Consider the following 446,152-nt stretch of genomic DNA (forward strand, 5'->3'; position numbering starts at 1 on the left):
AAAAGCCGAGGAAGTTTTTGCGGATGTCGCGCAGGCTGGTCATGTTTCCCGTCCGGTCAGTTGCTCCGCCCCCATATAGAAACGGGTGCCCGGTCTCGCCAAGCACCCGTTGCTGCAATGCGGAAAATATTCGCGGCCGGACGCCGCTGCCAGCGCTCTAGCCGGCGTCGGCAATATCCTCGGCGCTGTCTTCCTCCGATGGTCCGACCAGCATCTCGTCCGCGATCAGGCCGGCATTGGCGCGGACCTTGGATTCGATTGCATTGGCGATGTCGGGATTATCGAGCAGGAATTTGCGGGCATTCTCGCGGCCCTGCCCGATCCGCTCGGAATCGTAGGAATACCAGGAGCCGGATTTCTCGATGACATTCCCCTTCACGCCGAGATCGAGGATCTCGCCCATCTTGGAAATGCCTTCGCCGTAAAGGATGTCGAATTCGACCTCGCGGAAAGGCGGCGCGACCTTGTTCTTTACGACCTTGACGCGGGTCTGGTTGCCAATCACCTCGTCGCGATTCTTGATCTGGCCAATGCGGCGGATATCAAGCCGGACCGAGGAGTAGAATTTCAGCGCATTACCGCCGGTCGTGGTTTCCGGCGAGCCGAACATCACGCCGATCTTCATGCGGATCTGGTTGATGAAGATGACCATGCAGTGCGATTTCGAGATCGAGCCGGTCAGCTTGCGCAAGGCCTGGCTCATCAGGCGGGCCTGCAAACCCGGCAGGCTGTCGCCCATCTCACCCTCAAGCTCGGCGCGCGGGGTCAAAGCCGCGACCGAGTCGATCACCAGCACGTCGACCGCGCCAGAGCGAACAAGCGTGTCGGCGATTTCAAGCGCCTGCTCGCCGGCATCGGGCTGCGAGACCAGCAGTTCACCGACATCAACACCCAGCTTGCCGGCATACACCGGATCCAGCGCGTGTTCGGCATCAATGAAAGCGGCGACACCGCCGCGCTTCTGGCATTCCGCGACGCAGTGCAGGGCAAGTGTCGTCTTGCCCGAGGATTCCGGGCCGTAGATCTCAATGATCCGGCCCTTGGGCAGGCCGCCGACGCCCAGCGCGATATCGAGACCGAGCGATCCGGTCGGGATCGCCTCAATGTCCATTTCCGGGCGTTCGCCCAGCTTCATTACCGAGCCTTTCCCGAAGGCGCGGTCGATTTGTGACAGTGCGGCGTCCAATGCCTTTTTCTTGTTCGAATCCACGTCGCTCACCAGTCGAATCGCTGCTTTGGCCATGCCTAATCCCCTTATTTCACGTCCCCGACCGGGGAGCAATCAAGGGTTTTGTACCGGTTTTGTTCGCGGAACGCAAGGGGAACGTTTTGCCGGACCGTGACGCGATCAGGCCGCGTTCTGCATGTCTCCGCTCAACACTGCCTTCACGCGCTCGGCAAGCTGGGTCAGCGTGAAAGGCTTCGGCAGGAAGGAGATATCACGATCGCGCGAGAGCGTGTCCGAGAACTGCTCCTCCGCATAACCCGAGATGAAGATGACCCGCGTGTCGGCCAGATATTCGGCCGCCTTTTCAAGCAAGCCCGGACCATCGAGGCCGGGCATCACCACGTCTGACACCAGCAGATCGAAGCCGTCTTCGTCGTCGGCCAGAATGTCGAGCGCTTCCTCGCCATCCCCGGCCTCGACCACGTCATAGCCCCGCTTGGCCAGGGTCTTAGCCGCAATCGTGCGGACCGCGCTCTCGTCCTCGACCAAGAGGATTCGGCCCTTGCCGGCCAGGTCCGCCGGCTTGGCCTCGCCCTTCGGCTTGTCCACGGTTTCCGGAGCGGCGTCTTCGGCTGACGCATGCGCCGGCAGGAAAATGCGGAAGGTCGAGCCCTTGCCGAGTTCAGAGTCGACGAACAGGAAGCCGCCGGACTGTTTGACGATACCATAGACCGTCGCCAGCCCGAGGCCGGTGCCCTGCCCGACCGCCTTGGTGGTAAAGAAGGGTTCAAAAATCTTCTGCTGGGTGGCCTCGTCCATGCCAGTGCCTTCGTCGATCACCTCGATCTGGACCCACTCGCCGGGCTCCACATCGGGTGCGCCAGCGGCCAGCACCTCATCGGCCGTGACCGCGGAGGTCCGGATGGTCAGCGTGCCGCCGCCGCTTTCACGCATCGCATCGCGGGCGTTGGCGGCCAGATTCATGATCGCGGTTTCCAGCTGCCCCTTGTCGGCACGGATCGGCGGCACGTCGCGGCCATGCACAATCTCGAGCTTGACGGTTTCCTCAAGGATCTGACGCAACAGGACCGTGAAGTCCGACAGGACATCGGCGACGTCGAGCGCTTCCATGCGGAAGGTCTGCTTGCGTGAGAAGGCGAGCAGTTTCTTTACCAGGCCGGCAGCCCGCGCCACCGTCTGGTTGATCACCTGCAGCTCGCCATAGGAGGGATCGCCGACCGGGTGACGGCCGAGGAGTTCGTCGACATTGAGCCGGATCGCCGTCAGCAGGTTGTTGAAGTCGTGGGCGACACCGCCCGCGAGCTGTCCGACGGCCTGCATCTTATTGCCCTGGCTGAGCTGTTGCTCGAGCTCTTTCCAATGCGTGACATCGATCATGTAGGCCGCCCGCTTGCCGCCACGTGCGGGCGCAAAGACGAGGCGAATATCCACCGGCGGATCGGTTTTCAGGACCGCTTCGGCGGGCTCGCCCTTGCGCGCGGCGTTCTCGAAAACATCCGCCGCATTCCGGCCGCCGCTCCAATCGAAGAGATTGGCGAAAACTGCGCCCGATTTCGCCTTGCCGCCGGACATTTGGACCATTGCCGAATTGGCATCCTCGATCACGGCGGTCGCGGGATCGGAACCCGACAGCCTGGCGACTCCAAACGGGGCGGCTGCGAACATGTCATCAAGCGTCCGCCCGGCCCGACCGCCGGTCGCACCAGATATCGCTTGCGCAACGCCGGCAGGCGTACCGGTGGCGGACAATCCATACATTACGCCGCGTGCGCCGCCCTTCTTTGCCGGATCCCAGCTCAATGCGATAACCGCGTCGGTCTCAATCCCGTCACGACCGGATAGCCGGACATCGAACCGGCATACGCCTTCATCGCCGCGAGAGCCCTCAAGCGCGCGAACCGTGTCCTTGGGCAAGATATCCGACAAAGCCGGCAGCGGATCCTCGGGCGCCAGATCCAACCAGTCCCGGAGCGTGGCGTTGGCGGCGACCAGTTCCGCCTTTGCGGACAGGGCAAACAAGCCCACGGGAGATTGATCGCTCCAATCGGCTGTTGGCACCGAACCGGCGGCGCTGGTTTCGTCAAATACCGGCATTAACCGCCAGGAAATATGCTCCTGTCCAGAGGGGCGTGCCTCAAGGCAATAGCGGGTTTGACCGTCGACGCCCGGCAGATCCGGCAAGCGCTCGCGCGCGACGTCACCCTGACGCGCCGCGCGCGCCAGCCGATAGATCGCGCCGTCGCCGCTAGCCGCCCAGATACGCTCCAGCGCCGGCAGCGTCTGCGCCTGTCCGGTCGAGGAAAAACGTGCTGCAAGATCGCGATAGGCGGCGTTGCCCCAGCGTACCGCCCCGCGGCGGTCGGTCACGAGGACCGGGTCTTCGAGGGTCTCCAGGGCTTCGAGCGCCAACCCGGCAGCTCCGGGCTCCTTGAAGCGCTCGGCCTTCTCCCGCATCGACCGTCCGGCCGCTTCGCCGGCGGCCAGCGCATACAGCATGCCGAATGCGGCGATCGCGATGCCGCAAAGCAGGATGAATCCGTTCCAGACCATGGCCGAGGCGGCAAACAAAGCCACGGCCGATACACTCAAAACACCCAGGCCGATGACCCACTGCAATCCGCGCCGTAACCCGGGCGAGAGAATTGCCGGTTTCATGCTTTCGACGGGTTCTGTGAGATCGGCCATTTCATTGTCCTTATGCGAATCATCGCCCGTGTGGCGAAGTCTAACCCGGTTGCGGTTTCTGTGCGCGTTTTCCGGAGAGCGTCAGCACGTAGCCGATCACTTTCGCGACCGCCTGGAAATGCTCCGCCGGTATGGTCTCGTCGACCTCGACGCTGGCGAACAGGGCGCGCGCCAGCGGCGGATCTTCGACAATGGGTATCTCGTGTTCCTCGGCCAGCCCGCGTATGTTCAATGCCACCTGGTCCACGCCCTTGGCGAGACAGACCGGCGCCGGTGTCTCGCCCTGCTCGTATTTCAGCGCCACGGCGTAGTGGGTCGGGTTGGTGATGACCACGGTCGCATCCGGCACGGCTGCCATCATGCGTTTATTGGCGCGTTCCTGGCGGATCTGGCGCAGCCTGGCGCGCACCTGCGGATCGCCTTCGCTCTGTTTGAGCTCGTCCTTGATTTCGCGGCGGGACATGCGATTACGCTTCATGAAGTTCTGGCGCTGGAAGATGAAGTCCGCCGCTGCAATGAAGGCATAGGCGACGAGCGCAGCCACCAAGACCAGCAGAATGTCGATGCGTATGACGTCCATCAGGGCCGACAGGTCCAACATGGGCATGCCCGCCAACTCGGACCGTTTCGGCCAGATCACGACGAACACCGCGGCCGACACGATGACCAGCTTGCCGACGCCTTTCAGGAAATTCGCAATGCCCTGCGGACCGAACATGCGCTTCACACCGTCGACTGGATTCAGCTTCGACAGCTTGGGCTGCATTTTTTCGGCGGTGAACAACAAGCCGGTTTGCATCAGGTGTCCAGCCAGACCGGCCAGTGCGATCACGCCGAAGGCTAATCCGGTGGCGGCAATCACACGCCAGCCGAGCGCCATGCTCTCGGCCCGCAGAGCGGCCGGCTCGAGGCTCAAAGCATGCGCGTTGCTCAAGAACAGACTCAAATCGCCCGACAGCGAGCGCACCGCTGAGGGCGCCATCAAGCCAATCACAACCAGGCCGGAGGCCAACACAAACCAGCCGGGAATCTCCTGGGATTTCGGCACGTCGCCTTTCTTGCGGGCATCCTGCAAGCGGCGCTGTGTCGGCTCCTCTGTTTTCTGGCTTTCGTCCTGGTCTTCGGCCATGGGCTAGTTGAACTCCACGGCGAACTGCTCGATCCGCGATAGCCACAGCGTTGCCATGGCGCCGAGCGCGATCGAGGTGATGAACAGGCCGGCCATGATGTTGGATGGCATAGCAATGAAGAAGATCTGCGCCTGCGGCATTAGCCGGGACAGGATGCCGAGGCCGAAATAGAAGACGAGCCCGAACACGATCAGCGGCGAGGCCATCTGCACACCGATCATGAAGGCATCGGCGAACGCGCCCAGCGCCCATTGCGCGGCATCCTCGACCATCGGCGCCTGGCCGATCGGAAACAGCATGTATGAGCCCTGCGCCGCCTGAAGCAGCAAATGGTGCGTATTGGTCACCATCAGCAGGACAAGGAAAGTCAGGTTCAGAAAGGTGGACAGCAATGCCCCCTGCTGTCCCTGCGAGGGATCGAAGAACTGCGCCATGGCGAGGCCGCTTTGCTGGCCGATGACCTGACCTGCGACCGATGCCGAGGCCATGAACATGCGGGCCACAGCGCCAATCATGAGGCCGATCACGACTTCGGTTATGATCAGCCCGGCAACACGCATGGGCTGTTCCGGCACCGGTGGTAATTCGCTGGCCAGCATCGGGCCCAGCGCCAACGCGAACAGCAAGGCGAAGGACAACCGGATGCGCGGCGGGATGCTGCCTTCGCCAAATCCCGGCAGGAGCATGAGAATTGCGCCCAGACGCGCAAAGATCAGGGCGCCGGCGAACACCAAGAGCTGCGGGTCCGCAATCATGTGGATACGATCCGGTCGAAAATACCGTTCATGAAGGCCGACATCAGCGCCCCCATCATCGGCAGGAAGATCAAGAGCGCGACGAAAATCGCAATGATTTTCGGTACGAAGACGAGCGTCATTTCCTGGACCTGGGTCAGCGCCTGGAACAGGGCGATGACGACACCGACGGCCAGTCCGATCAGCATGATCGGTGCCGCCATGGCAAGCATCAACCAGATCGCGTCGCGCGCAATATCGAGGACTTCGGGTCCGGTCATGCGGCTTCTCCGCACCGTGAGGGTTACAGTTTCGTGAGTTTACGCTCCCGCCGTTCGCGTTAAGAAAGGGTCAACAATCGTAAACGCCCTCATCTTGGGGAGGATTCCATGAAAGAGTTTTTGATCGGCGTCAGCGCATTCGCGCTGCTCGCGGCCTGTTCCGAGCCCGCTGATAACGAGATCGAAGCCAATGGCGCAGCCTCGACGGCCGAGTCGTCGGCCGATACCACGGCCGCTGCCGGCGAGACCGAGACAGAAAGCGAGCGCCTGATGGCGTTTTTCGACGAGGTCTTCCAGGCCGAACTGGCATTGAGCCCGCAGGGTCAGACCTTCCTGGGACTGACTGACAACACGAACGCTTATGGCCAATGGGATGATCCGTCACGCGAAGCCTTCGAGGCGGGTCAGGAGCGCGCGCGCGGCTATCTGACCACATTGCGCGATGATTTCGATTACGACGCGCTGACTCCGCAGGCTCAGGTCTCCTACCGGTTTTTCGAATTCGTCCAGGAAAACCAGCTCGAGCAGGGCGAGTTCTGGGACCACAATTATATTTTCACCCAGTTCTTCGGACCGCACAGCAATGCGCCGTCAATGCTGATCGGCTATCACCGGGTGTCCGATTATGACGATGCGGAAGCTTATGTGCGCCGCCTCGAGAACTTCGGCGGTGTGATGAACACCATCATTGATCAGGCCGATGAACGTGCGCAACAGGGCATTCTGCCGCCGGCCTTCGCCTATCAGACGATCATCAATACGGCGCGCGGCATGATCACCGGCGCGCCGTTTGATGACGGCGAAGCCGACTCGCCGCTGTGGGCCGATTTCACGAGCAAGCTTGACGGCCTTGAGGACGTTGACGGCGAGGCTGCGGAGGCGCTCCGCGAGCGTGCGCGCACGGCGCTCGTGGACGGTGTGGGTCCGGCCTATGAGCGTTTGATCAACGTCATGGGCGAGCATGAGGAGATGGCGCAATCGCTGGAGATTGACGGCGTCTCCCGGCTGCCGCGCGGTGAAGCCTATTACGAGGCGCAGGTTGCGAATTATACGACGCGCAGCGATGTCGACGCCGAATGGGTGCACAATACCGGTCTTGCCGAGGTCGAGCGCATTCATGGCGAGATGCGCGATATCATGGCCGAGGTCGGGTTCGAGGGCACGCTGCAGGACTTCTTCGAGTTCATGCGTACCGACGAGCAGTTCTACTATTCAAACACCGAGGAGGGCCGGCAACGCTATCTCGATGAAGCGACCGCCTTCATCGACACGATCAGCGAAGCCTTGCCGGATTATTTTGGCCGCCTGCCGCAGGCCGAACTCGAAGTGCGCGCAGTCGAGGCGTATCGCATCGAGACCGCCACCGGCGCCTTCTACGAGCCCGGTCCGCTCGATGGCTCGGCTCCGGGCGCCTATTATGTGAACCTGTCACAGATGCAGGAATTGCCGGTCTACCAGATGGAAACGCTGGCCTATCATGAAGGCAATCCGGGTCACCACATGCAGGTGGCGATCAGCCAGGAACTGGACGATGTGCCGATGTTCCAGCGGGTCACCTGGTATTCCTCCTATGGCGAGGGCTGGGCGCTCTATGCCGAAGCGCTGGGCAAGGATATGGGCTTCTTTACCGACCCTTATCAGGATTTCGGTCGCCTGAGCTACGAGGTCTTCCGGGCTGCGCGCATGGTCGTGGATACCGGTATCCACCATTATGACTGGAGCGAGCAGGAAGCGATGGACTACATGCTCGCGAATACGCCGATGACCGAAGGCGATATCCGCAATGAGGTGCGCCGTTACATCGTTTGGCCGGGTCAGGCGATCTCCTACAAGACCGGCATGCTGACCATTCTTGAGCTGCGCCAGCGCGCAATGGACGCGTTGGGCGACGAATTCGATTATGGCGAGTTCCACGACGTGGTTCTGGGCAATGGATCGGTGCCGCTGACGCTGCTGAGCGATCTGATCGATGCGTACATTGCCGATGCGCAGGCGGAGGGCGAATAACATGAAGCGTCTCCCTGCCTTTCTGACGTCCGTTTCGCTGGCGGCCTTGCTGGCGGCCTGCAGCCCCAGCAGTGAGGCCCCGGACAGCGAGCCGCCGGCAACAGGCGTCTCGGACGATGCCGCCAATGACAACGACGCTGAAGACACTCAGGACGAGGTCAGTGAATCCGAACGCCTGAATGCGTGGTTTCACGACGTGTTCGAGGCCAATCTCGACCGCTTTCCCGTGTCGCAGACCTTCCTCGGACGACGCACGGACTATGATCAATGGAATGACGTTTCTCCGGCCTTCCAGGCCGAAACGGTGGCCATCGCCCAAGCGAATCTCAGCGAGATGCAGTCAGAATTCGAGTTCGAGGCGCTGGACGAGTCGGCGCAGATTTCCTGGCAGATGTTCGAACGCAATGTCGATCGCCAGGTCGAGGGCCAACGCTGGCAGGACCATGGCTATATCTTCACGCCGCGCGCCGGCCCGCACAGCTTCGTCGCGTCCTTCCTGATCGGTCAGCACCGCGTTACCTCGCTTTCGGACGCCGAGGCCTATGTCGGGCGTCTCAACAATGTCGGCGCCTTCCTCGATCAGTCGATGGTCAATGCGGAGCGCGCCTACGACATGGGCGTGCGCACGGCGCGCTGGACTTATGCGCCGATGATCGCCACGTCCCGCAACATCATCACTGGCCACCCGTTCGACGAGGGTCCGGACTCGCCGATCATGGCTGACTTCCGCAGCAAGGTCGAAGCGCTGGAAATCAGCGATGCCGAACAGGCTCGGCTGATCGCCGAGGCGGAAGCCGCGCTCACGGGCGTCCTGCAGCCGGCTTATGAGCGCATGATTGCCATGTTCGAGGACATGGAAGCGGGCGCGAATGACGATGACGGCGCGTGGACTATGCCTGAGGGCGGTGACTATTACGCCTTCATGCTGGAGGGCTACACGACCACCGACATGACGCCGGAAGAGATCCATGAGCTGGGCCTCGCCGAAGTCGAGCGCATTCATGGCGAGATGCGCGATATCATGGCCGAGGTCGGGTTCGAGGGCACGCTGCAGGACTTCTTCGAGTTCATGCGTACCGATGAGCAATTCTACTATCCCAACACGATCGCGGGCCGGGCGGATTATCTGGCCGAGGCGACGCGGCTCATCGAGGCAATGCATGAGGCGCTGCCGGCCTATTTCAATACTTTCCCGGAGGCCGATCTGGAGGTCGTGCGGGTCGAGCCTTTCCGCGAGGCGTCCGCCGGGAAAGCGTTCTACAATCGCCCCGCGGAGGATGGGTCACGCCCGGGCCGTTACTACGCCAATCTGCGCGACATGGCCGACATGCCGACTTACCAGATGGAGGCCCTGGCCTATCATGAAGGCATTCCGGGCCATCACATGCAGCTGGCGATCATGCAGGAACTCGATGGCATTCCGGCCTTTCGCCGATTTGGCGGTGTCACCGCCTACACCGAGGGCTGGGGGCTCTATTCGGAATATTTGCCGCTGGAGATGGGCTTCTATGAGGACCCGTATTCAAACTTCGGGCGGCTGGCGATGGAGCTGTGGCGGGCTTGCCGGCTCGTGGTCGATACCGGTCTGCACCATTATCGCTGGACCCGTCAGGAAGCGGTCGATTATCTCGCCGAAAACACGCCCAACCCGCAGGGCGACATCCAGAATGCCATTGATCGCTACATCGTTATTCCGGGGCAGGCCACGGCCTACAAGATCGGCATGAACGAGATCCTGCGATTGCGTTCCGAGGCACAGGAACAACTCGGTGACGACTTCACCATGGGCGCCTTCCACGATGTGGTTCTGACACAGGGTGCGATGCCGCTATCCATGCTCGAAGAGCGCGTCAATGCGTGGGTGGAGGAGACGCGAGGGGAATAGCTTCGGCCCAGCCGGCTTTCTCCCCCCGTTCACGGGGGGAGTGTCGCCCACGGGTCCGACCGGAGGTCGGCCCGAGGACAGGCTCCGCGACGAGGGGGGCATCCGCCCCCTCCACCCCTTCGGGGTCCCCCTCCCCCGGGCGCGGGGGAGGAAAACGATCTAGAGCTTCACCCGGCCGATTATCAGATCGGCATTTTCAGGATGTCGTTATAGGCGCGGATGACTTCGTCACGGACCGCCATGACGGTTTCGAGCTGGACTTCCGCGGCGGCCACGGCGGTCACGACATCAACCAGTTCGGTCTCACCGATTGCGGCGCTGGCCGTCAGCTGCTCGGCCTGGACCAGCGAGGCATTGGTCGATTCCAGCGCGCCCTGCACCATTTCGGTGAATTTCTGACCAGCCGTCTCCGTGGCCTGATTGGAACCGGCCGCGCCCTGGCTGGCCGCCTGGGCGATTTCGTATGCGCGTATTCCTGTGAGATCCGCGGCCATGGCCTAGCCTCCTATCGGCGCAGGAGATCCAGCGCGCGCTCCATCATGCGCCGGCTGGATTCCACCATGTTGAGATTGGCTTCGTAAGCGCGGATCGCTTCGCGCATATCCATCGCCTCGATCAGCGTGTTCACATTCGGATAGAGGACATAGCCATCGGCATCAGCCGCCGGATGCCCCGGCTCGTGCTCGATGACAAAATCCGACATGTCCGGCGCGGCGCGGGTCATGCGCACCATTTCAAGGCCCGTGGCGCGATCCAGCTCGGCTTCGAATATCGGCACCTGCCGGCGATAGGGTTCGCCGCCTGGCGTCTGCGCAGTGGATTCCGCATTCGCCAAATTTTCCGCGATGATCCGCATCCGGGCCGATTGCGCCCGCAAGCCCGCGGCGGCGACCGACAATGCGTCCGATGCGTCACTCATCTATCGGCTCCTATCGTCCCACGGGCCGTGCGGCCATGCGCATCAGGCCGAGGCTTTTCTGGTACAGCGACAAAGCCGCCTCGTATTGCAGCCTGTTTTCCTGCGCGCGAACGAGCTGCTCCTCAATCACAACCGAATTGCCATTGATGGTCGTTTCACTGTCCGGCGCATCGTGCGCCTCGTACTGCCGTGAAGTGACGGACCCGCTGGCGGATCCCCGCAGTTCTGCCTGCAAGGCGCGGTGGAATTCGGCACGCGAAATGTCCTGCGGTGTGTAACCGGGCGTATTCGAATTCGCGATATTGCGTGTGAGCAAGTCATGCCGCTGGCTGTGAAAAGCCATCGACTCACGCAAGATTGCCAGTGTTGGCGCGTTGTCCAGACTCATTGTCCACTCCGGCCTGTTGAGAATGAAGCTGGGCTGTGCCGCTTAACGCCGCGTTAAGCAGGAAGGATTTGCCGGTTTGGACGTCGTGGATGCCGCCCGATACATTGCTGCCCTTGCGGTCGTGCTCGGCCTGCTCGGACTGTTTGCGCTGGGCGCCCGGCAGGGTTGGCTGACCGGGCTGATCGCCAGCCTGTCTCGCGGACAGATTTCCGGTGCCAGGCGCGAACGGCGGATGAAGGTGGTTGAAACGCTGGTGCTCGATCCGCGGCGGCGCATCGTCATCGTCGAGATCGACGGGCGGGAGCAGGCCCTGCTTTTAGGGGCGGCCGGAGAGCAGGTGCTGCCCAATTCGCCCGAGCCGGCCGAATGACGGCGCGGCGCTGGGCAGGGCTGGCTGCGATTTTTGGCCTGTTTTTGGCGATCGGCGGCGGCGCCTGGGCGGCGGCGCCCGCGGGTCCCGGTATCTCGCTGGATCTCGGCGATGAAGGCACGCTGACCGAACGCGTCCTGCAATTGATGGCGCTGCTGACGGTGTTGTCGCTGGCACCGTCGATCGTCATCATGACGACCTCCTTCGTGCGGATCGTCGTGGTCTTGTCCCTGCTGCGCACAGCCGTCGGCCTGCAGCAGAGCCCGCCAAATGCCGTCTTGATCTCGCTCGCGATCTTCCTGACCGGATTCATCATGGCACCGGTTTTCAGTCAGTCTTACGAAAACGGGATCCGGCCATTGCTCGACGGCGAAATGGAGCTGACCGAGGCGTTCGAGGCCTCCAGTGCGCCTGTGAAGACGTTCATGCTCGCACACACGCGTGAGGACGATCTGGCGCTGTTCATCGGCTTCATGGACGGCGAACCGCCCGCCAGCGCCGAGGAGACGCCGTTTCACGTCGTGGCGCCGGCCTTCATGATTTCCGAGCTGCGCCGCGCCTTCGAGATCGGCTTCCTCCTGTTCATTCCCTTCCTGATCATCGACCTGGTGGTCGCCTCGATCCTGATGTCGATGGGCATGATGATGCTGCCGCCGATCGTTATCTCGCTGCCCTTCAAGCTGATCTTCTTCGTGCTTGTGGATGGCTGGCGCCTGGTCGCGGGCTCGCTGGTCCAGAGTTTTGCGACGGTGACGCCGCCCGCCTGATCAGGCGGGATCGCCCGCCGGCTCCTCCGAAAAACGTTCCCGGAACCGGCCCATGAAGGCATCCAGCGTGTCAACGCCGGCGATCTGGCGGGCGAGATCGCCAATCCGCGTATCACCGGACGCCGCATTGCGACTGGTGAGCACCGAGAAGGCGTCGGCTTCATCGGTTTCCGCCATCATGGCGCCATAGCGCTCGGTCAGCCGGTCGATCGCGGCACGGTCCCCGGCCAGATTATAGGCAATGGCCGCGCGCAAGACGTCAGCCTGTTCATCGAGGTTCAGTGCGCCGCCCTGATTCCAGCGGTCGGCCAGCGCAGCTTCGATACGGCGGCCGGCATCGGGCCAATCCCGCCGTGCCCAGGCAACATCGGCGCGCAATCGCCGGGCGCGTTCGCTGGTATCGCGTTCGATCAGTTCCAACGCATGGTCGTGACGGCCGAGCTCCGACAGGGCTCTCGCTTCAAGAATTCGGCGCTCATCCACGAGCGTTACGGGCAAGCCGGCGACGCGTGTGGAGCGTATGACCGTGAGCGCTTCGCTTGGCCGATGGTCCATTAAAAAGATCACGGCGAGATCGGTGCCAACGCGTGCGCGCGCAGCCGGCTCACGCAAGCGTTCATTGACCTGGTGCGCCAGCAATTGGGCGGCCGGCTCGAGAAGGTCGAACGCCACCAGCCGGTCGGCCAGCCGCCGGATCATGCGGTCGCCATCGCTGCCGATCGGGGTCAAGTAGGAATGTTCATAGAACAGGGCGACCGCTTCGATCGGGTCCATGCGGTCCGCAGCCCCCTCAAGAAACAGGTCATTGAAGATCTGCGCCATTTCCTGTCCTGTCCGGCGCGCGGCGCGGGTTTCCGGGAATTGCGCGCGCGCGGTGCGCATGATGTCGAGACCTTCGCTGTACTGGCCTTCGCGGACATAAAGCTGGCCGAGCAGTGTCATGGTATCGAGCTCAGTCGTGTCGCCGCGCCAGCGCAGGCGCAGCATTTCCAGCGCTTCGACCGCTTCGTCAGGGGCGATCAGATCGTTTGCGATCTGGATCTGATAGAGCTCGAGCAAGGCCAGAGCTTCGATCTCCGGCAAGCCGGAGCGCGAGAGCGTTTCCAGGCGCTGCAAGGCATCACTGACATTGCCGTTGGCGACCGACAAACGGGCGCGAAGCCATTCGCCGCGCGCCGCGGTCAGCTCATCCGGTTCATCTTGATCCAGCAGGCGCAACAACTCGGTCGCGGCGGCGATATCATTCAGTTCCAACGCCGTTTCTGCATGCTTAACGTGAAGCCGCACGCGCCATTCCGGTGCGTAGTCGAACAGCAGTTCACGCCCCGCCGCAAAGCGGCGGCTGGCCTCTTCCCATTCTTCGCGCTGTGCCGCGATCATGGCGAGCCAGGGGGCAGACCCCGGATCGTTTCTCAATTCCGGCGCGCTGAATGCGGCATGGGCATCATCGATCCGCCCCATGGTGAGGCTTGCAACACCTGCAAGCGCGAGGGCATGCGGATCGCCCTGGACGGCCGGATCGCGATCGATCGCGACATCGATCATGCCGAGCGTTTCCGCGCCCAGCCCGTTGGCCAAAAGAAACCGCGCAAGCGCGATGCGGTCGGTCGAATTGCCGCTCGCCGCCTGCCGGTAATGGCGCGAATAATCGTCCCAGAAATCACCAGTGCCTTGCCAACGGCCAAAATCCATGAAGGACGGCGAATCCAGGCTCGGCCGGCCGGATGCCAGAACGCTGTCCGATGTCGGCGACAGGGCTAGGCCGTCGGGCCGCGCAAACACGATGACGCCATCCTGTTCCGACATCACGACATCGTCGGCGAGTATCTCCATCGCCGCACCATGGCTTGATGGCAACAGCGCCATGCCGACGAAGTCCCGGCGCGCCGGCGCGCCTTGAATGGGGCCGGAGGAGGTGATCACGGCCATGGTATCTTCGACGGCCGGATCGTCGACCCAAAGCGTTTCGCTGACCGATTCCAGCCGCAGCAAGATGCGCGCGCTGGCGCCGCGGCGGGCATCACGTTCGACCGAGATTGGCCGCGGCGGCGATTCCACGCGCTCGGACAGGATCAAGCGCCAGCTATCGCCCATTGCGACAACTTCAGCCTGGGTAGATTCCGGCACGACAATGCGCGCGGCAGTATATCCCAGCCCCCGCATCACCGTGTAGCCGATGACATGACCGCGCCGTCCGTGAGCTATCTCGTTGAGGTCGAGGTCGGCCTCGGCGTCGAAGACCACCCACACAGCCGAACCGCGGCGGAAGACCGCCGCGCCGACAGCTCCTGCCCATTGAAAATCGGCCTGAAGCTCGCCCTCAGTTTCGCTCACCGCGGCGCGGACAACTCCGCTCGGGGGTACGGGATCAGCAAAATCGACCGGGTCGTATTCAAGAGCCCCCTCCCCGGTGTCTGGCTCGGGAATCAAGTCCGTCGGATCGTCCAATTCCGGTACAGGAACGGCATCTGGCGTGATTTCGGCCGCGATCTCGGCTTCGGCGATATCCATGGCTTGGCCGCGGTCAGCAGAGTCTTCTCCTTCATTACCGGCATTTGCCTCGACGAGCGCGGTTAAGGCCGACAGGACATCCGTCGGGTTGCCTACGCCCGGCTCAAGCAGATCCACAACGATCCGCGCGCCTTCATCCCAGGCGCGGACATTGACCGCGGGCTCGACACCGATCTCGAGCACATAATCGGTTTCGCCACGCTCGCCGGAGATAGACTCCAAGAGACGCGGCGGCGACGCTCTAAGTTGCGCCAGATCCATTTCGGCCGGCTGCGAGAACGTCACCCGCGCGGTATTCCCGTCTTGGACAAGCTCGTATCCGACCTCTTCCGGCCAAACGAATTCGATACGAGTGTACTCAGCCGCCTGTCCCGACGAGACCGAGACCGGCAGGGCGGGTGGAGGCGGCGGCGGCGGCGCATTGGCCGCCGCTTCAGCGGCTTCGATTTCGGCCTGTTCGCGTGGCGAGATTATCCTTGGTGGCGGTGTCTCACCGGGAGGAACGAGGTCGATCGCCACGAGATGATATGACGCGGTCACACGCGGCTCGACCGAGCCCGCGCGCAATGCCAGCCGCAGAGCATTACCGTCGGGATCAATCCGCGCCAGGGCGATTAGATCCTCCAATTCGCCGGTGAGGCTGGCCGGGCTGCCTTCGATCGCATCGCTTAGGCGAACAACCACGACCTGGCCGGCCGCGATCTCGGCACTCGCTGTAGGCCGCTCGTCCGCAAAGGTATCGGGATAGGCAACGATGATGCGTGCGGTGCTACCGAGCCGCTCCGCCCGGAAGGTCACCGGTTCCGCGGCATACACGCTGGCGCAGACGGCCAGTCCGGTCAGGCCGGCAAGGAGGTTAGCCCTCAGGCTCAAGCCGCGCCTCCAGTTCTGCGGCGGTATCCGGCACGTCATGGCGCGCCGCTATCATTGCGGAAAGGTTCGCGGCATCGCGAATCTCCATTTCGGCCATGATCGGCCCCGCCTGGCGCGCCGTCATCCGCGAAATGATCTGGACCTGCATATCGCCGTCGAGTCTTGCAATACGCTCGGCCGCCGCGTCCGGCTCCATCTGATTGAAAATGGCGACGAGGCGATCCAGCTCGACCTCCTCCTGCTCCGACAGCGTCCCGAGCAGCGTGTCGATATCGTCGCGCAGCACGCGCAATTCAGCGATGCGTTCATCGATGCGGAGTTCGGCCGCCTGGAGCATTTGCTCGCGCGTGTCGAGCTCGCGCTCACGCTGGTCGAGCTCGGCGCGGCGATCCCTCAATGAGCGCAAAATGCGTTGCTCGGACGGGCTCAATCCGCCATTGGCAAGCCGCAGGGACAGGCTGCCTTGCGGTTCCGCCACAGTTTCGGGCGCGTCGCAGACCGGAGCGGCCAGGCTGTTTTCCGCCAGCGGTGACACGGATTCATCGGTCGCATCGTCATTCGGACCGGTGGATTCGGCGGGCGCATCATCGAGCCGCGCCGCCCAGGCATCCGCGGCATCGACGCCAAATTCGATCGCCTTGAGCGTAAACAAGCCGATGGCGAGAACCGAGGCGGTCGCAAGGAGGCGGACCGGGCGCATGGCTAGCGAACATCCTTGAGATGAGAAAAGGCCGTCTTGCGCCCGCCGTCCGGGAAATGGTCCGCAATCGATTTTCGCCGCGGGCGGGTTACAATGGATTCGGCCTGCCGGTTGCCGGCATCGACGAGCAGGCGCAGCTCGTCGGCCAGCACCTGAGCGCGCTGGACATTGCCATCCAGCTTTTCACCGCTGTCCTTGGCGGCCCGCTGCAATGCGGCGAGACTGGCACGTGCCCGTTCCGACGCCTCGTCCAGCGCAATGATCGAGGCGCGAATGCCATCCTGTCCGGAGCGCAGCGCGCGCAGCTTGGCGTCGACCCGCCAGAGCATGATCCCGGCCATCAGGACGAGCAGCGCGACCGCGCCTTCGAAGACTAGCGAAGCAAGCGTCATACGGACCTCATCAGGGCTTTTTTGGTGCGAGTTGAGAGCGGCGAGCCGAGCCGGACGGCGACGTTGTAACCGAGACGACCCATGCGCCCCTTGGTCAGCGGAACCGTCCCGCATTTCAGTTCGACCGGGCTGTCGGGGCCGGCATCGAGAAATATCGTATCGCCGACCTTCAGGTTCATGACCTTGCCGAGCGGCATCCGGATTTCATCAAGCACGGCGGCGACTTCCATTCGCGTCGACCAGAGCTCGGTCGCCAAATGGCTTTCCCAGATGTTGTCGCGACCGAATTTCTCGCCCATGAATTGCTGCAGCAGCATCTTCCGGATGGGCTCGAGCGTCGCGTAAGGCAATAGCAGCTCGACGCGCCCGCCGCGGTCTTCCATATCAACGCGCAAGCGGACCAGGATCGCGGCATTGGCAGGGCGCGCGATCGCCGCGAAGCGCGGGTTGGTCTCGATGCGCTCAAGCGCGAAATCAACTTCCGTCAACGGCTCGAAGGCAGCCTTCGCATCCTGCAGGACCACTTCGATCATGCGTTGTACCAGCGTGCGTTCGATCGTCGTATAGGGCCGGCCCTCAATACGCATCGCGCTCGTGCCGCGGCGCCCGCCCAGCAGCACATCCACGATGGAATAGATCAGGTTGGAGTCGACCGTCAGGAGGCCGTAATTGTCGAGCTGCTTGGCGCGAAAAACCGATAGGATTGCAGGCAGCGGAATCGAGTTGAGATAGTCACCGAACCGCATGGACGAGATGTTGTCCAGGCTAACTTCGACATTGTCCGACGTGAAATTGCGCAGCGAAGTCGTCATCAGCCGCACAAGGCGGTCAAAGACGATTTCCAGCATTGGCAGGCGTTCGTAAGAAACCAGCGCGGAATTGATGATCGCACGGATGCCGGATTTGTCGGCACCGTCGTCGTCGGCCATGGAAAAGCCGAGGAGGCTGTCAATTTCGTCCTGATTGAGGATCCGTTCCGGGGTGGCGGAGGATGATCCTTCCTCTCCATCCTCACCGACCATCGAATTCCATTCCTCGGAAAGCTCATCGCCCTCCGCGGCCTCGCCTTCGGCGTTTTCCGGAGCTTCGGGTTCCGGGGTCTCGGTTTCAGCTGCGTCAGCCATCTATCACCCTAGACGATCAGCAGGTTCGTGATCAGCACGCTATTGACGCGCTCTTCGCCCAGCACCAGCTGTGCGCGTCGCAAAAGCTCCATGCGGATGCGTTGCATGCCCGCACTGCCCGCCAAGTCCTCAGGCCGCAGCTCACGCAGAAAGCCCATATACTGATCGACCAGGCGACGGCCTTCGAGCGTCAGCGTTTCGCCGTCGGATTCGAGCAGGACATGACCGAGATCCTCTTCCGGCGTCTCGAAGCTGAGCGACAGCGTCAGGATGGCGTTGCCGCCGCGGGCGTCGACTATCGACACGGTGATATCAGGGAAGGAGGCGATGTAGACCTCTTCGTCATGACCGCCATTGCCCTGCCCGCCACCGTGGCCGCTGGCATCGGCCTCGCCGTGCTCACCGGCATCCGCCACCGCGTGTTCGCCGTCGCCACCGCCAGACAGCAGCAGAAAGGCCGCGGTCCCGCCGAGCAACAGGATCAGCACCGGCAAGCCAATAAACAGCGCCAGTTTCATGATGCCGGGTTTTTTCTTGCCTTCGGCCCCGTCTTCGCCGTCGCCGTCGACGTCTTCGCTCTCGATCTCTTCGTTTTCCTCGGCCATGGCCAGGCTCCGATTCCCTTACAGGTCAAGGCGATTAAGGCGCGCTCCGGTTAACGAGGCGTTTGCATTTGGGCGCCGACCGGCAATTCCTGCCCAGTCGGCGGGCGCAATCTGCCGTGGAGCCCAGTGTCAAAATGAGGTCGGCTACGCTAATGCCCTGAAATTTTTGAACATTAACCATGGCACGTTGGCTGCAAGGCGGCGGACAAGCGCTGCGAAAGACGGCGTTGCAAAACCAAACGCTCCAGAACGGACGGACCGCGCCATGGATAATGCCTTGATGATCGGGCTTTCGCGACAGCTCACGCTGCGCCGCGAAATGGAAATCACCGCGAACAATATCGCAAACGCCAACACGCCCGGCTTCCACGTCGAAACCCTGCTGATGCGCAGCCAGAATGCCGACACGGCCCGCGCACAGGACGGACCGCAACAGCTTCAATATGTCGATGCCTGGGGCGTCGGCCGCGATTTCCGCGAGGGGCCGCTGGACTTTACCGGTCGTCCACTGGATGTGGCGCTTGAGGGCGACGGCTTTTTCCAGATCGAAGGGGCCGACGGCGAAGCGCTGTATACGCGCGATGGCCGCTTCCGCCTTGACAGCGAGGGCCGCTTGTCCTCGGCCGATGGCGCACCGGTGCTCGACGATCTTGGCGCGCCGATCCTGATTGAGGCTGCGTTGGGAGAGGTGATGATCACCGAGGACGGCGCGCTGGTGCAGAACAATGCCGAGATAGCCCGCCTTGGCGTTTACCGCTTCGACGATCTGGCGCTGCTCGAAAAGTCCGGCAATGGCCGTTATGCTGCCGGCGAGGCGCAGGCCGATATCGCCGCCGATGCGACGGTGCGTCAGGGCTATGTCGAAACCTCCAACGTCCAGCCCATTCTCGAACTTACCCGCATGATCGAGACCATGCGCGCTTATGAATCCGTTTCCCGCTTCCTCTCGCAGGGCGAGGAAGCCAACCGCAAGGCGATTGAACGCCTCGGCAGAGCCTAAGGGAGTAAAGCCATGCGATCCCTCACCACCGCCGCCACGGGCATGCAGGCCCAGCAGATGAATGTCGAGGTCATCTCGAACAACATCGCCAACATGAACACGACGGCCTTTCACCGCCAGAGAGCCGAGTTTCAGGACCTCATTTATCAGAGCGTCGAGCGCATGGGCGCCTCCTCGTCTGATGCCGGCACGATCGTGCCGACCGGGGTTCAGGTCGGGCTCGGCGTGCAGGCCGCCTCGGTTTACCGGATCACCGAACAGGGCAGCCTGACGCAGACCGGCAACCGCTATGACCTCGCCATTTCCGGGCGCGGCTATTTCCGCATCCAGCTGCCCTCGGGCGAGGATGCCTATACCCGCGCCGGCAATTTCGCGGTCAGCCCGGACGGGCAGATCGTCACCACGGACGGCTTCACCGTTGCCCCCGGCATCGCCATTCCGCAAGGCGCGCGCGATATCGCGATCAACCAGCAGGGCCAGGTGCAGGCGATCATCGATGGCCAACCCGATCCGCAAGTCGTCGGCCAGCTGGAATTGTCGACCTTCTTCAACGAGGCCGGGCTGGAAGCGCGCGGCGACAATCTGTTCACCGAAACCGCCGCCTCCGGCGCCCCCACCACGGGCACCCCCGGCTCGACCGGTTTCGGCGTGGTGCGCCAGGGCTTCGTCGAGACCGCGAACGTCAATGCGGTCTCGGAAATCACCGCCCTGATCCAAGCCCAGCGGGCGTATGAAATGAACGCCCGCGTCATCTCGGCCTCGGATGAGATGATGGCCGCCAGCTCGAACCTGCGGTGAGGACGGATAGATGAAAACCCTCCTCTTCGCCCTCGCTCTCGTGCTGCTCCCGCCGCCGCAGCTCGCTTTCGCCGACGAGCCCGTCATGCTGCGAGACACGCTGCGGGTTTCGGACGCCGTCATCACGCTGGGCGATCTGTTCAATATCGACGGCGAGGCCGCCGGCGTGGTCGTCGCCCGCGCGCCGCAGCCGGGCCGCCGCACCTCGCTGGATCCGGATTATGTCCGCGGCCAGGCGCGCGAGCATGGCCTTAGCTGGGCCAATCCCAACCGGCTGCGCCGCATCAGTGTGGAGCGCGCCAGCCGCGTCATCGACACCGATATTCTCGCCGAGATGATCGCTGGCGAGCTCTTCGCCCGCGACGGAAACGAATACGACATCGCCCTGTCGGGCGCGCAGGCGATCCATGCGCCGCTGGACTCGTCCGGCCTGCCCGAGATCGTCGCCTTCGACCATGCCGCGTCGAGCGGTGTTTTCCAGGCCGAGCTGATCCCGTATGACGGCGCCGCGCCGATGCGGATAAACGGCCGCGCCTTTGCGACCATCGAGGTCCCGGTGCTGGCCCGCGCCATTCCCGCCGGTCATGTCATCGAGAACGCCGACATTGACTGGCAGGCAGTGCGCGCCGACCGCTTGCGCCAAGACGCCGTCATGCATCCCGAGCAGATGATCGGCCAGGAAGCGCGCCGCGCACTTCGCCCCGGCGAAGCCATCCGCGCCTACGATCTGCAGGCGCCGGTCATCATTGCGCGTGGAGACATTGTCAGCCTGGTGTTCACCGTGCCCGGCCTCAGTCTCACCGCCCGGGCCCGGGCGCTGGAGGATGCGGGCGCGGACGAGATCGCGCGCTTCGTCAATCTGCAATCGAACCGCACCGTGGATGCGATGGTGGAAGGCCCGGGCCGCGCCCGTGTCGTCACCGCCGGACCGTCCTGAGCCCGAACCGGAGACTCCTACAGTTTTCGGCGAACGACCTCCTACTACTACGACTACGACACAGAAAAAGACCAACAAAAACAAGACCCGCCAATTCAAGACTGGGAATAGAGCCATGATCCGCAAACTGCTTGTCATCTCCGCCGCGGCGTCGCTGGCCGCCTGTGCCACCGCTGACCGGCTGACCGAGGTCGGCTCGGTGCCGGCCCTGTCGCCGATCGAGAACCCGGCGCTTTATGCCACCGGGCCGAACACCCGCTCGCCGCATCACAACGCGCAGGGCGAATACACCGGCCAGTATACCCCGCAACACTCATACGGGGGACAAGCGCCGTCCCGGACACCGTCCCAGGCTCATCATCAGCCGCAACATCACGCCCGCGCCGGGGCGATCCCGGCCAATTACGACGCCTCGCCCACCAACTCCCTGTGGACGCCGGGCCGCCAGACCTTCTTCGGCGATCCGCGCGCCGCCAATCCGGGCGACATCCTCACCGTCTCCATCAATATCGCCGACAGCGCCAGCGTGCAGAACTCGACCAACCGCTCGCGCACCAGCGCCGAGGACAGCGACCTCACGAATTTCCTCGGCGGCGAAGCCGCGCTCTCGCAATTCTTCAACGATGCGATCGATCCGACCTCGATCGCCAGTTTCGGCTCGACCGGCTCGCACACCGGCACGGGCGCGGTCAGCCGCTCGGAATCGATCAATCTGTCGGTCGCGGCGGTGGTCACCGACCGCATGCCGAACGGCAATCTGGCGATTTCCGGACGCCAGGAGGTGCGCATCAACAACGAGGTCCGCGAGCTCCTGGTGTCGGGCGTCGTGCGCCCGCAGGACATCGCCTCGGACAATACGATCAGCCACACCCAGATCGCCGAAGCGCGCATCTCATACGGCGGCCGCGGCCATATTTCCGATGTCCAGCGCCCGCGCGTCGGCCAGGAAGTCTTCGACATTCTCTGGCCGTTCTAAGACTTTCTCCGGCCGTTTCGCGGCCGGAGTTCCCGTCCACCACCCAGTGGCGCACCTTGGCCCCTGTCGTTTCGACGGCAGGGGTTATTTTTTGTCTGACCGCCGATCTTTCGAGGGCGGCTGCGCCGCCACCTCAAGATGAGGTGGGAGCACAAGCCCACCTCATGGTGAGGTGCCGCCGAAGGCGGCCTCGAACCACGCATAGCGGATGGCCTCCGATCCTTCGAGGCTCGCTGCGCGAGCACCTCAGGATGAGGTGAGAGGGTGGCCGGGGGCTTCGTGAAAAGGAGGTAATTTTACTGCACCCTGCCCACCTCATGGTGAGGTGCTTTCCGTTAGGAAAGCCTCGAACCACGCACCGGCTAAATGCTTTCATTCAATCTTTGATTGCGTTATATCAAGCCATGCGCCGTCCACCCAAATTGATCTGGGTCTACATCCTGCGCTGCGCAGATGGCTCCTATTACACGGGCACGCATCGCGGCGAGGATATGAGCCAGCGCGTCGCAGAGCATCAGGCCGGCTGTTTTGGGGGCTACACGGCTTCGCGCCGGCCGGTCGAACTGGTCTGGGCGGACTGGAGTTTCCAGCTGGCCGATGCAGTCGCCTTCGAGCGCCAGGTCAAAGGGTGGAGCCGTGCCAAAAAGGAGGCTTTCATCGCCGGGGACTGGGAGAGTCTGAAACGGCTGTCGAAGCGGCGTGGGGGTCAGCCGAGCAGCTGACGCCAAACCTACCGACCTCATGGCGAGGTACTGCCGCAGGCAGCCTCGAACCGCGCAAAGCGGATGGTCTCCGATCTTTCGAGGGCGGCTGCGCCGCCACCTCAAGATGAGGTGGTGGATTGGCTGTGGGCTTGGCGGGGCAAAGGACCGAAAAGGACAAACCCACCTCATGGTGAGGTGCCGCCGGAGGCGGCCTCGAACCACGCAGGGCGGTTGGCCTCCGATCCTTCGAGGCTCGCTGCGCGAGCACCTCAGGATGAGGTGTTTGATTGGCAGCGATGTTGAAGACGAAGCTGGATTAGCATCAACCCACCTCATGGTGAGGTGCTGCCCGGAGGGCAGCCTCGAACAACGGACACCTTCACCCCAGATCAAAATCCACATGCAGCTGTTTCTCCGGCGCCTTTCCGCCGAGCGATTTATAGAACGCCAGCGCCGCCGCATCGTCCGGATCGACGGCGAGCCAGGCGAGTGTGCAGCCTCCGGCCCGCGCTTCCTCGAACAAGGCGCGCATCAGCGCGGTGGCGATCCCCTGGCGGCGGTGGGTGGGCGCGACTCCGATCTCCTGGATGAAGAGCTCGCCCGCCGGCTTGTCGGGATGGATTTGCCGCGTCGCGGAGACAAAGCCGACAATCGACTCGCCGTCGCGGGCAACGATCAGGTGGTTGTCGGGGTTGGCGAGGTAGTCGCGCGAGGCGTCCGCATCGATCAGGTTGTCGAACACACCGTCGGTGATGGGGGTGAGGTGGGCTTCATCGCCCGGGTGGAGGGGGTGGATTGTGAAGGGCATGGGCGGAGTTTCGCTCTTTAGCCGGGGTGCCCCGGCCAGCTTTTCCTCGACCGGGATCGGGGAACCCGAGCATCTATCGATTATGAAGAAATCGGCCCTCGGGTCGAGCCCGAGGGACGCAACGATACTGGATATCTGCATATCCCCTCGTCATCCCGTCGAAAGACGGGACCCAGTTGCGCCATTGCCACCGGCGGAGCCTGCGCTTTCCGGCCGCCATTTTCGTCGTGGCGCAGATTGCGCGCCTGTCGGCATCGCGTCTGCGTCGCTCTGGGTCCCTGCTTTCGCAGGGATGACGTTTGAGGGCGTTGCGTGGTCCACCCCTCACCCTCGAAAGCCGGCCACTCTCATGGCCGCCTTCCTCTACCCTCTCCCCTTTCTAAGGGGAGAGGGGAAGGGTGCGAAATCGCGAAGCGATGAGCATCCGGGTGAGGGGTTTGTTCCGACAAGGCAACAATTTGCCTCATTGTAGTGTGCCCGGTGACAGCCGGGCCTCGAACCACGCAGGGCGGATGGCTTCCGATCTTTCGAGGGCGGCTGCGCCGCCACCTCAAGATGAGGTAGGAGGGTGGTATTTCTGTCGCGCCGTCCGGAAACTGCACCTTACTCACCTCATGGTGAGGTGCCGCCGGAGGCGGCCTCGAACCACGCAAAGCGGATGACTTCCGATCCTTCGAGGCTCGCTGCGAGAGCACCTCAGGATGAGGTGGGAGGGTGGCAGCAACGTCACTGAACCAGGGAAGAAATATTAATCATCCCGATGCACCCGTTCGGAGCGCTCATGGCGTTCCTGGGCTTCGAGGGAGAGCGTCGCCACAGGCCGCGCGTCGAGGCGTTTCAGGCTGATCGGTTCGCCGGTTTCCTCGCAATAGCCGTAGGTGCCGTCCTCGATGCGGCGCAGGGCCGAGTCGATCTTGGAGATCAGCTTGCGCTGGCGGTCGCGGGCGCGCAGTTCCAGCGAGCGGTCGGTCTCGGTCGAGGCGCGGTCGGCAAGATCCGGCATGGTGCCGACATCATTCTGCAAGGCCTCGATCGTCGACTTGCTTTCGCGGATGATCTCGTCCTTCCAGGCCTCCAACTTGCGCCGGAAGTATTCCTGCTGCCGTTCATTCATGAACGGCTCCTTGGTCGTCGGCTTGTAACCGGATGGAAGCTCGATGGAAGAGGATGAAGCGTCCGTCTTCTTCGCCATAACGCCAACTCCCGTTTTTTCACTACCCCCACAGGCGCGCCCGCAATGACTCAAGCCGTGCGTCAAGTCAACGCAGAAGTGCTGTCCGCCGGGGTAAAATTCCTGTCAAAATCAACAAGAAATTGACCAGTATAATCGGTGTCTTAGACGTCCAGCTTGGCCAGTTCAACGGCGGCCCGTGTCTCGACCTCGTCGAGCATCTGTTCGAGGCGGGTGTCCTGTGTGGCTTCGCGCCGCGATTGCAACAGGTCCATCAGCGCGACCAGCTTGGCACGCGGAATGCCGCCTTCGAGCAGCGCCAGCTTCAGATCATCGAGCACGTCGAGCATGGAGAAGGCGCGTTCGGTCGCGCGCTTCTTGGCTTCGGTGAAATCACCGACGGACTGCAGTGCAAGGATGGCATCGACCGAGGTGAGCGCGCTGGCCCCGCTGGCCGCGCCGACACCCGGCTGCGCGCCGGCGCGCGGCGTTTCGACCGAAAAGCCCTCTCCGCCGGCCTGGCCGGTGCGGCGCTTGGACGACACGGAAGAGGTGGATCCGGGCCCTGTGACTTTCATCGTGCGGACATCCCCGATGCGCAAAATTCGAACCGGTGCCGAACGTCTTATGCTTCGGCTTAACAAGCGTTTAAGGCTGCGCCCACGCCCGGCAAATCTTGCCGCGGCGGGCGGATTTGCCGATATACACAGCTGTCGCTGTCCGGATTTCCTTATTGTTTTTAGATGTTTGTGCCTGCTGCGCAATGGCACGGAATTCGCAACTCCGTGTGCAAGACCAACAGGGGATACCCCGGAATATGCGCCGCGCCACCTATATCTTTGCCGCCCTCACCTTTGCGCTCGGCCTCGCCGTGCTGACCACGCCCGCCCATGCCAATTCGCGCATCAAAGACATCGCCGATGTCGAAGGCGTGCGCGACAACCAGCTGGTCGGTTATGGCCTGGTGGTCGGGCTCGACGGGACGGGCGACAGCCTGCGCAATGCCGCCTTCACGCGGCAATCCCTGTCGGCGATGCTGGAACGGTTCGATGTTAATACCCGCGATGCCACGCTGAACACGCGCAATACCGCCGCGGTGATCGTCACCGCGCATCTGCGCCCCTTCGCGACGCAGGGCACGCGCGTCGACATCACAGTCTCGGCGATCGGCGATGCGTCCTCGCTGCAGGGCGGCACGCTGATCGCGACACCGCTGATCGGTGCCGACGGGCAGGTCTATGCCGTCGGCCAGGGCCAGATCGCGGTCGGCGGATTTGCCGCCGAGGGCGATGGTGCCAGCGTGACGCGCGGCGTGCCGACGGCCGGCCGCATCGCGAATGGCGGGCTGGTCGAGCGCGAATTGCGCTTCGATCTCGCCAACCGCTCGGCCATCCGCCTGGCCCTGCGCAATCCGGATTTTACCACCGCACGACGCACCGCCGAGGCGATCAACGCCTATCTCGGTTCCGATGCCGCCCGCGCCGCCGACCCCGCCACGGTCGTGCTCACACGCCCCGATTATTTCGAGGGCGACATGGTCTCGCTCCTGTCCGAGGTGGAGCTGTTGCGGGTCGAGCCGGACCTGCCGGCCCGCGTCATCATCGATGAAGCCACCGGCACGATCGTGATGGGCGAGAATGTGCGGGTCTCCACCGTGGCGATCGCCCAGGGCAATCTGACGATTTCGGTCAGCGAGATGCCGGTCGCGAGCCAGCCCGCCCCGTTCTCCGATACCGGCGAGACGGTGGTCCTGCCGCGCACCAATGTCAGCGTCGAGGAAGATCTGGCGCGGCTGGGCGTGCTGGACGATGGCGTGTCGCTGTCCGACCTGGTCGACGGGCTCAACGCGCTGGGCGTCTCGCCGCGCGACATGATCGCCATCCTGCAGGCGGTTGCCGCCTCCGGCGCGCTGCAGGCCGAGATCGAGGTGCTCTAGCGGTGGACGGTTTTCTCAACCCCGATGCCCAGCTGGCCCAGGCGCTGTCGAGCGCCTCTTCGGGCCGCGAGCCCCAGCTGCGCCGTGTCGAGAACGAGGAACAGGCGCGCCAGGTTGCCGAGGAGTTCGAGGCCTTCTTCCTGTCGCAGATGATCGAAGCGATGTTCAAGGGCGTCGGCGAGAACAATCCGTTCGGCGGGGGCGCCGGCGAAGCGGCCTTTACCGGCATTCTTCACGAGGAATATGCGCGCGTCATGGCGGGCACGGGCGGGCTCGGCCTGGCCGACAATCTGACCGCCGAGATCCTGCGCTATCAGGAAGCGGAGGGCGGCTGACCATGCTGGCAGCGAACACACCGGCCGAACGCGCCGAGGCGCTGATCCTTCTGACCACGCGCCTGACCGAGCTGATCGCGAAAGAGACCGCGCTGTTCGAAGCGCACAAGCCGCTGGACGCCAAGCCCTTCCAGGATGAGAAGTCCAAGCTGGCGACGATTTACCGTCGCGAGATTGCTGCCGTGAAGCAGGACCCCGACCGGCTGGAAGCGGCGCCGGCGGCGCTGAAACAGCAGCTGAAGAGTGTCACCGCGTCCTTTACCGACGCGTTGCATGCCAATGGCCGTGCTGTTGACGCGTTGCGGGTGCTGACCGAAGGCATTGTCCGCTCGGTCGCCGATGAGGCCGCGCGCCTGCGCGACCAGGATGCCGGGTACGGGCCGGGCTCGACCCGCAAACCGTCCGCCGCGCCCGCGATTGCGGTGAACCAGCGGGCTTAGGCTGGCTGCCCTCCCAAATGTCACAAGAACGTCATCCCCGCGTAAGCGGGGACCCAGAGCGACGCTGATGCGCTGTCGTCCTGGGCACAGCTGGCGCGGCGGCGACGCTGCCGGATGGTTGGCGCAGGGCTTGATCGTTCCGAGGACGCAACTGGGTCCCTGCTTTCGCAGGGATGACGATGGTTTGCCGGGATTGCGTTGTCGGCCCCCTCGCGAGGAAGGAAAGCCAAGGTGTCCCCGCCTTACATTCCATGCTGGCCAGTCTTTCGCGCCGGGTTTTCAGCTCAAGGGTGAAACCGCGTAGCGGCGCATTCGCGCCCTTGACCGGAAAAACCGGCGCCGAAAACAATCCCGGCAAGGCATGAAAGGCTATTTGCGTCCGCCGACCTCCCGCGCATCCATCCCCTCCCCTTGATGGGGAGGGAAGACCGCGCAGCGGTCAGGGTGGGGTGAACATAAAGGCGAAAATTGCCCCCACCCCTACCCCTCCCCACCAGGGGGGGAAGGTGTCGCGATATCCCCACATTCGTCATCCCGGACAGGCGGAGCCTGATCCGGGACCCATTCCGTACCGCTGAAGTCACGGCATGGGTCCCGGGTTCGCGCCATCCCCGCATTCGCGGGGACAAGCGGCGCGCCCCGGGAAGACGAGGTGAACAGCCACAAACTCACCTCATGGTGAGGCGCCGCCGAAGGCGGCCTCGAACCACGCAAGGCGTGTGGCCTCCGATCCTTCGAGGCTCGCTTCCCCGCATTCGCGGGGACAAGCCGCGAGCACCTCAGGATGAGGTGGTGGTTTGGCCTAAACGTCGCGTCATCCGTGAATTTTGCTCCCTCCTACCTCATGGTGAGGTGCTGGCCGCAGGTCAGTTTCGAATCACCCCGCCCTTCTCCCGACACAATTTATCGTTTTACCTGCCGGTTGGGAGGACGATACATGCTGACATCAATGATGGGCGCCTTGCTGGCGCTCTCCGCCGCGGACTGCCCCAGCGATGTAGCGGCTTCTGTAGATCTGGCGGAGATTGCCGAGCGCTCCGGTGCTAGCGAAGCGCACGCCTTGGAAGTCGCGGATGCGCTGACGGCCTTGAGCTTTGACGGCGTACAACCGACGAATTCGACAGAAATGTTTCTGTGGTACCGGCAGCACGCGGTGAACCCGACGGCCGATTGCCTGCTTTTGCTGGTCGCGCAGGAACAATATGTGCGGAACTGGCTAAGCGCTGTCTCGCGCCCCGACAGTTCGGTTCAGCCGACGGATCAACAGCGCGCGATGATGGTGCTCATGATGTCGGCGCTCGATCGCCGCAATCGCGAATGGCTGCGGCCGGTGGTGGAGCGGCAGGGATGGTTCCTGAATTCCGAATACGGCCCGGGCGCCGCCAGCGCGGCCTTCCTGATTGTTCAACACGCCGATCACGATCTCGACTTCCAGCGCGAGATGCTGACCCTGCTCGAACCGATCGCAGCGGCAGGAGAGATGCGGGCGTCCAGCTATGCCATGCTCACCGATCGGGTCGCGGTAAATTCCGGCGAGCCGCAGCTATACGGGTCACAGGGCCGGTGTGTCGGACCGGGCAAGTGGGAAGCACGCGCCTATACCGGCACGTTCGAGGAGATGGATGCGCGGCGCGAAGGCGTCGGCCTGGAGCATCACGCCGCCTACGTGTCGCGAATATCCGAGCGCTGCACGCAGGATCAAAGGTATTGAGCCAATCGCAACGCCGCCACGCCTGCCCCAGCCTGCGGCGTTGACAATGGGGACCGCCCGGAGAGTTTGACCGGTCACAGGTCTATTATTGGCAGCCAATCCCACATATACATTGAAGCCACAAGCAGCCGCGAGGAGGTGATCGAATGTCTTTGACCCAGACGGCACCAGCCAGAACCGGTATGGCATTCAGGACGTTGAATTCACTTCCATCGTTCAGCTAGTCCCTGCTTGATCAACCTGTTCCGGTTTCGGCCCCGTGCCTGAATTCGAAAAGGCCGCTTGGCGCGGTCTTTCCCTCAGAAAATCATTGATTGTCCGCAAAATGTGAATGTGCGGCACGGAGATATTTATGACCCGAATTCAACGGATTACCCCAGGCCTGCTTACCCCCTATCTCGACTTTTTCGATAATCGGGCGTTTGGCGACAATGCCGACTGGTCGGGGTGTTATTGCAACTGCCTTTACGCGGATCATTGCGAAAAACCCTGGAAAGACCGCGCGCCCGCGGAGAACCGGGCAGCGGTGCAAGCGCGAATCTTGCGAAGTGAAATGGGCGGCTACCTTGCTTTTGATGGAGAAAGAGCCGTTGGCTGGTGCGGAGCGGCGCCGATGAATTCTGTTCCGGCCTTCGATGAAGACGAGGAAGCGGATCGCGACAGGATCGGCGTGATCTATTGCTTCGTTGTCGATCCAGCCTGGCGGAGGAAGGGCGTGGCCCGGGCCTTACTACGGACTGTTTGTGACGACTTCCGCACGCAAGGACTGGTGATCGCGGAAGGCAATCCGCGGCCGAAGGCGAAAAGCGCAGCGGATCTTCATTTCGGCCCGCTTCCCCTTTTCCTGTCGGAAGGCTTTACCCATCACCGATACGATCCGGAGGATGGATCGGTCTATGTTCGCAAGGCGCTTTAGCCCCCTCACCCGATTGCTCATCACCTTGCACCACAGGGCAAGACCATTCGGGATGATTGGCCTTTCGTCATCCCTGACAGGCGCAGCCTGATCGGGGACCTATGTCGGACCGCTGAAGTCACGGCATGGGTCCCGGATTCGCGCCATCCCCGCTTTCGCGGGGACAAGCGGCGCGCCCCGGGATGACGATCTGAACAGCCACAAACCCACCTCATGGTGAGGCGCCGCCGAAGGCGGCCTCGAACCACGCAGGGCGGATGGCCTCCGATCTTTCGAGGGCGGCTACGCCGCCACTTCAAGATGAGGTAGGAGGGTGATATTTCTGTCGCGCCGTCCGGAAACTGCACCTTACTCACCTCATGGTGAGGTGCCGCCGCAGGCGGCCTCGAACCACGCAGGGCGGATGGCCTCCATATCTTTCGAGGGCGGCTGCGCCGCCACCTCAAGATGAGGTGGTTTATTACAATCCAGGGGTTTCCAAGTGGATCAGAAAAACGCCGTCGCGTTGGATCCGCCACCGGCTTGGAGCCTGGCAAGGCCGGCGGAATAATTCGCGATCTGGGCGGTCATGTAAGCCGGGACGGCCCCGCCCCTATTCCCCTTGCCCTCGCCATTCAGCAGGTCTTTCAGCGCCTGCGGCGTGGTGAGGTCGCGATACGCGCGCTGAACCGCATTCATCGCGTCTTCCAGCGCTTTCAACGTCGCCGCGGCGCGATCCTTGCTGGCCAGCGACATGTCATTGCCGAACTCAAGCGCGAAAACCTTCGGTGCGGCAGACGTCTTGTCGCGGTCTAAAAAGCTCTCCTTGCCGGTGACGGCACCGGCCGTCAGGCCGAGGCCTTGCAGCGCGTCGCGGCCGTCGGCGCCGGCGAACAATTCGATCGTGACATTCGCTTTCGGCGTGATGCGCAACACATCGCCCGCCGCGGAACGGCGCACATCGGACGATCCGTCGAGCACCAAAGCCGCGTTGATCTTGAAGGTCAGCGCGCGCAGCGTGTCGTCATTGTCGATGGTGATTTTCTTGCGGCGGCCGCCATCGACCGAAATGTAGAAATGATCGCCCTCGCGCACCGAGGTCCGGTCGGTCACGACGCGCGTATCGGCATAGGCGAGCGTGCCCGACGGCAGGCCAAGATCGTCGAGAATGCTGTCGCCATTGGCGTCGACAACCAGGCTGTTGGCTTGGGAAATACCGCCACGGCCGGAGATCTGGGTAGTGAAATTGGCCGCGCCCGTTGCGGCATCCAGCGAGGCCGCGAAGGCGTTGCGGGTGCCGTTCTGGGTCGCGCCGGACAATTCGCCCGTTGTCTTGCCGGCAATATAGACATTGCCCGCGGAGACCTGGACGGAGGCCGCGCTGTCATCGGCACTGGAGCCGACGAATTGCGTCCATTGCGTCGTGGGCGTGGCCCCGTCGGTGAGCTTGACGACGACCGCATCGCGGCCGCCGGAATGCGCGGTCAGCGGAGCGGACGGCGCGAAGCCGGACCCGGCCGAGCCCGCGAAATAGATGTCATTGCCATCGACGGTCAGCCCGCCGATCGCGCCATCTTCGAGATCGCCGAGATCGACCTGCCAGGTTGCCGCGCTGACGCCATCTGCCGTGTCGAACTTTCGCAACACGGCGCGCCCGTCCTCATTGCTGGCGACCAGCAGGCCGCCATCGGCCGCGATCGCGACCGCCTGCGCGCGCTCATCGCCGGTGTCTCCGATGCGCCGCGTCCAGGACAGCGTCCCGTCGCTGGCATAGGCACGGACATAGCCGTCCGAAGCGCCGCCTTCATGGTTCTGACCGCCGAAGGCCGAACCGGCCTGGCCGGCGACAAAGATCGACCCGTCCGCTGCGACCGTCACGGCAGCCGGGCTGTCATCGGCGGTCCCGCCGAAGCGCTTGAGCCATTGCTCCACACCGGCGGCATCGAACTTGGCGACGAAGCTGTCGGTGCCGCCGACGCTGGTGGTGTCGCCGAGCAGGCCTGTGACCGTGCCAGCGACGACAATTTCGCCATTGGAATCGACGGTGAGCGAGGCGCCGGCGGCCTCGCTGGCCGCGCCAAGCGTGCGGGTCCAGACGATCTTGCCGGTGGAATCGAGTTTCTGGAGAACGAGATCGCTTTCGCCCTTCACGACCCGGCCGCCGATATTCGCGCCGGTCTCGCCCAACACGTAAAGCCCGCCATCCGCCCCCAGCGCGGAGGCTTTCAATTCCAGCGGATTGGCCGTGGCCGATGTGCTCTCTTCGCCGTCATCGTCGACGGTTGTCACTTCGTCCGGGCTGGCCTCCAGCCGTCGGGTGAATTCCGTGGCCGGCGTGCCCGAGGCGAGATCGGTCAGCTTGACCACCTGACCGCCCGCATCGTCACCGATGCCGGACGTGCCCGCCAGATAGACGGCCGGGGCGGCGGAGGCGGCCGAGAAGGTGATGACCTCGGTCGAAGCGCCCTTGATCTTGAAGCCGAAATCATTGCCCTGGACAACGCCGTTCTCGTCCTCCTCGCCAATCTTCACGCGCTCGAAGCGCGAGATCATGCCGGCGGCTTCGAGCTCGGCATTGATATGGGCGGCGATGTTGTCGAGATTGCGCGTCGTGCCGCCCATGTCCGCGAGATCGATCGCGACATTGGTGGTGGTGCCGGACTTCTTCACCGCGATGGTGAACTGGACGGTGCCGGTCAGGCTGGCGACCTCGGCGTCGAAATCGCCGGAATGGATGATTCCGGTGGTGTATTCGGACAGGCCGCGCGAGATCGCGACATCCGCCTCGGCCTTCGACAATTCCTCGCCCTTGAGAACGGTCACGCCCTCCAGATCTGTGTTCTGGAAGAAGTCGTCGAGCTGGCCGACGCCCTCAAGAAAGCGGCGGTTGAGGAAATCGCGGCGCGAGTCGATGGTCGTCTTGTCCGCCGCCTCCTCGGCCAGCGCATACATGCGGCGCAGGCCCTGATGCATGGAAAACAGCGTCTTGATATCGTCCGAGGCATCGGTCGCGGAAAACTCGGCCAGGGTGGAATCGAAGAACCGGCCGGTCGCCAGCACCTTGCGGCTGACTTCGTCGAGCCCGGTGATCTCGCCGCGCACATCCCAGGGCGGCAGGACGTCATTTCCCTGACGCGCGGCCGGATTGGCGCCCGCGGACGACACGCCCGAGGGCTGCGGCGCCAATCCCGCGAGCCGGGTCGCCGTTTTGGCCTGATACCACCCGGTCAGGGCGGTAAAATCGAAAGGCGTGATATTCACGCGCGGCACTCCTGCCTGATGACCCGGAATCATCGCGCCCGGAGGTGAGGAATTCGTTTATTTTAAAGGTAAATGGGAAGGATTTCGCGATCAGAATTTGTGGTCAATTCCGGCATCTTTCATGATCGCATTCGCTGTGTGGCGGCTTTTCGCGGAGCGCGGAACAAGCACTCTCGTCCCGTCCGGAGCCATCCATTTTTCGTGACTGCCCTTTCCGCCTTTGCCGCGGCGGAAGCCGGCGCGTTTCAACTGCGCGATGATTTCCTTGTAGAAACCCTCGGGCATGATCTGAAATCAGATCGTCGCAGCGGCACCATCCGGTCGTTGCCAGATAATGCCGGGAAACAGCTTCTCGGAAAACAGCGATTCCAGCGATTGGCGCGCGAGCTTCGGCTTGATGTGGTTCTCGAATACAAGCTCCCGCGCATGATCGAAGATCACGCGTTCGAATTCCTCCAGCGTGTCCGCTTCGATATGCAAGCCCTTGATATCGCTATCTGATACAAAAACTTTTGCTTCGTCATCCCACAGGGCGCGAACAAAGAAAGTGCTTTTCGGTTTTCGCGCCATGCCTCAGCTCCCGGGCGAATCTGTTGACGGACCTTGGCTCGTGCCGGTCCGTCACTTCACCCCTAAATTTAGGCATTTCGCCAGAGGGCCGCAACTCGCCCGCTAAGCCGCCACACTCAACGCCAGCGGCGGGGTTGAAAACTCCGCCGTCCCGACCGTCTCCTCGGCGTGGGCGAGCGATGCGTTGAGCCGGGAAATATCCGGCCGGCGCAGGCACAGCGCCGCGAGTTCCGCTGCGGTAACGGTAGCGGCCCTTTCGCCGAGCTCAGCATAGACGGCCGCGCAGAAGTCCAGATCGGCCGGTTCTTCCAGTGTCCAGCGGAGGTTTTCCAGCCCGTTACCCGGCCCCGACAAAGCGACGCGGCGCATGCGCGGATGGGTGCGGATCCACCCGGTGACCGACTGACGGTCGAAGGGTTTGGTGGCATTGCGATCGGCCTCGTGCAGGACATGGGCCGGAAAAGCTTCGCACTGAAGCCCGTCGGGAAACTTCAAGGGCATGTTATTGCACGCGAAATCGGCATGCGTGTCGTCCAGCAGGTGGACCACGCGGCTGCAGATTTGCGGATCGATGAAGGGATGATGTCCGGAGACGCGGACGATGGTTTCGGCGCCGGAATCCCGGACCGCACGGGCGATGCGCGCCAGCACGTCCTCTTCCGGTCCGCGTGTGACCATGTAGCCAGCCTCGGCCGCTTCTTCGGCGATTTCATCATTTTCGGAACTGTCCGGCACCGCGGCCAGGACGAGCTCCGCCCCCCCGATCCGGCGGCAACGATCCATACAGCGTAAAAGCGCGCTGCGCTCGCCCATGGATTCCAGCACTTTCAACGGAATTCGGGAGGATGCGGCGCGAGCCTGCACAATGACTGCGAGCGTCATGGCCATCTCCCTTATCGGTACCGAAATGATCGCGCTTTCCGCCTAACGGCGCGTTAACCGGCGCACCCAAATGTTTAACGAAATCGATTCGTCAGGTGCGCCATGGCCACGCTCGCAACGCTTTCCTCCGCCGATATTGAAGGCCTGTTTTCCGGGCGCGATTTCCGCGAGCCGCGGATCGACCTGAATGACAAGACAATTCTTGTGACCGGCGGGACGGGATCCTTCGGACGGCGCTTCGTGAAGACGGTTCTGGACGACTACCGTCCGCGCAAGCTGATCGTGTTTTCGCGCGACGAGCTGAAGCAATACGAGATGGCACAAGAGCTCTCGCCCGCCGAGCATCCCTGCCTGCGCTATTTCATCGGCGATGTGCGCGACGAGACGCGCCTCGACATGGCGATGCGCGATGTCGATGTGGTGGTGCACGCAGCGGCGCTGAAGCATGTGCCGATCGCGGAGTACAACCCGTTCGAATGCATCAAGACCAATGTGATGGGCGCGGAAAACGTTGTGCGCGCTGCCATCAAGCGGGGTGTGAAGCGCGTGGTCGCGCTGTCCACCGACAAGGCGGCGAGCCCGATCAATCTTTATGGCGCCTCGAAGCTGGCCTCGGACAAGATTTTCACGGCGGCCCAGAATATGGGCGGGCGCAACGGGCCGGTGTTCTGCGTGGTGCGCTACGGCAATGTCATCGGATCGCGGGGCTCGGTCGTGCCCTTCTTCAAGAAGCTGATCGATGACGGTGCGGCGGAATTGCCGATCACTGATGCGCGGATGACGCGTTTCTGGATCACGCTCGACCAGGGCGTGAACTTCGTCCTGTCCAGCCTGAAAATGGCCAAGGGCGGCGAGGTCTTCGTGCCGAAAATCGCGTCGATGCCGATCACCGAGCTGGCGCATGCGATGGCGCCGGACTTGCCGCACAAGATCATCGGCATCCGGCCGGGTGAGAAGCTTCACGAGGTCATGGTGACGGCGGACGATGCCCGGCAGACGGTGGAACTGGGCGATCGCTATGCGATATTGCCGGCGCTGGAGGCGGAAATGCGGGTGCGTTATCTCGCGGACGGAGCCAAAGCCGTTGCGGGCGATTTTGCCTATGCCTCGGATAACAATCCGGAAATCATGGATGCGCGGGCGCTTCAGGGGCTGGTAGAACAGCGTCTGAAGGCGTTGCGGGCTTAGCCGTGCCCGGCTCCGGGCCTTTCGCCAATTTTGAACGCGACGGGTTCGCGCGGGTGCGGGATCCCAGGATTGCAGACGCCAAGACCCGTCTTCGCGACGCGCTGATCGAGCACGCGCAATTCATCGCGCAGCGCATTCTGCCGGCCGGAGTTTTTGACGATGTGCCGCGCGATAAAGGGTTCGATGCGTTTCTCGATGCGGTGTATGCGGTGGAAACGGACCAGGCGGTAACGCGCGCCTTCTATGAGGTCTTTCCCAGCCTAACCCCGGTGATCGCGCTAATTGACCTGCCGGTGGTTCGCGACCTTTTGGCCGAGGCCGGGCTTGAAAAGCCGGTGGCCGGGACGCTGCCACTAATCCGACTCGACCGGCCTGGCGATAGGCGCTTTGCGACACCGGCGCACCAAGACAGCTGGTATTCACTGATGTCGCCCAATGCGGTGACGAACTGGACCCCGCTGTGCGAGATGACGGATGATATGGGGCCGCTGCGCGTGGTGCCGGGAAGTCATGCTGGCGGCGTGAAACCGTTCAAGCCGTATGACTCCGGGCATGAATGGTTCGAAGCGTCGGATGTGATCCCTGACGAACGGCTGGTGCCGATCCAGGTCGGCCATGACGAGGTACTGATCTTCAATCAGTCGCTCATTCACAAGAGCGGTCTCAATGCCTCGGATCGTGTACGGATTTCCGTCCAGCTTCGCTATAACGACCTGGCGACGGCAGATGCACTGACCTCGACCTATACGGCCAGCCTGTCGCGCTACGTGCTGGAGCAACAGAAAGCCCGGCTCGATGCCCGCAACGTCTAGCCCGCGCCCTCTCCGTAAAGCCGAGTGGCGCCGCTCAGCCTGTGATCTGTGCGGCTCGGATGCGGCGGTTATCCTCGGTAAGCGAGCCGTGACCGTGCGCGGACGGACGACGGATTTCCGCATGGAATTTGTCGATGCCGCCTGCCGCCAATGCGGTTTCGTCTTCGCGCTCAACCGCCCGGATAGCGCCTTCCTGATGGATTATTACCGCGACGCGCATATCGGCCATCGCGGCGGCGAATTGCACTTTGATGGCCAAGTACGGCGGGCCGCTGTTGCCGCACGTCTGCCGGCGGGTGGGCGGATCATTGAGATCGGCGCCAATGACGGGGCGTTTTGTGCGGAGCTTACCAAGGCCGGCTTCGATGCGTTCGGATTCGACCCGGTCGAAGCCGACGAGGCTGCCAGTGTCGAAAAAGGCTTCCTCGAAGTCGGTGTGGCGCCGGTCGCCCCGCAATCGGCCGACGCGGTGATCGCCTATTATGTGCTGGAGCACGTGATCGGGGCCGGCGACTGGCTGCGTTCGGCGCTGGCGCTGTTGAAAGATGGCGGTGTGTTGATCCTGGAGGTGCCGGACTATTCAACGCATCCGCAGGACTCGCTCAATGTCGAGCACTTGCTGCACTTCACGCCGGAGACCTTACGGGAGCTTCTGGAGCAACACGGGCTCGACGTTGAAAATGCTGGCGATCTGGTGCCGACCGTCGCTTATGGGCAGGCGATTGCCGCGCGGCTGGTCGATCGCGCACGGGCTGAGGCGCCGCGGCCACCGTCCCGGGATTATCTGGCAGGTGCGGCGGCGCGCCTTGAACAGGCGAAATCCGCTTATGCCGAGGCCAAGGCTGATCGCGACCGGCGGCAACAGGCCGCAGGAAGCGCGGCGGAGCTGGCGCGGACCGCCGATCCGTCAGGACAGGCATCAGTGTTTATCTGGGGCGCGAATGAGTATGCCGAGCGCGCCGCGCCGCTACTCGTGCCGGACTTCCATAACGTCTTCGTCGCCGACAAATCGGCGAGCAAGATCGGCTCGCCGTTTCCGGGCGTTTCCGCCGCGATTGTCCACCCGGAAACAGCCGCGACCGCGGCGCGGCGCATTTTCCTGTTGTGCTCGCCGAACTGGAACCGGCAGATCGCGGCCGAGATCGCCGAGCGGGGCTGGGAGGCGCTGGCGCTGATTGATGCAGTGACAGGTGAGCGCCTCGCCTTGTCCCGTCATCCCGGACAGGCGGAGCCTGATCCGGGACCCATGCCGGGCGGTTGAATTCACGGAATGGGTCCCGGGTTCTCGCTGACGCTCGCCCCGGGATGACGAATAAAGAGAGCAAGATTTCCCTCCTCACGAGGGGGAGGGAAAGTGTTTGACCAGCGATCCACAAATCTGGCCTCCCTCCGGCTTGACCGGAGGGCCTCCAAGAGCGCCGCAATCCTGTTCGAGACCCTCCGATTAGATCGCCCGCACAGCGGAACTCATCCCGCTGCGGCGTGATCAAATCACAGCCCGCCTATGCGAGGTTGCGCATCTTATCGCGTCGCTGGCAGGAAAGCGCTTTCTGGGAGGCTGTTTCTTTTCACAACAAGCCAGACGCACAGAACAAGCTCTGCCCCCGCCATGATCAACATGATCAACAACGCGACCGCCCCAGACCATTCGATATCCACGAAAAACAGGATGTAGGTAAAAGAGGCCAACACCAGAAACATTCCAATGACCTTTGGAATATATCCTGACTTTATTACGGAATAGCCGAGCACAAGAACATGCAATGCAAACAAGACATATCCCACCGATTTTATTGCGGCATAGCCGTACGCATCGATAATCTCGAAAAGCAGAGCGAGCACACCAACTATCAGGACGCCCGCATACAAAACGCGGAGCGCGCTCGTTATTCCTGCCAGAGTCTTGTTGGACACGCGAAGCACAATAAAAAGGCCCAGACCAATGATTGTGTCGAGGCCGAGCACTATCAAATAGCCGATTGACGCAAACCAGAACGAAACCGGATTATTTTCAATGTCGCTGGCTAGCGCTTCGGTATTTCCCGGCACAACAAAATTGGCCAGCAGAAAATCATCGACCAATGTGACAAGTAACACCGAAACCACAAAAGCGGTCCCGACGATTAGGGCCGCTCGGCTCGGGGGTGTACTGACCATTGGATTCTTCAATTGTGGCGGTCCTCAATAGCCTTCATCATTTCCCCCAGCCTCACCGCTTCTCCAGCAAGAACCATGTCCCGTCATCGGACCAGGAAATCGGGTCGCGGTGATAAAAGAAGCCGTAGTCCTTGAGTTCCAGCCGTCCCTTGAACCGGTCGAGCATCTCGCCGGCCCAGTCGCGCTTGAAGAGGCGGCCTTCATGGCCGCGGTAATTCACCTCGACAGGCGTCGGATTGTAGTATTCGAACAGGAGGATGTGGCGGTTGGAGGCGTTGAACAGCACGTCATAGACCTGCCCCAGCACCTCCGGATTGAGGTGGATCAGGACACCGCAAATCATGGTCAGGTCATGGGTCCGCGACGGTGTGTAATCGAGCACGGATGCGGTTTCGACCTTGGCAATGCCGAGCGCGTTCGCCTGCTTGGCGGATTCAGCATTGATCTCGATGGCCGACAGTTCGGTGGCGGGCGACACATTCTTCAGCGCCACCAGGTTGAGGCCGATATTGCAGCCGATCTCGAAGGCCGATCCGACCGGCGCGGCCCTGCGCAACATGCGCGCCATGCAGGCGGTCCGCGCCGCGACGAGGTCCGGTTTGAGGGCGCAACGCTCGCGGTAATCGTCGCCGAATTGCCCGGCCCAGAAGGCTTCCTGTTCGGTTTTGTAGCTCATGTCGTCTTCCTTGCGGCATGGAGGCGCTCGGCAAACGCCCAGTCGTCTTCGGTATCGATGTCGATGGCCTTCAGGCGATCGAGCAAAAAGGGTCGGAATTTCAGCGGCGCTGCGCCATCGATCTCGGCCATCAGGGCGGGTGCCGCAAAGACCGCGAACGCGCCGGCATCGCGATAGGCGGGCGTCAGATCCTGTGTGCGGGTGCCGAATTTCGCTTCGTTGGCGGTTCTCAGGAGCCCGTCTTTTTCAAGGAAGAGCTTTTCGATCGGCGAGCCGACCTCGGCCACGGCGAGCACGGGATGGTCGCGATCGCCCTCGAAGTCCGCGACGGCCGCCGCGATGTCCTGCGGTTCAACGAAGAAAGCCGTGGCGTAGAGCACAGCGGCGGTGTCGAAACGCTCGCCGCGGTGCTCATATTCGCTCAGCGTCCAGCCCATAACCGAACGGATCGGGGTGTGATCATCGGCGATGTCCGGATCGCGCCGGAAGTCCGGCGGATGACCCGCTTGTGCCGCCACTGTGGCGATCTCGTCATCGTCGGTCGAGACGTGGAGGGTGTCGAACAATCCGGTCGCCTCGGCGGCTCTCAGGATGTGGGTGAGCGCCGGCTGGCCCGCGAAGGGCCGGATATTCTTGCGCGGAATGCGCTTGGAACCGCCGCGCGCCGGCAGGATGGCGATGCGTTTCATGGCGCGATCCCTGTACGCAATATGTCGCCCGCTCGCGGCCCCTCATTCACGAGGAGATCGAGCGCCGACAGATTGGGTTCGAACGCACCGTGGAGCTGGGTGTATTCGGGATGGGCGTAGTCGAAATATTCCAGCGCGATGCCGGCCGTGTCGAAGGCGTCGCTGGCCTCGAGATAGGCTTTCGAACCGGGCGGTGAGAGATAATCGGTGACGCCCTGCGCCTGGCAGAGTGCGACGAGGCGGTCGACCTTCGCCGAATTGACCGGGGTCGCCGAGGCACGGACTGTAGGCGTCGTGATGCCGAATTCACCGGCCATCCAGTCGATAAGCGCGAGATTGAGATCGCAGAGGCGGTGATGCCCGGACGTCATGATGTTCTGCAGGAACGGCAGATGGCGGTCGGCATAGGGCGCCTTGGCGAAATTCATCTCGATCGTCCGCCACAGCGAATCCGGAAATTTCGCATCGGGCTGGATCTCGGCATCCGCGATGGATTGCTCGCGGCGGCCCTTGGTGAGCACCGGCACGGTCAGCCAGAGCGGGCCATTGGGCGTCTTGATGCGGTTGCGCTGCTGCCAGGAGCGCTTGTCGAACTGCACATCATCCAGAAAGACAAAGAGATCGACGGCGTCCATCAGCGCAAAGTAGCCGCACCAGGGCAGGAAGGTCGGCTGCATGATGGCGGCGCGCTTTGGCGCGGGAGCGGCAGCCGGCCTCATTCTTCGATCGCGGCGAGGACGCCGCCCTTCCCGTAATCATTGCCATTGTAAAAGACGATGCGCTGACCTCCGTGAGACAGGACAATGGCGTATTCGACCATGTCGCTATCCTCGCCATCGCCGGGTTCGAGCCCCGGCGGATCGGTGCGCGTCCAGTTGAGCCCGTCGGACGAGACCGCTTCGCGCAATCGATACGCCTCGCCCTTGGCCGCAAACCACATGCGCCAAGTCTCGCCATCATGCCAGACATAGGGGCGCGCCAGCGCGTTCTCGCCGGGTTCGAAATCAATGGCGACCCGCCCGTCGCGCTGCCAGTCGAGCCCGTCCTTCGAGCTTGCGATCTGGATGTTGTAACGCGGCAGGTCGGGATGCACCCATTCGACGCCGGCAACGTAGTACATGCGCCAGGCAATAGGGGTTCGCACCACCCATGGCGCGGTGTTGATGTAAGGATTGACGCGATTGCGCTCGAGGATCGGGGCTTGCGACCAGCGCTCGAATGAGGTGGCCGTGCCCGCGCGGATGGCCAGCCCGCCATAAAGGTCCATGCGCGTCGTGCCGCCCGGCTTGAAGCCGATATAGTAAAGCCGCGTTTCGTCGCCTGTATTGATGACGCAGGACGGCAGGACGCCATTATCATCGAATGTTCCGAGCGCTCCCGGCGCCAGTGCCGGTTGTGCGGCGCGATCGATCTCCACGTCAGGCTTCTCGAGGTCGATCAGCGACCAGCCAATGTGCGACTGGTTTTGATCATTCCGCCCGCCCCACCAGATGCGCCACAGCGAACCGTCGACCTGTTCGGGGGTCGGCAGCATGGCATGGGTACGCCCCCACCGGGTGTCGGGATCCGGCCGGATCACGGTGCCGAGCTTGCGCCAGCTAGTCATCGAGGCCGAAATAATTGTTGCGGATCTTGCGGCCCTTCGGATCGTCAGGCCCGAAGACGGTGGCCGGCGCGCCAAGCACGACCGAACCCGCCTCGACATCCCTGGTCAGGCTGGCATCCATGGCGATGAAGGCCTCGTCGCCGACGTTCAGAAAATCCCTTAGCGTCGCATTGACGCCGAAGAAGCAACGCTCGCCGATCCGGCAATGACCGGAAACGACGACGTGCGACGCGAAATAGGTGTGGCTGCCGATATGGGTGCCATGGCCAATATGATTGCCCGACCAGAGCATGACATTATCGCCCAGACACACGGTCGGCTGAAGGGTCTGGTTTTCGAGAATGAAGCAATTCTCGCCCATGACGAGGTCCGGCCAGACCGCCGACTTCGAACAGATATAGTTCGTAAGCGAATAACCAGCCGCCTTGGCCTGTTCGAACTTGGCCTGACGCAGCCGGTTGAGCTTCCTATAGGACAGCGCGACATGCATGCCGCAGCGGCCGGGCGGGAAGCGCTCCTGCACCTCCGACCAGGGCAGCAGGGGCAAGCCCTTGAAACTGTCGGTCTCGACATACTCATCGTCGACGGTGAAGGCGACGATCTCGTGGTCAGAATCGTGCGTGAAATAGTAGTGCGCCAGCTCGGCGATTTCCGCCGATCCGAAGATCACCAGTTCGCGTTTAGCGCTCATCGACCGCCTCCCAGGTGACGGGCTCATGCGCGGGGATCGCGGTTTTCGCTACGGCGCCGAACAGGCGTTCAAACTCGCGGGCGGCAATGCCCTTACGCGCCCGGATCGCCTTCACATTGTCCGGACCGATGGATTCGCCCGCCGCAATGTCCCGGGTCGCATAGAAATGCCGGCGGTAGATCGGCGACTTTGTCTCGGCCTCCTTCATCCCGAATTGCGGTCCGCCGAGTGCGTCATGCGCATCGCGCACCGTCTCGCAAAGGCGCTGGAGTTCGGGCGGCTCGATGGCGAAAGAGGAATCCGGCCCACCCGCGGTGCGATCGAGCACGAAGTGCTTCTCGATGATGGCGGCGCCCAGGCTCGCCGCGACAATCGGTGCGGTGATGTCCAGCGTGTGGTCGGAAAATCCGATCGGCACCGGAAACCGGTCCCGCATCGCGGTGATGTTGCGCATATTCGCGCTGTCAATCGGTGCGGGATAGGCGCTGACGCAATGAAGGAGGGCATAGTTGCGCACCCCCTCGCCTTCGAGAAACGACACCGTGTCGTCGATCTCGTCGAGTGTGGCGGTGCCGGTCGACAGGATCAGCGGTTTGCCGGTTCGCGCCGCATGGCGGATCAGCGGCCAGTCCGTGAACTCGTTCGACGCAATCTTGTGAGCCGGCGCTTCGAGCCGTTCCAGAAGGTCGACGGCATCATTGTCGAAGGGCGAGGAAAATACCGTAATGCCGCGGGTGCGGCCGTGATCGAAAAGCGCCGGAAACCACTCATACGGCGTCGCGGCTTCCTCATAGAGTCGATGCAGATTCCAGCCGGCCCAGGTGCCGGTCGTGATCTGAAAATCGGGCTTGTCGCTCGGCAGTGTCAGACTGTCCGCCGTATAGGTCTGGAACTTCACCGCATCGGCACCGCAAGCGGCAGCCACGTCGATCATTTCCAGTGCCTTGGCCAAATCCTTGTTATGATTGCCGGAAACCTCCGCGATAATGTAGGGCGGCTGGCCGTCGCCGATCTGGCGGCCGGCAATCTCGAAGGCAGCTCGGGGCGATTGGGCGTGGCGGGTCATCGATTGTGTCCAAGACTGGCCGTCACTGTTCCGCGATTCGCCTTAACGATTACTCGCCAAGATGTGTCCGCAGGGCGAGCGCCAGACGGTGCGCACCCCGGCCATCAATCGGCGGCGGTGCTTCCGGTATTTGCTCAAGCGCATTCTGTACGGCGCGCTGCAGGGCCAATGTCAGATCCGGCTGTCCCACGGTCAGCCGTTCGGCCAGGCCGGCCTCGACAAAGGCCGATTGCGCCGCATCGAATTCCTCGCCGGGGCTCAGGATCACCGCCGGCGTTTGCGTGGCCACCGCCTCATACTTGACAAGGCCCGGCCCGATCAGCGCAACGCGCGATCGCATGAATAGCGGATGCAAGGAGGACGGCGCACTTACGGCTTCACCGCCGAGCTGTACAACCCCGGTCTCAATCGCCGCAGCGCGGGCTTCGGCGATGCCGCCACCGATGGCCACCAGCAGGCGCGGACCGAACGGGCCGAGCGCGGCCAGCGCAATCTCGGTGAGTTGCCAGGGATCGGAGCCGGACATCATGACGAGCAGCCGGTCCCGCGTCTCCAGCGGCGTGGGCGGCGCACCGTATTCCGGCGCCAGAACGGCATACGCAGCGCCCACCAGATGTGGGATTTGATAAGATTGATCCGCCGTCGCGCCGAGATAAGGCGTCACGAGGAGATCGGGCGGCACCGGGCCGCCAAAGGCATCCGGGCCCAGCCCTTCGATCACCGCGATCTTCCGGCCAGAGGCTTTCAGGGCGGCGACCAGCGCCGGCAATCCAGTGCGGCATTGCGCATTCGACAGATCGAGCACCACGGGCCCGGGCGGATAGGCGCTGGCTTCGGCTTGCGGTGACAAATTCCGCGGGATCGTCCGGTGGGCAAATCCGCCCTCCGAAACGCGCCGTCGGAAATCTCCGGCGTCATCATCAAGTATGAAGCCGGCTTCGATGCCTTCGGCGGTCATGGCTTGCGCCAGCGACCAGCAGCGCATGGCATGCCCCCAGCCAATGTCAGGGCCCAGCCGGCAGCGCAGCCAGATCATAGCGCTTTGTGGCCGGTGACATCTCCCACGGCGCGAATGACGCGGTGGGCGTCGTCGTCGGTCATGCCGACGAAGAGCGGGATCGACAGGCAGGTGCGATAATATTCCGCCGCGCCGGGCAAGGGCGACGGATCGTCATAGAGCTTCTGGGTGTGCACCGGGATGTAGTGGACCTGGCTGCCAATGCCGCGCTCACGCAAGGCGTTCATCACCTCGATGCGGGTGGTGCCGAGGGCCTCGAAATCGATCCGCAGCACGTAGAGATGCCAGCACGGATCCTGGTCCGGCATCCGGGCTATCGGCCGGACATGCTCGCCGAACCGCGCAAAGCCCCTGTCATAGATCGAAGCCAGCTCGCGCCGGCGCGCCACGAACCGGTCCAGCTTCGAGAGCTGCGATCCAAGCAAGGCCGCATTGATGTCCGGCAGGCGGTAGTTCCAGCCGAGTTCGTGCAGTTCCTGCCGCCAGGGTTCGGCGGGATCGCCGATAAATTCGCCGGTCTCGCGGGTAATGCCGTGGCTGCGCAGGCGTCGCAGCCGTTCGGCCAGTTCGGCATCATTCGTGGTGATCGCGCCGCCTTCGCCGGCCGCGAGGGTTTTCACGGGATGGAAGGAGAATGTGGCCGCATCGCAGAACCGGCCGTCCCCGACCTGGCCGCCGGAGCGGCGGGTTCCGATGGCGTGACAGGAATCCTCGACGATCGCCGCGCCGTGCTCACGGGCAAGGTCCGCGATCGCCGCCATGTCACAGCTCTGGCCGCCAAGATGTACCGGAAGGATCGCTTTCACAGGGCCGCCGGCGCGCGCCATCGCGTCGGCCAATGTGGCGCGCGTCATCAGGCCGGTCGCCGGATCGACATCGGCAAAAAACACCCGGCCGCCGCAATAGAGAACGGCATTTGCTGTCGCGACGAAGGTGATGGTGGGAACAATACAGATGTCGCCGTCGCCAACGCCCAGGCCCGCGAGCGCCAGATGCAGCGCAGCGGTGCCATTCGAGCAAGCGATCGCATGACCGGCGCCGGTCGCCTTCTCAAACGCACGCTCGAACCGGTCGATTTCCGGTCCGCAAGTCAGGAAGTCGGTTTTCAGCACGCGGGTGACGGCGGCGATGTCCGCCTCGTCAATGAATTGCCGGCCATAGGGCAGAAAGCGTTCGCTCATGGCTCATCATTGGCGGGAGTCGGGTGTAAAGGGGAAGAGGCCTGATCTCCCCTCGCCGTGAGGGGGAGGGTCGGCGATCCGTCAGGATCGGCGGGGTGGGGTGAAGCGTCCGTGCAGACCAATCCCCCCACCCCTACCCCTCCCCACAAGGGGGAGGGGAAAGTCGCGCGGCTTGAAAAGCTCAATCCAAAGAAAAAGCGGCGAGCTCGCGCCCGCCGCCCTTTGCCGCATGAAGGTGTGTCTGGTGACTACCGGCTGCCCAGCAGCGACAGAATGATCTGGGGCTGGGAGTTGGCGATCGACAGGGATTGTACGCCCAGTTGCTGTTTCACCTGCAAGGCCTGCAAGCGCGCGCTCTCCTTGGCCAAATCGGCATCGACCAGATTGCCAACGCCGGTGGACAGGGAGTCCATCAGCTTGCCGACAAATGTCCGGTGCGCATCCATCTTCTTGGCGTCGGAGCCCAGATTGGCCAGCGCCTGATTGACATTGTCGAGGCTGGTCTGGATGGCCGACATGGCGTTGGACGCCATGGTCACCGTGCCGAGGCTCGACGTTGCGGCGAGCGTGATGATCGATCCGCCGAAGCTCAAATCCTGCGATCGCAGCGTGATCGAGCGGGAGGCGTCGGCGTCGGCCAGGAAGGCGATCCCATTGGTGATCGAACCGTTGAGGATATTGGCACCGTCGAACTCGGCATTCTGCAGGATGACCGAAATCTGATCGATCAGCGCCTTGAAATCGGCGTCATAGGATTGCCGCGAGAAGGTATCGATCGACGGGTCCATGGCGGCGGTCGCCTTTTCGCGCATCTGCACCAGGAGGTCGGAGATGGCCTCGCCGGCCGCCAGCGCGACATCGGCGATGGAGACCGAGCGGTCGAGGCTGGTCTGAACCGCAGACAGTGCGCGGATATCCGAGCGCATGCTCTGCGCAACGGCGAAGACCGCGGCATTGTCCTTGGCACCGCCGACGCGCAGGCCGGTGTTCAGCTTGGTCTGAACTTCGGCCAATTCGTCATTGGTCTTGTTGAGGTTCTGCAATGCGACCATAGCGGCGGCATTGGTGTGAATAGAGAGGGTCATGCGGCTCCCCTTTGCTGTGTCCTTCGGACGCCCGGAGCGATTGTCGCCCGGTAATCAGCTCTGGGGTCGCAAGGGCCGTGCCGACCCGCCGCAATAATTAGTGACGTTAAATCAGTAGCTTCGGTCTGGCAAAAAGGGACCACCCAGCGAACCGGCTATTTTTGCCGGGCTGATTAACGTCCAGTGGTCCGCCTTTGCCGGGCGGGGCCGGTCAGGCTTGCCGGTCGATCAGGCCGCCCTGCCGCGTGCGCAGATATTCGCGCAGCGAGAGGATTTCCTCGCTGGGCCATTGGCGCAAGACGCTGCCATTCCGGCTATCGACGAGGCGGTAGACGAATACGTCGGCACCCTCGTGCTTCTCGATCGCCAGTTTGGAGCCCGCGAACGCTTCCTCTGCCATGCGGTCGATCGTAGCCTTCATTTCTTCGAAGCTGACCGGATCCGGTTTGCCCTTCTGCTTGGCGTCGGTGTCGTTCTTGGATGGGGGCGATTGGACTGGCGCAGGCGCCGCCCTGAATCCCACTGTTGGCGCAGATGTAGCTGCACTGATTTTTTGTACCAACTCGTTCATTTCAAACTGCCGGCGGGTTCTCCGCCAACACCTCCATGATGTGTCGGATACCCGTTAGCGCGGAGTGGGTGGCCGGGACGGAACCCCTTCTATCCCGGCCACCGCAAATCCCGCGATTAACGGAAATATCCGAGGATCGCGCTCGGTGCGGAATTCGCGATCGAAAGCGCCTGGATGCCCAGCTGCTGCTTGACTTGCAGCGACTGGAGGCGGGCGCTTTCCCTGGCGAGATCCGCATCGACGAGATTGCCGATGCCCTTTTCGAGGGCGTCCGACAGTGCTCCGACAAACGTCTTGTGGATTTCCAGCGCCTTGGAGCCGGTCCCGAAGCGGGCCAGCGAGGCACTCAGATTGTCCAGAGACGTGCCAATCTGGCTGGCGATATTGTCGGCCTGGGTTGCGGTCGAGAACGATGCGTTCGTTGCAATCGTGATGATCGAACCCGAGAGCGACAGATCCTCATCCGCCACCGTGATGTTGTTCGAGCCGTCAGCATTGGCCAGCGCCGAAATGCCGGTGGTCGATCCATCAATCAGATTGGTGCCGTTAAATTCGGCATTCGCGATAATCGTCTTCAGCTGATCGCGCAGAGCGGTGAAATCAGCGTTCAACGAGGTGCGCGACGCGGAATCCAGCGACGAATCCGCAGCTGCCAGAGCCTTTTCCTTCATCTCGACGAGCATGTCGGAGAGGGCTTCACCAGCGGCGAGCGCAACATCGACCGTCGAAACGGCGAGGTCGATGGAGTTGGTCACAGCCTTGTAACCCGCGACATCGGCGCGCATCGACTGGGCAATGGCGAACACGCCGCCATTATCCTTCGCCGATGCCACGGCGAGGCCGGTGTTGATCCGGCTTTGCACCTGTTCCAGCTCCATATTGGTCCGGTTCAGGTTCTGCAGGGCGATCATCGCGCCTGCATTGGTGTTGATCGTAGCCATTTTCTTGGCCTTTCCCTTTCTGGTTATGTCGCCGGCTTTTTGCCGGCCATTATCCAGCGGCGATCCTCACCGCCGCCGAATTCCCACCCTTCCGGATTACCGGAAGTATCCCAGTATCGCGCTCGGCGCGGAGTTCGCGATCGACAGCGCCTGAATGCCCAGCTGCTGCTTGACCTGCAGCGACTGGAGACGGGCGCTTTCTTTCGCCAGATCCGCGTCGACGAGATTGCCGATGCCCTTTTCGAGGGCGTCGGACAGCTTGCCGACGAACGTCTTGTGGATTTCGAGCGCTTTCGAACCCGTACCCAGACGTGCCAGCGAAGCATTGAGGTTGTTGAGCGAGGTCTCGATCGCGGTGGCTTGCGTCGAGGCCGCCGCTGCCGTCGAGAAGGACGCCGTGGCGGCAACCGTCACGACACCGCCGCCCAGCGACAGGTTTTCGTCCAGCACGGTGATCGTGTTCGAGCCGTCTGCATTGGCCAGGGCCGAAATGCTGGCGACCGAGTTATTGATCAGATTGGTGCCGTTGAACGAAGCATTTGAAACAATGGTGGAGATCTGATCGCGCAACGCTTTGAAGTCTTCGTTCAGAGCGGTCCGCGAAGCGGTATCCAGCGAGGAATCTGCACCGGCCAGTGCCTTTTCCTTCATCTCGACCAGAATGTCGGAGATGGCCTCACCTGCTGCCAGAGCAACGTCCACGGTGGAGACCGCCAGATCAATGGAATTGTTGACGGCTTTGTAGCCGGCAACATCCGCACGCATCGACTGGGCGATGGCGAACAGGCCGCCATTATCCTTGGCTGACGAAACCGCCAGGCCGGTATTGATGCGTGTTTGAACCTGTTCAAGTTCCATATTGGTCTTGTTCAGATTCTGCAGAGCGACCATCGCGCCCGCATTGGTATTGATAGTAGCCATTTCTTGGCCCTTTCCTTTTGTTTATAAAGCCGGCGTTTTGCCGACCCGGGTATCTGACAGGCCGCCTGCTGGCGCCCGCCAAATGCTGCTATCCCGCTGAATTAGCGGAAGTATCCTAGAATTGCCGCCGGTGCCGAATTGGCGATCGCGAGCGCTTGAATGCCCAACTGCTGCTTGACCTGAAGCGACTGGAGGCGGGCGCTTTCTTTCGCCAGATCCGCATCGACGAGATTGCCGATGCCCTTTTCCAAGGCATCGGACAGCTTGCTGATAAAGGTGTTGTGGATTTCCAAGGCTTTCGAGCCGGTGCCCAGGCGGGCCAGCGACGTATTCAAATTATCCAGCGACGTGCCGATCTGGCTGGCAATCGTGTCGGCCTGCGTGGCGGTGGCGAAAGACGATGTGGCGGATATCGTCAGGCGGGTCCCTGTCAGCGACAGGTCTTCGGCTTGTACGGTGATGGTGTTGGAACCATCGGCATTGGCCAGCGCGGTGATGTTGCCGGCGCCATTGGAAATCAGATTGGTGCCGTTGAATTCGGCATTGGCGACGATCGTTCCGATCTGGTCGCGCAACGCCTTGAAGTCCTCGTTGAGCGCCGTCCGGGATGCGGCGTCGAGAGAGGTATCGGCCGCAGCCAGCGCCTTTTCCTTCATTTCAACGAGAATGTCGGAGATGGCTTCGCCGGCGGCCAGCGCGACGTCGACGGTCGACTGCGCCAGATCGATCGAGTTACCGACCGCACGATAGCCGGCCACGTCAGCCCGCATGGACTGCGCAATCGCATAAATACCGCCATTGTCTTTTGCAGAGGAGACCGCGAGACCGGTGTTGATCCGCGTTTGAACCTGCTCAAGCTCCATATTGGTCTTGTTCAGGTTCTGCAGGGCGATCATCGCACCCGCATTGGTATTAATGGTAGCCATTTCTTGGCCCTTCCCTTTCTGGTCATGACGCCGGCGTTTTGCCCGCGAGGACTTCTGTCCCGCGTACGGACTCGCAAGGGTGGGGCCAGTTGCGACGCGGCCCATTTGGCCGCGGATCTAAGTCTTTGAAATCGAATCAAAGATTTTTCTTGCGTCGAGGCGAATCAAAAACCGGGTGGGCAAGAAGTGCCGGGCAAGGCTGCAACCGGACGGAATAAATTGCCGACCGGCCAGAATTGCCGGGCTCTCAAATCCCTAAAATGACTCAAAAAAATGGGGCCGCCTGTGGTGGAAGACGGCCCCCAAAACTTCCTACTGGAAGAAGGATAGAATCGCTTGCGGGCGCTGATTGGCAATGCCCAACGCCTGGATCCCCAGCTGCTGCTTGACCTGCAGCGACTGGAGCCGGGCGCTTTCTTTTGCCAGGTCTGCGTCGACAAGATTTCCGATCCCGGTTTCCAGCGCGTCTGTCAGCTTGGTCACGAAGGTCTTGTGAATTCCCAAGGCCTTCGATTCCGTGCCCAGACGTGCCAGAGCTGCGTTGACGTTATCGAGCGAGGTGCCCAGCTGGCTGGCGATGTTGTCCGCCTGCGTCGCCGTTGTGAACGCCGCATTGGACGCGATCGTGATCAGCGCACCGGTCGCCCCCAGAACGAGGTTCTCGTCCTGCACCGTGATCGTGTTCGACCCGTCAGCATTCGCCAGCGCGGTCATCTGCGCCGTTGAATTGTTGAGCAAATTCGATCCGTTGAACTCGGCGTTGGTTACGATCGTCTTGATTTGATCCCGCAGAGCCGTGAAATCAGCGTTCAGGGCTGTCCGGGATGCGGTATCAAGCGAGGTATCCGCTCCGGCGAGTGCTTTTTCCTTCATCTCGACGAGCAGGTCGGAAATGGCCTCGCCTGCCGCCAAGGCCACATCCACGGTCGAGATGAGGCGGTTGATCGAATCGGTGACGGCCCCATAGCCGCTCACCTGAGACCGCATCCGCTGGGCAATGGCATAAATGCCGCCATTGTCCTTCGCACCGGCCACTTCGAGGCCGGTGTTGATGCGCGACTGGGTCTCCTCAAGTTGCATATTGGTCTTGTTCAGATTCTGGAGGGCGATCATCGCCCCCGCATTGGTATTGACAGAAAGTGTCATTGTTGGGGTTCCTCCGTTCTGGAAGCGATATGGCCCCGCGCGTTATGGGGGCCTCCAGGACGTTTTGTCCTGCGCACGAAGGCGCAAGAAATGCGCCACGGCGCAACGGAGCGCAGACCGGCTTCGTCGCTGAATTTATTGATGTTTCACGCCTCGACATCCAGCGGCTAACGGCCGCCGGACGGATTTTGCGGGCAAAGACTGCCGGGTCGGCGGAAATGGCCTAGCTGGCGACGGGCTCGCTCTGGGGCTGCAAGCCCTGCATGATGGTGCGGTTGATCTCGATCAGGATATCCATATCGCCGCCCTCGCGCATCACCTCGGACGACTGTTTCGACACGAATATCGACAGCGAGATGATCGAGGCCCGCAGTCCTTCGGGCAGACGATTGCCGGCATCTGCGCAATCCAGCGCAAAGGCGCTCCAGACGCGGCGATTCCAGTCGAGCGCGGCCGAGCGTTTCTTGATCTGTAACGCGTCGGCGTCATTGGCTTGGATCAAGGCGCGCGTGACCTGAGCAAATAACCGGTATTCCGTGCTGCGCGGATCTTCGGCCCGCGTGGCGGCATTCTGATAAGCGTTAAGAGACACCCTTCAGCCTCTCGTCTTCATAAGCAATGAGTTTGCGGCAGCGGATCAGCGCCTTGTAATACTCGCCAGCCATGACATCGCGCGAAATGGCGACGCAATGCTGCAGCATTTCCGGTGCCGAGATCGCGTTCATGAATTCGGTCATGCGCAGCACGAATTCGTCATACGCTTTGTCGTCCGTTTTATCGGACAAATACATGACCATGATCGGAAAGTAGACGCGGCGGGCCGGCGTGGTGACTTCATGCTCATGCATGATGTCTTTTTCGCGCAGCACGGAAGCTTTGTTCTGGAGCACGAGAGTCGCCCGCCGGTCGCCGTTCTGCATCACGGCCCCGTTGAGTACGAATTTCTCGCCAGGCTTGAGCGACAATTTGAGCGGCATACGCCTTCCCCGGAATGCGTCGGCTGCGCACCGACCCGAGATCACTTAAGCAGGGCCGGGTGAATAAAGCGTTGCGGCCCCCTCAGACGACTGTGCCGGACATCGTCTCCGATGCCCGGCACAGCTTTCAAATCGCAATCGCGCTTGGTTTTAGTCGGCGCTGTAAGGCAGCGAAGAGTGGTGGAGCACGATCTTCAGCTCGCCATCGTCGCCACGAACATAGCCGAAGCTGTATTCGACTTTCACTTCGTCACCTTCGGTGGTCGTGAAGAAGTAATTCCCCATAGCCATGGCGCTATCTTCGTCGATGATCGTGCCTTCGTTCTCCCAGCGCACAGCCGTGTACGGGGCGATGGCAAAACCGTTGTCTTCCGCGATTTCACCGCCCACGAAATAGGACAGGGCTTCGTCGAAATCGCCGCGGAATTGATCGTCGGACGCCAGCGTCGGCTTAAACAGCACGTCGTGCGAGCCATAAGCGTAGAAGCGCTCGATGTGGGCCGTAGCGGCGGCAGCGTAGTCTTCGTCTGCCGTGTAGGCGGCGCCAATAGCGACAATGCCTTCACCCCAAGCCTGCTGCGCGGCGGCGACTTCCTCGGCCGTGATGGCTTCGCTAGCAAAGGCCACAGGCGCGAAGATCGAGCCCGCGAGGAGAGCGGAGAGGAGAGATTTTTTCATGGAACAAGTCCTTCTTGTTTTCGGCGGGTTATTACGAGCCGCAATTAGGAAGGCGACGGCAACATTACCAATGGAAATTTGGACCGAAACCTATAACTTGAGGAAATGGATCCAGATGGCCGTTCCCGATGCGCCCAACCTTGAGACAGCTGGAGTACTTTGTTGCGGTCGCCGAAACCGGATCGTTCGGCGCAGCCGCACAAACGCTGCACATCTCGCAACCGGGACTGTCCAAACAAATTGCGGTGCTTGAGGCCGAGCAGGGCCTTACCTTGTTCCGGCGGACATCACGGTCAGTGGCGCTGACACAGGAAGGATCTGCGCTTCTGAAAGAGGCCAAAACCACGCTGGCAGCGGCTCGGTCTTTCCGTTCACTGGCCCGCAAGCTGGCGGGAGACGCGAGCACGCGTTTTCTTGCTGGCGTTCTGCCGTCCATCGGCGCGTATTTCATGCCGCGGCTGCGCGAGCGGCTGCAGTCACGCAAGCCCGATATCAGGATTTCGCTTGTGGAGGGACCGTCGCGCGAATTGCTGGCCCGGCTGAGATCCGGTGAGCTGGATTTTGTGATCGCGTCGATCAGCGATGCCACCGGACTGGAATGCCTGCCGCTGTTTGAAGAAACCCTCTGGTTCTGCAGCGCTCCCGGCGATCCGCTTATGGACAGCGACACGCCGAGCCCGCTGTCCGCGCTTGCGGGACGGCCGCTGTTGACGCTGTCGCCGGAATTCTACCTCACACGGGTCGTCGAACAATTGGCACGGGAGATCGGGGCAACGCTGAGCAGCGAATACCGCGGGGCCAGTCTCGACGCCATTCGTCAGATGGCCGCTAGTGGCGACGGTATTGCCATTCTGCCGAGTCTCTATGCGTTGGGCGAAGCGATCCGGGACCCGAATTTCAAGGTGCGCCGGATTGATCATCCCGATGCGATCCACCCGGTCTTTCTATACTGGCGCCCCAACGCCACTGACCCGGCATTCTTCCGATCGCTAGGCGAAGAGATGATTGCCGAGAAAATGCAGATCCGTGCCGAACGGGACGCGCGGTTCCAGATCTGAAGCCCCGCAGTCTCACCATTCAATTCGTTTGCCGTCCCACGCATAGCTATAGCCGCTATCGTTTGCCGACAGGTTTCCGAGCACGCCGAGCAGGTGTGCGGCGGACTTCTCCGGCGAAAACAGCTTATCGTCCGGGACGTTCCGCTGAAACGGCTGCGAGAGCGGCGTGTCCACCGTTCCCGGGTGCAATCCCACGGAAATGGCCTGTTTGCGCTTGCGGCCCAGCTCGATGGCAAAATTGCGGATCATCATGTTGAGGGCCGCTTTCGAGGCCCGGTAACTGTGCCAGCCGCCGAGGCGATTGTCGCCGATTGAGCCCACGCGGGCGGAAAGCGCTGCAAAAATGCCGGTCTCATCACGCGGCAGATGATCAAGCAAGTGTTTGGCGATCAGCGCCGGGCCGGTGGCATTCAGCGCGAACACCCGCGCCATCACTTCGGGGTCGAGCTCTCGCCAGGACCGCTCCGGACCGAAACTCTCGCCATGCAGAACGCCTGTTGCGACAATCACGAGATGGACCGGGCCGCGTTCATCCAGACCTTTGGCGGCCTGCGCGATGCTATCCTCTTCAGCGAGGTCAAATGCAAATCCCGTCACCTTTTCGGCGGCCGGTATCGCGTTGCGTGCACCGGCGAAAATCGCGGCACAGCGCTCGTCTTCGCTTAGCGCTTTGACAAAAGCGCGGCCAATACCGCCGCTCGCGCCGAACACCGCTGCGGTGTAGTTGCCGGGGAGATTATTCAGCATGTCGAATCTGCCGCATTGCTTCGCTGTGCCAGCTAGCGCGCGTTAACGCGACATCAAGCGAAGCACCGCTTGCTCACGGATGATCATACGCCCGGAGTCCGCACGCATGAGCCATCTGTCCCTCGACGACCTCCTCGCCCAGCCAGAAGAAGCGGCCAAGCGGGACCTCGCCGACGCAGCGCCGATTGTCAGCGGACCGGATTTCAGGAAAGCCATCGACAACGCCTCGCCCGCGGCACGACGAAAGCTGCGCAAGCTGGCCGACATGCTGCGGCGTGCGGTCAAGCTGGCGCATTCAGGACATGGCCCGCAGGCGGCGAAGCTGGCGATGAAAGCGCTGGACGCGGACCCGGAAAGCGCGCTCGCCAACCATGTGATGGGCGTCGCCCTGGAAGAGCTCGGCCGGCTGTCCCTGGCGCTGGAATTCTACCAGCGGGCTTATGAGAAGGATACGAAGTCGCCCGACATTTATCAGTCGCTGGCGATGGTGGCCTGGAAACTCGACATGCTGCCGGCGGCGGAAAAATTCCTGCGGGTTTTCCTGCAAATGATCCCCGGCCATCCCGATGGCACAATCAATCTGGCGGGCGTGTTGCGAGACCAGGGACGCTTCGATGATGCCATCGACCTGTTGCGCACCACGATTTATGCCCATCCGGATCATTTCGATCTGTGGAATGCCCTGGGGACCGTGCTGATTGAGGCTGGCGATCCGGTCCAGGCCGCCACCTTTTACCAGGAGAGTCTTCGCCTCAATCCGGAGTTCGGCCGCGCCTGGAATAATCTGGCCTACGCGCATGATCTCGTCGGCGATGTCGAGGACTCCATCACCGCGTTCACGCGGGCTATCGAATTCGCCGCCAATCCAAAGGATGTCGCCGTGATGCGTCATGGCCGGGCGCTGTCCTATCTCGGCCTCGGCGATCTCGATCGTGGCTGGGCCGAGTATGCCATCCGGCTCGATCCGAATTACAAGGACGCCACCCTGTTCCAGATTGATGCGCCGCTGTGGGATGGCGAAGACCCCGGAGAGCTGCGCGCCAAGACCGTGGTGATGGTCGGCGAACAGGGTCTTGGCGACGAGATTATGTTCATGAACGCCGCGCGCGATGTCATTGACGCTGTCGGCCCCGAAGGCGAGATACGCATCGCCTGCGAAAAGCGCCTGATCCCGCTGTTCCGGCGGTCCTTTCCCGACCTGGTGATCGATGCACACGCGTCCGCCCGTCTGGAAGGCCGCGACTGGCGCATTGCCGACAGCTTGCTGAAAGACCGCACCCCCGTCGATTTCTGGTTCCCGATGGGCAATGCCTCCCGGGCTTTCCGCGGGTCGCTCGACCGCTTCCCGGACGCGGCGAGCTTCCTCACAGCCGATGAAGCGACGGTCGCGCACTGGCGGGACTGGCTGTCGAGCCTCGGGCCGGGTCTCAAAGCCGGCCTGTTGTGGAAGTCGCTGAAGATGACCGCGCGGCGCCAGAAGTATTTCTCGGCGTTCGACAATTGGCGCCCGGTGCTGGAAACCAAGGGGGTGACGCTCGTCAATCTTCAATATGGCGATGTCGAGGAAGACATCGCGCGGGCCGAAAAAGACTTCGGTATCACCATTCATCAGCCGCCGGATATCGATCTGAAAAACGATCTCGACGGCGTGGCCGCGCTCGGCAAGGCGGTGGACGTGGTTGTCGGCACAATGAATGCCACCGTGAACCTGGCGTGCGCGGTGGGCGGATCGGCGCTTGTCGCAACGCCGACCGCGCGCGGCTGGTCACGGCTCGGCAGCGATGGCCTGCCCTGGTATCCGACCGCGCGGCTCTTCCATTCCGAGACGTTCGGCGACTGGAAAACGCCGGTGAAGGCGATCGCCGATGTGCTCGCGGAAGAGGCCAAGGCCGCCAAGAAGGCGGCGTAATCACCTCATGTGCAGAAAAACCCGGCGATCGACACTGGCCGCGGCTAGCAGACCGCCCATGAGCGCCCCGGGAATGCCCGGGCTGACAACGTCCTGTCCGGCCAGAAACAGACCCGGCACCGGTGTCTGCGCGCGCAAGGCGTCCGACATCACGCGCTCCGGTGTCACGTCCAGACCGTAAAAGGCACCTTCGCGGTGTCCCGTGAAACTGACCGTCGACAGGGGCGTGGACAATTCGCGGTAGACAACGAGCTTGGCGAGTTCGGGATAGTAGCGCGCGAACATCGCCATCAGCGTAGCTTCGGCACGTCGCTTGAAGTCCGCATAGTCTTCGCCGCGCGCGCCCGGCGGACGGTCTGCCCATTGCGCGACCGTCGACCAGTCAGCCCACACGATAAGCTGTCCGGTGTGCTTCTGTCTTGGCCCCGGATCATGGGCTGGATTCTTCAGCGAACCGAAGCCGATGGTCATTTGAGGCGGCGCCTCGTCCGGTGCCGCTGTCCAGACGACATCGGTTTCGCCGGTCGGGAAAATCCAGTGATTGGCCTTGGTGGCGCCGGCGGCTTCGATATCCCCCTCAAATCCGAGGAAGACGTTGAAGTGCGCGATGCTGGACGGCAGCGCCCGGATCTCCGCGATCCACTCGTCATGGCCGGCATCCGCCGGCAGCAGCCGGTCGACGGTCTCACGCGCGCCGATATCGGAGATCACGGTCTTTGCGCGGATTTCTTCACCGTCGCTCGTGCGGACCCCGACCACTTTTCCTTTGTCCATAATCAGCTTCTCGACCCGGACACCGGCGCGGGTCTTTCCGCCCTGTTTGGAAATCGTCGGAATAATGTGTTCGGCATAGGCCGCCGCGCCGCCGGCCGGATACCAGGATCCCGAGATCAGATAGGCGCCTGCGATCAGGGCATGCATGCCAAAGCTGGCCTTGCCCGGCCGGCCGCCATGATCGCCCCACTGGGCCGACATCGCGGCGGCGAGCTCCGGATTGGCGGTCAGATCGTCGATGACTTCCTGTGTCGTCCGCGCGCAATACTTCTCGATGGCGCGCCGGTTCCACCAGTCGATAATGTCGCCGGCAAGCTCCGGCATCGCCCGGGTCGGAAAGGTCTTGTAGACCGTTTCCCGGCCTTCGCGCAGCGCCTGCGTCCAGGCGGTGATGGCTTCAGTTTCGTCGGGGAAGCGGTCCTTCAGATCCCTGTCCTGCGCCTCATAGGGCCGCGACAGCGGCAGCGGCGGCGCCGAACCGATGTGCAAAATATCATAAACCGAGCCCAGGGACACAAAGTCCATTGGCGTGTCGCAGATCCAGTCGAGCAACTCCCGCAACTTATCGTCCGGCGACATGGAGCTGAGATAGTGCACCCCGACATCCCAGGTGAATCCGTTTCGGGAAAAGCTGTGAGTCAGGCCGCCGAGCGTTTGATGCTGCTCAAGCAACAGCACTTTGTGCCCGATCCGCGCCAAGGCCGCTGCGGCGGCCATGCCGCCCATGCCCGAGCCGATGACGATCACATCCCAGCCGGGGGAATTTGACGCTTCAGCGCCGACTTCGGAATTTGCCACATCATTCTCCTCTTCCAGAAAAACCTGAAGGCAATCCGCACGTCGCAATCCGAGATTACCGGCCCCGGGCGCGCCCGTCGGCCCGACCAATTGACGCATACGTCAACGCTCGGCGCGCTTTACGCTCGGTGACACCGCCCTATGCTCCCGCATCAACAAAGGAGCCGCCGATCATGCGTTTTGAAGGGACCGACCAGTATGTTGCCGACCGCGAATTGCAGGCCGCGGTCAATGCCGCGATCGCGCTGGAGCGGCCGCTGCTGGTCAAGGGGGAGCCCGGCACCGGCAAGACCGAGCTGGCGCGCCAGGTCGCCTCGGCCACGGGTGCCACTCTGATCGAATGGCACGTCAAATCGACGACCAAGGCGCAGCAGGGGCTCTATGAATATGATGCGGTCTCGCGCCTGCGCGACAGCCAGCTCGGCGATGAGCGCTTCAACGACATTTCGAACTACATCAGGCGCGGCAAGTTGTGGGAGGCGTTCACGGCCGATGAGCGGCCGGTTCTGCTGATCGACGAGATCGACAAGGCCGATATCGAGTTTCCGAACGATCTTCTCCTGGAGCTCGACCGGATGGAATTCCATGTCTATGAGACCGGCGAGACGATCCGCGCCAAGCAGCGGCCGATCGTCATCATCACCTCGAACAATGAGAAGGAATTGCCGGACGCTTTCCTCCGCCGCTGCTTCTTCCACTACATCGCCTTCCCGGACGAAGAGACGATGCGGGCGATCGTCGGTGTTCACTTCCCCGATCTGAAGAGCCGGCTGTTATCGCAGGCGCTGAAGACCTTTTTCGAGATCCGCGACGTGCCGGGACTGAAGAAGAAACCGTCGACGTCGGAGTTGCTGGACTGGCTGAAACTGCTGCTGGTCGAGGACATCGATCCCGAGCTGCTTGCGGAGAAGGACCCGAACAAGCTGATCCCGCCCCTGCATGGCGCGCTCTTAAAAAACGAGCAGGACGTGATGCTGTTCGAAAAGCTGGCCTTCATGCACCGGCGCCAGCAGCGCGGCCCGCAGGGGCCTAGTGGCGGACCGGCCGGGCCGGTGGCTTAATATGCTTGCGGCACTCGTTTTTCTTCTTCAAGCGAGCGCCCAATCCGAATGCTTCGAAAGCGCAAGCGAGCGCGAAAGTCTGCTGCAGCTCGCGGAAGACCGATTTGATCTATACGACGATTCAGGTTGGCGACTCGTTTCGTCACGCGGCGGTCATTGCCGGATTCCAGCAGCCGAGCTGATACTGGATTATATCGATCTGAGTGACGAAGAAGGGTTGGAGCGGAGCTATCTCCTGCACTGGCATGCCGGACAGCTATTCGCGTTTGCAGATGAAACCGCGGATGCTTTGCGACAATTCCGACTTGCCTATGTCTCGCCTCAATCATCGTCTGATGCAATCGTCGCGTGGAATGCGTATGTCACTGGCACCATTGCGTTTCTTGAAGACGATTGGTCTGGACTCACACAGGCAAGGGCAGAGATGCCGAGTGTGAATGCGCCAAACAGGCCGGTATTGGACGGCCTGATCAATTGTTTCGGCCAGCCCTACCGTGTCGCCTATAGTCAGAGATGCCGCCGATTGACCGATAACAGTGAATAGGCGCTGGTTGCCGATCAGTAGAAAACCGTAGCGATGCAGCTTCGCTAGTCCGTCAGATCGTCGAGATCGACATTCAGCGCACGGGCGAGACGCTTGAGCGCTGCCAAACCCGGCGTCCGGTTACCGGTTTCGATCTGACTCATATAGGCCCGGCTTACCCCGGCGCGCCGCGCCAGCTCCGCCGCTGTCAGATCCCGGTATTCCCGCCAGACACGGACCGGATTGCCGCCCGCAACCAGGCGGCGCGCAATGTCCGCCGGGACGGCCTCCTCTTCGCCCGACGCGATACGCGCCTGGATGCTTTTTGCCGCGGCGAGGTCGGCGGCGTCGACCAGCGCCTCGTACTCCTCAAGCGGCATCATCACCATTGTGCCGCCATCGGGTGTTTTGATCGTCTGCATGATCGCCTCCTATTCGTACACCCCGCCGCGCGCCCCGATCTTGAGCACGGCCAATATCCGGCCCTGATCGTCCATGATGACGCGCCAGTCGCCGACTCGCAGGCGGATAAAAGCGCTGCCCTTCAGCCTGCGGATATTGTTCGCGAGACTTTTTGGGTCGGCTGCGAACTGATCGATCTTGCCCATAATGCGTTCGGCTTCAGGGCGCGGCATCCGCCGAAGCATTTTAAGCGCCGATCTGGAATAGCGCACGTCCTTCACGATCGCATATTAGCATATAGCTAATATTTTGCAAGCTAATTGCTAAAACCATGAATGCGCGTGTGGATGGTCCGCAAGCATGGTGGGCTTGTGATCCGAAGCTGTTTCGCGGGACGAGCTTCAGTTCGAAAGGTGGCGGTAGGCGACCAGCACGTGGAGGACGAACAGGGCCAGGAATAGCGCCCAGGTCAGCGGCGGTATTCTGCGGGGCTGTTCATGGCTTGCTTCCGCCGCCAGTGTCCGCCAATGGCCAGACCACTTCGGTGCGCCAATCTGCAACCCTGGCAACTTCGGCAGGTGACGTGACATAGCTTTCCCATGGCGGGCCATCGCTTCTCAGACCGTTGGCCTCGATCCAGGTCTCGATCGCGGCATGGGTCTCGCCCAGCGACCCGTAATCGCCGGAATGCGTCGCGATCGCGGCCGGACCGGCGCGCAATTCACCGGCTTCGATCTCGCCTTCCGGAGGAGCGTCCTCGGACACAGGAATCGCGCAGTCGACGGTCCACAACCCCTGACCGACGGATATGTACCGCGCCACCGGCTGTCCGGCGACGGCAATGCCGGACCGGATGCAATGCTGAAATATCTTCGGAAAGCACTCGGCAAAGAGCGGCTGCAATTGCGTGCGGGCGACGCGGCGCCGGATAAAGAGGATGGGCTGACGCTCGATGGTCGCGAGCGCGATCTCGGAAGTGGGCATAAATGACCTTTCCTGTTCCGTTCGGAAATTCGTCTGGTACAGGCGCAGGCACGGACCGACCGCCCGCACCAAATCGCCCGAGATGCTGGTCTGCGACGCACCCTTCGCGGATTTACAGCGGGCCCGATACTCCCGCGGCGTGCAACCGATCAGGCTTCGAAAGGCGCGCGTGAAGGACTCATGGCTCGCAAACCCGGTATCCAGCGCGACCGTCAGGATGCTGCCATTTCCGGATGCCAGCGCGACCGCCGCGCGCTCGATCCGCAGCCGCCTTGCAAACTGTTTAGGGCTCTCCCCGGCCTGGCGTGCAAATTTCCGCTGAAGGTGGAATTTCGATTGTCCGAACCGCTGCGCCAGACGATCGAGCCGGTGATCGTCTTCCGGACAAAGCGCAAGCGCCCGCAAGGCACCAAGGACAGGCATTCCGGTATCCATAACCGTCTCTTACGCGAATTTTGCCTTGTGTTCTTGACGTTTCTTGCGGCGCACGGTGCTTTCAGTCGGCATTGTCTTCCGCCAGCAGCGCCACAGCCTTGTCGCCGATCATCTCGCCCAGTGCCGCAAAATCGCCGGCGCGCGGGCTGCCCTTGCGCCAGATCAGGCAGATCGGGCGGGTCGTGCCGGCCAGTTTCAGCTTGCGGCCGACCACCGCCTGGTCGTTACGGATTTCGCTGCGCTCATAGAAACGTGGAAAGACCGACAGCCCCATGCCCATGCCGACCATCTGGCGCAAGCCGTCCAGGCTGGTGCCCTGGTAATCGTCAAGCAGGTGCGCTCCGGCCGCGGTAGCGATGGCCTTCATCTGATCGGTCAGGCGGTGCCCGTCCTCAAGCGTCAGCATGTTGCGCCCGGCGATCGCCCGGCCGGGTATTTCACTGCGCTGAGCGAGCGGATCATCGCGCGCCACGCCCAGCAGCAGGTCCTCCTCGAACAGAAACTCGACATGCAGCGCATCGGATTGAACGGGTCCGGCTGTCAACGCGCAGTCATGCGTGCCCGCCAGCACGCCGTCTTCCAGCGCGCCGGACCAGGCCTCCCGCACATAAAGCCGGAGATCGGGATAGCGGCCGTGCAGAACCGGCACGATGTGCGGCATCAGATACGGGCCCAGCGTCGGCAGCGCGCCGAGCCGAATCAATCCGCCGAGATTGGCCTGTCCGGAGCGGACCACATCGCCCAGCTCGGAGACGCTTTGCAGGATGTTGCGGGCGCGGGCTGCGATCTCGCCGCCGACCGGCGTCAAGCGCGCGCCGCGGCGGTCGCGCTCGATCAGCGTCGCCCCCAGCCGGTATTCCAGCTGGCTGATCTGTTCGCTCAGCGCGGGCTGGCTGACATGGAGTTTTTCGGCGGCGGTCTTGAACAAGCCGGTATCGGCGATCGCAACCAGTGCGGAGAGCTGGCGGAGGGTCGGTTGGGCCATGGATCATAATTCGGTTTTTCCGAACTATATGTCAATATAATTCGATTTGATAAAATTAGGTCCAAGCCTCATATCGGTCTCGTCGATTGAAACAGAAAGGAACAAGACAATGTTTGGCCGTTCATCCGCTCCCAAGAAAAAACAAGCGGATCTCGAGCTTAACCCCCGCGCGGTGACGCGCAGCCTGGCCACCCCGGGCGGCCTCCCCCGCCGCCTGCGTCAACGCCGCAGGTACCGTAACCAGGACCTCGCCTATCCGGGTCTTGGCGTCTGACGCGCCGTCTGAAAACAGCCCATCCTGCCTGACCCCAAGGGGGCTGTCGCGGGGCCGCAACTCACCTCCCCCTGTCCCTCGTGAGTTGCGGCCCCTTTTTCATGACAAGAGGTGGCTCCGCTTAGGTGCTTACATCGTATATCGATCAATGAGCGTCACTACGCTGACTGCCGCGCCTAGTATCAAAGCTGCCGTGGTTACAAGCCAACTGATCAATCGAACTAGTTTTCCGGATACCGACTGTTCAAACCGCTCGCGTTCGAATCCTGACAACTCGGCGAGTGCAAACGGTAAACTCACGACGATATTCAGCAGCCGCCAAAGCCACCACAACGGATTAAATGTTCGTACCCACGCATATATTTGGTCGTTCTGATATCGACCAATTGCTCGATCCATAGCGTCCAATGTTGCTTGCTCGGTTAGCTCGAAAGAGCGTAGGCGCAACAAATCTCGAAACAAATCGAAGGAAAGTCGATAGCCTCCGATGGCCGGCGCGGGCAATTGTTGCATAGTTGTTTGCACGTCTGCAGCTCGAACAATGTCGCCGACATGCAGCAGGTCTTCGTTCAAAGCTGGTCTGAGTGCGCTAGCGTGATCGTTTTCAATCGGGTCGTCGACCCGCCAATTGTGCTCAACATTGTCGAAATAATCCGTGACCTTCGTTCTGAAACCACGAAGCTTGGCTAACCGATACTTGTTCTCGAATACCGTGACGTGTTTGTAGTGAGTTTCGCTCATTCAGCCCGTACACTACACTGACAAGTTGTTCGCCTCAAACATTGTAAGCTGCCATGTCCCTCCCCCCCGACCTCTTGCACCCTGTTGAAGCCGCGCCCTCCATCGTCTTCCTGAAGCCGTTGCTGGAAGACCATCCCAAGGCCGAGGCCGGGGATTATTCCTATTTCCATTCCTTCGATGATCCGGAAGCCTTCGCGGACAATATCAAGTACGCCTTTGACTTCATCGACGACCGGCTGGTGATCGGGAAGTTCTGCTCGATCGCGCACGGGGCGAGCTTTGTGCTCAATGGCGGCAATCATTTCGCCGACCGTTTGTCGACTTATCCCTTCCCGATCTTCGGCGAGGCGTTCGGTGCGCCCGATCCCGGCCCGTGGCCGAACAAGGGTGGCATCACGATAGGCCATGATGTGTGGATCGGCTGGGACGCGACGATCCTGCCGGGCGTCAGCGTCGGTCATGGCGCCATCATCGCCACGAAAGCGGTCGTCGCGTCGGACGTGCCGCCCTATGCCATCGTGGCCGGTAATCCGGCGAAAGTGGTGAAGTATCGCCTGCCGGAGGGTGATATCGCGCGGATGCTGGCGATCGCCTGGTGGGACTGGCCGGTCGAGCGCATCGCGGCGGCGGCGGAGGCGTTGATGCAGCAGGATGTGGGAGCGCTGGAGGGGTTCGCCGACTGACCTGTCCCCGAATTCACATGACCCCATGCGCGGCTCCGCTAGGTTTCGGGCGGGTCATAAACGGGGGAGATCATGCCGAAAATTCTTTATGCGAAGCCGGTCCTGCCATCGCTGGACGTGCCCGCCAGCCTGAAATTCTGGGAAGACGGTTTCGGTTGCCAGACCTGGCTCTACGAGGACGGCAAGTTCGGCGGCGTGCAGCGCGACGCGATGGAGCTCTATTACTTTCACACCGACCGCAAGGAGGTGTGCGAATGGACGTCCTGCCGGCTCGATGTGGACGATGTCGACGGTTTCCATGCCCTGGCGAAATCGGCGGGCTGCATCCATCCCAACAGTGATATCGAGACCAAGCCGTGGGGCTATCGCGAGTTTGCCGTGCTTGATCCGTTCGGGGTTCTGGCTACCTTCGGGCAGAACCTTGAAAGGGCGTGATGCTCCACCAGTTTTTCACCCATCTGCGCGCCGCGAAAATTCCCGTGACGACTCGGGAATACCTGACCTTGCTGGAGGCGCTGGATAGGGGCGCGGTGCGCCCGGAGATCGATCATTTCTACTCGGTCAGCCGGGCGGCGCTGGTCAAGGACGAGCGGAATTACGACAAGTTCGATGCGGTGTTCGGCCATGTCTTCAAGGGCGTCGAAGCCCTGAACATATTGTTCCAGACCGAGGACATTCCGGCGGAATGGCTGCGTCAGGCGATGGAAAAGCTGCTGACTCCGGAGGAGATGGACGCGCTCGAAGCGCTCTCATTCGAAGAGTTGATGGAGACGTTGAAACAACGCCTGGAGGAACAGGACGGCCGCCATGAGGGCGGATCGAAGTGGATCGGTACCGGCGGCACCTCGCCCTTCGGCCATGGCGGCTATAATCCTTCGGGTGTGCGGATCGGCGGGAAGTCGCGGCACAAGAAAGGCGCCAAGGTCTGGGAACAGCGGCGCTATAAGGATCTCGACGGCGACAGGGAGCTGGGCACCCGCAATCTGAAAGTCGCGCTGCGGCGTCTGCGCAAGTTTTCGCGCGACAGCGCCCAGGAAGAGTTCGATCTGAAGAACACGATCGATGCCACGGCGCGGCAAGGCTGGCTGGACGTGAAGATGCGCCCCGAGCGGCGCAATGCGATCAAGGTGCTGGCCCTGTTCGATGTCGGCGGCTCGATGGATCCGTATGTGAAATCCTGCGAGGAGCTGTTCTCCGCCGCCCGCTCGACCTTCAAGAATCTCGAATATTACTACTTCCACAATTGCGTCTATGACGGGGTTTGGAAGTCGAATTTGCGGCGCCGGTCGGAAACCGTGCCGACGATGGACGTGCTGCACAAATACGGGCGCGACTGGAAGATCGTGATCGTCGGCGATGCCTCGATGGCGCCCTATGAGATCACGCATGCCGGTGGCTCGGTCGAGGGCTGGAATGAGGAGGCCGGGGCGGTCTGGCTCAATCGCCTCGCGGAGCACTATCCCGACCTCGTCTGGCTCAATCCGGAGCCGGAGAAATGGTGGCAGCACGCCTATTCCATCCGGCTGGTGCAGGACATTATCGGCCCGCACCGCATGTTCCCGCTGACCCTGGAAGGCGTCGATAACGCCATGAAGGAGCTCGGGCGCTAAGCCATTTCCATTTCCTCTTCCGCCGCCGAACCGATGCCGAGTTCGCGCTCGACGCGGTGGATCCAGGCGCGGACGGCCGGAAAATCTTCCAGATCGAAGCCGCCCTCATGCGCGACGCGTGTGTACGCCACCAACGCCACATCGGCGAGCGACATCGTCTCGCCGAGCAGGAATTCGCGGGCCATCAGGCGCATTTCCATGACGCCCAGGGCGCGCCGACCCTTCTGCATCAGCATCGGGTCGATATCCTCTTCCGGCACGTTCATGAATCTCTTCTGGGCGCGGCGCACGGCGATGGCCGGTTCGTGGCTGTATTGTTCCCAGAACATCCATTCCATCATCTTCGCGCGGTCGAAAGCATCCGCCGGAATGAGGTCGGAGCCTTCGGCGAGATACAGGAGTATGGCGTTGGATTGGGCCAGCACGCGCCCATCCCCGCGCACCAGGCATGGCACCTGCCCGGCCGGATTGATGGCGAGGAATTCCTCGGTCCGCGTATAGCCCGACCAGACATCGACCTCGCGCCAGTCATAATCGATCCCCAGATGATCGGCGACCCAGCGGGTCTTCAGGCAATTGCCGCTGGAACAGTCGCCATAGAGCGTGACGCGGGGCATATCGGTCTCCTTGTTCGGCGCGGCGATGTTAACGCGGCACCGGGCCGCAGGCCACAGGCTTGGCGGGCCGCCATCGACGCCATAGAAGGAAGACCTTCCAAAAGCGAGCGACATTGCCGTGAACGATCCCGATATCAAGACACCCGAAACCTGCACCGATATGCAGGAAGTGCGCGCCGGCGTTGATGCGATCGACCGCGAGCTGGTGCGCCTGATCGCCATCCGCACGGGCTATATGGAAGCGGCAGCCCGCATCAAACCCGACCGCGCGGCGGTGCGCGATGAAGGGCGTAAGCAGGACGTGCTGAACAAGGTGAAGGCGCAAGCGGAAGCGGCAGACCTGACGCTGTCGATCGCCGAGCCGGTGTGGGAAACACTGGTGGAGGCGTCTATTGCCTATGAATTCGAGGTCTGGGACGCAATGCGGTCCTAGCGCGACAGCGCGGTCTCGATCTCGGCGAAAGCCGTATCCGCGGCGCGTCGGACTTCGACAACCGCCACCGGCCAGGCCGCTTGCGGGGCCTCTTCAGCGCGCTGGCAGGCTTCGCCCAGCGCAAAGGCGCCGACGCCGCGCGCCGCACCTTTCAGCGTGTGTGCCGCGGCTTTCCAGGCATTGGGATCGCTGGCCGCGGCCATAGCCGACAAGCAGCGCTCGGCCTGTTCGCGCAACAGGCCGACAAGCTCGGCTTCGAGCGCAGCATCGCCCGCCGTGTAACGCGCCAGATGATCGCGGTCGAAAATCATGCCAGCCTCCCGAACGGATTGGGGACAATCACGTCTAGCGCATAGCGGTTATGAATGTGTTGCGGCGGGCCTGAATTGTCTTGATTTCGTCATTATCAGGCGTATGTTCCGCCGCCTTCCGCGGGAGCCCTCTTCCCCGCCGGCGCGCCTATAGCTCAGTTGGTAGAGCAGCTGACTCTTAATCAGCGGGTCCAAGGTTCGAATCCTTGTGGGCGCACCATTCCAAGTCGGTCTGCCGGAGGCAGAAAATTTGATCCGGGGGATCAAATTTAGATGCGGAATGCCCCGGCAGGGGCCTTCGCTCGCTTCGCGAGCTTCGGCTGGGCAAGCCAATCGTCGAATTCGAGTGAAGGATGTCTCGCCGAAGCCTTTGGCGAAGGCGGACGGATTTTCTTGTGCTCCCTCACCTCTTTCGGTCGCTCCTCGCTTAGTCCAGACACTCTGGACACGCTGCGGGCGCGCGGTCGCGCTTGCCGAACCCTGCCGGGTTCGGGGGCGTGCTACGCTCAACTAAGCATTCGTCTTCCTCCGGCTTGACCGGAGGGTCTCGATGGATCGCGCTCAAGGCTGGGGTGTCGCTGCATCCGAATTCCCTCACCTCTTTCGGTCGCTCCTCGCATAGTCCAGGCAAGCTGGACACGCTGCGGGCGCGCGGTCGCGCTTGCCGAACCCTGCCGGGTTCGGACACCCACGCGTTACAGCAGCCCTTATCTCCGTCTTCCCCCGGCTTGACCGGAGGATCTCGATATCTCGACTTTTTCCAATGCGCACAGGCCGGGCTCACATGAAACCCGCTCAGGGCTGCGGCGTCACTGCATCCGCCTACCCTCACCTTCGTTCGGTCGGTCCCCGCTCACGCTGCGGGCGGGCGCGCTTGCCCGCGGACTGACGATTGAAGACAGAACGCCGGTAGCGACAAATTGCGCCGCGACGCGCCTACGCCCTTCTGGTTAGGATGATGACCCGGACAGGAAGGAGCTATGGTGATGATGAAAACAATCCGGTTCTGGCTGGCCGTTGCGCTTGGCGCTTTTCTGGCACTGTTTGCCTTTCAGAACATGGCGACCGTCGAGGTCGATGTCCTGTTCTGGACGTTCGAATCGCGCCGGATTGTCGTGATCGGCCTGACCCTGATCACCGGGATCGCGATCGGCTGGATCATGAACAGCCTGACACGCTGACCGTTAGGGGATGCGGACAAGGTCCGCACCCGCTTCATTAACCGGCGGGCGTTGCTTGAGCGGTTTGACCGCCCCTACTCCTGCACCCCCATCAACTCACCACTATCGCAATGCCAGCAATCGGCGGCGCCGATCGGGCTGCCGGGCGGAATGTCGGTGGACAGGACGTCGAGCTCCTCGCCCGCATCGATGCGCGCGAGGCCGGCCTCGATCTGGCGGGCTAGCCAGACACGATGCGCATGGCCGCCCGTGCGCGACCATTGCCCGGCCTGGCGTTCCAGCCAGGCCCGTGCCGGAGCGGCGGCGGCCGGCGTGTCCGAAGCGGCGACCCGCATGAGCTGAAGCACGTATTCGGTCTGGATCGCCTCACGCAGGGCGGCGAGGCGCGGGGCTTCGCGGCGCGGGGCGTTGAGGATGGCCCGGTCGAGCGTGCCCAGCACCTCATCCACCGAGAGCTGACCGGGATCGCGGGCCCGCTGGTCCGCCATGCGCGCCAGGCGCGCCGGCGAGAGCATTTCACCCAGTGTGAGCCGGGCCGCAGCGGCGGCCGCATTCCGGCGGCTGAAGGCCGGGTATTGATCGCTCTCGAAATGCTCGCGCTGCGCGATGGCGTCGTAATCCGTGTAGGGCGACGGGGCGAGCAGAGCGAGCGTATTGTCGTCAATGTCTAGCACCGCCGGATCGAGCGTCGCGACCAGCGCTTCGAGCGCGCGGCGCTGCTCGGCCGCGTCATAGGGCCGGACGCCGGCGGCGCCCGGCCCGCTGTTTTCATAGGCGAAGATGACGCCGCCCAGAGCCGAGGCTGCGGCCTCCACCTGATAGCGGTGATAGAGATAGATCGGCGGGAACGCATCGCGGATTGCCGGCAGCGGCCAGCCGTCCTGCATGACGTGCGGACCGAACCCGTCCAATGCGATGCGGCGCACGGCCAGGGTCTCGATCAGCGTGTCGGTCGGGTTGGCACCATTGTCCCAGAGATTGGCCAGCGGATGGCCGGAATTATTGCCCCGGGCATGGCGGTCGGAAATGTAAAGCAGGCCCTGATCGCGCTGTTCGGCGAGCAGAGCTTCGAGACCGGCGGCCTCGTCGGCCGGATCGTCAAACTGGGCGTACAGCCAGCGCACCGCAGCAATGTCCCATTCGCCGATGCCGGTATCGTAGGCGCGCGAAACGTCGAGCTGGCCGTCGGCGGTGATGGTGACCCAGGGCGCGGGATAATCCATCACCGAGGCGCGGTCGTTCACGCTGGCGGTGAAATTGTGCAACAGGCCGATGGTGTGACCGATCTCGTGCGCGGAGAGCTGGCGCACACGGTCCAGGGCCAGTTCCAACGGATCATCATCGGCGCCGGACCCGGTGCCGTCGCGGCCCAGCAATCCCTCGAAAATCATCCTGTCCTGGCGCACGCGCTGGCTGCCCAGGCGGACATGCCCCTTGAGGATCTCGCCGGTGCGCGGATCGACAACCGAACCGCCCATGGACCAGCCTCGCGTCTGGCGGTGCACCCATTGAATGGCGTTGTAACGGACGTCCAGCGGGTGAGCGCCCTCGGGCAGGAGTTCGACCCGAAACGCGTCCTCGAAGCCCGCCGCCTCGAACGCCTCGGCCCACCAATTGCCGCCTTCGATCAAAGCGTCGCGGATGACCGGCGGCGTGCCGCGGTCGACATAAAATACGATGGGTTCAACGACCGGGCCGGACGGGGCGGAAGGATCGACGCGTTCCAGTCGGTGGCGCAGCGCGAGCTGGCGGCGGATCGGCTGATCCAGCGGCGCAGCCATGTCATAGACTGCCAGCGGGATGGCGCCCGAGCGCTCGTCCGCCTCACGGATGCGGTAGCCATCGTCGGGCAGCGCCACGAAGGAATGGTGCACCGTTAGCGTGATCGCGTCGGCATCCGGTGCGACAGCCGGCACTTCGCCGCCTTCCGGCGATCCTGCAAGGGTGATCAGCGCATCGATTTCGACATTCTGCGGGAAGACCAGAGCGGCATCGGTGAGCGGCGCGGAACGGTCGGCGTCGATGGAATAGCTGCCCTCGCCGGCATTCGCGAGATAGCCGATCGTGTCGACCGGATCGCGGGTCAGGAAGCCGGAAAGATCGATCAGGACATTGTCGCCGTCCTCGGCCACGATATCCGTGCTCCAGACCACGGACCGGGCGAAGGACTGGCGTGTCGCGTCAGCCTCTTCCTCAGGAGCGCCGATGGCGCGATAGCGGGTGTTTTCGAACTCCGCAAAAATGCGGTCATTGACGCGGAAGAAGCGCAGGATTTCCGAGGATCCGCCCAGGCCGCGGTCGATCCCGACCGGGTTTGAGCCCAAGCCCGAGGTCATCCGCGCGGTGTAGATCATGCGGCCGAAATCGCCGTCGTCCGTAGCCGACAGCCGGGCCAGAATGCGGCCATCGCCGTCATCGACATAAAGCGGCATGAAACCGTCCCGGTAATCCAGGCCGGAAATCGTGTCATCATAGCTGACGGCTTCGTACTGCGCCGTGGCAAGGCCTGCCGACGACACCACCAGAAGGCTGATAAACAAGGCTTTCATGCCGCTCCCCGCTTTATTCTCGTCGCTGCGACGCTAGCGGAACGGCACGCGCAGGTATAGCGCCGCGCGACGAAGGCTGTGATAGTGTCGCTTCATCGCCAGCCAGGGAGACGCTCATGCGGACCGCCATCCTTACCGCCGGCCTTTGCGCCGCGCTTGCCGCTCCGGCGCTGGCCCAGGATTTCACCAATGCCGGCGATCGCGATGCCGACGATGTGCTGATCGAGGAATGGACCATTCCGTATGAAAATTCCCGTCCGCGCGATCCTTTCACCGCGGACGGAGAGCGGATCTGGTTTGTCGGTCAGCGCGATGATTATCTTGGCTGGCTCTACCCGCGCACCGGCGAGATCGGACGGCTCGACCTGCCCGAAGGGACCGGTCCGCACAACCAGATCGTCGATGCGGACGGAAATGTGTGGATCGCCGGAAACCGCGACGCCTATATCGGCCGCTACACTCCGGCGAGCAATCAATTCATGCGCATCGACATGCCCAACGGGGTGCCGCGCGATCCGCACACGCTGATCATGGATGCGGGCGGCCAGTATCTCTGGTTCACCGCCCAGGGGGCCAACCGGATCGGCCGTTTAAATGTCGCAACCAATGAGCTCGACGTGATTGATGTGCCGACCGAAAACGCCCGGCCCTACGGGATCGAGATCGATGGCAACGGAACCGTCTGGGTGGTGCTGTTGGGGACCAACAAGCTGGCAGCGATCCATCCGGACACGCTGCAACTGGCCGAGATCACCTTGCCGCGCGCCGAGGCCCGGCCGCGCCGCATCGGCGTCACCGACAATGGCTATGTCTGGTATGTCGATTATGCGGGCGGCTATATCGGGGCTTTCGACCCGGAGACGAATGGCGTGCAGGAATGGCGCGCGCCGTCGGCCGAGAACAGCCGCCCTTATGGCATGGCGGTCGATGCGCAAAACCGGATCTGGTTCGTCGAGACCGGCGTGGAACCCAATAATTTCGTCGGCTTCGATCCGGCCACCGAGAGCTTCTTCTCGCAGACCCCGGTTCCGTCCGGCGGCGGCACACTGCGCCACATGCAGTTTTTCGCGCCCACGGGCGAGATCTGGTTCGGCGCCGATACCAATACGATCGGCCGGGCGGTCGTGATGCCAGCGGAATGATTGCGCCGATTGCCCTGTTGCTGACGGCCGGCGCTTTTCCGGACGGTGCTCCCTGGGGTCATGCCGGCGCACCGCAGACCGACACTTGCGCCGGATGTCACTGGGACAACGCACCGGAAGACGGATCGCCGCGCTTGTCGCTGGACGGGCTGCCGGACCGCTTTGTGCCCGGCGAGCGATACGAAATCAGCGTGGAACTGGCGGATTCTGGCGCGGTCAATGGCTATCAGCTGGCCGCCAGTCATGGCCGCTTCGAAGCCGGGTCTTCTGCGAGCGAAGCCGAGGGCGCGGCCGTTCGTTCCACCCGGCCGCAGGGAAGCTGGCCGGTGGTCTGGATCGCCGGCAATGCGCGTGAGCCGGTCCGTTTCTGGCTTGCGGCGATCGATGCGAATGACGATGCCAGCGCCCTGGGCGACCGCGTGCTCTTGAACACGTTCGAGAGCTTGCCCTGACGCGCATCCGGCGCTATGCCGCGCGCCTCGCAAGACACGAAGAGCCGACATGAATATCGATGCCATCTCCATCGGCGTGAACCCGCCGGATGATTTCAATATGATCGTGGAAGTCCCGCTGGGCGGCGATCCGGTGAAATACGAGATGGACAAGACGTCGGGGGCGGTCTTCGTCGACCGTTTCCTGCATACACCGATGCGCTATCCGTGCAATTACGGCTTCATCCCGCATACCCTGTCCGACGATGGCGACCCGATCGACGTTCTGTGCCTCGGCTCGACCACGCTGATGCCCGGCAGCGTGGTGCGCTCGCGCCCGATCGGCGTGCTGCTCATGGAAGACGAGAGCGGGCTGGACGAGAAGATCCTTGCCGCGCCGCACCCCAAGCTGACGCCCTATTATGACGAAGTGACGGATTATTCCGACATCCTGCCGGCGCAGCTCGCGCGCATCACGCATTTCTTCGAGCATTACAAGGATCTCGAACCCAACAAATGGGTGAAGGTGAAGGGCTGGGAAGGTGCAGACACGGCGCGCAACCTGATCGCCAAAGCGATCGAAGCGGCAAAGAAGACCTAGTCCGGCAAGGCGTTCATCGCGGAGATGGCCGCCAACTCAATCAGCGCGGCAAAAATGCTCGTTACGGCCGTGTGACCGGAAGCTGCTGCTTGCCAAGGGGAAAGTCTCTCCCCCTTGGCGACAGAATATCGTATCCCGGAATCTCAACACGGCGGGAGGACGCGGTTTGCAAAAAGCCGATTACATCTGGATGGACGGCGATTTGCGCCACTGGGAGGACTGCACGGTTCATGTGATGAGCCATGCCCTGCATTACGGCTCGTCCGTCTTCGAAGGCCTCCGCGTCTACGACACGCCGGACGGGCCGGCGATTTTCCGGCTTGAGGATCATATCGCGCGGCTTTACCGGTCCGCCCGCGTGTACCGGATCGGCATTCCATTCGACCTTGAGACAGTTTGCCAAGCGTGCTGTGACGCGGTGCGCAAGAACGGCTTGACGGCGGGCTATATTCGTCCGCTGGCCTTCCGCGGCGCCGGGTCGGTTGGCGTGACAGCGCAAGACACGCCCATCCATCTGATCATCGCGGCTTTTCCGTGGGGAACCTATCTCGGTCCGGACGCGCTGGAAAAGGGTGTCGATGTCGCCGTTTCGAGTTGGAACCGGCTGGCCCCGAACACCGTGCCGCCGGGCATGAAGGCCGGCGGCAATTACCTGTCTTCCATGCTGATCGGCTATGAAGCCAAGGACCGCGGTGTGGCAGAGGGTATCGGGCTTGGCCATGACGGGCTGTTGTCGGAAGGATCGGGCGAGAATTTGTTCCTGGTCGAGGACGGGGTGATCCGCACACCGCCCGGCGCGGCGTCGATCCTGAAGGGCATTACGCGCGATACCGCGATCAAATTGCTCGCCGACATGGGCCATGACGTGGTCGAACAGCCGCTGCCGCGCGAAGCCCTGTATACGGCGGACGAGATTTTCTTCACCGGCACCGCCGCCGAGATTACGCCAATCAAACGCGTCGATCACATTCATGTCGGGACGGGGGATTATCCCATCACGCGCTCGGTGCAGGACGCGTTTTTCGGCCTGTTCAGCGGCAAGACGGCGGACACACGTGACTGGCTAAGGCATGTATAAGGCATAGGGAGAAAATCATGACGGTCGAGGACTATCTTTCCAAGGAAGGCGAAACCTTCACCTCGGACTGGTTCGAGATGACCCAGGACCGCGTGAACCAGTTTGCTGACCTGACCCACGACCACAATTTCATTCATGTCGATGTTGCGCGCTCGAAAGCCGAAACGCCGTTCGGCGGCACGATCGCGCACGGCTATTTCACGCTGTCCATGCTCTCGCATCTGGGCGCCACTTGCCTGCCCGATCTGCCGCCCGGCTCGATCCCGGTCAATTACGGATTCGAGAAGTTACGCTTTGCCGCCCCGGTGCCCGTGGGCAAGCGGATCCGCGCCAATTTCCGGCTTTCGAAGATCGAACAGCGCAAACCCGGGCAATGGCTGTCGCACTGGGATGTGACGGCCGAAGTCGAGGATCAGGACGCTCCGGCGATCCGCGCCCACTGGCTGACGCTGTTTATTGTGGCGGGCTAGGCCGCCTCAAAACGGTCAATCGTCGGTTATAGGCAGAGGCGAGCTGTGAGAATGCACGATTTGTCGGCCGCCATCCTCATTTTCTCTGACAACGAGCGAAATAACTTCGTCGATCGGAGTGACGTCACCATCGGAATTAGCGCGTTCGCCTACGACTCGGGTCAATAGAACATAACCGTCCTCCCAAAACGTGCCGGAGGGCGGAGAAATTTCGACGTCAAACGATGCGCCTGAATTGCAAAGCTCTTCGAAAAACAATCGATTGCCAAAGAAATCGTGTCCGTATTCCTTTGGAAATCCGATGAGCCAAGCGTTATCGTTTACGGTTTGTGTGAACAGTTGGATATCACAGTCATTCAGGGCGCTTTGATAGTTCGCGAGGAGCTCCAGCCCGCCAGGGTAAGCCGATTCCATGAACATCGCTGTTCGTTCGGATTGCTTTTGGCTTGGGTTTGGCTGCCAAAATGCCAACGCAAAATCGGACACTAAAACGCTCGCAACTGCGGCAAGAGCAACACCATCTAATCCGCGCATAGCCGCCAACTCCAAAGCTTACTAGGTGAGGCAAGCATCTCCCGGATTGCGTTGATATGCAATTATAGTTTGCAATGTGAATTTGGCAGCGCTTTTGAGTGTCTACGGGATGACGGATAAAATTACTGCAACGGTCGAACAAATCCCCCCCCCCTGTGGGGAGGGTTTGGGGGGGGGGGGGGGGCAATACGACGAACAACCCAAAAGGACTTCTTCCCGGCGATACTTGTTGCCGCGCACACTATTGGACCTTCAGCCCTTGCCGGAATTTTTTTCGGCGCCGGGATTTCAGGTCAAGGGCGCGTACGCGCCGCTGCGCGGTTTCACCCTTGACCTGAAAATCCGGCGCGAAAGACTGGCCAGCATGGATTGTAAGGCGGAGTCGGGCTCGGCCGTTTGGCGACGCTTAGATCCGGGAGAGCGTCTTTCCCCTCCCCCTCGTGGGGAGGGGATACCTATTTTCTGCCAACCAATCCACGTCATCCCCCGCGAAAGCCGGGATGACGTTTGAAGATCCGCAGGCTTGTCCCGCGCTGGCGTCTCACCCCACCCCGCCGATCCTGATGGATCGCCGACCCTCCCCATCAAGGGGAGGGAACGCGATGGCGGTTCAGCCGCCCGCCAGATCCTCGGCGCGTTTTTCCAGGCGGGTAAGAAGCTCCGTCAGCCTTTCGATATCCTCGCGGGAAAACCCGTCGAGCAGATCGGCCTCATGCTTCAAGGCAACCGGCGCAATCTCGTCATAGACGCGGCGGCCGGCTTCAGTCAGGGCGACGAGCGCGGAACGGCCATCACTCTGATGCCGTTCGCGGCTGACGAAACCGCGGTCGATGAGGGCTCCGACAGCGCGAGATACCGTCACCTTGTCCATGGCCGTGGCGGTGGCCAGATCCTGGGCGGTCAAGCGGTCGGCCCCGCCCAGGACAGCGATCACCCGCCATTGCCAGATCGAAAGCCCGAAGCGGTCTTCATAGGCCCGCGCCACCCAGCGGCTAGCGCGATTGGACGCGACCGACAGGCGGTAGGGCAGATAGGCGTCGAGCCGGAGCGCGGCGTCGCGCGGCATGGTCTGGACTAGGCCAGCACGCCGCGGCGCTGCTGGTCGAGCTCAATGGATTCGAAGAGCGCCTTGAAATTGCCCTCGCCGAAGCCCTCATTGCCCTTGCGCTGAATGATCTCGAAGAAGACCGGGCCGATCACCGTCTGGGTGAAGATCTGCAAGAGCAGGCCCTGCTCGTTTTCGATGTCGCCGTCCAGAAGAATGCGGCGCTTTTCGAGTTCCTTGACCGGTTCGCCATGGTTCGGCACGCGCGCATCGATCAGCTCGTAATAAGTGTCCGGCGTGTCCTGGAAGATGACGCCGTTCTCGCGCAGCTGATCGACGGTCTGATAGATATTCTCCGTCGTCAGAGCAATGTGCTGAATGCCTTCACCATTGTAATCCCGCAGGAATTCGGCGATCTGCGACTTGTCGTCCTGGCTCTCGTTGAGCGGAATGCGGAGCTTGCCGCACGGCCCGGTCATGGCCTTGGAGAAGAGGCCGGTCTGCTTGCCCTTGATGTCGAAATAGCGGATTTCGCGGAAGTTGAAGACGGTCTCGTAGAAGTCCGCCCAGACCTTCATCTGGCCCTGATGCACATTGTGCGTCAGGTGATCGAGAATCTGCAGGCCGACGCCGCCCGTGTCTTCCTCGCCGGTCGGTTCGAAATCGCCATAGATGTCGCCCTTGGCGCCATACTGATCGACGAGATAGAGCACCGAACCGCCGATGCCCTTGATCGCCGGCACCTGATCGGTGTCGGTCCAGACACCTTCGCCGAAGGGCTCCGCGCCGCGCTTCAGCGCTTGTTCATAGGCGGATTTCGCATCCTTGACGCGGAACGCCATGGCGTTCGCCGACTGGCCATGTTCCTTGGCGAAGTCAGCGGCCTGGCCGGTTTTCTCGCGGTTGAGGAGGAAGGTAATATCGCCCTGTTTGAAGCGCGTGATGTCCTTCGACTTGTGCCTGGACACAGCCGCGAAACCCAGCTTGCGGAAGAGTTGTTCCAGCGCATCCGGGTCCGGACCGGTGTATTCGACGAATTCGAAACCGTCAGTGCCCAGCGGGTTTTCAAACAGATCGGCCATGGCCTTGCTCCTTCAATGTCGGCGGACTGCGAGGGGGCATGGCGCCCACGCCTCGAAACTCGCCCCCTCATGACGGAATTTAGTTACATTTGCAACTAAATTGTCGGCTCGACGGAACATTCAAGGGGCGCTAAGCCGCAGCGCATGAGCTATCTGTTCGAGCCGCCCGCCCTTTTGAGCGTGCCTGTCGAAGGCGCCGCCGCCTTTCCGGTCGGGCGCATCTTCTGCATTGGGCAGAATTATGCCGAACACGTACGGGAAATGGGCGGGGCCGATACCCGCGCCGAGCCCGTGCTGTTCATGAAGCCGCCCAGCGCCATCACCACAGGACCGGACGTGCCCTACCCGCCGGCCACGGCCGATCTGCATCACGAAGTCGAGCTGGTGGCCGCGATCGGCCCGGACGGCGTGGTGGCGTCCGGCGTAGGTATCGACCTCACGCGGCGGGATTTACAGGCGGCCGCCAAGACGCGCGGCGGCCCCTGGGAGATCGGCAAGGCGTTCGATAATGGCGCCGTGCTGGGTGCGCTGAAACCCGGGCCAGCGCCATCCGCCGGCGCCATCCAGCTGTCCGTCAATGGCACCGTCCGCCAGGACGGACGGCTGGAAGACATGACTCGCAATCTGCCAGCATTGCTGGCGCTGATCGGGAAGTATTTCACGCTCGCGCCCGGCGACCTGGTGTTCACAGGAACCCCGTCCGGCGTCGGCCCGCTCTTGCCAGGCGATGCCGTTGACGCCGGAATCGACGGGCTGCCGCCGCTTTCCTTCCGGATGACCGATCGAAAGGCCTGACCCATGACGCTGTTGCACGGATATTGGCGATCGAGCGCCGCCTACCGCCTCCGCATCGCCCTCAATCTCAAGGGCATCGCCTATGATCAGCTGTCGGTAAATCTGAAGGATGGCCGCCAGCGCGAAGCGGCGCACAAGGCGCTGCATCCGCAGGGCTTCGTGCCGGTGCTAAATATCGACGGGGAACAGCTGATTCAGTCGCCGGCCATTCTCGAATATCTTGAGGAGACACGGCCGGAGCCTGCACTGCTTCCGGGAAGTGCTGCCGAACGGTCACGCCTGCGCGCCTATGCCGCCGTGATCGGCTGCGATATCCATCCGGTGCAAAACCTCCGTATCCTGCAATATCTCCGCAAGGAGCTGGGCCAGGATGCGGATGCGGTTACGGCGTGGTGTCAGCGCTGGATTTCCGACGGTCTGGCCGCGCTGGAAAAGATGGCCCAGGCCGATGATCGCGGCGGGCCCTATCTTTGGGGTGGCGCGCCGACAATGGCCGACGTCTATCTGGTGCCGCAAATGTACAATGCGCGGCGCTTTGGGGTGGAGATGGACGCGTTTGCGACGATCGTCGCGGCCGACGCGGCCGCGCGCGCCCACCCTGCCTTCGAGGCGGCCCGGCCGGAGAACCAGCCGGACGCACCCGAGGATGGACACTAGGCCTTAGCCGCCCGGCGGCGCTGGCGGCGGCGCAGCCTCGCGCGTCTTCAGGATGGGTTGCAGGCGGCGATAGGTCAAAGACCGCCACAGCCATTCGAACGGACCGAAGCGGAAGGCGCTCAGCCAGAGCGTCGAGACAATGAGCTGACCGATCCAGACCATGACCACGAGCTGCGCCTGTTCAGCCCGCTCCAGCGTGCCGAACCAGCCGAGCCCCGGGGGACCGACGAACAGATAGGTCATGATCAGGGTTTGCGAGAGATAGTTGGTGAAGGCCATACGCCCGGCGGCCGTAAAAGGATGCAGCAGGATCCGGAACAGGCCGATCTTGCAGACCAGCATGATAACGGCCGCATAGCCGAACGCCATGAACAGGCTGGCGACATAGTTGAGCCCGATCGACACCCACAGGCTTTCCATGGCGAAGGCGTTGCGCACATCGTGTGCGGCACTCTCCCAGGCCATTGGAATACCGATCCCCAGCGCCACAATGGCGGCAAACAGATAGGCCAGGCTGCCCCAGCGCAGGGTCAGGAATCCGACCTTGAACAGCGCCATGCCCAGAAACATCACGCCGATCGTCCGGGCGCCGAAAAAGATCAAGCCGGCGACCTGGCCGCCAATGGCATTGATGGCGTTGTCCGGGAGCCGGTTGATGAAACCCGCCTGGTAGGTCGCGACGACCTCCTGCAGTTCATCGGGAGGCAGAACGAAGCCGAATTTCTCGGGCGACAACTCCCCGGGAATCAGGTTGAAGGACGCGAATATGCCAATGGTGAGCAAGCCTGCCAGCGCGATCAGGGCAAAACCCCAGATTGCCAACCACAAGGCCGATTTGTGCCGCGCCATGACCACCAGCATGCCGGCGATGGCATAGGTCACAAGGATGTCGCCATACCAGAACAGGTAGGCGTGGATCATGCCGATCAGCAGCAGCCAAAGCATGCGCGGATAGTGCTGGCGGGTCCCCAGAGATTTGTCTTCACCCAGCATCAAGACGATCCCGGCACCGAACAGGCCGGAGAAAATCGTGATGAATTTCATGCTGAAGAAGACGTGGCTGAAGAACCAGACATCCAGATTGACGCCGGTCAGGTCCATGTGGGCCGGCGGATATTGGTAGGCCATCGGCCACATTGCGAAGGCCTGGACGTTCATCATCAATATGCCGAGCACGGCGAAGCCGCGCAGTGTATCGATGGACGTAAATCTTTCGCTCTTGGGGCCGACCAGCGGCGAATCCGGCGTCACCGGTTGTGTCATGATGTCCTCCCTGTCCCGCGCGATAGTCTTACAAAGATTTCACGCAGCGTAACGGGATTGTGGGTTGAATGATCCCCCTCGATCAAGGCATAGACATCAACTATTGAGGTTATAGGCAAAATTTTTCGGCGCGAGGGGCCGATGGTTCAGTTTCTGCTTTTCATATTCGATGCACTCGCCGGTTTCGCGATGCTGTCCCTCGGCTTGGCCTATACCAGCGACGCTGAAGACTGCGCCGTCGACGTACAACTGGTCTCCGCAGAGTATTTCATCGCCGACGATACTGACGGCACTGCCACGGTCGATTGCGCCGCGACGATCGACTTCGAGCGCGAGCCTGCCGAGGTTTTCCGCATCTAAGAGCGGCCCTACCGACTCCCACACTTCGAATGACCGGTATTTTGAGCTAAGACACTTGTCCCGCGACGCTCCGCGGGCTGATGGATTCAGTGATTGGCAGGGACCGGGCAAGCATGGCCGAAAGCGAAACACGCGACCGCGAGACTTCAAGCGACGCCCTGATGGCGGTGTTTTCGGAGTCCGGCGATTCACAACCGCTCGACTCCCGGCGGCCGGTCCGCGCGGCCCCCGATCTGCCACCGCCGCGGAGCCATGGCTGGTATGTCTTCTTCGGAATCACGGCCGCCCTGATATGGACCGCCGGCACGATTGCCTATCTCGTCGCCTATGCGGGCATTGATGTGCTCGACCCGCTGGCGCGTCATAGCCCGGCCCAACTCGCCGGCCTCGCGATATTCGCGCTCGGGCCGGCCATCTTGTTCATCATGGCGGCGCTGATCATCCGCGAGTTGCGCCAAACCGTCGATCGGACCCGGGGCGTACAGGCCGCCCTGGCGCGATTGGCGGCGCCCGCGGAAGTGGCCGAAGCCGAAGTCCGCAGCCTGTCCGGAGCGATCTCAGGCGAGATTGACCGTATCAATTCCTCGCTGGAAAGCGCCCTGGCAAGATTGGCAGCGATGGAAGAAGTGATCCGGCATCATGCCGACACGCTGGAACAGTCGGCCGGCGATGCGCGGCAGCGCGCGGAAGACTTGCTGCAAACGCTACGCGGCGAACGTGAACGTCTCCAGCACGTCTCCGATTCCATGGATGACAAGGCGGCTCTGATCGCGACCGCGATTTCCGAACAATCGCGCATGATCGCCGCGGCGGCCGAACTGGCCGGCGAGACCGCGACTGATGCCGAGCGGCGGGTCCGCGACAGCGCGGATGCGCTCGCCGGTGCGGGGCAAGCGATTGCCGACAGCGCACAATCCGCTGCAGGCAAGGTCGATGCACGGGTCGCCGAATTGCGGGATCTCTCGGGTCAGCTCGAAAACCGGACAGAGCAGCTGGAAGACGCTTACAAGCGTCACAAGACGCGGCTGGGCGAAGCCGGCGAATCCTTGCGCGAAGAACAGGAAAAAATCGCGGCCGCGCTGGATTTCCACCGCGCTGAATTGGAGATCATGTCGAAGACGGCCCGCGAGGGCGCGGACGCGCTCAACGATGCGGCCAAGCAAGGTGCCGGCACGTTCAGCGACACGGTCGAGGCGGCACTGGTTCGCGCGCGGCGGATGGCGGCCGATGTCCACGCCGAAGCCGACAAGGCCAGCGAGGCGCATCGCAAAGCGCTCGAAGATCTGCAGGCGGCCTCCGACAATGCCCGCAAAGCCTCGCAGGCCGCGGGCGAAGCGCTGGAAGAACAGAGCCGGCTGGTCGCCGCGCGGATCGAGGATATCAACGAGAAATCCTTCGATGCCGCCCGCAAGGCGGACGAATCTTTTGCCGCACGGCTGAAAGAGGCCGAGAAACTGACCTCCCGGGCCGCGCTGGCAGCGGATGAGGCGGCCGAGTCCGTGAAGCGTCGCCTCGAAACGGTTCTCACCGCGGCGCGGGATGAATCCGCGGCGATTGAGCGTGAGATCGAGAAGCTGGCGGACAAGCTGGCGGAACTGCCGGCTTCGGCGCAGCTCCGGGCGAAGGAAGCCTCCGACGCGCTGCGCAATGGGCTTGAAGGCCTCAATGCTGCCGCCCTTGCGGCCGCCGAGGAGGCACAGGAAATCGATGCTGCCTTCCAGGCGCGCATCCGGCAGAATTACGAATTGCTAAGCGACTTCATGCTCAAGATGGGCTCGGTTGCCGGCGGCCGGCGGGCGCTCGATCTGCCCGCCAATGAAGTCCCCAATCCGCTTTCCGGAAAGAAGAAAGCGGAAACCGGCGGGGAAGCGGCGGGCGGCGAAGCGCCCAAGCGCGATACGATCGCGTTTCCGGAACGCGGCCGCTCGAACGAGCCGGGATGGCGCTGGAAGGATCTCCTGTCGAGCATGCCGGACAGCGACGAGCGCCGCCGTGACCGGGATGATGAGGCTGACTAGCCACACGCCATTCTCTTGACGAATAGCCGTTGCGGCAACCGGTAACGCGGCCCATGCTAAGGCATGTCCAAATACTTCGATCATGATGCCTATATTGCCGGTGCGGCAGAGCCATTGCGGCCCCTGCTCGTCGATCTGCGCGTTGCACTTGCGGCCGCTTTGCCGGATGCCGAGGAGCTAATCGCCTACGACATGCCCGGCTTTGGATTCGGCAAGTCGATCATCGCGGGCTATGCGGCGTTCGCCAAGCAGTGCGGCCTCTACGTGTCGCCTGGCGCCATCACCGCTCACGCTAAAGACATCGCGGATGCCGGCCTTAAGGCAACGAAGACCGGGGTGACGTTCTCGCCTAAAAAGCCGATGCCCGACGCGCTGGCCGCCAAGCTGGCGGTTGCTGCGCGTCGAGAGTTAGGCCTCTAGCCCACCGACGACGGCAAGTCAGCGCTGCACAGGCCGATCAATGCTCGTGTTCGGGATCGTGATGGATCGCAACCTGCTCGGCGGTCCATTGCGCCACCGACGCCATCGCTTCCTGCGATGCCGCGTCAAACGCCGCGACAATGTCGCCGATCGTGTTGCTGCTGGCGACAGATTGCGCGCCGATGGCGTCCACCGCGACGAGACGGCGGTCACTCGAACGGATGAGCCTTGCCCGCAGGCGAACGATAACCGTCGGCGGCTGATCCGGTCCCCGAAGGTAATTCGCCTCGAACGAGCGGAGTTCGGTCGCAAGCTCGAATTCCGAACGCACCCCGTCTTCCGGGCGCGAAGCAATAAGCGTCGGCTCAAACGCATCCATCGATTCAACAATCAGGTCCTGAACCAGACGCGGCACCGGCGTGATCCATTCGGCGCCCTCGATAAAGACGAGCTGACCGCGTTCCTGCGACATGGCGATCATGTCGTTTGACAAAGCGCGCGGCGTCAGCGGCCGCTGCACGCCGATGATCACGGCTTCCTCGCGCACTTCGCCGGAGGGCTCGGGAGTCGACAAGCGATAGACCGTCGCTGGTACGGTTTCCGGAAGGAAGCTGATACATCCGGACAGGAACAGGCTGGTGCCGATCAAGCCGGCGGTGAGCGTCTTGCGGATCATTGGGGCACCTCCACAGTACGGCGCGGTTCGCCGGAGATTAATCCGGCCGGATTGTCTTCGATTTCCATCGCGATGCGATCGAGCGTCGCGATCAGCCGGCGGAGATCTTCCATGGTGCGGGTGAATTCGTCGGCGCCTTCGTTCGACAAGCGTTCGACAGCCGGTTGCAGCGTCGCCATCAGCGCTTGCGCATCGCGACCTGCAATGTCGATCTGCTGCGCCGCCAACGAGACATCGACAGAAGCCCGCTGCAATTCGTTTGTCGCCAGCGCCGATGCGTCGCGTCCGAAGATTTCCAGCGATCTCGCCGCCGCGCCGACATCGACAGCGGTCGTTTCAAGCTGGCGCACCGCGGTCCGGATTTCTTCCACCAGCGCGTCTTCGCCGGCCAGGCGCTCGGATATCTGCTCGACATTGTCCAGCGTTTCGGAAATGCGCGCCAGGTTTTCTTCATTGAGCAGCTCGCTCATTTGAATCAGCGCAATACGGGCTGCTTCCAGCGCGTCCTCGCCGCCGGCGACGAGCGATTCGATTTGCGCCTGCTCGGCATAGATGCGGGGCGGATCGCCGCGGCTCGTCGACAACAGGCGCTGCGCCTCGGCGGTTCCGCCGGAAATCTGGATATAGGACAGTCCGGTCAGCCCCTGTGGCTCAAGCTGGGCGCTGGAGTCGACACGCACCGGCGTTTCGGCCTGCAGGCGCACGCGGGCGATCACGCGGTTCGGGTTCTGCGGATCGAGCGAAATCTGGGTCACCTCGCCGACCTGGATGCCATTGAAACGCACTTCGCCGGCCTCCCGCAGTCCGCGGACAGGTCCGTCGAAGACAACATCATAATACGAGTATTCCTGTTGGAAGGTCTGCTGTCCGAGCCAGAGCACAAAGAAGCCGCCCGCCAGAACGAGGAAGACGACGAAAAAGCCGACAAGGGCGTGATGGGCTTTGGTTTCCATGACCTAGCCTCCCTGAACGCGAGCCGCGATCCGGCCGCGCGGTCCGTGAAAATATTCCCGGATCCAAGGATGGGAATGCTGTTCCAGTTCCTTGATCGGGGCAACAGCGGCCACGCGCTTGTCAGCCAGAACGGCCACGCGGTCGCAAATCGAATAGAGGGTGTCGAGATCGTGCGTCACCATGAAAACGGTGAGGCCGAGCGTTTCCTTCAGATCCCGGAGCAGCATGTCGAAGGCCGCCGCACCGATCGGATCGAGGCCTGCCGTGGGTTCATCGAGAAACAGGATTTCCGGATCCAGCGCCAACGCCCGGGCGAGACCCGCCCGCTTTCGCATGCCGCCGGACAGTTCGGAAGGGTATTTCGGTCCGGCTTCCGGACCGAGGCCGGAAAGTGCGATTTTCATGTCGGCGATCTCGATCATCAGCCGCTTCGGCATTTTCAGATGCTCGCGCAGCGGCGCCATCACGTTCTCGCGGACCGTCAGGGACGAAAACAGCGCGCCGTGCTGAAACAGCACGCCCCAGCTGGCCTCAAGCTCACGCCGTTCATCCGACGGCATGGCGCTGAGGCGTTGGCCGTTGAAGTAGATTTCGCCCGCATCCGGACGTTTGAGGCCGATGATCGTGTTCATCAGCACCGATTTGCCGCTGCCGGACCCGCCGACAAGGCCGATTACCTCGCCGCGCCGGACTTTGAGATCGAGCCCGTCGTGAACGACGTGCGATCCGAAAGCCGTGCGCAATCCGCGCACCTCGATGATGACGTCTTCGCTCATATATCGAGCTCCAGATACATCATGGCGAAAATGGCATCGACGACGATGACCATGAAAATGGATTGCACCACCGACGCCGTGACACGCCGGCCAAGGGATTCAACATCGCCGCCGACCTGCATGCCTTGCTTGCAGCCGATGATGGCGATGATGAGACCGAAGACCGGTGCCTTCGACATGCCGACCCAGAAATGGCTGGGGGTGATCGCATCATTCATGCGGGAGATGAAGAAACCGGGCGAGATGTCCAGCGTCGCCCAGCTCACCATCATGCCGCCGAAAATGCCGGCCATCATGGCGCCGAACGTCAGAAGCGGCGCCATGATCACGCAGGCGACGACGCGCGGAATGACGAGCGCCTCATAGGGATCCAGGCCGAGCACCCGCATGGCGTCGATTTCCTGCTGCATCTTCATCGAGCCGATCGACGCGGTGAACGCGGAATCCGAGCGTCCGGCGAGCATGATCGCGGTGATCAACACTCCAAATTCGCGCAAAACGGAGATGCCGACCAGTTCGACGGTGAACACGGACGCGCCGAATGTCTCCAGGAGGTTGGCCCCCATGAAGGCGACAACGGCGCCGATGAAAAAGGTCAACACCGCGATGATCGGCAACGCGTTCACACCGGCTTCTTCCATGACGTAAAAAGCCGGGGTCCATCGGAAACGGTGCGGCCGGACAAGGAGCGACGCGAAAGTCGTGATCGTGCGGCCGAAGAAACCAAACGTGTCCACCGCTTCGCGATAGAAGGCCTCGAGGCCCGCGCCAACGCGTTCAAAGGCGCGGACGAAACCGTAGCGCTCTTCCGGTGCATCCGGTTCGCAATCGATGGCACGCTCTATCAGCTCGATGATCAACCGTTTCGCGGTCGGGTGCTCGCCGCGGAAATGCCAGTCCGCCGTGGGGCTTGAACACTGATGAATAGTGCGGCCGAGCAGAAAGGCGCCGGCCGTGTCGATCCGGCCGATGCCGGAAACGTCGATGACGACCAGTCCGGCATCGTAGCTGGATTCGATCCGCTCGATATCGCGGTAAACCGGCGTCACATTGCTGATCACCCAGTCGCCCTGCGGGACGACGATGATCTGCCGCCCCTCTTCGCGAACGCGGATGTCGGCAGGTTTATCGGACGCCATAAGCACTCCCCTCCCGGTCCTCATAGGCGATTCATGCGGTTTCAGGGAGTACGCATTCGCAACATTAATATTGAAAAAACGCCGCCGGCGGCCGCGGGAATCGCCATGAACGCAAATCCGGCCGTCCCGAAGGCGTGGTAGAGCGGTCCGGAGAGCGCGCTGGTCGTGGCAAGCGCGATACCGCCGGACAATGCCGAATTGGCGGCCTGTGTGCTGGCCTGCAGACGATCGGGCGCGTGCTCGGTGGCAAACCGCAAAATCCCGAGATAGGCCGAAGAGAAGGTCAGGGCATGCATGGTTTGCAGCACGAACAGCATGGCCAACGGCGGCGCCAGGGCGGTCAAGCTCCAGCGGGCGATTGCCGCGATCGCGGCGATCAGCATGAGCTGCCCGGGCTTTAGCCGGCGCAGAAAGCGCGCGGTCAGCGCCAGAAAGACAATCTCGGCAATGACCCCGGTTGACCAGAGCAGGCCGACGGTCTCCGCGGCAATGCCTTGCGCTTGCCAGCTCAAGGCCGAGAAACCGTAATAAAAGCCGTGGCTCGCCTGGATCATTGCCGACGCGGCCAGTGCGAACATGAAGGGTTGTGTCAGCAATAGGCGGAGCGGTATGGGCTCGGGCCTTGTGCCGGTCCGGGCGTGCAATCCCGGCGGAATAAAATAGCTGGCGGCGACGGTCAGCGCCGCCCCGGCGGTCATCCAGACCAGCGCGGCTTCGCCCCCGAACTGGCCGATCAGCGCCCCGGCGCCGATATTGCCGATGATGAAGGTGGCCGATCCCACCGCGCGCTGCGGTCCGAAGGCAAACCCTTCACGGCGCGAAGACCAGGCGGCGAAGGCGTCCATGAGCGGAATCTGGCCGCTGAACAGCGCTCCGGCGATCGCCGCCAGAATCGTCAGCAGTGCAGTATCGCGGAAGGGCGCCACGACCAGAAATCCGGCCAACCCAGCCCAGGCAAAGCCGATGACGGCATCGCGGCGGCGGCTGCCCTTGTCCATCCATGCGGCCCCGACGGGGGCCAGTACGGTCCGGCCGATCATGCCGCCGGCCAGCGCCAGCCCAATCAACTCCGCCGACAATCCGCGCGTTTCCAGCCAGACCGGGAAGTAAGGAAGGAATGCGCCAAAAGCGAGATAGAAAGCGCCGTAAAGCGCGGCAAAGCGGATGCCCGCAGGATGAATGATCCGCCCGTCCATGCCCGCCGCGATAACCGGTTCCGCCGGAAATGGAAAGCCTGTTGCAATCCCGGCTTTGCAGTGCCGTTCAGCGCCGCTAGGTTCGCCCGACACAAAAAGGTGAACACTGTTCATGGATCGCGCCCTCGCCGATATTTCCCGTCAACTCGACGCTGCCCAACCGCCGGAAGGCGAGACCCTCAGCCTGCGCCGCCGGCGGGTTCTGCTGACCGGTTACCGGTCGCATCCGCATGTCGGGGGCCAAGGGGTTTATCTGCGCGAGCTCGCCATCGGCTTGCGCGATCTGGGGCATTCGGTGACGATCGCATCGGGACCGCCCTATCCGGAGGTTCCGGAAGGGGTCGCGTTCGTCGGCTTTCCGTCGCTCAACCTGTTCGAGGAAGCCAATGCCTTCCTGGCGTTACGCTGGAAGCATCTCGCCTCGCGCGCCGACCGATCGGAATGGCTGGCCCACAACACCGGTGCCTTCGGTGAGCTCAAGGCCTTTGCACTGCGTCTTGCGGCCTGGCTCGAATCCCGCGCCGGCGCATTCGACGTGGTGCATGACAATCAGACGCTGGCTTCGCCATTTGTCTCGATCCGGCGCCGTTTGCCGGTAGTGGCGACCATCCATCACCCCGTGGCGATCGACCGCGAATTCGCCGTTGCCGGTGCCCGCAAACGCATCGACCGATGGCTGACACGGCGATGGTACGGCTTCACCGACATGCAGGCGCGGACGGTGCGCGCCCTGCCGCATCTGCTGGCGGTGTCCGAAGCCGCGCGCGACAGTCATGCAGAACATTATGGCATGCCGCCGGACAAGGCGGAGATAGCCCACAACGGCCTGGATCACGATGTCTTTCATCCTGATGACACGGTTCGCCGCGAGCCCGGCCTGATCGCCGCGACGGCCAGCGCCGATGTGCCGATCAAGGGGTTGGACGTCCTGATGTCAGCGTTCATCCGCCTGGCGCACCGTAATCCCGCTGTGCGGCTGGAACTGATTGGCCAGCTCCGCGACGGGCCGGCCAAGCAATTGCTGACAGATGCGGGGCTGCTCGACCGGGTGAAAATGCGGTCGGGCGTGAGCCGCGAGGCCATCGCCGATTTGTACCGCCGTGCGAGCGTCGTCGCCTGTCCGGCGCGGTTTGAAGGCTTCGGATTCCCGGCAGCTGAAGCCATGGCCTGCGGCGCCCCCGTCGTCGCCAGCGATGGCGGCGCGCTGCCGGAAGTGGTCGGCGAGGCCGGACGGATCGTGCCGGCCGGAAATGTCGACGCGCTGACACTGGCGCTCCAGGCCGTACTCAACGACGCGGCGCTCGCCGCTGACATGTCACGCGCCGGTGCCGATCGTGCGCGCAGTGCCTTTTGCTGGCGACAACACGCGCTGGCGGCCAGCGCGCTTTACGAGAAGGCGATCGCCGGGTGCTGACCATCGATCTCGACCGCCTGCACCTGGAAGACGGGCACCGGGTGCTGGATCTCGGCTGCGGCCGTGGCCGCCATACGCATGCCCTGTACTCGCAAGACCGGCCGGTCCACGTGACCGGGCTGGACCTTTCGGAAACGGATGTGATGGCGACCGCGGACGGGTTTTTCGATCTGCCGCCCCCTCCCGCGTCCAAAGACCGGTCCGGCACGCTGGTCGCGGGCGATGCGCATCACCTGCCCTTCGCTTCTGACCGGTTCGATGCGGTCATCTGTTCGGAAGTTCTGGAACATGTCGGCCATCCGGACGCGGTGATCCGCGAGATCGACCGGATCACGAAGCCAGGCGGACGTGTCGCCCTGTCCGTGCCGCGCTATTGGCCCGAACGGATTTGCTGGAAGCTGTCCGAGGGTTACCGCAATACGCCGGGCGGCCACGTCCGTATTTTCCGGCATGACCAGTTGCACGCTGCGGCGCGGCGCGCCGGGTTACGCAAGACCGGCCATCACTGGGCGCATGCATTGCACAGCCCTTATTGGTGGCTGCAATGCGCGGTGTGGGATATCCGCGAGGAGCACGGGCTGGTCAATGCGTATCGCCGTTTTCTCGAATGGGACCTTCTCAAAGCGCCGGCACTGACTCGCGGGCTGGAAGCACTGCTCAATCCGGTCATGGGCAAGAGCCTCGTCATGTATTTTGTGAAGCCGGTATGAGCATGCTGATCGACATTCAAGCGGCCGCTGATCGCATCGAAGCCCTGCAGGCGGAAGATGGTGCGATCCCCTGGATCGAGGCCGGGCTGTGGGATGCGTGGAACCATGGCGAGAGCGCGATGGCGCTGGCGATCGCCGGGCGCGAAGATGCCTGCGAGAAGGCGCTGATCGCATTGTTCGACCGGCAGGAGGCCGATGGCGGCTGGATCGGCGAGCTTGGCGCCGGTGTGCCGCTCGACGATACCAATCGCCATCTTGTCGTCGACAATCCGGCCCGGGCCCGCGACACGAATTTCATCGGCTATTCGGCCGTGACCGTCCTGCGCTGCGCGCTCGCCCTCGACCGGCCGGACTGGCTGGCGCGTTTCCGCGACCCGGTGAAGCGGGCGATGCGGGCCGTTCTGGCCTGTCAGACCGGCGATGGCGATATCGTTTGGCGGCAGCCCGAAAACGGGGAGACGCCGGAGAGCATTGACTCGCTGCGGGCCGGCAATGCCTGTCTTTACAAGAGCCTCGAATGTGCCATCCGCATTGAGCGGCTGCTGGGCGGTCATACCGCGGACCTCGCCGCGGCGCGCGGACGGCTGGCGCAGGCGCTGCACGACCGGGACTGGCGGTTCGACCGGAAAGCGACCGACCGGCGGCGATATGCGATGGACTGGTATTACCCGGTGCTATGTGGCGTGCACACGCTGGAGGAATCGCGTCAGCGCCTTGAGGCGGGCTGGAGGCGCTATGTGGTGGACGGGCTGGGCTGCCGCTGCGTGGCCGATGAGCCCTGGGTGACAGCGGCCGAAACCGCCGAGCTGGCCCTGGCGTGCCGGGCCGTGGGCTGGAGCGCCAAGGCGCGCAAGCTGATCCTCGACCTTGAACCCCTCGCCGCGCGATCCGGCGGCTATTGGATGGGCTGGCAGTTCGAGGAAAACATCCTGTGGCCACAGGAACGTCCGTCCTGGACGGCGGCTGCCGTCGTTCTGGCCGCCGATGCCATTGAGCAGCTGACGCCGGGCAGCGATCTGTTGGTGACGGCGCTGGCCCGTCAAAGCGGGCTTAGAGACGGCGCAACACCTCCAGCGTCCTGATCCGCTCGACCGGCTCATACTGCTTCGACGCCACGGCCTGCTTCCAGATTTCGTATGGCGGGCGGCCGCCATCTTCCGGATTCGGAAACACGTCATGGATGGCCAGGATGCCGCCAGGCGCGACCTTCATGGCCCAGCCGTCATAGTCGGCCTGAGCCGCTGTCATCGAGTGTCCGCCGTCAATGAAGACAAAGCCAAGCGGTGTGGACCAGTAGGCCGCGATGTCCGCCGATTTGCCGACCATGGCTATGACCCAGGGCTCAAGTCCGGCCGCATAGATATTTCGCCGGAAGGCCGGCAGCGTATCCACCGCTCCGGCCACCTCGTCATAGAGCTCGGGATCGAAATATTCTTCGCCGGGTTGATGCTCTTCCGAACCGCGATGATGGTCGATCGAAAACAGCCGCGTGCCGGCCGCCTTTGCTGCCGTTCCCAAATAGAGCGCAGACTTGCCGCAATAGCCTCCGATTTCGAGAAACGGGCCGAGGCCGGCGGTAGCGACCGCATAGCGCACAAGAGCTGCGCCCTCCTCGGGATCGAGAAATCCCTTGATCGATTGCGGGTCGGTCAATGCGTCAGCTGGCGGGTGCGTCACGCAAGGCGCGCCGGCGCTCGGCGAGCGCATCTGCGGCTCCGCTCAAGCGTTGTGCGGCCAAATCGAGTGTGCCGATTTCCGGTGACAGGTCCGCGGTGTGGGCCAGGTTCTCATTCACTGCGCGAAACAGCGAAATGGCCTGGCGGGTATCGCCGATCGCCCGCTCCAGGGCAGCTATGTCACCCGACAAGCTCGTCGCCGTGAGACCGGCCGCGGCGAGCACCTCCTCGCTTGTCGCGGCCAGCGCGAACACCATGGATGTCGCCTCGGCAAGATCTGCGCGAGCCCGCGTCTCGAGGCGGTCGGGTCCGGCATCGTGCAGGCCGGCCGCCGTGAAATAGACGGTAAGCCGTTGCGGGCTCGAATTCTCGCTGCGGCCATTAAACAGCATGCCGGTCAATCGCTGGACCGTGGCGCCGTGATCTTCGGCCACCCAGCCTGCGTCATGGAAGTGCGCGTCGAAGGCCTCTGCCTGCCGGCGGAGCGATTGCTGCTCTATCGGGAGGCTGGATGTTCCCGAGACAAATCCGTTCGATCCCATCGGCGTGGCGACGCACGCGGACAGTCCCGCCATGCAGGCACAAATCAGACCGATACGAACCATCATGTCTCCAACCCAAACAGATACGGCGTTAATGCAACCGTTTTGCCAACAACGTATTGCCAGCACTTGCCCCGTCGCTAGTGTGCGATGAGAAGACCTTGTTTTGCAAGGTCAATTGGAACGGATGTGCCTTGCAAAATCGTGAAAAGCGCCGCGGTTACTATCCAGCGATAGAACCCTACCGGACATTTCGCCTCAAAGTTGCCGGCGGACATGATCTGTATGTCGAGGAATGCGGGCGAAAAGATGGCCTTCCGGCGGTAGCGCTGCATGGCGGACCGGGGGGTGGCGCCAGTACGCAGATGCGGCGCTTTTTCGATCCGGAGCGCTATCGCATCGTGTTGTTCGATCAACGCGGCTGCGGGCGCTCGAAACCGCATGCATCGCTCGACAACAATACCACCTGGGACCTGGTCAATGATGTCGAGGCGATCCGTGAGGAACTCGGTATTGACAAATGGGTCGTGTTCGGCGGCTCGTGGGGATCCACATTGTCATTGGCCTACGCCCAGACGCATCCCGACCGTGTGCTGGCGCTGGTCCTAAGAGGGATATTCCTGAACACAAAGGCCGAGCTGGACTGGTTCTACAAGGATGGCGCCAACCGCCTCTTCCCGGATGCCTGGGACAAGCTGGTATCGCGGCTTTCCGAAGACGAACGCAATGACGTGCTGCAGAGCTATCATGACCGCCTGATGAAAGACGATATCCGGGCGCGCCGGGAAGACGCCATTGCCTGGGCCGACTGGGAAACCTCGCTGATTTCCTTCGCGCATCCGGAGCCGCCGGCCGCCAAGCATCCCGAACGCGCCGATGCGATCGCCCGCATCGAAACCCATTATTTCGTGAACAAGGGCTTTTTCGGTACCGACAATCAATTGCTGGAAAACATGCCGAGGATTGCGCACATCCCCGGCTATATCGCGCAGGGGCGCTATGACGTGATCACGCCGCCACTGCGCGCCTGGGATTTGGCCAAAGCCTGGAACGGCAATGCCCGGCTCGAATTCATTGCCGATTCAGGGCATTCCGCCGGCGAACCCGGCACCATCGACGCCCTCGTCCGGTTCACGGACGAGGCCGCCGAGCGCTTTGGCTAGCCGAGGCCGAGCAGGTTGTTGAGATAGCCGCCGGTGAAGCGGGCATCGAGACCCAAAATAAGCACGATGCCGACCGCGAACGGCACGATGTAGCGCATCATGATGTGGAAGAAGGCGAACATGCCATTGGACGCATGCTGCATCTCTTCACGCAGCAATTTCTTGGGCACCACCCAGCCAACGAAGACGGCGATCAGGAACCCGCCGAAGGGCAGCAGGATTTCGCCCGACAGGACATCGACGAACTGACCGGCGAAATCCGACGACCAAACCGCACCGGCCCCGATCATGAAGGCGAAGCCGCCGAGCATCCAGGCGATCTGGGGCCGCCCGAAATCGGAATGCTCGTCGATGAAGGCCACCGTGGCTTCCAGCAACGAGATCGAGGAGGTCAGTGCGGCGATAAAGGCCAGGAAGAAGAAGGCACCGCCGATGAAATCGCCGCCCGGCATGCCGGCGAACACGTTTGGCAGGGCTTCGAAAATCAGGCCCATGCCAGCCGCCGGGTCGACGCTGAACGCAAAGACAATCGGGAAGATCATCATGCCGGCGATCAGCGCCACCATCGTATCGGCGGTGGAAATGATGATGCCTGAGGATGCGATGTTGGTATCGCGCGTCAGATAGGAGCCGTAGGTGATCATGATCGCCGAGGCGACACCGACCGAGAAGAAGGCCTGGCCGAGCGCCGAGACGAAGGTGCCGCCATCGACCTGCGAGAAATCGGGGCGGAACAAATACGCGAACGCTTGGCCGGTCGCGCCGCTCTCCAAGCCCGTTACGACCGCATAGATCGTCAGGCCAATGAGGGTCAGGAAGAAGATCGGCATCAGAATGGTAACGACCCGTTCAATACCGCCCTTCAAGCCTTGTGAGACGATCAGAACCGTGATGAGCATGAACAGGGCGTGCCAGCTCAAGCCCCACCAATTGGACCCGGTAAACGGAATGGCGTCCTGTCCGAAACCACCGGCAAATCCGGCGGCGGAAAACGCCATCACCTGGCCGGCGATCACCGAATAGGTGGTCAGCACAAGGAAGCCGCCGGCCATGCAGACCCAGCCAACGAAGGACCAGTTGGCCGACCGGCCGGCGTCCTGAGCCATTTTCCGGGTCGACGAGACTGCAGATTTCTGCGCGTGACGGCCGATGGCGAATTCCGACATCAGCACCGGCAGCGCGATGAAGGCGACACAGGCGATGTAGATGATGACGAAGGCCGATCCGCCATTCGCGCCGGTCTGGAACGGAAAGCGCCAAAGATTACCGAGGCCGACGGCCGAACCGACCGCAGCCATAATAAAGGCAAATCGCGAAGACCACTGGGCGTGCCCCACTGCTCCAGCCATATTCATTCTCCCCTGTTATCGGGCGGTCTCCCCCGCCAGCATTGGCGCGGAGCCTTCCTCATCCTGCAATCGCGGTCAACAAGCTCTAGCCGTTAACCGAACAAGCCGGCTCCGCGCGGCGGATCGGCGTTGCGGTGAATGTGCGCGCCGAGGATCAGCCCGAACCCGAAGAGCACGGCCATCATCACGGTCCCGCCATAGGAGATGAGCGGCAACGGCACGCCGACCACGGGCAACATTCCGGTGACCATGCCGACATTGATGAAGATGTAGAGCGCGAGGGTCGTCACGATTCCCATGACCGTCAGGCGCAAGAAGACGGATTTGCACGAGGCGGCAATGGCCACGGCATTGGCGAGTACGAGCGCGTAAAGCGCCAGCACCGCCAGCGCGCCGATCAGGCCGAATTCCTCGCCGAGTATGGTGAAGATGAAGTCGGTCTGTTTTTCCGGGAGGAAATTCAGCTGGGTTTGCGTGCCCTGGACGAAACCGCGCCCCGTCAGGCCGCCGGAACCGAGCGCAATCTTGGACTGGATGATGTGATAGCCGGCGCCCTGCGGATCGGCTTCCGGATTCAGGAAGGTGAGGATGCGTTGGCGCTGATAGTCTTCCAGGCCGAAACGCAGGAAGGCGGGAATGGCAATCGCGGCGGCGATGATACCGCCGATGATGATGCGCCAGCTCAATCCCGCCAGGAAGACGATGGCGCCGCCGGTCACCGCCACCAGTACGGCCGTGCCGAGGTCGGGCTGGTTGAGGATCAGCGCGACCGGTGCGCCGATCAGCAAGGCCGGGACCAGCAAGCCATAAGGCGAGTTGATCTTGTCAGGCGGCAGGTCGTGATAGAAGCGCGCGAGCGCCAGCACCTGCGCGATCTTCATGATTTCGGAGGGCTGCATGCGCACGGGCCCGAGATCGAGCCAGCGCTGCGCGCCATTGATGGTGACGCCCAGCACCTCAACGCCGACCAGCAGGCCCAAAGCCCCGAAATAGATCGGATAGGCCATGCCCATCCAGAAGCGCGGCGGAAACAACGCAACGGCCAGCATGACGGCGACGCCGACGCTGAAGCGCGCGAGATGGCGGCTGGCCCAGGGATTCCACTGGCCTTCCGCGGCGGAATAGAGCATCGCGACCCCAACCGTGCCGAGCAGCAGCAGGAGCAAGACAATGCTCCAGTTCAGCTCGAACAGCTTTTCCTGGAAGGTACGCGGGACGGTTTCGCGGAAGACAGCCATCAGGCGGGCTCCCGTCCATTATTCATCGCTACGAAGGGTCCGGCCGATGCGGGATCGCGCTCGATCAGCAGGCGGAGAATGTCGCGCGCGGGCCGTGCCGCGGCACGCGATCCGCCGCCGCCATGTTCGACCACGGTTGCTACTGCGTAACGCGGGCGGTCGGCCGGCGCGTAGCAGATAAACATGCCATGATCGCGCAATCGCCAGGGCAATTCGTCCTGGGTGCGCACACCGGCCTCTCTTTCGGCGCGCGTGATCGAATAGACCTGCGCGGTACCGGTCTTGCCGGCCATTTCAATGCCGGGAACCCCCAGCCCGCCCAGCGAGTAGTATGACGTACCGGCGGGTTCGTGGACGACGGCCCGAAGACCGTCCCGGACGAGATCGAGATTGGCGGCATTCACCGCCAGCGGTTCGCCGCGATCGATGGGCTGATCGCGATAAAGACGCGGGGAGACCGTGCGGCCCGAAGCGAGCCGCGCCGTCATCAGGGCCATCTGCAGGGGCGAGGTCAGCATGGCCCCCTGCCCGATCGCTGTGATCAGGGTTTCACCGCCGGCCCACGGGCGGCCATAGGTCGACAGCTTCCATTGCGGGTCGGGCACAATGCCCGCCGAGACGCCAGACAACCCGATATCCGGGGCGCTGCCAAGCCCGAAACGGCGCGCGGCCTCGGCGATCCGGTCGATCCCCAGCCGTTGCGCGATCTCGTAGAAATAGACATCGCAGGATGTGATGACCGCGTCGCGCAGATTGACCCGGCCGTGACCTTCGCGCCGCCAGCAATGGAAATCGCGATCGCCGAACGGAATGCTGCCGCGGCAAGTGAAGCGTTCTTCGGGACGTACGACACCGGCTTCCAGCGCGGCCAGCGCAACGACCGCCTTGAATGTCGAGGCGGGCGGATAAGTGCCCTGCAGCGCCTTGTTATAAAGCGGGCGGTATTCGTTCTGATTCAATGCGTTGAAGTCGGCGTGGGAAATACCGGTGACGAACAGGTTCGGGTCAAACCCCGGGGTGGAGACCAGCGCCAGAAGATCGCCATTCTCGACATCCATCGCGACCGCGGCGGCGCTTTCTCCTTCGAGGCGCTCGTGGGCGAAGCGCTGAACCTCGGCATCAATTGTCAGCTGCACGTCCTGGCCGGGCGTCGCCGGGACGGATTGGTCCGGCAATTCGCGGATGACGCGGCCAAAGGCGTTCACCTCGACCTTCAAAGAACCGCGTTCACCGCGCAGCGTTTCCTCGCGGGCGGCTTCGGCCCCGGTCCGTCCGATCCGGAAGCCGGGATGGCGCAGCAGCGGGTCGTTTCCCGCCACGTTTTCAGGTGCAGGTTGGACGTATCCGAGAATATGCGCAAAAGACGCGGCCGATGGATAATCGCGCACTTCCACCACGTCCGGAATAATGCCGGGAAGCTCTGGCGTATGCAGATTGATCGCGGCAAAGCTGCGCCAGTCGAGATCATCGCGGATGGTGACCGGGCGGAAACTGACGGAGCGGCGGACATTGGCCAGAATACGTTCGCGCTGTTCGGGGGTGATGCTGATGATCTGCCCCAGCCGGTCGAGCGCGGCTTCGGCGTCGCCGGCCTGCTCGGGGATCATCACGACGCGATAGCTATCGCGATTTTCGGCCACCGGCACGCCGAAACGATCGAGGATGCGGCCGCGGGATGGCGGTGTCAGGAGGAAGTTGAACTGGTTGTCCTCGGACAACAGCCGGTAGCGCTCGGTCTCGATGACCTGCAATTGGTGCAACCGTGCACCCAGCGCCATGAAGGTAACAGCGCCGCCCGCGCCCATCATCAGGGCGCGCCGGGTAAATCTGAGTTGCTGTTCCTGACGGTCGGATTTCATCGCGTCACGACCCGAAAGCGCCCCGCAAATTGCGGCGGCGGACAAACAAAAGGGCGATCAAGGGAAACATCAGGCCAGATGCGACGGACTCGATCAAGAGCGGCCGGACAGGGGCCATCTGTCCGATGGCAAAACTGCCGGCCGCCCAAGCCACCGGCACCGCAATCACCAGCGTTACCAGAAAGCGAATCCAGACCGGTCCGATCTCACGGGTCGGGCCATCCTCGTCGCGGTTGCGGGTGATCGTCATGGCGGTGAGATAGGCCAGCGCCCAGACGCCCATAACACCGCCTGACAAGACATCCTGGAGGATGCCGACGATGAAGATGACGACCGGCGGGATAAAGCGAGGCCGGATGGTCGACCAGATGAACAGAGCGATCAGCGGCAGCATCGGCATCAGGTCCGGGCCGCCAGCGATGCGTAATGGTGCGGCATAGAATGCCAGGGACAACATCAGGCTGATCACCGCCCAGATCATCAGCCCGTAAGGCGGGCGCGATTCCATCGATGGCCTCATGGCCCGGCCTCCGCCGTCTGATTGGCTGCGGGCTCACTGTCGCCGGCCGGGTCCGGGGCTGCCTGCGTCTCCACAGGAATAGTGGGCAGAGGCACGTCCGGCGCTCCGACCGCTTCGTAGGGAAACACCCAGACGAAATCGATCGGCGCCTGATCGGAAAACAGCCGGACGCGCCAGCGGCCTTGCCGGTCACGCTGGGCGAGACCGATCGGCAGGCCCCGCGGCATGCCGCCATCGTCGCCGGATGTGACGATGCGGTCGCCATCTTCCAGATCGGCGTCACGGGCGAGAAATTCGAGCCGCGGATAGGGTGAGTTGTCGCCGACCAGCACCGCGCGGGCGTTCGAGCGATCGGCCATCACCGGGATGCGGCTGTTGAGGTCGGTCAGCATCAGGACGCGTGCAGACACCTCGCCGGTTTCCACGATGCGGCCGATCATGCCGTAGACATTGAGCACCGGATCGCCATCCTCAACGCCGCGCCGCGTGCCTGCGCCGATCAACCTCGACTGGACGAAGGGACCGTCCGTATCGCCCAGCGTCCAGGCGCCGACGCGCGCATTGGTGGCCGGCGTATCGACATTCAGCGCCTGCTCATAGAGCTCAATCTGGTCGCGCAACTGCATCGCCAGATCCCGCCAGTAACGGGTCTCGTCGAGCCGGCGGCGAAGCCCGGCATTTTCTTGGGCCAGACCCGCCTGTCGACGCCAGTAGGGCCCGATATTGCTGATCCCGCGGACCGGCGCTGCCGCGAGGTCCAGCAAAGGCGCCGAGAGATCGGTGATGGTGGAGCGGATGTTTGCCAGCAGCGGCGGACGGTCCTGGGGGCGATCGAACGCAATCAGCAGGATGGTCAATATGAAGAGGGCGACGGTGAATGTCCGCGAATAGCGGACATCGCCGTCATCATTTCGCCTGGAGGATCCGCCGATCGCCAAGGCGATGCTCCTTTTTCAACGCTCGAGGATTAAACTGCCTCGGACAGGATAGGCCGCCAAGTCCTAAGGTTTTCCACCGCCTTGCCGCAGCCCATGACCACGCAGGACAAGGGTTCGTCGGCGAGGCTGACGGGCAGGCCGGTGCGCTCGCGCAGCTCGGTGTCGAGATTGCGCAAGAGCGCTCCGCCACCGGTCAGCACAATGCCCTTGTCGACAATATCGGCGGCCAGTTCCGGCGGTGTTGCCTCCAAGGCCTGTTTGACGGCTTCAACGATCTGTTCGACGGGTTCGGAGAGCGCGTCGGCAATCATCGCCTCGGTGACCGCGATTTCGCGCGGCACGCCATTCATCAGGTCGCGACCCTTGATCTCTAGCGACAGCCCCTCGCCTTTCGGCGGCGGCATGGCGGACCCGATTTCCTTCTTGATCCGCTCGGCCGATGTCTCGCCGATCAGAAGGTTCGCCGAACGGCGGATATAGTTGATGATGGCTTCGTCCATCTTGTCGCCGCCGACGCGGACCGAACGTGAATAGACAATCCCGGACAAGGACATGACAGCGACTTCGGTGGTGCCACCGCCAATGTCGACGATCATCGATCCTGTCGGCTCATCGATCGGCAAGCCGGCCCCGACAGCCGCGGCCATCGGTTCGTCGATCAGAAACACTTTGCGGGCGCCGGCCAGGCGCGCAGACTCGTGAATCGCGCGACGCTCGACCGCGGTGGCGCCCGACGGGACGCAAATCACCACTTGCGGTGACACAAAGCTCTGGCGGTTGTGCACCTTGCGCACGAAGTAGCGGATCATTTCCTCGGCGACGTCAAAATCGGCGATCACACCGTCGCGCATCGGCCGGATGGCTTCCACATTGCCCGGCGTCTTGCCGAGCATCATCTTGGCTTCGGCGCCGACCGCCTGGACGTGCTTGCGGCCCTTTTCGACCTTGTAGGCCACCACTGACGGCTCGTTCAGGACGACGCCGCGGCCTTTCACATAGACCAGCGTGTTGGCCGTACCGAGGTCGATGGCGATATCGGCCGAAAGGAGTCCGAAGACACTGTTGAACATGGGCGCGCGTCGTTTCTGCTTTCGCCGGAAAGGCGATCCTGTTGTTGTGGGATACCCTTGTGCGACGGTGCCGCGCGGATTGCAAGCGCGGCTTTGCAGCCACGCGTCAAGCCTCTTCTTCGGTTTCCTCAGGCTGCGGCAGGCGGCGCCGTGCCACCAGCATGATGGCGATCCAGATCACCAGAGCGGCGACCAGCAAACCGCCGGCCAGCAACAGATTCTGGCCCGACAAAAGCGTCAAAAGGCTTTGCCCGGTCAGCCCGACGACAAGGATTTTAGGCGCTGTGCCCAGTGCCGCCCCAATGATGAATGCCCAATAAGGGGTGCGCGAAGCGCCGAAGGCCATGTTGACCACGATGAACGGGCCGGACGGCACGATGCGGACAAAGGCGCTGGCGAACAGGCCGTTACGGCCCACGAATTCCGCGGCGCGGTTCATCCAGTCGCCGCCGAACCGCTTCAGGAGATCGGCCCCAAAGCTCCGGCCCATCCAGAAATTGACAGATGCGGAACACAGCGTGGCGATCCAGGCATAGGCAAAGCCGTAGACGGGGCCGAAGGCGACCATGGTCGCGGCCATCAGCACGAATTGCGGCGCGCCGAACAGCGACATGAGTATGTAGACCAGAATGGTCAGTGGCAGCGCGTACCACTGGCTCGCCGTGGCCGCAAAGACCTGGCCGAGATCGTCCGCGCTGGCATCGAAAAACATCTTGCCGAACACGAACACCATGGCCACCGAGGCCAACAGCATCAGCGACACCATGGCGGCCCGCTGGGCACGGGCATCCATGTTCAAAATGAAATGTACGAAACGGTTCATCATTCAGGCCGCGGGGGTTTCAAGCCGCCCCATATCATGGCGGCCAGGGCGATCAATCGTTTGACCCACGCGGGCGGGCATCCGGATCAGGCTCACCGGCGGCGATGCGCGCCAGTTTCGAGCGCTGCCGCGCCAAAACCGCCAACTGCTGGTCCAGCACTTTCAGGATTTCGCGCGCTTCCTGTTCGTCGATCTCGCCAGGCGAGCGCTCGGTTTCGCTCAAGGAATCCATAAGCGCCGCGATATTGCGGGCGTGCTTGCGGCTGGCTTCGCCGGCCAGGGCCAGCCAGTTGGCATCATCGGATTCGTCCAGCGGCATGAAAATACCGCCGGCCAGATAGGCCAGATCCTTGGCCGCCGCAGTCGCTCCCGTCGCTTCTGTCAGGCGCGCAATGCGGGCATAGGAGATTTCATTGCTCGAATCCGGATCGGCCAGCGCGTAAACGCGGGTCCGGGACAATTCGAGAAGTTCCATCACCGCCGGAACGCCGCCGGCTTCCTCGAACAGGGCGGCGACCACAGACTTCGGTTCGCCATACGGCCGTTCCTTGACGGGCTTGAAAGCCATCGGATTCGCGCTCCTGTCCGTTTTGCACTGCGGCAAACCTAGCCAAAAAGCGCGAAGTCGCAAGCGAGCGCGCTAGTCAGGACCGAGGTCTGGCGGCGGCGTATTCACGTTTCCCGTGTCGAGCACATAGCGCCAGCCATCGCCAGTCAGACGCCAGACGGAAACATAGTTGCCCGTCGCGCTCGGCGGGCTGTCGCGTTCTGCATCGGGGTGATAGCTCCAGTCCCCATAAGTCACGGCGAAATCGCCGGCTGCGCCGGCATAGCCGCCACGCGGTTCCCAATGCAGCAATCCGGTGGCGCCCTCGCGCGCCGCATAGATCGCATCCGGACCAACAATGTCATCGGTATTGGGCTGGATCAGCCGCGCATCATCCGTCGCATAGCGGCGAAATCCCGCGGCCACGCCGTGTTGCGCCGCATAGGCGGCAAAATCGCGGTCGGCTTGCATTGCCCCTTCGACAGCGCTGTCGACAACTTGCGCGGCCGTCATGGCCAGCACGCCTGCGACCAGAAGCGAAACAGTCATCGGCATTTCCCCGGCTTCGGCTGCCCGACTATCCGCGGCAATTCCCGAGACGGAAAATCACATTGTCGATATCTGTCTGACGATACGGAAAGGTGACACGGGGCCAACCCGCCATGCGGTTGCGGAACCAGGTCAGCTGGCGCTTAGCGTAGCGGCGGCTGTCCTGCTTGGCCTGGGAGATGGCATCTGCCATATCCAATTCACCGCGAATAAACGCGATCAGCGGTGGCACGCCGATGGCCTTCATCGCCGGCAGATCCGGATCCAGATCCCGATCGGCAAGCGTGCGCGCTTCGTCGAGAGCGCCGGCCGCTATCATCGCGTCGAAGCGCGCCTCAATCCGGCGATAAAGCTCGGCGCGGTCGATGTCCGTTACCAGCCCGGTCCAGTCGCCGGCCGCCAGCGGCGGCGCGGTGTCAGCCTGAAAGGCTGTGATCGGTTGACCGGTTTGCAACCCGATCTCGACGATCCGGCGGAGCCGTTGCAGGTCATTGGCGTCAATACGCTCGGTCGCGGCCGCGTCAAAATTCCGTGCCGCTTCTTGAAGGGGACCATTACCCCCGGCGGCAATTTCATCGGTTTTCGCCCGCGTTTCAGCGGAAATCTCCGGCATTTCGGCCAGGCCTCGTGTCAGGGCTTCGAAATAGAGGCCGGTACCACCGACCAGGATCGGCCGGCGGCCGCGGGCACGAATCTCTTGAATCAGGGATAGAGCCTGGCGCTGCCACCAGCCCACCGAGGCGCGCTCGGCCGCGTCCAGCACGCCAAAGATATGGTGTGGTACGCCGCCTTGCTCGTCCGTGCCGGGACGTGCGGACAGGATTTGCAGGTCCGCATAGAGCTGCATGGAATCGGCATTGACGATCTCGCCATCGACGGCTTTTGCCAGCCTTATCGAAAGACCGGTCTTGCCCGACGCCGTCGGCCCGGCCAGCAGGATGATACTCGCGGCTCCGGTGCTCACCGGCGGATCGACTGGAAGACGAACTGCCCGCCGCGATTGAGCTGGAACAGGGCCACCTCGCCATCGTCGTATTCTTCGAGCAGCGCGGTGGCCGCCGCCAGCGTCTCGACGCGCGTATAGGCAATCTCCTCGATGACGTCGCCGGCGCGGGCTTTGCCGGCGGCATCGCTTAATGGATCGACCGCGACAATGAGCACGCCCTCGGCATCGGGATGCACGCGGAACCGGCGGCGCGAGGCGGGATTGAGTTCGGCCAGCGTCAGGCCAAAAATCTGACCAGAGGCGACATCGTCACTTGGCGTCGGAGCCGGCGTGCCGGCTTCCCGCCGGTTTTCCACACGGCGCGCGATCGTCGCTGTCAGCGTTCGGCTTTCGCCACGCCGCAGCACTTCGATTTGGACGTCGCGGCCGATTTCGGACTCCGCGGCCAGGCGCGAGAGAACCCGGTCGTCGGCGATCTCGAAGCCGTCGAAACGCAAGACGATGTCGCCGATCTCAATACCGGCTTCGTCGGCCGGACCGCCAGACGCGACGTTCCGCACCAGCGCGCCACGCGGGCGGTCCATACCGATGCTCTCGGCGATCTCCGAGGTGATACGCTGGGCGCTCAAGCCGAGATAACCGCGGCGGGTTTCGCCATATTCGATGAGTTGCCCGACCACGTGCTCTGCGATGGTCGAGGGTATCGAAAAACTAATGCCGACACTGGTTCCGGTCGGTGAGTAGATCAGCGTGTTCACACCGATAACGTCACCGTCGAGATTGAATAGCGGACCGCCCGAATTGCCGGTATTGATCGCCACGTCGGTCTGAATGTAGTCGTCATACTGGCCGCCAGCTTCGCGGCCGCGCGCCGAAATAACGCCCTGGGTCAGCGATCCGCCAAACCCGAAAGGATTGCCGATCGCGAAGACCCAGTCGCCGACCCGCGCCGCATCGGAATCCCCGAATGCCACTGCCGGGAAATCCTCGTCGGACGAAACGATCTGAAGCACAGCCAAATCGGTATCCGGGTCACGGCCGACCAGTTCGGTGGGCAGGGTGCGGCCGTCGACCAGCGTCACCTCGATCTCGTCAGCACTGTCGATGACGTGATTGTTGGTGACGACAATGCCGGACGGGTCGATGATGAAGCCTGAGCCAAGCGAGTTGGCAATGCGGGGGGCGTCCCCAAAGAACTCATTAAAGCGCTCGAGCGGCGATCCCTCCGGAAAATCCGGCAGATTGCCCTCATCATCGCCCATGCGCTGCACGGTTGAAACATTCACGACAGCGGGTGAAAGGCGCTCGTTGAGATCGGCAAATCCCTCGACCGGGAATCGCTGGGCTTGGGCCTCGTTGGCCATCAATACAATCAGCGAGATTACCGCAAATAAGCGCATCTTTGACTCCGGATACTGGATTTAAACGTCATGCCGCGAAGCGCCGTACAGAGCAAGCTGGCTGACGTTATCGTCAAGAATATGTGCATTCGTTGAACTAAATGAAGCGCTGCGCCAGCGCGACGATGGCAACGCCCAGCGCCAATGCAAACAGCCCGGCCAGACGCAAGGCGCCGGCCGGGCTGTTGAGGACTTCCGCCATCATGCGCTTCATTGCACCCGGCGCGGCGGCATAGGCCAAGCCTTCGACCGCCAACGCCAGGCCAATTCCCAGCAGGATGTAACCCAGCATGGCTTGTGCCTACTGGTTCCCGCGTTCAGCACCGAAATACTCGAAGAATTCGGAATCCGGCGGGATGACGATCGGGGTGCCGGTCCGGATCGCCGCTTCATAGGCCAGCATGGACCGATAGAAGGCGAAGAATTCCGGATCGCGGTTATACGCTTCGGCATAGATGGCGTTTCGCCGGCCGTCGCCCTCACCGCGCAAACGCTGGGCGTCGGCTTGCGCTTCCGCCCGGATAATCGTCGCGTCGCGATCGGCTTCGGCGCGGATTTCCTGAGCCACCTGCTCGCCTTCGGCGCGGATACCGGCGGCTTCCTGCTCACGTTCCGAACGCATCCGCTGGAAGACCCGCTCGGCGATGGTCGTCGGAAGGTCAGCGCGCAGGATACGAACGTCGATGACCTCAATGCCGAGATCCTGGGCCCGCACCTGAGTTTCCACCGCGTTCTGAACGCGATCCATCAGCGCCGACCGCTGACCGGAAATCACATCCTGTGACGGGATCGAGGCGATTACGCCGCGCAGGCTGTCATTCATGATCGAGCGCAGCCGGCCGCGAGCGCCCTGCTCGTTGCGGACCGTCTGATAGAAGCGCAGCGGATTGGCGATGCGATAGCGCAGGAAGGCGTCCACCACGAGGCGTTCCTGGTCGGCCGCCTGGATTTCCTCGGGCAGCATGTCGTACTCGATATTGCGCCGGTCGAAATACGTGACTTGCGTGATGAAGGGCGCCTTGAAGTGAAGGCCGGCCTCGTCATTGCCGATGGCATTGACGACGCGCACCGGGTTACCGAATTGCAAGAGCAGCGCGCTCTGGCGCTCATTTACCGTGTATACGCTTTGCGACAGCACGATCGCCACACCGACGACGGCGATCAGCGAGATGGTCGAGAAGAGGCGTCCCATTACTGACCTCCCTGCGTGCGGTTGCGGCCCAGCTGGTCAAGCGGAAGATAAGGCACCGCATTTCCTTCCTGGTCGAGGATGATCAGCTCGGAATTGCCGAGGATCTGTTCCATGGTTTCAAGATACATGCGCCGCCGGGTGACATCCGGAGCCAGCGCATACTCGTCGTAAATCGCCACGAAGCGGTCGGCATCACCCTGGGCTTGGGCAATCACGGAGTCGCGATAGGCCTGGGCTTGCTGGGTAATCTGCGCGGCTTCACCGCGCGCCTGCGGGATGACCCGGTTGGCATGCGCCGTCGCGTTGAGCCGCGCCCGTTCGGCATCCTGCGCTGCGGAGTCGACGTCCCGGAAGGCGTCGATCACCGATTGTGGCGCCTGCGATCGTTCGAGGTTGACCTGCAGGATCTGGATACCGGCCTCGTACTCGTTGAGCGTTTCCTGCATAACTTCGCGGGTGCGCTGGGACACCTCGGCACGGGCCGTGGTGATGATCGGCACCAGGTCCGACGTGCCCACGACTTCGCGCATCGCGCTTTCCGCCACAGCGCGGACCGCGGATTCCGGATCGCGGACATTGAAGACGAAGTCATCAATGTTGGCTGTATCCACGCGCCACTGCACTTCAAACGCGATGTCGACGATATTCTCGTCGCGGGTCAGCATCTGGCTTTCCGCAACATTGTTGGCGCCAATGGAAATCGTCCGGGTTTCCGTCACATTCGGCAGTTCCACCGTTTCGATCGGCCAGGGCAGTTTGAGGTTCAGGCCCGGCGGTGCGGTGCGCACATATTCGCCGAACCGCATGACCACGCCGACCTGCTCGGGCTGAACCTGGTAGACCGCCCGGCCCGGCCAGATGATGACGCCGAAGCCGATGATCAGGGCGATGATGATCGCACCGAAAATGCCGCCGCCCTTGCCGCCGGACTTGCCGGAACGGCCGGATCCGCCGCCACCGAACATGCCGCGCAAGCCGTCCTGCAGCTTGCCGACGAGCTCGTCTAGATCGGGGGGTTCCTGACCGCCGCGGCCACCGCCGCCACCGCCATTTTGTCCCCAGGGATTGTTGCGGTCTCGACCGCCATTTCCGCCGGAGCCCCAAGGGCCGCCGCCGCCTCCACCTGCATTGTCATTCCAGGGCATGAGGGGGTTTTCCTCCATCAAAACGGATGTTGGGGCATATCTGGACGCGTTTCGGTGCCGTTTCAAGCGGAACGGGTGCGACCCGTTTCCCTCCCCTGCGCCGGATTATCCGCCGCCGCCGACTGCAAAACCGGCTACCGGGTCCCCCGGGATCGACTCATGGGTCCATCTTTTCATGATTGATCGATCCCCTGATCGCCCGCCTTAGCGGATGCCGGCAAGTCCGGAGCCCCAGGGCGAGGTTTGTTCAGCGCCGCTCGAGAATGCGATAGACGAAAGCGTGATCGTCGTCGGGGCCGGCGGGGAAGGACTCGCTCCGGACTTCCTTCCATATTGCCGGTTCGAAGGGTGACAGCACGGCATCGCCTTCCGGTTCTGCTTCGACCTCTGTCAGATAGATGCGGTCCGCGACCTGGCGGGTTGCAGCATATATCTGCGCGCCGCCGATGACGCAGATCTCACCGGCCCCATCCATATCGGCGCGGATATGCGCTTCGTCGAAAGCGGCGCCGAGATCGCCCACCACAATGGCCTTCTCGGCATGATAGCCCGGTGTGCGGGTGACCACGATATTGGTGCGCCCCGGCAGCGGTTTGACCGGCAGGCTTTCCCAGGTCTTGCGGCCCATGATGACGGGCTTTCCCAGCGTGTTCTTCTTGAACAGTTTGAGATCGGATTTCAGCCGCCACGGCAAATCGCCGTCCCGGCCGATGACGCCGTTTTTCGCGACGGCAACGACGAGGGCGGTTTTCATGACTCGCTCCACTTCTGCGCAACCAAGGCGATTGCTGGCAAGCCTTTCTCGTCCCAGTAGGCGCCCGTGTCATTCGCCGGGCCGAAAAAGGTAACGGCATTTGCCCATACGGATTTCACCGGTTCCGCAAAGAGGCGTTTTGCATCAACTTCGTCGATATCGCCTTCGAGCACGGCCGAAGACAAGCTGTTGAGAAAAGCATAGACGGTGCGAAATGCCGCTACATGTTCCGATGTTGCGCCGTCGATCGGGTGTGTGACGCCGTCCCGCAGCCCATCCCGCGCCATAAGTAGCTCGGCCGAATTCCATAGGCGTTTGTAGTCGTCGAACGACAATGACTTTAGCGACGGCCCGGTTTCACTGATGGCTTTCTTTCCCGACGTTCGACGCTCGGCCGTCTGGACCGCAGTTCGGATAGACCGCCGGATCTTGTTGCAGGCCGCGCCGACCGCGGCGATCAGGTTCCCATCGCTTCGGCTGCCGCTGAAGGTCAGGGGTTCATAACCTCTCAAATCACTCGGCAGGAGCAATTCCGCATCTGCGCGCGGCGTGACAGCAAACGTCCGATTTTGACCGAGCTTTCCGATCACCAAACCAAGTTCCAGAATGACATTGTCCCGGACCGTGCGTCCTTGTTGGCCGCGGCGCTTAAGATCGTCATCCCGACTAAACACAAAAACCGCAAAATCGAATTGATCGATTTTTTCTTCGAGATTTTCCAGTGTGGTCCGCGCCGGATCAAAAACGTCTTGGTTCCAGACCGTCACATCTGCGTCGTACTCAAGCTCCTCCTGGATTGCCCGGGCGATTTCCAGCCCCTCGACAGACGACCCAATGAAGACCGCCGGCAGCCGGACACCGGTCATTTCGCCACAGGCGCCTCGATGAAGGGGTGTGGGTCATATCCTTCTACGTCAACATCATCATACTCAAAATCGAAGAGGTTTGTTTTGTTGGGATTGACGGTCAACCGGGGTAAGGCGCGCGGCGTGCGCGAGAGCTGCTCCCTCACCTGGTCCATGTGGTTGGTATAGATGTGAGCGTCGCCAAAGGTGTGAATATACTCGCCCACTTCGAGATTGCAGACCTGTGCCACGAGATGGGTCAGCAGCGCATAAGAGGCGATGTTGAAGGGCACGCCGATAAACATGTCCGCCGAGCGCTGATAGAGCTGGCAGGAGAGTTTTCCGTTCGCGACATTGAACTGGTAGAGCGTGTGGCAGGGCGGCAGGGCCATGTTGGGCACATCCGCCGGATTCCAGCCAGAGACGATCAACCGCCGCGAGGCCGGATTGGTGCGGATCTGTTCGATGATGTTCGTGAGCTGGTCGATCTCGGTGCCGTCGGGCCCTTCCCAGCGGCGCCATTGCTTGCCGTAGACCGGGCCGAGATCGCCATTCTCATCCGCCCATTTATCCCAGATTTTTACGCCGCGTTCCTGCAACCAGCGGACATTCGTTTCGCCGCGCAAAAACCAGAACAGCTCGATGGCGAGGGATTTAAAGAACACCTTTTTGGTGGTCAGTAGCGGGAAGCCCTTGGAGAGGTCGCACCGCAGCTGGCGCCCGAAGACGGACAGCGTGCCGACGCCGGTGCGGTCGTCCTGCCGCGCGCCTTTGCGCAGAATATCCTCCAGCAGATCGAGATAGGCCGCCTCGACATCCGATCCGGCGGAGCGGTCGGGCCGGAAATCCGTGATCTGTTCTGCATTCGCCATGAAGCCGTCCTTTCGAGCGGATACTCTAACGATTCGGGTTAAACGATCGCACCCGGAATCACCGGGCTTTCCACATCTACATTTTCCGGCTCCGAAGCCCGCCGCGGATGAGCTCCGGCGTGTCACTGGCGGGCTCGTGACGTGGGACTGACGCCCCATTGGCGTGGCGTGTTTCCGCGTTTGCTGGCTTTTCGGCCGGGTCTGATTAAAACCCGAGCCCGAGGAGTGTTTCATGGCTTTCAAGACCGATACCGCAAAGATCAAACGCTGGCGTGAAGAGCGTCACTGGTCGCAGGAACATCTGGCCGAGCTGGCCGGCATCGGCGTGCGCACGGTGCAGCGCGTCGAGAATGGCGAACCGGCCTCGCGCGAGACGCTGACGGCGCTGGCCGCGGCCTTCAATGTCGAGGCCATGGCGTTGTGCATCGATCCGGAAACCGAGGCCGCGGAGATCGCCGATCAACGCAGCACGGAAGCGGCCGCCGCTCTGCGGCTGTCCTTTTTCATCCACCTTGTCGGTTATGCGATGGGCATGGTCGTGTTCGCCGCCATCAGTATCAATACGGGCTATTTCATCATGAAATGGCCGGCGCTCTGGTGGACGGTCGGCCTGGCAGGCCATGCCGTGCCGGTTGTGCTGATCTCGCTCGTCGCGCGCCATCGCCGGGCCATGGGCATCGCTCACACGCGGAATTGATCGATTCGCGCTTGCACCCCGGCCGGTTTCCGATAGATTGAAGCGACCAGAACATAGAGGGAACAAGCAAATGCTGGGTTATGTAACATTGGGTACCAACGACCTGCAGAAAGCGGCCGCATTCTACGACAAGCTTTGCGGCGAGCTGGGTGTCGGCCGGATGATGGGCGACGATAATTTCATTGCCTGGGGAAAGCCGGGCGGCGGGGCCGGAATCGGCCTTACCAAGCCCTATGACGGCAATCCGGCAACCGTCGGCAATGGCGTGATGGCCGCTTTCCAGTGCGAAAGCCCCGAGCAGGTGGACAAGATCTACAATCTCGCCATCTCGCTGGGCGCCAAGGACGAAGGCCCGGCCGGCGATCGCGGCGGCAATTTCTATGCCGGCTATTTCCGCGATCCCGACGGTAACAAGCTGAATGCGTTCTGCATGACCGGGCCGTTCGGCGGCTAGTCATTGCTCTGAACAGCGGCGGGGCGGTGATGCTTTGTCACCGCCTGCTGCTTGCCGGAAAGAACACCGCTTTTGCGGTATTTCCTTTTCTGGAGGTTTGAACCTTCAGTCTGGCTCAAAGCCGGATAGCGGCTTTACCGTGGCATCCGGCGGAACCGCGGGCTGCGCAGGGGCCGCGGCGGGTTGGTACCGAATGATGCGCGTTACGGAATGACGCATTGAACGCCGTCGCCATCGCAGTTTTGCTTGCGCCTCGGACAAGCTGGACATGAAGGGTTCATCATGAAGGTATCGACCGGGAGGCTGCGGAGCGTGGCCGCAGGTCTGTTTTTTGTCTTGGGTATTGTTTCACCGGTCGCCGCCGCGGCACAGGAGACCGCCGCGCCGTTTGCCGGCTTTGAAAGCCCCTATTACGTGTTCCAGTTCGGCCCCGGCGAGAACTGGATCGAGGGCCGGGCGCCGTTCGAGCAAGATTTGGCTGGCCATTTCGCCTATATGGGTCAGCTGGCCAGTGAGGGCGTGCTGGTTCATGGCGGCCCGCTCGATCGCGGCGATGGCAGCCATGCCATGGGCGTCATCCGCGCCGACAACCTCGCACACGCGCACGAAATCATGGCGCAGGACCCGGCGCTGCAGGCCGATGTCTATCGCCTCCTGGCGCTCGACCGCTGGATCGCCCTTGCCGGATCCGGCGACGGCATCGATGCCAGCGAGGTCGTCGGGCCCGGCTCTCCCTGATCACGCGGATGCGAGCTTGCTCCGCTTGACTGGTCTCGCAGTGGACAAGAGTTGCGGCTAGCCTGCGCGCGGCATGACGGATTCGAGAACAGACACGCGGCGTAACAACGACACGCCAGATGCAACTGCGTGCGCGAACTGCGCAGCGCCACCGTTTGGCGCGTTCTGCGCACAGTGCGGACAATCCCGCAAAAGTATCGAGCGGTCCTTCCTGTCGCTCGCCGGAGAAGCCCTGGGCGACATCCTGCAATGGGATGGACGTTTTCTGACCACCTGCCGGCAATTGTTCTCGCGGCCCGGCCGGGTCGCTCGTGATTATGGTACTGTCCGGGCTCCAGACCGCATCTCGTCCCTAAAAGAATCGCTACTCCGACCATTGAAAGCGAGCTTCGATGGCGGACTCTTCCGCCTGCATGCGTCCGCACCAGTCGGAATGCTGCTGTTCGATTTGCGCCAGCGGCATCAAACCCATGCTCGCGCGCCGGTCGTCCAGCGCCCCCGGGTCGGCAATACCGTTCCGGGGATGGGCGTCATCCGAATGACACGACCATAGCGTTCCGTATAATTGCGGCTCGCCGAGATTGACCAATCGCCGATCGACGAGACGGGCGATCATCGCCAGCCTGTCTTGTTCATGGTCTTCCGGCAGGTTGATGCTGGCGAGATATTGCGCCACCTCAAGCTGAAAGTCCGGAAAGTGGTCGGCGTGAAGGGCAATAATGAAAGAAGCGGTTGCGGTTCTGTCCTCGAAATTGTCAGGTTCGAAATGCCTCTCGAACTGGCCACGCATCCAAGCAACATTTTCCTGCTGGACCTTGCACAGATTGAGGAGGAAAACGATTTCAGCAATGCCGCCGGCCGCTGAATCGACCGGCAATCGGCCGTCGGCCGCAAATCGCCAACGCCGCCAGAACTGGTCCTGAAAATAAGCCAGCCGCAACGCGTTACCGCCCTCCCCTCCGCCAACATCGATTTCGTCGAGTGTTGTTGCGGTGGCGATGGAAAATGCGCGCATCGCCGCCGGGTCATAATTCGCCGGCAGGGCTTCCACAAACTGCGAGCGTGCGCGAGCCCACTCGCGGTCCACAATGGTCAGCACGGCGTTTCGGTCTGGACCGGCCTCGTAAATCCGGCGCGCCAATTGCTCGGCAATGGGAGGGCCGCAGGATATTTCGAGCGCCCATTGCGAGATGAGGCGGGCGGCGAATCGGTCGATCCAGGCGGCATCTGTGAGCGCGCCCGATTCGGCCGCGATGTCCTCTGCCAAGCCGGACAGCGACGGCTCCCCAAATTCCTCGCTGGCTGCCGGCGCGCCTCCAAAAGTGGCCAACAGAAGCGACAAGACCGTCACGCCCAGACGCGAAGCCTTGCCGCAACGGCCGGCAAGCAGGCTGCCCTTTATTGGTATCCAACCCTGCAACGCAGCCTCTCCGCCTCGGACACGACGTCCACGCTTTATTTCAAGTTGTAATCAAGGTGAGGCAGAAAATCCAATCGGGCAACCGCCATCGCGGACTCGCAGGAACGGCCGACAAGCTGCGGACCTGCCGACCGCACTTCTTCACTTCAAATTCACGCCCGCCATGCCTATATTGGCGGTGCTGGCTTGCCAGCTATGACGATAAACGGTGCGTGTAATAACCGGACTGGACCCGGGTGCGATTCCCGGCAGCTCCACCACTTTCCCGCCAGCGCGATGCGCCGGGCGGTTCTTACGGGGCTGATCAGGATCGACAGACGGCTAAAGACGTTTCTTTCGTCCGCATGGGTACCGTTAAATGCCCGTCTTAGTAGTTGCAAATGACAACTATGCTGAAGAGGTCGCTCTCGCTGCGTAATGCGGCGCGAGTATCTCGCTTTAAAGTCCTGAGCCCATAGCAAGCTCAGGCGGGGTCCGGGGGCGCCTGGCAACAGAAGCCCCCACTTTCTTGCCTTTTTCAGACCGATCGCACGTGCTGCTGCGGCACCCTGCGGCGCGCAGCCCCCGTCCTCCCCTTCAAGGGTAGGGATGAGAAGATAGGGCCCATCGGCATGTCCTCTCAAACGTCATCCCGGCGATACCCGCGTCCGCGGGCACGAGAAGCCGGACCCAGTTGCACCACTTCCGCCTGCAGGACCGGAGATAACCTGCCGGCGGCTTCGTCGCCGCGCGGAATGCGCGCGTGGATGGACAAACGTCACCGCCGCTCCGGGTCCCGGCTTGCGCCGGAATGACATGAGATTCTGTTCATTTGTCGCGCCATTACGGCAAACGCAGACGTGATGGCTTCGCCCGCTTGCAGCAGATGGCATTCCAGTTTTCCTCGTTTCCCTCCGGCTTGACCGGAGGGCCTCCCACGCTTCGAGATCCTCCGGTCAATCCGGAGGAAGACAGTTGTTTTCAGAAGTTTCCGACACCCGCTTCAAACCCGCTCCACCACCAGCGGCAAACCGCCTTCCGGCCGCAAGGTCACGGTCATCACCGGATAGGGTTCATAGCCTTCCGGCACCGAAAAGCGCAGCCGTCGCTCCAGCGTAGCCAGAATCACCGCCGCCTCGGTCAACGCAAAGCCGGACCCGACGCACGCTCGCGGGCCGCCGCCGAAGGGCTTGAACAGCCAGGGATCGGTCGGGCGGTTCTCCGCTGCGAACCGCTCCGGATCGAAGCGGTCGGGTTCCGGCCAGTAACGGTGATGGCGATGCAGCGCATAGAAGGCGAGGATGGCGACATCGCCCTTTTTCGCCGTGCGCTCGCAGATTTGCGTGTCGCGGATCGCCTGGCGGCCAACCAGCGGCGCCGGCGGGTAGAGCCGCAACGTTTCGTCGACGATCTGTTTGGTGAACACGAGTTTTGGCAAATGCGCGGCCGTGAGCGGTGCCTCGCCCGCCACGTCCACGACCTCGGCACGGACGCGGTCCTGCCAGTCCGGCCGGCTGGCGAGGATGTAGAGCGCCCAGCCAATGGCGATGGCGGTGGTTTCATGACCGGCGATCACGAGGCTCAACACATTGTCGCGGATGTCGATGTCGGAGAGGCTGGCCCCGTCTCCGGCCTGCGCTTCGAGCAGTAATTGCAACAGGTCATCGCGGCTCGCAGCCCCAGCCCTGCGCTTACGGATCTCGCGCATCACGGCATCGCGCAGGGTTTTTCGGGCCTTCCGCGCCTTCGGGCCGAGCAGGCGGGGCGTTTTCTCCGGCAGCGGCAGGAGGTCGGAGAAGCGCGTGCGGCCGGTTTCGTCAAATACCCGCTCGATCGCGGCGCGAATAGCGGTGCGGTCGAAATCCTCCGGATCGGTGAACAGCGCCGCTTCGATCACACTCAAAGCCGCGTGATTAAGCGCCGGGGTAATGTCAGCAGCGCGGTCCTGTGCCGCCAGGCTGTCGGCGGCCGTCTCGGCGCCCTGCGCCATGTGCGGCACCAGCGCCTGGATGCGTTGGCGGACGAAGCCCGGCTGCATCGCCTTGCGCTGGACTTTCCACCAATCGCCGTGCGCGGTCAGGATCGCCTCGCCGAGGATCGGGCGGAGCATGCGCTGGATCAGGGGCGATTTGCGCCAGGCGTCGGGATCGTCGGCGAGCACCGCCTTCAATTCTTCCGGGCCGGAGAGCGTATGGACCGTGCGGCCGATAAAGGGTGCCGAAATGCGCGTGAACTGAAAAGCCTCCTGCGGCAGGATCTCGACCGGGGAATGACGCAGGACTTTTGCCGTCTGCCACAGTCCCAGCGGCCGGGTCTGCCGGGGAGGCATGGGAGGGGTGAAAACGGTCATCGTCCTCGCATTTCCGATCTGGCTTCTGTTGCCTTGAAGCTAGCGCATTGAAAGAAAATTGCAGTGCGGCAATCGAGTCGTCGTTGACGCCACAGGCGGCTTGGCTACGCTTCGGCGGCGGACTAATGGGGGAGTTCATCGTGGCGACTGACCTTATGCGCTACGATTTGCTGGCGCAGGAAGCCCTACGAGGCGTCATTCGGGAAGCGTTGATTCGCGCGGCGGGCCCCGACGGGCTGCCGGGCGCACACCATTTCTATATCAGCTTCAAGACCGAGGCCGCCGGTGTCGATATCGATGACAGCCTGAAGTCGAAATATCCCGAGGAAATGACGATCGTCCTGGAACACCAGTTCTGGGACCTCAATCCGCAGGACGATTTCTTCGAGGTGACGTTAAAATTCGGCGGTGTGCCGAAATATCTCAAAGTCCCCTATTCCGCCGTCAATCGCTTCCACGATCCGTCGGTCGGCTTCCACTTGCAGTTCGAACCGATGATGCAGGCCATCGCGGAAGACGATACCGAGGCCGAAGCCCCAGAACCGGCGAAACTGGAAAAGCCGGCGGCAAAGGCGAAAAAATCCGAGAAGGCCAAGGACGCGCCGAAGAAAACCGCCAAGGCGTCTGGCGATGGGGCCGAGGTTGTGAGCCTCGACAGCTTCCGCAAGAAATGACGTTTCCCAAACCGCCCTGGGACGAAGCGACGATCCGCCGCTTCTTCACGGAATCACCCAACCAGCTTTTCTATTCCGAACTGCTCGGCTTCAAATTCATCGAATTGAATTGCGAGGAGATGTGGTTCGAGGCCGGCTGGGAACCCGACAAGCGCGTCTCCAGTCCGACCGGCGCGGTGCAGGGCGGCATGGTGACGGCGATGCTCGATGATGTGATGTCTTTGGCCGCGATCACGGTGGCCGGGTTTGACGGGGTGGTGCCGACGCTGGAAATGAAGACCAGCTTCATCTCGCCGGTGTGGCCGGGCCCGCTGAAATCCAAGGGCCAGGTGATCAAGAAGGGCAAGCAGTTCTTCTTCACCGAAGGCTGGCTGTGGGACGCCGAGGACCGCCTCCTCGCCAAGGCCAGTGCAACCTGCTTCCACAAGCCGCACAGCGAAGTGAAGCGGATCAAGGCCGAACGTGGGCTCTAGAGCCCGGTCCCTGACGCTCATCATCGCGGCCCAGGTGCTCGCGCTGTCGGTCTGGTTCGCCGGAACCGCCGCCCTGCCCGGTCTGCTCGTCGCGGGCGAGCTGGGGCGCGGTTCGCAAGCGGCGCTCACGAGCTCGGTGCAGACCGGTTTCGTGCTGGGCGCATTGATCAGCGCGATCCTTGGCCTGTCCGACCGATATGATCCGCGCCGGGTGTTCGCCGCAGGCGCGATCGCCGCGGCCTTCGCCAACCTCCTTGCGACACTCGTCGAGCCGGGCGGTGCTGCGATGATCGCCCTGCGCGGCCTCGCGGGAGCCTCACTGGCGCTGGTCTATCCGGTCGGCATGAAGCTCGCCATGGGCTGGGCGAAAGGCGATGCGGGCTGGCTGATCGGCCTCTTGGTCGGCGCGCTGACACTCGGATCGGCGACGCCCTTCGCCTTTACCCTGCTGTCCGATGGGACAGGCTGGCAGGCCCCCTTCTTCTTGAGCGCGGGGGCGGCCTTCCTGGCGGCGGCGATGATCCTGATGGCCGCGAACGGCCCGGCGATGCGCACCGGCGTGCGCTTCGATCCCGGCGCGATTTTCATCGCCTTCCGCGACCCGGCGCTGCGCTATGCCAATCTCGGCTATCTCGGCCACATGTGGGAGCTTTATGCGATGTGGGCCTGGGTGCCGGTCTTCCTGCACGCCTATTTCGCCGACGCATTCCCCGCTGACCTGACCGCCTTTGCGGTGATCGCCGTTGGAGCCCTTGGCTGCGTGGCCGCCGGACGGGCGGCCGATCGCCATGGCCGCACAGCCATCACCATGCTGGCCATGGCGGTGAGCGGTGCATGCGCGCTTGTTTCCGGCTTCCTGTTCGGCGCGCCGGCCTGGCTGCTGGTGCCGGTGATGCTCGTCTGGGGGATCAGCGTGATCGCCGACAGCGCGCAGTTCTCTGCCGCCATCGCAGAATTGTCGCCGCCGGAGCGGAGCGGCACGCTGTTGACCCTGCAAACCGCGATGGGGTTCGCACTGACCGCGCTGCTCATCCAGCTGCTGCCCCTATGGATCGATTTTGCCGGCTGGACCTACGCCTTCATTCCGTTGGCGATCGGTCCGGCGTTCGGCATCTGGGCAATGGCGCGGCTGCGGGCCCGGCCGGAAGCGGTGAAGCTGGCCGGCGGTCGGCGCTGAATGCTCGATTATCCGACTAGAACCTAGGCAAGGCCGAAATCACGAATAGCCAGAATACAAGCCAAGCGAGTGCCACCCACAGAGACCAGAAAAACAGTCCGAAAACTACACCTCGAGTGACAGTGCGCCGCAAGTCCCTAATCGTAGCATCTGACAATTTCTTGCGGGCAATTTCCGGGAACGGGCTATCGTCATCAATCGGCGCATCACGGCGATCAACCGTTGCCGACGAAGTACTGGAACTCTTGCGGCCTGCGGGCTGGTTCTTAATGTCGTCGAGTTCCTTTTTTATGTTCTCAAACATTTGGATCCCCGACTGACAGGGACTGCGAAGCGTCCCGGTTCAGGGGCCGCGCCCTGACCTTCACGCGGGCGCGGTCCGCGAGGACCTTCTCGACCATCAGTTTCTCGACCTGGCTGTCATCGTGGAAGACGCAGCCGGTCAATGCGTCGAGCACCGCCTTGGCGACATTGTCGACATCGTGCACGGGGGAATGCTCGGTGCGCTCGATGCGGATCTCGACCTCATAGGGGCCGTATTTCGGGCGCACGCGCTTGAATTCAGTCCGGAAAAACTCGCCGATCAGCGTCTTGAAGCGTTTCGATTGCGAGGTCAGCGCGTCAACGCGCAGATGAAGGCTGTCACCAGACATCGCGGCCTGAACCCGTCCTTTCCCGATCCAATCCAGTTTGTCGTCTTGATCCATGGTGTACGGGTGATACACGTCCGAATCGATTTGTCAGTCACCATCTGCCGATCCCGGCCATTGCGCAAGGAGCCTCCCGCGATGAGCGAAACCCGCACCGAAACCGACAGCTTTGGCCCGCTCGAGGTTCCGTCCGACAAGCTCTACGGCGCCCAATCGGCCCGCTCCCTCATCAATTTCGCGATCGGCGAGGAGACCATGCCGGCGCCGATGATCCGCGCATTGGGTATCATCAAGCGCTCCTCGGCGCGTGTGAACAAGGCGTTCGACAATCTCGAACCGGAGCTGGCCGATGCGATTGCGCAGGCGGCGCAGGAAGTCGCCGAGGGCAAGCTGAACGATCATTTCCCGCTTTCGGTCTGGCAGACCGGGTCGGGCACGCAGTCGAACATGAATGTCAACGAGGTGGTTTCCAATCGCGCTATCCAGATTCTCGGCGGCGAAGTTGGTTCCAAGGACCCGGTCCACCCGAACGATCATGTCAATCGCTCGCAATCCTCGAACGACACCTTCCCGACGGCGATGCACATCGCGGCCGCCGAGGAGATGCATCACCGTCTGCTGCCAGCGCTGCAGACGCTGCGCAATGCGCTCAACGACAAGGCAGCAAGCTTCAAGGACATCATCAAGATCGGCCGCACGCACTTGCAGGATGCCACACCGCTGACGCTCGGCCAGGAGTTTTCCGGCTATGTCGCGCAGCTCGATCTCGGCATGCAGCGGGTCAAGGAAGGGCTCGACTATCTCTTCTACCTCGCCCAGGGCGGTACCGCCGTCGGCACCGGCATCAACGCCAAGCCGGGCTTCGACACGGCGTTTGCCGAGGACGTGGCGAACTATACCGGCCTGCCCTTCAAGACGGCGCCGAACAAGTTCGAGGCGCTGGCGGCGCACGATGCTTACGTGTCCGCCCATGGCGCGCTCAATACGCTGGCCGCCTCGCTCAACAAGATCGCCAATGATATCCGGCTGATGGGTTCCGGGCCGCGCTGCGGGCTGGGCGAGATTTCGCTGCCGGAAAACGAGCCGGGCTCGTCAATCATGCCGGGCAAGGTCAATCCGACCCAGTGCGAGGCGCTGACCATGGTCTGCGCCCAGGTGATGGGCAATCATGTCGCGATCACCGTCGGCGGCGCGCAGGGGCATTTCGAACTCAACGTGTTCAAGCCGATGATGGCCTACAACATGCTGCAATCGATCCGCATCCTGTCGGATGCCTGCGTGTCCTTCACCGAGCGCTGCGTTGTCGGCATCGTCGCCAATGAGGACCGGATCACCGACCTGATGGAAAAGTCGCTGATGCTGGTGACGGCGCTGGCGCCGACCATCGGCTATGACAATGCGACCACGGTGGCCAAAACCGCGCACAAGAACGGCACGACGCTGAAGGAAGAGGCGGTGAAGCTGGGATTCGTCACGGCGGAGGAATTCGACCGCGTGGTGATCCCGGCGGACATGATCAAGCCGAAATAATCTTTTTCTCCCCCTGCTTGCGGGGGGAGTGGTCCGGAGGACCGAGGGGGCGATGGCCCCCTCCGTCAGCTTCGCTGCCACCTCCCCCGTGAACGGGGGAGGAAAACTACCCTTCCAAATCCGCCCACACCGCTTCCATCGCCGGATCGCGGCCGGCGGCATAGGCCTCGAACGTCAGCGGTGCGGAAATATCGATATCGAGATCGTCGACGATGACCGGGAAGATGTGAAGGCTGCCCCAATGGCAGATGAAAATCCCCTCGCAACCATTCTGCAGGTCGTAGAACCCGGTTGAATAGCGCGCACGGAAGCCGGAATTCGGCAGTGAGAACCACCAGCCCTCGGCCCAGAATTGCAGCCGGTCGCCGATCGGTTCGCCGACGAGGTATGTGCGGTCCGGCCCGGCTTCCTTGGCCATCGCCAGATTGACGATGCCGGCCGAGAAGGTGTTGCCGGAGGCGAGCAGGTAGACCCGGCCGTCCTCGCCGACAATGTCGCCCAGCGCCGTCATCAGCGGCTCGGTCTGAGTGAGATCGCCACCGCCATTGAAGCGCTGATCCACGATGATGGTGCGAGGGGCCAGTGCGCGGATTTCCGCTTCGGCGCGCGCGACCCAGGCGCTCAACGGCTCACCGCTATCATCGTCGAGATTGGCGCGGAGCGACACATAGACGGTCTCACCATCGGGCAGCGCTTCGAACCAGTAGGCGTTGTCCGGGTGACGCAGATAAAGCGGATCCCCGGCCGGCTCGAAGACGCGCCATTGATCGTGTTCCCGCCGCCAGGGCTGCAGAAGGTCTCCGGAAAAGACGCGTTCGCCATCGGCCGAAGGCGGCACCTCTTCGAGCGTCACGATCTGGGTCGATCCGTCCGTCAGGATCACCTCCAGCGTCGTGATCTCCGCTGCCATACCCACCGCGGCCAGATAGTCCGGGGATTCCAGCAGCAGCGGCGCGAAGGTCAGATAGCTCTCATCGACCCCGCCGAACGCGTCGCGGAAAGCCCAGACCGCCGCGTCCGCCGAAATGCCATTGATCGCCGTGATTTGCGCACCGAGCATCGCCTGATGACCCGGCAGGGCGCGCAGGACACGCAGTTCACCGGCGAACCAGGCCGAGCGGATTGGGAGGCGCGGAAACGGTTGCACCATGCGGGTCGCTGATGCGTTCGAATGACCGTTGTCGATCCGTGCCTGCAGGCGCGCCAGTTCGAGCTGGAATTCCGCATCGGTCAGGGTCGCGGCGCGTGCCGCCAACGCATCGATGGCGTCGGCGAAGGCTTGCCGGCTTTCGGCATCGAACGAGCGCTCATTGCGTCGGACATGATCGAAATGCTCGAGGTCCTGCAAGCGGGCTTGCGCCACGGTTTCCGGCTCACCCTGGAAGAGCGGGGAGACCGGGATCGGGTGAAAGGCGATGATCGTCGCGCCAATCAACAGGACGCCGCGGCCAAACCAGGCCAGGATGGCCAGCCCGATCAGATAGCCCCACCAGGGAATGATGCGGAACGGCCAGGTAATGGTGCGCCAAAAGGACATGTCTGCAGAGCCTCTCGTTTTCGGTCAGCTTCGAGATGCGCACAAACGTGTCTTCAGATGCAATGCTTCTGCAATCAACCGACGCTCAATGCCAGCAATCGTGAAATTTCTGTCTGCGAGCGCCCGCTTTCCTCGGCCCAGTGACTAAAGGCGGCCTGCACCTTCTTCATCGCACCCTTCGAGGTCGGGGGCTTGTCGATCACGCCCTCGCGGATCAGCGCCTTGACCACATCGCCGGAAGCGATGAACGCATCCCAACCGGAAAAGCGCAGGAAGTACTGACCCGTGCTGCCACCGAGCCGGGAACCGCGCTTGGCGAACACGTCCAGCAGGCCGATCTGATCCGAGGCCGGCCAGCCCGCCAGGAAGGCGCCAAACCCGCCCTGCTCGGCGGCAATTTCCTGGATGAATTGCGCGTTCTTGACCGTGGCCACGATCTTCTGACCGTTGCGGACAATGCGCTCGTCGGACACGAGACGCGCAATGTCATCGTCGGAATAGAGCGCGACCTTGCCGGGATCGAACCCGTCAAAGGCGGCCTCGAACCCGTCCCATTTGGCTTCGATCACTTTCCAGACAAAGCCGGCGGAAAACACCGCCTTGGCCATGCCGGCGAGCCAGCGATCATCGGGGATCGCGGTGAGCTCTTTCGCCGGCAACGGCCGGCCGAGTTTTGCCGCCACCGCTTCACGGGTGCCATGATGCTCGATAGCGAGCGCTTCAATGTCCTTGAACGAACGCATGTTCGGCCTCCTTGCCGGTCACGCCGATATCGGATGATCTAGCGGCACGAAAGGCAAGCCACATGCTCGTGAAACGCTCGATCTCGATTGCCGGTCACCGCACCAGCCTGGCCCTGGAGCCGGAATTCTGGGCGGTGCTGGACGAGGTGGCGGAGAGCCGGGCCCTGCCGCTGGCCGCCCTTGTCCGCGAAATCGACACGGCGCGCGCCGCGCTCAATCCGGACCAGCCGCTGTCGTCCGCCTGCCGGGTATTCGCGCTCAAGCGGGTTCAGTCCCGGTCCGGATTGTCGGCGTCGACATAGCGGACCGGATCCTGGCCACAGCGAAATCCAGCGGCGAGATCGGCGGCCAGCGCATGCGCACGCGCATTCGCATCCGGCACCTGCATCGCATCGATATAGGCAATATGACAGGCGCTCACCGGGCCGTCCTCGCGCAGCGCTATGACGACAAGCACGTTGGCGTTTGTGGTGACGCCGCCGGTGTATTCACCGGTTTCGGAATTGTAATTCGGCGTCATGCCCCGATAGCGCACAATGGCCGCGTAAGGCTCGTTTTCGCCCTCGGCAAGGCGCCAGTCGATAACCGGACCGATGATCATGTCGAGCCCGCCGAGTTGCGGGCGCTCGTCGAACTGGGCATCGATTCCGTTGTGCCCAATCGCCATGGCGGACGAGTGCTCGCTATAGGGCAGCCAGATCTCGCGTCCGCCAAGCCCTTCACAGACCTGCAGATAGGGCGCGAGATCACCCGGATCGCGATCCTCGCAATTTTCCAGCCGGGTGAATTCGCTGCGGTCGGTCGCCAGGTCCTGCGCCCCGGCCACAGCCGAAAGGCCGGCAAAGCCGACGATGATCGAAAACAAACGCATGCTCTCCCCCTTTTGGCGGATGATGGCGTGGCCACCCCCATCCGCCAAGGAAAAACGGGTCAGGCGTGCGCGTGACACTGTTTGAGCAGGTTCGCCATGACCGGCTCCCACCCTTTATTGTAGTTGGGCCGCAATTCGGCGCCCTTCGGGTCTTTCTCCCAGTCGCGATGGACGAGATCGATCCGGGTCTGGCTTTCTCCTGTCGGAGTGAATATCACCTCAACCTCGGTGTGCTGGTCCTCCGGCTTGTCGAATCCCCAGGAAAACACCAGGCGGCGGCCCGGCTCCCAGACGCGGATCCGGCCCCAGCCGGCTTGCGTGCCGTCGGCGGCGGTTTCATAGATCCGGCCGCCCACACCCGGCTCGACGGCCACGCGTTCCGGCGTGACCCCGTGACGGTCCGCGCCGATGGAATGGGTTTCCTTCGGCCACCACTTGTCGAAACCTTCGGTAAAAAAGCGGAAAGCTGTTTCCGCATCGCGCTCAACCGTGATCGTTTTCTCGATCGGGGCGAGCTTCTCATTGGTCATTGTGTTCATGGCGTTCCAGCGCCTCCTTGTATCGGGCGAGCGCCGTCTCCCAGAACCCTTCAATCCAGCTGCGAAGCTCTTCGAGCCCGGCCAGCCGGATCGAGTAGATCCGCTTCGTGCCTCGCCGTTCCACCTCCACCAGACCGGCGTCGAGCAGTGCGTTGAGATGCTGCGAGATCGCCGGACGGCTTACGGGAAAATGCCGGGCGAGATCGCCTGCCGCGGCCGGTCCGCGCTGCAGATGTTCGAACACGGCGCGCCGTGTCGGGTCTGCGAGAATGGTGAGACTCTTTCCGTAAGCCATGACTTACGTTAGTACTTACTTACGTTTGAGTCAAGCTCCAGCGCTGGCAGCTTCGCGCAAGCGTCCGAAATGCTCGTCCCAGCCGGCATCGTGACCACACAGCATTTCGAATTCGGAGACTTGCGCGCCGTCGAATCCATCGTGCCGAAGCGACAAGCGGGTGCCGCCGTCGACCGCCTCGAGTGTCCATTGAACGCGCGACTCGTGGCCTTTCAGATGATTGTGCGTGAAGGTGTAGACGAGGGTCGTCGGCGGGTCGGCGGTCACCACCCTGCCCCAGCAGACAGCCTCACCATCCTCGCCGAGCAGCTCGTAAGCCTTGCCCGCCTCTAGCGGCACATTGCTGCGATGGAACCAACGCTCCAGCGCATCGGGTTGGGTCAGGAAATCCCAGACCTTTTCCGGGCTGGCGCGCAGGAATACGGTTTTCTCAATGATCGCGGTCATTGTATTGCTCCAATGCGGTTTTGAGAGTGTCGAGCTTGTCGTCCCAATAGCGGTCGAAGAAGGCCAGCCATTCGGCGACCTGGCGCAGCGGCAGGGGATTGAGCCGGTTCACGCGCTCACGCCCCCTGGGCTCGACACGGATAAGATCGCCCGCTTCGAGTATATGGAGATGTTTCGCGATGGCCGGCCGGCTGATGTCGAATTGCTCGGCGACCTCGCCGATGGACATTTCGCGTTCCGCCAGCAGCCCCAAAATCCGCCGCCGCGTCGGATCCGCGATCGCCTTGAATACGCTCTGCATACTTTCCTCATGAAACCGAATGGTTTCGCTTTTATGATACCTTTTGATTTCATGTCAAGACGCAACTTGACCGGCGTTTCAGGGCGCGCTCTAAGCGCCTATGTCCTCGCGCGACTCGGTTCAGCCGCAATGGGCGGTGTTCCGGCACACGCCCTATCTGATCTACTGGCTGGCCAGGTCGCTGACCTCCTTCGCGGTCCAGATTCAGGTCGTGGCGCTGGGCTGGCAGGTCTATGACATCACCCGCAATCCGCTCGATCTCGGCCTGATCGGCCTGTCGCAGTTTGCGCCGGCGCTATTGCTCGTTCTCGTCACCGGCGCTGCAGCCGACCGATTGTCGCGGCGCGGCATCATGATCGTCACGCTTCTGATTTCTGCGGCAGTGTCCGCCGCTCTGCTGGCCTTCACCTTCGCCGGCAGCCGCCAGGTCGCGTTGATCTATGCCCTGCTCGTCATCTTCGGCATCGCCCGGGCCTTCCGCGGGCCCGCCGTACAGGCCCTGCTTCCGAATATCGTGCCGCCGGCCCTGTTGTCGCGGGCCATCGCGCTCAACTCGTCTGCCTGGCAATTGACCACCATTGTCGGCCCGGTCGCGGGCGGGCTGCTCTACGGAGTGTCTCCGCTGGCGGCCTATGGCAGTGCCACAGCCCTCCTCTGCCTGGCGGCCTTTCTGGCCACCCAAATTCCGAAGCCGGAACAGCATACCGAGACCGAACCGCGCAGCTGGAACACCCTCCTCGCGGGCTTCCGCTATATCTGGAAAGAGAAGATCGTGCTGGGCGCGCTGTCGCTCGATCTTTTTGCCGTGCTGGTCGGCGGCGCGGTGGCGCTCCTGCCGGTCTTCGCGCGCGACATTCTGGACGTCGGGCCCTTCGGGCTTGGCCTTCTAAGGTCCAGCCAGGGTATCGGCGCGGTCGCCGTGGCGCTCTATCTCGCGGTCAATCCGATCCGCGATCATGCCGGTCTGTTCCTGTTTGTCTTCGTCGCGCTGTTCGGCGCCGCCATTGTCGTGTTCGGGGTGTCGGAACTGGTGTGGCTGTCCGTGGCCGCTCTGATGATTGCCGGCGGGGCCGACATGATCAGCGTCTATATCCGCGAAACCCTGGTGCAGTTGTGGACGCCCGACCGGCTGCGCGGCCGCGTCAATGCCGTCAACATGCTGTTTATCGGCGCGTCCAACGAGCTGGGGGAATTCCGCGCCGGTCTCACCGCCTTCCTGATCGGCGCCAAGGCGACGGTGATCGCCGGAGGCGTCGGCACGATCGCCATCGCGGCGATCTGGGCCAAGCTCTTCCCGGAGCTTCGAAACGCCCGCCATCTCGACGGCCGCCCTTGACGCATCCGACGGGCAGGCGTTCAAAAAGACGGTGACCGAGTCGCCCCGCTTTTCACCCATCGCATGGTTTTCGCGGCAATGGACCGAAGGCCGGTCGCCGGCGCTGTGGCTTCTGGGGGCGCTGATCGGCGTGCTCGCCGGATATGCCGCGCTCGGTTTCATCCTCGCCATCGAGGTCACCAGCTATCTGATGTTCGGCGCCGACCATGAATTGCTGGTCACCGGGGTGGCGGGCCTGCCCGCCTGGCAGATCATGTTCGCACCCGTTGCTGGCGGCATCATCGTCTCGGCGATGCTCTATGTCGGCTATTCGCGTGGCTGGCTGGTCGATGGCCGGACCGGCGCGGTGGCCGATGTGATGGAAGCGCGGGCCGCGCGCGGCGGGCAGATCACCCTGGCCGATGGCGTATTATCGGCCGGCATCTCCGCGGTCTCGCTGGGCTGCGGCGGCTCGGCGGGACGCGAAGGACCGGCGGTCCATCTGGGTGCGGCGCTCGCCTCGCTGATCGCGCGGCTGCTGCGCCTGCCGCCGCGGGCGATCCGGGTTCTGCTGGCGTGCGGCGCTGCGGCGGCCGTGGCGGCCAGCTTCAACGCACCGGTCGCGGGCGCGCTGTTCGCCTTCGAGATCGTGCTCGGCCATTATGCATTGCGTTCGATCGCGCCCGTCGCGATTGCCAGCGTGACCGGGGCGTTGATCTCGCGCGCCCATCTCGGCGCAACACCGGCCTTCTCCATGCCCGCCTTGTCGCCGGCCGGCCTTTTGGACCTGCCGGGCGTCATCGGTCTGGGGCTGATGAGTGCCCTGGTCGCCAGCGCCTTCGTGCTAAGCACCGTTCATACGCCGCGCTGGATCGGTCAGACGGCGCGGCAGATCGGGCTGCCGCTCTGGGCACTGCCACCCATTGGCGGCATCCTGATCGGCGGGCTGGCGCTGATCTCCCCGGAAATCCTGGGCGTCGGCTATGAAGCGACGGCGACCGCGCTGGCTGGCGGGTATACGATCCCGGTTCTCATCCTTCTGGTTGGCATGAAACTCGTGGCGACGGCGATCACGCTTGGCTTCCGCTTCGGCGGCGGCGTGTTTTCCCCCTCGCTCTATCTCGGCGCCATGCTGGGCGCGGCCTTCGGCGGGGTGTTGGCGATGACGGGCGCGGAAACCGCCGGCATTCCCTTTTATGCGGTTGTCGGCATGGGGGCTGTCGCCGGAGCCGCGCTCGGCGCGCCGCTGTCGACCACGCTGATCGTGTTCGAACTGACCGCCAGCTATGAAGCCTCCGTCGCGGTGCTGATCGCGGTCTCGCTGGCGACGGTGTTGAGCCAATCGCTGGCCGGCGGCAGCGTTTTTCACAAGCAGATCCTGCGGCGCGGCCTCGATCTGTCGCGCGGCCAGGCGCGGGTGCTCCTGCAAACCATCCGGGTGCGCGACATCATGGACCCGCTGCAAGAGGACGAGGCGGGGGCCGATGCCGACAAGGACGCGCCCTGCCTGTTCGAGGACGATTATCTCGGCAAGGCCATTGGTTTTCTGTCGGCGGAATCGCTGGACGGCACGGTAGTGCGCGCCAGGACGGGCGATCAGCCGGTTGTCGGCTATCTCACGCGCACCGAAGCGCATGCTGCCTATGCCAGAGCGCTGGCGGACGCGCATGAGGAAGAGCACCGCTAGCCGCCACCGTCAAACCGCACGGTGACGCCTTCCCCGGCAAGCGTGTAGACGGCGGACGGGCGCGCGGTCCACTCGCCGCCCTGTTCGATTCAGACATTCACCTCATATCCGTCCGGCCGCAGGCGGAATTGCGCCCGCAATCGGTCGATACCGATCGGGCCGTGTACGGTTTCAAGCGACTCAATCGTCGTCGAGTCGATCGGCGTCAGATAGCCGGTCGTGTAGAAATTCGCCGTAGTCGCATAGTGATAGGCAACGCGTTCATTCTCATAGTCCCAGAAATACAGCGTGCGGCCGCCATAGGCGCCATGGTTAAGCGAGTGCGTCGACTGCACGATCCGGCCGTCGACGACACGCTCCCAGCGGACAATGTCTACCGGCGCGCCATCCGGCTGGCCCGTCATGATCCAGGTCCGGCCCAACAGCGGCTCGAAAAAGGCGAGAGCCTCGGCGGCCGGGTCGTCCACAGATGTGGGCGTGTCCGTCTCCTGCAGCCACAACAGGGCGGCAATCAAGTCGATCATCGGCCTCCTCCAACTGGCCGATAGACTAGCGCGGGGCGCGGCGCTTGGCACGTCAAGATGCGCGGCGTGCGTGCGGCGCCCGACCGATCCTGGATGACAGGACAGCCGTCTTGCGGCAGGCTTGGCCGCGGGAAAAGGAGGCCCGCCATGCCCCGCGAACGCGTCAGCACCTATACCGGCGACAAGGTCGAAATCGTTTATGATCGCGACAAATGCATCCATGCCGCGGAATGCGGCCGCGGATCGGGCGTGTTGTTCGATGCGTCGAAAGATCCTTGGTGCGATCCCGATGCGGTCGATGCCGACACCGCTTTGAGCGTCGTGGCGCGATGTCCGACAGGCGCCCTGACGGCGCGCCGGCTGGACGGCGAATACACGCATGAAGTCAAAGGCGTGGCGCAGGTCCAGGTCAATCCGGACGGACCGCTCTATGTGGCCGGCGATCTGACACTCGACGGCAAACCGGCCCATCCGCGCCTGGCGCTGTGCCGATGCGGCGCCTCACGCCGCAAGCCGCTCTGTGACCGCAGCCACGGCAAAATCGATTTCAAGGACAGTGGGCCGGTTAATTGCGACCCCGGTGCAGAGACGATCGAAGCCGGACCGCTCAAGATTTCCTCGGTGCCGGACGGGCCGGTGATGATCGAGGGCCCGTTCGAGCTGCGTGCCGCCTCGGGCCGGGTTGCGATGCGCGGCAAACGCGCCGCGCTGTGCCGCTGCGGTCAGTCGAAAAACAAGCCCTTCTGCGATGGCAGTCACACGGAGGCCGGGTTTAAATCCGGCTGAGGGCTGTAAGTCTTGTGCTAGATTTGTTCTCCTTGCGCGAATCGTGGCGCTAGACTGGTTCTCATGAGCTCATCACCCCTGTCCCAGCAAGCCCGACCGCAGCCGCCCCGGCGCGAGGCGGCCTATCTTGACGGTCTCAATCCCGAGCAACGCTCGGCGGTCGAAGCGATCGAGGGCCCGGTCCTGGTGCTGGCCGGCGCCGGCACGGGCAAGACGCGCGTGCTGACGACACGGCTGGCGCATATCCTCGCCACCGGCCATGCGCGGCCGTGGGAAATCCTGTCGGTGACCTTCACCAACAAGGCGGCGCGCGAAATGAAGGAACGCGTCGGCAAGCTGATCGGCGAAGCCGTCGAAGGCCTGCCCTGGCTCGGCACCTTTCACTCCATCGCGGCGCAGATATTGCGCCGTCATGCCGAGCTGGTGGGGCTGAAATCCTCCTTCACCATTCTCGACACCGACGACCAGCAAAGACTGCTCAAACAGCTGATCCAGGCAGAAGGGATCGACGAAAAGCGCTGGACGCCGCGCTATCTGGCGGCGCTGATCGATGGCTGGAAGAATCGCGGGCTGACGCCGGACAAGCTGCCCGAGGATGCGAAATACCAGTTCGCTGACGGGGCGGGACAGAAGCTCTACGAGGCCTACCAGGCGCGCCTGCAAATCCTCAACGCCTGCGATTTCGGCGATCTCCTGCTGCACAATCTGACGATTTTCATGAAGCATCCGGACGTGCTCAAGGAGTATCACCGGAAATTCCGCTTCCTCCTGGTCGACGAGTACCAGGACACGAATGTCTGCCAGTATCTGTGGCTGCGGCTCCTGGCGCAGGGTTCGCACAATCTGTGCTGTGTCGGCGATGACGACCAGTCGATCTATGGCTGGCGCGGCGCCGAGGTCGACAACATTCTCCGCTTCGAGACCGATTTTCCGGGCGCGAAAGTTATCCGGCTGGAGCGCAATTACCGCTCGACCGGGCATATCCTCGGCGCGGCTTCGGGCCTGATCACGGCGAACAAATCGCGGCTCGGCAAGACGCTGTGGACCGAGGACGATCCGGGCGAAAAGGTCCAGGTGCGCGGCATCTGGGATGGCGAGGCCGAAGCGCGCTTTGTCGCCGACGAGATCGAGAGCTGGGTCAAGGGCGGCCGTCATCACCGCGAATGCGCCGTGCTGGTGCGCGCCTCCTGGCAAATGCGAGCTTTTGAAGACCGCTTCCTGATGCTCGGCATTCCCTACAAGGTGATCGGCGGGCCGCGCTTCTTCGAGCGCGCCGAAATCCGCGACGCGCATGCCTATTTCCGCCTGGTGCGCTCGATCGACGACGACCTCGCCTTCGAGCGCGTGGTCAATGTGCCCAAGCGCGGCATCGGCGCGACCAGCGTGCAGAAGGTGCAGCAGGCAGCGCGGGCGGCCGGCGTCTCAATGGCGGAAGCGGCACGGCTGATGACCGAGACCGACGAGATCCGCGGCTCGGCCAAGACCGGGCTGAAGACCTTCCTGCGCGATATCGCCCGCTGGGCCGAGATGGCCGGCACAATGCGCCATGACGAGCTCGCCGAGATCATCCTCGATGAAAGCGGCTACACCGCCATGTGGCGCGAGGACAAATCGCCCCAGGCCGCCGGCCGGCTCGACAATCTCAAGGAGCTGGTCCGCTCGATGGGCGAGTTCGACACGCTGGAAGCCTATCTCGAACATGTCTCGCTGGTGGCCGACATCGATACCGCTTCGGACGGGGACGAGGTGTCTCTGATGACGCTACACGCGGCCAAGGGGCTGGAATTTCCGCTGGTCTTCCTGCCCGGCTGGGAGGAGACGGTGTTTCCCTCGCAGCGGGCGCTCGACGAGGGCGGCACAGCAAGTCTCGAGGAAGAGCGCCGCCTCGCCTATGTCGGGCTGACCCGGGCGCGCGAGCGGGCGATCATCTCCTTTACCGCCAACCGCATGATTTTCGGACGCTGGCAGGCGGTGATCCCGTCGCGCTTTGTCGATGAATTGCCCGCCGACCATGCCGAGGCGGTCTCGGACACTGGCTATTACGATTCAGGACCGGGCTTTGAGGGCGTAAAGGAAACGCCGGACCCGTTCGTGTCGAGCTACACCTCGCCCGGCTGGAAGCGCTATCAGCAGGCGCATGGCGGCGGCCGCAAGGGCAGCGCCGCGGTGATTGAAGGCAAGGCGAACTATGTCGAGACCAGCTCGGCCGGCTCCGGCAAGTGGAAGCCGGGCGACCGGTGTTTCCACGACAAGTTCGGCTACGGCACGATCAGCCGCGCCGACGGGGCGAAGCTGACCGTCGCCTTCGACAAGGCCGGCGAGAAGAAGGTCGTGGAGAGCTTTGTGAGGGCGGAGCCTTGATCCCGTCTTGTGCTCCGACTCTTTGGACGGAGGCACACCCATCCTCCCCCTTCACGGGGGAGGTGGTCGAGCGCAGCGAGACCGGAGGGGGTGGCCTCCACCCCTCCCGCCGCTTCGCGGCACCCTCCCCGTCAAGGGGAGGGATGAGGTTCAGCGAGGTTTTGACGTGACCCTCTGGAAACTTGTCTTCACCGGGCCGATGGGGCCGCTCTATCGCGCCGCCGAGCGGCTGGGCAATGCCAATGATGACGCCCTTTCCGTCACTGTTTTCGAGAACGATACCGACGAGACGCAGGGCTGGCTGGAAGCGCTGTACGAGGTCGAGCCGGACGCGGAGACCGTCCGCCAAACCGCCGGGCTCGGCAAGGACCATGACGCCCGCTGCGAGCCCCTGCCCGAGGAAGACTGGGTGACGCTGTCGCAAATGGGCTTGCCGCCGGTGATCGCCGGGCGCTTTGCCTTGCACGGCAGCCATGACGAGCCGCCCGAAGGCAAGATTGCGTTGTTGATCGAGGCCGGACCGGCCTTCGGCACCGGGCATCACGGCACGACGCGCGGCTGCCTCGAAGCCTTCGACCAATTGCTCGAAAACGGGTTCGCACCGGCGAGCGTGCTTGATCTCGGCACCGGCACCGGGGCGCTGGCGATCGCCGCCCGAAAGGCACTGCCGCTGGCCGATATCCTGGCTACGGATATCGATCCCGACGCGGTCGCCGAGAGCGAGCGCAATGCCAGAAAGAATGACGCGGAGGGCATCGATTTCTGCACCGCAGACGGGTTCGATCATATCAAGCTCACCGCACGCCAGTTCGATCTGATCTTTGCCAATATCCTCGCCCGGCCGCTGATCGATCTGGCGCCGCGGATCGCGCAGGCGATGCACAAGGACAGCGTCGCCATACTGTCGGGCCTGATGGAGCATCAGGCCGATGCGGTGACGGCCGCCTATCTCGCACTGGGCATGATCGTCGAGCGCCGCGATCCGATCGAGGATTGGTCAACGCTGGTGGTGCGGTGGGGGCGGTAGAGTGTTTTCTCCCCCCGTTCACGGGGGGAGTGTCGCGCAGCGACGAGGGGGGCATTTCCGTCAGCGCCTGCCCCCTCCGCCTTTCGCTTCGCTCAAGCCACCTCCCCCGTGAACGGGGGAGGAAAAGCTGCCGCATCCTTCCGCGTTTCACCCCCTTATCCACGCCCCCACCGCAGCGCCTATACTCCGCTCTCCTTGTCCCCGGCAGAGAGGCGGGCTGCAGCCGTCTGTGACCCTCGGGGATGAGGGGGATGCCTCGAGTGGGACGGGCTAACGATCCGGACCATGAAAGAGCGGCTGGTGGTGCGACAGGGTCGAAAACGGCCCTGGCCGGGCAACGCCTGCAGGATTGATGCGCCGACAGGTTCCGGATGGAGACCCCATTGCTGTCTTTGACGTCCGGAAAACCGGCAGCGTACCGGGCCCCGCCCGACAGTCCGGCCGGTTGGACAAAATGCCGGTGTGCCTAAAGACGGCCCGGACAGCTGGTCAAAACATCCCGCGCGGGAGGCTTTTGCGAGCCCCCCAAGAACAGACACGCTTTCAATATCCGGTTCGCGAACCTGCCTCCCGCGCGCCTCTCTTGTTTACTATGCCCCGCGGCGCTGCCGGCGGGGGTGTCAGGCGTGGTTCCTCGATCGTCATTCCGGACGGCACGAAGTGTCGATCCGGGACCCATTCCGGACCGCAAGAGTTTCGGCATGGGTCCCGGGTTCGCGCCTGCGGCGCGCCCCGGGATGACGAATGGAAGCTTTTGTTTTGCTCTACTCGCTACCCGCTCAGCCCCCTCACCCTCGAAACCGGATCGCTGATCCGGTTTCTCTGCCCTCTCCCCGCCAGCGGGGAGAGGGGAATGGCGACCGATCCGGGACCCCTTCCGGGCCGATTCTTTCACAGCATGGGTCCCGGGTTCATGCCTTTGGCGTGCCCCGGGATGACGCGATGAATTTTCTTGCGAGGAAGCGCTTCCCCTCCCCTCGATGGGGAGGGAAGACGGCGCAGCCGTCAAGGTGGGGTGAACTGGCAATAGCCACGCCAATCATCCCCCCACCCCTACCCCTCCCCACCAGGGGGAGGGGAAAGATGTGGTATCCGTCGCGGCTTGCTCCCCCTTTCTCCGCGCGCCTGCCGCCCGTCACATTTCTCCCCTCCTCTTGACTCACGCCCTTCATATCGATATTTCTCGATACATGGATAAAATAAATGCTCTCGGTGCCTTGGGCGCGCTGGCTCAGGAATCGCGGCTGGATGTGTTCCGGCTGCTGGTGAAGGCCGGCGACAATGGCTTGCCTGCAGGTGAAATCGCCGCGCATCTCAATGTCCGCCAGAACACGATGTCGACGCATCTCGGCATTCTGACGCGCGCCGGGCTGATCCGCCGCCGGCGGGAGGGCAGGGTCATCCGCTATGCGGCCGATTTCAACGGCATGCGGGGACTTATCGGATTTTTGATGCGCGATTGCTGCGGCGGGGTGCCGGAGATCGTCCGGCCACTCGCTGAGGATTTTTCCAACGCCTGAAGGAGGCTGCGATGAAACGCTTTCACGTCAATCTGACCGTCAAGGACATCGACAAGTCCGTGGCCTTCTACAATGAATTGTTCGCCGCCGAGCCCGTCATTCGCAAGGACGATTATGCGAAATGGATGCTGGACGATCCATTCGTGAATTTCTCGGTCTCGACGAAGGGGACCGTAGCGGGAGTTGATCATGTCGGCATAGAGGCCAGCAGCGAGGACGAGCTCGCCCTGATCCGCGAACGCCTGGTGAAGGCCGACAGCCCGATCTTCGATCAGGAGGCAGTCAATTGCTGCTATGCGGAGTCGAAGAAGGCGTGGATCCGCGACCCCGACGGGGTGGCCTGGGAGACTTTCCACACCACCGGCCAGACCACGAATTACGGGGACGGTGTTACGCCGGAACGGGCGCATTTCGCCGAGGCGCCGGCGGAGCGGTGTTGCGGGTGATTTTTGCGATGTATGAGGCCCGGCCTAAGCTGAGCCGCTCGGTCCAAAGTCGAATGAGAATCTCGAAGGTGCGTCATCCCCTCCCCTTGATGGGGAGGGTCGGCGATCCGTCAGGATCGGCGGGGTGGGGTGAATGAGGTCGCGATCCGCTGAATATCCCCCCACCCCTACCCCTCCCCACCAGGGGGAGGGGAAAGAGGATGATCCGCAAAGATGGATTGAACCCTACCGCTTGCGGCCCTTGATGCCGGACGCGTCGAGGAAGGCGTTGACATCGGTGGTCGCGGCACGACGGCGGATGCCGGTGCGGTTGCGGGTGCGGTCGAGATGGTGACTCATGGCGTCGCCGCCATTGAGCGCGAAAAGCCAATTGGTGGAAGACATGGGCAAACTCCTTGTGTGGCCCGCAGATGCGCCCGGGCGGCCGCGTTGAGAAGCGCGGAAAATTCAATCCGGCTTTCCGCTTTTGCATAGCAGACACACGCATTGAAAGGCGCCGCGCTGCGGCGTAGTTTCCGCGCCATGACCCATTACAGACCCCAATCTTTCGAGGTGAAGGGCGGCCCGCAATGGGGCCGGGACCACCTCCCCCTGTTGCGCGCAAAGCTGGCCGAAACCGATCTCGACGGCTTCCTCATCCCGCATGAGGACGAGTATAACAACGAATACCTGCCTGACAGGGCAGAGCGCCTTGCCTGGGCGACGGGCTTTACCGGCTCCGCCGGTGCTGCGGTTGTATTGAAAGACAAAGCCGCGGTGTTCGTCGATGGCCGCTACACCGTTCAGGGCCGGGCCCAGATCGATCCCGACCTGTTCAGCCTGGAAGATCTGACCGGCGCGGGTGTCGGTGGCTGGCTCGCCAAGAATGCCCCCAAGGGCGGCCGTATCGGTTATGATCCGAAACTGCACAGCCCGGATGCGCTCGACAAGCTGAAGCGCGGCGCCGAGAAAGCCGGGGCCGAGCTGGTGCGCGTCGACACCAATCCGATCGATGCCGCCTGGGATAATCAGCCCGAGCCGCCGATGGCGCCGCTCGTGGCGCACCCGGTGGAATTTGCCGGGGAAGATCACGCCGCCAAGCGCAGCCGGATCGGCGAGGCGATTGCCGAAGACGGGGCCGATGCCGCGGCGATCACCGCGCCGGCCTCCATTGCCTGGTTGTTCAATCTGCGCGGCGGCGATGTGATGCGGTCTCCGCTGCCGCTGGGGGCCGCGATCATCCGCAAGGACGGCACCGCGACGCTGTTTGTCGCGCCGGACAAGGTTTCCGACGAGGTCCGGTCGCATCTCGGCAATGAGGTTTCGATCCGGCCGGAAAGCGAGTTCGAGGCCGGTCTGAAAGAACTGTCGGGCCAGAAAGTCAGTGCCGATCCCGCGACCGCTTCGGCCTGGGTGTTCGACACGCTGACCGCGGCTGACGCCCAAGTGGTGCGCCGGCGCGATCCGGTGGCCCTCCCCAAGGCGATGAAGAATGAGGCCGAGCTGAAGGGCGCCGCAGCGGCCCATATCCGGGACGGCGCCGCACTCGTCCGCTTCCTGCACTGGCTCGACACCGATGCGCAGTCCGGCGAAGTCGACGAGATCACGGCCGCGCAAAAGCTCGCGGGCTTCCGCGATCAGATCCCCGAATTGCGGGACTTCTCCTTCGATACGATTTCCGGATACGGCGCCAATGGCGCCCTGCCCCATTACCGGGTTTCGGAAGCGTCCAATCTCAAGCTGACGCCGGGCTCGCTCTATCTGGTCGATAGTGGCGGTCAGTATCCGGATGGTACCACAGATGTGACCCGTACCGTGCCGATCGGCGAACCGACCGCGGAGATGCGCGACCGGTTCACGCGGGTGCTGAAAGGTCATATCGCGCTGGCGCTCGCCCGCTTTCCGAAAGGCACGACCGGCGGCCAGCTCGACATTCTCGCGCGCCTGCCGCTTTACATGGCGGGGCTGGATTACGGCCATGGCACGGGCCATGGCGTCGGCAGCTTCCTTGGCGTGCATGAAGGGCCCCAGCGGATCGCCAAGGCGGGCTCGGACGAACCCCTGCAGCCGGGCATGATCTGCTCGAATGAGCCGGGCTATTACAAGGAAAACGAATACGGAATCCGGATCGAGAATCTGATCTATGTGACCGAGCCCGAAGACATCGAGGATGGCGACATCCCCATGATGGGCTTTGAAAACCTGACCTGGGCCCCGATCCACAAAGCCCTAGTCGACGTCCATCTGTTGACGCCGGAAGAACTGGCGTGGCTGGACGCCTATCACGCCGGAGTGCGCGAACATGTGCTCCCGCTGGTCGACGGTGAGGTCGCAAGCTGGCTGATCCGTGCGTGTGAACCCGTTTCGGGATCCACGCCCTGATGCGGCTGATCGGCGTCATCGCGCTCGCCGCGATGGCGGCCGGCTGCTTCTATTCGGAAGACGAGCTGATCTCCCGCCGTCTGGCAGGAGAACCCTTCGAAACGGGATATTACGTTCACGCACCGGTCGATCCCGAGACCGGCGAGGAATGGGGCGGCGCGACCTGGGAAGGCGAGATTCGCAAGGGCCACCAGCGCCGCTATTATTCCCGCGTCGAGGATTTCCCGCACAATAATGCGCGCTTCCGGTCAATGGGCGGATCGGTCTGGCTGGCACAAGTGCCGGCGCGCGACGGGCCGGAGGCCTATTCCTTCGGCCTCTTGTGGGTCTATGAGGGCGATGTCATCGCCTATCACATTCCCGATTGTACGGTACTGGCCGAGGCGGCGCGCGACGAGCTGGCGCTGTCCCCCGATGGCGAGGGCCTGTGCGTTGTCGACGATCTCGGCACGCTGGAAAGCGCGATGAGCGCCTATCTTGCCCAGTTCGAGGGCGAAGAGATGCGCATTGACGGGATTTACCGGCGGGTGGATTAATCTCAACCTCAACGATTAATTCCCTCGCCCCCTTCAGGGGGAGAGGGTCGGGTGAGGGGGTGCGACATCGCCACCGAGACCGCGCCCGGAAATTGAGACGCGAGCAGACCAATGCCGAAGGCAAGCTATGGTATCTGCTGCGCAATCGTCGGCTCGCGGGTTTCAAGTTCAAACGGCAGTTTCCTATCGGGCCGGACATCGCCGATTTCGCCTGCGCGGAGCTCATGCTGATTATCGAAGCCGATGGCGGCCAGCATGCGGACCGTCAGGCCTATGACGAACGGCGAACGCTGGCCTTAGAGGCCGATGGCTGGCGCGTTCTGCGGTTCTGGAACGATGACATTCTGACCAATATCGAGGGCGTGACGGAGACTCTCCTCGGAGCGGTGCGCTATCTGGAAAAGATCCCCTCACCCTCGAAACCAGATCGCTGATCCGGTTTCTCTTCCCTCTCCCCGCGAACGGGGAGAGGGGAAGGCGGCGGGATTCTGCGAACACAATTCGCCTTTCATGCCTTGCCGGGATTGTTTTCGGCGCCGCGCTTTCCCCTTCCAACGGAGGGAATTGCAATAGTTGCACTCAATTCAACTTATCCCGGCGGAAGCGCTGCACTATCTGGAAAAGATCCCCTCACCCTCGAAAGCGGATCGCTGATCCGGTTCCTCTGTCCTCTCCCCGCCTGCGGGGAGAGGGAAATGAGAGCAGCGGGCGCGGCTCTCCCCTACCCGCCGATCAGGTCGAACCACTCGTCCTCGGTGAGAGTCTGGATGCCGAGATCGGCCGCCTTTTTCAGCTTGGACCCGGCGCCGGGACCGGCCACGAGGATATCGGTTTTGCCGGACACCGAGCCCGACACCTTGGCGCCCAATGACTGTGCCCTCGCCTTGGCCTCGTCGCGGGTCATGCGTTCCAGCGAACCGGTGAACACGATGGTCTTGCCGGCGACCGGGCTGTCGCTGGACACCGCCTCGGCATCTTCGATCGTGATCTGATCTTCGAGCCGCTGCAGGAGTTCGAGATTGTGGGGCTCGGCAAAATAGCGGCCAATGGCATCGGCCGCCGTTTCTCCGACCCCGTCGATTGCCAGCAATCCGTCGCGCGCCTCACCGTCCGCGGAGGCCGCCATGGCTGCGGCTTTGAATCCGTCCCAGCTGGTGTAGGCGTGGGCCAGTAACCGCGCCGTCCCCTCGCCCACATGCCGGATGCCAAGTGCATTGAGAAAACGGGCTAGGCCAATCGTGCGGCGTTCCTCGATGGCGGCGAAAAGATTGCGCACCGAGGTTTCGCCCCAGCCCTCGCGCTCCTGCAAGGGTGGGGTCAGCCGGCCTTCGGCGTTGCGAACTGCCAGTGTGAAGATATCCGCCGGCTCGCGGATTTCGCCATCCTCGAAGAAGGCCTCGATCTGCTTGGTGCCGAGGCCCTCAATGTCGAAGGCCTGGCGCGAGACGAAATGCTTCAGATGTTCCTTTTTCTGGAAGGGACAGGCGAGCTCACCGGTGCAGCGGCGGACGGCATCCATCTTGCCGGTCCGCTCATTCATCTCCCGCGCTGTCGGCGTTCTCAGCGGACAGGGACAAACGTCCAGCGGTTTGAATTCGACCGCATCGTGCGGCCGATTCTCCTTCAGCACTTCGACGACCTGCGGAATGACATCGCCGGCGCGCTGGATCACCACCGTGTCGCCGATGCGGATGTCCTTGCGCGCGATCTCGTCCTCATTGTGCAGGGTCGCATTGGAGACGACGACGCCGCCGACGGTGACCGGTTCGAGCTTGGCAACCGGCGTCAGCGCGCCGGTGCGGCCGACCTGGATCTCGATATCGTTGAGGCGCGTCGTGGCCCGTTCGGCGGGGAATTTGTGGGCAATCGCCCAGCGCGGCGCGCGCGACACCTGGCCGAGGCGCTCCTGATAGTCGAGCCGGTCGACCTTGTAGACCACCCCGTCAATATCATAGCCAAGATCGGCGCGTTTCTTCTCGATCCCTCGATATGTTTCGAGCAAGGCTTCCAGACCATCCGAGCGGATCATGTCCGGATTGATATCGAAGCCGAATTTGCCGAGGCGCTGAACGGCATCGTATTGCGTGCCGGCCAGCGGTTCGCTCAATTCGCCCCAGGCATAGGCATAGAATTTGAGCGCGCGCTCGGCGGTCACGCTGGCATCGATTTGGCGCAGGGAGCCAGCCGCGGCGTTGCGGGGATTTTTGTATTCCGGCTTGCCGATCTCGCGCTGACGGTCATTGAGGGCCGCGAAGTCGGCATGGCTCATATAAACCTCGCCGCGCACCTCCAGCACGTCGGGAACATCGCCTTGAATACGGTGCGGGATGCCGCCGATCGTCTTCAGATTAGCCGTGACATTTTCGCCGGTCTCGCCATCGCCGCGCGTCGCACCGAGGACCAGCACGCCTTTTTCATAGCGCAGGCTGGCCGACAAGCCGTCGATCTTGGGTTCGGCCGTGAAGGCGACGCTGTTCTCGTCGCCGAGACCGAGAAAGCGGCGAACGCGCTGGATGAAGTCCGCAACATCCTCGTCATTGAAGGCATTGCCGAGCGACAGCATTGGCTTTGCATGACGCACCTCGCCGAACTTGCCGGAGGGCGCGGCGCCAACGGTCCGAGTCGGGCTGTCCTCCGCCGCCAGGCCGGGAAAGCGCGCTTCGATCGCTTCGAGGCGGTGGCGCAGCGCATCATAGGCGGCATCGGAAATCTTCGGCGTATCGTGCTGATAATAAGCTTGGTCGTGTTTGCGGATTTCGCGCGCGAGCCGCCCGTGTTCGGCCGACGCCTCGTCCGGCGACAAGTCCTCGACATCCTTGAGCGCGCTCATTTTCCAGCCTCACGAAGAATCCATTTGGGGAATTGTGGTGCGCGGCTAGGTTCGGGGCAAGCTGATCGTCACCGGGGAGAGGTTCACATGCTGTATCGACTGGCCGCCACGCTGTTATTGGCTGCGCCGGCCTTTGCTCAGACGCCGGTCACAGAGGCGGCGCGCGCCTATCGCGAAGCGCATGAAGCGGCCATTCTCGCCGAGACAATGGATTTCCTGCGTCTGCCCAATGTCGCCGCCAACCGCGACGATATCCTCGCCAATGCGCGGCACATCATCGGCCTGATGGAAGCCCGCGGCATAGACGGACGGATCCTGGAAGCCGGTGACGCCTCGCCGGCCGTCTATGGCGAGCTCAACGTGCCGGGCGCCACGCGCACGCTGATGCTCTACACCCATTATGACGGCCAGCCGGTCGAGCCCGAGAACTGGACGAGCGATCCGTTCGATCCGGTTGTCCGGGCTGGACGGCTGGAAGACGGGGCCGCGATCCTCGACGATCCGCTGGCGGGCGACATCGATCCGGACTGGCGCATCTATGCGCGCTCTGCAAGCGACGACAAATCCCCTTTCATCGCCATGCTTCGGGCGATCGATGCGCTGCGCGCGGCGGGGCTGGGGCCGAACGTCAATATCCGCTTTTTCCTGGAAGGCGAGGAGGAAGCCGGCTCACCCCATCTGCGTGCGTTGCTCGAAGCACATCGTGATCTTCTGGAGGCCGATCTCTGGCTGATCGCCGACGGGCCGATCGACACGCGGGGCGATCCGCGCGTTCTGCTCGGCGTGCGGGGTGTGACCTCGATGCAGCTCACCGTACACGGCGCTTCTCGTGTGCTGCACAGTGGGCATTACGGCAATGTGGCGCCCAACCCGGCGGCAAGGCTGGCGCTTCTGATCGCCTCCATGCGCGATGAGACCGGCCGAGTGCTGATCGACGGTTTCTATGACGATGCCCTGCCGATCTCGAACGTGGCCCGGAGCTATCTCGAGGCCGGCGCGTTCGATGAAGCCAGCTTGCTGGCCGAACCCGGTATCGCCCGCACGGAATGGGGTCCCGGCGCGCTCTATGGCGAAGCGGTCATGGTGCCGGCACTGAACGTGCTGGGTCTCGATGCCGGGGCGACAGGTCCAGCCACGCGCAACGCGATTCCGGACCGCGCGACTGCTGCCATCGGCTTCCGCGTCGTGCCGGGCATGTCGCTCGACTGGCTGCGGGCGCGCGTTCGTGCTCATGTTGAAAACCAGGGCTATGTCGTGCTTGATCGTGTGCCGACGGATGAAGAGCGCCTGCAACACCCGATGATCGCCGAACTGCACTGGTCACCGGCGGGCTATGAAGCCGCCAGCACGGAGGCCGGTCATCCGCTGATCGGACACCTCGTCTCCATCGTCGATACGGCCAGCGAGCGACCGGTCCGGGTTGTGCCTTTGCTCGGCGGCAGCCTGCCCCTCGCCCCGATTTCCGAGGTTACCGGAACGCCCTTCGCCATCGTGCCGATCGTCAATCCGGACAATTCGCAGCATGCGCCGAACGAAAACCTGCGGATCGGGCATCTGTGGGACGGGATCGAGCTTTACGCGGCGATCCTCGCCGATGACTGGGAGGGCGACTAGGCGCTCATCAACTCGTCCGCCTGGGCCCGGGCGGCCTCGGTGACATTCTCGCCCGACAGCATCCGGGCGATTTCCTCGCGCCGGTCAGAGCCGGTCAGCGCGCGAAGGGTCGTACGGACGCGGTCCTCGCCATCCTCGGTCTTCTCGATTTTCCAGTGATGGTCGGCCATCGCCGCAACCTGCGGCGAGTGAGTCACGACCAGCGTTTGTCCGGTTTGCGCCAACCGTTTGAGCCGCTTGCCCACGGCCGCGGCCACAGCGCCACCGACGCCCTGATCGACCTCGTCGAAAATCAGCGTCAGCCCTTCCTCGCCGGCCGACAGGCTGACCTTGATGGCCAGAGCAAACCGCGACAGCTCGCCACCAGAGGCGATCTTGTCTAGCGGGCCAAAGGGCGTGCCGGGATTGGTCATCACCTCGAACGCCACCCTGTCGCGGCCTTGCGCCCCGGCGCGCTCCCTGTCCGTCTCGATCGCAACCCGGAACCGAGCCTTTTCGAGTTTCAGGGGCGGCAGTTCAGCCATCACCGCATCGGCCAGCGCCTTTGCACCCTTCATCCGCGATTTCGTCAGGCTGTCGGCCGCATTATCGTATTCGGCTTGCGCCGCGGCCACGGCTTTCTCGGCTTCGCGCACGCGGTCTTCGGCGGATTCGATGGCTTCCAGCCGTTCGGCCAGCTGGTCCCGGAACTCCGGCAATTCATCCACCGTAACGTCGTGTTTTCGCGCCGCGGCGCGCAGACCGAACAGGCGCTCCTCGACGGTGTCGAGGCGGCCCGGCTCGATGTCGAACGCCTCCGCAGCATCCGCCAGGGCGTCTTCCGCCTCGGTGAATTCGATCAGCGCCCGGTCGAGGGCTCCGGCGGCCCGGTCGATCGCGGCGCGCGCCGCTCCGGCGGTTCCGGTTTCGCCTTCGCCAAGGGAGGCGCGGACTTTTTCCATGCCCCGCAACGCACCATTGAGGCGCGCCGACAGGCCACCATCAGCATCCAGCGCCTGGCGCGCCTCGTCCAGTTCGGCCAGTGCTTGCTCGGCATTTTGCAGAAACTTCCGCTCTTCGGCGAGTGCCGACTCCTCGTCGCGCACCGGGGACAGGGCGTCGAGTTCTTCCAGCGAATGGCGCAGAAAGGCTTCCTGCTCCGCCGCTGTCGCCTGCATCTCCTGCAAACCGGTCAGCCGGTCACGCGCTTCGGCGAGCTGCTTCCAAGCGCGGGAGGTGGCGTCGCGCTCGCTGCCGTTTGCGCAGAAGGTGTCGAGCAGACCACGATGGGTCTTGGGATCGAGCAGGCCCCGGCCATCATGCTGGCCATGCACCTCGACGAGGAGGTCGCCGAGTTGGCGGACAAGACCGATGCTGGCGGGCTGGTCGTTGATCCAGCCCTGGCTGCGGCCATCGGCGGTGACCCGGCGGCGCAGGATCAGCGATTCGCCCGGTTCAACCTCAATGCCCGCTTCAACAAGCAGGGCGTGAGCCGGATGATCGCCGGCGACATCGAATGTTGCCGCGGCGCGGCTTTCATCGCCGCCTGTTCCGACCTGTGTGCGATCCGCGCGCTCGCCGGCGGCCAGGCCCAGCGCGCCCAAGAGGATGGATTTGCCGGCACCGGTCTCACCGGTCAGGGCGCAGAGACCTGCAGCAAAGCCGGCGTCCAGCGCATCAATAAGAACAATGTTTCTGACCGATAAGGCTGTCAGCATGCGGCCGCCGCCTAGCCGAACAACCGGTCCACCAGGCGTTGCCAGTAGGACGGGTTCTCCGGCTGCAGGTCCGGATTGGGAATGGCAATGCCCTCTTCCGTCAGCAAGCGGTAGGTATCTTCATACCAGACGCTGCCCGGGAAATTGTAGCCGAGCACCGCCGCGACCTGGGTTGCTTCCTCGTCCACGCCCAAAGCGACGTAGGACTCGACGATCCGGTGCAGCGCCTCCGGCGTGTGGGTCGTGGTCTCGTAATCTTCGAGCACATTCCGGAACCGGTTGATCGCCGCAAGGAAGAATCCGCGGCGCAGATACCAGCGGCCGATCGACATCTCCTTGCCGGCCAGATGGTCGCGGGTCATGTCGATCTTGAGGCGCGCATCCTGCGCATAGCGCGTGTTGGGGTAACGCCGGACCACCTGTTCCAGCGCGTTCAGCGCATTCACAGTGGATTGCTGGTCGCGGCCGACATCGAGGATCTGCTCGAAATGGCTGATCGCCACAAGATAATAGGCGTAAGGCGCGCTGCGGTTACCGGGGTGCAATGCAATGAAGCGCTCGGCATCCGAAATCGCTTCTTCGTAGTTGCCCGCCTGATAGTTCGAATAGGCCGCCATCAACATGGCGCGGCGGGCCCACTCCGAATATGGGTGCTGGCGCTCGACCTCGTCGAACTGGTCGGCTGCATCGCCATAGCTGCCGTTTTCCATGCGCTCGATCGCGGCCGCATAAATGGTCTCAACCTCGCGCTCGACATAAACCGTTTCGGTGGAAATACGCCGCGACTGGCACCCCGCCAGCACGGCTAGAGCCACAAGCACAATAATCGAACGCGTCAGAAAGGTCATATCAGCTCCGCGTTAGGCCACCCGACCCGGCCAGTAATTCGAAAATCCGGTGGTGTTGTAACGCAAGCAATAGGGACTTGAAAGCGCCGCGTCAGCCTTCGACTGATGCCGCTTCCCGCGCATCGTTGGCATCGGCGTAAGCGACCATTTTCCAGGCGCTCTGGTCAGCCAGAAGCGCCCGGACGGCTGCGACGTTCAGCGCGTGGCCCGGCTGATGCGCGAAATAGCGGCCGAAGATCGGCGCGCCGGCCAGCGACAAATCGCCCAGAGCATCGAGCGCCTTGTGGCGCGCAAATTCATCCGCGAATCGCAGGCCTTCCGGATTGGCGATGCCGGAATCATCGATGACGACCGCATTGTCCATGGACCCGCCCAGCGCCAGCCCTGCGGCATGCATGGCTTCGACATCCTTGCGGAAACCAAAGGTCCGCGCTGACGCCACATCCTCGGAGAAAATCCGGTCGGAGATATCGAATGCGTAGCGCTGGCGGCCGACGGTCGGATGCGGAAATGAAATCTCGACATCAATGGCCGGCTTGAGCGAGGGCAGGAAGGTTGCCGTCCGGCCCTGCATCTCCAGCGAGACCGGCTTGAGCACGCGGATGACCCGCAGCGGAGCTGCCGTCTCTTTCAAACCGGCCTGACGGATCAGATCGACAAACGGTGCAGCCGAGCCATCCATGGCCGGTGTTTCCGGGCCGTCGATTTCGATCACCGCGTCATCGACGCCCAGGCCGGCGAGAGCGGACATGAGGTGCTCGACCGTCGCGACGCTGGCGCCGGCTTCGTTGGCTATGGTCGTGCCGAGGCGAACCGTCGTGACATTCTCGACACGCGCCGCAATCCGGTTGTCACCGTCCAGATCGGTGCGGACGAAATGGATGCCCGAACCCGGCGTGGCCGGTTTCAGCACCATGCGGACGCGCATTCCGGAATGCAGGCCGATGCCGGCACAAACCGAAACGCCTGCCAATGTCTTGCGGTTGCTCACGCCCACACACCCATAATCGCTTATCGAGCCCCTTAGGTCACACGCTTCGCTTGCGTATGATCGCCGAGCTATCCATAGCGGAAGGGCTGTGGGCAGCAATTAAAGCATTGTTGCGGATTGTTACCGGTCCGAAAGGTCAGCCCTAGTTGGCCTGACGACGCAGGAAGGCCGGAATTTCCAGATCGGAGTCATCGCCGTCCTCGCCAAACAGGTCTCCCGTCGCCTGGCGCGGCTTCTCCTGTTCGATGTCGTTCCGCCGCGGCGCGGTTTTCGGGACGGGTGCCATGGGCCGTTTCCGGCGGCCGAACAGGGAAAAGGCCGACTTGCGATCCTCCCCGGCCTCGTCCGAATCCTGAATCTCTTCGGCGGACGCGCGGCGCTCGGGTTCGCGGCGTATGCGGTCGGCTTCTGCCGCGACGCGTTCCTGATCGCGGATCACTTGCGGCCGCACATCATCATCGAAATACGGATCAGTGTTGTCGGTCTCGACCATGGGGTCGGCCGGCGGCGCAGGCTCCGGTTCGGGTTCGCGTGCAGCGGCAGGCGCCGGCTTGAATTCGGCTTTCTCGTGGTGGATCCGCTCGACCAGCGGGCCCTGACGCTCATGACCGTTTGCGACGCTACGGCCGGGGCGCTCGCCCGCGCCTTCCCGCTTCCACGGCAGAATGCCGGCATGCGGATCGACCGCCGGCGGTGCGGTCCGCGACTGGGCCCGGCGCGGGTCTGTGGCTTGCTGGCGTTCAGCATCGATACCGGTGGCGACGACCGAAACGCGGATCGTACCTTCCAGCGCCTCGTCAAACGTCGAACCGACGATGATGTTGGCATCGGGATCGACCTGGTTGCGGATTTCGTTGGCCGCCTCGTCGACCTCGTACAGGGTCATGTCATAGCCGCCGGTGATATTGATCAGGACACCGGTCGCGCCCTCCAGCGACACGTCGTCGAGCAGCGGGTTCGCGATCGCCGCATGGGCGGCCTCGGTCGCGCGCTTCTCGCCGGACGCCTCGCCGGTTCCCATCATCGCCTTGCCCATCTCGTTCATCACGGCACGAACATCGGCGAAGTCGAGATTGATGAGGCCCGGCATGACCATCAGGTCGGTGATACCGCGTACGCCCGAGTGCAGCACATCGTCCGCCATCTGGAAGGCTTCCGCGAACGTCGTCTTCTCCGTCGCGATGCGGAACAGATTCTGGTTCGGAATGACGATCAGCGTGTCGACATGCTCTTGCAGCTGCTCGATGCCATTGTCGGCAATGCGCATGCGCCGCGTGCCTTCGAAATGGAAGGGCTTGGTGACAACACCTACGGTAAGTATGCCTTGCTCGCGAGCGGCCCGCGCAATGACCGGCGCCGCACCCGTGCCGGTGCCCCCACCCATCCCGGCGGTGATGAACACCATGTGGGCCCCTGCCAAGTGCTCCATGATTTCCGGAAGCGAATCTTCGGCTGCCTGCGAACCGATTTCCGGCCGGGCGCCTGCGCCCAGTCCTTCCGTGATTGCCGCGCCCATCTGGACGCGTTTTTCCGTCTTCGATCGGGTCAGCGCCTGCGCGTCGGTATTGGCGACGGCAAAGTCGACGCCTTCAAGGGCGGACTCGATCATGTTGTTGACGGCATTGCCACCGGCACCACCCACCCCGAAGACGAGGATGCGAGGGCGAAGTTCGGTGGTTTCTGGGACGGAAATATTCAGGGGCATGGCCGCTCCGTATACCAAGCCTAAAGGTTAACACGGGATTCGAGCACAATCTCCGCTGACAGCGCTTAATCGCGGGTTAAATCCACAGAATTCTTTGCGGTTCGGGGTCAGAAACTTTCCGCCAGCCAGCGCCATACCGTCGCCGGGCGCGATGAGCCTGACATTGTGCGGCGGCGCGACCGCCCGGCGTGCAGCTTGGGCGGCCCGTAGAAAGCCTCCGCCGCGCCGCGCGTTTCCCGCAGAATAATACCGGAAACCACCGAAAAACCGGGTCCGCTGACCGCATCGCCGAGTCCGGCGACACCTTGCGGCGAAGCAAGCCGCGCCGGGCGTCCGAAAACCCGCGAGGCGAGTTCCTTGGCGCCCGGCAATTGCGCGGCCGCCCCGGTCAGCACAACCCGGTGATTTTGATCCAGCCGGCCGGTCACATCGAGCTTGTCGCGCAATAACTCGAAGGTTTCCTCGAGACGCGGACGGATAATCGAATTGAGCATGGAGCGCGGTGCCGAATTCATCCGGTCGCCTTCCCCGGTGACCGGCGGCACCTCGATCATCTGGCGGTCATCGCTGGGGCTTTCGAGCGCCGAGCCGTATAGGATCTTGATGCGCTCGGCGGAAGCGATCGGGGTTTGCAGCCCGCGGGCAAGATCGCTGGTGACGTGGCGTCCGCCGACCGGGGCGGCGCTCAACCGCGCGAGCGAGCCGTTCGAAAACACGGCGGCCGAAGTCGTCTCGGCGCCCATGTCGATCAGAGTCGCGCCCAGTTCGATCTCATCGTCGGACAAAGCCGACAGCCCGGCCGCATAGGGCGCCGCGACCACCGTGCGCAGGTCGAGATGACATCCTTCGATGCAGTTGAGCAGGTTGCGCAGCGGGCCCACGGGCGCAGTGACGATGTGCATGTTGACCGCCAGGCTGCGGCCATACATGCCACGCGGATCGCTGACCTCGTCGCGCCCATCGACCACCCAGGACACGACGATGGCGTGAAGAATGACCTCGTCAGGACGCTGATATTCGGCGATGGCCGCATCCTGTAAGCGGCGCATGTCGCGCTCGGTGATCTCGCTGCGGGCGATCGCGGATTCAAGGGTGACTCCCTCACCGCGCGCTCGCGCCGCCGTCAATGCCACGCTGACCTGGCTGACCGCAACGCCCGCCATTTTCTCGGCGCGCTGGACCGTTTCCTGGATATTTTTGCGGGCGAGATCGAGATCGACAATCACGCCGCCCTTCATGCCCCGCGCCGACTGGTGACCTACACCGATGACGCGGGGCCGCGGACCCTCAGCCGTCTGTTCGGCCTTGGAAATGAAGCAAACGGTTTTCGACGAGCCGAGATCGAGCGCGGCACAAATACCGGGACGGGAAGCCGGCCCGGGCTTGCTTTCGCCACTCCCGAACAGACCAAACAGGCTCACGCTTCGCTCTCCCCGATCCCGGCGGCGCGGGCGCGCTCGGGCAAGGCGCGGACGATCATTTCTCCCGGCTGGCGCAGATCAATGCTCTCGGCGTCGAGACGCAAAACGCCGCGTTCGGCTTGCATCGCGGTCAGCAGTGCCAGAGCCGCGCCCATTTCGGTTTCCGGAAGTTTGACATCGAGACCATTGGCGAGACGCAGATTCCAGCGGCGGTCGCCAACGCGCACCATGGCGCTGACGCGGCGGGCAATCTCGTCATGATGCTCAAGCGTTTCAATCAGGTTTTCGGCGGCGGTATTGGCGCCAAATCCCACGACCAGCGGCAGGTCGGGCCAGTCGCTGGCCCGGGCTTCGCCGAGCACCGATCCGTCGCGGTCGATCACGTGGATCTCACCCTCGACCTGCCAGAGCGCAAATTCGGAGCGCGGCTCAACGACGATGCTGATCCGGTTCGGCCAGAGCCGGATAACGGTTGCTTCCCGCACCCAGGGCAGCGCCTCGACGTCAGCGCGCGCTTGATGCGGATTAAACGCCAGCATCGACTGTCCATGAAAGGTCGAAACGGCATCGGCCACGAGGGCCGACTCGTCGGCTTCAACACCGCTCACATCGATGACGTGGACGGCCATGCCGAGGGAGGCCGTTTGGCGCTCGGCCATTCGCATGACAGACGCTCCCGCATCGTCGAGCGCGCCGAAGACGAACAGGCCGCCGATGACCAGCAGGAAGACGGCCGCGGCGAGCACCCCAACCAGGCGCACGGCATTGGCCGCGCTGTAACGCGCGCCCCGAAGCCGCGCTTCGATCCAGTTGCGAAAACGCCGCGGCGCGGACGCTGCGGCGGTCTGCTTTTTGGGTGATTTGCGCCGCGTCGGCTTTCGCCGCGCAGGAGCGCGTTTCACCTTGGACATGACGCATCCTCCGCCATCCACTGAACGAGATCGTCGAATTCGATCCCATTCCACGCCGCCTGTTCTGGGGCGAGGGATGTCGGAGTCATGCCCGGTTGGGTGTTAATTTCGAGTAACCATAGGCCACCTGAAGGTGAGTCATCATAGCGGAAATCCGAGCGCGTCAGGCCGCGACAGCCCATCGCCTCATGGGCAATCAACGCCAAACGCTGCGCTTCCGAAGCAATGGCCTCCGGAACCTTTGCCGGGATTTCATGCACGGATCCGCCGGCGGCGTATTTTGCCTCATAGTCATAAAAGCGGGTCCTGGGGATGATCTCGGTGACGCCGAGCGCCTTGTCACCCAGCACGGCAACGGTCAGCTCGCGGCCCGGAATGAACTTTTCGGCGAGCATTTCGTCGCCGAGTTGCCAATCGTCGGCGGCCAACTCAATCGGCGGGCGGTTGGACCCTTCCGGCACGATAAACACGCCGACCGAGGAGCCTTGTGCATTCGGCTTGATGACATAGGGCGGCTCGTAGACGTGCTCGCGCGCCGCGTCGAACCGGTTGACGAGCTTGCCTTCGGGGCAGCGCGCGCCAAACAACTCGAGCACGGCCTTGGCACGTTGCTTGTCCATGGCCAAGGCCGAGGCGAGCACGCCGGAATGCGTGTAGGGCGCGCCGTAATGCTCGAGAATGCCCTGGACCTTGCCGTCCTCCCCCCACTCACCGTGCAGGCCGTTGAAGACGACATCCGGCGCGGCATCCGCCAGTTGTTTGGCGAGCTCACGCGTGGGGTCGATCTCGACAACGTCCCAGCCCTTGCGGCGCAAGGCATCCGCACAGGCCTTGCCGGAGACCAGCGAGACCTGGCGTTCGGCGGACATGCCGCCAAGCAGGACCGCAATGCGCTTTGTCATGACTTAGCCCCCACACCGACGCGGCGCACTTCCCAGTGCAGATCGATCCCGGTTGCCGCCTTAATGTCGGCACGGGCGCCCTCACCGACTGCTTCAAGATCAGCCGCCGTTGCCGTGCCGTCATTGATCAGGAAATTGGCATGCTGCTCGGAAAAGCATGCGCCACCAATGGTTTTGCCGCGCCAGCCGGCCGCGTCGATCAACTTCCAAGCTTTGCGCTGGTCCGGCGTGCCCGGCGGGTCTGGATTCTTGAAGGTGGAGCCGGAGGTTTTCTCGCGGATGGGCTGGGTCTTTTCCCGGCGCGCGGTGATGTCGTCCATGCGTTCAAGGATGGCATCGGGTGTGTCAGCTGTGCCTTCGAAGACCGCCGCGGTGAAGATCCAGTCGTCCGGCGCAGCCGAGTGCCGGTAGGCGTAGCCGAGCTCTTCGGGCTGGACGATCAGACGCCGGCCCATGCGGTCCAGCGCGACCGCTTCGACCAGCACATCGCAGGTTTCTGTCCCGTAACATCCGGCATTCATGCGCAGAGCGCCACCGATCGCACCCGGAACGCCGGTAAAGAATTCGAGGCCGGCTATCCCGGCCTTGGCCGCGACTTGCGCGACCTTCTTGTCGAGCGCCGCTGCTCCGGCGCGTATCCGATTTTTGCCCATCGGCTCGACCTTGCCGAAGGGCGCGGTCAGACGCACCACCACGCCCGGCACGCCGCCATCGCGGACCAGCGTGTTCGAGCCGGCGCCGAGAATGTGAACGGGAATGTCTTCGGGAGTCTCCGCGAGGAAATGGGCCAGGTCGGTTTCGTCTGCGGGCAAAAAGAGGATTTCTGCCGGGCCGCCAACGCGCAGCCACGTCATGTCGGCGAGTGGGGCCTTCTCTATGAGCTTGCCACGAACGGCGGGAAGACGATTGATGAGGGTCATCGCCAAATCCTTTGTCCTCCCCCGTTCACGGGGGAGGTGGCAGCGAAGCTGACGGAGGCGGCGATGCCCCCCTCGCCCTTTCGGGGCCCTCCCCCCGCAAGCAGGGGGAGAAATCGGTGGTAGGCCTCGCTCACCCCAGTGCCTCCAGCTCGTCCGGCAGGGCATAAGCCCAGGCTGTGATGTCGCCGGCGCCGAGGCAGACAATGATGTCGCCTTTGCCGGCCCGTTCGGCGATCGCCGCCGCCACGGCCTCGCGGGTGGTAGTCTGCGCATCGCGATGGCCATGCGCGCGCAATCCCTCGACCAGGTGTGGCGCATCGGCGCCTTCGATCGGGGTCTCCCCGGCCTCGTAGACCGGCGCGATCAGCACCGTGTCGGCGTCGTTGAAACAGGTGCAGAAATCGTCGAACAGATCGTGCAGGCGGGTGTAGCGATGCGGCTGGGCGATCGCGATGACCTTGCCGGAGGCGGCTTGACGGGCGGCCTTCAGGACGGCGCTGATCTCGACCGGATGGTGGCCATAATCGTCGATAATATCGGCGCCGTTCCAGGTCCCGGTCTTGGTGAAGCGCCGCTTGACGCCGCCAAAACCCTGGAGCGCCGACTTTGCGGCGGCTTCATCCGCGCCTAGCTCCCGCGCGACAGCGATGGCCGACAAGGCGTTCAACACGTTGTGCTCGCCCATCATGGGCAGGAATACGCGCTCCCAGCGCTCGGCATGGCCATTGTCGCGGAAGACGACATCGAAGCGCGAACCGTCGGCCGTCATCTCCAGGTTTTCCGCCCGCACATCGGCCTGCTGGTTGAAGCCATAGGTCAATATCCGGCGATCCGTAACGCGCGAGGCGAGGTTCTGGACCTGGGGATGATCGGTACAGAGCACGGCAAACCCGTAGAAGGGCAAGCCTTCCACGAAGCGGTAGAAGGCATCATGCAGCGCCTCGACACTGCCGTAATGCTCCATGTGTTCCGGGTCGATATTGGTCACGATCCCGATCGTTGCCCGCAGCTTCAGGAATGACCCGTCGCTTTCATCGGCCTCGACGGCCATCCAGTCACCCTCGCCCATCTTGGCGTTGGAGCCGTAGGCGGAAATAATGCCGCCATTGATCACGGTGGGATCGAGTCCGGTGGCGTCCATCAGCGCGGCGACGAGGGATGTCGTCGTGGTCTTGCCGTGCGTTCCGGCGACGGCGACGGAATATTTGAGGCGCATCAGCTCCGCGAGCATCTCGGCGCGGCGCACGACAGGGATTTTCTTTGCCCGCGCCGCCTGCAGCTCGGGATTACCGGCCTTGATCGCGGTCGAGACGACCAGCGCGCCGGCGCCCTGAACATTGTCGCCGGCATGCCCGATAAACACCTTCGCACCCTTTTCGCGCAGGCGGATAACGTTGGGATTCTCCTTGATGTCGGAGCCCTGCACCGCATAGCCGAGATTGAGCATCACTTCGGCGATGCCGCTCATGCCGATCCCCCCGATACCGACGAAATGGATGGGGCCGACACGGATGGGCAGGGCGTTCGAGGGCATCAGTCTGTTTTACCTTTACACAAGCGCGATCAGCGCATCGGCGAAAGCACGCGCAGCGCCGGGACGGCCGAGCTCGCGGGCGCGGGCCGCGCGGCCGGACAGATCATCGGGATTGGACAGCCGGACTTCAAGCAGGGCGGTCAGCGCAGCGGCGGTGAATTCGCTTTCCGGGATGGAGTCCGCCGCTCCGGCCTCAACCAGGCCTTCGGCGTTGGCCGTCTGGTGATCATCGGCGGCTATGGCCAGCGGCACGAACACCGCCGGACGGCCGACGCAGGCGATTTCGGATACGCTCGAAGCACCGGCCCGGGCAATGACGAGGTGACAAGCGGCCAGCCGCTCCGCCACATCCTCGAAGAACGGCTGGCACTCCGCTTCGACACCGGCGTCCGCATAGATATCCCTGGCCATGGCGAGGGCTTCTTCACGGGTCTGTTGGGCGACAACAAGGCGAGATCTAAGCCTTTCCGGGAGATCGGCGATCGCTTGCGGCACGGTTTCGGACAGTATCCGGGCCCCCAGACTGCCGCCGAGGACGAACAGACGGATCCGATCCGTCATGTCCGGGAACGGCGTGTCGCGGGCCGCAACCAGCGGAGCGCGAACCGGATTGCCCATCGCCTCATGCCGTGCGCCCGCAGGCAGCCGGTCGAGCCGGTCGAAACCGGAGGCCACAAAGGCCGCATCGCTGGCGAAAACGCGATTGACGCGGCCGAGGACGGCATTCTGCTCGTGGATGGCGAACGGAATTTTCTTTTGCCGTGCGGCCAGCAAGGCCGGAAAGGCGGGATAGCCACCGAAACCGGCCACGACATCGGGCTTCCAGTCCTTCAGGATGAAACGGCAAGCCTGCCAGCCGAACAGCAATTCCATCCACGCCGAGGCGAGTTTCACCGGATTTCTGGTGATCGGACTCGCAGCGCGGACCGGATCAATTTTGACCGCCGGAAAATCGCGCGTGTGTTTCATGCCGCGCGCATCGGTGACAAGCCGGACTTCCCAGCCCCGATCGACCAGCTCTTGCGCAGCCGCACGGGCAGGAAACATGTGACCGCCGGTGCCTCCGGCAGCGATCAATGCGCGTTTCGGGCTTGTCATGACCGCAGATAGGCGCCCGGCCGCCGCCGGGTCAATGCCAGCATCAGTCCGGCGCCCAGTGCGAGGGCGAGCATGGACGAGCCACCATAGGAAATGAACGGCAAGGTCATGCCCTTGGGCGGGATCAGGTCGAGATTCACGCCGATATTGATGACGGCCTGAAGGGCGAACTGCAGGGCCAGGCCCGAAACCGCCAGCTGCGCGAAATGATCCGTCAGCTTGAGCGCATTCATCCAAGCCCTGGCGACCAGGATCGCAAACAATCCGATGATGGCGAGCGAGGCGATCAACCCGAATTCTTCGGCTGCGACCGCGAAGATGAAATCGGAGTGCGAGTCCGGTAGCAGCCGTTTGATGGTGCCTTCGCCGGGACCGACGCCCATCACGCCGCCGCGCGATATGGCCGCGATGGCGGTGTCCGTCTGATAGGTCTCGCCGGCACCCGGATTGAGAAAGCGTTCGACACGGGTCGCCACATAGGGAAGGAACATCCAGGCCGATACGATACCGGCGGTCGCCGTGGTGGCGAGCCCCAGCATCCAGCGGAAATTGAGCCCGGCGACGAAAAAGACGCCGCCAAAGACAAGGGTGATCAGGATGGACTGGCCGAAATCAGGCTGCTGCATCAGCAAGACGACGCTCGTCAGATAAAGTCCGAAGGCGATGACACGACCCGGAATCGGCGCCCCATTGCGCGCTTCGGCAAACAGCCAGGCGCAGATCACGATTAGCGATGGTTTCAGGAATTCTGACGGTTGCAGCGAGAAGCCGGCGAAGCGCAGCCATCGCGAGGCCCCGCCCACCTCGTGGCCGGCGACAATCGTGACAGCGATCAGCGCCAGCGAGCCGACCAGCGTCAGCGCGCATAATCGCCGGATATTCCGCATCGCCAGCGAGGACACGAACAGCAGAACGCCAAGGCTCAAGACGGCGAAAAAGCTGTGGCGGTAGAGAAAGTGGAACGGGTCGGAAATGTTTTCGCGGACGGTCGCCGCAGGGCTGGCGGCCAATGAGAGGATCAGGCCGACACTCATCAGGGCGAGAACGACAAACAGCAGGGTGCGGTCAATCGAGCGCCACCAATCGCCGACCTGCCGAGCTTCAATGGCAATCATTCCTGTCCCTTACGCGTTTCCGATCCGGGCCCGAACCAGCGTCCGGAACATGTCGCCCCGGTGTTCGAAATCCCTGAATTGATCGAAACTCGCGCAAGCAGGTGAAAGAAGAATGACCGGCGTATCGCGCGCGCCTGCAGCCGCGTCCCGGGCGGCGAGGTCGAGCGCCGTTTCCAGAGTTCCGGCGACTTCGTTGGGCACCGTTCCGGAAAGGGTTGCGGCAAACTCGTCGGCGGCCTCGCCGATCAGATAGGCTTTCTCGATACGCGGGAAGAAAGGGGCCAACGCGCCAATTCCGCCTTCCTTTTTCCGGCCTCCGGCTATCCAATAGATATGATTATAGCTGGCCAGCGCCTTGGCTGTCGCTTCGGCGTTGGTGGCCTTGGAATCGTTGACATAGCGCACACCCTTATGGGTGCCGACGAGTTCCAACCGGTGCGCCAGGCCGGGAAAGCTGCGGATGGCGTCGGCGATCCCTTCGGGCAGGAGGCCGAGCCGAATGCATGCCGCATAGGCCGCAGCGATGTTCTGGGCATTGTGGGCGCCGGGGAGGCTGACGGCCTCCTTGAGATCGAGGATTGCGCGCGGGCTTCTGCCGAGTGCGTCAAATACTTTACCGCCCAGCGCATAAACGCCATGCCCCAGTGAACGGCCCGAAGAGACCGCGACAACCGATTGACGTTGCGACGCTTTCAATCGCGTCATCACGCCAGCGGAATGATCGTCGTCGACGCCAACAATGGCCGCGTCTTCTGACGTCTGGTTGCTGAAGATTCGAAATTTGGCCGCCTTGTAGCCGGCCATGTCGCCATGCCGGTCGAGATGATCCGGTGTCAGATTGAGCCAGATCGCAATATCGCAGCGCAGCGTCTGCACCAGATCCAGCTGGTAGGACGACAATTCGATCACAAACACCGTCTTGGCGCGTGGCGGGGAGAGCCCGAGAATGGCCTCGCCGATATTGCCACCGACGCGGACATCGCGGCCCGCCTTTTTCAGGATATGCCCGATCAGGGCGGTGGTCGTCGATTTGCCGTTCGTTCCGGTGATGCCCACGATTGACGGGCGCCGCTCTGCCGGCAGCGCTGCCATCGCCTGCGCGAACAGCTCGATATCGCCGATGACCGGTACGTTCTTTTCGCGGGCCAGTCTGACCAGCCTATGCGGCTCTGGGTGGGTGAGCGGCACGCCGGGCGATACAATCAAGGCCCGGACCTCAGACCAGTCGGCGCGGTCAAGGTCGGTGAGCGCAACACCGTCGGACTGGGCGTTTATCCGCGTGTCTGGATTGTCATCCCAGGCCAGCACCTGCGCTCCGCCTTCGCGAAGTGCCTTGCAGGTCATCCGGCCGCTCCGCCCCAAACCGAAGACGGCGACCGCCTGATCTTCATATCCGGGAACGGGGATCATGGCGTCAGCGGAGCTTCAGGGTCGACAGGCCGATGAGGGCGAGGATTACCGCAATAATCCAGAAACGGACGACAATCGTCGGTTCCTGCCAACCCATTTTTTCGAAATGGTGGTGAATCGGCGCCATTTTGAAAACGCGCTTACCGAACATTTTGAACGAGGCGATCTGGACCATGACCGACACCGCTTCGAGTACGAACAGGCCCCCGATGATTGCGAGCACAACCTCATGCTTGACGGCAACGGCGATCGCGCCGATGGCGCCACCCAGAGACAAGGATCCGGTGTCGCCCATGAAGACCATGGCGGGCGGCGCATTGTACCAGAGAAAGCCGAGCGAAGCCCCCAACAAAGCCCCGCAAAACACGGCCAGCTCGCCGGTTCCCGGTGTGAAATTGAGCTGCAGGTAATCGGCGAAGACAAAGTTGCCGACGATGTAAGCGATAAATCCAAAGCTGGCGGCCGCGATCATGACCGGCACAATCGCCAACCCGTCGAGCCCGTCCGTGAGATTCACGGCGTTCGACGAGAAGGCGATAACCAGCGTGCCGAAAATCAAAAAGAACGGACCGAGCGGGATCAGCACATCCTTGAAAAACGGTACGGCAACGGAGGTCGCATAGCCCTCGGGCACATCCGGGGCCTGAGCCAGAAGGCTGGTCATCCACCAGATGGCAATGCCACCAATGACGAACTGCAAAAGCAGTTTCATCCGGCCTGACAAGCCCGCCGTGGACTTCTGGGTCACCTTGCGGAAATCGTCGACGAAGCCGATTGCGCCGTATCCCGTGGTGACGAACAAGACCACCCAGAGATACTGGTTCGAGAGGTCGCCCCAGAGCAGCGTTCCGATGACGATCCCGACCAATATCAGAAAGCCGCCCATGGTGGGGGTGCCGGCTTTTTCGATGATGTGGCGTTCCGGACCATCTTCACGGATCGGTTGGCCCTCACGCTGCTTTTTCTTCAGCCAGCGGATAAAGGGCGCGCCGCCGATCATCGCGATCAGGAGCGCGGTCATCAGCGCACCGCCGGTGCGGAATGTGATGTAATTCAATAGATTAAAGAGCGCGAACTCTTCAGCATAAGGCAGCAGCAGCCATTCCAGCATATCGTTTTGTTATCCCTGTCCCCGAGCGCCGAGTTCGTCCTCGGCGAGCATTCGGGCAATTCTGTGAACGCCCGAAGCATTTGATCCTTTCACAAAGACCACATCGCCCGGTGCAATGTAGCTTGCGAGCGCAGGCTTGAGATCGTCGGCCTTCGGTTCGAACGAAATCAACCGGTCGGACGGCAGAATGTCCGCCAGCGGCCGCATCCCTTCACCGGCGAGAAAAACCGCATCGGTGGATGCAGAATCCAGCGGCTCACGGAGCGCGCGATGCATGTCCGGCGAATCCGGGCCCAATTCCAGCATCTCGCCGAGCACGGCAATCCGGCGGCCCTTGGCGGGCTGCGTTGCGCCCAGGATTGACAGACCGGATGCCATGGATGCCGGGTTGGCATTGTAACTGTCATCGATCAGCGTGAAATGGCCCGATCCGAGCGCGATACGATGGGTGGCGCCGCGGCCATCGCCGGCGGAAATGCCGGCGAGAGCATCGGCCGTGGCTTCCGCGTCGACGCCGGCAGCGATTGCGGTTGCGAAAATGGCGGCGGCGTTCCAGGCCCAATGGGCACCGGGCGCCGGCACGCGAAAATCGACGGCTTTACCGAGGACCGACATGCGGCCGCGACCGCCGTCAAAACCGGTTTCAAAGTCTTCAATCCGGATGGCGGCACCTTCCGCGCGGCCGAATTCCAACATAAACGCCGCGGCGCTGTGGGAGGCATGCTGCCGAAGCCGTGCGCTGAAATCGTCATCGGCCGGGAAGACAGCGACGCCATCGGCGTGCAAGCCCTCGAAAATTTCGGACTTCGCATCGGCGATGGCTTCCATCGATCCGAGGTTTTCGAGATGCGCCGGCGCAATCTTCGTGATCAGCGCGACATGGGGCCGGGCGAGCGTCGAGAGTTCGCGGATTTCGCCCGCATGGTTCATGCCCATCTCGTAGACGGCGCGATCGCAATCGGCCGGTGTCAGAGACAGCGTGAGCGGTACGCCCCAGTGATTATTGTAGGATTTTTGCGATGCGTGGGCGCTGCCAACGCTGCGAAAGACGCTCGCCAGCGCCTGCTTCACAGTGGTTTTGCCGACGCTGCCGGTGACCGCCACGCGGATCGCGCGGCAACGATCGCGCGAATACCGTGCCAGCGCCCGCAAACCTTCCAGTGTTTCGCCGACAACCAGCTTGTTGCCGGGGCCGCAATCTGCGCGCGCCACAAGTGCTGCGGCGGCCCCTCGCGCCATGGCGTCGGGGACAAAATCATGGCCGTCGCGCTGGTCCTGCAAAGCCACGAACAGATCGCCGGGCTTGAGCGTGCGGGTATCGATCGATACGCCCGTCGCCGTCCAGTTGATCTCCGGCACCAGCTGGCCAGCGGTCGCGGCGGCAGCATCCCGCGCTGTCCAGAGCGGATCAGCCATCACCGCCTCCCATTTCCGCGACCGCTTTGCGGGCTTCTTCCCGATCGTCGAAGGGATGGGTGACGTCGCCGATCTTCTGGCCCGTTTCATGGCCCTTGCCGGCGATCAGCAGCGTATCGTCCGCGGTCATCCCGGAAAGCGCCTCGCGGATGGCGGCCGCGCGATCGCCAATCTCGGTCGCTCCGGCAGCGCCCTGCATAATCGCGGCGCGGATGGCTGCCGGGTCTTCCGAACGCGGATTGTCATCCGTGACGATTACGGTATCCGCCAGTTTGACAGCGATTTCGCCCATCGGCTGGCGCTTGGTCGGATCGCGGTCCCCACCGCAGCCGAAGACAATGATGATACGCCCCTTGGTGTGCGGGCGCGCGGCGCGGATCAACTTGTCCAGCCCGTCGGGCGTATGCGCGAAATCGACGAGCACGGGCGCTCCATCCGGGGTGCGGGCCGCCAGTTCGAGCCGTCCCGGCACGCCTTTTAGCTCGGCGATTGCCGCCAACGCATCGGACTGTTCAACGCCGGATTTTGCCGCCATGGCCGCTGCGCCAACCGCGTTTGCGACCTGGAATTCGCCGACGAGCGGCAATTCGATCTTGTGGCTCCGTCCCCCAATCTCAAGCCTGACGATCTGGCTCGCCGGCTTGGGTGTCAATTCGCGAATCCGCCAGTCGCGTCCACCCCAGCCGACCTGGATCACCTCCAGACCGCGGGCGGTGCATTTCTCCGCGACGTCGCCGCCCCAATCGGAATCGACATTGATCACGGCAGGCGAACCCGGTTCGGCGAGTTCGAGAAAAAGCTTCAACTTGCTTGCAAAATAGTCCGCAAAGTCCGGATGATAATCGAGATGGTCCTGGGTCAGATTGGTAAAAGCCGTCAAACCCACGCGGACTGCGTCCATACGCTTTTGTTTTAGTCCATGGCTCGAGGCTTCCATCGCCAGATGCGTACAGCCATCCGCGGCGAGAGCGTCGAGCGCCCGATGCACGGCGGCCGCATCCGGCGTCGTATATCCCGTTTCGACCCAGCCTTCGCCGCGGGCGACGCCGAGTGTTCCGAGGCTAGCCCCATCCAGTCCGGCCCGGCGCCATATCTGACGCAGAAAATCGACGGTCGAACTCTTGCCATTGGTACCGGTCACCGCCGCGATCATCTCGGGCTGGCGCGGATAGAAACGTGCCGCGATCTCGGCAAATCGCCGCGTCGGATCCCCGTCACGGACCACCATCGCCCCGTCGACCTCTACACCTGGCTCGGTCAAAACCACGACGGCGCCTGCTGCAACGGCCTGCGGAATGTAATCGCGGCCATGCACTTTCAGACCCGGGAGGGCAGCAAAAAGGAAGCCGGGCTTCACGGCCCGGCTGTCCAATGTCAGTCCGGCGATCTCGACATCAGTTCCGCCGACGGATTCGGGCGATATCAATGCTGACAGTTTCACTCGTCCGGTCTCACCACAGGTTCGGGATCGGGCGTCAGGGCCGCACGCACAAGCGTCGCGCGTGTCAGCGGATCGTCTTCCTGCTCGACCCCCAGAATCGATGCGATCCTGGAGATGATTTCGCCCGCTGCGGGGGCGGCCGTCCACCCACCCGTTGCATAGCCGTAGGTCGCTGGGGTGCCCTGCGGCTCCTCAAGCACGACGAGTACCACGAATTGCGGGTCATCGTAGGGGAAAACGGCCGAGAACGAGGAGATCAGCCGGTCTTCGTCATAGCCGCCGCGGCCCGGCCGCTCGGCGGTACCGGTCTTGCCGGCGACGCGAAAACCCGCTGCGTCGGCACGGCCACCGGTTCCATTGGCCACGACCTCGCGCATCAGATCGAGCACGCCTTGGGCGACGTCCGGCGCGAAAACCTGTTCACCGGCAATGGTTTCCCCGGGCCGCACGGGCCGGAGGGTCGGCCGGACATAGACACCGCCATTGGCGATGGCGGCAAACGCGGAGGCAACCGCCAGCGGGCTCACCGCGATACCATGGCCATAGGAGATTGTTGCAGTTTCCGTCGGACCCCATTGACGCGGCAAGAGTGGCGTTGCGCTTTCGGCGAGCTCCACAGGCGCGCGCTCCAGTAGCCGAAGCCGCCTCAGCAAATCGCGTTGCGCGTCGGCGCCGGCTTCCATCGCAATCAGTGAAGAGCCGATATTCGAGGAATGCGTGAAGATCTCTTCCAGCGTCAACGCCCGGTTTTCGGCATGGAAGTCTTCTATTGTGTGCCCGCCAACACGAATCGGCGACGTTGCATCGAACGTTTCGCCCGGTTCGGCGATGCCCTGCTCAAGCGCCAGCGCGACCGTGAAGGCTTTGAAGGTCGAGCCCATCTCGTAGCGCGCCTGCAGCGCCCGATTGAGACGTTCACTGCCGGACGCATGCGCAGCGCGGTTTGGATCGAAATCCGGCAAGGATACGAGAGACGCGATCTCGCCGGTGCGGACGTTCAATACGATTCCGGTTGCCGACAGGGCCTGAAATTCTGCCATGTAACGGCGGAGGACCTCGTCGACATGGAATTGAACGCCCATGTCAATCGAAAGCGGGACGGGACGGCCGCCATCATTCGCCAATGCGGAGTTAAACGCCTGTTCGGCGCCCGCCAGGCCTTCCAGATCGCGGCTGGCATGACCGATCGCGTGGGCCGCCAGCCGGCCGCGCGGATAAACCCGCCGCGGTTCCGTACGGAATTCCAATCCCGGCATGCCGAGTGCGAAGACCGCCTGGCGTTGGCGCGGTGTGAGATTGCGTTGGATCCAAACAAAGCGGCGGCGCGAAGAGAGATCAGCGGTCAACTCTTCTACATTGAGCTCCGGTAAGACCGTGACCAATGCTTCCGCGGTTTCGCGGGCATCCCACACCAGCTGCGGATCGGCGAACAGCGACCAGGTTTCGAGCGTTGTTGCCAGCACCTGGCCATTTCGGTCGACGAGATCTCCCCGGCGGATTTCGGCCTGCACTGGTACGACGGCCGCCGCCTCATCGCTAGCGAATGCCAGTTCAACAGCGCGGAATCCCAGCGCGCCGAAAGCAATCACCAGCGTAAATCCGATCACCGCCATGCGGCGGCGCGCATCCTCCACGATCGAAGCGTCTTCATTCTCGACGCGCAATACGCGGGTCAGATTGTCAGGCGCGGCTTCCGGCAATGGCCGGCTGTCTGCGTAGGCTTGCAGCGTCCGGCGAAGTCCATTCCGCTTTCGCCAGAAGGACATCACGGCCGTCCTCCGGCCTGTCGGATATTGGCTTCATCAGCGGACTGCCCCGCCACGGACACGGTCCGGTTGGCCGGCTCGATCAGAAGCGGCAAATCCGACATTGCGACTTCACGCGAGGGATCGAGCGGTTCGAAACCAAGATATTGGCGCGCCAGCGCCCGCAACCGGTCGGGATCTTCGAGATGCGCGATATCGACCCGTAACACGTTGATCTGACGACGTTCTTCAGCGAGGTCGGAGCGCATTTCCGCAAGCCGGTCCCGCGCCTCCTGCGCTTCGGTTTTGGCGATATACAAAGCGACCGCCAGCACGGATGCCACGATAAAAGCAAGCACGTTGAGGGCACGGATCATGGGGCCATCTCCAGCCGGTCAAGTGACGGCGCGGTGGGGAAAAGAGCGTGTTCGGGAGGCCAAGCGGGCGCCTCTGTGCGAATCGCCGCTCTTAGCCGGGCTGAGCGAGCCCGCGGATTAACGTTAATCTCCTCGGCCGACGGCTCGACGGCCTTGCGGGTGAGAAGGCGTAATGAGGGCTCGGGGCCCTTATCAAACTCGGGCATGTGACGCGACCCGCCGGAAGCCAGCCCGGCGCGGGAACGGAAAAAGCTCTTCACGATCCTGTCTTCGAGCGAATGGAAGGTCACGATGACGATGCGCCCGAGCGGCGCGAGCAATTGCTCGGCTGCATGCAGCGCGCGGACGAGTTCGCCCATTTCGTCATTGATATAGATACGCAGCGCTTGAAAAACGCGGGTGGCGGGGTGCGTCTTGCCGGGCTTGCCACCAATCGCGCGCGCCACGGTCTCGGCGAGCTGATCCGTGGTCTCGAAGGGCCGATCGGTCCGCTGTCGCACGATTGCGGAGGCGACGCGGCGCGATTTGCGTTCGTCGCCATATACAAAGAAAACGTCAGCCAGCTCTTTCTCGGAAAGCTGGGCAATAGCGTCCGCAGCGCTCGGTCCGGCGCCGCTCATCCGCATGTCGAGAGGCCCGGGCTTCGAGAATGAAAATCCACGCTCGGCCTGGTCGAGCTGCATGGACGAAACGCCGAGGTCGAGGACGATTCCGTCCACGAGATCGCCACCGGCCTCTTCCACGACCTCTTTCATGTGCGAAAAGGGCGCCTCGACCAGAACGAACCGGCCGCCCGACGCCTTCTTGAGATCCTCTCCGACCGGCCGCACAGAGGGGTCGCGGTCAATCCCCAGAACCCGGCAGTCCGCCGCAGCCAAAATGGCGCGGCTATAGCCGCCGGCGCCAAATGTGCCGTCTATGTATAGTGCGCCGTCGCGTGGCTCCAGCGCGTGCAGGACTTCATCCAACAGGACGGGAACATGATTCATGCCGCCCCCTCGCCGCTCCGGCGCGGCCGACGAAGCTTGAGCTTGTTTTCTTTTGCAAAGGTTCGTGCGGACGATGCGCGCGTCTCATAGCTTTCCGGATTCCAGATTTCGAACCGGCGGCCAAGGCCGACAAAGGTTGCCTTGCCGTCAAGTCCCGCATGCTCCGCCAAATCCTTTGGCAGGGTAATGCGGCCATTGGCATCAAAGGCTAAGGTCCGGGCGGCGCCGAAAATCGACTGCTCAAGCGCCTGACGCGCTTCGTCATACGGATCCATATCCTCGACCATGTCGAGATAGTCGTCCATCAGCGCCTGCCCGCCGCCTTCGAGCCATGGCCCGTCAAAACTCGGCCAGACGTAAATTCCGTCGAAAGGACCGCCGGAGACATTCGAGCGGAATGCGGCCGGTACCGAAATGCGGCCCTTGCCATCAATTCCGTTCGTGGCGGTGGATACGAACACCAAAATCTCCCCTGCCGCAGCCCGTGCGGTTAACAATGGGATAACATGGGAATTGATGGGAAACAATGGAGAAACGGGCCGAAACGCGACTTTTTCAGAGGCCCGCCAAGTATTCGCGCCAGATGCTGCAACGCACAAAAAGAACAGACAAAGAACATATCTGTGGATAAATGTGGAAAACTTGGATCAGGCGGCCTGTAAGCCGGGTTCTGTGCCATTCTTTCCATTACGGAAAAAACGCGGCGACCATTCCTCTGCGACACGCCTTGCGGCCTGCCTGACGCGACCTACCCGGATGGCGCCGTAAGGCGGGCGTGCGGATTGCTCCGCGTCCATCCCTATTCGGTCTTGCTCCAGGTGGGGCTTGCCGTGCCCCCTTCCTTGCGGTCGGGGCGGTGCGCTCTTACCGCACCGTTTCACCCTTACCGGCCGAGGCCGGCGGTCTGTTCTCTGTGGCGCTATCCCTGGGGTTTCCCCCGCCGGGCGTTACCCGGCACCTTGCCTTTCCGGAGCCCGGACTTTCCTCCCTTGCCCCCTTTCGGGCCCTGCAAGAGCGGCCGCCCGGCCACCTGATCCGCGCGTTATGTCGTTATTTTCAATGCGAACGTCAAGACGAAGGTGTAAGGACTGCTACCGCAGCGATCAGACCACGCGTCTCGTCGTTCAGCTCGCCGTCGATCCGCTGCGGACGATAATGACGCTGAAACGCCTCAATCACGGCCGCCTCACCCGCCGAAAAGCCATAGCCAATGGTCCTCAATTGTGCATGCGCGTCACCGGCCGGAGCCGGAGCTTGCGGGAAGACGCCGCAACCGGCAGCAGCCAGACGCTCCCATGGAAACAATTCGCCGGGATCCTGTTTGCGGCCCGGCGCCACGTCGGAATGCCCGACCACGCGATGTGGCTTGATCGCATGCCGCACCATGATTTTTTTCGTAAGCGAAATAACGGCTGTGATCTGAGCGGCAGGATAATCCGGCAGGCCGAAATCATGACCGCCATTGACGATCTCGATGCCTACCGATATCCCGTTGACGTCGGTTTCGCCGCCCCATTCGGATAAACCGGCATGCCAGGCTCGGCGGTCTTCCGGAACCAGGCGGAATACACGGCCGTCCTCCTCGACCATGTAATGCGCGGAGACCTGCGTTCCGGGATCGCGCATCCGGTCGAGCGCTGCCGGCCCGCTTTCCATTCCCGTATAGTGCAGCACGATCAGGCTGACGGGCTTGTCGCGGTCATTGAAATTGGGCGATGGCGCATCGACGATCTTCACAAAGCCTCCTCACGCGCCAGCGGCGCCTTGGGCAATTCGCGATTGGGCCGCGAAGCGACAATGCCCGCTCCGATGAGCGTCAGCATCCCGCCGACGACCAGTGTAGGGCCAAATTGGTCGCCGGTGATAAGTATTCCGGACACAACGCCGATAAGGGGCGCCATCAGCGTCAGCGGCGCGACCAGCGTTGTCTCGTATTTCTGGAGCACGAAATAGAACACGCCGTGGCCGTAGATGTTGACCAGCACGACGGTGAAAACCAGCGCGGCCAGAAACATCCAACCGCCGGAGGCCACAGCTTCCACCTGGCCTGTTTCGAACAAGGCTGTGCCGGCCAAGAGCGCCGGCGCTGACAGTACGCCAATCCATGCCTGCAGGCGCATGGGTTTCATATCGATCCGGCGGATCAGGATCATCGCCACGGACGCGACAAATGCTGCGGCCAAGCCGTAGAGCAGACCGACGGAAAGGGTCATTTCCGCCGGATTGGCCACGACCAGAACGACACCGAGAATGGCCAACACCGTGGCACCACCGCGCACCCAGCCAATGCGTTCCTTGAGCCAAACCACCGAGAGGATGGTCACCATCGGGACACCGCTTTGCAGCACCAGCGCCATGGCCGACGGTGTGGCGGTCTGCAATCCAATGAAGATAAAAGCATATTGCGCCGCGCCCATCCCCAACGCCACACCGATGAGTGCCGGCCATTGCTTCGGCCAAGGGCGGAGGAAGGGAAACAGCAGAGCTGCCAGCAGAGCAAACCGCAGGAATGCGAAGGCGACAGGCGGTACGCCGTTGAAGCCCGGCACCCATCCCGGATCACCGGTAACGGCAAACTTCGCGACAACAAAGTTCAGCCCCCAGAACAGGCAAACCAGCATGAAGGCGAGAAAATCGCGAAGCGCCATGGCAGCGGCCTATACCGCTGTCCGGAAAACACCAAGTGACAGTGTGTTACGAAATCAGTCTCGCGAAGAGCCGTTGCCGTCTACGGTCCAGCCCGACGGGCCATGCCGGGCGACAAGGATGGTGACACCATCATCATCGTCGCCATTCTTACGGCCGCGCACCTTGCGCCACAGCCACCAGGCGCCGCCCGCCAGCATCGCCGCCCCAATCACAACGAGCGCCGCGGCCGCAAAGATTGCAGCAAACATCAAGACCAGTCCAAAGAAGGCCACCGCCAGAACGGCGGCGATTAGCGCGCGCAGCCAGCTGCCGGCCGAGTGCGGAAAACGGAAGGTTTGTGTCTGGCTCATCATTGCCCCTTTCGGCACAGCCGAGGCGGTTTAACACTTCGGTTACAATTTTGGGGCCAGCGCCCGCCGCGTCAATCACCTGTCACGATAATTTCAGCGGGATTGCGCGCCCCTTTCGTCCCGTATGGCCGCATAAGCGGCATTAATCGCCGCCATCTTGTCGACGGCAAGCCGTTGTAATTCGGCAGGAACTCCCCGGGCGATCAAGGCATCGGGATGGTTGCGTGACGCCATGCGGCGATAAGCCCGCCGCAATTCGTCGTCCGTAACATCAGGGTCTATGCCGAGGATTGCGTAGGGATCATTGTCGTCGATCAATCCGTGCGACAGGCGAATCCGGCGGAACTCCATGGGCGAAAAGCCGAAGATATCGGCAACCGTTTGCAAGTATTCGGTCTCCGATTCCGTGACCACACCGTCGGATTTCGCGATATGAAACAAGCCGTCCATGACGTCTTCGAGGACCGCCGGATGATGGCGGAAACGGCGGGCGAGACGGCGTGCATAACCATCGAAGCCGAGCGTCGTTTCCTTCGCCAGATTGAAGGCGCGGGCGATCACGTCCCGGGCCTCCGGCGGCGCCCGGAACACCTGCTGGAAGGCGGCGATCTCATCGCGCGTCACGACGCCGTCAGCCTTCGCCATTTTGGCGCCAAGTCCAATCAGCGCCATGGCAAAATCGGCATCATCGACGCGGTGGCCCGGGCCGCAATCCTCGCCTTCACAGGCGAAGGGATCCGGCTGTCCGGTGATGAAATCTGTCAGCTTGCGCCAGAAGCCCATGAGTCTAGTCTCCGCGCCTCCATGTAACGTCCGGTGGCGGGGATTAGAAGGCGTGTCAGGCACCTGGGAATTCTGGATCGACCGTGGCGGCACTTTCACCGACATTATCGCCCGGCGGCCGGACGGCCGGTTGCAGGCCCGGAAGCTGCTGTCAGAGAGCCCGGAATACGTGGACGCGGCCTCTGAAGGCGTGCGGCGGTTTCTGAATTCAACCGGAACTCACCCTGACCGCCACGTGAAGGCCGCAGCTGTCAAAATGGGAACGACGGTGGCCACTAACGCGCTGCTTGAGCGGAAGGGGGCGTCCACCTGCTTTGTCGTGACCCGCGGCTTCGCCGATTTGCTGCTCATCGGCGACCAGACCCGGCCGGATATCTTCGCGATGAAAATCGAGCGCCCGGCGCCGCTGCACGATCATGTCGTGGAGATCGACGCCCGCATGGATGCCGGCGGATCCGAGCTGACACCGGTCGATGCCGAGGCGGTGCGCGCCGAGTTGGTAGCGGCCAAAGCCGCGGGATGCGAAACCTGTGCGATCGCGCTGATGCATGCGACCGCCAATCCTTCGCATGAGAACTATATTGCCGATCTCGCCCGTGAAGCCGGATTTGAAACGGTGATCACATCGGTCGAGGCGAGCCCGCTGGTCAAGCTCGTGCCGCGCGCCTCGACCACCGTGCTGGATGCCTATCTGACCCCGGTCCTGCGCGATTATGCCGGCCGGGTCGCCGAGCGGCTTGACGGAGCGCCGCTCTACTTCATGCAATCCTCCGGCGGGCTGACCTCGGCCAAGAGGTTCGCGGCGCGCGATGCGGTGCTGTCCGGCCCGGCAGGCGGTGTGGTGGGCATGGCAAAAACCGCCCAGAAGGCGGGCTTTCCGCAAGTCATCGGCTTCGATATGGGCGGCACCTCGACCGATGTCTCGCGTTTTGACGGCGAGCGCTATGCCCGGGTTGGCGAAGCGGTGATCGCCGGCCAGCGCCTGCGCGCGCCGATGATGGCGGTGCATACGGTCGCGGCGGGCGGCGGGTCCGTCCTGTTCTTCGATGGCGAGCGGGCACGGGTCGGCCCCGGCAGCGCCGGAGCGATGCCTGGACCGGCGGGCTATGGGCGCGGCGGGCCGGCCGCGGTCACCGATGCCAATATCGTGCTGGGCCGTATCCAGCCGGATCATTTCCCGAACAGTTTCGGCGCCGACGGCCAAAGCCCGTTGGATGCCAAGGCCAGCCGGGCGGCCCTCGCCGAGCTGGCCGACGCGATGGGACTTACGAGTGCAGAAGACGCGGCCGCGGGATTTCTCGATGTCGCTGTCGAAAACATGGCGCAAGCGATCAAGCAGATCTCGATCGGCGAAGGCGTCGATCCGGCGAAATACGCCCTCGCCGCGTTCGGCGGCGCGGGCGGGCAGCATGCCTGCAAGGTCGCCGAGGCGATCGGCATGTCGACCGTTCTGATCCATCCCTATGCAGGTCTGTTGTCAGCGCTTGGGATCGGACTTGCCGAGCTGCGTGAAATTCGGGAAGCGGCAATCGGTGCTCCGCTTGCGACGCATCTCGAGACGGCACGCCAGGCGCTGGACCGGCTGGGAGAGGCAGCGCGCGGCGTGCTGGCGCAGCAAGGGGCAGACCGAACCGCCGTCCGGATCGACCGCGAATTACGCCTGCGGGTGGCGGGGTCCGATACCGCGATACCGGTATCGCTCGATGCGGGCGATCCGGTGGAGCGCTTCACGGCGGCGCACCGGCAATTGTTCGGCTTTGTCGCGGAGGGCGAGATCGTGATCGAATCCGTCGCGGCGACGGCCGAGGCCGATCCCCCGGGCGCGTCGGGCTGGCACATCGTCCTGCCGGAAAGGACGGACGCCGGGCCGGTCGATCACCGTCCGGTCTATAATGACGCGAACTGGTCGGATTGGCCAGTTCACGATCTGGGCCGGCTCGGGCCCGGTGCCGCGCTCGACGGACCGGCGCTCATTATCGAGCCGAATTCCACCATCGTCGTTGATGCCGGCTGGTCGGCCGAGCGGCTGGACGACGGCATGCTGGTCATGCGGCGCGGGACACAGGCCGCTGCGTCATCGGAGTCGACCGCGCTCGATCCGGTGCGTCTGGAATTGTTCAACAAGCGCTTCATGTCGGTCGCCGAACAAATGGGCGTCGCGCTCGAGCGCACGGCCCATTCCGTCAACATGAAGGAGCGGCTGGATTTTTCCTGCGCCGTCTTCGACGCCGAGGGCGGTCTGGTCGCCAATGCCCCGCACATGCCGGTACATCTCGGTTCGATGTCCGCCAGCGTCCGCTCTGCCGTTTCCGCGAATCCGGACATCGGTCCGGGCGATGCGGTCGCCGTCAACGCCCCGTATGAGGGTGGGACGCATCTGCCGGACATCACGGTGGTTGTGCCGGTGCACGACGAAAGCGGGGCACGGCTGTTTTATGTCGCGGCGCGCGGCCACCATGCCGATGTCGGCGGCATCGCGCCCGGATCGATGCCGCCGTTTTCGACCTCGATCGAGGAGGAAGGCGTTTCCTTTGCCAATGAGGTGATCGTCAAAGGCGGCCAGTTCCAGACCGGTCACGTCCGCCGCATTCTCGAAGGCGGGCCCTACCCGGCCCGAAATCCGGACCAGAACACCGCCGATCTCAAAGCCCAGCTCGCCGCATGTGCCAAGGGGGCTGCCGAATTGACGCGGATGGTTTCCGATCACGGGCTCGACGTGGTGCGCGCCTATATGGGCCATGTCCAGCACAATGCCGAGCGCGCGGTCCGCCGCGTCATCGGTGCGCTCAAGGACGGATCGGCGCGAATCCGGCTGGACGATGGCGCCGAGATTTGCGTGGCCATCCGGGTGGGCGCTGCGGCGCGATCGGCGGTGGTCGATTTTACCGGTACCAGCGCCCAGCTCGGCTCGAATTTCAATGCGCCGTCGAGCGTTGCCCGGGCGGCAGTGCTTTATGTCTTCCGCTGCCTGGTTGGTGACCAGATTCCGCTCAATGAGGGCTGTCTGAAACCCATCGAGCTGATCATTCCGGACGGCTGCCTGCTGAACCCGAAGCCGCCCGCCGCAGTGGTGGCCGGCAATGTCGAGACCAGCCAGATGGTTGTGGATGTGTTGTTTGCCGCAACGGGACGGATGGCCGCTGCGCAGGGCACGATGAACAATCTCACCTTCGGCAATGCGCGGCATCAATACTATGAGACGATCTGCGGCGGGTCCGGCGCGGGCGTCGACGCCGATGGCAAGGGCTTTGCCGGGACGGATGCGATCCACACCCACATGACGAATTCCCGGATGACCGATCCGGAAGTGCTGGAACGCCGCTATCCGGTGCGCGTCCGGGCGCACCTTGTGCGCAAAGGGTCCGGCGGAAACGGACAACATCGCGGCGGCGACGGATCGGTCCGGCGACTGGAATTGCTTGAGACGATGGAGGTCGCGCTGCTGTCTTCGCACCGGCGCGAAGCGCCGGCCGGGCTGGCCGGCGGCGGCGATGCTCTGTGCGGAGCGCAACGCCTGATCCGGGCGAACGGGGAGGTGATCGAGCTGGACGGGCTGTTTTCGGTCAATGTATCGCCGGGCGACATGATCGAGATTGAAACGCCGGGCGGTGGCGGGTTCGGCGATCCCTAGCGCGGCGACACCTGATTTCCAGCGCAAACCCCTAAAATTAAACATGTTTAATTCAGCGATCCGGCGGCGCGTTGCGGCCGTAATCCTCCCATGTCTGCGGCCAATTCCGCAGGCCATGGGCGGCGACGACTGCCCTGTCCCCCCGAAGACCTTAGGAGTGCACTCACATGCGCAACATCATGATTTCTCTCGCCGCCGCGACCGCTTTCACGGCTCCGGCCCTGGCCCACGACAGCGACACGGCCATCATCAAAGCCAAGATGATGGACGCCTATGGCAGCCATGCCAGCGCCCAAGCCGATATCGTCGATACGGCCGTCAATGCCGGTTCGTTCAACACGCTGGTCGCCGCCGTTCAGGCCGCCGGCCTGGTCGACGTGCTGCGCGGTGACGGTCCGTTCACGGTCTTCGCCCCGACAGACGATGCCTTTGCGGCACTGGGTGAAGATACGATCAACACGCTGCTGCAGCCGGAAAACCGCGATCAGCTCGTCGCCATCCTGACCTATCACGTTGTTCCGGGTGAGTTTTTCGCCGCCGACCTCGCCGGTCAGCGCCTGTCGGTCGAGTCCGTCCAAGGCGACACGATCGATATCGACGCGACGCATGGTTCGGTGATGATCGACGGCGCGACGGTCGTAACGGCAGACGTCGATGCATCCAATGGCGTCATTCACGTCATCAATGAAGTGATCATGCCCGACACGCACTAAGTCGGCAGATCGCATAAAACGGAGCCGGGCCGCCCCTTCCCTGTCCCATAGGCCCGCTCTTTATTGCCGCCCGCGGACAATGCCCTGTCCGCGGGCGGTTTCTTCTCGCGGATCAGAGAATCTCGTCCTCGTCGAACAGCGGATGGCCTTCGAAGGCCTGTTCCAGCGCGGTATGACCATCCTCGGTCAGCGGCTTGACGATTTCCGCAATGTGGAACAGCGCGTCGCCCTCATTGACGATGGGCAACATGGTGCGGCCGATGATGAGGCCGGTCGCCGGCGAGCGGACCTCGACCTCCTGGGCGCCGAGCGGGTCGGACAGGGCTGCGATCGTCTCACCCTTTTCCACCCAAGCGCCAATCGTCTTGAAGGCGCGCAGAACACCGCCCATCGGGGCCCGCATCCATTCGGTCGACTGGCTGATATCGGGCTGCAAGGGCGTCCGCATCCGCTTGTCCTGGTTCAGCATGCCCAGCTTGCGGAGGACACGCATGACGCCGGTGACGCCGATGCGCAGTGCGGTCTCGTCGAAGCGCAGCGCTTCGCCGCACTCGTACACCAGAACATCCTTGCCCAGATCGCGGGCGGCCTGGCGCAATGAGCCGTCGCGCAGTTTCGAGACGATGATGACCGGCGGGGCGAAAGCCTGAGCCAGCTCCATCGCCCGTTTGGACCCGCCATCAATGCGGATCTGCGGCAAGTTTACGCGATGTTCGGCGGCGGAATGCAGATCGATCCCGACATCGCAGCGGGACACGATCTCCGTCATGAAAATCTTCGCCAGCCTTGCTGCCAACGAGCCCTTGGTGGCGCCTGGGAAGGAGCGGTTCAGATCCCGCCGGTCCGGCAAATAGCGCGAATGGTTGATGAAGCCGAAGCCGTTCACAATCGGCACGCAGATCAGCGTGCCCTTGAGCTGCTTCATCTGCGGCGCGCGGATCAGGCGGCGGACAATCTCGACGCCGATGATCTCGTCACCATGGATGGCGCCGGAAATGAACACGGTGGGTCCGGCTTGGCGGCCGTGCAGCACGTGCGCCGCCATGGTCATGGGCGTGTGATCCGACAGGACCGACACCGGCAGATCAACAATCGCGCTCTTGCCGGGCTCAATCGTCGTCCCGGCCATGACAAACGGTTCTCGCGTCACCCCTTGCCTTTCGTCTTTGTTTTGCCCGGCGTGGCGGTCTTCTCGATCAGTTCGATGATCTTGCCAGCCACGTCAAAACCAGTCGCACCTTCGATCCCTTCAAGACCGGGCGAGGAATTGACCTCCATCACCACCGGGCCGTGATTGGAGCGCAGCATGTCGACGCCGCAGACATGGAGGCCCATGATCTTGGCGGCCCGCACAGCCGTGGCGCGCTCTTCCGGGGTGATCTTGATGCGCGCGGCGCCGCCGCCGCGATGCAGATTCGAGCGGAACTCGCCTTCCGCGCCCTGCCGCTTCATCGCCGCGACGACCTTGCCGCCAACGACAATGGTGCGGATGTCCGAACCGCCGGCCTCCTTGATGAATTCCTGGACAAGGATGTTCACCTTGGCGCCACGGAAAGCCTCGATCACCGACTTGGCCGAGCGCCGCGTTTCCGCCAGCACCACGCCAACGCCCTGGGTGCCTTCCAGGAGTTTGATCACCACCGGCTCGCCGCCGACCATGTCGAGCAATTCGTCGAGCTGCCGCGTGTCGTGGGCAAAGGCAGTGACCGGCAGGCCCACCCCGGCGCGCGAGAGGAGCTGCAGCGAGCGCAGCTTGTCGCGCGAGCGCGTGATGGCAACAGACTCGGCCAGCGTCCAGGCGCCGGTCATCTCGAACTGGCGCACCACGGCCGTCCCGTAGGCCGTGATCGAGGTGCCAATGCGCGGGATGACGGCATCGTATTTCGGAAGCGGCTCGCCCCGGTAATGCAGTTCAGGACGGTGCGAGGTAATGTTCATGTAGATGCGCAAGGTGTCGAGCACATCGATCTCGTGGCCTCTTTCCTCGGCCGCCTCGATCAGGCGCCGGTGCGAGTAGAGGTCAGGATTGCGGCAAAGAAGGGCTAATCGCATAAAAAGTCCAGACGGCAGCTTCGGGTGGATGCGGTCGACCGGCTTATTCGTCGCCGCACAGATAAGACGCTGCAGCGTCGATCAGCGTTCGGCTCCGCAGCGCGGTGCGGCCTAGTAGCATACGGAACCCCATCTCGTCACGCCGGGAAAGGGTGAGATCGATGGGCCAGGTACGGCTGCCCAGTTTCAGCCGCGTGCGGATCACAAAACGCTTGGAAATCTGGCCGTTCGACGAGCGGATCAGGCGTTCATCGAACACCGGCGCCTCGCAGGCGATGCGGTCGCGATTATTCTTCTGTTTCGGGTGCAATTCGAAGCGCACCCAGGGCTGCCCGTCGCGTTCGAAAGGCTCGATATGCCAGGCATGGACGGCAGAGGTGCGCGCGCCGGTATCGATCTTTGCCTTCAGTCTCGCGCCGCCGAGATCCGGCAGCTCGACCCATTCGCGCCAACCGATGGTGAATTGCGAACGGCGTTTCCGGCTCTCGGTCAATCGCCCAGCCATCCCTGAAACGCGACATCGCGGAACACCACATCGCCGAGGCGGAGATCGCCGGTCAGCGCGGCCGGCGCATTCTGCGGATTGCCGGCCATCATCTGTGCGATCTGTTCGGGATTCCAGGTGCCCGCAAAGCGCACCTCGCCCAGCAAGTCGTGCCGTCCGGTGAATTGCAGACCAGTATCGCTGACGGCAAAGACGTCCGGCTGTACGCGGTACGTCACCTCGTAATAGGTATTGCCAAGCTCGCCGATCCCGGTCGGGCTGGACGTATCGTCGAAATGCAGGCTGATGGGCGGGAAGGCATCCGCCTCGCCGCGCATAAAGGCTTCCGCCTCCCACTGCGCCGCCAGCGAAATGTGATCGAGCTGGATATCGCCGATGCTGACATCGTCCTGCGGCAGGAAGTATCCGAACAAATCGCCTGCAACCGACCAGTTCTGACCTTCGAGCCCCGCCGCAATGCGCGCGGTTTCAGATGGGTTCTGGACCGAACCCGGAGCCGGCTGCTGGCCCGGATCGGCCGCGCTGCAGGCGCCGATCGCGATGGTGATGAGGGCGGATGAGATTATCAGGCGTGTCACGGCCCGCCTCCTATTGCTTCCCCGTGCCCAAAATAAGCCCAATTGCAACCAATCGTCCATTGCTGACGGTTTGGAAAAACGGGGTTTTCAACGCGGGCGCTGGCCGCTGCGGAGGGCGCAGCCCATATCCGCAGGCAAAGGAGATCATCCATGACCCAGATCAGACCGCTTGCGCATCTCGAACCCGGCATGGCCGCGACCGACGGCGCCGGCGTCAAGCTGAACCGTCTGCTCGGCACGGCGCGCCTGCCGCAGATCGACCCGTTCCTGATGCTCGACAATTTCCATACCGAGAATCCGGACGATTACATTGCCGGCTTTCCGCCGCACCCGCATCGCGGCTTCGAGACGGTGACCTACATGTTCGCGGGCCGGCTCCGCCACAAGGACAATAAGGGCCATGAAGGCGTGATCGAGCCGGGCGGCGTGCAATGGATGACCGCCGCCGGCGGTATTGTGCATTCGGAAATGCCGGAGCAGGCGGACGGGCTGATGTCCGGCTTCCAGCTGTGGATCAACCTGCCCCGCGCGGAAAAGATGAAGCCGGCGGGCTATCAGGAGTATTCACCCGGCGAGATCCCCAGCGATGTGCGCGACGGCGCGGTCGCGAAAATCGTCGCGGGCCGCACCTCGGCCGGCGTCGAGGGTCCGGTGAAGAACATCACCGTGCAGCCCTTCTTCGCCGAAGTCACGCTGGAACCGAACGCCGTCTTCGAGGAGCCGCTTCCGGCGCAGCATTCCGCGATCGTCGCCGTGCATGACGGTTCGGTGCTGCTGCCGCGCACCGGCAGCGAAGCGCCGATGGCGGTCAATCGCGGCGAGCTGGGCGTGCTCGGCGAAGGCGACCGCACCCGGCTGGAAGCGGGCGATGACGGTGCGCGCCTGTTGCTGATCGCCGCGAAACCCTTGCGCGAGCCGGTGGCGCGCGGCGGGCCTTTCGTGATGAACACGGAAGGCGAGGTCCGGCAGGCGATGCTGGATTACCAGTCCGGGCGGTTCTGAGGCCTACTCGCCGACGGTAATCTCGACCGGACCGCCGAGCAGACCGTCGGCGGTCCAGGATCGCAAATCGTAACGGCCCGGCGGGAGGAGAAGCGGTATATCCTCTCCGGGAAACAGCATCAGGCGGTCGATTGCGACCTCCTCGGTGCTGCCGCCGGCTGGATGCGCCTCGACGATAATCCGCTCGCTGTCGGACAAAAACTCGGCCGGAATGTCGGTATCGATGTCGCCGATCTCGCGGCGCCAGGTCGGCCGGTTGCGCTCAAATTCGACGGGCGGGTGAGCGATGAAATGGTCTACCAGACCGGACTTGCGTGTCTCACTTCCGTTGGCGAATGAAATGGTCGAATCGGCTGCGCATTCCGTTTGATCGATTGTGATCGGATCAATGCCGGTCGCTTCCGCCAGGCGATTGGCGAACCAGCGCGTCTCCGACCCGTCGCGACCCACATGTGGGCGTTCAAGCACATGGGCGTGTCCGACATGAATCAGCACGCGCGCATCGGGATCGTGGTCAAATACAGCCGCGATCAGATTTTGGGTCTGCGCGATTTCGCGCTCGTGAATGCGTGAAACCATGTCAGAATGGTCACCGGTGCGTTGGTCTGACCGTTGCTCATAGGCGACAAACGAATATTCAAGGTCGGCGATCTGACGAAGCGATCGGGCGAAAATCGGCTCAAAGGAATAGGTCCCTGTTCCGGCGAGAACCTCGTTTTCGCTGCGCATTTCGAGACTTTCAGCGCTAAATGTCTCGGCAGCAAAATATCGATACCCAAGCGGCGCCAACCATGATGCCAGTTCTGCCGGCAAAAGCCTGTGGCGTGCATTCGTGTGGGCCTCGTTGACAATGACAATTCTTGTCTGCGCTGCTCCATCGATCACGGTGTCCCGGAAGTCAGCGAGAGTGCCGGTTACCGGGCAATCGTTGCTACGATCCAAAAAAGGCGCTTGTTCGACAAATTCCCGAAACAGATCTTCACGGCCAACATAGATCAACGCTTGCGCCGCCATGTGAAACTGAGACGTCGATGGATCAAACCCGACCGCGTTTTCGTCAATAACGTCGAATAGCCCGTCGATTCGTTGCTCGCGCGTTGTTTGAGCTTCGGCCAAGGAGCCGATCGCCAAGACCATCACCAACAGCATCCGAAACATGTCCCTCTCCCCTCAAGACCGGGGCACAACTTTCGGAAGAATAATGACGAAATTCAGGCAGAAGGTTCAGGCCGCATCCTGGCTGGCCGAACGGCCCGGCTCATAGCCGAGGATCGGCGCCAACGCCTTCTCCGCTTCCTGCACCGTCCAGCCCTTGCGGCGCGCATAGTCGGCGACCTGATCTTCGCCAATCCGGCCGACGACGAAATACTCGCTGGCCGGATGGCCGAGATAGAGACCGGAAACCGAGGACGCCGGCGTCATGGCCAGCGTTTCGGTCAAGTCGACCCCGATGCGCTCTGGGGCTTCCAAGAGATCGAACAGAGTCAGTTTTTCGGTGTGGTCGGGCTGGGACGGATAACCCGGCGCGGGGCGGATGCCCTGATAGGCTTCGCGGATCAGCTCGTGATTGTCGAACGCTTCGTCCGGCGCATAGCCCCAAATGTCCTTTCGCACCCTCTCGTGAAGATATTCGGCGAAGGCTTCGGCAATGCGGTCGGCAAGCGCGGCGAACATGATCGCCGAGTAATCGTCCTGTTCGGCCTTGAACGCCTCGATCCGGTCGCCGGTCGAGCCCGCCGTGACGCAGAAACCGCCCACATAATCGCGGCCCTCCGTCTGGAGGAAGTCGCCGATGGAAAGGTGTGGCCGGTCGTTGGACTTTGCCGATTGCTGGCGCAGGCCAAAGAAGGTGGCGCGCGCGTCGGTGCGGCGATCATCGGTCCAGACAGTGATGTCATCGCCTGAGCGGTTGGCCGGCCAAAGGCCGGCAATGCCGCGCGGGTTCAGCCAGTTTTCCGCCACAATGCGTTCAAGCATCGCCTTCCCGTCGGCGAGCAAGGAACGCGCTGCTTCGCCCCGGCGCGGATCGCCGAGAATTTTCGGATAAGCGCCCTTGATGTCCCAGCTGATGAAGAAGGGCGTCCAGTCGATATAGGGGACGAGATCGGCGACTGTTACGTCGTCGATCACGGTCAGTCCCGGCTTGCGCGGCGACGGAATGTCGGCGGCCGGTAAATCCGGCGCGTTCTGCCGGGCGTCCGACAGTGTGAGCCGCTCACGGGCGGATTCCGTCCGCGCCCGCACTTCGCGGATTTTGGCGAGCGCAGCCTTGTTGTCGGCGCTGAACGCGTCGCGATCGGCCGACAGGAGTTTCGAGACGACGCCGACGGCGCGGCTGGCATCGGCGACATGAATCACGGGGCCGGCGCTGTAGGCGGGTTCGATGCGCAGAGCGGTGTGGGCCGGGCTGGTGGTGGCCCCGCCAATCAGCAATGGCAGGTCGAAATCGAGACGTTCCATCTCGCGCGCTACCTCGACCATTTCGTCCAGCGAGGGCGTAATCAGGCCGGACAGGCCAACAATATCAGCGCCCTCGCGCTTGGCCGCGTCGAGAATGTCCGAGCCCGGAACCATGACGCCGAGATCGACGATCTCATAGCCATTGCACTGCAGGACCACGCCGACAATGTTCTTGCCGATGTCGTGGACATCGCCCTTGACGGTTGCCAGCACGATTTTGCCGTTCGACTTGCCCTCCATCCCGGAGCGGCGCTTTTCCTCTTCCAGGTGAGGCAGCAGCCAGGCGACGGCCTTTTTCATGACACGGGCCGATTTCACGACCTGCGGCAGGAACATCTTGCCCGCGCCGAAGAGGTCGCCGACGACATTCATGCCGTCCATCAGCGGCCCCTCGATCACGTCCAGCGGTTTGTCGAAAGCCTGACGGGCTTCCTCCGTGTCTTCATCGATATGATCGGTGATGCCGTGAACGAGCGCATGCTCCAATCGTTTTTCAACCGGCCAGCTGCGCCATTCCGCGGCGGCCTTTTCGACCGTTTTGTCCGTTCCGCGATAGCGTTCGGCAATTTCCAGAAGGCGGTCGGCGGCGCCCGGCTTGCGATTTAGGATGACGTCCTCGACGGCGTCGCGCAGGTCTGGCTCGATCTCGTCATAAATGTCGAGCTGACCGGCATTGACGATCGCCATGTCGAGCCCGGCCCGGATGGCGTGGTAGAGGAAGACCGAGTGCATGGCGCGGCGCACCGGCTCATTTCCCCGAAAGGAGAAGGACAGGTTCGAGACCCCGCCCGACACATGCGCGTGCGGCAGTTCTGCGCGGATGCGGCGCGTCGCCTCGATGAAGGCAACGCCGTAATCATCGTGCTCGGCAATCCCCGTCGCGACCGCGAATATGTTCGGATCAAAAATGATGTCGGCAGGGGGGATGCCGGCTTTCTGTGTCAGCAGATCGTAGGCCCGGCGGCAGATCTCGAACTTGCGGTCGGCGGTTTCCGCCTGGCCGTCCTCGTCGAAGGCCATGACCACCACGGCCGCGCCATAGCGCTTGATCTGGCGCGCCTGGTCGAGGAAGGGTTCTTCGCCTTCCTTCAGGCTGATCGAGTTGACGATGGCCTTGCCCTGGACGTTTTTCAGCCCTTCCTCGATTACCTCCCATTTCGAGGAATCGATCATGATGGGTACGAGGGCAATGTCTGGCTCGCCCGCGATGAGGCGCAGGAATGTACGCATGGCGGCCTGCGAATCGAGCAGGCCTTCATCCATGTTAATGTCGATGATCTGGGCACCGTTCTCGACCTGCTGGCGCGCCACAGAAAGCGCCTCGGCGTAATCGCCTTCGGTGATCAGCTTGCGGAAGCGGGCCGAGCCAGTGACGTTCGTGCGTTCGCCGACATTGATGAAGGACTGGGCGGCGGTCATGAGGCCAGCTCGAACGGTTCGAGGCCTGACAGGCGCATGGCCGGCTTGCGGTCCGGAATGGAACGCGCGGCCTGCCCGTACACGGCCGCTGCGATTGCGCGGGTATGGTCCGGCGTTGTGCCGCAACAGCCCCCGACAATATTGACGAGACCGGATTCCGCCCATTCCTGAAGATGCTCGGCCGTCACGTCGGGTGGCTCGTCATAGCCCCCGAGATCGTTCGGCAAGCCGGCATTCGGGTAGACATGGACCGGCGTGTCGGCGATCCGCGAGAGGACGGAAATATAGGGCCGCAGCTGTTCAACGCCCAGCGAGCAGTTAATGCCGACACTCACCGGATCGGCATGGCGGATGGACGCAAAGAAGGCCTCAACGGTCTGGCCGGACAGGTTGCGGCCGGAACGGTCGACCACGGTCATGGACAGCGCCATGGGCACGCGCTCGCCAAGCTCGGCTTCGAGATCGCGAACGGCGGCGATCGCGGCCTTCGCATTGAGCGTGTCAAACACGGTTTCGATCAGCAAATAATCCGCGCCGCCATCGATCAAGCCCCGCGCGGCCTCGGCATAGACGCCGGCCACGGCATCGAAATCGGTGGCCCGGAATTCCGGCTTGTTGACGTCCGGCGAGATCGACAAGGTCGCATTGGTCGGACCGATCGCGCCGGCGACCCAGCGCGGCTTGTCGGCGGTCGCAAACTCGTCCGCCACCTCGCGCGCGATTGCGGCAGCCGCCTTGTTGATCGCATAGCTCTCGCCCGCCAGATCGTATTCGCCTTGGCTGATCGCATTGGCGTTGAAGGAGTTGGTCGAGATGATCTCGGCGCCGGCTTCGGCATAGTCGCGGTGAATATCTGCAATGATGTCGGGCCGCGTCAGGTTGAGAATGTCGTTATTGCCCTTGAGGTCGCGGTTATGACCGGCGTAGCGGTCCCCGCGGAAGTCGGCCTCGGTGAGGTTGCGCTTCTGGATTTCGGTGCCCTTCGGCCCATCCAGAACAATGATGCGCTGGCGGGCGGCGGTTTCAAGCGCCTCAATCCTCGTACATCGATCCGGCATGGTTCAGGCCGCCTCCGCCGTCGCCTGTACGCCCAACAGGCGGACCAGGCAAATGGCCAGATTGGCGCGGTTCAGCGTGTAGAAGTGGAAATGTTCCGCTCCGCCCTTTTCCAGCTTCCGCGCGAGTTTGGCGACGATGTTGGCGGTGACGAGATCGCGCGTATCGGGATCGTCTTCCAGACCCTCATAGAGCGGCGGCAGGCTGTCCGGCACGCTGGCGCCGCACAGGCCCGCCATGCGCTGCAGACCGGCAAAGTTCGATTGCAGCATCAAGCCGGGAATGATCGGGATGGATACGCCTGCGGCCACGGCGCGATCGCGGAACCGGAAAAAGACTTCGGGATCGAAGAAGAATTGCGTCACGGCGCGGGTGGCCCCGGCGTCGATCTTCTTCTTGAGCACGTCGAGATCGTGATCGAAGGAGGCGCTGTCGGGGTGTTTTTCCGGATAACAGCCAACCGACACTTCCGAGATGCCGCCATCACGCACGGTGCGGACCAATTCCGAGGTGCAGTCGAAACCGCCGGGATGGGTTGTGTAAGCCTCGCCGATTCCATCCGGCGAGTCGCCGCGCAGGGCGACGATGTGGTCGATGCCCGAAGCCTTGTAGTCCCGGATGATGCCGCGGGTTTCTTCGCGCGTCGCCCCCACACAGGTCAGATGAGCCGCCGCCGTCAGCCGGGTTTCCGACAGGATGCGCTTGACGGTGTTGCGCGTGCGCTCGCGCGTCGAGCCGCCGGCGCCATAGGTGACAGACACGAAATCCGGGCGGTAGGGTTCGAGACGTTCCACCGTCTCCCACAGGCGCGCTTCCATGGCGTCGGTCTTGGGCGGAAAGAATTCAAACGAAACCGTTGGCGCCTTGGTGCGGCCAAAAGCGAAAGGGGTGGGCTGATGGGTCATACCGACGATGCCTTTATGCGGACAGGGCTGCGCGATATACGGGGCGAGACCCGCCGTGCAGCCCAAATTTTCACAGTGAGGTGAGTTTCGGGTTTCTCCGGGTGCAGTGACGCACGCCGGCGCAGTTCGAGTCCGGCGCTTTCCACCCAGTCGGTGATTTCCTCGTCCGAAAAGCCGAGGCGGCGGTGCGCATGCTCGGTCTTGAGGAATTCAAGCTGATGCGGCGCGAAGTCGGCGATCAGGAGCACACCGCCCGGTTTGAGAACGCGCGCGCACTCGGCAATCGCGATCGCCGGATCGTCGAGATAGTGCAGCACCTGGTGGACGGTGACGAGATCGGCAACATGATCGTCGAACGGAAGCGCGGAGACATCTGCCTTGCGTACCGACGCCTCGGTCAGGCCGGCGCGTTCGAGGTTGAGGCGCGCCACGTTGAGCATGGCGTGATTGACATCGACGCCGATCCCCTCGCCGACGCGGTCGGCGAAAACTTCGAGAATACGCCCGGTACCGACCCCCACATCGATCATCAGGTCAAACGGGCCGCTGCCGGCGGCATCGCGCATGGCGGCCTCGACCTCGTCCTCTGACAAGTGCAATGCGCGGATCCTGTCCCAGTCCTCGGCGGCGCGTTTAAAGTAGGCTTCAGCCGCCGCCGCGCGGGCCGCTTTGACGGCGTCCAGCCGGTCGAGATCCCGTTTGAGCACCGGATCGTCCGGCGGGGCGAGTTCGCCGATGACGCCGGCCAGCCGGTGACCCGGACCGCCGGCCACCAGGCGGTAGAACACATAGGCGCCCTCGGGCAGGCGTTCGACCAGATGCGCATCGGTCAGCAGTTTCAGATGGCGGCTAACCCGCGGCTGGCTCTGCCCCAGCACCTGCACCAGCTCCGACACGGTGAGTTCGCCGCGCGCCAACAGGCTGGCGATCCGCAATCGTGTGGGCTCGGCCAAGGCCTTCAATTGTACGACGAGATCGTCCATTCGTCCCTCAGCCCCTCAAACATATAAAGATATGTTTATATCATTCTGCAGATGATTCAATGCACAGGGCGGGTTAAATGTCTGCTTATTCGGTGCCGGCGCATTTCTTGAGGCGCTCATCGAGCGGAGATCGCGCCAGCGCCGCCTCCATGCCGACCAAGCCCGCATGCACGTCGATGCCAATCTCGTCGAAGATTTCGAGATAGACCTGTCTAGCCAGCTCCATAAAGGCCGCCGTTTCCTCGGCTGCTTTCCGCCCGGCCGCCGTCAGGCTCAAAGGACGTCGGCGCGCATCGGATGGATCCTCACCGCGGTCGATAAAGCCTTCCGATTCGAGCATGCGCGCATTCTTGATGACGGCCGCATGGGTCACGCCCAGCTCGGCCGCCAGCTCGGTCACGGTTGCAGGTCCTTGCCGCAGGCAAAGCAGGGTCGACATGCCGCGCACCGGCGTGCGGATGCCTTCCGCCTTGGTGTAGCGGGCGCCTTGCTCGACGATCAGCTCGGTGAGCCGGGAGGCCCGCAGGCCGAAAAAGGCCGGCGCGTAGGATGCGATTGTCGATGTCGAAGAGGAGGTCATTGATCGGCTCGCTGAGTTATGTTACCCGTTACGTTACTGGTAACATAAAAAGGCTAACATAATGATACGGTCGATTTCCAGCCTCGTGCTGATAGCGAGTGCCTTCCTTTTCAGTTCCGCCTGCGCACAGGACGCGCGCGATGACAATGCGATCGCCGCCGAGGCGCTCTCCGCCGATGTCCGCGAATGGCAAGACTGGTTGTTTGAAACGCACCCGGATCCCGCGTTTTCGATGGATGTCGAGGCGGTCAACGCGCGGTTCGATGCCATTACCGCCGGACTTGCCGGCGATTATACCCGCCGGGAAGCTTGGCAGGCCCTGGCGGTGCTGAACCCGCTGTTTCGCGACGGTCATGTCGCCATCCGTCTGCCGCGCGACGCATACGACGCTTATCTGGAGCGTGGCGGTGCGGCATTTACCCTGCCCGTCACCTATCGCGACGGCCGCCTGTTTGTCGGCGACACGATCACGCCGGACAGCGCGTTTGCGGCGGGCGACGAACTCACCTCCGTCAATGGTCGCGATGCGTCAGAGTTGGCCGCCGGGATTTTCGCCCGGACGCATGGCGACAGTGACGGGCTGCGCCGCTATCTGCTGGAAACGCGGTTCTCGTCCTATCTGTGGGCGGTGACCGGCGGGGCGGAAGAATGGCGCGTGACCGTTGCCAGTGGCCCGGGCCAAACCGATGAGATCATTCTGGATGCCGAACGGGATATCGGCCGGGCCGATCACGACAACTGGTCGCTCGACGCCAGCGACAGCGTCGCGGTTTTGACGGTCAACACGTTCGATCCGCACCTGGAAGACGCGTTTGCGGCCTTCCTGGAGACGGCTTTCGCAGATATCGCCGCAGCCGGCTCGAATGCGCTGATCATTGATCTAAGCCGCAATGGCGGCGGCGCGCACATGCTCTCCGACCGGCTCTTTGCTTACATCACCACACAGCGTCACACGCCGCTGTCCGCGGTCACGGCCCGCATCACGCCGGAAAACCAGGCGCGCATTCCGGGCGCGGAGATCGGCGAGGTCGTCTCGATGCCATTCGCACAATGGGTCGAGCCGCCGGCCGAGCTGGAAAACCGGTTTGAGGGCGAGGTGGCGATCCTCGTTGGACCCGGCACCTATTCACAGGCGATCGTGATGGCGGCAACAGCCCAGGATTTCGGCATCGCACCGGTGGCGGGACCCGGCACGGAAGGCCGGGCAAATTCGACCGGCCAGGTGCAAATCCACACGCTCACGCATACACAGCTGGAGGTCGGCGCGCCGATCTACATTTTCACGCGGGCGTCGGGCGATACTTCCGCGAACCCCGTGATTCCGGACATCCCCTTGTTCGGCTCACGGGATGAGCAGATCGCCGCGCTGACCGCGCGGATGACAAGCGATTAACGGCTGAATTTCTTGAACTTGACCCGCTTCGGCGTGACGGCGTCCTCGCCGAGGCGGCGCTTCTTGTCTTCGATATAGTCCTCGAAATTGCCTTCGAACCACTCGACATGGCTGTCGCCCTCGAAGGCGAGGATGTGGGTGGCCAGACGGTCGAGGAAGAAGCGGTCGTGCGAGATCACGACGGCGCAGCCCGGATAGTTCTCCAGCGCCTGTTCGAGCGCGGCCAGCGTCTCGACGTCGAGATCGTTGGTCGGTTCGTCGAGCAGGAGGAGATTGCCGCCGGTCTGCAACGTCTTGGCGAGATGGACGCGATTGCGCTCACCGCCTGACAGGAGGCCGACCTTCTTCTGCTGGTCGCCACCCTTGAAGTTGAACGCTCCGACATAGGCCCGGCTCGGCACTTCCTTGCCGCCGAGATTGATCATGTCATGGCCGCCCGAGATTTCTTCCCAGACGGTCTTTTTCGGGTCCAGCGCGTCGCGCGACTGGTCGACATAGGAGAGCTTCACCGTTTCGCCGAGGCGAATGGATCCGCCATCCGGCTGTTCCTGGCCGGTGATCATCTTGAACAAGGTGGATTTGCCGGCGCCGTTCGGGCCGATCACGCCGACCACGCCGCCCGGCGGCAATTTGAAGGACAGGCCGTCGATCAGCAGCTTGTCCTCGAAGCCCTTGTTGAGGTTTTCCGCTTCGACCACGACACCGCCGAGGCGCGGGCCGGGCGGAATGTTGATCTGCGCGGTATTGATGTCGCGGCGCTCGGCCTGGTCGCGCAACTCCTCATAGGATTTGATCCGTGCTTTTGACTTGGCCTGACGGGCCTTGGGCGAAGATCGGATCCATTCCAGCTCGCGGGCGAGCGCCTTTTCCTTGTGCGATTGCTCGCGCTTTTCCTGGGCCAAGCGCTTCTGCTTCTGCTCCAACCAGGAGGAGTAATTGCCTTCATAAGGCACGCCGCGGCCGCGATCGAGTTCGAGCGTCCAGGTGGTGATCGAGTCGAGGAAGTAGCGGTCGTGGGTGACGACCAGAATGGCGCCCGGGAAATTCTCGAGATGGTGCTGCAGCCAGTCGACGGATTCGGCGTCGAGATGGTTGGTCGGCTCGTCGAGCAGCAGCATGTGCGGCTCGGACAGGAGCAGGCGGCACAGCGCGACACGGCGGATTTCACCGCCCGACAGCTTGGTCACATCCCAATCGGCCGGCGGGCAGCGCAGCGCCTCCATTGCCATTTCGATCTTGGAATCGATGTCCCAGGCGTCGGCGGCGTCGATCTTCTCCTGCAGCTCGGTCATCTCGGCCATCAGCTCGTCGGAATAATCCTCGGCGAGCTTCATCGAGACGGCGTTGAAATCGTCGACCAGCTTTTTGTGCGCGGAGCCCTCGATGACATTCTCCCAGACCGTCTTGCCGGGATCGAGCTGCGGTTCCTGCGGCAGATAGCCGACCCGCACGCCCTTCTCGGCCCAAGCCTCGCCAGTGAACTCGGTGTCCATGCCGGCCATGATTTTCAGCAGAGTCGACTTACCGGCGCCATTGACGCCGACGACGCCGATCTTGGCGTCGGGCAGGAAGTGCAGGGAAATGTTCTCGAAAACCGGCTTGGACGCGCCCGGATAGGTCTTCGACAGGCGGTCCATGTGGTAGACATATTGATAGGCGGCCATGGGGCGCGTTCTTCCTCTCAAATCGGGGGTGTCACGAATTGGCCCCGCCTATAGCGGAGTGCGCTAATGGGGGCAATCGGAAGAGTGCTTACTCGGCGGCGGCCAGTTTCTTCGCCCGCTTCTTGTTGCGTTTCCAACGCTTCCAATAAGGCTCGAAGAACAGCCATATCCCGGTCAGCCAGAGAATGAGCAGGATCACGCCGACAGGCAGGAAAATGAAGGTTTTCACCCAATCGGCGAAAAAAGAGCCGTCATGGATCTGCTCGAACAGGTCCGAGCGGCGATATTCCAGTGAAAGGACTTCCAGCGAAACAAGATCGATCTGCGCTTCCCAGCGATTGGGGGCAATAAATTTGGCGATTCCGCGGTCGGAGCGGATGTCGATGCGGTCGAACTCCTCCCACCCGGCAATCTCGAGTTCGGGGATGGCGGCGGCGGCCTCATAGAGGTCGCTCAGCGTCGTCTCCGGCGGTCCGGAAATCTCGATGGCACTGCGCTGGGTCGGCGGCTGAATCCAGCCGATGTCCTTTTTCAGCATCAAAAACAGGCCGGCGATGATCATGATGCCGAGCGGCAGCATCAGGATGGGCGAGCCCCAGTGGTGGATATCGCGGATGAGTTTGCTGATCTTCATGGGCGGCATCGTCGCCAGCGCGGCTTTTGGGTCAAGCTTTCAAACACCTAATCTTTTGGTCATGGACAGATGACCGGCTTTTCTTTCGAATATGGCCTGCTAGGGTTCCGCAAAATTATTCTGGGGAGGTACAGATGCGAGGCATAATTTGTGCTGTCGTGATGGCGGCTCTGCCGCAAGCTGCATGCGCACAATCGGACGCCGAAGGCACTGAAGACGATGCCATGTCCGAGGCGACATTCACCGGGATGGAATTTCGGAGCATCGGCCCGGCTTTCATGTCCGGCCGCATCAGCGACATCGAAATCCTCCCCGACGATCCCTCGACCTGGATTGTCGGCGTCGGTTCGGGCGGCGTCTGGCGCACCGATAATGCCGGCACGACCTGGACCCCGATTTTCGACGATCAGGATGTGTATTCGATCGGCACCGTGACCGTCGATCCCTCCAACCCGCATACAATCTGGGTCGGGACGGGTGAAAACCATGGCGGCCGGCATGTCAGTTACGGCGACGGGATCCACCGGTCCCGCGATGGCGGACAGAGCTGGGAACATCTCGGCCTCGGGGAGTCCGAACATATCTCGGAAATCATCGTCCATCCCGATGATCCGGACACGGTCTGGGTCGCGGCTCAAGGTCCGCTATGGTCGTCCGGCGGTGATCGCGGCCTCTATAAAACGACGGATGGCGGCGAAAACTGGGAGCTGGTCCTGTCGGCGGGCGAGTGGACCGGTGTCACCGACATTGTCATGGATCCGCGCAATCCCGACCGTCTCGTGGCGGCCACCTGGCAGCGTCACCGCACGGTTGCGGCCTATATGGGCGGCGGACCGGAATCGGGCATTCACGTTTCCGATGATGGCGGTGAGACGTGGCGAGAAGTGACGAGCGGACTGCCGACCGGCAATCGCGGCAAGATCGGCCTCGCCATTTCGCCGCAAAATCCCGACATCGTCTATGCGGCGATCGAACAAGACCGGCGGACCGGTGGCGTTTATCGCTCGACCAATCGCGGTGAGAGCTGGACGCGGATGTCGGACACGGTGTCAGCGGGTACCGGGCCTCACTATTATCAGGAGCTTTATGCCCATCCGCATCATTTCGACCGGATCATCCTTGTCAGCAATATCACGCAAGTGTCGGACGATGGCGGCGCGACCTTCCGCGACCTGAATAATGATCGCAAGCATATCGACGATCACGCCATCGCCTTTCACCCGACCGACCCGGATTACATCCTCTATGGATCGGACGGCGGCCTTTACGAGTCGTTCGATGACGAACAGACGTGGCGCTTCATCTCCAATATGCCGATCACGCAATTCTACGATATTGCGCTGGACGATGCCGAGCCGTTTTACAACATCTATGGCGGTACGCAGGACAACAATACGCAGATCGGCCCGTCGCGGACCGACAGCCGCCATGGTATTCGCAATTCCGACTGGGAAGTGACGCTGTTCGGCGACGGGCACGAGCCCGACATCGAACCGGGCAATCCCGACATTGCCTATTCCAGCTGGCAGCAAGGCAATCTGATGCGCTTCGACTGGACGACGGGCGAGATCGTCTACGTCCAGCCGCGCGCGCAACCGGGTGAGCCGGCGGAACGTTTCAACTGGGATGCCCCGCTGGTCGTGTCCTCGCACGAGCCGACGCGCCTCTATCATGCCTCGCAACGCGTCTGGCGGTCCGACGACCGCGGCGACACCTGGACTGCCATCTCGGAAGACCTGACGCGCGATGAAGACCGCATGCTGTTGCCGATCATGGGCCGGCAGTGGTCTTGGGACGCTGTCTGGGACGTCTATGCGATGTCGAATTACAACACGGTCAGCGCTCTGGCTGAATCGCCGGTCGATGAAAATGTCATCTATGCCGGAACCGATGACGGCGTGATCCAGATCACCACGGATGGCGGTGAAACCTGGCGCCGCACGGAAGCCGGCAATCTGCCCGGCGTTCCGGACCTGGCCTATGTCAACGATTTCGAGCCCTCACGGTTCGAGGCCGGCACGGTCTACATCGCGCTGGACCATCACAAGTATGGCGATTTCGCCCCCTATCTCTTGCGGTCGGACAATTACGGTCGCACCTGGCGCTCGATCACGGACGGTTTGCCGGAGGACGAGCAGGTCTGGCGGATTGCGCAAGACCATGTGAATCCGGACCTGTTATTCGTGGGGACCGAATTCGGTGTCTACTTCACCATCGATGGCGGCGAGAACTGGATCCAGCTCAGCGCCGGCATTCCGACCATATCCGCGCGTGATCTGCACGTTCATCCGCGTGAAGGCGATCTCGTCGTCGCCACATTCGGCCGGGGCATCTACATCCTCGATGACATCTCGCCGCTGCGCGATGTGACAGAGGAAATGCTGGAGAACGAGCAGCACCTGTTCCCGGTCCGCCGGGCCTGGTGGTATCAGCCGCAGCACGAGCTGGGTTTCGACGCGGCCGGCTGGCAAGGGCATGCCTATTTCATGGCTGACAACCCGCCCTTCGGCGCCGTGTTCACCTATTACCTCAACGAGACCCTGCAAACGTCGGAACAAATCCGCCAGGAAGCCGAACGCGAGCTTGTCGAAGATGGCGATGACACGCCCTTCCCCGGCTTCGATGCCATCGAAGCCGAGCGCCGCGAAGCGCCGCCGCGTATCTGGCTTGTGGTCCGCGATGCCGACGGCCGTGTCGTACGCCGTATTTCGGGGCCGGTCACGCAAGGCTTCCATCGCGTGAACTGGGATCTGTCCTATCCGGGTGCCAGTGCCGTAAGTGGGCCGGAGACACCGGAAACACAGCCGCCGGGCTTCCTGGTCGCACCGGGAACCTACACCGTCACCATGGTGCGGGATGTGCGCGGCGAACGCGAGACCATTGGCGAGCCGCAGGAATTCACCGTCGAACGCATGTATGAGGGTGCACTCGCCGGCAGTTCCGACGACGAAGTGGCCGCGTTCTGGGAACGCCTGGCGACGCTGCAACGCAGTGTCTCGGCGGCCAATTCGGCGATCAATGTGACGCGCTTCCGCCTCGATCGGCTGCAGTCGGCGCTGTACCGGACACGGACGGCACCGGGCGAGCTGGACGATCAGTATGAAACGCTGCGCCAACGCCTGTTCGAGATCGAGGAAGATCTCGGCGGCAACCAGTCGAGCCAGGGCCAGTACGGGTCCGAACCTTCGACCGTAAATTCGCGGCTGGGCTTTGCGCAAACCGGGACGAGCTTCTCGACTTATGGGCCGAACCCGGCGCACCGCGAACAGCTCGCCCATGCCGAAGCGGAGTTCAACGACATCCGCGACCGGCTGGACGATCTGATCGAGAATGATCTGCCGGAATTTGAGGAGGCTCTGGCCGAGGCCGGGGCTCCATGGACGCCGGAAGCGATCCTGCCGCCCATGTAGCGGCTATCTGATCCTGTAACGGGCAGGCCCGCACGGCTTCACGGCTGCGCGGGCCTGTTCTAGTTTTGGCTGGAGCTCATCTGGATTGGGGACGCCATGTCATTGCTGATTGCCGCGCTCGGCGCGCTCGCCGCGCAGGATGCCGAGCCGGCGGAACTGACCCTTGAACGCCTGTTTGCAAGCCCGAGCCTTGACGGGCCGGTGGCCAGTGCGACGCGGTTTTCGCCCGATGGCGGATTGATCACCTTCCTGCAGAGCAAGGAGGAAGATGCCAACGTCCGCGATCTGTGGGCCATCGATGTCGATGGCGGCGAACCCTTTCTGCTGGTCGACAGCCGCGCACTGGTGCCGGAGGAACGCGAACTTTCGGAAGCCGAGATCCAGCTGCGCGAACGGGCGCGGATCACTGGATCAGGCATCGTCACCTATGACTGGGACGCGCAAGGCGATGCCCTGCTCTTCCCGCTGGATGGTGACGTTTTCTACTTCGATCTCGAACGCGGTGAAGCGCGCCGCTTGATGGAAACGGAGGCCGCCGAGACCGACAGCCGGATTTCGCCGACCGGTCGTTATGTCGGCTTTGTCCGGGACCAGAATCTGTTCGTGCACGATCTGGAGATTGGCGAGACACGGGCGATCACGGCGGAAGGCGGGGACACGCTGTCCTACGGCACGGCGGAGTTTGTCGCCCAGGAAGAGATGAGCCGCTCTACGGGTTACTGGTTCTCCGGCGACGATCGCTATGTCGCCTTCGCCGAGGTCGATGAAAGCCCGATCCCGGTCTCTTACCGGGTCGATATCGCCGGTGACGGCGCCACGGTGGTCGAACAGCGTTACCCCTATGCCGGCGAAGCCAATGTCCGCATCCGTCTGTTCGTCGAGGACATCGAAACCGGTGAGCGCGCCGAAGTCGATCTGGGCGACGAGACGGACATCTATCTGGCGCGGGCGAACTGGTCACCGGACGGAAGGCTTTTCATTCAACGCCAGAACCGCGCGCAGACGCGGCTCGACCTCCTGGCCGTCGATCCGGCCACGGGCGACAGCACAATTGTGCTGACGGAAATCGACCCAGCATGGATCAATCTGACCGACGATCTCACCTTCCTTGACGATGGCAGCTTCCTATGGACGTCGGAACGCACCGGCTTCCGCCATATCTATCATTTCGGGCGGGACGGCGCCGATCCGATCGCCATCACATCGGGCGACTGGCAGATCAACGCTATCGAAGGGGTCGATTACGATGCCGGCCTGGTTTATTTCTCAGGCTGGATATCGGATTCCCTGCAGCGCCATCTCTACGCCGTATCCTATGCGCAACCGGGCTCAGAACCGGTGCGGATCACGTCGGGACAAGGCTGGTGGAGCGGCATTTCGGTCGGCACGGGTGCACAGACCTTCCTCGCGAGCTACTCCGATCCGTCAACGCCGCCGCATACGGCGCTCTATGACGCGTCCGGCGAACGGCTGCGCTGGATCGAGGAGAATGCGCTGGATGAGGCGCATCCTTACTTCCCCCATCTGGACGAACACATCGTGCCGGAGCGCGGCACGCTGACCGCCGCGGACGGCAGCGAGCTTCACTATGCGATCTATCTGCCACCGGATTTCGATCGCAGCCGGCGCTATCCGGCGATCGTCAATGTCTATGGCGGCCCGGGCGTCGGGCGGCGCGCCCGTATGACCTGGACCAACATGACGAGCCAGTACATCGCGCAGCAGGGATATGTTTATTTCATGCTGGACAATCGCGGCACGCCGGATCGCGGCCGTGCGTTTGAAACCGCACTGCATCGCGCAATGGGCGGCGTTGAAGTGGAAGATCAGCTGGCCGGTCTTACCTTCCTGCAATCGCTCGACTACGTCGATGCCGGCCGCATCGGTCTCTGGGGCTGGTCCTATGGCGGATACATGACGTTGATGACGACCCTGCAGGCGCCGGGCGCCTTTGCCGCCGGCGTGGCCGGTGCGCCGGTGACGGACTGGGCGCTCTACGATACGCACTATACCGAACGGTATATGGGCACGCCGCAGAACAATCCCGACGGCTATGAAAACTCCGCGGTTTTCGCGCATCTGGATGGCTGGGAGACACCGCTTCTCATCATGCACGGCATGGCCGACGACAATGTCGTGTTCGAGAACACAACGCGTCTGATTCATGAGTTGCAGGCGCGCGATCTGCCCTTCGAATTGATGACCTATCCCGGTCAACGGCATGGCATTCGCGGCGAGATGCGGCAGCGTCACCGCTTGCGCACGATGATGGATTTCTTCGACCGGCACCTGCAACCAGGGGAGTGACGGAGGGCCAGGACCATTCGTTCTGCCGAGTTCCACATGAAAGGAGAGCCCTTTGAAGATTGAAGGTCATGTGGCAGCCGGGTTTGAGTCCGTTCGTTCTGTTTTCGAACAAAACTTCAGGAAGCGCGGAGAGATTGGCGCCGCCGTCGCCGCCTATTGGCGCGGTAAAAAGGTCGTCGATCTCTGGGGAGGATATCGTACGCCGAAACGCGATGCGCCGTGGGAGCAGGACACATTGGTATGTGTGCATTCCACGACGAAAGGGATCGCCGCCATGACACTGGCGCTCGCGCATTCACGTGGCCACTTCGACTATGACGCGCCGGTTGCGGAGTATTGGCCGGAATTTGCGCAGAACGGAAAATCAGACATCACCATTCGCCAATTGCTAGGCCATGAGGCGGGGCTGGTTCTCATCGATGAACCGCTTTCGATCGACCAGCTCGGCGACCTTGACGGACTGGCAACGCTGATTGCCCGTCAAACGCCTGCCTGGCCGCCGGGAACCCGCCATGGCTATCACGCGATGACGATCGGGTTCTACATGCAGGAACTCATGCGCCGCGTGGATCCCGGCAAGCGTTCCATCGGCCAGTTTTTCCGCGAGGAGTTTGCCGGACCGTTGGATCTGGACTTCTATATCGGACTTCCGGAGGGCATTCCCGATGAGCGCCTCGCGAAACTGAAAACGCTGTCTCGCTGGCGGGCCATACTCGCTCTACCGACCACGCCGCCAACAATGATAATCAGAATGCTGCAGCCCAATTCTCTCATGCGGCGCTCGCTTGTGCTCCAGGATCTGGACACAAATGACCGGCGTTGCCTGGATATAGAGCTGCCGGCCGGGAACGGCATCGGCACCGCGCGCGCCATCGCGAGGACCTATTCGGTGTTCGCCGAAGGCGGTAGCGAATTGGGTATCCAACCGGCAACCATGGCTGCCATCACGGCGCCGCCGCATGTCGAAAATCCGATTGATATCGTCTTCGGCGAGCCGGATTATTTCAGCCTCGGTTTTCTTCGCCCTGGCCCTGATCTCGCCTTCGGCTCTTCAGAGCGAGCATTTGGCGCGCCGGGCGCTGGTGGATCGTTTGCCTTTGCCGATCCCGACGCACAGCTCGCTTTCGCTTATGTGATGAACAAGATGAACTTTTTTCTCGCTGACGACCCTCGTGAGAAAGCTCTACGAGATGCTGTTTATGAATGCGTTGCGGGCAAACGCGACGAAATTTCCACTCACGCCTCAAATGACCAGTGAGGCTGGCAACTCAACGTCTCGCCAAGGAAAAACGAGCGGCTATTGCCTGCGCTCAGTGAGGGACCTTCTCGACCGGCATCTGCAGCCAGGGGAGTGATCAGAATGGGACGAACTCGCCGGCAGTTTCATTGAGCCGCCGCCGGCGTGCCTTCCAGTCCGGCATGATTTCTTCAACCACGGCCCAGAAGCGGGCGGAATGGTTGGTCACCACAAGGTGCGCGGCCTCATGGGCGCAGACATAGTCGATCAGGTCCGCGTCCGCGCCAATCAGGCGCCAGTTGAGGCGGATGATCCCTTTGGCGTCGCAGCTTCCCCAGCGCCGTTTTTGATCACGGACGATTGTTTTCGTCACACGGCGGCCCAGAAGGCCGGCAAAGTGGCCGACCCGGTCCGGGAAATCAGCTTCCGCCTCGCGCCGATACCAGCGCTCGATCCCCTTGCGGACGGTCGTTGCGCGCATCTCGCTGCCTAGATGGCGGTCGATCTCGACCCGTAGGAAGCCGCCATCGCTCACAATCTGCGTGCGCGCCCGGGTTGGATGCGGCACCACTTCCAGCGTCAGCGGCCGGCCGAGAAACGGAAACCGCTCGCCGCTTTCGAACCGGCGCGCTTCGGGTCTTGGACGCGCGGCCCAATCGTCGAGCCTGGTGACCACCCAGCCGGCCTTGTCCTCAAGCACGCCGCGGATCTGATGAACGCTAGTGCGTTGCGGCGTGCGAACCTGCAAACCCTCATGATCGATCTGCAGGGCAATCGTCCGGCGGCGCGGGGATCGCACCACGCGATAGGCAATGTCGCGGCCCGCCAGGCGAATCGTCTCGGTCATGTCAATAAACTCCGCCGGACGGCGCCGGCGATCAACGTCCATACACGCTAGGCGGTGAGCAGGCCGCGCGCGATGGCTTCCAGGCCGGTCCGGTCGATCTCGTCGAATGCACCGAGTGTTTCGCTGTCGACATCGAGCACAGCGGCGAGCCGGCCGTCCGCATCGAGCACCGGAATGACGATCTCGGAATTGGTGCGGGCGTCGCAGGCGATATGGCCCGGGAAGGCGTGCACATCCTCGACCAGCTGGGTTTCCAGCGTTTGCGCCGCCGTTCCGCAAACCCCCTTGCCAAACGGGATGCGCAGACAGCCCATCGTGCCCTGATAGGGGCCAACGACCAGCTCGTCCGGCTTTTGCGGATCGACCTCGTAAAAGCCGGTCCAGAAAAAGCGCGGCCTGAAGGCTTCGGCGAGCAGGCAGGAGGCTGTTGCAAGACGCGCCGTGCGGCTGGTTTCGCCGGTGACCACCGCCTCAATCTCCTTGCGGAGCTCTTCGTAGCGGGCGCGTTTTTCTTCGGGCGTCATCGATTTGCCTTTTGAGAATAAGGGTCTGACGGTGTATTGTGGTCGCCGGGGGAAGATTACAAGGGGGTGTCATGCGGTATTTCGGGGGTCTCCTCGTGGGCGCCAGTGCGCTTGCACTCGGGGCATGCGAACCGATGAACGGCGATCCGGTCCCGGTCTGGGCGCGCGGACCGGTGATCGAGGCGCAGGGCCGCGCCTTCATCGAAGTGCCCGCCAACCGGGCGCGGTTCCAGGTCAGTTTCGAAGGACGCGCAGACAACAGTCCGGATGCCTCCCAGCAGGCCGTCTTGCGCGCCAATCTGGCGGCAGAGGCTGTGCGGCTCGCCACCGGGGGCAATGTCCGCATTACCTCCAATCTGTCGGTTCGGCCCTATTACGAGCAGGTCACCGAGCGCTTCGGCGAGAATGGCGAACGGCTGGTTGAAAACCGGCATCCCGATGCGCTGCTCGGCTATGTGGCCACCGTTGAGATGAATGTGGTGGTTCTCGATCCGGACCGTACCAGCGAGGCACGCGGCGCGGCTCTCGCCGCCGGACCGGTGAATTCCGGCAATGTCCATTTCTTCCTCGAACCCACCGCAGAAGATCAGCGGCTCGCCTTTGCGGCTGCCGTGAACGATGCGACCGAACGGGCCCGGATTGTGGCGGATGCGGCGGGCTCACAGCTCGGCGAGATCGTGACGCTGCAGGAAGGCCAAGGCCCCTGCCTCGGTTCGCCGTCAACCGAGACCGGATATGACGAGTATGCGCGTTATGCGTCCGCAGCTCCGCCGCCGCCTCCACCCCCTCCGCCACCGCCCCCGCCGCCACCGGGAAGCGGGATGACGCCGGAGCAATTACTGGCAGAGCTGGACCGGTATGCGCTGGCCGCCGACCGCGAACCGCAACGCGTAACCGCCAATGTCTGCGCTGTCTTCAGCGTTGACGATGATCCCGTCGGCCGCAGCGAACGCGGCTCGTCGCATTCCTGATATTGAGGGCTGGCATCCGCCCGGCCCGCCGCTAGGTTTCCGTCCGGACACCGAGGGAGGAAACCGCCATGATCCGTTTCGACGGGCGCACCGCCATCATCACCGGGGCCGGAAACGGGCTTGGCAAAAGCCATGCGCTGCTGCTAGCCGCCCGCGGCGCCAATGTCGTGGTGAACGATCTCGGCGGCAGCGTCGATGGCTCCGGCGCTTCGTCCTCGGCCGCGCACGCGGTGGTGAAAGAAATCACCGACAAGGGCGGGACGGCCATCGCGCACGGCGCCGATGTGACGAAGCCGGATGAGGTCGCCGACATGGTCGATCAGGCCATCAAGGCGTTCGGGGCGGTGGACATCCTCGTCAACAATGCCGGCATTCTGCGCGACAAATCCTTTGCCAAAATGTCGCTTGAGGATTTCGAACTGGTTCTGAACGTCCATCTGATTGGCTCGGTGACCTGCACCAAGGCGGTCTGGGAGCACATGAAGGACCGCGGCTACGGGCGGATCGCCATGACCAGCTCCTCGTCCGGCATTTACGGGAATTTCGGACAGTCCAATTACGGCGCCGCCAAGATGGGGCTGGTGGGGCTGATGAATGTGCTGAGCCTCGAGGGCAAGAAAAACAATATCCGCGTCAACACGCTCTCACCCACAGCGGCGACACGCATGACGGAAGGCCTGCTGCCGCCCGCAGCCCTGGACTTGATGACAGTCGAAAGCGTGTCGGCGGGGCTCGCCTATCTGGTCAGCGAGGATGCGCCGGAGCGCACCATCCTCTGTGCCGGCGCGGGCGGTTATGCAGCGACGCGGATCTACGAAACGCCGGGAATATACCTGCCGCCGGACCAGCAAACGCCGGAGGACGTGGCGGCGAATTTCGACCGCATTCTCGACCCGGATGGCCAGGAGATGTTCACCGACGGCTCGGGCCAGACGATCAAGTTCATCAGCTCTGCGGCCAAGCATTTCGGCGTTTCGCTGGGATAGCGGGCGCTGCGCGCAAACCCGCACCGCCTCCCCGCTGAATGGGTTTGGCTCCATCGAAAGAAGAATTTAACTTGTTTCGCGGGATCAAGCGCCGATAATGGTGACCGGTTTTCACACAGGAGGACAGATTACATGGCCATTGTGATTTTCCGCCTGAATGGCGGGGCGAGCTGACGAACCATCGTCAGAGCGGCTAAACGGCCGTTCCCGCATATCGTTCCGTACATTCACACGAGACAGGCTGCCGGGTCTTCCGGCGGCATGATTTTGTCTGGCCTGCGGGCCTCTACGGAACACCGATATGACTGACATGACACTTGAAGAACTGGGCTGGCGCCCAGCCTTCTTTCAATCGCTCGATCTCGATCAAGATTCACTCGAGGATCTGGCCAGAATTACCGCCGTCCATCGCGACGGTTATGAGGCGATCACGCCAGACGGCGAATTACGTCTCCGCCCCATGCCGGCTGACGTCGAAAACGGAGCCCGCGCGACTGTAGGCGACTGGATCGTAATCGATCGGGCGCTCGAACGGCCGGCACGGGTCCTCACACGGCAGAGCCTGTTTTCGCGTAAAGCCGCCGGAAGTGCGAATACGACACAATTGATTGCCGCCAATGTGGATGCTGCCTTCATCGTGTCGTCCTGCAATGACGACTTCAATCTGCCGAGGCTCGAGCGATATCTTGCCCTCGTGCGGGAGGCCGGAGCGTTTCCGGTCATTGTGCTGACCAAGGCAGACCTTGCCGACGATGCCGGCGCTTTTATTGAGGCTGCGCGAACCATAACCGCCGAGATGCCGGTCGAGGCGCTTGATGCACGGGATGTCGAGGCCTCAGCGGGGCTCACCGCCTGGCTGGGGCGGCACCAGACGTTGGCCCTGCTGGGCTCGTCCGGCGTCGGCAAAACGACCCTCCTCAACAGCCTCACCGGACGCAACGATGCGGTTGCCACCATTCGTGACGACGACGCCAAGGGCCGGCATACAACGCGTGCCCGCTTCATGAGACCGCTACGACATGGTGGCTGGGCGATTGATCTGCCGGGAATGCGCGAACTCGGACTGGCCAATGCGACAGGCGGCCTGGAAGCCACTTTCGCCGATGTTCTGAGCCTCGCGGACAACTGCCGGTTCAATGATTGCCAGCATGAAAGCGAACCGGGATGTGCCGTCCGTACCGCCATCAATGCAGGCGAGTTGGATCCACGGCGTCTGAGCCGGTTCCGCAAGCTGGAACGCGAAATCGCGCACAATGATGCGACGCTGGCGGAGCGACGTGCCAAGCAGAAGGACTTTGCGAAGATGGCGAGATCGATCCAGTCGCAGCGTTGGGCCCACCGCAACCGGTCATGAGTCCGCGGGCCAAGCGCGGCAAGTTGACGTTAGCGTCATACTGGACAATCCCGGCGTTTCGATCAGCATGCCCGGTAAAGATAATCCGGGGAGTCCACCATGCGCGAAGCCGTCATCGTTTCCACCGCCCGCACGCCGATCGGCAAGGCTTATCGGGGCGCGTTCAACAACACCCAGGCGCAGGAGCTGGGCGGACATGCGATCAAGCATGCCGTCGAGCGATCCGGCGTGGATCCGGCGGAGATCGACGATGTCGTGATGGGTGCAGCCATGCAGCAGGGCTCAACCTTCCAGAACACGGCGCGCCAGTGCCTGATCCGGGGCGGACTGCCGACCAGCGTGGCAGGACAGACGATGGATCGCCAGTGCGCGTCGGGCATGATGGCCATCGCGACGGCGGCCAAGCAGATCGTTTCCGATGGTATGACGGTGACCGTCGGCGGCGGTCTGGAGTCGATCTCGCTCGTGCAGAACGAGCACATGAATCTGCATCGGGCTTTCGATCCGTGGATCAATGAAAACCTGCCCTCGCTCTACATGTCGATGCTGGAAACGGCAGAGATTGTGGCCGAGCGCTACAACATCTCCCGCGACGCGCAGGATGCCTATTCGCTGCAGAGCCAGCAGCGCACCGCCGCTGCGCAGGAAGCCGGCAAATTCAATGACGAGATTGTCCCCCTCGCCTCGCAGATGGGCGTTTTCAACAAGGAAACGAAGGAGATCACCATCCAGGAGGTGACCCTCGATAAGGATGAGGGTAACCGCCCGTCAACGACGCTGGAGGGCCTGCAATCGCTGCAGCCGGTGCAGGCCAATGGCCAGGTCGTCAAGGAAGGCAAGTACATTACCGCCGGCAATGCCTCGCAGCTGTCCGACGGAGCGTCGGCCTCGGTCCTGATGGAGGCCAAGGAGGCCGAGAAACGCGGACTTGAGCCGCTCGGCGTTTATCGCGGTATTGCGGTCGCCGGGCTGGACCCGGACGAGATGGGGATCGGCCCGATCTACGCCGTTCCGAAACTTCTGAAAGCCAATGGCCTCAAGATGGACGATATCGATCTTTGGGAGCTCAACGAGGCTTTTGCCGTGCAGGTGCTTTATTGCCGCGATCATCTCGGCATTCCGGACGAACACCTGAACGTCAATGGCGGCGCGATCTCGATCGGCCATCCTTATGGCATGTCCGGGGCGCGCATGGTCGGTCACGCGCTGATCGAGGGCAAGCGCCGCGGCGCCAAATATGTCGTCTGCACCATGTGTGTGGGCGGCGGCATGGGCGCCGCCGGCCTGTTCGAAGTGGCATAGGCGGGAGTACGGACATGCGCGAACGCCTGCCCGCCCCCAGCCGTGAGGAAATCACGGAAGCCGCGATGAAGCTTATGGGGACAAACCCCTTCTTCGAGGTCGGCGAAGACGAGATCAATGGCGCGACCTATCGTGTCTTCAAGAATGCGCCGAACAACACTGACGGTCTTTTGTTCATGTGCGACCTGCATGCGGACAAAACCGCCGTGGTGTCCGGCGATTTGCGCTGGTCTTTTGCCGACCTTGCCCGCGAAGCCCGGGCTTTCGCTGCCGGTCTCCTGAAGATGGGCGTCAAAAAGGGCGATCTCGTCGCCACCGCGACCCGCAATACGCCGGAATGGATGGCAACCTATCTCGGCACTACGCTGGCGGGCGCGGTGATCGTGCCTCTGAATGGCTGGTGGACCGAGGCGGAGATGGAGTTCGCGCTGCAGGATTGCGGCGCGAAGATCGTGCTGGTTGACGCCGAGCAGTCACCGAAATTCCTGGCGCTCAAGGACACGCTGGGCTTGACGCTGATCTCCGGTACCGGCGAATTCGACGGCGCCGACCGGAGCTGGACATCGATCCGCGATGACGGCGACGGCGAAGCGCCTCCGGCAGGCGTGGTGCAAGCCGACGATCTGATGTCGATCATGTACACGTCCGGTTCGACGGGCGATCCGAAGGGCGTGATGCTCACCCATCGCGGCACCTGGTCCTGCATCCTGTCATTCGGCTTCGTGCTTTCTGCGGCCAAGGAGACGCCGAAAGGTGCGGCCATGGCGGAAGCGGCCGGTGATCTCGGCATCCTCGTCTCCGTCCCCTTGTTCCATGTCACCGGCACCCATCCTGTTTTCATGTTGTCGCTGATCATCGGACGGAAAATGGTGCTGATGCGCTCGTGGAAGCCGGAAGAGGCCGTCCGCCTGATCAAGGAAGAGAAGATCACGAACTTCGTCGGCGTGCCGACCATGTCGCACGAGCTGATGCTGACCGCGGAGGCGATGGGCGAAGAGCTGGAAACCCTGACCGACCTGTCGGCAGGCGGAGCCAAGCGGCCGGCGGATCACGTCAAGCGGCTCGCCGACAGCTTCAAGGGCGCCTATTCGTCGACCGGGTACGGCCTGTCGGAGACCAGTGCGCTGGGCACCTATAACGGGCTCGACGACTATCAGGCGAAGCCGGGATCGTGCGGCCGCGCCGTGCCGCCACTGACCGATATCCGCATTGTCGGGCCGGACGGGAACGACATGCCGGCCGGCGAGCCGGGCGAGGTCTGGATCAAGACGCCGGGCATCTTCAAGGGCTATCTCAACCTGCCGGAAGAGACCGCAAAGACACTCACGCCGGATGGCTGGTTCAAGACCGGCGATGTCGGAACGATGGACGAAGAGGGCTTCGTCACCATCGTCGACCGGATCAAGGACATGATCGTGCGCGGCGGCGAGAATGTTGCCTGCCTCGAGGTCGAGTCGGCGCTGGTCAAGCACCCGAACATCCTGGAAGCCGCCGTGTTTGCCGTGCCGGACGCGCGGCTTGGCGAAGCGGTCGGTGCCGCGATCTATACCGAACCCGGAATCGATATCACGATCGACGAACTCAACGATTTCCTGGAGGAGGATCTGGCGCCCTTCAAACGGCCTGAGCATCTCTGGCATTTCAACGAACCGCTGCCGCGGGTGGGCACCGAGAAGGTCGACAAGCCCGGCTTGCGGAAACAGTTGTTGGGCGCTAACGCCTAGAGATGAAACTCACCCTGGATGCCCGGTTCGTCGTCTTTGCGCTTCTGCTGCTGGCGCTGTTCTGGGCGCTGCGGGCGGCAGGAGATGTGCTCCTGCCATTCCTGATCGCCGGCTTTCTTGCGGTGATCCTGGCGCCCCTCACCCAGCGTCTCTGCAAGGCCGGCCTGCCGCGCTCAATGGCGGCGCTGACCTCAACCGTTCTGGCCATTCTCGTCATTGCAGGACCCATCGTTGCGATCACGCCCATCGTGCTCATCGAAGGGCGCGATCTGGTTTCCCGACTGCCGAGCCTTATCGACAATGTGTTGGAAACCGCCCGGTCGCTGGCCGCCGGATTCGGTCTTACACTGCCGGAGGTTTCACTCGAATCGTTTACCGGTGACGGCAATCCGATGCAGGCGATCGGCAGCCAGATCGCGCGGTCGGTCTCCGGAGCATTGTCAGGCGTCCTACTGACCTTTCTGACGCCGGTCGCGCTGTTCTTTTTCCTCAAGGACTGGCCGGGCATCGCCGAGACCCTCGGCAAGCTGCCGCCGCGCCGTTATGCGGACGAGCTGCGCCGCATTGCGCGTGAGACGAATGTCCAGTTGTCGCGCTATGTCCGCGGGCAAAGCCTCGTCGTGCTTGTGCAGGCAATCTATCACGCCGCGGCGCTGGCGGTCATCGGCCTCAATTACTCGGTGGCGATCGGCATCCTGACAGGCCTCTCCGCCATCATTCCGGTGGTCGGAAATCTCATCATGTTCACGCTCGCCATGCTGGTGGCGATCAGCCAGTATGACACGCTCTGGCCGGTGCTGGCGGTGATCGCGGTCTATGGCGTGGCGCAAGTACTGGAAACGGTCTGGCTGGCACCGCGCCTGGTCGGCAGCCAGTTGAAGCTTCACCCTTTATGGATCATGGCCGGCCTTCTGATCGGCGGGGCGCTGTTCGGCTTCCTCGGCGCACTGTTGGCACTGCCAATGGTCGCGGTTGGCAGCGTGCTTGCGGAGCATGCGCTGCGGGCCTGGCGCGAGAGCGAGTTCTACAAGAAAACCGAAGACGGCGCAGGATGATCACGGCGCTGTTCATCCTTGGCGGGCTTGCGCTTTTGGCTTTCGGCGGGGATGCGCTGGTGCGCGGAGCGGTGGGTATTGCCGGGCGGCTGAACTGGTCGCCCATGTTTGTCGGCCTGGTGCTGGTCGGCTTCGGAACATCGATGCCGGAGCTGGCGACCAGCCTGCAAGCCCAATCCGCGGGTGTGCCCGGCGTTGCCGTCGGCAATGTCGTCGGGTCCAACATTGCGAACATCCTGCTCATTCTCGGGCTGGGCGCGGCGCTGCGCCCGATCCTTGCCGTTCGCGAAGCGCTGTTGCGGGACGGGATCGCACTTTCGCTGACAACGATCGCCGCGATCGCATTCCTGCTTTATTCGCCTCTCCCCAGTTTCTGGGGCGCGCTGCTGATCGCCATGCTGATCGGCTATGTCGCCCTCAGCTATGTGCTCGACAGGCGTCGCGGCGACAAGGCTGGCGCCTTGCATGAGGCGGAAGCGGCCAGCGCATCCGCGCCGGATCAAATCGGTCTGGCTGTCGGGTTTTTCCTCGGCGGACTCATCGCCGTGATCGTCGGGGCGAGGCTGCTGGTCGACGGCGCAACTACCGCGGCCGCGTCGCTCGGCGTGCCAGAAGCGATCATCGGGCTGACCCTTGTGGCCGTCGGCACCTCGCTGCCGGAATTGGCGGCGACCGTCGCCGCCGCGCTGCGCCGCCAGGGCGAAGTCGCCTTCGGCAATGTCATCGGGTCCAATATTTTCAACGCGGCTGGCATTCTCGGCGCGACAGCCCTGGTCGCGCCACTCGATGTGCCGCAACGCATGGTGAATGAAGACGTCTGGGTGATGCTGGCGGCGACCGCGATCCTCATCCTTTTCGCCTTCACCGGACAGCGGATTGACCGGCGGGAGGGCCTGCTTTTGCTGGCGCTTTATGTCGCCTACATGATTTGGCTGGCGGCGTCGGTCTGACGGTCAGCGGCCGTCAGCTTCCGACGGTTCCGCCGCCACGCTTGCGGATGGCGACAACGGCTGACCGCGCCGGCATGTCGTCCCGGAAGTCCGGCCAACGTGTCGTCGGCGACTCGAAAGAAGCTCCGCGGCCATCGCCGGGATGCTGAACCGCGAGAAACAGGGTTTCGCCGTCCGGCGTGAATCTCGGGCCGCAGACTTCGGCACCTGCGGGGGCCCGAAAGAAAGCCCGGCCCGTACCTCGCCGCTCGCCGGTCGTTTCGATGGCCCAAAGCCCGTCAGCGGCACCCGTGTCGTCATTGCCATCGGTGGCGACCCATAACTGCCCCTGCGGATCGACCGCACAATTGTCGGGACTGGCAAACCAGCCATCCGGGCTGGTCAGCGGGTTCCAGGTTGCGCCGAATTCCGGGTTTCGCGGATCGCCACAACGCACCAGCATGTCCCAGCGGGACCGGGTCGCCGTAAAGTCTCCCTCCGGTTCGGTGATCTCGATAATGTGCCCGAAAAGATTGTCGGCGCGCGGGTTGGCCGCGTCGACCTGGTCTTCGCTGCGCCAATGATTGTTGGTCAGCATGACCCAAACCTTGCCACTGCGCGGGTCGGGTTCGACATCTTCCGGACGATCCATCGGTGTGGCGCCCAGCAGGTCTGCGGCACGGCGCGTCTCGATCAGCACATCCGCCTGCGAGGCAAAACCGTTTTCCACGGTCAACGGACCCTCGCCGAATGTCAGCGGCAGCCAGACGAGCGCGCCATCGGCCTCAAAGCGCGCGACATAAAGCGTACCGTCATCCAGGAGGTCGCGGCTGGCCTGCGGGTTGCGGGCATCGAACCGGCCCGCCGTGACGAATTTGTAGACATAGTCGAACCGCTGATCGTCCCCCATGTAAAGCACGACCCGGCCATCCGGCGCGACGACACTCTCGGCGCCTTCGTGCTTGAACCGGCCGAGGGCCGTGCGTTTTTTGGGCGTCGAATCGGGATCGAAGGGATCGACTTCCACCACCCAGCCAAACCGGTTGGGTTCATTAGGCTCTTTCGATACGTCGTAGCGATCGAAATGGTGGCCCCAATGAGATCGGCTGGACGGCACGCCATAGCGCTCATGATTAACGAATTCGGGATTGTCTGCGGCCAACTCGCCGAGGAAATTGTTGTTGAAGTTCTCCTCCGCCATCAAATAGGTGCCCCACGGCGTGATGCCGCCCGCGCAATTGTTCACGGTGCCGGAGACGAGCCGCCCAGACGGGTCCTCGGTCGTCACCAGGCGGGGCGAGCCGGCGGCCGGACCGGTCAGTTCCATCGGTGTGGTGTGGGCCGTGATCCGGCGGTTGAAGCGCGAACCGATTACCGGCCGCCAGCCGGCCGGCGTTTCCTCGATTTCCAGGACCGTCCCGCCGTGCGCCGCCATTTCGGCCAGGCAGTATTCGCGGCTGATCGGATTGGAACCGTTTTCGGCGACGCCCGGAAACATCATGCGGGTCGAAACATATTCGTGGTTGATACAAAGCAGGCCGCGCGCCCGCCCGCCGGTGCCGGGTAGCGGCACAAAACCCACATAATCATTGTTGAACCCGAATTGCCGGAGCTGAGCCGCTTCGGTCTGATTCATCGGGTCAAAGTCGGGGCTGTCGTCGAACAGCTTGTCGCCCCAGCGGATCAGGATATCCGCGTCATAGCCCGGCGGTACATGGTGGGTCATATCGTATCCGCGACTGATTTCTTCGAAGCCGAAGGCAGAGCCGGTCGAATTCGGCCAGATACCGCGCACCGATGCACACCCTGATAGCGCCACTCCGGAAACGGCCGCCAGACCGCCGAGAAACCCACGCCGGCTGAGGCGCGCCTCGATGATGTCGCCCATCGTTGCGGCGCCGGACGCAATCCGCGGGTTCGACGGGGTATCGTCAGAGTCGTACATACAATGGCATCCATGCTCGTTTGCGGGCCACGCATAGCGTCCGAGTGCGACAGTTTCATCACTGCCCCCGCGACACAGCCGCGATCTTGGCCCAAGCTTTACACAAACTGGGAAAATCGAAGGCTGACGCCGGAGTTCAATGCGCTATTTTGTCCCCCACGGGAGGGACGGCATGCGGCGATTGTTATGGCTTGGCGGCGGTGCGATCGTTTTCGCACTCGCCATTCTCGCAGCGATGGCCTGGACCCCTGCACCGCCCGGCCCCGACCGGGACGCGGTCCATACCGCCAGTGCGCGATACGCCGCCCGCATCGTGCGTGACGCCTATGGCGTGCCGCACATTTTCGGGGCCCGTGACGCCGATGTGGCTTACGGTCTGGCGTGGGCCCATGCCGAGGACGATTGGGAGACGATTGAAACCACCCTGCTGGCGGCCCGCGGCCAGCTGGCGCGCTATGACGGCCAGGCCGCGGCCCCGACCGACTATATCGTCCGCCTGCTGCGTATCAACGAAACCGTGGCCGACCGATATGCGCGGGACTTGTCGGATGACACGCGTGCCCTGCTCGAGGGCTATGCCGCCGGATTCAATGCCTGGGCACTGGAAAACGAATCCCGGGTCCGCGCCGGCGTTCTGCCGCTTACCGGTGAAGACATCGTGGCGGGATTCGTATTGCGCACCCCCTTCATGTACGGGCTGGACGCGGACCTGGCCGAACTGTTCGCGGATGAGCGCCAACGCACCGTTTCCATCGGTGAGCGCGATACGGCTTGGCATGTCATCGACGGGACCAATCCGGAGCTTGGCTCGAATGCGATCGCCATCGCTCCGTCACGTTCGTCGGACGGCGCAACGCGGCTGATCGTCAACTCGCACCAGCCCTTCACCGGCCCCGTGGCCTGGTACGAGATCCGCGTCCGAAGCGAAGCAGGCTGGAATGCCGCCGGCGGCACCTTTCCCGGCGCGCCGCTGGTGCTGCACGGGCACAATCGCGATCTCGGCTGGGCCCACACGGTGAACCATCCCGATCTGGCCGATATATATGTCCTGGAAATCAATCCGGATGATGACAACCAGTACCGGCTGGACGGGGATTGGGTGGATTTCGAGACCGGCACGGCGGATCTGCGCGTGCACTTGTTCGGCCCCTTTTCCTGGGTATTCAAGCGCGAACTTCTGTGGTCAGCGCACGGTCCCGTGATCCGACGCCCACACGGCACCTACGCCGTACGCTATTCCGGGTTCGACGAGATCCGGGCCGTCGAGCAGTGGTACCGGATGAACCGCGCCAGCGGCTTCGACGACTGGATGGCGGCGATGGAGATGCGCGCCATTACCAGTCTCAATACGGTCTATGCCGACCGAGAAGGCCGTATCGCCTATCTCTACAATGCGCGCATGCCGCTGCGGGCGGACGGTTACGACTGGCAGGAATACCTGCCCGGCGACCGGTCCGAACTGATCTGGACAGAGTATGCCCCGATAGCAGACCTGCCCGCCGTGATCGATCCCGAGGCGGGCTTTGTTGCCAATGCGAACAATACGCCGTTCCGGGCGACCTCTCCCGACGAGGATGCCTCCGCGGCGGATTTCGCAGCAAGCTTTGGTATTGAAGCCGAGATGACCAATCGGGGTCAGCGGCTGCTGGCGCTTCTGGATGCTGACCCGTCCATCAGCGATTCCGAGCTGCTCGCCTACAAATTCGATCTGCGCTACGCGCCGGATTCGCCGACGGTACGACTCGTATCGGAATTGCTGGCGATGGATCTCGACGATAATCCGCTGCTGATCGAAGCGCAGCGTGTGCTGCGCGGCTGGGATTTCTCGGCCGATATCGCCAATCGTTCGGCTGCCCTGGGCGTGCTGGTGGCAATCAAGTGCATCGAAAACCGTCACGATTTGCGGCCCTGGACCTGCGATCCGGCCGAAGCGCTGGGGCAGTCGGCGCGCGATCTGATGGATCATTATGGCCGGCTGGATCCGGAATGGGGCACGGTCAACCGGCATGTGCGCGGCGAATTCGATACGCCGGTCGATGGCGGACCGGATATTCTCCGGGCGATCTATTGCGGCTGCCACGCCCTCAACGATGATGGACGTTTCGAAGGGGTCGCCGGCGACACCTACATCATGGCCGTGGAATGGGATGTGGAGGGCGCGCTACGCAGCCGCGCGATCCACCAGTTCGGATCGGCGACGCTGGACGAATCCTCACCGCATTATGCCGACCAGGCGGATGAATTCGTGGCGATGGAGTTGCGCGAGATTCCGCTGGAGATGGGCGCGCTGATGGCCGAGCACACCGCGGATTACACGGTCGGCAGGCGCTAATCCCCGAAACTGCCCATCGGGCCAGGGAAGACCACCGGGCTTTCCGACCCGTCCGCGGCGACCGAGGCGACGCCGAAATAGTAATTGTCGATGACGACATTCTCCAGCGTGTATTCGGTGACATTGCCGACGAAGCGCGAGAACTGCCATTGCGGCTGGTCGGTGTAACGCCAGTAGACGCGATAGCCGGCGAGATTGGCCGCAGCCGCCGGGTCGGGCGCCGACCAGCGCAGCGTGGTGTCCGGCGAGACGGCGCCCTCGATTTCGACATTCGCCGGGAAGGGCGGCGCGCCGGCCATCAGCGCAAGCGCCGCGGCGTTAAGCGAGGTCAGCTTGGCGGCATAATCGAAATCCACGAACTCGATCGTGTCCCCGTAGTGGCGGCCGTCCTCATTGCGAAGATCCTGGTGCTGGCGGTCATAATGCTCGTGCACCTCCATGATCCGAACGCCGGGCATCCCGACATCATTGAACGGGCGGTGGTGTCCACCACGCCGGAAGCGGTCGAGCCGGTAAACCAGCATGGTGTCGAGATTGGGAATGTACTGGTCGGCGACGCGATCGATGAAACGCGCCAGGTTGCGCGACGGGCTGTCGACTTCGCCACCCTGGAAGCGGCGTGTGATGGCTTCGGCCGGCGTTTCATTGGACCGGGTGCCTTCGGAGAAGATGCGCGCGGTGGAGTTGTCGATGACGCCGTCAATGCCGGCGATATTGCCGATCATGTCATTGTTCAGAACCGCCTTGATGCGCCATCCCTGTTCGAGCGCATGGGCAGCCACGATTTGGCCGCCGAACAGGCCCTGCTCTTCGCCCGCCAGGGCCGCATAGATGATAGAGCCGGCAAACTCACGCTGTGAGAGGACACGCGCCGCCTCAATGACGCCGGCAAGACCCGAGGCATTGTCATTGGCGCCGGGGCTGTCCCATTCGAAATTCAGAGGGTTGGTGACACGGCTGTCGATATCGCCCGCCATCATCACATAGCGGTCCGGCTCAAGCGTTCCGCGCTGGATGGCAAGCACTGAGACCACTTCGGTTGCCCAAGGGATGCGAGGCTCACCTTCAATCGTGTCGGAAACGTAGACCACGTCGAGGCAGCCTCCACAGTCCGCCGAGATGCGCTCGAACTCGTCGAAGATCCAGCGCCGCGCAGCGCCGATGCCGCGGGTCTCGCTTTCCGTGTCCGACAGGGTATGGCGGGTGCCGAAATCAACGAGCGTCTGGATGTCGCTCTCGATGCGGTCGGCGGACACTTCGGCCACGATGTCGTGGACGGCAAGCACTTCGCCGGGCGGGGCGGTCTGGGCGATGGCGATCGACGGCAGGCCGAGCGCAATGGCAGCAATCATGACGTGGCGCATAAAAAATCTCCCCGGGATGAATGTCCCGGGGAGATTAATGCAGTCAGCGCCGGAGGCGAGTCCGGCTAGTCGTTTTCCAGCACGAAGCGGCGATTATGCGGCTGCACCGGGCGCGCCGTGTCGCCGAACAGGCCGCGATAGGCTTCGATCTGGGCCGAAGAGGCTTCGAGCGGCTCGGCCAGAACCGTCCAGGCCACAATCTCCGAGCACGGCGGCGTGGTCAGCGAACCGGAATAACGGAAACCGGCATGATCGGCTGGCAGGAAGTTGGTCAGGTCGAGGCCCGACACCGTGCCGGTCTCGCCCTCGGCCGGGATTGCATTCCACAGCGCGGCGAGCTCGGCATTCTCCGCGCCTTCTTCGTAGAACATGCCGACCACCGCGAGATCGCCGTCATCCGAAGCGTGCACGAAGTGCACTTCCAGCGGAAAGGCTTTGCCGTCCACAGTGTGCTCGCTCAAGGAGTGGAAGTGGAATTGGATCAAATCGTAACGGACCCCGTTGAGGATCAGCGCGCCGGCATCGGTATGGGCCGTGAAGTTGAGGCTGTTGCGCGTCAGTTCGACCGTTTCAGCCTGCGTCCAGGCGATCGCCGGCATGATGCCGTCCGCCTCAATCGCCATCGTCAGATCGATCGGGGATTGCTGGATGCCGGTCGCACAGACACCGCCCCAGTTTTCCGGCCCTGTGTCACCGCTGTAACCGTAATCTTGCGCTGATGCCGCGCCCGCCAGCAAAAGACTCACGCTACCAAGAAGTATCGGCTTCATGTTTTCCTCGCAAAACAAGTTGAGCAAATCGGAATGATTCGCACATAGCCGGCGAGTTAGGGCATACCCGCACGAAGCCAAGGGGGATTCGCGATTTTTTGGTTCCTCTGGTCCGTTGCACGAAATCCTCACCTCGGCCGCGCTGCAATTGATAATGCGAATAATTCTTGAAAGCGCTTAGCCGCCTGATAGAGCTGCAAATCATTATCAAGAACGCACGGGGTCACGCGTTATGAAGTTCAAGGTCTCGCTCCTGGCGACAACTCTGTTTGCCTCAAGCTTATCCGCCGGTCCGGCTCTGGCTCAGACCGCCGCGGCCACCGATACGGTGACGGTGATCGGCCACTATCTCTCGCTTGATCAGCTGAATGCGGTAAAGACGCCGACCCCAATTATCGACGTGCCGCAGAGCCTGTCGATCATCACCGAGGAGCAGATTGAGAACCAGGCTTTCACCAGCATTGGCGACGTGCTGCGTTTCACGCCCGGCCTCGCGGTGAGCCAGGGCGAAGGCCATCGCGATGCAATCATCATTCGTGGCAACCAGACGACTGCAGACTTCTTCCTCAACGGCGTTCGTGACGACGTCCAATATTACCGCCCGCTCTACAATATCGAACAGATCGAAATCCTGCGCGGGTCTAACGCCCTGTTGTTCGGCCGTGGCGGTGGCGGCGGCGTGATCAACCGCGTATCGAAAGAACCTGTGCTCGACGAGCGGTTCACCGGCCTCACGGCCAGCGTCGATACGTTCGGCTCGGCCCTGGTGACAGCCGATACCAATCTGGTCGCCGGCGCGAATTCAGCTTTCCGGCTGAATGCGTTCGCTGAAGAGCTGAACAATCATCGCGACGCTTACGAAGGCACCCGCTTCGGCGTGAACCCGACCTTCGGCACCGAGCTGACGCCGCAGACCTCGCTGGTCCTGTCGTACGAGTATCTGAATGACGACCGCGTCGTGGACCGGGGTGTGCCGTCCGTCTCCGTCGCCGGAGGCCCCGACGTGCCGCTGGAAGGCTTCAACAACACCTTCTTCGGATCGCCGGACCGAAACGCGACGCGGCTGGAAGCGAACATTCTCCGGGGCCGGCTGGATCACAGCTTTTCGGACAGGCTGCGCGGCAATCTCACCCTGCAATATGCCGATTACGACAAGATCTATCAGAACCTCTATCCAGCCGGGTTTGACCAAGGCGCCAATACCGTCACGCTCGATGGTTACCGCGATACCACCACGCGTCAGAACCTCATCCTGCAGGGCAATCTGATTGCGGAGTTCGACACGGGCGGCATCGGTCACACCCTGCTTATCGGGGCAGAATACGGCGATCAGGACACCGCAAATGCGCGCCTCGACAGCTTTTTCGGCGTCAGCAATGACGATCGGGTCACGATCCCGTTCACCGATCCGTTGAATATTCCCGCCTTCGGCTTTGTCGTGCCGGTGCGGGACCGGGAATCCGAGGTCAGCTTCACCTCGTTCTACATTCAGGACCAGATCGACCTGACCGATAATTTCAAGCTCATCCTGGGCGCCCGTCTCGACCGGTTCGATGTGTCGGTGCTCGATCTTCGGGCGGTCTCGCCGACGGATGACGGCCGCCGCGGCCGCGTCGATGACGAGATCTCGCCGCGCTTCGGTTTCATCTACAAGCCGGCCGAGAATGTCTCGATCTATGCGAGCTATTCGGAAACCTTCCTTCCAAGCGCAGGCGACCAATTCCTGACGCTGTCGACGACGACCGAAGATATCCGCCCGCAAAGCTTCGAGAACCGCGAAGTCGGCGTGAAGTGGGACATCCATCCCATGCTGAGCCTGACGGTTGCGGCCTTCCGCCTGGAACAAGGCCTCTTCACCACCGTCGACCCGGACGATGCGTCTATCGTCACGACGGTGCCGGGCAGCACCACGGACGGGTTTGAGGTCCAGATCATCGGTGATCTGACCGATAACTGGTTCATCAGTGCTGGCTACTCCTATCTCGACGGCGAGGTCGAAGGCGGCGCATTCGATGGCAATCGTTCGCGCCAGACACCTGAAAACATGCTCTCGCTCTGGACCCAGTATCAGGTCAACGACAGGCTCGCGATCGGCGGCGGCGCGTCCTATCAGGACGAATATTTCGTGGGCGAGGACAACAGCGTGCTGGTGCCGGATTATGTCCGTCTCGATGCCGCCGTCTTCTATGACCTCTCCGACGACACCCGCCTTCAGCTGAATATCGAGAATCTGCTCGACGAGGACTATTTCCCCGACGCGCACTCGAACGACAACATCTCGACCGGCGAGCCGCTGAATGCCCGCCTGACGGTGCGGCACCGGTTTTAGGTGCGGGCGGTTGGCGTCTGCCAAGAAGGGCGGGCTTTCGGGCCTGCCCATTTGCAGTGGATAATGGGATTACTGCAAGGCCCCTTCAATCGTTCGGGCTTTTTTGCCCAAGCCGAATTGACCAATCGATACCCGCCAACAGCAGGGTAAGTGCTCCCCGCGCGATATCCACAATCACGTACTGATCCAGCACGCCATCGCGGCTGAAATAGAGTGCAATGCCGATGCCCAGAAAATAGGCGCCCACAACAGAACCGGTAACCGCGCCGGCGCGGTTACCGCCAAGAGTCCAAGCGATTGCCAGCAGGCTCAATACGACCAAAAGCGCCTGACCCGCGCTCACCAGTGTCAGCAGGCCTGCCAGGTTGAGGGCCAGGTCGGCCGAAATCCCATTGCTTTCGAGTATTTGGCCTGGGTTCATCGCAAGCTGAGTGAAGAAGCTTGCCTGATAGAATGCGTGAAATCCCAACAGGAGAACGAGTGCGGCGAGGTTGATGCGCTGCAGGTTCATGGATGGCACCCAATTGAGAAACGGGCGAACGGCTCGCCAAACAGTCGATGACTAGTTTTGGAAGTCCGCCGTCACCCGATCGCAGAAATCGAAGAGCTGCCTGGCATCATCCATATTGTTGGCCGCATCTGCCGCCGGCTCGACCTTGCAGTCGGCGTAGTACCCGCCATTGACCAGTTCGCTTTCCGGCATGACTGCGCACCATATTTGGGTCCGTGCTCCCTGGTCGGGGGTGATGATTGGCGCACCATTGCCCATGATCCCAGCGAGAATGAAGCGGATCATCGTCCCAATCGACATGTGACGACTAAGATTGGTGCGGACAACGCCGGGATGGACGGCGCACGTCTTCAGCTTCGGATAGCGGGCAGCAAATTCCTTTGCGAGGAGTATATCGCCAAGCTTGGATTGCTGATATCGCGGCCAGGAATCGTAGGCATCGAGGTCAACGTTCTCAATGGCGCCGAGATTGATCCGCGGCGCTTTCTTGAGGTCATGATTGCCCGGCGGATCGCCGTAAAGCGTGTGTCCGCGAGACGATAACCAGACCTGACGGCGCGTGATGTCGACGACCTGCTTGGCGAGCAGGAAATGGCCAATGACATTAGTGCCCATCTGGATCTCGAACCCGTCCGATGTCACCCCGGGAGGCGTGTTCATAACGCCGGCATTGTTGATCAGCCCATCGATACGGTCATAGGTCCCGTTGAGGTGGTCGGCGAACGCCCGGACGGATGCCAGGCTGCCGAGATCCAGCGTGTGGCGGGCGTCAATCTTCGATTGGTCTATCGCCGTCGCCTTCGCATTCCCCGGCGAGGTGAGTCCGGCGACGAACGCCGCCTGGGAGTCGACATTCCGTCCCGCAACAACGACTTTCGCCCCGGCCGACAGCAAGGCACGTGTGGTGGTGGCGCCCAATCCCGAATAAGCCCCGGTCACCACGTACAAGCGGTCACCTAGATCGAGGCCCTCGACGGCCTCCATCGCTGTTGCCGGCAATCGCTTGCGGGAGGAGTGATCGGACATGGTGAGACCTTCCTAAAGTATCGGGATTGTACGCGACCAACAGCGGGAGCCGTTCAGGCCCCGACAATGGGTCAATATCAGAATTAGTATTCTAGTTCTGTTTTGACGGTCAATGAGGTGCGTGTCAAGAAGCAGGAGGAAGAACAGGGCTGGGCGGCACATGAGTGAAAACCGGTGGATATCCGACCTGCATTGGCGGCGCGACAGCCAGCAGTCACGCGGAGAGCGGACCCAAAATGCGTTGCTGGACGCGGCCGAGAATCTGATTGTCGAGAAAGGTCTGGACGGCGCAACGGTTGCCGAAATTGCACGGCGCGCCGGCAGCTCGATCGGCTCCTTCTACCACCACTTCAAGGACAGAAAAGCGCTCTTCTACGCTGTCTTTCACCGCATGACGCGCAGCATTGAGGATCTCAATCAGCAGGTGGCGGACGATGAACGCTGGAAGGACGCGAGCCTTCGCGACCTGCTCGAAGGGTTCATCGAATTGCGTTTGCATCAATTGCGTGCCGGCGGCGCTTCGAAGCTCGCCGCCGCACTCGTCATGGCCAACCATCCCGAATTGAAATCGCACATGGCTGACATCAAGCGCACCGCGAATCTCAAACTGCTCACCATGATATTGGATCGCAAAGCCGAGATTGGGCATCCTGATCCCGAATTCGCCGCTCGTTTTGTGATCGACCAGTTGAGCGCAATCTTTTACGCCCGCTCCGACCCGTACCAGCGCCAATCGGCAATCGCAGAATGCGATGACGGCGTGTTCAAGGCAGAAGTGTTGAAGCTCGCTACTTCATTGCTGGGCTTGCGGCGCGATCGTTAGCAATCAGCCAGGGCGGACCATATCGCGATCCGCCCCGCTCGCGTCTACTGCAAAAACAGTGGAATTCGGGCCGCCCATCTTTCCCGGAATATGAGCCGGCTTGTCCCGTCCAGGATACCTCAACCCAGTATGCGGTTAGGTTCGGCGAGTGCCGACCAAGGGGAAGTTTATGAGGGACAAAATCGGATTCGACGAACTGGCAGACGATATATTCAGCCTGAACATTCGCGGCCTTAAATCGATCGCTGCATTGTGGCGCGCGCCTCGTGACTATTTCGCCGCTGCGGAAGATGCCAACTGGTGCGACCGGTTTACGCCCTCAATCCGTCTCTGGCTCTCATTGATCGCGGTGTCCTCACTGCTCCAATTCTTCTGGATCGGCACCGACACGCCTCTGGTTGCGGCCTACACAGAAGGCTTTCGCGAATCCGGTGTTGTCCTCACCGGCGATCTGACCTTCGAACAGCTTGGCGAAACGGCGGCGCTCTGGATTTTCGGCGTTTTTCCGTTGATGCAGCTGCTGATCTTCCTGTTCGTCCTGCCGCTGTTTCCGCTCTGGGGGCGGCCGACAACGTACAGCCTGCGGGCGCGCTACGGGTTTTCTATGATGATCCCGAGCGCCTCTGTCATGGTGTTCTTGCTGCCGAGTATGGCGCTTATGCCGCCCGCGACCGTTTCCCTGTTCGGCGTCGCAATCGGAATTCTGTCTTTCCTGATCGACGCATCGACGGTTTATCGAAGCCGCCTTGCGCAAAGCCTGACAGGCCGGATCTTGCGATCGGCTGCGTTGGCAGGACTGGTCTTGTTGCTCAACGTAACCGCTCACATCGCGACGCAGATTGCCGGAATCATCCTGGTCAGCGCCCGGTATGGCCTGACGGTTGGCTAGCCGACTTGGATTGGTGGGCCCGGAGGGACTCGAACCCCCAACCTAGCGGTTATGAGCCGCCAGCTCTAACCAGTTGAGCTACAGGCCCCCGAAGGGTGCGCCTCGAGACATAATGGTCTGCGGCGCGATCGCCAAGCCGCGATGACTGCGGAATGAATATCAATGCCCTAAACTTGCCAAAGCCTTATTGCACAACATGCCCGTTCCATCCCGGAAACAGGAGATATTTCATGATCCGCGCCCTAATTCTTGCCACTGCCCTGACGGTTCCGGCCGCGACCGCGATCGCCCAGGACGAGCCCGGCCGGTTGTCACTATCCGCCACCGGCGAAGTCCAGGTCGTTCCGGACATGGCGACGGTCCAGTCCGGCGTGGTGACCGAAGCGCGCACCGCAGCGGAAGCGCTGAATGCCAACTCGCGGCGCATGAACGGCGTTTTCGAAGCGCTGGCGGAAGCCGGCATTGAGCGCCAGGATATCCAGACGTCGAACTTGCAAATCAACCCTGTCTGGTCGAACTATTCAGCCGGCGAGCAACGCCGGATCACAGGCTATCAGGCGACGAATACGGTGACCGCGCGGGTGACCGAGCTCGATGAACTCGGGGCGACGGTCGATGCGCTGGTGGCGTCGGGTGCCAATCAGATCCAGGGCATCAACTTCTCGCTGGAAGACGATGATGCGGCCCGCCGTGAAGCCCGCCTGCGCGCGGTCGCCGAATTGCGCGAAACCGCCGCGCTCTATGCCGGCGCTCTGGAGATCGAGCTGGGCGGATTGCTGGAGTTTTCGGAGTCCGGTGGTGGCCGCCCGCAACCGCCGGTCATGTTTGCCCGCGCCGAGAGTTTTGCGGCCGACACGCCTGTGGCCGCCGGTCAGCTGACCGTGTCGGTGACGATCACGGGTGTCTTCGCGATCGGGGACTAGGCTGCGTGTCCCTTGCGGGCGCGCCATTGCGTGCCCGCCTCGACACTCCATTGCAACGCGGCATCGGCATCAGCGAAAGCCCGCGCCTGTAAACCCTGCGCATTGAGCAACTTGGTCATATACATGACATGGGCCAGCTGACCCGAATTGTAGACATAGGCAAACGGCAGCCCCTTCGGCAGCCGTTTTCCAAAGACTTCGGCAACCACGCGATACTGCTCCATGGTATGGCCGAGCGTGCAGTCGGCATAATCGATAATGACGCCGTATAACGGTTGTGTCTGGAACCGCTTGGCAAGCGTTTTCGCGTTTTCCAGGCTTACCTCAAAGGAATTCGAGCCATGCAAGACGGCTCGGAATACGCCCGGTGGCTCGATAATCGATTTGTCGACGCTGAACGTCATGAAACGCTCCCGGTACTTTTGTCCGGGAAACGCTAAGCTAATAATATCTAAGAATTTCTAAGCCGCAGCAGAAGCTTCAATTGGCTGGTTCTGCTCGTCCAGGACGATGACGTCCGGCTGATGACGTTCCGCTTCGGCGGCATCCATTTCGGCATAGGCCACAACGATAATCCGGTCGCCGACCTGGGCAAGACGGGCCGCAGCACCGTTAATGCCGAATGTGCGCGAGCCGCGCGGTGCCGGGATCGTGTAGGTGGTAAAGCGCGCACCGGTGTTGATGTTGAGCACGTCGACCTGCTCGTAGGGCAGGATGTTCGAGGCTTCCAGCAAATCCTGATCGATCGAGATCGAGCCTTCATAATGAAGGTCGGCCTGAGTGACCGCGGCGCGGTGCAACTTGGCTTTCATCATTTTGAGGCGCATGTGAAACCTTCCGGGCCGCTTTTGCTGCGGTGCATATAACCGATCCGCGGACGGGGATATAGTGGTTCAGGTGAATTCTTGAAAGGGAGACCTCCATGGCGAAGCTCGCCGCGCTCCAACATGCCATGTCGGCCGATATCGAGGCCAATCTGGACACCGCTGCCCGCCTGATGGCCCTGGCCGCCGAGGCCGGCGCGCGTCTTGCGGTGTTTCCGGAGATTCAGCTTTCGCCCTTTTTCCCGGTCCGGCGCGGAAACGATGCCGGTGTTTACGCCATGACGGCGGATCATCCGGCATTCGAGCGGCTCGCTTCGCTGGCCAAGACCCATGAACTGGTCACGGTCGCCAATGTCTATTTCGAGGCGGAGGATGGTGAACGCTTCGATGCTTCACCGGTGTTCGATGCCGATGGCAGCCTGCTCGGTATTTCGAAAATGGTTCACATCGCGCAGTTCGAGCGCTTCTGGGAGAAGGACTATTATGCGCCGGGATCAGGCTTTGATGTTTACGATACATCCGCCGGACGTCTTGGCATTGTGATCTGTTATGACCGGCATTTCCCGGAATGCTATCGCGCCTGCGCGCTTCAGGGCGCTGAAATCATCGCCACGCCGACCTGCAATCTGGCGGGAGAACCGCTTGATCTGTTCGCATGGGAAATGCGGGTTCTGGCGATGCAGAATTCAGTCTATTCCGTGCTGGCCAATCGCTGCGGCGTTGAGGACGAGACCGCCTATGGCGGGCATTCCGTGATTGCCGGACCGGACGGCGCGCTGCTCGCCGAGGCCGGGGAAGACGAAACCGTGTTGACGGCGCGCTATGATTTGAAGACCCGGCGTGACATCGCGGCGCAGCGCGACTGGCTCGGGGAAGTTAAGCCTTGGCTGAAGCCGGCAGTGCGCGCCGGCTAAACCGCTCTAGAGCCCTGCCCGTTCAAGAATTTCCGGCGCGGCTTTCTTCACCTTGAAGAATCCCTTGGAAGCATGCGGCCAGAGCGCAACGTCGTGAGCGCGATGGCCGCTGACGATTTCGGTATTTCTTTCCGCCAGGCCATCGAGGGTTTCGAGCGTCACGAAACCTGCTCCAGCATACGACCGGCGAGCGAATGGCCACTGTTGAAGGCGGCCTCAATCCGGCCCCCGAGAAACCCATCGCCGGCGAAGCCGATGCCAAGCTCCGGCTCGTGCAGAAAAGGTGTTCCGAGCGCGTGCTCGACGCGGGCATAACGCCAGCGGTGGGCCGAGACGTAGACCGGCTCCGGCAGGTTGATGCCAAGCGTTTCGGCCATCAAATCCAGAAGGCGTGCGGAAGCCGCCTCGCGGTCCAGTTCGAGATGATGGCGGCTCCAGTCCGGCCCGGCCTGCGCCACCCAGGCCTCATACGCCGGTTCGCGCCCAGGCTTGGCGCTGTTGCGCGCGGCCCAGCCAAGCGCGCCCTTGCCGCGATGGACCGGTGCTGCTGCGAGCGGTGTCTCGAACGCCACCATCAGTGTCCAGCAAGGCGCATATACGGTTTGACCGAGTTCCGGGAAAAGGTGTGCGGCCTCGCCGAGCAATTCAATCGTTTGCGGCGCAGGCGCAGTCAGAACGATCTGCTCAAACGGGCGCGCCAGCCCGTGATCGGCGAGACGGCATTGCCAACCGTCGCGGGACCGCGAGAGACCGGACAGTTCGGTCGAGCGATGAATATCAAGGCCCATGGCCAGCGGCCTGACCAGCGCCGTCATGCCAGGCGTGCCGACGATGCGGGCTTTACCTTCGCTGATCTCCGGCCAGCGTGCGGCCCGTCCTGCCGCGACCGATGAATCCAGATAGGCGGAAAACTCCACGCCCTCAGCCGTCGCGTACTGGGCGCCATGATCGAAGCTGCCGAACTCGGTGCGGCGGGTGGCAATACGTCCGCCGATCCCGCGGCCCTTGTCGAACACGACCACGTCGCGGCCGGCATCCGCCAACCGCCGCGCGCAGGCCAGCCCCGCCATGCCGGCTCCGATGATTGCGATCATGTTGCGCTCCGTGTCCGGCGACAGAGCTAGATCACAGGGTGCGACAATCTAGGCAGCGGCCGCAGCAATCCGGCGCCGCATCCCCTGCGTATACGAAGATACAAAGAGGGAGATCACCATGACCACCACGCCACGGCGTACGCTTCGCGAACTCGGTCACATGCTCGCACAGCAAGCCCGGCTCCTGAAAGCCGAGGGAAAAGACGAGGCGCGAAAGCTGGCCGACCGGGCCGGCGATTATTTCAATCTGGCGCGCAGCTATCCGCTTTACGCGCCGGTGCCCGTTCGCATCCGGACGCGGCGCTAGCCTTCGCGCCACTTCTCCATGGACGAGGAGATGGCGAATGTTTCGCGGTATTTCGGGCTGTCGGACGGACGTGGCGGCTTGTCACGAGTCAATTCCATGATTTCCGCCAGCTTGTTGTGCGCAGCGCCGGCCTGGCCCGCCCCGATATAAGCATGCAGTTCGACCAGCGCGTTGGACAGCGGATCGTCCGCGCGGATGACGAAATAGGGCTCGTCGTCGGCGAGATCCGGATAGCAATCGAATTTCGACGGGTTGGATTTCGACCCCAGCGTGCGGTCTGTGGACATGGCGGCGGCCTTTCGTGTTTGGACGCGAATCGATGCGGTTCAGTCTAACGCGTGCCGCCGGCCGGATCAGCCACTCGATGCGGGGTCGAGCTGCGGCCCGCGGGCCATGGAAGACTGGAACATCATACGCATCAGACCTGGCACTTCGGGGATTGTTGTGGTTGCGAGATGGCGGCGAATGTCCTCCGGCACTTCGTTTTCCGGCGCGAGCGGGTTCTGCGCGGACACGGTGTCCTCAAACAGTTTGACATCGGCATCGGCATCGCCGGTCAGGTCCGCAATGCGATGCATGACAACAGCTGAGCAAAAAGGCGAGCTGCCGGCATCGCGCAATGTCGCGATCGACAGGCCATCGAGCACTTCGGCTTTTTGACGCGCGACACCGTTGAAAATGCCGAACATCATGGTCACAGCCTCTTCGTCGGCAGCGATCGAGAAAAGCTGATGCTGCAACAACATGGCGCGGCCGCGATAGCGCACACCTTCAATGCCGGAAATAAAGTCGATGATGCCGTCTGCATTGCATCGGATCAGCGAGATATCATAGAGGAACCGGCCGGGCAGATCGCTCGAATATCGGGTTGATCGCCAGATGCCTTCATAGGCGTTGGCGCGGCGGCGCGCGCCGCGCGTGGCTTCTTCGATCAGCGCATCCGGCACCCAGTCCCGCATCGCATTGTCGACCGGTGCTTCGGCGAGGCCCAGCCGGGCCGTGAATTCCGGCAGGTCGCGTTCCCAGTCGAGCATCGTGAACCCGTCAATCCGCTCGGCGATGAACCGGGTGAGCAGGGAGATATTGTGTTCCGACGGAATCACCGCTCCCGACGCCCACCGCCCGACCAGCGACTTGTCGACATTCAATGACGCCGCCAGCCCGGTGCGGCTGATCGATAAGGACTTCAGCACAAGCTGGAGCTTTTCGGCAAAGAGCGAGGGTCGCATCGGGAAAACTTCTCACGGGTTGCATTCCGATGCAACCGAGTTGCATGATGTTGCAACTGCCATGCGCGACGCCGTCGCGCGCTGCACCTCCCCGCATGCAGCTGCGATTGGCACAAGCCGATCATTATCACCGAGCCTTCGTTGAGGGACGGGCCGGTTCCGCTCAATGGAGATGTAAATGATCTTGAAACAGACACTTGTCGGAGGGCTCGCGCTGTCGGCTCTCGCCGCACCGGCCTTTGCCGATCACACCGATTTCAGCTTTCCGGTCCACGACATCATTATCACGTCGAACATTCCCACGGTGAATCTCGCGGTTCGCAACATGTCGAGCTCGACCGATCCGGAAGACCGCGATCTGCGGGTGGTTTCGCAAACGCCGGTCATTCCGGTGTCCGGTCAGGTCTGGTGCAAACAATATCAGAACGCAGAAGCCGGCGCGCTTCGCGCCCAGATTCTGTTCGGCAATGCGATCGTCATGGCGGGCGAGAACGGGAGTGACGTCTACCCGCTCGGCACGTTCAGCGGGTCCGACGTCGATTCCTTCAACGGCACGCACAATTTGGAGAACTTCCAGATCGAGGCCGCGTTCGATGTTCCCACCACCTATGACCGGCACGCGCTGGTCGATCTGACCCCGTTCAATCCGGTGCGCACGGTCGAGCACCATCTCGAACAATTCGTCGAAAATGGTGCCGGCAGCGAAGCCGACTTTCTGCGCGTGGATGACGTTTTCCAGGTCCAGGTCCGGCTCAACGCCGTCGGATGGTGCAGCTATAACAGCGCCAACACGTCCGGCGAATATGCCGGTCTGCGCGGCGTACCGATGACCGTCACCATTTTCTATCATGGCGATCCCGACATTCAGGATATTATCGGTACCGTTGGCGGCGCGAACACGGTCGCTGCTCCAGTGCCCAACCGGGCCCGCGAGGTAACCCGCACGCGCGGCACCGACACGGCACCGCCGGGACGGACATCCCGTCCGGCACGGGCCGATGACGATAATCGCGCAGCGCGTGGCGGGATCCGCGTTTCGGCAGGCGATATCAATAGTGACGGCCATCGCAAGCCCGCTACTCTTGCCGGCAAGCAGGCCCAGCTTGGCACAGGCCGGACCCAGGGGCGCGCCGAAGTCGGCTCGGCGCAGGCCGCCGCCAACGACCCGCTCCGCGATGGCACCGATACCGACAGCGATGGCGCGCAAGCAGGCTTGATCTTGCCCGCCGTGCAACGTGTGCGTGCCGCCGACGACCCCTCCGGTGCGGCGGCGGGCGATGAACGCAACAGCCCGCCCGTCCAAGCCGTCGATGCAGATCAGGATCAGGCCGCGCCGGTCGACGCGCTGCACGTCATCAACGAGCTGGCCGATGACGGAGTCGAACCGGAGGAAATCGACTGATCGAGGACGGCTGACCCCTCCCAGCTCAAGCCGTCAACAGAAGGCGGGCGGTGCTTCGGGCCGCCCGCTTCATTCGGCCTACCATCCGATCATCGTATCGAGTGCGGTTTCTTTGTCGGCCGTCATCCGCGCCGTCAGCTGATGTGCAGAACGATCTGCCGCTCGTGCGGGCGGTCGCGATGCTCGAACAGGAAGAGCCCCTGCCAGGTTCCGAGCGCCGGCTTGCCAGCCGTCACCGGGACGGACAGCGAGGTCGCGGTCAGGGCTGCCTTGATGTGCGCGGGCATATCGTCTGGGCCTTCCGTTGTATGACACAGCCAAGACATGGACGGATCGTCGCTGCGCGGAACGAGCCGGCGGAAAAATGCATCGAGATCGCGGCGGACGTCCGGATCGGCGTTTTCCTGGATGACGAGCGAGCAGGATGTATGGCGCACGAAACAGGTCAGTAGCCCTTCGTTGATGGCGTGCGCTGTCACAAAGCGGCTGGCGTCTTCGGTAAACTCGTAGAGGCCGGGTCCGGCGGTGGCGATGCGGAGCGTGGTCTGAGGCATGAGGCCTAGAGCCCGTTCAACTCCCAGCGGCGAACCGTCTTGGCCTTGCCGCCGGAGCTTTCATAGAGGCCTTCAGCGGCATCGGTCTCTGACGAGGTCCACATCATGAAGGTCGCCGGACTGTCCTTGACGTCCTCGACCACTGCTTCGAACAGGGCTCGGCCAGCGCCCTCGCCGCGGCCTTCGCGGCCGACACAGACCTCGGCAAGCCAGGCGCCCGCCCCGCCATGGCCGCTGTCATAATAGGCGTGCCAGACGGCATATCCGACAGGCGCTCCATCCTTTTCGGCGACCAGAACGTGGAAGCTGGCATCATGATAGAACAGCGTCGCCTTGATGTATTCCGGTGTACAGTGCTCGGTGGAGTCCTGCACCACCTCGTTCAGCTCCTTCGACAGGCGCGCGATATCGGCGGCATCTCTCGGACGCGCGGCGCGGATGGTGATATCGGTCATGGCGTCTCTCCCGCTTCAAAAACGGACGGCCCATCGGGAACTCCGACGGGCCGCACTTGTTCCTGCCCCGGCAAGCCGCGCACATCCGCACGCGAGCGCCAGGCCTAGTTATCGAGGAAGCTGCGCAGCTTGCGCGAGCGGCTCGGGTGTTTGAGCTTGCGCAGCGCCTTGGCCTCGATCTGGCGGATCCGTTCGCGGGTCACCGAGAATTGCTGGCCGACTTCCTCGAGCGTGTGGTCGGTATTCATGCCAATGCCGAAGCGCATGCGCAGCACGCGCTCTTCACGCGGGGTCAGTGAGGCGAGCACGCGCGTCGTCGTCTCGCGCAGATTCGCGTGAATGGCGGCGTCGATCGGCAGCACCGCATTCTTGTCCTCGATGAAATCGCCGAGATGCGAATCTTCCTCGTCGCCAATCGGCGTTTCAAGCGAGATCGGCTCCTTGGCGATCTTCATCACCTTGCGAACCTTTTCCAGCGGCATGCCGAGTTTCTCGGCCAGCTCCTCCGGAGTCGGCTCGCGGCCGAATTCGTGCAGGAATTGCCGCGAGGTGCGGACAATCTTGTTGATCGTCTCGATCATGTGGACCGGGATCCGAATGGTGCGGGCCTGGTCGGCGATCGATCGGGTAATGGCCTGGCGTATCCACCAGGTTGCGTAAGTCGAGAACTTATAACCGCGGCGATATTCGAATTTATCGACCGCTTTCATGAGGCCGATATTGCCTTCCTGGATCAGATCAAGAAATTGCAGGCCGCGATTCGTATATTTCTTCGCTATCGAAATAACCAGACGGAGATTGGCCTCGACCATTTCTTTCTTGGCGATACGCGCCTCGCGTTCGCCTTTCTGCACAGCCTTTACGATGCGGCGGAAATCATCGACCGGCACGCCCGAGCGCTGCGCAATGTCGGAGATTTCCTCGCGGACTTTCTCGACATCGTCGGCTTCGCGATCCACGAAGCGCGTCCAGGCTTTGGACTTTCCCTTGAAATCGTCGAGCCAGCTCGGATTTGTTTCGTTTCCGAAATAAGCTTCCATGAACTCCATGCGAGGCACGCCATGGGCGTCTGCCATACGCAGGAGCTTGCCTTCCAGCGCCATCAATTCCTTGTTGATCGCATAAAGCTGTTCAACCAGCGCTTCGATCCGCGCATTGTTGAGATGCAGGCTGTTGAGCTCGTTGACGATGCGCGCCTGCAGCTCTTCGTATTTTTCGCGGCTCTGCTTGGTGAGATCCTTGCCCTCGATGCGCGCATTGACGAGCTTGTCCTGAAGCTTGCGGAAGGCAGTGAAGTCGGCCGCGATCGCGTCCAGGGTCTCCATGACCTCATCGCGAAGCTCGGCTTCCATGGCCGAGAGGGAGAGGTTGACGCCCTCATCCTCATCGTCGTCATCATCGTCGCCGCTTTCGCCTTCGGTCTGATCGTCCTTCGACTTGTCCTCATGCCCTTCGGGCATTTTCGGCTTGGGCTTGTCTTCCGGCTTGCCGCCCGGTTGCTGGTCGGGACGGCCGGTCTCGGAATAGTCCGGCTGCGGATTCTTGCCGCCATAGGTCGCGTCGAGATCGATCACGTCGCGCAACAGCACCTGTCCTTCGGCGACTTCCTCGCGCCACACCATGATGGCTTCAAAGGTCAGCGGGCTCTCACACAGGCCGCGGATCATCGCATTGCGGCCAGCCTCGATACGCTTGGCAATGGCGATCTCGCCCTCGCGCGAGAGCAGTTCCACTGTGCCCATCTCACGCAAATACATGCGCACGGGGTCGTCGGTCCGGTCGGCCGATGATGGCGTATTCTGGCCGGTAACGGCCGTCGATGATTTCGCGGTGACCGCTTTGCTGTCGCTATCGCTGTCGCTGTCATCATCATTATCGTCATCATCGCCGGACGATTTCGACTTATCACCATCATCATCGTCGTCGGGCGTGTCCTCGCTCTCGATGACGTTGACGCCGACTTCCGACAGCTGGGCCAAAACGTCCTCAATCTGCTCGGAGGTAAATTCCTCTTCGGGCAGGACCTTGATGATTTCGTCGTGCGTGACATAGCCGCGCTTTTTGGCGGCCTTGATCATCGCCTTGACCGACTGATCGGTCAGATCCAGCAGCGGGCCATCCTGTTGCGTTTCGCCGGAAGTATTTGCCGCTGCTGTTTTCGTCTTTGTTGCCATTACTCGTATTTCCCGTCCGGCGGCTGCCTGACCGCTCGCTAACCCTGACCGTCTTCCGGTACGTTCACCGTGCGCCGCTTCGCCTGGCCGCGGCGATGTTCTTCCATCAAGCCGCGCAGCGTATCGGCATCATCGTTTTCAATCTCCTCGGCGAGCCGAGACCGCATTTCCTGCCGCTTCTTATGAATCCCCGACTGTTCCATATAATCGCTCGCGAGGCGTGTCCAAGCCTCTTCGCGCTGAATGGCAGTTGCGGTGTCGCCGCCCAGCGCCGCCCGCATCGGCGGCCGCTCCAGGTCCAGACGGCGTAATTGCTGCTCAAACCCATGATTTACAAGCATGTTCCGCAGGCCACCGTCGGATTCGCCTGCGCCATTCGACAGCAAATCGAGAATGGCATCGCGCAATCCGGCCAACTGGCCGCAATCTAGCCCGGCCAGCAATTCTGCCTGGTTTTCGGCAATCTCCGGATAATCGATGGCCGCTAGGATGAGGTGACGCAAGCGGGTCGGGACCGGTCCGGCCTCGACGAGACGTTTGGTTTCCATCCGTGCGCCCGGAGAAGCGCCGCGCTTGGCGAATGACCGTCCGCCGGGGCGAGCACTGCCGAACGCTTTTTCCATTCGCTGATCGAACTCGCGCTGGTATTCCTCGCGGACCGCCGGGTTCTCGATCCGGAATAATAGCGCCCGCATCCGCTTGCGAAATCCGGCCCGGCGATCGGGATCGTCGAGCGGTTCCTTTTCAAATTCCATGTCCCAGAGGATGGAGGCCAGCGGCCGCGTTCGGCCGACCGCGTCCTTGAGTGCGGCGGCGCCCTCCTCGCGCAAGAGATCGTCCGGGTCCTTTCCGTCCGGCAGAAACACAAAGCGCAATGTCCTGCCTGGCTCGAGCAGCGCAAGCGCGCGCTCGGCGGCGCGATTGGCGGCCATCTGGCCGGCACTATCGCCATCAAAGCAGAGTACGGGCTCGCCGCCTGCGCGCCACAGGAGGCGCAGCTGGTCCTCGCCGAGCGCGGTGCCAAGCGGGGCGACGGCATGGCCCATACCCGCACGGTCGAAGGCGATGGCGTCGAAATAGCCCTCTGCGACGATCAGGCCGCGGGCACCGGATTTCGGATCCGCGGCGGCGCGGCGCGCCTGCGGATAGCGATAGAGATTGTGCCCCTTGTGAAAAAGCGGGGTCTCCGGCGAGTTGAGATATTTGGCCCGGGCGTTGGCCGACATGGCGCGGCCGCCGAACGCAACCAGGCGGTTTCGCGGGTCGCGGATCGCAAACATGATGCGGCCGCGGAACCGGTCGTATGGCGTGCCGCCATCCTCGGGCGCGATCAGCAGGCCACAATCGATCAGCTCGCCGGGCTTGGCGCCGGCGGCGATCAGCTCATCCTTCAGGGCGCTGCGGGAATCCGGCGCGTAACCGATCTCATAGTCGGCCCATTCCTTCGGCCCGTAGCCGCGGCGTTCGAGATAGGCGCGCGCATCCGCCCCGCCGGCGGCACGCAATTGCTGCGAGAAGAAGCGCTGAGCCGCCTCCATCCACTCGACCAGCGATTTCGACGCCTCCGCCTTGCGGGCGGCTTCGGGGTCTGCCTTGGGCATCGGCAGGCCAGCGAGGGAGGCAAGCTGCTCGGCGGCTTCCATGAAGGACAAGCCCTCCGTCTTCATCAGCCAGTCGAACGCGTCACCATGTTCGCCCGAGGCGAAGCAGTGATAGAAACGCTTCTCGTCATTGACGAAGAAGGACGGCGTCTTTTCCTTCTTGAACGGCGACAGGCCGGCGAATTCGCGGCCCTGCCGCTTCAGGCTGACCTTGCGGCCGACCAGATCCGAGAGACGGATCCGGGCGCGTATCTCATCCTTGAAATCGTCAGTCAGACGCATGGGTCTTCCAGCCGCCGAAACCGCGCAGCCTAATCGAGTCTGCCGGACTTGGCGACGGTCAGGCCGCGTTCGTCAACAGGGATTTGATCTTTGCACCGGCTTGGGAGAAGTCCATGCGGCCGGTATAGCGCTCTTTGAGCGTGCCCATGCACTTGCCCATGTCTTTCAGGCCGGTGGCGCCGAGCTCTTCGACCACACCGCGCGCGGCTTTGTCGATCTCGCTCTCATCCATAGGCTTGGGCAGATATTCGCGCACGATCCCGGCTTCGGCCCGCTCTTTCTCCGCGAGGTCGAGCCGGCCCGCCTTTTCGTAAGTCTCGGCGCTTTCGTCGCGCTGTTTGGCGAGTTTCTGGAGGATCGCCATGATCTCGCCCTCCTCGCAGCCCTGGCAGCGATCTTCCGCGCGCGCCGCGATGTCGCGATCCTTGATAGCGGTGGAAACGAGGCGCAGCGTCGAGAGACGCACGGCATCCTTTTCCTTCATCGCCGTTTTCAGATCGGCCAAAATTCTTTCCCGTATGGACATGTGCCCTAAACCTTCAATGCTCAGCAACTCTTTGCAAGCAATTGTTTTTGAAATGTTTTCCTGCTCAAGCGATTTCTTGACGCAATCCGGCGCGTCTCCTAGCTTCGCGCGCCATCAATGACTAAAAGATAGCGACTACCGCCCTCTTTTTGCAAGGAGCGCGCTCGTATGACGACGACGCAAAAAAATCAAGCCCCGTCACCAATGGGTTACGCCCGTCTGGTGTTGGCCGACGGCACGGTTTTCGCGGGGCGCGGCCTCGGCGCGACCGGGGAATCGGTGGGCGAGCTTTGCTTCAATACCGCCATGACAGGCCACCAGGAAATCCTGGCCGATCCGTCGTATGCCGGACAGATCGTCTGCTTCACCTTTCCACATGTCGGCAATGTCGGCACCAATGACGAGGACGAAGAGGCAGCCTGCGGCCGCGCACAGATCGCTGCGACAGGCATGGTGATGCGGGCGGAGATGACCGACCCGGCGAATTACCGCGCCACGGCCCGTTTCGATGAATGGCTGGCGGAGCGCGGCATCGTCGCGATATCCGGCGTCGACACGCGTGCCATCACGCGGCGCATCCGCGAGCACGGCATGCCGATGGCTGTCATTGCGCATGCCAAGTCCGACAAATTCGATCTCGACGACCTCAAGGCCAAGGCGCGCAACGCCAATGCGATGGAAGGCCGGGAACTGGCCGCCGACGTCATGTCGGACGCCGGCAGCGACTGGGCAGAGGGTGACTGGGTCTGGAATGAAGGCCACGCCAAGGGTTCGAAGGACGGTCCTCTGGTGGCGGTGCTCGATTACGGTGTGAAAGCCAACATCCTGCGTCGCCTCGTTTCGGCGGGTGCGCGGGTCAAGGTCGTGCCGGGCAATGCGTCGGCCGGCGATGTGCTGGCGCTCAAGCCCGACGGTGTCGTGGTCTCCAACGGGCCCGGCGATCCGGCGGCCACCGGCGCCTACGCGCTCGACGCCATCCGCGGTGTCATCGAGGCGGGCATTCCGGTCCTTGGTATTTGCCTGGGTCACCAAATGATCGCCCTGGCGCTCGGCGGCCGGACGATGAAGATGCTGCAAGGCCATCATGGCGCGAACCACCCGGTGAAAAACCACGAGACCGGCCAGGTCGAAATCGTGTCCATGAATCACGGATTTGCGGTCGATTTCGATAGCCTGCCCGACGATGCCATCGAGACGCATGTTTCTTTGTTTGACGGCACCAATTGCGGCTTCCGGCTGAAATCGAAACCGGTGATGTCGGTCCAGCACCATCCGGAAGCCAGTCCCGGCCCGCAAGACAGTTTTGCGGTGTTCGACCGCTTCGTCGCCTCACTCTCGAAGGCGCCGGCCTGATGGATATAGAACGGACCTGCCCGTCGTGTGGCGGGACGTTCAAACCGGTCTACGAACCGTTCGAAATCCCGCTCGGACAGACAGCCGGCATCAATGCGTGCGATGATTGCGGGCTGGCGCAACGCGTGCCGGGTATGGCCTTCGATTTTACCGGTCTGGATGCGGAACAGTTTCTGGACAATTGGCGGGCGCTCGAGCTCGACGGCCTGCAATACAAATATGAGCGGCTCGAAGAGGCGGCACGGGACTTAGCGCCCTGGATTGTCAAGACCGGCCCGTGGGACCGCCATTTGCTGGATGTCGGTTCGGGGCCCGGATATTTTCTGTTCCATGCGCGGGCCCATGGCTGGAAAGTTCAAGGCGTGGATCCGTGGAAGGCGATCGCGGCCTGGGGCGAGCGGCACCTCAAAGCCCCCATCGAGGCGGCGCGGATCGAGGTCAGCGAGCTTCCCGACCATGCGTATGAAGCCGTCACGGCTCTGGACGTGATCAGCTTCAGCGAGGATCCCGTCGAGTTCCTGAAAGCCTGCCGCCGCAAGCTGAAGCCGGGCGGTCTCTTGATGCTATCGACGCCGAATTTCGGCTCTGCCGCGCGCATCGAACGTGGTCCGGAATGGCCCATGCTGGGCGCCAATGTGCGCCGCTGGTTCCTGTCACCGGAAAACCTCGAACGCGCGGCGAAAGCCGCCGGATTCGGCGCGCTGCGGTCGCAGCTGGCAGGCGGCGAAAACGATGACGAAGAGTTGCTGTTTTTCGCCCAGAATCCGTTCAAGGCCGCGATCCGATGGGACGATATCGCCGAGGAAGCGCCGTCCGACAACATGCTGCCGCCGCTCGACCGGAAAGAGGTTGACGAAGGCCTGCTCGATACCGATCAGAAGCACTGGCGCGAGAATGGATATCTGATCCTGCGCAATTTCATCCCAAACGACCTCATCGACGCCTATTGCCGGGTGCGGGAAACGGTTTCGGCGCCGGGCGGATGGGACGATGAAACGCCCTATATGGCGGTGCCAGAGATCCGCGATCTTTGCCTCTACAAACCGTTAGTCGACAAGCTCACCTCTCTGATCGGCGAAGAGATGGTGATGAATCTGAACCTGACCGGCTGGAAAACGACGCAGCGCGACTGGCATCAGGACGATTATCTCAACCCGGATGAGGTACGCGGCCGCTACGTGGCCTGCTGGTTTGCGCTGGATACGATCACGCCGGATTCCGGCCCGTTTCAGTTCGTGCCCGGCACACATAAATGGCCGCATATCAAGAAGAGCAAAATCCTCAATTTCGTGCCGGAAGCCGTGCGGCAGATGCGGACCTGGCCGATCCATTCCGAGCGGGTGCTGACGCCCTTTTTCGAGGAAGCGATCGCCCGGGAAAATCTCGAGAAGATCGACTTCACCGCCGAAAAGGGCGATGTGCTGATCTGGCATGCGCGCCTATTGCATCGCGGCACGGTAGCCAAGAATCCGGACCGGTTGCGCAAGGCGATCATCACCCATTACACGGCCCTGGATGCTATGAAGCATTATGGCGCCGTCGAGCGATGGGATACGGGCGGACTTTATTACGTCGAGCCATCCAAACGCGCCGCCGATCCGGCGCGCCTGGTCGAACCGGTGTAGCGGAGGCTTATGGTGATGCTCACCCGGCGCTCCGCTCTGTTGTCAGGATTGACGATAGCAGCGCTCGCGGGATGCTCGGGCCGGCGCGAAGCACCCGCCGGTCTGCTGAGGGTCGCCATCGCCAATCCTCCGGACTCACTGGATCCCGCGATCGGCCAATTTGCCGCCGCGGCCTTGCTCTACAAGCAGCTGTTCACGCCGCTGACGGATTACGCCGACACGCTCGAACTCGCGCCGGGACTGGCCGTAAGCTGGTACAGCCGCGAGGACGGACGGATCTGGCGGTTCCGGATGCGGGAGGGCTTGCGCTGGTCTGACGGTGCGCCGCTGACCGCCGAAGACGTCGTTTGGTCTGTGCAGCGGATCCTCGATCCGGCGACGGCCGGCGGCGAGCTTGGTGATTTCTACGCCGTCGAGAATGCGCTCGCTGTACTGGCGGGAGAGCTTCCACCCGCCGAGCTGGGCGTGTCCGCGCCGTCTCCGGACGTGGTCGAATTCCGGCTCACCCAACCGCTGGGCGTGTTTCCCTTACTGATGCGCGAATTCTATCCCTTTCCGCGGCATGTTATCGAAGCCCAGGGCAATGACTGGGTGCGGCCGGAGCATTTTGTGGGGTCGGGACCGTTTACGCTGACCGGCCGAGGCGCACTGTCTTTCGATCTTGTGCGTAATGACATGGCGATCCGTCCGGCCGCCGTGCCGGCTGTACGGGTCGAAGTTGTCGATGACGCTTCGACACGTGTCCGCATGTTCCGGGCGGGCGAGTTCGACCTAGTGGAACAGCCGCCGGCCATGCAGGTGCCGCTGCTGCGCGGCCAGCTGGGCGAGCGGATGCACAGTTTTCCGGCACCGAAATTCACTTATCTCAAGGTGAATGTCCGCCGTGTGCCGCTGGACAATATTGCCGTGAGACGCGCCATGTTCCTAGCGATCGACCGGCATTTCCTCGCGGCGCAGATCATGGGCGGCACGGCATCCGCAACGGAACGGATCATCCCGCCCGGCCGCGCCAGCGAAGCGGGTACGGCAGAGGCCCGGCAATTGTTGGACGCGGCCGGACTGGTGGGCCGCCAAGCACCGCGGATCGTTCTGCGCACGACGTCCGGCGAACGCGAACGGCTCGCGATCGCCATTGCCGACGATTGGAACCGGGCCGGGATCGAGACGGAGTTGCTGGCAACGGCACCGGTCGATCTTTATTCGGCGGTCGATGGCGGAGATTTCGACACCGCCTTGTCACATTTCAATCGCGGGCTGAAGATCGACCCAAACTTCATGATGGAACCGTTTACCGAGGGCGGATTCGCGGAAGATTCCGGTTGGTTCGAAACGCCGTCACCGCACACCGAGCGCTTCAACGAGCTGATCGGCACCGCCCGCCGACAGGTCGATCCGGCCGAAGGGACGCTTTATTACTCGCTCGCGGAACGCGGTCTTCTCTCGCAAAGCGTCGTCATTCCGCTCCTCCACGAGCAAGCGCACTGGCTCATTTCCGATAGAGTGGCGGGCCTCGTCGACGGTGTTCAGCCGCAACTCTGGCGGCAGCTGACCGTGCGATGATCGGTGAACTCGAAAAGCGCTGGCAGCACACCGCCGACACGCTGGCGGTCAGTCCCGAAATGTCGCGAGACCTGTTCGCTGAAATCGTAAAGCGGCACAGCGAGCGTCATCGGCACTATCACGGGCTGGCTCACCTCAAGGCGTTGTTTGATGTGTTGCAGCCGGTGTGGACGGAGCTCGTGGAGCCGGTGCGCATCGAACTCGCCATCTGGTATCACGACATCATCTACCGGCCATTGCGGTCTGACAATGAAGCCAAGAGCGCGGCGCTGGCCGAAAAGCGGCTGTCCGCCGCCGGAATAGCGCCCGATTTGATCGAACGCGTCGGTACGCTCATCCGGGCGACCGCACAGCACCAGAGCGGTGGCCGCGATCGTGACGACGCTTTTTTCCTCGATGCCGACTTCTCCATCCTGGGCGCGCCGGCGGACATCTATAATGCTTATCTGGCCGCGGTCCGGAAGGAGTATCGATTGGTGCCGGCCCCGATATTCCGGGCCGGCCGGACCAAGTTTTTGCGCCACGCGCTTGCCCAAGACCGCATTTTTCAGACTGGCTATTTCGAGGACACTTATGGCGCTCAGGCGCGCGATAACATGGTCCGCGAGCTGGCCGCCATCGAATAGCGGTTGCCCCCTCGCCAAGGACGCGAATCCGGTCTAAGACCGCCTCCTAGCACGACAACCGGACGCCAGATCGCCGCCGCCCTGCCCGGCGGTCTCTTTGCGCGCACAGAAAAACGGGACCGGCATGCCGAAGCGGACCGACATTGAAAGCATCCTGATCATTGGCGCGGGACCGATCATTATCGGCCAAGCCTGCGAGTTCGATTACTCCGGAGTACAGGCGGTCAAGGCGCTGAAGGAAGAGGGATTCCGGGTTATCCTTGTGAACTCCAACCCGGCGACGATCATGACCGATCCGGAGCTGGCGGACGCGACCTATATCGAGCCGATCACGCCGGAAATGGTCGAAAAAATCATTGCGCTTGAAAAGCCCGACGCGCTTCTGCCGACCATGGGCGGGCAAACGGCGCTCAATTGTGCGCTCGAGCTCGACAGACGCGGCGTTCTGGAACAGCACGGCGTCGAGATGATCGGCGCTAAGGCCGATGTGATCGACAAGGCGGAAGACCGCGAGCGCTTCCGCGAGGCGATGGACAAGATCGGACTGGAGAATCCGCGCGCCTTCGTGATCTCCTCGCCGAAAATCCGCGACGAGAACAATCGTATCATCGGTTACGATCGGGCCGCAGGTGTCATCAAGGCCTTGGAGGCGATCGAGCAGATCGGACTGCCGGCCATCATCCGGCCGGCTTTCACGCTGGGCGGCACGGGTGGCGGTGTGGCCTACAATCTCGATGAATACGAGACCATTGTCCGCGCCGGTATCGACGCCTCGCCAACCGGCCAGGTGCTGGTTGATGAAAGCCTTCTCGGCTGGAAGGAGTACGAGATGGAAGTGGTCCGCGACCGCGCGGACAATTGCATCATTATCTGCTCAATCGAAAACGTCGACCCGATGGGCGTGCATACTGGCGATAGTGTCACGGTCGCCCCTGCCCTGACGCTGACGGACAAGGAATACCAGCGTATGCGGACCGCATCGATCGCGGTGTTGCGCGAGATCGGTGTCGAAACCGGCGGGTCGAACGTGCAATTCGCGGTCAATCCAGCCGACGGCCGCATGGTGGTCATCGAAATGAATCCGCGCGTGTCGCGTTCGTCCGCGCTGGCATCGAAAGCCACCGGATTTCCGATCGCGCGCGTCGCCGCCAAGCTGGCGGTCGGCTATACGCTGGACGAGATCGGCAATGACATCACCGGTGGCGCGATCCCGGCGAGCTTCGAGCCGACGATCGATTATGTCGTCACCAAGATCCCGCGCTTCGCCTTCGAGAAATATCCCGGCGCCGAGAACATTCTCACCACTTCGATGAAATCGGTCGGCGAAGCCATGTCCATGGGCCGGACTTTCAAGGAATCAGTGCAGAAGGCGCTGCGGTCGCTCGAGACGGGGCTGTCCGGCTTCGACGAGATCGAGATTGAAGGGCTGGCCGAAGCGCCCGACGCCTATGCGCGCCGCGAAGCGATTTTCGCCGCCCTGTCGCGTCCGACCCCGGACCGGCTGCGGATCATCGCGCAAGCTTTCCGGGAGCGATTGACGATCGCGGAAGTGAACTCGGCCTGCGATTTCGAGCCCTGGTTCCTGCGCCAGATCGCCGAAATCGTCGCAACCGAGGACCGCATCCGCGCCAACGGTTTGCCGGATGACAAGAACGCCTTGCTCGCGTTGAAAGCCGACGGCTTCTCCGATGCACGGCTGGCCAGGCTGACCGGCCAGAGCGAGCCGGAAGTCCGCGCGAAACGCCGCAAGCTCGGGATCCGGCCGGTCTATAAACGGGTCGATACCTGCGCGGCCGAGTTCGAAGCCGTAACGCCCTACATGTATTCGACCTATGAGACAGGGCCGATGGGGGCGCCTGCGGACGATGAGGCTCAACCCACGAACCGCAAGAAAGCGATCATCCTGGGCGGCGGTCCGAACCGGATCGGCCAGGGCATTGAGTTTGACTATTGCTGCTGTCATGCCGCTTTTGCTTTCAAGGAAGAAGGCATCGAATCGATCATGGTGAATTGCAATCCGGAGACGGTGTCGACGGATTACGACACCGCCGACCGGCTGTATTTCGAACCGTTGACGCTGGAAGACGTGCTCGAGCTGATCGAGACCGAACGTCAGGCGGGCGAGCTGCTCGGTGTCGTCGTCCAGTATGGCGGCCAGACCCCGTTGAAACTCGCGAACGATCTCGAAGCGGCCGGGGTGCCGATCCTCGGTACGGCGCCTGATGCCATCGATCTTGCCGAGGACCGGGAGCGCTTCAAGTCGCTCCTCGACAAGCTGGACCTGAAGCAGCCGCCGAACGAGATCGCGCGCTCGGAGGAGGAAGCGATGGCGGCTCTGGAACGCCTCGGCTTTCCGCTGGTGCTGCGCCCGTCTTATGTGCTGGGCGGCCGGGCGATGGAAATCGTGCGCGACCGCGAGGGGCTGGAGCGCTATCTGCGCGAGGCCGTCGTCGTGTCGGGATCGACGCCATTGCTGGTCGACCGCTATCTCGACAATGCCGAGGAGGTCGATGTTGATGTGATCTGTGACGGCGAGGACGTGTTCGTCGCCGGCATCATGGAGCATATCGAGGAAGCCGGTGTGCACTCGGGCGATTCGGCGTGCTCGCTGCCGCCATTCTCGCTGTCCAAGGAGATGATCGCCGAACTGGAGGCCGAGGCGGTAGCGTTGGCGAAAGCCATCGGCGTGAAGGGCCTGATGAATGTCCAGTTCGCGGTGAAAGACGGCACGATCTACGTGCTGGAGGTCAATCCGCGCGCTTCACGGACGGTTCCGTTCGTCGCCAAGGCGATCGGCGTTCCGGTGGCCAAGATCGCTGCCAAGGTCATGGCTGGCGTCAAGCTCGCAGCATTCGAACTCGAGAAGCCGGCTCCTAAACACGTCGCCGTGAAAGAGGCGGTGATGCCGTTCGCACGCTTCCCGGGCGTCGACCCCGTCTTGGGCCCCGAGATGCGGTCAACCGGCGAGGTGATGGGGATCGACACAACCTTCGAGTCGGCTTTTGCAAAATCGCAGCTGGCTGCGGGCGTTAACCTGCCGCGCAAGGGCGCGGTATTCATTTCGCTGAAGGAGACCGACAAGCCGCTGATGATCGAGCCGGCGCGGGCGTTCGCCAAGCTAGGTTTCGAAATTCTGGCGACCAAAGGCACGGCGAAAACGTTCGAAGCCGCGGGCATTCCGGTGCGCACAGTCAATAAGGTGTATGAAGGCCGGCCGCACATTGTGGACGATATCAAGAATGGCGACGTTCAGTTGATCGTGAATACCACCGAAGGCCGGTTGTCTCACAAAGACAGTTATTCGATCCGCCGAACCGCCCTCGAACTGAAAGTGCCCTGCTATACGACGGCATCGGCGGCGATCGCGGCGGTGCGATCACTTGAGAAGATTGATGATGGCGCGCTTGAACCGCGCGCATTGCAATCCTACTCTACCTGATCACCTGCCTGCAGATTGAACTGCGAAGTATCCGAACATGACGAAAATTCCGATGACCGCCGAAGGCTACAAAGCCCTCGACGAAGAAATGAAAAACCTCAAAACCGTCGAGCGTCCGGCTGTCATCCAGGCGATCGCGGAAGCTCGTGAGCACGGCGATTTGTCCGAAAACGCCGAGTATCATGCCGCGAAGGAACGTCAGGGCTGGATCGAAGGCCGCCTCGCCGAGATTGAGGACAAGCTAGCGCGCGCGCAGGTCATCGACGTCACCAAGCTGGACGGTGAAACGGTGAAGTTCGGTGCGACCGTCAAAGTGGTCGATGAAGATACCGACGCTGAGGCCGTCTACAAGATCGTCGGCGAGGACGAAGCCGATGTGAAAGCCGGCAAGATTTCGATCACCTCGCCGATCGCGCGGGCGATGATCAACAAGGAAGTCGGCGATGTCATCGAGGTCAATGCGCCGGGCGGCCTGAAATCCTACGAAATTCTCGAAGTCGAGTGGCTATAGCCCTCACGAAGGATTATCGAACGAAATCCGGTGGCGGATCGCGCCGCGGCACCTGAATCTCAGCGTTGGCGATGTGTGCGATCAGCGCATCCGCATACAGCGTCCGTATTGCGAGCAAGTCAAAATCAAGTGCTGCCACATCGTCGGTTGGCGCGTGGTAGTCCTCATTCAATCCGGCGAACAACATGACGGCGGGCACGCCTTGCTGCGCCAGCGCCCAGTGGTCGGACCGTGAATAGTAATTGGCTAGATCCCTTCCGGAATCGAGGCGGTTGTCCACGCTAATGTCCGGCAACGCATCGTCCACCTCTGCCACCCAGACCGGCAATGCATCCGAATGAACGCCGGTGCCCACGACATAGATATAATCGTCGTCGCGTCCCGGTTCACGGCGGCCAATACCATCCATATTGATGACAGCGGATATCCGGGCGGGGTCGAGCAGCTCGGCGTCGGCAAAGCCGAGAGCGCCGAGATTCCCGAATTCCTCGGCATCAAAAGCGGCGAACACAAGAGTGCGGTCGGGCGCATCGCCGGCCCCGGCCCGCGCGCTCCAGCTTTCCGCCAGCGCGAGCAGCGCTGCAGTGCCTGACGCATTGTCGTCCGCACCATTGTAGATTTCGCCGCCTCGCACTCCAAGATGGTCGTAGTGTGCGGCAACGACAACGAGTTCATCGGGAAAGACGTCCCCTTCAATCATGGCAACAATGTTGCGGGCTTCGAAGTCTCCCGAAATCCGTTCAATATTCAGTGTCACCCGGCGTACATCGCCAATTCGAGCGGCATCGTAATCGGCCCAAAGCTCCCGCGCGGTGTGTTCGGATATAAAGAAGGTCGGAATGACATCATTGTATTGGATTCCCCGAGGTCCGGCCTCAGGTTCGGTAATGGTGGTCTCCATGCCCTCGGGAAGAACGTAAACCATGGCGGATGCACCCGTCTGCGTCGCAATCGGCATAACGCGTGACGAACCGCCGGGCAGAATCGACGTGATGATGACATCGCCGGGACGTACGCCGGACAATTCTCCGGCAGACGCGGCGCCGGCAAAGCGGAACGCGGTCTCCACCGGGCCGTCCGTGCTGCGGAAGCCGAAAAAGCTGACATCCGAAAACGCGGTAATCCTGACGCCATTGGCTTCCAGCCAGATGTCGCCCGGCAAGTTACGGTTCAACGGCACCTCGTGCACGAATCCATCAAGTCCTGTAAGCGGCCGCAACCCGCCTGCAGCAAACTGCGCGGCGATGTAATCGCCGGCCCGCCGATTGGCGGCAGACCCGGTCACACGGCCTTCTAGACTGTCCGACGCAAGAAAGGACGCATGCCGACGCAGGATCTCGGCCCCGAATTCCGGCGGCTCAAGAGCTGCCTGCCCGGCACAAGCCAAAATTATCAATGACGCTGAAATCTGTGGCAGCATGACCCGTCCCCCGTGGCCGGATCATGCTCACAACCTGGCGGGCGGTACCGCTTAATTCGTGGTCAGAAAGACGTAACCCGCCGGCAAGGCCGCAGGGATGCCGGCCCTACGGCCCGCTTTGAGGGCTACCGAAGGCCGGGCAGATGGGCTTCCGGATCAAGGCGCTCGCCGTTGTGCCGGACTTCCACGTGAACATGCGGTCCGGTCGACCGGCCGGAAGACCCGACCCGTCCGATGCGCGCTCCGGCGGTGACGGTATCTCCCACGGCAACGTCGAAATCCTGCATGTGCGCATAGACGGTCTGCCAGCCTTCGCCATGGTCGATCGCGACCGTATTGCCCCACGCTTCATTGTCGTCAAATCCGTACGCAGCGTGCACGACGCGGCCGCCGGCGGGCGCGAGAATTGGCGTGCCGGGAGCGGCGGCAATGTCCGTTCCTCCATGGAAACGCGGCGAATCCGCTGGCCGCGACGGGCGCGGGCCATACTGGCTTGTCAGGCGGCCGCCAACGACGGGTTCACGAACGAAAGGTGCCGGTGCGTCTGGTGGACCGAAGCTCACCTCAGCCGGTTCGGCAATCTCCGGCGCCGGTGGCAGCGGCGGACGTTCGGCTTCGCCGAAAGGCAGGTTTTCAGGCGTGCGCGGCAGCGGCGCCGGCACCGGTTCACCGAAGGGCAGCTCGTCTGGCAGCTGCGCAAGTTCAGGTGCGGGCTGGGCCGACGGATGCGTTGGCGCGACCGGCTCGACTTGTTCGACACGCGGCAGCGGCGCATGGCGATCCGTCCAGGCGGCCTGAGCCACGGTAAAGGGGCAAAGGATTGCGGCACTGGCCGAGGCGAAGCAGATCGCACGGAACCGGGATTCGCCGGTGTCTGCAAAAATGGCATGGATGCGCATAGATCTGTGTCTCCTGTCTCTCGGTCCAAAGGCCGACGCGGCGGGCAATCCACGGCGCATCGAATCGATTAGTGTTTCCGCATAGGCTTTGCGCTGGCGGTTCCCCAGACGGTTCAGGACCGCGGCATCGCAGGCGAGTTCGCGGGCAGCGTTCAACTCGCGCTCAATCCATCGCAGCGGGAGATGAAACCAGCACAAGGTTTTCAGCGCCGTTCCCAGCAAGCGATCGCGTTCATCGCCGCGTTGAAAATGGATCTGCTCGTGGAGGAGCGCAAAGCGCAATGATCCGGGCTGATCGAGCAGGCTTTCCGGCAACAGCACCAATCCGTTCCAACCGGATAGGACCGGGCTCGCAATCTGTTTTGATATCCGGATCGGCGGCGTCTCAACCGATCCGAATGTAGCCAATAGGCGGCGCTCCGCCGGCTCCGGCATCCGGCTGCTGCTGACGAGGCGCTGTCGCCACACATGCCGGCGCACAGCCGCCAGCAATGCAACAGTCAATCCGGCGAAATACAGGATTAGCCAGACATTCGCATCGAGGCTTATCGCGGTCACAGCCGGATCCACAGTTGGAATCGGTTCGATATACGCACCCGATAGCACTGGATGGCTGGCCGCCGATGACGCCGCCGCCGGCAGTGACCGCTCGGGCAGCAGATAAATCATGGGCGATAGAAGAATCGGTACGAGACTCGCCCATCGCGCAATCCGCCAAGACGCGACGTCGCGCGGCTGCATCCGAAAGCGGCTCAGGATGGCCCAGATCAACCCGCCTGCGGCCAATGAAAGACCGGACCCCAGGAGAACGGCATTCAGAAAGCCGGTCATGATTCGCCATCCTTCTGATCCTGTGCTTCCAGCACGCGGCCTAGCTCCTCGGCTTCTTCCTCGGTGAAGAGCTTGCTGGAGGCAAAGGCGGAAGCCTGGATCGGGCCATCCAGATCGAGCGTGCCGACCGCAAAATCCCGTATCAGCCGCCCCATGAGGGCGACCTTGGCAACTCGTGCAGAAAACACCGCCAGACCGTGCGCGTCGCCGCGGTCGACCAACCCCTTTTCGGTCATCCGCAGCAAAAGCGTACGGGTCGTGGAGTACGACCAGCCGGTTGACGGCGAAAGTGCGTTCTGGACTTCCCGCGCGCTCTGCGCACCGGCGGACCAGAGGTGTTTCAGCACGGCGAGTTCGGATTGAGATGGAGAATTCGTCATGGGTGCCGTCACAATAATGCTACATTTGTAACGACGCTACGAGTGTAACATCACGATGTCAACGGTCTTGCTCCGCCAGGTCCTATCGGCCAGACCTAGCGCATGGACTTCACACCGGAAATCTGGGCTGTGGCGGACAACCGCCGCGGCGTCGAGAACCAGGCATTGGGCCTGGCCGAGGCTCTGGCCGTGCGTGCCGGAGGCGTTTGTCATCGCGCGCTCGTGCGTGATGATGGCTATGTCACGCTGCCGGACGCTGAAAATCCTTCGGTGTGGATTGGCTGCGGTCGCCCGGCGATCCGGATCGCCCGCCAGCATCGGAAAGCCTATCGCAAAGCCCGTTTCGTCTACGTCCAGGATCCGCGCGGCCATTACGATCTCTTCGATCTGATCGTCGCCCCGCAACACGACGGATTGCGGCGGCGCCATACGGTCGAAATGATCGGCTCGCCCAACCGGTTGAACGCCGCCAAGCTTGCCGAGGCGCGGCAGGCCTTCGCGGAGCGGATCGAGGCCCTGCCGTCGCCGCGAAACGCTGTGTTGATTGGCGGCCCGAACAAAAAACTGCGGATGGATGCGGCCGTCGTCGCCGCGACATTAGACCGGTGCCGGCTGCTGTTGCAGCGTGGCGAGGGCGTAATGATCACCACCTCGCGGCGCACGCCGGCACCCATGATGTCCGCGCTTCGCGAACTGGCCGCGGATAGCGTCTGCTGGCTGTATGATGGTGAAGGCGACAATCCCTATTTCGCCTTCCTGGCCGCCGCCGACCGCATCTTTGTCACAGAAGAATCAACGAACATGCTGACCGAGGCTGCCTTTACCGGAGCACCGGTTTTCAACCTGCCGCTGACAGGAAATCCCGGAAAGTTCCGACATTTGCATGCGGCGCTGGAGTCTCACGGGGCGTTGCGTCCGTTTCTCGGCCGTTTCGATCAATGGAGCTATCCGCCGCTTGACGAAACGGGCCGCATTGCGAGTCTGATGAAAGATCGATTCTTCCCGACTTGATGCCCCTCCACATTGCGCGTTCTGCGCACCTGCCTATATCGGGTCATCCAGCAATCTTGGAGCAGCAGAACAGCATGGCCGATTCCCGTCACAGCAAAGTCGTCATCATCGGATCGGGGGCAGCCGGATATACCGCCGCCATCTATGCCGCGCGCGCCATGCTAAAGCCAATGCTCATCGCCGGGCTGCAGCCCGGTGGACAGCTGACGATCACGACCGACGTCGAGAATTATCCGGGCTTCGCGGATGTTATCCAGGGGCCCTGGCTCATGGAGCAGATGAAGGCGCAGGCTGAACATGTCGGCACCGAAATTGTCGAGGACATTATCGTTGAGGCCGATCTGTCGCAGAAGCCCTTTACGCTGAAAGGCGACAGCGGCACGACCTATACGGCGGACAGCGTGATCATCGCCACAGGCGCGAGCGCCAAATGGCTGGGCCTCGAATCCGAGCAGAAATACCAGGGTTTTGGTGTGTCCGCCTGCGCAACGTGCGACGGATTTTTCTACCGAGACAAAGAGGTGTTCGTGATCGGCGGCGGCAATACAGCCGTCGAAGAGGCGCTATTCCTCACAAATTTCGCGAAGCAGGTCACATTGGTGCACCGCCGCGATGCCTTGCGCGCCGAAAAAGTGATGCAGGAGCGGTTATTCAAACACCCAAAGATCGATGTGATCTGGGACAGCGTGCTGGAAGAAATCACCGGCGAAGACAATCCGCCCGGCGTGACCGGCGTCCGCCTCAGGAATGTGAAGTCCGGCGAGATCAGCGAGCACAAAGCCGACGGCGTGTTTATCGCGATCGGCCATGCGCCCGCGACTGAATTATTTAGTGGGCAGCTCGAAACAAAGTCAGGCGGCTACCTCATGACCGCGCCCGATTCGACCGCGACCTCGATCCCCGGCGTTTTTGCGGCTGGCGATGTCACCGACGACGTTTTCCGCCAGGCCGTGACCGCCGCTGGCATGGGATGTATGGCGGCGCTCGAGGCGGAGCGATTCCTTGCCGAGCGAGAATAGGCTGGCCTTAGCCTTTCTTTGAATTAATTCGACTGCAACGGCAGATTTAATTCCGGCGGCCAAAAGTGCCGCCACCGGAATCAAGGGGACAAACATGTCGAGTTTCAGCCGGGCACTGGTTGCCCTCGCGGCCTTCAGCCTGTCATTCAGTGCACACGCCCAGGATGCCGAGCCATCCAGTTTTGGCATGCCGGCTCCGGAAGGCGGCGGCTATAGCTCAACGACGATCGATTATTCGACGTGGACGATGATGCTGTCGGAGATCGTTCTCAATGTGGGTCATTCCGACCGCCGCTCGCCGCGCGGCAACACGATCGCCACCGGCACGCGGGTCAGCACGGCGAACAACAGCCGGTTCCGGTATGAGGCGAACCGGGTGATCTATCATCTGGTCGAGGATTTTCATCTCGATGCGATCACCGAATACCGTCGCGAGCTGGAAGAATTGCCGGCGCGCGTGAATCTGACGCGGCTGCACCCCGATGAACAACTGGCCTATTGGCTGAACCTCTACACCGTTGCGGTGATCGAACAGGTCGGTCAGGTCTATCCGCAAGGCGACTTGCGCCGCGTGCGGGCGGCAGGCAGCGATTTGCAATTGCACGAAGCTCCGGCGGTCACGATCCTGGGCAACTCGCTTAGCCTGAACGACATCCAGTACAATATTGTCTACCGGTACTGGGACGATCCGCGCGTGATGTACGGCTTTTTTAATGGAACCATCGGTAGTCCGCGCGTCATGCGAGAAGCCTATGACCCCGATCGGGTCTGGCAGCAGCTCGAAGCCAATGGCCGGGAGTTCGTCAATTCCCTGCGCGGCGTTGACAATTCGCCGAGCCGGCTCACGGTCTCACGCCATTTTGAGCGGGCGGCGGACGATTTCTTCCCCAACTGGCCGACCGATCTCCGTGGCCATCTGCGCCGCTATGCCGGTGAGGATGTGATGGAGCTGTTGAACAGTGACATTCCGGTTCGCGCGACCAGCGATGAATGGGGCATTGCCGACATGACCAATGGATCGAATCGCTGCGGTGGCTCTATCAGCCAGACCCTGACCACCGGACGCGACGGCCGGACACGCGATTCCATGTTCTGTGGCGGGCTCCCCGATAACGCGCGGATCCTCCTTGAATATGTGATCGATCGCCGGATCCGCCAGTTCCAGAACGGCACACTCGGCGATGTCTATATTCGCGACCTTCCCGACCGCAACATTGTCATCGATCTCGATGAAGACGAGGAACAAACCGAGGAAGAAAACGTGTCCAATTAAGCTGCATACTGTCGGCGAGCTAAGGCGGCCCTGAGGGGCCGCCTTTTTTGTTGCGCCGCGCTTGTATGAACAGGCGGCCGCATGTCTAGTGTTACGGAATTCCGGGAGGAGCATAATGGACCATCGACAAATCCACGATTTCAGCGTCAACCCGATCGGCCTTGGCTGCATGGGTTTGTCGGCTTTCTACGGACCTCCAACCGAGCAGGCTGAAGCCATAAAGCTCTTGCATGCCGCTATCGAGCTCGGCGTCAATCACTTCGATACTGCCGAAATGTACGGCTTGGGCGCCAACGAGAAATTGCTCGGCGACGCTTTTGCGGACCGCCGCGACAAGGTGAGGATCGCCACAAAATTCGGTCCGAAGTTCATTTTCGACGATGCCGGCAAGCCAACCGGCACGACCGTTGACGGGACGCCGGAAAACATGCGGCGCGCGGTCGAAAATTCGCTCGCTTACCTGAAAACCGATGTGATCGATCTTTATTATCTGCATCGCGTCGATCCGAACGTCCCTATCGAGGAGACAGTGGGCGCGATGGGCGAGCTGGTCCGCGAGGGAAAGGTCCGGGCCCTCGGCCTGTCCGAAGCCTCAGCGGGCACCATCCGCCGCGCCCATGCCACACATCCGATTGCCGCTGTGCAAAGCGAGTATTCGATCTTTTCGCGCGACATTGAGGACGGTGTCCTGCCGGCGCTGGACGAGATCGGTGCAACGCTGGTCGCATACTCGCCGCTAGGCCGCGGCCTTCTGACGGGCGCCATGAGCCGCGACAACAAGCCGGGCGGTGACGGCGAGTATCGCCAGGCGGCGATGCAGCCACGCTTTGCCGATGGCGCCTATGAAGCCAATCTTGCGCTCGTGGAAGAAGTCGGTTCCGTAGCGGATCACCACCGCGCCACCCCGGGTCAGGTGGCACTCGCCTGGGTGCTGGGCCGGGGTGACAACATCGTCGCCATTCCGGGTACGACGAGGCTGAAGAATTTGAAGACCAATCTCGGTTCGGCGGACGTCGACCTCACGGACGATCAAATTGCCCGGCTTGATGCTTTGGCTGATCGCGTCCAGGGCGCGCGCTATAACGAAGCCGGAATGTCTGCCGTTAACCGGTGATCGTAGGGTGATGGACTGGGACAAGCTCAAATCGTTTCACGCCGCTGCCGAGGCGGGGTCTCTGACCGCAGCGGCCGACACGCTGGGTCTCTCGCAATCTGCACTGAGCCGGCAGATCACCGCGCTGGAAGACCAGCTGGGTATCAAGCTGTTCCATCGTCATGCACGCGGTCTCCTGCTGACCGAGCCGGGCAAGCTTCTGCATCGCGCCGCCCATGACATCGCCGCGAAAGTTGCCTTGGCCGAAGCGATGGTTGCGGATTCCCGCGACAAGCCGTCCGGCGATTTGCGGGTCACAGCTCCCACCGCGCTGGGCGCCATCTGGCTGGCGCCGCGACTGGCGGCATTCAATGCTGCCTATCCCGACATCCGGATCCGCCTGCTCCTCGATGATCATGAGATCGACATCGCCAATCTGCAGGCAGAATGCGCGATCCGTCCCTGGCCTTCGACGCAAAATGATCTGATCCAGCGCAAGTTGATGAAGGTGCCGCAGCACCTCTATGCCAGCCGGGCCTATTTGCAGAAACGCGGCACACCGCAGACGCCCGAAGATCTCGACGATCACGCCATCGTGCAATACGGCCCGCCCTCGATGGCGCCTATCCCCAATCTCGACTGGGTGACCCGCCTGGGCAGGCCGAAGGGTGCTGCGCCGCGCGAGGCCGTGATCGAAGCCAATACGATCAATGCGGTGATGAAGGCTGCCGAGGCCGGTCTCGGCATTGCCAGTCTTCCCGATTATGTCGCGCGCGAGAACGACAAGCTGGTCAGGATCCTGCCCGATATCGAGGGTCCAGTGTTTGAGGTCTATTTCGTCTATCCGGAAGAGTTGAGAGGCTCGAACCGAATAATCGTCTTCCGTGATTTCCTGATTTCGGAAGCAAAGAGCTGGTCAGCCTAAGCCGAGGAACACCTGGCCATTTCATCCTTGCGAATCTGCATAGCCGATATTCCCGATCGCCTCTGGTCGCTCAGGGACAACTCGACCATATAGCGTACCGAACGCAGCGATAGCTGCCCGTTCCCCCTTCTGAGTTTGCATACTGTCTCCTCCCCGACACTGTATGCACACTGCGCCGGGTTCCTTCTCCTCCCCTAGGGCCCGGCGCTTCTATCTTCACACATGTGAAAAGCCCCGGCCAATCGGCCGGGGCTCTTTTTTAGCTCGATTTCCGCAGAGCGATCAGCCGAGCGTCGACCGCAGCATCCACGCCATTTTTTCGTGTGCCGTCAATCGCGGCGTCAGCACGTCCGCCGTCGCATCATCGCCATGCCCTGCAGCGCTTTCCAGCGCGGCGCGAATGGTCGCCGCTACCTGTTCATGCCCAGCGAGCAGATCGGCGATCATGTCATTGGCATCCGACTTTTCCGCTTCGGAACGTATTTCCGCAAACTTGTCCATCGCAGCGTAGGACGACGGCGCTTTGACGCCGAGCGCGCGGACCCTTTCCGCGATCTCGTCGGTCGCGGTCCACATTTCATTGTATTGTGTTTCGAACAGCGTGTGCAGATCGTGGAAGCGCGGGCCGGTCACATTCCAATGGTAGGCGTGCGTTTTGAAATAAAGCGCGTAGGTGTCGGCAAGGACGCGGGTCACCGCCTCCGCCATCGTCTCGCGCTTGGCTTTATCCATTCCCGTCGATTGGGTCATGTCTGAACTCCTTGGGGCTTTGTGCTGCCACCGCTGATGGCAGCCACCGGTATATAAATCAAATAAATAATATACTTCTATGTCATAGCAAATAGCTATGACAAGCCGTCCGCCATTCGACGCAGTCTCTTTCCCGCCTCGATGAGCGCTACGTCGTCCGTCGCATAGGAAATCCGGAAACCCGGCGAGCCGCCAAAGGCCGCACCGGGCACTGCCGCGACTGCCTCTTCCTCGAGCAACGCGTTGCAAACGTCGACATCATTCTCAAGCTTGGCACCTTTGGCCGTGGCCCTGCCAATCCACGCCGCGCAGTCCGCAAAAATGTAGAATGCGCCTTCCGGGGTCGGCGCCGACAGGCCTTGGCACGCCGCAATGTCCTCCAGCATCTTGTCGCGGCGCCGCAGGAAAGCCGCATTCCGCTCCCCAAGAAAATCGAGTGGACCGTTGAGCGCGGCGACGGCCGCCCACTGGCTGATCGAACACGCATTGGACGTCGTTTGCGACATGACCTTTCGCATCGATGCGATCAACGCCTTGGGACCGCCGGCATAACCGATCCGCCAGCCGGTCATCGAAAAAGCCTTTGAAACGCCATTCGTCGTCAGCGTGCGGCCGTAGAGGTCCGGATTGACCTGCGCAACGGTCGAGAAAGTGAAGTCGCCATAGACAATGTGTTCGTACATGTCGTCGGTCATGATCATGACGTGCGGGTGCCGCATAAGCACGGCGGTCAAAGCTTGGATTTCGTCACGCGTATAGCCAGCGCCCGTGGGGTTTGACGGCGAGTTGAAGATCAGCCATTTCGTGCGCGGCGTTATAGCCTTTTCAAGCTGCTCGGCTGTGATCTTGAAGCCCGTCCCGATGCTTGCCGGAATTGGTCGGGGCTCGCCGCCGCACAGCCTGACCATTTCCGGATAGGAAACCCAATACGGTGCAGGAAACACGACTTCGTCGCCGGGATTCAACGTCGCAACGAGCGCATTGTAGATAATCGGTTTTCCACCTGGTGCCACCGAGATTTGTTCGGCGCTATAGTCGAGTTGGTTCTCGCGTTTGAACTTGTGGGCAATCGCGTCTTTAAGCTCGGGAATACCGTCCACGGGCGTGTACTTTGTCTTGCCCGCCCTGATGGCCTCGATCGCAGCCTGCTTGATATGGTCCGGCGTATCGAAATCCGGCTCTCCTGCGCCCAGAGAGATCACATCGACGCCCTTGTCGCGAAGCTCGCGGGCTTTCTGCGTCACCGCGAGAGTCGCAGATGGCTGTACCCGTGCGAGGGCGTCGGATTGCGTGAATGGCATGAATTCTCCCGGTTTCGAAGACAGCGGCGAACCTAGCCAAGGTGAGTCTGGAGGCCAAGCGGCTTGTCCCAGTTCCGCCATATTTGCCGTTACCTCGACATGTTTTCGTCCTTCGCGGGCCCGCTTTTCACTTCATGAAAAATCTGGACGCCAGCCAGGGGAGAGGGTCTATGGCAAAGCCGAAAGAAAACAATCCGGTCGCGATGGCCGGCCTGTTGCTGGCGGCCGGGGTTTTCGTCAGCACTCTCTATCTGAATTATCAGCACGCGCCGTCCCGCCTGAATCTCGCCGACAACCCGGACGGAACGCAGATGTTAGCGCCGACCAACACGGTCGCGCATGCGAGTGCAGAATAGATCGACCGCTAGACACGAGCCGGGCCGTGCCCGGCACCGAATTTTGCCGCTGCGCGCCGTAACATGAACCCGAATTAAGAACCGGTTTGCCGTGAGGGGCTCGCATGAGCGCCCGTTATCGGTTATCTGCGATTGTGGCGGGGTGGAGTATCGTAGCGGGGCAGGCATTTGCAGCTTCGAGCGTTCACCTTGACGCGGACAGATGTCCGCCATCGCCGCTGGCTTGCGGTTACGCTGACCCTCTTGGTCCATGGGTTGGTCGCACTCGGGGTGTTCTGTTTTCCTGCTGAGGAATTCCATCCGATTCGTCGCGTGACCGATATCGTACTGATCGCGCAGCCGGTCGTCATTCAGCCCGCACCCCTGCTAGAACCTATTCCGGACGGAGAACCAGATCTGGACGTTGCCGATACTCCGCCCGCCGCCGACGCGGAAGATCCGCCGGCTGTTACACGTCCGCCTTCCCCGGCCAGCCTGCCGCCTGTTTCGGCGCGCTCAGCCCCGGCGGACGCCGATGCGACCTCGACATCCGTCGACGCGTTCCCACTAAGCCCCGGCACCCGATCCGTGTTGCAGCGGCTTCAATGCCCGGGCGATCCCGAAACCTTCGCGCGAACTGGACTCTGTCCGCATGGCGCGCGCGCGAGCAGCCAGATGGCGGCGGCCGCACCCGCGGCATCGGATTATATCGGAATCGACACCGCCGCACTTCTGGCCGAGTTCGGCATCGCACCGCATGCGCTTTCCGGACAGCCGACGCTGGACAGCGGTACGCGCAACCGTGCCTTTTCGAATTCGGATTCGATCCGCGATGCCCTGCCGGCCAGCCGGCGGGATCCCGCTTTCGGCGATTGACGGCTGCGGTCGGTTGCGGAATGTGGCGGCATGAATCTTCTGTCCGATACCACCGCGCCGGTTCACCCCGCCCTGCTCGCCGCTCTGGCTGATGCCAACGAGGGCTACGCGCCGAGCTATGGTGCCGATCCGCTGACCGGCAGGCTAAAGGAACGGCTTGAAGACATATTCGCGACCGAGATTGCGCTGGTTTTGACGACCAGCGGAACGGCGTCGAATGCGCTGGCACTGTCGATTCTGTGTCCGCCGCACGGCATGATCCTGTGTCATGACGAAGCGCATATCCATCGTGATGAGCGTGGCGCGCCGGAGTTCTTCACCGGCGGCGGCAAGCTGCTGCCCCTGACCGGCGAGCATGCGAAGATCGATCCAAACAAACTGGCGGCGGCCCTGGCTGAATGGCCGCAGGATTTCGTGCACACGACGCCACCGCGGGCGCTGTCGATTTCGAACCTCAATGAGTCGGGATGCGCGTACAGCACCGCGGAGCTTCAGGCGCTGACCGGCCCGGCGCGGGAGAAACAGCTTGGCGTGCATTTTGACGGTGCGCGATTCGCCAATGCGCTGGTCTCGCTCGGCGAGACGCCGGCGGCGTTGAGCTGGCAGGCGGGCTGCGACGTGCTGTGCCTTGGCGCGACCAAAAACGGCGCGATCGGAGCCGAGGCGATCGTGCTGTTCGGCGAGGCGAGAGACCGGCTCGGCGAATTGCAGGCCCGGCAGAAACGGGCGGGTCACATGGGACCGAAAACGCGCTTCATTGCGGCGCAAATGCTGGCCTGGCTAGAGCACGATTTGTGGCTGGATCTGGCGCGCCAGGCGAATGGGGCGGCGGCGGAAATTGCCAGGCTGCTGACGGCGTCGGGCGGCGCGAAACTGGCCCATCCCGTTGATGGCAATGAGGTTTTTGTACGCCTCGATCCGGCGCTCGAACGCCGGCTGAAATCCGCAGGGGCGGGATTTTACGCCTGGCCGGACGGATCGGCGCGCTTTGTCGCGAGCTGGTCGACGCGCGAGGATGAACTCGCCGCGCTGGCCGCCGCCATCAACCGCTAGGCGGCGCCGAATTCGCGGTCGTCCTCGTCATCATCATATTGTTCATCGGTCGAGCGCCGCCAGGGGCCCTTATAGGCGCTGTCCTGCCGGCGGCGGCGGTCCGGTCCGAAATACCCCGGCGTCTTCACGAAGCGGCGCGGGCGCTCGACGAGCGAGACAATGCGTTCGAACAGGTCGATCGGGCGGACCGGCTTGGCCAGGTATTCATTGATGCCGGCATTGATGGCCTGGATCACGCGGGCGCGCTCGGAATGCGCAGTGACCATGATAATGGGCAGGTATTTGTTGGCGCTGCTGTCATCGCTGCGGACGCGGCGGGCCAGCTCCAGCCCGTCCATTTCCGCCAGGAAGAGATCCACGAGCAGGATGTCGGGATTGATCGAACCCAGATTCTGGAGCGCGGTTTCGGCATCGCGGCATTCGTGAATCGTGCGCACGCCAAAGCCCTGCAGAATGGTCCGCAGGATGGCCGACATGTGCGGGTTGTCCTCAACGATGAGGACACGGATACGATCAAAACTGCCCGCCATTTTCTTCTGCGGACCTGCCCCTAGATTGCTTCTGGTACCAGGGAACAAACTGCGCCGATTAGGCTTAACCAACAGTAACCCTTTTTCAGCGGTAACCGCAGGGCAGGAGGAATGATGATGAAGCGCGCGATGTTCGGACTTGTGACGGCCGCCTTGACGCTGGCCGGATGTGCCGCGCCGCGTGACCGGCTGGCCGGCGACGACGCCCCGCCGGTGGCAGAAAATGTCGATATCGATCAATACCTCGGTACCTGGTTCGAGATTGCGCGGGCGGATCATGGATTCGAGCGGAATTGTCATGGCGTGTCGGCCTATTACGAGCGGCGCGAGGACGGGATGATCCGCGTCATCAACCGCTGCTGGAAGGACGGGCTGGACGGCGAGCTGGATGTCGCCAATGGCCGGGCGCGGCTGGGTGACGATCCCGGCAATGCCAAGCTGGAAGTGAGCTTTTTCGGACCTTTCTTCGGGGATTACTGGATTCTGGACGTGGCGGAGGATTATTCCTGGGCCGTGGTTTCGGAGCCCGAAGGCCGCTATTTGTGGATCCTGGCGCGCGATCCGCAAATGGATGAGGCGACCCTTCAGGCGCGGCTGGATTTCCTGCAAGGTCTCGGTTTCGACACGGACGGGCTGATCTATCCCGACCAGTGGGAGAGCCGTGAGGCGGCGCTCCGAGCCGGCCTGCCGGAAAACGCCGTGGATTAAGCGGAACAAACTGGAAACTTCCGTTCGCACTCCCTATAGCTAGGGCATGGCAAGACTCACCGCAGATGACAGCGCCGTCCAGGACATGGGCCAGGCGGTTTTCAAGGCCGAACCGGTGGCGGGAACGCCCGCCGCCTGGGTGCCGCACCGGCCGGAGCGGCCGCAGAAATCGGAAGGCGGAATCCGCTTCCGCTGCGAGTCGGAATTTGCGCCGACCGGAGACCAGCCGGGTGCGATTGACGAGCTTGTCCACGGTCTCAATTCGGAGGAGCGCGACCAGGTTCTCCTCGGCGCGACCGGTACCGGCAAGACCTTTACAATGGCGAAAGTCATTGAAAGTGTTCAAAGACCGGCGCTGATCCTCGCCCCGAACAAGACGCTGGCGGCCCAGTTGTACGGCGAATTCAAGAGCTTCTTTCCCCACAATTCGGTCGAGTATTTCGTCTCCTACTACGACTACTACATGCCCGAGGCCTATGTGCCGCGGACCGACACCTATATCGAGAAGGAATCCTCCATCAATGAGGCGATCGACCGGATGCGCCACTCGGCGACGCGCTCCATTCTCGAGCGCGACGATGTGATCATCGTCGCCTCGGTGTCCTGCATTTACGGCATCGGTTCGGTCGAGACCTATACGGCGATGACCTTCGAGATCAAAACCGGCGAGACGATGGACCCGCGGGAGATCGCCAAACGCCTGGTGGCGCTGCAATACACGCGCAATGACGCGGCCTTTCAAAGGGGCACCTTCCGGCTCAAGGGCGATGTCCTCGAAATCTTCCCGGCGCATTATGACGACCGGGCCTGGCGCGTGGATTTCTTCGGCGACGAGATCGAGCGCATCACCGAGTTCGACCCGCTGACCGGCAAGCCGCAGGCCGAGCTCAACTCCGTAAAAATGTATGCCAATTCACACTATGTGACGCCGCGCCCGACGCTGCACCAGGCGATCTCGTCCATCAAGAAAGAGCTCAAAGTGCGCCTCAAATGGCTGGAGGAGAATGGCAAGCTCCTGGAAGCGCAACGCCTCGGCCAGCGCACCGAGTTCGATCTGGAAATGCTGGAAGCCACCGGCTCCTGCGCCGGCATCGAGAATTATTCGCGCTATCTGACCGGCCGCAAGCCGGGCGAGCCGCCGCCCACCCTGTTCGAATACCTGCCCGAGGACGCGCTGGTCTTCGTCGATGAAAGCCACCAGACCATTCCGCAACTCGGCGCCATGTATCGCGGCGACTATAATCGCAAGAAGACGCTGGCCGACCATGGCTTCCGCCTGCCCTCCTGCCTCGATAACCGCCCGCTGAAATTCGAGGAATGGGACCTCATGCGCCCGCAGACCATCTGCGTCTCGGCGACGCCGGGCGGCTGGGAGCTGGAGCGCACGGGCGGCGTCTTCACCGAACAGGTGATCCGCCCGACCGGCCTCATTGACCCTCCTGTGGAGGTCCGGCCGGTGTCGACAGACGGGGCGAGCCAGGTCGATGATGTCATCGACGAGGCGCGGCGCGTCGCGGAAAACGGCTATCGCACCCTCATCACCACGCTGACCAAGCGCATGGCCGAGGATCTCACCGAATACATGCACGAGCAGGGCCTGAAGGTCCGCTACATGCACTCCGATGTCGACACGGTAGAGCGGATCGAGCTGATCCGCGACCTCCGCCTCGGTGTCTACGACGTGCTGGTCGGGATCAACCTCCTGCGCGAGGGGCTGGATATCCCGGAATGCGGGCTGGTCGCGATCCTGGATGCCGACAAGGAAGGCTTTCTGCGCTCGGAAACCAGCCTGGTGCAGACGATTGGCCGCGCGGCGCGCAATGCGGACTCAAAGGTTATCCTCTATGCCGACCGCATCACCGGCTCGATGCAGCGGGCGATGGACGAGACCGACCGCCGGCGCGAGAAGCAGGTCGCGCACAATGAGGCGCACGGCATCACCCCGAAGACGATCACGCGCGGCATTTCCGACGTGCTCGAAGGCGTAATGGAGAAGACCGCGAAAGGGCGGAGCGCGAAGGCGCGGGATCGGAAGAATCGCCGCGACGGGCGTGTGGCGGAGGATCAGAAGGCCTTCGAGCCGAACAATCTCAAGGCGGTCATTGCCGATCTGGAGAAGCAGATGCGGGAGGCCGCGGCGAATCTGGAGTTTGAAACCGCCGCAGAGCTCCGAGATCAGATCAAGGAGCTCGAAGGCGAATAAGCGGTTTCATCCCGCCAAAGCGGCGGATGCCGCGAAGGCGGATAAAGAGGCTGCGCGGTGGAGCCTGTCGCCGCGAAAGCGTTGAAGGTGGATGAAGAGGCGGCCAGGATGAGGGATGAGATTCAGAGGCTGGAGGGGGAGTAGGCGGTTTCCTCGATGAAAAACTCTGTCTTAGCAACCGGCATATTCGCACGCCAAATGTATCTGCCTTTTTCGGCGTTCCTCTCGTATTGGTATATCCAAATAGGTGGGAATAACCGCTTGTCGTAGGCTCTACCTAAGTTGATGCAGACGCTTGAGGGAGCGGCAAGAACCATGTGTATGCGTTTCACACCAGTGGCATGGATGCGGCGCAAGTAAGCTGTAAATTCCTCGCAAATCTTCTGTTGGAACACGAGTGAACATTCTGGGTGACGCCCAAACTCACTTGCGACAATTTCAAGAGTTTGCATGCCGGCAAACTGCTCTTCGATCGCCGCTTTATCCACGGCATAAGATATCGAACAGGCAATTAATATTTCATCAGGAAGTGTGTTCGGCAACTCGCTGAAATAAAGATCTGGGCCGTCGTATACGGCGTTGGGAATTACCCACTTTTCGTTTATCCGGTCCCAATCCAAGACCGTTGTTCTACCATCGTCGTCAAGCTGTATACCTAGCGCAAATAATACCGGCACCGGCGCTAGTCCACCAAAATAGATCTCGATGTCGTTTTCGTCATATTGCTGTTTCCGACTGTCCAGATTCGAACGAAATTCTCTAACAGACTTTTGTATGAATGCGGGATTCAGAATTTCGCCGTCTTTTATCTTATCTGTTAAGTCAATCGTGAGCGCAGCAATGCGTGACTGTTGGCTTCTTGGAAAATATGACCGCAGGTCGGTCCAACTCGCCATACGCAGCCCCTTCACTTCAACCACGATCTTGATGTCTCGCATTTCGGCCGCCCTGCGCCAGAATACGCCAATCGCAATCATGAGAACGCCGACCAAAAAGGCTACCTCCCTCAAGTAAGGAAGCAGGTCGAAATCGATAACTGTGCTTAGAATCAGCTCGATGATTGAAGCGGATAAAGCTGCGACGCAAATCGCTAGTCCGCAACGAGATAAGATTGAGCTGGCACGAAAATAATCGGCAAGAAATCCGCTGGCTTTTTCGACAATCGAGGAAAGCAGACCCCTCATCTACTTCGCCACGGGCGCAATATTGAGTCTTTCTCGAATTGTTTCCGGCCCAACGCCGGAGCCGATCCATTCGCCAAAAAGGTGCCAATGCTCGTAATACATCAGCCACTCGGCCGCCCAAGGAATGATAGTGTCCGCAATGAACATACTGTCGTTCCACTCGTCGCCATCAGGGTCATACAGGCACATGGAGGAAAAATCAGGATTATCTGGGTCCAAATTAATGTGCGGGATGTCGATGAATGCCAAACCATCTCTTGGCCGCATTTTTGGCGACAGCATAATCACGTCCGGCCGATTAGAAGGTCGCCACTCAACACCCACCTTGTAGAGTTGTCCTTTTGGTCGGAGTTCACCTGCCCAGCAGAACATCGTTGGCCGGGATAAGACCAATTCAAATCCCGGCCAAAAACGCCGCATCCTAGCCTTCTGACTTAGAACGCTCCGCTGTGGGCTCATTTTCTTTTCCTGATCCCGACGTGGAAATTATGCTTCGGAATGTTGATCTGATCGGGTCCGCGAATTCCTATGGCGGGCATCACAAGCCCCGTGCCCAGCTGAACGCGCGTCGACTTATCTCCAGCACGATTGTCATACCGTGACTTGATTTCGTCGCGGACATGTTTGCCTACCCGCTCACCAAACAGCCGCTCGAGCGTATCAACCATTTTTTTGAGCTCGAGATGCGCAGCAATTGACAATTCTTCTGATAGGCGACGGCAGGCGCTTGCTAGCACCTCCATGTCACGGGCACTTTTAGGCCACCTGTCGGTGATTATATCAGGCTCATACGTCGGGTTGCTTTCGAATACGCGACGACCTGCCTTCAGCGCTGTCAGCAGACGACTTTCAATGTTCGAGGTTAAGGCCATAACATTCGTCAGCACGCTATCAGAGCTAACCGCTGACTCGCCAGAGACCTTTGCCAGATAAATTGACGGTGGACGCTTGAATTCCAGATCAGCGTAGTACCGATTTAAAAAGCGCTTCAGAAGCTTCAGTGCTATTGCCTGTGGTACATCTAGCCGCGCGGGAAGAAATTTCGGCAGATCATCTTGTTCCGCGTCAGCTAAAATATGAAAACTGCGCTCTGCTTCATCCTGCCGCAGTCGGTCCACCATTCCCTGGACTCGACGCTCCGCGATACCTTCTTCGAACGAAGCAGAAGGTTGGCCAAGTACGCTTCGATACCAAAGTGAAAACCCAAATGGATTTGCGGGGACCCGGCCGGAAATCCCATCGTCGGGCGAATGGTAAATTTCTCCAGCATGTTCTATGTGGATTGGCCCATTCCGGTCCAGCGGTGTCACATCCAGATGCATATAAGCAAATCGGACCTGAACGCATCGAGTGCATCGCTCCACCTCAACCGCTCCCGGAAAATTCTCCAGTGTCGAGTAGAGAAGGTCCAACACCTGGTCTTCAGTCCAGTCGCTCGGAAAGCTGCATTGTACAATGGCATCAACATCAAACCGATCGGTTTCGGCTCCATTGACTATCACTGTGCTCGTCGCCACCGAGCCTTGAGCATAAATACGAGCGTTGGGGCCATCCAGAAGATCCCGGAACGGACTAGTTTCGCGTTCCAAGACTTCCTTTAAGAGCCGGTAGCGATTTTCCGCCACCGATCGGTCATTATCGCTGGGTTCGAGATATGTTGCGACGCCTATTAATAGGTCGTCTAGCGCAGAATTTTGATCAGGCGGCATTAGCTCACCCTCCTTTCAATTTTGAAGGAGGACGGCTTGACCTGCTCTGCTTTTTCCGCGAAAGGTCACGGTGCGTATGCGCAATGCAGCTCAGCCGTTCTCCGGTTAGCTGGCGCATCCTTGAGCCGCTAGCGAGAGCCCAATTCTCGCTGGCGGCTTTTCCAATTCCGCGCCGAGCAACAAAAATCAACCTTGGGAGAACCGCGGTCAACACACCCACGATATAGTCGGGGAGACGCGCGTCAATACAATATATAGTCAGATTTACTGTTAATTCACGATTCTGTCCCCTCGGGAAGGCCGAATCAGCAGAGTTATCCACAGGTTTGCCTACAGCTCTTTCCACAGGTGACGTACCGCAACTAATCCACCCCTCCCCCACCCCGGTTAAACTCCGGGCCGGATGTCCGCCCTCGATGAGTTGAAAACCCGGGCCGAGCAGATGCGCCGTGAGGGCGCGTCGATGGCCGAGATTGCGCGCGCGGTTGGGCGCAGCGTCTCGACGATCCATGTCTGGGCGGCGCAGGGCGGCTGGCGGATCGCGGAGATTGAGGAGGAGGTTTTTCCTCCCCCGCCTGCGGGGGAGGGGGACCACGAAGTGGTGGAGGGGGCAATTGCCCCCCTCGTCCCTTCGGGACACTCCCCCCGTAAACGGGGGGAGAAAACAGACTGCGCGCCTATTTTAAACTCGTCATCCTCCGGCTCGACCGGAGGACCTCGCTCTCGCAGAGACCCTCCGATCAAGTCGGAGGGAAACGCGGTTCTTTTGGAGGCCGGAGATAACTCCCTTTCCCCCCTCGACGCGGCGCGGGCGCTGCAGCAGCGCGCGGCGTGGCTCGGTCAGGCGGGACAGATCCGGGCTGCCGAGGCCGCCGCGCGCCTGGCCGAGCGGATCTTGCGCACCGAAGCGGTGCTGATGCGCCTGGATGGTGCGAGCCCCTCCGCCGACCCGGACGCCGAGGCCAGGGCCAATGAAGAGGCGCATGCCGAGCTGAAGCGCCGGTTCGAGCGGTTCCGGATGATGCATCTGGAAGCACTGGACAAGGACCCGGGCTGGACGCCGGACCGGCGCGGAGCGTCGCAGGCGGAGAAATTTGTGTTTGCGCTGTGTCACGGCCAGCGGTTGGGCGGTGTCTGGCTGGAGCGCCAGACCTCGCTCCGGCCTGACGGATGGGGTGGGGCATGAGGTGGGTCGGGCCCTTAAGCTCGTCATGCCCCGGCTGGTCCGGGGCATCTCAATTGTCGCGGAGATCCCCAGATCCCCCGAACAAGTCGGGGGATGACGAAATTGGTTTCCTCCCCCGCCTGCGGGGGAGGGGGACCCCGAAGGGGTGGAGGGGGGAATCCCCCCCCCTCGCCGCTTCGCGGCACTCCCCCCGTGAACGGGGGGAGAAAACGCGCACAAATCGCCTTTCATCCCTTGCCGGGATTTTTTCGGCGCCGGGGTTTTCAGGTCAAGGGCGCGGACGCGCCGCTTTGCGGTTTCACCCTTGAGCTGACACCCCGGCGCGACAGATGGGCCGGCATGGCGTGTAAGGCGGGGCCTTGCATTCTATTCACTCGTCTCCCTCGGGCTTGACCGGAGGGTCTCGTTGTTCGGTGCTCTATGGTCGAGATCCTCCGGTTAAACCGGAGGAAGGCGGTTTTCGTTCTCCAAGACATTCCCTCCCCGTGAATGGCGGCGAGGGACATCGAAAAAGCACATCGATCCCCTCTCGGAACCCAATCCCAACTCATTCGTTGTCTTGCATGTGCCTCGCGCGGTGTGCCCGCCTCCCCCGAAACTGTCGGGTATGCCGCGCCTTTTTGAACCGTAACCAAAAGGGAGACACTCCCAATGAAACGCACCCTTCTTTTCACCGCCGCGAGCGCCATGATGATGTCCGGTACGGCCGCCCTGGCCCAGGACAGCGACACCGCGATCCGCCGTGAACTCGGCGTCGGCCGTGAAGACCCCGACTATCTGGCCGAGGGCTCTGTCGCCCCGACCACCGAAGAGGCCATCGATGTCCTGCACACCGAGGACTATGGCGATGAGACCCGCGTCGACATGGACGCCGGGACCGAGCTGGGCCCGAAGCCGGGCGTGCAGGAAGCCGGCTATACCACGACGACGGAAGCCCGGGTGATCACCTGGGAGGAAATGTTCAATTCGCGCCTGGAGCAGGCTTTCCACGCGATTGACGCCAATGACGATGCCATGATCTCGCGCCAGGAATGGGGCGACTGGCAGGCCGATGAAGGCTTCTACGCCGAACGCTTCGGCGAGTTCGACCGCAATGGCGACAGCTCCGTGACCTGGGACGAGTACAGCGGAGCGGCGATGTCGCTCTATGATGTCTCGGACCTGACGGATGAGTCGCGGACCGGGTAATTCCGGACGCGGTCGTTCCGAACGACCGAGCATGCTGAGCCCCTCTTCTGCGGCCATGGAAGGGGGGCTCTTCCTTTTTGCGGCTAGCGCGACCAGTCGTCGGCGGGGGGCGCGCCGTGCAGCGCTTCGGCGATGCGCGCGCGTGTGGCGGGCGAGGTCCCGTCCGGCAGCGCATCGGGCGCGAACCAGCCGGTCTCGGCGATTTCCTGGCCGGGCTCGGGATCGCATTGCGTCCAGTCTCGGACGATGAAGAGCGCGATGTGATCGCCGCGGAATTTGCGCTCATTGGTGTAGACGTGGAAGAGGTGGGGCCGCGCCGCGATCGCCACGCCGGCTTCCTCGCGCATTTCCTTTGCAATCGCCTGCCAGACCGTCTCGCCGCGCTCAACCCCGCCGCCCGGCAGATGCCAGCCAGCGATGTAGGTGTGGCGCACCAGCGCGATGCGGCCGGCCTCATCGAGCGCCAGGCCGCGCACGCCCAGCGTCAGGCCGCGTGACAAGCGCCAATAGGCCTGCACCAGCGGCCGGATCCGGGGTTCGAGGCGGGCGCGCCAACCGCTCATGCACACCTCAGGGAGGGACGCAGGCGGGCACAGTCCCGCCCTAGCGGCGCACGCCAAACCCGGCTAAAACGCCCCGCAGTTCGAACCCGTTCTTTGGAGACTTTCATGGCCGCCATCATCGCTCTCGGTCTCGCCTTCGGCATTTTCGCGCTTCTCAACCTCATCGAATACAAGCGCCTCGACTAGTCCCTGACGCAGCCGGATCATAGGTGCCGATGATGTTGGGTGTCGCCGAATCCCTGCCGCTGGCCGCCGGGTTCATCCTGGCCGGCATCGTGATATTGCTGTTTGGCGGCGACTTGCTGATCCGCGGGGCCGCTGCGCTGGCGCGGCGCGCGAAACTGCCGCCGCTGCTGGTCGGTCTCACCATTGTCGCCTTCGGCACCTCGGCGCCGGAGCTGGTGGTCTCGATCGATGCCGCCCTGTCGGGCGCGCCGGGCCTGGCGCTCGGCAATATTGTCGGCTCCAACATCGCCAATGTGCTGTTCGTGCTGGGCCTGCCGGCCCTGGTCGGCGTCATCGGGGCGCAGGCGCCGGGCGTGCGCCGCAATGCGCTGTTCGCGCTGGCGGCCGGGATTGCGCTGGTCATCGTCAGCCGCGACGGCGCGATCTCGCTCGCCGAGGGCGGGCTGTTGTTCGCGCTGATCTTCGTGTTCGTCGGCCTGCTGGCGTTCTCGGCAATGCGCGCGCGCGACGATGATCCGCTGCTCGCCGAAGTCGCCGAGCTGGAAGAAGCGGCGGGCAAGGGCTCCCTGCCGATGACGCTCGCGGCGCTGGTGGTCGGCATCGTGCTGTTGCCGGCCGGCGCGCACATGATTGTCTTGGGCGGCACGGCGGCTGCGGGCCTTCTGGGCGTGTCCGACGCCGTCATCGGGCTGACGGCGCTGGCGATCGGCACCTCGCTGCCGGAATTTGCCACCGTGGTGGTCGCGGTGATGCGGCGCCAGGCGGATCTCGCCATCGGCAATGTCCTGGGCTCGAACGTGTTCAACGTATTCGCCGTGGGTGGCGCCGCCGGGCTGGCGGCCGGGGCTGCCGGCGTGCCGCTGCCGGTGCCGGACCAGTTCATGCGCTTCGATTTCTGGGTCATGCTCGGCGCCAGCGCGCTGCTGACGCTGTGGATTTTCGCGGGCCGCAATGTCGGACGGCTGGCCGGTGTGCTTTTCTTCGGCGGCTATGTTGCGTATATCGCGGCGCTTTGGTGGTTGAATCCCATCACCTTCTAGACCCGCAGGACCGATGACCGCTGCCCGCCTGGAAATCACGAAGGACTTCACCTTCGAGGCCGCGCATTATTTCACGCACGAGGCCGAGGACCATCCGTTCGCGCGGGTGCACGGGCATTCCTTTGCCGGCTCGGTGACGCTGGCGGGCGAACCCAATGACAAGGGCTGGATCAAGGATACCTGGAAGATCGAGCAGATCGTCCGGGTCGAGGTCGACAAGCTGGACCATCACCTGCTGAACGAGGTCGAAGGGCTTGAAAAGCCGTCTCTGGAAAATATCTGCGCCTGGCTGTTCGACCGGCTGGCGCCGAAACTGCCGGGGCTGGTCGCGGTCGAGGTCGGCCGGCCGAGCTGCGGCGAACGGGCGGTGCTAAGACGGGGTTAGGCGCCGGCCGAGACGGCTCTTGGTGACCGCCATCGTCAGCGCGCAGGCCCTTCGGCCCGGCAAAACCGCCGCTTCGAAACGGGTCCGCGATTGCCCTCGGTCGCGATACGTTGGAGAACACCCAGAATGTTCGACGCGTTTTCGACCATCGCCTACGCCCTTGCGGCCGGATCCATCGGCTTTGCGCTCGTTCTGGCTCTCACCAGCCCGGGCCGGCGCCGTGACCAGATTGTCTTCTTTTCAATCGCCCTGTTGGCCTTGCTGGTTCATGTTCTGGGCCAGCTCCTGGTGATCTCCGGCATCTACCGCTATGCGCCGCACCTTGTGGGGGCTGACCTGTCGATCAAAATGGCCCTGGGTCCGGCAGTCTATTTCTATACTCGCGCGCTGATCTCCGCCCAAAAACCCGGCTTTGGCGGGCTTGACTGGCTGGCCTTTCTGGGTCCGGTGCTGGTCATACTGGTCAGCCTGCCCTTTGCGGGCCTGAGCGCCGCTGAGAAACTCGCCCTCGTGGATCCGGCCACGCGAAATCCGGACCATTACCGGATCGCGGTTTTCACCTGCACCGCATCGCTCTTTCTGTTTGTCTCATTCACGGCGGCCTATCTTGTTGCAGCCCTGAGACTTCAAATGCGCCACAGGCGCGTGATGATGAATCAGTTCGCAAACATCGAGCGCAAATCTCTCGATTGGCTGCGCGCCATTCTCTATATCTTTGCCGGGGCCTGGTTGTTTTTCACCCTCAAGCAAGCACTCTGGCTGTCAGGCCATTCCCTTCCCGCCTTCAATATTGCCCTGGCCAGCATTGAATCGCTGGCCATCGCGGCTTTCGCCTTTCTTGGTTTACGCCAGCCGGAATTGCTGTTCGACCAGGCTTCAAATACCCCTACGGCAAAGCGCCGTCCGATCCTGACCGATGAACGCATGGCCCGAACGGCGGCTAAACTGCGAGGCGCCCTGAACACCGACAGGCTCTTTGCCGATAGCGATCTGTCCTTGCGCAAATTGTCCGACAAAACCGGCGTGACCAAGAACCATATTTCCGAAACACTCTCCCAGCATCTGGGCATGAATTTCTTCGACTTTGTGAACGGCCACCGGGCTGCGGAAGCCAAGCGCTTGCTCGCAGATACAGAGATGAGCGTTCTCGACGTCAGCCTCGAGGTCGGATTCAATTCCCGGTCAACCTTCAACGCCGCCTTCAAGAAACGGGTCGGCCTGCCGCCAAGCGCTTATCGCGAGCAGGCCAAGGCGGACCGGCAATCGACTGCGGCAGACCCCGCGAACCAGATCCTGACGGCGTCCGAATAGCCCCATCCGGACGACACACAGACTCTTTTCGGGCCATGCGGACGGACCGGCCTCAAGACCGGTCTAAAAAACTCTGCGTGTTCGGAAAGGGACGTCTCACCATGACCACGATCCGCCAAACTGACAAGTCGGTCGGCCGGATGGCCCGGCTGGCCGGGTTATCCTATGTGATTTACAGCGCTGCGGGCGTCTATATCACTTTTGGAGCGGTGCCCTCGCTGCGCGCGCTCTCCGAGGCTGGCGCGGCATCACACTCACTCGAATTCATGTTTCGGACCGGGCTTCTCGCCGAGGCGGTGCTGTATACCTTCGTGGTTGTTTCCGCAGCCGCCATGTATGCCGTTCTAAGAACGGTCAGCCGCGGAACGGCTCTTGTCGCCGCTTTCTGCCGTTTGATCGAGGGCGCCATGGGCGCGACATTCATTGTGTTCAAATACGCCGCTTTTGCCGCCGCGGTGAATCCGGACCTGACAGCGGGTTTCTCGGACGAACAAAGTGCCTCGCTGGTGATGCTTCTGCGGGATACCTATAGTTCGGCACTTTACGTCCTGCTCATCCCGATGGCGGTCGGCGGCATTCTCTTTTTCGCGCTGTTTTTCCGGTCCCGCTATATTCCGCGCTGGCTGGCCGCGTGGGGTGTGATCACCTATTCGGTGATTGGCACGCTTGCGGCGGCGGTCCTGCTGTTTCCGGACCTGGCCCAGCACGTCATGTACTTCTTCCTTCCCGGTGCCTTGTTTGAATGGGTCGCTGCGCTCTGGCTGCTCTTTGCCGGAATCAACACGAAAAAGTGGGCGGGAAGATCTCCGGCGGCCGTCTAGACCGCCTCCGCCCGGCAAGCTGATCAAGGGCCGGTCGCCATGAAGAGCGGCCGGCCGAGCGCGATGAAGCGAGCGGGCGGTGCTGCGGCGGGATTAGGTCTGGCCTGACTGCTCGAGTTTTTCGCCGTCAAAAACTGCTGTGCCTGACTTTGTCAGCCTTTCGACTAATTTGCATTCCGGCACGCTTTTCCTCGAGCACTCATCGAGCAGTGCCGCCAGGGCATGTTCAAGGTCCCGTAACTCGGCAACTTTCTTCTGCACAGATGTGAGGTGTTTTTCTGCAATCTCGGCAACACTGCGGCACGTCATGCCAGATCCGGATGTTCCATCGAGCAACGACCGTATATCGGAGACAGAAAAACCCAGCTTCCGCAGCTTGGAAATGAATGACAACCTTGAAAGCTCGGTTTCACCATAACGCCGATACCCAGACCGGTCGCGCAATGGCGAAGCCAGCAATCCGATCTTCTCGTAATATCTGACTGTTTCCGGATGAACGCCGGCGGCATCTGCGGCCTCGGATCGTAATAGTGCAGACAATGGCCGCGCGGAATTACCGGTTTGCATGACAAACTCCTTGCACCTGTAGTCGCTACAGGGTGTAGCAGTTTGGCATGCAGTCCACGAGCCAGAAATCGCGCCTCTCATTTCCCTTGCTGTCGGGCGGTAGTGCCATCGGCGGATTTTTTGCCTTCATCGGAGCGTCATGCTGCGTGGTTCCGATTCTGCTGGTTCATTTGGGCGTCGCGTCCGGACTGGTCGCGAAATTGGGCTGGTTTGCCAGATGGCAGCCGATTTTCCTTGTTACAGCCGTCGTGCTGCTCGCGATCTCCCTTGTACTGGCGCTGAGCCAGGGCAGGCGATCGCGCTTGTTCTGGACGCTCTGGTCGGTTGCAGCCGTCTTTGTCCTGGCATCCATGCTGCTGCCGCTATTCGAATTTGAACTGCAACGTTTCTTGCTCGATTGGACCCGCCAATGAGGCGGATCGCGTCATCCCAAGGCGACACGTTCCTCGACAGCGGATCAATTAAACCGCCTGGACCCATCGGCCGCTTGGCGCGACTGAGCTTCGGAATTGGGTCCTTGTATCTGGTGGTTCAAGTGATTGGCGTTTCGAACGCCCGCGCCTTGCTGAACCCGACCGTGATCGCCTTTTCGCTGTTCGCGGTCTACCTCGTGGGATACGTCGTCAACATCGGCACCGGCCTGCGGCTCGGCGCGTCACCGAGGATTGTCGCCGTCGTCGGCCTTGCACTTGCGGGCATGATGGGTTGGGCGATGGACGGAATCTTGACATCAGATGTTCTGTGGCGAGCGATCCGCTGGTTCATGATCTATGTCTACGGTCATCTCGGCGTTTCGTTTGTCCTCGCCGCAGCTTTTGCGACGCCGGGATGTGAAATGCGGTCGATACCGATCCTGATCGGCCGACTCACCGGCAAGCCGCCGCGTGATCATCATTGCCCGGGGCCGATTGACGCCATTGACCGTTGGGAAGCGGAGCAAAGCGAAATTGGGTAACGTCGTTCTTCAGTCGACCCTGACGTGCCCGGTCTGCAGTGCAGTCCAAGAAGATGTCGGCATGCCGACCGATGCCTGCCAGATTTTATGGGACTGCCCGGACTGCGGTGCGATCATCAAGCCAGAGCGAGGCGACTGCTGTGTATTCTGTTCCTATGGAACCGTCCCATGCCCGCCCATCCAGACCGGGTCGGGTTGCTGACCATTCTGTAATGGGAATACCGCTGGGCACTTATCCCGCCGCGCCGCGTCGCAGGCCGAGATCGGCCGCCCGAGCTGTGGCGGGCGGGCGATGCTGAGGCCGGGGTTAGGGCGTGGACCTGCCGTTTGGTCCCGATGGCGCTAATGCTTCGGATTCCAGGGGCTCAATGCCGGACACATCAATCTCCTTGGCTGCCATCGCCATATCGTAATTGGTCTGCATGTTCATCCAGTACGCTGCCGTGGTATTGAAGGCCCGCGCCAGCCGGAGTGCCGTATCCGGCGTTACACCCGTCACACCCTTCACCAGTCGCTCGATCCGCGTGCGCGGCACGTTCAGCCGGCGCGCAAAGGCGATGGCGCTCATCCCCAGGGGGTCGAGGTAAAGTTCCTTGAGAACGGCCCCCGGATGCATTGGTGCTTCAAGCAGGCTCATGACAGTTTCCTTCAGTGATAATCGACGATCTCGACCTCGGCGGGCCCACTGGGTATCCAAACAAAACAAATCCGCCATTGACGATTGATGCGGATGGAATATTGCCCGGCCCGGTCACCTTTGAGCTCTTCAAGATGATTGCCCGGCGGAAACCGCAAATCCTCCACGACAACCGCCGCATCCAGCGCGGTCAGCATGGCTCGAGTCCGCCTCACCAAATCACCGGGAAAACCTTTTCCATACAAACCCTTTACGGCATTGGCAGCACGCTTGCCCCGGGTGCTCTGGATCATGACAAGAACGTATCAATTTGTGATACATGCGTCAAGGCGTGATACATCACGAATGTCTTGGTTCGAACGGTTGGCGCCGCACCTGTCGAGCCTCGTCGCCGTCTAGATCTGCCCGCCGAGCTGCGGCGAGCGTGCAGTGCTGCGAAAGCGCAAATTCGACCAAACGAAAGTCACCAGATTGACTTAGTCACACGAAACTTGTATGTTCTTGTTTTGTTCTCTTTACCAAGATTCAACCTATGCTACAGCAAAAAGGGAGAAATAGTGATTGGGGCGGTTTTATGCCGACATTGCTCACCAATGAAGATATTCGAGGTGCGATCGAGAATCAGTCATTCATCAAAAATGGTCGAAAAGGCGCAATTGATGGCGTCAAATATGACTTCCACCTTGGAAACAAAATTCTTAAGTCGGAATACAACCGGCCGGTAAACATCGACAGACTAAGCGAGGCAGAAAAATCGTCGTTGGTTGTTGACCCCGGCGAAGTTGTTTTTGTTTTAACAGAAGAGCGTATTGAGCTTCCAAATGACGTAATGGCTGTTTTAACGCCAAAACGTAAGCTTGCTCATACGGGAATCATGATTTTGGGTGGTCTTTCGGTCGACCCGCTGTATGAAGGCAAGTTATGGATAGGCTTGTATAATTTCTCGTCCACTCCATTCCCGATTATTCCTGGACGCAAGCTTATTGCGGCGATGTTTTATAAGCTATCGGAAGAAGAAGCTGCCAATATAGATAAGCCGCACTCACAAGGTGGCGATGAATTTCCTGACGAGCTTGTCGATCTAATAAAAAAATACAAGCCGATAGAAGTCAGATCAATTCAAAACGATCTAAATAAAACAATAGAACGACTGTCGGTATTGGAAGACAAAATAAATAAAGATAGTGAATGGATGGATAAATTTAAAAGTGGGCTGGAAGCCCACAATGCCCAAATTGATCGGATACTACAAACTATTGAGAAAGAGCAACAAGCAAGAGAATCTGGAGATGAAAAACTCTCAGGTCAAATTGATGGATTGCGTAATATGTTCGCGAATATTCGACCGATTTTGATAGTCGGCGGCATTGTAATCACAGCCAGTATTACAGCAATTATTACGATAGTTTTGCAAAACTGGTTGGGGACCCCTTCCCCCTAAACCTGCGGCGCGTTCTCCCAGCGGCCGCCGGCATCGGCGTATTCCTGCGTGCCCTTGTGAATGACAACATCGCCGTCGACGATGCCGCGGGCGGGAATGTCGTCCAGGTCCTTGATGCGCTCATAAATCGGCGCGAAATCCTGGCCGGCCGTGTCGTCCAGCAATTGCTGGAAATCGTCGATCACGAAATAGGTCTGCTGGAAATCGTCATAGCGGTATTGCGTGCGCATGATGCGCTCGATGTCGAAGCCGATGCGGTTCGGGGAACGGCCTTCCAACGAGAACACGCTCTCGGCAAAGGACGAGACGATGCCGGCCCCATAAATCTTGAGCTCGTCGGCCTGTTTGATGAGGCCGAATTCCACCGTGTACCAGTAGAGCCGGGTGATGTTTTCCAGCGTGCCGAATTTCAGCGCGCGAAGGCCGCCCCGGCCATAGGCCGCCATGTAGTCGCCGAAGACCGGCAGACCGAGCAGCGGAGCGTGGCCGAACACATCATGGAAGATGTCGGGTTCCTGCAGATAGTCGATCTCGTGCGGCTTGCGGATGAAACGGCCGACCGGGAATTGCCGGTTGGCGAGATGGGTGAAGAAGGGCTCGTCCGGAATCAGGCCGGGCACGGTGACCAGCTTCCAGCCGGTAAGGGCTTCGAGCTTCGGATTAACCTCGCGGAAGTCGGGAATCTTGGAATTGTCGAGGCCGAGCGCGTCGAGACCCTCGTAGAATTCCTTTACGGCGCGATTGCCGAGCATTCCGGTCTGCCGGTCGTAGAGCTTGGCCCACATGGCGTGCTCTTCCTCGGTGTATTCGTCCCAGCACTGGTCGATCGTGTAATCGTCGCGCACCTGGCCCGCTTCGACCTGGCGCTGCACAATCGGATCGGTTGTTGGGACGCGGAGCTCGACCATGGCAGCCTCAAACTGGTTACATTTGAAACTAAGTTACAGTGTTTGCGATAGCTGTCCATGACAGCCATCGCTTGAACCGGCGCTAAATCCCGCCTATCCACGCGAGCCCACAGGATTGCCGGAAAACACATGGCTGAAATCGACATCGAAATCACGTCTTTGCGTGTCCCGGTCTCGCTCGGTGTGCATGATTTCGAACGCAAGGCGCGGCAGGACGTCACCGTCGATTTGGTGTTGACGCTCGCAGCTGTCCCGGAAAACGATTCCATCCGCGAAACGGCGCATTATGACGAGGTGGCGCAGGCGGTGCAGGATACCGCCGATCTCAGGCACTATGATCTGATCGAAACGCTGGCGCTCGCCATCGCCGAACGCGTGAAAGCGTTTCCCGACGTCGTGCGGGTGGTCGCGGCCGTTCACAAGACGCCGCGTACGGTGGCCGCCGAACGCCTGTCAGCGCGTATCACGCTATAACCCCTCCACAGCCGATGAATTTATGGTAATGAAGGTCACCGCCATGGCCCAACAACCCTGGCGACCGAAGGAAGGGACATTCAATGCGTACACGACTTTTGCTGACCGCTGCCCTGCCGGCGCTGGCCTTGGTGGCCTGTTCTCCGGCCGATGAAGCGGCAGAAGACAATATGATGGAAGATGCCGAGACCAGCATGGAAGATGCCGCAACTGATGCGGAAGATTCCCTGGAGACTGCCGCAGAAGACGCGGAAGAAGGCATGGAAGAAGCCGCCCACGAGGCCGGCGACTTGATGAACGAGGCCGGCGAAGCGATCGAGAACGCCGCTGACGAAGCGGGTCAGATGGCCGAAGAAGCCGCGGAGAACGTCGAAGAGGCCGTCGAAGACGCTATGCAAGGCGAGGAAGGGGAGGGCGAAGGCGACGATAACGATCCGCCGGACCAATAAACCCTTCTGCTCTCAAGGATCAGCGCCGCCGTGTTCCGCACGGCGGCGTTTTTCTTAGCCGAAAGCGCGGTCGATTTTCGATTTCGGCGTCAATGCCCGCGTAAACAGCGATCCGACAATCGCGATAATGATCCGCGACAGGATGGTAAAGAACAGGAAGGCCAGTTGTTCATCGCCGAGGAAGAGGCGGACGAAATTATTGTACCGGTCCGGCAGACCGGTATGGGTCAGCCATTGCTCTACGAGCTCCGCGATGTCGAGGATGTAGTTGAGCATGGTGGGCCAATACAGGCCCAGCGCAACCAGCATGGCGGTTGCCATGATGAAAGCCAGAAACAGCGTTGCGCTGACCGATCCGATCCGTCCAAGCAAGAACATGTATTACCCTTTTTCCCCGTGCAGCCGCCAGCCTAGCACAAATCGGTCCGTTGCCCGCTAAAGATCGGCCTCGTCCAGCAGGGTAAGCGTGAAAGCGTTGCCGTAAATCTCTTTCGCCCGGTGCGCGAGCGTCATCAGGACATCGAAATCGGTCGGATCGGCGATGACCATGCAGCCGGCCGACCAGCGGTCGACCCGGCTGGAGCGGCGGGTGGCGCCGGCACGATGAATATTGATGCCGGCCGCATCGCTGAAAATCCTGGCGGGGTCGTAATCGACCCGGTCATCGCGATTATCGTCACGATAGACCAATAGCCGGGCCTCCGGGCGCTGGCACAGGGCCAGATAGCGGCCACGATGGCGGGAAATATGGTGCGACGACCGGTATTGTCCCGGGACTATAGCGGCAGTTCCGCGCGGATGTGCCGGCGCGATCAGATGGCTGCGGCCGGGGTCCGTCGTGCAGGCGAAAGCGTGGAAAACCCACGCGCCGTCCACCGCATCAACATAAGATACCGTCAGCCAGTCATCGAAGCGGTTTGCCGCGCCGTCGGCCGAGCGCACGGCGATGAGGTTGAGATCGAAACCGGCCGGATTGCTGAACAGGACATGGCGTTTGGCCGACATGGCTTGATGGATTGTGGCGCGGCGGGGCCGTTGCATGCCAATCTCCTTCCGGGACAGAAAAAACGGCCAGCGCTGAGGCTGGCCGTTTCATTATCCCTGAAGATGGATTGGTGCGGATTATTCAGCCGGAGGCGTCGGAGGGGTCGGCGCTTCGTGGCCGCGACCTTCAAGGATAGTAATCGTGATCATCTGTGCGTCGTCGGACCAGGCATCTGTCTGCCAGCTGCCGCCGACCGCGAGATCCTCATTCCAGGGCCCGCAATTCGTCTCCGCACCCGCATCTGCCGGCGGCGTGATGCACAATTGCTCGTCATAAGCCCAGGTGGCACCGGTCCGGCCGAGACTGTCGGAATAGGTGCCGTTGGCATCGAAATAAACGTCGAATCCCTCGCCGGCGTCGTTGAGAAGGATACGCACGGTGTTGCCGACGGCATTGTCCATGCCGTCCGCATAGGCGGCACCGCTGGCCGCGACACCAAGAATGGCGGCGGTTAATACCCACTTTTTCATCTGGAAAGTCCTTTGCGTCACTGCGGCCCCCCGGCGCGGTGAACGCAGTTAACCATGAGCCGCGGCCAATAAAAAGCCTCTGCCGGGAGCAAATTATGCTGCACTCGCGTAATTGGAGAATTCTCGCGCCCGCTTCGCTGTCACATTGACGCCGCATGAAAGGCGAAAGGAAGCCCGGTTCCGTCAGCTGACGTTCAGCCCGGAAATGGCAATAACCGGCTGTGCGCTCCCGGCTGCGGTGTCTTTGGGTCCGGGCTCTTTCCTACCTTCCCTCGCAGGGCGAGTACCGGCCCAGGGGCACCGCAGCTTCTCTCACCCCTCCTAGAAGCGGAAGAAACGGTGCGATCCGAACCGGGGGCGCACACTTTTTCTTTGATACTCGGGGACATCTGTCCCCTCGCTCCTCGCTGACGCTGCGGACGGGCGGTCGCCCTTGCCGAACCCGCACGGGTTCGGGGTGCCAGGCTCTTCACTCAAAAAAACCGTCTTCCTCCGGCTCGACCGGAGGATCTCGATGGAATGCGTTGTTTCCGTTGCGCGCGGCCCGGGCGCCCGAAAGAACTGCCGGCGCTGCGGGCCGTGCTCACATGAAACGCGCTCACGGCTGGGGCGTTGGCGAGTACGATTTCCCTCGTTATTGCGCTGTCGTGCCTCGCTGACGCTGCGGACGGGCGGTCGCCCTTTGGGGGCTTCATACATTTTCCCTCACCCTGATGGGGAGGGGAAAGCCAAGCCGACTACGCCTCACACTCCATGCCGGCCAGTCTTTCGCGCCGGGTTTTCGGCTCAAGGGTGAAACCGCGAAGCAGCGCATCCGCGCCCTTGACCTGAAAACCCGGCGCGAAAAAATCCCGGCAAGGCATGAAAGGCCGATTGTGTTCGAATTCTCCCCCCGTCTACGGGGGGAGTGGTCCGAAGGACCGAAGGGGGCATGCCCCCTCCACCACTTCGTGGTCCCCCTCCCCCGTGAACGGGGGAGGAAATCCTGTTGACGCTCGGATTCTACTCTCCGAACAGCCCCTATCACCGTCATCCCTGCGAAAGCAGGGACCCAGTTTCGTCATCCCATCCTGCAGGCCCTGCGCCAACCAGCCGCCTTCCTCACCGCCGCGCAGATTGTGCGCCGGTCTCCACTGCTTCAGCGCCGTTCTGGGTCCCTGCTTTCGCAGGGATGACGTCGGATATTCTTGTATCTTCAAAGACCTGCCGTGGACAATAACGTTGCCCGCGCGAGCAGACGTCAACTGCTTACGCAAAAGCACTACGCCAACGGCAGGCGCAGCGTGGCGCGCAGGCCGCCCAGCGGGCTGTCGGACAGCTCAACATCGCCGCCATGGCCGCGCGCCACATCGCGGGCGATCGCCAAGCCGAGGCCGACGCCCTCCCGGTTCATGTTGCGCGCCTCGTCCAGCCGGGCGAACGGCTTGAACGCTTCCTCGCGCTTGTCGGGCGATATGCCCGGCCCGTCATCGTCGACGATAATCTCGAGATGGCGCCTGCGCTTGCGCACGGAAATCTCGCATTTCGTTCCGTAGGCGCAGGCATTGGAGATCAGGTTCGCGATACCGCGCTTCAGGACTCCGGGACGGACATTCGCCATCAGCCCCGCGTCGGCGGACAAGGTTATGCCGGGGTCGGCGCGGCGTGCTGCTTCCACGGTTTCCGCGACCAGCGCCGAGACATCGGCCTCGACCGTTTCCTCGCTCACCTGGCCGCGGGCGAAGGCCAGGTATTCCTCAAGCATGTGTTCCATTTCGCCGACATCGCGGATGGCGTCCTCGCGCTCCTCGCTTTCCGGCATCAGGGCGAGCTGGAGTTTCAGGCGGGTGAGCGGGGTGCGCAGATCATGGCTGACGCCGGCCAGCATGGAGGTGCGCTGATCGAGATGACGGGTAATGCGCTGGCGCATATCGATGAAGGCGTGGGCGGCTTCGCGTACCTCGCGGGCGCCGGCCGGCTTGAATCCGGCCGCATCCTCGCCGCGCCCGAAACGGGTTGCGGCTTCCGCCAGGCGGCGGATCGGCTTGACCTGATTGCGGATGAAGACCACCGAGACGAGGCTCAACAATGCTGTCGCGCCGAACAGCCAGAGCAGGAAGATGTGACCGGTCGTGGCAAACACCCGCTCGCGCACGGCGATGAAGCGCAACACGCCGGTCCCGGTCTGGACGCGAATATCGACATAGGCGGGATAGCGCGTGGTATCGAACCAGACCTCATTGTCCATGGCCGCCGTCAAAGACCGGCGCAGGGTGCGATCAAGCGTGCGGAAAAAGGACGATCGCCGGGAGGTCGGCAAGCGCTCGCCTTCGCGGAAATCGACCGAGAGCTGCATGTTGCGGTAAGCCGCATCGGCGAGCGGCGCAAACGCCGTATCGTTCTCGCCCGTGGTCTCGAACAATTCCGTCATGATGGCGACATCGCCGGCGACGCCTTCGGACAGGCGGCTGGTCACCGTTTCCCAATGTTGTTCGAAAAACGCCCAGGCGATCAGCCCCTGCATGACAGCCACGGGCACCACGAAGATCAGCAGGGACCGGCCAAACAGGCTTTTCGGCAGATATCGTTTCAGCGGTCCCAATGCGCGCTCAGCCCTGATCCTCGAATATTGCTTCGGCGATCAGCTTGTATCCCTCACCGCGTATGGTCTGTAAATGAACCGGTTGGCGCGGATCGGCTTCCAGCTTGCGGCGCAGACGCGTCATCTGGACATCGACCGCCCGCTCGCCGCCACCTGTAAGCTCGCACAGATCGTATCGCGATACAGTCTCGCCGACCTCTTTCGCGAGCGCTTTCAGGAGCGTTTCCTCGCCGCCGGTCAGGCGCACCGGTTCGCCGCCATCGGTCAAAGCGCCGTTGGACATGTCGAACTGGAAGCGGCCGAAGCGGACTTTTTTGTGAACCGAGCCCGATGGCCGCGCCCGGCGCAGGATATTGTTGATCCGCAGCACCAGCTCCTCCGGCTCGAAGGGCTTGGGCAGGTAATCGTCGGCTCCCAGCGACAGGCCCCTGATGCGGTCTTCGGCCTCGCCGCGCGCGGTCAAGAGCAGGATCGGCGTATCGCGTTGCGTCCGCACCGCCTCGGTCAGCTGGAAACCGTCCATGCCCGGCATCATCACGTCCAGCACGATGAGATCGAAATCCATGGACCGCATCTTGGCCTGGGCTTTCGCGGCATCAGCGGCCGTGGTGATCCGGAATCCGCGCTGGGCCAGGAATTTCTTGATGAGTTCGCGAATGCGATTGTCGTCATCGACCACCAGGATGTGGATGTCCGATAGATCGTTCATGGGTCTCCTCACCGCAAATTGCGGCGGCATATAAGCCGTTTAGCACAGGATTGGCGGATCACTTATCCTGTCGAAGTCTTGCGGATCGCCCACAGATAGGTGAGCCCGGTGTAAAGGCTCAACGCCGCAGCGAGCCACAACATCCAGATCCAGACCTCCAGCGCCCAGGGCTGATTGCCGCCCGGCAGGATCGCCAGGGCAAAATACCAGCCGATGGCTCCCATCTCGAACGTTGTCTTGAACTTGGCCGCCATGGAGACCGCCAGCGGCACGCTTTCCTTATTGAGGCGCGAGAAGCGGACCAGCGTGATGATGACATCCCGGGCGATGATGGCTGCGATGGCATAGCTGGCGATCATCAGACCGGTCCAGATTCCCATCGCGATCAGAAATGAGGCGACAAAGACCTTGTCGGCGATCGGATCGATCAGCGCTCCGAAGGCGGAGACCTGATTGAATCGGCGCGCGATCCAACCGTCCAGAAAATCGCTCACGCCGCCGGCAATGAAAAAAGCGAGCGCATAGCTCCACCAGCGCGTCGCCTCGTCATTGGTCTCCGACATGAAGGCGGCCCACAGCATCAACGCACCGATCGGACCGGCGATCAGGCGGAAGACGGAGAGCACGGTCGGCAGGGTGAAGATCATTGCTGGAACCAGTCGTGAATGCGTTTCGCCATGGCGGCCGACACACCTTCCACGGCTTCAAGGTCTGCGAGCGCCGCCCGCTCGACCGCCTTGGCGGAACCGAAATGGGCGAGCAATGCCTTCTTCCGGGATGGCCCAATACCGGGGATGGAATCAAGCGGATTATCGCGCAAAGCCTTCTGCCGTTTGGCGCGGTGGCCGCCAATGGCAAAGCGGTGGGCCTCGTCGCGGAGCCGCTGGAGATAATAGAGCACCGGATCATTCATCGGCAGTTTGAAGGGCGGTTTGCCCGGCATGTAGAAGGCTTCGCGGCCGGCATCGCGCTCGGGTCCTTTGGCAATCGCTGCGATCGGAATGTCCGTTAGCCCGAGTTCCTCCATCACCTCCAGAGCAACGGAAAGCTGGCCCTTGCCGCCATCAATGAGGACGAGACCAGGCACTGGTGCGCCTTCCTCCTTCTCCTTCAGGAGGCGCGCGAAGCGGCGGCGCAACATGGCGGCCATCATGCCGTAATCGTCATTCGTCGCGGCATCATCGCCCTTCATGTTGAAGCGGCGGTAATGGGTTTTCGAAAACCCCTCCGGCCCGGCGACAATCATCGCGCCCAGGGCGTTGGAGCCCTGGATATGCGAGTTGTCGTAAACCTCGATCCGGTCGGGCGGCTCGTCGAGACCGAAGACCTTCGCGACGCCATTGAGGAGCTTGGCCTGGGTCGCGCTTTCCGACAGCCGGCGGCCAAGCGCTTCGCGCGCATTCGTCCGGGTGCGGTCGACGAGTTTGCGCTTCTGACCCCGCTGCGGGGTGATGACGCCGACCTTGCGGCCGGCCCGCAGGGTCAGGGCTTCGCTGATCAGTTCCGCTTCCTCAACGCTATGCGAGGTCATAATCAGCGCCGGCGCCGGACGGTCATCGTAGAATTGCGCCAGGAAGGCCGAGAGGATTTCCGACGGCTCGGCCTCGGCTTCGTGCTTGGGGAAGAAGGATTGGTTCCCCCAGTTCTGACCGGCGCGATAGAAAAAGACCTGCACACAGGACTTCCCGCCTTCGCGGGCGAGCGCGACGATATCGGCTTCCTCGACGCCTTCGGGATTGATGCCCTGATCGGTGGTCACCGCCGCAATGGCGCGGATCCGGTCGCGGAGGCGCGCGGCGCGCTCGAAATCCAGCGCTTCCGAGGCGTCGGCCATCTGCCCGCTCAACTCTTCGCGCAGCGCATTTGACCGGCCACGCAGAAAAGCTTCCGCCTCGTCGACCAATTCCTGGTAAGCCTCTTTCGACACCAGATCGACACAAGGGCCGGCGCAGCGCTTGATCTGATAGAGCATGCAGGGCCGTGTCCGGCCCTCATAGACGCTGTCCGTGCACGTGCGCAAAAGAAAGGCCTTCTGCAGCGTATTGAGCGTTGCATTGACGGCACCCGCACTGGCGAAGGGGCCGAAATACATCCCCTTGGTCTTGCGCGCGCCGCGATGCTTGCGGATTTGCGGCGCATCGTGATCGGTGCGGATCAATATGTAGGGAAACGACTTGTCGTCACGCAGAATGACGTTGTAGCGCGGCTTTAATCGCTTGATCAGGTTGGCTTCGAGCAGGAGCGCTTCGGTTTCCGTTTCGGTGACGACGAATTCCATCGACCGCGTCAGGGCGATCATCATGGCGATGCGGTTATTGTGTCCCCCGCCCTTGGCATAGTTCGAGACCCGGTTTTTCAGGTTCTTGGCCTTGCCGACATAGAGAACCGCGCCATCCTTTCCGTACATGCGGTAGACGCCGGGTTTCGCCGGCAGCCGCTTGACGTAAGATGCAATCACCTCGGGTCCGGACAGGCCGGACGTGCCCTCCTCGGGGGGCGCGGCCGCATCTTCCGCGACAGTGGGTGGACGGTTCGGCCGGGAGGCTTTCATGGGCTCTAAAATCGCTTTGGTCACCGGTGCTGGCAAGCGCCTGGGCGCAGCCATCGCAAAAGCGCTCGCGGAGGATGGCTACCGGTTATGGGTTCATTTCAATTCATCGGCGGATTCGGCCGGCGACGTTGTCGAACATATCCGGTCCAATGGAGGCGAAGCCGAAGCGGTGCAGTTCGACCTCGCCAACACCGCGACGCTGGCTCCCTTGGTGCACGGGCTCGGCCGGATAGACGTCCTGGTCAATTCGGCCTCCGTGTTCGATTACGATTCCGCTGACGCCCTCCAATCCGAGAACATGCAGCGTATCCTTTCTGTCAACCTGATCGCTCCGGCATTGCTGGCCTCGGTCATCGCAGGCCGGCATGAAGACCGGAATTCCGGCAACATTATCAATCTTCTGGACCAGAAACTGTACAATCTCAATCCGGATCATTTCAGCTACACGCTGGCCAAGGCCGGCCTGCACACCGCGACCGAGACCATGGCGATGCAGTTCGCCCCGCGTGTTCGCGTCAATGCGATCGCGCCCGGCCTCACCCTGCCTGCGCCGGGGATGAGCGAATCGGAATTCGAAACGGCGCACCGGGACAATCCGATGCGCGGCGGTTCGACGCCGGAGGATATTGTCCGCACAGTGCGCTTCATCCTCGCCAGCCCGGCAATGACCGGCGAGACCATCCTCATGGATGGCGGCGAACACCTGATGCGCCGCGGGCGGGACGTGTCGAAGGGCGGCTAGTTCCGGTTGGTATCGCCGAGCTGACGCGAGCGGCGCTCCGCTGCGGCGACCGCATGGCGCATCATTTCCGGCAAAGCGCTGCCCCCCATCATGACGTCGAGCGCCGCCTGGGTGGTGCCGTTCGGTGACGTCACTTGGCGGCGCAATTCCTGCGGCGAGAGCCCCGACGATTTCATCAGCTCGCCGGCGCCGATCAGCGTTTCCGCCGCCAGCTTCTCGGCCAGGTCGCGCGGCAGGCCGAGCGATTCCCCGGCGCCGGCCAGCGATTCGGCGAGCAGGAAGAAATAGGCCGGGCCGGAGCCGGACACGCCGGTGACGGCGCCCATCAGGCGTTCGTCGTCAATCCACTCGATCTTGCCGCCGACTTTCAACAGACGCTCCGCGTCCTTGCGGCGCGGGTCCGCGGCCTCGTTGGCAACGCAAACAATCACGCCTTTGCCAATAGCGGTCGGCGTGTTGGGCATGGCGCGGATGACCGGGCGTTCGCCCAGAAGTTCGGTTATTGTCCGAATCGTGACTCCGGCCATGACCGAAACGATCGTGCAGTCGCGCGGCAGCACTTCGGCGAGGTTGTCGGCGATGTCGTAAAACACCTGCGGCTTGACCGCGAGCAGCGCGATCGTGACGTCCTTGGCTGTGCGCGGGCCAAGGGCCTCGACGCGCTTCAGGCCCCGCTCACGAACCAGCGTCGCCATCTCGCCGGTCAGGCGCGGCGCGCAGATCAGCAGGTCCTCGGCGTCGACCTTGCCTTTGCCGCGGAACCATCCGGTTGCCAGCGCACCGCCCATCCGGCCGGCGCCAATCAGGGCTATGCGGTCCTTGCCGGCCAATCCCTACGCCTCGCCGATGGTTTCGAACATGGCCGACTGAGCGGCTTCCTCGACCGTCTTGCCGCCCCAGACGAGGAACTGGAAGGCCGGATAGAAGCGTTCGCCGGCCTCACGTGCGGCCGAGATCAACATGCCAGCCTGGGCTGGAGACAGGGTTTCGCCCGGTGCGATCGGGATGCCATGGCGCCAGACAACGCCGCCGTCTTCTTCCCAAACATCGAAATGCCCGTACCAGAGCTTCTCATTGAGCCGCGTGGCGAGCTCGCAGACCTCGCGGAAGCGGGCGCGCGGCGCTTTCAGCTCGAGGCTGGCGCAGATGTGGATGGCGTCGTGATCGGGCCGCCAGGCGAACCAGATCTGATGGTCGCGCCAGGCACCCGGCGCAGACATGTGAAGCTCCCCGGATTCGTCACGTTCATAGGGCAGCTGTTCGGCGATGACCGCTTGCTCGACGGCGTCGAGCGGATCGGCTTCATAGCCTGTATTCTCTGTCGCGAGTTCCATGCGCTGATATCCTTTCGCGCCGGCTGCCCCAATTCCGGCCGCCCGGTCGCACAGCGAATCGAGCGGCATAACGCCCCGAGCCTAGAGCCCTCTTTTCGGCGGGGGCAATAGTCCGGGCGCCGGTGATCCGTGGATTAGTCTTTCTTCGCTTTGCTGGCAGGCCTTTTCGCCGTGGATTTCCGGGGCGCCGCCTTGCGGGCCGCTGGCGCACGTTTGGACGCCGGTTTTGCCGCCGCTTTTTCGAGGGCCTCGATACGGGCTTTCAAGGCTTCGTTTTCCTCGCGCGCGGCTTGCGCGACCGCCTTGACGGCCTCGAATTCCTCGCGGCTCACGAAGTCCATCCTGGCGGCCACCTTGTCGGCGCGCGCACGGAACACAGCTTGAGCCTCTTCACCAGCCGCCTGCGCCGCCGCGAACGCGTCGGTCATCAGGTCTGCGATGTCGTTGAAGATGGGATTGCGGGTCTGCATGCCGTAGCCTTCTTTCCTTACCCGCCGCTATATGCGATTTCAGGCGCGGCATTGCAATGTGACAGCCCAGCGCAGGACTTTTCCCGATGGACACCCTGATCCAGGCATGTGAACCGACTTTCAGTCTGCTCAACGAGGTGATTTTCCGGATTCCGCTGGACTTCATCCGCGAGGGCTGGGGCTTTGACCTGCGCTGGTATGCGCTCGCCTACATTGCCGGCCTGTTGCTCGGCTGGCGATACATGCTGGTGCTGGCGCGCCGGCCGCGGCTGTGGGTGCCGCGGGAGGCCAAGCCGAAAGGGTCGCCTTTCACTGTCGAGGATGTCGACGACCTCCTTTTATGGGCGACGGTCGGTGTGATCGGCGGCGGGCGTTTGGGCTATGTCCTGTTCTATAATCCGCAGGTGATCTGGAATGATCCGATCTGGATCATCACCGGCTTCCAGGAAGGCGGCATGGCCTTCCATGGCGGTCTGATCGGTGTCGCCATCGCGATCTATTTCGTGGCACGCGCGCGCAAGCTCGATCTCTGGCGGATCGCCGATGCGGCGGCCGTCGTCGCGCCGATCGGCTTGTTCTTCGGGCGGCTGGCCAATTTCATCAATGGCGAGTTGTGGGGCCGGGTTACGGATGTGCCCTGGGCGATGCGGTTTGCCTCCGATCCCTTGTGCGCGCTGCGTCATCCCAGCCAGCTCTATGAGGCTGCGCTGGAAGGCGTGTTGATTTTCGTCGTGGTCAATTTCGCGACCTGGAAGCACCGTTCGCTGGCGCGCCCGGGACTGAATACCGGCCTGTTCCTGGTGATCTACGGCCTGTCCCGCGCGCTGCTCGAAATGGTCCGCGAGCCCGACGCGCACATGCCCGACGCACTGCGCGGCTATGTGACCATGGGCATGATCCTGTCGATCCCGATGATCATTGCCGGGGCCTGGCTGATCCACCGGGCGCTGAAAGCCGCACCCGCTCCGGCCCCGACCAAGCCGGTCGAGTCCTGATGAGCACACCCATTGCGGTGCGCATCGCCGACCAGATCCGCAATGGCGGCCCGATTTCCGTGGCCGCCTTCATGACCCAGGCGATGTTCGATCCGCGCGACGGCTATTACGCCACCAAGAACCCGATCGGCGCGGGCGAGGATTTCGTCACCGCCCCGGCGGTCAGCCAGATGTTCGGCGAACTGATCGGCCTGTGGTGCGCCCAGGTCTGGATGGATATGGGCAAGCCTGTGCCCTTCCATCTGGTCGAGCTCGGGCCCGGCACCGGGCAGATGATGAGCGATATTGTGCGCGCCGGCCGTGCCGTTCCGGGTTTCCTGGACGCGGCGCGGATCACGTTGATCGAAGCCAGCGCGGCGCTGAAAATGGTACAGGGCCGGACGCTGACGCCGATGGGCATCGAGGCGGTCTGGATGAACCGGATCGAGGAGGTGCCCGGCGGGCCGGCGGTCTTCATCGGCAACGAATTTCTGGACTGCCTGGCCGTGCGTCAGGCGGTGAAACAGGACGGGCATTGGCATGAGCGCATGGTCGGGCTGGATGACGGCGGTGCCTTCACCTTTGTGATGGGGCCACAGCTGGGCCAGGAGGCCGATCTCGTTCCGGACCGGTTGCGCGATGCGCCAGACGGCACGCTGGTCGAGCTCCGGCCCGGCGACCGGCAGGTCGTCGAGGTTTTGTCCCGCCGCTTCGCCGAGTATCCGGGCCGCGCCTTGTTTATCGACTATGGCCCGGCGCAGAGCGAAGCCGGCGATACGTTCCAGGCGATCCGCGATCACCAGAAAGCCGATCCGCTGAACGCGCCCGGCACGGCCGATTTGACCGCCCGCGTGGATTTCGAACAGCTGGGTAAATCCGCGCGCGAAAGCGGGCTGCAGACCGCGGGCCCGGTCGAACAGGGCGATTGGCTGAAAGCGCTCGGGCTGGAAATGCGGGCCGCCGCCCTGATGCGGTCATCTCCCGAGAAAAAGAGCGTCATTGCGCGGCAGGTGATGCGCCTCACGGAACCCGATCAAATGGGTTCGCTGTTCAAGGTCATGACATTTTCGGCACCCGGCCTGCCGAAAGCGCCCGGATTCGCCGGGGACGGATGAATTTCCGGTTCAACAATCGGAGGTCATTTGCTAAGGGCACGCGCAGGCGCGGCTGACATAAAGGCGGACCGATGGCGGGACGGACCCCTCTGAAACTGGTTTCAGGCACTTCGAACAAACCCCTGGCGAGCGCGATTGGCGATTATATCGACGCGCCGCTCACCGAGTGCGAAATCGAACGCTTCGCCGATGGCGAGATTTTCGTGCGCATCGCGGAGAATATCCGCGGCGAGGACATTTTCCTGATCCAGTCGACGTCCAAGCCGGCGAATGATTTCATCATGGAATTGCTGATCTGCATCGACGCGCTGAAGCGCGCGAGCGCGAAGCGGATCACGGCCGTCATTCCCTATTTCGGCTATGCGCGGCAGGACCGGAAGACCGGCGGCCGTACGCCGATCACGGCCAAGCTGGTCGCCAATCTGATCTCGGAAGCCGGCGCCGACCGCGTGCTGACGCTCGACCTGCATGCCGGCCAGATCCAGGGCTTTTTCGACATTCCGACCGACAATCTGTTCGTCACGCCGGTGTTCGAGGACGACCTCAAGCGGAATTACGACACCTCGGAATTGATGATCGTGTCGCCGGATGTCGGCGGCGTGGTGCGCGCGCGCTCGCTGGCCAGCCGGTTGGGCGCCGACATCGCCATTGTCGACAAAAGGCGGCCGAAGCCGGGCATGTCGGAAGTCATGAACATTATCGGCGATGTCGACGGGCGACGCTGCATCATCTTCGACGATATCTGCGATTCCGGCGGCACGCTGTGCAACGCCGCCGCCAAGCTGAAGGAACAGGGCGCGACCGACGTGTCAGCCTATGTGACGCACGGGGTTCTGTCCGGCAGCGCCGTGGAGCGGATCTCAAAATCCGAGCTGGCCGAGCTGGTCATCACCGATTCGATCGCGGTCAGCGACGAGGCGCTCAAGGCAAAGAAGATTCGACAGATCTCGATCGCGCCCCTGCTCGGCGAAGCGATCCGCCGGATCGCCAATGAAGAATCGGTCTCGAAATTGTTCGACTAGCCTCCGTCGGGCGGCTCGAAAGATACGGGCGGCGGTTCCGAGCTGATCTCGACGCGGGTGTAGTTCCAGCGCCAGGATCCATCCTCGGCTATGCCCCAGGCCGGAAAGTCGACAAGACCGAAATTCTGCATCGGTCCATAGAGATAGGCAAAGCTGCTGCCATCGGCGAGCACGGTCCGCCAGGCGATCAAAGCGCCGGTGGAATCGGTGCGCCAGTGGCTGACAGCGGAACTGGCCGTGTTGTAGGCGATTACGGTGTCCGGCGCCTGCCATTCAAGCCGGAGCCGCGGATCGCCCGCCGCGAAGGCGTGCAGGATCGTATAGAAACCGAACGGGTAGCGCGCCCGGCTTTGGGCATGGGATTCGGCGTCGAACGGTGTGAGTTCGCCAGTGTGATAGCGATAGAGCCAGCTTACGTCCGGCGTCATCGCATAGACGGTGTGAAAGGATCGCCCTTCATATTCCGAACGCTGCCAAGGCTCGGCCAGATCGCGCCAAGCCCGCTCGATAACCGGTTCGTTGGGTTCCGTGCGCCAACCGTCATATTCAAGATACAGCGAACGGGCGCGGCTCCAGACCGCATCGCCACCGAAGCGGTCCATCATTCGCTGGATGGCTTCCACGGCTTCCGGGTCGCCGCGCAAATCCGCCGTGTCGGCTTCGGTGGGTGCCGCTACGAGGCCCGCCGAAACCAACAGAATCGCCCTGAATATCCGGGATGCCGTCATCGTGGGCTCCTGTCGCTTATCGGATGGTCCACGAGGCTAGGCAGAGCCGATAATTCACCCAATTACATATAGGTCAGGTTTGAAGTCTTCGCGGCGCTGTTTCGGGCTGGAATAAGTCGCAACGCAGCGGTTGCGCGCCCCAAAGGGATCGGCTATACGCCGCGGCTCGAATTCCACTGGCTAGGGGCACAGCCCCGTTGGGCCGCGCGGATCGCGGCCTTTCTTGTTTTTTAAGGATCAGACCGATGAGCGACATCGTTCTTCCCGTTGACGTTCGCGACGCCTCCGGCACCGGAGCTGCCCGCGCGACCCGCCGTGAAGGCTTCGTCCCCGGTACGCTGTACGGCGGCAAGCTGGGCCCGGTTTCCATCGCCATCCGCGAGAATGTGCTGCGCAAGGCCATCCATTCCGGCAAATTCCTGTCGAACATGGTGACGCTGGAGCATGACGGCGAAAAGCAGACCGTGATCCCGAAGGACGTCCAGTTCGATCCGGTCACCGATTTCCCGCTGCATGTCGACCTGTTCCGTGTTGACGAAGACTCGATCATCGACGTTGAAGTCAGCGTCCACTTCCTCAACGAGGAAAAGGCGCCAGGCCTGAAGCGCGGCGGCGCGCTGAACGTGGTGCGTCACACCGTCGAACTGTCCTGCCCGGCCGGCTCCATTCCGGAATCGATCGAGGTCGATCTCTCCGGCCTGGAAATCGGCGATTCGGTCCACATCTCCGACATCACCCTGCCGGAAGGCATCAAGCCGACCATTGACGACCGCGACTTCACGATTGCCACGATTGCCGGCGCCCGCGTCGAGCTCGAGCCTGAAGACGAAGACGTCGAAGGCGAAGAAGGTGAAGACGGCGAAGAAGGCACAGAGGCTGAAGGCGCTGAAGGTGAAGACGAGGGCGAAGATTCCAAGGACTAGGGGTCTCGCCTCCCCTTTCATGAAAGGGGGCGCACCATGTTGCTCATCGCAGGTCTCGGCAATCCGGACAGCAAGTATCTCCGGAACCGTCACAATATCGGCTTTCTGACGCTCGATGCGATCGCCGAGCACTGGCGGCTGGGTCCCTGGAAGGCGCGCTTTCAGGGCGCCGCCTGCGATGGGGTGATCGAGACCGCCAAGGGGCCGAGGAAGGTCCTCCTGCTCAAGCCGGGCACCTATTACAATGAAAGTGGCCGGGCGATTGGCGAGGCGGCCCGCTATTATGACATCCCTGCCGAACGCATTGTGGTCTTTCATGACGAGCTCGATCTGGCGCCGGGCAAGTTCCGGCTGAAACTCGGCGGCGGGCATGCCGGGAATAACGGGCTGCGTTCGATCATGGCGCATGTGGCTGGCGATTTCCGGCGCGGCCGGATCGGCATCGGCCATCCCGGCGACAAGTCGCGGGTCACCGGCTATGTGCTCTCCGACATTCCCAAGGCAGACCAGGGCTGGGCCGCGGACCTGATGGATGCCATCTCCCGATCCGCCGATCTGCTGGCCACCGGCGAGTTCGACGCGTTTCAGACGAAAGTGACGCACCTGGCCCCGGCGCCGGGGAAAGAGGAAAGCTAAATTCAAGCTTGTAAGCCAATTATCGAGTTTTCACTCAGTTGCGTCCCACGCCCTTATGAGCGTCACATTGTGTTAGCACAGTGAAACGAAAACTTAGCCGCTCAAGGCTCGATGAGCGGCTAGATGATAATCCAACTCGTCACTTCCTCACCTCTTGAGCGATGCGAAGTCAGCACGAATTGTTCCTCCTCCACCGATGCATTCGGCAGGAGGCGGAGGACTGCGCCATTGTCCAGTCGGACAACCAACTTGTTGCCTGGCTCTAGGTGAAACGACTCGACGGAGCTCCCAAACAGGCCGCCTAGCGGTAATGGGTCGGAAAAAGGATGGTCGATTCTGCGGGCGTCGTTTTTTGATATCAGTTCGAATTGCTCCGACAATTCAATTGAAAACCATGAGAAGTTCAGTCTGAGATGGCCCTTGCTCCACACGATCGTATTGAGCGCACCGCTTTCAGCAGAGTTCAAATTCTCGATGTCTGAATCGGTTATTTGCCGCATTCCGCAAACCTCCTATAAGCGCCGCAAATTAGAGACGAGGACGTCATGGGTTTCAAATGCGGCATTGTCGGCCTGCCGAATGTGGGCAAGTCGACGCTCTTCAATGCGCTGACACAGACCGCCGCCGCGCAGGCCGCGAACTATCCCTTCTGCACGATCGAGCCGAATGTCGGCGATGTCGCCGTGCCGGAACCGCGTCTGGCGAAGATCGCCGCAATCGCCCAGTCCAAGGAAGTGATCCCGGCGCGGATGAACTTTGTCGACATTGCCGGCCTGGTCGCGGGCGCGTCCAAGGGCGAAGGCCTGGGTAATCAATTCCTCGCCAATATCCGCGAGACCGATGCCATCGCCTATGTGCTGCGCTGTTTCGAGGATGACGATATCACCCATGTCGACGGGCGGATCGATCCGCTGGCCGATCTGGAAACCGTCGAGACCGAGCTGATGCTCGCCGACATGGAGAGCCTGGAAAAGCGGCGTTCCAATCTCGAGAAAAAGGCCAAGACCGGCGAGAAAGAGGCAAAGGCGGCGCTGAAACTGGTCGATATCGCGCTGGAACAGCTGCAGGCCGGCAAGCCGGCGCGCTTCGCCGAGATCGACAAGGAGGACGAAAAGGAATGGCGGAAGCTTCAGCTCCTGACGTCCAAGCCGGTCCTGTTCATCGCCAATGTCGACGAGGACCGCGCCGCCGAGGGCAATGAATATTCCCAGAGCGTGCTCGACCGGGCCAAGCAAGAAGGCGCTGAAGCCGTTGTCATCTCCGCCAAGATCGAAAGCGAGCTGGCCCTCTTGGAAGACGAGGAGCGTGCCGAATATCTGGAAACGATCGGGCTGGAAGAGGCCGGCCTCAACCGTCTGATCCAGACCGGATATCATCTGCTCGGCCTGCAGACCTATTTCACCGCGGGCCCGAAGGAAGCGCGCGCCTGGACCTTCCACAAGGGCTGGACCGCGCCGAAATGCGCCGGCGTCATTCATGGCGATTTCGAGAAGGGCTTCATCCGGGCCGAAACCATTGCCTATGACGATTATGTCTCGCTGGGCGGTGAGAATGCTGCGCGCGAAGCCGGCAAGCTGCGCCAGGAAGGCAAGGATTATGTGGTGCAGGACGGCGACGTTTTGCACTTCAAGTTCAACGTCTGATGCGCTTGAGGCGAAAGCTTTGATCCTGCCGAATGGGCGACTAAACTCGCATCATGGTCGTTGCTTTCCGCGGACATTGTCATTGCAGATCGGTTGAGATCGAATTCGAGTCCACGCTTGCAGCGGATGAGCTCGGCTACCGCCTGTGTGACTGCACTTATTGCCGGAGACTGGCACCAGTATATTTCGCCGATCCAACCGGGAAAGCCCGCATCCATGTCGCTGACCCGTTAGGCATCTACCGCTTCGGCCATAAAACGGCGGATTTCGTGCATTGCCCGACCTGCTTCGTCTATGTCGGTGCGATTTTCGAAACCGGCGGTCGAACATTTGCCATCCTGAATGCCAGACTGTTCGATAACCTCCCCCTCGCAAAAATTGCAGATGCGGCATTCGATTATGATGCCGAGAATACGGAAGACAGGATCGCACGCCGTGCGCAGCGATGGACACCGGCAAGATTAATTGAGGGCGCCAGAAACGGCTCGGCCTGAGTATTCGCTCGCCAACCGAATTCTTCAATTCTCCCAGTTACGCGCTCCATCGCGACAGTCGCTCGACATGGATAGAGCAGGTCAGGCAAGACCGGTGATTGCTGACCGGCCCGCCCGACCTCCGGGACTAGTCTGTGCAGCCGTCGGATGCGCCAATGCGCCGGTCCAGCGAATCGAGGAGCGCGGCGATCAACTCGTCCGCGATCTCGGTCTGGCCAAAGGGGTGGCGGTCGACGCGCCGGTCCTCGAATTCCAGAAAGAAGTGATCCTGGTCCGGCAGGACGTGCAGCTCGATATCGGGATTGCCGGCCGCTGACAGGTGCTGCAGCAGAACCGGGGCGTGGGCAGCTGGCGGCGTCGCATCGTCGGCGGATCCGTAGACGGCCAGCACAGGCGTCGTGAGCCGCGCCAGATCGGACGCCGGATCGTAAGCCATGAAAGCCCGGTGCCACGCGGTACCTGACCGGTAGAAGTCCAGGATTTCGGCATTGTAGAAGGGTTCGTCGAGCGCCGATTGCGCCGCCATCATTTCGGCCAGCACGGCGTCCCAGGCCGCGGCATCTTCCACGGCATCGCTCGCCACGAATTCGGCAAAACGCAAAAGCGCCGGATAGACCTGTTCGGCTGTGAAAGGGTCTACGCCCTGGCGGATCATGAAATCGGTGCGCTGGCGGGCGAAGGTTTCAGCGCCCGGCAAGGCCGGGCCAGCCAGAAGAATGGCGAGATCGATGTCCGGCCGGTCCGCGGCCAGCTGGCTGGCGATCATGGCGCCCTCGCTGTGCCCCAGCACAATGATGTCGCCGACGCGGGGATGGCTGGCCAGGTAATCGAGTACGGCGCGATTGTCGGCGATGCGGAGGGCAGACGGGACTTGCAGCCATTGCGGCGGTTCATAGCTTTCGCCATTCACCGTGCTGGCGCCAAAGCCGCGCGGATCGGTCAGCACGACTTGATAGCCGGCGCGCGCCAGCCGGTCGGCGATCATGCCGAACATGGGCACGCCGGAAATCATCTGTTCGCGGACATGATCGCCGCTGCCGGTGATCATCAGCACGGTCGGCCGTGCGACATCGCCCGGCGCATAACGCATGTCGCCCGCCAAGCTGACGCGATCGTCTCCGTGGCGGGTTTCCAGGCGAAAGTCTTCGACGGCATAGCAAGCCGTGTCGAACGTGGTCGACGTAGCAGCCTGTGCAAGGATTGCAGACAAGAGGATGAACAGCATGGGGTTCTCCGTGACCGGCGCGGGAGTGCGCGGGAGCGCTCATCGGAGGGAAATGGCCGCCGGAGACAATCCCCGGACGGGGATCATCATCCAATCATCAGATCAGGATCTGTCGTGTGACGATGTAAAAGCAGGCGCGGGTTCGGCGACAGGGGTGCCGGCATGGCTGGCATGGCCGCCGAAGCCCGGCCGTACCGCCTCGCGTTCGGCCATGAGGAATTGGCGGTTGGCCGCGATATTCGCGGCGCGCTCCTCGGCGAGGCTTCGCACAGCAACAAGTTGAGCGGTTTCGCCAGGCAATACCGGATCGCCGGCCATGATGCGCGATGCTTCGGCGAGGGTCGTGTCAGGTTGCCAGGCGAAGCTGAAAACGATGGCTATGACCGCGGCTGCGGCTATGGCATGCCAGCGTTCCCTGCCGGCGGGCCGGAAGGCAATGGCGCGTACATTTGCGGTGACGCGATAACCGCGGCCGCGCACGGTTCCGATCAGACCGGCGTCGTTGGCCAGCGCCCTGCGGAGTTGATAGATGCAACGCGTCAATACATCGTCGACCACGTGCACGCCCGGCCACAAGCGAGCGAGCATTTCTGCGCGGCTGACCGGACTTCCGCCCGCTGCGATCAGGGTGGTCAGCACGTCCATGACTTTGGGTTCGAGCTGCACGCTTTCCGCCGCCCGTTCGATACGGTTGAGCTGCGGATACACCCGCCAGCTGCCGAGCCGGAAGCCGTTCTTCAGGTCGTCTGTCATGACGGGCGAGTCTTCACGCAGGCTTGGGGCTGTCACGTGAATTCTTGTTAGGCTGGCGATCACTCCGCTCTCCGCGCCACGTCCTGTTCGCGAATCCACGCGACCATGTCCTGCATGGCCTCCATGGCGATCGCGCCCGTGCTTTCGCGGACCAAGTTATGGTCGGCATCCTCGATGGCGATGACGGTGAAATCGCCCGCCGAGAGGTCGGGCTGCTGCAGCCGCTCGATTTCGAGCTGCGAGGGGTTGGAGAGGTCGTTGAGGCCGAAAATGAACAGGCCCGTAGCTTCGGCGTTCTGCAAGCCCGCCGCCGGATCATATCCCGGCGCGGATGCCAGGGCACGGCTCTGTGCGAGCGCCTCATGTTGCGCCACGCCGCGGTCTGTCAGCGAATCATAATGGTCGGACACGCCGACGCTTACGGCACCGGCGGAGATCGAGACGAAATAGTCGATGTTGTCGGAGCGGCTGGCCATTTCGGCGTTCAGCCAAGCCCCGAAGCTGGATCCCAAGAGGCCGAAACTCGACACCGGCATGTCGGAATCGGCCCGGAGGCTTTCTACGACACGCAGTCCATCGCCTGCCAGTAGCGGCACGATGTCAGGGCTGTTAAGCGTGCTGGCGATGACCGCCTCGCCGTGCGATTCGCCATGGCCGCGGCGGTCATATCTGACGATTGCCATGCAGGCCGGCTGCAGAAGCTGAACCGCGAACGCCGCCTCCTCGCGAACGCGATAGGATGAGCCGCCATTAACCAGAATGAAGGGCACGGCCCCCGCATCGGCGGGATAATCCACCGTCACCGCGATGGTGCCCGCCTCGCCATCGATCAGACGATTTTCCTGCTGCCAGTCTGTGCAGGTAGCCGGCTGGGCCGCTGCGATAGCCGCGCTCATCACAATAATGTCGAACATGAATTCCCCCTGTGGTCCTTGGTGCGACCGTACCCACAGAGCGGCGCGATAGAAGTTAAATCGGGTCCATGAACAGCCATTCGAGGTTAAAACCGGCACCGTCGGGGCATTCCGGGGAATTACTTGCCGCAAGAGGAGGCCGTATTCGTCGCCGAGCGGTTCGCCTGTTGGACCATCGATCGCACTGCCGCGCGGGAGGCAGACTCGGCTCGCGGCGCGCGCGGTCTGGCGGAAAACCTGCCCGGATTACGATGACTGCGCGCCGACTGACACCCTGTAAACGCCCCCGTTTTTGCCGCCTGCAACTTGCGCTTGCCAACCTCTCCGGTTCATCGCACCAAGGTCAGCTGGGGGTATACGAATGCCGAGATCAGACTTTGTGGGTGAACGGCAATTGTTGACGTTCTGGCAGCTCGTGACGTTGCTTGTTCTGTCAACGGGCATCGTCGCGCTGTCGATCGACATGATGTTGCCGGCGCTGCCGGAAATTGGGCGCGATCTGCAGGTCGCCGGCGAAAACAACAAGCAACTTGTCGTCACCGCATTCCTGATCGGGTTTGGGCTGGCGCAACTGTTTTACGGACCCTTGTCGGATGCGTGGGGGCGCAAGCCGGTATTGATCGGAGCGCTGGTGCTGTACATCGGCGCGACCTTTTTCTGCCTGGCCGCCTGGTCTTTCGAGGTTCTGTTGTTCGGGCGTTTCCTGCAGGGCATGAGCATTGCCGCCGCGCGGGTCGTGTCGATCGCGATTGCCCGTGACCTGACCTCCGGCCGGCGCATGGCGCAGGTCGTGTCGATGGCGATGATGGTGTTCATGGCAGTGCCCGTCGTGGCGCCGAGCCTTGGCCAACTTGTGCTGTTTGTGGCGCCCTGGCGCTGGATATTCGTGATCCTGCTTTTCGCGGCATCCAGTCTGGCAATCTGGCTGAGCCTGCAGCTGCCGGAAACGCTGCGCGAAGAATACCGCCGCAAGCTGAACGTCCGTCAAACGGTCGGCGTCTTCCGGGAAACGCTGCGTCATCGGGCGCTGGTCGGGTATGCCTTGGCAGGGGCCTGTTTCTTCGGCGGCCTCTACGCCATGCTGAACATGTCGGAACAGCTGATGGCGCAGCATTTCGAGCTGGGCACGACCTGGACGCTCGCATTTGCCGTCATGGCGGCTTCGATGGCGATTACCAATTTCGCCAATTCCCGGCTGGTCATGAGATATGGCCAGCGCCGGTTGTCGCAAGCCGCATTGATCGGATTCACCGCGATCAGCGGCGGCCATTCGCTGTTGATCCTGACGGGCGTCGATACGATCTGGGTGTTCCTGCCTCTCTTGTCGCTGGCGATGATGCTGATGGGCCTCATTGCGGCCAATTTCAACGCTCTGGCGATGGAGCCTGTGGGCCACATCGCCGGCACGGCCTCGGCCGCCTACGGGTTTGGCACGGGCGTCATCGGTGCGGTGATCGGCATGGCGCTGGGTCAACTCTACAACGATACCGCCCTGCCCCTGATCGCGGGTCAGACCGTGACCGGGCTGGCGGCCTTCGTTACGGTCTATGTGACCGAACGGGGTGAACTGTTCGGTGAAGGCACCATCGACTAGGAGAGCCTCATGCCGTTTGCGACCATCGATCTGGCCATTGACGGGCCGATCGCGACCCTCACGCTGAACCGGCCGCAGGCGATGAATGCCTTCACCCACGAAATGGGCGAGGAGATTCGTGCAGCGCTCGACGAGACCGACGCCAATGATGAGGTCCGTGCCGTGATATTCACCGGCGCCGGACGCGGGTTCTGCGCGGGAGCAGACCTTTCGACCGGGGCGGAGACCTTCAACGCTGTGAGTCAGGCCCAGGCGCAGGGCGAGCTCGACGACAACGATCCCCGCTGGCGCGATTCGGGCGGTGTTTTGAATTTGCGGATCTGGGCCTCGCAGAAGCCGGTGATTGCAGCGATCAACGGTCCTGCGGTCGGCATCGGCGCCACGATGATCCTGCCCATGGATGTGCGTTTCGCGGTGAAGGGCGCCAAGATGGCCTACCCGTTTTCGCGGCGGGGTATTGCCTGGGACGGCGCCGCCAGCTGGTTCCTGCCCCGCGTGGTGGGCGTTTCCACCGCGATGGATTGGGCGCTGTCGGGCCGCACATTCCGCACCGAGGAGGCGCATGAAGCCGGGCTGATCAAATCGCTCCATGACGATCCCGGGTCGCTGATGGAAGCGGCGCGCGCCTATGCGGCCGAGCTCGCCGAAATGACGGCCCCGGTGTCGGTGGCGGTGATGCGGCAGATGGCCTGGCGGATGCTGGGCCCGCACACGCCGATGGATGCGCACCGGATCGAATCGAAGGCTATTTTGCACGCGGGCATGGGACCGGATGCGGCAGAGGGCGTGATGAGCTTCCTGGAGAAGCGTCCGCCTGATTTTCCCTTGAAGCCATCCGAGGACATGCCGCCCTGGTATCCGTTCTGCGATGAGGAAGAGTATTAGGTCCCGTTATCCAGTTTTCTCGTCATTCCGGGGCGCGCTGAAGGCGCGAACCCGGGACCCATTCCGTGGCTTTGAATAAACGGCATGGGTCCCGGATCAGACTGACGTCTGTCCGGGATGACGATTCAGAAGCCGAACCCGCCGCTAAAACTCTTCCACCGAGAGGCTGTCATCGGTGGCGCAACCATCGAGCCGCCAGCCGGCGCCCTCGCCCTGCGCCAGCGTTTCCGAAAGCCAGGGCAGCAAGGCGAGCAGCTGCGCTTCCAGCGTAAAGGGCGGGTTGACGATGACGATGCCGGCGCCAGCGAGCTTGCCTTCGCTCTCAAGGTCACGAACCCACAAATCGGCACGCAGCAGTTTTTCCGGCGTGGCGAGCTCCTCTTCGAACAGCCATTCGGCGAGGCCGACATCGAAGCGTTCGGACGCCCAGAGGTCTTTGAGCGGGCGCCAGATAATCCAGGTCCCGGTCGGCCATTTCGGCAAAGCGCTGCGGACCGCTTCGGCCATGTGCGCCATCTCGTCACGATGTTCGAAGGGCGGGTCAACGAGCACAAGTCCGCGCTTTTCCCGCGGCGGCACCAGGGCGGGCAACGCCTTGTAGCCATCCCGGCGTTCCACCTTCACACGCGCATCCCGGACATAGCGTTTGTCGAGCGATTTGGCGTCCGCTTCGTGCCATTCGCAAAGCTGAATGCGGTCGAGCTCACGGGCCATCCGGGCGGCGATTTCAGGTGAACCCGGATAGCGCGATAGCGCACCGGCATTCATCGCGCCAACGATATCGAGAAGCGGCGCAAGGGCATCCGCTACGGCCGGCGGTTTATCTGCGGCGATCACTTTCGCGATCCCGTTCCGCCATTCCGGGCTGCGCTCGGCTTCGCCGGACGTCAGGTCATACGCGCCGATTCCCGCATGCGTGTCGATATAGCGGAACGGCTTGTCCTTCTTCTTCAGATGCCGAAGGCATTGCGCCAGCACGGCGTGTTTCAGAACATCGGCAAAATTGCCGGCATGGAAGGCGTGGCGGTAATTCATGCGCTCGCATTATCGTAATTTGCCCCGTCCCGTGAAGGCTTTATGTTCGGCGCCAATGTCTGGGAGGAATGCCATGAATCGCTGGGTTTCGATCGTCGCCGCCATAGCGCTGGGCGCATGTACCGCCGCGGCACAGGATGAGGGAGAAGACGCCCGCGATGACGGCTCGCGTATCTATGAGAGCGAAGGCCAGATCACGGCGAACGGGCAAAGGGTCAGGTATTCCGTCATTGCCGGCGAAACCTTCATGGCGGGAGATGACGGCGAACCCTACGCGTCGATCTTTTCGACGGCCTATATCCGGCAGGGCGTAGACGATCGTGAAAACCGACCGGTGGCCTTCATCTTCAATGGCGGGCCGGGATCGGCGAGCCTGTGGCTGCACATGGGCGTGTTCGGACCCTACCGTGTCGACCTGCCGTCGGACGCGCTGGACGATGGCGCCGCCCCCTACTCCATCATCGAAAACGAGTTCTCGATCATCGATCAGGCCGACCTGGTCTTTGTCGATCCGGTCGGGACCGGCTGGAGCCGGCCGCTGGGCGAAGAAACCGGCGACCGCTTTTGGGGCATCCGCGAGGATGCGCGCGTCCTGGGCGCTTTTATCCGCCGCTGGCTGACCGAGAACCGGCGCTGGAATTCGCCGAAATACCTGCTCGGCGAAAGTTATGGCACGACCCGGATTGCAGCACTCCTGAACGAGATGCAGGGCGGCTGGACGGATGTCTCGTTCAACGGTGTCGGCCTGATCTCGACCGTTCTCGATTTCCGCTATGACGACACGTCCGAGGGCAATGATGTCGGCTATATCGGCCTGATGCCGGGTTTCGCGGCGACGGCTTGGTATCACGAGCGGATCGACCGCTCGGCGTGGGATGGCAATCTCGAAGCCTTCCTCGCGGATTCCCGCGATTTTGCATACGACACCTACATGCCGGCGCTGTTGCGCGGGGCGAGCCTGTCTGCGGACGAGCAACGCGCGGTCGCGGCGGAGCTGTCGCGCTTTATCGGATTGTCGGAAAACTATCTGATGCGCGCCAATCTGCGGGTTACCCTGAACCGCTTCATGCGCGAATTGCTGCGCGATGAAGGCCTGTCGGTCGGTCGGCTGGACAGCCGCTTCACCGGCGCTGAGGCGGATGCCGTCAGTGAAGGGCCGGAATACGATCCGTCGGCTTATGGCATAGATGGCGGCTATACGGCCGCGATGCTGCACTATTTCACTGACACGCTTGGCGTCGACATTACCGAGGAATATTCGGTGATCGACATACCAACATTCGGCGGCTGGAACCGCGATCACGGCCAGGGCGAGGCCTATATCAATGTCGGCCCCTGGGTGGCGACGGCGATGCGCCAGAATTCCGATCTCGAAGTGCTGGTGGCGCAGGGCTATTACGATCTCGCCACGCCGTTCTTTGCGGCGGAGCTGATGTTCAACCAGCCGGGCTTCGATCCCGACCGGGTTACCTTCGGCTATTATGAGGCCGGGCACATGATGTACATCCACCACCCTTCACTCGAGGCGTTCGTCGAGGATGTACGCGAGCTGATGGACGGAGAGTAGCGGGGTGCTTTCCCTCCCCTTGATGGGGAGGGAAGACCGCGAAGCGGTCAGGGTAGGGTGACTATGGCCCCGCTTCGCTAAAAGCCCCCCACCCCTACCCCCCACAAGAGGGAGGGGAAAGCCAAGCCTATCCCGCCTTACACTCCATGCCGGCCAGTCTTTCGCGCCGGGTATTCGGCTCAAGGGTGAAACCACGAAGCGGCGCATGCGCGTCCCTTGACCTGAAAACCCGCCGCGAAAAAATCCCGGCAAGGCTTGAAAGGCCGATTGTGTTCGAATTCTCCCCCCGTTTACGGGGGGAGCGGTCCCCACGGGTCCGACCACAGGTCGGCCCGAGGACAGGCTCCGGACCGAGGGGGGCATGCCCCTCCACCACTTCGTGGTCCCTTTCCCCCGTGAACGGGGAAGGAAAGCGCTTCGTGACGCCGGGCACTTCACCATGAGGCATGTTTTTTCCCGCCTCCCTCCGGCTTGACCGGAGGGCCTCCGAGGTCCTCCGATTAAATCGGAGGAAGACGGTGATTTGTGGGATTTGAGGCCTGATTGCCCGGCGAGGTGAAACCTCAATCCCCGTCGAAGCTCACGAGGCTCGCGCAGGGCACGCCGAGTTTCTCGATACGTTTTGCACCGCCGAGATCCGGCAGGTCGATGACGAAAGTCGCGCCAACGACGTCCGCACCGGCGCGACGCAAGAGCTTGATCGAGGCCTCTGCCGTACCCCCGGTGGCGATGAGGTCGTCGACCAGAAGGACACGCTCGGTTTCGGCGACCGCATCGCTGTGGATCTCGACCGTATCGGTCCCGTATTCGAGCTCGTATTCCTCGGCGAGAGTGCGGGCGGGCAGCTTGCCCTTCTTGCGCACCGGCGTGAAACCGACCGAGAGCTGGTGGGCCACCGCGCCACCCAGAATAAATCCGCGCGCCTCAATGCCGGCCACCTTGTCGATCTTGGCGCCCGCCCAGGGCTGTACCATGGCGTCAATTGCCGCGCGGAAGGCGCGCGCATCCTTTAACAGCGTGGTGACATCGCGGAACTGGATGCCCGGCTTGGGATGGTCCGGAATTGTGCGGATGGCGTCCTTGATGAAGTCCATGACGGGTCTCTAATGGCCGGGAGCGTCCCAGCTTTCCAGAAGTGCGGCGGCTTTCCAATCCTTGTAGACCGGATCGCCGAGCAATGTCTCCACATAGGTCTGCGCGCTTGTGGATAGCGGCACCTGATAGGTTTCAAACCGCGTTGCGACAGGCGTGAAGAAGGCGTCTGCGATCGACCAGTCCCCGAAAAGGAAATTTCCCTCGCCGGTCTTGGACTGGGCCCAGAGCGCCTGCACGGTTTCGATGTCGCGCCAGCAGGCAACGCTCATATCGGTCGCGGCGAACCTTCGCTGCAGATCCATCGGCAATTCGCCGCGCAAGGCGGCAAATCCGGAATGCATGCTGGCGGTCACGGCCCGGGCTTGCGCCCGCCGCGCAGTATCGGCCGGCCAGAGCGCGGATGAGTGTTCCGCCGCCCACTCGCAGATCGCGAGGCTGTCCCAGATATTGCCGTCCGGTGTTTCGAGCACGGGCACGGTCGCCACGGGTGACAAGTCGAGCAATTGCTCGCGTGTGCCGTCCCGATCGAGCGGGATGAGATGCTCTTGGAAATCAATGCCGGCTTTCTTCAAGGCGAGCCAGGGGCGCATGGACCAGGACGACAGGCGCTTATTGCCGATGTGAAGGACAAGACTCATTGCTCAATGAGCTCGCGTGTCCGATCGCGAGTAAGGCTGATCCGGCAATCCATTGACACCGCTTGCGCATCCGCGCCGATCAGCAAGAGTGCAGCGCGGCGGGCGCATTCAGCGTCGCGATAGGCGATCCAGGCAGTTTGCGCCCGCTCCAACCGCTCTGCGGCATGGGCGATGCCAGCCATGTCGAGATCGATGTCCGCCGCTTCCGCGCGGGCTTCTGCCTCGGCCTCTTCCAGAGCGTCCTCGGCAATGTCGAGCAGGTCCTCAAGACAACCCCGCAAGGCGCGGTCATTCATCATGTGCTCGGAACACTCGATCATCGGGCGCGCCTCAGCGCCCTGCAGCGCCATGAGGGCAAGAAGGACGGTTGAGATCATGCCGGAACACCCTGATTGGTTCCGGCAAACGCTAGTCGGCTGTCGCCATCAAGTCCACGACGGCGCGCTCGATCGCTGCATCAATCCAGCGGCCAACGCCGTGCCGCTCCGTGTCGGTCCCGCCCGCTGTCATGAGCAGGCCGACATGAAAGCCGATCACGGCGATCTGTCCGTCATGGGCGATCACGACCGGCGCTCCCGAGAGACCCGGGCGCGTCGCACAATCGTGAGCGAACAGGCGCCCGTCCCCAAGGCGCAGCTCGGTGTTCGCGAGGACGCTGCAGCCCAAGCGCGGCAGCCGCGCGAGGACGGAGATATGCGGCAGGCTGCCGGGCTCGCCGCGGAAGCGCGCCAAGGGGAGTCTGCGCACCGCTTCCGGAAGGCGAGACGGTGTGCGGATGGCGATCCAGTCATCGCCTTCGTCGCGGTAGAGGCCGGCATTCCGGAAGGCGGCGACCGGCAGATAGCGGCCACCCGGCGCGCGCACCTGACACGCGGTGATATCACCAGCCGCGTGGTCGGCAGACGCGTGGCGGGCGGCGATGACGATATCGTAGGGGGTCTCTGTTCCGAGATCGATCGCGAACCCACGGCTGACGCGGCGTAGGCCCGCCGTTTCGGCAGGACAAATGATGGCCACCGTTCCGGCTTGTGCGTCTGCGTCCGAAAGCGAGCGCACAGCGCGGACATCGCTGGCCCGGGCAGCCGCACCAGCGGCCAGGACAAGCGCGATGGCCGCGACGACTTTCATCGGCCAAGGATAAACCCTCGCCCGGTCAACCGGGAATCAAAGCCGCGTGATGTCAGTGCTGCTGCAACTCGGCGGCCCGCTGCAAGGTGCCTTCGACGGTCGAGGCGATCAGGCCTTCATCGAAGACGACGGCGATCGACTGGCCGTCAAAACCCGTCACGCGGCCGACATTGACGCCGATTACCGACAGTTTTCCGTTCTCCAGCGTCAGCAGGGGCGCGCCCGACAGCCCGTGCCGCGAACCGCAATCATGTATCCGCACCCGCTCGCCGCCATCGGAGATGCGGTCGCTCTGGCGCAGCGTACATCCGGTTGCCAAATGGTTGCGGCCGAGCAGTGCCACCGAGCGCGGCGCTGATTGCGACGCCGCCGACCATGCGATCGGCAAGCGCCACTCGGGGTGCGCGAAATCGTCCTCGGTGAGAATGATCGCCCAATCGTCAAACGAGGAATTCATGCCCTGCGGACGTATGACGGAAATGATGTCGTGGGACACGCCATCCGCGTCGACAATCCAGCATTGGCGGGGTTGCGAAGAGTTGTAATAGCGCACGCCGTGCCCGGTGGTGATGATCACTTCGGCGCGCCGTATTTCGCTGCCACCTGCGAGAATGACGCCGCGGCTGCGCGATCCGCGATTGGTATTTCCGACCCGGCAGATCACATCGACAACCGATGATGACGCTTCCTCAGCGATGTCGCGTGGAACCGGACCGCTATCGGCCGCGATCGCGACCGATGCGAAAAGCCCCCATACAATCAGGCCGTACCGAAACACACGCCATCCCCCCGTTTACAGGACGCGCCCCGCGACGGCTTTGAGCTTGCCGACTAGATCAGGATCGCGGGCGTCCGGCGGCGTGATAATCGCCGTGTCGAGCACCCGCTCTATACCCTGCGGCGAGGGCGTCCGTTCGGTATCGGACACCATTTCCGCGAGGCGGGCAATGCTTTCCCGGGCGAGCGCCGAATTTTGTCGCATGACGGCCAGTACGGCGGGCACATCGACGGCGGCTTCGGTCTCGTGCCAGCTGTCGAAATCGGTGACCGTCGCGATCGCCGCATAAGGCAACTCGGCTTCGCGGGCGAGCCGTGCTTCGGGCATGTTGGTCATGCCGATGACATCGCAATTCCAGGAACGATAGAGCGCACTTTCCGCACGCGTGGAAAATTGCGGTCCTTCCATCGCCAGATAGGTTCCGCCGCGTGTCACGGTCGCGCCTGCGGCTTCCGCAGCGTCAGCGGCCAATGCGGCAAGGCGCGAGCAGACCGGGTCGGCCATCGAGACATGGGCCGCACATCCCGCTGCAAAAAACGAGTTGGCGCGCGATTTGGTACGGTCGATGTATTGATCGACGGCCACGAACCGGCCGGGCGGCAGGCTCTCCTTGAGCGAGCCGCAGGCCGAAATGGCCAGAACGTCCGTGCACCCCGCCATTTTCAGCGCGGCAATGTTCGCGCGGTAATTCACCTCGTTCGGCGGAATGGCGTGACCGGACCCGTGACGCGGCAGGAAGACAAGTTCGATGCCATGCAGCTGCCCATGAGTGAGATCGCCGGACGGCGCGCCCCAAGGCGTTTCGACGGCTTCTGACCGGACGTTGCTCAGGCTGGGCAGTGCATAAAGACCCGATCCACCGATTATGCCGAGTTTCCAGTACGTCATTCTTCCATTCTCCCCCTCACCGTGAGGGCTTGCGCCCTCTTCCCTCTCCCTCGAGGGAGAGGGAGAGCCCCGGCGCTGAACTGCGATAGCATTTCAGCGTTAGGCGGGTGAGGGGAAAAAGAAAAAGGCCGCAGCGCGGAGCTGCGGCCGTAATCCTCGGTTTCGTCGAGCGAACTAGTGCTTCACGTTCGACCAGACCTGGCGGTAAGCGAGCCAGAGCAGCACCGCGAAGATCAGGAGGAAGATCATCACGGCGAGGCCCATCCGCTTGCGCTGTTCCATGTGCGGTTCCGACGCCCAGGTCAGGAACGCCGTCAAATCGTGCGCGTACTGCTCCATGGTTTCCGGCGAACCGTCCTCATAGGCCACGATGCCTTCGGTCAGCGGGTTCGCCATGGCGATAATGCCGCCCGGGAAATACTCGTTGTAGTGCTGGCCTGGCAACAGTTCGACATCGTAGGGCACGTCGTCGGTATATCCGAGCAGAAGCGAGCGGATGTATTCCGCACCGCCCGAGCGCGCTTTCACGATCACCGAGAGATCGGGCGGCACCGCGCCGCCATTCGACGCCGCGGCCTGTTGCGGATTGGCGTACGGGTTCGGGAAGCGATCGGCGGGAATGCCCGGACGCTCGAACATGTCGCCGGCATCGTCCGGACCGTCCATGATGATGTATTCCGACGCGATCTGCATCACGACCGGATTATCGTTCGGATTCGGATAGGTGAGGAATTCGCCCTCATGTGCCGGGTCGGGGATCCGTTCGAACGGACCACCCGGTTGACCCAGATTGCGGAAGCTCATCAAGTCCATGCCGTGACAGCTCGCGCAGACCTGCTGGTAGACCAGGAAGCCCCGCTGCAGCTCGGCATCATCGAATTGACCGAACGGGCCTTCCCACGACCAGGTGTGCGGTTCGGGAGACGCATACTCGCCCTCGGCGGCGATCGCCGGAGCAGAGACGGCGGCCAGTGCGGCCAGAGTGGTAAGAAAACGTTTCATCTTATCTCGCTCCCGTCCCTATTCCGCTGGCGCCGCTGTGGGCTGTTTGCCGAGCACAGAGGCTTCGATGCTGACTGGGCGTTCCTTCGGTTTCTCGATGAATCCGAGCACCGGCAGGACGACCAGGAAGTAGGCGAAGTAATACGCCGTCAGGATCTGACCCAGGATGAGGAAGGTCATCGGCGTGCCGAGGACGTAATCATCCGGGTTCACCGCGCCGCACCAGCCGAGGCCGAAGCAGGTGATCACGAAGATCAGGAAGAACCACTTGGCGACGGGGCGGTAGCGCATCGACTTCACCGGCGAGCCGTCCAGCCAGGGCAGGACAAAGAGCACGCCGATGGCGCCGAACATGGCCAGCACACCGCCGAGCTTGGCGCTGATCGGACCGATGTCGAAGGTGATGGCCCGCAGGATCGCGTAGAAGGGCAGGAGATACCATTCCGGCACGATGTGCGACGGCGTCGAGAGCGGGTTGGCCTCGATATAGTTGTCGGCGTGACCCAGCACGTTCGGCGCGTAGAACACAAAGCCCATGAAGATCATCAGGAAGACGACGATCGCGAACCCGTCCTTGACCGTGTAGTAGGGGTGGAAGGGCAGCGTATCGCCCTTGCCCTTCACCTCGACGCCCGTCGGGTTGTTGTTACCCGGCACGTGCAGCGCCCAGATGTGCAGGATCACCAGGCCGGCGATCAGGAACGGGATCAGATAGTGCAGCGAGAAGAAGCGGTTCAGGGTCGCATTGCCGACCGAGAAATCGCCCCACAGCCATTCGCGGATGGCTTCGCCGACGATCGGCAGCGCGCCCAGCAGGTTGGTGATTACCATGGCGCCCCAATAGGACATCTGGCCCCACGGCAGCACATAGCCCATGAAGGCGGCGGCCATCATCAGGATGTAGATAACCACACCGATGATCCACAGCATCTCGCGCGGCGCCTTGTAGGAGCCGTAATAGAGACCGCGGAACATGTGCAGATAGACGGCGAGGAAGAACATCGACGCGCCGTTCGAGTGCAGATAGCGGATCAACCAGCCGTAATTCACGTCGCGCATGATGCGCTCGACACTGTCGAACGCCATATCCTCATGCGGCACGTAGTGCATGGCCAGCACGACACCGGTCAGAATCTGGGCCACGAGAATGACGGCCAGGATGCCGCCGAACGTGTACCAGTAGTTCAGATTACGCGGTGTCGGGAAATCGACGAAACTGTCATAGCCGAGCCGGACGATCGGCAGACGCGCGTCGAGCCATTTCTCAAATCCGGTCTTCGGTTCGTAGGTCGATTGATGGCTCATGCGACGCTCCATCCAGCTTCAGCGACTTCATCCGGCGTCGCGCCCAATTTCACGACGGCACCGTCCTGTTCAAAGACATAGGCCGGAACCGGGAGGTTTTCGGGGGCCGGACCGCGGCGGATGCGCGCAGACGTGTCGTAGTGCGAGCCATGGCACGGACAGAACCAGGCATCGTAATCGCCCTGTTGCGATACCGGCACGCAACCCAGGTGCGTGCAATTGCCCTTCACGATCAGGAATTCCGGATTGAGGACGCGGTTGGCGTCGACCGCCGAGGCATCGTCCGGCAGGTTTTCGTTGCGCGCCAGCTCGTCGATCAGCCCGTCGATCTCGGTATTCTGGGCTTCCGCGATCTGTTCCGGCGTACGGCGGCGAATGAACACCGGACCGCCGCGGTACATCACGGTGATTTCCTGACCCACAGCGATGGGCGAGATGTCGACCCGGATAGAACCCAGCGCCAGCGTGTCCGCGGCAGGATTCATCTGGTCGATGAAGGGCCACAAGGTAAGGGCACCGCCGATGGCGGCGGCCCCGCCTGCGACGATGTAAATGAAGTCCCGGCGTGTCGGTTCTTCAGTCGTTTGGTCTGTCACGGCCGACCTCTTGTCTATTGCCTGGCTGCCCGGCTGCGGCCGCAGCCGGTTTCCCCGCTTGACGGAGCTTGCCCCAGAAGGGCATCACCGCCTCACTTATACCGAAGGGGCGCGAAGAGCGAAGCGGCAGTCCGCCGCATCCCCCGAACCCACGTCCAGCGCGGCTTAAAATGCGGCTCGTATTTTTTCAACCAGATATTCCGCAAAACCTCGGCGCATCGATCCGCCTGGCAGCCTGTTTCGGCGCGGGCATTGATGTGATCGAGCCGTGCGCGTTTCCGCTCAATGACCGCGCCATGCGCCGCGCGGCGCTGGATTACGCCCCGCTTGCGGATTTCCGGCGCCATGATTCGTATGACAGGTGGCAAGACGATCGCGGGGCTGGCCGCATGGTGCTGTTCACGACACAGGGCGCTGAAAAGCTGTGGGATTTTGCATTCCGGCCCGACGATCACCTGGTGTTTGGGCGGGAGTCGGCGGGCGTACCGGACGATGTTCACGCCGATGCCGACGCCCGGGTGATCATTCCGATCCGGCCCGAAGCGCGCTCGCTGAACGTGGCGATGAGCGCCGGCATCGCGCTCGCCGAGGCGATGCGTCAGCTAGGCTGACTTAAATCGAAGAAGGCCCGCATGGCCCGCACATTGTCTGGCTCCGTGGCAATCAGGCCAAGCATACGGATCAAAACCTCGCACGAGCCGAGATATTCTTCATCGGTGCGCGGCCGGCGTTGATCCCAATACCATTGTTCATTTTCCGGGCGGGTTGCGCGCAGCGCGGTTCCGACCGGCCGCAACAGATCGTTGCGCTCTGAGAATGTGATCGCCTGGGGCGGCCGTCCTGAAGATAGATCGCAGCCGCCGCCTCCATGTCCGGCCGCATGCCGTAAGCGCGGCAAAAATCAGGGTCTGTACGGTTCAGCGCCAGCATCTGCCGGAGGCGGTCAAAGACCGCAAGAACCGAGTCGTCGGGCGCCAGCGGCACGGCACGGCCATAGGTTTGCAACTCCACCTGCCGGCCGAGCCTTGCGATCTCGCGGTCGACCGCTGACCCACCGTTTTGGGCCAAAACCGCCTGCAGCCGGGATATGTGCGCCGCCGTCTCATCGGGATACCGGGTGAAATAGGCGTCGATCAGCGGATTGCTGCGCATCCCCGCCTCGATCTCTTCAGCCGGATCCGGTGCCAGCATGTCGCCCAGGACATCCTCGACGGTGGGCGTCACCATAGGCGCCAGATAAAGCGCACTCGCAGCAGTGCCCGCCAACGCCAAGCCGAAACCAAAAACCTTGCCGGCGGCACCAAAGGCCTGCCCGATCGCGAGCCCGACAATGAGGCCAACCATCCCGCCCAGCGCGCCCAACACCAGAAGCGTCACAAGCTGCGTGTCTTCCATTCAGACCTCCCCTTCAAATTGCAAATTGAGAGATTCCCGGCTGCGGCGCAACGCCGCGCGGCGCCTGGCCTCATGTCACCCCAAGCGCTGTGGGGTTTTATTCGCGGCCGGATTCGGTCAGTTAGGAATAAGGACGATGCTGGATTTCAAGGAGAGCCCGGCGATGACGCTTGAGCGGGAAAAGGCGACGGCCAAGGGCTGGTTCGAAGCCCTGCGTGACGAGATTTGCGCCGAGTTCGAACGGCTTGAGGACGAGGCCCCGGCCGATCTCTATCCCGGCGAGACGGGACGATTCGAACGCGAGGCGTGGACGCGCGGCGACGGATCGGAAGACCAGGGCGGCGGGGTTGCGTCGATAATGCGCGGACGGCTGTTCGAAAAGGTCGGCGTCCATTGCTCGACCGTCTATGGCGAGTTTTCTCCCGAGTTTGCGAAGCAGATCCCCGGTGCCGCAGAGGACCCGCGCTTCTGGGCGTCCGGCATTTCGCTGATCGCCCACATGCGCAATCCGCACGTCCCGGCGGTGCACATGAATACCCGCTTCATCGCGACAACCGTCGGCTGGTTCGGTGGCGGGCTCGATCTCAACCCGACGCAGAACTATCAGCGCAACAAGTCCGCCGATGATGCCGTGACTTTCCATGCGGCCTGCAAAGCCGCCTGCGACAAACATGGCGCGGATTACTACGAACGCTTCGACAAATGGTGCGATGAGTATTTCTGGCTGAAACACCGCGACGAGCCGCGCGGCGTCGGCGGGATATTCTACGACCGCCACGATACCGGCGACTGGGAGGCCGATTTCGCTTTCACCCAGGATGTCGGTCGGGCCTTCCTGGAGGTCTATCCGAAGATCGTCCGCTCGCGCATGGCACAGCCCTGGACGCCGGAGGACCGGGAGGAGCAGCTGGTGCGGCGCGGGCGCTATGCGGAGTTCAATCTGCTGTACGACCGCGGCACCAAGTTCGGGCTGGAAACCGGTGGCAATGTGACATCGATCCTGTCCTCCATGCCGCCGGAAGCGAAATGGCCGTAGGGATTTAGAGCCGGTCCAGCAGGTCTGCCCTCGTCAGGCGGAACCGGCTGTCGATCCAGGCCTCTTCCAGCCGTCTTAGCGTCTCGCCCATCTCCGGTCCCGGCTTGAGACCAGCCTTCTTGAGATCCGCACCGTTCACCGGGAAGCCGGGCGCCTTGAACGACAAGACGTGCGCGATCGCACCGCCCCAGCCTTCCGGCGGCGGGCGATCCCGCGAAAACAGCAAATAGAGCAGGTCGGCCAGGACCTGGTTGCCATGCCGGTAGACCCGCTTTTCGAGCTCGGCACGCAGCGGCCAGTCCGCGGCAATATCGGCGGCGAGGTCCGCATCGGCCATTTGGCGGATCCGGAACGCCTCGGCATTCGACATTTTCATGTCGCGGATGAGCCGAACAGCCTGCTCGCCGAAGGTCGCGGCAAACCGCAACAGGCTGTCGTCACCGCCTAACGCAATCAGCCGCGACAGGCGGCCCGTATCCGGCTCCGACCGGTAGAGGGCCTCTGCGATCCCCGTCTCTGACATCAGCTCCAGAACGCGGACCGGATCGGGTGCCGCCAAGAGTTTCTTGGTTTCCATCCAGACGCGTTCTGCGGACAATTGTGCCAAACCATCTGTCATGCTGGCGCAGGCCGCCAGCCCGGCCGGGTCCGGCTCGCCCCGCCCGTACCAGGCATGGAAGCGGAAGAAACGCAGGATGCGGAGATAGTCTTCCGCGATGCGGTCCTCGGCCTTACCGATGAAGACAATGCGTCGCGTCCCGATATCGGCCAATCCGCCAACGGGGTCGTAGATCTTGCCGGCGGCATCGGCATAAAGCGCGTTGAGGCGGAAATCGCGGCGGGCCGCATCTTCCGCCCAGTCCGTGGTGAAGGCGACCGTGGCGCGGCGGCCATCCGTCGACACGTCACGGCGCAGCGTCGTCACTTCGAACGGACGGTGATCCGCCACGGCGGTGAGCGTGCCATGCTCGATGCCGGTGGGATGAATGGCGATCTTTGCCGCTTCGAGCGCTGCTTGGGCGGCAGCGGGCTCAAGCACGGTGGCGATGTCGATATCCGCGACCGGTGCGCCCAGCAATGCGTTCCGGACGCAACCGCCGACAAAGCGGGCGCCGCCGGGCGCGGCATTTTCCAGCGCATTCATGACCCGGCGGGTGGCCGGGTGGGTCATCCAGGCATGATCAGCGGGGTCGAGGCGGATCGCCGTCATCCTCTTCCTCGTCGAGATCGGTGGTGACGGTGTGATCAGATGGCTGGCCGAAATTGCGCGCATCCTCGGGCGGCGCTTCGCCGGGATTGTCGTTGAACTCGGCGCGTTGGATCCCATCAGCGCCCAACCGGGGCGGGACATAGGTGGTGTGCTCGGAATCGCCGGTATCCGAAATGAACACCAGGAAAACGAAGCCGGCCGCGGCCAGGAACCCGCCGATGGCGGACAAGATCCAGACCGGGGCGGGTTTGTGTTCGGCGATCTCCGCGCTGGCCTGCATCGACAAGCGCCATAGCGCAAACGCGATGAAGGGCGTCAGGAAGAGCAGCATCTCGAAAAAGGCCAGACGGACCATCAATCGTCTCCAATCAGGCGGTCATGCAGCGCCCTGAGCATGCCGGCCGTTGCTCCCCATATATAGCGCTCTTTCCACGGCATCGCCCAGAAGCGGCGCATCTGGCCGCGAAATTCGCGCTCATGACGTTCATGGTTGGCGGAATCCATCAGGAAATCAAAGGGGGTTTCGAAGACGTCGGATACCTCTTGATGGTCCGGCGTCACGGTGTAACCCGGCCGCAAAAGGCCGACAAACGGTGTGACCTGAAACGCCGTCACCGTTTCATAGGGGTCGAAACAGCCGAGGATGTCGATGTGATCCGCGGTGATCCCGATCTCTTCGCGGGTTTCGCGCAAGGCGGCTTCCCACAAGGTTTCGCCCGGCTCCCGGCGCCCGCCGGGAAAGCTGATCTGGCCGGCATGCTTGGTCAGGTGCGCGGCGCGCACGGTGAACAGGAATCTCGGCGGGCCGTCATGCAGGATCAGTGGCGCAAGGACCGCGGCCTGGTTCAGCGCACGGCCGGTTGGCGAGGGCAGATCATTGAGATCGCCATCGCCGCGCGCCGGACTTTTCTGCGGGCGTTCGGGATGGTCGAGCCGCTCGTCCATCAAGGTCAGGATGGCGTCCGGCGTCATTCCGCGGTGCCCAGCCGGAAGTCCACGCCGCGCGAACGGACATAGAGCACGCGTTTGCCGCCCTCCTCGCGGACGTCGGCGGCTTCGACGAGCTCATAGAAGGACGGCCGGTTGATGAGGGCTTCGAGGCGGCTGCGGATCAGGATGAAGGGTTCCGGTTCACCGGTATCGGGATCGGTTTCCACGCGGATCGGATGATCGGGGCCCGCGGCGACCACATCACCAACATTTGAAGTGAAGACCAAGACCGGCTCGCCGTTTTCCTCAGCACGGTCGACCCGAATCGCCACGAACGGCGCGGTCTCGACCTTGACGGCCTGCTTTTCCACCGGCGTCACGAGATAATGAACGCCATCGTCATCTTTTCGCAAGATACGCGCAAACAGGCGTACAAGACGGTCTCGCGTGATGCGACGACCTTCATGCCACCAACTGCCATCGCGACGAATGACGAGATCCATCGTGCCGCAATGCTCGGGATTCCATTTCTCGACCGGCGGCAAGCCGTCGCCTGCGGATTCCGCTGCCTTCAAAAGCGACTGCATCATATCATCGGCAGGCATGGACACTCCGTTTTTGCACCGTCATTCTTCATCTCTGGACGGCGCCAGACAATGGCGCGTGCCGTCCAGAACCGGGATTTAAGGAGATTACCTTGGCGAGAAAACCGGCAAGCACCACGAAAAAGACCGCCGGCACGGCCGCAAAGCCCCGGCGGACGCGTAAACCGGCGGCGCCAAAGCGCGAGTCATTGGCCGATATGGATGTGGTTAAGGCCGCCGACATTGCCGCCGCACGGCTTTCCGAAACGCGCGCATCGATCGGTAAGGTGATTTACGGCCTGGAGGACCAGGTCGAGCTCTGCCTGGCCGCGATCCTGTCCGGCGGTCACGCCCTGCTCGTCGGCGCCCCCGGCCTGGCGAAGACCCGCCTGGTCGACACGATTGCGGTGGCCACCGGGCTCGACACCAAGCGCATCCAATTCACGCCGGACCTGATGCCGGCCGATATCATCGGCTCGGAAGTGCTGGAGGAAAACAAGACCGGCAAGCGCTCCTTCCGCTTCATTCCCGGACCCGTCTTTTGCCGCCTGCTGATGGCGGACGAGATCAACCGAGCCAGCCCCCGGACCCAGGCCGCCCTCCTGCAGGCAATGCAGGAACGCTATGTGACCGTGGCCGGCGAACGGCATGACCTGCCGGCGCCTTTCCACGTGTTGGCAACGCAGAACCCGATCGAGCAGGAAGGCACCTATCCGCTGCCTGAAGCCCAGCTCGACCGCTTCCTGTTGCGCGTCGATATTCCGTATCCGGAACGCGGCGACGAGCGGGAGATTCTGCTGGCCACGACGGGCGCAAGCGAAGGTGAGGCCGAGCCCGTGCTGTCGCCGGATGAAATCCTCGATCTTCAACTGCTGGTGCGGCGCATGCCGGTCGGCGAGAAAGTCGTTGAAGCGATCCTCGATCTCGTTCATCTGGCGCGTCCGGAGGAAAGCGATGATGCCGATGTGCAGCGCGGCGTCTCTTGGGGTCCCGGACCGCGCGCCGGTCAGGCGCTGATGCTGGCCTGCCGTGCGCGGGCGCTATTGCAAGGCCGCCTGGCGCCGTCGACCGAAGATGTCGCAGCGCTGGCCGAGCCGGTGCTGAAACACCGTATGGCGCTATCTTTCGCGGCGCGCGCCGACGGTCTGACCCTCGAATCGCTCATTTCGCGCCTCGCCGCCAAAGCCGCCTAGGAAAGACCAGCGCCCATGCGCTCGCCCTTTGCCCGTGACGATACCCAGCGCGCCGCCGAGCTGCGGCAGGCCGGCGAAGCTGCGTCAGCGCCGTTTGGCGAGCTGGTCGCCGAAGCCGAGCGGATCGCGGCGAGCGTGATGATGGGTGTGCATGGGCAACGCAAGCGCGGCCTTGGCGAGACCTTCTGGGAATACCGCCATCATCGTACCGAAGACGGTGCCGCTGCGGTCGACTGGCGGATGTCGGCAAAATCGACGGACCTTTATGTCCGTGAAAATGAACAGGAATCCGCCAATACGGTCTGGCTCTGGCGCGACGGGTCGGCGACGATGAATTTCTCGTCGGCGCGAGGATTGCCGTTGAAAAAGGATCGCGCCGCGGTCTGCATGATCGCCATGTCGGCATTGTTGTCGCGTGGCGGCGAGCGGGTCGCGGTACTCGGCGAAAGCTCGCGGGCGCGCGGTGGCGAGCTGGGCCTGGAGCGGACGTCCCTGCGACTTGCCACGGGCCCCGGAAGCCTGTCTTCGGTCGAAGCCGCCCCGATCTTCCAGTATGGCCGCGTCGTACTGGCCAGCGACTTTCTGGATCCGATCGAGACCTGGCGCGCGCGATTGTCGCGCTATGCAGCCATGCAGGCCGGCGGCGCGCTGTTGCGGATTATCGATCCGATGGAAGAGGACTTCCCGTTCAAGGGCCGCACCAAGTTCGAGGCGGTCGATGACAGCGATCATTTGCTGTTTGGCCGCGCCGAGGAGGCGAGGAAAGCCTATCGCGCGCGCTGGCAGGACCATGGCGACCGGCTTGCCGATCTGGCGCGGGCGTATAACTGGACGCTCGTAACCCACCGCACCGACCGCCCTGCCACGCAGGCGGTCCTGGCGCTCTATCGCGCCCTGGCGCGGGAGGTCTGATCATGTTTGCGATCGGTCCTCTCGCCTTCGCGTCACCGCTGGCCCTGCTCGGCCTGTTGACGCTACCGATCCTGTGGCGCCTTCTCCGGGCCACGCCGCCGCCGCCGCGGCGTGCGATCTTTCCGCCACTGCGCCTGTTGAAGGACGCACCGGATGACGCCGAAACGCCTCATCACGCGCCGTGGTGGCTGATCCTGTTCCGCCTGTTGCTGGCGACGCTGGTGATTATCGCACTGGCGCGGCCGGTGTGGCAGCCCGAGCCCGAGGTCGCGACCGCCCGGCCGCTGCTCCTGGTGATCGACAATGGCTGGGCGTCGGCCAGCGCCTGGCGCGACATGGTCCGGGAAGCGAATTTCCGTCTCGATCTGGCAGAAGAAGCCGGCCGCACGGCGGCGATTGTCTTCACGGCCGAAGATACGCCGGATGCCGAGCTGGTGCTCGGCGATCCCGATGCCGCGCGGCGTCAGCTCGAAGGCGAAGAAGTTCGCCCCTGGCCGCCGAACCGGTCCGTAGCGGCCGCGCGCATACGCCAAGCCATCGAAAATGAGGGCCTCTCCAACTCCATGCGGGTTTACTGGCTGACGGACGGGCTTGAATCAGAAGGCGTTGACGCGCTGGCCGATGTGCTCAATCCGCTGGGCCCGGTCACCGCGGTGCTACCAGGCCCTGGACGGTCGCCACTGGCGCTCGGAACCCCGATCGTGACGCCGAACGGTTTTGCGGTCGACGTGCAGCGGGTGAATTCCGAACTGGACCGCACGGTTGCGCTGGTCGCAACGGCGGCAGATGGACGTGCCGTGGCGCGGACGGAAGTCGAGCTTGCCGCCAGAGTGATGAGCGCGCGGGCCGATATCGAGCTGCCACTCGACCTGCGTAACCGCGTTTCCGCGATCCGCATCGAGGGCCAGGGGTCGGCGGGCGGCACCCAGCTGACGGACGATGCCTGGCAGCGGCCGCGGGTCGGCGTGATCGATGCGGCGAGCGAGGACGGGCAGCCGCTCCTCTCCGATTTGCACTACATCATGCGGGCCATCGAACCGTTCACCGAGGCACGGCGCGACGATCTGGACGCGTTGTTGGGGGCGAATGTGTCGGCGCTCATCATGGTAGATGCAGCGCGGACCGACGATCCGCGGATCACCGAATTCGTTGATCGCGGCGGCCTGTTAGTCCGTTTTGCCGGGCCCCGCCTGGCCGCCCGGCCGGACGAGCTGCTGCCGGTTCAATTGCGTGAGGGCGGACGGCTGTTCGGCAGCGCGCTGTCCTGGGAAGACCCGCAAACGCTGGCGGCTTTTGGCGCCGACTCACCATTCGCCGGATTGAGGATTCCCGCCGAGGCCACCGTTTCACGCCAAGTCCTCGCCGAACCCGGCACGGCATCTGCCGACCGGGTCTGGGCGCGCCTTGAAGATGGCACACCGCTCGTAACCGCAATGCGTCAGGGCGAGGGATGGGTGGTGCTGTTCCATGTGACGGCTGGCCCCGGCTGGTCGGATCTGCCGCTCACCGGGTTGTTTCCGCGCATGCTGCGGCGAGTGACGGCGTTAGCCCAGGGCGGCAGTGCGACGCCGACGCAAACCGGCGCCTATGTCATCGACCGGGCGCTTGACGGTGAAGGCCGGCTGTCCAATCCGCCGGTTTCGGCGCGCCCGGTGCCGGCCCCGAATTGGGAACAGGCCGAAGCGAGTCCGACCACACCACCGGGCATCTACCGGCTGGGCACCGCCAGTGCCGCGCTGAACGTCTTGCGTGCCGGTGACACGCTTCAGGCCCTGCCGCGATCGCTGCCCGGGATTTCCTTTGCCAATCTGGAAGCGCCGGCGGAACGGCGCTTCGCCGGCCCGTTGCTGGCCCTGGCCCTCATTCTCCTGGCGATTGATGCGATCCTGGCACTCGCGCTCGCCGGCCGCCTGCCCCGTTTCCGGCTGCCACGCGGCGGCGGTGCAGTTGCCGGCATTCTGCTGGCCGCCGGCCTGATGCTTGGCGCTCCGGCTGTGGACGCCCAAGAAACGGAGTATCTAGACAGTTTCGAGCTGGATGCAGCACTCAATCTGCGGTTCGGCTATGTCGAAACCGGCAATCGCGACATCGATGCCCGCAGCCGCGCCGGCCTTGTGGGTCTGTCACAACAGATCTGGTGGCGCAGCGCGATGGAGCCGGAAGCCCCCATGGCGGTCAATGTGGAGACCCATGAGCTGGTGTTCTTCCCGATCCTCTACTGGCCCATCACCCGTGACGCGCCGCCTTTGTCGGAAGAGGCTGCCGCGCGTGTGAACCGGTATATCCAGTCGGGCGGGCTGATCGTGTTCGACACACAGGATGCGGACATTGCGATCTCGCGCGCCGGAGCGCCCCATCCCGGCCTTGCGCGCGTCCTTGAAGCGATCGACGTGCCGCCGCTGGCGCCCGTCGATCCCGATCATGTGCTGACCAAGTCTTTCTACCTGCTGCAGGAATTTCCGGGCCGGATCAGTGGCGGGCAGGTCTGGGTCGAAGCCGATCCGGATGGTGCCTCGCGCGACGGAACATCGGGTGTGATCATCGGCGCCAATGACTGGGCTTCGGCCTGGGCGGTGGATGATAACGGCCAGCCGCTCTATCCCGTGGAGGGCGGCGACCGGCAACGCGAGATGGCGCGCCGGTTTGGCGTCAATCTGGCCATGTATGCGCTGACCGGAAACTACAAGGCAGACCAGGTTCACATCCCGGCCCTGCTGGAAAGGCTGGGCCAATGAGTGCGGCCGCCACGACGCTCGACATTGCGCCGCTGATCCCGGTCTGGGCAATCGGCACGCTTGCCCTGTTGGCCCTCGGCATGACCGCTGTCGGCGCGGTCCGGCGGCTGAATGGCTGGCTGTGGCGGAGTCTGTCGACTCTGCTGATCACAGCGGTCTTGATGAACCCGTCGCTGGTCGAAGAAGACCGGGAGCCGCTGCCCGACATTGCGCTCGTCATCGTCGACCGGTCCGATTCCATGGAGATTCCCGGGCGGGCCGATGCCGCCGAAGCCGCGCTGGCGGACCTTCGGGCGCAAGCTGAACGCGATCCCGACCTGGAACTTGTCGAAGCCGAGATCGGCAACAGTGTCGACGGCACTCGCGCCATCGAAGCCATTCAGTCGGCACTGGCCGGCATTCCGCGCGACCGGCTGGCCGGCATTGTGCTTGCCTCCGATGGCCGCGTGCACGACATGCCCGAAGATGTTGCCGCGCTGGATATCGATGCTCCGGTGCATCATTTGTTGACCGGCAATCCAGACCAGGGCGACCGGCGTCTGGTGATCGTCGAAGCCCCGCGCTACGGGCTGGTCGATGAACCCGCGGAATTCGTGATCCGCGTCGAGGACGATGCGATGACCGGCACGGCGACGCTGACCTTCCGGGTCGACGGGGGGGAGCCACAGACCGCGCGGATTACAATCGGCACCGACACAACCGTCACGGCGCCGGTCGAACACCGCGGTCCCAATGTCATCGAGATCGAGGTCGAACCCGGACCCGAGGAATTATCGCTCATCAACAATCGCGCAGCGGTGTCCGTGACGGGCGTACGCGACCGGCTGCGTGTATTGCTGGTCACCGGCGAACCGCACAATGGTGCGCGCACCTGGCGCGATCTGCTGAAATCCGACCCGTCCGTGGACCTGGTGCACTTCACCATTCTGCGGCCGCTAGACCGCAATGATTCCACGCCGGTCGACGAGTTGTCGCTGATCCCCTTCCCGACCCGCGAATTGTTCGAGGAACGCCTTGAGGAATTCGACCTGGTCATTTTCGACCGATATCGCCGCCGCGCGATCATGCCGCCGCTCTATTTCGATTACATCGCACGCTATGTCGACAATGGCGGCGCGCTGCTGATCACGGCCGGCCCGCCCTTCGGCCAGGCCGATTCGCTTTACCGTTCACCGTTGGCGGCGGTGATTCCGGCGCGGCCTACGGGTATTATTGCAAGCGGCGGCTTCCGGCCGGAAGTGACCGAAGCGGGTGAACGTCATCCGGTCACGGCCAATCTGGCGCCGACGGATAGCGAAGCACCCTGGGGCGAATGGTTCCGGCGGATCGATGCGACCGTGCTGGGTGGAGAGACGCTGCTGGAAGCGCCTGATGGCGGGCCGCTGCTCGTACTGGCGCGGGCGGGGCAAGGCCGTGCGGCGGTCGTGCTGTCCGATCAGAGCTGGTTGTGGGCAAGGGGTTATCAGGGCGGGGGTCCGCATGGCGAGATGTTCCGGCGGGTCGCGCACTGGCTGATGGGCGAGCCCGAACTCGACGAGGAGCGTCTGTCCGCAGCCGCGTTCAATGGCGAATTGATTGCCGAAAGAACGACGCTCGCCGACTCACCCCCCGAGCTGGAACTGGAATGGCCATCGGGCCGTACGGAAACGCTGGACATGACCCCGACCGGGGACCCCGGCCGCTTCAGCGCGACCACGGATGTCACGGAGCAGGCAGGCCTCGTGCGATTGCGGTCCGGAAATCTGACAGCCGTCACCGCGCTCGGACCGCTCAACCCGCTGGAATATGCCAATCTGCAACCGACGGCCGAGCTGCTGGAGCCGCTGCTGCGCGAGACCGGAGGCGGTGCCTACATCCTGAATGCATCGGCCGACACCGCCTTGCCTGGCATACGCCGGACGCGCGCGGGAAGCGATGCATCGGGCCGGAACTGGTACGGGTTGCAGCGCAATGAGCGCTACATCGTCCGCGGCGCGGACCGCATGCCGCTTCTGCCGGCACTTCTCATTCTCCTGTTGATCGTCGCCGCGCTGGGCTGGGGCTGGCGGCGCGAGGGCCAATAAGGCGCTCGACGAGCCACCGCAATCTGGCCTATCGTCCTGATTCATGGCCAGCAATCCACCGCCGCCGCCAATCGAGACGCCCGATCTCGAAGAGCTTGCCGATCCGGAAATCTGGCGCGAGCGGCTGGCGGCATTCTGGGAATGGCTGCAATCCGCGCTGGTGAGTGTCGATTTCGGCGTTCAGATGGCGTGCATCGCGGTGGCGGCCATTCTGGCGTTTGCGCTGCGCAAACCGCTGGGCAAAGTGCTCGAGCGATTGTTCAGCTTCGGCGTGCTGCGCCGCGTGCGCAGCGGAGCGGTGCGGTTCCTGACACCGGTTCTGGGCCCGGCGCTCGCCTGGGTCTTCCTGTCGGCGGTCCTGTTCACGCTCCAACAGCTCGAAATGGATTTCTTCTGGGTCCGCCTGGGGGCGAATCTCGTGGGCGCCTGGGCGATCATCCGCGCCATCAGCGGGTTCATTTCGGAGCCCTTCTGGTCACGGACCATTGCCATACTCGGCTGGGCCATCGCGGCGATGAATATCATCGGTTGGCTGCAGCCGACGATTGATTTTCTGACATGGCTGGGCATGCCGGTCGGCGGCGGCCGCGTGTCCATCATGTCAGCAATCCAGGCTCTGGTCCTGCTGATCATCCTTTATTGGCTGGCGTCGCGCGTCGCAGCCGTTTTGTCGGCCCGGATCAACAAGTTGCCGAGTCTCAACCCGTCGGCCCGGTTGCTGATTGGCAAGTCAGTCCAGATCACGCTGCTCGCGTCTGCCGTTCTGCTCGCGATTTCGAGTCTCGGCATTCCGCTCGGCGCGCTGGCGATCTTCTCCGGTGCCGTCGGTCTGGGTATCGGATTCGGCCTGCAGAAAATCTTCTCGAATCTGGTCTCCGGCGTGATTTTGCTGCTCGACCGCTCGATCAAGCCCGGAGATGTCATCACGCTGGACGACACCTATGGCCGGGTGAATTCACTCGGGATGCGGTTCGCATCGGTGATCACACGCGACGGTATGGAGCACCTGATACCGAACGAGGAGTTCATCACCACAAAGGTGATCAACTGGTCGTTCTCGGATCATGCGGTGCGAATCAAGCGGGCGATCGGAGTGGATTATTCGACCGATGTGCCGACCGCGATGGAGCTGGCCGTCGAAGCCGCCGGCACCGTTCCCCGTGTATTGGGGTCGCCGGCGCCGCGCTGTCTCTTACGCGGGTTCGGTGACAATTCGATCGATCTCGAGATCCGGTTCTGGATCGCCGACCCGGGCCAGGGCGTCAACAATGTTTCGAGCGAGGTGTTACTGGCGATCTGGAAAGCCTTTGCCGAGAACGGCGTCGCCTTCCCCTTCCCGCAACGGGATATTCACTTCAAGGGCGGCACGCCGATCGAGGTCCGGATGGCCAAGGACGAGTAGATTGCATCCGATCCGGAAACAATAACCCTCTCATTCGGCTATTACTGACCAGCGCTCCCAGCTCTAAATCTGCCTCCAACAGCTCAGCAATGGAGGTTTACATGATCGATATCCGGTCTTTCGACAGTCTGGGGCATTTCCAGATCGACTGGCTTAATGCCCGCCATCATTTCAGTTTCGGCCAGTATCACGATCCTGCCCGGATGGGCTGGGGCGCGCTGCGGGTCTGGAACGACGATGAAATCCAACCGCAATCGGGTTTCCCGCCCCATCCGCATTCGGACATGGAGATCATCACCTATGTGCGCGACGGCGCGATCAGCCATCAGGACAGTCTGGGCAATAAGGGCCGGACCGTTGCCGGCGATGTCCAGGTGATGTCGGCCGGATCGGGCATCCGCCACGCCGAGTACAATCAGGAGGACGAGCTGACGCGGATTTTCCAGATCTGGATCCAGCCCGAGACACGCGGCGGCGAACCCCGCTGGGACGCCATGGCCTTCCCCAAGGATGACCGGGCCGGCCAACTCGTCGTGCTGGCTTCAGGGTCTCCAGACCGTGACGGCGGTCTGATGATCCGAGCGGACGCCAAAGTCATGGGCGCAACGTTGAAAGCCGGACAGAGCATCACCTACAAGCCGGAGCCCGGGCGCTTCCAGTATCTCGCCACAACGCGCGGCACGGTCGAGGTCAATGGCGAAACGGTCGGGGCACGGGACGGAGCCGCAATCCGCGACGTCGACACGCTGACCCTCACCGCCGTCGAGGATGCGGAACTGGTGCTGACGGACACCCGCTAGTGCATTTTCACCCTTTGTGAATCGGTGCCGGGCGATCATGATCCCCTTGGCTTGGGAGATTGTCATGAACGTCCGGCGCATTCTTGTTCTGCTTGGTTTCATTGCCAGCGCCCCGGTATTGTCCGGCTGCCTGGTGATCGGTGCGACCTCGATGGTCGCGGAGACAGCCGTTCGCACGACGGGTACGGCCCTCGAGACCGCGGGCAATGTTGGCGAGGCCGTCGTCCGTACCGCCATCCCTGGCGATGGCAACGACGATGACGACGAGGACGACAACTAAATTTTCCTGACAGGCGGCCGCCGGTTCGTTATACTATAACTGTGGGGACAGCTTGTTATTGGGAGGAACGCAAATGCGTGTTCTGGTTTCTGTCCTGGGAGCGGCGTGTCTGGCGGCGCCGGCCTTTGCCCAGCATTTCACCGCTGACTATGCCGGCAGCCCGACCGCGCCGGTCGCCATCGCCGAAATCACGATCGGATCGGAACTCGAAGCTAAAGGCGAGGATTACGGTCACCGTGAGTTCGACCGGCTGATCCGGACGCTGACCGCCGATCTCGAGCGCGAGCTGCGGTCAGTCTCTCTGCTCGCCGATGGTGGAGCAGCGGCTATGCTGCATGTGGTCATCGAGGATGCGACGCCGAACCGGCCGACCTTCGCGCAGCAAGGCATTTCCGGCCTGTCCTGGCAAAGCTATGGGCGTGGCGGGGCGCATGTCACGGCCGAGCTTCGCGATGCCGACGGCGCAGTGATTGCGAGCTATGTCTACAGCTGGACAACTCCGAGCATCCTGGATGCGCGCTATGCCAGCGTGTGGACCGACGCCAACCGGACCTTCGACCGTTTCGCGTCGCGTTTGGCCGACAATCTTGAAGACGCGGTCAATTCCGGTTCCTAGGCCCGCCTAAGGCGCGCCGATCCATTTGTGGGTCTGAAGGCTCAATGACCATTTGGGGTGTACCAGGCAGTATTCAAAAGCTGCCTGGGCATTCTTCATCTGATGCGGCCCATCCATGGGCTGAAGCGAGAACCGCTTGAAATCCAGTTGCTCAAAGCGTGCCGGATCAACGCCGGGCTGCGGGTAGACGAGTTTCAGCTCCTCGCCGGATGTCTGCACAATGGCCGCATCCGCCTTGGGACTGACCGTCAGCCAATCGATACCCGCGGGCGCCTTAATCGTGCCGTTGGATTCAACGGCGATCTCGAATCCCTGCTTTTTGAACGCGGCGATCAAGTCGTCGTCGAGCTGCAAGAGCGGTTCGCCACCGGTGCAGACCACCAGCGGGCGGCCGCCTCCCGGCCAATAGCCCGCGACCTTTTCAGCGAGGTCTCCAGCGGTCTTGAATTTCCCGCCACCGGCGCCGTCCGTGCCCACAAACTCCGTGTCACAGAAATTGCAGATCGCCGTGGCCCGGTCGCGTTCGAGCCCGCTCCAGAGATTGCAACCGGCAAACCGGCAGAAGACGGCCGGACGGCCGGCCTGACCGCCCTCGCCCTGTACCGTCAGGAAGATTTCCTTGACCGAATACGTCATCGGCTTGCCCCCCAGTCCTGCCAACCCTTGGCGCGCAATTCGCAGGCCGGGCAATCGCCGCAACCATAACCCCAGTCATGGCGCTGGCTGCGATCGCCGCGATAGCAGGTGTGGCTGCGTTCTACGATCAGGTCGACCAGACTTCCTCCGCCGATCTCATTGGCCAAGGCCCAGGTTTGCGCCTTGGTCAGATACATCAGCGGCGTCTCGATCGGCATCTTTCGCGCCAGGCCCAGCGACAGCATGGTTTCCGCAGCATCTAGCGTTTCGCGCCGGCAGTCGGGATAGCCGGAGTAATCGGTTTCGCACATGCCGCCTGCGAGGCGCTCCAAGCCGCGCCGGTACGCCAATGCCGCCGCGACGGTCAGAAAGACGAGATTTCGCCCGGGGACGAATGTGGTCGGCAATCCGTCGGCCTGCCAAGCGATCTCCATATCCGATGTCAGCGCACTTTCAGCAAGCGCGCCATAACCGGTGAGATCGACCAGGCGATCCTGACCCAAACGGCTTTCCCATTCGGGATTGAGGCGCATCAGCCCGTCCCTCACCTGTATCCGGGCTTCAAGCTCGACCTCGTGGCTCTGGCCATAGTCGAACCCAACCGTTTCAACCCGGTCAAACCGGCTAAGCGCCCAAGCCAGGACGGTTGCGGAATCCTGGCCACCGGAGAACAGGACAAGTGTGGAGGACGGCGTCTTTGTCTTCATGACGCGCGCTTATAGGGCTAAACAGGAGTCAATGTCAGACGTGAGTCTCATCTATACGACCTGGCCGGATGCCGGGAGCGCCCGTGCAGCGGCCGATGCGCTGCTCCGGGACAAGCTCATCGCCTGCGCCAATCTCTTGCCCGCGGGCACCTCGATGTATCGCTGGAAAGGCAAGATGCAAGCCGAAGAAGAGTGGGTGATGATCCTGAAAACGGCGCGCGCGGCGGCGTGTTGCGCACGGGTCAAATTGCTGCATCCCTATGAGGAGCCGGCGATCCTTGAGTGGCTTGTCGAGCCGGAAGGAAGCTCGGCCGGATTCCTCGAATGGGTGCGTTCGGAAACCGACGCACGCGGAGTCTGAATAATCAACACCGAGGAAGGCCGGCTAGCTGGCTTGCGCTACGGCCACCGACCCGCCATCGGACAATACGCCGGCGATCGTATCGAACAGGCGTTGCGTATCGATCGGCTTGGAAATGAAGCCGTCCATGCCCGCAGCCAGACAGGCTGCTTCGTCCTCACGGCGGGCATTGGCGGTGAGCGCAATGATCGGCGTCATCGCGGCGGTGGTGGGAAGGTCGCGAATGGCCTTGGTCGCCTGCAAACCGTCCATCACCGGCATGCGCATATCCATGAGAATGAGATCGAAGGCGCGGTTGCGGGCGGCGTCCACGGCGTGTTGACCGTTTTCGGCGAACTCCACCGACCAACCCTTGGCGATGAGGAAGCCTTCAATGACTGTGCGGTTGATCGCATTATCCTCGGCCGCCAAAACCCGCAAAGGCCGTTCGGGCAGTTCGGGACCGGATCGCCGGGCGGCTTTGGCAGGCCGCGCATCCTCGATCGCAGTCGGGCTCGTCGCAGCCGACGCCGTGCTTTCCTCGCTGTGCTCACGCCGCTCGAGACTTGGAAGCTCAATGGTGAACCAGAAATGTGATCCGCCGTCGCGACGCCGCGCGTAGCCGACCTTGCCATTCATCGCTTCGGCGAGATAACGCGTAATCGTAAGCCCCGTTGACGTGCCGTCCATGACGCGGATCCCGTCTTCGTCGGACTCAAAGAAGCTCTTGAACAATCGGCCTTCCGCTTCGCGCGGCACGCCCTTGCCGGTATCGTCGACCGCGACCTTGATCTGGGCGCGGCTGCCGAGATTTTCGATGTCAATCGCGACATCAACCTGCCCACTAGCGGTATAGCGCAGAGCATTGCGGATGTAGGTGAACAGCATCTGCTTGACGCGAGCGCTATCGGCCGCGAGGACAAGCCGGTCGTCGCCGGTCACGCGGATATTGAAGCCAAGGCCCTTGGCTTTCGCTTTCGGTTCCCAGAGCATGCGCGTGTCGCGCGCCAGCCGTTCGACCGTGATTTCGCCCGGCGCCAGCGAGAGATTGCCAGCTTCAATGACGGCGACATCACGCAGATCGCCGACGAAACGCATCAGCGTTTCACCCGCTTCGTAGATTTGACGGGTCTTCTTGCGGGTGTCGTCATCCAGCGTGTCGTCTTCGGAAATCCGACGCGCCACGCCCATGATGCCGGCCAGCGGATTCTTGATGTCGTGGCTGACGCTGGACAGGAAGGCCGTTTTCTCGCTGATCGCCTGTTCGCCGCGCTTGGCAGTATGTTCGTGGCGGCGGGCAAGCTCGCGCAGCGCCTTTGCTTGTGTTTCCACTCGGGTACGAGCGCCTTCCAGCGACGCGTTGGCTTCGAACGCTGTCTTGAGCGTGTCCCTGTACTGCGCGGAAATCCGGATCGTAACCGCAAAATAGAGGGCCAATACGGCCGCCAGGCCATAGCCCTCGACACCGCCCAGCATCACCAGAAATGCGATCACCGGGGCCAATGCGGGCGCATTATAGGCGACGATCGCGATCGGTTTCGTCGCCGACGAGATCGCAGCACCGGCGGTCATTCCGGCCACCATGAAACCCACTGCGAAATGGGCGAAGGTCATCTGGTCCGGCGGCAGCAGGAATATGGCCAGTCCCCAGATGCTGCCCGAACCCACGGTCAGCAAGGTGAAAAGTTTCTGCGTCAGCGGCGGCAGGTGAGCGCCGCTCTTCAAGGCATGCCGGGCGAGGAAGTAGCGAGCGGTCGCGAAAAACACGCCGGTTGCAAACCAAATGCCGACCTGGAGAGGCGGTACGGCGGTTAGCAGCATGGCACCCAGTATCAATGCATTGAGAACATTGAAGGGCACGGCCGACACGCAGTTCTTGTAATAAATCTCCAGACGCGCGCGGTCGATTTCCTCGAGCGCGCCCTCGTTTACGTCGCGGGCCTTGCGCGCAAGTTCCTGCTGTTTCTTCTGGGCTCTTTTTTTGAATTCGAGTCCAAACACGCCTGTTCCCGCCGCTGGATTGAGCGAATCACCTCGGGCAAGAAGGGCATGAATAGGGTGGCCAGAAGGTTAATGCTGCTGACGCCGCCGCGTGTCCTTTCGACAGGGCCTCATTTAAACTTGCAACTTCTTGATTTTACTTACGCGCCAGAAGATCCCGGATCTCTTCCAGAAGTTGTTGCTCGCGCGGCGGTGGCGGCGCTTCGGCGGGGGCTTCTTCCTGCTTGCGCTTCATTGAATTCATCCCCTTGATGATCAGGAACAATGCAAACGCCAGGATGATGAAGGCTATGACATTATTGATGAAAAGCCCGTAATTGATGGTGGCGGCCCCGGCCTCCTGGGCGTCCGCCAAGCTTGCGTACTCGCCGTCGCCAAGCGTGATGAAGAGATTGGCGAAGTCGACGCCCCCCAGCAAGAGACCGAGCGGTGGCATCAGGATGTCGTTCACCAGCGAGCGGACGATCGTCGAGAATGCGCCTCCCAGAATGAAGCCGACGGCCAAGTCGACCACATTGCCGCGCATGGCAAATTCTTTGAATTCCTTGAACATTGGCTGCTCCCCTGTCGCTGCGCCAGCGGTAGCATCGCACCCGGACCAAGTCATCTTGAAACTGGGCACATCATTGGCGCCAATTGGGGGATGGTAGCGGAGGAGAGACTTGAACTCCCGACACGCGGATTATGATTCCGCTGCTCTAACCAGCTGAGCTACTCCGCCACACCTTCGCGCGTCCCCGCAAAGCGGTCCGCACCGGAAGGAGTGGCGATATACTTCGCAGAACTGCAGCACGCAAGCACCCGGTTTCAGGAAATCTGCGAGCAAGGCATGGCGACAGCGCGAGTGCCCGCCTATGCTGATTGCAGATTATGATCCGGCAGGGGGGACAATGAGCATTCCGAGCGAAGATGCGACGGCGCGCCGAATCCTGGTCCTTGCTGCCCATCCCGCGCCGCGCCGCTCTTTTGCCGGACGTGCACTGCGGCGGGCAGCGCAAGACGTCGAGGGCGTCACATTCGCCGACCTTTATGCCGAGTATCCCCGGCTGGATATCAATGCCGATCGGGAACAGACCCGCCTTGCCGAACATGACGCGGTGATCTTTCTGTTCCCGCTGTTCTGGTATTCGACCCCGGCCCTCCTGAAGGAATGGCAGGACATCGTGCTTGAGCACGGTTGGGCATACGGGCAGAACGGGACGGCCCTGCGCGGCAAGCTGTTCATGCCCGTGCTGACGGCCGGCGGGCAGGAAACAGCCTATTCCCCCGATGGCTACAATCATTTTCCGGTCCGCACCCTGCTGTCCCCGCTGGAACAGACCGCCGACCTTTGCGGCATGGTCTACTTGCCTCCCATGGCCTTTTTCAGTGCCGGACATGCACGCGAAGACAACCGCCTCAACGAGTTCGTAGCCGAGTGGAAAGGCGTCCTCGCGGCCCTCCGCGACCGCAAGCTGGATATTGAGGCCGCGCGGCGGGTGCCGCTCCTAAACGGCCAGCTCGAGACGCTTTTGAAAGGTTAGCCGATGGGCGGATTTCTTCTCGACGCAACGATCTATCTGACGGCGGCCGTGATTCTGGTGCCGATTTGCACGCGGCTGGGGCTCGGTTCAGTGCTCGGATATCTGATCGCCGGCGTGCTGATTGGGCCGGTGTTCGGGCTGGTGGGCAGCGAGACCCAAGACCTGCAGCACTTTGCCGAGTTCGGCGTGGTGATGATGCTCTTCCTGATCGGGCTGGAGCTTGAGCCGCGCGCGCTCTGGGATATGCGTTTGCGGCTGCTCGGCCTGGGCGGACTTCAAGTCATCGTGACCGCCGCCCTGATCGCAGCGGCGGCCATGGCGATGGACGTCTATTGGACGATTGCGGTTGCCATCGGTTTTACCTTCGCATTGTCGTCCACAGCCATCGTGATGCAGTCGCTTAGCGAGAAGAGCCTGGACAAGACAGAGGGCGGGCGGGCGTCCTTCTCGGTCCTGTTGTTCCAGGATATCGCCGTCATCCCGATGCTGGCCTTCCTGCCGCTGCTGGCGATGCCGGAGCTGATGGGAAGTGGTGCCGAGGATGCCGCATCGCACAGCGCGGGCTATGACGGAGACGCCGCGCACGGGACGCCTTCCGGCGGCGATCACGATGCGGGTCATGGCGGCGGCGGGCACGGGCCGGATCTCAACCTGGTCGACCGGTTGCCCGGCTGGGCCTATCCGCCGGTCGTGCTGGCGGCGATCGGATTGATTGTCGGCGGCGGTTTTTATCTGACGCGGCCGCTGTTCCGCTTCATTGCTCGCTCGGGATTGCGCGAAATGTTCACGGCCTTTGCGCTGTTCCTGGTCATCGGCATTGCCCTCTTGATGACCACGGTGGGCCTGTCGCCGGCGCTCGGCACTTTTCTGGCCGGCGTGGTGCTGGCGAACTCGGAATACCGGCACGAGCTGGAAGCCGATATCGAGCCGTTCCGCGGCATATTGATGGGCCTGTTCTTCATCACCGTCGGGGCTGGAATCCGGTTCGATGTCTTCCTTGCCGACTGGGCGCTGATCCTCGGCCTGCTGGCCGCGCTGATTGCCGTGAAAGCGGCGGTGCTCTTTGTGTTGGGGCTGATTTTCCGGATTCGCGGCCGCGATCGCTGGCTGATGACGCTGTCACTCGCACAGGCGGGTGAATTCGGTTTTGTCCTGTTATCCTTCAACATCCAGAGCAATGTCATTCCGCCGGATTTGCAGCCCATCCTCGCCCTGCTGGTCGCGCTGTCGATGCTGGTGACGCCGCTTCTGTTCATTCTGTACGAGCAGGTTTTTGCGCGAACCTATACCGAGGGCGGACCCACGCGTGATGCCGACGAGATCGATGAACGCGGCACGACGATCATTGCCGGGCATGGCCGTTTCGGACAGGTCGTCAACCGGCTGTTGCGTGCTTCGGGCTATGAGACGGTGGTGTTGGAGCTGAAGAGCGATTTGGTCGACGGGCTCCGCAAATTCGATGTGAAGACGTTTTACGGCGATGCAACGCGGCCCGATCTATTGCACGCGGCCGGCCTGATGGAGGCCAAACAATTCGTCGCCGCGATCGACGACAAGGACCAGATCACCGAGCTGGTCAAACATGTGCGGCGCGAACGGCCGGATATTCATATCGTGGCGCGCGCCGTCGACCGGCATCACGTCTACCAACTCTATGCCGCCGGTGCGAACGATATCGTCCGGGAGACCTTCGACAGCGCGGTGCGCGCCGGCCGCAGTGCGCTGGAAGCCCTGGGCGAACATCCGTTCGAGGTTGAAAAGGCGGTGCGCTTCTTCGTTCGCCATGACCGCGAGACGCTGCGCGAGCTGGCCACCGCCTGGAAGGAAAGTGTCAGCGTGTTCGACAATGAGGAGTATGTTGCCATCGCAAGGCGCCAGAACCAGATGATGATGGACACGATGCGCAGCGACCGGACGGCCGACAATAATGCGATCGACCGCGCCTGGCAGCCGCCGCCAACCCGCCCAGACGATCCGGAGGACGAGGACGATGCAACCCGGTGATGTGCGTATTCCGGCTGCTGAACTGACGACGTTTGCAGCAGCGGCCCTGGAAAAGGCCGGCGCGAAACGTCCGCACGCGCAGGCCGTTGCCGATCATCTTGTCGCTTCGAATCTGGCGGGCCATGACAGTCACGGCATCGGGCTCCTGCCCGCCTACCTCAAGCATTCGCGCGAGGGGCTGGTCGATGTCAATGCCGAGCCGGAGACCGTTCATTCGGCCGGAGCCATTGTGAAGCTCGACGGCCATGATGCGTGGGGGCGTGTGGCGGGCGAAGCGGCGATGAAGGCGGCCTTTCCCAAGGCGGACGAGCTGGGGCTGTGCGCGGTCACGCTGTCGAATTCCCACCATCTCGGCCGCATCGGCACTTATGGCGAAATGGCCGCGCAGGAAGGGTTTGCCGCGCTCTTTTTCGTCAATGTTACCGATCACGATCCGATGGTCGCACCCTATGGCGGGACAGACAGCCGGTTGGGGACCAATCCGGTCTGCATTGCCTTGCCGCCGACCGGGACCAAGCCGGCTTTCCTGCTCGACATGGCGACCAGCCGGATCGCCATGGGCAAGGCCCGCGTTGCGGCCAATAAGGGGCTGCGGGTGCCCTTCGGATCGATTATCGATTCCAACGGGCTGCCCACCGACGATCCGTCTGGTTTCAAGGGGTTCGAACAAAAGGGTGCCCTGGCGCCGTTCGGCGATCACAAGGGATACGGGCTGGCCTTTGCCGCCGAATTGCTGGCCGGGGTGTTTTCCGGCGGCGGCACGATCCAGCCCGGAAATGAGCGCCGCGGCGGCATCCGCAATCAGATGATGGCGATCGTTCTGTCACCCGATGCATTCGGCGATCCTGCGGCGATGGAGCGGGAGATGGACGCCATGTGGGACTATGCCCTCGCCTCACCGCCCGCCGACTGGGACAGCCCGGTTATCGCGCCCGGCGATCCCGAACGGGCGCTCAAGAAACGCCGCTCGGCGGAGGGTGTGCCGCTGGATCCGGAGACGCTGAAGCAGCTCAACGACGCCGCGAAAGCGGCCGGCATCAAACGGCAATTGGGCTAACCCCTTTCCTCGCCTGTAAACAGCGTTCACAGTGTCGCCAGAACGAACCGGGGAGCCTTTCATGAAACGACTGATCGCCGCCGCCATCGGAGCGGCCGCCCTTGCCGCATCCGCACAGGCGCAGGACGAGATTGACATCACGCCGGCGGCCGACAATGTCATTTACGGCATGGTGTCGGGCGCTGCGCTGCTGATGGATGTCTACACGCCGGACGAGAGCAACGGTCTGGGCGTCATCGTGATCCCCGGTTCGGGCTGGTATGCCCCGGAGATTTATTCCGCTCCGCCGCTGAACGAGATGCGCGGCTATGACTATATGCGCGCCGTGGTCCAAACGCTTAATTCTGAAGGCTTTACCGCCTTCGTCATCAATCACCGCTCATCGCCGGGCAACCGTTTTCCGGCCGCGGTAAACGATACGCGGCGGGCGGTGCGCTATGTCCGCGCCACAGCGGAGCAATGGGGCATCGACCCTGAACGCATTGCCACGCTGGGCCATTCTTCGGGCGCCAATCTCGCCGCGATGGCGGCATTGATGGACGACGAACCCGGTGCCGGCGCCGACCCGGTCGATCAGACCTCGGCTTCTGTCCAGGCAGCGGTGACGATCGCTGCACCCTTCATGCTGGCGGGAGATCCGGACACGGCTTCATCCTATGCCGCGCAGACGATCGCGATGTATACGGGCCGGCCTTATTGGGGCGAAGACCGTCACTATGAAGTGGCCCCGCCTGTCGTCGTACAGGCCTCGCCGGCGACCTATGTGGATGCCAACGATCCGCCGCTTTACATCATCGATTCGCCGAACGATCCGATCGTGCCGCCCGACCAGGGCGATCACATGATCGCGGTGCTGGACGAGGCGCGTGCCGTTTACACGCATGACCGCACCGAGGGCGGCGAGCACAATCCGGATTTCGACATGGCAGCTATGGCGGCCTGGCTGGAAGCGGTATTGGGGGAGTAGTTTTTTATTGCCCGGCGCGCTTTTCCCCTCCCCTTGATGGGGAGAGTCGGCGATCCGGAAGGATCGACGGGGTGGGGTGAATCGTAGGTCGCCGCGCTGGAAAGCCCCCCACCCCTACCCCTCCCCACAAGGGGGAGGGGAAAGATGCGGCCGCGCTTGTATTCATTCGTCTCCCTCCGGCTTGACCGGAGGGTCTCGAATATCCCCCGAACAAGTCGGAGGATGACGGGGTTGTCCTTTCCTCGCCTGTTTACAGGGGGAGGCCAGCCAACACAGATCGCCTTCCATGCCCTGCCAAGATTGTTTTCGGCGCCGGGTTTTCAGGTCAAGGGCGCGCCAGCGCCGCTTCGCGGTTTCACCATTGAGCTGAAAACCCGCCGCGAAAGACTGGCCGGCACGCCATGTAGGGCGGGGCCTGCCTTTGCGGTTCATCGTCCGACACGCGCGGACGTCCGATCGGCCAGAACCAAGAATCGACCCCACTATCACGTCATTCCGGACAGGCGTCAGCCTGATCCGGGACCCATGCCGTGACGGTTAAATTCCGGAATGGGTCCCGGGTTCGCGCCTCCGGCGCGCCCCGGAATGACGAGATTATACCGGAAAGAACAGCGCCCTTGCCTCCGCCGGCAAACGCGAGGGGCGGCGGGTATTGGCGTCGATATAGGTCCATGTGGTGAGCACTTTGGCGGACGGCTTGTCGGCACCCGATTTGCGGATATCGACATGGCGCGGAAAGCGCAGGCCCTTAGGTTCATCGACCCAGGTGCGCATTTCGACCTCGTCGCCGAGTTTCAGCTCACGGTGATAATCGATTTCATGACGCAAGACGACCCAGAGGCCGGCCGCCGCCATTTCCGGCGGCGCCACGGTATTCCAGTGCCGTTCGGCCATCCCCGCCGCCCAGCGCAAATAGACCAGATTGTTGACGTGACCCATGAAATCGATGTCGGCGTCCACCACCGTTTGGCGGTGAACGAAGCCGGTCTCGAAATTCGTGGCGAGTGAAGCCATCAGCGCTTGGGCGCCGAGATATGGATCGGATGGCCGAGCGCAGCGAGCGCCGCTTCGGCGAAGCCCTCGGTCAGGGTCGGATGGACGTGTACCGTACCCGCAATATCCTCAAGCCGCGCGCCCATCTCCATGGCCAGGGCAAACTCGCCCGAGAGCTCGGAGACATGTTTGCCGACGGCATGGATGCCGAGAATGACATGGTCTGACTCGCGCGCGGTGATGCGGACAAAACCGCCATCGGCGCCGCCTTCCATGGAAAGATAACGGCCATTGGCGACCAGCGGGAATTTCCCGGTGATGACGGTCTCGCCCTGATCCTTGGCCTCGTCCGGGGTCAGGCCGACGCCGACGACTTCCGGCTCGGTGAAACAGACCGCCGCGATGGCGACCGGATCGAAGACCGTCTTGTGACCGGCGACGATCTCGGCGACGCGCTCACCTTGCGCCGTGGCGCGGTGGGCCAGCAAGGGCTCGCCGGTCAGATCACCCAGCGCGTAGACACCGCGCATGCCGGTTTCGCAGCGCTCATTGACCTGGATGTATTTGCCGTTGGTCGGAATGCCCATCTTGTCGAGGCCCCAGCCTTCCAGATTGGGCTTGCGGCCGACAGAGACGAGGATGTTATCGGCCTCCAGCCGCTCGGTCTCACCCTTGGCGGTCTCGAATTCGAGATAGGTTTTCTTGTCCTCGGTGACGACGCCCTTGGCTTTGCAAGAGGTGTGAACCGTGACGCCATTTTCTTTCAGCCAGCGTTGAATCGGCCGGGTCAGCTCCTTGTCGTAGACCGGCAGGATGCGGTCGAGGGCTTCGACAAAGGTGACCTCCGCGCCGAGCTTGCGGTAGGCGATGCCGAGCTCCAGCCCGATATAGCCGCCACCGACGACGACCAGCTTCTTGGGAAGCTTCTTGAGATCGAGTGCGCCGGTGGAGCCGATCACCTTGCCGCCGAATTTCAAGAAGGGCAGTTCGACCTCGACCGAGCCGGTCGCGAGAATGACATTCTTCGCCGTGATCTTCTGGGTGGAGCCGTCTTCCAGCGTCACGATGCAGGTCTTGGCGTCCTCGAATTCGGCCCAGCCGGAGATCGCCTTGACGCCAGCCGCCTTCAGCAATTGTTCCACGCCACCCGTCAGCTTGCCGACAATCTCGTCCTTCCAAGCGACGAGTTTCTTCATGTCGAGCTTGGGCTTGGCAGACAGCGAGATGCCCAGCTTGCCGTGCTCGGCGTGCTCGGTCATCTCGGCAAACTTGTCGGCGGCGTGGATGAAGGCTTTCGAGGGAATACAGCCGCGATTCAGGCAGGTGCCGCCCCAGCCATCCCTGTCGACAATAATGGTGTCGAGGCCCAGCTGACCGGCGCGAATTGCGGCCGGGTATCCGCCCGGGCCTCCGCCTACCACCAGAACGTCACAGGTCAGATCGCTCATGCCGATTTCCTCGTCTTTATACCGGGCGCCGGTTTAACCGTGGAGCCGTGTGAGGGGAAGAGGCCGCGGTGCAAGGCGGCTATGAGCGCCTATGGCCACTGCGAACCAGATTTGCAGGCCTGACTTGCATGCCGTCCCTATTCTGCCGCTCGCAGGCCGGCGAGAAATCGTCGAAGAATCGCTTCCTGTTCCGCAATGGTCGGCGCCGGATCTGCGTGGATGGCGCTAAGTGCGATTTCGGCGACCAGCGCGTTTACGAGCCTCGCCATCAGATCGATCGAGTCCGCACGAAGTTCGCCCGCCGCGACCGCGCGCTCCAAACCGCGTTTCATGAATCCGAGGCTGGATTGCTCTTCCAGATCCCGCGCCCGTTTCCAGCCCAAAACTTGCGGACCCTCATCCAGCAGGATCGCCGTCACTTCCGGCTCGCGCGCAAACCGTAGCCAGGCCAGGCAGGCCTCGACCAGTTCCTCCAAAGGGGACCCCGCCTCGACACGATTGTTCAATGAACGCGCAATCGTCTCCTCCGAGACGACGATAAAAACCGCCTCGAACAATTCCCGCTTGCTTTCGAAATGGTGATACATCGCCCCGCGCGAGACACCGGCGGCGGCCAGAATCGCGCCCGTGTGGGTGTTCTCGAACCCCGCATCCGCGAAATGGGTCCGCGCCGCCGCGATAATCTTGGCGCGTGTCGCTGCGCGGCGCTCGGCTTGAGTCGTCATGAGCCCACTTTACAGACTGCCGGTCGGTTTTGTAGTGTCAGCCTCATATACCGACACGATGTCGGTTTCTATAACCCTGGAGATCACCATGAGCGAATACCCAGAAGCCTTGGATCACATGCTGGCCGCCTGGAACGAGGCCGACGCGTCTCTTACGCGCGGCCATCTTGACCAGGCGCTCGCACCGGATGTTCGTTTCGTTGACCCGTCCATCGATCTGACCGGCGTCGAAGATTTCGAAGCCAACGTCCATGCAGTGCGTGGCAATTTGCCGGGCGCGGTCTATTCACGAACCAGCGGCGTCGATGGTCAGAATGGTTTCTACCGGTATCATTGGGCGATCCATCAGGGCGGCCAGCTATTGATCGAGGGATTCGACGTAACCGAGGTCAATGCCGAGGGGCGGATTGCCCATGTAATCGGTTTCTTCGGCCCGATTCCTGCTCTGTCCTGAAACGTCCGGGAAGCCGGGCGTCCGGAGCCCTCGGCCCGCCTCGCGGAAAAGCGATGGGGGCTCCCATTCGTGCATAGCGGCAATGCAATCGGCCTTAATATCCGACCTTGATTTCAGCGCGATTTCTCTTTACACGCGCGCGCCTCACGAGATTTCGCTTTTAACGATAGCAGGGACCGGCTGTCATGGCGTTCGATATTCAGTTCCCTAGCGCGGGAAACATTGTGGAGTTCCGCATGGGCGGTGCGCTGTCGGCTGAATCGTTCAGCCGACTCCACAAGGGGCTGTATTTCGCGCCCGAGTGGCGAACCGGGATGAATTGTCTGGGCGTTCTGGACGCCGGAACAGACATTTCCGCGATCACGATCGACACCATGCGGGGCGAACTCCGCGGGGAGATTGAACGCGTCCGCCGGTTGCGCGGACCCGATTTCAAGATGGCGTGGGTGGTCGTCGATGATCACAACATGCCCATGGTCCGCCTCTGGAAGTCGATGCCATTCCTTGCCAATCAATACGAGATCGAGATTTTCCGGACCGCCAGTGAGGCGCGCGAATGGCTTCGTCAATTCGGACATCGCCAGTCGGTGGCGTAGTCGCGACCGGCTAGCCGGACTCGCTGGATTCACTCGATTTTTTCTTCGAGAGGCCGGCCCCGCTGGCGATGCCAATGCCGCCGACCAGCAGGACGGCGATCACCACCCAGGTGGTACCGACGCCCACAGCATAAAGACCGTAGCCAACAGCGGCGACGGCCATCAGTGTGCCAATCAGATAAATCCAGAAAGATCGCATCGTGTTCTCCTTCGCTTATGAGGAGAACGCGGAGCACGGGGTGAGGTTCCCTCTTCGCGGCTAGCCGCCTTCTCCGCAGTCTGCAGGAATGGCGTGCAACATCACCGCGTTGGCCCACTCACCGGCGTCGTTCCGGCGCTGTTCGAATCGGGCCCATTCGCCATCATCAAAAGTTTCGAACCAGACGCGGCGTTGCGGCGCTTCCGGATAGACCTGCCAGAGCCAGAGCCTTCCGTCCTCGCGCAGTTCCTGGTGCAGTTCGCGGACTTCGTAATTGGCCGTGTAGTGCCAGGCAGTCTCCCAACGGCCTTCGCCTTCATCATAGAGGCGTATGTTGATGCCGGTGCCGGACTCGGCGCGGTAACCGTATCCGGGATCGAACCATTCATCGATGACAGCGCGGCCGTTGAGCCCGTAATAGCCGTTCCAGCGCGCCTGGAATTGCGGTTCTAACCAGCCGCCGGCTTCGGCGTCCCAGGTCCGATAACCAACATCGAAATCGCCGATAATAAAGGCAAATTGCGCAAACTCCGGCGGTGCATCCGGGTGCGGCGCACCATAATCGCCGCATCGCTCTGTGCCCTCGCCCGTGACCTGAGCGCTGGCGGCACCCGTCAGCAGCGCCACGGCGAGCATGGATAATGCGTGTTTCATGGCGATCTCCCCTGTTCGGGAATGGATCATGCCAACTCTATGCGATACTTGGTGTCACGATGATGTGAGGGATATTCTCTTGTGCTCAAGCCCATCCGGGCTTTCGCTCCTCGCTTAGTCCGGCCAAGCCGGACACGCTGCGGGCGCGCGGTCGCGCTTTGGGGAGCTCCACTCCGGCAACCGGTCAGTTTCCGTCCATGACATCCGCTGACGCCACAGCCTTGAGCCGTGTTCCATGCGAGCACCGGCGCGAGCGCCGCCTCATGATCTCATGCGCCGCGCCGGGCGCAGCGGGAAGTTTCAGATCCCCGCTTTCGCGGGGACCTCCGCAAGCTACGGCATAAACAACGTCGCCGGGTTCTCGAGATAGCCCTTCACCTTCTGGATCAGCACAGCGGCGTCATAGCCGTCGACAATGCGGTGATCAAAGCTGGAGGAAAGGTTCATCAGCTTCTTCGGCACGACGCGGCCGCCCTCATCGAAACGCGGCAGCTCCTGCATCTTGTTGACGCCGATGATAGCGGTTTCCGGCAGGTTGATCACCGGCGTGGTAACGAGGCCGCCGATCGCGCCCAGCGAGGTGATGGTGATGGTCGAGCCGGAGAGCTCGTCCTTCGTCGCCTTGCCGTCGCGGGCGGCTTTGGCCAAGCGCCCGAGCTCGGCGGCCAGTTCCCAGACATCCATCGCCTCGGCATGCTTGATCGTCGGTACCATCAGACCGTTCGGCGTCGCCGTGGCGATGCCAAGATGGACGGCCTCATACTTGGTCAGCACGCCGGCCTCGGTGTCGTAATGCGCATTGGCCTGCGGCGTTTCCGGCAGGGCCCGGCACAGCGCCGCGGCGAGGAAGGGGATCAGCGTCAGCTTCGGCTGATCGTCCGCCTTGGTAGCGTTGAGATGCGCGCGCAAATCTTCCAGCGCCGTGAGGTCGATCTCCTCAACATAGGCAATGTGCGGGATAGTGGTCTTCGCCTTGACCATGTTCTCGGCGATCTTGCGGCGCAGGCCGATAATCTTTTGCTCCTCGACGCCGGTGCGCTTGGCGCGGCCCGATCCGCCGCTCCCGGCGCGCGCGGCAAAGCGTCCGCCCGAAGCGATGAAATCGTCAAGGTCCTGATGCGTGATGCGGCCGGCCGGACCGGAACCCGGCACAGTGGCGAGGTCAATGTCGTTCTCGCGGGCGCGCTGGCGTACGGCCGGGCTGGCGAGCGGCTTGTCGCCCTCGGCGCGGGCGACGGGTGCCAGTGTAGCTTTCGGCGCGGGTTTGGGATCCGGCTTCTCTTCTTCTTTCGCCGGTTCCGGCTTGGCCTCTTCCTTGGGCGCCTCGTCCTTGACTTCGGCCTCTTTTTCTTCCGGATCCCCGGAAGGCGCCGGCGCGCCGCTCGTGTCGATGAACAGGATTTCGGTGCCGACCGGGATCACATCGCCGGGCTCGCCGACGATCTTGGTGACGGTGCCGTTGACGGCGCACGGCACTTCCACCGTCGCCTTGTCGGTCATCACGTCGAGAATGGGCTGGTCTTCCTCGACTGTGTCGCCGACCTTGATGCGCCATTCGACGATCTCCGCCTCGACCACGCCTTCGCCGACATCGGGCAGCTTGTAACGGTATTCGGACATCAGGCGGCCTCCATCACGGCTTTCAGCGCATTGATAAAGCGGTCCTGCCCCGGGAAGTAGGACCATTCATGGGCGTGCGGGTAAGGCGTGTCCCAACCCGTGACGCGATAGATAGGCGCTTCCAGCGCGTAGAAACAGTCTTCCTGGATCTGCGCCGACAGTTCGGCAGCAAAGCCTGAGGTGCGCGGCGCTTCCTGGCTGACGACACAGCGGCCGGTCTTTTTCACCGAGGCGGTGATGGTGTCGATATCGTAGGGGGTGAGCGTCTTGAGATCGATGACCTCCGCATCGATGCCGGATTTTTCGGCCGCGGCCAACGCAACATGAACCAGCGTGCCATAGGCGATGACGGTGACCTCGCTGCCCTCGCGCACCACTTCGGCGGTATCGAGCGGCACGGTGTAATGGCCTTGCGGCACCTCGCCCTTGGGATGGTTAGCCCAGCTTTGCAGGGCGCCGTCCGCTTTGCCGTCGAACGGGCCATTATACATGCGCTTCGGCTCGAAAAAAACGACCGGGTCATTATTCTCGATCGAGGCGAGCAGCAATCCTTTTGCGTCGTAAGGGTTGGACGGAATCACAACGCGAAGGCCCGGCACGTGCGTGAAGAAGGCTTCCGGGCTCATGGAATGAGTCTGGCCGCCGCGAATGCCGCCGCCCCAGGGCGAGCGGATGACGATGGGTTGGGTGTACTGACCGGCGGAGCGATAACGCAAGCGCGTCATCTCGTTCACGATCTGGTCGATGGCCGGAAAGATATAGTCGGAAAACTGGATCTCCGCGACCGGACGCAGACCGTTGGCCGCCATGCCGATCGCCATCGCTGCGATGGCCGCCTCGTTGATCGGCGTGTCGAAGGACCGGTCGAGCCCGTATTTCTTCTGCAGGCCGGCGGTGACGCGGAAGACGCCGCCGAAATAGCCCGCATCCTCGCCGAATGAGATGACGTTCGGGTCGTTTTCCATCGCGATGTCGAGCGCCGAATTGAGCGCCTGGATCATGTTCATCTTCGGCATAGCCTATACCCCCAGATCCTGGCGTTGGCGGACGAGGCGCCAGTCCTGTTCCTCGAATACGTCCTCGAAGATCGAGGGGATGGGCGACAAGGGACCGTCATGCAGCGTGCCGTAGCTCTCCGCCTCCTTGTAGGATTTCACGACCAGCTCATTGAGCTCCTTTTCCAGCGCTTCGTGGCGTGCCTCATCCCATTCGCCAAGCCCGATCAGATGGTTCTTCAGCCGCTCGATCGGATCGCCCAGCGGCCAAGCCGCGGCCTCGGTCTTCGGCCGGTAGCCGGACGGATCGTCAGAGGTCGAGTGCGCATCGGCACGATAGGAGAAATATTCGATATAGCTCGGACCGTGCCCCTGGCGGGCGCGCTCGGCCGCCCATTGCATGGTGGCATAGACGGCGAGGAAGTCATTTCCGTCGACGCGCAGCGAGGCGATGCCATAGCCCAGCCCCTTGAGTGCAAAGGTCGGTGCCTCGCCGATCGCGATATTCTGGTGGGTCGAGATCGCGAACTGGTTGTTGACGACATTCAGGATGACCGGTGCCTTGTAGGTCGAGGCGAGCGTCATGGCGCCGTGGAAATCGCCCTCGGCGGTGGTGCCGTCGCCGATCCAGCTCGCCGTGACCTGGTCCTCACCCTTGAACTGCGAGGCCATAGCCCAACCCACGGCTTGCGGGAATTGCGTGCCGAGATTGCCCGAGATCGAGAAGAAATGGCCTTCCGCCCATGTGTAGTGCACCGGCAGCTGGCGCCCCTTCAGATTGTCGCGGCTGTTCGAGATGCAGTGACACATCATGTCGACAATGTCGCGGCCGCGCGCGAACAGGATGCCCTGCTGGCGATAGGACGGGAACACCATGTCACTGTCCTTGAGCGCCATTGCGCCGGCGACCGCAACCGCCTCTTCGCCGGTCGACTTCATGTAGAAGCTCATTTTGCCCTGGCGCTGCAGTTTCAACATGCGGTCGTCATAGACCCGTGTCAGCACCATGTGGCGGAGCCCCTCGCGCAGAACATCCGGCTTGATCTCCGGGTTCCAATCGCCGACCGCCTGGTGATTATGGTCAAGCACGCGCACCATGCCGAGCGCCAGATCGGTGGTTTCCGGTCCGGGAATATCGATGCTGGGACGCCGTGCGTCTCCGGCGGCGGGAATGTCGATATGCGAGAAATCGGGCTCGTCACCCGGGCGGAATTTCGGGGCCGGAACACGATAGCGCGGATCTTGTGTCGCCATGGACGCTGCCTCTGAGATGACTGCCAGATGGGTGGAAGGCGATGCTTGCCTTCGGCGGGCGGGCATTAGCGCGGAATGACCGTGCTTGTCCACTCATGGCGAGCTGCGCGGCGATGCGCTCAGCGATGCCAAACCTCGGCGCAGTCTCATGAATTTGCCAGTGTTAGAATAATTTTATAGCGCTATGGTGGCTTTTCGTCTCAGGAGACCGGGAACCTCATGAAACTCGACGATATTGACATAAAGATACTGGCTGCCCTGCAAGAGGATGCTGGTCTATCTGTGGCGGATATTGCCGAGAAGGTTGGCCTGACTGCCTCGCCGTGCTGGCGCCGGATCCGCAATCTCGAGAGTGCCGGCATTATCCGCAAGCGGACCGCGATGTTGGACCATCAAAAAATCGGCCTGAATTTCCAGGCACTGGTGATGGTGAAAATTTCGCCGCCATCCCGGGAGAACCACCAGAAGTTCATGGACTGGGTTCAGGATGTGCCGGAAGTCGTCGATACGGTCACCATCACAGGCAATTTCGATTACGTCATGCATGTCATGACACCCAACATGACCGCCTACAATAATTTCATCGGCAACCGGCTGCTCAATACCGGTGTCATCGGCGAGAATAATTCGCACGTCATTCTGAAACGGGTGAAAGCACGCGACGGCGTGCCGCTCGATCATCTGTTGAAAGACGGCAAGCTCTACGACGAACCGGATTTCTAATCCCGAGGCAGACAAGACAAACCCCGGATCGGCCGATCCGGGGTTTATTCATTCCGCTATTGTGAGCGACTAGTTCAGCCGTTCGAGCGCGACCGCTGTGGCTTCCCCGCCCCCGATGCAAAGCGAGGCGACGCCCTTGGTCTTGCCGTGCTTTTCCAAGGCCGCCAGCAGCGTGACCATGATGCGCGCGCCGGAGGCGCCGATCGGGTGACCGAGCGCACAAGCGCCGCCATTCACATTGACGATATCGTGCGACAGGCCGAGCTCTTTCATGGCAATCATCGGCACCACGGCGAAAGCTTCATTGATCTCCCAGAGATCGACATCGCTGGTCGACCAGCCGGCCCTGTCGAGCACCTTGCGCATCGCCGGCACCGGCGCTGTGGTGAAATAGGCCGGCTCATGGGCATGAGCCGCCGTCGCGACAATCTTCGCCAACGGCTTGAGGCCGCGGCGTTCCGCTTCCGACATTTTCATCATGACCAGCGCTGCCGCACCGTCCGAGATGGCCGAGGCGTTGGCGGCCGTTACCGTACCGTCCTTGGAAAAGGCTGGGCGCAGGCTCGGGATTTTCTCGGGCATCGCCTTGCGCGGCAATTCGTCGGTATCGACGGTGATGTCACCCTTGCGGGTTGAGATCGTGACCGGCGTGATTTCACGCTTGAAATCGCCGTCCTTGGTGGCGCGCTGCGCCCGCGCGAGCGTTTCCAGCGCGTAAGCATCCTGCTGTTCGCGCGTGAACTGATGCTCCTGCGCGATCATGTCGGCATAGACGCCCATCGGCTTGTTCTCATAGGCGTCCTCGAGACCGTCCTGGGCCATGTGGTCCTTGATGGTGTCGTGACCGTATTTGAAGCCGCCGCGATGGGTTGGCAGCAGGTGAGGCGCGTTGGTCATCGATTCCATGCCACCGGCGACGATCACGGACGCATCCCCCGAGGTCAACGACGCGCGGGCCATGATCGCGGCCTGCATGCCGGATCCGCACATCTTGTTCAGGGTCGTGGCTTCGACGGACTTCGGCAGACCGGCCTTGATCGCCGACTGGCGGGCCGGCGCCTGGCCCTGACCGGCCGGCAACACATTGCCCATATAGATCATTTCGACATCGTCTCCGGCGACACCGGCTTCCTCGAGCGCGGCTTTGACGGCGACCGCGCCGAGTTCGTTCGCGGACATCGGGGCGAGATCGCCCAGCAGACCGCCCATCGGGGTGCGGGCCATGCCGACGATGACGATGGGATCTTCCTTGGCACTCATGATTGATCACTCCTGGCTGGACGCCGAATGTGGAAATTTCGGCGCGCATGTGAACGGCGGCGGCGGCCTTTCGTCAAGCCTTGGCGCAGTGGAAATTGCTGCGGCGCACCCAAGGCGGCAGGACTTGATCGGGGAAGGCGATGGAATTGCGCAGGTTTTCCGGGGCGACTTCCCTGGGTTGGTGGGGCGAGTGGGATCTCCGCTCACCCTTCGCGCCCGAAGATGAGGCGGTCAAGCCACGCGGCGCGGATCGGAGGCATCCAGCACAATGGCCGCCTTGATGATCTCTGCCAGCCCGTCATCGACCTCGCCGAGCGAGCGTATCTTGACGTGACGCAGCGATTTGCCTGTCCCCTCGATACGGCCGAACCGGTCGGCCAGCGCGGCACCGTACCAGAGCTGGAGGTTGACCCAGCCTGATTGTGCGATGATCGAGAAAATGCGCTCCTTGCCGACATAGCAGGGAAAGCCCCAGGCGAGCTTTTCCGTCAGCTCCGGCGCTGCGCGTAGCACCGTTTCGCGCAGCGCCAGCGCGATCGGTGCGAGGCTTTCCTCTATCTGAGCAAAGTAGGTATTGGGTGTCTTGGTCATGGCGGGAGGATAGTCGCTCAGCGTGTGGCCACAAACCCCTCACCCTCGAAAGCCGGCCATTGCATGGCCGCCTTCCTCTACCCTCTCCCCTTTGAAAGGGGAGAGGGAAAGGCGGTGAGATCGCGAAGCGTCGAGCCGCCAGGGTGAGGGGTTAGATCGTCCCGGTAATCCAACCGCCGCCGAGGACGCGATCGGCGCGATCCTCCGGTGAGTAGAACACCGCGGCCTGTCCGGGTGCGACGCCTTCCTCGCCCTCGTCGAGCAGCACGCTGGTCTTGCCATCCGCGACCTGCATCACCGCCGGGACAGGCGGCCGGGTCGATCGGACTTTGACCAGAATGGGCGCCCCGTCCTGAGCGGGCAGCTGGCCATCGCCGATCCAGTTGACCTCGTGCAGGCGGATTTCGCGCACCCGCAACGCCTCGCGCGGACCGACAATAACCTGACGGTTGGCCGGATCGAGCTTGATGACATAAAGCGGTTCGCCGGTGGCCACACCCAACCCGCGGCGCTGTCCGACCGTGTAGCGCAGAACGCCATCGTGGCGGCCCAGAATTCGGCCATCGATATGGACGATGTCGCCCGGCTCGGCGGCGCCAGGGCGCAGCTTCTCGACAATATCGGCGTAATTGCCGTCCGGCACAAAGCAGATGTCCTGGCTGTCCGGCTTGTCGGCAATGGCCAGGCCGAAGGCTTCCGCGAGCTGGCGCGTCTGATCCTTGGTGAGCCCGCCCAGCGGGAAGCGCAGATAGTCGAGCTGTTCCGGCGTTGTCGCGAACAGGAAATAGGACTGGTCCTTTCCGGCATCCTCGGCACGGCGAAGCTCCGGTCCGTTCGGTCCATCAACGCGTCGGATATAATGTCCGGTCGCCATGCAGGCGGCGCCCAGCTGCTTGGCCTGCGCCAACAGGTCGGCAAACTTCACGCGCTCATTGCAGCGCACGCAGGGGATCGGCGTCGCGCCCGCCAGATAAGTATCGGCGAACTCGTCCATCACCGCTTCGCGGAAACGGCTTTCATAATCGAGCACATAATGGGGAAAGCCCATTTCCTCGGCGGCGCGCCGGGCATCATAGATGTCCTGCCCGGCACAGCAGGCGCCCTTCTTCTTGATCGCGGCGCCATGGTCGTAAAGCTGGAGCGTGACGCCCAAGACATCATAACCGGCCTTGTGCAGAAGGGTCGCCGTCACGGTGGAATCGACCCCGCCGGACATCGCGACAACGACACGGTGATCGGCCGGGTTTCCGCCCAGGCCGAGGATGTCGCCATCGAGGCCGAATTCACGAATAAGGATGTCGGCGCGGCTGTCGCCGGCGCGCGTCAAGGTCGTCGTCATCACGCTCTCCCACGGGGTCAAGGCCCGAAGCAGTCGTTAAAGGAGGCGCGGATATAGGCGAAAAGCCCAAGCGATGGAAGACCGGTTAGCGCAGGAAGGGCAAGAGCGAGACCTGGCTTAAAACCGAGAAGGTCTGGGCTGCAACATCAACCGCGGTCTGCGCTTGCTGGAAACGCGTGGCCGCCGTCGCCATGTCGACATCCTCGATATTGCCGATCAGGCCGGTGAGATAATCCGTCTTTTGTTGTTGTCGGGCGATCATTTCGTCGACGCGGTTTTGCAGGGCTCCGTTCTCGCCGATCTTGTCGCTGATATTGTCGAAGGCCGCCAATGTGTTGGCAATTTCACCTTGAAGGTAGGTGCGTTGGGCATCCGATAGCGGCCCGTCGAACGGACCGTTCGGCCCGGCATCGAACTCGGCGAGGCGCTTGAAGGCTGCCATCAGATCCGTGCCAACCTCGTCCGCCAGCAAGCCGGTTTCCTGCGTGATCTGATCGTCGAGCCTGGCAACCGGGCGCCGGTTTGAATTGACGAATACGTCGGATGCGTTCGCGGCAGCGACGAGATCGGCCAGCGAGGTTGCAGTGATGGGGTTGGCGTCGGTGCGGGTGCCGCCGAAGACATACCGGCCGCCGTGCTGTGTTGCGAGCGCGTTCTTGGCCTTTTCGAAGGCTTCGCGCGCCTGGCTCATGATGTGGGTGCCGTCGACCGCCGTCATGGCCACGCGGAGATCCGTCGCCGCCTCGGCCAGCTTGTCGAGCGCTATTGCCGTGACTTCCATCTTGTTGGCCACATTTTGTGCCGAGAGGCGGTAGCCCTCGGCGCGGTCGCGTGCGCCATAGGCTGCGGCGAGCGATTCTGCCCGAAAGCCGGTTCCTTTCAGATCCGGCGCGATCTTTCCGGTCGTGAGTTGCTGTTGAGCCTCGAACACGTTGCGCTGGGAGCGCATCAGATCGAGAAGAGCAGCCTGGGCGGCAGCGGCGGTGGATATCCGTGTCATGGCGTCACCGTCAGATCAGGTTGAGCAACGTATCGGTCAGTTCCTTCGCGGTCTGAAGGAGGCGGGCCGAGGCGTTGTAGGATTGCTGGAAGAGCGTCATGTTCGCGAGTTCCTCATCGAGGCTGACGCCTTCGACATCGGCGCGTTTCTGGTCGGCCGCCGATTTCAGCGCTTGTGACGACTGAAGTGCGCGTTCCGCACGCGCAGCCCGGCTTCCGATGTCGCCAGCGATGCGCGCTGCAAATGCTTCCAAAGTGGCGCTGCTGGTGGCAAACCCGCCGGCGGGGTCGAAGGTCCGCGTCGCTGTGATCATCGACTGCAATGCCTGTCCGCCACGCCCGTCGCCGGCGGCGATCACGATATCGCCGATTGCCGGGGTGCCGGCGAGATCGAGCTTGGCCAACGACATCAAGGATGAGTTCGCGCGAATGCGATCGGCGACGTTGAGACCATCCATACGGTTGGCTTTCGCGGACAGGCCCAGGCCGAATTGTTCGCCAAAGCTGATCCCCGTGGTCCCACGCGATGTATTGTCTGCGGTCAGCGTCACGTCGAATGCCTCGAACCCGGCGACGGGCGTCTGGACCAGGCTGCCGTCGGTTCCGAAGCTGAATGTGGCGTATCGGCCAAGGCCTGTCGTCGGGTCGTTCAACGCGGTCAGCAGATCGCCGAAACTGGCGCCCGCAACCGTAACAGAGATGTCGCCGACATCGGTGCCATTCGGTGCCGTCACCGAGAAGACCAATTGCTGGCCCGGCGTGTAGCCATGCGAATCCGTCGCCAGAAAATCGCTGTCGAAATGCACCGGGCGCGGAGAATCGACCAGATTGTTGAGGCCGAAGAAGTGTGAGAAGCCGCGTCCACCCCGCGCTGACGGCGTTGTCTCATCCTGCAGGGTGGCAACGCCGTTCCCGCCTGTCGCCGACAACGTCAGCCGTCCGTCCGCAAAACTGGCGGAGCCGTCCGCGCCGAGCGCCGTATTCATCGCCGTTACGAAATCGTCGACTGACGCTCCCGCGCCATAGGAAACGGCCGGCGCACCATCGACGCTGTAGGTGTTTGCGGTGAAATCGACATCGATCCGCTTGACCAGGGCTCCGGTGCTGTCGGCAATCGCGATCGTCGTCGCGCCGTTGAAGTTCAAGGCATCGGTGCCCAGAAGGCCTGTATTATGCCCCTGCAATGTTGACGGCGGCGGATAAGCGGTTGAGTCATTGTGCGCGGCGTTAAGCGCGTCGGCGGTTCCGGAGATCAGTTCCGCCAGCTCTTCCATGATCGCCGGCAGTTCGTCATCGCGAAGCGTCAGCAATCCGGCCAGCTCACCACCGTCTATATGGGCCTGGAAGTCGGTTGCCGGCGCCCCGCCCGGCGGCTCAATGGTGATTCGCGCGTAGTCGACGCCCGCCGCGCCCGATCCGGCCGGTGGATAGCGCAATTCCGACGCACCGTTCTGGACGAGGCTCACCCCGTTCATCGTGGAGACGAAGATGCGTCCATCGGACTGCGCCACAGTCCGGATTGCGATGTATTTTCCAAGTTCATTGATGAGTTCCGCCTGACGGTTCCGCGCGCCGGTGGGATCAGACGCGGCGTTCGACAAGGACTGAACCTGCAGGTTCAGGGCGGCAATTTCGGCGGTTAGTTCATTGACCCGTTCGACGGTCGCCCCAATGCGCGCATCGGCTTCCTGGCGCTGGGTCTGCAGCTCCGCATGCAGACGCCGGCCCTCGTTGAAAAATGACTGAAGGTCGGCAGCGACCGAGAGCCTCGAAACGTTCAGATTTGGGTCCACCGATGCAGAGGCGATGGATGTAAACGCCGTGTTGAGGCGCGAGAACAAAGAACCAGCATCGTCGAAAGTGCCGACCTGCGCCTGAAAGCGATCGAGCGCGCGGGCAAGGATTTCGTTCTCGGCTGCGGTCGCGGCTGCCCGGACAGATGCCGCCTGCAGGAAGGCATCGGCGACCCGAACGACGCCCGTCACACTCACGCCAAACCCGACGCCGTTTACAACGCGAGTGGAGAAACCCGGCTCGACGCGTGCATAGCCCGGCGTATTAACGTTTGCGACATTGGTGGACGCAGTCCGCAATCCGATCTGGCTTGCCTGCAAACCTGACAGCGCGCTGCCAAGAATTCCGTTTAGCGACATGTCGCTCTCTCTTCCTCACAGGCGGCCAGGGCGTGCATTTCTGCCGGGCCGGCGGCAGTTGTTGCCGGGTCACCGAGTGCGTCGGCCGGCGGCACACGAGCGTCGGCTTGTTTCTTTCTTATTGATATCATGTCGATTTCCGACATTTCGCGATTCCGATCCGCTGATAGTGCGAACATGTTCGGATTGGATATGCGCAATCCGCGGGCCAGAGTTTCCGGCGAACAGGCGAAAAAAGGCGCCCGGCAGAATCCGCCGCCCTTGCCGGGAGATTCCTGCCGACGGTCTTTTCTGCCCCGCTGCACCATCCAATTTTTATTACGTTATTTCATAAACTTACAAAGGCACTGGCTTGGCCTGGCTTTTGCACCTCCAAGCGCGAATGGGCGAGCCATCGGGGTTCGCAGCGATTGTGGGAGGCAAAACCGGTATGGACGCACAACTGGCGATCCTTCCCGGACAGACGGTGTCCACCGGAACCGGCGGCTCGGCCGCCAGCCCGGCGGATGGATCGGGCTTCGATGCTCTGCTGAGTGCTGTTTCCCCTGTTGCACCCGTCCAACCTATTGCGCACCGAACCAAATCCGCTACAGCGTCGCCGTCCGGCCCCTCCCAAGGTGCGACACAAGCAATTGCGACGCGGCCCGCCGCGCAACTGACTACCACCGCCAATACGGGCGGCGCGCAGACTGCGACGCCGCCGCAGAAGGCCGCGCCATCAAACCTCGCGAGCGGCAATAGCGTGACTTCCGCTGATTTGAAGATGGCCAGCGGATTGCCGGAGGCGGCAAACGGCAAGCCGAATAATGCGAGCGGACCCATCACCAGCAGTGGGCCGCTGTCTGCGGCGACCGGCACAACCGCGACGACATTGAATACCGCCAGCCATCAAGTAACGGGAATCGCTCCGCACGGGGCGGGAGCACCGCAATTGTCGGCGTCTTCGATGACTACCAATACTGCAGGGTCCGCATCTGGCCACCCGCCGGTTCCTGCCATGCCTCTTCAAGCCGGTGTTTCCGCGCCTGGCGCCAAGTCTGTTACCGCCAGTGACGGGACGTCCGGCATGCGAGCCGCGACGACTGTTGCAGCGCCGACCGCGGCCGGACTTCCAAATCCACCGGCTTTCGCCAATGGCGCGCCGCTGAATTCAACATCCGGAACGGTTCCACTTGCGGCGGCTCAAAACAATAAGGTCGTCGCGCCGTTGGCATCGCCGGGCGAGAGCCCGGTTCATGCCGCTGGCAAATCCGCCAATCTGACCGCTGCCGCACCCAAAATGGCCAGCGCTGATAATCCGGCGAATCCGACAGTGCTGGCGCAGACCGCCGAAACAAAACCGGCTCCTCCGCCAAGCATTGCAACGGTCAGCCAAGCAGCAACGCCTGCCCCGTCCACGGTGGCTGCACCGACGCCTGAGGCGGGCGTCCAGGCGCGGCGGGCGGCCGACGGCACCCTTGCACCTCTGGCCGGCAAGCCGGTGGCCAAAACGCCGGCACAGTCCGTATCCGCCCCAGCGCAAGTCGGCGGCACGCCGAAAACCGCGCCCGCTGCGGCAACGAAGCCCAATATTCCGGCGTCGCCGCAAGTCGCGGCACCTGTCACACACGTTCAACCCTTGGACCGCGAGGCGACGGCCGCCCGAATGCAGATTGACGGGCGCAATCCGGTTTCACCTCCTGGCGAAACCCAGAGCGCGGCCCCGACGGCCGATGCCGACAGCCTTGAGCTCGGTCAGACGCGTGCAGCAGAAACAGCGCGCACCGCCGAACGCCCCGGCACAGCAGCCGGAACGGCGCGGTTTACGCCAGCCAATGCCGGTGCTCTGGCCGCGCAGATCGCCGCCAAATTCCAGAATGGCGAGCGCCGGTTTGAAATTCGCATGGATCCGCCCGAGCTCGGCCGCGTGGAAGTCCGCATGCAAGTCGGGCCCGACAATCGTGTTCAGGCCATTCTAAGTGCGGATCGACCGGAAACTCTTCAGGACATGCGTCAGCATATCCGTGAACTCGAGCGGGCACTGAATGAAGCCGGTCTGGAACTGGGTGAAAACGGCCTTTCGTTCGAACTGTCGCAGGATCGCGATGATGGGCCTGACGATCGCTTGGCCGGTTCGGCTTTTAGCGAACTCGCCCTCGCCGAAGATCGCGCCGGTGACCTGATCGCCGCCGCTCAGCCCACGGAGCTCTACGGCTTCCGCCTGGCGTCGAATGGCGGCGTAGATATCAGATTGTAGGAGCAACGCATGACAACCGGCATCAATGGTTTGGGTTTAAGCGGCGCCTCGCAAAACTCGCAAGCGGCACTGGCCGACAATTTCGAGATGTTTCTGACGCTGCTGACCGAGCAGATGAAGGCGCAAGACCCGCTCAATCCGCTCGATTCAACAGAGTTCGTGAACCAGCTCGTGAATTTTTCCGGCGTGGAGCAGGATATCCGGGCCAATCAGAATCTCGAAAGCCTGATCACCATTCAGTCAGCCGCGGCACAGACCACCGCCGTTGGATTCATCGGGCGCGAGGCGACAGTGAGCTCGCCGCAGGGCATGCTGCACGAGGGATCCGCGGAATGGACCTATGTGCTGCCCGAAGATACGCAGGGCACGCTGATTACCTTGACGGATGAAAACGGCCGCACGGTGGCAACGTTCGAGGGTGAAGCGACGGCCGGTCGTCATACGTTCGAATGGAACGGCCAGGATGCGAGCAGCGTCAATCTTGAGGACGGCGTCTATTCGATGTCGATCACCGCTGTGAATAGCGACGGTCAGCCGGTAACGGCCGACATTCAGACGACGGCCCGGGTGACAGGCGTGGACTTCTCCGGGTCGCAAGTTGTTGTGCAAATGGGAGATATCGAAGTGCTGTTGTCATCGGTGCGCAGCATTCGGGAAATCTAAACAAAGCGGGCCGCAAAGGCCTGACGCTTGGCAAAGAAATATGCCGGGTGGATGAGGACAAAGCAGAACGCTCCTAAAATCAGTTCAGGGAGCCACTCAATGAGTATCAATTCCGCCCTTTGGGCCGGTGCGTCCGGTTTGCTGGCGAATTCCAGCGCGCTGGCCGCCGTTTCGGACAATATCGCAAACGTCAACACGGTCGGCTACAAACGTGCCCAGGCCGTGTTTTCGCCCTTGTATGAATCGACTGGCGTCACTTCGCGTTATGCATCCGGAGGCGTCTCGACAAGCAACCGGTTTCAAATCTCAACCGGCGGTCTTCTGACGCCAGGCACGTCGCCCACCGATCTGGCGATCGCCGGAAACGGCTTTTTCGTCGTTCGGCCGGTGGCCAGTGGCGCCACCGCAACCGATGCGGTCCTATTCACCCGCTCCGGGGCTTTCTCGGCCGACTCCGAAGGCAATCTGCGAAATGACGCAGGCCTGTTCCTTTATGGCTGGCCTGTCGCTGCAGACGGCTCGGTGACGACAAACCCGTCGGATCTTAGCGGGCTGGAAGCAATCAACCTGTCGGCAATCGGCGGGGCCGCCGAGGCGACGACATCGGTTGGGCTCAATGCCAATCTGCAAGCGAGCCAAGCGGTTTCGGCAGACGAGGCGACGTATGCAGCCGGCGTATCGGGAACCAATATGGCCTCCGGCGCAGTCACGCCGGATTTTCAGCGCAATATCCAGATCTACGATAGCCAAGGCGGCGCGCGGACCATCACGCTTTCGATGCTCAAGAGCTCCACGGCGAATGAATGGCATACCGAACTACATATCTCTCCGCCGAGCGACATTCTGACAGGTGCTAGCTTGGTGGACGGGCAAATCGCCACCGGCACGATCGCATTCGATGCCAATGGTGAGATAGATCTGGGCAACACTACGCTGCCGCTGACGCTCGACTTCCTGTCGTCGACCAATGCGGGCCCGCTCGGCGCGAATGAGTTTCAGTGGGCCACTGCAACCGGTGTTGCAGGACAGTCCATCACGCTGAACATCGGTTCACCGACGCAGCCGGGCGGCATGACCCAATATGACAGCCCGTCGACGTTAACCTCCACGCAGGTCAACGGTTCCGCGTTCGGCACATTCACCGGAGTCGATGTCGACGACGAAGGCTTTGTTTACGCCAAATTTTCCAATGGCATCATCCGCAAGACCTATCAGATCCCAATCGCAACTTTCGTCAATGCGAACGGGCTGAATGTCGAGGGCGGCGGCGCATACTCCGTTACACCCGATTCGGGCAATTACACTTTCAACGTCCCGGGAACGGCTTCGGCCGGCACAATTGCGTCGTCGACGCTGGAGAATTCCAATGTCGATCTGGCGACGGAATTCACGAGCCTGATTACCACGCAGCGGGCTTACTCCGCCTCCTCAAAGATCATTACCACGGCCGATGAAATGCTGGACGAAGCGATCCGGATGAAACGCTAAGCCTGATACGGCTCGCTAACTGACTGAACAGGGGACCTTCCGCTCCGGCGGGAGGTTCCTTGCATTTTAGCTATCGGGTTAGAACACAATTTACCACAGCGTTTAGGCGGAATTTAAGAGGCTTGGCGTAACTTCCGTTTTCAACAAGGACGACAAAGAGCGTCCATCGGGTGAAAACAAGGGTGGTGGAAATGCAAGCTCGGCTTCGCAAGGAAAACTATGTCATTGGCCCCGACGGCAGTCCGCTGACGCTGGCGGACCTTCCCAATCCGTCGACCAAGCGCTGGGTGATCCGCCGCAAGGCAGAAGTTGTGGCAGCCGTACGCGGCGGCCTGCTTTCGCTGGAAGAAGCTTGCGAGCGCTATCGCCTGACAGTCGAGGAGTTCCTCGGCTGGCAGCGCGCAATCGAAAAACACGGCCTGGCCGGCTTGCGCACGACGCGGATCCAGCAATACCGCGGAAAGCCCAGCCCGCTCGGAGCTTGAATTCCCTGGGTTCGGACTGAAAAATCTGCTGATAAAGCGCCCGGTTCCTTGAGCCGGGCGCGCGCTTATTAAACCCCCGTTTACGGGGTTGGTGGGAAAAAGTTGCCGGGTAGCTGCTTCGACGCAGCGCAAACGAATCGGCAGGACGCCCACGTGAACAGTCTGTTGGATCAATTACGGTCGCTCGGCGCCATGCGCCTGATAGCCATTTTCGGTCTTAGCGCCGGCCTGGCAATCGCCCTGCTCTTTTTCAGTTTCAACATGGGCGGCGGCAGCCAAGCCCTGCTCTATGCCGGCCTCGATCCCGCAGATTCAGCCCGTGTCAGCGAAGCGCTGGATACCGCCGGCATCCCCTATGAATTCCGCGGCGGCGGATCTTCGATCTACGTTGCGCGTAATCAGGTCGATGAAGCCCGCGTTCGCGTTGCCAGTGGCGGCGCGCTCAATTCGGGCTCCGTTGGATACGAAATATTCGATGAAAGCGACGCGCTCGGCGCGACCAGCTTTGTTCAAAACATGAATGCCAAGCGCGCCCTTGAAGGCGAACTTGCCCGGACCATCCAATCGCTCGACATTATCGATTCCGCCCGCGTGCACCTGGTACTGCCTGAGCGCCGCCTGTTTGAGCGCGATTCCGCCGAGCCATCGGCTTCGATTGTTGTGGCTGCAAGGGGCGAACTGACGGCAGAGCATTCCGGCATCGTCCGGAATATCGTCGCCAGCGCCGTCAGCGGGCTGGCTGCCAGCAACGTAACCATCGCCGATACCACCGGCCGGCTGCTGGCCAGCCCGCAAGCTGGTGATGCTCTGGGCGCGGCGGCGTTGGAAAGCCGGCGCGCGCAGATCGAGGAACAATATCGCCAGCGCATACTCAATCTTGTCGAAGGGGTTGTTGGAGCCGGTGCCGCCCGCGTCCAGGTGAGCGCCGAACTCAACCGCGAGTCGCTGACCGCGAGCAGCGAACAATTCGACATTGAGAACCAGGTCACCTCGCGGCGCCAGCGCTCCGAGGAAACGGGACGCGAAGTCGATGGCGCCGCCAACGCGGTTTCCGCTTCCGAGAACCTGCCCGATGAAGACGTTGCGGACGGGGACCCGCAATCCGTCAACGAGACGAGCCGGTCGGACGAAACCGTCGAGTTCCAGACGCCGGTCACACGCACAACGCGCGTTATTGAAGCCGGCGGCATCGAACGCTTGTCCGTCGCCGTCGCCGTCGATGGCGTAGTCGAAATCGCGGAGGATGGAAGCCGGAGTTATACGCCCCGCTCCGAGGAGGAGATGGCGCAGATTACGGCGCTTGTCCGGTCCGCCATGGGCTTTACGCAAGTCGAAAACGGCCGTCAGGACAGCCTGGAAGTAACGAATATCCGCTTCGCACGCGCAGACCCGACCCTGGGTACGCCCGCCGCATCCGGATTTTCCATCAATAAGAACGACATCATGCGCGCTGCGGAAATCGGCGTGATGTTCATTACCGCCCTGCTCGTGATTTTCCTCGTGGCGCGGCCACTGGCCAAGGGCGCCGCTTCGGCAGGCCCGGCCATGGCGATTGCGGGCGCCGGAGCCGGTACGGCTCCAGCGGTTGAGCAGGGACGCGCAAATGCGGGAGCCATCGCCGATCAAAGCGGAGGCGAGATGGCCGCGGCATCAGCGAGCATTGGCAGCTCGCCTGCCAACGCCCCTCCCCGCGATGACGGCATCGATATCGCCAAGATCGACGGCCAAGTGAAAGCCTCCTCGCTGAAGAAGATCTCAGGCGTTGTGAATTCGCATCCGGATGAGTCGCTTTCGATCATCCGCAGCTGGATGAATGAGGCGTAGACGATGGCCAGGGAAGCCAAACGCGTCATCGAAGATCCCAACAAGCTTGGCGGCCCCGAGCGGGCAGCCGTGATCCTGCTCGCCCTCGGCGATGAAGAGCACGCATTATGGGAAATGATGGATGAAGAGGAGATCCGTGAGGTCTCCCAGGCGATGTCCAATCTCGGCAGCGTCTCGTCCAAGGCCGTCGAGAAACTCATCGTCGACTTCGCAGAGCAGATTTCCAAGGGCGGCTCGCTGATGGGCTCGTTCGAGGCGACGCAACGCTTGCTCAACTCGTTTCTGCCTGGCGAAAAAGTCGAAGGCATCATGGAGGAGCTGCGGGGTCCAGCTGGCCGGACCATGTGGGACAAGCTCGGCAATGTGAACGAGGTCGTCCTCGCCAATTATCTGAAAAACGAATATCCGCAGACGGTGGCGGTGATCCTTTCCAAGGTGAAGGGCGAGCACGCCTCTCGCGTGCTTGGCGCCCTGCCGGAAGATTTTGCGCTGGAAGTTGTGATGCGGATGCTCCGCATGGAACCGGTGCAACGTGAAATTCTCGACAAGATCGAAGAGACGCTGCGCACCGAATTCATGTCAAATCTGGCGCGAACGTCGAAGCGGGACAGCCATGAAATGATGGCGGAAATCTTCAACAATTTCGACCGGCAGACCGAAAACCGTTTCCTCGCGGCCCTCGAAGAACGCAATCGTGACAGTGCCGAGAAGATCCGGGCGCTGATGTTCGTGTTCGAAGACCTTTCCAAGCTCGATCCAGGCGGAATTCAGACGCTGCTGCGCGCCGTCGACAAGGATCAGCTCGGGCTCGCCCTGAAAGGCGCCTCTGACAGCCTGCGCGATCTGTTCTTCTCCAACATGTCCGAGCGCGCGGCAAAAATCCTGAAAGACGACATGGCCGCAATGGGACCGGTCCGCCTGAAGGATGTCGACCAGGCCCAGACCACCATGGTTGCCACCGCCAAGGATCTTGCTGCCAAGGGCGAGATCCTGCTGGCCGAAGGTGGCGGTGAAGACGAGCTGATTTACTAGGAGCCCCGATGTCCGACCCCGTCCGCAAATTTGATTTCGGCACCGTCTTTTCGGCGGACGGCGAAGTCTTGCGCGATGGAGACACTGTGCGCCGTGTACTGACAGCTGAAGAAGTCGAGAAGGCCAAGAAGCAGGCTTTCGAAGAGGGCCAGTCCTCATCCGTTGCGCAAGCGGCCGGGCAACAAGCCGAAGCCGTGCGCGCCGTGGCGTCACAAATGCAGATGATCCTGTCGCGATTACACTCCGAATCGGAAGCCTTGCGCCGCGATGCGGCCACCACCGCGCTGGTCGCGGCGCAGAAAATCGCCGGTACCGCACTGGAGCGGAACACGGTTCATTCGGTTGTCGAATTCGCCCGGTCGATCATGGCCGATCTGCGCGGCGAACCGGTGTTTCGTGTCCGCTGCGCGGAAGCCATCGCCGGCGAAGTTTCAACCGTTTTGGAACAAGCCGCGAGCGAAACCGGGTTTGATGGCGGCATCGATGTTCGGGCCGACACGGAAATGTCGGGGGCCGATTGCCGGCTCGAATGGGCGTCGGGCCAGATCGACCGATCGCGCGCCGATATCGAAGCCAGGATCGAAACACTCGTAGCGGAATGGTTGGCAGGCCCGGCCGAGGATCCGTCAGCTGATGCGCCGGCTGACGACAGCCCGGACGCCGACGGCGAACGGGATAAGGAGCAAGACAATGTCTGAAGAGAGCGATCTGGACCTTCCCGAGTTCGATGGCGACGCGGCCGAAGGGCCGGCCGATGTGCCGGCCAAGACGCCGGCGCCATCGGCTGACCCGGCCGGGCTCGCGGCAACACTCGCTGATGAGGATGAAAAGTCCGCCACCGATCTGGCGCCGGTCTTCGATGTTCCGGTGAATGTCTCTGCAGTCCTCGGAAAAACCCATATCGAGTTGCATTCATTGCTGAAATTGCAGGCCGGCTCAGTCGTCGAGCTGGAGCGCAAAGTCGGCGAAGCGATTGATATCTACGTCAACGACCGATTGGTCGCGCGCGGCGAAGTCGTCGTCGTCGAAGACCGGCTCGGCGTGACCATGACCGAAATCATCAAGGACGGAGACGCGGCATGACCCGCCTCGCGGTCCGCAACGGCAAGGAGGGCTAAGCGATGCGCTTGCTCATTGTGGGAAGCCTTGGAGGTCAGCTCCATACCGCGGCGAAGATAGCGATCGATCGCGGCGCGAAAGTGGCGCAGGTCGACACGATCAACCAGGCGACGAGCCATTTGCGCGCCGGACGTGGCGCCGATCTTCTCATGGTCGACGCGTCGCTCGATATCGGTGCGCTGATTGCTGCGAACGAAGCCGAGCGGATCACGGTTCCGGTCGTTGCCTGCGGGGTGAACGTCAAACCGGATATCGCGGCATCTGCCATTCGTGCGGGCGCCAAGGAATTCATACCGCTGCCGCCCGAAGCCGATCTGATTGCCGCCGTCCTCGAAGCCGTTGCGGACGACGAGCAGCCGATGATCGCGCGCGACGCGGCCATGCATAAGGTGATCGAATTCGCCAATCAGATCGCGGCCTCGGATGCGAGCGTGCTGATCACCGGCGAAAGCGGCTCCGGCAAGGAGGTGATGGCGCGCTATGTTCACAACAAGTCGAAACGTGCGGCCGCGCCCTTCATTTCCGTAAACTGCGCCGCCATTCCGGAAAACCTGCTGGAATCGGAGCTTTTCGGCCACGAGAAGGGTGCGTTCACCGGCGCTGTGGCCCGCCGGATCGGCAAGTTCGAGGAAGCCAATGGCGGTACGCTGCTACTGGACGAAATCTCGGAAATGGACGCGCGCCTGCAGGCCAAGATGCTGCGCGCGCTGCAGGAAAGGGAAATCGACCGCGTCGGCGGGAACGGACCGGTCAAGATCGACATTCGCGTGCTGGCCACATCGAATCGCGACCTCCGCAAGGCGGTTGCCGAGGGCCAGTTCCGCGAAGACCTTCTGTTCCGGCTGAACGTCGTAAACCTTGCGCTGCCCCCCCTGCGTGACCGCCCGGACGACATCATCGCGCTGGCCGAGCACTTCGCCCGCAAATATGCGGCCGCCAACGGGCTGGGCGACCGGCCTATCTCGGACAATGCGAAAACCGCGCTGATCGCGCGTGATTGGCCGGGCAATGTGCGCGAACTCGAGAACACGATGCACCGCGCCGTCTTGCTGGCCTCCGGCAAAGAAATCGGTCCGGAAGCCATCCGCATGCCGGACGGCTCGCTGTTCACTGGTTCGAGCGCGTCGACCGCGTCGCGGGCGGCGGAAGCCGCTAACACCGCGCAGCGCAACCAGGTCGGCCGCACGGTGGCCGAGGTCGAGCAGGACCTGATCCTGGAAACGCTGGATCACTGTCTGGGCAACCGGACTCATGCCGCCAACATTCTGGGGATTTCGATCCGGACGCTGCGCAACAAGCTCAAGCTCTATACCGAACAGGGCGTTTCAGTGCCGCTACCCGGCGAAACCCGTGCAGGAGCGGCCTAACAACTAGATGGCTGACGCGACCGCCTCCTCCCGGCCCGGACAGGGCGGGTTTGATCTCTCGGGATTCCTGAAGAAGGGCCTGCGCGGCGATGTCGCGCTAGGGGTCGGCATCATGGGCATCCTGGTGATGCTCATCCTGCCGATGCCACGCATGCTGATGGATGTGGCGCTGGCCATCTCCATTTCGCTGTCGGTCCTCGTGTTGATGACCGCCCTCTTCATTAAGAAACCGCTGGAATTTTCGGCGTTTCCGGCCGTCTTGCTGATCGCGACGCTGTTGCGGCTCGGCCTCAACATCGCTTCGACCCGCCTGATCCTGTCGAATGGCGCGGAGGGAACCGATGCCGCCGGCCAAGTGATCGAGGCGTTCGGCGCCTTTGTGATGCAGGGTAATGTCGTCATCGGCATTATTGTCTTCGTTATCCTTGTGATCGTGAATTTCGTCGTGATCACAAAGGGTTCGGGCCGCATCGCGGAAGTCGCCGCCCGCTTCACACTCGATGCCATGCCGGGCAAGCAGATGGCCATCGACGCCGATCTTTCGGCCGGCCTCATCAATGAAGACCAGGCCCGCGAGCGGCGCAAAGAGCTCGAAGGTGAGAGCAATTTCTTCGGCGCCATGGACGGTGCCTCGAAATTCGTGCGCGGCGATGCCATCGCCGGCCTGCTGATTACCGCGATCAATCTGATTGCCGGCATGGTGATCGGCATTGCCCAGTCCGGTATGGACTTCGGCACGGCCGCTTCGACCTACTCGACGCTGACCATCGGCGACGGCCTGGTTTCGCAAATTCCGGCACTGATCATCTCGGTCGCGGCCGGCCTGCTGGTCTCCAAGGCGGGCGTGGAGGGCGAGGCCGACAAAGCGCTTTACGGTCAGCTGGCCGGCAATCCGCAAGGCCTGTACATGGTGGCCGCGACGGCGGGTGTGATCGGTCTCCTGCCCGGCATGCCGCTGATTCCCTTTGCCCTGATGTCGGCCGGCGCCGTCGGACTGGCCTTGACCGCGCGGCGAAAGGCCGAGACCGAAGAAAGTGCAAAGGCCGCCAAGGTTGCCGAGGAGAGCGCAGAAGCGGAGTCCGCGGAACCGCCGATTGGCGAGACACTGGCGCTCGACGAGCTGAAGATCGAACTCGGCTATGGCCTTCTGCCGCTCATCAACGATGTCGAAGGCCGCAAGCTGACGGATCAGATCAGAGCGCTGCGCCGGACCATGGCGGAAGAAACCGGGTTCGTGACGCCGTCCGTGCGGATCATCGACAATATGCGCTTGGGCTCGAACGACTACACGATCCGGGTCAAGGAGATGAAGGCCGGAGACGGCAAGGTCCTGCTCAAGCACCTGCTGGTAATGGACCCGCAAGGCCATCAGATCGATTTGCCCGGCGAGCATGTGAAGGAACCGGCATTCGGCCTGCCCGCCACCTGGATCGATGAGAATCTGCGCGAGGAAGCAACCTTCCGCGGCTACACGATTGTCGACCCGTCGGCCGTGCTGGTCACGCACCTGACCGAGATCTTGCGAGAGCACATGCCGGAGCTCCTCTCCTATGCCGAGGTCGAAAAGCTGATCAACGGGCTTTCGAAGGAACACAAGAAGCTGGTCGACGACATCACGCCGTCGCAGATCTCGCGCGCCGGTATCCAGCGTATCCTGCAGAACCTGCTGAAAGAACGGATCTCGATCCGCGATCTGCCGACGATTCTCGAAGGCATTGCCGAAGCCAGCACGCATTCCCAGCATGTCGACGCGATTACCGAGCATGTGCGCACGCGCCTGGCGCGCCAGATCTGCCACGCCCATTCGGGTCCGGACGGGCAGCTGCCGATTCTTGCCCTGTCGCCGCAGTGGGAACAGTCTTTTGCCGAAGCCATGATCGGCGACGGCGAACGCAAGCAGCTGGCCTTGCCGCCGTCGAAACTGCATGAGTTCGTTGCCGCGGTCCGCGACGCCTTCGAGCGCGCCGCCGCCCAGGGCGAAACGCCAGCCATCCTGACCAGCCCGGCGGCGCGGCCTTATGTGCGATCGCTGGTCGAGCGCTTCCGCGCCAATACGATCGTCATGGGCCAGAACGAAATTCATCCGTCGGCGCGCCTGAAAACCATGGGGCATATCTAGGCCATGCGGCTCAAGACATTCTCCGCGCCCTCGCTCATGGAAGCCATGGCGAGCATCCGCCGCGAGCTCGGTGAGGACGCCATTATTGTGGCGACCAGCGATGCGCCGGGTGGCGGCGTTCAGGTCCGGGCGGCTTCCGACAAACCCTTGGGCGGCGATGCCATCGAAGCCCCGCGTGAACGCGCCGAACGCCTTCATCGGGAGATCGTCCAGCAACGCGGGGATCATTCGGATGGCGTCGACCGGGTGATCCGCGTCCTCGGATTTCATCGCGTGCCGGACACTGCCATTGAGGCGCTCGCGCGCTTCTGTGACATGCAGGAAGATGTTCCGGCGGCCCATCGGTTGGCTCAGGCGCTGGAAAGCCGATACCGGTTCGCGCCGATTGAGGGGCTGGCCGGCGAAGTCCTGCTGTTTGCCGGTGCGCCCGGCTCAGGGAAAACGGCGACGCTGGCGCGCATCGCTGCGCGTGCATCGGCCCATGGCGTGCCGGCGCTGCTGATCGCCACCGATTGTGAACGTGCCGGCGCGGAAGCGCGGATTTCCGAACTCGCGGCCAAGCTCGATCTGCCTTACGCGATTGCGGACGACCCCCGCGATGCAGAGCGGCAGGTGCAGGATGCCGGTGACCGCCTGGTGCTGATTGACGCTCCAGCCGTCAATCCGTTCGATCTCGACGATCTCGACATGACGGCCGCTTTCGCAGCCGCCGCCGAAGCGGAAATCATCGCCATCATCGAAGCCGGTTGTGCGCCGGAGGATGCCTTTGAAGCCGGGTCGCTGTTGGCGTCTGTCGGCGCAAGCCGCGTCCTGATCACGAAAGCCGATTGTGCTCGCCGCAAGGGTGCCATGCTGGCCGCGGGCGAAGCCGGCATGGCTTTCGCTCACTTGTCCGCTAGCCCCTATATCGGCGCCGGCCTGGCCCCGGCGACGCCCTTGCGCTTCGCGCGCACCCTGCTCGATCTGCAAGACCTACCGGATGGAGAGTCGGCATGAGTTCAACGGGACTTGGTCACACGCCGGCTGGGCGCATTCTCGCCATCGCTTCGGGAAAAGGCGGCGTCGGGAAAACGGTTATCGCGGCCGGTCTGGCGCAGGCATTTTCGGCGCAAGGCGACCGGTTGCTGCTGATCGATGGCGATCTCGGTATGGCGAATATCGACGTGCAACTTGGCCTGTCACCGGATGCCGATCTTGCTGCAGTGATGTCCGGTCAGGTGCTGCTGGAGGATGCCTGCCTGCCGGTCATGGGCGGCGCCTGCAAGCCGGGCGGCTTCGATGTGATCTCCGGCCGGTCCGGCTCAGGGGGATTGGCGGGGCTTCGACCGGATGCGGTCAACCGCCTGGCAGCGGCTTGCGCGACGATCGCCTTGTCCTACGAGCGAGCCGTGCTCGATCTTGCCGCCGGTGCCGATGACTCGACCTTGCGGCTCGCCATGGCCGCCGACGATGTGGTGATTGTCATCAATGACGAGCCGACCTCGCTGACCGATGCCTACGCGTTTGTGAAGCGGTTGCGGATTCGCGACGAGACAGCCGCGCCCCTGGTCGTCGTCAATAACGCGCCGACCCCGGACAAGGGCCGCGAGGCTTATGCCGCCTTCCGCAAGACCTGTCAGAGTTTCCTCGGCTTTGCTCCGGCTCTGGCGGGGCTCGTCAGCCGCGACGAGCAAGTCCCGCAAGCGATCCGCAGTCAGACTCCCCTGGGCGTGCGCGCCCCGGAATGTCCCGCAATGCAGGATATATCCCGGCTCGCGGCAGGGCTCGCCGCCGGGCGCGAAGCGGCCTAGAGTGTCCCGTCATGGAGGCGATACTCGATAGGATATCCGGCGGGTTTACCGCCATGGATTGGTGGCTGATCCTCGTCTGGTCGCTTTTCGGTGCGCTGATCATGCGGCGCATGACGCAATTGCCCGTGGTCGTGGGGCTCGCCTTCGTAGCGGATACGATCACGCCCTATTTCCTGCGAATTGCGACCGGGGTTACACCGGATTTTGCCTTCGATCTGATGCTGGCGCGGCTGGATGGCCGCGGCGGCCTGGTGCTCCTGTCCACCCTGTTCATATACTTCGTGCTGATCGGCTTGCTCTTTACGTTGAAGGGCCGCTTTCGCAGTTGATGCCAGGCTTTTTTCTCTCCGTGCTGGCGAGCGCCCTTCTTCCCAATGGATGCACGCAGCCTGGATGGAGCTTTTGCGTCCGCATGCCTGTAGATGCCGAGCGAACCGTCCATTTCGAAGGCGAGGCTGGCATCCTCTACAACTTCGTGATGGCCGACGGTTCGAGCGCGCACATCCATGTCGGATGGGGGGCGGTTGAAATGGCGCCTGGCCAGTGGTCGGAGCGGCGGCAAGGGCTGGAAACCGTGCGCTGGCAAACCGGCGAAGACGGGCGGATCGATTACTATATCGAACGGGTGTGGGCGGAATCGGCGGGTATCCCGCGCTGGCTTCACATGTGGGTGTTGCCGTCCGAGGAAGGGACAATAGTCGATGCCGAAGCGCTGATCGGTACCGTGCGGTCGTGCGATGAAAGGCTGTGTCCATCGCCCGGCCCGGTTGATGCGGCCGAGGCCGGCTGACTGCATCCAGATCACCCCTTCGCAGCATCAAAGGGAAAATCCCGAAACGGAGATTCCTTATGACGCCTGCAATACTATCCGCCCTTCTGTTGTTTGCCTCTGACGCCGCCGTGACAACGCCCGCCGAATTGCAGTTTGGTTCCGGTCCGGACAGGCATGAATTCTCGGCTATTTGTGACAGCCATACCGTACGCGAACTCGACCCGGCTGCCTTACCGCTGGCGACTGACAATCATGTCCAGGTCGATTGCGAGGGCTTCAACTATTTCGGCGACGAACGCCTCGCAGAGTTCGTTTTCGCGGATGGCGCGCTGACCCATGTCTGGATCCTGGTCGACGAAGACGAGCTGGATGGGCTGCTATCCGCTTTTGAAACAGAGTTCGGCGCACCGAGCCGGGAAGCCCCGGTATTTGCCGCCTTCTTTGAGGCGCGCGCGGCCGTTCGGCGCGATGTCCCCGAAGCGCTTTACTACAGCGAAGCCGCTGCGCCGTTGTTCGAGGGTTTCTTCTCGCAATAAACAATAGGGCTCCAGGCCAAAAGCCGGGAGCCCCACTGCACGCAATATTTCGTCTTGCCGTATCGCCTTACTCAGCGGCCGCCATCTGTGCGGGCGCGCCATGAATATCGACCTGTGCGTTGAGCAATTCCCGGGTTTCGGCCCAGGCCTCTTCCGTGGTTTCGGCGCCGAAATGGATCCGCATCGACGCATTCAGCACCGGCCCATAGAGAAGCGTGCCTTCGGCGTCGTCCTCGACATGGAAGCCTTCGGAATGCGCTTCCAGATCATCCCAATAATCGCGGACCAATGCCCAGTATTCTTCCGTCGCCGCCCAGTATTCATCGGCGTTGGCGTCATTCGGGAGATCGGTACGGATGTAGGTGTTCACGCCAACTTCGCGGACCAGCGGCGTGTGCCCGCCATTCGCATCGACCACGAGCTTGGTGTTGTCCTGCTCGTGCACCCAGCCCCAGGGGGTTACGACGTGCCGATTGACCGCCTCGATGGCGTGGTAGTCGGAGCGGGTCGTATCATCGCGGCGCGGCAGCGGCCGCCATGAGGTCTCCGGCTCCCACGTCGAAATGGTCCCGTCATGTTCCCAGCGGGCGAGCCCCGCATATCGGGGGCTGTCATCCACCTGGTAAACACTCTGCGACCATGCGCCCGCGGCTTCGGCGGCCGGGATGTCGACCATGTCCCAATTGTCATGGCCGCGGAACGCCATGATCCGCTCCGGTTGATATTCCCAATCCTGCCGCCAGTGCTTGATGACCATGGCATCGTCATCTTCGCTGGTGAGCAAGAGGTGCTGCATGACGATCACGTCGCCATGGTCCTCGATGACACGGACCACCTCCCAGGCTCCGGTGCGCTTGTCATCGGCAAACTCATAGCCGTCCTGCAGCGCCACGACTTCGCGGAAGTCAAACGTCACGTCGTATTCGCCGGCCATCGCCAGGATCGCCTCACGATCACGTTGGAAATCGGCTTCGCTGCGTTCATCGACCGCAGCAGATTGAGCGACCGGCGCCTGGTCTGACTGCAGTGTTGTGCAGGCCGTCAGGCCGAACGCGAGAATGGCGGTGAGAGAAAGTCTGGATAACATCGGGGTCCCCGTTTGGTCGACGCTGGAGGTCCCTACTGTTATCGCGAACGATTCGCACTTGCAATCGCAAAAAGTGCGGGGCAGATAGATTTCTACATGCCTATGCGAACCATTTGCAAGAAAGCGAGTCCCATGTTCCGTCGTTCACTGCAGCTGCTGGCCGTCAGCCCCCTCGCCCTCTTTGCCACCGCCGGGCTGGCGCAAGCCCAAGAGGCGGCGGACACCGAAACTGCCAAGGCGCTCGACATCGTATATGTGACGGCGACGCGGACCGAGATCCCGGCCTTCACCTATCCCGGCCAAGTCTCCGTCATCGACAGCGAAACGATCGAACTGACCGATCCCTACACGCTGGAAACGCTATTGCGGCAGTTGCCGGGTGTTGAGGCCGGCGGGGGTCCGCGCCGCACCGGCCAGACGCTGACCATGCGCGGTCAGTCCCGCGAGAATGTTACGTTGCTGCTGGATGGCGCGCGCCAGAATTTCAACTCGGCGCATGATGGCATCTTCTTTGTCGATCCGGCCCTGCTGTCTTCCGTGGAAGCGGTGCGCGGGCCGGCCTCGGCGCTGTACGGTTCCGGCGCATCGGGCGGCGTGATCGCCTTCGAAACGGCTGACGCCGACGATCTGTTGCGGAACGGTCAGACATTGGGTGCCCGCGCCACGGCCGGGTATCGCAGCGTCAATGAGGAGTTTGCGGTCTCCGGCGCCGTGTATGGCCGGAACGGTCCGCTGGATGGGCTTGCATATCTTTCGCATCGCCAAAGCGGCGACATCGCCCTGGGGTCCGGCAATGATTTGCCGGCCGACGACCAGTCCATTGCCAGCCTTCTGAAGGCCGGCCTTGATGCCGCACCGGGCGTACGCTTTGAAGCCGCCTGGCAAGGCTTCCGCGGGGAGGCGACTGAACCGAATAATGGCCAAGGTAATCTCGGTATCGGCGCGCTGAACCCGCTGGTCGAGAAAGACATCAACACCGACTCGTTCCGGCTGAACGGTGAGATCGCGCCATCGGGCACCATACTCGATCTCAATGTGACGCTGTTTCAGACAACATCGAATGTCGAAGAGCGCGAGACAGTCGGCGGGCGGGTGGTAGACCGCGAGCTTGCGAGCTGGGGCGTGCGCGCCGATCAACGCTTCGAGTTCCAGATCGGCGCCGCAGATGCGGCTTTCACTGTAGGCGGTGAGATCTACGAGGATGAACAATCCGGTTTTGATTCCACGGCAACAAACAATGTGCGCGGTGGTGTGCCGGATGCATCGACGGAGTTCGCCGGCGTATTCGGCCAGCTTGAAGTAACCGCCTACCAGCCTTTCGGCTTGCCGGGCGAGGTCGTCCTGCTGCCGGGTATCCGTTTCGACGATTATGAAAGCTCGTCAGCGATCGCCGGCAATAATGAAGATTCCGCCACTTCGGGCCGGTTCGGCGTCAGCTATGCGCCGAACGAAACCTTCCTGGTGTTTGCAAACTGGGCAGAAGCCTTCCGGGCGCCTTCCGTCAACGAGATTTATCTCGATGGCACGCACTTCTCGCTGCCGCACCCGATCCTGGGACCGCCGGTCTTCATCACCAATGAGTTTATCGCCAATCCGAACCTGCGGCCGGAAACGACCGAAACGATCGAGATCGGTGCGGGCCTCGCTTTCAATGATATCGCGCGTCCTGGCGACCGGTTGGAGATCAAGGGGTCCTGGTTCGAAACCCAGGCCGAGGATCTGATCAATCTGTCGGTCAATTTCGCCTTCAACCCGACCTGTTTCGCCCCGCCCTTCCTGCCGTGCTCGGCCGGAACGACGAATAGCTCGAACGTCGCATCCGCAACGCTCCAAGGATACGAGGTCCAGCTGGACTATGAGAGTGGCCCATTCAGCGTGAATGCCGCTTTGTCCGAAGTCGACGGCGAGGACGATGCGACCGGCAACGCAGTGGGCTCGCTGACCCCGGTGCGGCTGTTCGTCGATGGCCGCTGGCGGTTTGAAGAACGCCGCCTCACGATGGGCGCACGGGCCGAGTTTGCGGGCGAATTCGACAAAACGAACACGCCTGCGGAGGAACGCGATGGCTATGCCACGCTGGATCTCTATGCCAGCTGGCAGCCGCAGGAAGATTCGCCTTTCACCGTCTCGGCCGGCGTCGACAATGTGTTTGATGAAGATTATTCGCGCGTCTTTGCCGGTGCCAGCGAAGCCGGCCGGAGCTTCCGCATCGGCCTAAGCTGGAGCGGTGGGCGGTAATCCCGGCCAACAGGCGCTTCCAATTTCTCCCCCCGTTCACGGGGGGAGTGTCCCGAAGGGACGAGGGGGGCGGCCGCATCATTTGCCCCCTCCACCACTTCGTGGTCCCCCTCCCCCGCGAGCGGGGGAGGAAAAACCCTGCCCTATAAGAAGCCGATCGTCTCACTCGAAAATTTTCACCGTATCCCTCCGGCTCGACCGGAGGGCCTTCGCGGCATCGAGATCCTCCGATCAAGTCGGAGGAAGACGATAAATTGTGAGGTTCGGCGGAGTCCGGCGCCCGCGGCCGGCCGCAGAAAAGCCTAGTGCGCCGTACGCCGGCGGCCCTGGGCGATCTCGTCGACTTCGGCCTGTTCTTCGATACGCAGCGCCTCTTCGATGCGGGCGACCCGGCGCTCTTCCAGCAGCTCGTATTTCTTGAGCTCGCGGAAAGCGCCTTCAAGCCGTTCGCGAATGTCGCCGGCCTGCTGTTCGACCTCGTCCATGGACGCGCGGATATTCTGTTTCCGCTTGATCACCGCCTGGGCATAGCTGCCATAGGCCAGAAAGCCGTCCTTGTTTTGCGTCGCCGCCGCCTGTTCTTCCGGTACCGAGGCTTCGAGGCGTTCGATCTGGTCGGTCAGCGATTGCCGCACGCGGTCGATGTCCGCGAGCTGCTTTTGCAATTCCTCGACCTTGAACCGGGCGAGCCGGATCAGCGGTTCATGCGACCGTGTCATGTGTTTTCTCCATCACCACCCATTATCCCGGCCAGAGTGGCGAAGCTCTCTTCGATGGATGTGGCTTCGTCCTTGCCCTGGGCGAGGAATGCTTCCAGCGGATCATTGAGCGCGATGGCCCGATCCGTCTGCGGATTCGATCCGGCGGCATACGCCCCCAAACGGATCAATTCCTCCATGTCGGCATAGACCGACAGCGTGCGGCGCGCTTCGCGCACCAGCTCGGCTTCATTGTTCTGATAGACATCCGGTGCAACCCGGCTGACCGAGCGCAACACGTCGATTGCCGGGTAGCGTCCGCGCTCGGCGATCTCGCGGCTCATCACGATATGGCCGTCGAGTATGCCACGCACGGCATCGGCAACCGGCTCATTATGGTCGTCGCCATCCACTAGCACGGTGAAAATGCCGGTGATGGATCCGGTGCCGCTTGGTCCCGGACCGGCGCGCTCGAGAAGACGCGGCAGCTCAGCGAAGACGGACGGCGTATAACCGCGTGTCGTCGGCGGCTCGCCGGCCGCGAGGCCGATCTCGCGCTGGGCAAGCGCCACGCGCGTCACGCTGTCCATCAGGCAAAGCACGTCCTTGCCCTGGTCACGGAAATATTCCGCTACGGTCAGGGTGAGCTGCGCGGCCTGACGGCGTGCCAGTGCAGGAGCGTCGGATGTTTCCGTAATGACAACCGATTTGCGGCGGCCTTCCGGACCGAGCACGTCTTCGACAAACTCGCGGGCTTCCCGGCCACGTTCGCCCACCAGGCCGATGACAATCACGTCGGCATCGGCATTGCGGGCGAGCATGGACATCATGATCGACTTGCCGACGCCGGAACCGGCAAAAACGCCGAGCCGCTGGCCGCGGCGCATCGGCGTGAAAACATTGAGCGCGCGGACGCCAAGGTCCATGCGCGGCCCAAGCCGTCCCCGGCCGTGAGCGCAGGGCGGCGCGCCGCGCAGCGGATAGGAGCTATGTCCCTGCGGCAGCGCTTCCCCGCCATCGAGCGGCTGGGCGAAACTGTCGATGACACGGCCAAGCCAGGCGGAAGACGGACGTACCGAAGCCACTTCAGGGTCGAGCCGCGCCGGCGCCCCCGGCTTGACGCCGTCGACCGGTTCAAACGGCATCAGGATGGCGGATTGACCGCGAAAGCCCACGACCTCGCAACTGGCATGGCCGGCCGACGTCCCGATCCGGGCACGTGAACCGAGGGCGAGACCAGACGCCGGCCCTTCGACCTCGACCAACAAGCCATTCACGCCGGTCACGCGACCGGTCATGATACGCGGGTCCAGTTTTTCGATTCGGTCGATCAGCGCCTGCATTCTTGATCCCCTGCGCGCCCTTTTCGGACGCGTTTGAGGGATCAAGCTATCAAATCTGGGTTAGAGGCCCGTAAACGTCAGAGCTCGAAGTCGAACAGTTCTGACAGGAAACTTTCCCGCCGCTCGGGGCGGCGGCGCTCGCCCCGGTCGTCGCGGTGTTTATGCGTGCCATCCCACGACCCCTCTTGCGGCGCGGCGGCACGCGGCGCTTCTGATCGCTCAATGATCTTGTCGAGCTCGCCCCGGTCCAACCACACGCCGCGACATTTCGGGCAATAATCGATCTCGACGCCCTGGCGGTCGGCGATCACAAGGGTTTCACCATCAATCGGGCATTTCATGAGGCGGCTCCGAACATTGAATATGGCTCGATTATTTAGGCGAGCCCTCGGTGCCCGACAGAGGGATTAGCTATGTCGTGCGTCCCCTATCTCACGGCATGGACGGTTATTGCTGCAGCCCCTTACCGGATGCATGGAACGAATCGCGGACGGACTCGATTCTGCCACAGGAGTCAAATCGCGGTTAACTTTCGTTAACGCTTTGCATCTACCGTCCGAAGCACGTTAACCATGGAACTAGCAGCGGAGTGATTCGCTGTGCAGCGGGGCGGAGATACTCCATGCGGGTTTTGTTGATTGAAGATGATCGCGCGACAGCGCAGTCGATCGATCTGATGCTGAAATCGGAAGGCTTTAACGTCTACACGACCGATCTGGGCGAAGAGGGTGTCGATCTCGGCAAGCTGTACGATTACGATATCATTCTTCTGGACCTCAACCTGCCGGACATGCCCGGTTTTGACGTCCTGAAGACGCTGCGCATGTCGAAAATCGACACGCCGATCCTCATCCTTACCGGCAATGCCGACATTGACAACAAGGTGCGCGGTCTCGGCTGCGGCGCCGACGACTACATGACCAAGCCGTTCCACAAGGACGAGATGGTGGCGCGCATCCACGCCATCGTGCGGCGCTCGAAGGGCCATGCCCAGTCGATCATCAAGACCGGTGACATCGCGGTCAATCTCGACGCCAAGACAGTCGAGGTGGACGGTCACCGCGTGCATCTGACCGGCAAGGAATACCAGATGCTGGAACTGCTCTCCTTGCGTAAAGGCACGACTCTCACCAAAGAGATGTTCCTGAACCATCTATATGGCGGCATGGACGAGCCGGAGCTGAAGATCATTGACGTCTTCATTTGCAAGCTTCGCAAGAAACTCGCAGCCGCGACCGGCGGCCAGCACCATATCGAAACCGTCTGGGGACGCGGCTATGTGCTGCGCGATCCAGTTGAGCAGAAGGATGTGGCCTAGACCCCCCTGTCCTTCCTGAGCAGGAAAAGTCCGGCGCCCCCGCTCCGGGCTTTTTCTATGGCCGCTCGGCTGTCACTGTTTTCCTGCTGGCTGATTGGCGGGGTCTTTGCCTTTCGGCGAACCCTTTCAGGCGGCCTGCTTAAGCCCGGCTTGCATCGTTCGGGCATAAATGCCGCGCTTCCCGCTCAAAGCGCGGTACATGTCGCCCGCGCCGGCGATGGTTTCGCCCTTGCCAAGCACAAGATAACCCGCAGGCGACATCCGGCCGGCCAGCTGACTCAATGTGTGCCTGCGTGCTTCGGACGTCATTCCCGACAGCACATTGCGGCAGAAGATAATATCGAATTCGCCGAGGCGGCTTGACGGTTTCAACAGATTTCCGCGTTCGAAGCGCGCCCGGCGCTTGATTGCGTTTTTGAGGACCCATTGCTCACCTGAGGGCTCGAAATGCTCGATCAGACGATGGATCGAAAGACCACGTTGGACCTCGAACTGCGAATAGGCTGCTGATTGCGCGCGATCGATCGCGCGGCTGCAGATATCGGTGCCGACGATTTCGATATCCATTCCATTCAACCGCGCGCGTTGCTCCTCGAGCAGCATCGCAATCGACCACGCTTCCTGGCCGGTCCCGCAGCCCGCGCTCCAAATCCGGATAGGCGATTTGCCCGCTTTCACGCGCGCGAGCACCGGGAGGATGTCGGACATGAATTGGTTCAGTGGCTCGGGATCGCGGAAGAACCAGGTTTCATGATCAGCGAGGCTTTCAACGACGCGCCGCCACAAGCGGTCTTCCGGCACTTTCTCGAGTGCCCGGATCAGTTCGGACTGGCTTTCATACCCTTCCGATCTGGCGACCGGTGCAAGCCGGGCCTCGACCAGATAAATCTGACCTTTCGGGATGGCGATGCCGGCCCGGCGCTGGGCCTCCGTCGATATCGACTTGATCACTCCATTATCCAGCACGGCGGTCCTCCCCGATCAGACCAACCTGCTGAAATTTCGACTGCACGATCTCGGCATCGAACGGCTTCATAATGTACTCATCCGCGCCGGCCCGGAGCGCTTCCGTGATGGACGGGATGTCGTTCTCTGTCGTGCAGAACACCACGATCGGTTGGTCGCCTTCCGGTTCACGGCGCAACGTTTTGACGAAATCGATGCCGTTCATTATCGGCATGTTGCGATCGAGCAGAATGGCGTCCGGCATCGTTGCGCGACAAAATTCAAGCGCTTGCGCGCCATCGGGCGATTCTTCCACCTGAAAGCCGAAGCCCTCGATGATCCGGCGGGCGACTTTCCGGATTACCCGGCTATCGTCCACGACAAGGCAGGTCTTCATGACGGTTCCCACTCCTCACGCGGCTGTCCACGTCCGGAAAGGAATCGTCACCCGTTTTGGTTAACAGGACTTTGAACGTCAGGCTGCCAGCGAGGCTTTGGGCACGATCAGCGAAACGAACTCAACGCGGTCTTCGCCCTGGTTCGCCGTTACCCGGCCGCCGGCCGACCGCGCAATCAATCCAGCGTAATAGGGCTGGATAGAACGGCCATTGAAACCGTCCTCGGGTTCTTGACCGTTAAGCGCCGCCTCGAAATCCGGTTTCAACTCGGCGCGCGGCCCTTCAGCAATGAGGCGCATGCGGGTTCCGCCAGCGCCGTCATCGGATGCTTCTACCGTCACCGTACCGCCACGCGCGGCGGCCGAACCCGCCGCCATGCACAGATTGAGCAGAAGACGGGCGGCGGTCTTCTCCAGACCGGGCTCGGTGACCTTCCAGACGAGATCCGGCCGCAGTGTGGAGAAATAGTTCTCCGCGAGGCTCTTCAGCTCGCCAGTCTCCATCATGCCGGGCGCCGAGCCGGCGGCACCAAACGCGATCCGCGCGAACGCCAATTTCGCCTCTGCCTGGCGAGCATTCTCGCGCACCAGCTCGATCGCGTCCTCGCGCATGGAGTCGGCATCTTCGTCGTCGAGCACGCTGAACGCCATGCCCATCGCGGAAACCGGGCTCACGAGATCGTGGCACAAGCGGGCACAAAGCAGGGCGGCGAGTTGTTCCGGAGCCATGTTGGCGGGGCTGGTGTCTGTCATGTCCTATCCTGATACATGATTCTGCCGCGATGTCCTGACCCGGCGTAAACGCACTGTCAGTAAACCCTTGGCAACATCCTTCAGTCACGTCATTGTTTCGCCCGCATTGGACACTAGCTGGAGCGGGGCCGCAGCGGGCGCGGTTCTTGCTCATCGTGGAACGAAGCAAGTTAGCTATCCATTAAAGGCCAGAAATGTCGGGTTTTGACGTACGTTCCCTGGATGAAGTTCGCCGTCGTTCGGCCGCGATTATCGCGAGCATTTCGCTTGCCGTCGTCCTCCTAATCGCACTCGTCGTCAGCCGCGTTGGCGGTGAACCCGGTGCCGGCGCCGTTGAACCTCCGATTCTTGGCGAATTGAGTGCGGAGACAAACGAACCGGCCGTGGCAGCCGCCCGCGTCGAACCGGAATACCGCATCACGCCGACCGACGAGCTTCGCGACCTGGAGCACGCCGCCTTTTACACTGACTGCGTCGCCTGTCCGCTCGACACCCAGACGATTGTCGCGACGGTGCCGAGCGGCGGCACCCTGGCCGGCGTGTTGAGCGATGCGGGCGCACCGGGAGGCGATGTCGCCCGCGCGGTAAGTGCGTTGGATCCGGTGTTCGAAGTCCGCCGGCTGCGGGCTGGACAGGACATTACCGTTTATCTGCAAACGCCGCGTGTAGCGGTTGAAGATGAGAGCGGGCCCCGCCTGGCGGGCTTCTCCTTCCGCCCGGCGATTGACCGCTCGATCACCGTTTCACGTCTTGAGGATGGCGGCTACCGGGCGCGGGAGATGACAGCCGAATTCGAGCGCGAACTGGTGCGCTCTTCGGGATCGATTACGACCAGCCTTTATGTCGACGCGCTGGCCGCTGGTGCCACCGACCGCATCGTCGTCGAACTGGCCGGCGTGCTCGCCTATGCGGTCGACTTCCAGCGCTCGATCCGCGAGGGCGACCGATTCGACGTTGTGTTCGAACGTTTCCTCGATTCCGACGGCAATGTGATGCGTACGGGCGACATCCTCTATGTGATGTATGCCGGGCGCGGCGATCCTCTGGAATACTTCCGCTATGAAAGCGCGGATGGCGAGATTGCCTATTACAATGCCGACGGCGAGAGTGCGCGGCGTCTGCTGATGATGACGCCCATCAATGGCGCCCGCCTGTCCTCACATTATGGCATGCGGCGCCATCCGGTGCTCGGATACAACCGGCTTCACCGTGGGACGGACTTTGCGGCACCCCGCGGGACCCCGATTTTTGCGGCCGGCTACGGCGTTGTGGAACGTGCGGATCGCTTCGGCTCCTTTGGCAACTATATCCGGATCCGTCATTCCAACGGTTTCCAGACCGCCTATGCACACCTGAACGGATTTGCCCGCGGTGTGACCCGCGGTGCCCGTGTGCAGCAAGGCCAGGTGATCGGTTATGTCGGCACGACAGGCCGGTCGACCGGACCACACCTGCACTATGAGGTGCATCACAACGGCCAGGCTGTGAATCCAATGTCACTGGACCTGCCGACCGGGCGCACGCTGGAGGACGACGAGATCGAAGCGTTCCAGTCGGAACGTGACCGCATTGTTACCATTCGCAACTCGTCGCGGAACGCAGCCGAAGTGGGTAATACGCCGGCGTCCCGGATTGTCTTCGCGGAAGGCAATGAAGGCGCGCAGTAGGAATCATTATGTCGGTCCGACATTTTGCCGCGCAAAGCGAGTCAGCGCGGCTTGTTTCGTCCTGTCCCAACACTTCGACAGTGTAATATTGTTGCCGCCGACAAGGCTATGAGCGTCGCGATGACCAGCATGATGAGCGTGTCGCGTGAAGAGGCGTAAGTCAGCATTAATGCGCCGATCGTCGGCGCCGCCGCCTGAGCGATTGCAATGGGGCGCGCTAAATGACCCATCGCCACCGAATACCTAGAAGCGCCCAAAATATGCAATGGCAGGGTTCCGCGGGCGATGGAGACAACTCCGATCCCCGCGCCATAAATGACGATGGCGGGACCGGCCAATTGCGGCGCGATCCCCATCACCAGCAGCCCCAATCCGATGGCCGCAAGCGCGCAGATTGTCGCGATCGTAGGCGAAACGACTGATCCTGCTAACAATTCGGCTATCCGACCGGCGACCTGGCTGGGTCCAATTAGAGCCGCAAACGCCACGGCGCCCGCAAGCGGCCGCCCCATGTCTACCAATATGTTGATAATGTGTACGCCGATGATCGAAGCGATAATGACTTCCAGCATGAACAGGAAAGCCATCAGCAGGAAATCCGGTTGCATTAAATCCCGCAAATAGAATTTCGTCCGGAATTCGTCTTGTTCTCCACCCGTTGCAAACACCTTTGACGGCGAAGGAATGAATAACAGGTAGATCGGCAGGTTAATTGCGACATGACACAAGGCGTAAATGACGCAAATCGTCCGCCAATGCATCACTTCCAGAAGCATTCCGCTGGCAATCCAGAACACGGTGCTGGCGAAACCGCCGAGAATGGCGATGAGTGATATCGAGAATTTTGCGCCGGCGCCGAAGATATGGCCCAACACGCTGAAAACCGCATCATAAAGCCCGGACGCCATCGCAAAGCCGACAAAAATCCAGCCGAGAAAATAGACTGGCAGCGTGCTGCTGGACGCGATTACCAATAGTCCGGCCGCGAACAGGACAGAACTGAGCGCAAGTGTTTTCCTACCGCGTCCTTTTGAAATCTGCTCACCAACGGTCGGGGAAATAGTGGCGCCAGCAAGGGCGCCCAAAGTCATTCCGCCGGCAATCCATGGCAGAGGCCAACCGGTGGATTCGCTGATTGGAATTGCCAAAACGCCGAGCAAGTAAAACGATGTTCCAAACGCAACGATCTGGGTGATGCCAAGTGCAATGCTTATCGGTCGCAACGGGAATTGCAGCATGAAGAGCGCTCCTGGCAATGCGCTTGCATCAGTTTTCCGTCTCGAGGATTGGACAACTCTCGTTGGCTGCTGGCACGGGATCGCCAACATCGGTGACGTTGAAAGGTTCTGCAAGGATTAACGCTCTCATCAAGTCGACTATTGGAGCGAAACAAGGTCGGTTGCGACCGGTCCGCCAGATCGGAATGTCGGACAGCGCTTGGCAAGCCGGTGATTGGCAGGCACCGAACAGCCAGTCCGGCGGCGTGTCCAGCACGCCCCCAAAAAAGTTCTTAAGCGAAACCGCCCGGCCGGCTACCGAAGCGGCTGACAACGCGTCGATGTCGTTGCGGCATCAGCCGATGTTACTTTCCGTACTGATGGGCGGGCCGCGGCGGAGCCGTTGCGATCGCGAGGGGGATAGCGGCCCCTGGCCGCCATCATCCCCTAAGTTCACCGGCCTAGTTCACCATCACGTCCGGCGGCAGTGCGGCTTCGCGGGCGATCACCTGGCCGTTAATGACGAGATGGCCGCCCTCGGCCGAGACCTTGATCGCGTCGCCATCCTTCAGCTCGCCCTCAAGCAACAGGCGCGCGAGGGGATCCTGCAACTCTTTCTGGATGACGCGCTTCAAGGGCCGCGCGCCATAGGCCGGGTCGAAGCCCTTCTGAGCGAGCCAGCCGCGGGCCGCATCGTCGAGCTCGATCGTCATGCGGCGATCCGCCAGGAGCCGAGCCAACCGTTTCATCTGGATGTCGACAATGGCGCCCATGTGTTCTTCGGCCAGGCGGCGGAACAGGATGATCTCATCCACGCGGTTGAGGAATTCGGGCCGGAAGTGCGCGCGCACGGCCCCCATCACACTATCGCGGGCGGTCTCGACATCCTCGGCCTGCATCAGGAATTCGGCACCGAGGTTGGACGTCATGATGATCAGCGTGTTGCGGAAATCGACCGTGCGGCCTTGCCCGTCGGTCAGGCGGCCATCGTCGAGCACTTGCAAAAGCACGTTGAAAACATCGGGGTGCGCCTTCTCGATCTCGTCGAACAGGATCACCTGGTAGGGCCGGCGGCGGACGGACTCGGTCAGCGCTCCGCCCTCGTCATAGCCGACATAGCCGGGCGGCGCGCCGATCAGGCGGGCCACCGAGTGCTTTTCCATGTATTCGGACATGTCCATGCGGGTGACCGCATGCTCGTCGTCGAAAAGGAAGTCTGCGAGCGTCTTGGTGAGCTCGGTCTTGCCAACCCCGGTGGGGCCCAAGAACAGAAAGGATCCGATCGGCCTATTGGGGTCTTTCAGACCCGCGCGGGCGCGCCGCACAGCATCGGAGACGGCACCGAGCGCCTCGTCCTGACCGACGACACGGGCGCGCAGCGCATCTTCCATTTTCAGGAGCTTTTCGCGCTCGCCTTCGAGCATTTTGTCGACCGGTACACCCGTCCAGCGCGAGACGACGGCCGCGATCTGTTCTTCATCCACGACCTCCTTGACCAGCGCGCCGTCCTCAGCCTCGTCGGACTTGGCAATCTTGGCTTCGAGCTCGGGGATGACGCCGTATTTCAACTCGGACGCCTTGCCGAGATCGCCGCGGCGTTCGGCGTCGGCGAGTTCTGCGCGGGCCCGGTCCAAGCGATCCTTAACTTCGGTCGCTGACGCCAACTTGTCCTTTTCGGCGCGCCAGGCCGCGGTGATCTCGTCGGATTTCGACTGCAGTTCGGCAATCTCCTTGCCGAGTTTTTCGAGCCGCGTCTTGGAGGCGTCGTCGGTTTCCTTCTTCAGCGCCTCGGCTTCGATCTTCAGCTGCATGATGCGGCGGTCGATCTCGTCCAGCTGTTCCGGCTTGGAATCGACCTGCATGCGCAGGCGCGAGGCGGCTTCGTCCATCAGATCGATCGCCTTGTCCGGCAGGAACCGGTCTGTGATGTAGCGGTTCGACAAAGTCGCGGCCGAAACGATGGCGCTGTCGGAAATGCGCACGCCGTGATGGACCTCATACTTGTCCTTCAGGCCGCGCAAGATGGAGATCGTGTCTTCCACGGTCGGCTCGCCGATGAATACCGGCTGGAATCGGCGGGCGAGCGCGGCGTCCTTCTCGACATGTTTCCGGTACTCATCAAGCGTCGTCGCGCCGATACAATGCAACTCGCCACGCGCCAGCGCGGGCTTCAAGAGGTTTGAGGCGTCCATCGCGCCATCGGTCTTGCCGGCGCCGACGAGTGTGTGCATCTCGTCGATAAACAGGATGATGTTACCGCCTGCGCTTTCCACTTCGCCGAGCACGGCTTTCAGCCGCTCCTCGAATTCACCGCGATATTTCGCTCCGGCAATGAGCGATCCCATATCAAGCGCCAGAAGTTTCTTCTCGTGCAGGCTTTCGGGTACATCGCCGTTGACGATGCGCAGCGCCAGTCCTTCCGCAATGGCTGTCTTGCCGACGCCGGGTTCACCAATCAGGACGGGATTGTTCTTGGTCCGGCGCGACAGGACCTGGATGGCGCGGCGGATTTCCTCGTCGCGGCCGATCACCGGATCAAGCTTGCCCTCGCGCGCCGCCTCGGTCAGATCGCGGGCGTATTTCTTCAACGCTTCATAGCTGTCTTCGGCTGACTGGCTGTCGGCGGTCCGTCCGGCGCGCATGTCGTTGATCGCATTGTTGAGCGATTGCGGATTGATGCCGGCATTCTTGAGAATTTCCGAAGCGTGGGCGCCCTTGGCGATCGACAGAGCCTGCAAGAGCCGCTCGGCTGTCACATACTGGTCGCCCGCCTTCTTGGCGGCTTCCTCGGCGGTCTTGAAGACCTCTGCGGTCTGCGGTGCGAGATAGATCTGTCCGGCGCCGCTGCCCTCGACCTTGGGCAGGCGGGTCAGCGCCTGTTCGGTGAGGTCGGCTACGGCTTGCGGATTACCGCCGGCCGCCTTGATCAGATTCGCGGCCAACCCGCCCTCGTCGTCCATCAGCGCTTTGAGCACATGCTCGGGCGTGAATTGCTGATGGCGCGAGGCGAGTGCGTCTTGCTGGGCGCGTTGAACGATCGACCGCGCCCGGTCGGTATAGGTCTCGAAATTCATGTCTCTTTACATCCCCCGATCAGGCGAGATTGCAGGTTTGGTGCCGTCCCGAGTGAGGCCCGGCAAATCGTCTGGGATTGAGATAGGTGTTGCCCTTTGGGCACACAAGTGCGGGCGGGCCACAAAAAAACCCCGGCACTTTGGCCGGGGCTTCTTGTTTCGCGATTACCGTGGAAATCACGCCGCTTCGGTTTCAGAACCGCCGGACCCCTCATCGGTCGGCTTGCGCGGACGGCGGCCGCGGCGCGGACGCGGTTGGTCGTCAGCATTCTCATCTGACGCCATTTCCGACTGGCCGCCCTTTTCCGGATCAACGACCTCAAGCGGATCGCGTTTGTCCTCGGCCGGCTGGCGCTTGGGCCGGCGGCCGCGGCGCGGCCGCTCATGCTCGTTCGCGTCGCCGGATTGATCGCGCTTGTCCTCGGCATTGTCGGGCGCGTTGTCCTCATCGCCGCCCTGCTGGCGGTTCTGCTGGCGGCGATTCTGGTCTTCCTGCTGCTGCTGACGGGCCTGGCGGCGTTGTTCCTGCTCGGCCTGCTGCACCGACACGATCCGGAAGTAATGATCCGCGTGCTGGAAGTAGTTTTCCGCCATAACCCGGTCGCCTGACGAGGAAGCATCCCGCGCCAGCTGCATGTACTTGTCGTAAATCGTGGATGCATTGCCCCGGATCTTGACGTCCGGACCATTGCTTTCAAACGAACGGTTGCCCTGATTCCCGCCGGGTTTTCCCCGGCCTCGTCCGCGCTGACGCTTCATCGTCGTCGATCCTCGCAATTTCCAGGCTGCGTTTAGGCCGCTTTCCCCCATGTACTCGCGACGTGCATCATCCGTTGAAGATCAGGTACCGATAACGAAAACGGACGACAAGCTGGTTGGATAGTCTTGCGCCCGACAGCCTTGTCCCAAGGCGCATCCATCAACTTAGCCGCAAAGCTAGCCCGGCTTTGCTCATTTTCCAAGAGGGTATTGCCACATCAGCCCATCGGCCGGCGCGCGGACACAATCCGCTCATGCCCGCCGAGATCGCGGGCGATCTTCAATTCTTTGAATCCTACGGCGCGTGCGATGTCCAAAACGGACCGGCCCTGATCAAATCCGATTTCGACGGCCATCAATCCGCCTGGGCGCAGAACGCGGAATAACTCCCGCAATAACCGGCGATAGATTTCGAGCCCGTCGCGGCCGCCATCAAGCGCGATTCGCGGTTCATAATCGCGTACCTCCGGTTCGAGGCCCGCGATCACATCGCTGGCAATGTAAGGCGGATTGGAAACGGCGATATCGAGGCACCGGTCGTCGAGCCCGTCCGCCCAGTTGCCGGTGCGAAACTCCGTCCGATTCGCCAGATTGTTGCGCTCCGCATTCTCGCGAGCAACCGCGAGCACTTGCTCGCTGATATCGATACCGAGACCCTTTGCGTTGGACATTTCGGAGAGCAACGCCAACAGGATCGCGCCCGATCCGGTGCCGAAATCGGCGATATCGAGCGCGTGGCTCTTGTCGTCGATTTCCCGCAGCACGGTCTCGACCAGCGTCTCGGTATCGGCGCGCGGGGTCAGCACGTCGCGCGTCACTTTAAGGTCGAGCGTCCAAAAGGGCTTGTCGCCCAGCACTTGGGCCAATGGCTGGCGCGCCAGCCGTTTTACGGCGAGATCGGCGAGTGCCGCGATGATCTGCCAAGCGGCGGGTGCAGGATCGCCGAGCGCCACGGCAAGCGATGCAGGATGTAGCGCGCGTTCCATCAGAAACCGCGCATCGCTCGCGGCTTCGTCAATTCCGGCTGCGGTTAGCCGCGCTGTGAGATCAGCCCGGATAGCGGAGAGCGGCAGACCTTGCCAAGCACGGTCGAGCGCCAGGCCCGGCCGCGATTCCTGGCGTCCGGCTTCCGCCGCGACGAGACCCGCGAAATCGCCTCGGTCCACCGTCACTCGCCGCTTCCGGTCGACGCGCTGCGCGGCGTCAACACGGCATCGCCATAGGCGCCGCTGAGCTCGCGGGTCCGGACCCAGTCAGCCAGTAGCGGGAAATAGCCTTCGGAATAGCGGATGGACAGGCGTTCACCATTCGGACCAGTCTCGAATTCGATAATGCCGTGATCGGCGGTCGGAAAGACGGCAAGATCGACCGGGCGGCCCGCGGCCTGCAATTCGCCGACAATGCGCTGAGTTTCCTGCGAGGGCGCCTCGGCATCGTCCCCGCCGAGCACCCAGAGCACTGGTATGTCGAGCCCGTCCAGCACCGGGCGGGGGTCGTAATCCCAACTCGTGCCCCGATCGAAGAAAGGCCAGGCGGCGCGCAGCTGCCAGATCGGCCGCACCAAGAATTCGTGGGTGAACTCGCCTTCGATGGCGTCATACCAAGGTTCGTCGCGATATTGCTCCTTCAGCGCCGCCATCTCGGCCTGGCCCTCGTGCCAATCAGAAGCCAGCAGGCGGCCGGCCGCTTCAGCGAGCGCACGAGCCCCCGCCATGGCTTCAGGATCACCGCCGTAACCGGCTTCCACCATGCTGAACAGAACCTCATCGCGGTCTTCGGCCAAAGGACCTTCCGCGAGACCAAAGGCGGCAATGACAAAATCCGGATCGCTCATCGAGGCGGCCAGAGGCGCGACCCAGCCACCCTGACTGCCGCCCTGATAGCCAGACGCGGAAAGGCGGTCGCCGGCAAGGCGCCGGGCTTCCGCGAGAGCGGCAGCTGCGTCGGCGGCGAGCAGGTGAAAGTCCTGCGTATATTCGCCGGATGATCCGCCCGTGCCGCGCTTGTCATAGACAAAGACGGCGACGCCCCGGGCCGGCAGCAGGCGCTGGTGATAATAGTAATCGCGGGCGCTCGAGTCTTCCGAGCCGTGGATCAGCACCGCCAGCGGAAACGGGCCTTCGCCGAGCGGCAGGACCAGGCGGCCAGCAAACGTTTCGCCCTCACTGTCGAATGTCGTCTCGGTGGTGGGGAAGTCGATCCGAACGGCTGTGCCCGCCAGCTCGGGATGGTTGGCGATGGTGATCACGCCGTCAGCACATTCTCCGAGATCGAAGCGCACCGGGTGCGGCGTGTCGGTCCAGCCGACATCTCCCATCCACTCGCCGGCCCCGCCCGGACGCAGCGTTCCCGTCGTCCCGTCGAGCGCGCGCCAGCGCAGACCGCTGGCGGACAGCGGGGTGAGGTCGACCACATCACCACTCGGCGCGCGATAGGCGCCGACATGGCATACGACCTGTGGATCGAGCTCCTCGGCGCTGTCGCCGCAAGCGACAAGGCCCGCCGCCATGCTGGTCAGAAATAGCCTCGAAATAAGATGTCGCATGATGATGTCCGGCCCTGTTACTCGTCCCGGACGCAGGGTCCGCCGCGGCACAACAAGTTTCAAGGAAAAAGCGCGTCAGAGTATGCGGGCGGTCTCGCCGGTACGGATCGCGCCGCCGTCCGTGACTTCCGCGTAGAGGCCGCAAAGGACATGGCCGTAATGCTCGCGCAAGAGTGGCACGACATCGATATCGGTCTTGGCGCTGTGCGGATCGACATGGGTTGCGGTGCAACGCTCTATCGGCTTCAGACCGCGCAGGCGCGCATTGCGGATGGCGATTTCGCGGCCTCCCAGTTCAAGCTCCGACCATGCCGGCCAGTCCGCGACCATGATATTGCCGCGGAAACGCGCCGGATCAACGCGGCGGCCGGTTTTCGCCTCAAGATCGCGCACGCTTTCCAGATTGATGATCGAGACAAAGCCCTTCGGGCTGTCCATGAAACGATGCGCATCCGGAGCCGCCAGGACCTTCAGTTCACCACGGACCTGGCCTGCCAGAACGCCTCGAAGCCAGGTCGCGAAGGCCCGGCGGCCGCTATCATCCTCGAGATCGACCTTGAGTTCGCCAAAGTCAGGATGCCAGGCGCTGAGCACGCCGTCATCCTCACTCCATTTCGTGCGCACAGCCGCGATCGCCGGCAGGCGCGCCAGAACGGTGAAGGCCATTTTCGGGATGTGCGCCGGCGCATCAAAATCGAAACCGGACGGGCCGTCCTCGACGGCATAGAGCCGATCGCCGGGAAAATGTGCGCCGGCGCGAAGGGTGACTGACTCCAGCGGTTCCGGAGTGAAGCCCTTCACCGGATGGCGGGCCAGTGATGCGACCCGGCCGGAAACCGACGGGCTGGTCACGCCTCTTCCATGGCGGCGAGGCGCGCCGCCTCGTCCTCGGCGATGAGCGCGGCGACCACCTCATCGAGCGCGTTACCTGAGAGGATGTCCTGCAGCTTGTACAGCGTCAGCTTGATGCGGTGATCGGTAACCCGGTTTTCCGGGAAATTATAGGTTCGGATCTTCTCTGAGCGATCGCCTGAACCCACTTGCGATTTGCGCGCATCGGCACGCTCGGCGGCCTTAGCCTGCTGTTCCATGTCATAGAGCCGGGTCTTCAGGAGCTGCAGCGCACGGGCGCGGTTCTGGTGCTGTGACTTTTCCTGGCAGAGGACGACGATGCCGGTCGGGATGTGGGTCATCCGTACGGCCGAATCGGTCTTGTTGACGTGCTGACCGCCAGCGCCGGAGGCGCGCATGGTGTCGACGCGGATATCCTCATCCTTCAGCTCAATATCGATCTCCTCCGGCTCCGGAAGGATGGCGACCGTGGCGGCAGAGGTGTGTATCCGGCCCTGGCTCTCGGTCGCCGGTACGCGCTGTACGCGATGCACGCCGGATTCAAATTTCAATCGACCGAACACGCCATTGCCGGATATCGAAGCGATCACTTCCTTGAAGCCGCCCGCATCGCCCTCGCTCGCGGATTCGAGCTCGAACTTCCAGCCCTGGGTCTCAGCGTAGCGGCGATACATCTCGTAAAGGTCGCCCGCGAACAGCGCTGCCTCGTCGCCACCGGTGCCGGCGCGGATTTCCAGCATGGCATTGGCGGTGTCGTCCTTGTCCTTGGGCAGGAGGAGGAGCGAGACCTCGCGCTCCATCTCCGGCAGGCGCTCCTTGAGGGTATAGAACTCCTCCCGCGCCATCTCCGCCATGTCCTTGTCGTCGCCCTCCATCATCTCTTCGAGATCGGCGAGCTCGGCGCGCGCGGCCTTGAGCTCACGCGCCTTATCAGCAACGGGTTTCAGCTCAGCATGCTCGCGCGACAGGCGAACGATCTCGTCGCCGTCGGCGGCTGCGCCGAGGCGGGCTTCAACTTGTTCGAAACGGTCGATGACCTGTTCCAGGCGGGTTTCTGGTGCGCGCATGCAGGCTGATTATCACCCCATGCGGGCTCTGAAAACGCCGTCGAGCGGTTAACTCCCGATTGCCGCCCCGACGCAAATTCCGGCGATCACGAAGAGGGTGAGCGAGGACAGCACGAACACCAGGAAACGCACCGGGATGAAGTTCCACAGGGCCTGGATCAGGCTGTGTGCGATACGAAGGATCACATAGGTCCAGGCGGCATAGATCATGAGCTGGGTCGCTGCGCCGGCAGCGGATGCATAGAAGATCAGCGCGTAGAAGATGACCGGCTGTTCGTGCAGATGGTTATAATTGTCGGCAATGCGCCGAACCTCCTTCGGCAGTACGTCCATTTCCGATTTTTCGGTCATTTTCGCGGCATTGATCCCGGCCTTCTGCATCGCCGGGATGCGCGTGGCGTACATCCAGATCCACATGATCAGCGTCCAGCAGATCAGCACCAGAACGGGTGTGAGAATCGAATCCATGGTTTGTCCTCCCTGTCGTCGGGGAGGTTAGGCAAATTCCCGGCGTCTGTGGAAGACTTCAGGTCTGTTTGACTTTTATGCGGATATCGGCAGCAGGCGACTCATAGGCATTGAACGCGTCGAGCAGTGCGTCGGCGTTCTCGCTTCTATGGAGCATGGCGCGGTGCTCGGGATTAACGAAACCGTCGGCGGCCATTCGGTCGAGGAAAGCAGTGAGGTGGTCGAAATAACCGCCCGCATCGAGGAGGCCGCAGGGCTTACGATGCTGTCCCAGCTGGCTCCACGTCCAGACCTCGAACAATTCTTCCATGGTACCGATCCCGCCGGGCAATGCGACAAATCCGTCAGAGCGGCGTTCCATTTCCGCCTTTCGCGTATGCATCGAGTCGACCACGACCAAGTCCGTCAAACCGGAATGCGCGACTTCTCGAAGCGCCAGGAATTCCGGAATGATGCCGTACACCTTGCCGCCCGCTTCCAGGCAGGCATCTGCCAGAACGCCCATCAGCCCGACGCGCCCGCCCCCATAAACGAGGGCGATACTTCTTCTTGCCAAGACTGTGCCCATTGTCTGCGCGGCCTCGGTGTATTCCGGGCGCGTGCCGGCGTTGGAGCCGCAATAAACGCAGATCGCATCGAGTTTTGTCATGCCACCATGTGGCGGGATTCTTCGTAGAATTGGAACTGTTTTCCCGCTCCTGGTGAACAGCGAAGACCGCTATTCGGTAAGGTCGATGTGAGAACCACACCTTACATCACCGAAATCCCCCTCCCCACAACGCGGGAGGGGAAAACCAAGCTGTCTCCGCCTTACATTCCATGCTGGCCAGTCTTTCGCGCCGGGTTTTCAGCTCAAGGGTGAAACCGCGAAGCGGCGCATGCGCGCCCTTGACCGGAAACCCCGGCGCCGAAAACCATCTCGGCAAGGGAATGGAAGGCTATTTGGGTGCGCGGGGCGCAGAACCCCTCACCCGGTCGCTCATCGCAAGGCGATTTCACGCCCCTCCCTCTCCCCTTTCAAAGGGGAGAGGGAAGAGGAAGGCGGCCAGCCAATGGCCGGCTTTCGAGGGTGAGGGGTTGTGGTTTTTCCCCTCCCCTTGATGGGGAGGGTCGGCGATCCGGCAGGATCGGCGGGGTGGGGTGATGGGGTTGCGACGCGCTGAAACGCTTCATACCCGCCTGCCTTAAACGGGGAGGAAATCGGTCGTGCCCTTCCTTATAGCGATCGCCCCGCCCATACTGGCGCCATGATCCGTGTCGCCCTGCTGCTCGCTGTTCTCATCCTGTCGCAGGCCCGCGCGCAGGACGAAAACAGCTGGACCATTCCCACCGAGATGTGCCGCGGCTATTTCTTCGTCCCGCTTGTCGTTGGTGCGCGGGACGGTCGATCGGAGAGTGAGGCGGACCGAACGCTGTGGATGCTCTACGATACCGGCGCCTCCGCGACATATATCGATCCAGATTCGCTCGAACGCGTCACCAATATGTCCGTGACAGACCACCGTCGCGTCAACATCACCAATGCCCGCATAGGACCTGTTTCGGTCAACCGGATGCCCTCACGCCTGGCAGAACTCGATCATCTGACGGTGGGACTGGGCCGCGAGATCGACGGTATTCTGGCGGTCGATGTGTTCGAACGGTTTCTCACCACGCTGGATTACGAGACAGGCACCCTCCGGCTTGCGCGCGGCGAACTGCCGGTTCCGGATAATATCGCGGTGTTTTCGACGCGTGGCCCCGGTAAGCGGCCTTATCTCGAGATCGAGATCGACGGCCGGACGCGGCGTGTTCTGATCGACTCCGGCGCCGCCAGCACGCCGCTGGCGCTTAACCGGCTCGATCACTATCGGTTGACAGCGGATGCCCGGCCGATCGGAGCGTCGATCCGCTTTCAGCATATTGAATACCGCGACGGCGGACGGCTTTGGGGCAATGCCCGGTTTGGAGCCCATGTGATCGCACAGCCCCTTGTCGAGGAAGTGCCGGAAACCGAATTGCTTGGCGGGATGCTTATGCGTCACTTCAACTGGACGTTCGACCATTCAAACGAGCGTGTGCTTGTTGAGCGGATTTCCGGCGATGGACCGATCGCGATCGACGCTGAAACCACTCATGGTCTGGCGCTACGGCCCGAAGGCGCGGCACTTGTCGTGGAAGCAATCCTTCCCGGCAGCCGTGGGGAAGAGGCGGGCCTGCAGCCCGGCGATGTACTGACTCATTTCGACGGCCGCCCAGTGGCAGACAGAGGGTGCGGGCCGCGAGACGGCGAAGATCCCGCCACTGAAATCATCATTACACGCATGCGCGATGGTGAAATGCTGGATGTTGTATTGCCGCTGGTAACGCTGGTCGACTAGCCGCGCCGGCCCGCCAGCATCCGTATGGCCGAGTCCAGGCGATTTCGGTCAGCGCTCGCCAGCCTGCTACTGACGGTTACTTCCAGCGAGCGTCCGGCCCGCCCATCAAGCGCCCATCCGGCGCCGCCCAGCCAGACCCTTGTTTCCGCAGCGATGGCGTCGCGATGCGATATAAAGTCATCCTCACTGAACGGTACACGGACATGAAATATGTTTGTCTGGACCGGAAAGGGTTCAATCTCGAATCCGGCATTATAAAACAAGCCCGCGATTTCCCCGGCGGCAGAAATACAATCCGGCATGGATTCTATCGCAGCCGGCAGGCGGCGCAGTACATCTGCCATAACCGGCCAGGATCGTACCTGCAGGCCACCCTGCCGGTGACGCCAGGTCTTCGCCTGGGCCATCAGGTCCTCGCTACCCGCCAGAATGGCGCCGCCCAGCGCGCCGACATCTTTGTAGAAAGAGACATACACGGTATCGAATGGCGCGCAGATTTCGGCATAGCTGCGCCCGCCCATGGCTTTCCGCACAGACCATAGCCGCGCACCATCCAAATGGGTTGCCGCCCCTTTTTGTCGTGCCGCCGAGATTGTGGCCGATAGCGTATCCCAGTCCGGACATTGCCCGCCTGTATGGCGGTGAGGCAGCTCGATGAACAATGCAGCGAGGTCTGCAGCCGCTTCAACATCGCTGGGCTCGATGATGCGGGCCCATTCGCCGACGGTTACCGGTTCCAATCCCGCCAATGCTCGGATCGCGTCCTCCTCGTGCAGGAGGAGATGCGAGGTCGGATGCAGGCCAATGGTTCGCTTGCCCTTGGCGGCCGCGTGGATCAGCGCCGCAGCCAATTGTGCCATTGTGCCGGTCGGAAACCAGACCGCCGCCTGTTTGCCCAGCAATTCTGCGCAATGATCTTCCAGATTGCGGGCCAGTTTGCCGGACATGAAGATCTCATCGTCGACCTTCTGTGTGTCCAAATACGCCGCTACGTCACGCAGCCAGTCGCCGGGTGAACCGGCGTCGTCATGTGGAAAACCCAGGCGGATGTCGCACGCATCGCGGAGCGCATTTGCGGGCGTGGCGGTGCCCGCCATCAGATACCGAGCGCCAATTGTACATCCTTCGTCCAGCCGACGAACACCTCGTCGCCGCGTTCAATGACCGGCCGTTTGACCAAGGTGGGATTGGCCGCCAGTACTGCCGCCGGATCTTCCCCTGCCCTCGCCCGGTCGGCGTCAGCCAACTGACGCCATGTCGTGGACCGCGTATTGATGAGTTTTCCGGCATCGACGCGTTTGAGCCAGACCGGCGCCAGCGCCGCAAGGTCCGCTTCGGCGCGAATGTCGATGAAGGCATACTCCTGGCCGGCCGCATCCAGCGCTTTCATCGCTTTCTTGCACGTGTCGCAGTTTTTCAGCCCGTAGAGCTTCACTTCAACGTCTCCCATAGTTTTCCGCCTGCCCTTTCGTGTCGGCCAGAATCCATGTTTCGCTTGCATCCCACCGTCCTGCTTCGGTGACAGCCGCGAGATTTTCGTGGGTTTTCTTCCCGAGCGACGTGAATTTCTTCGGCATTGGCCGCCATCTATTCGGCGGCCTCGTTGGCGGCGCGCATCTCTGCAGCGCGGGCTTCAACCATGTCGACGATGTGGTCTACCATTTCCTCGTTGGTGACATTGTGGTCCGGCCTGCCGGCGACATACATTTTGCCAGCGCCTTTGCCGCCGCCGGTGAAGCCGAGATCGGTGAACATGGCTTCGCCCGGGCCATTCACGACGCAGCCGATGATGGAAAGCGAAATCGGTTCGGAAATGTGGGCCAAACGCGCTTCCAGAGTTTCGACGGTCTTGATGACATCGAAGCCCTGGCGGGCACAGGATGGGCAGGCGATGATGTTGACACCGCGCGTGCGAATGCCAAGCGACTTCAACATGTCGTAGCCGACCTTCACTTCCTCGACGGGATGGGCGGAGAGCGATACGCGGATCGTGTCGCCGATACCGGACCAGAGAAGATTTCCCATGCCTATGGAAGACTTCACGGTTCCAATGCGAGCGCCGCCGGCTTCCGTCACGCCGAGATGCAGGGGCGCGTCGGTGGCTTCGGCGAGCATCTGGTAAGCGGCAACGGTGAGGAAGATATCGGACGCCTTCACCGAGATCTTGTATTCGTGGAAATCGAGGTCATCGAGAATTCTGGCATGATCGAGCGCGCTTTCGACCATCGCTTCGGGGCAGGGTTCACCGTATTTCTCGAGCAGGTGGCGCTCCAATGAGCCGCCATTCACGCCAATGCGGATTGAGCAACCATGGTCCTTGGCGGCCTGAACGACCTCCTTCACGCGGTCCATCTTGCCGATATTGCCCGGATTGATCCGCAGGCAGGCAGCGCCGGCCTCGGCAGCTTCGATCCCGCGCTTGTAATGGAAGTGGATGTCGGCAACGAGTGGAACAGACACCGACTTCGCGATGGTTGAGAACGCGGCAGTGGACTCTTCGTCCGGGCAGGACACGCGGACAATGTCGGCACCGGCATCCTCTAGCTCGCGGATCTGGCGAATGGTTGCGTCGGCATCCGGTGTCGGCGTGTTGGTCATCGACTGGACGGAAATCGGCGCATCGCCACCGACTGCGACCTTTCCGACATGAATCTGACGGCTCTTGCGCCGCTCGATCATACGCCAGGGGCGAACTTCGCGATGCTGCTCGTGCATGGGCCGGCTCGTATCCGTCTGCTCGCCGACGATATAGGACCAAATGCGCCCGGATGCGAGGCGTTGGTGTCAGGCCGGGTCGGCGTCTTCGACCGGCAGCAGCGGTTCTTCGGTGACCGGCTGACCCGCTGCGCCGAGCAAACGCGATTCTTCACCTTCGATCTCGATGGTCACCAGGCCGCCGTTTTCTGCGGTAACCGTCAATCCGGCCTCGGAAATCGGACGATAGACCTCGTCCCGCCGCAATTCGCGTGAAAACAGGATACGGCCCGCAGAATCGCGCACCTCAAGGAAAACCGGCGCGCTGGCCCGCAACACGACATCGGGAATGTTATCTTCCGCGGGATTCAAAGACGGCAGGTCCGACCAGATTTCAGCGGCGGCCACGCGCGGCAAATCCGACTCGAATACGCTGCCAGCGGAGTCCTCAGCCAGTTCCGAGTCCGGAGGCGGCGGTATATCGTCGAAAACGCTCTCACCCGAGATGGCGTTTGAATACCACCAGCCAATCAGTGCCACGAGCACCAGAATGGCGAGCGCGCCGATCAGACCGCGCGGCAGTTTGATTTCGCGCTGCTGTTGGGGCGCCGTCGGCGTGGCCCGGCCGGTTTGCGTGTCGGCTTCGGCCTTGAACTGCTCGACAATCGCAGCTTCGTCCAGCTCCAGAAAACGCGCATAGGTGCGGAGATAGCCAATGGCGTAGGCCTGTGCCGGCAGGCCACGCGGATCCATGGTCTCAAGTGCTTCAAGATAATCGCGGCGAATGCGGGTTCGGGCCGCAGCGCTGTCGAGTGTCAGGCCCTTCTTTGAACGGGCTTCGCGCAATCTTTCGCCGGCAGACAAGCGCGTATAGGCCGTTTCGCCATCGGAATAGACGGCATCAACTGGCACAAACCCCGTATTCGACGTCCCTTGGGACATCACTCACCCTGTTGTCCTGGATCAGCACGACCCGTAATTTCAGAAACGCGACCCACTCGCCCGACAGGTGCGTATGTCCTAATAATTTCAGATGATACGCGAGTTATCAACAGCTTCCGGCGGTAATCCTGCATCGGCGGCGGCCTCCAGCAATTCCGGCCGTAACGATCGGCCGGCGTCATTCAGCCGCGATGCAAGCCACGCGCCAAGACGATCGACATGAAGTCCGTTCAATAACGTTCGTACCGGCGCGATACTGCCAGCGGCCATCGACAGTTTCGTATACCCGAGGGCCAGCAGCACTGCGGCTTCCAGCGGTTTGCTCGCGGTTTCGCCGCAGATCGACACTGGTACATTATGACGGGCACAGGCTTGCTGCACGGATTGGAACAACCGGAGCGCTGGCGGTGACAGCACATCATAGCGATCTGCAACGCGAGCATTGAGCCGGTCCGCCGCGAAGAAATACTGCATCAGGTCGTTCGCGCCAACAGCTACAAAGTCGGCCCGCGGCAATGCCTCATCGATCGCGAACGCCATCCCCGGTGTTTCAAGCATCAGGCCGGCGCGCCAGCGTTTTGGCAGATCGCGGCCATACTTTTCGGCCCGGGCGATTTCCGCTGCGAGCATGTCACGGGCGGCAAAGAACTCCCACGGCGCGGCAATCATCGGGAATAACACATCGAGTTCGCGTCCGGCGGCCGCCTGGATCAGCGCCCGAAGCTGCAATCTCAACAATCCGGGCCGGTCGAGCCCCATCCGGATCGCCCTCCAGCCCAAGGCCGGGTTGGGCTCGCGCATGGCCGGCGCCGCCGCGGTCACCTTGTCGCCGCCCAGATCGAGGGTGCGGAAGACGGCCGGCCGCTCGCCGCAAGCGTCGAGCACGGCCTTGTAGAGTGTCGCCTGCTCGCCGACCATGGGCAGCGTGTCCGCGACCATGAACTGGAACTCGGTCCGGAACAGTCCGATGCCGGCGGCACCGGTTTCCTCGAGGCGCTTGAGCTCGATCAGCAGACCCGCATTGAGATGCAGTTCGAAAGGTTGGCCATCGGCGGTCACCGACGGCGCATCCTTGAGCTTCGCAAATGCGGCGGCGCGCCGCGAGATCGTCTCCACCCGGTCCGCATACGCCTCGACGACCTCTTCGTTCGGCCGGATATGAAGCAATCCGAATTCGCCGTCGAGAATGACCGGATCGCCCGTTTCGACGCGATCGAGCGCGCCTTCGACCTGACCCACGAGCGGGATTCCCAGCGCCTTGGCCACGATCACGGCATGGCTGGTGGCGGAGCCCTCTTCCAGCGCCAAACCTTTCAATTTGCTGCGGTCATAGTCGAGCAGCTCGGCCGGTCCGATCGAGCGGGCGATGAGAATGGCGTTGTCGGGAAGCGGCGCACCGGCATCTTGCGTCGTTTCGTCGAGATGACGGAGCAAGCGGTTGGCCAGATCTTCGAGGTCGTGAAGGCGTTCTCGGAAATTCTGGTCCTTGGCCTGCATCAGGCGGGCTCGGTGTTCGTTACGGACCCGCTCGACGGCAGCTTCAGCGGTCAGCCCCTGTTTCACGGCATCGCGGAGCTGCCGTAGCCAGCCGCGGTCATGCGCAAACATGCGATAAGCTTCCAACACATCACGGGTTGGCCCGCCGAAGGGCAGACGGCCGGCATCCAGCATTTCATCGATGGCCAGGCGTAATTCGTTGATCGCGATATCGAGACGGGCTTCTTCGTCCTCGGGATCGTCCGCGATCAAACGGACGGGCGATACGTGTGGCTCGTGCACCACAGCAACGCCAATCGCCAAGCCGGGCGAAAACGCGCCACCCTGGAATCGCTCGGACTTGGTGGGCCTTACATCCAGACCGGCCAGTTCCTCCGGCGCGATTATCTGACCGGACGCAATGATCTCGGCGAGGATCATCGCCACGGTCTGCAAGGTCTCGATCTCACCGTCGGCGAGCTTGCGTGCATCGCTGGTCTGACTCGTGAGGACACCAACCAGCCGGCCGCCACGCAGAATCGGCACTCCGACAAAGGATTTGAACGGTTCTTCACCGGTCTCGGGCCGGTATGAGAAGGCCGGGTGGGCTTGTGCATCGGCGGCGGCCAAGGGCTTGGCGGTCAACGCAACCTGGCCGACCAGGCCTTCGCCATGCTGCAGGCGCGTACTGTGAACGGCCTCCTGCTTCAGTCCGTGCGTCGCGCACAATTCGAGCGCGCCAGACCGCCGGGCGAGGTAAATCGAGGAAACATCCGAGCCGGTCTCTTCGGCGATCATGCTGGTCAGATTGTCCAGCCGCTTCTGCGCATTCTCCTGCGCGGCCATGAGGCCACGCAGCCGAGATAGCAGACGGCGCGGGCCCGGCGCGAGGTCCTTGGCGTCAGGCGGGCTGATTGCATCATCCATCATGACGCATCATCCAGCCCGTACGCAGCATGCAATGCGCGCACCGCGTGTTCGACGGCATCGTTTTCAATAAGGACGCTGATTTTGATCTCCGATGTCGCAACGGTTCGCACTGCGATGTTCTCGTTGGCCAGGGCCCGGTAGAGAATTCGGGCCACATCGGCGCGCCGGTTCAGCCCGAGCCCAACGACGGACACCTTGGCCAAACCGGTTTCGCTCAACACGTCGCGCGCATCGCTCTCGCCGATGCGCGCCAAGGCATTCTTCAGATCACGGCGATCGACCGTAAATTCGAGATTGGCGCGTCCGGCTTCGCTGGCCGGCGACTGAACGATCATGTCGACGCCAATATCGGCATCGGCAAGTCCGGAAAATACATTGGCAGCCGCCTCTGGCGTCTGCGACACGCCGCGCAACGCCACGCGGGCCTGATCCCGGGCGTATGCAATTCCCGAAACGATTCGGCGTTCGGCAATGTCCTCGGCTCTCATAATCGTCGTGCCTTCCGACTGCCCGGGTTCTGCGAAACTGGACAAGACGCGTAGCGGCACATTGCGTGCCTTCGCGAATTCTGCTGACCGCGTCTGTAGCACTTTTGCGCCCTGTGCGGCGAGTTCCAGCATCTCATCATAGCTGATTTTCTGTATCCGGCGTGCCTTCGGTTCGATGCGCGGATCGGTCGTGAAAACGCCATCAACGTCGGTGTAGATGTCGCAAGAGGCGTTGAGGGCCGCAGCCAATGCGACGGCGGACAGATCTGTGCCGCCACGGCCTAACGTCCGGACCCGTCCGTCCGCCGATGCGCCCTGGAATCCGGCCATGACCGGCACATAGCCTGTTTCCATCGACTTGCGGATCGGATCGGCATCAAGCCCGTTTATGCGCGCGGCTCCCGGCGGACCATCGGTACGAATGCCCGCCTGCCAGCCCAGAAATGACTGCGAGTGCAAGCCTTCGAGGCGAATCGCCATGGCCATGAGCGCGGCGCTGATCTGTTCGCCCGCACTGATCACGACGTCGGTTTCCGCATCGCCGAGGTCAAAGCCCAGACCTGCGGCCAATGTCAGCAGGCGATCGGTTTCTCCCGCCATCGCCGAAACCACGACTGCCACGTCCTCGCCACGACGGCGTTCAGCGGCGGCAATGGCCGCGCTGGCGCGAATCCGCTCCAGGGATCCGACGGATGTCCCGCCAAATTTCAGTACTCTTGTGGCCAAGCTGAACCCTCGCTCACTCCGCTGCGGCGTATAACCGCTTCATGCCGGGCTCGAAAGTGCTAGTTCACGAGGCCATATTAAGGCGGACCGACCCGTTTTCTTGGAGTAAAGAGCTCATCCATGGCCCAGGCAAATGCGCCCGATACCCTTTCCCGGCCTTCCATTGACCCGGAAGAAATCGAGAAGTTCTCGCGGATCGCTGCGGAATGGTGGGACCCCGATTCCAAGTTCAAGCCCCTGCACAAATTCAATCCGGCTCGGCTGCGCTACATTCGCGATACGGTATTGGACCATTTCGGCCGCGAGCCCGGTGATGCACCGCTCAATGGTCTGAAACTGCTCGATATCGGGTGTGGCGGCGGTCTGATTGCCGAACCAATGGCGCGGCTGGGCGCCGACGTGACCGCCGTTGATGCGGCCGAAGCCAACATCAAGACCGCGACCGTGCACGCCGAGGAGCAGGGGCTGGACATCGACTACCGCCACGGGACGGCGGAGCAGCTGCTTGAAGACGGCGAAGCGCAGTTTGATGTGGTGCTGAATCTGGAGGTCGTCGAGCACGTTGCCGATCCCGCGGCCTTTTTGAAGGATTGCGCGAAACTGCTCAAACCCGGCGGTATCATGGTCGTCGGCACGATCAACCGGACTTCGAAGGCCTTCGTTTTCGCCATTTTCGGTGCCGAATGGGTCATGCGGTGGTTGCCGCGTGGCACTCATCGCTTTGAAAAGCTGGTGAAACCGTCGGAAGTGCGCTCCGCACTTGCCGCCGAAGGGATGACCGTGCGCGAGCCTGACGGGGTCAGCTATAATCCGCTTCGCGACGAATTCGAAATAACGGCCGATGCCAGCGTCAACTATTTGATGGTGGCGGTGAAGAGCTAGTTCAGCTTTTTCGCCTGCGGCGGCACGAACGGGTCAGGTAGCGGCGCGCAGGGCACGCCTTCTTCGGCGAGCGCCTTGGATTCGGCGGGCGTCGTTTCGCCGTAAATGGCCCGCTCCGGTTTTTCACCCTCGTGAATCGCCCGGGCTTCGCGGGCGAACCGGTCGCCAACATAGTCAAAATTCTTCGAAATATGCTGGCGGACCTTGCCGGCGAATTCCATCATGGCTTTCTGGGGATCCTGGGATTTGCTCGATTTACCCGTCGCAACCGCCGGGGCCATCACGCCTTTGCGCACATCCTGAGAGCCGCAGATCGGGCATTCGACCAGTCCCTGTCCGGACTGAACATCAAAGTCATCCGAATTGCGGAACCAGGCCTCGAACTCGTGCGAGCCGTCACAGATGAGGGCGTATCTGATCATGGTTTCTATATGGGCACGATTGTATTGAACGCCAAGTGAAGGCGTCAGGATGGCCCGGTAAAGCGGCGATCGTGTTCGAGCGAGGGAATGCGTTTGCGCGCAGACGCCACCTTGCCGATCTCCACGTCGGCGATCAGGCAACCCGGTTCATCATGGTCCAGCCCGGCGACCACTTCGCCCCACGGCCCGACAATGAGCGAATGGCCCCAGGTTTTGCGGCCGTCCTCGTGTTGCCCGCCTTGCGCCGGCGCCAGAACGTAGCTGCCGGTCTCGATGGCTCGCGCTCGCAATAATGTATTCCAGTGCGCCTTCCCCGTCGGCCGCGTGAAAGCCGCCGGCACCGTGAAGATCTCGGCGCCTACTTGGGCCAGTCTTCGATAGAGATAGGGGAAGCGCACATCATAGCAGATGGTCAGGCCCAGCCGGGCCCCCGGAACATCAGCCAGTACGGCTTCGTCGCCCGGCCGGTAGTTCGTGGATTCGGAGTAGGTCTCGCCCTTGCCCAGGCCGACATCGAACATGTGGATTTTGTCATAGGTCGCGATGATACAGCCGTCGGAACCGAACAGGTGGGACCGGTTGACGGCGCGGCGATCGCCAACCTTCAGGGCCAGGGACCCGATCAGAAGGGTGATGCCGAGTTCCCGCGCCAGCGATGCGAAAAAGGGTATGGCCGGATCGTCTTCCGGCGTCCTCATCGTCTCAAACAACCGATCGGCGTCTTTTTGAACGAGATGCGTGGTTTCCGGCGTGGCAACAAATTGGGCGCCGTCGGATACGGCCTTCCGGATAAGCGTGTCTGCCGCCTCAAGATTGGCTTCCGTCGAGACGCCGGAGCGCATCTGGATGAGCCCCGCGCGCATCAATTAAGCCTTCAGCATCGCGTCGAGATGTCCCCTGCGCTCCAGGCGCATCAGATCGTCGCTTCCGCCGATATGTTCGTTGCCGATGAAGACTTGCGGAAATGTCCTTCCGCCGTTTGATCGCTGGATCATCTCCTGCCGTTTGGCGGCATCGAATCCGGCATCGATTTCCTCGAAGTCGATGCCTTTCTGCTTGAGCAAACTCACGGCGCGCGTGCAATAACCGCACATGGCGCGGGTGTAGATCGTGACCTTGGCCATGATCGAATCTCCGGTCTGGTTCGTGCAATTATGTAGTGGGATCGACCGGTTTCACAACGCGTGCAAGCGACAGCGCATTTACGCACTGTGCGCCTGCCCGCAAAAGTGGCTTGGCGCACGCCTCGAACGTCGCACCGGTGGTCATGACATCGTCGATCAGCGTCACGGTCATTCCCGCGAGCGCAATGTCGCCAGCGGCAGTCAATGCGAAGGCTCCCGCAACATTGCGCCGACGCCCGCGGCCGGTCTGTCCCGCCTGGCTGGGTGTTCGCCGCCGCCGCAAGAGCCAACCTGATTCAACCGGGATGCCGGTACGCGCCGAAATCGCCCGCGCTAGCAGCTGTGACTGATTGAAACGCCGACTGAACAGGCGCGTGGGGTGAAGTGGTACCGGGATGAGGGCGCTCGATCCGTCGAGGACATCCGGCCCCGCACGGACCATCCACGCCGTCATCTGATCCAGCGCATCCAGACGGCCGCCATGTTTAAAATCCAGCACGAGGCGTCGTGACTGATCCGCATACACCAGCGCAGCACGCGCTTTGTGAATGACAGGCTGGCGCGCAATACACGCGCCGCATTCCGCACCAGCCCCAACCGGAAAGGCGAAGGGCACACCACACGTCTCGCACCAGGGCGGATCGAGAAAATGAAGGCATTGCCAACATTCCGGCTCGAGCAGGCCGCTGGCCGCGACACGCCGACCGGTCAGCGGTGATGTTGGCGGCCAGATAATGTTGCCGATAAATGTCCCGGCTTTTCTTAATGCGCCCGGCGCGCCATATCGGAGCCATGAGTTCATCTCCGCCCGCCCTGTTCGATCGATCGCTCCTGCGGCAACGCCGAAACCGCGCCGCCAGCGACTTGCTAGAATACGACTTCTTGTTGCAAAGGGCGATAGACGATCTGATCGACCGGATCGAAAGCATAAACAGGGCTTTTCCCCGGACGCTTGTCCTTGGTGGCGGCGGCCAGTTCGGCCGCGCGCTGCAATCCCGCCCCGATGCAGCGGATAAGATCCAACATCTGATCGAAACCGATTTCGCCGAGAACCTCGCCGCCGATGCCTGCGTGGATGAAGAACGCCTTCCCTTTCGTGACGAGGCTTTCGACCTTGTGGTGTCGCCGCTATCGCTGCACTGGGCGAATGACCTGCCAGGCGCGCTGATCCAGATCAATCGCGCGCTCAAGAGCGATGGATTCTTCGCCGCTGCGCTGTTCGGCGGTTCCAGCCTCAAGGAATTGCGGCAATCGCTTATGGCCGCCGAAACGGAACTTTACGATGGCGCGTCCGCGCGCGTTTCGCCTTTCGCCGACACGATGGATATGGCCGGGCTGTTACAGCGCGCAGGATTTGCAATGCCGGTGACGGATGTCGATCGGGTCACAGTTCGGTACGGCAACACGTTCGTTCTGATGCGCGACTTGCGGGCCATGGGCGAAACCAGCGTGCTTGCCGACCGGCCGCGCAAACCGGTGTCGCGCGAGTTTTTCGTGCGCACTGCGCAAATTTACGCCGACCGGTTCGCTGACGATGATGGCAAGGTCCGCGCAAGCTTCGAGATTATTCATGCGGCCGGCTGGGCGCCGCATCCCGACCAGCCGAGGCCGAAGCGGCCCGGGTCAGCAACCGTCAGGCTCGCCGACGCGCTTGGCGTAAAGGAGCAATCCGCAGGAGAAAAAGCCGGCGGCTAGAAAGCCGCTCCGGCATCGGTCAACATCTGAAGCACTTGCGGCCCGATCAGGGCTAAGGCGGCGACCGTGAGAAAGGCGATCACCGCAATAATGACCGAATACTCGATCGAGGAGGCCCCCGACCGGTCTGCCGCAAAACGCGCTACAAACGATCCCGAAGCTCTGCGGCCAGCGGCTTGTCGGCCGGTGCAAGCGCATAGCTGGCAAGCTTGTCTTTGCGAACCCATGCGATCTCCTGCCCTTCCTGCGGCGCGACGAACCCATCCCAGCGCCGGCAAACGAAGAGTGGCATGACGAGGTGAAAATCCGGGTAGGCGTGCGACACAAACGCGAAGGGCTGCAGACAGGTTTCGCATGGTTCGATCCCCAATTCCTCACGTAATTCCCGAACGATAGCCTGTTCAGGCGTTTCATTCGTTTCGACCTTGCCACCGGGAAACTCCCAGAGGCCCGCCATCGCTTTGCCTTCCGGACGGCGTGCGATGAGCACGCGCCCGTCCGCGTCGCACAGCGCGCACGCTGCTACCAACAGAACCGGGCGACGGTCATTCATCTTGCCAAACTGTCCTTAAGATCCGGTGAGAAATCAGGGTTAATTGTTATCGTTCCCGGAATCGGGATCGGAAAGCGGATCGAGATCAATGTCGACAGGTGATTCAACGTCGGTTTCCGGCTCGACAACCTCGATTCTCGCCTCCTCGCGCAATCGCGAAACGAGGTGGGAAATCGTTTCAAATGTCAGGAATCTGACGATGGACGGTCTCAATTCCTCGAATGACGGGCCTGCCTGCGCACGGCGGTCGACAATCAAGAGCACATGCCAGCCGGCTTCGGTCTCGACCGGACCGGTAAGCTCTCCCTGAGACGTGGCGAATGCGGCCGCCGCAATCGCCGGCAAGACGCCTTCCCGCGTGAAATAGCCGAGATCGCCGCCCTGCACCCGCGTGGCGACGTCCGCCGAATACTGCACCGCCAGCTCGGCAAAATCGCGTCCGCTCTCGTGCAGATCGATGATGGCCGCGGCGGCCTCCTCGCTCTCCACCAGGATATGCCGCGCTCTGATTTGTTCGCCCGGTGCCGCCAGGGCCGTTTGCTCACTGTACAAGCGTTGGGCGGCCTCTTCCGTGACCTGAACCGCAATTTCGGTTTCGAGCAGAATATTGCCGAGAATGCGTTCCTCGGCCGCCGCAATGCGGCGCCGGGCCTCAGGTGAGTTCTGCAATCCTCTCCGGCGGGCCTCAATCGCGAGCAGACGCTGATCGATCAGTTCGTTGACGATACGCTCATATTCAGGATCGGCGCGGACGAGTTGTTGTCCTTCCTCGATTACACCTTGTGCCAGCGCTTCCCGCTGGACGGCGGCATTATAAATGACGGTCTGGTCAACCACGGCCACAGCATTGTCCGGCGGCGGTAATTCACCTTCCGTTTCCACGGTCGTTTCACGTCCACCGCAAGCCGCAAGCATGAGCGCGAAAAGTATTGCGATCGCCGGGCCGGCGGGCTTATGTCGGTCGCAGCCGCGTTTCATTGACACCTTTTCCGCGCGTCCTTAAGTCAAGTCCGGTTTTCAAATGGGGCCGCTTGCCCGGTGACGTCAAGTTCTCGCCTGCCCGGACTGCCCCGTCCCGCCCGGATGCACAGGTTACTTTAATGCTTTCCATTGCCCGTAAGATTTTCGGCTCGACCAATGACCGCCGGCTCAAGAAGCTGCAGCCCAGTGTCGACGCTATCAACGCGCTCGAAGCGGAGTTTGAGGCGCTTTCGGACGATCAGCTGGTGGCCAAAACGGGCGAGTTCAAGCAGCGGCTGGAGAATGGCGAAAAGCTTGATGCGCTATTGCCCGAAGCTTTCGCTGCGGTCCGCGAGGCGGCCAAGCGGTCACTCGGTCAGCGGCATTATGATGTCCAGCTGATCGGCGGCATGGTGCTGCATGAAGGCGACATTGCCGAGATGAAGACCGGCGAAGGCAAGACGTTGGTCGCAACCGCTCCGGTCTATCTCAACGCGCTGACCGGCAAGGGCGTGCATGTCGTCACCGTTAACGACTATCTGGCGCAGCGCGATGCCGAATGGATGGGGCAAGTCTATTCAAAGCTGGGCCTGACCACCGGCGTGATCCTTCACGGTATGAACGATGAATCGCGCCGCGCAGCCTATGCCTGCGATGTGACATACGGCACGAATAATGAGCTCGGCTTCGATTATCTGCGCGATAATATGAAGTACTCGCTCAAGGACATGGTGCAGCGCGGACACCATTATGCCATCGTCGATGAGGTCGACTCGATCCTGATCGACGAAGCGCGGACGCCGCTGATCATTTCCGGCCGCACCGAGGACAAGACCGATTTCTACAAGACCATGGACAGCCTCATCCCGCTTCTGGACGATGGGGATTACGAGATCGACGAGAAATCGCGCACCATCCTGATCACCGAAGACGGCAACGAGAAGATCGAGGCGTTGCTGCGCGAGCGGGAATTGCTTGAAGAAGGTGACCTCTATGACGCCGAGAACGTCATGGTGGTGCATCACCTCAACCAGGCGCTGCGGGCTCACAAGATCTACCAGAAGGACAAGGACTACATCGTCAAGGACCGCAAGGTCGTGCTGATCGACGAATTCACCGGGCGGATGATGCCGGGCCGCCGGCTGTCCGATGGTCTCCATCAAGCCATCGAAGCCAAGGAAGGTGCCGACATCCAGCCGGAGAACCAGACGTTGGCGTCGATCACCTTCCAGAACTATTTCCGCCTGTATGACAAGCTCGCCGGCATGACCGGCACGGCAGCGACAGAGGCCGACGAATTCCATTCGATCTACGGGCTGGGCCTGGCCGAAATTCCGACCAACAAGCCGATCACCCGCGCTGATGACGAGGACGAGGTCTACCGGACGGCCAAGGAGAAGTACGAGGCCATTGTCGCTGACATCAAGCAGGCCGTCGACAAGGGTCAGCCGGTGCTGGTTGGTACCGTGTCCATCGAAAAGTCCGAAGATCTCTCGGCCTTCCTGAAGAAGAAGAAGATCAAGCACCAGGTGCTGAATGCCCGTTATCACGAGCAGGAAGCCCGCATCGTCGCGCAGGCCGGTGTGCCGGGCGCGGTGACGATTGCCACCAACATGGCGGGCCGCGGCACCGACATCCAGCTGGGCGGCAATGTCGATTTCCGCCTCGCCGACTGGATCGATGCGCAGCGCGAAATAGGTCAGGAGCCGGACGAAAAAGCGATTGCGGCCAAGCGCGCCGAGATCGCGGCCGAGGTGAAAGAGCTGAAGACGAAGGCGCTGGAGGCGGGCGGTCTCTATGTGCTCGCCACAGAACGGCATGAAAGCCGCCGGATCGACAACCAGCTGCGCGGCCGCTCGGGCCGTCAAGGCGATCCGGGACGTACGAAATTCTACATCTCGGTCGAGGATGACCTGTTGCGGATTTTCGCCGCCGACCGGCTGGATGCCATCATGCGTATTGGCGGTCTGAAAGAAGGCGAAGCGATCCAGCACCCATGGATGTCGAAAGCGCTCGAAACCTCGCAAAAAAAGGTCGAGCAGCGGAATTTCGAGATCCGCAAGAACATCCTCAAATACGACGATGTGATGAATGATCAGCGCAAGGCGATCTTCGAACAGCGCATCGAGTTCATGACCGATGAAGACGTGTCCGATGTCATCCAGGACATGCGCCACGAGGCCGCCGAAGACACGGTCGAGAAGTTCGTCCCGCCGCGCGCCCTGCCCGATCAATGGGACCTTGATGGCCTCGACGAGGCGATCAAGGAGATTTTCAATCTCGACCTGCCGGTCAAAGACTGGGCCGCGGAAGAGGGTATCGCCGACGAGGAAATCTGTGACCGGCTGAAGGACTCGGCCGACAAGGCCTATGCCGCAAAGTCTGCTGAAACGGGCGCCGATCTGATGCGCCGGGTAGAAAAGCAGATCCTGCTGGAAACCATCGACCGGGGCTGGCGCGAACACCTGCAGCGGCTCGATTCGCTCCGTTCGATGATCGGCTTGCGCGGTTATGGCCAGCGCGATCCGCTCAACGAATACAAGACCGAAGCCTTTTCGCTGTTCGAACACCTCCTGTCTTCGCTGCGCGAAGACGTCACCAAGGTGATGATGAAGGTCCGGGTCCAGGCCGCACCGCCCAAGCCGGCGCCGCTGCCCGAGATGAAGCCGACCCATATCGATCCGCGCACCGGACGCAACGAGATGGGCGATCCTTCCGACGGCCCGGTTGCGACACGTACGGCACCGACACGGCGCCGGACCTCGATGGCGGGAAATCCGTCGGATCCGGCGACCTGGGGCAAGGTTCAGCGCAACGCGATGTGCCCTTGTGGATCGGGCAAGAAGTACAAGCATTGCCATGGCGCCATCGGCGGCTCCACCGTCTCGACCTGAGCCTCTGCGAATTCGCGATGCCCGCGTGGGCGAGTGCGAAGCGCTGTCCGCGCTCTGCCGAAGGTCCAAGGCACATTGGGGCTATGACGCCGACTTCATCGACGCCTGTGCGCCCTATCTGCGGGTCACACCGGAATGCGTCGCGGCCGGGCACAGCTTTGTGGCGCTGGATCATGAGGACCACGTCCTGGGCGTGGCGCAGATTCATCCGGGCGACGCCGCGCGCGGAAACCTCGACCTGCTGTTTATCGACCCGAGGGAGATAGGCACGGGGGCAGGCCGCGTCCTTTTCCAGGAAGCGGCCCACCGGCTTCGCGAGGCTGGCGAAACGGTGATGACCATTCTCTCGGATCCGGACGCGCGCGGATTCTATGAGCGGATGGGCGCGGTGTTTATCGAGGATCGGCCGTCAGACGTGTTTGAAGGACGACAACTGCCCTGGTTGGAATACCGGCTCTAGGCGTCACCTACCTCAAGGCGGCCAATGGCAAGGAAACGCTCGCGGCGGCGCTTGCGCAGATCGCGCCCGCCGAGCCGCTCAAGTCCCGACAGAACGGAATCGATCTTCTCGCCGACCTTGCGGATCGTGTCCTCCGGCGCGCGATGCGCGCCGCCGACCGGCTCCTTGATGATGTGGTCGATGATTTTCAGCTCTTTGAGGTCCTGCGCCGTGATCTTCATGGCGATCGCGGCGTCGCGGGCGCGAGCCGCATCCTTCCACAGGATGGACGCACAGCCCTCCGGCGAGATCACCGAGTAGACCGAGTGCTGCAGCATGATCACCGAATTACCGCTGGCGAGCGCAACGGCGCCGCCGGACCCGCCCTCGCCGGCAATCACCGAAATCAACGGCACACCCAGCGTCAGGCATCGTTCGGTGGACCGGGCGATCGCTTCAGCCTGGCCGCGCTCCTCGGCGCCGACGCCGGGATAGGCGCCCGCCGTGTCGACGAAGGTCAGAACCGGCATTTTGAACTTCTCGGCCATGTCCATCAGGCGGACGGCCTTGCGATAGCCTTCAGGACGGGCCATGCCGAAATTGTGCTTGAGACGGGACTGGGTGTCGCGGCCCTTCTCATGCCCCATAACCACGACCGACCGTCCGTTGAACCGGCCAATACCGCCGACTATCGCCGGATCCTCGGAGAAGCGCCGGTCGCCGCACAGCTCCTCGAAATCCTCGATCAGCAAGCGGCGGTAATCGCGGAAATGCGGGCGCTCGGGATGGCGGGCAACCTGCGTCTTGCGCCACGGATCGAGCTTTTCGTAGAGGCTCGCCAGCTGGTCGGCCGATTTCTGCCGCAGTTTTGCGATCTCTTCGGCGACATCCGGCACGTCGGCAGAGTTGGAGGCTGCCAGCGCTTCCAGCTCCTCGATCTTGGCGTCGAGCTCGGCAACGGGGCGTTCAAAATCGAGATAGGTCCGGGTCGGGTCTGACATGTAGCCTGTCTTGTTGTGCGTCCGGTTGCGGCAGCGCCGCGCAACCTAGCCACCCGCATTGCAAGGAACAAGCCGCGAATGGCGGTGAGATTCAGCGTTTTGCCAGTGGATGGGCCGTCTCGACGAGCGCCTTCAGACGCTCCTCGAGAACATGGGTATAAATCTGTGTCGTCGATATATCTGCATGGCCCAGAAGCGCCTGAACACTGCGTAAATCCGCGCCGTTTGCCAGCAGATGGGTTGCGAAGGCGTGACGCAGAACGTGCGGCGAGACTTTCGCCTCGTCCAACCCTGCCGTGCGGGCCAATTCCTTGAGAATCCGGGCGAATTGCTCTCGCGTCAGATGACCGGATGCGGCGCTCGACGAGGGAAAGAGAAAACGTTGCGCTTTCGCCAGGTTGGCGGTCCGCCCCTTCGGCAGGGTTTGATCGCGAACCTCCAGCCAGGCGCGGAGTGCCTCGGTTGCCGGCTGGGTGAGCGGCACCAGACGCTCGCGCCCACCCTTTCCTTTGATGTGGAGCGTTCCTGAGCGCTGCGAGATCGCCGCAATCGGCAAGGCGACGAGTTCCGAGACACGAAGCCCGCCAGCATAGAGGATTTCCAGCAAGGCACGGGCCCGAATGCCACGTGCGCCGTCCAGTTCTTCCGCAGCGGCGAACAATGCGTCGACGTCTGCCTCCGACATGATCTTGGGCAAGGGTCGCCCGCGCTTTGGACCGGTAAGCGAGCGTGCCGGATCATCGGTCCGGTAGCCTTCCGCCAGCAGGAATCTGAACAATCGCCGCGTGGCCGACAGGCGGCGGGCCGCCGTCGAGGCGGCCAGACCTTCGCGGGCTAATTCTGCGAGACAGGCTTCGAGGTGGGGCGTTTGAGCATCCAGCCAGGTCCGATCACGCGAGGAAAGCCGCATCGACATATCATCGAGATCACGGCGATAGGCATCGAGCGTGTTCCTCGCCGCACCGCGCTCGGCCGCCATCATGTCGAGAAATAGATCGATAAGCTGTCCGCTGTTCACGCCAGCTCCACAATGAGGCGCTCGAGAACCAGGGCGAGGGCCATATCGCGCAGGCCGACCCTGTCGAGGGCTATCGTGACCTGCATCAGCTCGGTCGGCGAAGCGCCGGCCGGACCGTCGGCCAGCACCTGAGCGGCCAAAAGCGCCGTTTCCGCACGGGCCCCTGCCATCGCCGCGGCATTCATCGTTGCCAACGCCGGCGATCCGGCCGCCGGCTCCAACCGGTACAATGCCAGCCTGAAATCAGCCGGCACCGCCATGCCCAGGCCGGCGAGCGCGGCTATGTCGCCGAGACCCGCCTCTCCGGCTTCAAGCCGCGCCTGTATGAGCGCATCCGTCGACGAACGGCGGACCTGGTTCTGGGCAATACGGAAGGCCAGATCGAGCCCGACCATGAAGGATGGCGATGGCGGCGCCCATTCCGGCCGATCCGGTTCCGCTACCGCTCCGATCAGGTCGCCCGGTTTTGTCGGATCGAATGTGGAGGCGGTTCGTCTTACGGGCGGGCCATTCTCCAATGTATCGCGCCAACGCTGCGCGGCTGCGACATCTCCAACTGCGAGTGCCGCCAATGCAAACCGGCCACCGTCCACCAATGTGTCGAGCGTGATGGGTAATGTGCCGACTTCCCGGCCATATTCCCGCGCGACCCGCATGAAATCATCGTCGCGAACGGCCTCTTCAAGGGCGGTCGCAAGCGCTTGCGCCGCGACGAGACGATCGAAATCCTGGCGGATCAGTTGGTCCAGAAGCCGTTCGCGGCCGACCCCCTCCTGCATCGCCAGGCCTTCCAGAGCCAGCGCCGGATCGGCTTCCAACTCGGATGTGGCGGACGCCGATTCGGCCACGGCGACCAACCAGTCCGGAGCATCCGTCAGATTGATCACCGGGCGGCCTTCTGCGGGTGACACGGCGGCCAGAGCCCAGTCGAGACCGGTATCGGCCGACGCTGCATCGACCGTCCAGCTGCCAATCGTGATCGCATAAAGCAGCCCGTCGAAATTCGAATCCGGCTCCTCTGTGCGAGCCAGGTCGGCGGAGAGTTCGGCAGCAGCATCCTCACCATTCAATGCGTGACAGAAGGCGCGTGCGCGCAGCCAATACGTCTGGTCGCGGCCCACGATCAGTCCATTCGCGGTCCGGCAACCCGCATCGCCGGCGGCGAGTGCAAAGGCGGTCTCGGCATGCAAACGCGCCAGATCGGGCGCGCGGTCCAACCCCGGCGTACGCTCAAGCAGACTGTAAGCGGCTTCGGCGCCAGACGCCGCCAGCAACCGGTCTGCGCGCAGGTTCGCCAGCGAGGCATTTCCGCGCCCGCCCTGTGGCGGCCGGCCGCCGGACAGAAGGGCCAGTGCCACGAGATTGGCGCGCGCCGGAGAACGGTATCCGTCGCTGTCGCTGCCGGGCAGGCCCTCCAGCGCATTGATAGCCGTTTGTACGGTTGAGCCGGCCCAAAGAGATTCGCCAAGCCCGTTTGTCGCCACGCCGACCTCGAGCGGGTCGAGACTGCCAAGCTGACGTACTTCAATATCCTGCGCGTGAGCGATGCCCAGCGCGGTCAAGGCCAGCAGGCTAGCCAGTGAGTTCGTCGGTGACATCGACCCGCACCTCCTCGGTGTCTGGCTCCAATCCGCTGCCAATCATGACGAGCACGAAAAATCCGCCAACCAGGACCACCAGTCCGATGGCGAGACCAATCAAGGTGTTACGCATTGCAGGCTCCAAGGCTTGGCGTCACATTAAGGGTGAATACGGCAATTTCCAGACCATGACGGAGGCTTATAATCGGCGGCATGAGTAAAGAATCCGCCTCCCCGGCTGCGGCCAGCCGTTCGGTCGTGCTGGTTGGCCTGATGGGCGCCGGCAAGACAACGGTCGGCCGCCGGTTGGCGACAGCGCTGAACCTGCCCTTTGTCGACGCCGACGAGGAAATAGAAAAAGCTGCAGACCGGCCGGTTGCCGACATATTCTCCGATTTCGGCGAAGCGGCTTTTCGCGATGGCGAGCGCCGGGTGATCGCGAGGCTGCTTGAAGGAGAGCAATCGGTCATCGCGCTTGGCGGCGGCGCTTTCGTCAACGACGAGACGCGGAAACTTGTGCGCGAGAAAGCCGTTTCCATCTGGCTCAAAGCCGATCTCGACACGCTGATGGAACGCGTATCGCGACGCGATACGCGCCCGCTGTTACAAACCGACAACCCCCGCGCCGTGATGGCCGAACTGATGGCCAAGCGCGAAGCCGCCTATGCGGAGGCCGATATCCAGATCGATGGCGATCAGGGCCCGCACTCAACAGCTGTTGCTCGGATTCTCGAAGCACTGGGCCCGCTGGGATACTCGGTATCGGACGCCGATGACTGAGCTTGTCACGATCGATCTGGGTGACCGCGGTTATGAAGTGCTGATCGGTCAGGACGCCTGGGCGATCGCGCGGAAGCTCGCGGCGGTCGCCCCGAACAGGCGATATGCCGTGATGGCCGATAGCAATGTGCTGAGGCATCACCGTGAATTTATCGCGTCAGGCCTGGCGGAACTCGATATCGCCGGAACCCCAATCGAAATTCCCGAGGGCGAAAGCGCGAAATCCTTCGGCCTGTTGGAAATCGTTCTTTCGCAGCTCTTGGAACGCGGACTGGAACGCGGCGATGCGATCCTGGCGATTGGCGGCGGCGTGACCGGCGACTTGGCCGGATTTGCCGCGGCCATCTACAAGCGCGGTATCGATTTCATTCAGGTGCCGACGACACTTCTGGCCATGGCCGATTCCTCGGTTGGCGGAAAAACCGCCATCAATATGCCGCAGGGCAAGAATCTGGTCGGGGCTTTCCACCAGCCGCGACTGGTTGTCGCCGATTTCAGGTTTCTCGAGACCCTGCCCAAACGCCAGTTGCTGGCGGGCTATGCCGAGATCATCAAGGCCGCGTTGATTGGCGATGCCGACTTCTTCGACCGGCTCGAGTTTTCAAACCGCGACAGCCTGTCGGCGCTGCATCTACAGGCGCATCTCAAGTCCGCTATCGAGTTCAAAGCGAGGATCGTCGAGGCCGATGAGCGCGAAAGCGGACAACGTGCGCTGCTAAATCTCGGGCACACTTTCGGCCATGCCCTGGAAAGCGAATCGGACGGCAAGCTATTGCATGGTGAAGCCGTTGCGGCGGGCATCGCTCTCGCCTTCGACTATTCGGTTCGGTGCGGTTACTGCCCCGCCGAAGATGCGGCGCGCGTTCGTGACTATTTCTCCCTGGTGGGCCTTGAAACCCAGCTGGCACTGCTCCTGGGTGCTCCTTATTCGGCCGAAGCTATGGTCGAACGCATGCGCCATGATAAGAAGAATGCGGGCGGGAAAATCCGCCTGATACTTGCGCGCGGCATCGGCGATGCCTTTATTGAGGGCGCGGCCGACGAGGCCGATCTACTTAACTTCCTGAAAGACAAGACACAATGATCGAGACTTGGATCCTGATTTCGCTTGGCGGAATTGTGCTCCTGCTCCTGTTTTCCGCCTTCTTTTCAGGCTCGGAAACATCGCTGACGGCGGTTTCGCGTGCCCGAATGCTGCAATTGGAGAAGGACGGCAAGCCGGCGGCGCGCCGGGTCAATCATCTGACCGAGGACCGCGAGCGGCTGATTGGCGCCATCCTGCTGGGCAACAATCTGGTCAATATTCTTGCCTCGTCGATCGCAGCGGCCGTGTTTCTGCGCCTGTTCGGCGAAGCCGGGGTGGCCTATGCGACCCTGGTCATGACCATGCTGGTTCTGATCTTCGCGGAAGTGCTGCCGAAAACATACGCGCTGTCAAATCCGGACCGGTTCGCGCAGGCGGTTTCTGCGCCGATCTCAGTTTTCGTGCTGATTTTCGCGCCGATTGTGGCCGCCGTCCAGGCCATCGTGCGAGGCACGCTGCGCGTGTTCGGTGCGAATGTGGAAGGTCCGGTGCTGTCGAGTCATGACGAGCTGCGCGGCCATATCGATCTGCACCACCAGGAAGGCGGCGTCGTCAAGGATGACCGAGACATGTTGGGCGGCGTGCTCGATCTGCGTGAGCTGACGGTCGACGATGTCATGGTGCATCGCAAGAATATCACGATGATCGATGCCGACCTGCCTGTCTCGGATATCATTTCGAGCGCGCTCAACAGTCCGCATACGCGCCTACCGCTCTTCAAAGGCGATTCCGAGAACATCATCGGCGTATTGCATGCGCGGGATCTAGCCCGGGCGCTCCTGAAATCAGGCGGCGATGCTGGCGCGATCGATCTCCAGAAAGTCATGCGTGAGCCCTGGTTCGTGCCGGAAACCACCGAACTTCAGGACCAGCTCAATGCCTTCCGGGAGAAGCGCGAACACTTCGCGCTGGCCGTCGATGAGTATGGCGCGCTGATGGGTCTGGTGACGCTTGAAGATATTCTCGAGGAGATTGTCGGCGAGATCGAGGATGAACACGACATTGTCGTCGAAGGCGTTCGCATGGAAGAGGACGGGGTGTGGCTGATCGACGGTCACACGCCGATCCGCGACGTGAACCGTGCGCTCGACTGGGATCTGCCGGACGAGGAAGCGGTGACGATGGCAGGCCTGGTCATCCATGAAAGCCAGACCATCCCCGAAACCGGTCAGGTATTCAGCTTCCATGGCGTCCGGTTCGAGATCCTCGAGCGGCGTCGCAACCAGATTGCGCTGATGCGTGTGACGGAGCTGCCGGAAGAAGCCTAGCGCCGCAGTTTCTGAAACAGGTTTTCCAACCCGTTGAGAAAACCCGAGCGGTCGCGTGCCGAGAAAGGCTTGCCGCCTCCCCCCTCCATCGCGCCGGCAGACCGCAGGTCTGCCATCAGATTCCGCGTTGCCAGAACCGATCCGATATTGTCGGCGTCGAAGAGCTTTCCGCGCGGATCAATGGCTGCGCCGCCCGCTTTCAGACAACGATCGGCGAGCGGGATGTCGGCCGTCACACAGATGTCGCCCGGACCGATGCGCTCGGCGATCCAGTTGTCGGCAGCATCTGCGCCCTCCGGGACGATAACCAGCTGAGCCCATGGGCTCTGCGGACGGCGCAAGCCGCCATCGCAAACCAGCTTCACCTCGGTGCGATGACGTTCGGCCACGCGGATCGCCTCGTCCTTTACCGGGCAGGCATCGGCGTCGATATAGAGGGTCAAGCTGGATTCATCCTTCGAGGCTCACTTCGTTCGCACCTCAGGATGAGGTGTATGGAAATCTGCAACCCACCTCATGGTGAGGTGCTGGCCGCCGGCCCTCGCCAAGGCGAGGGCCAGGCCAGCCTCGAACCACGCACTAGCGCACCGTCATCCGCAGCGCGTGAACGGGACCCGCCAGTTCTTCAGCGAGCACTTTGTTGACAGCGCGCTGGCGCTCCAGGCGCGAAAGGCCGTCGAGCGCCTCGGCGCTGATCTCGACGTGGAAATGACTTTCACCACCTTCTGGTGCGCCGGCATGGCCGGCATGCAATGCGCTTTCATCCGTGATCACCAGATGGCGCGGCTTGAAGGCCGAGCGCAGCTTGTCTTCCATGCGTTGGTGTACGTCGCCGGCCAATTGCATCTCCTGTTTGTTGCCGCTTAAGGGCTTGGACCCCATACTTAGGCTTATGGATGGCGATTTTACATACCGGCCGCGGTTCAAGGACATCCGCATCAAGCCGCCTTCCGATCGCGCCGCGCCGGAGGAGCGCGTCTGCGAATGGCCGGGCTGCCGTGCGCATGGCGATTGCAAGGCGCCCAAAGGCACGGCGGACCTCAATGACATGCACTGGTTCTGCCAGCGCCATGCCGCTCAATACAACAAGTCCTGGAATTTTTTCGAGGATATGGACGAAGACGCCGTCGCGGCCTTCAACGCATCCGCGCACTATGGCCATCGGCCGACCTGGAATTTCCGCTTCAACACGGGAAAGACCACCAAGGCGCAGCGCGCGTCCAAGGATTTCCGCGACGGCTTCACCGACCCGTTCGGCCTGTTCGGCGACCGGCCGGAGGGCGACCCCACGCCGGAGCAGCACCGCAAGCGATTCGGCAAGCTTCAGGCCGCTGCGCTGGAAACGCTCAATCTCGACGGCCATGAAAGCAAAAGCGTGGTGAAGAAACGTTATGCCGAGATGGTCAAACGCTTTCATCCGGACGCCAATGGTGGAGACCGGTCGAGCGAGGAACAGCTGGGCCGTGTGATTCATGCCTACCAGATCCTCAAAAACGCCGGAATGGCGTAACAAGCCGTGACCGTGTGCGGTCTTTTCGCAACTGCGAAGCCCGTGCTAGGGAGCATCTGACTCGCGCGCTGGCCTTGCGCGCTGCCTGCCCGATATATGAGTGCCATGAGCGATAATTTCCCCCTGTCCGAACCCGATATCATTGCAGATTGCGAAGCTCTGTTCGGCTTCGATCCGGGTTTCGACGTGCCGGCGTTCTCGCTGCCCGATGAGCACACGCCGCCGGTCGACGAGGCTTATGTATTCGATCCGGCAACGACCCGGGCGATCCTCGCCGGATTCGCCCGCAATCGCCGGGTGATGATCCAGGGCTATCACGGGACCGGAAAATCGACCCATATCGAGCAGGTCGCCGCCCGCCTCAACTGGCCGATGATCCGGATCAATCTGGACAGCCATGTCAGCCGCATCGACATGGTCGGCAAGGACGCCATCGTCTTGCGTGACGGCAAGCAGGTCACCGAATTCCAGGAAGGCATACTTCCCTGGGCGCTGCAGCGTCCGGTGGCTTTGCTGTTCGACGAGTACGATGCCGGCCGGCCGGATGTGATGTTTGTCATCCAGCGGGTGTTGGAAGCGTCCGGCTCGCTGACCCTCCTGGACCAGACCAAAGTGATCCGGCCGCATCCCTATTTCCGGCTGTTTGCCACCACCAACACGGTCGGGCTCGGCGATACAACGGGCCTCTATCACGGTACGCAACAGATCAATCAGGGCCAGATGGACCGCTGGTCGATCGTGGCGACGCTTAATTATCTACCCGCCGAGACCGAGGAAAAGATCATTGCCTCGCGACTGCCGGGATTTGCCGCGCAACCGGACGGCAAGAAGGCGATCGCCGACATGGTGAAAGTCGCCGACATGAGCCGGGATGCGTTCATGAATGGCGATATTTCGACGGTGATGAGCCCGCGCACTGTTCTGACCTGGGCAGAAAATGCCGAAATCTTTGGCGATATCGGCCATGCTTTCCGGCTGACCTTCCTGAACAAGTGCGACGAGCTGGAGCGCCCGACGATTGCGGAATTCTATCAGCGCGTCTTTGGTGAAGATCTGCCGGAAGCGCCGCTCAAGCCGTCCCCCGCCAAGCCGGCCAGTGCCGCTTAGGCCAACCGCGCTTTGACATTCTCAACAATTCGTCATTCGACATGTTATGGCTATTTATGCAAAATTTTGCGTAAATGCCTGATGAGGTTCTCATGACGTTTCGAATTGGCACCTGCTTGTTTTTGACCGCAGTCCTCGCGAGTGCCGGCGCGTCCGGCTGGGCGTTCGCGATACAAGACCTTGTGGAACGCCGCGTGACGATCGCGGCTGGAGAAGTGACGCTCGGCGCGTCGCTATACCGTTCGGCCAGCGCGCACGGCGATCTTCCGTTGGTCGTCACGGCGCACGGCTCCGCCCCCAGCGATCGGGAAGGCGTATTGTTCTATACCTACCGCGCGATGGATCTCGGCTTTGCTGCGCTATCCTTCGACAAGCGCGGCACCGGTGAAAGCACCGGGGAATATGTGAGTTTCTCCGTCGAGGGCAGCATCGCCCAGTTCGATGATCTGGCCAGCGATCTGGCACACGCTATCGAATTCGGCGCACAGCAGGAGGGTATCGATTCGCGGTGTGTCGGCTTGTTCGGCGGTAGTCAGGCGGGCTGGATCATGCCCCTCGCGGCCAGCCGGTCCGACCTCGTCGATTTCATCATTGTCGGCGAGGGCGCGGTAACAACTGCCGGCCAGGAGGAGATTCACGGCCAGATCCTGCAGGCGCGCCGCGGCTATGAAAGCAATCCAGAGATAACCGCGCAGGATATCGCCATGGCGGATAACATGCTTGAGGCCTATATCGGCGAACCCGGCTATGATCCCCTGCCCGTACTCGAAGCGCTGGACATCCCGATCCTGTGGATTTTCGGCCTGCAGGATGCAGTCATTCCGGTCACCCCAGCGCTGAACCGTCTGCAGAACCTGATCGCGGCCGGGCATGACAATCATCACCTGCTGGTCTTTCCTTTCGGCGACCATAACTTTACCAACAGAGCCACGGGCGAACGCTACGACCTGGTTGGCCCGATCCGCCACTGGCTGACCGAAAACGGGATTTGCGGCTAGCGTTAGTCCACGTCGGTCACTGGAGAATTGATGACCGATAATCCGCTCGCAGATGCCTTCAAGCGCGCATTGGCAATTTCCGCCCGGGCGATTGCCCAGGACAAGGACTTGGAAGTGCGCTTTGGCGGCGAGATCGCCAATTACGCCAAAGGCAAGATGACGCTTCCCAACCCGGGAGAAGTCAGCGCAGCGGACGCCAAGGCAGCACGCGGCCGGGCCGATGCGCTGGCGCTGAAACTCCTGCACCACAATCGCCAGACCCATGCCGAGGTTTTACCGCCCGGTTCCCAGGGTCGCGCCATCTTCGAAGCGGCCGAACAGGCACGCGTCGAAAGTCTCGGCGCCAAAGCGATGCGGGGCGTCGCTGTAAATCTCAACGCGGCCTTGGAAGCGAAAGCAGTGGCCAAGGGCTGGAACCGCGTCGAGGATCGCCAGCAAGCACCGCTTCACGAAGCCATCGGCCTGCTCGTGCGCGAACGCATTACAGGAGAGCCGGTCACAGACCTAGCCGAAGGGCTGATGCGGGTCTGGCGTGAGGATATCGAGGCGGCGGCCGGTGACGCGCTCGATTCGCTGGCAGCGAACGCCAGTGATCAACGGGCTTTCGCCAAAGCCCTCGAAGACGTGATTCGCGATCTCGACCTCGCGGACGAGCTCGGCGGCGATCCGGAAGATTCCGACAAGGAAAGCGATGACGACGCCGGCCTGGATCGCGAGCAGCAGACCGGCGAGGACGATGGCGACTCAGAGCCCGATGGCGATGACGGTGATGATGTCGACGCCGACGGGCAATCCGCGGACGATGACGAGATCGATTTCCAGTCCGATGAAACACTCGGGGAGACCGACAGCCAGGACGAGCTTGGGGAGGCAGCCCGCGCCGAACGTCCCAATTATGCGCGATTCGAGGATCGGCCGGCGGAACGCTATCGCGTTTTCACGACAAAATTTGACGAGATCATCCGCGCCGAGGATCTATGCGACGAGGACGAGCTGGCGCGTCTGCGCCGCTATCTCGACCAGCACATGAAGGGCGTTGAGGGCGCCGTCGGCCGGCTTGCCAATCGCCTCCAGCGGCGCCTGATGGCGCAGCAGACGCGCGCCTGGGCGTTCGACCTAGAGGAAGGCGTGCTTGATCCGGCCCGGCTGACGCGGGTGGTGATCGATCCGACCTCGCCTTTGTCATTCAAGCAGGAACAGGAAACCGATTTCCGCGACACGATTGTGACGCTGCTGATCGACAATTCCGGCTCGATGCGCGGGCGGCCGATCATGACAGCGGCATCCTGCGCGGACATCCTCGCCCGGACGCTGGAGCGCTGCGGCGTCAAGACCGAGGTTCTGGGCTTCACGACACGGTCCTGGAAAGGTGGCCGCGCCAAGGAGGCCTGGATCGAAGCCGGCAAGCCCGTCAATCCGGGACGCCTCAACGATATCCGGCACATCGTCTACAAGAATGCCGACGAGCCCTGGCGCCGCAGCCGCGTCAATCTCGGCCTGATGATGCGCGAAGGCTTGCTGAAGGAAAACATCGACGGCGAAGCGCTGCAATGGGCCTGGAAACGGCTCGCCGCGCGGCCCGAGCAGCGGCGCATCCTGATGGTGATATCCGACGGCGCGCCGGTCGACGATGGCACGCAATCCGCCAATCCAGGCGCCTATCTGGAACGCCATCTGCGCGAAATGATCGCGCAGATCGAAAACCGGTCTGACGTCGAACTTCTGGCCATCGGGATCGGCCATGATGTCACGCGCTATTACAAGCGGGCCGTGACGATCACCGATGTGGAACAGCTCGGCGGTGCGATGACCGAACAGCTCGCCGCACTTTTCGACAAGGATGCCGGGCCGGCCGGTCCTGCCATCAACCCGTCATCATCGGGCGGTACACGCGGTCTGAAACGCGCCGACTGGGCCGAATTGGGAGCGAAAGTGTGAAACGACTGATCGGAATTGCCGCGCTGATTCTAGCTGCTTGCAGCAATGCGGCCGGCCCGGGTCCGATCCTGATCCAGACGACCAGTGTTCCGCTTTATCCTGACACGCCTGAACGCCTCGATGTCGGCGCGCTCGAATATCGTGGCGGGCTGGTGCTATCGTCAGAGGACGAGCGTTTCGGCGGCCTGTCGGCGATGGAGATCCATGGCGACCGCCTGCTGGCAATCTCCGACTCGGCTTACTGGCTGACCGCGCATCTCGAATTCAATGAAGACGGATGGCTGACGGATGTGTCACAGGCCTTCTATGCCCCGATGCTGGACGCTGATGGCATGCCGCTGACGGGCGATGCGGCCGATGCTGAGGGGCTCGCCCCGCTCGGCAGCGGCGCTTACGCCGTGAGTTTCGAACGCCAACATCGGATCGACCGTTACGACATTGCGCCAGACTGGTCGGGTATCGCGATCGCCACGCCAACGCCATTGGAAGCTCCACCGGGTACCGACCGGCTGCGCAACAATGGCGGGATCGAAGCGCTGGCGCCGTCGCAGAACGGTTATTGGGCGGGGGTCGAATATCCTATCGTCGAAGGCCGGCCGCATTCTCTGTGGCGCATGGCGGACGGGCAGGAACCAGTGGTGACAGATTATCGCGCCGCCGAAGGCTTTGGCGTGACCGGCCTTGCCCGCCGGGGCGAAGCGCTGCTGGTACTCGAACGCTTCTATGCGCGCGACATCGGCAACCGGATCCGGGTATTCGAGTTCGAAAACCGCTATTTCGATCGGCAAACCGGCGATGTTACCCTGACAGCACGGCGATTGCCGGGGCCGCTTGCCGAGCTCGAACCGGGCATGACGATTGATAATTTCGAAGGCATCGCGGTCAGCGAGGTGAATGGCGAGATGCGGATCTTCATTCTCTCGGATGATAACTACAATCCGGACCAGCGGACATTGTTGTTGAGTTTCGCGATCACTCCATAGCGATCGGATAATCCCTCACCCGCGGAGCTCGTCGCCTCGCGACCTAACGCCTATCCCTCTCCCCTTTTGAAGGAGCTGTAAACTCGCCAGCCTTGGCCAATTCCACGTCATCCTGACGAAAGTCAGGACCCAGAGCTGCGGTGAAGCATCGCTGCCAGGCGCGCATTCTGCGCAACGACGAGGCTGGCGGCGGGTTGGCTCAGGGTGAGCGCGTTGAGGTTGCGCGTCTTTCCCCTCCCCCTCGTGGGGAGGGGTAGGGGTGGGGGGGATGTTGCGAGGCGTAACGCCAATCACCCCACCCTGACCGCTGCGCGGTCTTCCCTCCCCATTAAGGGGAGGGGAATGCCAAGCCCGGCCTTACAATCCATGCCGGCCAGTCTTTCGGGCCGGGTTTTCAGCTCAAGGGTGAAACCGCGAAGCGGCGCTCTCGCGCCTTTGACCTGAAAACCCGGCGCCGAAAACAATCCCGGCAAGGCATGAAAGGCATTTTGTGTTCGCGAGATTTCTGCTCGAACGCGCTTACCATCGTCAACCCGGATGACTTTCTCTCCCTCAAGCGGGGGAGGAAAACGCTTATTCCGCTTGCCAGACGATCTCGCCATCGATCACCGTCATCACCGGCTCCACAGACAGGATCTCTTCCTCCGGGATGGTCATGATGTCACCGGAAAAGACGGTGAAATCGGCCCGCAAACCCTCGGCGATACGGCCGATCTCATCCTCGCGGAAGGACGCATAGGCCGGCCAGGCGGTGAACATGAGCAGCGCCTCGGCGCGGGTGACGGCCTGATCGGGACGCCAGTCCTCGGTCTGGGTGCCGTCCAGGGCGCGGCGGGCCACCGCGGCATAAAATTCGATACGCGGATCGCCGCGTTCGACCGGCGCATCTGACCCGCCTGCGATCACCACACCGCTGTCAATCAGGTCGCGCCATGCGTAAGCGCCGTCGAGCCGGTCCGGCCCCAATCGGTCTGGCGCAAAGAAGAGATCGCCGATCGCATGGCTCGGCTGCATGGACGGAATAATGCCGAGCTCGGCAAAACGCGGAATATCGGCCGGGCGCACGATCTGCGCGTGCTCATTGCGCCAACGAGGTTCGGCAATGGCGCGATCCTCCGGCGGTACCGCCGCCAGCGCCTCTTCGATCCAGTTCAGAAGCAGGTGATTGCCGCGGTCGCCAATCGCATGGATGTTGAGCTGAACGCCGTTCTGCAGCGCTGTCACCATGGCGGACAGCGTCTCGTCCTCTTGGCTCAACAGGAGGCCGGAATTGGCCGGATCGTCGCTGTAGGGCTGCAGAAGCGCCGCACCGCGCGATCCCAGCGCGCCATCCATGTACATCTTCACCGCCCGCGCAATGACGCGGCGATTGTCGCTGATCACATAACCGTCGCGCGCCAGCGGGGCGAGCCCGTCGGGATTGGCCGAAATATAAACGCGCAGCGGCAGTTCTTCAGACAGACCTTCGATCATGGCGACATCTGCCCAAGGCACGGACATGTCATGTCCGCCGGTCCAGCCATAACGGGCGGCCGACCAGGCCCCTTCCAGATAGACATTGGCCCGGTCTTCGCCGGTGAACGAGCCGCCCAGCGCCGAAACGGGGTCCATTGCGGTGTCAATCAGCATGCCGGTCGGCTCGCCATCTTCATCGCGCAGAATATCGCCACCTTCCGGCGCCACGCTGGCGGCGGTGATGCCCGCCATCTCCAGCGCCAGCGAATTGGCCACCAGCGCATGGCCGTCGGCACGGGTCAGGAAGACGGCGATGTCCGGCGCCGCGGCGTCGAGATCCTGGCGGTTCGGAAAGCGCTCTTCCGGCCAGTGCGTCTCGATCCAGCCCCGGCCCTGAAGCACCGCGCCCTCGGGCAGGCCGTCGGCCGCTTCGGCAACACGGGCCTGCAGATCGGCGATCGATTCCGTGCCTTCGAGATTCAGAAGACGCTCACGCGCGCCGAGGCCGATGATGTGAACGTGGCTGTCGGTGAAGCCGGGATACATGGCCGCGCCATCGAGATCGACCGTTTCGGTCGTATCGTCGACCAGGCCGGCCGGTACGTCCGCCTCGTTGCCGGCGTAAATGATGCTACCGTCTCTGACGGCCACAAGCTCGACCATCGGGCTGGATTCGTCAGCGGTGTAGATCGGACCGCCGGAAAAAACGCGATCCGCCGGCTCAACGCCCGAACTGGCCGACTCCGTTGCGGCTGGCTGCGAACAGGCAATGAGGCCGAGAGCGGCCAAAAGGCTGAGATGGCGCATGGGATTCCCTTCCGTTCCGGCGGGGAAACTAGCTGCCGCGGGACAGAAGGGAAACTGCTTCCTTGGTATCGATCACATTCGCAAACTCATTATGCAGCGCCGCAAGGTGGACCTTGTGATGGGTCGCTGCGTCAATGGTTTCGCCCTCGGGTGTGGCCGCCGGAAATGCGGCGGTCGCATCGCCGACGAGGGTCGTGCGAAATCCAAGATTACCTGCCATCCGGACGGTAGTTGAGACGCAGTGCTCGGTGGTCATGCCGAAGATCACGAGGTGATCGGCGCCCATCAGATGGAGGCGTTGTTCCAGACCGGTGCCGATAAAGGCCGAATTGACGGTCTTTTCGATCACCGGTTCGCCGGGCCGCGGTTCCGCCTCCGGCTTGAAGGCATTTCCCGGGGCGCCGGGGCGCAGCAGGCTGTCTAGCTCGGTCGAATTGTGCTTGATGTGCACGATGGCGCGGCCGGCGGCACGGGCGGCGGCGAACAGTTTCGTCACATTGGCGTCGAAATCGGGATTTGAATGACCGCCCACCGTCACCGCATATTGATCCAGCCCTTTCTGGATATCGACGGGAAGCAGAACGATCATGGCCTGAGCCTCCAACGAAAAACGCCCGCAGCGTGGGCTGCGGGCGCTTGAATGCGTGTGCCGGGCATCCGGATCAGGCCGCAGCGGCCTTCTTCTTCAGGGCGCGCTTGATCTTCAAGGCGCGCTCGGAAAGATGCTCGTCGCGGGCTTTCATAAGATACGCATCGAGGCCACCGATATGGTCGACGCTGCGCAGCGTTTTCGCGGCAATCCGCAGCTTGTACGACTGGCCGAGTGATTCCGACGCGAGAGTCACGTCGCAGAGATTCGGCAAGAAACGGCGCTTGGTCTTGTTGTTGGCGTGGGAGACATTGTTGCCCACGACAGGACCTACACCAGAAAGTTCACAGCGCCGGGACATGGCAACAACCTTCGCTCAAATAGAATTCCGTGCTCGTTCGGCGCTACCGCCGACGAAGAGCCGCGGGACTTACCCAAGCGGTCTGCGTTCGTCAAGCGCTGTGGCGCGTGATCCGCATTCATCTTGCAGCCATGTTGGATCGGCGATAGGGGTGATGGCGCATTTCAGCGGGCGGGATGTGTTGTAACGGAGTATCTTTGAAATGCTGGTTTCGAGTCTCGCAGCCTCTGCCCTGCTGCTGTCCTCCTCCAACCTGACCGACGCGGCCGAGCTAGCGAATGTGTCGGCGCCGCCGCCTCTGTCGATCAATGTCAGCTATTCGGGTTCGGTGATCATCTTCCGCGTCGCGAATATCACGCTAAGCGGACAGATCGCGGACGACACCTATGGCGCCACGGCGCGTTTTACGACGGCCGGGCTGGCCGCGCTGTTTTCCGATGCCGATATCGAGGCGGGCATTACCGGTTATGCCGATGGGGCGCTGCGCCCTTGGCGCTATGCGCACTTTAATCATTCCAGTGGTTCGGGCCGCACGGTCGGCATCAACTTCCCTGAAGGCGTAGCGACCGCAGATGTTGTCCCGCCCTTCGGCTCCATGGGCGAGCCGCCGGCGAGCGAAGCCGAGCGCGATGGCGCTGTCGATCCGATCAGCGCCCTGTTGCGGCTGGGCCTTCGCCAATCCAGCGATGTCGGCGAACTCTGCTCGGGTCGCATCCCCGTTTTCGATGGCAAGGCGCGCTATGATTTGCGGCTGCAAGTCGCCGGAGCCAATGATATCCGTACCCGCGCCTGGCGGGGTGAGGCCACGCGCTGTCACGCCTTCTACGAGCCGATTGCGGGATATGATCCGGAAGATCTGCCGACGGAAAGCGATATCGCCGAGCCGGTTGTCCTGTGGCTGGCGCCTTTCGCCGATGGCACGATCCATCTGCCGGTCCGAATCCGGACGAATTCCGGCTTCGGTGCGATTACGATCGAAGCCCGGTCAATCGCTGTCGAGCCGGTCGCCGATTAAGCCAAATGCCGCTATATGGCGGCATGATCGCCTATCGTCCGCTCACCGCCGTCCTCGGTCCGACCAACACGGGTAAGACGCATCTTGCTGTCGAACGCATGCTGGCGCGCCGGTCAGGCATGATCGGGCTGCCGCTGCGGTTGCTGGCGCGCGAGATTTACGACCGGGTGGTGAAGGAAAAGGGCTATCGCGCCACGGCGCTGGTCACCGGCGAAGAGAAGATCGTGCCGCCGGGCGCGCGCTATTTCATCTGCACTGTCGAAGCGATGCCGTTGAGCTTCGAAGCGGCCTTTGTGGCCGTCGATGAAATTCAGCTCGCTGCGGATCCCGAGCGAGGGCACGTTTTCACGGACCGGCTCCTGCATGCCCGGGGAACCGAAGAGACGATGTTGCTCGGTGCCGGCACGATGCGCCCGGTGGTGCAGCATCTCGTGCCTGACGCCGACATCATAACGCGCGAGCGCTTTTCAACGCTAAGCTATGCCGGGCCCGGCAAGCTTGCCCGATTGCCGCGGCGCTCCGCCATCGTCGCGTTCTCGTCGGACAGTGTCTACGCGCTGGCAGAGCTGATGCGGCGTCAGCGGGGTGGCTCAGCCGTGGTGATGGGAGCTTTGAGCCCGCGCACCCGGAATGCTCAAGTCGAACTCTACCAGTCGGGCGAGGTCGATTATCTGATCGCAACCGATGCCATCGGCATGGGGCTCAACATGGATGTCGAGCACGTTGCGTTTGCCGAGCGCGAAAAGTTCGACGGCCGGCGACGGCGCGCCCTGTTTCCGCACGAAATCGGTCAAATTGCCGGGCGAGCCGGCCGGTTCCGGCAAGATGGCACGTTCGGCGAGACAGGTCAGGTACGACCGTTTGAAAGCGAGCTCATCGCAGCGGTCGAAAACCACGCTTTCATGCCGATTGACCAGATCCAGTGGCGCAACAGCGCGCTGGATCTGCGGTCGCTGGAGGGGCTGATGTCGAGCCTGTCTCGGCCATCGCGCGATCCCGTGCTCCGCCGGACGCGTGAAACGATAGACGAATTGTCTCTTGCCGTGCTCGCCAAGGATACAGCCATTCAGGACCTGGGCCGCAGTCCTGCGGGAACGTCGCTGCTTTGGGATGTTTGCCGGATCCCGGACTTCCGCAAAGTGTCACTTGACGCGCATGTCCGCCTGGTCCGACAGATTCTGACGCATCTGCGCAGTCCGAATGGCCGCATTCCGAACGACGCCATGGCGGCGCAATTCGACCGCCTCGACAAGACGAGCGGCGACGTACACGTGCTTTCGCAGCGGCTCGCTCAGGTCCGGACCTGGGCTTATGTTTCGCATCGTGGTGACTGGGCCGAGGAAGCCGATGTCTGGCGCGAACGGGCGCGGGACGTCGAGGACCGGCTCTCCGACGCGCTTCATGACCATCTGACTCAACGATTTGTCGACCGGCGCACAGCGGCGCTCGTTAAAGGGTTGCGCGCGGACAAGGTGCTCGAAACGGACTTCTCTGCCGACGGCGCCGTGACCGTGGAAGGCCATACGGTTGGGGCTCTCGACGGGCTGGTCTTCCGCGCGGATGCCGAAGGCTCTGCATTGGAAGCCCGTGCCCTGCGCCAGGCCGCCGAGAAGGCGCTCCGCCCCGAAATCAACCGAAGGCTCGGCGCGTTGGCGAAGGTGCCAGCTGACGATCTCATCATCAAGCGGGATGGCGTTATCCAATGGAATGACTGGCGTGTAGCGCGGTTGGCACCGGGCCCGGCCCCACACCGGCCTGACATCGCGCTGCAAGGTGGCGAGTTGGCTTCGAGCGATGCCCGCGAGCGTGCGCGCCTGAATGTGCAAGCCCGCATTCACGAGCAGATCGCCCGCAAACTTGCACCTCTGGTGACACTTCTCAACGAGGATCACGCTGGCGAGCTGTCGGGCTTGGCGCGCGGGCTGGCGTTCCGCCTCGCGGAAAACGGCGGGGCGCTGGCGCGGCGCGATGCCGAAGACGAGATTCGCGCGCTTTCGCCGAAGGAACGGCGCGCCCTGCGCCAGCTCGGCGTAAGAATCGGTGAGTTCTCGGTTTTTCTGCCGGCCATGATCAAGCCTGAGCCTGCTGGCCTCGCCGCGCTTTTGCGTGCGGTGCAGGCCGAAATGCCAGACCGCCTGTTCCTCCCGGCGCCGGGGCTGATGAGTGTACCGATCGATAGCCGGTTCGATGCCGGCGATTTCGCGGCCGCCGGATTTCAGGCCTGCGGTCCACGTGCCGTTCGCATCGACATGCTGGAACGGCTAGCAGATACGATCCGCGACGCACGCGATGCCGGATCAAAGGGCCAGTTCGAGCTTTCCCCCTCGATGACGAGCCTGCTGGGCTGCTCCGTTCAGGATCTCCGCGGTGTTTTGAACGCGCTCGGCTTCCGGCGCGTCAAAAGGGGACCAGATCCGGAGAAAGCGCAGGGCGAGCGTTGGGCGCGTCGTCGTCTGCCAAAACGCCGCAAAGCCGCTCCGGAAGCTCCCAAGCTGGCTGACACGCCGTTTGCGGCGCTCGCAGATCTGAAATCCAGCCTGCCGGCATCGCGCCCAAGGCGGAAACCGCGACGCAAGGTCACGAAATGACCGATCGCGAGCCGGTTCGGATCGATGTCTGGCTGTGGCGGGCCCGCTTTGTGAAGACGCGCGGCCTGGCCACCGCCTTGGTTGGCAAGGGGCGCATCCGGATCGGAGCGGGTGAACGGCCACGACGCATCGAGAAAGCGTCCAGCCTTGTGCGCCCGGGTGATTTCTTGACCTTCCCCTTGCGAAACCGGATTGTCCGATTGACAATCCTGGCGGTCGGGGAACGGCGGGGTCCAGCGAGCGAGGCCCGTCAGCTCTACGATTTGCACGGCGAGGAGAAGTCCGAGAATGTTTGACGCCATCAAGAAGATGATGCTGGGCCGCGAAGGCGCCGAGCCCAGGTCTGAGCTCGACCCGCATGTCGCGGCGGCCGCCCTTCTGGTCGAGGCCGCGCTGGCGGACGGAATCTACGCCGATGTCGAAGCCGACCGGATTCGATCCATCCTGCAGTCGGCTTTCAATCTCGAAGCAGATGCGGCATCCGACATGCAGGCGAAAGCCGAGGATCTCGCGAACAATGCGCACGATCATCACCAGTTTACGAAGGTGGTGAAGGCCTGCCTGCCCAAGGGCGAACGCGTGGCCTTGATCGAACACCTCTGGTCGGTCGCGATGGCAGATGGCGAAAAATCGCCGTTCGAGGATTCCTTTATCCGCCGCGTGGCGCCACTTCTGGCCGTTGACGACCGCGAGCGGGTTCTGGCGCGCTCGCGCGCAGAAGCCGCAGCCCGGAAAAGTTGACAATCCAGCCTCGGCGGCACATGTCCGCGGTCTCCGCTGAACACTCCTCGGGAACGGAAATTCGATGACGTACATTGTCACCGACGCCTGTGTGCGCTGCAAATACACCGATTGTGTCGAGGTCTGCCCGGTCGATTGCTTCTACGAGGGCGAGAATTTTCTGGTCATTCACCCGGACGAGTGCATCGATTGCGGTGTGTGCGAACCCGAATGCCCTGTCGAGGCGATCAAGCCGGATACCGAGGACGATCCGGATGGCAAATGGCTGGCGATCAATTCGAAGTTCGCAGAGATCTGGCCGAACATCACGGTCAAGGTCGATGCGCCGGCAGATGCCGAGGCATTCGAAACGGAAACCGGCAAGTTCGAGAAGTATTTTTCCGAGAAGCCCGGCAAGGGTTCCTAAACTATTCGTCCGGCAACGAATTGTTTTTAACCAAAAATTATGATATAGAATGCGGGCGTTGGGCGAAGCGGAGAGCTCGCCCGTTTTCCGGGGGAGAAGGACACACACCCTTTTGAGGGCCACTTTATTTGAAAAAGCGGTCTTCAAAGGCGGCGGAGCTGTGTGCCTTTTCCCTGTCCAGTCGAGAGTGTCCATGAGCAAAAAAACAGCGAATGACAACCGCTCTTACAAAAAGGGCGACTATATTGTGTATCCGGCGCACGGCGTCGGCCGCGTGGTTGGCGTGGAAAAAGATACGGTCGCGGGCTTTGATATCGAAGTCTATGTCGTGACCTTCGAACAAGACAAAATGGTGCTGCGCGTTCCGACCGCCAAGGCGGAGACGTCCGGCATGCGCCCGCTGTCCTCTGACCGCATCGTCAAGGATGCGCTGAAGACCCTGAAGGGCAAGGCCAAGGTGAAGCGGACGATGTGGAGCCGCCGCGCCCAAGAGTATGAGGCGAAGATCAATTCCGGTGATCTGATCTCGATTGCCGAGGTCGTGCGCGATCTGCATCGTGCCGAAGATCAACCCGAGCAATCCTACTCGGAGCGCCAGCTTTATGAATCGGCGATCGACCGCATGGTGCGTGAAGTTGCCGCCGTCGAGAAGATCGAACACGACGCGGCGCGCGACATGCTGTCGAAGACACTGTTGAAGAAGGCGGCCTGACGCCTCCCGTGCGCAATAGATAAGCTCTGAAGCACCCGGCCTTTGCGCCGGGTGCTTTTTTATGAATGGCAGGTGAACCGGTCGCGTCCCGTGCGCGTACTCAGGGTCATGGCACAGGCATCGAACCCCACCGCGCGCACCCGCTCCGCCGATCCGGACCGGGCTTTCCTACGAACCGCTATGGATGCACCGCTTCTGGAGCGCGAGGAAGAACAAACGCTTGCAATCAAATGGCGCGATGATGGCGATGAACAAGCGCTCCATGCGCTGACCCAGGCCTATATGCGGCTGGTGATCGCGATCGCCTCGAAATTCCGGAAATACGGCCTGCCCTTTGCCGACCTCGTCCAGGAAGGCAATGTCGGCCTCATGCAGGCGGCGGCCCGGTTCGAGCCCGAGCGGGAAGTCCGGTTTTCAACCTATGCGGCCTGGTGGATCCGTTCTTCGATCCAGGACTATGTCCTGCGCAACTGGTCGATTGTCCGGACCGGCACAACCTCTGCTCAGAAAACGCTTTTCTTCAATCTCCGCCGCGTCCGCGCCATGATCAACGATATCAATGGCGGAGAAATGAGTGCGGAGAATCGCGCCAAGACGGCAAAAGCCCTGCGCGTACCCGAGAAGGATGTCGAGAAGATGTCGTCGCGCCTGGCGGCCTCGGATCGCTCGCTGAATGCGCCCTTCACGGAAGACGGCGACGGCGAATGGCAAGATCTGCTCGAAGACGATCGTCCCGCGCCGGAAGAAGCGGTGATGGCCTCGCATGATGCAGAAAAGCGCGGGAAATGGCTTTATGAGGCCATGGAGGCCCTCACAGACCGCGAGCAGCTTATCATCCGCGAACGCAAGCTTGGCGAAGACGTTGTGACGCTGGAAGCGTTGGGTATCCGGCTCGGCATCTCCAAAGAGCGCGTGAGGCAGATCGAGCACCAGGCGCTGACGAAGCTGAAGAAGTCGCTGTCCAAGCGTTTCGGCGATCCTGAAGCCGCCGGCCTTATCTAGTCGGCCGCCACGATTGGCGTCAGCACCTCGATCCGCTCGGGATGATCGAGACTCATCGACGGTCCATTGATCGCCTGTAGCCAGCCACGCACGCGGACGATGCGGCCTTCAAGCGAGGTCAGGTCCAGTCCCGATTCCGCGAATTCCTGAATGTGTTCGCGTGCGACGGAAACGGTGAAATCGGTCCGATAGTCGAAACCGAAATTAAGATAGACGCGATCGGTCATATCCCCGACGGATATGACGCGTCCTTCGACGATCTGGACGGTTTCAAGGTCGAGCGCGAGCCGGTTCGGCTCAGCGCCGCGGATAGCGAAATCGCCCGTTCCCCAAAGTCCGCGCCCGGCTGTCCGGGCTTCATCTTCCAGACGGAGGAATTGCTCGGCACGCTGTGTCTCGCCTCGCCATGAATACGCCATGGCATATCCGTCGCGCACAAGTTCCGTTGCCAGTGTTGTATTGCCGATTTCAAGATCGGCAAGCAGATGGCCAAAGCGATCAACAGACCCCTCAAGAGGAAGGAGCGTGACGGTCCCCGCCTGTGCAAGGCTGGTATTCAGCGCGTCCATGGCAATACCGTGGCCCGGTGCATCCGGTCGCGGTAAATGTACGCCGGACAGCCGCAGGGCGACGGCCTCACCGGATCCCGGCTGAAGTGAAATGATACCCCAATCGTCGATCCGACGCGCCGTGCCGGATTGCGAGTGCGCATCTGACGCAATTGAAACGAACAGGCACAGCGATAGGATTGCGCGAAGCATGGACCGCAGTTAACCGTTAACTCGCCTTAAAGTCGAGTCCGGGAGCGTTCACGCAAACAAGCCGATCGGGCCGCGGCCACCGCCATTCCAGGTCGACCAGTTGGGGAAAACATAGGGCATATCCACGTCCGCCACGCCGAGCCATCGCACGAATGCGCCGGCATATTCCTCGATGGCCGTGGTTGGAATCCAGCGGCCGTCGTCGCGGGAGTCGTCAGGGCCGGCAAGGGCCAGGTCCGGGAAATGGCCAAGCATCTGACTTGGCCGCACGGCGCCGGACACCACGAAATGGTGCGATCCCCAAGCATGGTCAGACCCCGCCGAGCCATTGCCCGAGAACACGCGGTTGAAGTCGGACATGGTGAACAGCGCCACATCGTTTTCGACTCCAAGCGCTTTCATCGTGTTGTAGAAGGCATAGACGCAGCGCCCGACATTGGCGAGCAATCCGGAATGCGTCCCGGCCTGGCTGCGATGATTGTCGAATCCACCGGTTGAAACCATGAAAGTCTGCCGGGTCGCATTCAAGACGCCGCGACCCTCAATCAGCCTCGCAACCCGCTTGAGCTGGTCAGCCAGACTCCCCGTGACGGCATTGTTGTCAGGATCTACAAAGGCAGCGGTCACGGCGGACCCGTCGCCATTCAGAATGCCGTCGAGCTGTGCTCCGGCGTCGAAATCGCCCTGCATAATGTCGCGGGTAATCGTTCCAAGATCGGAATTTTGGGTTGCCGCCAGCATCACGTCGACCGCATGGCGTCGTGCGATATCGTCGGCGGCCGCGCTCGACGGATCATATCCGGACCGGCGCAGATTGGCGCTGGAGAGCAATAGCGGATTGTTACGCTCACCGATCATCGCGCGCTGCGCGCCGGCGAGCGAAATAGACGGTGCCTGCAGGCCGGCATCAACCAGATGGTCACCGACGCGCCCCATCCAGCCGGTCGGCAATTCGCGCGTGGTGCCTGCCGTCTGCCAGAGATTTTGCTGGGCATCGTGCGAAAACAGGTTGGCGGGCCTAAGGTCCGGGCGAGCCTCGAATTGTCCGCGCGTTAGAGGTTGCAGGAGAGGGCCGGTGTTGAACACCCAGTTCAGCGCGCCCTCATTCCAGATGTTCTGCAAGGGTGCGAGCGACGGATGAAGGCCGTAGTCCGTGCCCTGGAGGCTGGCCAGGGACGATTGTTCAAGCGCGAGCGCGCCGCCGCGCGCCTGTTGGTAATCCGCGAAACTGGCATCGGTCGGCACGATCATGTTGTTGGAATCATTGCCGCCGAACAGGAACAGCGTGACGATCGCCTTGTAACCGGAACCGCCGCCAATCGTTTGCGCACGCGCCATGGCGGGCATGAAGGCGGCCAGTCCGGACCCGGCGACCAGGCGGAGCGCTTCGCGGCGGCTGACAGGCATGGCGGTCTCCTAGTGATCGATCTGGAACTGCGGCGATGATGCGACGAGATAAATCGCCAACCTTGCGCGAAGCTGCGATTCAATGAGCGGATCGCCCCAATAGGTTTCCGCACTCATCGCGCCGATGATCGCGTTTCGCTGCTCGCCCGTGAGGTCTTCCTCCAGGGCGAGCTCGTCCAGCGTATCCAGCAACCGGTCCGGATCGTAGGCGAGGCGTCCCCAGGACGACCAGTCAATGGAACTGCCGGTCGAAGACGGAATTTCTGTTATTGCCCGCCAGTCCCAGCGATTGCCCTTGTTGCCGTAAGTCCAGTCATAGATGAGATTGTGCCGGTCGACGGTCGTACTGATATTCATCACGCCATGCGGCGGGCTGACGAGTTCATCGGAACCCGCAAGCGCGAAGTCTGGCGGATAGAAATTGAAAACGGACGGGCTTTCGAACGGTACCTGGCCGAGCGCGTCCATGCGCAAAAGGAAGGCGAATCCGTCGGATGTCGCGCCGATCAAGCGCATCAGCGACGTCATCAGCAAGACGGGTTCCCGCAATTTGCCCGCCCGTGCCGGATCGGCATCTTCATTGCGCGCTTCCGTATCCAACAGGATGGCGCGCACGACAGCTCGCAAATCGCCCCTGACCCCGCGGCCATTATCCTCGAAAACGGCGGCGATCCGGTCGACATAGGCCGGTGATGGATTGGATGTCACCAGATGCTGGATCAGCTGACGGGAAATGAAGGGCGGTACGTTCGGATGGGCGAAAATGATGTCGATGGCCTGTTCGAGATCTGCGTCAGCGCCCTGGCCGCTGGCCATACCGGCGCCGAGGAAGGTCTTCGGGCCGCTGTCATGCTCGGACGGAACCGGCTCCATATCGCCTGAGAAATTTGGCGGATTGTTGAAGGACGGAATGAAATTGCCCGCTGATGGATAGACCCAGCCTGTCAACGCCCGCGATAGTTCAAGTACGTCTTCCTCGGTGTAGGCCGGTATGGCGCGGCCGGACCCGTCGAGCTGCGGAGTTCCATCGCGATTAAGGCGCACCTCTCCCAACGCAAAAAGCTGAAGCAGTTCGCGCGGAAAATTCTCGTTTGGCGCAATCGCGCGCGAATTCACCATATCCAGATAGGTGCCCATGACCGGCGAGCGCGCGACGCCCTCAAGGAGGTCGCGATAGTTGCCGAACGCATTGTCGAGCAGCATGCCGTTATAGTCTGCCAGGGCGTAGTTGAGCGGTACGCCGTGTTCTGAAACGACGAGGATCTGGGAAAGGGCCCATGCGACTCGCTGGCGTAATTGATCGTCTTTCTGCAAGGCATTCTGGAAAAAGCGGTTTTGCAATCGGATCGCCGTGAAATGATCGCGGAAACAGCTGTCGGGCATGTTGTCACAGAAATTCACCGGTACGGCTTCCGCTGCAAGGTCGGCGTAACTCGATGTCGTCATATCCAGCTGGCGATCGATCCAATCCTCAATGCCCGACCGCCGAATGTCTTCGATCAGCGCCTGGTTCGCGCCAAAACTCGCCTGCTGGGCTAGTCGCAAAGCGTCACGGCTGCCGATCCGGTAATCCGGACCGGGTGCGGTGATGGCCGCACTTGTGGTCGCCGCCAGTTCGCCAGCCACGCGAAATTGGACTTCGACCCGGTTGGTGCCGGGTGCCAGCGGAATGGCGCGGCCTGTATGAGCCTGAGCAAAGACCGCGAAGGTTGCGATGCCGCTGGCGCCAAAATACCTGAAAACGTTCGACGCGGGTGTAGCCAGGCATTGGCCCATTTCATCGGTTTCGCAGACCGTCAGTTCGGCCGGTAGCTGAGCATTTTGGCCATACGTCCCGACCGGCCGGACCTCGACCAAGCCAGCAGCGCCGATATTGATCGCCGAGATCGCCATGGCCTGGCGGCCGCCCTCGCTGGCAATGCGAATGACGCCGTCATTGTCGGGAAGGGTAATGCCAATCGCGAGGATGTCGGTCGGGGCGGTCTCCGAGACAACCAATTCGAACGTGTTGACGCCATAGATCGAATCCGCCGGGGTGCCGCTTGCACACTCGAAAACCGGCGGGATGACGCCGTCGAAGGCTTCATGCGCCGTGACCGCCAACACCAGCGATTGGGACGCCCGCGGTGCGAGCGAAAATGGTGTGTTTTCACTGCCGGGAATGACGGCATTTGTGGCCGGATCGGTCCAGACGAAATCGAGGTCGAGATCGCGGAACCGGCCGGGCAAACCAACCTCGCAATTGCCAAGCGCCTGATCCGTCCTGTTGATCACAGTGGCAAACGTCGTGGCCGTTGCAGAACCCCCGTCGGGCAACGCCACGGACCGCGTCGCGGGTGACACTGCGGCGCCAAGATCGCCGGCGCCAAGCGGAGCCGTCATTACCGACCCGAGGGCCAATGCGATCAGGTTTTTCGGCAACTTCATCATCCGACCGCGAGCCCCTCGCTTACATGCACGACATATCCTACACGTCTCAGGCTAGGCGTTTCCGTCGTCACCGGCCAGCGGCACCGAATGGCAAGGGTTTCCGGCGCCATAATGATTTCCTCTACTTTTTGCGCATTGCCACTTTGTCTTTGGACAGGTCGACGGTATGAGCGGGCGAAGACCCCGTAGCTCAGCAGGATAGAGCATCAGATTCCTAATCGGTGCGCTAGCGGCCGGAAAGGGCTTCGGTTCAGCGCCTTAGGGTGCGGGCGGGGTTGTTGAGTACCGATGGGGCACCGAACAAGCGGCCGATTTATCTTTGAGAATGGAGGAAAATGTGACAAACTGAGGTTGCATGTGGATTGTCGCAATTGAAACTGCGGCATCTGCATTAATCGACCTTTTTAGGAGGATCGTATGACCGTTGTAGCCCAGGACACTGTTCTCAAATTTGGCAAGCCGCTTTACGACGAGATGCAAATTGGATTCGACTACTCACAGATCACTTGGACGATGCAGCGGTATAATCCCGAGATGTCGAAAGAGCGCGCCGACGAACTCCTCGACGCTTTCTTGCAGTGGATTTCTTTGAGCCCGATGAATACTAAAGATCGGTGGATCACTATGTTCAAGACAGATGTCGAGGAGGCGTTCCACTGCTTTGTATTGAACACCCGATTATACAAAGAATTTTGCGCAAGATATTTGAACTTCTTTTTCCATCACGATCCGCTTATTGAAGAATCTGGCCCTGAAATCGAAGAGGCTGCTCGGTTTACAGTAGAGAGCCTTGAGGACACGTTCGGACCTTCACTCAATCCAGAGCTTCGACGTTGGCGGACACTTTTCGATAGCGGTGAATATGAAGTTGCTTGTGCAGGCCCCGGCGGAAGCTGCTGAACTATGTTGGCGCTACCCCATCAAGGATTCGGAAATTAAAGCATTCCGCCGACACGGCTTTGTCCACCTTGAGAGCGTCTTGAACGAGGGAACACTTGCGGCTTTGCGTTCTCGGCTGCTGCCGCTGGTCTCTGAGGGCGGAAAGTCTCGCAGGACCAGCGATTACGGAATGGCGTTTCGCTACTGTATGCATGCATGGTTATGTGATGAGTTCGTTCGGCAGGTTACCTTATGCCGTCGCTTGGCTTCCATTGCTGCAGAACTTTTGGGGGTAAACAGCGTTCGCCTCTCACACGACCAAGCGATGTTCAAGGAGCCTGCCGGAATCGGTACCCCAACTCATGCAGATCAATTCCATCTTCCGTTGGCCTCCGACAATGTCGTAAGCATTTGGGTTCCTTTGCAGCCAGTCCCCGTAGAAATGGGGACACTGTCGTTCTTCGAAGGAAGCCATTTAATTAATCCTAGTGAGCGCGAAAGTCTGGTGTTTGCTCCAAATCAGCTGCTCGATGCCAAACTTCGAACATTCCTCGAACGCGCAGAGCCATACGAAGTTGGGGATATAAGTGCTCACTATGGATGGACGTTTCACCGAAGCTTCGCGAACACCACCGACAAAACGAGAGCTGCATTCGGCGTGGTGTATGCAGTGGGAGATGTGACAGTACGTCAGCCGTTTGGGGACATCTCTGTCAGCGCGCTATCGCATTGGTCACCAGGTGCCAAAGTCGGGGAGCCATTACGGTCGACGAGAAATCCGATTGTTTTCTCGCGAAGGTAATGGGATCCATTGCTCTTTGATTCTACGCTGCATAGACACCGCGTGTGACCCCGTAGCTCAGCAGGATAGAGCATCAGATTCCTAATCTGAGGGTCGCAGGTTCGAATCCTGCCGGGGTCACCAGCTTCAACAGGTGTAGTGGGCGCCATGAAAATCGGAACGCGGAAAAGCAAGATGGCGTTGGCGCAGACGCGGGAGATCGTCGAGGCGCTCGAAGCCGCCCATGCCGGGTTGTCGGTCGATATCGCGGAGAACGATACGCTGGGCGACCGCGACCAGACCAGCAAGCTGCTCGTCCATGGCGGCAAAGGTGGCGCCTTTGTTGCCGGCATCCGCGTCATGATGCGCCGGGGTGATATCCAAATGGCGATGCATTCGCTCAAGGACATGCCCGGCAATGAGGAGACACCCGGCCTGGTCATCGGTGCCTACCGGCCGCGCGAGGACGCGCGTGATGCGTTGGTTTTACGCAAGGGTCTCGATTTCAAGACGTTTGATGCGGCCCACGGTGGGAGCTTCCGGCTGGGGACCAATTCAGTGAGGCGCGCGGCACAATTGCGGCGCCGGTTTCCAGGCGTCGAGGTCATCCATTTTCGCGGCGCTGCCGACAGCCGCATCCGGAAGCTCGATGCCGGAAAGGGGCAGGATCTGCCGGAAGGCGGCAGAACAGAGCCTGCCGATGGCCTTGTGATGGCGGCAGCCGGCCTGCGCCGCGTCGGACTGGCGGACCGGATTTCTCATCATTTCGAGACCGACGAACTTCTGCCGGCCGCCACTCAAGGCATCGTCGTCGTCGAATGTGCGGCCGATGACTGGCAAACCCGTGACCGGCTGACTGCCATCAATGATGTGCCGGCGCAGATCGCTGCGGACGCCGAGCGCGAAGTGCTCTGGGTCCTGGACGGGCACTGCAATTCGCCGATTGCCGCTTACGCCGCCGCGGACGGCGATCGGCTCCACCTGAAAGCCGAAGTCCTCGATCTGGACGGCGCGACGGCGTTGCGAGCGGAAGCCTACGGATCGGTCGGTTCACCGCGCGCGCTCGGGCGGGCGGTTGCGCTTGAGCTGATTGGCCAAGGCGCATCCGACATCATCGCGCGGACGCGGCCACGCTAACCCAAGCTTATTGCGCCAAGGTTCGGACGGCCACGCTTGTGGCTCCGACGGACTGGCCACCCGGCGTGCGGAAATGCACAAAGACGCGGTTGGCGGCGGGATCGTTTGCCACGCCGGAGCTGCTTCGTACGAATACCGCGAAGGTCGCCGTTTCGTTCGTATCCATCAGCATGGATTGGCTGGCGGCGCGGGTCGTTTCGCAGGCGCCGGTCGTGGCATTGGTGCGGCAGATTTCCAGCGTCTGAAGCGGCGGCAGATTGGCCGCTGCAACCGGAGTCGCGACGACCGTGCCGCGCGCCCGCAAATTGACGGTAGCCACCGAGAACGCATTCGCGCCGCCAGGCGGCAATTCGACGATGCCGTTATTGCTGGCCGTCGCGGCCAGGGCGACGACGTCTGGCACCGACAGGGTCGTCGAGGTGTAGCGGAAGGTATTGACCCCGGCGACGCTCGGCGCCGGCGCGCGATTTGTGCAGACGGTATCGATACGCAGATCAGAATGGCTCTCGCTTGTGCCGCGGCGCAGGGAGATCACAAAAGTGCGGAATTCGCCGGCCGGAATGTCCACGCGGTCCCCGACAGCCCCGACAGGGGCGTTGGTCGCGGGATCGGTCGGCCGGACGCTGAACTGGCCAAGGGCAGCGCCATGCAATTCGAGCCCGCAATCCTCAGCGGTGGAGCCTGTCGAGGCCGGATTGACGATTGAGACAAAGGCCGTTGCCTCGGCTCCCGCGGCAACCGTTCGGCTGTAAGGCAGAATCGCCGAGCGGACGGGCAAGCCAGTGGGCCGGTAATCGCGGATATTGTATCCCGCCTCGCGCATCGACCGGGCATTGTCGGTAGTCGTCGAGATATCGTCGCCGGGCGAACCGGGTATGTGTTCACCCCCACCGCCGACGCCACAGGCCTGATTGGCGCAGTCGAATTGATCCGGATTTGAGAAACGCGCCAGCCAGATCTCGTTCGGATAGGTGCCCGAACAGGTCACGCCCGACCGGGATGAATCATAGGCCATGATCGTGCGAAGGCCGCAGTCGACACGGTGCCCGTAAGAGAAGTCAAACACCGCCGGGCTGGTCGTGTTCTCGACATTGTGGGTCGAGCCCAGATTGTGGCCGACCTCGTGCGCGAAGGTCAGATCGCCACAATTGGCCGGCGTGCCATTGCCGTCGGGCCCGTCTCCGCTAACGGCCACGCCGAGTACCCAGTCTTCGGCCGGATCGATATCGCCTTCGCCGCCGAAACCGGGCACGTAGGCGACACCGCAATAGGTTTGCTGGGCCCGCCAGTAGCGGCGCAGCATGACAACGATGTCGGCGCCCAGTGCGTTGCGCCACGCCAGAAGGCTCGAGAGATCGCCGTCATTGTTACAGGCTGACGGGCCGCCCGAGCACGCGCCGCCGGAAACGTCAGGCTCGCTGCCCGGATGACCGAAACTTGCCCCGGCGTACAGATCGTCAATGGATTCAAGGGTCGAGGTGTATTCGTTCCAGGGACCCGGGACACGGGTTGCGCCAACGAGCCGGGCGCGCAAACCCGTATCGCTGTCGATCAGCGCCTGGTCGAGCATATTCACGAGGTGTTGCAGGCGGGTCATCAGACCAAGCCCGTAAAGGCTCACCATGCCGTCCGTGTAGACAATGCCGATGTCGACGGTTCCGTTCGACCCGGCGGACGTCGTCAAAGGCAGCCGCGCCGCATCGAAATCGATGTGCGGCAGCCCCACGGTGCGTTCCGGCGGCGGCAGCGCGTCACTGCCCGGTTCGTCGATGACGCCGGCGTCGCGGACCCAGCCAGATGGACCTCCCGCATGCTCCGGCGCCAGCCGCCAGGCCCCGCCGGGTGTCACGGCATAACCGAACAGTGCATTCGGCCCCTCGGTAATGAGGACACGATAGGGCTCGCCATGACCCGCCAGCTGGCCAACCCAGACCCGGCTGGACGATGACTGAAAATCGGTTCGGTCGAACAGAATCGCGTGCTGTTCGCCGGTCGGCAGATCCAGAATGAACACATCGCCATCATCGGCGTTGCGCGCGATGTCCGACAAACCGGTGAAAGCCTGGCTTTGGTTCGTGCCGGGCCGCAGCAATTCCGATTGTGCCTGAGCGGCGGGTGTCAGTATTCCCGCGGCCAGCAGCAGAACCATCCAATTGTTCATGTCATCGCTCCCCAAGGCGTGCAGATTATGCGGTGCGCATGGGGTCCGGAATCACATTCGCGTGAGGCAGCGCTGTCATCGCGCGGGCCGATGCCTCGACATTCGATCCGGTTCACGCTCATTGTGAGCGCACAATGGGGAGGCTGACGATGGATCTGAACGGCAAGATTGCCCTTGTAACCGGTGGCGCCGGCGGGATCGGTGCCGCTGTGGCCCGCGAGTTTCATGCGCGCGGCGTCAAGGTTGCCTGCTGCGATCTCGATGGCGAGGCGGCGGATGCCGTGGCGCGCGCATGCGGCGGCTTCGGCAAACGGGTCAATGTGGCCGATGAGGGCGAGCTCGCGGTGTTCATCGGCGAGGTCGAACGCGATCTCGGACCCGTCGACATTTTCTTTGCCAATGCCGGCGTCGGATATACGGACGGTCCGTTGGGCGGGGCCGGAACCGCGCCCAATTCCAGTTGGGAGAAAGCCTGGAACATCAATGTGATGCAGTCGGTTTATGCGGCGCGTCATGTGATTCCCGGCATGACAAAGCGCGGCGGCGGCGCCTTCATGATCACGGCCTCGGCCGCGGGATTGCTGGCGCAGATCGGCGATGCCGCCTATTCGGCGACCAAAGCCGCGGCGATCTCGATGGCGGAATCGATCGGCATCACGCACGGCGATGACGGCATCCAGGCGCACGCGATCTGCCCGCAATATGTGAAAACCAACATGACCAAGGATCTGCCCTCGGTGATGACGTCGGTCGACGGCATGATCACGGCGGACGATGCCGCCAAGACCATTGTCGATGGTGTTGAAAACAATGTGTTTCTGATCCTGACCCATCCGGTGGTGGCCGATCACTTCGCCAAGAAGGCGGCCGATCGCGGGCGCTGGGTCGGCGGCATGCGCAAGCTGCGCCGGATGCTGATGGAGATGAATGGCGGGCGGACGATCTAGAGCGATCTAGAGCAGGCCGATCACCCCGCCCTGCCCGCCGAATACGCCGCCCCTGGCGCGCCGGCACGAGAAGAAGCGGTCATCGTTAAAAGTGCAAGCATCTGAAACCCAGATGTTTTCCGGCGCCAGGCCTGCTTCGAGCAATTGCCGCTGTACCGCAGCGGTATTGTTGAGTTTCGCACCTCCCGCCCCGTCGACCGGTCCCGCCAGGCCGTCGAGCGACCCGAACAGGTCGATGAAGGCTTCCAGCACTTCGGGGCCGACGCGATAATTCTCCTGTCCGATCGCCGGACCGATGGCCGCACGCAAGTCTGCGGGCCGCGATCCGTAGGCCACCATCAGAGCATCAATGGCCTGGCGGGCGATCTCGCGGACCGTGCCGCGCCAGCCGGAATGTACCGCCGCGACCGCCTTCTGGACGGGATCATGCAAAAGCAGGGGCACGCAATCGGCCGTTTGGGCGACCAGTCCCACACCGCGTACATTGGTGATCATCGCATCGCATTCGCCCGCGATGCCATCTTCCGGCGCGCGGCCGACCATGCGCACGCGATTGCCATGGACCTGGCGCGCGAACACGAGTGTTTGCAATCCCAAGGCCCGCCGCGCCCGGTCGCGATTTTCCAACACGTTTTCAACCGGATCGCCGTCCCGCCGCGAGAGGTTGAGGCTCTCGAAAGCGCCCAGGGAGACGCCGCCGGCACGGGTCGTGAATCCGTGTGCCAGGTCGGAGTTTTCCATAATCGGCGCTGTGATGAGAGGCAGGTTCAATCGGTCTCCTCCGGCAGGAATCCCAGGCGGTCGCGGCCCAGATCATAGCCTGAACGGGCTTGCGCAATCTCGGAAAACAGCGTGTTGAGCGCCGTCCAGTCGTCTTTCTCGTGCACCGGCGCCCAGGCAGCCTCCATGACGTCGATGGTCATGTGCACCGGATCCGGCCGTTCGAAATAGGCGTATGCGAGCCGTTCAGGCCGATCGGGCGCGTGCGCCGAAAACAGTTGGCGGAAGGCGTCATATTCAGCACCGGAATAGTCGCGCGGCGCGTCAGCGATGCGGGATAAGTCGCCGCAGAAATGATCGAAGATCGCGGCTTCGAACGGCAATTGGCTGGCGTGCAAGAAGGCGATGAAGGCGCGCACCATGGCTTCGGACTCCGGCTGCTCGACCACACCGAGCCGTCGGCACCAAGCCCTTGTCATTTCAGCTGTATATCGTTCCGGGAAAGTGTTCAGAACGTCGACCAGCGCGTCCTGCTCGCCGATCGGCAGCAGGGAAACGGCGAGCTGCTGAAGCGCCCAGAATACCGCCTCGGGCTGGCGGGCATAAGCATAGAGGCCGGTCTCGTCGAAATAGGCCGCGGTGAAGCCCGGCTTGTAGGTCGGCAAAAACCGCCAGGGGCCGTAATCGAAGCTCTCGCCGGTGACATTGAGATTGTCCGTATTGAGCACGCCATGGACGAACCCGGCGGCCATCCATTGCGCGGCGAGACGTGCCGATGCGCCCGTCACGGTGTCGAGAAATGCTCGGGATTTCTCCGCACCGGTGAGCGGACTTATCCCGGGATAATAGGCGTCGGCAACATGATCCAGGAGGACGTTTAACCTGTCCTCCGCCTGTTCGTAGGCATGACGCTGGAAGGTCCCGAAGCGGACGTGCGAGTGCTGCAGGCGCGTCAGAACCGCGCCGCGCGCCGGTGACGGCTCGTCATGACGGTGAAGCTGATCTCCGGTTTCGAAGACGCAGAAGGCTTTCGAGGTGTAAACGCCGAGCGCTTCGAGCATCTCGGCGGCCAGAATTTCGCGGACCGCGCCTTTCAGAGTCAGACGGCCATCGCCGGTCCGCGACCAGGGCGTCTGACCGGACCCCTTGGTGCCGAAATCCAGGAGCCGGCCGGCGGGGTCGCGGAACTGCGCGAACAGGAAACCGCGGCCATCGCCGATCTGCGGATTGTAGTGACGGAATTGATGGCCGTGATAGCGCATGGACAGCGGGCGATGCGGATAGCCCTGCAAGGGCGCGAATCCGGCGAAATGGGTGCGCTTTTCGGCCTGGGTGAGATCGCCCAGCCCGACGGTTTGTGCCCAGCGGTCATTCCACCAGCGCAGCTTCGGTTCCGGAAAACCGGCCGGGTCCACCGCGTCGGCGAAGTCGGCCCCGAGCAACGCAAAGGCTGATTCCGGTTGGAAGCTCATGAGGTGAGCGCACGGTGAAGCGCCGCAGCAGCAGCATCGCACTGGGCTTCGGCGCCGCGCGCCACCCGGGTGAGATTGAAGAAGCCGTGCGGCAAGCCTTTGGCGAGGCGATAATCGACCGCGACACCGGCGGCCAGCAACCGGTCGCGATAAGCCCGGCCTTCATCGAGCAGCGGATCGAGCTCGGCGGCGGCGATGTAGGCCGCCGGCAGACCCGCGAGATCGTCGGCGAAGAGGGGCGAGAGGCGCGGATCCATCGGATCGCAGTCGCCGCAATAAGCCTCGCGGATCCAGTCGAGCGCGCGCGCCGATAGCATGTGCCCTTGCAGCATTTTCGGCTTCACCTTGCGAGTCTCGGCGAGTTGCAGCAGCGGGTAGATCAGGAGCTGAAAATCGATCTTGTCGCGGCGCGCCTGGGCTACGCATGCGGCCAAGCCGCCACCGGCGGAATCGCCGGCTACGGCGAGCTTTCCGGGGGCTTCCGACGCGGCCCAGTCGAGCGCCGCAATGGCGTCTTCCCAGGCGGCCGGGAAAGGATGTTCCGGCGCCAACCGGTAATCGACGGCCAGGACGCGGCTGCGCGAACCGGCGCACAGGCGCTGGGCGACCCGGTGATGGCTTTCAAGATCGCCAAAAGCATAACCGCCGCCATGGTAGAAGACCGTCATGGCGTCGAGGGCGTCGTCTGGCGTGTACAGACGCGCCGGGATTTCGCCGGCCGGGCCCGGGACACTCAAATCATTGACGTCGGACACCGGCGGGGCGCTCGATTCCATTATCGGAACAAGCTTTCGGAATGCCGCACGTCCGGCCCGCCGGCTAGTGTCTGGCGCGAACGGATCGGCCAGGCCGGCGCGGTCAAGAATGTCGGACCAGTTGAAGGAGGTCGCCATGCCCCGCAGTTAAGCGGCAGTAATCAAAACCGCAATGGACACTAGTGAAGTGTCACATTCATGTCGCGTTCGAGGCGGCCGGCGAGCGCGTCCTCGACCACCGATTTCAGCGCGCGCCAGGCATCGGCCCGCTCGGCATCGCCGGCTTCTTCCATTTCACCGACCGCGAGATCGGCATAGCCCACCGCCTTGGCGCCGTGACGGTCGACGAGAAGAAAGGCGAGCGACAGCATGTCGGCGGGGGTGATGCGGGCAGAAGTAATCATGGGCAATCAGGCTCCGAAGCGGTTCTTCCCCAGTCAAAGCAAGCCGCACGCCAGTCCCGGAAATCGACTGAAACATGTAATTTCAATGACTTGCCTGATGGCGTTGCGCGCCGGCCCGGGCCAGCTTTGCCGTCAGGTCTTTTCTGCCGGGCGCTTTGATCCGGGCGCATAACCGCCGCCTGCAAGATAGGCCGCCTCTTCCGGTGTCGATTCCCGTCCCAGCGCCGCATTGCGATAAGGGAAGCGGCCGAAGCGGGCGATCACGTCGCGGTGCAGGCGGGCGTGATGCAAATTGTCATTACCTGGCGGCATTCTGTCGGCGAACAGTTCGATGGCGAGTTCCTGGTCGGCGGCGTTCTCGGAGTGCATGAAGGGCATGTAGATAAAGGCGCGGCGCGCCTCCGGCACGTCGCGGTCCAGTCCTTTGTCGATCATTTCGCGCGCAATATCGCGGGCCAGCGGGTCGAAGGTGAACGCCTTGCCGGAGCCCCGCCAGACATTTCGCGTGAACTGATCGAACAGGATAATCAGGGCCAGCCCGCCCTCGGCGGTCTCCAGCCAGGGATGGCGGCCGCCGTCCGTCCGGCGCGCCTCGACCTCAATGGCCTTGCCAAACCGGCGGCGGATCTGGGCGTCGAATTCCGGGGTCGAAATGAAATGCAGCTTCGGCTCGGTGTCCTCGAACCAGAAGCGGAGAATATCGGCAGGTGTGGTCATGGTTTTGGCTTAGGCGAAATTCGGCGTTGGCAAAAGTCAGCCGCCGGCGAACAGGGCGGATGAGGAGCGGGTCAGCGCGTCGATTACCTCGTCGCGTTCCAGGTCGAGCAGGACGGCCGGCGTTTGCTGCGGGTAGAGGACAAATTCAATGGCCGTGCTGACCGCCATCAGGACCATGGCGTCGGCGCGCCGGCGCTGTGCCGGGCTTGCACCCTCCGGATATACGAGGTCTGCCATGGTCCGATAAACGCTTTGCCGTGCCGGATTGGCGTTTTCCGGTACGATCCGGTTGTCGATCCGGCTGTTGAGATGCAGCGCCCGCACGAGGCCGCGATTGTCTTCGAACAGGCGGAAGATGTATTCGATCACCCTGCGGATACGCGTTTCCCGCGCCGGTGAATCGAAGGCCGGATCGGCCATCATGGCGCCAAACCATTTTTCGACGCGCTGGTTATAGGCTTCGTACAGAAGCGGCAGCAATGCCTCTTTCGCGGTAAACCGGCGATAGAAGGTGCCGACCGCCACGCCGGCCCGGCCCGTGATGTCCGCCACCGCGATGTCTTCAAAACTCTGATTTTCAAGCAGTTCGAGCGTCGCCTGGACGAGACGGGCTTGCATGTCGCGGCCACGCTTCTGGGTGGGCGCGATCACTCTGGGTGAATTCGGGTTGACTTGTGAATTCATATTCGCTTTATATCAATGCGAATTGATATTCACAAATAGCAAATGAAGGAGATTGAGATGTCCCGGTCCGCTTCCCCCTTCGATGGCCGCACCCTCCTCCTCGCCATCATTGCGATCATCGCTTTGATCGCCTGGCAAATCATCGGCGGAGGTCTGGCGGTCGCGCTACTGGGGGCCGGCGGCTTGTTGGCGGTTTACCTCTTCCTCAAAGGTGTATTTGCCGCTTTCATTGTCGGGCTTGCCGCCCTGTTCGGCCGGCTAAGGGCGGTCGGGCTGGCTGGTTCTGTCCGGCCAGGATCGATCATTTACGGCCTGCCGCTCATTGCGCTTTCCGCGCTGCTCGCCCTGCCCCTGCTGCAAGACGGCCTCACAATCCCTGTGAGCGCCGCGATCGGCTGGTCGCTGATGGCCTTGTTCGTGTCGATCGGCGAAGAAACCGTGTTCCGGGGCGTTCTCCATCGCGCCGTCGCGCCAATGGGCTATTGGGCGACCGCGGTTATCACCTCCGTCAGCTTCGGGGCGGTTCATCTGCTGGGGCTGTTCTCGGCCATGCCGCCGGAATTGATCTTTGTGCAAAGTCTGATGGCTGCCTGCATTGGTTTGGTGTTTTTCCTTGTGCGCCAGTCGGAAGGATCCCTGTGGACCGTTCTATTCCTTCACTGGCTGATCGATTCTTGCGCCTTCGTTGCCGGCGGCGGAATTACGGTGCCCGAGAATGTCACCGAAACCATGATCGGCATGTTGGCTGTCGCAGCGGTGATGCTGGGCTGGGCAATCCCGGCCATGATCATCCAGAAGCGGCGCGTCGATAAGAACGCGGCCGCGCCAGCCGATCCGGCAACTTCACCTGCCGTGGCCAACAGCGCGGCCTGATGGCGAATATCCGCGGCCCGGCCGGACTGGCGGGGAGGCCGGCTCGGCAATGTCCTCGTCCGCCATGGCCTGAAGTGTGGCTGAGGGCTGCGGGCCCTCCGGCAATACCCGTATCATTCCGGTCAGGACGCCCCTGCGCGCGGCGCGATGGCAACAAACCCATTTTAGCGTGTATGATGCGGCCTTTCACACGGAAAGGACGAATGCCATGACAAACCGGTATATCGAAATCGATACCGATGCCCAGCGCATGATCTCCGATGAAAGTCCGGACGAAGCCGAAGAGCGGAGTCTCGAGCCGACCGATACGACAATCATCGAGATGACCGTGCGGGCGCTCTGTGAATGCGTCATGCTGCAGAATATCGTGGTGACGCCGGATCACGACTATCGCGGGACGCGCGGCAATCTCACCATCACGCCGCAGTCACAGACCATTCCCGCTTTGGCCTTCAACGAAAAGAAAACCGTTCGATTCACCGTCAAGACGGAAAGATTACTGGCCGGCAGCTACAACAAGACTGTCGCATTGACCTATCAGGTGGTGCCGATCGTTGCCCAGGAGGACGGCACAATGGTGATCCAGGTCTCGCCAGACTAGTGCATCCGGGGGCGTTCCCGCCGCCTCGGCGATTGCGGGGTCCGATCGCAGACTGCGCCTAGCGGTCGTCCTCGCGGGTATGGTTGTCAGCGCTACGGCCAGGGTGGCGGCCCGCATCGAAGTCGTCGGCAAATTGATGATTCTTGTCGCGGTGACCGGCCTCGTCGGCGCGGACCGCGATCACCACCTCGCGCAAACGCGCATCCGCCGGCAACTCCCAGTAATCGATGGCGATCTGCGGCGCCGGCACGTTCTCCAACGTGCCCGCGTCGATCTCTTCGAGATAGCGTGTGTAGCTGGTGACAGCCTCCTCCTCGAAATAGCCGACGATGCGATGCGCCGTGCGCGGTGCGAACAGGTAGATGAAGAAGTAGACGTTATAGAAGATCGCCTGGACGATCATGATGAGGATCCGCTCGAACAGGCTGGGCTGCGCGATCTTGACGAAGGTCATGAGATGCATGCGTTCGTTCTCGGCCTCGTCGAGGAGGTCGCGGATCCAGCCCTGATCGTCACGCATCCGGCGGAGGGAGCTCAAATGCTGCAACAAGCCGCCTACCATGCCGGGCACAGCCGCAACGGTTTCCAGCACGACCGCGCGGTGGCCATAGCGCTTGCGGAAAAAGCGGTCGGCGACAAAGCGCAGTGCCTTGACGAAACCCAGCGCGATGCGGTCGCTCGGCCCTTTCGCCATGCGGTGATACTCGAAATCGATGTCCGGCTGGTGGGTATTCATCGCCTTCGCCTTTCCCGTCGCCCGATTGGCAACGCGTATCAGATATAAGCGTTCCCTGGCGATGCTGCGAAGCGACGAATTGACCGGGGTGCAAATCGTTTTTTGAGGCTGCGGGCGCGCTCTGGGGGCTCCACATCTTCCCGCTCCCTCTCTGTGGGGCTTGGGGTGGGGGCTTTTGAGCCTAGCGCAAACCTAATCACCCCACCCTGACGGCTGCGCCGTCTTCCCTCCCCTTGATGGGGAGGGGAAATCCCAAAGCCACGTTTACTTTGTCATCCCGGACCCTGGATATTGCGGAAAGGGTCCCGGGTTCGTGCGCATACGCGCCCCGGGATGACGAGGGTTTAGGGTTTTTCAGCTTCCGTCTTCCTCCGGTCCGCGCCAGCGCGGCCGGAGGATGACGGGTGTTTGAGTCCGATTGCTGGCGCCCCGAACCCGGCGGGGTTCGGCAAGGGCGACAGCCCGCGCGCAGCGTCAGCGAGAGCCATCAGGTCGACGAGGGTCACACCCGCCAACGCCCCAGCCTTGAGCACGTTTCATGTGAGCACGGCCCGCAACGCCAACGGCCGACACGAACGCCCGGGCCGCGCGCAACGGAAACAACCAAGGAGTCATATTCACCGACCAAATTCGGTCCCCCCGGACCGAATTTCCCGCCTTTGGCGGGCGTCGGTGAATGGTGCCCCTGGTCCGACTCGAACGGACACTCCCGAAGGAAACGGATTTTGAATCCGTCGCGTCTACCAATTCCGCCACAGGGGCCCTCGAAAGGGAGCCGGAAACTGCCTTTAACTGCAGCGTATTGCAATAGCGCGTTCCGCCTGCTGTTCAGCCGCGACCAACGGCTCTAAGAAATGCGAATGACCACCGATACTGCCTCGCCAGAATACGACCCGCCGGAAGGCCTTGTGGCCCGCCTTGTCCACATCGGCGAAGACGCGCCCGAGACCGGGCTGACGCTCGGCGAATTCATGGAGGCGCTGGGCGAACGCGCCTTCGGCGTCATCCTGTTCGCGCTCGCCATCCCGGTCTGCATCCCGTTTCTCTACGGCATTCCGCAAATCATTTCGCTGCCCATGTTTGCGCTGGCGGCACAGATGGCGGCCGGCCGGCATGAGCCCTGGCTGCCGCAGAAGTTCGCGGCCCGGCGTTTGTCGAAGGCCGGACTCGTGCGCATGGGCCGGATGGCCAAGCGCTGGTTCGGCTGGGTCGAGCGCATTGCACGCCCACGCCTGCTCTTCCTGTCCAGCCGGGCCGGAGAGCGGATCATCGGCGCCGTGTTCTGCCTGTTCTGCGTGTCGATCCTGACGCCGCTGCCGCTGACCAATTCCGCGCCGGGCATGGCCGTCGCCATCGCCGCGCTGGGGCTGATTTCGCGGGACGGCATTCTCGTGCTGCTCGGTGTGATCTGGGGTCTGATCTGGATCGCCATCCTCGTGGTCGGCGGTCCGGCCCTGATCTATGCCGTGATCGACTGGGTGCGCGGCGCGGTCGGCTAGATTGCGCGGTTGTGACCCCTGCGGCTGAATGCGCGCTTTTCCGCTGGCCAACCGCGCCCTAGTGTGACGATCATGAATATGATTGCGTCCCTTTTGACCGCGCCGCGCTGGCCGTTCGTTGCCGCGCTGGCCTCGGCCCTGATCCTCGGCGGGGCCTATTTCTTCCAGTATGTACTGGGCTATGACCCGTGCGCGCTGTGCTATGACCAGCGGCATATCCACCAGGCGGCCATCGGCGCCGGCCTGGTCGGCGGGCTCATTCCGATGCTGGTGCCCTCGCTGCGAAAGCATGCCATCTGGGTGTGCCTGCTGCTGGCCACGATCTTTCTCTATTCGGCCGGTTTCGCCTTTTGGCATGCCGGGATCGAATACGATTGGTGGGACGGGCCGGCGAGCTGCACCGCGGCCGGGCCGGTCAGTATTTCCACCGACGATCTCCTCGCCGTGCTCGATGGCGGCGGGCCCGTTGTGTTGTGCGACGAAGCCCCCTGGACCTTCCTCGGCATTTCGATGGCCGGCTATAACGCGCTGATGTCGGCTGGGCTGGCGGCGGTGTCGGCCTATGTGGGTATCAAGAGATAATGCGCCGCGCCCCTCGCCCCCGCCTGCCCGGAAAGGGCCTGTCCGAGGACCGTATCGCCGAGATGATCCGTGTCGATCATGCCGGTGAATACGGTGCCGTGGCGATCTATGAAGGCCAGCTGGCCGTGTTCGGCCGGATTCCGGCCAAGGCGCGGATCGCCAACCAGTTGCGGCACATGGCCGAGGACGAGCAATCGCATCTTGACGCTTTCGACGACTATATCCGGACCCGCGGCGTGCGGCCGACCGCGCTGATGCCGCTCTGGAAGCTCGCCGGGCGGACGCTGGGCGTCGCGACGGCGCTGATGGGTGAAAAAGCCGCCCATGCCTGCACGGAAGCGGTCGAGACGGTGATCGAGGGGCATTACACCGACCAGATCGCCGAGCTGGACGCCGCCGGCGAAGACGACCTTTCGACGCGTTTCACGCAGTTCCGCGACGAAGAAGTCGCGCACAAGGATATTGCCGTCGAAGAAGGCGCGAAGGATGCGTTCGGCTATCCGGTGTTGTCGAAAGTGATCGAGGCGGGCTGCCGCGCGGCGATCGCAGTGACCAGCAAAGTTTAGCGATTTTCAGCCGCATTGCCGAACCGCAAAACCGGTTCCCACTTTTGCTGGCAATGCTCTAGCGCTCCAGCTCGGCATCCCAGTAGAGGAAGTCCATCCAGCTGGCGTGCAGGTATTTCGGCGGGAAGCGCCGTCCCTGCGCCTGTAATTGGTGCATGTTGGGCCGGAAGGCGTGCGGATGCGGCATGCCCGCCTGGTTCGGCGTGCGCCCGCCCTTCTTGAGATTGCAGGGCGAACAGGCCGCGACGATGTTTTCCCAAGAAGTGCGCCCGCCTTTCGAGCGCGGGACGACATGATCGAAGGTCAGATCCTCGACCTTTTCCCAGCCGCAATATACGCAGGAGAAGCCGTCGCGCAGCCAGATATTGTACCGGGTGAAGGCCGGGGTCCGGTTCTGGGCGACATATTCGTGCAGAGCGACAACGGACGGTGCCGGCACCGCCATGGAGGGCGAGTGGATCAATTCCTCGTATGACGAGACGACGGTGACGCGTTCGAGGAAAACATTCTTGATCGCTTCCTGCCAGCTCCAGATCGAGAGCGGCCAGTAGGACAGAGGCTGGTAATCGGCGTTGAGAACGAGGCAGGGCCAGCCCGACGGCGCTTTATCGAGCACTAGCATGGCAGCCTCCCGTCTTCGAGGAGAGACCGGCCATGAGTTTATGCCTAACAGACGTCCTGAACACGCACCTCCCTGTCCGGAAAACCGGCGGGATTCCTCAGCGAATCGCGCCGAACTCCGTATTGGCAAATGTATACCGGCAAAAGCGTAACACGCCTATGACGCGGCTGTTAACGATTAAGCAGGGATTGGCGACGCGTAGGCGCCCGAGAGCGCCTTCTTTAAAAAGCGTCCGCCGATCTCAAGCCCGTCCGGCCCGATCCCGTGCGGAATGCCCGGCGAAATATGCCACTGGCAGGAGGCGCCCGCCTCGGCGAGACCTTCGGCGGCGTCGAACATCATGCCCAGCGGCAGGACGTCGTCGCGATCGCCATGAATGAGCTGGATCGCGGGCTTGCAGCGGATTTCGTCCTTCAGGGTGACACGGCTCGGCATGGCGCCGGAATAGCCCAGGATGGCGACCGGTCCCGGCGAACGGCGCAGGCCGACATGCAGGGACATCATCGTGCCCTGCGAAAAGCCGACGAGGGCCAGGTCCTGTTCGGTCAGCCGATAGCGCGTGAGTTCCTGGTCAATGAAGGCATTGAGCGCCGGCGCGGCGGACACAACACCGCGATTGGCCTCGTGCGGATCGAGCCGCGTGATCGGAAACCATTGGTAGCCGTTCGGCGCGCCCGGCACCGGTTCGGGCGCATTCGGCGCAACGAATTGCACATCCGGAAGGTCCTGCGCCCACTGTACGGCGAGGCCGATCAGGTCTTCGCCATTGGCGCCATAGCCGTGCACGAGCACGACCAGCTTGCGTGGAGGTTGGCCGTTGGCGGGCGGCTGGCGGGGACCGTCGATCATCATCGCGGCGGACTATAGGCGTGCACGCGGGGACTTGAAGAGACCAAGCGCAGAGGGGAAACACACAGCCATGCGCGAATTCGTCACCCGCTTCGCCCCCTCGCCCACCGGGCCTCTGCATCTCGGCCACGCGTTTTCCGCGCTGACGGCCTTCACGGCAGCGCGCGAGGCCGGCGGGCGGTTTCTCCTGCGCCTGGAAGATATCGACACGGCGCGCTGCAAGCCCGAATTCACCGAGGCCATCCTGGCAGACCTCGCCTGGCTGGGACTGGACTGGGAAGAGCCGGTGCGGCGCCAATCGGACCATTTTGGCGAGTATCACGCGGCGATTGACGCGCTCGCGGCGCGCGGCCTCGTCTATCGCTGTTTCAAGACGCGCAAGGAAGTCCTCGAGGATATCGCGCGGGCGCCCCATCTTCCGGGCGAGGGCCCGGACGGCGTCATTTATCCGGGACCCGTCGAACCGCCGTCGAAAGTCGAGGAAGACGCCCGTATTGCCGCCGGCGATGCGTTTGCCTGGCGGTTGTCGATGCGCGCGGTGGCCGATGCGATCGGCGATCCGTCGCGGCTGACCTTCACCGAAGAGGGCGCGGGACCCATGGGCGAAACCGGTGAGGTGAATATCAAGCCGGAGCTGATCGGAGACGTCATCATCGGGCGCAAGGATGTCGGCACCAGCTATCATCTGGCCGTGACGCTGGACGACGCTCTGCAGGGCGTCAGCCACGTGATCCGCGGCGAGGACCTGTTCTTTGCGACCTCGGTGCACCGCATTTTGCAAGCGCTGCTGGAGTTGCCGGTTCCGGTCTATCGCCATCACCGGCTTCTGACCGGCCCCGACGGCAAGCGTTTCGCCAAGCGCGACAAGGCCAAGACGCTGCAGGCCATCCGGACAAGCGGGACGAGCGCCCAAGACCTTCGGATGCAGCTCGGTTTCAATTGGTGATTTCCCTTTTCCGCCACCCGGTATAAGCGGCTTAGCGGGAGGGGGTATGAGCCACGCGTCCGAGAAATCCGTATTCGTCGGCCTGGTGGTGCTGACCGCCGGGGCCATCGCGATCGGCATGGCCGCGCCGTTGGTGAAACTGTCGGAGCTCGGCCCGCAAACGGTCGGCTTCTGGCGGATGGCTTTGGCGATCCCGTTCGCGCTCGCCTGGATGGCGTTCGACCGTGATCCGCCCGCGAAACCGGACATGCCCAGCGGCTGGACGAGATGGCTCTACCTGGCTTTGCCGGGCCTTCTTTTTGCCGGCGATCTCGCCTTCTGGCATGCCGGCATCAAAATCACGAGCGTCGCCAATGCGACCTTCCTCGCCAATTTGCAGCCGGTTTTTGTGGTGTTGGCGGCCTGGCTGATCTTCAAGGAACGGATCACGCGCCAATTCCTGCTGGCGGCAGGTCTGGCGGTTGCCGGCGCCGCGCTTTTGTCAGCGGGCAATCTGACGGTGGCGCCGGAGCGCTGGCCGGGCGATGCCCTGTCGATCGCCACAGCCGTCTGGTACGCGGCTTATATTCTCGCCGTCCGGCAGGCACGGCGCTTTGCCTCGACCGGAACCGTGATCTTCTTCACCGTCGCCGTCTCGGCGCCGATCCTCGGCCTCGTGGCATTGGCCTTCGGCGAAGCCCTATGGCCACCGAGCCTGACGGACTGGCTGATTCTGATCGGTCTTGCCCTCGGCGTGCAGATCATCGGCCAGGGCGGGGTCGCCTTCGGGCTCGGACGGGTGCCGGCGCCCGTCGCCTCGATCATCATCCTCATCCAGCCGGTCGTTGCCTCGATTGCGGGCTGGTGGATGTTCGGCGAGGCCTTCACGCCGATACACTATGCCGGCGCCGCGCTGGTGCTGGCAGGTGTTTACTGGGTGCAGCGCCGCTCGCGCACCGCCGCATCTCGCGGCTTGGCGAAACCGGTGCCGAAAGGCTAGAGACGAACCCATGCTCAAGGACACCGCCCCCAAAGACGTTTTCCTGCGCGATCTCTGGTATTTCGGGATTGTCGGCGACGAGATCAAACCCGGTGAAATGGTTCAGAAAGAGCGGCTCGGCGAGTTGATCCTGTTCGGCCGCACGCATGAGGGCGAAGCCTTCGCGATGACCGATATCTGCCCGCACCGGGCGATCCTTCTGTCCGGCGGACGCATGGTGAAGGGCGAAACGGGTACCGAGGTCCAATGCCCCTATCATGGCTGGCGCTTCCGGCCCGACGGGCAGTGCGCCTCCATTCCCTCGCTGACGGAAGACCAGTCGGCGGCGATGGATATCTCGAAGATCAGGGCGAAGACCTACCGGGTGCATGAAAGCTACGGGATTGTGTGGATCTGGTTCGGCTATGACGAGGCCGCCGAACCCTGCCTGCCACCGCCGACACTCGACATTCCCGAAGCGTCACGCGTGCGGATGCATGATGAGTGCGACTTCCATTGCGACATGGATGCCGCCGTCATTTCGCTGATGGATCCGGCGCACATCCCCTACATCCATAACCAGTCCTGGTGGCGCACGCCGGAGACGATGCACGAGAAGCAGAAGACGTTCGGGCCGATCGAGCGTGGCTTTTCGATGCTGCCGCACAAGCCGTCCTCGAACTCCTTCATCTACAAGCTGTTCGGCACCGACATCACGACGGAGATCCGGCTCGAACTGCCCGGCTTGCGGCCGGAATACATGAAGGCGGGCGACAAGCACGTCACCACGGTGACGATCGTCACGCCGGTCACGGTGGACAAGACGATCATCTCGATCATCCTCTACTGGAATCACCCGCTGGTATCGCTGGTGCCGAAATGGCTGATCCGGCGGGCGATCCGGGTTTTCATGAAGCAGGATTCCACGGCGGTGGACTCGCAAGCTATCGGCCTGTCTTACGACCCGCCGCAAATGTTCATCCATGATAGCGACATTCCGGCGAAATGGTATCTGGCGCTGCGCCGGAACTGGGAGAAGCACCGGCGCGAGGGCGATGCCTTCGTCAATCCGCTCAAAGAGAAGAAGACGCTGCGCTGGCGCAGCTAGGGTGCGACAAAGCGTGATTGGACGGCGGCGCAAGTACGCTCTACGTCTCGGCTCATGTTGATGCTTTTGAACATTCTGATCGTCCTGTCGATGATCGCCGTGCTCGGCACGCTGATCCTCGGCATGGTGAATATGGCGCGAGGGGGCGAGGGCTCCGGCGCGCGGTCGAACGTGCTGATGCGCTATCGCGTGGGCATCCAGTTTGTCGCCATCATCCTGATGGTGGTCGGCTTCATGATGCGCCAGTCGATGGCTGGCTAGCAATCCGGCAAATTGTCGAGATTGTTGGAAGTGTATCCATCAGCCACGGTACGCAGATATGCTTTGCCGCGATCCGGATGTACCGTCTCGATCAGCGTTTCGTGACCACACTCATCGACGTAATAGACGTAGTCTCCACTATCGATTTCCCTGACAGCACTCGCAACCGTTTTGGGACTCCATGCCGCACCGCTATTTCCAATATGGGTGATGTCTCCGTCACTGTCTTTGGAAGTGCAGCGTACTCGCCTCTTGATAGCCATTTTCAGCTCCGTTTGATTCTCCGTGAAAGAAACTACAGGATGTAGCTGTGTGATGGTTCTAGGGCTATTGCACCGGGAAAGTTTGAGAATTTTTCCCATCCGGGATCAATTCACGAACAATGAGGGAACAAACATGCCAACGGAATCCAACTTTGCGGATTTAAAGATTGCTACGCGGGAGCTGATTAGCCGGTGCAACGGAATTGAAAGCAGCGCGCTTGTCGATGGCTGTCGTGTTGGAAAATCGAATATATCGCGGTATCAATCAAAGGGTGATCGCGAAATTTTTATTCCAATCGACGTGTTGCTAGCCCTAGAACTTGATTGCGGCGACCCTGTGATCACGAAAACCCTAGCAAGATTGAATGGCTATGAAATGTTCCAGCTACCCGATGCGGTTGGTTCCCGCGGACCAATTCACAAGCAACTCTTGAAGGTGTTCAAGGAAAGTGGCGACGTTTTTACACAAGGCGCCAAAGCTTTGGAGGACGATAATCACGTTTCTCCAGTCGAAGCTCAAGCTCTTTTAAAAGAAACGAACGAAGCTCTTATCGCCTTTATTGCCCTTCAACGCCTTTTGCAGAAGAGAATTCAAGTTGGCATCCTAGAACAAACTGCAACTATTGCGTAACTAGGGATTCCAGCACGCCGCGGATGCGCGGCGCGACGCGATTAATCCGCCCGTCATTGACCCCGGCAACGGCGATACGCTGATCGTCCGGCCATATCGCCGCCTGGACAAACCACATCGTGTTAGACCCGGCATGACGCAGGGAGCCATCCTCCCCGACGCCCCAGCCCATGGCATAATCGGCGCCGTCAGGCGGTGTGAGCAGGGTTTGCCAGCTCTCTTCCGACAGATAATCGGACTCCTGGCCGCGCGCACCGGCGAGCACAAGACGCAGAAAAACGGCATAGTCCGGCATGGACATGTGCACGCGTCCGGCCGGGTTCATTGCGACCGGATTGTCTGCGCCCAGTCCGGTGCCGACCGGTTGCATCCGGCCCCAGCTTGACCGATGACCCTGAGGCTGCTCGCCCGTCGGCGGCCCGAAGCCGGCAGTCTGAAGACCGAGCTCGTCGAACAGCTCTTGACGGATCAGGACCTCCCAGCTTTCCCCGGCGGCTTCCTCCAGCATCAAAGACGCCGCAACATAGCCCGCATTGGAATAAAGAAACGTGCCGCGTTCGCCGGCCGGGCTGCGCAGGATTTCCCGCAGAAAGGTGCGCCGGTCCGAGCGCGGCACACGGTCGCCGCTGCCTGACAGGGCGATCATGGTGAGGCGTCCGGCGTTCGCGGCGATGCCGGAACGGTGCTGAAGCAGGTCGGCCAATGTGGCGGCCGCCAGATCGGGATGAATATCGTCGAAGCGCGCGCCGAGGCGTTCGCCCAGCGTGGTGTCCCAATCGATCAGGCCGCGTTCCACCAGGCGGGCCGCCAGCATGGCCGTCATCGCCTTGGTGTTGGACCCCAGATGCCAGGAATCGTTGAAGTCGATCTCGGCCTCTTGTGCCGAGGTGCGGTGACCGGATACCGACGTCATCTGGCGGTCGCCGGCAATCAGCATGACCACGGCGCCGGGTGACCCGTCGTCCACGAGACCGTCGGCCAGCGCCTGCACGTCCTGTCGTGCCAGCGCCGGCGCGGTCACGATCAAAAACAATGATAACAGCGCGCCGCGCATCAGACCTTCCCCAAGTATTCCCCTAACTTGCCACGCCATACTGCCTGCTCCAATTTGACGTTCAAGCGGAACGAGCGAGCGGCGAATCCCATGGTGCGGCTGACCAAGATTTACACGAAAACAGGTGACAAGGGGCGGACGCGCCTCGGTGACATGTCGGAAGTCGACAAGACCGATATCCGCGTCGAGGCTTATGGGACGGTCGATGAACTCAATGCCAGCCTGGGTGTGGCGCGCGCCGCCCTGCCCGGCTCTCCAATCGACGGGCTGCTGGCCCAGGTGCAGAACGCGCTGTTCGATCTGGGCGCAGACCTTTGCGTCCCCGATACCGGCGCAGATCCCGGCTTCGAGCCGCTGCGCATGACCGCGCAGCAGGTGGACGGGCTGGAATCGGCCATTGACGAGTGGAATGCGCGGCTGGACCCGCTCGACAGTTTCGTCTTGCCGGGCGGCTCGGAAGCCGCCGCGCGGCTGCATTTGGCGCGGACGATCTGCCGCCGGGCCGAACGGCGTACGGTGGCGCTGGCACAAGTGGATGAGCGGCTGAACCCAGATACCGTTCGCTATCTCAACCGGCTTTCGGACCTTTTGTTCGTGCTCGCCCGCATTGCAAACGATGAAGGCCGGGCGGATGT

General features: G+C 62.3%; 445 protein-coding genes, 5 tRNA genes, 2 other RNA genes and 1 pseudogene (2 of these 453 cut by a window edge). 194 read left to right on the forward strand and 259 right to left on the reverse strand.

Features of this window, described 5'->3' with window-relative positions; genetic code table 11:
- The 6 genes from alaS to fliQ form a co-directional block, all read right to left on the reverse strand.
- Positions 1–43, reverse strand: partial view of an alanine--tRNA ligase gene (alaS, locus tag ACO08C_RS02560; RefSeq protein WP_421787268.1) — the start only. It extends 2,612 nt beyond the left edge of the window; the window shows 43 of its 2,655 coding nt (coding positions 1–43); it begins with the start codon at positions 41–43; its stop codon lies beyond the left edge, outside the window.
- A gap of 114 nt (positions 44–157) precedes the next feature.
- Complete coding sequence (recA, locus tag ACO08C_RS02565) at positions 158–1,243, reverse strand: recombinase RecA (RefSeq protein WP_421787270.1); 1,086 nt, start codon at positions 1,241–1,243, stop codon at positions 158–160.
- Positions 1,244–1,348: 105 nt separating this feature from the next.
- A complete protein-coding gene (locus tag ACO08C_RS02570) occupies positions 1,349–3,874 on the reverse strand; it encodes an ATP-binding protein (protein ID WP_421787272.1) in 2,526 nt (841 codons plus the stop codon).
- 40 nt (positions 3,875–3,914) lie between these two features.
- Positions 3,915–5,003 carry a flagellar biosynthesis protein FlhB gene (flhB, locus tag ACO08C_RS02575; protein ID WP_421787274.1) on the reverse strand — a complete coding sequence of 363 codons (1,089 nt, stop codon included), beginning with the start codon at positions 5,001–5,003 and terminating at the stop codon, positions 3,915–3,917.
- Between the two features lie 3 nt (positions 5,004–5,006).
- Positions 5,007–5,759, reverse strand: coding sequence for a flagellar biosynthetic protein FliR (gene fliR, locus ACO08C_RS02580; RefSeq protein WP_421787276.1), 753 nt, complete (start codon positions 5,757–5,759; stop codon positions 5,007–5,009).
- Complete coding sequence (fliQ, locus tag ACO08C_RS02585; RefSeq protein WP_421787277.1) at positions 5,756–6,019, reverse strand: flagellar biosynthesis protein FliQ; 264 nt, start codon at positions 6,017–6,019, stop codon at positions 5,756–5,758. Before fliQ ends, fliR begins: the two co-directional genes overlap by 4 nt.
- 108 nt (positions 6,020–6,127) lie before the next feature.
- Here fliQ and ACO08C_RS02590 point away from each other — a divergent pair, with 108 nt between their 5' ends.
- Positions 6,128–8,026 carry a DUF885 domain-containing protein gene (locus ACO08C_RS02590; protein WP_421787279.1) on the forward strand — a complete coding sequence of 633 codons (1,899 nt, stop codon included), beginning with the start codon at positions 6,128–6,130 and terminating at the stop codon, positions 8,024–8,026.
- 1 nt (position 8,027) lies between these two features.
- On the forward strand, positions 8,028–9,911 hold the full coding sequence (locus ACO08C_RS02595; RefSeq protein WP_421787281.1) for a DUF885 domain-containing protein: 1,884 nt from the start codon (positions 8,028–8,030) through the stop codon (positions 9,909–9,911).
- 182 nt (positions 9,912–10,093) lie between these two features.
- On the opposite strand, the gene ACO08C_RS02600 is transcribed toward ACO08C_RS02595, so the two are convergent.
- From ACO08C_RS02600 to ACO08C_RS02610, 3 genes are read right to left on the reverse strand one after another with little or no spacing between them, the layout of a single operon-like run.
- Positions 10,094–10,405, reverse strand: coding sequence for a flagellar hook-basal body complex protein FliE (locus ACO08C_RS02600; protein WP_421787282.1), 312 nt, complete (start codon positions 10,403–10,405; stop codon positions 10,094–10,096).
- 11 nt (positions 10,406–10,416) lie between these two features.
- Entirely contained in the window at positions 10,417–10,830 is a 414-nt protein-coding gene (gene flgC, locus ACO08C_RS02605) for a flagellar basal body rod protein FlgC (RefSeq protein ID WP_421787284.1), read from the reverse strand.
- A 10-nt stretch (positions 10,831–10,840) separates the two neighbouring features.
- Positions 10,841–11,218, reverse strand: coding sequence for a flagellar basal body rod protein (locus ACO08C_RS02610; protein WP_421787286.1), 378 nt, complete (start codon positions 11,216–11,218; stop codon positions 10,841–10,843).
- Positions 11,219–11,303: 85 nt separating this feature from the next.
- Here ACO08C_RS02610 and ACO08C_RS02615 point away from each other — a divergent pair, with 85 nt between their 5' ends.
- Together ACO08C_RS02615 and fliP are read left to right on the forward strand one after the other, a co-directional pair.
- A complete protein-coding gene (locus ACO08C_RS02615; RefSeq protein ID WP_421788639.1) occupies positions 11,304–11,588 on the forward strand; it encodes a flagellar biosynthetic protein FliO in 285 nt (94 codons plus the stop codon).
- Complete coding sequence (gene fliP, locus ACO08C_RS02620; RefSeq protein WP_421787288.1) at positions 11,585–12,355, forward strand: flagellar type III secretion system pore protein FliP; 771 nt, start codon at positions 11,585–11,587, stop codon at positions 12,353–12,355. The genes ACO08C_RS02615 and fliP overlap by 4 nt, the downstream gene beginning before the upstream one ends.
- Here fliP and ACO08C_RS02625 read toward each other — a convergent pair whose 3' ends face one another.
- Genes ACO08C_RS02625 through ACO08C_RS02645 form a run of 5 tightly spaced genes read right to left on the reverse strand, consistent with a single transcriptional unit; the run spans position 12,356 to position 18,560 of the window.
- On the reverse strand, positions 12,356–15,739 hold the full coding sequence (locus ACO08C_RS02625) for a hypothetical protein (protein ID WP_421787290.1): 3,384 nt from the start codon (positions 15,737–15,739) through the stop codon (positions 12,356–12,358). It lies immediately after the preceding gene.
- A complete protein-coding gene (locus ACO08C_RS02630; protein WP_421787291.1) occupies positions 15,723–16,439 on the reverse strand; it encodes a MotE family protein in 717 nt (238 codons plus the stop codon). Before ACO08C_RS02630 ends, ACO08C_RS02625 begins: the two co-directional genes overlap by 17 nt.
- Before the next feature lie 2 nt (positions 16,440–16,441).
- On the reverse strand, positions 16,442–16,831 hold the full coding sequence (locus ACO08C_RS02635) for a DUF6468 domain-containing protein (RefSeq protein ID WP_421787293.1): 390 nt from the start codon (positions 16,829–16,831) through the stop codon (positions 16,442–16,444).
- Complete coding sequence (gene fliM, locus ACO08C_RS02640) at positions 16,828–17,955, reverse strand: flagellar motor switch protein FliM (protein ID WP_421787295.1); 1,128 nt, start codon at positions 17,953–17,955, stop codon at positions 16,828–16,830. The genes ACO08C_RS02635 and fliM overlap by 4 nt, the downstream gene beginning before the upstream one ends.
- A gap of 8 nt (positions 17,956–17,963) precedes the next feature.
- Positions 17,964–18,560 carry a flagellar basal body-associated FliL family protein gene (locus ACO08C_RS02645; protein ID WP_421787297.1) on the reverse strand — a complete coding sequence of 199 codons (597 nt, stop codon included), beginning with the start codon at positions 18,558–18,560 and terminating at the stop codon, positions 17,964–17,966.
- 265 nt (positions 18,561–18,825) lie between these two features.
- On the opposite strand from ACO08C_RS02645, the gene flgF reads away from it, so the two are divergent.
- From flgF to ACO08C_RS02670, 5 genes are all read left to right on the forward strand, one after another.
- The gene (gene flgF / locus ACO08C_RS02650; protein WP_421787299.1) at positions 18,826–19,560 is read left to right on the forward strand and encodes a flagellar basal-body rod protein FlgF; all 735 of its coding nucleotides are present in this window, start codon (positions 18,826–18,828) and stop codon (positions 19,558–19,560) included.
- A 12-nt stretch (positions 19,561–19,572) separates the two neighbouring features.
- Positions 19,573–20,358, forward strand: a complete 786-nt coding sequence (flgG, locus tag ACO08C_RS02655; RefSeq protein WP_421787301.1) for a flagellar basal-body rod protein FlgG — start codon at positions 19,573–19,575, stop codon at positions 20,356–20,358.
- A gap of 10 nt (positions 20,359–20,368) precedes the next feature.
- On the forward strand, positions 20,369–21,295 hold the full coding sequence (gene flgA, locus ACO08C_RS02660; protein WP_421787303.1) for a flagellar basal body P-ring formation chaperone FlgA: 927 nt from the start codon (positions 20,369–20,371) through the stop codon (positions 21,293–21,295).
- Positions 21,296–21,410: 115 nt separating this feature from the next.
- Positions 21,411–22,271, forward strand: a complete 861-nt coding sequence (gene flgH / locus ACO08C_RS02665; RefSeq protein ID WP_421787304.1) for a flagellar basal body L-ring protein FlgH — start codon at positions 21,411–21,413, stop codon at positions 22,269–22,271.
- 404 nt (positions 22,272–22,675) lie between these two features.
- A complete protein-coding gene (locus ACO08C_RS02670; RefSeq protein ID WP_421787306.1) occupies positions 22,676–22,993 on the forward strand; it encodes a GIY-YIG nuclease family protein in 318 nt (105 codons plus the stop codon).
- 361 nt (positions 22,994–23,354) lie between these two features.
- Here the strand turns inward: ACO08C_RS02670 and ACO08C_RS02675 are convergent, their stop codons facing one another.
- From ACO08C_RS02675 to ACO08C_RS02685, 3 genes are all read right to left on the reverse strand, one after another.
- Positions 23,355–23,783 carry a GNAT family N-acetyltransferase gene (locus ACO08C_RS02675; protein WP_421787308.1) on the reverse strand — a complete coding sequence of 143 codons (429 nt, stop codon included), beginning with the start codon at positions 23,781–23,783 and terminating at the stop codon, positions 23,355–23,357.
- Between the two features lie 748 nt (positions 23,784–24,531).
- Positions 24,532–24,975, reverse strand: a complete 444-nt coding sequence (gene dksA / locus ACO08C_RS02680) for an RNA polymerase-binding protein DksA (protein WP_421787310.1) — start codon at positions 24,973–24,975, stop codon at positions 24,532–24,534.
- Between the two features lie 143 nt (positions 24,976–25,118).
- On the reverse strand, positions 25,119–25,532 hold the full coding sequence (locus ACO08C_RS02685) for a flagellar assembly protein FliX (RefSeq protein WP_421787311.1): 414 nt from the start codon (positions 25,530–25,532) through the stop codon (positions 25,119–25,121).
- A gap of 239 nt (positions 25,533–25,771) precedes the next feature.
- On the opposite strand from ACO08C_RS02685, the gene ACO08C_RS02690 reads away from it, so the two are divergent.
- The 5 genes from ACO08C_RS02690 to ACO08C_RS02710 all read left to right on the forward strand — a co-directional run bounded on the left by ACO08C_RS02690 (position 25,772) and on the right by ACO08C_RS02710 (position 30,292).
- Positions 25,772–26,890, forward strand: a complete 1,119-nt coding sequence (locus tag ACO08C_RS02690; RefSeq protein WP_421787313.1) for a flagellar basal body P-ring protein FlgI — start codon at positions 25,772–25,774, stop codon at positions 26,888–26,890.
- 2 nt (positions 26,891–26,892) lie between these two features.
- Entirely contained in the window at positions 26,893–27,225 is a 333-nt protein-coding gene (locus tag ACO08C_RS02695) for a rod-binding protein (protein WP_421787315.1), read from the forward strand.
- Between the two features lie 2 nt (positions 27,226–27,227).
- Positions 27,228–27,665: a flagellar basal-body protein FlbY gene (locus tag ACO08C_RS02700; RefSeq protein ID WP_421787317.1), complete on the forward strand. Its 438-nt coding sequence runs from the start codon at positions 27,228–27,230 to the stop codon at positions 27,663–27,665.
- A 937-nt stretch (positions 27,666–28,602) separates the two neighbouring features.
- Positions 28,603–29,376 (forward strand): DUF6624 domain-containing protein, encoded by a 774-nt coding sequence (locus ACO08C_RS02705; protein ID WP_421787319.1) that lies wholly within the window; start codon positions 28,603–28,605, stop codon positions 29,374–29,376.
- A gap of 352 nt (positions 29,377–29,728) precedes the next feature.
- Positions 29,729–30,292: a GNAT family N-acetyltransferase gene (locus tag ACO08C_RS02710; protein ID WP_421787321.1), complete on the forward strand. Its 564-nt coding sequence runs from the start codon at positions 29,729–29,731 to the stop codon at positions 30,290–30,292.
- 486 nt (positions 30,293–30,778) lie between these two features.
- On the opposite strand, the gene ACO08C_RS02715 is transcribed toward ACO08C_RS02710, so the two are convergent.
- The 4 genes from ACO08C_RS02715 to ACO08C_RS02730 form a co-directional block, all read right to left on the reverse strand.
- Positions 30,779–33,532, reverse strand: coding sequence for a hypothetical protein (locus ACO08C_RS02715; RefSeq protein ID WP_421787323.1), 2,754 nt, complete (start codon positions 33,530–33,532; stop codon positions 30,779–30,781).
- A gap of 90 nt (positions 33,533–33,622) precedes the next feature.
- The gene (locus ACO08C_RS02720; RefSeq protein WP_421787324.1) at positions 33,623–33,817 is read right to left on the reverse strand and encodes a type II toxin-antitoxin system HicA family toxin; all 195 of its coding nucleotides are present in this window, start codon (positions 33,815–33,817) and stop codon (positions 33,623–33,625) included.
- Positions 33,818–33,826: 9 nt separating this feature from the next.
- Positions 33,827–34,102: a DUF1902 domain-containing protein gene (locus ACO08C_RS02725; protein WP_421787326.1), complete on the reverse strand. Its 276-nt coding sequence runs from the start codon at positions 34,100–34,102 to the stop codon at positions 33,827–33,829.
- 102 nt (positions 34,103–34,204) lie between these two features.
- Complete coding sequence (locus ACO08C_RS02730) at positions 34,205–34,984, reverse strand: cytidylyltransferase domain-containing protein (RefSeq protein ID WP_421787328.1); 780 nt, start codon at positions 34,982–34,984, stop codon at positions 34,205–34,207.
- Positions 34,985–35,086: 102 nt separating this feature from the next.
- Between ACO08C_RS02730 and pseB the strand changes: the two genes are divergently transcribed.
- The 3 genes from pseB (at position 35,087) to ACO08C_RS02745 (ending at position 38,245) form a co-directional block, all read left to right on the forward strand.
- Positions 35,087–36,172, forward strand: a complete 1,086-nt coding sequence (pseB, locus tag ACO08C_RS02735; RefSeq protein ID WP_421787330.1) for a UDP-N-acetylglucosamine 4,6-dehydratase (inverting) — start codon at positions 35,087–35,089, stop codon at positions 36,170–36,172.
- A 2-nt stretch (positions 36,173–36,174) separates the two neighbouring features.
- Positions 36,175–36,984 carry a phytanoyl-CoA dioxygenase family protein gene (locus ACO08C_RS02740; protein ID WP_421787332.1) on the forward strand — a complete coding sequence of 270 codons (810 nt, stop codon included), beginning with the start codon at positions 36,175–36,177 and terminating at the stop codon, positions 36,982–36,984.
- A gap of 121 nt (positions 36,985–37,105) precedes the next feature.
- Positions 37,106–38,245 (forward strand): class I SAM-dependent methyltransferase, encoded by a 1,140-nt coding sequence (locus ACO08C_RS02745; RefSeq protein ID WP_421787334.1) that lies wholly within the window; start codon positions 37,106–37,108, stop codon positions 38,243–38,245.
- A gap of 260 nt (positions 38,246–38,505) precedes the next feature.
- On the opposite strand, the gene ACO08C_RS02750 is transcribed toward ACO08C_RS02745, so the two are convergent.
- The 18 genes from ACO08C_RS02750 to ACO08C_RS02835 form a co-directional block, all read right to left on the reverse strand.
- Positions 38,506–39,141, reverse strand: coding sequence for a DUF4386 domain-containing protein (locus ACO08C_RS02750; RefSeq protein ID WP_421787336.1), 636 nt, complete (start codon positions 39,139–39,141; stop codon positions 38,506–38,508).
- A 52-nt stretch (positions 39,142–39,193) separates the two neighbouring features.
- On the reverse strand, positions 39,194–39,817 hold the full coding sequence (locus ACO08C_RS02755) for a pseudaminic acid biosynthesis-associated methylase (RefSeq protein WP_421787337.1): 624 nt from the start codon (positions 39,815–39,817) through the stop codon (positions 39,194–39,196).
- A complete protein-coding gene (locus ACO08C_RS02760; RefSeq protein WP_421787339.1) occupies positions 39,814–40,506 on the reverse strand; it encodes a cytidylyltransferase domain-containing protein in 693 nt (230 codons plus the stop codon). Before ACO08C_RS02760 ends, ACO08C_RS02755 begins: the two co-directional genes overlap by 4 nt.
- A complete protein-coding gene (locus ACO08C_RS02765; protein WP_421787341.1) occupies positions 40,503–41,225 on the reverse strand; it encodes a WbqC family protein in 723 nt (240 codons plus the stop codon). The genes ACO08C_RS02760 and ACO08C_RS02765 overlap by 4 nt, the downstream gene beginning before the upstream one ends.
- On the reverse strand, positions 41,222–42,112 hold the full coding sequence (locus ACO08C_RS02770; RefSeq protein WP_421787343.1) for a hypothetical protein: 891 nt from the start codon (positions 42,110–42,112) through the stop codon (positions 41,222–41,224). Before ACO08C_RS02770 ends, ACO08C_RS02765 begins: the two co-directional genes overlap by 4 nt.
- Positions 42,105–42,803 (reverse strand): acetyltransferase, encoded by a 699-nt coding sequence (locus ACO08C_RS02775; protein ID WP_421787345.1) that lies wholly within the window; start codon positions 42,801–42,803, stop codon positions 42,105–42,107. The genes ACO08C_RS02770 and ACO08C_RS02775 overlap by 8 nt, the downstream gene beginning before the upstream one ends.
- Positions 42,793–43,869, reverse strand: a complete 1,077-nt coding sequence (gene pseI, locus ACO08C_RS02780; protein ID WP_421787346.1) for a pseudaminic acid synthase — start codon at positions 43,867–43,869, stop codon at positions 42,793–42,795. Before pseI ends, ACO08C_RS02775 begins: the two co-directional genes overlap by 11 nt.
- Before the next feature lie 49 nt (positions 43,870–43,918).
- On the reverse strand, positions 43,919–44,905 hold the full coding sequence (locus ACO08C_RS02785) for a hypothetical protein (protein WP_421787347.1): 987 nt from the start codon (positions 44,903–44,905) through the stop codon (positions 43,919–43,921).
- Positions 44,902–46,068 (reverse strand): UDP-4-amino-4,6-dideoxy-N-acetyl-beta-L-altrosamine transaminase, encoded by a 1,167-nt coding sequence (gene pseC, locus ACO08C_RS02790; RefSeq protein WP_421787349.1) that lies wholly within the window; start codon positions 46,066–46,068, stop codon positions 44,902–44,904. Before pseC ends, ACO08C_RS02785 begins: the two co-directional genes overlap by 4 nt.
- A 248-nt stretch (positions 46,069–46,316) precedes the next feature.
- Positions 46,317–47,153, reverse strand: coding sequence for a flagellin (locus ACO08C_RS02795; protein WP_421787350.1), 837 nt, complete (start codon positions 47,151–47,153; stop codon positions 46,317–46,319).
- A 211-nt stretch (positions 47,154–47,364) separates the two neighbouring features.
- On the reverse strand, positions 47,365–47,724 hold the full coding sequence (locus ACO08C_RS02800) for a flagellar protein FlaG (protein ID WP_421787352.1): 360 nt from the start codon (positions 47,722–47,724) through the stop codon (positions 47,365–47,367).
- A gap of 116 nt (positions 47,725–47,840) precedes the next feature.
- A complete protein-coding gene (locus ACO08C_RS02805; RefSeq protein WP_421787353.1) occupies positions 47,841–48,665 on the reverse strand; it encodes a flagellin in 825 nt (274 codons plus the stop codon).
- A gap of 96 nt (positions 48,666–48,761) precedes the next feature.
- A complete protein-coding gene (locus ACO08C_RS02810) occupies positions 48,762–49,586 on the reverse strand; it encodes a flagellin (protein ID WP_421787354.1) in 825 nt (274 codons plus the stop codon).
- 101 nt (positions 49,587–49,687) lie between these two features.
- Positions 49,688–50,512, reverse strand: a complete 825-nt coding sequence (locus ACO08C_RS02815) for a flagellin (protein ID WP_421788641.1) — start codon at positions 50,510–50,512, stop codon at positions 49,688–49,690.
- Between the two features lie 312 nt (positions 50,513–50,824).
- Positions 50,825–51,658 carry a flagellin gene (locus ACO08C_RS02820; protein ID WP_421787355.1) on the reverse strand — a complete coding sequence of 278 codons (834 nt, stop codon included), beginning with the start codon at positions 51,656–51,658 and terminating at the stop codon, positions 50,825–50,827.
- A 223-nt stretch (positions 51,659–51,881) separates the two neighbouring features.
- Positions 51,882–52,250 (reverse strand): flagellar biosynthesis regulator FlaF, encoded by a 369-nt coding sequence (gene flaF / locus ACO08C_RS02825; RefSeq protein WP_421787357.1) that lies wholly within the window; start codon positions 52,248–52,250, stop codon positions 51,882–51,884.
- Positions 52,240–52,635, reverse strand: coding sequence for a flagellar biosynthesis repressor FlbT (flbT, locus tag ACO08C_RS02830; protein ID WP_421787358.1), 396 nt, complete (start codon positions 52,633–52,635; stop codon positions 52,240–52,242). Before flbT ends, flaF begins: the two co-directional genes overlap by 11 nt.
- A 150-nt stretch (positions 52,636–52,785) precedes the next feature.
- Entirely contained in the window at positions 52,786–53,313 is a 528-nt protein-coding gene (locus tag ACO08C_RS02835) for a phosphoribosyl-AMP cyclohydrolase (protein WP_421787360.1), read from the reverse strand.
- 140 nt (positions 53,314–53,453) lie between these two features.
- On the opposite strand from ACO08C_RS02835, the gene ACO08C_RS02840 reads away from it, so the two are divergent.
- Positions 53,454–54,371, forward strand: coding sequence for a LysR family transcriptional regulator (locus ACO08C_RS02840; RefSeq protein ID WP_421787361.1), 918 nt, complete (start codon positions 53,454–53,456; stop codon positions 54,369–54,371).
- Positions 54,372–54,383: 12 nt separating this feature from the next.
- Here ACO08C_RS02840 and ACO08C_RS02845 read toward each other — a convergent pair whose 3' ends face one another.
- Entirely contained in the window at positions 54,384–55,118 is a 735-nt protein-coding gene (locus ACO08C_RS02845; RefSeq protein WP_421787363.1) for an SDR family NAD(P)-dependent oxidoreductase, read from the reverse strand.
- A 106-nt stretch (positions 55,119–55,224) separates the two neighbouring features.
- Between ACO08C_RS02845 and ACO08C_RS02850 the strand changes: the two genes are divergently transcribed.
- Positions 55,225–57,027, forward strand: coding sequence for a tetratricopeptide repeat protein (locus ACO08C_RS02850; protein ID WP_421787364.1), 1,803 nt, complete (start codon positions 55,225–55,227; stop codon positions 57,025–57,027).
- Here ACO08C_RS02850 and ACO08C_RS02855 read toward each other — a convergent pair whose 3' ends face one another.
- Entirely contained in the window at positions 57,028–58,599 is a 1,572-nt protein-coding gene (locus tag ACO08C_RS02855; RefSeq protein WP_421787366.1) for a phytoene desaturase family protein, read from the reverse strand. It abuts the gene before it with no gap.
- A gap of 173 nt (positions 58,600–58,772) precedes the next feature.
- Between ACO08C_RS02855 and ACO08C_RS02860 the strand changes: the two genes are divergently transcribed.
- Together ACO08C_RS02860 and ACO08C_RS02865 are read left to right on the forward strand one after the other, a co-directional pair.
- A complete protein-coding gene (locus tag ACO08C_RS02860; protein WP_421787368.1) occupies positions 58,773–59,660 on the forward strand; it encodes an AAA family ATPase in 888 nt (295 codons plus the stop codon).
- Entirely contained in the window at positions 59,632–60,204 is a 573-nt protein-coding gene (locus ACO08C_RS02865; protein ID WP_421787370.1) for a hypothetical protein, read from the forward strand. Before ACO08C_RS02860 ends, ACO08C_RS02865 begins: the two co-directional genes overlap by 29 nt.
- A gap of 44 nt (positions 60,205–60,248) precedes the next feature.
- Here ACO08C_RS02865 and ACO08C_RS02870 read toward each other — a convergent pair whose 3' ends face one another.
- From ACO08C_RS02870 to ACO08C_RS02890, 5 genes are all read right to left on the reverse strand, one after another.
- Complete coding sequence (locus ACO08C_RS02870; protein ID WP_421787372.1) at positions 60,249–60,605, reverse strand: helix-turn-helix transcriptional regulator; 357 nt, start codon at positions 60,603–60,605, stop codon at positions 60,249–60,251.
- 9 nt (positions 60,606–60,614) lie between these two features.
- Complete coding sequence (locus tag ACO08C_RS02875; protein WP_421787374.1) at positions 60,615–60,830, reverse strand: type II toxin-antitoxin system RelE family toxin; 216 nt, start codon at positions 60,828–60,830, stop codon at positions 60,615–60,617.
- A 250-nt stretch (positions 60,831–61,080) separates the two neighbouring features.
- Positions 61,081–61,992, reverse strand: coding sequence for a helix-turn-helix domain-containing protein (locus tag ACO08C_RS02880; protein WP_421787376.1), 912 nt, complete (start codon positions 61,990–61,992; stop codon positions 61,081–61,083).
- 73 nt (positions 61,993–62,065) lie between these two features.
- Positions 62,066–62,989 carry a hydrogen peroxide-inducible genes activator gene (locus ACO08C_RS02885; protein WP_421787378.1) on the reverse strand — a complete coding sequence of 308 codons (924 nt, stop codon included), beginning with the start codon at positions 62,987–62,989 and terminating at the stop codon, positions 62,066–62,068.
- A gap of 403 nt (positions 62,990–63,392) precedes the next feature.
- Complete coding sequence (locus tag ACO08C_RS02890; RefSeq protein ID WP_421787380.1) at positions 63,393–64,004, reverse strand: hypothetical protein; 612 nt, start codon at positions 64,002–64,004, stop codon at positions 63,393–63,395.
- A 53-nt stretch (positions 64,005–64,057) separates the two neighbouring features.
- On the opposite strand from ACO08C_RS02890, the gene ACO08C_RS02895 reads away from it, so the two are divergent.
- From ACO08C_RS02895 to ACO08C_RS02905, 3 genes are all read left to right on the forward strand, one after another.
- A complete protein-coding gene (locus tag ACO08C_RS02895) occupies positions 64,058–64,687 on the forward strand; it encodes a CatB-related O-acetyltransferase (RefSeq protein WP_421787382.1) in 630 nt (209 codons plus the stop codon).
- 72 nt (positions 64,688–64,759) lie between these two features.
- Entirely contained in the window at positions 64,760–65,122 is a 363-nt protein-coding gene (locus ACO08C_RS02900; protein WP_421787384.1) for a bleomycin resistance protein, read from the forward strand.
- Positions 65,122–66,297 (forward strand): vWA domain-containing protein, encoded by a 1,176-nt coding sequence (locus ACO08C_RS02905; protein WP_421787386.1) that lies wholly within the window; start codon positions 65,122–65,124, stop codon positions 66,295–66,297. The genes ACO08C_RS02900 and ACO08C_RS02905 overlap by 1 nt, the downstream gene beginning before the upstream one ends.
- On the opposite strand, the gene ACO08C_RS02910 is transcribed toward ACO08C_RS02905, so the two are convergent.
- Positions 66,294–66,914 carry a glutathione S-transferase family protein gene (locus tag ACO08C_RS02910; RefSeq protein ID WP_421787388.1) on the reverse strand — a complete coding sequence of 207 codons (621 nt, stop codon included), beginning with the start codon at positions 66,912–66,914 and terminating at the stop codon, positions 66,294–66,296. The genes ACO08C_RS02905 and ACO08C_RS02910 overlap by 4 nt on opposite strands.
- Positions 66,915–67,074: 160 nt before the next feature.
- On the opposite strand from ACO08C_RS02910, the gene ACO08C_RS02915 reads away from it, so the two are divergent.
- Complete coding sequence (locus ACO08C_RS02915) at positions 67,075–67,347, forward strand: chorismate mutase (protein ID WP_421788642.1); 273 nt, start codon at positions 67,075–67,077, stop codon at positions 67,345–67,347.
- On the opposite strand, the gene ACO08C_RS02920 is transcribed toward ACO08C_RS02915, so the two are convergent.
- Positions 67,344–67,658: an Hpt domain-containing protein gene (locus tag ACO08C_RS02920; RefSeq protein ID WP_421787390.1), complete on the reverse strand. Its 315-nt coding sequence runs from the start codon at positions 67,656–67,658 to the stop codon at positions 67,344–67,346. The genes ACO08C_RS02915 and ACO08C_RS02920 overlap by 4 nt on opposite strands.
- A gap of 144 nt (positions 67,659–67,802) precedes the next feature.
- Here ACO08C_RS02920 and ACO08C_RS02925 point away from each other — a divergent pair.
- Together ACO08C_RS02925 and ACO08C_RS02930 are read left to right on the forward strand one after the other, a co-directional pair.
- Positions 67,803–67,878 (forward strand) — tRNA-Lys (locus ACO08C_RS02925).
- Between the two features lie 766 nt (positions 67,879–68,644).
- Positions 68,645–68,839 carry a lipopolysaccharide assembly protein LapA domain-containing protein gene (locus tag ACO08C_RS02930; RefSeq protein WP_421787392.1) on the forward strand — a complete coding sequence of 65 codons (195 nt, stop codon included), beginning with the start codon at positions 68,645–68,647 and terminating at the stop codon, positions 68,837–68,839.
- A 74-nt stretch (positions 68,840–68,913) separates the two neighbouring features.
- On the opposite strand, the gene ACO08C_RS02935 is transcribed toward ACO08C_RS02930, so the two are convergent.
- Positions 68,914–71,388, reverse strand: coding sequence for a zinc-dependent metalloprotease (locus tag ACO08C_RS02935; protein WP_421787394.1), 2,475 nt, complete (start codon positions 71,386–71,388; stop codon positions 68,914–68,916).
- Between the two features lie 116 nt (positions 71,389–71,504).
- Here ACO08C_RS02935 and ACO08C_RS02940 point away from each other — a divergent pair, with 116 nt between their 5' ends.
- The 5 genes from ACO08C_RS02940 (at position 71,505) to ACO08C_RS02960 (ending at position 75,110) form a co-directional block, all read left to right on the forward strand.
- Complete coding sequence (locus tag ACO08C_RS02940) at positions 71,505–72,530, forward strand: virginiamycin B lyase family protein (RefSeq protein ID WP_421787396.1); 1,026 nt, start codon at positions 71,505–71,507, stop codon at positions 72,528–72,530.
- On the forward strand, positions 72,527–72,982 hold the full coding sequence (locus ACO08C_RS02945; protein WP_421787398.1) for a choice-of-anchor V domain-containing protein: 456 nt from the start codon (positions 72,527–72,529) through the stop codon (positions 72,980–72,982). Before ACO08C_RS02940 ends, ACO08C_RS02945 begins: the two co-directional genes overlap by 4 nt.
- Before the next feature lie 49 nt (positions 72,983–73,031).
- Positions 73,032–73,562 carry an inorganic diphosphatase gene (gene ppa, locus ACO08C_RS02950; RefSeq protein ID WP_421787400.1) on the forward strand — a complete coding sequence of 177 codons (531 nt, stop codon included), beginning with the start codon at positions 73,032–73,034 and terminating at the stop codon, positions 73,560–73,562.
- A gap of 190 nt (positions 73,563–73,752) precedes the next feature.
- Entirely contained in the window at positions 73,753–74,640 is an 888-nt protein-coding gene (locus ACO08C_RS02955) for a branched-chain amino acid transaminase (RefSeq protein ID WP_421788644.1), read from the forward strand.
- Between the two features lie 17 nt (positions 74,641–74,657).
- Entirely contained in the window at positions 74,658–75,110 is a 453-nt protein-coding gene (locus ACO08C_RS02960; RefSeq protein WP_421787402.1) for a MaoC family dehydratase, read from the forward strand.
- Between the two features lie 15 nt (positions 75,111–75,125).
- On the opposite strand, the gene ACO08C_RS02965 is transcribed toward ACO08C_RS02960, so the two are convergent.
- The 3 genes from ACO08C_RS02965 to hppD all read right to left on the reverse strand — a co-directional run bounded on the left by ACO08C_RS02965 (position 75,126) and on the right by hppD (position 77,771).
- Entirely contained in the window at positions 75,126–75,644 is a 519-nt protein-coding gene (locus ACO08C_RS02965; RefSeq protein ID WP_421787404.1) for a hypothetical protein, read from the reverse strand.
- Positions 75,645–76,254: 610 nt separating this feature from the next.
- On the reverse strand, positions 76,255–76,710 hold the full coding sequence (locus tag ACO08C_RS02970; protein WP_421787405.1) for a MarR family winged helix-turn-helix transcriptional regulator: 456 nt from the start codon (positions 76,708–76,710) through the stop codon (positions 76,255–76,257).
- A gap of 8 nt (positions 76,711–76,718) precedes the next feature.
- A complete protein-coding gene (hppD, locus tag ACO08C_RS02975; protein WP_421787407.1) occupies positions 76,719–77,771 on the reverse strand; it encodes a 4-hydroxyphenylpyruvate dioxygenase in 1,053 nt (350 codons plus the stop codon).
- A 144-nt stretch (positions 77,772–77,915) separates the two neighbouring features.
- On the opposite strand from hppD, the gene ACO08C_RS02980 reads away from it, so the two are divergent.
- Both ACO08C_RS02980 and maiA read left to right on the forward strand, forming a co-directional pair.
- Positions 77,916–78,566, forward strand: coding sequence for a fumarylacetoacetate hydrolase family protein (locus ACO08C_RS02980; RefSeq protein ID WP_421787409.1), 651 nt, complete (start codon positions 77,916–77,918; stop codon positions 78,564–78,566).
- A gap of 3 nt (positions 78,567–78,569) precedes the next feature.
- Positions 78,570–79,223, forward strand: a complete 654-nt coding sequence (maiA, locus tag ACO08C_RS02985) for a maleylacetoacetate isomerase (RefSeq protein ID WP_421787411.1) — start codon at positions 78,570–78,572, stop codon at positions 79,221–79,223.
- Between the two features lie 3 nt (positions 79,224–79,226).
- On the opposite strand, the gene ACO08C_RS02990 is transcribed toward maiA, so the two are convergent.
- Entirely contained in the window at positions 79,227–80,486 is a 1,260-nt protein-coding gene (locus ACO08C_RS02990; protein WP_421787413.1) for a DUF418 domain-containing protein, read from the reverse strand.
- 141 nt (positions 80,487–80,627) lie between these two features.
- Between ACO08C_RS02990 and ACO08C_RS02995 the strand changes: the two genes are divergently transcribed.
- The 3 genes from ACO08C_RS02995 (at position 80,628) to ACO08C_RS03005 (ending at position 83,284) form a co-directional block, all read left to right on the forward strand.
- The gene (locus ACO08C_RS02995; protein ID WP_421787415.1) at positions 80,628–80,846 is read left to right on the forward strand and encodes a hypothetical protein; all 219 of its coding nucleotides are present in this window, start codon (positions 80,628–80,630) and stop codon (positions 80,844–80,846) included.
- A 113-nt stretch (positions 80,847–80,959) separates the two neighbouring features.
- Entirely contained in the window at positions 80,960–82,864 is a 1,905-nt protein-coding gene (locus ACO08C_RS03000; protein WP_421787417.1) for a hypothetical protein, read from the forward strand.
- Positions 82,865–82,927: 63 nt separating this feature from the next.
- Positions 82,928–83,284 carry an iron chaperone gene (locus ACO08C_RS03005; protein ID WP_421787419.1) on the forward strand — a complete coding sequence of 119 codons (357 nt, stop codon included), beginning with the start codon at positions 82,928–82,930 and terminating at the stop codon, positions 83,282–83,284.
- Between the two features lie 37 nt (positions 83,285–83,321).
- Here ACO08C_RS03005 and ACO08C_RS03010 read toward each other — a convergent pair whose 3' ends face one another.
- The 5 genes from ACO08C_RS03010 to ACO08C_RS03030 are packed head-to-tail and all read right to left on the reverse strand — an operon-like array spanning position 83,322 to position 88,139.
- Positions 83,322–83,960: an ABC-type transport auxiliary lipoprotein family protein gene (locus tag ACO08C_RS03010; RefSeq protein ID WP_421787421.1), complete on the reverse strand. Its 639-nt coding sequence runs from the start codon at positions 83,958–83,960 to the stop codon at positions 83,322–83,324.
- Entirely contained in the window at positions 83,957–84,913 is a 957-nt protein-coding gene (locus tag ACO08C_RS03015; protein ID WP_421787423.1) for an MlaD family protein, read from the reverse strand. The genes ACO08C_RS03010 and ACO08C_RS03015 overlap by 4 nt, the downstream gene beginning before the upstream one ends.
- Positions 84,914–84,916: 3 nt before the next feature.
- Positions 84,917–85,690 carry an ABC transporter ATP-binding protein gene (locus tag ACO08C_RS03020; protein ID WP_421787425.1) on the reverse strand — a complete coding sequence of 258 codons (774 nt, stop codon included), beginning with the start codon at positions 85,688–85,690 and terminating at the stop codon, positions 84,917–84,919.
- Positions 85,687–86,829 carry an MlaE family lipid ABC transporter permease subunit gene (locus ACO08C_RS03025; RefSeq protein WP_421787427.1) on the reverse strand — a complete coding sequence of 381 codons (1,143 nt, stop codon included), beginning with the start codon at positions 86,827–86,829 and terminating at the stop codon, positions 85,687–85,689. The genes ACO08C_RS03020 and ACO08C_RS03025 overlap by 4 nt, the downstream gene beginning before the upstream one ends.
- Before the next feature lie 41 nt (positions 86,830–86,870).
- Positions 86,871–88,139 (reverse strand): MFS transporter, encoded by a 1,269-nt coding sequence (locus ACO08C_RS03030; RefSeq protein WP_421787429.1) that lies wholly within the window; start codon positions 88,137–88,139, stop codon positions 86,871–86,873.
- Between ACO08C_RS03030 and ACO08C_RS03035 the strand changes: the two genes are divergently transcribed.
- Genes ACO08C_RS03035 through ACO08C_RS03045 form a run of 3 tightly spaced genes read left to right on the forward strand, consistent with a single transcriptional unit; the run spans position 88,138 to position 91,231 of the window.
- Positions 88,138–89,439: a glycosyltransferase family 4 protein gene (locus ACO08C_RS03035; RefSeq protein WP_421787431.1), complete on the forward strand. Its 1,302-nt coding sequence runs from the start codon at positions 88,138–88,140 to the stop codon at positions 89,437–89,439. The two genes, ACO08C_RS03030 and ACO08C_RS03035, sit on opposite strands and share 2 nt — an antisense overlap.
- The gene (locus ACO08C_RS03040) at positions 89,433–90,149 is read left to right on the forward strand and encodes a class I SAM-dependent methyltransferase (RefSeq protein WP_421787433.1); all 717 of its coding nucleotides are present in this window, start codon (positions 89,433–89,435) and stop codon (positions 90,147–90,149) included. The genes ACO08C_RS03035 and ACO08C_RS03040 overlap by 7 nt, the downstream gene beginning before the upstream one ends.
- Positions 90,146–91,231: a hypothetical protein gene (locus ACO08C_RS03045; RefSeq protein WP_421787435.1), complete on the forward strand. Its 1,086-nt coding sequence runs from the start codon at positions 90,146–90,148 to the stop codon at positions 91,229–91,231. The genes ACO08C_RS03040 and ACO08C_RS03045 overlap by 4 nt, the downstream gene beginning before the upstream one ends.
- Here the strand turns inward: ACO08C_RS03045 and ACO08C_RS03050 are convergent.
- The gene (locus ACO08C_RS03050; RefSeq protein WP_421787436.1) at positions 91,200–91,856 is read right to left on the reverse strand and encodes a class I SAM-dependent methyltransferase; all 657 of its coding nucleotides are present in this window, start codon (positions 91,854–91,856) and stop codon (positions 91,200–91,202) included. The genes ACO08C_RS03045 and ACO08C_RS03050 overlap by 32 nt on opposite strands.
- Positions 91,807–92,433, reverse strand: a complete 627-nt coding sequence (locus ACO08C_RS03055; RefSeq protein WP_421787437.1) for a hypothetical protein — start codon at positions 92,431–92,433, stop codon at positions 91,807–91,809. Before ACO08C_RS03055 ends, ACO08C_RS03050 begins: the two co-directional genes overlap by 50 nt.
- 128 nt (positions 92,434–92,561) lie before the next feature.
- Between ACO08C_RS03055 and pip the strand changes: the two genes are divergently transcribed.
- On the forward strand, positions 92,562–93,530 hold the full coding sequence (pip, locus tag ACO08C_RS03060) for a prolyl aminopeptidase (RefSeq protein WP_421787438.1): 969 nt from the start codon (positions 92,562–92,564) through the stop codon (positions 93,528–93,530).
- Here pip and ACO08C_RS03065 read toward each other — a convergent pair.
- From ACO08C_RS03065 to ACO08C_RS03145, 17 genes are all read right to left on the reverse strand, one after another.
- The gene (locus tag ACO08C_RS03065; RefSeq protein WP_421787439.1) at positions 93,527–94,879 is read right to left on the reverse strand and encodes a sodium-dependent transporter; all 1,353 of its coding nucleotides are present in this window, start codon (positions 94,877–94,879) and stop codon (positions 93,527–93,529) included. The two genes, pip and ACO08C_RS03065, sit on opposite strands and share 4 nt — an antisense overlap.
- A 92-nt stretch (positions 94,880–94,971) precedes the next feature.
- On the reverse strand, positions 94,972–96,117 hold the full coding sequence (rodA, locus tag ACO08C_RS03070) for a rod shape-determining protein RodA (RefSeq protein ID WP_421787441.1): 1,146 nt from the start codon (positions 96,115–96,117) through the stop codon (positions 94,972–94,974).
- A complete protein-coding gene (gene mrdA, locus ACO08C_RS03075) occupies positions 96,117–97,976 on the reverse strand; it encodes a penicillin-binding protein 2 (protein WP_421787442.1) in 1,860 nt (619 codons plus the stop codon). Before mrdA ends, rodA begins: the two co-directional genes overlap by 1 nt.
- A gap of 4 nt (positions 97,977–97,980) precedes the next feature.
- The gene (mreD, locus tag ACO08C_RS03080) at positions 97,981–98,496 is read right to left on the reverse strand and encodes a rod shape-determining protein MreD (RefSeq protein WP_421787444.1); all 516 of its coding nucleotides are present in this window, start codon (positions 98,494–98,496) and stop codon (positions 97,981–97,983) included.
- Positions 98,493–99,434: a rod shape-determining protein MreC gene (gene mreC, locus ACO08C_RS03085; RefSeq protein WP_421787446.1), complete on the reverse strand. Its 942-nt coding sequence runs from the start codon at positions 99,432–99,434 to the stop codon at positions 98,493–98,495. Before mreC ends, mreD begins: the two co-directional genes overlap by 4 nt.
- Before the next feature lie 29 nt (positions 99,435–99,463).
- Complete coding sequence (locus tag ACO08C_RS03090) at positions 99,464–100,504, reverse strand: rod shape-determining protein (protein ID WP_421787448.1); 1,041 nt, start codon at positions 100,502–100,504, stop codon at positions 99,464–99,466.
- A 106-nt stretch (positions 100,505–100,610) separates the two neighbouring features.
- Positions 100,611–101,327, reverse strand: a complete 717-nt coding sequence (locus ACO08C_RS03095; RefSeq protein ID WP_421787449.1) for a TVP38/TMEM64 family protein — start codon at positions 101,325–101,327, stop codon at positions 100,611–100,613.
- Positions 101,328–101,379: 52 nt separating this feature from the next.
- The gene (locus ACO08C_RS03100) at positions 101,380–101,895 is read right to left on the reverse strand and encodes a hypothetical protein (protein ID WP_421787451.1); all 516 of its coding nucleotides are present in this window, start codon (positions 101,893–101,895) and stop codon (positions 101,380–101,382) included.
- A 72-nt stretch (positions 101,896–101,967) separates the two neighbouring features.
- Entirely contained in the window at positions 101,968–102,423 is a 456-nt protein-coding gene (locus tag ACO08C_RS03105; RefSeq protein ID WP_421787453.1) for a YybH family protein, read from the reverse strand.
- 28 nt (positions 102,424–102,451) lie between these two features.
- Positions 102,452–103,387 carry a tRNA (adenosine(37)-N6)-dimethylallyltransferase MiaA gene (miaA, locus tag ACO08C_RS03110; RefSeq protein WP_421787455.1) on the reverse strand — a complete coding sequence of 312 codons (936 nt, stop codon included), beginning with the start codon at positions 103,385–103,387 and terminating at the stop codon, positions 102,452–102,454.
- A complete protein-coding gene (locus ACO08C_RS03115) occupies positions 103,384–104,769 on the reverse strand; it encodes a Do family serine endopeptidase (protein ID WP_421787457.1) in 1,386 nt (461 codons plus the stop codon). Before ACO08C_RS03115 ends, miaA begins: the two co-directional genes overlap by 4 nt.
- 97 nt (positions 104,770–104,866) lie before the next feature.
- Entirely contained in the window at positions 104,867–105,061 is a 195-nt protein-coding gene (locus ACO08C_RS03120) for a DUF2065 domain-containing protein (protein WP_421787459.1), read from the reverse strand.
- 9 nt (positions 105,062–105,070) lie between these two features.
- Complete coding sequence (gene hflC, locus ACO08C_RS03125; protein WP_421787461.1) at positions 105,071–105,961, reverse strand: protease modulator HflC; 891 nt, start codon at positions 105,959–105,961, stop codon at positions 105,071–105,073.
- Entirely contained in the window at positions 105,961–107,106 is a 1,146-nt protein-coding gene (gene hflK / locus ACO08C_RS03130) for an FtsH protease activity modulator HflK (protein WP_421787463.1), read from the reverse strand. The genes hflC and hflK overlap by 1 nt, the downstream gene beginning before the upstream one ends.
- Positions 107,107–107,353: 247 nt before the next feature.
- Positions 107,354–107,860 (reverse strand): dihydrofolate reductase, encoded by a 507-nt coding sequence (locus tag ACO08C_RS03135; RefSeq protein WP_421787465.1) that lies wholly within the window; start codon positions 107,858–107,860, stop codon positions 107,354–107,356.
- Positions 107,857–108,726, reverse strand: a complete 870-nt coding sequence (locus ACO08C_RS03140; protein WP_421787467.1) for a TIR domain-containing protein — start codon at positions 108,724–108,726, stop codon at positions 107,857–107,859. The genes ACO08C_RS03135 and ACO08C_RS03140 overlap by 4 nt, the downstream gene beginning before the upstream one ends.
- Complete coding sequence (locus tag ACO08C_RS03145; RefSeq protein WP_421787469.1) at positions 108,723–109,577, reverse strand: thymidylate synthase; 855 nt, start codon at positions 109,575–109,577, stop codon at positions 108,723–108,725. The genes ACO08C_RS03140 and ACO08C_RS03145 overlap by 4 nt, the downstream gene beginning before the upstream one ends.
- A gap of 232 nt (positions 109,578–109,809) precedes the next feature.
- On the opposite strand from ACO08C_RS03145, the gene ACO08C_RS03150 reads away from it, so the two are divergent.
- The 3 genes from ACO08C_RS03150 (at position 109,810) to ACO08C_RS03160 (ending at position 111,466) form a co-directional block, all read left to right on the forward strand.
- Positions 109,810–110,274, forward strand: coding sequence for a helix-turn-helix domain-containing protein (locus tag ACO08C_RS03150; protein ID WP_421787471.1), 465 nt, complete (start codon positions 109,810–109,812; stop codon positions 110,272–110,274).
- A gap of 70 nt (positions 110,275–110,344) precedes the next feature.
- Positions 110,345–110,728, forward strand: a complete 384-nt coding sequence (locus tag ACO08C_RS03155; RefSeq protein WP_421787473.1) for a VOC family protein — start codon at positions 110,345–110,347, stop codon at positions 110,726–110,728.
- A 282-nt stretch (positions 110,729–111,010) separates the two neighbouring features.
- On the forward strand, positions 111,011–111,466 hold the full coding sequence (locus ACO08C_RS03160; protein ID WP_421787475.1) for a YciI family protein: 456 nt from the start codon (positions 111,011–111,013) through the stop codon (positions 111,464–111,466).
- A gap of 364 nt (positions 111,467–111,830) precedes the next feature.
- Here ACO08C_RS03160 and ACO08C_RS03165 read toward each other — a convergent pair whose 3' ends face one another.
- Complete coding sequence (locus ACO08C_RS03165; protein ID WP_421787477.1) at positions 111,831–112,886, reverse strand: DUF6624 domain-containing protein; 1,056 nt, start codon at positions 112,884–112,886, stop codon at positions 111,831–111,833.
- 141 nt (positions 112,887–113,027) lie between these two features.
- Between ACO08C_RS03165 and ssrA the strand changes: the two genes are divergently transcribed.
- Positions 113,028–113,391: a transfer-messenger RNA gene (ssrA, locus tag ACO08C_RS03170) on the forward strand.
- A gap of 477 nt (positions 113,392–113,868) precedes the next feature.
- Here ssrA and ACO08C_RS03175 read toward each other — a convergent pair.
- Positions 113,869–115,215, reverse strand: coding sequence for a cytochrome P450 (locus tag ACO08C_RS03175; protein WP_421787479.1), 1,347 nt, complete (start codon positions 115,213–115,215; stop codon positions 113,869–113,871).
- Positions 115,216–115,355: 140 nt separating this feature from the next.
- Between ACO08C_RS03175 and ACO08C_RS03180 the strand changes: the two genes are divergently transcribed.
- Genes ACO08C_RS03180 through ACO08C_RS03190 form a run of 3 tightly spaced genes read left to right on the forward strand, consistent with a single transcriptional unit; the run spans position 115,356 to position 117,539 of the window.
- Positions 115,356–115,889, forward strand: coding sequence for an SspB family protein (locus ACO08C_RS03180; RefSeq protein ID WP_421787481.1), 534 nt, complete (start codon positions 115,356–115,358; stop codon positions 115,887–115,889).
- Positions 115,886–116,362 carry a PaaI family thioesterase gene (locus ACO08C_RS03185; RefSeq protein ID WP_421787483.1) on the forward strand — a complete coding sequence of 159 codons (477 nt, stop codon included), beginning with the start codon at positions 115,886–115,888 and terminating at the stop codon, positions 116,360–116,362. Before ACO08C_RS03180 ends, ACO08C_RS03185 begins: the two co-directional genes overlap by 4 nt.
- Positions 116,352–117,539, forward strand: a complete 1,188-nt coding sequence (locus tag ACO08C_RS03190) for an MFS transporter (RefSeq protein ID WP_421787485.1) — start codon at positions 116,352–116,354, stop codon at positions 117,537–117,539. The genes ACO08C_RS03185 and ACO08C_RS03190 overlap by 11 nt, the downstream gene beginning before the upstream one ends.
- A 296-nt stretch (positions 117,540–117,835) precedes the next feature.
- Here ACO08C_RS03190 and ACO08C_RS03195 read toward each other — a convergent pair whose 3' ends face one another.
- Positions 117,836–118,246, reverse strand: a complete 411-nt coding sequence (locus ACO08C_RS03195; protein WP_421787487.1) for a RusA family crossover junction endodeoxyribonuclease — start codon at positions 118,244–118,246, stop codon at positions 117,836–117,838.
- Between the two features lie 81 nt (positions 118,247–118,327).
- Between ACO08C_RS03195 and fumC the strand changes: the two genes are divergently transcribed.
- Positions 118,328–119,719: a class II fumarate hydratase gene (fumC, locus tag ACO08C_RS03200; RefSeq protein WP_421787489.1), complete on the forward strand. Its 1,392-nt coding sequence runs from the start codon at positions 118,328–118,330 to the stop codon at positions 119,717–119,719.
- A 106-nt stretch (positions 119,720–119,825) separates the two neighbouring features.
- Here fumC and ACO08C_RS03205 read toward each other — a convergent pair whose 3' ends face one another.
- The gene (locus ACO08C_RS03205) at positions 119,826–121,256 is read right to left on the reverse strand and encodes a hypothetical protein (RefSeq protein ID WP_421787490.1); all 1,431 of its coding nucleotides are present in this window, start codon (positions 121,254–121,256) and stop codon (positions 119,826–119,828) included.
- Positions 121,257–121,330: 74 nt separating this feature from the next.
- A complete protein-coding gene (locus ACO08C_RS03210; protein WP_421787492.1) occupies positions 121,331–121,999 on the reverse strand; it encodes a DNA-3-methyladenine glycosylase I in 669 nt (222 codons plus the stop codon).
- 62 nt (positions 122,000–122,061) lie between these two features.
- Between ACO08C_RS03210 and ACO08C_RS03215 the strand changes: the two genes are divergently transcribed.
- On the forward strand, positions 122,062–122,301 hold the full coding sequence (locus ACO08C_RS03215) for a ribbon-helix-helix domain-containing protein (RefSeq protein WP_421787494.1): 240 nt from the start codon (positions 122,062–122,064) through the stop codon (positions 122,299–122,301).
- Here the strand turns inward: ACO08C_RS03215 and ACO08C_RS03220 are convergent.
- The 5 genes from ACO08C_RS03220 to ACO08C_RS03240 are packed head-to-tail and all read right to left on the reverse strand — an operon-like array spanning position 122,268 to position 124,452.
- Positions 122,268–122,870 carry a hypothetical protein gene (locus ACO08C_RS03220; protein ID WP_421787496.1) on the reverse strand — a complete coding sequence of 201 codons (603 nt, stop codon included), beginning with the start codon at positions 122,868–122,870 and terminating at the stop codon, positions 122,268–122,270. The genes ACO08C_RS03215 and ACO08C_RS03220 overlap by 34 nt on opposite strands.
- 59 nt (positions 122,871–122,929) lie before the next feature.
- A complete protein-coding gene (locus ACO08C_RS03225) occupies positions 122,930–123,409 on the reverse strand; it encodes an SRPBCC domain-containing protein (protein ID WP_421787498.1) in 480 nt (159 codons plus the stop codon).
- The gene (locus tag ACO08C_RS03230) at positions 123,390–123,704 is read right to left on the reverse strand and encodes an ArsR/SmtB family transcription factor (protein ID WP_421787500.1); all 315 of its coding nucleotides are present in this window, start codon (positions 123,702–123,704) and stop codon (positions 123,390–123,392) included. Before ACO08C_RS03230 ends, ACO08C_RS03225 begins: the two co-directional genes overlap by 20 nt.
- A 30-nt stretch (positions 123,705–123,734) precedes the next feature.
- Positions 123,735–124,151: an SRPBCC family protein gene (locus ACO08C_RS03235; protein WP_421787502.1), complete on the reverse strand. Its 417-nt coding sequence runs from the start codon at positions 124,149–124,151 to the stop codon at positions 123,735–123,737.
- Positions 124,135–124,452 carry an ArsR/SmtB family transcription factor gene (locus tag ACO08C_RS03240; RefSeq protein WP_421787506.1) on the reverse strand — a complete coding sequence of 106 codons (318 nt, stop codon included), beginning with the start codon at positions 124,450–124,452 and terminating at the stop codon, positions 124,135–124,137. The genes ACO08C_RS03235 and ACO08C_RS03240 overlap by 17 nt, the downstream gene beginning before the upstream one ends.
- Positions 124,453–124,552: 100 nt before the next feature.
- On the opposite strand from ACO08C_RS03240, the gene ACO08C_RS03245 reads away from it, so the two are divergent.
- The gene (locus ACO08C_RS03245) at positions 124,553–125,788 is read left to right on the forward strand and encodes an MFS transporter (RefSeq protein WP_421787508.1); all 1,236 of its coding nucleotides are present in this window, start codon (positions 124,553–124,555) and stop codon (positions 125,786–125,788) included.
- A gap of 31 nt (positions 125,789–125,819) precedes the next feature.
- Positions 125,820–127,454 carry a chloride channel protein gene (locus tag ACO08C_RS03250; RefSeq protein WP_421787510.1) on the forward strand — a complete coding sequence of 545 codons (1,635 nt, stop codon included), beginning with the start codon at positions 125,820–125,822 and terminating at the stop codon, positions 127,452–127,454.
- An 89-nt stretch (positions 127,455–127,543) separates the two neighbouring features.
- Here ACO08C_RS03250 and ACO08C_RS03255 read toward each other — a convergent pair whose 3' ends face one another.
- On the reverse strand, positions 127,544–127,978 hold the full coding sequence (locus ACO08C_RS03255) for a hypothetical protein (protein ID WP_421787511.1): 435 nt from the start codon (positions 127,976–127,978) through the stop codon (positions 127,544–127,546).
- A gap of 147 nt (positions 127,979–128,125) precedes the next feature.
- On the opposite strand from ACO08C_RS03255, the gene ACO08C_RS03260 reads away from it, so the two are divergent.
- The 5 genes from ACO08C_RS03260 to ACO08C_RS03280 all read left to right on the forward strand — a co-directional run bounded on the left by ACO08C_RS03260 (position 128,126) and on the right by ACO08C_RS03280 (position 134,118).
- Complete coding sequence (locus ACO08C_RS03260) at positions 128,126–128,764, forward strand: CDGSH iron-sulfur domain-containing protein (RefSeq protein WP_421787513.1); 639 nt, start codon at positions 128,126–128,128, stop codon at positions 128,762–128,764.
- Between the two features lie 63 nt (positions 128,765–128,827).
- On the forward strand, positions 128,828–131,125 hold the full coding sequence (locus ACO08C_RS03265; RefSeq protein WP_421787515.1) for an ATP-dependent helicase: 2,298 nt from the start codon (positions 128,828–128,830) through the stop codon (positions 131,123–131,125).
- 166 nt (positions 131,126–131,291) lie between these two features.
- The gene (locus ACO08C_RS03270) at positions 131,292–132,152 is read left to right on the forward strand and encodes a 50S ribosomal protein L11 methyltransferase (RefSeq protein WP_421787517.1); all 861 of its coding nucleotides are present in this window, start codon (positions 131,292–131,294) and stop codon (positions 132,150–132,152) included.
- Between the two features lie 1,190 nt (positions 132,153–133,342).
- Entirely contained in the window at positions 133,343–133,672 is a 330-nt protein-coding gene (locus tag ACO08C_RS03275) for an ArsR/SmtB family transcription factor (protein WP_421787519.1), read from the forward strand.
- Positions 133,673–133,683: 11 nt separating this feature from the next.
- Entirely contained in the window at positions 133,684–134,118 is a 435-nt protein-coding gene (locus tag ACO08C_RS03280) for an ArsI/CadI family heavy metal resistance metalloenzyme (protein WP_421787521.1), read from the forward strand.
- 225 nt (positions 134,119–134,343) lie between these two features.
- On the opposite strand, the gene ACO08C_RS03285 is transcribed toward ACO08C_RS03280, so the two are convergent.
- A complete protein-coding gene (locus tag ACO08C_RS03285) occupies positions 134,344–134,502 on the reverse strand; it encodes a hypothetical protein (protein WP_421787523.1) in 159 nt (52 codons plus the stop codon).
- 138 nt (positions 134,503–134,640) lie between these two features.
- Between ACO08C_RS03285 and ACO08C_RS03290 the strand changes: the two genes are divergently transcribed.
- The 3 genes from ACO08C_RS03290 (at position 134,641) to ACO08C_RS03300 (ending at position 137,449) form a co-directional block, all read left to right on the forward strand.
- A complete protein-coding gene (locus ACO08C_RS03290) occupies positions 134,641–136,479 on the forward strand; it encodes an aminopeptidase P family protein (protein WP_421787525.1) in 1,839 nt (612 codons plus the stop codon).
- Complete coding sequence (locus ACO08C_RS03295; RefSeq protein ID WP_421787527.1) at positions 136,479–137,015, forward strand: hypothetical protein; 537 nt, start codon at positions 136,479–136,481, stop codon at positions 137,013–137,015. Before ACO08C_RS03290 ends, ACO08C_RS03295 begins: the two co-directional genes overlap by 1 nt.
- Before the next feature lie 92 nt (positions 137,016–137,107).
- On the forward strand, positions 137,108–137,449 hold the full coding sequence (locus ACO08C_RS03300) for an endonuclease domain-containing protein (RefSeq protein ID WP_421787529.1): 342 nt from the start codon (positions 137,108–137,110) through the stop codon (positions 137,447–137,449).
- A gap of 287 nt (positions 137,450–137,736) precedes the next feature.
- Here ACO08C_RS03300 and ligA read toward each other — a convergent pair whose 3' ends face one another.
- Positions 137,737–139,845, reverse strand: a complete 2,109-nt coding sequence (gene ligA / locus ACO08C_RS03305; protein ID WP_421787531.1) for an NAD-dependent DNA ligase LigA — start codon at positions 139,843–139,845, stop codon at positions 137,737–137,739.
- 87 nt (positions 139,846–139,932) lie between these two features.
- On the opposite strand from ligA, the gene ACO08C_RS03310 reads away from it, so the two are divergent.
- Positions 139,933–141,459 (forward strand): M20/M25/M40 family metallo-hydrolase, encoded by a 1,527-nt coding sequence (locus ACO08C_RS03310; RefSeq protein ID WP_421787533.1) that lies wholly within the window; start codon positions 139,933–139,935, stop codon positions 141,457–141,459.
- On the opposite strand, the gene recN is transcribed toward ACO08C_RS03310, so the two are convergent.
- The 24 genes from recN to ACO08C_RS03430 all read right to left on the reverse strand — a co-directional run bounded on the left by recN (position 141,456) and on the right by ACO08C_RS03430 (position 166,872).
- Entirely contained in the window at positions 141,456–143,156 is a 1,701-nt protein-coding gene (gene recN, locus ACO08C_RS03315) for a DNA repair protein RecN (RefSeq protein ID WP_421787535.1), read from the reverse strand. The genes ACO08C_RS03310 and recN overlap by 4 nt on opposite strands.
- A gap of 11 nt (positions 143,157–143,167) precedes the next feature.
- The gene (locus ACO08C_RS03320) at positions 143,168–144,004 is read right to left on the reverse strand and encodes an outer membrane protein assembly factor BamD (protein WP_421787537.1); all 837 of its coding nucleotides are present in this window, start codon (positions 144,002–144,004) and stop codon (positions 143,168–143,170) included.
- A 91-nt stretch (positions 144,005–144,095) separates the two neighbouring features.
- Positions 144,096–144,995 (reverse strand): UDP-3-O-acyl-N-acetylglucosamine deacetylase, encoded by a 900-nt coding sequence (lpxC, locus tag ACO08C_RS03325; protein WP_421787538.1) that lies wholly within the window; start codon positions 144,993–144,995, stop codon positions 144,096–144,098.
- Between the two features lie 142 nt (positions 144,996–145,137).
- Positions 145,138–146,700: a cell division protein FtsZ gene (ftsZ, locus tag ACO08C_RS03330; protein ID WP_421787540.1), complete on the reverse strand. Its 1,563-nt coding sequence runs from the start codon at positions 146,698–146,700 to the stop codon at positions 145,138–145,140.
- Positions 146,701–146,807: 107 nt separating this feature from the next.
- Complete coding sequence (gene ftsA / locus ACO08C_RS03335; RefSeq protein WP_421787541.1) at positions 146,808–148,121, reverse strand: cell division protein FtsA; 1,314 nt, start codon at positions 148,119–148,121, stop codon at positions 146,808–146,810.
- Complete coding sequence (locus tag ACO08C_RS03340; protein ID WP_421787543.1) at positions 148,118–149,032, reverse strand: cell division protein FtsQ/DivIB; 915 nt, start codon at positions 149,030–149,032, stop codon at positions 148,118–148,120. Before ACO08C_RS03340 ends, ftsA begins: the two co-directional genes overlap by 4 nt.
- Positions 149,020–149,934 carry a D-alanine--D-alanine ligase gene (locus ACO08C_RS03345; RefSeq protein ID WP_421787545.1) on the reverse strand — a complete coding sequence of 305 codons (915 nt, stop codon included), beginning with the start codon at positions 149,932–149,934 and terminating at the stop codon, positions 149,020–149,022. Before ACO08C_RS03345 ends, ACO08C_RS03340 begins: the two co-directional genes overlap by 13 nt.
- The gene (murB, locus tag ACO08C_RS03350; RefSeq protein ID WP_421787547.1) at positions 149,931–150,854 is read right to left on the reverse strand and encodes a UDP-N-acetylmuramate dehydrogenase; all 924 of its coding nucleotides are present in this window, start codon (positions 150,852–150,854) and stop codon (positions 149,931–149,933) included. Before murB ends, ACO08C_RS03345 begins: the two co-directional genes overlap by 4 nt.
- 130 nt (positions 150,855–150,984) lie before the next feature.
- Positions 150,985–152,388: a UDP-N-acetylmuramate--L-alanine ligase gene (gene murC / locus ACO08C_RS03355; RefSeq protein ID WP_421787549.1), complete on the reverse strand. Its 1,404-nt coding sequence runs from the start codon at positions 152,386–152,388 to the stop codon at positions 150,985–150,987.
- Positions 152,389–152,403: 15 nt separating this feature from the next.
- A complete protein-coding gene (locus tag ACO08C_RS03360) occupies positions 152,404–153,435 on the reverse strand; it encodes a UDP-N-acetylglucosamine--N-acetylmuramyl-(pentapeptide) pyrophosphoryl-undecaprenol N-acetylglucosamine transferase (protein WP_421787551.1) in 1,032 nt (343 codons plus the stop codon).
- Positions 153,436–153,482: 47 nt separating this feature from the next.
- Positions 153,483–154,601 (reverse strand): FtsW/RodA/SpoVE family cell cycle protein, encoded by a 1,119-nt coding sequence (locus ACO08C_RS03365; protein ID WP_421787553.1) that lies wholly within the window; start codon positions 154,599–154,601, stop codon positions 153,483–153,485.
- Between the two features lie 9 nt (positions 154,602–154,610).
- Positions 154,611–155,945, reverse strand: a complete 1,335-nt coding sequence (gene murD / locus ACO08C_RS03370) for a UDP-N-acetylmuramoyl-L-alanine--D-glutamate ligase (RefSeq protein ID WP_421787555.1) — start codon at positions 155,943–155,945, stop codon at positions 154,611–154,613.
- A gap of 70 nt (positions 155,946–156,015) precedes the next feature.
- A complete protein-coding gene (mraY, locus tag ACO08C_RS03375) occupies positions 156,016–157,122 on the reverse strand; it encodes a phospho-N-acetylmuramoyl-pentapeptide-transferase (protein WP_421787557.1) in 1,107 nt (368 codons plus the stop codon).
- Positions 157,123–157,131: 9 nt separating this feature from the next.
- On the reverse strand, positions 157,132–158,538 hold the full coding sequence (locus ACO08C_RS03380) for a UDP-N-acetylmuramoyl-tripeptide--D-alanyl-D-alanine ligase (protein WP_421787559.1): 1,407 nt from the start codon (positions 158,536–158,538) through the stop codon (positions 157,132–157,134).
- Entirely contained in the window at positions 158,531–159,979 is a 1,449-nt protein-coding gene (locus ACO08C_RS03385) for a UDP-N-acetylmuramoyl-L-alanyl-D-glutamate--2,6-diaminopimelate ligase (protein WP_421787560.1), read from the reverse strand. Before ACO08C_RS03385 ends, ACO08C_RS03380 begins: the two co-directional genes overlap by 8 nt.
- A complete protein-coding gene (locus ACO08C_RS03390) occupies positions 159,976–161,745 on the reverse strand; it encodes a peptidoglycan D,D-transpeptidase FtsI family protein (RefSeq protein ID WP_421787562.1) in 1,770 nt (589 codons plus the stop codon). The genes ACO08C_RS03385 and ACO08C_RS03390 overlap by 4 nt, the downstream gene beginning before the upstream one ends.
- On the reverse strand, positions 161,745–162,101 hold the full coding sequence (gene ftsL, locus ACO08C_RS03395) for a cell division protein FtsL (RefSeq protein WP_421787564.1): 357 nt from the start codon (positions 162,099–162,101) through the stop codon (positions 161,745–161,747). The genes ACO08C_RS03390 and ftsL overlap by 1 nt, the downstream gene beginning before the upstream one ends.
- Complete coding sequence (rsmH, locus tag ACO08C_RS03400; RefSeq protein ID WP_421787566.1) at positions 162,098–163,090, reverse strand: 16S rRNA (cytosine(1402)-N(4))-methyltransferase RsmH; 993 nt, start codon at positions 163,088–163,090, stop codon at positions 162,098–162,100. The genes ftsL and rsmH overlap by 4 nt, the downstream gene beginning before the upstream one ends.
- Positions 163,087–163,551, reverse strand: coding sequence for a division/cell wall cluster transcriptional repressor MraZ (locus tag ACO08C_RS03405; RefSeq protein ID WP_421787568.1), 465 nt, complete (start codon positions 163,549–163,551; stop codon positions 163,087–163,089). Before ACO08C_RS03405 ends, rsmH begins: the two co-directional genes overlap by 4 nt.
- A 182-nt stretch (positions 163,552–163,733) precedes the next feature.
- Positions 163,734–164,124, reverse strand: an RNA gene (gene rnpB, locus ACO08C_RS03410) — RNase P RNA component class A.
- 34 nt (positions 164,125–164,158) lie between these two features.
- Positions 164,159–164,827 (reverse strand): N-acetylmuramoyl-L-alanine amidase, encoded by a 669-nt coding sequence (locus tag ACO08C_RS03415; RefSeq protein WP_421787570.1) that lies wholly within the window; start codon positions 164,825–164,827, stop codon positions 164,159–164,161.
- Positions 164,824–165,738, reverse strand: coding sequence for a DMT family transporter (locus ACO08C_RS03420; RefSeq protein WP_421787572.1), 915 nt, complete (start codon positions 165,736–165,738; stop codon positions 164,824–164,826). The genes ACO08C_RS03415 and ACO08C_RS03420 overlap by 4 nt, the downstream gene beginning before the upstream one ends.
- A 54-nt stretch (positions 165,739–165,792) precedes the next feature.
- Positions 165,793–166,089: a hypothetical protein gene (locus tag ACO08C_RS03425; RefSeq protein ID WP_421787574.1), complete on the reverse strand. Its 297-nt coding sequence runs from the start codon at positions 166,087–166,089 to the stop codon at positions 165,793–165,795.
- 93 nt (positions 166,090–166,182) lie between these two features.
- A complete protein-coding gene (locus ACO08C_RS03430; RefSeq protein ID WP_421787576.1) occupies positions 166,183–166,872 on the reverse strand; it encodes a TerB family tellurite resistance protein in 690 nt (229 codons plus the stop codon).
- On the opposite strand from ACO08C_RS03430, the gene ACO08C_RS03435 reads away from it, so the two are divergent.
- Entirely contained in the window at positions 166,871–170,503 is a 3,633-nt protein-coding gene (locus tag ACO08C_RS03435) for a hydantoinase B/oxoprolinase family protein (RefSeq protein WP_421787578.1), read from the forward strand. The genes ACO08C_RS03430 and ACO08C_RS03435 overlap by 2 nt on opposite strands.
- Before the next feature lie 167 nt (positions 170,504–170,670).
- Positions 170,671–171,216, forward strand: a complete 546-nt coding sequence (locus ACO08C_RS03440; protein ID WP_421787580.1) for a fasciclin domain-containing protein — start codon at positions 170,671–170,673, stop codon at positions 171,214–171,216.
- Between the two features lie 112 nt (positions 171,217–171,328).
- On the opposite strand, the gene ACO08C_RS03445 is transcribed toward ACO08C_RS03440, so the two are convergent.
- The 4 genes from ACO08C_RS03445 to ACO08C_RS03460 are packed head-to-tail and all read right to left on the reverse strand — an operon-like array spanning position 171,329 to position 174,351.
- On the reverse strand, positions 171,329–172,345 hold the full coding sequence (locus ACO08C_RS03445) for a succinylglutamate desuccinylase/aspartoacylase family protein (protein WP_421787582.1): 1,017 nt from the start codon (positions 172,343–172,345) through the stop codon (positions 171,329–171,331).
- A 17-nt stretch (positions 172,346–172,362) separates the two neighbouring features.
- The gene (gene rimK, locus ACO08C_RS03450) at positions 172,363–173,268 is read right to left on the reverse strand and encodes a 30S ribosomal protein S6--L-glutamate ligase (protein ID WP_421787584.1); all 906 of its coding nucleotides are present in this window, start codon (positions 173,266–173,268) and stop codon (positions 172,363–172,365) included.
- A 43-nt stretch (positions 173,269–173,311) separates the two neighbouring features.
- Positions 173,312–173,761, reverse strand: a complete 450-nt coding sequence (locus ACO08C_RS03455) for an ATP-dependent zinc protease (protein WP_421787586.1) — start codon at positions 173,759–173,761, stop codon at positions 173,312–173,314.
- Positions 173,758–174,351, reverse strand: coding sequence for a hypothetical protein (locus ACO08C_RS03460; protein WP_421787587.1), 594 nt, complete (start codon positions 174,349–174,351; stop codon positions 173,758–173,760). Before ACO08C_RS03460 ends, ACO08C_RS03455 begins: the two co-directional genes overlap by 4 nt.
- Positions 174,352–174,501: 150 nt before the next feature.
- Between ACO08C_RS03460 and ACO08C_RS03465 the strand changes: the two genes are divergently transcribed.
- Positions 174,502–175,353: a pirin family protein gene (locus ACO08C_RS03465; RefSeq protein ID WP_421787589.1), complete on the forward strand. Its 852-nt coding sequence runs from the start codon at positions 174,502–174,504 to the stop codon at positions 175,351–175,353.
- Between the two features lie 3 nt (positions 175,354–175,356).
- Here the strand turns inward: ACO08C_RS03465 and ACO08C_RS03470 are convergent, their stop codons facing one another.
- The 5 genes and pseudogenes from ACO08C_RS03470 to ACO08C_RS03490 form a co-directional block, all read right to left on the reverse strand.
- Positions 175,357–176,511, reverse strand: coding sequence for a hypothetical protein (locus ACO08C_RS03470; protein ID WP_421787591.1), 1,155 nt, complete (start codon positions 176,509–176,511; stop codon positions 175,357–175,359).
- A gap of 66 nt (positions 176,512–176,577) precedes the next feature.
- Positions 176,578–180,290, reverse strand: a pseudogene (gene metH, locus ACO08C_RS03475) (methionine synthase).
- A gap of 3 nt (positions 180,291–180,293) precedes the next feature.
- A complete protein-coding gene (metF, locus tag ACO08C_RS03480) occupies positions 180,294–181,193 on the reverse strand; it encodes a methylenetetrahydrofolate reductase [NAD(P)H] (RefSeq protein WP_421787593.1) in 900 nt (299 codons plus the stop codon).
- Entirely contained in the window at positions 181,190–182,176 is a 987-nt protein-coding gene (locus tag ACO08C_RS03485) for an ArsR/SmtB family transcription factor (RefSeq protein ID WP_421787595.1), read from the reverse strand. Before ACO08C_RS03485 ends, metF begins: the two co-directional genes overlap by 4 nt.
- 85 nt (positions 182,177–182,261) lie before the next feature.
- The gene (locus ACO08C_RS03490) at positions 182,262–182,756 is read right to left on the reverse strand and encodes a MarR family winged helix-turn-helix transcriptional regulator (RefSeq protein WP_421787597.1); all 495 of its coding nucleotides are present in this window, start codon (positions 182,754–182,756) and stop codon (positions 182,262–182,264) included.
- 61 nt (positions 182,757–182,817) lie between these two features.
- On the opposite strand from ACO08C_RS03490, the gene ACO08C_RS03495 reads away from it, so the two are divergent.
- Positions 182,818–184,149, forward strand: coding sequence for a S41 family peptidase (locus tag ACO08C_RS03495; protein WP_421787599.1), 1,332 nt, complete (start codon positions 182,818–182,820; stop codon positions 184,147–184,149).
- On the opposite strand, the gene ettA is transcribed toward ACO08C_RS03495, so the two are convergent.
- Positions 184,146–185,813 carry an energy-dependent translational throttle protein EttA gene (ettA, locus tag ACO08C_RS03500; RefSeq protein WP_421787601.1) on the reverse strand — a complete coding sequence of 556 codons (1,668 nt, stop codon included), beginning with the start codon at positions 185,811–185,813 and terminating at the stop codon, positions 184,146–184,148. The two genes, ACO08C_RS03495 and ettA, sit on opposite strands and share 4 nt — an antisense overlap.
- Before the next feature lie 88 nt (positions 185,814–185,901).
- Positions 185,902–186,447 (reverse strand): PepSY domain-containing protein, encoded by a 546-nt coding sequence (locus tag ACO08C_RS03505; RefSeq protein ID WP_421787602.1) that lies wholly within the window; start codon positions 186,445–186,447, stop codon positions 185,902–185,904.
- A gap of 134 nt (positions 186,448–186,581) precedes the next feature.
- Here ACO08C_RS03505 and ACO08C_RS03510 point away from each other — a divergent pair, with 134 nt between their 5' ends.
- From ACO08C_RS03510 to ACO08C_RS03520, 3 genes are all read left to right on the forward strand, one after another.
- Complete coding sequence (locus ACO08C_RS03510) at positions 186,582–189,857, forward strand: VPS10 domain-containing protein (protein ID WP_421787604.1); 3,276 nt, start codon at positions 186,582–186,584, stop codon at positions 189,855–189,857.
- Between the two features lie 96 nt (positions 189,858–189,953).
- Positions 189,954–192,164 (forward strand): S9 family peptidase, encoded by a 2,211-nt coding sequence (locus ACO08C_RS03515; RefSeq protein ID WP_421787606.1) that lies wholly within the window; start codon positions 189,954–189,956, stop codon positions 192,162–192,164.
- Positions 192,165–192,216: 52 nt separating this feature from the next.
- The gene (locus tag ACO08C_RS03520) at positions 192,217–193,422 is read left to right on the forward strand and encodes a serine hydrolase domain-containing protein (protein ID WP_421787608.1); all 1,206 of its coding nucleotides are present in this window, start codon (positions 192,217–192,219) and stop codon (positions 193,420–193,422) included.
- A 97-nt stretch (positions 193,423–193,519) separates the two neighbouring features.
- Here the strand turns inward: ACO08C_RS03520 and ACO08C_RS03525 are convergent, their stop codons facing one another.
- Complete coding sequence (locus ACO08C_RS03525; protein ID WP_421787611.1) at positions 193,520–194,248, reverse strand: M48 family metallopeptidase; 729 nt, start codon at positions 194,246–194,248, stop codon at positions 193,520–193,522.
- A gap of 47 nt (positions 194,249–194,295) precedes the next feature.
- Entirely contained in the window at positions 194,296–194,772 is a 477-nt protein-coding gene (locus tag ACO08C_RS03530; protein ID WP_421787613.1) for a GAF domain-containing protein, read from the reverse strand.
- A gap of 134 nt (positions 194,773–194,906) precedes the next feature.
- On the opposite strand from ACO08C_RS03530, the gene ACO08C_RS03535 reads away from it, so the two are divergent.
- From ACO08C_RS03535 to ACO08C_RS03565, 7 genes are all read left to right on the forward strand, one after another.
- Positions 194,907–195,743: an SIMPL domain-containing protein gene (locus tag ACO08C_RS03535; RefSeq protein ID WP_421787615.1), complete on the forward strand. Its 837-nt coding sequence runs from the start codon at positions 194,907–194,909 to the stop codon at positions 195,741–195,743.
- A gap of 68 nt (positions 195,744–195,811) precedes the next feature.
- The gene (locus tag ACO08C_RS03540) at positions 195,812–196,729 is read left to right on the forward strand and encodes an SDR family NAD(P)-dependent oxidoreductase (protein WP_421787617.1); all 918 of its coding nucleotides are present in this window, start codon (positions 195,812–195,814) and stop codon (positions 196,727–196,729) included.
- A 301-nt stretch (positions 196,730–197,030) separates the two neighbouring features.
- Positions 197,031–198,083 (forward strand): ribosome small subunit-dependent GTPase A, encoded by a 1,053-nt coding sequence (gene rsgA / locus ACO08C_RS03545; protein ID WP_421787619.1) that lies wholly within the window; start codon positions 197,031–197,033, stop codon positions 198,081–198,083.
- 99 nt (positions 198,084–198,182) lie between these two features.
- Positions 198,183–199,385, forward strand: a complete 1,203-nt coding sequence (locus ACO08C_RS03550; protein ID WP_421787620.1) for an acetyl-CoA C-acyltransferase — start codon at positions 198,183–198,185, stop codon at positions 199,383–199,385.
- Positions 199,386–199,399: 14 nt separating this feature from the next.
- On the forward strand, positions 199,400–201,109 hold the full coding sequence (locus ACO08C_RS03555) for a class I adenylate-forming enzyme family protein (protein ID WP_421787622.1): 1,710 nt from the start codon (positions 199,400–199,402) through the stop codon (positions 201,107–201,109).
- Between the two features lie 2 nt (positions 201,110–201,111).
- The gene (locus ACO08C_RS03560) at positions 201,112–202,164 is read left to right on the forward strand and encodes an AI-2E family transporter (RefSeq protein ID WP_421787624.1); all 1,053 of its coding nucleotides are present in this window, start codon (positions 201,112–201,114) and stop codon (positions 202,162–202,164) included.
- Entirely contained in the window at positions 202,161–203,114 is a 954-nt protein-coding gene (locus ACO08C_RS03565) for a calcium/sodium antiporter (RefSeq protein ID WP_421787626.1), read from the forward strand. Before ACO08C_RS03560 ends, ACO08C_RS03565 begins: the two co-directional genes overlap by 4 nt.
- Before the next feature lie 13 nt (positions 203,115–203,127).
- On the opposite strand, the gene ACO08C_RS03570 is transcribed toward ACO08C_RS03565, so the two are convergent.
- Positions 203,128–205,038 carry a PhoX family protein gene (locus ACO08C_RS03570; protein ID WP_421787628.1) on the reverse strand — a complete coding sequence of 637 codons (1,911 nt, stop codon included), beginning with the start codon at positions 205,036–205,038 and terminating at the stop codon, positions 203,128–203,130.
- Positions 205,039–205,210: 172 nt separating this feature from the next.
- Here ACO08C_RS03570 and ACO08C_RS03575 point away from each other — a divergent pair, with 172 nt between their 5' ends.
- On the forward strand, positions 205,211–207,370 hold the full coding sequence (locus tag ACO08C_RS03575; protein WP_421787630.1) for an acylase: 2,160 nt from the start codon (positions 205,211–205,213) through the stop codon (positions 207,368–207,370).
- Here ACO08C_RS03575 and ACO08C_RS03580 read toward each other — a convergent pair.
- Complete coding sequence (locus ACO08C_RS03580) at positions 207,367–208,734, reverse strand: M28 family metallopeptidase (protein ID WP_421787631.1); 1,368 nt, start codon at positions 208,732–208,734, stop codon at positions 207,367–207,369. The genes ACO08C_RS03575 and ACO08C_RS03580 overlap by 4 nt on opposite strands.
- A gap of 65 nt (positions 208,735–208,799) precedes the next feature.
- A complete protein-coding gene (locus tag ACO08C_RS03585; protein WP_421787633.1) occupies positions 208,800–209,504 on the reverse strand; it encodes a carbonic anhydrase in 705 nt (234 codons plus the stop codon).
- Positions 209,505–209,736: 232 nt separating this feature from the next.
- On the opposite strand from ACO08C_RS03585, the gene ACO08C_RS03590 reads away from it, so the two are divergent.
- On the forward strand, positions 209,737–211,833 hold the full coding sequence (locus ACO08C_RS03590; RefSeq protein ID WP_421787635.1) for a TonB-dependent receptor: 2,097 nt from the start codon (positions 209,737–209,739) through the stop codon (positions 211,831–211,833).
- Between the two features lie 85 nt (positions 211,834–211,918).
- On the opposite strand, the gene ACO08C_RS03595 is transcribed toward ACO08C_RS03590, so the two are convergent.
- Positions 211,919–212,344, reverse strand: a complete 426-nt coding sequence (locus ACO08C_RS03595) for a hypothetical protein (RefSeq protein ID WP_421787637.1) — start codon at positions 212,342–212,344, stop codon at positions 211,919–211,921.
- 51 nt (positions 212,345–212,395) lie between these two features.
- The gene (locus ACO08C_RS03600) at positions 212,396–213,370 is read right to left on the reverse strand and encodes an SDR family NAD(P)-dependent oxidoreductase (RefSeq protein ID WP_421787639.1); all 975 of its coding nucleotides are present in this window, start codon (positions 213,368–213,370) and stop codon (positions 212,396–212,398) included.
- Positions 213,371–213,530: 160 nt separating this feature from the next.
- Between ACO08C_RS03600 and ACO08C_RS03605 the strand changes: the two genes are divergently transcribed.
- Positions 213,531–214,193 (forward strand): TetR/AcrR family transcriptional regulator, encoded by a 663-nt coding sequence (locus ACO08C_RS03605; RefSeq protein ID WP_421787641.1) that lies wholly within the window; start codon positions 213,531–213,533, stop codon positions 214,191–214,193.
- Between the two features lie 169 nt (positions 214,194–214,362).
- Positions 214,363–215,082, forward strand: a complete 720-nt coding sequence (locus tag ACO08C_RS03610; protein ID WP_421787643.1) for a hypothetical protein — start codon at positions 214,363–214,365, stop codon at positions 215,080–215,082.
- A gap of 11 nt (positions 215,083–215,093) precedes the next feature.
- On the opposite strand, the gene ACO08C_RS03615 is transcribed toward ACO08C_RS03610, so the two are convergent.
- A tRNA-Ile gene (locus ACO08C_RS03615) sits at positions 215,094–215,170 on the reverse strand.
- A gap of 142 nt (positions 215,171–215,312) precedes the next feature.
- On the opposite strand from ACO08C_RS03615, the gene ACO08C_RS03620 reads away from it, so the two are divergent.
- Entirely contained in the window at positions 215,313–216,005 is a 693-nt protein-coding gene (locus tag ACO08C_RS03620) for an SIMPL domain-containing protein (protein WP_421787644.1), read from the forward strand.
- On the opposite strand, the gene ACO08C_RS03625 is transcribed toward ACO08C_RS03620, so the two are convergent.
- Together ACO08C_RS03625 and panD are read right to left on the reverse strand one after the other, a co-directional pair.
- Positions 216,002–216,409: a hypothetical protein gene (locus ACO08C_RS03625; protein ID WP_421787646.1), complete on the reverse strand. Its 408-nt coding sequence runs from the start codon at positions 216,407–216,409 to the stop codon at positions 216,002–216,004. The genes ACO08C_RS03620 and ACO08C_RS03625 overlap by 4 nt on opposite strands.
- Positions 216,410–216,466: 57 nt before the next feature.
- Positions 216,467–216,832, reverse strand: coding sequence for an aspartate 1-decarboxylase (gene panD, locus ACO08C_RS03630; protein WP_421787648.1), 366 nt, complete (start codon positions 216,830–216,832; stop codon positions 216,467–216,469).
- Between the two features lie 95 nt (positions 216,833–216,927).
- Here panD and ACO08C_RS03635 point away from each other — a divergent pair, with 95 nt between their 5' ends.
- Entirely contained in the window at positions 216,928–217,743 is an 816-nt protein-coding gene (locus ACO08C_RS03635) for a carbon-nitrogen hydrolase family protein (protein ID WP_421787649.1), read from the forward strand.
- A 6-nt stretch (positions 217,744–217,749) separates the two neighbouring features.
- Here ACO08C_RS03635 and ACO08C_RS03640 read toward each other — a convergent pair whose 3' ends face one another.
- A complete protein-coding gene (locus ACO08C_RS03640; protein ID WP_421787651.1) occupies positions 217,750–217,905 on the reverse strand; it encodes a hypothetical protein in 156 nt (51 codons plus the stop codon).
- Entirely contained in the window at positions 217,902–218,837 is a 936-nt protein-coding gene (locus ACO08C_RS03645) for an NAD(P)/FAD-dependent oxidoreductase (protein ID WP_421787652.1), read from the reverse strand. Before ACO08C_RS03645 ends, ACO08C_RS03640 begins: the two co-directional genes overlap by 4 nt.
- A 118-nt stretch (positions 218,838–218,955) precedes the next feature.
- On the opposite strand from ACO08C_RS03645, the gene ACO08C_RS03650 reads away from it, so the two are divergent.
- Positions 218,956–219,144 (forward strand): hypothetical protein, encoded by a 189-nt coding sequence (locus ACO08C_RS03650; RefSeq protein ID WP_421787653.1) that lies wholly within the window; start codon positions 218,956–218,958, stop codon positions 219,142–219,144.
- Here the strand turns inward: ACO08C_RS03650 and ACO08C_RS03655 are convergent.
- Both ACO08C_RS03655 and ACO08C_RS03660 read right to left on the reverse strand, forming a co-directional pair.
- Positions 219,141–219,431, reverse strand: coding sequence for an aspartate decarboxylase (locus ACO08C_RS03655; RefSeq protein ID WP_421787654.1), 291 nt, complete (start codon positions 219,429–219,431; stop codon positions 219,141–219,143). The two genes, ACO08C_RS03650 and ACO08C_RS03655, sit on opposite strands and share 4 nt — an antisense overlap.
- A gap of 66 nt (positions 219,432–219,497) precedes the next feature.
- On the reverse strand, positions 219,498–220,373 hold the full coding sequence (locus ACO08C_RS03660) for a hypothetical protein (protein WP_421787655.1): 876 nt from the start codon (positions 220,371–220,373) through the stop codon (positions 219,498–219,500).
- Between the two features lie 178 nt (positions 220,374–220,551).
- Here ACO08C_RS03660 and ACO08C_RS03665 point away from each other — a divergent pair, with 178 nt between their 5' ends.
- Positions 220,552–221,775: a hypothetical protein gene (locus ACO08C_RS03665; protein WP_421787656.1), complete on the forward strand. Its 1,224-nt coding sequence runs from the start codon at positions 220,552–220,554 to the stop codon at positions 221,773–221,775.
- A gap of 134 nt (positions 221,776–221,909) precedes the next feature.
- Here ACO08C_RS03665 and ACO08C_RS03670 read toward each other — a convergent pair whose 3' ends face one another.
- The 5 genes from ACO08C_RS03670 to ACO08C_RS03690 all read right to left on the reverse strand — a co-directional run bounded on the left by ACO08C_RS03670 (position 221,910) and on the right by ACO08C_RS03690 (position 227,367).
- Complete coding sequence (locus tag ACO08C_RS03670) at positions 221,910–222,329, reverse strand: secondary thiamine-phosphate synthase enzyme YjbQ (RefSeq protein WP_421787657.1); 420 nt, start codon at positions 222,327–222,329, stop codon at positions 221,910–221,912.
- A gap of 5 nt (positions 222,330–222,334) precedes the next feature.
- Positions 222,335–222,784, reverse strand: a complete 450-nt coding sequence (locus ACO08C_RS03675; protein ID WP_421787658.1) for a GNAT family N-acetyltransferase — start codon at positions 222,782–222,784, stop codon at positions 222,335–222,337.
- A 104-nt stretch (positions 222,785–222,888) separates the two neighbouring features.
- Complete coding sequence (rpoD, locus tag ACO08C_RS03680) at positions 222,889–224,958, reverse strand: RNA polymerase sigma factor RpoD (RefSeq protein ID WP_421787659.1); 2,070 nt, start codon at positions 224,956–224,958, stop codon at positions 222,889–222,891.
- Positions 224,959–224,996: 38 nt separating this feature from the next.
- The gene (gene dnaG, locus ACO08C_RS03685; RefSeq protein ID WP_421787660.1) at positions 224,997–226,841 is read right to left on the reverse strand and encodes a DNA primase; all 1,845 of its coding nucleotides are present in this window, start codon (positions 226,839–226,841) and stop codon (positions 224,997–224,999) included.
- Positions 226,842–226,899: 58 nt separating this feature from the next.
- Positions 226,900–227,367 (reverse strand): GatB/YqeY domain-containing protein, encoded by a 468-nt coding sequence (locus ACO08C_RS03690; protein ID WP_421787661.1) that lies wholly within the window; start codon positions 227,365–227,367, stop codon positions 226,900–226,902.
- A gap of 168 nt (positions 227,368–227,535) precedes the next feature.
- On the opposite strand from ACO08C_RS03690, the gene carA reads away from it, so the two are divergent.
- From carA to greA, 6 genes are all read left to right on the forward strand, one after another.
- The gene (gene carA / locus ACO08C_RS03695; protein ID WP_421787662.1) at positions 227,536–228,720 is read left to right on the forward strand and encodes a glutamine-hydrolyzing carbamoyl-phosphate synthase small subunit; all 1,185 of its coding nucleotides are present in this window, start codon (positions 227,536–227,538) and stop codon (positions 228,718–228,720) included.
- Complete coding sequence (locus ACO08C_RS03700) at positions 228,720–230,345, forward strand: phytanoyl-CoA dioxygenase family protein (protein ID WP_421787663.1); 1,626 nt, start codon at positions 228,720–228,722, stop codon at positions 230,343–230,345. Before carA ends, ACO08C_RS03700 begins: the two co-directional genes overlap by 1 nt.
- A 9-nt stretch (positions 230,346–230,354) precedes the next feature.
- On the forward strand, positions 230,355–231,905 hold the full coding sequence (locus tag ACO08C_RS03705; protein WP_421787664.1) for a peptide ABC transporter substrate-binding protein: 1,551 nt from the start codon (positions 230,355–230,357) through the stop codon (positions 231,903–231,905).
- The gene (locus ACO08C_RS03710; protein WP_421787665.1) at positions 231,902–232,531 is read left to right on the forward strand and encodes a hypothetical protein; all 630 of its coding nucleotides are present in this window, start codon (positions 231,902–231,904) and stop codon (positions 232,529–232,531) included. The genes ACO08C_RS03705 and ACO08C_RS03710 overlap by 4 nt, the downstream gene beginning before the upstream one ends.
- 124 nt (positions 232,532–232,655) lie before the next feature.
- Entirely contained in the window at positions 232,656–235,970 is a 3,315-nt protein-coding gene (gene carB, locus ACO08C_RS03715; protein ID WP_421787666.1) for a carbamoyl-phosphate synthase large subunit, read from the forward strand.
- Positions 235,971–236,007: 37 nt separating this feature from the next.
- Positions 236,008–236,481, forward strand: coding sequence for a transcription elongation factor GreA (greA, locus tag ACO08C_RS03720; protein ID WP_421787667.1), 474 nt, complete (start codon positions 236,008–236,010; stop codon positions 236,479–236,481).
- A gap of 13 nt (positions 236,482–236,494) precedes the next feature.
- Here greA and ACO08C_RS03725 read toward each other — a convergent pair whose 3' ends face one another.
- From ACO08C_RS03725 to ACO08C_RS03735, 3 genes are all read right to left on the reverse strand, one after another.
- Positions 236,495–237,901 (reverse strand): M28 family peptidase, encoded by a 1,407-nt coding sequence (locus tag ACO08C_RS03725; protein ID WP_421787668.1) that lies wholly within the window; start codon positions 237,899–237,901, stop codon positions 236,495–236,497.
- Between the two features lie 125 nt (positions 237,902–238,026).
- Entirely contained in the window at positions 238,027–239,631 is a 1,605-nt protein-coding gene (locus ACO08C_RS03730) for a M23/M56 family metallopeptidase (RefSeq protein ID WP_421787669.1), read from the reverse strand.
- Positions 239,628–240,011, reverse strand: coding sequence for a BlaI/MecI/CopY family transcriptional regulator (locus ACO08C_RS03735; RefSeq protein WP_421787670.1), 384 nt, complete (start codon positions 240,009–240,011; stop codon positions 239,628–239,630). Before ACO08C_RS03735 ends, ACO08C_RS03730 begins: the two co-directional genes overlap by 4 nt.
- Before the next feature lie 102 nt (positions 240,012–240,113).
- Here ACO08C_RS03735 and ACO08C_RS03740 point away from each other — a divergent pair, with 102 nt between their 5' ends.
- The 5 genes from ACO08C_RS03740 (at position 240,114) to ACO08C_RS03760 (ending at position 245,332) form a co-directional block, all read left to right on the forward strand.
- Positions 240,114–241,022, forward strand: a complete 909-nt coding sequence (locus tag ACO08C_RS03740; protein WP_421787671.1) for a mitochondrial fission ELM1 family protein — start codon at positions 240,114–240,116, stop codon at positions 241,020–241,022.
- Positions 241,023–241,096: 74 nt separating this feature from the next.
- On the forward strand, positions 241,097–242,041 hold the full coding sequence (trxB, locus tag ACO08C_RS03745; RefSeq protein WP_421787672.1) for a thioredoxin-disulfide reductase: 945 nt from the start codon (positions 241,097–241,099) through the stop codon (positions 242,039–242,041).
- A gap of 94 nt (positions 242,042–242,135) precedes the next feature.
- A complete protein-coding gene (locus ACO08C_RS03750) occupies positions 242,136–243,314 on the forward strand; it encodes a DUF547 domain-containing protein (protein WP_421787673.1) in 1,179 nt (392 codons plus the stop codon).
- Positions 243,315–243,429: 115 nt separating this feature from the next.
- The gene (locus tag ACO08C_RS03755) at positions 243,430–244,428 is read left to right on the forward strand and encodes an aldo/keto reductase (RefSeq protein WP_421787674.1); all 999 of its coding nucleotides are present in this window, start codon (positions 243,430–243,432) and stop codon (positions 244,426–244,428) included.
- 10 nt (positions 244,429–244,438) lie between these two features.
- Entirely contained in the window at positions 244,439–245,332 is an 894-nt protein-coding gene (locus tag ACO08C_RS03760; RefSeq protein WP_421787675.1) for a LysR family transcriptional regulator, read from the forward strand.
- A 282-nt stretch (positions 245,333–245,614) separates the two neighbouring features.
- Here ACO08C_RS03760 and ACO08C_RS03765 read toward each other — a convergent pair whose 3' ends face one another.
- Positions 245,615–246,082 carry a Dps family protein gene (locus tag ACO08C_RS03765; protein ID WP_421787676.1) on the reverse strand — a complete coding sequence of 156 codons (468 nt, stop codon included), beginning with the start codon at positions 246,080–246,082 and terminating at the stop codon, positions 245,615–245,617.
- A 95-nt stretch (positions 246,083–246,177) separates the two neighbouring features.
- Complete coding sequence (locus ACO08C_RS03770; RefSeq protein ID WP_421787677.1) at positions 246,178–247,383, reverse strand: pyridoxal phosphate-dependent aminotransferase; 1,206 nt, start codon at positions 247,381–247,383, stop codon at positions 246,178–246,180.
- Between the two features lie 170 nt (positions 247,384–247,553).
- Here ACO08C_RS03770 and ACO08C_RS03775 point away from each other — a divergent pair, with 170 nt between their 5' ends.
- The 3 genes from ACO08C_RS03775 (at position 247,554) to ACO08C_RS03785 (ending at position 249,647) form a co-directional block, all read left to right on the forward strand.
- Positions 247,554–247,739 (forward strand): hypothetical protein, encoded by a 186-nt coding sequence (locus ACO08C_RS03775; RefSeq protein ID WP_421787678.1) that lies wholly within the window; start codon positions 247,554–247,556, stop codon positions 247,737–247,739.
- A 312-nt stretch (positions 247,740–248,051) separates the two neighbouring features.
- A complete protein-coding gene (locus ACO08C_RS03780; protein WP_421787679.1) occupies positions 248,052–248,594 on the forward strand; it encodes a hypothetical protein in 543 nt (180 codons plus the stop codon).
- A gap of 30 nt (positions 248,595–248,624) precedes the next feature.
- On the forward strand, positions 248,625–249,647 hold the full coding sequence (locus tag ACO08C_RS03785) for a threonine aldolase family protein (RefSeq protein ID WP_421787680.1): 1,023 nt from the start codon (positions 248,625–248,627) through the stop codon (positions 249,645–249,647).
- Here ACO08C_RS03785 and ACO08C_RS03790 read toward each other — a convergent pair.
- On the reverse strand, positions 249,644–250,177 hold the full coding sequence (locus ACO08C_RS03790) for a response regulator (protein WP_421787681.1): 534 nt from the start codon (positions 250,175–250,177) through the stop codon (positions 249,644–249,646). The genes ACO08C_RS03785 and ACO08C_RS03790 overlap by 4 nt on opposite strands.
- A 111-nt stretch (positions 250,178–250,288) precedes the next feature.
- On the opposite strand from ACO08C_RS03790, the gene ACO08C_RS03795 reads away from it, so the two are divergent.
- Together ACO08C_RS03795 and uvrB are read left to right on the forward strand one after the other, a co-directional pair.
- Positions 250,289–250,885, forward strand: coding sequence for a lipocalin family protein (locus ACO08C_RS03795; protein WP_421787682.1), 597 nt, complete (start codon positions 250,289–250,291; stop codon positions 250,883–250,885).
- A gap of 85 nt (positions 250,886–250,970) precedes the next feature.
- Positions 250,971–253,088 (forward strand): excinuclease ABC subunit UvrB, encoded by a 2,118-nt coding sequence (gene uvrB / locus ACO08C_RS03800; protein WP_421788645.1) that lies wholly within the window; start codon positions 250,971–250,973, stop codon positions 253,086–253,088.
- 122 nt (positions 253,089–253,210) lie between these two features.
- Here uvrB and ACO08C_RS03805 read toward each other — a convergent pair whose 3' ends face one another.
- Genes ACO08C_RS03805 through ACO08C_RS03815 form a run of 3 tightly spaced genes read right to left on the reverse strand, consistent with a single transcriptional unit; the run spans position 253,211 to position 255,981 of the window.
- Positions 253,211–254,272, reverse strand: a complete 1,062-nt coding sequence (locus tag ACO08C_RS03805; protein WP_421787683.1) for an SAVED domain-containing protein — start codon at positions 254,270–254,272, stop codon at positions 253,211–253,213.
- Entirely contained in the window at positions 254,273–254,692 is a 420-nt protein-coding gene (locus ACO08C_RS03810; protein ID WP_421787684.1) for a hypothetical protein, read from the reverse strand.
- A gap of 35 nt (positions 254,693–254,727) precedes the next feature.
- Positions 254,728–255,981: a nucleotidyltransferase domain-containing protein gene (locus ACO08C_RS03815; RefSeq protein WP_421787685.1), complete on the reverse strand. Its 1,254-nt coding sequence runs from the start codon at positions 255,979–255,981 to the stop codon at positions 254,728–254,730.
- A 766-nt stretch (positions 255,982–256,747) separates the two neighbouring features.
- On the opposite strand from ACO08C_RS03815, the gene ACO08C_RS03820 reads away from it, so the two are divergent.
- The gene (locus tag ACO08C_RS03820; RefSeq protein ID WP_421788751.1) at positions 256,748–257,167 is read left to right on the forward strand and encodes a hypothetical protein; all 420 of its coding nucleotides are present in this window, start codon (positions 256,748–256,750) and stop codon (positions 257,165–257,167) included.
- Positions 257,168–257,818: 651 nt separating this feature from the next.
- Entirely contained in the window at positions 257,819–258,355 is a 537-nt protein-coding gene (locus ACO08C_RS03825; protein ID WP_421787686.1) for a hypothetical protein, read from the forward strand.
- Between the two features lie 83 nt (positions 258,356–258,438).
- On the opposite strand, the gene ACO08C_RS03830 is transcribed toward ACO08C_RS03825, so the two are convergent.
- Complete coding sequence (locus ACO08C_RS03830) at positions 258,439–258,918, reverse strand: NUDIX domain-containing protein (protein ID WP_421787687.1); 480 nt, start codon at positions 258,916–258,918, stop codon at positions 258,439–258,441.
- Between the two features lie 215 nt (positions 258,919–259,133).
- On the opposite strand from ACO08C_RS03830, the gene ACO08C_RS03835 reads away from it, so the two are divergent.
- From ACO08C_RS03835 to ACO08C_RS03850, 4 genes are all read left to right on the forward strand, one after another.
- Positions 259,134–260,144: a calcium/sodium antiporter gene (locus ACO08C_RS03835; protein ID WP_421787688.1), complete on the forward strand. Its 1,011-nt coding sequence runs from the start codon at positions 259,134–259,136 to the stop codon at positions 260,142–260,144.
- Positions 260,145–260,157: 13 nt separating this feature from the next.
- Complete coding sequence (locus ACO08C_RS03840) at positions 260,158–260,529, forward strand: 6-pyruvoyl trahydropterin synthase family protein (RefSeq protein WP_421787689.1); 372 nt, start codon at positions 260,158–260,160, stop codon at positions 260,527–260,529.
- 126 nt (positions 260,530–260,655) lie between these two features.
- A complete protein-coding gene (locus ACO08C_RS03845) occupies positions 260,656–261,840 on the forward strand; it encodes a helix-turn-helix domain-containing protein (protein WP_421787690.1) in 1,185 nt (394 codons plus the stop codon).
- 101 nt (positions 261,841–261,941) lie between these two features.
- Positions 261,942–262,661 carry a DUF4386 domain-containing protein gene (locus tag ACO08C_RS03850; RefSeq protein ID WP_421787691.1) on the forward strand — a complete coding sequence of 240 codons (720 nt, stop codon included), beginning with the start codon at positions 261,942–261,944 and terminating at the stop codon, positions 262,659–262,661.
- Positions 262,662–262,754: 93 nt separating this feature from the next.
- Here the strand turns inward: ACO08C_RS03850 and ACO08C_RS03855 are convergent, their stop codons facing one another.
- Positions 262,755–263,228, reverse strand: coding sequence for a MerR family transcriptional regulator (locus tag ACO08C_RS03855; RefSeq protein WP_421787692.1), 474 nt, complete (start codon positions 263,226–263,228; stop codon positions 262,755–262,757).
- Between the two features lie 47 nt (positions 263,229–263,275).
- On the opposite strand from ACO08C_RS03855, the gene ACO08C_RS03860 reads away from it, so the two are divergent.
- The 3 genes from ACO08C_RS03860 (at position 263,276) to ACO08C_RS03870 (ending at position 264,385) form a co-directional block, all read left to right on the forward strand.
- Complete coding sequence (locus ACO08C_RS03860) at positions 263,276–263,641, forward strand: hypothetical protein (RefSeq protein ID WP_421787693.1); 366 nt, start codon at positions 263,276–263,278, stop codon at positions 263,639–263,641.
- A gap of 113 nt (positions 263,642–263,754) precedes the next feature.
- Entirely contained in the window at positions 263,755–264,183 is a 429-nt protein-coding gene (locus ACO08C_RS03865) for a hypothetical protein (protein WP_421788647.1), read from the forward strand.
- A 61-nt stretch (positions 264,184–264,244) separates the two neighbouring features.
- Complete coding sequence (locus tag ACO08C_RS03870) at positions 264,245–264,385, forward strand: GDCCVxC domain-containing (seleno)protein (RefSeq protein WP_421787694.1); 141 nt, start codon at positions 264,245–264,247, stop codon at positions 264,383–264,385.
- Between the two features lie 105 nt (positions 264,386–264,490).
- On the opposite strand, the gene ACO08C_RS03875 is transcribed toward ACO08C_RS03870, so the two are convergent.
- Positions 264,491–264,820, reverse strand: coding sequence for a HigA family addiction module antitoxin (locus ACO08C_RS03875; protein ID WP_421787695.1), 330 nt, complete (start codon positions 264,818–264,820; stop codon positions 264,491–264,493).
- A gap of 11 nt (positions 264,821–264,831) precedes the next feature.
- Positions 264,832–265,017 carry a type II toxin-antitoxin system RelE/ParE family toxin gene (locus ACO08C_RS03880; protein WP_421787696.1) on the reverse strand — a complete coding sequence of 62 codons (186 nt, stop codon included), beginning with the start codon at positions 265,015–265,017 and terminating at the stop codon, positions 264,832–264,834.
- Between the two features lie 335 nt (positions 265,018–265,352).
- On the opposite strand from ACO08C_RS03880, the gene ACO08C_RS03885 reads away from it, so the two are divergent.
- Positions 265,353–266,261: a dCTP deaminase domain-containing protein gene (locus ACO08C_RS03885; RefSeq protein ID WP_421787697.1), complete on the forward strand. Its 909-nt coding sequence runs from the start codon at positions 265,353–265,355 to the stop codon at positions 266,259–266,261.
- Here the strand turns inward: ACO08C_RS03885 and phhA are convergent.
- Entirely contained in the window at positions 266,258–267,169 is a 912-nt protein-coding gene (gene phhA / locus ACO08C_RS03890; RefSeq protein WP_421787698.1) for a phenylalanine 4-monooxygenase, read from the reverse strand. The genes ACO08C_RS03885 and phhA overlap by 4 nt on opposite strands.
- A gap of 129 nt (positions 267,170–267,298) precedes the next feature.
- Between phhA and ACO08C_RS03895 the strand changes: the two genes are divergently transcribed.
- Together ACO08C_RS03895 and ACO08C_RS03900 are read left to right on the forward strand one after the other, a co-directional pair.
- Positions 267,299–267,643: a dihydroneopterin aldolase gene (locus tag ACO08C_RS03895; RefSeq protein ID WP_421787699.1), complete on the forward strand. Its 345-nt coding sequence runs from the start codon at positions 267,299–267,301 to the stop codon at positions 267,641–267,643.
- A gap of 83 nt (positions 267,644–267,726) precedes the next feature.
- On the forward strand, positions 267,727–268,092 hold the full coding sequence (locus ACO08C_RS03900) for a hypothetical protein (RefSeq protein ID WP_421787700.1): 366 nt from the start codon (positions 267,727–267,729) through the stop codon (positions 268,090–268,092).
- A 54-nt stretch (positions 268,093–268,146) separates the two neighbouring features.
- Here the strand turns inward: ACO08C_RS03900 and ACO08C_RS03905 are convergent, their stop codons facing one another.
- The 7 genes from ACO08C_RS03905 to uvrC form a co-directional block, all read right to left on the reverse strand.
- Positions 268,147–268,470, reverse strand: coding sequence for a hypothetical protein (locus tag ACO08C_RS03905; protein ID WP_421787701.1), 324 nt, complete (start codon positions 268,468–268,470; stop codon positions 268,147–268,149).
- A 57-nt stretch (positions 268,471–268,527) separates the two neighbouring features.
- A complete protein-coding gene (locus ACO08C_RS03910) occupies positions 268,528–269,133 on the reverse strand; it encodes a hypothetical protein (RefSeq protein WP_421787702.1) in 606 nt (201 codons plus the stop codon).
- Between the two features lie 81 nt (positions 269,134–269,214).
- Positions 269,215–269,607 (reverse strand): hypothetical protein, encoded by a 393-nt coding sequence (locus ACO08C_RS03915; RefSeq protein ID WP_421787703.1) that lies wholly within the window; start codon positions 269,605–269,607, stop codon positions 269,215–269,217.
- A 1,261-nt stretch (positions 269,608–270,868) separates the two neighbouring features.
- Positions 270,869–272,188, reverse strand: a complete 1,320-nt coding sequence (locus ACO08C_RS03920; RefSeq protein WP_421787704.1) for an ATP-binding protein — start codon at positions 272,186–272,188, stop codon at positions 270,869–270,871.
- 7 nt (positions 272,189–272,195) lie between these two features.
- Positions 272,196–272,897: a response regulator gene (locus ACO08C_RS03925; protein WP_421787705.1), complete on the reverse strand. Its 702-nt coding sequence runs from the start codon at positions 272,895–272,897 to the stop codon at positions 272,196–272,198.
- 62 nt (positions 272,898–272,959) lie between these two features.
- Positions 272,960–273,544, reverse strand: coding sequence for a CDP-diacylglycerol--glycerol-3-phosphate 3-phosphatidyltransferase (gene pgsA, locus ACO08C_RS03930; RefSeq protein ID WP_421787706.1), 585 nt, complete (start codon positions 273,542–273,544; stop codon positions 272,960–272,962).
- Complete coding sequence (uvrC, locus tag ACO08C_RS03935; RefSeq protein ID WP_421787707.1) at positions 273,541–275,448, reverse strand: excinuclease ABC subunit UvrC; 1,908 nt, start codon at positions 275,446–275,448, stop codon at positions 273,541–273,543. The genes pgsA and uvrC overlap by 4 nt, the downstream gene beginning before the upstream one ends.
- Here uvrC and ACO08C_RS03940 point away from each other — a divergent pair.
- Positions 275,447–276,190: an SDR family NAD(P)-dependent oxidoreductase gene (locus ACO08C_RS03940; RefSeq protein WP_421787708.1), complete on the forward strand. Its 744-nt coding sequence runs from the start codon at positions 275,447–275,449 to the stop codon at positions 276,188–276,190. The genes uvrC and ACO08C_RS03940 overlap by 2 nt on opposite strands.
- Here the strand turns inward: ACO08C_RS03940 and proC are convergent.
- The 3 genes from proC to ACO08C_RS03955 form a co-directional block, all read right to left on the reverse strand.
- Positions 276,187–277,020, reverse strand: coding sequence for a pyrroline-5-carboxylate reductase (proC, locus tag ACO08C_RS03945; protein WP_421787709.1), 834 nt, complete (start codon positions 277,018–277,020; stop codon positions 276,187–276,189). The genes ACO08C_RS03940 and proC overlap by 4 nt on opposite strands.
- 3 nt (positions 277,021–277,023) lie before the next feature.
- Positions 277,024–277,524, reverse strand: a complete 501-nt coding sequence (locus tag ACO08C_RS03950; protein WP_421787710.1) for a YbjN domain-containing protein — start codon at positions 277,522–277,524, stop codon at positions 277,024–277,026.
- Between the two features lie 134 nt (positions 277,525–277,658).
- On the reverse strand, positions 277,659–277,994 hold the full coding sequence (locus ACO08C_RS03955; RefSeq protein ID WP_421787711.1) for an accessory factor UbiK family protein: 336 nt from the start codon (positions 277,992–277,994) through the stop codon (positions 277,659–277,661).
- A gap of 86 nt (positions 277,995–278,080) precedes the next feature.
- Between ACO08C_RS03955 and lgt the strand changes: the two genes are divergently transcribed.
- From lgt to ACO08C_RS03970, 3 genes are all read left to right on the forward strand, one after another.
- Positions 278,081–278,989, forward strand: coding sequence for a prolipoprotein diacylglyceryl transferase (gene lgt, locus ACO08C_RS03960; protein WP_421787712.1), 909 nt, complete (start codon positions 278,081–278,083; stop codon positions 278,987–278,989).
- Positions 278,989–280,083 (forward strand): class I SAM-dependent methyltransferase, encoded by a 1,095-nt coding sequence (locus ACO08C_RS03965; protein WP_421787713.1) that lies wholly within the window; start codon positions 278,989–278,991, stop codon positions 280,081–280,083. The genes lgt and ACO08C_RS03965 overlap by 1 nt, the downstream gene beginning before the upstream one ends.
- Before the next feature lie 89 nt (positions 280,084–280,172).
- Positions 280,173–281,105, forward strand: coding sequence for a ribose-phosphate pyrophosphokinase (locus tag ACO08C_RS03970; protein ID WP_421788649.1), 933 nt, complete (start codon positions 280,173–280,175; stop codon positions 281,103–281,105).
- Here ACO08C_RS03970 and ACO08C_RS03975 read toward each other — a convergent pair.
- Positions 281,102–281,833 (reverse strand): hypothetical protein, encoded by a 732-nt coding sequence (locus ACO08C_RS03975; RefSeq protein ID WP_421787714.1) that lies wholly within the window; start codon positions 281,831–281,833, stop codon positions 281,102–281,104. The two genes, ACO08C_RS03970 and ACO08C_RS03975, sit on opposite strands and share 4 nt — an antisense overlap.
- A 245-nt stretch (positions 281,834–282,078) precedes the next feature.
- Between ACO08C_RS03975 and ACO08C_RS03980 the strand changes: the two genes are divergently transcribed.
- Both ACO08C_RS03980 and pth read left to right on the forward strand, forming a co-directional pair.
- Positions 282,079–282,756, forward strand: a complete 678-nt coding sequence (locus ACO08C_RS03980) for a 50S ribosomal protein L25/general stress protein Ctc (protein ID WP_421787715.1) — start codon at positions 282,079–282,081, stop codon at positions 282,754–282,756.
- A 36-nt stretch (positions 282,757–282,792) separates the two neighbouring features.
- On the forward strand, positions 282,793–283,392 hold the full coding sequence (gene pth / locus ACO08C_RS03985) for an aminoacyl-tRNA hydrolase (protein WP_421787716.1): 600 nt from the start codon (positions 282,793–282,795) through the stop codon (positions 283,390–283,392).
- Between the two features lie 119 nt (positions 283,393–283,511).
- Here the strand turns inward: pth and ACO08C_RS03990 are convergent, their stop codons facing one another.
- Positions 283,512–283,892, reverse strand: a complete 381-nt coding sequence (locus tag ACO08C_RS03990; RefSeq protein WP_421787717.1) for a hypothetical protein — start codon at positions 283,890–283,892, stop codon at positions 283,512–283,514.
- A 45-nt stretch (positions 283,893–283,937) separates the two neighbouring features.
- Here ACO08C_RS03990 and ychF point away from each other — a divergent pair, with 45 nt between their 5' ends.
- Positions 283,938–285,035: a redox-regulated ATPase YchF gene (gene ychF / locus ACO08C_RS03995; RefSeq protein WP_421787718.1), complete on the forward strand. Its 1,098-nt coding sequence runs from the start codon at positions 283,938–283,940 to the stop codon at positions 285,033–285,035.
- 53 nt (positions 285,036–285,088) lie between these two features.
- A complete protein-coding gene (locus ACO08C_RS04000) occupies positions 285,089–285,529 on the forward strand; it encodes a GFA family protein (RefSeq protein WP_421787719.1) in 441 nt (146 codons plus the stop codon).
- 127 nt (positions 285,530–285,656) lie between these two features.
- On the opposite strand, the gene ACO08C_RS04005 is transcribed toward ACO08C_RS04000, so the two are convergent.
- The 3 genes from ACO08C_RS04005 to ACO08C_RS04015 form a co-directional block, all read right to left on the reverse strand.
- Positions 285,657–286,754, reverse strand: coding sequence for an alpha/beta hydrolase family protein (locus ACO08C_RS04005; RefSeq protein WP_421787720.1), 1,098 nt, complete (start codon positions 286,752–286,754; stop codon positions 285,657–285,659).
- 102 nt (positions 286,755–286,856) lie between these two features.
- Positions 286,857–287,507: a winged helix-turn-helix domain-containing protein gene (locus ACO08C_RS04010; RefSeq protein ID WP_421787721.1), complete on the reverse strand. Its 651-nt coding sequence runs from the start codon at positions 287,505–287,507 to the stop codon at positions 286,857–286,859.
- Positions 287,508–287,566: 59 nt separating this feature from the next.
- Positions 287,567–288,421 carry an alpha/beta hydrolase family protein gene (locus ACO08C_RS04015; RefSeq protein ID WP_421787722.1) on the reverse strand — a complete coding sequence of 285 codons (855 nt, stop codon included), beginning with the start codon at positions 288,419–288,421 and terminating at the stop codon, positions 287,567–287,569.
- 361 nt (positions 288,422–288,782) lie between these two features.
- On the opposite strand from ACO08C_RS04015, the gene ACO08C_RS04020 reads away from it, so the two are divergent.
- Positions 288,783–290,015 (forward strand): multidrug effflux MFS transporter, encoded by a 1,233-nt coding sequence (locus tag ACO08C_RS04020; RefSeq protein ID WP_421787723.1) that lies wholly within the window; start codon positions 288,783–288,785, stop codon positions 290,013–290,015.
- 9 nt (positions 290,016–290,024) lie between these two features.
- A complete protein-coding gene (locus ACO08C_RS04025; RefSeq protein ID WP_421787724.1) occupies positions 290,025–290,900 on the forward strand; it encodes an enoyl-CoA hydratase-related protein in 876 nt (291 codons plus the stop codon).
- A 144-nt stretch (positions 290,901–291,044) separates the two neighbouring features.
- Here ACO08C_RS04025 and ACO08C_RS04030 read toward each other — a convergent pair whose 3' ends face one another.
- Positions 291,045–291,935: a 23S rRNA (adenine(2030)-N(6))-methyltransferase RlmJ gene (locus ACO08C_RS04030; RefSeq protein ID WP_421787725.1), complete on the reverse strand. Its 891-nt coding sequence runs from the start codon at positions 291,933–291,935 to the stop codon at positions 291,045–291,047.
- A gap of 73 nt (positions 291,936–292,008) precedes the next feature.
- Here ACO08C_RS04030 and ACO08C_RS04035 point away from each other — a divergent pair, with 73 nt between their 5' ends.
- Positions 292,009–293,502: a S10 family peptidase gene (locus ACO08C_RS04035; RefSeq protein ID WP_421787726.1), complete on the forward strand. Its 1,494-nt coding sequence runs from the start codon at positions 292,009–292,011 to the stop codon at positions 293,500–293,502.
- Between the two features lie 563 nt (positions 293,503–294,065).
- Here ACO08C_RS04035 and ACO08C_RS04040 read toward each other — a convergent pair.
- The 9 genes from ACO08C_RS04040 to petA form a co-directional block, all read right to left on the reverse strand.
- Positions 294,066–294,596, reverse strand: coding sequence for an adenine phosphoribosyltransferase (locus ACO08C_RS04040; RefSeq protein WP_421787727.1), 531 nt, complete (start codon positions 294,594–294,596; stop codon positions 294,066–294,068).
- Between the two features lie 9 nt (positions 294,597–294,605).
- Complete coding sequence (locus ACO08C_RS04045) at positions 294,606–295,235, reverse strand: glutathione S-transferase family protein (protein ID WP_421787728.1); 630 nt, start codon at positions 295,233–295,235, stop codon at positions 294,606–294,608.
- Positions 295,232–295,612, reverse strand: a complete 381-nt coding sequence (locus ACO08C_RS04050) for a lysozyme inhibitor LprI family protein (RefSeq protein WP_421787729.1) — start codon at positions 295,610–295,612, stop codon at positions 295,232–295,234. The genes ACO08C_RS04045 and ACO08C_RS04050 overlap by 4 nt, the downstream gene beginning before the upstream one ends.
- Positions 295,613–295,643: 31 nt before the next feature.
- A complete protein-coding gene (locus ACO08C_RS04055; protein WP_421787730.1) occupies positions 295,644–296,363 on the reverse strand; it encodes a hypothetical protein in 720 nt (239 codons plus the stop codon).
- Between the two features lie 52 nt (positions 296,364–296,415).
- Positions 296,416–297,141 carry a hypothetical protein gene (locus ACO08C_RS04060; protein ID WP_421787731.1) on the reverse strand — a complete coding sequence of 242 codons (726 nt, stop codon included), beginning with the start codon at positions 297,139–297,141 and terminating at the stop codon, positions 296,416–296,418.
- Positions 297,142–297,156: 15 nt separating this feature from the next.
- Entirely contained in the window at positions 297,157–298,029 is an 873-nt protein-coding gene (gene mtnP, locus ACO08C_RS04065; RefSeq protein ID WP_421787732.1) for an S-methyl-5'-thioadenosine phosphorylase, read from the reverse strand.
- A 174-nt stretch (positions 298,030–298,203) separates the two neighbouring features.
- On the reverse strand, positions 298,204–299,031 hold the full coding sequence (locus ACO08C_RS04070) for a cytochrome c1 (RefSeq protein WP_421787733.1): 828 nt from the start codon (positions 299,029–299,031) through the stop codon (positions 298,204–298,206).
- Positions 299,032–299,049: 18 nt separating this feature from the next.
- Positions 299,050–300,336, reverse strand: a complete 1,287-nt coding sequence (locus ACO08C_RS04075; protein ID WP_421787734.1) for a cytochrome b — start codon at positions 300,334–300,336, stop codon at positions 299,050–299,052.
- Positions 300,333–300,932 carry a ubiquinol-cytochrome c reductase iron-sulfur subunit gene (gene petA / locus ACO08C_RS04080; protein WP_421787735.1) on the reverse strand — a complete coding sequence of 200 codons (600 nt, stop codon included), beginning with the start codon at positions 300,930–300,932 and terminating at the stop codon, positions 300,333–300,335. The genes ACO08C_RS04075 and petA overlap by 4 nt, the downstream gene beginning before the upstream one ends.
- Before the next feature lie 170 nt (positions 300,933–301,102).
- On the opposite strand from petA, the gene ACO08C_RS04085 reads away from it, so the two are divergent.
- Positions 301,103–301,543 (forward strand): tRNA (cytidine(34)-2'-O)-methyltransferase, encoded by a 441-nt coding sequence (locus ACO08C_RS04085; protein ID WP_421787736.1) that lies wholly within the window; start codon positions 301,103–301,105, stop codon positions 301,541–301,543.
- Positions 301,544–301,613: 70 nt separating this feature from the next.
- Here ACO08C_RS04085 and ACO08C_RS04090 read toward each other — a convergent pair whose 3' ends face one another.
- Positions 301,614–302,327, reverse strand: coding sequence for a hypothetical protein (locus tag ACO08C_RS04090; protein ID WP_421787737.1), 714 nt, complete (start codon positions 302,325–302,327; stop codon positions 301,614–301,616).
- Positions 302,328–302,490: 163 nt separating this feature from the next.
- On the opposite strand from ACO08C_RS04090, the gene hemF reads away from it, so the two are divergent.
- Complete coding sequence (gene hemF, locus ACO08C_RS04095) at positions 302,491–303,363, forward strand: oxygen-dependent coproporphyrinogen oxidase (protein ID WP_421788651.1); 873 nt, start codon at positions 302,491–302,493, stop codon at positions 303,361–303,363.
- A gap of 4 nt (positions 303,364–303,367) precedes the next feature.
- On the opposite strand, the gene ACO08C_RS04100 is transcribed toward hemF, so the two are convergent.
- From ACO08C_RS04100 to ACO08C_RS04115, 4 genes are read right to left on the reverse strand one after another with little or no spacing between them, the layout of a single operon-like run.
- A complete protein-coding gene (locus ACO08C_RS04100) occupies positions 303,368–304,573 on the reverse strand; it encodes a CCA tRNA nucleotidyltransferase (protein WP_421787738.1) in 1,206 nt (401 codons plus the stop codon).
- On the reverse strand, positions 304,545–304,928 hold the full coding sequence (locus tag ACO08C_RS04105; RefSeq protein ID WP_421787739.1) for a hypothetical protein: 384 nt from the start codon (positions 304,926–304,928) through the stop codon (positions 304,545–304,547). Before ACO08C_RS04105 ends, ACO08C_RS04100 begins: the two co-directional genes overlap by 29 nt.
- The gene (locus tag ACO08C_RS04110) at positions 304,928–305,545 is read right to left on the reverse strand and encodes an NUDIX hydrolase (protein ID WP_421787740.1); all 618 of its coding nucleotides are present in this window, start codon (positions 305,543–305,545) and stop codon (positions 304,928–304,930) included. The genes ACO08C_RS04105 and ACO08C_RS04110 overlap by 1 nt, the downstream gene beginning before the upstream one ends.
- Positions 305,542–306,108 (reverse strand): DUF1285 domain-containing protein, encoded by a 567-nt coding sequence (locus tag ACO08C_RS04115; protein WP_421787741.1) that lies wholly within the window; start codon positions 306,106–306,108, stop codon positions 305,542–305,544. The genes ACO08C_RS04110 and ACO08C_RS04115 overlap by 4 nt, the downstream gene beginning before the upstream one ends.
- Positions 306,109–306,305: 197 nt before the next feature.
- Between ACO08C_RS04115 and ACO08C_RS04120 the strand changes: the two genes are divergently transcribed.
- The 8 genes from ACO08C_RS04120 (at position 306,306) to ACO08C_RS04155 (ending at position 316,088) form a co-directional block, all read left to right on the forward strand.
- Positions 306,306–307,280, forward strand: coding sequence for an AAA family ATPase (locus ACO08C_RS04120; protein ID WP_421788652.1), 975 nt, complete (start codon positions 306,306–306,308; stop codon positions 307,278–307,280).
- Between the two features lie 15 nt (positions 307,281–307,295).
- Positions 307,296–308,192: a DUF58 domain-containing protein gene (locus tag ACO08C_RS04125; RefSeq protein WP_421787742.1), complete on the forward strand. Its 897-nt coding sequence runs from the start codon at positions 307,296–307,298 to the stop codon at positions 308,190–308,192.
- A 2-nt stretch (positions 308,193–308,194) separates the two neighbouring features.
- Entirely contained in the window at positions 308,195–310,927 is a 2,733-nt protein-coding gene (locus ACO08C_RS04130) for a DUF4159 domain-containing protein (protein WP_421787743.1), read from the forward strand.
- Positions 310,924–312,990 carry a hypothetical protein gene (locus ACO08C_RS04135; RefSeq protein WP_421787744.1) on the forward strand — a complete coding sequence of 689 codons (2,067 nt, stop codon included), beginning with the start codon at positions 310,924–310,926 and terminating at the stop codon, positions 312,988–312,990. The genes ACO08C_RS04130 and ACO08C_RS04135 overlap by 4 nt, the downstream gene beginning before the upstream one ends.
- A 43-nt stretch (positions 312,991–313,033) precedes the next feature.
- Positions 313,034–314,392, forward strand: a complete 1,359-nt coding sequence (locus tag ACO08C_RS04140; protein WP_421787745.1) for a mechanosensitive ion channel family protein — start codon at positions 313,034–313,036, stop codon at positions 314,390–314,392.
- A 101-nt stretch (positions 314,393–314,493) separates the two neighbouring features.
- Positions 314,494–315,192: a pirin family protein gene (locus ACO08C_RS04145; protein WP_421787746.1), complete on the forward strand. Its 699-nt coding sequence runs from the start codon at positions 314,494–314,496 to the stop codon at positions 315,190–315,192.
- A gap of 64 nt (positions 315,193–315,256) precedes the next feature.
- Entirely contained in the window at positions 315,257–315,472 is a 216-nt protein-coding gene (locus ACO08C_RS04150; protein ID WP_421787747.1) for a hypothetical protein, read from the forward strand.
- A gap of 73 nt (positions 315,473–315,545) precedes the next feature.
- On the forward strand, positions 315,546–316,088 hold the full coding sequence (locus ACO08C_RS04155) for a hypothetical protein (RefSeq protein ID WP_421787748.1): 543 nt from the start codon (positions 315,546–315,548) through the stop codon (positions 316,086–316,088).
- A gap of 6 nt (positions 316,089–316,094) precedes the next feature.
- Here the strand turns inward: ACO08C_RS04155 and queE are convergent, their stop codons facing one another.
- Both queE and queC read right to left on the reverse strand, forming a co-directional pair.
- Positions 316,095–316,724, reverse strand: coding sequence for a 7-carboxy-7-deazaguanine synthase (gene queE / locus ACO08C_RS04160; protein ID WP_421787749.1), 630 nt, complete (start codon positions 316,722–316,724; stop codon positions 316,095–316,097).
- The gene (gene queC, locus ACO08C_RS04165) at positions 316,721–317,431 is read right to left on the reverse strand and encodes a 7-cyano-7-deazaguanine synthase QueC (RefSeq protein WP_421787750.1); all 711 of its coding nucleotides are present in this window, start codon (positions 317,429–317,431) and stop codon (positions 316,721–316,723) included. The genes queE and queC overlap by 4 nt, the downstream gene beginning before the upstream one ends.
- 31 nt (positions 317,432–317,462) lie before the next feature.
- On the opposite strand from queC, the gene cutA reads away from it, so the two are divergent.
- Complete coding sequence (cutA, locus tag ACO08C_RS04170) at positions 317,463–317,792, forward strand: divalent-cation tolerance protein CutA (protein ID WP_421787751.1); 330 nt, start codon at positions 317,463–317,465, stop codon at positions 317,790–317,792.
- Positions 317,793–317,816: 24 nt separating this feature from the next.
- Here the strand turns inward: cutA and ACO08C_RS04175 are convergent, their stop codons facing one another.
- The 3 genes from ACO08C_RS04175 to ACO08C_RS04185 all read right to left on the reverse strand — a co-directional run bounded on the left by ACO08C_RS04175 (position 317,817) and on the right by ACO08C_RS04185 (position 320,493).
- Complete coding sequence (locus ACO08C_RS04175; RefSeq protein WP_421787752.1) at positions 317,817–319,772, reverse strand: response regulator; 1,956 nt, start codon at positions 319,770–319,772, stop codon at positions 317,817–317,819.
- Between the two features lie 136 nt (positions 319,773–319,908).
- The gene (mscL, locus tag ACO08C_RS04180) at positions 319,909–320,325 is read right to left on the reverse strand and encodes a large conductance mechanosensitive channel protein MscL (RefSeq protein ID WP_421787753.1); all 417 of its coding nucleotides are present in this window, start codon (positions 320,323–320,325) and stop codon (positions 319,909–319,911) included.
- 91 nt (positions 320,326–320,416) lie between these two features.
- A tRNA-Met gene (locus ACO08C_RS04185) sits at positions 320,417–320,493 on the reverse strand.
- Positions 320,494–320,662: 169 nt separating this feature from the next.
- Between ACO08C_RS04185 and ACO08C_RS04190 the strand changes: the two genes are divergently transcribed.
- The 4 genes from ACO08C_RS04190 (at position 320,663) to ACO08C_RS04205 (ending at position 325,323) form a co-directional block, all read left to right on the forward strand.
- The gene (locus ACO08C_RS04190; protein WP_421787754.1) at positions 320,663–321,295 is read left to right on the forward strand and encodes an NAD(P)H-dependent oxidoreductase; all 633 of its coding nucleotides are present in this window, start codon (positions 320,663–320,665) and stop codon (positions 321,293–321,295) included.
- A 3-nt stretch (positions 321,296–321,298) separates the two neighbouring features.
- Positions 321,299–323,299 (forward strand): cation:proton antiporter, encoded by a 2,001-nt coding sequence (locus tag ACO08C_RS04195; RefSeq protein WP_421787755.1) that lies wholly within the window; start codon positions 321,299–321,301, stop codon positions 323,297–323,299.
- Complete coding sequence (locus tag ACO08C_RS04200) at positions 323,286–324,356, forward strand: malate/lactate/ureidoglycolate dehydrogenase (RefSeq protein ID WP_421787756.1); 1,071 nt, start codon at positions 323,286–323,288, stop codon at positions 324,354–324,356. Before ACO08C_RS04195 ends, ACO08C_RS04200 begins: the two co-directional genes overlap by 14 nt.
- 61 nt (positions 324,357–324,417) lie before the next feature.
- On the forward strand, positions 324,418–325,323 hold the full coding sequence (locus ACO08C_RS04205) for an alpha/beta hydrolase fold domain-containing protein (RefSeq protein WP_421787757.1): 906 nt from the start codon (positions 324,418–324,420) through the stop codon (positions 325,321–325,323).
- Between the two features lie 594 nt (positions 325,324–325,917).
- Here the strand turns inward: ACO08C_RS04205 and ACO08C_RS04210 are convergent.
- The 3 genes from ACO08C_RS04210 to ACO08C_RS04220 form a co-directional block, all read right to left on the reverse strand.
- A complete protein-coding gene (locus ACO08C_RS04210; RefSeq protein WP_421787758.1) occupies positions 325,918–326,337 on the reverse strand; it encodes an acyl-CoA thioesterase in 420 nt (139 codons plus the stop codon).
- The gene (gene lpdA / locus ACO08C_RS04215) at positions 326,337–327,764 is read right to left on the reverse strand and encodes a dihydrolipoyl dehydrogenase (RefSeq protein WP_421787759.1); all 1,428 of its coding nucleotides are present in this window, start codon (positions 327,762–327,764) and stop codon (positions 326,337–326,339) included. Before lpdA ends, ACO08C_RS04210 begins: the two co-directional genes overlap by 1 nt.
- A 137-nt stretch (positions 327,765–327,901) precedes the next feature.
- The gene (locus ACO08C_RS04220; protein ID WP_421787760.1) at positions 327,902–328,489 is read right to left on the reverse strand and encodes a TetR/AcrR family transcriptional regulator; all 588 of its coding nucleotides are present in this window, start codon (positions 328,487–328,489) and stop codon (positions 327,902–327,904) included.
- A gap of 88 nt (positions 328,490–328,577) precedes the next feature.
- On the opposite strand from ACO08C_RS04220, the gene ACO08C_RS04225 reads away from it, so the two are divergent.
- Together ACO08C_RS04225 and ACO08C_RS04230 are read left to right on the forward strand one after the other, a co-directional pair.
- Complete coding sequence (locus tag ACO08C_RS04225) at positions 328,578–328,943, forward strand: nuclear transport factor 2 family protein (protein WP_421787761.1); 366 nt, start codon at positions 328,578–328,580, stop codon at positions 328,941–328,943.
- A 185-nt stretch (positions 328,944–329,128) separates the two neighbouring features.
- Entirely contained in the window at positions 329,129–329,539 is a 411-nt protein-coding gene (locus ACO08C_RS04230; RefSeq protein ID WP_421787762.1) for a hypothetical protein, read from the forward strand.
- Positions 329,540–329,549: 10 nt separating this feature from the next.
- Here ACO08C_RS04230 and ACO08C_RS04235 read toward each other — a convergent pair whose 3' ends face one another.
- The 5 genes from ACO08C_RS04235 to ACO08C_RS04255 all read right to left on the reverse strand — a co-directional run bounded on the left by ACO08C_RS04235 (position 329,550) and on the right by ACO08C_RS04255 (position 334,261).
- Positions 329,550–329,738, reverse strand: coding sequence for a hypothetical protein (locus ACO08C_RS04235; protein ID WP_421787763.1), 189 nt, complete (start codon positions 329,736–329,738; stop codon positions 329,550–329,552).
- Between the two features lie 60 nt (positions 329,739–329,798).
- Positions 329,799–330,392 (reverse strand): hypothetical protein, encoded by a 594-nt coding sequence (locus ACO08C_RS04240; protein WP_421787764.1) that lies wholly within the window; start codon positions 330,390–330,392, stop codon positions 329,799–329,801.
- 333 nt (positions 330,393–330,725) lie between these two features.
- Complete coding sequence (locus ACO08C_RS04245) at positions 330,726–332,012, reverse strand: dihydrolipoamide acetyltransferase family protein (protein WP_421787765.1); 1,287 nt, start codon at positions 332,010–332,012, stop codon at positions 330,726–330,728.
- Positions 332,012–333,028 (reverse strand): alpha-ketoacid dehydrogenase subunit beta, encoded by a 1,017-nt coding sequence (locus ACO08C_RS04250; protein WP_421787766.1) that lies wholly within the window; start codon positions 333,026–333,028, stop codon positions 332,012–332,014. The genes ACO08C_RS04245 and ACO08C_RS04250 overlap by 1 nt, the downstream gene beginning before the upstream one ends.
- Positions 333,029–333,031: 3 nt before the next feature.
- Entirely contained in the window at positions 333,032–334,261 is a 1,230-nt protein-coding gene (locus ACO08C_RS04255) for a thiamine pyrophosphate-dependent enzyme (RefSeq protein WP_421787767.1), read from the reverse strand.
- A 219-nt stretch (positions 334,262–334,480) separates the two neighbouring features.
- Here ACO08C_RS04255 and ACO08C_RS04260 point away from each other — a divergent pair, with 219 nt between their 5' ends.
- The gene (locus tag ACO08C_RS04260; protein ID WP_421787768.1) at positions 334,481–334,984 is read left to right on the forward strand and encodes an Lrp/AsnC family transcriptional regulator; all 504 of its coding nucleotides are present in this window, start codon (positions 334,481–334,483) and stop codon (positions 334,982–334,984) included.
- A 69-nt stretch (positions 334,985–335,053) separates the two neighbouring features.
- Here ACO08C_RS04260 and ACO08C_RS04265 read toward each other — a convergent pair whose 3' ends face one another.
- From ACO08C_RS04265 to flgK, 5 genes are all read right to left on the reverse strand, one after another.
- Positions 335,054–336,244: a thiolase family protein gene (locus ACO08C_RS04265; protein ID WP_421787769.1), complete on the reverse strand. Its 1,191-nt coding sequence runs from the start codon at positions 336,242–336,244 to the stop codon at positions 335,054–335,056.
- A 231-nt stretch (positions 336,245–336,475) separates the two neighbouring features.
- A complete protein-coding gene (locus tag ACO08C_RS04270) occupies positions 336,476–336,835 on the reverse strand; it encodes a DUF1801 domain-containing protein (RefSeq protein ID WP_421787770.1) in 360 nt (119 codons plus the stop codon).
- Positions 336,836–336,986: 151 nt separating this feature from the next.
- Positions 336,987–338,174 (reverse strand): tRNA 2-thiouridine(34) synthase MnmA, encoded by a 1,188-nt coding sequence (mnmA, locus tag ACO08C_RS04275; RefSeq protein ID WP_421787772.1) that lies wholly within the window; start codon positions 338,172–338,174, stop codon positions 336,987–336,989.
- 85 nt (positions 338,175–338,259) lie between these two features.
- A complete protein-coding gene (locus tag ACO08C_RS04280; RefSeq protein ID WP_421787773.1) occupies positions 338,260–339,174 on the reverse strand; it encodes a flagellin in 915 nt (304 codons plus the stop codon).
- Positions 339,175–339,184: 10 nt separating this feature from the next.
- Complete coding sequence (gene flgK / locus ACO08C_RS04285) at positions 339,185–341,326, reverse strand: flagellar hook-associated protein FlgK (protein ID WP_421787774.1); 2,142 nt, start codon at positions 341,324–341,326, stop codon at positions 339,185–339,187.
- 997 nt (positions 341,327–342,323) lie between these two features.
- Between flgK and ACO08C_RS04290 the strand changes: the two genes are divergently transcribed.
- The 15 genes from ACO08C_RS04290 (at position 342,324) to ACO08C_RS04360 (ending at position 356,757) form a co-directional block, all read left to right on the forward strand.
- Entirely contained in the window at positions 342,324–343,562 is a 1,239-nt protein-coding gene (locus ACO08C_RS04290; RefSeq protein WP_421787775.1) for a flagellar hook-length control protein FliK, read from the forward strand.
- A 9-nt stretch (positions 343,563–343,571) separates the two neighbouring features.
- Entirely contained in the window at positions 343,572–344,225 is a 654-nt protein-coding gene (locus ACO08C_RS04295) for a flagellar hook assembly protein FlgD (protein ID WP_421787776.1), read from the forward strand.
- Positions 344,226–344,324: 99 nt separating this feature from the next.
- Positions 344,325–345,713: a flagellar hook-basal body complex protein gene (locus tag ACO08C_RS04300; protein ID WP_421787778.1), complete on the forward strand. Its 1,389-nt coding sequence runs from the start codon at positions 344,325–344,327 to the stop codon at positions 345,711–345,713.
- A 191-nt stretch (positions 345,714–345,904) separates the two neighbouring features.
- Positions 345,905–346,198 (forward strand): DUF1153 domain-containing protein, encoded by a 294-nt coding sequence (locus ACO08C_RS04305; protein WP_420433872.1) that lies wholly within the window; start codon positions 345,905–345,907, stop codon positions 346,196–346,198.
- A 153-nt stretch (positions 346,199–346,351) separates the two neighbouring features.
- Positions 346,352–348,022, forward strand: coding sequence for a flagellar basal-body MS-ring/collar protein FliF (gene fliF / locus ACO08C_RS04310; protein WP_421787779.1), 1,671 nt, complete (start codon positions 346,352–346,354; stop codon positions 348,020–348,022).
- A gap of 3 nt (positions 348,023–348,025) precedes the next feature.
- On the forward strand, positions 348,026–349,054 hold the full coding sequence (gene fliG / locus ACO08C_RS04315; protein WP_421787780.1) for a flagellar motor switch protein FliG: 1,029 nt from the start codon (positions 348,026–348,028) through the stop codon (positions 349,052–349,054).
- A gap of 8 nt (positions 349,055–349,062) precedes the next feature.
- A complete protein-coding gene (locus tag ACO08C_RS04320; RefSeq protein ID WP_421787782.1) occupies positions 349,063–349,752 on the forward strand; it encodes a hypothetical protein in 690 nt (229 codons plus the stop codon).
- Entirely contained in the window at positions 349,745–350,137 is a 393-nt protein-coding gene (gene fliN / locus ACO08C_RS04325; RefSeq protein ID WP_421787783.1) for a flagellar motor switch protein FliN, read from the forward strand. The genes ACO08C_RS04320 and fliN overlap by 8 nt, the downstream gene beginning before the upstream one ends.
- 38 nt (positions 350,138–350,175) lie before the next feature.
- The gene (locus ACO08C_RS04330) at positions 350,176–351,540 is read left to right on the forward strand and encodes a sigma-54-dependent transcriptional regulator (RefSeq protein WP_421787785.1); all 1,365 of its coding nucleotides are present in this window, start codon (positions 350,176–350,178) and stop codon (positions 351,538–351,540) included.
- Positions 351,541–351,547: 7 nt separating this feature from the next.
- Positions 351,548–353,659, forward strand: coding sequence for a flagellar biosynthesis protein FlhA (gene flhA / locus ACO08C_RS04335; protein ID WP_421787787.1), 2,112 nt, complete (start codon positions 351,548–351,550; stop codon positions 353,657–353,659).
- 3 nt (positions 353,660–353,662) lie between these two features.
- A complete protein-coding gene (locus ACO08C_RS04340; protein ID WP_421787789.1) occupies positions 353,663–354,655 on the forward strand; it encodes a flagellar biosynthesis-like protein (FlhF) in 993 nt (330 codons plus the stop codon).
- Positions 354,652–355,449 (forward strand): AAA family ATPase, encoded by a 798-nt coding sequence (locus ACO08C_RS04345; protein ID WP_421787791.1) that lies wholly within the window; start codon positions 354,652–354,654, stop codon positions 355,447–355,449. Before ACO08C_RS04340 ends, ACO08C_RS04345 begins: the two co-directional genes overlap by 4 nt.
- Before the next feature lie 11 nt (positions 355,450–355,460).
- Positions 355,461–355,778: a hypothetical protein gene (locus ACO08C_RS04350; protein WP_421787793.1), complete on the forward strand. Its 318-nt coding sequence runs from the start codon at positions 355,461–355,463 to the stop codon at positions 355,776–355,778.
- Between the two features lie 83 nt (positions 355,779–355,861).
- Entirely contained in the window at positions 355,862–356,239 is a 378-nt protein-coding gene (locus ACO08C_RS04355) for a hypothetical protein (RefSeq protein WP_421787794.1), read from the forward strand.
- A 59-nt stretch (positions 356,240–356,298) separates the two neighbouring features.
- Positions 356,299–356,757 (forward strand): hypothetical protein, encoded by a 459-nt coding sequence (locus ACO08C_RS04360; protein ID WP_421787796.1) that lies wholly within the window; start codon positions 356,299–356,301, stop codon positions 356,755–356,757.
- 67 nt (positions 356,758–356,824) lie between these two features.
- Here ACO08C_RS04360 and ACO08C_RS04365 read toward each other — a convergent pair whose 3' ends face one another.
- Complete coding sequence (locus ACO08C_RS04365) at positions 356,825–357,844, reverse strand: DUF6607 family protein (protein ID WP_421787798.1); 1,020 nt, start codon at positions 357,842–357,844, stop codon at positions 356,825–356,827.
- 132 nt (positions 357,845–357,976) lie between these two features.
- On the opposite strand from ACO08C_RS04365, the gene ACO08C_RS04370 reads away from it, so the two are divergent.
- The gene (locus tag ACO08C_RS04370) at positions 357,977–360,082 is read left to right on the forward strand and encodes a TonB-dependent receptor domain-containing protein (RefSeq protein ID WP_421787800.1); all 2,106 of its coding nucleotides are present in this window, start codon (positions 357,977–357,979) and stop codon (positions 360,080–360,082) included.
- Positions 360,083–360,384: 302 nt separating this feature from the next.
- Here ACO08C_RS04370 and ACO08C_RS04375 read toward each other — a convergent pair whose 3' ends face one another.
- The 3 genes from ACO08C_RS04375 to ACO08C_RS04385 form a co-directional block, all read right to left on the reverse strand.
- Entirely contained in the window at positions 360,385–360,801 is a 417-nt protein-coding gene (locus ACO08C_RS04375) for a flagellar FliJ family protein (protein ID WP_421787802.1), read from the reverse strand.
- Entirely contained in the window at positions 360,798–362,123 is a 1,326-nt protein-coding gene (gene fliI / locus ACO08C_RS04380) for a flagellar protein export ATPase FliI (RefSeq protein ID WP_421787804.1), read from the reverse strand. Before fliI ends, ACO08C_RS04375 begins: the two co-directional genes overlap by 4 nt.
- A gap of 77 nt (positions 362,124–362,200) precedes the next feature.
- The gene (locus tag ACO08C_RS04385; protein ID WP_421787806.1) at positions 362,201–362,464 is read right to left on the reverse strand and encodes a zf-TFIIB domain-containing protein; all 264 of its coding nucleotides are present in this window, start codon (positions 362,462–362,464) and stop codon (positions 362,201–362,203) included.
- A 281-nt stretch (positions 362,465–362,745) separates the two neighbouring features.
- Here ACO08C_RS04385 and ctrA point away from each other — a divergent pair, with 281 nt between their 5' ends.
- Positions 362,746–363,441 carry a response regulator transcription factor CtrA gene (ctrA, locus tag ACO08C_RS04390; RefSeq protein ID WP_421787808.1) on the forward strand — a complete coding sequence of 232 codons (696 nt, stop codon included), beginning with the start codon at positions 362,746–362,748 and terminating at the stop codon, positions 363,439–363,441.
- A gap of 126 nt (positions 363,442–363,567) precedes the next feature.
- Here ctrA and ACO08C_RS04395 read toward each other — a convergent pair whose 3' ends face one another.
- The 3 genes from ACO08C_RS04395 to chpT all read right to left on the reverse strand — a co-directional run bounded on the left by ACO08C_RS04395 (position 363,568) and on the right by chpT (position 365,536).
- Positions 363,568–364,407 carry a CheR family methyltransferase gene (locus ACO08C_RS04395; protein WP_421787810.1) on the reverse strand — a complete coding sequence of 280 codons (840 nt, stop codon included), beginning with the start codon at positions 364,405–364,407 and terminating at the stop codon, positions 363,568–363,570.
- Entirely contained in the window at positions 364,397–364,783 is a 387-nt protein-coding gene (locus ACO08C_RS04400) for a response regulator (RefSeq protein ID WP_421787812.1), read from the reverse strand. Before ACO08C_RS04400 ends, ACO08C_RS04395 begins: the two co-directional genes overlap by 11 nt.
- A gap of 78 nt (positions 364,784–364,861) precedes the next feature.
- Positions 364,862–365,536, reverse strand: a complete 675-nt coding sequence (gene chpT / locus ACO08C_RS04405) for a histidine phosphotransferase ChpT (protein WP_421787813.1) — start codon at positions 365,534–365,536, stop codon at positions 364,862–364,864.
- 194 nt (positions 365,537–365,730) lie between these two features.
- Between chpT and ACO08C_RS04410 the strand changes: the two genes are divergently transcribed.
- Positions 365,731–367,203 (forward strand): peptidoglycan DD-metalloendopeptidase family protein, encoded by a 1,473-nt coding sequence (locus ACO08C_RS04410; RefSeq protein ID WP_421787814.1) that lies wholly within the window; start codon positions 365,731–365,733, stop codon positions 367,201–367,203.
- Between the two features lie 41 nt (positions 367,204–367,244).
- Here the strand turns inward: ACO08C_RS04410 and ACO08C_RS04415 are convergent, their stop codons facing one another.
- From ACO08C_RS04415 to ACO08C_RS04455, 9 genes are all read right to left on the reverse strand, one after another.
- On the reverse strand, positions 367,245–368,441 hold the full coding sequence (locus ACO08C_RS04415; RefSeq protein WP_421787816.1) for an MFS transporter: 1,197 nt from the start codon (positions 368,439–368,441) through the stop codon (positions 367,245–367,247).
- A 440-nt stretch (positions 368,442–368,881) separates the two neighbouring features.
- The gene (gene clpB, locus ACO08C_RS04420; protein ID WP_421787818.1) at positions 368,882–371,494 is read right to left on the reverse strand and encodes an ATP-dependent chaperone ClpB; all 2,613 of its coding nucleotides are present in this window, start codon (positions 371,492–371,494) and stop codon (positions 368,882–368,884) included.
- 177 nt (positions 371,495–371,671) lie between these two features.
- Positions 371,672–372,253: a DUF4167 domain-containing protein gene (locus ACO08C_RS04425; protein ID WP_421787819.1), complete on the reverse strand. Its 582-nt coding sequence runs from the start codon at positions 372,251–372,253 to the stop codon at positions 371,672–371,674.
- A 218-nt stretch (positions 372,254–372,471) separates the two neighbouring features.
- A complete protein-coding gene (gene prmC / locus ACO08C_RS04430) occupies positions 372,472–373,425 on the reverse strand; it encodes a peptide chain release factor N(5)-glutamine methyltransferase (RefSeq protein WP_421787821.1) in 954 nt (317 codons plus the stop codon).
- Complete coding sequence (locus ACO08C_RS04435; protein WP_421787823.1) at positions 373,422–374,798, reverse strand: alpha/beta hydrolase family protein; 1,377 nt, start codon at positions 374,796–374,798, stop codon at positions 373,422–373,424. Before ACO08C_RS04435 ends, prmC begins: the two co-directional genes overlap by 4 nt.
- A gap of 75 nt (positions 374,799–374,873) precedes the next feature.
- Positions 374,874–375,650: an MOSC domain-containing protein gene (locus ACO08C_RS04440; RefSeq protein ID WP_421787825.1), complete on the reverse strand. Its 777-nt coding sequence runs from the start codon at positions 375,648–375,650 to the stop codon at positions 374,874–374,876.
- Positions 375,647–376,717, reverse strand: coding sequence for a peptide chain release factor 1 (gene prfA, locus ACO08C_RS04445; protein WP_421787827.1), 1,071 nt, complete (start codon positions 376,715–376,717; stop codon positions 375,647–375,649). Before prfA ends, ACO08C_RS04440 begins: the two co-directional genes overlap by 4 nt.
- Before the next feature lie 48 nt (positions 376,718–376,765).
- The gene (locus ACO08C_RS04450) at positions 376,766–377,185 is read right to left on the reverse strand and encodes an MAPEG family protein (RefSeq protein ID WP_421787829.1); all 420 of its coding nucleotides are present in this window, start codon (positions 377,183–377,185) and stop codon (positions 376,766–376,768) included.
- A 58-nt stretch (positions 377,186–377,243) separates the two neighbouring features.
- Positions 377,244–377,834, reverse strand: a complete 591-nt coding sequence (locus tag ACO08C_RS04455) for a TIGR00730 family Rossman fold protein (protein WP_421787831.1) — start codon at positions 377,832–377,834, stop codon at positions 377,244–377,246.
- Positions 377,835–378,432: 598 nt separating this feature from the next.
- Between ACO08C_RS04455 and ACO08C_RS04460 the strand changes: the two genes are divergently transcribed.
- Complete coding sequence (locus ACO08C_RS04460; RefSeq protein WP_421787833.1) at positions 378,433–379,545, forward strand: PDZ domain-containing protein; 1,113 nt, start codon at positions 378,433–378,435, stop codon at positions 379,543–379,545.
- Here the strand turns inward: ACO08C_RS04460 and ACO08C_RS04465 are convergent.
- The 6 genes from ACO08C_RS04465 to ACO08C_RS04490 all read right to left on the reverse strand — a co-directional run bounded on the left by ACO08C_RS04465 (position 379,542) and on the right by ACO08C_RS04490 (position 386,801).
- The gene (locus ACO08C_RS04465) at positions 379,542–380,642 is read right to left on the reverse strand and encodes a threonine aldolase family protein (RefSeq protein WP_421787835.1); all 1,101 of its coding nucleotides are present in this window, start codon (positions 380,640–380,642) and stop codon (positions 379,542–379,544) included. The two genes, ACO08C_RS04460 and ACO08C_RS04465, sit on opposite strands and share 4 nt — an antisense overlap.
- Positions 380,642–380,995: an ArsC/Spx/MgsR family protein gene (locus ACO08C_RS04470; RefSeq protein ID WP_421787837.1), complete on the reverse strand. Its 354-nt coding sequence runs from the start codon at positions 380,993–380,995 to the stop codon at positions 380,642–380,644. Before ACO08C_RS04470 ends, ACO08C_RS04465 begins: the two co-directional genes overlap by 1 nt.
- Before the next feature lie 137 nt (positions 380,996–381,132).
- Positions 381,133–382,260 carry a flavodoxin-dependent (E)-4-hydroxy-3-methylbut-2-enyl-diphosphate synthase gene (gene ispG / locus ACO08C_RS04475; RefSeq protein ID WP_421787839.1) on the reverse strand — a complete coding sequence of 376 codons (1,128 nt, stop codon included), beginning with the start codon at positions 382,258–382,260 and terminating at the stop codon, positions 381,133–381,135.
- A gap of 69 nt (positions 382,261–382,329) precedes the next feature.
- Positions 382,330–383,181 (reverse strand): helix-turn-helix domain-containing protein, encoded by an 852-nt coding sequence (locus ACO08C_RS04480; protein ID WP_421787841.1) that lies wholly within the window; start codon positions 383,179–383,181, stop codon positions 382,330–382,332.
- A gap of 87 nt (positions 383,182–383,268) precedes the next feature.
- On the reverse strand, positions 383,269–385,587 hold the full coding sequence (gene ptsP / locus ACO08C_RS04485; protein WP_421787843.1) for a phosphoenolpyruvate--protein phosphotransferase: 2,319 nt from the start codon (positions 385,585–385,587) through the stop codon (positions 383,269–383,271).
- Positions 385,584–386,801, reverse strand: a complete 1,218-nt coding sequence (locus tag ACO08C_RS04490; protein WP_421787845.1) for an aspartate kinase — start codon at positions 386,799–386,801, stop codon at positions 385,584–385,586. The genes ptsP and ACO08C_RS04490 overlap by 4 nt, the downstream gene beginning before the upstream one ends.
- Before the next feature lie 120 nt (positions 386,802–386,921).
- Between ACO08C_RS04490 and ubiG the strand changes: the two genes are divergently transcribed.
- Entirely contained in the window at positions 386,922–387,683 is a 762-nt protein-coding gene (ubiG, locus tag ACO08C_RS04495) for a bifunctional 2-polyprenyl-6-hydroxyphenol methylase/3-demethylubiquinol 3-O-methyltransferase UbiG (RefSeq protein WP_421787847.1), read from the forward strand.
- Here the strand turns inward: ubiG and ACO08C_RS04500 are convergent.
- The 4 genes from ACO08C_RS04500 to ACO08C_RS04515 are packed head-to-tail and all read right to left on the reverse strand — an operon-like array spanning position 387,680 to position 390,031.
- Positions 387,680–388,105, reverse strand: a complete 426-nt coding sequence (locus ACO08C_RS04500) for a DUF1178 family protein (RefSeq protein ID WP_421787849.1) — start codon at positions 388,103–388,105, stop codon at positions 387,680–387,682. The genes ubiG and ACO08C_RS04500 overlap by 4 nt on opposite strands.
- A 44-nt stretch (positions 388,106–388,149) precedes the next feature.
- Positions 388,150–388,968, reverse strand: a complete 819-nt coding sequence (locus ACO08C_RS04505) for a carbon-nitrogen hydrolase family protein (protein ID WP_421787851.1) — start codon at positions 388,966–388,968, stop codon at positions 388,150–388,152.
- Between the two features lie 3 nt (positions 388,969–388,971).
- Positions 388,972–389,229 carry a glutaredoxin 3 gene (gene grxC / locus ACO08C_RS04510; protein ID WP_421787853.1) on the reverse strand — a complete coding sequence of 86 codons (258 nt, stop codon included), beginning with the start codon at positions 389,227–389,229 and terminating at the stop codon, positions 388,972–388,974.
- Between the two features lie 28 nt (positions 389,230–389,257).
- The gene (locus tag ACO08C_RS04515; RefSeq protein WP_421787855.1) at positions 389,258–390,031 is read right to left on the reverse strand and encodes a ComF family protein; all 774 of its coding nucleotides are present in this window, start codon (positions 390,029–390,031) and stop codon (positions 389,258–389,260) included.
- On the opposite strand from ACO08C_RS04515, the gene ACO08C_RS04520 reads away from it, so the two are divergent.
- Positions 390,022–390,924: a methyltransferase domain-containing protein gene (locus ACO08C_RS04520; protein ID WP_421787857.1), complete on the forward strand. Its 903-nt coding sequence runs from the start codon at positions 390,022–390,024 to the stop codon at positions 390,922–390,924. The two genes, ACO08C_RS04515 and ACO08C_RS04520, sit on opposite strands and share 10 nt — an antisense overlap.
- Positions 390,925–391,066: 142 nt before the next feature.
- On the opposite strand, the gene mutT is transcribed toward ACO08C_RS04520, so the two are convergent.
- Both mutT and ACO08C_RS04530 read right to left on the reverse strand, forming a co-directional pair.
- Positions 391,067–391,477: an 8-oxo-dGTP diphosphatase MutT gene (gene mutT / locus ACO08C_RS04525; protein ID WP_421787859.1), complete on the reverse strand. Its 411-nt coding sequence runs from the start codon at positions 391,475–391,477 to the stop codon at positions 391,067–391,069.
- 39 nt (positions 391,478–391,516) lie between these two features.
- Entirely contained in the window at positions 391,517–392,455 is a 939-nt protein-coding gene (locus tag ACO08C_RS04530) for a peptidylprolyl isomerase (RefSeq protein WP_421787861.1), read from the reverse strand.
- A 122-nt stretch (positions 392,456–392,577) separates the two neighbouring features.
- On the opposite strand from ACO08C_RS04530, the gene secA reads away from it, so the two are divergent.
- Complete coding sequence (gene secA, locus ACO08C_RS04535; RefSeq protein ID WP_421787863.1) at positions 392,578–395,331, forward strand: preprotein translocase subunit SecA; 2,754 nt, start codon at positions 392,578–392,580, stop codon at positions 395,329–395,331.
- Positions 395,332–395,356: 25 nt separating this feature from the next.
- The gene (locus ACO08C_RS04540) at positions 395,357–395,791 is read left to right on the forward strand and encodes a GNAT family N-acetyltransferase (protein ID WP_421787865.1); all 435 of its coding nucleotides are present in this window, start codon (positions 395,357–395,359) and stop codon (positions 395,789–395,791) included.
- Here the strand turns inward: ACO08C_RS04540 and ACO08C_RS04545 are convergent.
- From ACO08C_RS04545 to ACO08C_RS04560, 4 genes are all read right to left on the reverse strand, one after another.
- Positions 395,788–396,771, reverse strand: coding sequence for an acetyl-CoA carboxylase carboxyltransferase subunit alpha (locus ACO08C_RS04545; protein ID WP_421787866.1), 984 nt, complete (start codon positions 396,769–396,771; stop codon positions 395,788–395,790). The two genes, ACO08C_RS04540 and ACO08C_RS04545, sit on opposite strands and share 4 nt — an antisense overlap.
- Before the next feature lie 91 nt (positions 396,772–396,862).
- Entirely contained in the window at positions 396,863–397,789 is a 927-nt protein-coding gene (locus tag ACO08C_RS04550) for a site-specific tyrosine recombinase XerD (protein ID WP_421787868.1), read from the reverse strand.
- Positions 397,786–399,387: a hypothetical protein gene (locus tag ACO08C_RS04555; RefSeq protein ID WP_421787870.1), complete on the reverse strand. Its 1,602-nt coding sequence runs from the start codon at positions 399,385–399,387 to the stop codon at positions 397,786–397,788. The genes ACO08C_RS04550 and ACO08C_RS04555 overlap by 4 nt, the downstream gene beginning before the upstream one ends.
- Complete coding sequence (locus ACO08C_RS04560; protein WP_421787872.1) at positions 399,362–399,502, reverse strand: hypothetical protein; 141 nt, start codon at positions 399,500–399,502, stop codon at positions 399,362–399,364. The genes ACO08C_RS04555 and ACO08C_RS04560 overlap by 26 nt, the downstream gene beginning before the upstream one ends.
- Before the next feature lie 80 nt (positions 399,503–399,582).
- On the opposite strand from ACO08C_RS04560, the gene ACO08C_RS04565 reads away from it, so the two are divergent.
- The 3 genes from ACO08C_RS04565 to ACO08C_RS04575 are packed head-to-tail and all read left to right on the forward strand — an operon-like array spanning position 399,583 to position 402,501.
- Positions 399,583–400,149 (forward strand): shikimate kinase, encoded by a 567-nt coding sequence (locus ACO08C_RS04565; protein ID WP_421787873.1) that lies wholly within the window; start codon positions 399,583–399,585, stop codon positions 400,147–400,149.
- Positions 400,142–401,233 carry a 3-dehydroquinate synthase gene (gene aroB / locus ACO08C_RS04570; protein ID WP_421787875.1) on the forward strand — a complete coding sequence of 364 codons (1,092 nt, stop codon included), beginning with the start codon at positions 400,142–400,144 and terminating at the stop codon, positions 401,231–401,233. The genes ACO08C_RS04565 and aroB overlap by 8 nt, the downstream gene beginning before the upstream one ends.
- Entirely contained in the window at positions 401,230–402,501 is a 1,272-nt protein-coding gene (locus tag ACO08C_RS04575; protein WP_421787876.1) for an HlyC/CorC family transporter, read from the forward strand. Before aroB ends, ACO08C_RS04575 begins: the two co-directional genes overlap by 4 nt.
- On the opposite strand, the gene ACO08C_RS04580 is transcribed toward ACO08C_RS04575, so the two are convergent.
- The gene (locus ACO08C_RS04580; RefSeq protein ID WP_421787877.1) at positions 402,498–402,944 is read right to left on the reverse strand and encodes a YaiI/YqxD family protein; all 447 of its coding nucleotides are present in this window, start codon (positions 402,942–402,944) and stop codon (positions 402,498–402,500) included. The genes ACO08C_RS04575 and ACO08C_RS04580 overlap by 4 nt on opposite strands.
- Positions 402,945–403,080: 136 nt before the next feature.
- Entirely contained in the window at positions 403,081–403,341 is a 261-nt protein-coding gene (locus tag ACO08C_RS04585; RefSeq protein ID WP_421787878.1) for a BolA family protein, read from the reverse strand.
- A gap of 52 nt (positions 403,342–403,393) precedes the next feature.
- On the opposite strand from ACO08C_RS04585, the gene ACO08C_RS04590 reads away from it, so the two are divergent.
- The 5 genes from ACO08C_RS04590 (at position 403,394) to ACO08C_RS04610 (ending at position 409,037) form a co-directional block, all read left to right on the forward strand.
- A complete protein-coding gene (locus tag ACO08C_RS04590) occupies positions 403,394–404,011 on the forward strand; it encodes a J domain-containing protein (RefSeq protein ID WP_421787880.1) in 618 nt (205 codons plus the stop codon).
- Positions 404,012–404,116: 105 nt separating this feature from the next.
- Entirely contained in the window at positions 404,117–405,118 is a 1,002-nt protein-coding gene (gene cobS / locus ACO08C_RS04595; protein ID WP_421787882.1) for a cobaltochelatase subunit CobS, read from the forward strand.
- A 92-nt stretch (positions 405,119–405,210) separates the two neighbouring features.
- A complete protein-coding gene (locus ACO08C_RS04600) occupies positions 405,211–406,116 on the forward strand; it encodes an alpha/beta hydrolase family protein (RefSeq protein WP_421787883.1) in 906 nt (301 codons plus the stop codon).
- Positions 406,117–406,146: 30 nt separating this feature from the next.
- Positions 406,147–408,054, forward strand: a complete 1,908-nt coding sequence (gene cobT / locus ACO08C_RS04605) for a cobaltochelatase subunit CobT (protein WP_421787884.1) — start codon at positions 406,147–406,149, stop codon at positions 408,052–408,054.
- Complete coding sequence (locus tag ACO08C_RS04610; protein WP_421787886.1) at positions 408,051–409,037, forward strand: esterase-like activity of phytase family protein; 987 nt, start codon at positions 408,051–408,053, stop codon at positions 409,035–409,037. Before cobT ends, ACO08C_RS04610 begins: the two co-directional genes overlap by 4 nt.
- Positions 409,038–409,610: 573 nt before the next feature.
- On the opposite strand, the gene ACO08C_RS04615 is transcribed toward ACO08C_RS04610, so the two are convergent.
- The 3 genes from ACO08C_RS04615 to rpmB all read right to left on the reverse strand — a co-directional run bounded on the left by ACO08C_RS04615 (position 409,611) and on the right by rpmB (position 412,249).
- On the reverse strand, positions 409,611–411,299 hold the full coding sequence (locus ACO08C_RS04615; protein ID WP_421787887.1) for an amidohydrolase: 1,689 nt from the start codon (positions 411,297–411,299) through the stop codon (positions 409,611–409,613).
- Positions 411,300–411,327: 28 nt separating this feature from the next.
- A complete protein-coding gene (locus ACO08C_RS04620) occupies positions 411,328–411,888 on the reverse strand; it encodes an isochorismatase family protein (RefSeq protein WP_421787888.1) in 561 nt (186 codons plus the stop codon).
- Between the two features lie 73 nt (positions 411,889–411,961).
- On the reverse strand, positions 411,962–412,249 hold the full coding sequence (rpmB, locus tag ACO08C_RS04625; RefSeq protein ID WP_421787889.1) for a 50S ribosomal protein L28: 288 nt from the start codon (positions 412,247–412,249) through the stop codon (positions 411,962–411,964).
- A 202-nt stretch (positions 412,250–412,451) separates the two neighbouring features.
- Here rpmB and ACO08C_RS04630 point away from each other — a divergent pair, with 202 nt between their 5' ends.
- The 7 genes from ACO08C_RS04630 to ACO08C_RS04660 all read left to right on the forward strand — a co-directional run bounded on the left by ACO08C_RS04630 (position 412,452) and on the right by ACO08C_RS04660 (position 418,713).
- On the forward strand, positions 412,452–413,264 hold the full coding sequence (locus ACO08C_RS04630) for a DUF3108 domain-containing protein (protein ID WP_421787890.1): 813 nt from the start codon (positions 412,452–412,454) through the stop codon (positions 413,262–413,264).
- A gap of 5 nt (positions 413,265–413,269) precedes the next feature.
- Positions 413,270–415,852, forward strand: coding sequence for a helicase-related protein (locus ACO08C_RS04635; protein WP_421787891.1), 2,583 nt, complete (start codon positions 413,270–413,272; stop codon positions 415,850–415,852).
- Complete coding sequence (locus tag ACO08C_RS04640; RefSeq protein WP_421787893.1) at positions 415,849–416,148, forward strand: RNA-binding S4 domain-containing protein; 300 nt, start codon at positions 415,849–415,851, stop codon at positions 416,146–416,148. Before ACO08C_RS04635 ends, ACO08C_RS04640 begins: the two co-directional genes overlap by 4 nt.
- Entirely contained in the window at positions 416,141–416,593 is a 453-nt protein-coding gene (locus ACO08C_RS04645) for a TerB family tellurite resistance protein (protein WP_421787895.1), read from the forward strand. The genes ACO08C_RS04640 and ACO08C_RS04645 overlap by 8 nt, the downstream gene beginning before the upstream one ends.
- A gap of 64 nt (positions 416,594–416,657) precedes the next feature.
- A complete protein-coding gene (gene fdxA, locus ACO08C_RS04650) occupies positions 416,658–416,999 on the forward strand; it encodes a ferredoxin FdxA (RefSeq protein ID WP_421787897.1) in 342 nt (113 codons plus the stop codon).
- Between the two features lie 193 nt (positions 417,000–417,192).
- Positions 417,193–417,711 carry a CarD family transcriptional regulator gene (locus ACO08C_RS04655; RefSeq protein WP_421787899.1) on the forward strand — a complete coding sequence of 173 codons (519 nt, stop codon included), beginning with the start codon at positions 417,193–417,195 and terminating at the stop codon, positions 417,709–417,711.
- A 108-nt stretch (positions 417,712–417,819) separates the two neighbouring features.
- Complete coding sequence (locus tag ACO08C_RS04660; protein ID WP_421787901.1) at positions 417,820–418,713, forward strand: RNA polymerase factor sigma-32; 894 nt, start codon at positions 417,820–417,822, stop codon at positions 418,711–418,713.
- On the opposite strand, the gene ACO08C_RS04665 is transcribed toward ACO08C_RS04660, so the two are convergent.
- The 3 genes from ACO08C_RS04665 to ACO08C_RS04675 are packed head-to-tail and all read right to left on the reverse strand — an operon-like array spanning position 418,710 to position 423,311.
- Positions 418,710–419,474 carry a thermonuclease family protein gene (locus ACO08C_RS04665; RefSeq protein WP_421787903.1) on the reverse strand — a complete coding sequence of 255 codons (765 nt, stop codon included), beginning with the start codon at positions 419,472–419,474 and terminating at the stop codon, positions 418,710–418,712. The genes ACO08C_RS04660 and ACO08C_RS04665 overlap by 4 nt on opposite strands.
- A gap of 48 nt (positions 419,475–419,522) precedes the next feature.
- On the reverse strand, positions 419,523–420,881 hold the full coding sequence (locus ACO08C_RS04670; RefSeq protein WP_421787905.1) for a DUF1501 domain-containing protein: 1,359 nt from the start codon (positions 420,879–420,881) through the stop codon (positions 419,523–419,525).
- A gap of 9 nt (positions 420,882–420,890) precedes the next feature.
- Positions 420,891–423,311, reverse strand: a complete 2,421-nt coding sequence (locus tag ACO08C_RS04675; protein ID WP_421787907.1) for a DUF1800 domain-containing protein — start codon at positions 423,309–423,311, stop codon at positions 420,891–420,893.
- A 417-nt stretch (positions 423,312–423,728) separates the two neighbouring features.
- Between ACO08C_RS04675 and ACO08C_RS04680 the strand changes: the two genes are divergently transcribed.
- The 4 genes from ACO08C_RS04680 to hemC all read left to right on the forward strand — a co-directional run bounded on the left by ACO08C_RS04680 (position 423,729) and on the right by hemC (position 426,108).
- Complete coding sequence (locus ACO08C_RS04680) at positions 423,729–424,211, forward strand: hypothetical protein (protein ID WP_421787909.1); 483 nt, start codon at positions 423,729–423,731, stop codon at positions 424,209–424,211.
- On the forward strand, positions 424,174–424,992 hold the full coding sequence (locus ACO08C_RS04685; RefSeq protein ID WP_421787910.1) for a phytanoyl-CoA dioxygenase family protein: 819 nt from the start codon (positions 424,174–424,176) through the stop codon (positions 424,990–424,992). Before ACO08C_RS04680 ends, ACO08C_RS04685 begins: the two co-directional genes overlap by 38 nt.
- A gap of 46 nt (positions 424,993–425,038) precedes the next feature.
- Positions 425,039–425,115: transfer RNA gene (locus ACO08C_RS04690), tRNA-Arg, on the forward strand.
- Positions 425,116–425,139: 24 nt separating this feature from the next.
- Positions 425,140–426,108 (forward strand): hydroxymethylbilane synthase, encoded by a 969-nt coding sequence (gene hemC / locus ACO08C_RS04695; protein ID WP_421787912.1) that lies wholly within the window; start codon positions 425,140–425,142, stop codon positions 426,106–426,108.
- Positions 426,109–426,115: 7 nt separating this feature from the next.
- On the opposite strand, the gene ACO08C_RS04700 is transcribed toward hemC, so the two are convergent.
- On the reverse strand, positions 426,116–428,269 hold the full coding sequence (locus ACO08C_RS04700) for a M12 family metallo-peptidase (protein ID WP_421787914.1): 2,154 nt from the start codon (positions 428,267–428,269) through the stop codon (positions 426,116–426,118).
- 149 nt (positions 428,270–428,418) lie between these two features.
- Here ACO08C_RS04700 and ACO08C_RS04705 point away from each other — a divergent pair, with 149 nt between their 5' ends.
- Positions 428,419–429,216, forward strand: a complete 798-nt coding sequence (locus ACO08C_RS04705) for an SDR family NAD(P)-dependent oxidoreductase (RefSeq protein WP_421787916.1) — start codon at positions 428,419–428,421, stop codon at positions 429,214–429,216.
- 6 nt (positions 429,217–429,222) lie between these two features.
- On the opposite strand, the gene pgeF is transcribed toward ACO08C_RS04705, so the two are convergent.
- The 6 genes from pgeF to ACO08C_RS04735 all read right to left on the reverse strand — a co-directional run bounded on the left by pgeF (position 429,223) and on the right by ACO08C_RS04735 (position 433,968).
- The gene (gene pgeF / locus ACO08C_RS04710; RefSeq protein ID WP_421787918.1) at positions 429,223–429,987 is read right to left on the reverse strand and encodes a peptidoglycan editing factor PgeF; all 765 of its coding nucleotides are present in this window, start codon (positions 429,985–429,987) and stop codon (positions 429,223–429,225) included.
- The gene (locus tag ACO08C_RS04715) at positions 429,984–431,408 is read right to left on the reverse strand and encodes a protein adenylyltransferase SelO family protein (protein WP_421787920.1); all 1,425 of its coding nucleotides are present in this window, start codon (positions 431,406–431,408) and stop codon (positions 429,984–429,986) included. Before ACO08C_RS04715 ends, pgeF begins: the two co-directional genes overlap by 4 nt.
- Positions 431,405–432,301, reverse strand: a complete 897-nt coding sequence (locus tag ACO08C_RS04720) for an alpha/beta hydrolase (protein ID WP_421787922.1) — start codon at positions 432,299–432,301, stop codon at positions 431,405–431,407. Before ACO08C_RS04720 ends, ACO08C_RS04715 begins: the two co-directional genes overlap by 4 nt.
- A gap of 41 nt (positions 432,302–432,342) precedes the next feature.
- Complete coding sequence (locus ACO08C_RS04725) at positions 432,343–432,567, reverse strand: hypothetical protein (RefSeq protein ID WP_421787924.1); 225 nt, start codon at positions 432,565–432,567, stop codon at positions 432,343–432,345.
- Positions 432,568–432,699: 132 nt separating this feature from the next.
- Positions 432,700–433,284, reverse strand: a complete 585-nt coding sequence (locus ACO08C_RS04730) for a DUF924 family protein (protein ID WP_421787926.1) — start codon at positions 433,282–433,284, stop codon at positions 432,700–432,702.
- Between the two features lie 36 nt (positions 433,285–433,320).
- Complete coding sequence (locus ACO08C_RS04735; RefSeq protein WP_421787928.1) at positions 433,321–433,968, reverse strand: TetR/AcrR family transcriptional regulator; 648 nt, start codon at positions 433,966–433,968, stop codon at positions 433,321–433,323.
- Positions 433,969–434,025: 57 nt separating this feature from the next.
- Here ACO08C_RS04735 and ACO08C_RS04740 point away from each other — a divergent pair, with 57 nt between their 5' ends.
- Positions 434,026–434,841 carry a CPBP family intramembrane glutamic endopeptidase gene (locus ACO08C_RS04740; RefSeq protein WP_421787930.1) on the forward strand — a complete coding sequence of 272 codons (816 nt, stop codon included), beginning with the start codon at positions 434,026–434,028 and terminating at the stop codon, positions 434,839–434,841.
- 208 nt (positions 434,842–435,049) lie between these two features.
- Complete coding sequence (locus tag ACO08C_RS04745) at positions 435,050–435,442, forward strand: hypothetical protein (protein WP_421787932.1); 393 nt, start codon at positions 435,050–435,052, stop codon at positions 435,440–435,442.
- 58 nt (positions 435,443–435,500) lie between these two features.
- On the opposite strand, the gene ACO08C_RS04750 is transcribed toward ACO08C_RS04745, so the two are convergent.
- A complete protein-coding gene (locus ACO08C_RS04750) occupies positions 435,501–436,178 on the reverse strand; it encodes an alternative oxidase (protein ID WP_421787934.1) in 678 nt (225 codons plus the stop codon).
- 677 nt (positions 436,179–436,855) lie between these two features.
- Positions 436,856–436,940: transfer RNA gene (locus ACO08C_RS04755), tRNA-Leu, on the reverse strand.
- A 98-nt stretch (positions 436,941–437,038) separates the two neighbouring features.
- On the opposite strand from ACO08C_RS04755, the gene ACO08C_RS04760 reads away from it, so the two are divergent.
- The 3 genes from ACO08C_RS04760 to ACO08C_RS04770 all read left to right on the forward strand — a co-directional run bounded on the left by ACO08C_RS04760 (position 437,039) and on the right by ACO08C_RS04770 (position 438,825).
- Positions 437,039–437,677, forward strand: a complete 639-nt coding sequence (locus ACO08C_RS04760; protein ID WP_421787935.1) for an exopolysaccharide biosynthesis protein — start codon at positions 437,039–437,041, stop codon at positions 437,675–437,677.
- Between the two features lie 72 nt (positions 437,678–437,749).
- On the forward strand, positions 437,750–438,259 hold the full coding sequence (locus ACO08C_RS04765; protein WP_421787937.1) for a disulfide bond formation protein B: 510 nt from the start codon (positions 437,750–437,752) through the stop codon (positions 438,257–438,259).
- On the forward strand, positions 438,259–438,825 hold the full coding sequence (locus tag ACO08C_RS04770) for a demethoxyubiquinone hydroxylase family protein (protein ID WP_421787939.1): 567 nt from the start codon (positions 438,259–438,261) through the stop codon (positions 438,823–438,825). The genes ACO08C_RS04765 and ACO08C_RS04770 overlap by 1 nt, the downstream gene beginning before the upstream one ends.
- A 58-nt stretch (positions 438,826–438,883) precedes the next feature.
- Here the strand turns inward: ACO08C_RS04770 and ACO08C_RS04775 are convergent, their stop codons facing one another.
- Positions 438,884–439,447 (reverse strand): HNH endonuclease, encoded by a 564-nt coding sequence (locus tag ACO08C_RS04775; RefSeq protein ID WP_421787940.1) that lies wholly within the window; start codon positions 439,445–439,447, stop codon positions 438,884–438,886.
- Positions 439,448–439,624: 177 nt separating this feature from the next.
- Entirely contained in the window at positions 439,625–440,296 is a 672-nt protein-coding gene (locus tag ACO08C_RS04780) for an alpha/beta hydrolase (RefSeq protein WP_421787941.1), read from the reverse strand.
- A gap of 70 nt (positions 440,297–440,366) precedes the next feature.
- On the opposite strand from ACO08C_RS04780, the gene gluQRS reads away from it, so the two are divergent.
- The 4 genes from gluQRS to ACO08C_RS04800 are packed head-to-tail and all read left to right on the forward strand — an operon-like array spanning position 440,367 to position 443,569.
- Positions 440,367–441,242, forward strand: a complete 876-nt coding sequence (gluQRS, locus tag ACO08C_RS04785) for a tRNA glutamyl-Q(34) synthetase GluQRS (protein WP_421787942.1) — start codon at positions 440,367–440,369, stop codon at positions 441,240–441,242.
- Positions 441,243–441,288: 46 nt separating this feature from the next.
- On the forward strand, positions 441,289–442,221 hold the full coding sequence (locus tag ACO08C_RS04790) for a DMT family transporter (protein WP_421787944.1): 933 nt from the start codon (positions 441,289–441,291) through the stop codon (positions 442,219–442,221).
- 10 nt (positions 442,222–442,231) lie between these two features.
- A complete protein-coding gene (locus ACO08C_RS04795) occupies positions 442,232–443,308 on the forward strand; it encodes a Rieske 2Fe-2S domain-containing protein (RefSeq protein ID WP_421787946.1) in 1,077 nt (358 codons plus the stop codon).
- A gap of 60 nt (positions 443,309–443,368) precedes the next feature.
- Positions 443,369–443,569 (forward strand): twin transmembrane helix small protein, encoded by a 201-nt coding sequence (locus ACO08C_RS04800; RefSeq protein ID WP_421787948.1) that lies wholly within the window; start codon positions 443,369–443,371, stop codon positions 443,567–443,569.
- Here the strand turns inward: ACO08C_RS04800 and ACO08C_RS04805 are convergent.
- On the reverse strand, positions 443,566–443,832 hold the full coding sequence (locus tag ACO08C_RS04805; protein ID WP_421787950.1) for a DUF3892 domain-containing protein: 267 nt from the start codon (positions 443,830–443,832) through the stop codon (positions 443,566–443,568). The two genes, ACO08C_RS04800 and ACO08C_RS04805, sit on opposite strands and share 4 nt — an antisense overlap.
- 133 nt (positions 443,833–443,965) lie before the next feature.
- On the opposite strand from ACO08C_RS04805, the gene ACO08C_RS04810 reads away from it, so the two are divergent.
- Positions 443,966–444,463 carry a phage regulatory CII family protein gene (locus ACO08C_RS04810; protein WP_421787952.1) on the forward strand — a complete coding sequence of 166 codons (498 nt, stop codon included), beginning with the start codon at positions 443,966–443,968 and terminating at the stop codon, positions 444,461–444,463.
- Here ACO08C_RS04810 and ACO08C_RS04815 read toward each other — a convergent pair.
- Positions 444,453–445,517: a serine hydrolase domain-containing protein gene (locus tag ACO08C_RS04815; protein ID WP_421787954.1), complete on the reverse strand. Its 1,065-nt coding sequence runs from the start codon at positions 445,515–445,517 to the stop codon at positions 444,453–444,455. The genes ACO08C_RS04810 and ACO08C_RS04815 overlap by 11 nt on opposite strands.
- A gap of 90 nt (positions 445,518–445,607) precedes the next feature.
- Here ACO08C_RS04815 and ACO08C_RS04820 point away from each other — a divergent pair, with 90 nt between their 5' ends.
- Positions 445,608–446,152, forward strand: partial view of a cob(I)yrinic acid a,c-diamide adenosyltransferase gene (locus ACO08C_RS04820; RefSeq protein ID WP_421787956.1) — the 5' portion only. Its footprint extends 31 nt past the window's final position; the window shows 545 of its 576 coding nt (coding positions 1–545); the start codon lies at positions 445,608–445,610; its stop codon lies off the right edge, out of view.

Source organism: Hyphobacterium sp., from assembly GCF_965229905.1.
Lineage (GTDB): Bacteria > Pseudomonadota > Alphaproteobacteria > Caulobacterales > Maricaulaceae > Hyphobacterium.

Excerpts from the sequence above, each read along its gene's own strand:
- ACO08C_RS04465 (WP_421787835.1), bottom strand. The coding sequence starts at position 380,642 with ATGGCGGGCACCGCCACGCCCGCAAATGCGCTCCGCGATGCGTGCGAC.
- ACO08C_RS04130 (WP_421787743.1), top strand. The coding sequence starts at position 308,195 with ATGTTTGCGATCGGTCCTCTCGCCTTCGCGTCACCGCTGGCCCTGCTC.
- ACO08C_RS03445 (WP_421787582.1), bottom strand. The coding sequence starts at position 172,345 with ATGGCCGGGACGACGATTGAGCCCGGCAAGAGCGCGATTGTTGATCTG.
- ACO08C_RS04045 (WP_421787728.1), bottom strand. The coding sequence starts at position 295,235 with ATGAGTCTTGTCCTTCACATCGGCAATAAGCGCCTGTCGTCCTGGTCC.
- ACO08C_RS03490 (WP_421787597.1), bottom strand. The coding sequence starts at position 182,756 with ATGACCTCCTCTTCGACATCGACAATCGCATCCTACGCGCCGGCCTTT.
- pseB (WP_421787330.1), top strand. The coding sequence starts at position 35,087 with ATGGCCACGCTCGCAACGCTTTCCTCCGCCGATATTGAAGGCCTGTTT.
- ACO08C_RS04035 (WP_421787726.1), top strand. The coding sequence starts at position 292,009 with ATGAATCGCTGGGTTTCGATCGTCGCCGCCATAGCGCTGGGCGCATGT.
- chpT (WP_421787813.1), bottom strand. The coding sequence starts at position 365,536 with ATGACAGACACCAGCCCCGCCAACATGGCTCCGGAACAACTCGCCGCC.
- ACO08C_RS03835 (WP_421787688.1), top strand. The coding sequence starts at position 259,134 with ATGATGTTGGGTGTCGCCGAATCCCTGCCGCTGGCCGCCGGGTTCATC.
- cobS (WP_421787882.1), top strand. The coding sequence starts at position 404,117 with ATGAGCGATAATTTCCCCCTGTCCGAACCCGATATCATTGCAGATTGC.
- ACO08C_RS04635 (WP_421787891.1), top strand. The coding sequence starts at position 413,270 with ATGCCGCTATATGGCGGCATGATCGCCTATCGTCCGCTCACCGCCGTC.
- flhB (WP_421787274.1), bottom strand. The coding sequence starts at position 5,003 with ATGGCCGAAGACCAGGACGAAAGCCAGAAAACAGAGGAGCCGACACAG.
- hflC (WP_421787461.1), bottom strand. The coding sequence starts at position 105,961 with ATGGGACGCCTCTTCTCGACCATCTCGCTGATCGCCGTCGTCGGTGTG.
- ACO08C_RS04500 (WP_421787849.1), bottom strand. The coding sequence starts at position 388,105 with ATGATCAGATACGCCCTCATCTGTGACGGCTCGCACGAGTTCGAGGCC.
- ACO08C_RS03855 (WP_421787692.1), bottom strand. The coding sequence starts at position 263,228 with ATGCAAACCGGTAATTCCGCGCGGCCATTGTCTGCACTATTACGATCC.
- ACO08C_RS04575 (WP_421787876.1), top strand. The coding sequence starts at position 401,230 with ATGATCGAGACTTGGATCCTGATTTCGCTTGGCGGAATTGTGCTCCTG.
- ACO08C_RS04720 (WP_421787922.1), bottom strand. The coding sequence starts at position 432,301 with ATGGCGACCTCCTTCAACTGGTCCGACATTCTTGACCGCGCCGGCCTG.
- ACO08C_RS04010 (WP_421787721.1), bottom strand. The coding sequence starts at position 287,507 with ATGACAGACGACCTGAAGAACGGCTTCCGGCTCGGCAGCTGGCGGGTG.
- ACO08C_RS04125 (WP_421787742.1), top strand. The coding sequence starts at position 307,296 with ATGCGCTCGCCCTTTGCCCGTGACGATACCCAGCGCGCCGCCGAGCTG.
- ACO08C_RS04460 (WP_421787833.1), top strand. The coding sequence starts at position 378,433 with ATGATCCGTGTCGCCCTGCTGCTCGCTGTTCTCATCCTGTCGCAGGCC.
- ACO08C_RS02705 (WP_421787319.1), top strand. The coding sequence starts at position 28,603 with ATGCTGACATCAATGATGGGCGCCTTGCTGGCGCTCTCCGCCGCGGAC.
- uvrB (WP_421788645.1), top strand. The coding sequence starts at position 250,971 with ATGGGCCAGGCGGTTTTCAAGGCCGAACCGGTGGCGGGAACGCCCGCC.
- ACO08C_RS04220 (WP_421787760.1), bottom strand. The coding sequence starts at position 328,489 with ATGACGACTCAAGCCGAGCGCCGCGCAGCGACACGCGCCAAGATTATC.
- ACO08C_RS04340 (WP_421787789.1), top strand. The coding sequence starts at position 353,663 with ATGCGGCTCAAGACATTCTCCGCGCCCTCGCTCATGGAAGCCATGGCG.
- ACO08C_RS04120 (WP_421788652.1), top strand. The coding sequence starts at position 306,306 with ATGGATGTGGTTAAGGCCGCCGACATTGCCGCCGCACGGCTTTCCGAA.
- ACO08C_RS03885 (WP_421787697.1), top strand. The coding sequence starts at position 265,353 with ATGCTACAGCAAAAAGGGAGAAATAGTGATTGGGGCGGTTTTATGCCG.
- ACO08C_RS03770 (WP_421787677.1), bottom strand. The coding sequence starts at position 247,383 with ATGCCATTCACGCAATCCGACGCCCTCGCACGGGTACAGCCATCTGCG.
- ACO08C_RS04245 (WP_421787765.1), bottom strand. The coding sequence starts at position 332,012 with ATGTCCGAATACCGTTACAAGCTGCCCGATGTCGGCGAAGGCGTGGTC.
- ACO08C_RS02730 (WP_421787328.1), bottom strand. The coding sequence starts at position 34,984 with ATGACGCTCGCAGTCATTGTGCAGGCTCGCGCCGCATCCTCCCGAATT.
- mutT (WP_421787859.1), bottom strand. The coding sequence starts at position 391,477 with ATGAATGACCGTCGCCCGGTTCTGTTGGTAGCAGCGTGCGCGCTGTGC.
- ACO08C_RS04415 (WP_421787816.1), bottom strand. The coding sequence starts at position 368,441 with ATGCTGCAATTCCCGTTGCGACCGATAAGCATTGCACTTGGCATCACC.
- ACO08C_RS03760 (WP_421787675.1), top strand. The coding sequence starts at position 244,439 with ATGGACTGGGACAAGCTCAAATCGTTTCACGCCGCTGCCGAGGCGGGG.
- cutA (WP_421787751.1), top strand. The coding sequence starts at position 317,463 with ATGTCAGACGTGAGTCTCATCTATACGACCTGGCCGGATGCCGGGAGC.
- ACO08C_RS04740 (WP_421787930.1), top strand. The coding sequence starts at position 434,026 with ATGTCCCGGTCCGCTTCCCCCTTCGATGGCCGCACCCTCCTCCTCGCC.
- flgC (WP_421787284.1), bottom strand. The coding sequence starts at position 10,830 with ATGAGTGACGCATCGGACGCATTGTCGGTCGCCGCCGCGGGCTTGCGG.
- ACO08C_RS02610 (WP_421787286.1), bottom strand. The coding sequence starts at position 11,218 with ATGAGTCTGGACAACGCGCCAACACTGGCAATCTTGCGTGAGTCGATG.
- ACO08C_RS03610 (WP_421787643.1), top strand. The coding sequence starts at position 214,363 with ATGAGGGACAAAATCGGATTCGACGAACTGGCAGACGATATATTCAGC.
- ACO08C_RS03840 (WP_421787689.1), top strand. The coding sequence starts at position 260,158 with ATGACCGCTGCCCGCCTGGAAATCACGAAGGACTTCACCTTCGAGGCC.
- rodA (WP_421787441.1), bottom strand. The coding sequence starts at position 96,117 with ATGGCTGTCTTCCGCGAAACCGTCCCGCGTACCTTCCAGGAAAAGCTG.
- ACO08C_RS04805 (WP_421787950.1), bottom strand. The coding sequence starts at position 443,832 with ATGGCTATCAAGAGGCGAGTACGCTGCACTTCCAAAGACAGTGACGGA.
- ACO08C_RS03495 (WP_421787599.1), top strand. The coding sequence starts at position 182,818 with ATGATACGGTCGATTTCCAGCCTCGTGCTGATAGCGAGTGCCTTCCTT.
- greA (WP_421787667.1), top strand. The coding sequence starts at position 236,008 with ATGACGAAAATTCCGATGACCGCCGAAGGCTACAAAGCCCTCGACGAA.
- ACO08C_RS02635 (WP_421787293.1), bottom strand. The coding sequence starts at position 16,831 with ATGACGCTTGCTTCGCTAGTCTTCGAAGGCGCGGTCGCGCTGCTCGTC.
- ACO08C_RS03570 (WP_421787628.1), bottom strand. The coding sequence starts at position 205,038 with ATGTACGACTCTGACGATACCCCGTCGAACCCGCGGATTGCGTCCGGC.
- ACO08C_RS02800 (WP_421787352.1), bottom strand. The coding sequence starts at position 47,724 with ATGAACGAGTTGGTACAAAAAATCAGTGCAGCTACATCTGCGCCAACA.
- ACO08C_RS02595 (WP_421787281.1), top strand. The coding sequence starts at position 8,028 with ATGAAGCGTCTCCCTGCCTTTCTGACGTCCGTTTCGCTGGCGGCCTTG.
- ACO08C_RS03795 (WP_421787682.1), top strand. The coding sequence starts at position 250,289 with ATGATGATGAAGCGCGCGATGTTCGGACTTGTGACGGCCGCCTTGACG.
- ACO08C_RS04030 (WP_421787725.1), bottom strand. The coding sequence starts at position 291,935 with ATGAATTACCGCCACGCCTTCCATGCCGGCAATTTTGCCGATGTTCTG.
- ACO08C_RS02795 (WP_421787350.1), bottom strand. The coding sequence starts at position 47,153 with ATGACCCTCTCTATTCACACCAATGCCGCCGCTATGGTCGCATTGCAG.
- ACO08C_RS04360 (WP_421787796.1), top strand. The coding sequence starts at position 356,299 with ATGACGCCTGCAATACTATCCGCCCTTCTGTTGTTTGCCTCTGACGCC.
- ACO08C_RS03310 (WP_421787533.1), top strand. The coding sequence starts at position 139,933 with ATGCTGTATCGACTGGCCGCCACGCTGTTATTGGCTGCGCCGGCCTTT.
- flbT (WP_421787358.1), bottom strand. The coding sequence starts at position 52,635 with ATGCCGCTCAAATTGTCGCTCAAGCCTGGCGAGAAATTCGTACTCAAC.
- ACO08C_RS04800 (WP_421787948.1), top strand. The coding sequence starts at position 443,369 with ATGCTTTTGAACATTCTGATCGTCCTGTCGATGATCGCCGTGCTCGGC.
- ACO08C_RS03910 (WP_421787702.1), bottom strand. The coding sequence starts at position 269,133 with ATGCAACGGCCCCGCCGCGCCACAATCCATCAAGCCATGTCGGCCAAA.
- mnmA (WP_421787772.1), bottom strand. The coding sequence starts at position 338,174 with ATGACGACGACCTTGACGCGCGCCGGCGACAGCCGCGCCGACATCCTT.
- ACO08C_RS03195 (WP_421787487.1), bottom strand. The coding sequence starts at position 118,246 with ATGGATCAAGACGACAAACTGGATTGGATCGGGAAAGGACGGGTTCAG.
- ACO08C_RS03440 (WP_421787580.1), top strand. The coding sequence starts at position 170,671 with ATGCGCAACATCATGATTTCTCTCGCCGCCGCGACCGCTTTCACGGCT.
- ACO08C_RS02810 (WP_421787354.1), bottom strand. The coding sequence starts at position 49,586 with ATGGCTACTATCAATACCAATGCGGGCGCGATGGTCGCTCTGCAGAAT.
- ACO08C_RS04300 (WP_421787778.1), top strand. The coding sequence starts at position 344,325 with ATGAGTATCAATTCCGCCCTTTGGGCCGGTGCGTCCGGTTTGCTGGCG.
- ACO08C_RS03135 (WP_421787465.1), bottom strand. The coding sequence starts at position 107,860 with ATGAAAACCGCCCTCGTCGTTGCCGTCGCGAAAAACGGCGTCATCGGC.
- ACO08C_RS04085 (WP_421787736.1), top strand. The coding sequence starts at position 301,103 with ATGCGGCTCGTATTTTTTCAACCAGATATTCCGCAAAACCTCGGCGCA.
- ACO08C_RS04565 (WP_421787873.1), top strand. The coding sequence starts at position 399,583 with ATGAGTAAAGAATCCGCCTCCCCGGCTGCGGCCAGCCGTTCGGTCGTG.
- ACO08C_RS04295 (WP_421787776.1), top strand. The coding sequence starts at position 343,572 with ATGACAACCGGCATCAATGGTTTGGGTTTAAGCGGCGCCTCGCAAAAC.
- ACO08C_RS03990 (WP_421787717.1), bottom strand. The coding sequence starts at position 283,892 with ATGCGGCAAATAACCGATTCAGACATCGAGAATTTGAACTCTGCTGAA.
- ACO08C_RS03435 (WP_421787578.1), top strand. The coding sequence starts at position 166,871 with ATGAGTCTAGTCTCCGCGCCTCCATGTAACGTCCGGTGGCGGGGATTA.
- ACO08C_RS02995 (WP_421787415.1), top strand. The coding sequence starts at position 80,628 with ATGGTTCAGTTTCTGCTTTTCATATTCGATGCACTCGCCGGTTTCGCG.
- ACO08C_RS02845 (WP_421787363.1), bottom strand. The coding sequence starts at position 55,118 with ATGCTGAATAATCTCCCCGGCAACTACACCGCAGCGGTGTTCGGCGCG.
- ACO08C_RS02755 (WP_421787337.1), bottom strand. The coding sequence starts at position 39,817 with ATGAGCTACAAAACCGAACAGGAAGCCTTCTGGGCCGGGCAATTCGGC.
- flgK (WP_421787774.1), bottom strand. The coding sequence starts at position 341,326 with ATGTCGCTAAACGGAATTCTTGGCAGCGCGCTGTCAGGTTTGCAGGCA.
- ACO08C_RS03810 (WP_421787684.1), bottom strand. The coding sequence starts at position 254,692 with ATGCGGCGTTTTTGGCCGGGATTTGAATTGGTCTTATCCCGGCCAACG.
- ACO08C_RS04545 (WP_421787866.1), bottom strand. The coding sequence starts at position 396,771 with ATGTCAGACCCGACCCGGACCTATCTCGATTTTGAACGCCCCGTTGCC.
- maiA (WP_421787411.1), top strand. The coding sequence starts at position 78,570 with ATGACGCTGTTGCACGGATATTGGCGATCGAGCGCCGCCTACCGCCTC.
- ACO08C_RS04520 (WP_421787857.1), top strand. The coding sequence starts at position 390,022 with ATGAGTTCATCTCCGCCCGCCCTGTTCGATCGATCGCTCCTGCGGCAA.
- ACO08C_RS03845 (WP_421787690.1), top strand. The coding sequence starts at position 260,656 with ATGTTCGACGCGTTTTCGACCATCGCCTACGCCCTTGCGGCCGGATCC.
- ctrA (WP_421787808.1), top strand. The coding sequence starts at position 362,746 with ATGCGGGTTTTGTTGATTGAAGATGATCGCGCGACAGCGCAGTCGATC.
- ACO08C_RS04385 (WP_421787806.1), bottom strand. The coding sequence starts at position 362,464 with ATGAAATGCCCGATTGATGGTGAAACCCTTGTGATCGCCGACCGCCAG.
- ACO08C_RS02945 (WP_421787398.1), top strand. The coding sequence starts at position 72,527 with ATGATTGCGCCGATTGCCCTGTTGCTGACGGCCGGCGCTTTTCCGGAC.
- ACO08C_RS04235 (WP_421787763.1), bottom strand. The coding sequence starts at position 329,738 with ATGCGATCTTTCTGGATTTATCTGATTGGCACACTGATGGCCGTCGCC.
- ACO08C_RS04655 (WP_421787899.1), top strand. The coding sequence starts at position 417,193 with ATGAGCAAAAAAACAGCGAATGACAACCGCTCTTACAAAAAGGGCGAC.
- ACO08C_RS04600 (WP_421787883.1), top strand. The coding sequence starts at position 405,211 with ATGACGTTTCGAATTGGCACCTGCTTGTTTTTGACCGCAGTCCTCGCG.
- ACO08C_RS03805 (WP_421787683.1), bottom strand. The coding sequence starts at position 254,272 with ATGAGGGGTCTGCTTTCCTCGATTGTCGAAAAAGCCAGCGGATTTCTT.
- ACO08C_RS03710 (WP_421787665.1), top strand. The coding sequence starts at position 231,902 with ATGATCGGTGAACTCGAAAAGCGCTGGCAGCACACCGCCGACACGCTG.
- panD (WP_421787648.1), bottom strand. The coding sequence starts at position 216,832 with ATGCGCCTCAAAATGATGAAAGCCAAGTTGCACCGCGCCGCGGTCACT.
- ACO08C_RS04665 (WP_421787903.1), bottom strand. The coding sequence starts at position 419,474 with ATGCTTCGCGCAATCCTATCGCTGTGCCTGTTCGTTTCAATTGCGTCA.
- mrdA (WP_421787442.1), bottom strand. The coding sequence starts at position 97,976 with ATGAAATCCGACCGTCAGGAACAGCAACTCAGATTTACCCGGCGCGCC.
- ACO08C_RS04350 (WP_421787793.1), top strand. The coding sequence starts at position 355,461 with ATGGAGGCGATACTCGATAGGATATCCGGCGGGTTTACCGCCATGGAT.
- ACO08C_RS02915 (WP_421788642.1), top strand. The coding sequence starts at position 67,075 with ATGCAGGAAGTGCGCGCCGGCGTTGATGCGATCGACCGCGAGCTGGTG.
- uvrC (WP_421787707.1), bottom strand. The coding sequence starts at position 275,448 with ATGAAAGCCTCCCGGCCGAACCGTCCACCCACTGTCGCGGAAGATGCG.
- ACO08C_RS02970 (WP_421787405.1), bottom strand. The coding sequence starts at position 76,710 with ATGCCGCGCGACGCCGCGCTCCGGCTCGACGCCTATCTGCCCTACCGC.
- ACO08C_RS02890 (WP_421787380.1), bottom strand. The coding sequence starts at position 64,004 with ATGAGCGAAACTCACTACAAACACGTCACGGTATTCGAGAACAAGTAT.
- dnaG (WP_421787660.1), bottom strand. The coding sequence starts at position 226,841 with ATGCGTCTGACTGACGATTTCAAGGATGAGATACGCGCCCGGATCCGT.
- ACO08C_RS03815 (WP_421787685.1), bottom strand. The coding sequence starts at position 255,981 with ATGCCGCCTGATCAAAATTCTGCGCTAGACGACCTATTAATAGGCGTC.
- ACO08C_RS03535 (WP_421787615.1), top strand. The coding sequence starts at position 194,907 with ATGAACGGCGATCCGGTCCCGGTCTGGGCGCGCGGACCGGTGATCGAG.
- ACO08C_RS04280 (WP_421787773.1), bottom strand. The coding sequence starts at position 339,174 with ATGACACGGATATCCACCGCCGCTGCCGCCCAGGCTGCTCTTCTCGAT.
- ACO08C_RS02960 (WP_421787402.1), top strand. The coding sequence starts at position 74,658 with ATGACGGTCGAGGACTATCTTTCCAAGGAAGGCGAAACCTTCACCTCG.
- ACO08C_RS04155 (WP_421787748.1), top strand. The coding sequence starts at position 315,546 with ATGCGTGTTCTGGTTTCTGTCCTGGGAGCGGCGTGTCTGGCGGCGCCG.
- ACO08C_RS04075 (WP_421787734.1), bottom strand. The coding sequence starts at position 300,336 with ATGAGCCATCAATCGACCTACGAACCGAAGACCGGATTTGAGAAATGG.
- ACO08C_RS03605 (WP_421787641.1), top strand. The coding sequence starts at position 213,531 with ATGAGTGAAAACCGGTGGATATCCGACCTGCATTGGCGGCGCGACAGC.
- ACO08C_RS04005 (WP_421787720.1), bottom strand. The coding sequence starts at position 286,754 with ATGCTGTTCATCCTCTTGTCTGCAATCCTTGCACAGGCTGCTACGTCG.
- ACO08C_RS03140 (WP_421787467.1), bottom strand. The coding sequence starts at position 108,726 with ATGACCGGTGTCCGGCTGCCGGCGGTCTTCATTGGGTCGTCTGTCGAG.
- ACO08C_RS04040 (WP_421787727.1), bottom strand. The coding sequence starts at position 294,596 with ATGGACTTCATCAAGGACGCCATCCGCACAATTCCGGACCATCCCAAG.
- ACO08C_RS03365 (WP_421787553.1), bottom strand. The coding sequence starts at position 154,601 with ATGATTGCCATTGAAGCTCGGCAGGTCGGCGATTGGTGGCGCTCGATT.
- ACO08C_RS03005 (WP_421787419.1), top strand. The coding sequence starts at position 82,928 with ATGTCCAAATACTTCGATCATGATGCCTATATTGCCGGTGCGGCAGAG.
- ACO08C_RS04250 (WP_421787766.1), bottom strand. The coding sequence starts at position 333,028 with ATGCCGAAGATGAACATGATCCAGGCGCTCAATTCGGCGCTCGACATC.
- ACO08C_RS02835 (WP_421787360.1), bottom strand. The coding sequence starts at position 53,313 with ATGAAAAAATCTCTCCTCTCCGCTCTCCTCGCGGGCTCGATCTTCGCG.
- ACO08C_RS03225 (WP_421787498.1), bottom strand. The coding sequence starts at position 123,409 with ATGAACACAATGACCAATGAGAAGCTCGCCCCGATCGAGAAAACGATC.
- ACO08C_RS04790 (WP_421787944.1), top strand. The coding sequence starts at position 441,289 with ATGAGCCACGCGTCCGAGAAATCCGTATTCGTCGGCCTGGTGGTGCTG.
- ACO08C_RS04700 (WP_421787914.1), bottom strand. The coding sequence starts at position 428,269 with ATGAACAATTGGATGGTTCTGCTGCTGGCCGCGGGAATACTGACACCC.
- hppD (WP_421787407.1), bottom strand. The coding sequence starts at position 77,771 with ATGGCCGATCTGTTTGAAAACCCGCTGGGCACTGACGGTTTCGAATTC.
- ACO08C_RS02885 (WP_421787378.1), bottom strand. The coding sequence starts at position 62,989 with ATGGCCCAACCGACCCTCCGCCAGCTCTCCGCACTGGTTGCGATCGCC.
- metF (WP_421787593.1), bottom strand. The coding sequence starts at position 181,193 with ATGACCCATCAGCCCACCCCTTTCGCTTTTGGCCGCACCAAGGCGCCA.
- ACO08C_RS03235 (WP_421787502.1), bottom strand. The coding sequence starts at position 124,151 with ATGACCGCGATCATTGAGAAAACCGTATTCCTGCGCGCCAGCCCGGAA.
- ACO08C_RS03560 (WP_421787624.1), top strand. The coding sequence starts at position 201,112 with ATGAAACTCACCCTGGATGCCCGGTTCGTCGTCTTTGCGCTTCTGCTG.
- ACO08C_RS03045 (WP_421787435.1), top strand. The coding sequence starts at position 90,146 with ATGAGCATGCTGATCGACATTCAAGCGGCCGCTGATCGCATCGAAGCC.
- ACO08C_RS03950 (WP_421787710.1), bottom strand. The coding sequence starts at position 277,524 with ATGGAACTCGCGACAGAGAATACAGGCTATGAAGCCGATCCGCTCGAC.
- hflK (WP_421787463.1), bottom strand. The coding sequence starts at position 107,106 with ATGCCCTGGAATGACAATGCAGGTGGAGGCGGCGGCGGCCCTTGGGGC.
- ACO08C_RS04070 (WP_421787733.1), bottom strand. The coding sequence starts at position 299,031 with ATGAAACGTTTTCTTACCACTCTGGCCGCACTGGCCGCCGTCTCTGCT.
- ACO08C_RS02770 (WP_421787343.1), bottom strand. The coding sequence starts at position 42,112 with ATGACTAGCTGGCGCAAGCTCGGCACCGTGATCCGGCCGGATCCCGAC.
- ACO08C_RS03825 (WP_421787686.1), top strand. The coding sequence starts at position 257,819 with ATGAAACGCACCCTTCTTTTCACCGCCGCGAGCGCCATGATGATGTCC.
- fdxA (WP_421787897.1), top strand. The coding sequence starts at position 416,658 with ATGACGTACATTGTCACCGACGCCTGTGTGCGCTGCAAATACACCGAT.
- ACO08C_RS02875 (WP_421787374.1), bottom strand. The coding sequence starts at position 60,830 with ATGCTTCGGCGGATGCCGCGCCCTGAAGCCGAACGCATTATGGGCAAG.
- ACO08C_RS04435 (WP_421787823.1), bottom strand. The coding sequence starts at position 374,798 with ATGCGACATCTTATTTCGAGGCTATTTCTGACCAGCATGGCGGCGGGC.
- ACO08C_RS03360 (WP_421787551.1), bottom strand. The coding sequence starts at position 153,435 with ATGTTTCCTGCCCGTGCGGCTGCGCAAGAGCTGGTCGATCGGGGCTGG.
- ACO08C_RS04685 (WP_421787910.1), top strand. The coding sequence starts at position 424,174 with ATGAAGTTGCTTGTGCAGGCCCCGGCGGAAGCTGCTGAACTATGTTGG.
- ACO08C_RS03595 (WP_421787637.1), bottom strand. The coding sequence starts at position 212,344 with ATGAACCTGCAGCGCATCAACCTCGCCGCACTCGTTCTCCTGTTGGGA.
- ACO08C_RS03030 (WP_421787429.1), bottom strand. The coding sequence starts at position 88,139 with ATGAACAGTGTTCACCTTTTTGTGTCGGGCGAACCTAGCGGCGCTGAA.
- ACO08C_RS03515 (WP_421787606.1), top strand. The coding sequence starts at position 189,954 with ATGTCATTGCTGATTGCCGCGCTCGGCGCGCTCGCCGCGCAGGATGCC.
- ACO08C_RS03620 (WP_421787644.1), top strand. The coding sequence starts at position 215,313 with ATGATCCGCGCCCTAATTCTTGCCACTGCCCTGACGGTTCCGGCCGCG.
- ACO08C_RS03870 (WP_421787694.1), top strand. The coding sequence starts at position 264,245 with ATGCCGACCGATGCCTGCCAGATTTTATGGGACTGCCCGGACTGCGGT.
- ACO08C_RS03980 (WP_421787715.1), top strand. The coding sequence starts at position 282,079 with ATGAGCGACATCGTTCTTCCCGTTGACGTTCGCGACGCCTCCGGCACC.
- ACO08C_RS04810 (WP_421787952.1), top strand. The coding sequence starts at position 443,966 with ATGCCAACGGAATCCAACTTTGCGGATTTAAAGATTGCTACGCGGGAG.
- ACO08C_RS03670 (WP_421787657.1), bottom strand. The coding sequence starts at position 222,329 with ATGCCTCAGACCACGCTCCGCATCGCCACCGCCGGACCCGGCCTCTAC.
- ACO08C_RS03705 (WP_421787664.1), top strand. The coding sequence starts at position 230,355 with ATGGTGATGCTCACCCGGCGCTCCGCTCTGTTGTCAGGATTGACGATA.
- ACO08C_RS04145 (WP_421787746.1), top strand. The coding sequence starts at position 314,494 with ATGATCGATATCCGGTCTTTCGACAGTCTGGGGCATTTCCAGATCGAC.
- ACO08C_RS04450 (WP_421787829.1), bottom strand. The coding sequence starts at position 377,185 with ATGGATTCGATTCTCACACCCGTTCTGGTGCTGATCTGCTGGACGCTG.
- ACO08C_RS04115 (WP_421787741.1), bottom strand. The coding sequence starts at position 306,108 with ATGCCTGCCGATGATATGATGCAGTCGCTTTTGAAGGCAGCGGAATCC.
- flhA (WP_421787787.1), top strand. The coding sequence starts at position 351,548 with ATGGCTGACGCGACCGCCTCCTCCCGGCCCGGACAGGGCGGGTTTGAT.
- fliQ (WP_421787277.1), bottom strand. The coding sequence starts at position 6,019 with ATGACCGGACCCGAAGTCCTCGATATTGCGCGCGACGCGATCTGGTTG.
- ACO08C_RS02700 (WP_421787317.1), top strand. The coding sequence starts at position 27,228 with ATGCTGGCAGCGAACACACCGGCCGAACGCGCCGAGGCGCTGATCCTT.
- ACO08C_RS03850 (WP_421787691.1), top strand. The coding sequence starts at position 261,942 with ATGACCACGATCCGCCAAACTGACAAGTCGGTCGGCCGGATGGCCCGG.
- carB (WP_421787666.1), top strand. The coding sequence starts at position 232,656 with ATGCCGAAGCGGACCGACATTGAAAGCATCCTGATCATTGGCGCGGGA.
- ACO08C_RS03145 (WP_421787469.1), bottom strand. The coding sequence starts at position 109,577 with ATGGCGAATGCAGAACAGATCACGGATTTCCGGCCCGACCGCTCCGCC.
- ACO08C_RS04015 (WP_421787722.1), bottom strand. The coding sequence starts at position 288,421 with ATGTTCGACATTATTGTGATGAGCGCGGCTATCGCAGCGGCCCAGCCG.
- carA (WP_421787662.1), top strand. The coding sequence starts at position 227,536 with ATGACGACGACGCAAAAAAATCAAGCCCCGTCACCAATGGGTTACGCC.
- ACO08C_RS02670 (WP_421787306.1), top strand. The coding sequence starts at position 22,676 with ATGCGCCGTCCACCCAAATTGATCTGGGTCTACATCCTGCGCTGCGCA.
- ACO08C_RS04455 (WP_421787831.1), bottom strand. The coding sequence starts at position 377,834 with ATGACAAAACTCGATGCGATCTGCGTTTATTGCGGCTCCAACGCCGGC.
- ACO08C_RS04255 (WP_421787767.1), bottom strand. The coding sequence starts at position 334,261 with ATGGCGACACAAGATCCGCGCTATCGTGTTCCGGCCCCGAAATTCCGC.
- ACO08C_RS03660 (WP_421787655.1), bottom strand. The coding sequence starts at position 220,373 with ATGCGACCCTCGCTCTTTGCCGAAAAGCTCCAGCTTGTGCTGAAGTCC.
- ACO08C_RS03220 (WP_421787496.1), bottom strand. The coding sequence starts at position 122,870 with ATGCGTTTGTTTTCGATCATCGTCGGCTTTGCCGGCCTTTCGGCTGTG.
- ACO08C_RS04715 (WP_421787920.1), bottom strand. The coding sequence starts at position 431,408 with ATGAGCTTCCAACCGGAATCAGCCTTTGCGTTGCTCGGGGCCGACTTC.
- ACO08C_RS02895 (WP_421787382.1), top strand. The coding sequence starts at position 64,058 with ATGTCCCTCCCCCCCGACCTCTTGCACCCTGTTGAAGCCGCGCCCTCC.
- rsmH (WP_421787566.1), bottom strand. The coding sequence starts at position 163,090 with ATGAATCATGTTCCCGTCCTGTTGGATGAAGTCCTGCACGCGCTGGAG.
- ACO08C_RS03635 (WP_421787649.1), top strand. The coding sequence starts at position 216,928 with ATGGCGAAGCTCGCCGCGCTCCAACATGCCATGTCGGCCGATATCGAG.
- ACO08C_RS03650 (WP_421787653.1), top strand. The coding sequence starts at position 218,956 with ATGACCACCACGCCACGGCGTACGCTTCGCGAACTCGGTCACATGCTC.
- ACO08C_RS04240 (WP_421787764.1), bottom strand. The coding sequence starts at position 330,392 with ATGAAACACGCATTATCCATGCTCGCCGTGGCGCTGCTGACGGGTGCC.
- ACO08C_RS04000 (WP_421787719.1), top strand. The coding sequence starts at position 285,089 with ATGGTCGTTGCTTTCCGCGGACATTGTCATTGCAGATCGGTTGAGATC.
- ACO08C_RS03860 (WP_421787693.1), top strand. The coding sequence starts at position 263,276 with ATGCAGTCCACGAGCCAGAAATCGCGCCTCTCATTTCCCTTGCTGTCG.
- prfA (WP_421787827.1), bottom strand. The coding sequence starts at position 376,717 with ATGCGCGCACCAGAAACCCGCCTGGAACAGGTCATCGACCGTTTCGAA.
- ACO08C_RS02990 (WP_421787413.1), bottom strand. The coding sequence starts at position 80,486 with ATGACACAACCGGTGACGCCGGATTCGCCGCTGGTCGGCCCCAAGAGC.
- ACO08C_RS03240 (WP_421787506.1), bottom strand. The coding sequence starts at position 124,452 with ATGCAGAGCGTATTCAAGGCGATCGCGGATCCGACGCGGCGGCGGATT.
- ACO08C_RS03275 (WP_421787519.1), top strand. The coding sequence starts at position 133,343 with ATGGATAAAATAAATGCTCTCGGTGCCTTGGGCGCGCTGGCTCAGGAA.
- ACO08C_RS03175 (WP_421787479.1), bottom strand. The coding sequence starts at position 115,215 with ATGACCGTTTTCACCCCTCCCATGCCTCCCCGGCAGACCCGGCCGCTG.
- flgA (WP_421787303.1), top strand. The coding sequence starts at position 20,369 with ATGAAAACCCTCCTCTTCGCCCTCGCTCTCGTGCTGCTCCCGCCGCCG.
- ACO08C_RS03510 (WP_421787604.1), top strand. The coding sequence starts at position 186,582 with ATGCGAGGCATAATTTGTGCTGTCGTGATGGCGGCTCTGCCGCAAGCT.
- ACO08C_RS03655 (WP_421787654.1), bottom strand. The coding sequence starts at position 219,431 with ATGTCCACAGACCGCACGCTGGGGTCGAAATCCAACCCGTCGAAATTC.
- ACO08C_RS04265 (WP_421787769.1), bottom strand. The coding sequence starts at position 336,244 with ATGAGTGCCAAGGAAGATCCCATCGTCATCGTCGGCATGGCCCGCACC.
- ACO08C_RS04555 (WP_421787870.1), bottom strand. The coding sequence starts at position 399,387 with ATGTCACCGACGAACTCACTGGCTAGCCTGCTGGCCTTGACCGCGCTG.
- ACO08C_RS03875 (WP_421787695.1), bottom strand. The coding sequence starts at position 264,820 with ATGAGCCTGCTTGAAGCACCAATGCATCCGGGGGCCGTTCTCAAGGAA.
- ACO08C_RS04370 (WP_421787800.1), top strand. The coding sequence starts at position 357,977 with ATGTTCCGTCGTTCACTGCAGCTGCTGGCCGTCAGCCCCCTCGCCCTC.
- ACO08C_RS03425 (WP_421787574.1), bottom strand. The coding sequence starts at position 166,089 with ATGAGCCAGACACAAACCTTCCGTTTTCCGCACTCGGCCGGCAGCTGG.
- ACO08C_RS03590 (WP_421787635.1), top strand. The coding sequence starts at position 209,737 with ATGAAGTTCAAGGTCTCGCTCCTGGCGACAACTCTGTTTGCCTCAAGC.
- ACO08C_RS03690 (WP_421787661.1), bottom strand. The coding sequence starts at position 227,367 with ATGTCCATACGGGAAAGAATTTTGGCCGATCTGAAAACGGCGATGAAG.
- ACO08C_RS04640 (WP_421787893.1), top strand. The coding sequence starts at position 415,849 with ATGACCGATCGCGAGCCGGTTCGGATCGATGTCTGGCTGTGGCGGGCC.
- ACO08C_RS03340 (WP_421787543.1), bottom strand. The coding sequence starts at position 149,032 with ATGTCCAAGGTGAAACGCGCTCCTGCGCGGCGAAAGCCGACGCGGCGC.
- ACO08C_RS04355 (WP_421787794.1), top strand. The coding sequence starts at position 355,862 with ATGCCTGTAGATGCCGAGCGAACCGTCCATTTCGAAGGCGAGGCTGGC.
- ACO08C_RS03965 (WP_421787713.1), top strand. The coding sequence starts at position 278,989 with ATGAGCACACCCATTGCGGTGCGCATCGCCGACCAGATCCGCAATGGC.
- ACO08C_RS04780 (WP_421787941.1), bottom strand. The coding sequence starts at position 440,296 with ATGATCGACGGTCCCCGCCAGCCGCCCGCCAACGGCCAACCTCCACGC.
- ligA (WP_421787531.1), bottom strand. The coding sequence starts at position 139,845 with ATGAGCGCGCTCAAGGATGTCGAGGACTTGTCGCCGGACGAGGCGTCG.
- ACO08C_RS03465 (WP_421787589.1), top strand. The coding sequence starts at position 174,502 with ATGACCCAGATCAGACCGCTTGCGCATCTCGAACCCGGCATGGCCGCG.
- ACO08C_RS03740 (WP_421787671.1), top strand. The coding sequence starts at position 240,114 with ATGGACTTCACACCGGAAATCTGGGCTGTGGCGGACAACCGCCGCGGC.
- ACO08C_RS03160 (WP_421787475.1), top strand. The coding sequence starts at position 111,011 with ATGAAGGTATCGACCGGGAGGCTGCGGAGCGTGGCCGCAGGTCTGTTT.
- gluQRS (WP_421787942.1), top strand. The coding sequence starts at position 440,367 with ATGCGCGAATTCGTCACCCGCTTCGCCCCCTCGCCCACCGGGCCTCTG.
- ACO08C_RS04270 (WP_421787770.1), bottom strand. The coding sequence starts at position 336,835 with ATGACCAAGACACCCAATACCTACTTTGCTCAGATAGAGGAAAGCCTC.
- ACO08C_RS04230 (WP_421787762.1), top strand. The coding sequence starts at position 329,129 with ATGGCGTTCGATATTCAGTTCCCTAGCGCGGGAAACATTGTGGAGTTC.
- ACO08C_RS03090 (WP_421787448.1), bottom strand. The coding sequence starts at position 100,504 with ATGTTCAACAGTGTCTTCGGACTCCTTTCGGCCGATATCGCCATCGAC.
- ACO08C_RS03905 (WP_421787701.1), bottom strand. The coding sequence starts at position 268,470 with ATGTTCTTGCTTGGACGGATCGGATCGGTCAGCGCAACGCTGTTTCTG.
- ACO08C_RS02850 (WP_421787364.1), top strand. The coding sequence starts at position 55,225 with ATGAGCCATCTGTCCCTCGACGACCTCCTCGCCCAGCCAGAAGAAGCG.
- mscL (WP_421787753.1), bottom strand. The coding sequence starts at position 320,325 with ATGTTCAAGGAATTCAAAGAATTTGCCATGCGCGGCAATGTGGTCGAC.
- ACO08C_RS03675 (WP_421787658.1), bottom strand. The coding sequence starts at position 222,784 with ATGACCGATATCACCATCCGCGCCGCGCGTCCGAGAGATGCCGCCGAT.
- rpmB (WP_421787889.1), bottom strand. The coding sequence starts at position 412,249 with ATGTCCCGGCGCTGTGAACTTTCTGGTGTAGGTCCTGTCGTGGGCAAC.
- ACO08C_RS04795 (WP_421787946.1), top strand. The coding sequence starts at position 442,232 with ATGCTCAAGGACACCGCCCCCAAAGACGTTTTCCTGCGCGATCTCTGG.
- ACO08C_RS04205 (WP_421787757.1), top strand. The coding sequence starts at position 324,418 with ATGAAACGACTGATCGCCGCCGCCATCGGAGCGGCCGCCCTTGCCGCA.
- ACO08C_RS02920 (WP_421787390.1), bottom strand. The coding sequence starts at position 67,658 with ATGATTTTCGACCGCGATCATCTGGCGCGTTACACGGCGGGCGATGCT.
- ACO08C_RS03725 (WP_421787668.1), bottom strand. The coding sequence starts at position 237,901 with ATGCTGCCACAGATTTCAGCGTCATTGATAATTTTGGCTTGTGCCGGG.
- fliR (WP_421787276.1), bottom strand. The coding sequence starts at position 5,759 with ATGATTGCGGACCCGCAGCTCTTGGTGTTCGCCGGCGCCCTGATCTTT.
- ACO08C_RS04150 (WP_421787747.1), top strand. The coding sequence starts at position 315,257 with ATGAACGTCCGGCGCATTCTTGTTCTGCTTGGTTTCATTGCCAGCGCC.
- ACO08C_RS04735 (WP_421787928.1), bottom strand. The coding sequence starts at position 433,968 with ATGAATTCACAAGTCAACCCGAATTCACCCAGAGTGATCGCGCCCACC.
- rimK (WP_421787584.1), bottom strand. The coding sequence starts at position 173,268 with ATGCGATTAGCCCTTCTTTGCCGCAATCCTGACCTCTACTCGCACCGG.
- ACO08C_RS02745 (WP_421787334.1), top strand. The coding sequence starts at position 37,106 with ATGGAATTTGTCGATGCCGCCTGCCGCCAATGCGGTTTCGTCTTCGCG.
- ACO08C_RS03940 (WP_421787708.1), top strand. The coding sequence starts at position 275,447 with ATGGGCTCTAAAATCGCTTTGGTCACCGGTGCTGGCAAGCGCCTGGGC.
- ACO08C_RS04105 (WP_421787739.1), bottom strand. The coding sequence starts at position 304,928 with ATGGTCCGTCTGGCCTTTTTCGAGATGCTGCTCTTCCTGACGCCCTTC.
- hemF (WP_421788651.1), top strand. The coding sequence starts at position 302,491 with ATGACGCTTGAGCGGGAAAAGGCGACGGCCAAGGGCTGGTTCGAAGCC.
- ACO08C_RS03645 (WP_421787652.1), bottom strand. The coding sequence starts at position 218,837 with ATGATCGCAATCATCGGAGCCGGCATGGCGGGGCTGGCCTGCGCGCGG.
- ACO08C_RS04210 (WP_421787758.1), bottom strand. The coding sequence starts at position 326,337 with ATGGCTTCACTCGCCACGAATTTCGAGACCGGCTTCGTTCACCGCCAA.
- ACO08C_RS03525 (WP_421787611.1), bottom strand. The coding sequence starts at position 194,248 with ATGACCGAGACGATTCGCCTGGCGGGCCGCGACATTGCCTATCGCGTG.
- ACO08C_RS04705 (WP_421787916.1), top strand. The coding sequence starts at position 428,419 with ATGGATCTGAACGGCAAGATTGCCCTTGTAACCGGTGGCGCCGGCGGG.
- ACO08C_RS03790 (WP_421787681.1), bottom strand. The coding sequence starts at position 250,177 with ATGGCGGGCAGTTTTGATCGTATCCGTGTCCTCATCGTTGAGGACAAC.
- ACO08C_RS03065 (WP_421787439.1), bottom strand. The coding sequence starts at position 94,879 with ATGGCTGGAGCAGTGGGGCACGCCCAGTGGTCTTCGCGATTTGCCTTT.
- ACO08C_RS03245 (WP_421787508.1), top strand. The coding sequence starts at position 124,553 with ATGTCCTCGCGCGACTCGGTTCAGCCGCAATGGGCGGTGTTCCGGCAC.
- ACO08C_RS04100 (WP_421787738.1), bottom strand. The coding sequence starts at position 304,573 with ATGACGGCGATCCGCCTCGACCCCGCTGATCATGCCTGGATGACCCAC.
- ACO08C_RS02720 (WP_421787324.1), bottom strand. The coding sequence starts at position 33,817 with ATGCCCGAGGGTTTCTACAAGGAAATCATCGCGCAGTTGAAACGCGCC.
- ACO08C_RS04480 (WP_421787841.1), bottom strand. The coding sequence starts at position 383,181 with ATGTCCCAAGGGACGTCGAATACGGGGTTTGTGCCAGTTGATGCCGTC.
- ACO08C_RS02630 (WP_421787291.1), bottom strand. The coding sequence starts at position 16,439 with ATGCGCCCGGTCCGCCTCCTTGCGACCGCCTCGGTTCTCGCCATCGGC.
- ACO08C_RS02590 (WP_421787279.1), top strand. The coding sequence starts at position 6,128 with ATGAAAGAGTTTTTGATCGGCGTCAGCGCATTCGCGCTGCTCGCGGCC.
- ACO08C_RS02785 (WP_421787347.1), bottom strand. The coding sequence starts at position 44,905 with ATGATCTGGCTGCGCTGCCGGCTGGGCCCTGACATTGGCTGGGGGCAT.
- ACO08C_RS04630 (WP_421787890.1), top strand. The coding sequence starts at position 412,452 with ATGCTGGTTTCGAGTCTCGCAGCCTCTGCCCTGCTGCTGTCCTCCTCC.
- ACO08C_RS02940 (WP_421787396.1), top strand. The coding sequence starts at position 71,505 with ATGCGGACCGCCATCCTTACCGCCGGCCTTTGCGCCGCGCTTGCCGCT.
- pgsA (WP_421787706.1), bottom strand. The coding sequence starts at position 273,544 with ATGATCTTCACCCTGCCGACCGTGCTCTCCGTCTTCCGCCTGATCGCC.
- pseI (WP_421787346.1), bottom strand. The coding sequence starts at position 43,869 with ATGACCCGCCACGCCCAATCGCCCCGAGCTGCCTTCGAGATTGCCGGC.
- ACO08C_RS04110 (WP_421787740.1), bottom strand. The coding sequence starts at position 305,545 with ATGACGCCGGACGCCATCCTGACCTTGATGGACGAGCGGCTCGACCAT.
- ACO08C_RS04050 (WP_421787729.1), bottom strand. The coding sequence starts at position 295,612 with ATGATCTCAACCGTCCTTCTTGCCCTCATGGCGCTGCAGGGCGCTGAG.
- fliM (WP_421787295.1), bottom strand. The coding sequence starts at position 17,955 with ATGGCTGACGCAGCTGAAACCGAGACCCCGGAACCCGAAGCTCCGGAA.
- ACO08C_RS03050 (WP_421787436.1), bottom strand. The coding sequence starts at position 91,856 with ATGCGCTCGCCGAGCGCCGGCGCGCCTTGCGTGACGCACCCGCCAGCT.
- ACO08C_RS03895 (WP_421787699.1), top strand. The coding sequence starts at position 267,299 with ATGGCTGAAATCGACATCGAAATCACGTCTTTGCGTGTCCCGGTCTCG.
- ACO08C_RS04675 (WP_421787907.1), bottom strand. The coding sequence starts at position 423,311 with ATGATGAAGTTGCCGAAAAACCTGATCGCATTGGCCCTCGGGTCGGTA.
- ACO08C_RS03345 (WP_421787545.1), bottom strand. The coding sequence starts at position 149,934 with ATGACAAAGCGCATTGCGGTCCTGCTTGGCGGCATGTCCGCCGAACGC.
- clpB (WP_421787818.1), bottom strand. The coding sequence starts at position 371,494 with ATGAATTTCGAGACCTATACCGACCGGGCGCGGTCGATCGTTCAACGC.
- ACO08C_RS04055 (WP_421787730.1), bottom strand. The coding sequence starts at position 296,363 with ATGAAAGTCGTCGCGGCCATCGCGCTTGTCCTGGCCGCTGGTGCGGCT.
- ACO08C_RS03210 (WP_421787492.1), bottom strand. The coding sequence starts at position 121,999 with ATGCGTTCGTTCAAGGACATTGAAGCGCTCGCTATCGAGCATCATGGC.
- ACO08C_RS03470 (WP_421787591.1), bottom strand. The coding sequence starts at position 176,511 with ATGTTTCGGATGCTGTTGGTGATGGTCTTGGCGATCGGCTCCTTGGCC.
- ACO08C_RS04775 (WP_421787940.1), bottom strand. The coding sequence starts at position 439,447 with ATGCTAGTGCTCGATAAAGCGCCGTCGGGCTGGCCCTGCCTCGTTCTC.
- ACO08C_RS03215 (WP_421787494.1), top strand. The coding sequence starts at position 122,062 with ATGCTCGTGAAACGCTCGATCTCGATTGCCGGTCACCGCACCAGCCTG.
- ACO08C_RS03540 (WP_421787617.1), top strand. The coding sequence starts at position 195,812 with ATGATCCGTTTCGACGGGCGCACCGCCATCATCACCGGGGCCGGAAAC.
- ACO08C_RS03055 (WP_421787437.1), bottom strand. The coding sequence starts at position 92,433 with ATGATGGTTCGTATCGGTCTGATTTGTGCCTGCATGGCGGGACTGTCC.
- ACO08C_RS03285 (WP_421787523.1), bottom strand. The coding sequence starts at position 134,502 with ATGTCTTCCACCAATTGGCTTTTCGCGCTCAATGGCGGCGACGCCATG.
- ACO08C_RS02775 (WP_421787345.1), bottom strand. The coding sequence starts at position 42,803 with ATGAGCGCTAAACGCGAACTGGTGATCTTCGGATCGGCGGAAATCGCC.
- murB (WP_421787547.1), bottom strand. The coding sequence starts at position 150,854 with ATGACCCTCATCAATCGTCTTCCCGCCGTTCGTGGCAAGCTCATAGAG.
- ACO08C_RS03295 (WP_421787527.1), top strand. The coding sequence starts at position 136,479 with ATGCGGCTGATCGGCGTCATCGCGCTCGCCGCGATGGCGGCCGGCTGC.
- ACO08C_RS03120 (WP_421787459.1), bottom strand. The coding sequence starts at position 105,061 with ATGCTGGGTTACATCCTGCTGGGAATTGGCCTGGCGTTGGCGGTCGAA.
- ACO08C_RS02645 (WP_421787297.1), bottom strand. The coding sequence starts at position 18,560 with ATGGCCGAGGAAAACGAAGAGATCGAGAGCGAAGACGTCGACGGCGAC.
- ACO08C_RS03830 (WP_421787687.1), bottom strand. The coding sequence starts at position 258,918 with ATGAGCGGTTGGCGCGCCCGCCTCGAACCCCGGATCCGGCCGCTGGTG.
- ACO08C_RS02860 (WP_421787368.1), top strand. The coding sequence starts at position 58,773 with ATGCGTTTTGAAGGGACCGACCAGTATGTTGCCGACCGCGAATTGCAG.
- pseC (WP_421787349.1), bottom strand. The coding sequence starts at position 46,068 with ATGAGCGAACGCTTTCTGCCCTATGGCCGGCAATTCATTGACGAGGCG.
- aroB (WP_421787875.1), top strand. The coding sequence starts at position 400,142 with ATGACTGAGCTTGTCACGATCGATCTGGGTGACCGCGGTTATGAAGTG.
- ACO08C_RS03155 (WP_421787473.1), top strand. The coding sequence starts at position 110,345 with ATGCTGGGTTATGTAACATTGGGTACCAACGACCTGCAGAAAGCGGCC.
- ACO08C_RS03280 (WP_421787521.1), top strand. The coding sequence starts at position 133,684 with ATGAAACGCTTTCACGTCAATCTGACCGTCAAGGACATCGACAAGTCC.
- ACO08C_RS04330 (WP_421787785.1), top strand. The coding sequence starts at position 350,176 with ATGCGCTTGCTCATTGTGGGAAGCCTTGGAGGTCAGCTCCATACCGCG.
- ACO08C_RS03975 (WP_421787714.1), bottom strand. The coding sequence starts at position 281,833 with ATGACGGCATCCCGGATATTCAGGGCGATTCTGTTGGTTTCGGCGGGC.
- ACO08C_RS03785 (WP_421787680.1), top strand. The coding sequence starts at position 248,625 with ATGAATCTTCTGTCCGATACCACCGCGCCGGTTCACCCCGCCCTGCTC.
- ACO08C_RS04730 (WP_421787926.1), bottom strand. The coding sequence starts at position 433,284 with ATGACCACACCTGCCGATATTCTCCGCTTCTGGTTCGAGGACACCGAG.
- dksA (WP_421787310.1), bottom strand. The coding sequence starts at position 24,975 with ATGGCGAAGAAGACGGACGCTTCATCCTCTTCCATCGAGCTTCCATCC.
- flgF (WP_421787299.1), top strand. The coding sequence starts at position 18,826 with ATGGATAATGCCTTGATGATCGGGCTTTCGCGACAGCTCACGCTGCGC.
- flgH (WP_421787304.1), top strand. The coding sequence starts at position 21,411 with ATGATCCGCAAACTGCTTGTCATCTCCGCCGCGGCGTCGCTGGCCGCC.
- ACO08C_RS03880 (WP_421787696.1), bottom strand. The coding sequence starts at position 265,017 with ATGCTGACCGCGCTGGATGCGGCGGTTGTCGTGGAGGATTTGCGGTTT.
- murC (WP_421787549.1), bottom strand. The coding sequence starts at position 152,388 with ATGCCCTCGAACGCCCTGCCCATCCGTGTCGGCCCCATCCATTTCGTC.
- ACO08C_RS02600 (WP_421787282.1), bottom strand. The coding sequence starts at position 10,405 with ATGGCCGCGGATCTCACAGGAATACGCGCATACGAAATCGCCCAGGCG.
- ACO08C_RS04375 (WP_421787802.1), bottom strand. The coding sequence starts at position 360,801 with ATGACACGGTCGCATGAACCGCTGATCCGGCTCGCCCGGTTCAAGGTC.
- murD (WP_421787555.1), bottom strand. The coding sequence starts at position 155,945 with ATGACCTGCAAGGCACTTCGCGAAGGCGGAGCGCAGGTGCTGGCCTGG.
- ACO08C_RS03530 (WP_421787613.1), bottom strand. The coding sequence starts at position 194,772 with ATGACGCCCGAAGAAAAACGCGCCCGCTACGAAGAGCTCCGCAAGGAG.
- ACO08C_RS03095 (WP_421787449.1), bottom strand. The coding sequence starts at position 101,327 with ATGAACCGTTTCGTACATTTCATTTTGAACATGGATGCCCGTGCCCAG.
- rsgA (WP_421787619.1), top strand. The coding sequence starts at position 197,031 with ATGACTGACATGACACTTGAAGAACTGGGCTGGCGCCCAGCCTTCTTT.
- ACO08C_RS04400 (WP_421787812.1), bottom strand. The coding sequence starts at position 364,783 with ATGAAGACCTGCCTTGTCGTGGACGATAGCCGGGTAATCCGGAAAGTC.
- ACO08C_RS04530 (WP_421787861.1), bottom strand. The coding sequence starts at position 392,455 with ATGAAACGCGGCTGCGACCGACATAAGCCCGCCGGCCCGGCGATCGCA.
- ACO08C_RS04505 (WP_421787851.1), bottom strand. The coding sequence starts at position 388,968 with ATGCGCGCGGGGCTCATCCAGATGCGCTCCGGCGTCTCGACGGAAGCC.
- ACO08C_RS03265 (WP_421787515.1), top strand. The coding sequence starts at position 128,828 with ATGAGCTCATCACCCCTGTCCCAGCAAGCCCGACCGCAGCCGCCCCGG.
- ACO08C_RS03600 (WP_421787639.1), bottom strand. The coding sequence starts at position 213,370 with ATGTCCGATCACTCCTCCCGCAAGCGATTGCCGGCAACAGCGATGGAG.
- ACO08C_RS03735 (WP_421787670.1), bottom strand. The coding sequence starts at position 240,011 with ATGACGAATTCTCCATCTCAATCCGAACTCGCCGTGCTGAAACACCTC.
- ACO08C_RS04090 (WP_421787737.1), bottom strand. The coding sequence starts at position 302,327 with ATGGAAGACACGCAGCTTGTGACGCTTCTGGTGTTGGGCGCGCTGGGC.
- ACO08C_RS03665 (WP_421787656.1), top strand. The coding sequence starts at position 220,552 with ATGATCTTGAAACAGACACTTGTCGGAGGGCTCGCGCTGTCGGCTCTC.
- ACO08C_RS04765 (WP_421787937.1), top strand. The coding sequence starts at position 437,750 with ATGAATATGATTGCGTCCCTTTTGACCGCGCCGCGCTGGCCGTTCGTT.
- ACO08C_RS03585 (WP_421787633.1), bottom strand. The coding sequence starts at position 209,504 with ATGAAGCCGATACTTCTTGGTAGCGTGAGTCTTTTGCTGGCGGGCGCG.
- hemC (WP_421787912.1), top strand. The coding sequence starts at position 425,140 with ATGAAAATCGGAACGCGGAAAAGCAAGATGGCGTTGGCGCAGACGCGG.
- fliN (WP_421787783.1), top strand. The coding sequence starts at position 349,745 with ATGTCTGAAGAGAGCGATCTGGACCTTCCCGAGTTCGATGGCGACGCG.
- secA (WP_421787863.1), top strand. The coding sequence starts at position 392,578 with ATGCTTTCCATTGCCCGTAAGATTTTCGGCTCGACCAATGACCGCCGG.
- ACO08C_RS03900 (WP_421787700.1), top strand. The coding sequence starts at position 267,727 with ATGCGTACACGACTTTTGCTGACCGCTGCCCTGCCGGCGCTGGCCTTG.
- ychF (WP_421787718.1), top strand. The coding sequence starts at position 283,938 with ATGGGTTTCAAATGCGGCATTGTCGGCCTGCCGAATGTGGGCAAGTCG.
- ACO08C_RS04470 (WP_421787837.1), bottom strand. The coding sequence starts at position 380,995 with ATGGGAGACGTTGAAGTGAAGCTCTACGGGCTGAAAAACTGCGACACG.
- ACO08C_RS04750 (WP_421787934.1), bottom strand. The coding sequence starts at position 436,178 with ATGAATACCCACCAGCCGGACATCGATTTCGAGTATCACCGCATGGCG.
- ACO08C_RS02870 (WP_421787372.1), bottom strand. The coding sequence starts at position 60,605 with ATGCAGACGATCAAAACACCCGATGGCGGCACAATGGTGATGATGCCG.
- ACO08C_RS04425 (WP_421787819.1), bottom strand. The coding sequence starts at position 372,253 with ATGAAGCGTCAGCGCGGACGAGGCCGGGGAAAACCCGGCGGGAATCAG.
- ACO08C_RS04190 (WP_421787754.1), top strand. The coding sequence starts at position 320,663 with ATGAGCATTCCGAGCGAAGATGCGACGGCGCGCCGAATCCTGGTCCTT.
- ACO08C_RS04645 (WP_421787895.1), top strand. The coding sequence starts at position 416,141 with ATGTTTGACGCCATCAAGAAGATGATGCTGGGCCGCGAAGGCGCCGAG.
- lgt (WP_421787712.1), top strand. The coding sequence starts at position 278,081 with ATGGACACCCTGATCCAGGCATGTGAACCGACTTTCAGTCTGCTCAAC.
- ACO08C_RS02930 (WP_421787392.1), top strand. The coding sequence starts at position 68,645 with ATGATGAAAACAATCCGGTTCTGGCTGGCCGTTGCGCTTGGCGCTTTT.
- ACO08C_RS04770 (WP_421787939.1), top strand. The coding sequence starts at position 438,259 with ATGCGCCGCGCCCCTCGCCCCCGCCTGCCCGGAAAGGGCCTGTCCGAG.
- ACO08C_RS04615 (WP_421787887.1), bottom strand. The coding sequence starts at position 411,299 with ATGCGCCATCTCAGCCTTTTGGCCGCTCTCGGCCTCATTGCCTGTTCG.
- fliI (WP_421787804.1), bottom strand. The coding sequence starts at position 362,123 with ATGCAGGCGCTGATCGACCGAATCGAAAAACTGGACCCGCGTATCATG.
- ACO08C_RS04225 (WP_421787761.1), top strand. The coding sequence starts at position 328,578 with ATGAGCGAATACCCAGAAGCCTTGGATCACATGCTGGCCGCCTGGAAC.
- flgG (WP_421787301.1), top strand. The coding sequence starts at position 19,573 with ATGCGATCCCTCACCACCGCCGCCACGGGCATGCAGGCCCAGCAGATG.
- ACO08C_RS02820 (WP_421787355.1), bottom strand. The coding sequence starts at position 51,658 with ATGACACTTTCTGTCAATACCAATGCGGGGGCGATGATCGCCCTCCAG.
- ACO08C_RS03100 (WP_421787451.1), bottom strand. The coding sequence starts at position 101,895 with ATGGCTTTCAAGCCCGTCAAGGAACGGCCGTATGGCGAACCGAAGTCT.
- ACO08C_RS03925 (WP_421787705.1), bottom strand. The coding sequence starts at position 272,897 with ATGAACGATCTATCGGACATCCACATCCTGGTGGTCGATGACGACAAT.
- ACO08C_RS03555 (WP_421787622.1), top strand. The coding sequence starts at position 199,400 with ATGCGCGAACGCCTGCCCGCCCCCAGCCGTGAGGAAATCACGGAAGCC.
- ACO08C_RS04365 (WP_421787798.1), bottom strand. The coding sequence starts at position 357,844 with ATGTTATCCAGACTTTCTCTCACCGCCATTCTCGCGTTCGGCCTGACG.
- ACO08C_RS03015 (WP_421787423.1), bottom strand. The coding sequence starts at position 84,913 with ATGGAAACCAAAGCCCATCACGCCCTTGTCGGCTTTTTCGTCGTCTTC.
- ACO08C_RS03185 (WP_421787483.1), top strand. The coding sequence starts at position 115,886 with ATGACGTTTCCCAAACCGCCCTGGGACGAAGCGACGATCCGCCGCTTC.
- ubiG (WP_421787847.1), top strand. The coding sequence starts at position 386,922 with ATGGCCCAGGCAAATGCGCCCGATACCCTTTCCCGGCCTTCCATTGAC.
- ACO08C_RS04200 (WP_421787756.1), top strand. The coding sequence starts at position 323,286 with ATGCAACCCGGTGATGTGCGTATTCCGGCTGCTGAACTGACGACGTTT.
- ACO08C_RS03580 (WP_421787631.1), bottom strand. The coding sequence starts at position 208,734 with ATGCGCCACGTCATGATTGCTGCCATTGCGCTCGGCCTGCCGTCGATC.
- ACO08C_RS03550 (WP_421787620.1), top strand. The coding sequence starts at position 198,183 with ATGCGCGAAGCCGTCATCGTTTCCACCGCCCGCACGCCGATCGGCAAG.
- lpdA (WP_421787759.1), bottom strand. The coding sequence starts at position 327,764 with ATGAGCGATCTGACCTGTGACGTTCTGGTGGTAGGCGGAGGCCCGGGC.
- mreD (WP_421787444.1), bottom strand. The coding sequence starts at position 98,496 with ATGAGGCCATCGATGGAATCGCGCCCGCCTTACGGGCTGATGATCTGG.
- ettA (WP_421787601.1), bottom strand. The coding sequence starts at position 185,813 with ATGGCCGCCTATCAATATGTCTACCACATGGACCGCCTGTCGAAGACC.
- ACO08C_RS02690 (WP_421787313.1), top strand. The coding sequence starts at position 25,772 with ATGCGCCGCGCCACCTATATCTTTGCCGCCCTCACCTTTGCGCTCGGC.
- ACO08C_RS03625 (WP_421787646.1), bottom strand. The coding sequence starts at position 216,409 with ATGACGTTCAGCGTCGACAAATCGATTATCGAGCCACCGGGCGTATTC.
- ACO08C_RS04590 (WP_421787880.1), top strand. The coding sequence starts at position 403,394 with ATGGATGGCGATTTTACATACCGGCCGCGGTTCAAGGACATCCGCATC.
- ACO08C_RS04345 (WP_421787791.1), top strand. The coding sequence starts at position 354,652 with ATGAGTTCAACGGGACTTGGTCACACGCCGGCTGGGCGCATTCTCGCC.
- ACO08C_RS03000 (WP_421787417.1), top strand. The coding sequence starts at position 80,960 with ATGGCCGAAAGCGAAACACGCGACCGCGAGACTTCAAGCGACGCCCTG.
- ACO08C_RS03430 (WP_421787576.1), bottom strand. The coding sequence starts at position 166,872 with ATGGGCTTCTGGCGCAAGCTGACAGATTTCATCACCGGACAGCCGGAT.
- ACO08C_RS03105 (WP_421787453.1), bottom strand. The coding sequence starts at position 102,423 with ATGACTGTTTCGCTTCTGGTCGCAGGCGTGCTGGCCATGACGGCCGCG.
- ACO08C_RS04140 (WP_421787745.1), top strand. The coding sequence starts at position 313,034 with ATGGCCAGCAATCCACCGCCGCCGCCAATCGAGACGCCCGATCTCGAA.
- ACO08C_RS02710 (WP_421787321.1), top strand. The coding sequence starts at position 29,729 with ATGACCCGAATTCAACGGATTACCCCAGGCCTGCTTACCCCCTATCTC.
- ACO08C_RS02685 (WP_421787311.1), bottom strand. The coding sequence starts at position 25,532 with ATGAAAGTCACAGGGCCCGGATCCACCTCTTCCGTGTCGTCCAAGCGC.
- ACO08C_RS03420 (WP_421787572.1), bottom strand. The coding sequence starts at position 165,738 with ATGGCGCTTCGCGATTTTCTCGCCTTCATGCTGGTTTGCCTGTTCTGG.
- ACO08C_RS03035 (WP_421787431.1), top strand. The coding sequence starts at position 88,138 with ATGGATCGCGCCCTCGCCGATATTTCCCGTCAACTCGACGCTGCCCAA.
- ACO08C_RS03255 (WP_421787511.1), bottom strand. The coding sequence starts at position 127,978 with ATGATCGACTTGATTGCCGCCCTGTTGTGGCTGCAGGAGACGGACACG.
- ACO08C_RS02750 (WP_421787336.1), bottom strand. The coding sequence starts at position 39,141 with ATGGTCAGTACACCCCCGAGCCGAGCGGCCCTAATCGTCGGGACCGCT.
- ACO08C_RS04760 (WP_421787935.1), top strand. The coding sequence starts at position 437,039 with ATGACCACCGATACTGCCTCGCCAGAATACGACCCGCCGGAAGGCCTT.
- ACO08C_RS04680 (WP_421787909.1), top strand. The coding sequence starts at position 423,729 with ATGACCGTTGTAGCCCAGGACACTGTTCTCAAATTTGGCAAGCCGCTT.
- ACO08C_RS03150 (WP_421787471.1), top strand. The coding sequence starts at position 109,810 with ATGGCTTTCAAGACCGATACCGCAAAGATCAAACGCTGGCGTGAAGAG.
- recA (WP_421787270.1), bottom strand. The coding sequence starts at position 1,243 with ATGGCCAAAGCAGCGATTCGACTGGTGAGCGACGTGGATTCGAACAAG.
- ACO08C_RS02935 (WP_421787394.1), bottom strand. The coding sequence starts at position 71,388 with ATGAAAGCCTTGTTTATCAGCCTTCTGGTGGTGTCGTCGGCAGGCCTT.
- ppa (WP_421787400.1), top strand. The coding sequence starts at position 73,032 with ATGAATATCGATGCCATCTCCATCGGCGTGAACCCGCCGGATGATTTC.
- fumC (WP_421787489.1), top strand. The coding sequence starts at position 118,328 with ATGAGCGAAACCCGCACCGAAACCGACAGCTTTGGCCCGCTCGAGGTT.
- ACO08C_RS03955 (WP_421787711.1), bottom strand. The coding sequence starts at position 277,994 with ATGCAGACCCGCAATCCCATCTTCAACGACATCGCAGACCTGATGACC.
- recN (WP_421787535.1), bottom strand. The coding sequence starts at position 143,156 with ATGCTGACAGCCTTATCGGTCAGAAACATTGTTCTTATTGATGCGCTG.
- ACO08C_RS02765 (WP_421787341.1), bottom strand. The coding sequence starts at position 41,225 with ATGAGGCCGGCTGCCGCTCCCGCGCCAAAGCGCGCCGCCATCATGCAG.
- ACO08C_RS03750 (WP_421787673.1), top strand. The coding sequence starts at position 242,136 with ATGTCGAGTTTCAGCCGGGCACTGGTTGCCCTCGCGGCCTTCAGCCTG.
- queE (WP_421787749.1), bottom strand. The coding sequence starts at position 316,724 with ATGACGTATTCGGTCAAGGAAATCTTCCTGACGGTACAGGGCGAGGGC.
- ACO08C_RS02980 (WP_421787409.1), top strand. The coding sequence starts at position 77,916 with ATGAGCTATCTGTTCGAGCCGCCCGCCCTTTTGAGCGTGCCTGTCGAA.
- ACO08C_RS04560 (WP_421787872.1), bottom strand. The coding sequence starts at position 399,502 with ATGCGTAACACCTTGATTGGTCTCGCCATCGGACTGGTGGTCCTGGTT.
- ACO08C_RS04260 (WP_421787768.1), top strand. The coding sequence starts at position 334,481 with ATGAAACTCGACGATATTGACATAAAGATACTGGCTGCCCTGCAAGAG.
- ACO08C_RS03565 (WP_421787626.1), top strand. The coding sequence starts at position 202,161 with ATGATCACGGCGCTGTTCATCCTTGGCGGGCTTGCGCTTTTGGCTTTC.
- ACO08C_RS03755 (WP_421787674.1), top strand. The coding sequence starts at position 243,430 with ATGGACCATCGACAAATCCACGATTTCAGCGTCAACCCGATCGGCCTT.
- ACO08C_RS03115 (WP_421787457.1), bottom strand. The coding sequence starts at position 104,769 with ATGCGCTTATTTGCGGTAATCTCGCTGATTGTATTGATGGCCAACGAG.
- cobT (WP_421787884.1), top strand. The coding sequence starts at position 406,147 with ATGACCGATAATCCGCTCGCAGATGCCTTCAAGCGCGCATTGGCAATT.
- ACO08C_RS03765 (WP_421787676.1), bottom strand. The coding sequence starts at position 246,082 with ATGACCCAATCGACGGGAATGGATAAAGCCAAGCGCGAGACGATGGCG.
- ACO08C_RS04670 (WP_421787905.1), bottom strand. The coding sequence starts at position 420,881 with ATGCCTGTCAGCCGCCGCGAAGCGCTCCGCCTGGTCGCCGGGTCCGGA.
- queC (WP_421787750.1), bottom strand. The coding sequence starts at position 317,431 with ATGAAGACAAAGACGCCGTCCTCCACACTTGTCCTGTTCTCCGGTGGC.
- ACO08C_RS03575 (WP_421787630.1), top strand. The coding sequence starts at position 205,211 with ATGCGGCGATTGTTATGGCTTGGCGGCGGTGCGATCGTTTTCGCACTC.
- ACO08C_RS04660 (WP_421787901.1), top strand. The coding sequence starts at position 417,820 with ATGGCACAGGCATCGAACCCCACCGCGCGCACCCGCTCCGCCGATCCG.
- ACO08C_RS03775 (WP_421787678.1), top strand. The coding sequence starts at position 247,554 with ATGGCAAAGCCGAAAGAAAACAATCCGGTCGCGATGGCCGGCCTGTTG.
- ACO08C_RS04025 (WP_421787724.1), top strand. The coding sequence starts at position 290,025 with ATGCCGTTTGCGACCATCGATCTGGCCATTGACGGGCCGATCGCGACC.
- trxB (WP_421787672.1), top strand. The coding sequence starts at position 241,097 with ATGGCCGATTCCCGTCACAGCAAAGTCGTCATCATCGGATCGGGGGCA.
- ACO08C_RS04620 (WP_421787888.1), bottom strand. The coding sequence starts at position 411,888 with ATGATCGTTCTGCTTCCCGTCGATATCCAGAAAGGGCTGGATCAATAT.
- mraY (WP_421787557.1), bottom strand. The coding sequence starts at position 157,122 with ATGCTGGAATGGCTGCTGCTGCCTTATGCTGAAGAGTTCGCGCTCTTT.
- ACO08C_RS02900 (WP_421787384.1), top strand. The coding sequence starts at position 64,760 with ATGCCGAAAATTCTTTATGCGAAGCCGGTCCTGCCATCGCTGGACGTG.
- ACO08C_RS03505 (WP_421787602.1), bottom strand. The coding sequence starts at position 186,447 with ATGAAGATCAGCAAACTCATCCGCGATATCCACCACTGGGGCTCGCCC.
- ACO08C_RS04410 (WP_421787814.1), top strand. The coding sequence starts at position 365,731 with ATGTCGGGTTTTGACGTACGTTCCCTGGATGAAGTTCGCCGTCGTTCG.
- ACO08C_RS03730 (WP_421787669.1), bottom strand. The coding sequence starts at position 239,631 with ATGACCGGCTTTCTGAATGCCGTTCTCCTGGGGTCCGGTCTTTCATTG.
- ACO08C_RS03025 (WP_421787427.1), bottom strand. The coding sequence starts at position 86,829 with ATGGCGTCCGATAAACCTGCCGACATCCGCGTTCGCGAAGAGGGGCGG.
- ACO08C_RS04745 (WP_421787932.1), top strand. The coding sequence starts at position 435,050 with ATGACAAACCGGTATATCGAAATCGATACCGATGCCCAGCGCATGATC.
- phhA (WP_421787698.1), bottom strand. The coding sequence starts at position 267,169 with ATGGTCGAGCTCCGCGTCCCAACAACCGATCCGATTGTGCAGCGCCAG.
- ACO08C_RS04320 (WP_421787782.1), top strand. The coding sequence starts at position 349,063 with ATGTCCGACCCCGTCCGCAAATTTGATTTCGGCACCGTCTTTTCGGCG.
- ACO08C_RS02955 (WP_421788644.1), top strand. The coding sequence starts at position 73,753 with ATGGACGGCGATTTGCGCCACTGGGAGGACTGCACGGTTCATGTGATG.
- ACO08C_RS02965 (WP_421787404.1), bottom strand. The coding sequence starts at position 75,644 with ATGCGCGGATTAGATGGTGTTGCTCTTGCCGCAGTTGCGAGCGTTTTA.
- ACO08C_RS03380 (WP_421787559.1), bottom strand. The coding sequence starts at position 158,538 with ATGGCTGATCCGCTCTGGACAGCGCGGGATGCTGCCGCCGCGACCGCT.
- ACO08C_RS03320 (WP_421787537.1), bottom strand. The coding sequence starts at position 144,004 with ATGACCTTTCTGACGCGTTCGATTATTGTGCTTGTGGCTCTAGCCGTG.
- ACO08C_RS04305 (WP_420433872.1), top strand. The coding sequence starts at position 345,905 with ATGCAAGCTCGGCTTCGCAAGGAAAACTATGTCATTGGCCCCGACGGC.
- ACO08C_RS04135 (WP_421787744.1), top strand. The coding sequence starts at position 310,924 with ATGAGTGCGGCCGCCACGACGCTCGACATTGCGCCGCTGATCCCGGTC.
- ACO08C_RS04725 (WP_421787924.1), bottom strand. The coding sequence starts at position 432,567 with ATGATTACTTCTGCCCGCATCACCCCCGCCGACATGCTGTCGCTCGCC.
- ACO08C_RS02910 (WP_421787388.1), bottom strand. The coding sequence starts at position 66,914 with ATGCCCCGCGTCACGCTCTATGGCGACTGTTCCAGCGGCAATTGCCTG.
- ACO08C_RS02675 (WP_421787308.1), bottom strand. The coding sequence starts at position 23,783 with ATGCCCTTCACAATCCACCCCCTCCACCCGGGCGATGAAGCCCACCTC.
- rpoD (WP_421787659.1), bottom strand. The coding sequence starts at position 224,958 with ATGGCAACAAAGACGAAAACAGCAGCGGCAAATACTTCCGGCGAAACG.
- ACO08C_RS02760 (WP_421787339.1), bottom strand. The coding sequence starts at position 40,506 with ATGAAACGCATCGCCATCCTGCCGGCGCGCGGCGGTTCCAAGCGCATT.
- ACO08C_RS03260 (WP_421787513.1), top strand. The coding sequence starts at position 128,126 with ATGCCCCGCGAACGCGTCAGCACCTATACCGGCGACAAGGTCGAAATC.
- ACO08C_RS03230 (WP_421787500.1), bottom strand. The coding sequence starts at position 123,704 with ATGGCTTACGGAAAGAGTCTCACCATTCTCGCAGACCCGACACGGCGC.
- ACO08C_RS04195 (WP_421787755.1), top strand. The coding sequence starts at position 321,299 with ATGGGCGGATTTCTTCTCGACGCAACGATCTATCTGACGGCGGCCGTG.
- ACO08C_RS04020 (WP_421787723.1), top strand. The coding sequence starts at position 288,783 with ATGCCGAGATCAGACTTTGTGGGTGAACGGCAATTGTTGACGTTCTGG.
- ftsL (WP_421787564.1), bottom strand. The coding sequence starts at position 162,101 with ATGATCCGTGCCCTCAACGTGCTTGCTTTTATCGTGGCATCCGTGCTG.
- ptsP (WP_421787843.1), bottom strand. The coding sequence starts at position 385,587 with ATGATGGATGATGCAATCAGCCCGCCTGACGCCAAGGACCTCGCGCCG.
- ACO08C_RS02905 (WP_421787386.1), top strand. The coding sequence starts at position 65,122 with ATGCTCCACCAGTTTTTCACCCATCTGCGCGCCGCGAAAATTCCCGTG.
- ACO08C_RS03700 (WP_421787663.1), top strand. The coding sequence starts at position 228,720 with ATGGATATAGAACGGACCTGCCCGTCGTGTGGCGGGACGTTCAAACCG.
- ACO08C_RS03205 (WP_421787490.1), bottom strand. The coding sequence starts at position 121,256 with ATGTCCTTTTGGCGCACCATTACCTGGCCGTTCCGCATCATTCCCTGG.
- ACO08C_RS03915 (WP_421787703.1), bottom strand. The coding sequence starts at position 269,607 with ATGAAAAAGTGGGTATTAACCGCCGCCATTCTTGGTGTCGCGGCCAGC.
- ACO08C_RS02725 (WP_421787326.1), bottom strand. The coding sequence starts at position 34,102 with ATGGCGCGAAAACCGAAAAGCACTTTCTTTGTTCGCGCCCTGTGGGAT.
- ACO08C_RS04815 (WP_421787954.1), bottom strand. The coding sequence starts at position 445,517 with ATGCGCGGCGCGCTGTTATCATTGTTTTTGATCGTGACCGCGCCGGCG.
- ACO08C_RS03010 (WP_421787421.1), bottom strand. The coding sequence starts at position 83,960 with ATGATCCGCAAGACGCTCACCGCCGGCTTGATCGGCACCAGCCTGTTC.
- ACO08C_RS04290 (WP_421787775.1), top strand. The coding sequence starts at position 342,324 with ATGCCTCTTCAAGCCGGTGTTTCCGCGCCTGGCGCCAAGTCTGTTACC.
- ACO08C_RS04515 (WP_421787855.1), bottom strand. The coding sequence starts at position 390,031 with ATGAACTCATGGCTCCGATATGGCGCGCCGGGCGCATTAAGAAAAGCC.
- mtnP (WP_421787732.1), bottom strand. The coding sequence starts at position 298,029 with ATGACGTACTGGAAACTCGGCATAATCGGTGGATCGGGTCTTTATGCA.
- ACO08C_RS02570 (WP_421787272.1), bottom strand. The coding sequence starts at position 3,874 with ATGGCCGATCTCACAGAACCCGTCGAAAGCATGAAACCGGCAATTCTC.
- ftsZ (WP_421787540.1), bottom strand. The coding sequence starts at position 146,700 with ATGCCCCTGAATATTTCCGTCCCAGAAACCACCGAACTTCGCCCTCGC.
- ACO08C_RS02880 (WP_421787376.1), bottom strand. The coding sequence starts at position 61,992 with ATGCCTGTCCTTGGTGCCTTGCGGGCGCTTGCGCTTTGTCCGGAAGAC.
- ACO08C_RS03485 (WP_421787595.1), bottom strand. The coding sequence starts at position 182,176 with ATGGACGATCTCGTCGTACAATTGAAGGCCTTGGCCGAGCCCACACGA.
- fliP (WP_421787288.1), top strand. The coding sequence starts at position 11,585 with ATGACGGCGCGGCGCTGGGCAGGGCTGGCTGCGATTTTTGGCCTGTTT.
- ACO08C_RS03020 (WP_421787425.1), bottom strand. The coding sequence starts at position 85,690 with ATGAGCGAAGACGTCATCATCGAGGTGCGCGGATTGCGCACGGCTTTC.
- ACO08C_RS02805 (WP_421787353.1), bottom strand. The coding sequence starts at position 48,665 with ATGGCTACGATCAACACCAATGCAGGCGCGATGATCGCCCTGCAGAAC.
- pth (WP_421787716.1), top strand. The coding sequence starts at position 282,793 with ATGTTGCTCATCGCAGGTCTCGGCAATCCGGACAGCAAGTATCTCCGG.
- grxC (WP_421787853.1), bottom strand. The coding sequence starts at position 389,229 with ATGGCCAAGGTCACGATCTACACCCGCGCCATGTGCGGTTATTGCACG.
- fliG (WP_421787780.1), top strand. The coding sequence starts at position 348,026 with ATGGCCAGGGAAGCCAAACGCGTCATCGAAGATCCCAACAAGCTTGGC.
- ACO08C_RS03290 (WP_421787525.1), top strand. The coding sequence starts at position 134,641 with ATGACCCATTACAGACCCCAATCTTTCGAGGTGAAGGGCGGCCCGCAA.
- ACO08C_RS02815 (WP_421788641.1), bottom strand. The coding sequence starts at position 50,512 with ATGGCTACCATTAATACCAATGCGGGTGCGATGATCGCCCTGCAGAAC.
- ispG (WP_421787839.1), bottom strand. The coding sequence starts at position 382,260 with ATGCACGAGCAGCATCGCGAAGTTCGCCCCTGGCGTATGATCGAGCGG.
- ACO08C_RS03390 (WP_421787562.1), bottom strand. The coding sequence starts at position 161,745 with ATGTCCTTCTGGCGAAAGCGGAATGGACTTCGCCGGACGCTGCAAGCC.